The sequence below is a fragment of the Rhodanobacter sp. FW510-R10 genome (assembly GCF_058781105.1).
In genome coordinates this window covers 2,809,346-3,270,718 of sequence record NZ_JBYSWL010000001.1, presented here as the reverse complement: position 1 = coordinate 3,270,718, position 461,373 = coordinate 2,809,346, and the positions used below count along the sequence as shown (strand labels likewise).

Annotated in this window: 382 protein-coding genes, 3 tRNA genes, 1 pseudogene and 1 riboswitch (1 of these 387 running past the window's edge); of the genes and pseudogenes, 235 read left to right on the top strand and 151 right to left on the bottom strand. The window is 64.9% G+C overall.

The genetic code is table 11. From position 1 onward, the window contains the following. The 3 genes from nuoL to nuoN form a co-directional block, all read left to right on the top strand. Positions 1-1,779: the 3' portion of an NADH-quinone oxidoreductase subunit L gene (gene nuoL / locus AC3WJB_RS14250; RefSeq protein ID WP_492682653.1), read on the top strand. 246 nt of this gene lie to the left of the window's left edge; 1,779 of the gene's 2,025 nt are visible here — the last part of the coding sequence; its start codon lies off the left edge, out of view; it ends in the stop codon at positions 1,777-1,779. 14 nt (positions 1,780-1,793) lie between these two features. Then, a complete protein-coding gene (locus AC3WJB_RS14245; RefSeq protein WP_492682652.1) occupies positions 1,794-3,302 on the top strand; it encodes a complex I subunit 4 family protein in 1,509 nt (502 codons plus the stop codon). Positions 3,303-3,447: 145 nt separating this feature from the next. After that, complete coding sequence (gene nuoN / locus AC3WJB_RS14240) at positions 3,448-4,902, top strand: NADH-quinone oxidoreductase subunit NuoN (protein WP_492682651.1); 1,455 nt, start codon at positions 3,448-3,450, stop codon at positions 4,900-4,902. A 36-nt stretch (positions 4,903-4,938) separates the two neighbouring features. On the opposite strand, the gene moaA (AC3WJB_RS14235) is transcribed toward nuoN, so the two are convergent. After that, entirely contained in the window at positions 4,939-5,958 is a 1,020-nt protein-coding gene (gene moaA, locus AC3WJB_RS14235) for a GTP 3',8-cyclase MoaA (RefSeq protein ID WP_492682650.1), read from the bottom strand. A 169-nt stretch (positions 5,959-6,127) separates the two neighbouring features. Between moaA (AC3WJB_RS14235) and AC3WJB_RS14230 the strand changes: the two genes are divergently transcribed. From AC3WJB_RS14230 to moeA, 6 genes are all read left to right on the top strand, one after another. Beyond that, complete coding sequence (locus AC3WJB_RS14230; RefSeq protein WP_492682648.1) at positions 6,128-7,249, top strand: WD40/YVTN/BNR-like repeat-containing protein; 1,122 nt, start codon at positions 6,128-6,130, stop codon at positions 7,247-7,249. Next, entirely contained in the window at positions 7,246-8,013 is a 768-nt protein-coding gene (gene yqeC, locus AC3WJB_RS14225) for a selenium cofactor biosynthesis protein YqeC (protein WP_492682646.1), read from the top strand. The genes AC3WJB_RS14230 and yqeC overlap by 4 nt, the downstream gene beginning before the upstream one ends. 36 nt (positions 8,014-8,049) lie before the next feature. Further along, positions 8,050-8,361 (top strand): MoaD/ThiS family protein, encoded by a 312-nt coding sequence (locus AC3WJB_RS14220; RefSeq protein WP_492682644.1) that lies wholly within the window; start codon positions 8,050-8,052, stop codon positions 8,359-8,361. 37 nt (positions 8,362-8,398) lie between these two features. Continuing rightward, complete coding sequence (gene moeB, locus AC3WJB_RS14215) at positions 8,399-9,565, top strand: molybdopterin-synthase adenylyltransferase MoeB (RefSeq protein ID WP_492682642.1); 1,167 nt, start codon at positions 8,399-8,401, stop codon at positions 9,563-9,565. Next, positions 9,552-10,181: a molybdenum cofactor guanylyltransferase MobA gene (gene mobA / locus AC3WJB_RS14210; protein WP_492682640.1), complete on the top strand. Its 630-nt coding sequence runs from the start codon at positions 9,552-9,554 to the stop codon at positions 10,179-10,181. The genes moeB and mobA overlap by 14 nt, the downstream gene beginning before the upstream one ends. Positions 10,182-10,280: 99 nt before the next feature. Next, positions 10,281-11,558, top strand: a complete 1,278-nt coding sequence (moeA, locus tag AC3WJB_RS14205; RefSeq protein ID WP_492682638.1) for a molybdopterin molybdotransferase MoeA — start codon at positions 10,281-10,283, stop codon at positions 11,556-11,558. A 20-nt stretch (positions 11,559-11,578) separates the two neighbouring features. Here the strand turns inward: moeA and AC3WJB_RS14200 are convergent, their stop codons facing one another. Beyond that, the gene (locus tag AC3WJB_RS14200; RefSeq protein ID WP_492682636.1) at positions 11,579-11,785 is read right to left on the bottom strand and encodes a DUF6494 family protein; all 207 of its coding nucleotides are present in this window, start codon (positions 11,783-11,785) and stop codon (positions 11,579-11,581) included. A gap of 187 nt (positions 11,786-11,972) precedes the next feature. Between AC3WJB_RS14200 and AC3WJB_RS14195 the strand changes: the two genes are divergently transcribed. The 4 genes from AC3WJB_RS14195 to AC3WJB_RS14180 all read left to right on the top strand — a co-directional run bounded on the left by AC3WJB_RS14195 (position 11,973) and on the right by AC3WJB_RS14180 (position 14,638). After that, positions 11,973-12,182 carry a hypothetical protein gene (locus AC3WJB_RS14195; RefSeq protein WP_492682634.1) on the top strand — a complete coding sequence of 70 codons (210 nt, stop codon included), beginning with the start codon at positions 11,973-11,975 and terminating at the stop codon, positions 12,180-12,182. A 14-nt stretch (positions 12,183-12,196) separates the two neighbouring features. Further along, a complete protein-coding gene (locus AC3WJB_RS14190) occupies positions 12,197-12,901 on the top strand; it encodes an ABC transporter permease (protein WP_492682632.1) in 705 nt (234 codons plus the stop codon). Continuing rightward, positions 12,894-13,676: an ATP-binding cassette domain-containing protein gene (locus tag AC3WJB_RS14185; RefSeq protein WP_492682630.1), complete on the top strand. Its 783-nt coding sequence runs from the start codon at positions 12,894-12,896 to the stop codon at positions 13,674-13,676. The genes AC3WJB_RS14190 and AC3WJB_RS14185 overlap by 8 nt, the downstream gene beginning before the upstream one ends. A 119-nt stretch (positions 13,677-13,795) precedes the next feature. Beyond that, positions 13,796-14,638, top strand: a complete 843-nt coding sequence (locus AC3WJB_RS14180; RefSeq protein WP_492682628.1) for an ABC transporter substrate-binding protein — start codon at positions 13,796-13,798, stop codon at positions 14,636-14,638. A gap of 55 nt (positions 14,639-14,693) precedes the next feature. Here the strand turns inward: AC3WJB_RS14180 and AC3WJB_RS14175 are convergent, their stop codons facing one another. Genes AC3WJB_RS14175 through modA form a run of 3 tightly spaced genes read right to left on the bottom strand, consistent with a single transcriptional unit; the run spans position 14,694 to position 16,905 of the window. Further along, complete coding sequence (locus AC3WJB_RS14175) at positions 14,694-15,422, bottom strand: ATP-binding cassette domain-containing protein (RefSeq protein ID WP_492682626.1); 729 nt, start codon at positions 15,420-15,422, stop codon at positions 14,694-14,696. Further along, entirely contained in the window at positions 15,419-16,114 is a 696-nt protein-coding gene (gene modB, locus AC3WJB_RS14170; RefSeq protein ID WP_492682624.1) for a molybdate ABC transporter permease subunit, read from the bottom strand. The genes AC3WJB_RS14175 and modB overlap by 4 nt, the downstream gene beginning before the upstream one ends. Before the next feature lie 11 nt (positions 16,115-16,125). Then, the gene (gene modA / locus AC3WJB_RS14165; RefSeq protein WP_492682622.1) at positions 16,126-16,905 is read right to left on the bottom strand and encodes a molybdate ABC transporter substrate-binding protein; all 780 of its coding nucleotides are present in this window, start codon (positions 16,903-16,905) and stop codon (positions 16,126-16,128) included. A gap of 52 nt (positions 16,906-16,957) precedes the next feature. On the opposite strand from modA, the gene moaA (AC3WJB_RS14160) reads away from it, so the two are divergent. Beyond that, positions 16,958-18,331 (top strand): GTP 3',8-cyclase MoaA, encoded by a 1,374-nt coding sequence (gene moaA / locus AC3WJB_RS14160; RefSeq protein WP_492682620.1) that lies wholly within the window; start codon positions 16,958-16,960, stop codon positions 18,329-18,331. 27 nt (positions 18,332-18,358) lie between these two features. On the opposite strand, the gene AC3WJB_RS14155 is transcribed toward moaA (AC3WJB_RS14160), so the two are convergent. Further along, the gene (locus tag AC3WJB_RS14155) at positions 18,359-19,063 is read right to left on the bottom strand and encodes a Rieske (2Fe-2S) protein (RefSeq protein ID WP_492682618.1); all 705 of its coding nucleotides are present in this window, start codon (positions 19,061-19,063) and stop codon (positions 18,359-18,361) included. 50 nt (positions 19,064-19,113) lie between these two features. Next, the gene (locus tag AC3WJB_RS14150; protein WP_492682616.1) at positions 19,114-20,493 is read right to left on the bottom strand and encodes an FAD-dependent oxidoreductase; all 1,380 of its coding nucleotides are present in this window, start codon (positions 20,491-20,493) and stop codon (positions 19,114-19,116) included. Between the two features lie 385 nt (positions 20,494-20,878). Between AC3WJB_RS14150 and AC3WJB_RS14145 the strand changes: the two genes are divergently transcribed. From AC3WJB_RS14145 to AC3WJB_RS14100, 10 genes are all read left to right on the top strand, one after another. Continuing rightward, positions 20,879-21,391 carry a YeeE/YedE thiosulfate transporter family protein gene (locus AC3WJB_RS14145; protein ID WP_492682614.1) on the top strand — a complete coding sequence of 171 codons (513 nt, stop codon included), beginning with the start codon at positions 20,879-20,881 and terminating at the stop codon, positions 21,389-21,391. A gap of 47 nt (positions 21,392-21,438) precedes the next feature. Beyond that, entirely contained in the window at positions 21,439-21,966 is a 528-nt protein-coding gene (locus AC3WJB_RS14140; protein WP_492682612.1) for a YeeE/YedE thiosulfate transporter family protein, read from the top strand. Positions 21,967-22,203: 237 nt separating this feature from the next. After that, the gene (locus AC3WJB_RS14135; RefSeq protein ID WP_492682610.1) at positions 22,204-22,977 is read left to right on the top strand and encodes a DUF6969 family protein; all 774 of its coding nucleotides are present in this window, start codon (positions 22,204-22,206) and stop codon (positions 22,975-22,977) included. A gap of 23 nt (positions 22,978-23,000) precedes the next feature. After that, positions 23,001-23,969, top strand: a complete 969-nt coding sequence (locus AC3WJB_RS14130) for a sulfurtransferase (RefSeq protein ID WP_492682608.1) — start codon at positions 23,001-23,003, stop codon at positions 23,967-23,969. Between the two features lie 54 nt (positions 23,970-24,023). Next, the gene (gene soxC, locus AC3WJB_RS14125) at positions 24,024-25,364 is read left to right on the top strand and encodes a sulfite dehydrogenase (protein ID WP_492682606.1); all 1,341 of its coding nucleotides are present in this window, start codon (positions 24,024-24,026) and stop codon (positions 25,362-25,364) included. Next, positions 25,351-26,352: a c-type cytochrome gene (locus tag AC3WJB_RS14120; RefSeq protein ID WP_492682604.1), complete on the top strand. Its 1,002-nt coding sequence runs from the start codon at positions 25,351-25,353 to the stop codon at positions 26,350-26,352. The genes soxC and AC3WJB_RS14120 overlap by 14 nt, the downstream gene beginning before the upstream one ends. 58 nt (positions 26,353-26,410) lie before the next feature. Further along, positions 26,411-26,905, top strand: coding sequence for a thiosulfate oxidation carrier protein SoxY (gene soxY, locus AC3WJB_RS14115; protein WP_492682602.1), 495 nt, complete (start codon positions 26,411-26,413; stop codon positions 26,903-26,905). Positions 26,906-26,932: 27 nt separating this feature from the next. Further along, positions 26,933-27,253, top strand: coding sequence for a thiosulfate oxidation carrier complex protein SoxZ (gene soxZ / locus AC3WJB_RS14110; RefSeq protein WP_492682600.1), 321 nt, complete (start codon positions 26,933-26,935; stop codon positions 27,251-27,253). Positions 27,254-27,259: 6 nt separating this feature from the next. Then, positions 27,260-28,981, top strand: coding sequence for a thiosulfohydrolase SoxB (gene soxB, locus AC3WJB_RS14105; protein ID WP_492682598.1), 1,722 nt, complete (start codon positions 27,260-27,262; stop codon positions 28,979-28,981). Between the two features lie 23 nt (positions 28,982-29,004). Further along, on the top strand, positions 29,005-29,964 hold the full coding sequence (locus AC3WJB_RS14100; protein ID WP_492682596.1) for an MBL fold metallo-hydrolase: 960 nt from the start codon (positions 29,005-29,007) through the stop codon (positions 29,962-29,964). 5 nt (positions 29,965-29,969) lie between these two features. Here AC3WJB_RS14100 and AC3WJB_RS14095 read toward each other — a convergent pair whose 3' ends face one another. Then, the gene (locus tag AC3WJB_RS14095) at positions 29,970-30,239 is read right to left on the bottom strand and encodes a metal-sensitive transcriptional regulator (protein WP_492682594.1); all 270 of its coding nucleotides are present in this window, start codon (positions 30,237-30,239) and stop codon (positions 29,970-29,972) included. 266 nt (positions 30,240-30,505) lie between these two features. On the opposite strand from AC3WJB_RS14095, the gene AC3WJB_RS14090 reads away from it, so the two are divergent. Then, the gene (locus AC3WJB_RS14090) at positions 30,506-31,801 is read left to right on the top strand and encodes an OmpP1/FadL family transporter (RefSeq protein ID WP_492682592.1); all 1,296 of its coding nucleotides are present in this window, start codon (positions 30,506-30,508) and stop codon (positions 31,799-31,801) included. Between the two features lie 365 nt (positions 31,802-32,166). Here the strand turns inward: AC3WJB_RS14090 and AC3WJB_RS14085 are convergent, their stop codons facing one another. Next, positions 32,167-32,751 (bottom strand): DsrE family protein, encoded by a 585-nt coding sequence (locus AC3WJB_RS14085; RefSeq protein WP_492682590.1) that lies wholly within the window; start codon positions 32,749-32,751, stop codon positions 32,167-32,169. Between the two features lie 150 nt (positions 32,752-32,901). Further along, a complete protein-coding gene (locus tag AC3WJB_RS14080) occupies positions 32,902-33,330 on the bottom strand; it encodes a phosphate-starvation-inducible PsiE family protein (protein WP_492682588.1) in 429 nt (142 codons plus the stop codon). 399 nt (positions 33,331-33,729) lie between these two features. Here AC3WJB_RS14080 and AC3WJB_RS14075 point away from each other — a divergent pair. The 15 genes from AC3WJB_RS14075 (at position 33,730) to AC3WJB_RS14005 (ending at position 51,389) form a co-directional block, all read left to right on the top strand. Then, positions 33,730-33,806, top strand: a tRNA-Met gene (locus AC3WJB_RS14075). A 179-nt stretch (positions 33,807-33,985) separates the two neighbouring features. Further along, on the top strand, positions 33,986-34,567 hold the full coding sequence (gene rimP / locus AC3WJB_RS14070; RefSeq protein ID WP_492682586.1) for a ribosome maturation factor RimP: 582 nt from the start codon (positions 33,986-33,988) through the stop codon (positions 34,565-34,567). A 172-nt stretch (positions 34,568-34,739) separates the two neighbouring features. Continuing rightward, the gene (gene nusA / locus AC3WJB_RS14065; protein WP_492682584.1) at positions 34,740-36,245 is read left to right on the top strand and encodes a transcription termination factor NusA; all 1,506 of its coding nucleotides are present in this window, start codon (positions 34,740-34,742) and stop codon (positions 36,243-36,245) included. A gap of 122 nt (positions 36,246-36,367) precedes the next feature. Further along, positions 36,368-39,151: a translation initiation factor IF-2 gene (gene infB / locus AC3WJB_RS14060; RefSeq protein WP_492682582.1), complete on the top strand. Its 2,784-nt coding sequence runs from the start codon at positions 36,368-36,370 to the stop codon at positions 39,149-39,151. 151 nt (positions 39,152-39,302) lie between these two features. Further along, positions 39,303-39,686 (top strand): 30S ribosome-binding factor RbfA, encoded by a 384-nt coding sequence (gene rbfA / locus AC3WJB_RS14055; protein WP_492682580.1) that lies wholly within the window; start codon positions 39,303-39,305, stop codon positions 39,684-39,686. Further along, positions 39,670-40,623 (top strand): tRNA pseudouridine(55) synthase TruB, encoded by a 954-nt coding sequence (gene truB, locus AC3WJB_RS14050; protein WP_492682578.1) that lies wholly within the window; start codon positions 39,670-39,672, stop codon positions 40,621-40,623. The genes rbfA and truB overlap by 17 nt, the downstream gene beginning before the upstream one ends. 176 nt (positions 40,624-40,799) lie before the next feature. Beyond that, positions 40,800-41,069 carry a 30S ribosomal protein S15 gene (rpsO, locus tag AC3WJB_RS14045; protein WP_492682576.1) on the top strand — a complete coding sequence of 90 codons (270 nt, stop codon included), beginning with the start codon at positions 40,800-40,802 and terminating at the stop codon, positions 41,067-41,069. 73 nt (positions 41,070-41,142) lie between these two features. Continuing rightward, positions 41,143-43,248: a polyribonucleotide nucleotidyltransferase gene (gene pnp, locus AC3WJB_RS14040; RefSeq protein ID WP_492682574.1), complete on the top strand. Its 2,106-nt coding sequence runs from the start codon at positions 41,143-41,145 to the stop codon at positions 43,246-43,248. A 125-nt stretch (positions 43,249-43,373) separates the two neighbouring features. Then, positions 43,374-44,477 carry a poly(R)-hydroxyalkanoic acid synthase subunit PhaE gene (locus AC3WJB_RS14035; protein WP_492682572.1) on the top strand — a complete coding sequence of 368 codons (1,104 nt, stop codon included), beginning with the start codon at positions 43,374-43,376 and terminating at the stop codon, positions 44,475-44,477. Between the two features lie 9 nt (positions 44,478-44,486). Continuing rightward, positions 44,487-45,554, top strand: a complete 1,068-nt coding sequence (phaC, locus tag AC3WJB_RS14030; RefSeq protein WP_492682570.1) for a class III poly(R)-hydroxyalkanoic acid synthase subunit PhaC — start codon at positions 44,487-44,489, stop codon at positions 45,552-45,554. Positions 45,555-45,578: 24 nt separating this feature from the next. Further along, positions 45,579-45,764 (top strand): PspC domain-containing protein, encoded by a 186-nt coding sequence (locus AC3WJB_RS14025; RefSeq protein WP_492682568.1) that lies wholly within the window; start codon positions 45,579-45,581, stop codon positions 45,762-45,764. An 82-nt stretch (positions 45,765-45,846) separates the two neighbouring features. Then, positions 45,847-46,863 carry an S-methyl-5-thioribose-1-phosphate isomerase gene (gene mtnA / locus AC3WJB_RS14020; protein ID WP_492682566.1) on the top strand — a complete coding sequence of 339 codons (1,017 nt, stop codon included), beginning with the start codon at positions 45,847-45,849 and terminating at the stop codon, positions 46,861-46,863. A gap of 227 nt (positions 46,864-47,090) precedes the next feature. After that, a complete protein-coding gene (gene gyrA / locus AC3WJB_RS14015; protein WP_492682564.1) occupies positions 47,091-49,715 on the top strand; it encodes a DNA gyrase subunit A in 2,625 nt (874 codons plus the stop codon). Between the two features lie 214 nt (positions 49,716-49,929). Continuing rightward, on the top strand, positions 49,930-50,382 hold the full coding sequence (locus tag AC3WJB_RS14010) for an Hsp20/alpha crystallin family protein (protein WP_492682562.1): 453 nt from the start codon (positions 49,930-49,932) through the stop codon (positions 50,380-50,382). A gap of 107 nt (positions 50,383-50,489) precedes the next feature. Then, positions 50,490-51,389, top strand: coding sequence for a DnaJ C-terminal domain-containing protein (locus AC3WJB_RS14005; protein ID WP_492682560.1), 900 nt, complete (start codon positions 50,490-50,492; stop codon positions 51,387-51,389). Positions 51,390-51,470: 81 nt separating this feature from the next. On the opposite strand, the gene pilH is transcribed toward AC3WJB_RS14005, so the two are convergent. The 8 genes from pilH to AC3WJB_RS13965 form a co-directional block, all read right to left on the bottom strand. Next, positions 51,471-51,836, bottom strand: coding sequence for a twitching motility response regulator PilH (gene pilH, locus AC3WJB_RS14000; protein ID WP_492682558.1), 366 nt, complete (start codon positions 51,834-51,836; stop codon positions 51,471-51,473). A 67-nt stretch (positions 51,837-51,903) separates the two neighbouring features. Further along, the gene (locus tag AC3WJB_RS13995) at positions 51,904-52,905 is read right to left on the bottom strand and encodes a YhdH/YhfP family quinone oxidoreductase (protein ID WP_492682556.1); all 1,002 of its coding nucleotides are present in this window, start codon (positions 52,903-52,905) and stop codon (positions 51,904-51,906) included. A 12-nt stretch (positions 52,906-52,917) separates the two neighbouring features. Further along, positions 52,918-53,514 carry an LOG family protein gene (locus AC3WJB_RS13990; protein ID WP_492682554.1) on the bottom strand — a complete coding sequence of 199 codons (597 nt, stop codon included), beginning with the start codon at positions 53,512-53,514 and terminating at the stop codon, positions 52,918-52,920. 419 nt (positions 53,515-53,933) lie between these two features. Next, positions 53,934-55,373, bottom strand: coding sequence for a dihydrolipoyl dehydrogenase (gene lpdA, locus AC3WJB_RS13985; protein ID WP_492682552.1), 1,440 nt, complete (start codon positions 55,371-55,373; stop codon positions 53,934-53,936). A gap of 128 nt (positions 55,374-55,501) precedes the next feature. Then, on the bottom strand, positions 55,502-56,731 hold the full coding sequence (odhB, locus tag AC3WJB_RS13980) for a 2-oxoglutarate dehydrogenase complex dihydrolipoyllysine-residue succinyltransferase (protein WP_492682550.1): 1,230 nt from the start codon (positions 56,729-56,731) through the stop codon (positions 55,502-55,504). 81 nt (positions 56,732-56,812) lie between these two features. Continuing rightward, complete coding sequence (locus tag AC3WJB_RS13975; RefSeq protein ID WP_492682548.1) at positions 56,813-59,650, bottom strand: 2-oxoglutarate dehydrogenase E1 component; 2,838 nt, start codon at positions 59,648-59,650, stop codon at positions 56,813-56,815. 255 nt (positions 59,651-59,905) lie between these two features. Further along, entirely contained in the window at positions 59,906-60,862 is a 957-nt protein-coding gene (locus AC3WJB_RS13970) for a GNAT family N-acetyltransferase (protein ID WP_492682546.1), read from the bottom strand. Then, positions 60,859-62,049 (bottom strand): JmjC domain-containing protein, encoded by a 1,191-nt coding sequence (locus tag AC3WJB_RS13965; protein ID WP_492682544.1) that lies wholly within the window; start codon positions 62,047-62,049, stop codon positions 60,859-60,861. Before AC3WJB_RS13965 ends, AC3WJB_RS13970 begins: the two co-directional genes overlap by 4 nt. A 102-nt stretch (positions 62,050-62,151) precedes the next feature. On the opposite strand from AC3WJB_RS13965, the gene cysK reads away from it, so the two are divergent. The 3 genes from cysK to AC3WJB_RS13950 all read left to right on the top strand — a co-directional run bounded on the left by cysK (position 62,152) and on the right by AC3WJB_RS13950 (position 66,168). Continuing rightward, positions 62,152-63,093: a cysteine synthase A gene (gene cysK / locus AC3WJB_RS13960; protein ID WP_492682542.1), complete on the top strand. Its 942-nt coding sequence runs from the start codon at positions 62,152-62,154 to the stop codon at positions 63,091-63,093. Between the two features lie 295 nt (positions 63,094-63,388). Beyond that, the gene (locus AC3WJB_RS13955) at positions 63,389-64,834 is read left to right on the top strand and encodes an amidohydrolase (protein ID WP_492682540.1); all 1,446 of its coding nucleotides are present in this window, start codon (positions 63,389-63,391) and stop codon (positions 64,832-64,834) included. After that, the gene (locus AC3WJB_RS13950; protein WP_492682538.1) at positions 64,831-66,168 is read left to right on the top strand and encodes an amidohydrolase family protein; all 1,338 of its coding nucleotides are present in this window, start codon (positions 64,831-64,833) and stop codon (positions 66,166-66,168) included. The genes AC3WJB_RS13955 and AC3WJB_RS13950 overlap by 4 nt, the downstream gene beginning before the upstream one ends. 88 nt (positions 66,169-66,256) lie before the next feature. On the opposite strand, the gene AC3WJB_RS13945 is transcribed toward AC3WJB_RS13950, so the two are convergent. From AC3WJB_RS13945 to purB, 3 genes are all read right to left on the bottom strand, one after another. Next, a complete protein-coding gene (locus tag AC3WJB_RS13945; protein WP_492682536.1) occupies positions 66,257-66,739 on the bottom strand; it encodes a YajQ family cyclic di-GMP-binding protein in 483 nt (160 codons plus the stop codon). A 250-nt stretch (positions 66,740-66,989) separates the two neighbouring features. After that, a complete protein-coding gene (locus tag AC3WJB_RS13940) occupies positions 66,990-67,847 on the bottom strand; it encodes a nidogen-like domain-containing protein (RefSeq protein WP_492682534.1) in 858 nt (285 codons plus the stop codon). A 287-nt stretch (positions 67,848-68,134) separates the two neighbouring features. After that, positions 68,135-69,502 (bottom strand): adenylosuccinate lyase, encoded by a 1,368-nt coding sequence (purB, locus tag AC3WJB_RS13935; RefSeq protein WP_492682532.1) that lies wholly within the window; start codon positions 69,500-69,502, stop codon positions 68,135-68,137. 150 nt (positions 69,503-69,652) lie between these two features. Between purB and AC3WJB_RS13930 the strand changes: the two genes are divergently transcribed. Further along, a complete protein-coding gene (locus tag AC3WJB_RS13930; protein ID WP_492682530.1) occupies positions 69,653-71,032 on the top strand; it encodes a class II fumarate hydratase in 1,380 nt (459 codons plus the stop codon). Positions 71,033-71,188: 156 nt separating this feature from the next. Here the strand turns inward: AC3WJB_RS13930 and AC3WJB_RS13925 are convergent, their stop codons facing one another. The 5 genes from AC3WJB_RS13925 to AC3WJB_RS13905 are packed head-to-tail and all read right to left on the bottom strand — an operon-like array spanning position 71,189 to position 74,407. Continuing rightward, the gene (locus tag AC3WJB_RS13925; protein WP_492682528.1) at positions 71,189-71,818 is read right to left on the bottom strand and encodes a DUF2884 family protein; all 630 of its coding nucleotides are present in this window, start codon (positions 71,816-71,818) and stop codon (positions 71,189-71,191) included. 21 nt (positions 71,819-71,839) lie between these two features. Further along, entirely contained in the window at positions 71,840-72,832 is a 993-nt protein-coding gene (locus AC3WJB_RS13920; RefSeq protein WP_492682526.1) for a hypothetical protein, read from the bottom strand. Continuing rightward, on the bottom strand, positions 72,829-73,686 hold the full coding sequence (locus tag AC3WJB_RS13915; RefSeq protein WP_492682524.1) for an ABC transporter ATP-binding protein: 858 nt from the start codon (positions 73,684-73,686) through the stop codon (positions 72,829-72,831). Before AC3WJB_RS13915 ends, AC3WJB_RS13920 begins: the two co-directional genes overlap by 4 nt. After that, positions 73,683-74,069: a GntR family transcriptional regulator gene (locus AC3WJB_RS13910; RefSeq protein ID WP_492682522.1), complete on the bottom strand. Its 387-nt coding sequence runs from the start codon at positions 74,067-74,069 to the stop codon at positions 73,683-73,685. The genes AC3WJB_RS13915 and AC3WJB_RS13910 overlap by 4 nt, the downstream gene beginning before the upstream one ends. A gap of 2 nt (positions 74,070-74,071) precedes the next feature. Beyond that, complete coding sequence (locus tag AC3WJB_RS13905; protein WP_492682520.1) at positions 74,072-74,407, bottom strand: hypothetical protein; 336 nt, start codon at positions 74,405-74,407, stop codon at positions 74,072-74,074. Positions 74,408-74,723: 316 nt separating this feature from the next. On the opposite strand from AC3WJB_RS13905, the gene AC3WJB_RS13900 reads away from it, so the two are divergent. Together AC3WJB_RS13900 and AC3WJB_RS13895 are read left to right on the top strand one after the other, a co-directional pair. Continuing rightward, positions 74,724-75,869: a pyridoxal phosphate-dependent aminotransferase gene (locus AC3WJB_RS13900; RefSeq protein ID WP_492682518.1), complete on the top strand. Its 1,146-nt coding sequence runs from the start codon at positions 74,724-74,726 to the stop codon at positions 75,867-75,869. 11 nt (positions 75,870-75,880) lie between these two features. Continuing rightward, a complete protein-coding gene (locus AC3WJB_RS13895; protein ID WP_492682516.1) occupies positions 75,881-76,678 on the top strand; it encodes an amidohydrolase in 798 nt (265 codons plus the stop codon). 55 nt (positions 76,679-76,733) lie between these two features. Here the strand turns inward: AC3WJB_RS13895 and arsC are convergent, their stop codons facing one another. Genes arsC through AC3WJB_RS13875 form a run of 4 tightly spaced genes read right to left on the bottom strand, consistent with a single transcriptional unit; the run spans position 76,734 to position 80,325 of the window. Further along, a complete protein-coding gene (gene arsC, locus AC3WJB_RS13890) occupies positions 76,734-77,078 on the bottom strand; it encodes an arsenate reductase (glutaredoxin) (RefSeq protein WP_492682514.1) in 345 nt (114 codons plus the stop codon). 33 nt (positions 77,079-77,111) lie between these two features. Continuing rightward, a complete protein-coding gene (locus AC3WJB_RS13885; protein ID WP_492682512.1) occupies positions 77,112-78,539 on the bottom strand; it encodes a pseudouridine synthase in 1,428 nt (475 codons plus the stop codon). A gap of 12 nt (positions 78,540-78,551) precedes the next feature. Further along, complete coding sequence (scpB, locus tag AC3WJB_RS13880) at positions 78,552-79,364, bottom strand: SMC-Scp complex subunit ScpB (RefSeq protein ID WP_492682510.1); 813 nt, start codon at positions 79,362-79,364, stop codon at positions 78,552-78,554. Positions 79,365-79,398: 34 nt separating this feature from the next. Then, complete coding sequence (locus tag AC3WJB_RS13875; RefSeq protein WP_492682508.1) at positions 79,399-80,325, bottom strand: segregation and condensation protein A; 927 nt, start codon at positions 80,323-80,325, stop codon at positions 79,399-79,401. Positions 80,326-81,071: 746 nt separating this feature from the next. On the opposite strand from AC3WJB_RS13875, the gene AC3WJB_RS13870 reads away from it, so the two are divergent. Continuing rightward, complete coding sequence (locus tag AC3WJB_RS13870) at positions 81,072-81,452, top strand: PilZ domain-containing protein (protein ID WP_492682506.1); 381 nt, start codon at positions 81,072-81,074, stop codon at positions 81,450-81,452. 77 nt (positions 81,453-81,529) lie between these two features. On the opposite strand, the gene AC3WJB_RS13865 is transcribed toward AC3WJB_RS13870, so the two are convergent. Continuing rightward, positions 81,530-83,215: an AMP-binding protein gene (locus tag AC3WJB_RS13865; RefSeq protein WP_492682504.1), complete on the bottom strand. Its 1,686-nt coding sequence runs from the start codon at positions 83,213-83,215 to the stop codon at positions 81,530-81,532. Between the two features lie 98 nt (positions 83,216-83,313). Between AC3WJB_RS13865 and AC3WJB_RS13860 the strand changes: the two genes are divergently transcribed. After that, a complete protein-coding gene (locus AC3WJB_RS13860) occupies positions 83,314-83,769 on the top strand; it encodes a hypothetical protein (protein WP_492682502.1) in 456 nt (151 codons plus the stop codon). A gap of 55 nt (positions 83,770-83,824) precedes the next feature. On the opposite strand, the gene acnA is transcribed toward AC3WJB_RS13860, so the two are convergent. The 3 genes from acnA to AC3WJB_RS13845 all read right to left on the bottom strand — a co-directional run bounded on the left by acnA (position 83,825) and on the right by AC3WJB_RS13845 (position 89,204). Continuing rightward, positions 83,825-86,566 carry an aconitate hydratase AcnA gene (gene acnA / locus AC3WJB_RS13855; RefSeq protein WP_492682500.1) on the bottom strand — a complete coding sequence of 914 codons (2,742 nt, stop codon included), beginning with the start codon at positions 86,564-86,566 and terminating at the stop codon, positions 83,825-83,827. A 385-nt stretch (positions 86,567-86,951) separates the two neighbouring features. After that, complete coding sequence (gene typA / locus AC3WJB_RS13850) at positions 86,952-88,778, bottom strand: translational GTPase TypA (RefSeq protein ID WP_492682498.1); 1,827 nt, start codon at positions 88,776-88,778, stop codon at positions 86,952-86,954. A 138-nt stretch (positions 88,779-88,916) separates the two neighbouring features. Then, a complete protein-coding gene (locus tag AC3WJB_RS13845) occupies positions 88,917-89,204 on the bottom strand; it encodes a hypothetical protein (protein ID WP_492682496.1) in 288 nt (95 codons plus the stop codon). Positions 89,205-89,351: 147 nt separating this feature from the next. Between AC3WJB_RS13845 and AC3WJB_RS13840 the strand changes: the two genes are divergently transcribed. The 3 genes from AC3WJB_RS13840 (at position 89,352) to AC3WJB_RS13830 (ending at position 92,450) form a co-directional block, all read left to right on the top strand. Next, positions 89,352-89,960, top strand: coding sequence for a class I SAM-dependent DNA methyltransferase (locus tag AC3WJB_RS13840; protein ID WP_492682494.1), 609 nt, complete (start codon positions 89,352-89,354; stop codon positions 89,958-89,960). Positions 89,961-90,082: 122 nt separating this feature from the next. After that, complete coding sequence (dapA, locus tag AC3WJB_RS13835; RefSeq protein WP_492682492.1) at positions 90,083-90,952, top strand: 4-hydroxy-tetrahydrodipicolinate synthase; 870 nt, start codon at positions 90,083-90,085, stop codon at positions 90,950-90,952. Positions 90,953-90,956: 4 nt separating this feature from the next. Continuing rightward, positions 90,957-92,450: an aldehyde dehydrogenase gene (locus tag AC3WJB_RS13830; RefSeq protein ID WP_492682490.1), complete on the top strand. Its 1,494-nt coding sequence runs from the start codon at positions 90,957-90,959 to the stop codon at positions 92,448-92,450. A 343-nt stretch (positions 92,451-92,793) separates the two neighbouring features. Here AC3WJB_RS13830 and ubiM read toward each other — a convergent pair whose 3' ends face one another. From ubiM to AC3WJB_RS13795, 7 genes are all read right to left on the bottom strand, one after another. Then, positions 92,794-94,050 carry a 5-demethoxyubiquinol-8 5-hydroxylase UbiM gene (gene ubiM / locus AC3WJB_RS13825; RefSeq protein WP_492682488.1) on the bottom strand — a complete coding sequence of 419 codons (1,257 nt, stop codon included), beginning with the start codon at positions 94,048-94,050 and terminating at the stop codon, positions 92,794-92,796. Positions 94,051-94,242: 192 nt separating this feature from the next. Then, the gene (gene nth / locus AC3WJB_RS13820; RefSeq protein WP_492682486.1) at positions 94,243-94,953 is read right to left on the bottom strand and encodes an endonuclease III; all 711 of its coding nucleotides are present in this window, start codon (positions 94,951-94,953) and stop codon (positions 94,243-94,245) included. Then, entirely contained in the window at positions 94,950-95,555 is a 606-nt protein-coding gene (gene rsxB / locus AC3WJB_RS13815; protein WP_492682484.1) for an electron transport complex subunit RsxB, read from the bottom strand. The genes nth and rsxB overlap by 4 nt, the downstream gene beginning before the upstream one ends. Before the next feature lie 7 nt (positions 95,556-95,562). Further along, positions 95,563-97,665 carry a methionine--tRNA ligase gene (metG, locus tag AC3WJB_RS13810; RefSeq protein WP_492682482.1) on the bottom strand — a complete coding sequence of 701 codons (2,103 nt, stop codon included), beginning with the start codon at positions 97,663-97,665 and terminating at the stop codon, positions 95,563-95,565. Between the two features lie 111 nt (positions 97,666-97,776). Then, positions 97,777-98,241 carry a DUF2147 domain-containing protein gene (locus tag AC3WJB_RS13805; RefSeq protein WP_492682480.1) on the bottom strand — a complete coding sequence of 155 codons (465 nt, stop codon included), beginning with the start codon at positions 98,239-98,241 and terminating at the stop codon, positions 97,777-97,779. Positions 98,242-98,424: 183 nt separating this feature from the next. After that, positions 98,425-100,140: an alpha/beta hydrolase gene (locus AC3WJB_RS13800; RefSeq protein WP_492682478.1), complete on the bottom strand. Its 1,716-nt coding sequence runs from the start codon at positions 100,138-100,140 to the stop codon at positions 98,425-98,427. 32 nt (positions 100,141-100,172) lie between these two features. Then, positions 100,173-101,570: a M24 family metallopeptidase gene (locus AC3WJB_RS13795; protein WP_492682476.1), complete on the bottom strand. Its 1,398-nt coding sequence runs from the start codon at positions 101,568-101,570 to the stop codon at positions 100,173-100,175. 291 nt (positions 101,571-101,861) lie between these two features. On the opposite strand from AC3WJB_RS13795, the gene AC3WJB_RS13790 reads away from it, so the two are divergent. The 3 genes from AC3WJB_RS13790 to AC3WJB_RS13780 are packed head-to-tail and all read left to right on the top strand — an operon-like array spanning position 101,862 to position 106,868. After that, positions 101,862-103,589, top strand: coding sequence for a flavodoxin domain-containing protein (locus AC3WJB_RS13790; protein WP_492682474.1), 1,728 nt, complete (start codon positions 101,862-101,864; stop codon positions 103,587-103,589). A 52-nt stretch (positions 103,590-103,641) separates the two neighbouring features. Next, positions 103,642-105,942, top strand: coding sequence for a M1 family metallopeptidase (locus AC3WJB_RS13785; protein WP_492682472.1), 2,301 nt, complete (start codon positions 103,642-103,644; stop codon positions 105,940-105,942). Next, complete coding sequence (locus AC3WJB_RS13780) at positions 105,942-106,868, top strand: hypothetical protein (protein WP_492682470.1); 927 nt, start codon at positions 105,942-105,944, stop codon at positions 106,866-106,868. The genes AC3WJB_RS13785 and AC3WJB_RS13780 overlap by 1 nt, the downstream gene beginning before the upstream one ends. A gap of 20 nt (positions 106,869-106,888) precedes the next feature. Here the strand turns inward: AC3WJB_RS13780 and AC3WJB_RS13775 are convergent, their stop codons facing one another. Beyond that, positions 106,889-107,362 carry an SET domain-containing protein gene (locus AC3WJB_RS13775; protein WP_492682468.1) on the bottom strand — a complete coding sequence of 158 codons (474 nt, stop codon included), beginning with the start codon at positions 107,360-107,362 and terminating at the stop codon, positions 106,889-106,891. A 174-nt stretch (positions 107,363-107,536) separates the two neighbouring features. Between AC3WJB_RS13775 and AC3WJB_RS13770 the strand changes: the two genes are divergently transcribed. The 3 genes from AC3WJB_RS13770 (at position 107,537) to AC3WJB_RS13760 (ending at position 110,829) form a co-directional block, all read left to right on the top strand. Further along, entirely contained in the window at positions 107,537-108,964 is a 1,428-nt protein-coding gene (locus AC3WJB_RS13770) for a M20 family metallopeptidase (protein WP_492682466.1), read from the top strand. Next, positions 108,964-109,713 (top strand): YggS family pyridoxal phosphate-dependent enzyme, encoded by a 750-nt coding sequence (locus AC3WJB_RS13765; RefSeq protein WP_492682464.1) that lies wholly within the window; start codon positions 108,964-108,966, stop codon positions 109,711-109,713. The genes AC3WJB_RS13770 and AC3WJB_RS13765 overlap by 1 nt, the downstream gene beginning before the upstream one ends. A 210-nt stretch (positions 109,714-109,923) precedes the next feature. Next, positions 109,924-110,829 (top strand): C40 family peptidase, encoded by a 906-nt coding sequence (locus tag AC3WJB_RS13760; RefSeq protein WP_492682462.1) that lies wholly within the window; start codon positions 109,924-109,926, stop codon positions 110,827-110,829. A gap of 66 nt (positions 110,830-110,895) precedes the next feature. Here the strand turns inward: AC3WJB_RS13760 and AC3WJB_RS13755 are convergent, their stop codons facing one another. From AC3WJB_RS13755 to AC3WJB_RS13745, 3 genes are read right to left on the bottom strand one after another with little or no spacing between them, the layout of a single operon-like run. Then, positions 110,896-111,621, bottom strand: coding sequence for an arginyltransferase (locus AC3WJB_RS13755; protein ID WP_492682460.1), 726 nt, complete (start codon positions 111,619-111,621; stop codon positions 110,896-110,898). A 55-nt stretch (positions 111,622-111,676) separates the two neighbouring features. After that, positions 111,677-112,069 carry a hypothetical protein gene (locus tag AC3WJB_RS13750; RefSeq protein ID WP_492682458.1) on the bottom strand — a complete coding sequence of 131 codons (393 nt, stop codon included), beginning with the start codon at positions 112,067-112,069 and terminating at the stop codon, positions 111,677-111,679. A gap of 41 nt (positions 112,070-112,110) precedes the next feature. Then, positions 112,111-112,977 (bottom strand): acyl-CoA thioesterase, encoded by an 867-nt coding sequence (locus tag AC3WJB_RS13745; protein ID WP_492682456.1) that lies wholly within the window; start codon positions 112,975-112,977, stop codon positions 112,111-112,113. A 154-nt stretch (positions 112,978-113,131) separates the two neighbouring features. Here AC3WJB_RS13745 and AC3WJB_RS13740 point away from each other — a divergent pair, with 154 nt between their 5' ends. Continuing rightward, positions 113,132-114,685 carry an exo-alpha-sialidase gene (locus AC3WJB_RS13740; protein WP_492682454.1) on the top strand — a complete coding sequence of 518 codons (1,554 nt, stop codon included), beginning with the start codon at positions 113,132-113,134 and terminating at the stop codon, positions 114,683-114,685. Positions 114,686-114,701: 16 nt separating this feature from the next. Here the strand turns inward: AC3WJB_RS13740 and AC3WJB_RS13735 are convergent, their stop codons facing one another. Further along, positions 114,702-115,265, bottom strand: a complete 564-nt coding sequence (locus AC3WJB_RS13735; protein WP_492682452.1) for an N-acetylmuramoyl-L-alanine amidase — start codon at positions 115,263-115,265, stop codon at positions 114,702-114,704. Between the two features lie 88 nt (positions 115,266-115,353). Between AC3WJB_RS13735 and AC3WJB_RS13730 the strand changes: the two genes are divergently transcribed. From AC3WJB_RS13730 to egtD, 5 genes are all read left to right on the top strand, one after another. Next, entirely contained in the window at positions 115,354-115,881 is a 528-nt protein-coding gene (locus AC3WJB_RS13730; RefSeq protein WP_492683219.1) for an alpha/beta hydrolase, read from the top strand. After that, the gene (gene rlmKL / locus AC3WJB_RS13725; protein WP_492682450.1) at positions 115,878-118,064 is read left to right on the top strand and encodes a bifunctional 23S rRNA (guanine(2069)-N(7))-methyltransferase RlmK/23S rRNA (guanine(2445)-N(2))-methyltransferase RlmL; all 2,187 of its coding nucleotides are present in this window, start codon (positions 115,878-115,880) and stop codon (positions 118,062-118,064) included. The genes AC3WJB_RS13730 and rlmKL overlap by 4 nt, the downstream gene beginning before the upstream one ends. Before the next feature lie 61 nt (positions 118,065-118,125). Then, positions 118,126-118,629 (top strand): hypothetical protein, encoded by a 504-nt coding sequence (locus tag AC3WJB_RS13720; protein WP_492682448.1) that lies wholly within the window; start codon positions 118,126-118,128, stop codon positions 118,627-118,629. A gap of 214 nt (positions 118,630-118,843) precedes the next feature. Next, positions 118,844-120,139 (top strand): ergothioneine biosynthesis protein EgtB, encoded by a 1,296-nt coding sequence (gene egtB, locus AC3WJB_RS13715; RefSeq protein WP_492682446.1) that lies wholly within the window; start codon positions 118,844-118,846, stop codon positions 120,137-120,139. Next, positions 120,136-121,116 carry an L-histidine N(alpha)-methyltransferase gene (egtD, locus tag AC3WJB_RS13710; RefSeq protein ID WP_492682444.1) on the top strand — a complete coding sequence of 327 codons (981 nt, stop codon included), beginning with the start codon at positions 120,136-120,138 and terminating at the stop codon, positions 121,114-121,116. Before egtB ends, egtD begins: the two co-directional genes overlap by 4 nt. Positions 121,117-121,136: 20 nt before the next feature. Here the strand turns inward: egtD and trxC are convergent, their stop codons facing one another. Beyond that, positions 121,137-121,580: a thioredoxin TrxC gene (gene trxC, locus AC3WJB_RS13705; RefSeq protein WP_492682442.1), complete on the bottom strand. Its 444-nt coding sequence runs from the start codon at positions 121,578-121,580 to the stop codon at positions 121,137-121,139. Positions 121,581-121,779: 199 nt separating this feature from the next. Between trxC and radA the strand changes: the two genes are divergently transcribed. Continuing rightward, the gene (gene radA / locus AC3WJB_RS13700) at positions 121,780-123,159 is read left to right on the top strand and encodes a DNA repair protein RadA (protein WP_492682440.1); all 1,380 of its coding nucleotides are present in this window, start codon (positions 121,780-121,782) and stop codon (positions 123,157-123,159) included. 51 nt (positions 123,160-123,210) lie between these two features. Here radA and AC3WJB_RS13695 read toward each other — a convergent pair whose 3' ends face one another. After that, positions 123,211-124,008: a cytochrome C assembly family protein gene (locus tag AC3WJB_RS13695; protein WP_492683217.1), complete on the bottom strand. Its 798-nt coding sequence runs from the start codon at positions 124,006-124,008 to the stop codon at positions 123,211-123,213. 136 nt (positions 124,009-124,144) lie between these two features. Here AC3WJB_RS13695 and ffh point away from each other — a divergent pair, with 136 nt between their 5' ends. From ffh to rplS, 5 genes are all read left to right on the top strand, one after another. Then, entirely contained in the window at positions 124,145-125,527 is a 1,383-nt protein-coding gene (gene ffh / locus AC3WJB_RS13690; RefSeq protein ID WP_492683215.1) for a signal recognition particle protein, read from the top strand. A gap of 178 nt (positions 125,528-125,705) precedes the next feature. Next, complete coding sequence (gene rpsP, locus AC3WJB_RS13685) at positions 125,706-125,963, top strand: 30S ribosomal protein S16 (protein ID WP_492683213.1); 258 nt, start codon at positions 125,706-125,708, stop codon at positions 125,961-125,963. Between the two features lie 4 nt (positions 125,964-125,967). After that, positions 125,968-126,480, top strand: a complete 513-nt coding sequence (gene rimM, locus AC3WJB_RS13680) for a ribosome maturation factor RimM (RefSeq protein WP_492682438.1) — start codon at positions 125,968-125,970, stop codon at positions 126,478-126,480. A gap of 33 nt (positions 126,481-126,513) precedes the next feature. Continuing rightward, complete coding sequence (gene trmD / locus AC3WJB_RS13675; protein ID WP_492682436.1) at positions 126,514-127,275, top strand: tRNA (guanosine(37)-N1)-methyltransferase TrmD; 762 nt, start codon at positions 126,514-126,516, stop codon at positions 127,273-127,275. Between the two features lie 94 nt (positions 127,276-127,369). After that, positions 127,370-127,765: a 50S ribosomal protein L19 gene (rplS, locus tag AC3WJB_RS13670; protein WP_492682434.1), complete on the top strand. Its 396-nt coding sequence runs from the start codon at positions 127,370-127,372 to the stop codon at positions 127,763-127,765. Between the two features lie 62 nt (positions 127,766-127,827). On the opposite strand, the gene AC3WJB_RS13665 is transcribed toward rplS, so the two are convergent. Together AC3WJB_RS13665 and epmB are read right to left on the bottom strand one after the other, a co-directional pair. Beyond that, a complete protein-coding gene (locus AC3WJB_RS13665) occupies positions 127,828-129,888 on the bottom strand; it encodes an EAL domain-containing response regulator (protein ID WP_492682432.1) in 2,061 nt (686 codons plus the stop codon). Between the two features lie 133 nt (positions 129,889-130,021). Next, positions 130,022-131,044 carry an EF-P beta-lysylation protein EpmB gene (epmB, locus tag AC3WJB_RS13660; RefSeq protein ID WP_492682430.1) on the bottom strand — a complete coding sequence of 341 codons (1,023 nt, stop codon included), beginning with the start codon at positions 131,042-131,044 and terminating at the stop codon, positions 130,022-130,024. A gap of 101 nt (positions 131,045-131,145) precedes the next feature. Between epmB and efp the strand changes: the two genes are divergently transcribed. From efp to folE2, 6 genes are all read left to right on the top strand, one after another. After that, entirely contained in the window at positions 131,146-131,712 is a 567-nt protein-coding gene (gene efp, locus AC3WJB_RS13655; protein WP_492682428.1) for an elongation factor P, read from the top strand. An 82-nt stretch (positions 131,713-131,794) separates the two neighbouring features. Continuing rightward, positions 131,795-133,126, top strand: a complete 1,332-nt coding sequence (locus AC3WJB_RS13650; protein ID WP_492682426.1) for a TRZ/ATZ family hydrolase — start codon at positions 131,795-131,797, stop codon at positions 133,124-133,126. Between the two features lie 87 nt (positions 133,127-133,213). Further along, positions 133,214-133,921, top strand: coding sequence for a bifunctional 2-polyprenyl-6-hydroxyphenol methylase/3-demethylubiquinol 3-O-methyltransferase UbiG (gene ubiG, locus AC3WJB_RS13645; protein ID WP_492682424.1), 708 nt, complete (start codon positions 133,214-133,216; stop codon positions 133,919-133,921). Positions 133,922-133,923: 2 nt separating this feature from the next. Then, positions 133,924-134,604, top strand: coding sequence for an HAD family hydrolase (locus AC3WJB_RS13640; protein WP_492683211.1), 681 nt, complete (start codon positions 133,924-133,926; stop codon positions 134,602-134,604). Beyond that, complete coding sequence (locus tag AC3WJB_RS13635; protein WP_492682422.1) at positions 134,601-135,527, top strand: squalene/phytoene synthase family protein; 927 nt, start codon at positions 134,601-134,603, stop codon at positions 135,525-135,527. Before AC3WJB_RS13640 ends, AC3WJB_RS13635 begins: the two co-directional genes overlap by 4 nt. 69 nt (positions 135,528-135,596) lie before the next feature. Then, positions 135,597-136,538: a GTP cyclohydrolase FolE2 gene (gene folE2 / locus AC3WJB_RS13630; protein WP_492682420.1), complete on the top strand. Its 942-nt coding sequence runs from the start codon at positions 135,597-135,599 to the stop codon at positions 136,536-136,538. 54 nt (positions 136,539-136,592) lie between these two features. Here the strand turns inward: folE2 and AC3WJB_RS13625 are convergent, their stop codons facing one another. The 3 genes from AC3WJB_RS13625 to AC3WJB_RS13615 all read right to left on the bottom strand — a co-directional run bounded on the left by AC3WJB_RS13625 (position 136,593) and on the right by AC3WJB_RS13615 (position 138,653). Next, positions 136,593-137,930 carry a dihydroorotase gene (locus AC3WJB_RS13625; RefSeq protein WP_492682418.1) on the bottom strand — a complete coding sequence of 446 codons (1,338 nt, stop codon included), beginning with the start codon at positions 137,928-137,930 and terminating at the stop codon, positions 136,593-136,595. Next, the gene (yidD, locus tag AC3WJB_RS13620) at positions 137,920-138,162 is read right to left on the bottom strand and encodes a membrane protein insertion efficiency factor YidD (RefSeq protein WP_492682416.1); all 243 of its coding nucleotides are present in this window, start codon (positions 138,160-138,162) and stop codon (positions 137,920-137,922) included. The genes AC3WJB_RS13625 and yidD overlap by 11 nt, the downstream gene beginning before the upstream one ends. 104 nt (positions 138,163-138,266) lie before the next feature. Beyond that, positions 138,267-138,653: a hypothetical protein gene (locus tag AC3WJB_RS13615; protein ID WP_492683235.1), complete on the bottom strand. Its 387-nt coding sequence runs from the start codon at positions 138,651-138,653 to the stop codon at positions 138,267-138,269. Between AC3WJB_RS13615 and dksA the strand changes: the two genes are divergently transcribed. Continuing rightward, positions 138,535-139,596, top strand: coding sequence for an RNA polymerase-binding protein DksA (gene dksA / locus AC3WJB_RS13610; RefSeq protein ID WP_492683209.1), 1,062 nt, complete (start codon positions 138,535-138,537; stop codon positions 139,594-139,596). The two genes, AC3WJB_RS13615 and dksA, sit on opposite strands and share 119 nt — an antisense overlap. Positions 139,597-139,668: 72 nt before the next feature. Here the strand turns inward: dksA and AC3WJB_RS13605 are convergent, their stop codons facing one another. Continuing rightward, positions 139,669-140,100, bottom strand: a complete 432-nt coding sequence (locus AC3WJB_RS13605; protein ID WP_492682414.1) for a SufE family protein — start codon at positions 140,098-140,100, stop codon at positions 139,669-139,671. 56 nt (positions 140,101-140,156) lie between these two features. Then, a complete protein-coding gene (gene cysS / locus AC3WJB_RS13600) occupies positions 140,157-141,527 on the bottom strand; it encodes a cysteine--tRNA ligase (protein ID WP_492682412.1) in 1,371 nt (456 codons plus the stop codon). 166 nt (positions 141,528-141,693) lie between these two features. On the opposite strand from cysS, the gene AC3WJB_RS13595 reads away from it, so the two are divergent. The 8 genes from AC3WJB_RS13595 (at position 141,694) to argH (ending at position 150,304) form a co-directional block, all read left to right on the top strand. Next, on the top strand, positions 141,694-142,230 hold the full coding sequence (locus AC3WJB_RS13595) for a glycine zipper 2TM domain-containing protein (protein WP_492682410.1): 537 nt from the start codon (positions 141,694-141,696) through the stop codon (positions 142,228-142,230). A gap of 437 nt (positions 142,231-142,667) precedes the next feature. Beyond that, on the top strand, positions 142,668-143,672 hold the full coding sequence (locus AC3WJB_RS13590) for an N-acetylornithine carbamoyltransferase (RefSeq protein ID WP_492682408.1): 1,005 nt from the start codon (positions 142,668-142,670) through the stop codon (positions 143,670-143,672). Positions 143,673-143,723: 51 nt separating this feature from the next. Further along, positions 143,724-144,200 carry an OsmC family protein gene (locus AC3WJB_RS13585; RefSeq protein WP_492682406.1) on the top strand — a complete coding sequence of 159 codons (477 nt, stop codon included), beginning with the start codon at positions 143,724-143,726 and terminating at the stop codon, positions 144,198-144,200. Positions 144,201-144,229: 29 nt separating this feature from the next. Next, positions 144,230-145,423, top strand: a complete 1,194-nt coding sequence (locus AC3WJB_RS13580) for an argininosuccinate synthase (RefSeq protein WP_492682404.1) — start codon at positions 144,230-144,232, stop codon at positions 145,421-145,423. Next, complete coding sequence (locus AC3WJB_RS13575) at positions 145,420-146,553, top strand: acetylornithine deacetylase (RefSeq protein ID WP_492682402.1); 1,134 nt, start codon at positions 145,420-145,422, stop codon at positions 146,551-146,553. The genes AC3WJB_RS13580 and AC3WJB_RS13575 overlap by 4 nt, the downstream gene beginning before the upstream one ends. A gap of 142 nt (positions 146,554-146,695) precedes the next feature. Then, positions 146,696-147,970, top strand: a complete 1,275-nt coding sequence (locus tag AC3WJB_RS13570; protein ID WP_492683207.1) for an acetylglutamate kinase — start codon at positions 146,696-146,698, stop codon at positions 147,968-147,970. Further along, a complete protein-coding gene (gene argC / locus AC3WJB_RS13565) occupies positions 147,967-148,956 on the top strand; it encodes an N-acetyl-gamma-glutamyl-phosphate reductase (RefSeq protein WP_492682400.1) in 990 nt (329 codons plus the stop codon). Before AC3WJB_RS13570 ends, argC begins: the two co-directional genes overlap by 4 nt. Positions 148,957-149,008: 52 nt before the next feature. Next, a complete protein-coding gene (gene argH / locus AC3WJB_RS13560) occupies positions 149,009-150,304 on the top strand; it encodes an argininosuccinate lyase (RefSeq protein ID WP_492682398.1) in 1,296 nt (431 codons plus the stop codon). 123 nt (positions 150,305-150,427) lie between these two features. Here argH and AC3WJB_RS13555 read toward each other — a convergent pair whose 3' ends face one another. From AC3WJB_RS13555 to AC3WJB_RS13535, 5 genes are all read right to left on the bottom strand, one after another. Beyond that, entirely contained in the window at positions 150,428-150,928 is a 501-nt protein-coding gene (locus AC3WJB_RS13555; protein ID WP_492682396.1) for a pyridoxamine 5'-phosphate oxidase family protein, read from the bottom strand. Positions 150,929-150,996: 68 nt separating this feature from the next. Next, positions 150,997-152,274: a kynureninase gene (gene kynU / locus AC3WJB_RS13550; RefSeq protein ID WP_492682394.1), complete on the bottom strand. Its 1,278-nt coding sequence runs from the start codon at positions 152,272-152,274 to the stop codon at positions 150,997-150,999. Positions 152,275-152,387: 113 nt separating this feature from the next. Continuing rightward, complete coding sequence (locus tag AC3WJB_RS13545) at positions 152,388-152,924, bottom strand: hypothetical protein (RefSeq protein ID WP_492682392.1); 537 nt, start codon at positions 152,922-152,924, stop codon at positions 152,388-152,390. Positions 152,925-152,977: 53 nt separating this feature from the next. Further along, complete coding sequence (locus AC3WJB_RS13540; RefSeq protein WP_492682390.1) at positions 152,978-155,089, bottom strand: FUSC family protein; 2,112 nt, start codon at positions 155,087-155,089, stop codon at positions 152,978-152,980. Positions 155,090-155,180: 91 nt separating this feature from the next. Then, on the bottom strand, positions 155,181-156,803 hold the full coding sequence (locus tag AC3WJB_RS13535; protein WP_492682388.1) for a M48 family metalloprotease: 1,623 nt from the start codon (positions 156,801-156,803) through the stop codon (positions 155,181-155,183). 123 nt (positions 156,804-156,926) lie between these two features. On the opposite strand from AC3WJB_RS13535, the gene grxC reads away from it, so the two are divergent. From grxC to AC3WJB_RS13520, 3 genes are all read left to right on the top strand, one after another. Next, positions 156,927-157,193, top strand: coding sequence for a glutaredoxin 3 (gene grxC / locus AC3WJB_RS13530; RefSeq protein ID WP_492682386.1), 267 nt, complete (start codon positions 156,927-156,929; stop codon positions 157,191-157,193). Between the two features lie 38 nt (positions 157,194-157,231). Beyond that, positions 157,232-157,567, top strand: coding sequence for a carboxymuconolactone decarboxylase family protein (locus tag AC3WJB_RS13525; RefSeq protein ID WP_492683204.1), 336 nt, complete (start codon positions 157,232-157,234; stop codon positions 157,565-157,567). Positions 157,568-157,730: 163 nt separating this feature from the next. Beyond that, positions 157,731-158,744: an isocitrate dehydrogenase gene (locus AC3WJB_RS13520; RefSeq protein WP_492682384.1), complete on the top strand. Its 1,014-nt coding sequence runs from the start codon at positions 157,731-157,733 to the stop codon at positions 158,742-158,744. Positions 158,745-159,038: 294 nt separating this feature from the next. Here the strand turns inward: AC3WJB_RS13520 and AC3WJB_RS13515 are convergent, their stop codons facing one another. The 4 genes from AC3WJB_RS13515 to AC3WJB_RS13500 all read right to left on the bottom strand — a co-directional run bounded on the left by AC3WJB_RS13515 (position 159,039) and on the right by AC3WJB_RS13500 (position 162,799). Then, positions 159,039-159,983 carry an aspartyl/asparaginyl beta-hydroxylase domain-containing protein gene (locus tag AC3WJB_RS13515; protein ID WP_492682382.1) on the bottom strand — a complete coding sequence of 315 codons (945 nt, stop codon included), beginning with the start codon at positions 159,981-159,983 and terminating at the stop codon, positions 159,039-159,041. A gap of 219 nt (positions 159,984-160,202) precedes the next feature. Beyond that, positions 160,203-161,582: a PhoH family protein gene (locus AC3WJB_RS13510; RefSeq protein WP_492682380.1), complete on the bottom strand. Its 1,380-nt coding sequence runs from the start codon at positions 161,580-161,582 to the stop codon at positions 160,203-160,205. Between the two features lie 118 nt (positions 161,583-161,700). Then, a complete protein-coding gene (locus AC3WJB_RS13505; protein WP_492682378.1) occupies positions 161,701-162,162 on the bottom strand; it encodes a peroxiredoxin in 462 nt (153 codons plus the stop codon). Positions 162,163-162,217: 55 nt separating this feature from the next. Further along, on the bottom strand, positions 162,218-162,799 hold the full coding sequence (locus AC3WJB_RS13500; protein WP_492682376.1) for a glycine cleavage system transcriptional repressor: 582 nt from the start codon (positions 162,797-162,799) through the stop codon (positions 162,218-162,220). Between the two features lie 100 nt (positions 162,800-162,899). Between AC3WJB_RS13500 and dapA (AC3WJB_RS13495) the strand changes: the two genes are divergently transcribed. Together dapA (AC3WJB_RS13495) and AC3WJB_RS13490 are read left to right on the top strand one after the other, a co-directional pair. Further along, positions 162,900-163,808 (top strand): 4-hydroxy-tetrahydrodipicolinate synthase, encoded by a 909-nt coding sequence (dapA, locus tag AC3WJB_RS13495; protein WP_492682374.1) that lies wholly within the window; start codon positions 162,900-162,902, stop codon positions 163,806-163,808. A 26-nt stretch (positions 163,809-163,834) separates the two neighbouring features. Further along, the gene (locus AC3WJB_RS13490) at positions 163,835-164,419 is read left to right on the top strand and encodes a hypothetical protein (RefSeq protein WP_492682372.1); all 585 of its coding nucleotides are present in this window, start codon (positions 163,835-163,837) and stop codon (positions 164,417-164,419) included. Between the two features lie 211 nt (positions 164,420-164,630). Here AC3WJB_RS13490 and fdxA read toward each other — a convergent pair whose 3' ends face one another. Together fdxA and AC3WJB_RS13480 are read right to left on the bottom strand one after the other, a co-directional pair. After that, on the bottom strand, positions 164,631-164,954 hold the full coding sequence (gene fdxA / locus AC3WJB_RS13485; protein WP_492682370.1) for a ferredoxin FdxA: 324 nt from the start codon (positions 164,952-164,954) through the stop codon (positions 164,631-164,633). 11 nt (positions 164,955-164,965) lie between these two features. Continuing rightward, a tRNA-Glu gene (locus tag AC3WJB_RS13480) sits at positions 164,966-165,041 on the bottom strand. 175 nt (positions 165,042-165,216) lie between these two features. Between AC3WJB_RS13480 and pcnB the strand changes: the two genes are divergently transcribed. The 5 genes from pcnB (at position 165,217) to panD (ending at position 169,259) form a co-directional block, all read left to right on the top strand. Further along, positions 165,217-166,572: a polynucleotide adenylyltransferase PcnB gene (gene pcnB, locus AC3WJB_RS13475; RefSeq protein WP_492682368.1), complete on the top strand. Its 1,356-nt coding sequence runs from the start codon at positions 165,217-165,219 to the stop codon at positions 166,570-166,572. Next, a complete protein-coding gene (gene folK / locus AC3WJB_RS13470) occupies positions 166,569-167,048 on the top strand; it encodes a 2-amino-4-hydroxy-6-hydroxymethyldihydropteridine diphosphokinase (RefSeq protein WP_492682366.1) in 480 nt (159 codons plus the stop codon). The genes pcnB and folK overlap by 4 nt, the downstream gene beginning before the upstream one ends. 45 nt (positions 167,049-167,093) lie before the next feature. Beyond that, positions 167,094-167,924 (top strand): 3-methyl-2-oxobutanoate hydroxymethyltransferase, encoded by an 831-nt coding sequence (gene panB / locus AC3WJB_RS13465; protein ID WP_492682364.1) that lies wholly within the window; start codon positions 167,094-167,096, stop codon positions 167,922-167,924. 14 nt (positions 167,925-167,938) lie between these two features. Then, positions 167,939-168,784 carry a pantoate--beta-alanine ligase gene (panC, locus tag AC3WJB_RS13460; RefSeq protein ID WP_492682362.1) on the top strand — a complete coding sequence of 282 codons (846 nt, stop codon included), beginning with the start codon at positions 167,939-167,941 and terminating at the stop codon, positions 168,782-168,784. A gap of 88 nt (positions 168,785-168,872) precedes the next feature. Beyond that, positions 168,873-169,259, top strand: coding sequence for an aspartate 1-decarboxylase (gene panD / locus AC3WJB_RS13455; protein WP_492682360.1), 387 nt, complete (start codon positions 168,873-168,875; stop codon positions 169,257-169,259). Here the strand turns inward: panD and queG are convergent. Next, positions 169,256-170,380, bottom strand: a complete 1,125-nt coding sequence (gene queG / locus AC3WJB_RS13450) for a tRNA epoxyqueuosine(34) reductase QueG (RefSeq protein ID WP_492682358.1) — start codon at positions 170,378-170,380, stop codon at positions 169,256-169,258. The two genes, panD and queG, sit on opposite strands and share 4 nt — an antisense overlap. A gap of 43 nt (positions 170,381-170,423) precedes the next feature. Here queG and AC3WJB_RS13445 point away from each other — a divergent pair, with 43 nt between their 5' ends. The 5 genes from AC3WJB_RS13445 (at position 170,424) to AC3WJB_RS13425 (ending at position 176,939) form a co-directional block, all read left to right on the top strand. Continuing rightward, positions 170,424-171,926, top strand: a complete 1,503-nt coding sequence (locus AC3WJB_RS13445) for an NAD(P)H-hydrate dehydratase (protein ID WP_492682356.1) — start codon at positions 170,424-170,426, stop codon at positions 171,924-171,926. Then, positions 171,916-172,407: a tRNA (adenosine(37)-N6)-threonylcarbamoyltransferase complex ATPase subunit type 1 TsaE gene (gene tsaE / locus AC3WJB_RS13440; protein WP_492682354.1), complete on the top strand. Its 492-nt coding sequence runs from the start codon at positions 171,916-171,918 to the stop codon at positions 172,405-172,407. Before AC3WJB_RS13445 ends, tsaE begins: the two co-directional genes overlap by 11 nt. Before the next feature lie 169 nt (positions 172,408-172,576). Further along, positions 172,577-174,037, top strand: coding sequence for an N-acetylmuramoyl-L-alanine amidase (locus tag AC3WJB_RS13435; RefSeq protein WP_492682352.1), 1,461 nt, complete (start codon positions 172,577-172,579; stop codon positions 174,035-174,037). Between the two features lie 146 nt (positions 174,038-174,183). After that, on the top strand, positions 174,184-175,995 hold the full coding sequence (gene mutL / locus AC3WJB_RS13430) for a DNA mismatch repair endonuclease MutL (protein WP_492682350.1): 1,812 nt from the start codon (positions 174,184-174,186) through the stop codon (positions 175,993-175,995). 74 nt (positions 175,996-176,069) lie between these two features. After that, positions 176,070-176,939 (top strand): DUF1684 domain-containing protein, encoded by an 870-nt coding sequence (locus tag AC3WJB_RS13425; protein WP_492682348.1) that lies wholly within the window; start codon positions 176,070-176,072, stop codon positions 176,937-176,939. 42 nt (positions 176,940-176,981) lie between these two features. Here AC3WJB_RS13425 and AC3WJB_RS13420 read toward each other — a convergent pair whose 3' ends face one another. Both AC3WJB_RS13420 and AC3WJB_RS13415 read right to left on the bottom strand, forming a co-directional pair. Continuing rightward, positions 176,982-178,205, bottom strand: a complete 1,224-nt coding sequence (locus AC3WJB_RS13420; RefSeq protein ID WP_492682346.1) for a YXWGXW repeat-containing protein — start codon at positions 178,203-178,205, stop codon at positions 176,982-176,984. Positions 178,206-178,499: 294 nt separating this feature from the next. Beyond that, positions 178,500-179,282, bottom strand: coding sequence for an enoyl-CoA hydratase/isomerase family protein (locus tag AC3WJB_RS13415; RefSeq protein ID WP_492682344.1), 783 nt, complete (start codon positions 179,280-179,282; stop codon positions 178,500-178,502). Positions 179,283-179,436: 154 nt separating this feature from the next. Here AC3WJB_RS13415 and bamJ point away from each other — a divergent pair, with 154 nt between their 5' ends. From bamJ to AC3WJB_RS13400, 3 genes and pseudogenes are all read left to right on the top strand, one after another. Beyond that, positions 179,437-180,186, top strand: a complete 750-nt coding sequence (gene bamJ / locus AC3WJB_RS13410; protein ID WP_492682342.1) for a BamJ family beta-barrel-assembly machinery protein — start codon at positions 179,437-179,439, stop codon at positions 180,184-180,186. Positions 180,187-180,285: 99 nt separating this feature from the next. Beyond that, a pseudogene (locus tag AC3WJB_RS13405) lies at positions 180,286-181,082 on the top strand (NUDIX hydrolase). Then, entirely contained in the window at positions 181,079-181,930 is an 852-nt protein-coding gene (locus AC3WJB_RS13400) for a sulfurtransferase (protein ID WP_492682340.1), read from the top strand. The pseudogene AC3WJB_RS13405 and the gene AC3WJB_RS13400 overlap by 4 nt, the downstream one beginning before the upstream one ends. Positions 181,931-182,238: 308 nt before the next feature. Here AC3WJB_RS13400 and AC3WJB_RS13395 read toward each other — a convergent pair whose 3' ends face one another. The 4 genes from AC3WJB_RS13395 to uvrA form a co-directional block, all read right to left on the bottom strand. Next, positions 182,239-182,997 (bottom strand): enoyl-CoA hydratase/isomerase family protein, encoded by a 759-nt coding sequence (locus tag AC3WJB_RS13395; protein ID WP_492682338.1) that lies wholly within the window; start codon positions 182,995-182,997, stop codon positions 182,239-182,241. A gap of 19 nt (positions 182,998-183,016) precedes the next feature. Then, the gene (locus tag AC3WJB_RS13390) at positions 183,017-184,480 is read right to left on the bottom strand and encodes a DUF4139 domain-containing protein (RefSeq protein WP_492682336.1); all 1,464 of its coding nucleotides are present in this window, start codon (positions 184,478-184,480) and stop codon (positions 183,017-183,019) included. 82 nt (positions 184,481-184,562) lie between these two features. Further along, complete coding sequence (locus AC3WJB_RS13385) at positions 184,563-185,021, bottom strand: acyl-CoA thioesterase (RefSeq protein WP_492682334.1); 459 nt, start codon at positions 185,019-185,021, stop codon at positions 184,563-184,565. Continuing rightward, positions 185,018-187,927, bottom strand: a complete 2,910-nt coding sequence (gene uvrA, locus AC3WJB_RS13380) for an excinuclease ABC subunit UvrA (RefSeq protein WP_492682332.1) — start codon at positions 187,925-187,927, stop codon at positions 185,018-185,020. The genes AC3WJB_RS13385 and uvrA overlap by 4 nt, the downstream gene beginning before the upstream one ends. Before the next feature lie 212 nt (positions 187,928-188,139). Here uvrA and rplU point away from each other — a divergent pair, with 212 nt between their 5' ends. The 5 genes from rplU (at position 188,140) to AC3WJB_RS13355 (ending at position 191,205) form a co-directional block, all read left to right on the top strand. Beyond that, positions 188,140-188,454: a 50S ribosomal protein L21 gene (gene rplU / locus AC3WJB_RS13375; RefSeq protein ID WP_492682330.1), complete on the top strand. Its 315-nt coding sequence runs from the start codon at positions 188,140-188,142 to the stop codon at positions 188,452-188,454. An 18-nt stretch (positions 188,455-188,472) separates the two neighbouring features. Beyond that, on the top strand, positions 188,473-188,745 hold the full coding sequence (gene rpmA / locus AC3WJB_RS13370; RefSeq protein WP_492682328.1) for a 50S ribosomal protein L27: 273 nt from the start codon (positions 188,473-188,475) through the stop codon (positions 188,743-188,745). A gap of 116 nt (positions 188,746-188,861) precedes the next feature. Next, the gene (gene cgtA / locus AC3WJB_RS13365) at positions 188,862-189,941 is read left to right on the top strand and encodes an Obg family GTPase CgtA (protein ID WP_492682326.1); all 1,080 of its coding nucleotides are present in this window, start codon (positions 188,862-188,864) and stop codon (positions 189,939-189,941) included. A gap of 77 nt (positions 189,942-190,018) precedes the next feature. Beyond that, positions 190,019-190,345 carry a cupredoxin domain-containing protein gene (locus tag AC3WJB_RS13360; RefSeq protein ID WP_492682324.1) on the top strand — a complete coding sequence of 109 codons (327 nt, stop codon included), beginning with the start codon at positions 190,019-190,021 and terminating at the stop codon, positions 190,343-190,345. Between the two features lie 5 nt (positions 190,346-190,350). After that, a complete protein-coding gene (locus AC3WJB_RS13355; protein ID WP_492682322.1) occupies positions 190,351-191,205 on the top strand; it encodes an FTR1 family iron permease in 855 nt (284 codons plus the stop codon). Positions 191,206-191,216: 11 nt separating this feature from the next. Here AC3WJB_RS13355 and AC3WJB_RS13350 read toward each other — a convergent pair whose 3' ends face one another. The 3 genes from AC3WJB_RS13350 to AC3WJB_RS13340 all read right to left on the bottom strand — a co-directional run bounded on the left by AC3WJB_RS13350 (position 191,217) and on the right by AC3WJB_RS13340 (position 194,841). Next, complete coding sequence (locus AC3WJB_RS13350) at positions 191,217-192,824, bottom strand: carboxyl transferase domain-containing protein (protein WP_492682320.1); 1,608 nt, start codon at positions 192,822-192,824, stop codon at positions 191,217-191,219. 185 nt (positions 192,825-193,009) lie between these two features. Beyond that, on the bottom strand, positions 193,010-193,411 hold the full coding sequence (locus AC3WJB_RS13345) for a hypothetical protein (protein WP_492682318.1): 402 nt from the start codon (positions 193,409-193,411) through the stop codon (positions 193,010-193,012). 245 nt (positions 193,412-193,656) lie between these two features. After that, a complete protein-coding gene (locus AC3WJB_RS13340) occupies positions 193,657-194,841 on the bottom strand; it encodes a thiolase family protein (RefSeq protein WP_492682316.1) in 1,185 nt (394 codons plus the stop codon). Between the two features lie 205 nt (positions 194,842-195,046). Between AC3WJB_RS13340 and AC3WJB_RS13335 the strand changes: the two genes are divergently transcribed. Then, positions 195,047-197,878, top strand: coding sequence for a S8 family serine peptidase (locus AC3WJB_RS13335; RefSeq protein ID WP_492682314.1), 2,832 nt, complete (start codon positions 195,047-195,049; stop codon positions 197,876-197,878). A 9-nt stretch (positions 197,879-197,887) separates the two neighbouring features. Here the strand turns inward: AC3WJB_RS13335 and AC3WJB_RS13330 are convergent, their stop codons facing one another. From AC3WJB_RS13330 to AC3WJB_RS13275, 12 genes are all read right to left on the bottom strand, one after another. Further along, a complete protein-coding gene (locus AC3WJB_RS13330; RefSeq protein ID WP_492682312.1) occupies positions 197,888-199,045 on the bottom strand; it encodes an isovaleryl-CoA dehydrogenase in 1,158 nt (385 codons plus the stop codon). A 728-nt stretch (positions 199,046-199,773) separates the two neighbouring features. Next, on the bottom strand, positions 199,774-200,877 hold the full coding sequence (locus AC3WJB_RS13325; protein WP_492682311.1) for a Glu/Leu/Phe/Val dehydrogenase dimerization domain-containing protein: 1,104 nt from the start codon (positions 200,875-200,877) through the stop codon (positions 199,774-199,776). A 296-nt stretch (positions 200,878-201,173) separates the two neighbouring features. Then, positions 201,174-202,391 carry an EAL domain-containing response regulator gene (locus tag AC3WJB_RS13320; RefSeq protein WP_492682310.1) on the bottom strand — a complete coding sequence of 406 codons (1,218 nt, stop codon included), beginning with the start codon at positions 202,389-202,391 and terminating at the stop codon, positions 201,174-201,176. Beyond that, complete coding sequence (locus AC3WJB_RS13315; RefSeq protein WP_492682309.1) at positions 202,366-205,059, bottom strand: response regulator; 2,694 nt, start codon at positions 205,057-205,059, stop codon at positions 202,366-202,368. Before AC3WJB_RS13315 ends, AC3WJB_RS13320 begins: the two co-directional genes overlap by 26 nt. Next, positions 205,056-206,117, bottom strand: a complete 1,062-nt coding sequence (gene cheB / locus AC3WJB_RS13310) for a chemotaxis-specific protein-glutamate methyltransferase CheB (protein ID WP_492682308.1) — start codon at positions 206,115-206,117, stop codon at positions 205,056-205,058. Before cheB ends, AC3WJB_RS13315 begins: the two co-directional genes overlap by 4 nt. Then, on the bottom strand, positions 206,114-208,420 hold the full coding sequence (locus tag AC3WJB_RS13305) for a hybrid sensor histidine kinase/response regulator (RefSeq protein ID WP_492682306.1): 2,307 nt from the start codon (positions 208,418-208,420) through the stop codon (positions 206,114-206,116). Before AC3WJB_RS13305 ends, cheB begins: the two co-directional genes overlap by 4 nt. Before the next feature lie 6 nt (positions 208,421-208,426). Continuing rightward, entirely contained in the window at positions 208,427-210,133 is a 1,707-nt protein-coding gene (locus AC3WJB_RS13300; protein WP_492682304.1) for a methyl-accepting chemotaxis protein, read from the bottom strand. Positions 210,134-210,169: 36 nt separating this feature from the next. Continuing rightward, on the bottom strand, positions 210,170-210,652 hold the full coding sequence (locus AC3WJB_RS13295; RefSeq protein WP_492682302.1) for a chemotaxis protein CheW: 483 nt from the start codon (positions 210,650-210,652) through the stop codon (positions 210,170-210,172). Positions 210,653-210,679: 27 nt separating this feature from the next. After that, complete coding sequence (locus tag AC3WJB_RS13290; protein ID WP_492682300.1) at positions 210,680-212,071, bottom strand: CheR family methyltransferase; 1,392 nt, start codon at positions 212,069-212,071, stop codon at positions 210,680-210,682. Position 212,072: 1 nt separating this feature from the next. Then, a complete protein-coding gene (locus tag AC3WJB_RS13285) occupies positions 212,073-212,543 on the bottom strand; it encodes a chemotaxis protein CheW (RefSeq protein WP_492682298.1) in 471 nt (156 codons plus the stop codon). Beyond that, positions 212,540-213,730 (bottom strand): response regulator, encoded by a 1,191-nt coding sequence (locus AC3WJB_RS13280; protein ID WP_492682296.1) that lies wholly within the window; start codon positions 213,728-213,730, stop codon positions 212,540-212,542. The genes AC3WJB_RS13285 and AC3WJB_RS13280 overlap by 4 nt, the downstream gene beginning before the upstream one ends. 287 nt (positions 213,731-214,017) lie before the next feature. Then, complete coding sequence (locus tag AC3WJB_RS13275; RefSeq protein ID WP_492682294.1) at positions 214,018-214,815, bottom strand: M48 family metallopeptidase; 798 nt, start codon at positions 214,813-214,815, stop codon at positions 214,018-214,020. 302 nt (positions 214,816-215,117) lie between these two features. Here AC3WJB_RS13275 and AC3WJB_RS13270 point away from each other — a divergent pair, with 302 nt between their 5' ends. The 3 genes from AC3WJB_RS13270 to AC3WJB_RS13260 all read left to right on the top strand — a co-directional run bounded on the left by AC3WJB_RS13270 (position 215,118) and on the right by AC3WJB_RS13260 (position 221,102). After that, positions 215,118-218,669: a methylmalonyl-CoA mutase family protein gene (locus AC3WJB_RS13270; protein WP_492682292.1), complete on the top strand. Its 3,552-nt coding sequence runs from the start codon at positions 215,118-215,120 to the stop codon at positions 218,667-218,669. 388 nt (positions 218,670-219,057) lie between these two features. Then, positions 219,058-219,999 carry a hypothetical protein gene (locus tag AC3WJB_RS13265; RefSeq protein WP_492682290.1) on the top strand — a complete coding sequence of 314 codons (942 nt, stop codon included), beginning with the start codon at positions 219,058-219,060 and terminating at the stop codon, positions 219,997-219,999. After that, positions 219,978-221,102, top strand: a complete 1,125-nt coding sequence (locus AC3WJB_RS13260) for a DUF262 domain-containing protein (protein ID WP_492682288.1) — start codon at positions 219,978-219,980, stop codon at positions 221,100-221,102. Before AC3WJB_RS13265 ends, AC3WJB_RS13260 begins: the two co-directional genes overlap by 22 nt. A gap of 816 nt (positions 221,103-221,918) precedes the next feature. On the opposite strand, the gene AC3WJB_RS13255 is transcribed toward AC3WJB_RS13260, so the two are convergent. Both AC3WJB_RS13255 and AC3WJB_RS13250 read right to left on the bottom strand, forming a co-directional pair. After that, a complete protein-coding gene (locus AC3WJB_RS13255) occupies positions 221,919-222,392 on the bottom strand; it encodes a hypothetical protein (protein ID WP_492682286.1) in 474 nt (157 codons plus the stop codon). After that, on the bottom strand, positions 222,389-222,964 hold the full coding sequence (locus tag AC3WJB_RS13250) for an RNA polymerase sigma factor (protein WP_492682284.1): 576 nt from the start codon (positions 222,962-222,964) through the stop codon (positions 222,389-222,391). The genes AC3WJB_RS13255 and AC3WJB_RS13250 overlap by 4 nt, the downstream gene beginning before the upstream one ends. A 123-nt stretch (positions 222,965-223,087) precedes the next feature. Between AC3WJB_RS13250 and AC3WJB_RS13245 the strand changes: the two genes are divergently transcribed. The 4 genes from AC3WJB_RS13245 to AC3WJB_RS13230 all read left to right on the top strand — a co-directional run bounded on the left by AC3WJB_RS13245 (position 223,088) and on the right by AC3WJB_RS13230 (position 227,255). Further along, a complete protein-coding gene (locus tag AC3WJB_RS13245) occupies positions 223,088-223,414 on the top strand; it encodes a DUF6249 domain-containing protein (protein WP_492682282.1) in 327 nt (108 codons plus the stop codon). A gap of 230 nt (positions 223,415-223,644) precedes the next feature. Beyond that, positions 223,645-225,231, top strand: coding sequence for a GMC family oxidoreductase (locus AC3WJB_RS13240; protein ID WP_492682280.1), 1,587 nt, complete (start codon positions 223,645-223,647; stop codon positions 225,229-225,231). A 439-nt stretch (positions 225,232-225,670) separates the two neighbouring features. Continuing rightward, entirely contained in the window at positions 225,671-226,051 is a 381-nt protein-coding gene (locus tag AC3WJB_RS13235) for a hypothetical protein (protein ID WP_492682278.1), read from the top strand. A gap of 403 nt (positions 226,052-226,454) precedes the next feature. Next, the gene (locus AC3WJB_RS13230; RefSeq protein WP_492682276.1) at positions 226,455-227,255 is read left to right on the top strand and encodes a hypothetical protein; all 801 of its coding nucleotides are present in this window, start codon (positions 226,455-226,457) and stop codon (positions 227,253-227,255) included. 151 nt (positions 227,256-227,406) lie between these two features. Here AC3WJB_RS13230 and AC3WJB_RS13225 read toward each other — a convergent pair whose 3' ends face one another. After that, on the bottom strand, positions 227,407-228,285 hold the full coding sequence (locus AC3WJB_RS13225) for an SMP-30/gluconolactonase/LRE family protein (protein WP_492682274.1): 879 nt from the start codon (positions 228,283-228,285) through the stop codon (positions 227,407-227,409). Positions 228,286-228,591: 306 nt separating this feature from the next. Between AC3WJB_RS13225 and AC3WJB_RS13220 the strand changes: the two genes are divergently transcribed. Together AC3WJB_RS13220 and AC3WJB_RS13215 are read left to right on the top strand one after the other, a co-directional pair. After that, entirely contained in the window at positions 228,592-229,272 is a 681-nt protein-coding gene (locus AC3WJB_RS13220; RefSeq protein WP_492682272.1) for a GGDEF domain-containing protein, read from the top strand. Positions 229,273-229,449: 177 nt separating this feature from the next. Beyond that, a complete protein-coding gene (locus AC3WJB_RS13215; RefSeq protein ID WP_492682270.1) occupies positions 229,450-230,325 on the top strand; it encodes a pyridoxamine 5'-phosphate oxidase family protein in 876 nt (291 codons plus the stop codon). 120 nt (positions 230,326-230,445) lie between these two features. On the opposite strand, the gene AC3WJB_RS13210 is transcribed toward AC3WJB_RS13215, so the two are convergent. From AC3WJB_RS13210 to AC3WJB_RS13190, 5 genes are all read right to left on the bottom strand, one after another. Beyond that, positions 230,446-231,315: a hypothetical protein gene (locus tag AC3WJB_RS13210; RefSeq protein ID WP_492682268.1), complete on the bottom strand. Its 870-nt coding sequence runs from the start codon at positions 231,313-231,315 to the stop codon at positions 230,446-230,448. Between the two features lie 78 nt (positions 231,316-231,393). Then, entirely contained in the window at positions 231,394-231,579 is a 186-nt protein-coding gene (locus AC3WJB_RS13205) for a hypothetical protein (protein WP_492682266.1), read from the bottom strand. A 44-nt stretch (positions 231,580-231,623) separates the two neighbouring features. Beyond that, positions 231,624-232,556, bottom strand: a complete 933-nt coding sequence (locus tag AC3WJB_RS13200) for an HNH endonuclease (protein ID WP_492682264.1) — start codon at positions 232,554-232,556, stop codon at positions 231,624-231,626. A gap of 128 nt (positions 232,557-232,684) precedes the next feature. Continuing rightward, positions 232,685-233,764, bottom strand: a complete 1,080-nt coding sequence (locus AC3WJB_RS13195) for an asparaginase (RefSeq protein WP_492682262.1) — start codon at positions 233,762-233,764, stop codon at positions 232,685-232,687. A gap of 214 nt (positions 233,765-233,978) precedes the next feature. Then, positions 233,979-235,775, bottom strand: a complete 1,797-nt coding sequence (locus tag AC3WJB_RS13190; protein WP_492682260.1) for a monovalent cation:proton antiporter-2 (CPA2) family protein — start codon at positions 235,773-235,775, stop codon at positions 233,979-233,981. Positions 235,776-237,085: 1,310 nt separating this feature from the next. Here AC3WJB_RS13190 and AC3WJB_RS13185 point away from each other — a divergent pair. From AC3WJB_RS13185 to AC3WJB_RS13175, 3 genes are all read left to right on the top strand, one after another. Further along, positions 237,086-238,651: a S10 family peptidase gene (locus AC3WJB_RS13185; protein ID WP_492682258.1), complete on the top strand. Its 1,566-nt coding sequence runs from the start codon at positions 237,086-237,088 to the stop codon at positions 238,649-238,651. Between the two features lie 155 nt (positions 238,652-238,806). Next, the gene (locus AC3WJB_RS13180; protein ID WP_492682256.1) at positions 238,807-239,271 is read left to right on the top strand and encodes a hypothetical protein; all 465 of its coding nucleotides are present in this window, start codon (positions 238,807-238,809) and stop codon (positions 239,269-239,271) included. A gap of 132 nt (positions 239,272-239,403) precedes the next feature. Further along, positions 239,404-240,600 carry a phage tail sheath family protein gene (locus AC3WJB_RS13175; RefSeq protein WP_492682254.1) on the top strand — a complete coding sequence of 399 codons (1,197 nt, stop codon included), beginning with the start codon at positions 239,404-239,406 and terminating at the stop codon, positions 240,598-240,600. A gap of 228 nt (positions 240,601-240,828) precedes the next feature. Here the strand turns inward: AC3WJB_RS13175 and AC3WJB_RS13170 are convergent, their stop codons facing one another. Continuing rightward, positions 240,829-241,680 (bottom strand): N-acyl amino acid synthase FeeM domain-containing protein, encoded by an 852-nt coding sequence (locus tag AC3WJB_RS13170; RefSeq protein ID WP_492682252.1) that lies wholly within the window; start codon positions 241,678-241,680, stop codon positions 240,829-240,831. A 485-nt stretch (positions 241,681-242,165) separates the two neighbouring features. On the opposite strand from AC3WJB_RS13170, the gene AC3WJB_RS13165 reads away from it, so the two are divergent. The 5 genes from AC3WJB_RS13165 to galE all read left to right on the top strand — a co-directional run bounded on the left by AC3WJB_RS13165 (position 242,166) and on the right by galE (position 247,944). Continuing rightward, a complete protein-coding gene (locus AC3WJB_RS13165; RefSeq protein ID WP_492682250.1) occupies positions 242,166-243,221 on the top strand; it encodes a nitroreductase family protein in 1,056 nt (351 codons plus the stop codon). Positions 243,222-243,681: 460 nt separating this feature from the next. Next, positions 243,682-244,494 carry a PEP-CTERM sorting domain-containing protein gene (locus AC3WJB_RS13160; protein ID WP_492682248.1) on the top strand — a complete coding sequence of 271 codons (813 nt, stop codon included), beginning with the start codon at positions 243,682-243,684 and terminating at the stop codon, positions 244,492-244,494. A 177-nt stretch (positions 244,495-244,671) separates the two neighbouring features. Further along, a complete protein-coding gene (locus AC3WJB_RS13155; RefSeq protein WP_492682246.1) occupies positions 244,672-245,505 on the top strand; it encodes a PEP-CTERM sorting domain-containing protein in 834 nt (277 codons plus the stop codon). Between the two features lie 280 nt (positions 245,506-245,785). Then, positions 245,786-246,670: a ThiF family adenylyltransferase gene (locus AC3WJB_RS13150; RefSeq protein ID WP_492682244.1), complete on the top strand. Its 885-nt coding sequence runs from the start codon at positions 245,786-245,788 to the stop codon at positions 246,668-246,670. Between the two features lie 281 nt (positions 246,671-246,951). After that, complete coding sequence (gene galE / locus AC3WJB_RS13145) at positions 246,952-247,944, top strand: UDP-glucose 4-epimerase GalE (RefSeq protein ID WP_492682242.1); 993 nt, start codon at positions 246,952-246,954, stop codon at positions 247,942-247,944. Positions 247,945-247,970: 26 nt separating this feature from the next. Here the strand turns inward: galE and AC3WJB_RS13140 are convergent, their stop codons facing one another. The 3 genes from AC3WJB_RS13140 to glmS form a co-directional block, all read right to left on the bottom strand. Next, positions 247,971-248,978: an NAD-dependent epimerase gene (locus AC3WJB_RS13140; RefSeq protein ID WP_492682240.1), complete on the bottom strand. Its 1,008-nt coding sequence runs from the start codon at positions 248,976-248,978 to the stop codon at positions 247,971-247,973. Between the two features lie 214 nt (positions 248,979-249,192). Continuing rightward, positions 249,193-250,485 (bottom strand): nucleotide sugar dehydrogenase, encoded by a 1,293-nt coding sequence (locus tag AC3WJB_RS13135; RefSeq protein WP_492682238.1) that lies wholly within the window; start codon positions 250,483-250,485, stop codon positions 249,193-249,195. Between the two features lie 379 nt (positions 250,486-250,864). Next, the gene (glmS, locus tag AC3WJB_RS13130; protein ID WP_492682236.1) at positions 250,865-252,697 is read right to left on the bottom strand and encodes a glutamine--fructose-6-phosphate transaminase (isomerizing); all 1,833 of its coding nucleotides are present in this window, start codon (positions 252,695-252,697) and stop codon (positions 250,865-250,867) included. A 589-nt stretch (positions 252,698-253,286) separates the two neighbouring features. Between glmS and AC3WJB_RS13125 the strand changes: the two genes are divergently transcribed. The 31 genes from AC3WJB_RS13125 (at position 253,287) to AC3WJB_RS12975 (ending at position 291,187) form a co-directional block, all read left to right on the top strand. After that, positions 253,287-254,687 (top strand): TIGR03013 family XrtA/PEP-CTERM system glycosyltransferase, encoded by a 1,401-nt coding sequence (locus AC3WJB_RS13125; protein WP_492682234.1) that lies wholly within the window; start codon positions 253,287-253,289, stop codon positions 254,685-254,687. A gap of 21 nt (positions 254,688-254,708) precedes the next feature. Continuing rightward, positions 254,709-255,332 carry an XrtA/PEP-CTERM system exopolysaccharide export protein gene (locus AC3WJB_RS13120; RefSeq protein ID WP_492682232.1) on the top strand — a complete coding sequence of 208 codons (624 nt, stop codon included), beginning with the start codon at positions 254,709-254,711 and terminating at the stop codon, positions 255,330-255,332. Positions 255,333-255,383: 51 nt separating this feature from the next. Beyond that, a complete protein-coding gene (locus AC3WJB_RS13115; RefSeq protein ID WP_492682230.1) occupies positions 255,384-256,970 on the top strand; it encodes an XrtA system polysaccharide chain length determinant in 1,587 nt (528 codons plus the stop codon). Then, a complete protein-coding gene (locus tag AC3WJB_RS13110) occupies positions 256,967-257,875 on the top strand; it encodes a nucleotide-binding protein (protein WP_492682228.1) in 909 nt (302 codons plus the stop codon). Before AC3WJB_RS13115 ends, AC3WJB_RS13110 begins: the two co-directional genes overlap by 4 nt. Beyond that, the gene (locus AC3WJB_RS13105; protein WP_492682226.1) at positions 257,876-259,462 is read left to right on the top strand and encodes a TIGR03016 family PEP-CTERM system-associated outer membrane protein; all 1,587 of its coding nucleotides are present in this window, start codon (positions 257,876-257,878) and stop codon (positions 259,460-259,462) included. It abuts the gene before it with no gap. 7 nt (positions 259,463-259,469) lie between these two features. Next, entirely contained in the window at positions 259,470-260,537 is a 1,068-nt protein-coding gene (locus tag AC3WJB_RS13100) for an AAA family ATPase (protein WP_492682224.1), read from the top strand. Continuing rightward, complete coding sequence (locus AC3WJB_RS13095; protein WP_492682222.1) at positions 260,534-261,445, top strand: XrtA system polysaccharide deacetylase; 912 nt, start codon at positions 260,534-260,536, stop codon at positions 261,443-261,445. Before AC3WJB_RS13100 ends, AC3WJB_RS13095 begins: the two co-directional genes overlap by 4 nt. Positions 261,446-261,458: 13 nt before the next feature. Further along, a complete protein-coding gene (locus AC3WJB_RS13090) occupies positions 261,459-262,520 on the top strand; it encodes a FemAB family XrtA/PEP-CTERM system-associated protein (RefSeq protein WP_492682220.1) in 1,062 nt (353 codons plus the stop codon). A gap of 2 nt (positions 262,521-262,522) precedes the next feature. Beyond that, a complete protein-coding gene (locus AC3WJB_RS13085) occupies positions 262,523-263,773 on the top strand; it encodes a TIGR03087 family PEP-CTERM/XrtA system glycosyltransferase (RefSeq protein WP_492682218.1) in 1,251 nt (416 codons plus the stop codon). Then, positions 263,770-265,344, top strand: a complete 1,575-nt coding sequence (gene xrtA / locus AC3WJB_RS13080; protein ID WP_492682216.1) for an exosortase A — start codon at positions 263,770-263,772, stop codon at positions 265,342-265,344. The genes AC3WJB_RS13085 and xrtA overlap by 4 nt, the downstream gene beginning before the upstream one ends. Before the next feature lie 11 nt (positions 265,345-265,355). Continuing rightward, positions 265,356-266,537: a TIGR03088 family PEP-CTERM/XrtA system glycosyltransferase gene (locus AC3WJB_RS13075; protein ID WP_492682214.1), complete on the top strand. Its 1,182-nt coding sequence runs from the start codon at positions 265,356-265,358 to the stop codon at positions 266,535-266,537. Positions 266,538-266,541: 4 nt separating this feature from the next. Then, positions 266,542-268,506 carry an XrtA/PEP-CTERM system amidotransferase gene (locus AC3WJB_RS13070; protein WP_492682212.1) on the top strand — a complete coding sequence of 655 codons (1,965 nt, stop codon included), beginning with the start codon at positions 266,542-266,544 and terminating at the stop codon, positions 268,504-268,506. Beyond that, a complete protein-coding gene (locus AC3WJB_RS13065; RefSeq protein ID WP_492682210.1) occupies positions 268,503-269,819 on the top strand; it encodes a glycosyltransferase in 1,317 nt (438 codons plus the stop codon). Before AC3WJB_RS13070 ends, AC3WJB_RS13065 begins: the two co-directional genes overlap by 4 nt. Further along, positions 269,816-270,163, top strand: coding sequence for a hypothetical protein (locus AC3WJB_RS13060; protein ID WP_492682208.1), 348 nt, complete (start codon positions 269,816-269,818; stop codon positions 270,161-270,163). Before AC3WJB_RS13065 ends, AC3WJB_RS13060 begins: the two co-directional genes overlap by 4 nt. Then, positions 270,160-271,383 (top strand): carboxylate--amine ligase, encoded by a 1,224-nt coding sequence (locus AC3WJB_RS13055; protein WP_492682206.1) that lies wholly within the window; start codon positions 270,160-270,162, stop codon positions 271,381-271,383. Before AC3WJB_RS13060 ends, AC3WJB_RS13055 begins: the two co-directional genes overlap by 4 nt. Continuing rightward, positions 271,380-272,495, top strand: a complete 1,116-nt coding sequence (locus AC3WJB_RS13050) for a beta-L-arabinofuranosidase domain-containing protein (protein ID WP_492682204.1) — start codon at positions 271,380-271,382, stop codon at positions 272,493-272,495. Before AC3WJB_RS13055 ends, AC3WJB_RS13050 begins: the two co-directional genes overlap by 4 nt. Before the next feature lie 4 nt (positions 272,496-272,499). Continuing rightward, positions 272,500-273,816 (top strand): putative O-glycosylation ligase, exosortase A system-associated, encoded by a 1,317-nt coding sequence (locus tag AC3WJB_RS13045; RefSeq protein ID WP_492682202.1) that lies wholly within the window; start codon positions 272,500-272,502, stop codon positions 273,814-273,816. 551 nt (positions 273,817-274,367) lie between these two features. Next, entirely contained in the window at positions 274,368-275,111 is a 744-nt protein-coding gene (locus AC3WJB_RS13040; RefSeq protein ID WP_492682200.1) for a glycosyltransferase family protein, read from the top strand. Positions 275,112-275,173: 62 nt separating this feature from the next. Continuing rightward, positions 275,174-276,286, top strand: a complete 1,113-nt coding sequence (locus AC3WJB_RS13035; RefSeq protein WP_492682198.1) for a glycosyltransferase family 4 protein — start codon at positions 275,174-275,176, stop codon at positions 276,284-276,286. Further along, positions 276,283-277,377: a non-hydrolyzing UDP-N-acetylglucosamine 2-epimerase gene (wecB, locus tag AC3WJB_RS13030; RefSeq protein ID WP_492682196.1), complete on the top strand. Its 1,095-nt coding sequence runs from the start codon at positions 276,283-276,285 to the stop codon at positions 277,375-277,377. Before AC3WJB_RS13035 ends, wecB (AC3WJB_RS13030) begins: the two co-directional genes overlap by 4 nt. A gap of 356 nt (positions 277,378-277,733) precedes the next feature. Then, positions 277,734-278,687 carry a Gfo/Idh/MocA family oxidoreductase gene (locus AC3WJB_RS13025; RefSeq protein ID WP_492682194.1) on the top strand — a complete coding sequence of 318 codons (954 nt, stop codon included), beginning with the start codon at positions 277,734-277,736 and terminating at the stop codon, positions 278,685-278,687. 9 nt (positions 278,688-278,696) lie between these two features. Next, complete coding sequence (locus AC3WJB_RS13020; protein ID WP_492682192.1) at positions 278,697-279,287, top strand: acyltransferase; 591 nt, start codon at positions 278,697-278,699, stop codon at positions 279,285-279,287. Next, positions 279,280-280,377 carry a DegT/DnrJ/EryC1/StrS family aminotransferase gene (locus AC3WJB_RS13015; protein WP_492682190.1) on the top strand — a complete coding sequence of 366 codons (1,098 nt, stop codon included), beginning with the start codon at positions 279,280-279,282 and terminating at the stop codon, positions 280,375-280,377. Before AC3WJB_RS13020 ends, AC3WJB_RS13015 begins: the two co-directional genes overlap by 8 nt. 288 nt (positions 280,378-280,665) lie before the next feature. Then, positions 280,666-282,399 carry an asparagine synthase gene (locus tag AC3WJB_RS13010; protein ID WP_492682188.1) on the top strand — a complete coding sequence of 578 codons (1,734 nt, stop codon included), beginning with the start codon at positions 280,666-280,668 and terminating at the stop codon, positions 282,397-282,399. Between the two features lie 369 nt (positions 282,400-282,768). Next, complete coding sequence (locus tag AC3WJB_RS13005; RefSeq protein ID WP_492682186.1) at positions 282,769-283,629, top strand: ATP/GTP-binding protein; 861 nt, start codon at positions 282,769-282,771, stop codon at positions 283,627-283,629. 177 nt (positions 283,630-283,806) lie between these two features. Further along, positions 283,807-285,615, top strand: a complete 1,809-nt coding sequence (locus tag AC3WJB_RS13000) for a hypothetical protein (RefSeq protein ID WP_492682184.1) — start codon at positions 283,807-283,809, stop codon at positions 285,613-285,615. Between the two features lie 515 nt (positions 285,616-286,130). After that, on the top strand, positions 286,131-287,603 hold the full coding sequence (locus tag AC3WJB_RS12995) for a lipopolysaccharide biosynthesis protein (RefSeq protein ID WP_492682182.1): 1,473 nt from the start codon (positions 286,131-286,133) through the stop codon (positions 287,601-287,603). A gap of 471 nt (positions 287,604-288,074) precedes the next feature. After that, positions 288,075-289,162, top strand: a protein-coding gene (locus AC3WJB_RS12990) for an IS3 family transposase (RefSeq protein WP_492679314.1) whose coding sequence is annotated in 2 segments (ribosomal slippage) — positions 288,075-288,327 and positions 288,327-289,162 — 1,089 coding nt in all. Because the reading frame shifts where the segments join, the coding sequence is not laid out codon by codon here. Positions 289,163-289,224: 62 nt separating this feature from the next. Further along, positions 289,225-289,785 carry a phosphatidylserine decarboxylase gene (locus tag AC3WJB_RS12985; protein WP_492683202.1) on the top strand — a complete coding sequence of 187 codons (561 nt, stop codon included), beginning with the start codon at positions 289,225-289,227 and terminating at the stop codon, positions 289,783-289,785. Next, positions 289,778-289,981, top strand: a complete 204-nt coding sequence (locus AC3WJB_RS12980) for a hypothetical protein (RefSeq protein ID WP_492682180.1) — start codon at positions 289,778-289,780, stop codon at positions 289,979-289,981. Before AC3WJB_RS12985 ends, AC3WJB_RS12980 begins: the two co-directional genes overlap by 8 nt. A 225-nt stretch (positions 289,982-290,206) precedes the next feature. Next, on the top strand, positions 290,207-291,187 hold the full coding sequence (locus tag AC3WJB_RS12975) for a glycosyltransferase family 2 protein (protein ID WP_492682178.1): 981 nt from the start codon (positions 290,207-290,209) through the stop codon (positions 291,185-291,187). Between the two features lie 99 nt (positions 291,188-291,286). On the opposite strand, the gene AC3WJB_RS12970 is transcribed toward AC3WJB_RS12975, so the two are convergent. From AC3WJB_RS12970 to AC3WJB_RS12960, 3 genes are all read right to left on the bottom strand, one after another. Beyond that, the gene (locus AC3WJB_RS12970; RefSeq protein ID WP_492682176.1) at positions 291,287-292,330 is read right to left on the bottom strand and encodes a GNAT family N-acetyltransferase; all 1,044 of its coding nucleotides are present in this window, start codon (positions 292,328-292,330) and stop codon (positions 291,287-291,289) included. A gap of 5 nt (positions 292,331-292,335) precedes the next feature. Then, entirely contained in the window at positions 292,336-293,247 is a 912-nt protein-coding gene (locus AC3WJB_RS12965; RefSeq protein ID WP_492682174.1) for a polysaccharide deacetylase family protein, read from the bottom strand. A 277-nt stretch (positions 293,248-293,524) separates the two neighbouring features. Next, the gene (locus AC3WJB_RS12960) at positions 293,525-294,742 is read right to left on the bottom strand and encodes a polysaccharide pyruvyl transferase family protein (RefSeq protein ID WP_492682172.1); all 1,218 of its coding nucleotides are present in this window, start codon (positions 294,740-294,742) and stop codon (positions 293,525-293,527) included. A 724-nt stretch (positions 294,743-295,466) separates the two neighbouring features. Here AC3WJB_RS12960 and AC3WJB_RS12955 point away from each other — a divergent pair. From AC3WJB_RS12955 to AC3WJB_RS12930, 6 genes are all read left to right on the top strand, one after another. Then, positions 295,467-296,171: a hypothetical protein gene (locus tag AC3WJB_RS12955; RefSeq protein ID WP_492682170.1), complete on the top strand. Its 705-nt coding sequence runs from the start codon at positions 295,467-295,469 to the stop codon at positions 296,169-296,171. A gap of 457 nt (positions 296,172-296,628) precedes the next feature. Further along, on the top strand, positions 296,629-297,789 hold the full coding sequence (gene wecB / locus AC3WJB_RS12950) for a non-hydrolyzing UDP-N-acetylglucosamine 2-epimerase (protein WP_492682168.1): 1,161 nt from the start codon (positions 296,629-296,631) through the stop codon (positions 297,787-297,789). Positions 297,790-297,858: 69 nt separating this feature from the next. Then, the gene (prsK, locus tag AC3WJB_RS12945) at positions 297,859-299,940 is read left to right on the top strand and encodes an XrtA/PEP-CTERM system histidine kinase PrsK (protein ID WP_492682166.1); all 2,082 of its coding nucleotides are present in this window, start codon (positions 297,859-297,861) and stop codon (positions 299,938-299,940) included. Continuing rightward, complete coding sequence (gene prsR, locus AC3WJB_RS12940) at positions 299,937-301,331, top strand: PEP-CTERM-box response regulator transcription factor (RefSeq protein WP_492682164.1); 1,395 nt, start codon at positions 299,937-299,939, stop codon at positions 301,329-301,331. Before prsK ends, prsR begins: the two co-directional genes overlap by 4 nt. 4 nt (positions 301,332-301,335) lie before the next feature. Further along, the gene (gene prsT / locus AC3WJB_RS12935) at positions 301,336-304,155 is read left to right on the top strand and encodes an XrtA/PEP-CTERM system TPR-repeat protein PrsT (RefSeq protein WP_492682162.1); all 2,820 of its coding nucleotides are present in this window, start codon (positions 301,336-301,338) and stop codon (positions 304,153-304,155) included. A 217-nt stretch (positions 304,156-304,372) separates the two neighbouring features. Beyond that, positions 304,373-306,058 (top strand): alpha/beta hydrolase-fold protein, encoded by a 1,686-nt coding sequence (locus AC3WJB_RS12930; protein WP_492682160.1) that lies wholly within the window; start codon positions 304,373-304,375, stop codon positions 306,056-306,058. Positions 306,059-306,456: 398 nt separating this feature from the next. Here AC3WJB_RS12930 and AC3WJB_RS12925 read toward each other — a convergent pair whose 3' ends face one another. The 3 genes from AC3WJB_RS12925 to AC3WJB_RS12915 form a co-directional block, all read right to left on the bottom strand. Continuing rightward, positions 306,457-307,653: a GGDEF domain-containing protein gene (locus tag AC3WJB_RS12925; protein ID WP_492682158.1), complete on the bottom strand. Its 1,197-nt coding sequence runs from the start codon at positions 307,651-307,653 to the stop codon at positions 306,457-306,459. Positions 307,654-307,807: 154 nt separating this feature from the next. Next, entirely contained in the window at positions 307,808-308,314 is a 507-nt protein-coding gene (locus AC3WJB_RS12920; RefSeq protein ID WP_492682156.1) for a methylated-DNA--[protein]-cysteine S-methyltransferase, read from the bottom strand. 165 nt (positions 308,315-308,479) lie between these two features. Continuing rightward, complete coding sequence (locus AC3WJB_RS12915; RefSeq protein ID WP_492682154.1) at positions 308,480-310,420, bottom strand: CocE/NonD family hydrolase; 1,941 nt, start codon at positions 310,418-310,420, stop codon at positions 308,480-308,482. Positions 310,421-310,563: 143 nt separating this feature from the next. Between AC3WJB_RS12915 and thpR the strand changes: the two genes are divergently transcribed. The 5 genes from thpR to AC3WJB_RS12890 all read left to right on the top strand — a co-directional run bounded on the left by thpR (position 310,564) and on the right by AC3WJB_RS12890 (position 315,249). Then, a complete protein-coding gene (gene thpR / locus AC3WJB_RS12910) occupies positions 310,564-311,142 on the top strand; it encodes an RNA 2',3'-cyclic phosphodiesterase (protein WP_492682152.1) in 579 nt (192 codons plus the stop codon). A 102-nt stretch (positions 311,143-311,244) separates the two neighbouring features. Further along, the gene (locus AC3WJB_RS12905) at positions 311,245-311,991 is read left to right on the top strand and encodes an aquaporin (RefSeq protein WP_492682150.1); all 747 of its coding nucleotides are present in this window, start codon (positions 311,245-311,247) and stop codon (positions 311,989-311,991) included. A 126-nt stretch (positions 311,992-312,117) separates the two neighbouring features. After that, a complete protein-coding gene (locus AC3WJB_RS12900; protein ID WP_492682148.1) occupies positions 312,118-312,621 on the top strand; it encodes a VOC family protein in 504 nt (167 codons plus the stop codon). 25 nt (positions 312,622-312,646) lie between these two features. Continuing rightward, a complete protein-coding gene (locus tag AC3WJB_RS12895; RefSeq protein WP_492682146.1) occupies positions 312,647-313,582 on the top strand; it encodes an alpha/beta hydrolase family protein in 936 nt (311 codons plus the stop codon). A 95-nt stretch (positions 313,583-313,677) separates the two neighbouring features. Further along, on the top strand, positions 313,678-315,249 hold the full coding sequence (locus AC3WJB_RS12890) for a S10 family peptidase (RefSeq protein WP_492682144.1): 1,572 nt from the start codon (positions 313,678-313,680) through the stop codon (positions 315,247-315,249). A gap of 94 nt (positions 315,250-315,343) precedes the next feature. On the opposite strand, the gene AC3WJB_RS12885 is transcribed toward AC3WJB_RS12890, so the two are convergent. Further along, positions 315,344-316,708 (bottom strand): FAD/NAD(P)-binding protein, encoded by a 1,365-nt coding sequence (locus tag AC3WJB_RS12885; RefSeq protein WP_492682142.1) that lies wholly within the window; start codon positions 316,706-316,708, stop codon positions 315,344-315,346. Positions 316,709-317,025: 317 nt separating this feature from the next. Here AC3WJB_RS12885 and AC3WJB_RS12880 point away from each other — a divergent pair, with 317 nt between their 5' ends. From AC3WJB_RS12880 to AC3WJB_RS12855, 6 genes are all read left to right on the top strand, one after another. After that, on the top strand, positions 317,026-320,259 hold the full coding sequence (locus AC3WJB_RS12880; RefSeq protein WP_492682140.1) for an efflux RND transporter permease subunit: 3,234 nt from the start codon (positions 317,026-317,028) through the stop codon (positions 320,257-320,259). Next, complete coding sequence (locus tag AC3WJB_RS12875) at positions 320,256-321,377, top strand: efflux RND transporter periplasmic adaptor subunit (protein ID WP_492682138.1); 1,122 nt, start codon at positions 320,256-320,258, stop codon at positions 321,375-321,377. Before AC3WJB_RS12880 ends, AC3WJB_RS12875 begins: the two co-directional genes overlap by 4 nt. A 507-nt stretch (positions 321,378-321,884) precedes the next feature. After that, positions 321,885-323,294 (top strand): dicarboxylate/amino acid:cation symporter, encoded by a 1,410-nt coding sequence (locus AC3WJB_RS12870; protein ID WP_492682136.1) that lies wholly within the window; start codon positions 321,885-321,887, stop codon positions 323,292-323,294. 191 nt (positions 323,295-323,485) lie between these two features. Further along, on the top strand, positions 323,486-323,677 hold the full coding sequence (locus AC3WJB_RS12865; protein ID WP_492682134.1) for a DUF3311 domain-containing protein: 192 nt from the start codon (positions 323,486-323,488) through the stop codon (positions 323,675-323,677). Then, the gene (mctP, locus tag AC3WJB_RS12860; RefSeq protein ID WP_492682132.1) at positions 323,674-325,212 is read left to right on the top strand and encodes a monocarboxylate uptake permease MctP; all 1,539 of its coding nucleotides are present in this window, start codon (positions 323,674-323,676) and stop codon (positions 325,210-325,212) included. The genes AC3WJB_RS12865 and mctP overlap by 4 nt, the downstream gene beginning before the upstream one ends. Further along, complete coding sequence (locus AC3WJB_RS12855; RefSeq protein WP_492682130.1) at positions 325,196-325,342, top strand: hypothetical protein; 147 nt, start codon at positions 325,196-325,198, stop codon at positions 325,340-325,342. Before mctP ends, AC3WJB_RS12855 begins: the two co-directional genes overlap by 17 nt. Here AC3WJB_RS12855 and acs read toward each other — a convergent pair. Next, positions 325,335-327,275, bottom strand: coding sequence for an acetate--CoA ligase (acs, locus tag AC3WJB_RS12850; RefSeq protein ID WP_492682128.1), 1,941 nt, complete (start codon positions 327,273-327,275; stop codon positions 325,335-325,337). The two genes, AC3WJB_RS12855 and acs, sit on opposite strands and share 8 nt — an antisense overlap. A 339-nt stretch (positions 327,276-327,614) precedes the next feature. Between acs and AC3WJB_RS12845 the strand changes: the two genes are divergently transcribed. From AC3WJB_RS12845 to AC3WJB_RS12835, 3 genes are all read left to right on the top strand, one after another. Beyond that, the gene (locus AC3WJB_RS12845) at positions 327,615-329,006 is read left to right on the top strand and encodes a M20/M25/M40 family metallo-hydrolase (protein WP_492682126.1); all 1,392 of its coding nucleotides are present in this window, start codon (positions 327,615-327,617) and stop codon (positions 329,004-329,006) included. A 296-nt stretch (positions 329,007-329,302) separates the two neighbouring features. Next, the gene (gene ggt / locus AC3WJB_RS12840) at positions 329,303-331,081 is read left to right on the top strand and encodes a gamma-glutamyltransferase (RefSeq protein ID WP_492682124.1); all 1,779 of its coding nucleotides are present in this window, start codon (positions 329,303-329,305) and stop codon (positions 331,079-331,081) included. Positions 331,082-331,243: 162 nt separating this feature from the next. Beyond that, positions 331,244-334,423 carry a VPS10 domain-containing protein gene (locus AC3WJB_RS12835; protein ID WP_492682122.1) on the top strand — a complete coding sequence of 1,060 codons (3,180 nt, stop codon included), beginning with the start codon at positions 331,244-331,246 and terminating at the stop codon, positions 334,421-334,423. A 122-nt stretch (positions 334,424-334,545) separates the two neighbouring features. On the opposite strand, the gene lldD is transcribed toward AC3WJB_RS12835, so the two are convergent. The 8 genes from lldD to AC3WJB_RS12795 form a co-directional block, all read right to left on the bottom strand. Continuing rightward, a complete protein-coding gene (lldD, locus tag AC3WJB_RS12830; RefSeq protein WP_492682120.1) occupies positions 334,546-335,697 on the bottom strand; it encodes an FMN-dependent L-lactate dehydrogenase LldD in 1,152 nt (383 codons plus the stop codon). 154 nt (positions 335,698-335,851) lie between these two features. Continuing rightward, positions 335,852-336,619: an ABC transporter substrate-binding protein gene (locus tag AC3WJB_RS12825; RefSeq protein ID WP_492682118.1), complete on the bottom strand. Its 768-nt coding sequence runs from the start codon at positions 336,617-336,619 to the stop codon at positions 335,852-335,854. Positions 336,620-336,720: 101 nt separating this feature from the next. Next, positions 336,721-337,482, bottom strand: a complete 762-nt coding sequence (locus AC3WJB_RS12820) for a C40 family peptidase (protein ID WP_492682116.1) — start codon at positions 337,480-337,482, stop codon at positions 336,721-336,723. A 201-nt stretch (positions 337,483-337,683) separates the two neighbouring features. Next, positions 337,684-338,850 carry a DUF3734 domain-containing protein gene (locus tag AC3WJB_RS12815; RefSeq protein ID WP_492682114.1) on the bottom strand — a complete coding sequence of 389 codons (1,167 nt, stop codon included), beginning with the start codon at positions 338,848-338,850 and terminating at the stop codon, positions 337,684-337,686. Positions 338,851-338,852: 2 nt separating this feature from the next. Further along, a complete protein-coding gene (locus AC3WJB_RS12810; RefSeq protein WP_492682112.1) occupies positions 338,853-339,638 on the bottom strand; it encodes a 3-hydroxybutyrate dehydrogenase in 786 nt (261 codons plus the stop codon). A gap of 111 nt (positions 339,639-339,749) precedes the next feature. Continuing rightward, complete coding sequence (locus AC3WJB_RS12805; RefSeq protein ID WP_492682110.1) at positions 339,750-340,805, bottom strand: 2-oxoacid:ferredoxin oxidoreductase subunit beta; 1,056 nt, start codon at positions 340,803-340,805, stop codon at positions 339,750-339,752. Between the two features lies 1 nt (position 340,806). Next, entirely contained in the window at positions 340,807-342,645 is a 1,839-nt protein-coding gene (locus tag AC3WJB_RS12800) for a 2-oxoacid:acceptor oxidoreductase subunit alpha (RefSeq protein WP_492682108.1), read from the bottom strand. A 28-nt stretch (positions 342,646-342,673) separates the two neighbouring features. Next, positions 342,674-344,527 (bottom strand): FAD-dependent oxidoreductase, encoded by a 1,854-nt coding sequence (locus AC3WJB_RS12795; RefSeq protein ID WP_492682106.1) that lies wholly within the window; start codon positions 344,525-344,527, stop codon positions 342,674-342,676. A gap of 269 nt (positions 344,528-344,796) precedes the next feature. Between AC3WJB_RS12795 and AC3WJB_RS12790 the strand changes: the two genes are divergently transcribed. From AC3WJB_RS12790 to AC3WJB_RS12765, 6 genes are all read left to right on the top strand, one after another. After that, positions 344,797-346,518, top strand: a complete 1,722-nt coding sequence (locus tag AC3WJB_RS12790; protein WP_492682104.1) for a DUF885 family protein — start codon at positions 344,797-344,799, stop codon at positions 346,516-346,518. A gap of 146 nt (positions 346,519-346,664) precedes the next feature. Beyond that, on the top strand, positions 346,665-347,777 hold the full coding sequence (locus AC3WJB_RS12785; RefSeq protein WP_492682102.1) for a PA0069 family radical SAM protein: 1,113 nt from the start codon (positions 346,665-346,667) through the stop codon (positions 347,775-347,777). Positions 347,778-348,049: 272 nt separating this feature from the next. Beyond that, positions 348,050-348,457, top strand: coding sequence for a hypothetical protein (locus AC3WJB_RS12780; RefSeq protein WP_492682100.1), 408 nt, complete (start codon positions 348,050-348,052; stop codon positions 348,455-348,457). A gap of 151 nt (positions 348,458-348,608) precedes the next feature. Further along, a complete protein-coding gene (locus AC3WJB_RS12775) occupies positions 348,609-348,953 on the top strand; it encodes a GFA family protein (RefSeq protein WP_492682098.1) in 345 nt (114 codons plus the stop codon). Between the two features lie 699 nt (positions 348,954-349,652). Continuing rightward, complete coding sequence (locus AC3WJB_RS12770; RefSeq protein WP_492682096.1) at positions 349,653-350,141, top strand: GNAT family N-acetyltransferase; 489 nt, start codon at positions 349,653-349,655, stop codon at positions 350,139-350,141. Between the two features lie 87 nt (positions 350,142-350,228). Further along, the gene (locus AC3WJB_RS12765; protein WP_492682094.1) at positions 350,229-350,633 is read left to right on the top strand and encodes a hypothetical protein; all 405 of its coding nucleotides are present in this window, start codon (positions 350,229-350,231) and stop codon (positions 350,631-350,633) included. A gap of 71 nt (positions 350,634-350,704) precedes the next feature. On the opposite strand, the gene AC3WJB_RS12760 is transcribed toward AC3WJB_RS12765, so the two are convergent. The 4 genes from AC3WJB_RS12760 to AC3WJB_RS12745 all read right to left on the bottom strand — a co-directional run bounded on the left by AC3WJB_RS12760 (position 350,705) and on the right by AC3WJB_RS12745 (position 354,494). Beyond that, positions 350,705-351,514 carry an N-acetylmuramoyl-L-alanine amidase gene (locus AC3WJB_RS12760; RefSeq protein ID WP_492682092.1) on the bottom strand — a complete coding sequence of 270 codons (810 nt, stop codon included), beginning with the start codon at positions 351,512-351,514 and terminating at the stop codon, positions 350,705-350,707. Next, positions 351,511-351,969 carry a hypothetical protein gene (locus AC3WJB_RS12755; protein WP_492682090.1) on the bottom strand — a complete coding sequence of 153 codons (459 nt, stop codon included), beginning with the start codon at positions 351,967-351,969 and terminating at the stop codon, positions 351,511-351,513. Before AC3WJB_RS12755 ends, AC3WJB_RS12760 begins: the two co-directional genes overlap by 4 nt. Positions 351,970-351,984: 15 nt before the next feature. After that, entirely contained in the window at positions 351,985-352,752 is a 768-nt protein-coding gene (locus tag AC3WJB_RS12750; RefSeq protein ID WP_492682088.1) for an OST-HTH/LOTUS domain-containing protein, read from the bottom strand. 212 nt (positions 352,753-352,964) lie between these two features. Then, complete coding sequence (locus AC3WJB_RS12745; protein WP_492682086.1) at positions 352,965-354,494, bottom strand: helicase HerA-like domain-containing protein; 1,530 nt, start codon at positions 354,492-354,494, stop codon at positions 352,965-352,967. Positions 354,495-354,777: 283 nt separating this feature from the next. Between AC3WJB_RS12745 and AC3WJB_RS12740 the strand changes: the two genes are divergently transcribed. After that, a complete protein-coding gene (locus AC3WJB_RS12740; RefSeq protein WP_492682084.1) occupies positions 354,778-355,695 on the top strand; it encodes a branched-chain amino acid transaminase in 918 nt (305 codons plus the stop codon). A 15-nt stretch (positions 355,696-355,710) separates the two neighbouring features. Here AC3WJB_RS12740 and AC3WJB_RS12735 read toward each other — a convergent pair whose 3' ends face one another. The 9 genes from AC3WJB_RS12735 to AC3WJB_RS12695 all read right to left on the bottom strand — a co-directional run bounded on the left by AC3WJB_RS12735 (position 355,711) and on the right by AC3WJB_RS12695 (position 367,070). Beyond that, positions 355,711-356,994: a sensor histidine kinase gene (locus tag AC3WJB_RS12735; protein ID WP_492682082.1), complete on the bottom strand. Its 1,284-nt coding sequence runs from the start codon at positions 356,992-356,994 to the stop codon at positions 355,711-355,713. Next, on the bottom strand, positions 356,978-357,664 hold the full coding sequence (locus tag AC3WJB_RS12730; protein WP_492682080.1) for a response regulator transcription factor: 687 nt from the start codon (positions 357,662-357,664) through the stop codon (positions 356,978-356,980). The genes AC3WJB_RS12735 and AC3WJB_RS12730 overlap by 17 nt, the downstream gene beginning before the upstream one ends. Before the next feature lie 121 nt (positions 357,665-357,785). Further along, entirely contained in the window at positions 357,786-358,712 is a 927-nt protein-coding gene (gene rimK, locus AC3WJB_RS12725; protein WP_492682078.1) for a 30S ribosomal protein S6--L-glutamate ligase, read from the bottom strand. Positions 358,713-358,881: 169 nt separating this feature from the next. After that, positions 358,882-358,955: transfer RNA gene (locus tag AC3WJB_RS12720), tRNA-Gly, on the bottom strand. A gap of 146 nt (positions 358,956-359,101) precedes the next feature. Next, positions 359,102-360,046, bottom strand: coding sequence for an electron transfer flavoprotein subunit alpha/FixB family protein (locus tag AC3WJB_RS12715; protein ID WP_492682076.1), 945 nt, complete (start codon positions 360,044-360,046; stop codon positions 359,102-359,104). A 42-nt stretch (positions 360,047-360,088) separates the two neighbouring features. Continuing rightward, positions 360,089-360,835 carry an electron transfer flavoprotein subunit beta/FixA family protein gene (locus tag AC3WJB_RS12710; RefSeq protein ID WP_492682074.1) on the bottom strand — a complete coding sequence of 249 codons (747 nt, stop codon included), beginning with the start codon at positions 360,833-360,835 and terminating at the stop codon, positions 360,089-360,091. A 163-nt stretch (positions 360,836-360,998) separates the two neighbouring features. Further along, positions 360,999-363,068 (bottom strand): glycoside hydrolase family 99-like domain-containing protein, encoded by a 2,070-nt coding sequence (locus tag AC3WJB_RS12705; RefSeq protein ID WP_492682072.1) that lies wholly within the window; start codon positions 363,066-363,068, stop codon positions 360,999-361,001. Between the two features lie 51 nt (positions 363,069-363,119). Next, a complete protein-coding gene (locus tag AC3WJB_RS12700) occupies positions 363,120-365,135 on the bottom strand; it encodes a glycosyltransferase (protein ID WP_492682070.1) in 2,016 nt (671 codons plus the stop codon). A gap of 84 nt (positions 365,136-365,219) precedes the next feature. Further along, positions 365,220-367,070, bottom strand: a complete 1,851-nt coding sequence (locus AC3WJB_RS12695; protein ID WP_492682068.1) for an electron transfer flavoprotein-ubiquinone oxidoreductase — start codon at positions 367,068-367,070, stop codon at positions 365,220-365,222. Positions 367,071-367,143: 73 nt separating this feature from the next. On the opposite strand from AC3WJB_RS12695, the gene AC3WJB_RS12690 reads away from it, so the two are divergent. The 6 genes from AC3WJB_RS12690 (at position 367,144) to metJ (ending at position 374,291) form a co-directional block, all read left to right on the top strand. Beyond that, positions 367,144-368,541, top strand: a complete 1,398-nt coding sequence (locus AC3WJB_RS12690) for an amidase (RefSeq protein ID WP_492682066.1) — start codon at positions 367,144-367,146, stop codon at positions 368,539-368,541. A gap of 109 nt (positions 368,542-368,650) precedes the next feature. Continuing rightward, on the top strand, positions 368,651-369,562 hold the full coding sequence (cysD, locus tag AC3WJB_RS12685) for a sulfate adenylyltransferase subunit CysD (protein ID WP_492682064.1): 912 nt from the start codon (positions 368,651-368,653) through the stop codon (positions 369,560-369,562). After that, complete coding sequence (gene cysC, locus AC3WJB_RS12680; protein ID WP_492682062.1) at positions 369,562-371,439, top strand: adenylyl-sulfate kinase; 1,878 nt, start codon at positions 369,562-369,564, stop codon at positions 371,437-371,439. The genes cysD and cysC overlap by 1 nt, the downstream gene beginning before the upstream one ends. Positions 371,440-371,525: 86 nt before the next feature. Then, the gene (gcvT, locus tag AC3WJB_RS12675; protein WP_492682060.1) at positions 371,526-372,626 is read left to right on the top strand and encodes a glycine cleavage system aminomethyltransferase GcvT; all 1,101 of its coding nucleotides are present in this window, start codon (positions 371,526-371,528) and stop codon (positions 372,624-372,626) included. 77 nt (positions 372,627-372,703) lie between these two features. After that, positions 372,704-373,099: a glycine cleavage system protein GcvH gene (gcvH, locus tag AC3WJB_RS12670; RefSeq protein ID WP_492682058.1), complete on the top strand. Its 396-nt coding sequence runs from the start codon at positions 372,704-372,706 to the stop codon at positions 373,097-373,099. A 619-nt stretch (positions 373,100-373,718) separates the two neighbouring features. After that, positions 373,719-374,291, top strand: coding sequence for a met regulon transcriptional regulator MetJ (gene metJ, locus AC3WJB_RS12665; RefSeq protein ID WP_492682056.1), 573 nt, complete (start codon positions 373,719-373,721; stop codon positions 374,289-374,291). A gap of 171 nt (positions 374,292-374,462) precedes the next feature. Here metJ and AC3WJB_RS12660 read toward each other — a convergent pair whose 3' ends face one another. Further along, positions 374,463-375,617 (bottom strand): serine hydrolase domain-containing protein, encoded by a 1,155-nt coding sequence (locus AC3WJB_RS12660; RefSeq protein ID WP_492682054.1) that lies wholly within the window; start codon positions 375,615-375,617, stop codon positions 374,463-374,465. 145 nt (positions 375,618-375,762) lie between these two features. On the opposite strand from AC3WJB_RS12660, the gene AC3WJB_RS12655 reads away from it, so the two are divergent. Further along, positions 375,763-376,350, top strand: coding sequence for a LemA family protein (locus AC3WJB_RS12655; protein WP_492682052.1), 588 nt, complete (start codon positions 375,763-375,765; stop codon positions 376,348-376,350). 47 nt (positions 376,351-376,397) lie between these two features. Next, positions 376,398-378,317 carry a M48 family metallopeptidase gene (locus tag AC3WJB_RS12650; protein WP_492682050.1) on the top strand — a complete coding sequence of 640 codons (1,920 nt, stop codon included), beginning with the start codon at positions 376,398-376,400 and terminating at the stop codon, positions 378,315-378,317. A 141-nt stretch (positions 378,318-378,458) separates the two neighbouring features. On the opposite strand, the gene AC3WJB_RS12645 is transcribed toward AC3WJB_RS12650, so the two are convergent. Continuing rightward, positions 378,459-378,887 carry a CBS domain-containing protein gene (locus AC3WJB_RS12645; protein ID WP_492682048.1) on the bottom strand — a complete coding sequence of 143 codons (429 nt, stop codon included), beginning with the start codon at positions 378,885-378,887 and terminating at the stop codon, positions 378,459-378,461. 37 nt (positions 378,888-378,924) lie between these two features. Next, on the bottom strand, positions 378,925-379,701 hold the full coding sequence (gene mtgA, locus AC3WJB_RS12640; protein ID WP_492682046.1) for a monofunctional biosynthetic peptidoglycan transglycosylase: 777 nt from the start codon (positions 379,699-379,701) through the stop codon (positions 378,925-378,927). A gap of 98 nt (positions 379,702-379,799) precedes the next feature. On the opposite strand from mtgA, the gene hslO reads away from it, so the two are divergent. Then, positions 379,800-380,696 carry an Hsp33 family molecular chaperone HslO gene (hslO, locus tag AC3WJB_RS12635; RefSeq protein ID WP_492682044.1) on the top strand — a complete coding sequence of 299 codons (897 nt, stop codon included), beginning with the start codon at positions 379,800-379,802 and terminating at the stop codon, positions 380,694-380,696. 22 nt (positions 380,697-380,718) lie between these two features. Here the strand turns inward: hslO and AC3WJB_RS12630 are convergent, their stop codons facing one another. After that, on the bottom strand, positions 380,719-383,556 hold the full coding sequence (locus AC3WJB_RS12630) for a bifunctional diguanylate cyclase/phosphodiesterase (RefSeq protein WP_492683200.1): 2,838 nt from the start codon (positions 383,554-383,556) through the stop codon (positions 380,719-380,721). 328 nt (positions 383,557-383,884) lie between these two features. Between AC3WJB_RS12630 and AC3WJB_RS12625 the strand changes: the two genes are divergently transcribed. Continuing rightward, entirely contained in the window at positions 383,885-384,805 is a 921-nt protein-coding gene (locus tag AC3WJB_RS12625; protein ID WP_492682042.1) for a hypothetical protein, read from the top strand. A gap of 111 nt (positions 384,806-384,916) precedes the next feature. Here the strand turns inward: AC3WJB_RS12625 and AC3WJB_RS12620 are convergent, their stop codons facing one another. Then, a complete protein-coding gene (locus tag AC3WJB_RS12620; protein ID WP_492682040.1) occupies positions 384,917-386,671 on the bottom strand; it encodes a phosphoenolpyruvate carboxykinase (GTP) in 1,755 nt (584 codons plus the stop codon). Between the two features lie 115 nt (positions 386,672-386,786). Next, positions 386,787-387,365 carry a TetR/AcrR family transcriptional regulator gene (locus AC3WJB_RS12615; RefSeq protein WP_492682038.1) on the bottom strand — a complete coding sequence of 193 codons (579 nt, stop codon included), beginning with the start codon at positions 387,363-387,365 and terminating at the stop codon, positions 386,787-386,789. Between the two features lie 343 nt (positions 387,366-387,708). On the opposite strand from AC3WJB_RS12615, the gene AC3WJB_RS12610 reads away from it, so the two are divergent. Continuing rightward, the gene (locus AC3WJB_RS12610; protein WP_492682036.1) at positions 387,709-390,198 is read left to right on the top strand and encodes an acyl-CoA dehydrogenase; all 2,490 of its coding nucleotides are present in this window, start codon (positions 387,709-387,711) and stop codon (positions 390,196-390,198) included. Here AC3WJB_RS12610 and AC3WJB_RS12605 read toward each other — a convergent pair. Then, positions 390,134-391,057, bottom strand: coding sequence for a CPBP family intramembrane glutamic endopeptidase (locus tag AC3WJB_RS12605; protein WP_492682034.1), 924 nt, complete (start codon positions 391,055-391,057; stop codon positions 390,134-390,136). The genes AC3WJB_RS12610 and AC3WJB_RS12605 overlap by 65 nt on opposite strands. A gap of 33 nt (positions 391,058-391,090) precedes the next feature. Then, a complete protein-coding gene (locus AC3WJB_RS12600; protein WP_492682032.1) occupies positions 391,091-392,701 on the bottom strand; it encodes a peptide chain release factor 3 in 1,611 nt (536 codons plus the stop codon). 311 nt (positions 392,702-393,012) lie between these two features. On the opposite strand from AC3WJB_RS12600, the gene AC3WJB_RS12595 reads away from it, so the two are divergent. Next, positions 393,013-393,582: a manganese efflux pump MntP gene (locus AC3WJB_RS12595; RefSeq protein WP_492682030.1), complete on the top strand. Its 570-nt coding sequence runs from the start codon at positions 393,013-393,015 to the stop codon at positions 393,580-393,582. 63 nt (positions 393,583-393,645) lie between these two features. Here the strand turns inward: AC3WJB_RS12595 and fusA are convergent, their stop codons facing one another. From fusA to AC3WJB_RS12580, 3 genes are all read right to left on the bottom strand, one after another. After that, positions 393,646-395,775 carry an elongation factor G gene (fusA, locus tag AC3WJB_RS12590; protein WP_492682028.1) on the bottom strand — a complete coding sequence of 710 codons (2,130 nt, stop codon included), beginning with the start codon at positions 395,773-395,775 and terminating at the stop codon, positions 393,646-393,648. A 114-nt stretch (positions 395,776-395,889) separates the two neighbouring features. Continuing rightward, on the bottom strand, positions 395,890-396,642 hold the full coding sequence (locus tag AC3WJB_RS12585) for a 2OG-Fe dioxygenase family protein (RefSeq protein WP_492682026.1): 753 nt from the start codon (positions 396,640-396,642) through the stop codon (positions 395,890-395,892). A 70-nt stretch (positions 396,643-396,712) separates the two neighbouring features. Further along, positions 396,713-397,720: a cysteine synthase A gene (locus tag AC3WJB_RS12580; protein ID WP_492682024.1), complete on the bottom strand. Its 1,008-nt coding sequence runs from the start codon at positions 397,718-397,720 to the stop codon at positions 396,713-396,715. A 228-nt stretch (positions 397,721-397,948) separates the two neighbouring features. Beyond that, a riboswitch (SAM riboswitch) is annotated at positions 397,949-398,064 on the top strand. 76 nt (positions 398,065-398,140) lie between these two features. On the opposite strand from AC3WJB_RS12580, the gene metX reads away from it, so the two are divergent. The 3 genes from metX to AC3WJB_RS12565 are packed head-to-tail and all read left to right on the top strand — an operon-like array spanning position 398,141 to position 401,540. Then, a complete protein-coding gene (metX, locus tag AC3WJB_RS12575; protein WP_492682022.1) occupies positions 398,141-399,154 on the top strand; it encodes a homoserine O-succinyltransferase MetX in 1,014 nt (337 codons plus the stop codon). Positions 399,155-399,207: 53 nt separating this feature from the next. Next, entirely contained in the window at positions 399,208-400,395 is a 1,188-nt protein-coding gene (gene metB / locus AC3WJB_RS12570) for a cystathionine gamma-synthase (protein ID WP_492682020.1), read from the top strand. Continuing rightward, a complete protein-coding gene (locus AC3WJB_RS12565) occupies positions 400,392-401,540 on the top strand; it encodes a homoserine dehydrogenase family protein (RefSeq protein ID WP_492682018.1) in 1,149 nt (382 codons plus the stop codon). The genes metB and AC3WJB_RS12565 overlap by 4 nt, the downstream gene beginning before the upstream one ends. Positions 401,541-401,634: 94 nt before the next feature. On the opposite strand, the gene AC3WJB_RS12560 is transcribed toward AC3WJB_RS12565, so the two are convergent. Then, entirely contained in the window at positions 401,635-403,299 is a 1,665-nt protein-coding gene (locus AC3WJB_RS12560; protein ID WP_492682016.1) for an APC family permease, read from the bottom strand. Positions 403,300-403,490: 191 nt separating this feature from the next. Here AC3WJB_RS12560 and AC3WJB_RS12555 point away from each other — a divergent pair, with 191 nt between their 5' ends. Both AC3WJB_RS12555 and AC3WJB_RS12550 read left to right on the top strand, forming a co-directional pair. Continuing rightward, positions 403,491-403,751 carry a glutaredoxin family protein gene (locus tag AC3WJB_RS12555; protein WP_492682014.1) on the top strand — a complete coding sequence of 87 codons (261 nt, stop codon included), beginning with the start codon at positions 403,491-403,493 and terminating at the stop codon, positions 403,749-403,751. A gap of 175 nt (positions 403,752-403,926) precedes the next feature. Continuing rightward, positions 403,927-407,439 (top strand): hybrid sensor histidine kinase/response regulator, encoded by a 3,513-nt coding sequence (locus AC3WJB_RS12550; RefSeq protein WP_492682012.1) that lies wholly within the window; start codon positions 403,927-403,929, stop codon positions 407,437-407,439. A gap of 25 nt (positions 407,440-407,464) precedes the next feature. Here the strand turns inward: AC3WJB_RS12550 and AC3WJB_RS12545 are convergent, their stop codons facing one another. Beyond that, positions 407,465-407,887, bottom strand: a complete 423-nt coding sequence (locus AC3WJB_RS12545; protein WP_492682010.1) for a DNA polymerase III subunit chi — start codon at positions 407,885-407,887, stop codon at positions 407,465-407,467. A gap of 249 nt (positions 407,888-408,136) precedes the next feature. Here AC3WJB_RS12545 and lptF point away from each other — a divergent pair, with 249 nt between their 5' ends. The 3 genes from lptF to ltaE are packed head-to-tail and all read left to right on the top strand — an operon-like array spanning position 408,137 to position 411,414. Continuing rightward, the gene (lptF, locus tag AC3WJB_RS12540; RefSeq protein WP_492682008.1) at positions 408,137-409,243 is read left to right on the top strand and encodes an LPS export ABC transporter permease LptF; all 1,107 of its coding nucleotides are present in this window, start codon (positions 408,137-408,139) and stop codon (positions 409,241-409,243) included. Continuing rightward, on the top strand, positions 409,240-410,343 hold the full coding sequence (lptG, locus tag AC3WJB_RS12535; RefSeq protein ID WP_492682006.1) for an LPS export ABC transporter permease LptG: 1,104 nt from the start codon (positions 409,240-409,242) through the stop codon (positions 410,341-410,343). The genes lptF and lptG overlap by 4 nt, the downstream gene beginning before the upstream one ends. Positions 410,344-410,391: 48 nt before the next feature. Then, positions 410,392-411,414, top strand: a complete 1,023-nt coding sequence (ltaE, locus tag AC3WJB_RS12530) for a low-specificity L-threonine aldolase (protein ID WP_492682004.1) — start codon at positions 410,392-410,394, stop codon at positions 411,412-411,414. Here ltaE and AC3WJB_RS12525 read toward each other — a convergent pair. Both AC3WJB_RS12525 and AC3WJB_RS12520 read right to left on the bottom strand, forming a co-directional pair. After that, positions 411,411-412,721 carry a polyhydroxyalkanoate depolymerase gene (locus AC3WJB_RS12525; protein WP_492682002.1) on the bottom strand — a complete coding sequence of 437 codons (1,311 nt, stop codon included), beginning with the start codon at positions 412,719-412,721 and terminating at the stop codon, positions 411,411-411,413. The genes ltaE and AC3WJB_RS12525 overlap by 4 nt on opposite strands. 205 nt (positions 412,722-412,926) lie before the next feature. Continuing rightward, the gene (locus AC3WJB_RS12520; RefSeq protein WP_492682000.1) at positions 412,927-413,430 is read right to left on the bottom strand and encodes an RDD family protein; all 504 of its coding nucleotides are present in this window, start codon (positions 413,428-413,430) and stop codon (positions 412,927-412,929) included. Positions 413,431-413,473: 43 nt separating this feature from the next. Between AC3WJB_RS12520 and xerD the strand changes: the two genes are divergently transcribed. Further along, positions 413,474-414,391, top strand: coding sequence for a site-specific tyrosine recombinase XerD (xerD, locus tag AC3WJB_RS12515; protein WP_492681998.1), 918 nt, complete (start codon positions 413,474-413,476; stop codon positions 414,389-414,391). A 272-nt stretch (positions 414,392-414,663) separates the two neighbouring features. Here the strand turns inward: xerD and AC3WJB_RS12510 are convergent, their stop codons facing one another. Then, positions 414,664-416,043, bottom strand: a complete 1,380-nt coding sequence (locus AC3WJB_RS12510; RefSeq protein ID WP_492681996.1) for a chloride channel protein — start codon at positions 416,041-416,043, stop codon at positions 414,664-414,666. 207 nt (positions 416,044-416,250) lie between these two features. Between AC3WJB_RS12510 and AC3WJB_RS12505 the strand changes: the two genes are divergently transcribed. The 5 genes from AC3WJB_RS12505 (at position 416,251) to AC3WJB_RS12485 (ending at position 421,588) form a co-directional block, all read left to right on the top strand. Continuing rightward, the gene (locus AC3WJB_RS12505; RefSeq protein WP_492681994.1) at positions 416,251-416,748 is read left to right on the top strand and encodes a RidA family protein; all 498 of its coding nucleotides are present in this window, start codon (positions 416,251-416,253) and stop codon (positions 416,746-416,748) included. Between the two features lie 37 nt (positions 416,749-416,785). Then, positions 416,786-418,084 carry a M20 family metallopeptidase gene (locus tag AC3WJB_RS12500; protein ID WP_492681992.1) on the top strand — a complete coding sequence of 433 codons (1,299 nt, stop codon included), beginning with the start codon at positions 416,786-416,788 and terminating at the stop codon, positions 418,082-418,084. Between the two features lie 93 nt (positions 418,085-418,177). Next, complete coding sequence (locus AC3WJB_RS12495; protein ID WP_492681990.1) at positions 418,178-418,906, top strand: histidine phosphatase family protein; 729 nt, start codon at positions 418,178-418,180, stop codon at positions 418,904-418,906. A 192-nt stretch (positions 418,907-419,098) separates the two neighbouring features. Further along, on the top strand, positions 419,099-421,081 hold the full coding sequence (locus tag AC3WJB_RS12490) for a TonB-dependent receptor (RefSeq protein ID WP_492681988.1): 1,983 nt from the start codon (positions 419,099-419,101) through the stop codon (positions 421,079-421,081). A 102-nt stretch (positions 421,082-421,183) separates the two neighbouring features. Continuing rightward, positions 421,184-421,588: a hypothetical protein gene (locus tag AC3WJB_RS12485; protein WP_492681986.1), complete on the top strand. Its 405-nt coding sequence runs from the start codon at positions 421,184-421,186 to the stop codon at positions 421,586-421,588. 298 nt (positions 421,589-421,886) lie between these two features. On the opposite strand, the gene AC3WJB_RS12480 is transcribed toward AC3WJB_RS12485, so the two are convergent. Then, positions 421,887-423,530 (bottom strand): Na+/H+ antiporter, encoded by a 1,644-nt coding sequence (locus AC3WJB_RS12480; RefSeq protein ID WP_492681984.1) that lies wholly within the window; start codon positions 423,528-423,530, stop codon positions 421,887-421,889. Positions 423,531-423,739: 209 nt separating this feature from the next. On the opposite strand from AC3WJB_RS12480, the gene AC3WJB_RS12475 reads away from it, so the two are divergent. After that, the gene (locus AC3WJB_RS12475; protein WP_492681982.1) at positions 423,740-424,666 is read left to right on the top strand and encodes an ABC transporter ATP-binding protein; all 927 of its coding nucleotides are present in this window, start codon (positions 423,740-423,742) and stop codon (positions 424,664-424,666) included. After that, on the top strand, positions 424,663-425,424 hold the full coding sequence (locus AC3WJB_RS12470) for an ABC transporter permease (protein ID WP_492681980.1): 762 nt from the start codon (positions 424,663-424,665) through the stop codon (positions 425,422-425,424). The genes AC3WJB_RS12475 and AC3WJB_RS12470 overlap by 4 nt, the downstream gene beginning before the upstream one ends. Positions 425,425-425,626: 202 nt before the next feature. Here the strand turns inward: AC3WJB_RS12470 and AC3WJB_RS12465 are convergent, their stop codons facing one another. The 3 genes from AC3WJB_RS12465 to AC3WJB_RS12455 form a co-directional block, all read right to left on the bottom strand. Next, positions 425,627-429,088, bottom strand: a complete 3,462-nt coding sequence (locus tag AC3WJB_RS12465) for a WD40/YVTN/BNR-like repeat-containing protein (RefSeq protein WP_492681978.1) — start codon at positions 429,086-429,088, stop codon at positions 425,627-425,629. Positions 429,089-429,360: 272 nt separating this feature from the next. Beyond that, a complete protein-coding gene (locus tag AC3WJB_RS12460) occupies positions 429,361-432,837 on the bottom strand; it encodes a WD40/YVTN/BNR-like repeat-containing protein (protein WP_492681977.1) in 3,477 nt (1,158 codons plus the stop codon). A gap of 111 nt (positions 432,838-432,948) precedes the next feature. Continuing rightward, complete coding sequence (locus AC3WJB_RS12455; protein WP_492681976.1) at positions 432,949-435,903, bottom strand: TonB-dependent receptor plug domain-containing protein; 2,955 nt, start codon at positions 435,901-435,903, stop codon at positions 432,949-432,951. Positions 435,904-436,401: 498 nt separating this feature from the next. Between AC3WJB_RS12455 and AC3WJB_RS12450 the strand changes: the two genes are divergently transcribed. The 5 genes from AC3WJB_RS12450 to AC3WJB_RS12430 all read left to right on the top strand — a co-directional run bounded on the left by AC3WJB_RS12450 (position 436,402) and on the right by AC3WJB_RS12430 (position 439,914). Next, a complete protein-coding gene (locus AC3WJB_RS12450) occupies positions 436,402-437,118 on the top strand; it encodes an FAD-dependent oxidoreductase (protein ID WP_492681974.1) in 717 nt (238 codons plus the stop codon). Between the two features lies 1 nt (position 437,119). Continuing rightward, positions 437,120-437,569: a peptide-methionine (R)-S-oxide reductase MsrB gene (gene msrB, locus AC3WJB_RS12445; protein ID WP_492681972.1), complete on the top strand. Its 450-nt coding sequence runs from the start codon at positions 437,120-437,122 to the stop codon at positions 437,567-437,569. Further along, positions 437,566-438,075 (top strand): peptide-methionine (S)-S-oxide reductase MsrA, encoded by a 510-nt coding sequence (gene msrA / locus AC3WJB_RS12440; protein WP_492681970.1) that lies wholly within the window; start codon positions 437,566-437,568, stop codon positions 438,073-438,075. The genes msrB and msrA overlap by 4 nt, the downstream gene beginning before the upstream one ends. A 64-nt stretch (positions 438,076-438,139) precedes the next feature. Beyond that, complete coding sequence (gene cycA, locus AC3WJB_RS12435; RefSeq protein WP_492681968.1) at positions 438,140-439,519, top strand: D-serine/D-alanine/glycine transporter; 1,380 nt, start codon at positions 438,140-438,142, stop codon at positions 439,517-439,519. Positions 439,520-439,647: 128 nt separating this feature from the next. Then, positions 439,648-439,914 (top strand): DksA/TraR family C4-type zinc finger protein, encoded by a 267-nt coding sequence (locus AC3WJB_RS12430; protein WP_492681966.1) that lies wholly within the window; start codon positions 439,648-439,650, stop codon positions 439,912-439,914. A gap of 40 nt (positions 439,915-439,954) precedes the next feature. On the opposite strand, the gene AC3WJB_RS12425 is transcribed toward AC3WJB_RS12430, so the two are convergent. Next, a complete protein-coding gene (locus tag AC3WJB_RS12425; protein ID WP_492681964.1) occupies positions 439,955-440,881 on the bottom strand; it encodes an ArsR/SmtB family transcription factor in 927 nt (308 codons plus the stop codon). 278 nt (positions 440,882-441,159) lie between these two features. Here AC3WJB_RS12425 and mvaD point away from each other — a divergent pair, with 278 nt between their 5' ends. From mvaD to AC3WJB_RS12400, 5 genes are all read left to right on the top strand, one after another. Continuing rightward, positions 441,160-442,158, top strand: coding sequence for a diphosphomevalonate decarboxylase (gene mvaD, locus AC3WJB_RS12420; protein ID WP_492681962.1), 999 nt, complete (start codon positions 441,160-441,162; stop codon positions 442,156-442,158). After that, complete coding sequence (locus tag AC3WJB_RS12415; RefSeq protein WP_492681960.1) at positions 442,155-443,198, top strand: mevalonate kinase family protein; 1,044 nt, start codon at positions 442,155-442,157, stop codon at positions 443,196-443,198. The genes mvaD and AC3WJB_RS12415 overlap by 4 nt, the downstream gene beginning before the upstream one ends. 23 nt (positions 443,199-443,221) lie before the next feature. After that, complete coding sequence (locus AC3WJB_RS12410; protein ID WP_492681958.1) at positions 443,222-445,516, top strand: hydroxymethylglutaryl-CoA reductase, degradative; 2,295 nt, start codon at positions 443,222-443,224, stop codon at positions 445,514-445,516. Next, a complete protein-coding gene (idi, locus tag AC3WJB_RS12405; protein WP_492681956.1) occupies positions 445,509-446,087 on the top strand; it encodes an isopentenyl-diphosphate Delta-isomerase in 579 nt (192 codons plus the stop codon). Before AC3WJB_RS12410 ends, idi begins: the two co-directional genes overlap by 8 nt. Positions 446,088-446,211: 124 nt before the next feature. Then, positions 446,212-446,721: a DUF1993 domain-containing protein gene (locus tag AC3WJB_RS12400; protein WP_492681954.1), complete on the top strand. Its 510-nt coding sequence runs from the start codon at positions 446,212-446,214 to the stop codon at positions 446,719-446,721. A 23-nt stretch (positions 446,722-446,744) separates the two neighbouring features. Here AC3WJB_RS12400 and asd read toward each other — a convergent pair whose 3' ends face one another. Next, complete coding sequence (asd, locus tag AC3WJB_RS12395; protein WP_492681952.1) at positions 446,745-447,605, bottom strand: archaetidylserine decarboxylase; 861 nt, start codon at positions 447,603-447,605, stop codon at positions 446,745-446,747. Between the two features lie 80 nt (positions 447,606-447,685). Between asd and prmB the strand changes: the two genes are divergently transcribed. The 14 genes from prmB to AC3WJB_RS12325 all read left to right on the top strand — a co-directional run bounded on the left by prmB (position 447,686) and on the right by AC3WJB_RS12325 (position 461,346). After that, positions 447,686-448,615, top strand: coding sequence for a 50S ribosomal protein L3 N(5)-glutamine methyltransferase (gene prmB, locus AC3WJB_RS12390; RefSeq protein WP_492681950.1), 930 nt, complete (start codon positions 447,686-447,688; stop codon positions 448,613-448,615). A gap of 61 nt (positions 448,616-448,676) precedes the next feature. Further along, positions 448,677-449,780: a chorismate synthase gene (aroC, locus tag AC3WJB_RS12385; RefSeq protein ID WP_492681948.1), complete on the top strand. Its 1,104-nt coding sequence runs from the start codon at positions 448,677-448,679 to the stop codon at positions 449,778-449,780. Positions 449,781-450,057: 277 nt separating this feature from the next. Then, positions 450,058-451,089: an aspartate-semialdehyde dehydrogenase gene (locus AC3WJB_RS12380; RefSeq protein WP_492681946.1), complete on the top strand. Its 1,032-nt coding sequence runs from the start codon at positions 450,058-450,060 to the stop codon at positions 451,087-451,089. Beyond that, positions 451,089-451,385, top strand: coding sequence for a hypothetical protein (locus tag AC3WJB_RS12375; protein ID WP_492681944.1), 297 nt, complete (start codon positions 451,089-451,091; stop codon positions 451,383-451,385). Before AC3WJB_RS12380 ends, AC3WJB_RS12375 begins: the two co-directional genes overlap by 1 nt. A 153-nt stretch (positions 451,386-451,538) precedes the next feature. After that, entirely contained in the window at positions 451,539-453,881 is a 2,343-nt protein-coding gene (locus tag AC3WJB_RS12370) for a FimV/HubP family polar landmark protein (protein ID WP_492681942.1), read from the top strand. A gap of 74 nt (positions 453,882-453,955) precedes the next feature. Then, positions 453,956-454,723: a tRNA pseudouridine(38-40) synthase TruA gene (gene truA, locus AC3WJB_RS12365; RefSeq protein WP_492681940.1), complete on the top strand. Its 768-nt coding sequence runs from the start codon at positions 453,956-453,958 to the stop codon at positions 454,721-454,723. Beyond that, complete coding sequence (locus AC3WJB_RS12360; RefSeq protein ID WP_492681938.1) at positions 454,720-455,343, top strand: phosphoribosylanthranilate isomerase; 624 nt, start codon at positions 454,720-454,722, stop codon at positions 455,341-455,343. Before truA ends, AC3WJB_RS12360 begins: the two co-directional genes overlap by 4 nt. Before the next feature lie 189 nt (positions 455,344-455,532). Continuing rightward, positions 455,533-456,744: a tryptophan synthase subunit beta gene (trpB, locus tag AC3WJB_RS12355; protein WP_492681936.1), complete on the top strand. Its 1,212-nt coding sequence runs from the start codon at positions 455,533-455,535 to the stop codon at positions 456,742-456,744. Further along, the gene (trpA, locus tag AC3WJB_RS12350; RefSeq protein WP_492681934.1) at positions 456,741-457,541 is read left to right on the top strand and encodes a tryptophan synthase subunit alpha; all 801 of its coding nucleotides are present in this window, start codon (positions 456,741-456,743) and stop codon (positions 457,539-457,541) included. Before trpB ends, trpA begins: the two co-directional genes overlap by 4 nt. A 108-nt stretch (positions 457,542-457,649) precedes the next feature. Beyond that, complete coding sequence (gene accD / locus AC3WJB_RS12345) at positions 457,650-458,519, top strand: acetyl-CoA carboxylase, carboxyltransferase subunit beta (RefSeq protein ID WP_492681932.1); 870 nt, start codon at positions 457,650-457,652, stop codon at positions 458,517-458,519. A gap of 15 nt (positions 458,520-458,534) precedes the next feature. Then, the gene (gltX, locus tag AC3WJB_RS12340; RefSeq protein ID WP_492681930.1) at positions 458,535-459,938 is read left to right on the top strand and encodes a glutamate--tRNA ligase; all 1,404 of its coding nucleotides are present in this window, start codon (positions 458,535-458,537) and stop codon (positions 459,936-459,938) included. Positions 459,939-459,982: 44 nt separating this feature from the next. Next, positions 459,983-460,291, top strand: coding sequence for a hypothetical protein (locus AC3WJB_RS12335; protein ID WP_492681928.1), 309 nt, complete (start codon positions 459,983-459,985; stop codon positions 460,289-460,291). Positions 460,292-460,301: 10 nt separating this feature from the next. Continuing rightward, positions 460,302-460,799, top strand: coding sequence for a transcriptional repressor (locus tag AC3WJB_RS12330; protein ID WP_492683198.1), 498 nt, complete (start codon positions 460,302-460,304; stop codon positions 460,797-460,799). A gap of 94 nt (positions 460,800-460,893) precedes the next feature. Beyond that, the gene (locus tag AC3WJB_RS12325) at positions 460,894-461,346 is read left to right on the top strand and encodes a MerC domain-containing protein (RefSeq protein ID WP_492681926.1); all 453 of its coding nucleotides are present in this window, start codon (positions 460,894-460,896) and stop codon (positions 461,344-461,346) included. The last annotated feature ends 27 nt before the right edge of the window (positions 461,347-461,373 follow it).

Below are 461,373 nucleotides of genomic sequence, written 5' to 3'. Positions count from 1 at the left end.
GGCTTCATGGTCGACCGGCTGACCGCCCTGATGCTGGTGGTGGTGAGCTTCGTCTCGCTTGCGGTGCACCTGTACACGATCGGCTACATGCGCGACGACCCAGGCTACATCCGCTTCTTCAGCTACATCTCCATGTTCACCTTCTCCATGTTCATGCTGGTCATGAGCAACAACTTCATGCAGCTGTTCTTCGGCTGGGAAGCGGTGGGCCTGGTGTCGTATCTCCTGATCGGCTTCTGGTACAAGCGGCCGAGCGCGATCTTTGCCAACCTCAAGGCCTTCATGGTCAACCGCGTCGGCGATTTCGGCTTCCTGCTGGGGATTGCCGCGGTGCTGTGCTTCCTGCGCACGCTCGATTACCAGACCGCGTTCGATGCCGCACCAGCCCTGGTGGGCCGCACGCTCGAAGTGACGCAAAACGTGCACTGGGATGCGGCGACGGTGATCTGCATCCTCCTGTTCATCGGCGCCATGGGCAAATCGGCGCAGGTGCCGTTGCACGTGTGGCTGCCCGATTCCATGGAAGGCCCCACGCCCATCTCCGCCCTGATCCATGCGGCGACGATGGTCACCGCCGGCATCTTCATGGTGGCGCGGATGTCGCCGCTGTTCGAACTGTCCTCGACGGCGTTGAGTTTCGTGCTGGTGATTGGTGCCACCACTGCGCTGTTCACCGGCCTGATCGGCATCGTGCAGAACGACATCAAGCGAGTGATTGCCTATTCCACCCTGTCGCAGCTGGGCTACATGACGGTGGCGCTTGGTGTGTCCATGTACGGCGGCGCGATCTTCCACCTGATGACCCACGCGTTCTTCAAGGCGCTGCTGTTCCTGGGCGCCGGCTCGGTGATCATCGCGATGCACCACGGACAGGACATGCGCTACATGGGCGGCCTGCGCAAGTACATGCCGATCACCTGGCTGACGATGTGGGCAGGTTCGGCGGCCTTGGTCGCCGTGCCGTTTACTGCAGGCTTCTATTCCAAGGACATGATCATCGAGGCGGTCGGCGAGTCGCATCGCTGGGGCGCGAACTACGCGTACTTCTGCGTCATGCTTGGCGTGTTCGTGACCGGCTTGTACACCTTCCGCCAGATGTACCTGACGTTCCATGGCAAGCCGCGCTGGACGGTGCAGGCCCATCATGGCGACGGCCATGGCGGGGATGAGCATGACTCGCCGCCGGGCGTCCTCGCGCATGCGCCCAAGGAATCGCCCTGGGTGGTGACGGTGCCGTTGGTGGCGCTGGCCATCCCCTCGGTCCTGCTCGGCATTTTCACGGTCAAGCCGCTGTTGTTCGACAACTGGTTCGGCAGCGCGATCCACGTCGACCCGGCGAACGATGTGACTGCTGCGCTTGCGCCGCACTTCCATGGTGCGCTGGCCATGGCTCTGGAAGGCTTCACGCACCTGCCGTTCTGGCTGATGCTGGCGGCCTTCGTCATCTGCACCTATGTCTATCTCTACAACCCGGCCATGGCCGACCGGATCAAGTCCGCGCTGAAGCCGCTTTGGACCGTGCTCGACCGCAAGTACTGGGTCGATGAGATTGAATTTGGCCTCTTCGGCAGCGGTGGCATCAAGCTTGGCAAGCTGGCCTGGAAGTGGAGCGATGCCGGCGTCATCGACGGCCTGGCGGTCAACGGTTCGGTGCGCGTGGTGCATCGCGGCGCCGCGGTGTTGCGGCGCCTGCAGACCGGTTACCTCTATCACTACGCGTTCGCCATGATGGTCGGCCTGATCCTGCTCCTGGGCGGGTATCGGCTGTTCGGCTACTAAGGGAATCAGGCTTCATGTTCAATCATCTGCTCAGCCTGCTGATCTGGCTCCCTATTGTCGGCGCCGTGCCGGTTCTCTTTGCCGGCTCGCGGCACCCGATGGCCGCGCGCTCGATCGCGCTCCTGGTCACGATCGTCACGTTCCTGGTCAGCCTGGATCTCCTGGTGCAGTACGACCCCGACGGAGCCGTGATGCAGCTCGCCGAGACCCATCGCTGGATTGGCTCGTGGGGCATCCATTTCAGCCTGGCGGTCGATGGCATCTCGATTGCGCTGATCCTGATGACCACGTTCGTGGGCATCCTCGTCATTGGCGGCGCCTGGAAGGTGATCCAGAACCGGCCGCATCAGTACATGGCCTGCATGCTGGTGCTGGAAGGCCTGTTGGTCGGCGTGTTCTGTGCCACCGACGCCTTGCTCTTCTATGCGTTCTTCGAGGCGGTGCTGATCCCCATGTTCATCCTGATCGGGATGTGGGGCGGCCCGCGTCGCGTGTATGCAACGCTAAAGTTCTTCATCTACACGTTCACCGGCTCGGTGTTCATGCTCATCGCGCTGCTGTACTTGTACCAGCAGGCGCACACCTTTGACCTCGCCACGCTGGCGGCGCTGCCGCTCACCATGCGCGAGCAGACCTGGGTATTTTTCGGCTTCCTGATCGCTTTCGCGATCAAGGTGCCAATGGTGCCTGTGCACACCTGGCTACCCGACGCGCACGTCGAGGCGCCGACCGGCGGCTCGGTGTGGCTGGCAGCGGTGATGTTGAAGATCGGCACCTACGGGATGCTGCGCTTCATCCTGCCGATCACGCCGGATGCCGGCGCGCACTACGCGTGGATCATCATCGTGCTCAGTCTGGTCGCGATCGTCTACATCGGCTACGTCGCGTTGGTGCAGCCAGACATGAAAAAGCTCGTCGCGTATTCCTCGATTGCGCACATGGGCTTCGTTACCCTGGGCATCTTCATGGCGTTCATGCTGGTGCGCGAGAGCAGCGACCTGGACGTGGCCTCGCTAGGCCTGCAGGGCGCGATGGTGCAGATGATTTCGCACGGCTTCGTCTCCGGCGCCATGTTTACCTGCATTGGCGTCATGTACGACCGCACGCATACGCGGCAGATCGCGGACTACGGCGGCGTCATCAACATGATGCCGTGGTTTGGCTTCTTTTATGTGTTGTTTGCCATGGCCAATACCGGGCTGCCGGGCACCAGCGGCTTCGTCGGTGAGTTCATGGTCATCCTGGCCAGCTTTACCGCCAGCCCATGGATCGCGATCTTCTGTACCTTCACCCTGATCATTGGCGCCGGTTACACGCTGTGGCTGGTCAAGCGCGTGCTGTGGGGTGCCGTGGTCACCGAGCACGTGGCAAAGATGAAGCCGCTGGAGGCCCGGGAAGCCTGGGTGCTCATAGGTTTTGCTGCAGGTGTCATGGCCATTGGCGTGTGGCCGCAACCGCTGATCCACCTGATGGACAGCGGCGTGGCGCACCTGATCCAGCAGCTGGCGGTGCAGAAAGTCTGATGGGCGCCGTGCAGGCGGTGCACCTCGGTATGGTTGGCGGGCGTGGCACGATGCGCGGTTGCGTGGTGGTGGTTTCCAGCTTGTTCCGGTGTTGCGTAAGCGGACCTTCCGGGGCGGCCTCTATTGAACGCGTGGATGTTTCCTGATGCCGACTCTCAATGACGTGTTGATCATGTTGCCCGAGTTCTACGTGGTGACGGCGACGTGCCTGTTGTTCATGCTCGATGCGTTCATGAAGCCGGCGCAGCGGCCCTTGCTGCATTGGCTGTCCATTGCCGTGCTGCTGGTCGCGATCTTCATGGTGGTCGCTGGCCAGCCGGATGCAACGGTGACCGCCTTTGGCGGCATGTTCATACGTGACCAGGTGGCCGAAATCATCAAGGTGTTTGCCCTGGCGACCACCGCCATGGTGTTCGTCTATGGCCGCCCCTACCTGATCGACCGCGGCTTGCGCGGTGGCGAGTTCTACACGCTGATGCTGTTTGCGGTGGTCGGCATCATGCTCCTGGTTTCCGCCGGGAACCTGCTCACCCTGTACCTGGGCCTGGAGTTGTTGGCGCTATCGTCCTATGCACTGGTCGCCTTGAATCGTGACCAGCCGCTACCGGCCGAGGCCGCGATCAAGTTCTTCGTGCTGAGCGCGCTGGCCTCGGGCATGCTGCTGTACGGCATGTCGATGGTGTACGGCGCATCCGGCATGGGCGGCGAGGCGACGCTCGGGCTCGCCCAACTGAACCAGGTGATGGGCTACACCACGGCGCCGAAACTGCTGCAGTTCGGCATGATCTTCATGATCGTCGGCGTCGCCTTCGAGCTCGGCATTGCCCCGTTCCACATGTGGCTGCCGGACGTTTATCACGGTGCGCCGAGCCCGGTGACGACGTTCATTTCCGCCGGCTCCAAGTTGGCCGCGTTTGGACTGGCGTATCGCCTCCTGGCCGAAGGCATGGGCGACCTCGGCGAGCAGTGGCGGCTCATCCTGGCGGTACTCGCGACGTTATCCCTGGTGATCGGAAACCTGGTCGCCATCGTGCAGACCAACTTCAAGCGCATGATGGCGTACTCGACCATCTCACATATGGGCTACGTGTTGCTGGGCCTGTCGGCGGCCAATCCTGAAGGCTACGCGGCGGCCATGTTCTACCTGATCTGCTACGCGCTGATGGCGGTGGCGGCGTTCGGCGTGATGATGGCGATGTCGCGCGCCGGTTTCGAATGCGAGGAAATCTCCGACTTCAAGGGCCTCAATCAGAAGTCCCCATGGATGGCGTTCCTCATGATGCTGGCCATGTTCTCGCTCGCCGGCGTGCCGCCGCTGTTCGGCTTCTGGGCCAAGGTCATGGTGCTCGAAGCCGCCATCCATGGCGGCATGCTGTGGCTGGCCATCGTCGGCATCATCGCCGCGTTCGTCGGCTTGTACTACTACCTGTACGTGATCAAGATCATGTACTTCGACCAGGCCGAGGAAGGCGGCGCCACCACCGCCAAGCCGGACCGCTCACTGCGCGCGGTGCTCTCGGTGAACGCGCTGTCGTTGCTCGTCCTCGGCGTCTGGTGGGGCCCGCTGCTGGGCTGGTGCAAGCGCGCCTTCGGCGCCTGATCGTTCTCAGTCCCGGCGCAAGCGGACCAGCGAGCTTCAACCGCCAATATACGACATCTCGATCTTTTTCTGGCCGCGGGTTGTCGGTGTGGCCTGGCTGCGCAGTTCCGAATAACGGTCGCGCCGGTGGCCCCAGACACCTGCCAAGGTATCCATGATCGTGTCGTCGTCGACCCCGGCGCGCAGCAGGTCGCGCAGGCTGGTGCCGAGCGCAGCGAACAGGCAGGTATACAGGACGCCTTCGGCCGACAGGCGTGCGCGCGTGCAGCCCCCGCAGAACGGCTTGGTCACCGACCCGATGACGCCGATCTCGCCTGCGCCATCGACGTAGCGCCAGCGGTTGGCGACCTCGCCCGGGTAATTGGGTGCGACGCGCTCGAGCGGCCAGTGTGCGTCGATGCGTTGCAGCACCTCAGCGGCGGGCACCACGTCCTGCATGCGCCAGCCATTCGTCGTGCCGACGTCCATGTACTCGATGAAGCGCACGATGTGCCCGCTGCCGCGGAAGTGTTCAGCCATCGCCTCGACGCCCTGGTCGTTGACGCCGCGCTTGACCACCATATTGACCTTGACCGGACCGAGGCCCGCAGCCGCTGCATGGCCGATCGCGGCAAGGACCCGGGCGACGGGAAAACCCACGCCGTTTATGGCCGCGAACGTCTCGTCGTCCAAGGCATCCAGGCTGATGGTGATCCGGTGCAGACCGGCATCCTTGAGGCGCCCTGCCTTGTCTGCGGTCAGCAGCGAACCGTTGGTGGTCAGACTGAGATCGGTAATACCCGGCACCCGGGCCAGGCGCTCCACCAGTTGCTCGATCCCCTTGCGCACCAGTGGCTCGCCGCCGGTCAGGCGCAGCTTGCTCACGCCTAGTGCGGCAAACAAGCGGGCGAGGCGCTCGATTTCCTCGAACGTGAGCAGGCTGGCGCGCGGCAGGAACGCGTGGTCGGCACCAAAGAGTTCCCGCGGCATGCAGTAGACGCAACGGAAGTTGCAGCGATCGGTCACCGAAATGCGCAGGTCGCGCAGCGGACGGCCAAGCGTGTCTTGGGTTGGCATGACTCGCATCGTCTCGTTCATGGCATCTGGAGCCTAGCGTATCCGGGCGTGGCCTTCTTGATCCATGCCAAGTCGCGTATCGTGGGCAGGGAGGTCGTTGTATGGGATTCCCGCTCGTGTCGGATGAGGGCAGGGTGCATGTGGGACAAGGTGAAGTCGAGGGATGTGCATGGTTCTTGACTCGGCATCGCGCGCGGCTACCGTGGTGCTGCTCGTGGGTACCCAAAAAGGGCTCTTCAGGGCGCAAGCGGACGCCGGGCGACAAGAGTGGCGCGTCGCGGGACCGCTCCTGGCCGGCTATGAAATCCAGGCCGCGTTTCTCGATCGACGCGTTGCGGGCGTGGGCTATGCCCTGGCGGAACATCCGGTGTGGGGCAAGCATGTGTATCGCACCGACGATGCCGGCGCCAGTTGGCAACCATTACGCGACATTCCACGTCATCAGCACGCCGAGACTCCTGCAAGCATCACGCGGATGTGGAGCCTGGCGCCAGGCGCGGATGACGAGCCCGACACCTTGTATGCCGGGATCGAGCCACCGGGCTTGTACGTGAGTCGGGACCGGGGCCAAAGCTGGAACGCGATAGTCGCGTTCAACGCGCATGCGACGCGCCCGAGTTGGACGCCGGCCAAGGGCGGCCTGGCCGTGCATTCGATCCAGGTCGATCCGCGCAATGGCCGTCGGATGTTTGTCGCGCTGTCGGCTGGCGGCGTCTACCGCACGCTGGATGGCGGACTGGGCTTCGAGCCCGTGAACGCTGGCGTGCGCGCGCCGTACCTGCCCAGGGCCGGGCAGGCGAGTGGCCATTGCGTGCACCGCATCCTGCTGCACCCGGCCGATCCCCTGCGCTTGTATCAACAAAGCCACTGCGGCACGTATCGGAGTGACGATGGTGGCGCGAGCTGGCAGGAAATCACCCGGGGTCTGCCGAGCGATTTTGGCTACGCGCTGGCCACCGATCCGGCCGACCCCGACAGCGTCTGGGTGATCCCCGAGCGCGACAGCCAGCTCCGGGCGACGGTGGATGGCCGGATCCGGGTCTACCGCTCGCACGACGGCGGGCGGCATTGGACTGCGCTCGAGGCCGGCTTGCCCCAGGCCAACGCCTGGGTCACGGTCCGTCGTGACGGGCTTGCCGCAGATGGCCTTGATCCCTGCGGTTTCTACTTTGGGACGTCCAGCGGCCATTTGTTCGCGAGTGCCGACGATGGCGACCACTGGCGCCTGCTCTGCGGATTCCTGCCCGGCATCCTGTCCGTGTCGGCGCATGTGTTGGATCCATCCGCATGAGCACCACCTCGCTCCTGGATGTTCTGCACGCGCGCCGTGGCATCGTCTGTGCGGTTGGTGCGGGCGGCAAGAAGACGACGCTGTATCGCCTGCTGGCCGCCCACCCTGGGCGCGCCGCGTTCACCTCGACCGTGTTCACCTATGCCTTTCCCGAGGACCTGGCGGCACGTCCGGTCGTGGCAGCTCCGGAGCATATCGTCGAGGCGGTGCTGCAGCAGGCGCGGGAACACCGCAAGCTGGCCTTTGCATGTCCATCCGAGAAACCCGGGCGGCAAGTCGGACTCACGTCCGACCAGGTGCTGCGATGCCACAGTCAGGCCGGTTTCGACGTCACGTTCGTGAAGGCCGACGGGGCGCGCATGCGCCTCATCAAGGCTCCGGATGCGCATGAGCCAAACCTCGTCGACGGCGCGACGACGGTGCTGGCGCTGGTGTCCGCGCGTGCAATCGGCCTGCCGCTCTCCAGCCGTTGCGCGCACCGGCCTGAACGGCTCGCGGCGGTCACCGGGGCGCGCGAAGGCGAGACGCTCACCCCGTTGCACCTGGCGCGCCTGATCGCGTCTGCCGACGGCCTGCTGCGCGGCGTGGGGGATGCCGGCGTGATCCCAATCATCAACATGGCGGAAAGTCCCGCCGAGCGTGCGGCGGCGCGGGAAGTGGCAGAGCTGGCGCTGGATCTGAGTGCACGCTTTGATCGCGTGGTGATTGCCGCCATGCGCGCCGCCGACCCGATTGTCGAGGTGGTTGAACGCCCGCATGCTTGAGCCTGGCGGACGGCAGTCGCGTGGTATTCTCCAGGCATGAACGCACGCCCGGAAACCGCGGTGCGCAGGTCGCCACGGGTGACGCTGTCGATCCCGGCTGCACTGCGCATGCACTGCGGAGGCGTCGACGCGATGCAACTGGAGGCAGCCACCGTGCGCCTGGCGCTGGCAGCGGCCGGCGCACGGCACGGGACGTTCCTGCAGTACGTGCTGACGCGTGATGGCGAGCTGCGACCGTTCGTGAAGATCTTCGTGCGCAGCGACGACGTGCGTGACCTCGGCGGACTCGACACCAGGCTGGACGACGGTGATACGGTGATGATCGTGCCCTCGGTGGCCGGGGGCTGAGCGCAGCCCGCGGCATGCGCTCCGGAGTGGACTGGCGATGAAGGCAACAGAGCGGCGATTGGCGGCATTGCGTGCCGAGATACCGGAAGTTACGCCCGCGGAAGCGCTGAGCCTGGCGCAGCGCGGCGCCAGGCTCGTGGACGTGCGTGAAGAGGACGAGACCGCGCAAGGCCTTGCCGATGGCGCGGTGGCCGTCGGCCGCGGGTTCCTCGAGCTGCGGATCGAGGACGTGGTGCCGGATCCCGGGCAGCCGTTGCTGGTCATGTGCGCCAGCGGCATCCGCTCATTGTTTGCGGCGCACGACCTGCGCGAGCTCGGGTATCGCGACGTGCGCTCGGTTGCCGGCGGCTTCCAGCGCTGGAAGGACGAAGGCCTGCCATTTCATATGCCCCGGGTTCTCGGCGCCGATGCCCGCGTGCGTTATGCGCGGCAGGTCATCCTTCCCGAAGTGGGACCGGCGGGCCAGCAAAAGCTCCTCGATGCACGGGTGCTGCTGGTCGGCGCAGGCGGCTTGGGCGCGCCGGCTGGCCTGTATCTCGCCGCCGCGGGGATCGGCACGCTGGGCGTCGTCGACCAGGACATTGTCGAACGCAGCAATTTGAACCGCCAGGTGATCCACAGCGATGCACGCGTCGGCACCCCAAAGGTGGAATCGGCCCGTGCCGCGATGCTCGCGCTCAACCCAACGATACGCGTGCAGGCCCATCCGGTGCGCTTGTCCCCGGCGAACGTGGAAGAGCTCTTTTCCGGCTACGACGTGATTGTCGATGGCTCCGACAATTTTCCGACCCATTACCTGGTCAACGATGCCTGTGTGCATCTGCGCCTGCCATGCGTGCATGGCTCGATATTCCGTTACGATGCACAAGTCAGCGTGTTCTGGCCGGCTGGCCCCGGCGGTGGGCCGTGTTACCGCTGCCTGTACTCGGAGCCGCCACCGCCCGAGCTCGTTCCATCCTGCAACGAGGCCGGTGTGCTGGGCGTGGTGCCGGGGGTGGTCGGTCTGCTCGAGGCGACTGAAGCGCTCAAGCTCGTCTTGGGTGTGGGCCGATCCCTCGCCGGGCGCCTGCTTTGCTATGACGCGCTCAGCATGAGTTTCCGTGAGCTCAACGTGCGCCCCGATCCCGACTGCGCGTACTGCGGGGCCGGCAAGCGGTTTCCCGGCTATGACCACCAGGAGGCCACTTGCCATGCCGTCGCTTGAGCCGGCGGCCTATCCGCGTGGGCAAGTGACGGCGGGCATCCTGGCCGGCGGCCGGGCCACGCGCATGGGCGGCGTGGACAAGGGCCTCGTGCCACTGGATGGGCGCGCGATGGTGGAGTACGTGATTGATGCGTTGCGTGGGCAGAGCGCAGGCATCCTGCTCAACGCGAACCGCAGTTTCGAGCAGTACCGGCGTTACGGCGTGCCGGTGGTGCCGGATCGGCAGGACGGCTTCCTGGGGCCCTTGGCCGGCGTCGCCAGCATGATGGCTGCCGCGGATACGGCGTGGTTGTTGACTGCACCGTGTGACTCGCCGGCCGTGCCGGCCGATCTTGGCCAGCGCTTGTGGCAAGCCGTCGCACGCGAAGGCGCCGAGATCGCCGTGGTGCATAGTGGCGAGCGACTGGAGCCGGTGTTCGCACTATTGCATTGCAGCTTGCGGCCTGACCTCGAGGATTATCTTGCGGCGGGTGAGCGCAAGATCGACCGCTGGTATCAGCGCCACCACATGGCCACGGCCGACTTTTCCGATACCCCCGAGATGTTCGTCAACGTCAATACCATGTCGGAGCGCGACCTGCTGGCAGGTCGATGGGCCACGACACGCCCAGGCTGACGGCCGAACGCGCCGCAATCCGCTGGACGGTCGTGCCGCATCATCCAATACATGGGCTGGCGGTAACGCGGCGTACAAGCGGGGAACCCAAGGAACGTCATGGACAAGCACGAACATCACGATCGGTCCGATGCGGCAACAGGCAAAGGCGCGCAAAGCGGCCTCTTGTCGGTGGAGCAGGCGCGCGCGCATATCATCAGCCAGCTGAGTCCAGTCGCGACGCGGGAGCGCGTGGCGTTGCGCGACGCCCTTGGTCGCGTGCTGGGCGCGGACGTGGTGTCCGCGGTGGCCGTGCCGGCACATACGAATTCGGCCATGGATGGCTACGCGGTGCGTGCCGCCGACCTGACCGCTGCAACTGGCGCGACGCTGCGCCTTGTCGGCCAGTCGTTTGCGGGGCACCCGTTTGCCGGCGAAGTGGGGGCCGGCGAGTGCGTGCGGATCATGACCGGGGCGGTGTTGCCACACGGCGCGGACACCGTGGTCATCCAGGAGGACGCCACGACCGAGGGTGACCTGGTACGGACCGGGGGCGGGCATGAGCGCGGCCAGCACGTCCGCCAGGCCGGCGAGGACTTGCCGGTGGGCGGAACCGTACTGCGTGCCGGTCGTCACGTGGGTGCGGCCGATCTCGGGCTGCTGGCTTCCCTGGGCATCGTGGAGGTCGATGTCCGTCGCCGCCTGCGCGTCGCGTTCTTCTCGACGGGCGATGAGTTGCGCTCGCTCGGCGAACCGCTGGGTGAGGGCGATATCTATGACAGCAACCGCTACACCTTGTACGGGATGCTGGCGCGCTTCGGAGCCGATGTGCTCGATCTTGGCGTGGTGCGTGATGATCCGGCCGCGCTGCGGGAAGCCTTCGAGCGGGCCGGCGCGGACGCCGACGTCGTCTTGACCAGCGGCGGCGTGTCCGTCGGTGCGGCGGATTACGTGCGTGACGTCCTGGCCGAAGTGGGTGACATCGGCTTTTGGAAGGTCAACATGAAGCCGGGCAAGCCGTTGGCGTTCGGGCATCTGGGCGGGGGCGCGGCATTTTTCGGCCTGCCGGGCAATCCGGTATCGGCCATGGTCACGTTCTATCAGATCGTGCAGCCGATGTTGGACCATCTGGCCGGGGCGGAGCCCCGGTTGCCGTTGGCACTCATGGTGCGTGCCAGCGCGCCGCTCACCAAGGGCAGTCGACGTCGCGAGTTCCAGCGCGGTCGGCTGGAGATGGATGGCCAGGGCGAACTCAGCGTATGTTCGGCCGCGCCGCAGGGCTCGGGCATCCTGCGCTCGATGAGCGTGGCCAACTGCTTCATCGTGCTGGGAGAGGACCGCGGACCGGTACACGCGGGCGAGTTGGTATGCGTGGAGCCGTTTGCCGGCCTCGTCTAGGAGCCGCCCGAACAGCCGGCTCAGGCGAGCTTGAGTGTACCCTCGACCACGAATGGCCGGTCAAGTACGGCGGACGTCAGCTCGATTTTCACCGCGACGTCTTCATGCCCCTGCAGTTTCCCGCTGTCGATCGCGGCGCGGACCGCGTCCTCAAGCTGCTGCTGGGAGGTGACGCCGACCGTCTTCAGGAACTTGCGCACACTCATATTGAAGGCTTCTTCGTTCATCGTGATCCCTCGCCGGAAAGGTCGGTGATGGCGCCACGGGGCGATTGCGGCGCGTGCACTTGACGCCGCCTGCGGTCGTGTAGACCATCGGAGTTGCGCTTCAGCTTCAAGTTTGGCACATCCGGAAGGCAAGCGTTCGTGGGCGTCATGGACGTCGAGCCGGCCATCGCGAAGGGGGTAGCTCGAGATGAGTGTGAGTGTGGATGCGGCAGGCGTCGAGGGTGCGCGGCACCGCAAGCGCAAGCGTGGCCAACCCAAGGGGCGGCAGGTCGACCCGACCGCACTCAACGCCGTGCAGGACGTACTTGGTGACATGCCGCGTCGGCGTGACCTGCTGCTGGAGAGCGTGCACCGGCTCAACGACCAGTCGGCATCGGGTGCGGCCGCGACGGCCTGAGCGGAGCTTGCGCGATGGATGATCTTGGAGCGGCGGTGCTTGCCGCGATCGGCCTGATCGTCCACCTGGACCAGCAGATGATGCAGGTCATCGTGCTGACGTTCGAGGTGAATCTGCTGGCGGCGGTCATCGGCTGCGTGGTCGCGTTCCCGCTGGGCGCCGCGGTGGCGGTCCTCCGCTTTCCCGGTCGGGCGTTCGCGATCGCCTTGCTCAATGCCGGCATGAGCCTTTCGGGCGTCGTGATTGGCCTGGTGGTCTACTTGATCCTGTCGCGCTCAGGGCCACTCGGTGGCTGGGGCCTCCTGTTCTCGCCGAGCGCCATGGTCATCGCGCAGGTCGTCATGATCATTCCGATCGTGGCCGCCCTGACTTGCCAGACCGTCGCCGACCTCGATCGCGAATATGACGAGCAACTGCGCTCGCTGGGTGCGGGCAGATTACGCAAGATGCTGACCTTGCTGTGGGACGGCCGCTTCAGCCTGGTGACGGCGGGGCTGGCAGGATTCGGCCGTGCCTTGGCGGAGCTGGGAACCGTGATGATCGTGGGTGGCAATATTGCCCATCACACCCGCGTGATGACGAACGCCATCATGCTGGAGACGGAAAAGGGCGACCTGCCCATGGCCGTGGCGCTCGGCATCGTGCTGCTCGCATTGACCCTCGTCGTCACCTTGTCGATCGAAGGCGTACGCGCGCTGGCGAGCCGACGCTATGCGTAGCACCGACGTCGCCGCCGGGGGCGCGGGCACGGCGGCGTGCGCGGCTGCAGGAGATGCCGGCACCCACTCGCTGCCCCTGGTCGTGGAGGGCTTGGGCTATCGGGTCGACGACAAGGACCTGCTGGTCGACGTGTCGTTCTCGATCCAGCCCGATACGTTCAACATCATCCTCGGGCCCAACGGTGCGGGCAAGAGCCTGTTGCTGCGACTGTGTCATGGCTTGCTTTCCCCACACGCGGGCCGGATTGCATGGCGTGGCTTGTCGCCTGCCGCTGCACGCCGCTGGCAGGCGATGGTGTTCCAGCGCCCGGTGATGTTGCGCCGCTCGGTTGCCGCCAACGTGCACTACGCGCTGCGCGTCCGCGGCGTACCGCGCACGCAGTGCCGCCACCGTGTCCACGAGGCGCTGGCGGCCACGAACCTCCTGGCGTTGGCACACATGCCAGCGACGCGACTGTCGGGCGGTGAGCAGCAGCGCCTTGCCCTCGCGCGCACCTCCGCGCTGGAGCCCGAAGTCCTGTTGCTCGATGAGCCTTGTGCGAATCTCGATCCGCGCTCGACGCTCGATATCGAGACCGTGCTCGGCACGCTGCGGAAGCGCGGCACCACGGTCGTCATGACGACCCACGACCTGGCGCAGGCGCGCCGGCTGGGCGAGCGCGTGCTCTTCCTCAATCGCGGCCGCCTGGTCGAGGATGCCGATGCCGGCCGGTTCTTTGCCGCGCCACGCAGTCCGGAAGCGCGCTCCTTCCTCGACGGCGAGCTGCTGGCTTGAGCCGCGCAGGGCGTCCGTCGGCCAGCCTTGGCAGGCGATTTGTCCGGCGCCGCTTCAGCCAGGTCGGCGCGCGTGCGTTGTGCGTATCCTTGACTCGGCTCCAGTGGACAGAATCTCTCATGCACGCACCCCGAACCATCCCGTGGATCTTGGCCACCATCGTGGCGGCGACAGGCTGGGCGCTGCCGCCGGCGGTCGCCGCGACAGCATCGAGCGGCGTACTGACCGTAGCATCGACCACCGACGTGCAAAACTCCGGCCTGTACGCTTGGTTGCTGCCGAAGTTCAAGGCTGCGACGGGCATCGAGGTGCACGTCATTGCAGTCGGGACCGGCGCGGCGCTGGATCTCGGCAAGCGTTGTGACGCCGATGTCGTGCTCGTGCATGCCAAGGCGCAGGAGCTGGAGTACGTGGCTGCAGGCTATGGCATCGACCGGCATGACCTGATGTACAACGACTTCGTCATCGTCGGCCCGGCGGCGGACCCGGCGCACATTGCCGGCATGCGAAGTGCGGCCGCTGCGCTCGCGCGAATCCAGCAGAGCCGGGTTGCGTTCCTGTCGCGCGGGGACAACAGCGGCACCAATATCAAGGAGCTCGCGTTGTGGAAAATGGCGGGGCTCGATCCCTCGCCGGCGAGCGGCACCTGGTATCGCGAAACCGGAACCGGCATGGGGCCTACACTCAACACGGCACGGGCGATGGACGGCTATACGCTGACCGATCGCGCGACGTGGATCAGCTTCCGGAACAAGGGGGACTCCAAGGTACTGGTCCAAGGCGACCCGCAACTGCTCAACCAGTATGGGGTGCTCCTGGTCAACCCGCAGCGTTGCCCGCACGCCAAGCTCGCCCTGGCACGCGCGTTCCAGGGCTGGCTGCTGTCCAACGTGGGGCAGGCGGCGATCAAGGAGTTCCGCCTGGCGGGGGAGCAGCTCTACCATCCAAACGCGAAGCCCTAGGCTGCGCCTCGCAGCCTTGCGGAGGTCGCTGTGTCCGCGCGTCCCGTGCGGATCATCACGATACCGCTGCCCGGGCCTGGGGCATCGCGCGTACGACTTGCGGCCTCGCAGGCGGACTGCGTTGCAGCGACGCGCGAAAGGCGGCAACGTCCTCCACGGCAGTGACGCGGCCGTCATCCATCCATGCGACGCAATCGGCAATGGCCAGGATGTCTTCCGGCCGGTGGCTGACGAGGATGGTGGTGAGTCCGAACGTGGGTTTGAGTTCGCGCAGATAAAACAGCACGTCGTCGCGTGCCTCACGGTGCAGGCCTGCCAGCGGCTCGTCGAGCAGGAGAACCTGTGGATGGCGCAAGAGTGCGCGTCCGATCGCGACACGCCGGGCCTGGCCGCCCGAAAGCTGCGGCGGGTGGCGGCGTATGAGCTGGGCCAGCCTGAGCAGGCTGACGACCTCGTCAAAGGCGGCGGGCGGCGCACCCCGCGGCATGCCGTAGCGCAGATTTTCACCGACCGTCAGGTGGGGGAACAGTCGTGCTTCCTGGAAGACGAAGCCCACGTCGCGCTCCGGAGCGGCTTGGTCGATCCCGCGCCTGGAATCGAACAACACGTTGCCAGCCAGCTCGATGTGGCCGCTCTCGGGTTTGAGCAACCCGGCGATTGCGAACAGCGTGGTGCTTTTGCCGCAGCCGGAGGGGCCGAACAAGGCGAGCGTGGGTTGCGTGAGGTGGAGTTCGATGTCGAGCGCGAAGTCACTCCGATGCAAGACGATCTCCAGATGGGTCATGCCGTGATTCCCTCGCGCTCGGGTCTGCCCCGCAGCAGCATGAATGAGGCGATCGAGGAGGCGAGCAGCGCCACGATGATGGCGACGATCGTCAGGCGGATGGCGCCAGGCCCCTCGCCTGGCGTCGAAAGGAGCTCATACAGCGCGATGGGCAAGGTCCGCGTCTGGCCTGGGATCGAGGACACGAAAGTGATGGTCGCGCCGAATTCGCCAAACGCCCGGGCAAACGCGAGCGCGAAACCGGCAACCAGGCCACGGCGCGACAACGGTAGGGTGATGCTGAAGAACACGCGCCATGCACCGGCTCCCAGCGTCGCGGCGGCGTGCTCCAGCCGTTGATCGACCGATTCAAAGGCGTTGCGCAAGGCAACGACGAGCAAGGGGAAGGCCATGACCGCGGCGGCCACTGCCGCGCCCGTCCAGCGGAACGCGATCGACATGCCCATGGCCGCCAGCAAGGACCCAAGGGGGCCGTGGTCACCAAACGTGAGCAACAACAAATAGCCGGTCACGACCGGCGGCAGGACCAGAGGCAGGAGCAGCAACCCCTCGAAGAGTGCCTTGCCGCAAAAGCGCTTGCGGGCAAGCAGCCATGCGCAGGCCATCGCCGCGGGCAAGGAACACGTGATGCCGGTCAAGGCCACCTTGAGGCTCAGGCCAAGGGCAACGACTTCCTCTGACGAGAGGGTCATCACGGGTACCGTCAATGGCCCAGGGGCGTGAAGCCCCAGCGCTGGAAGATTGCGCGCGCGCGATTGGATTGCAACGCCGAGAGCATGGCGCGGGAACGCTCGTCATCGTGGCCGCTGACGATGGCGGCGGCGTAAATGATGGGCGAGTGGCTGCTGGCCGGAAATGTCGCGAGCACCTTGACGCGCTGGGTGGATGTGGCGTCCGATCGGTACACGATACCCAACGCACATTGCCCGAGCAGCACCATGTTCAGTACGGCGCGCACGTCGCTGGCCATGGCCAGGCGCGGTTCCAGCGCGGACCACAAGCCCAGCGTCCGCAACGCTTCATGGGCGTAGATGCCAGCAGGCACGGAGCGGGGCAGGGCGATGGCCATGCGGCCGTCGGTACCGAGCAGCGCAAGGATGGGCTGCGCGCCCCGGTCGAGGTCGATGTTGGCCGCAATGCCAGGCGTCCCGATCAACACGATTGAATTGGTCAGCAGGCTGGTGCGCGTTGCAGGTACGATCGCGTGGTGGCTTGCCGCATCATCCATCCAGCGCCGGTCGGCTGAGACGAAAATGTCGGCCGGCGCCCCGGCTTCGATTTGCCGCGCCAATGCGGAGGACGCGGCGTACACCACGCGTGGCGCAGGCCTACCCAATTGACCGCTCGCCGCGATCTCATCGAGTGCGGGCTTGAGGCTGGCTGCTGCAAAGACGGTGGGCGGCGTGGTCGCTGCGGTGGACGTACCGAGCCATGCACAACATAGCAACGCGGTTACGCAAGACCACCAGCGCGCAGGCCTCACCCTACCGGTTCCGTGCGCTGTGCGCACGCGGTGTTCGGTATGGACAGAGTGGATGATGGAAGCGGTGGTCATTGATTTCACCGACAGAGTGAGTCCATACCTGCGATCACCGCCTACGACACAAATGCCAGATACCCGTACGGGTATCATAGTATCGGCCGTATTGGCGTGTGCGTCGACCCCGGAGAGGCGTTGGATATGCGCGGCGGCGTCACCTCTGCGGGTCAGCGGCTGCACGTACCAGGCTGATCACGGGCGCTGCGACACGGCAGTCTCTTGCGCGATGCCTGGTGGCGGGCCGCGTGCTTGGGAGCATGTGCTGTCGTCGTCGGGGCTGTCCCAGGTCAAGCCGCCGTGGGTCGAGGCAGCCTATATTCGGGTCGCTGATTACATACCCGGGAGGCACATGGATACACGTGATGCACGCGGACGCTTGCTGCACGATCTGCGTATTTCGGTCACCGATCGTTGCAACTTCCGTTGCACGTACTGCATGCCCAGGGAGCTGTTTGGCGCCAACCACGCCTTCTTGCCGCATGCAAACCTGCTGACGTTCGAAGAGATAGCGCGCCTGGCGCGGTTGTTTGCCGAGCTCGGTGTCGTCAAGTTGCGGCTGACCGGCGGCGAGCCGCTCGTGCGCAAGAACATCGAGCAGTTGGTCACGATGTTGCGGCCGATTCCGGGCATCACCGATGTCAGCCTCACCACCAACGGTTCGCTGCTCACCGCCGCGCGCGCGGAGCGGCTCAAGGAGGCTGGGCTCAGCAGGATCACCGTCAGTCTCGATGCGCTCGACAATCCCACGTTCAAGGCGATGAACGGCGTCGGGTTCCCGGTCGAACGCGTGCTGGAGGCGATCGACAACGCGGCCGCGGCCGGGCTCGGGCCAGTCAAGGTCAACATGGTGGTCAAGCGCGGTGCGAACGACCAGTGCATCGAGGACATGGCCGAGCATTTCCGTGGCACCCCGTTCATCCTGCGCTTCATCGAATTCATGGATGTCGGCACCACGAATGGTTGGCGCATGGAGGACGTCGTGCCGTCGCGGGAGGTGCTGGCGCGCATCAACGCGCGGTGGCCCATCGAGCGTGCGCCGGCAAACTATCCCGGTGAAGTCGCCAACCGCTGGCGGTACAAGGACGGGGCTGGGGAAATCGGCGCGATCGCGTCGGTTACGCAGCCATTTTGCGGCGGCTGTACGCGCGCAAGGTTGTCTGCTGAAGGGGTGTTTTATACCTGCTTGTTCGCTGCTGCCGGCACCAGGTTGCGTGAGTCGCTGCGGCAAGGCGACGATGACGCGGTGGTCCGCGAGAAGATTGCAGGCATCTGGGGCAAGCGCAAGGATCGCTATTCTGAACTGCGCAGCCAGGCCACCCCGGAGCTTCTCGCGCGCAAGAAGATCGAGATGTCCTACATCGGGGGCTGATCGCGCGCGCATGCCCGGCAGGGCGGGTCAACAGCTTGATACGTGCGCCGAGTATTGGTCCAGGGGCGTGGCAGTGGACGTGGGGCCGACCGGCACGCGGTAACCGCCCGGGCCAAAGCGGTCGATCAATTCGGACTTGTAGGCGGCAAAAAAGCGCGCCAGGAATTTGTCGCCTACGGCTCCCGTGGCGGTAATGCCATCAGTGTCCGCATCGTAGTCAAGCCGCACCGGCAACAACGGGCCGGGCGCGGGTCCGGATACCCTGACGGCACCGGCGGCCGGGTCATAGACGCTGCCGTGGGCACAGCACACGATGCGGCCTGGGGCCGCAGCTACTGGACTGGCGGCGCTGGCGTAGCGAATGACGCTGACCTCGGGCGTGGGGTAGCTCAACTGGTGCGGGCAGATCGCCACGAACGCCACGAGGCGTGCGCCAGGGCCGACGGCAGGCGGGCACGCATAGCTGCCGTCATCGGGGGAGACGAGCGTTGCCGGCGGATGGGCACTGGTGCCGAGCCTGATCAGGAAACAAGGGACGCCGCGGTAGGGGTAGGCGAATACGAGCGCTTCGTCGGGCGGGACGCCGGCCGCCTTGAGCGGGCTGCCATCGGCCCGGAGCAGGCGCGCCGGCGCGTGCGCCGTGATCGGCTCGGCGCGGGCCTGTCGGCCCTCGCTGCACGCCGCGGCAATGACGGTACCGGCGCAAACCTTGACGAACGACCTGCGATCCATGGCAGCTCCACTTCGGACAGGCCGCTGGGTGACCTGCCGGGTACAATGCTTCAGGCAGTGAACATGTCCCGATACAGCCCGCGTGCCCATTCGAGGTACGCCGCCCCATTTGCCTCGCTGCGCGTGTTGTCTACTTTGGTGTCCTTGAACCCGGTGATCGCGTCCTGTTTGGCGTCGTAGCCGTAATAGGTGTCGACCCAGATCGCCTGCTTCGGATAGGCGTCGACCATCGAGTAGCACAAGGTCTGCGGAGAGGTCCAGGCAACATCCTTGTCCTGCGCGCGCGCAGCCAACACCTTGGCGACGTAATGGCCCTCGCTGTTGGAGGTGTTGCCGCTCTTCGAATACGGCATGGGTCGCGAGTCGCCGGTCACGTAGACGCGCTGGTCACCGATCACGTTGTAGAAGCGGATATCGATGTTCGCTTCTTTCTGGTTGCTCTTGGTGGGGGGCGCCATCAGCCCCAGATGCTCGATGAGGGTCGCGGCCCGAATGTTCGGATAGATCGCGGCATCGTCGAACTTGTAACTGTCGAACTCGGTTTTGATGGTGCGGTTTGCGAAGTCGACGCCGGTGACCGCGGACGTGGCATGCCATTCGATGATGCCCTTGTACAGCTCGTCGAATGCGGCGTGGAAGCCCGGTGCCTTGATGGTTATTTCCGGGTTCGCGTCGAGGATCACGACCTTGCCCTTGAGCTTGTTGTGCTTGATCACGGACGCGATCAGGCAAGCGCGCTCATACGGCGCGGGGAGGCAGCGATAGTTGCCACTCGGTACGGTCTGGATGAACACGCCGCCCTCGAAGTCGTGTACCTTGCGGTGGATCGTGACGTGCTCGGTCGGGCAAATGAATCCGCCGGGATAGGTTTGGCGCAGCGCGATCTGGGTGTCGATATCCGGCACGCCAATCTTGTCGTAGTCGTACGAGATGCCAGGCGCGACCACTAGGAAGTCGTACTTGACGTCGCCTTCGTTGGTGGCCACCGTGCGGCTGGCCCGGTCGAGCCCGATGCAGGTGGCGTTGACATAGATGTAGCCGCTGTTGTGGGCTGCATCGAGGAAGCTGTGGCCGGCCAGGAATTCGAGGCCGACGATGCCCGGGTACCAGAGGTTGCTGGCGAAGCATGACGAGTACATGCAGCGCTTCTCGACCAGCACGATGTCGAACTTCGGATACGCCTTTTTCGCGTGCTTGGCTATCGTGAGCCCTGAGGTGCCGCCACCGACGATGACCAGTCGCGGTCCCTTGGGTTTTGGCAGCGGCAGGTTCCGATGGGTGGAGACAAACGGCGCCGCGGACCCCCGGGTATTGCCGGCTGGGGTCTGGGCGCTTGGCGTTGCCTGGCCTGTCGCCACCAGCAGCGGGCCGGCTGCCAGTGCGGTACCACTCAGTTTCAGGAAGCGTCGACGATCAACTTCATGAGTCATGACTTGACCTCCTCGCGATGGACCAGATGATGTGCGCAGTGTCCCCCTGGTGAAACCTTGGATTGGACGGATGCGCCGTCCGTGCGTGACGGCCGGGAGTGTAGCGCGCGGTCGGAAAGTTGCGCATTTCATCGAGCCGGGCGCAATGCAGTGGATCCCTTCTGTTGCAGTGCAAGGTCGCCGCGCCGCCTGCAGCGGCTTTACGCAAGCCGATCCACCGGAATTTCGCAGACAGCCTGCTGGCGCAGCGACGAACACGCGCCAGGCCGGGCTCGGGCCGGTGCTGCATTGCGGCTTGCATTTGCTGCGGCGAAGTAGCTAACTCTCACGTCGACACATACCATACGGGGTATGTATTCATCTGCGTCGGGGGTCTGTAGCGATGATGAAGACTCGTCCAATCTGGAAGGCGCACGTTGCCGGCGTCGCTCTTGGCCTGGTGCTCATGGCGACGTTCCTGGCAACCGGACATGGCTTGGGTGCTTCGGGCACTCCGACCGCCATTGCCGCTGCCGCGTCCAACGTGATTGCGCCGGCTGCGACCTCGGCAAACAACTACCTTGGCCCGATGGTCGCCAATGGCGCTGACCCCCTCAATTCGTGGATCGTTTGGGAAGTTATCGGCATGGGCATTGGCGCCCTGTTGGCAGCCTGGTGGTCCGGGCACCTCCGCCTGCGGGTGGAGGGCCCACCGCGTGCGCGAACCATGGGACGCATCGCCTTGGCGTTGGCCGGCGGCATCCTGTCGGGCTTTGGCGCGCGGGTCTCGGCGGGCTGCACGAGCGGACTCGGCTTGTCCGGCGGAGCGGTGCTGGCAACAGCAGGATTCGTCTTCCTGATTGGGTTCTTTGTGACCGGCATCGTCGTCGGTCTGGTCACGCGGAGGCTATGGCAATGACTCTTCCACTGGGATGGACTACCCCGTTATCGGGCATCGTGTTTGGCGTGCTCTTCGGCATCGTGTTGCAGCGTGGAGGATTGGGCAACGGCTGCCGACTCAGCGCGCAGTTGCGACTCAAGGACTGGACGGTCTTCAACGTGATGTTCACCGCCATCATCGTTGCGGCGGGCGGCCTGTACATCATGCAGTTTCTCGGCTTGGTGAAGTGGTCCGACCTGTTCGTGCCCACCACCTTCGTCTGGGCGACGCTGCTCGGCGGCGCGTTGATTGGTGCCGGGATGGCCGTCGGTGGCTATTGCCCTGGCACCTCGGTCGTGGGTGCCACCGCGGGGCGCATCGATGGCATCGTTTTCTTCGTCGGTCTGGTGCTTGGCGTGGTGATGTTCGCGGGCGTTTTTGGCGATATCGCGCCCTTCCTTACGGCGGCGCCGGGACCGCAGGCACAGACGCTCGGCGAACTTTTCCATATCCCCGACTGGCTGGTGCTGGCGTTGCTCATTGTGGGCGCCGTTGGGGTCGGCTGGCTCAGTCGTCACATCGCGACGTCCAACCAGATCAGTTGTGCCGATTGACCAACAGGAGCCGAACATGAAATCGCGGACCACACCACTCGCCACCGCAATGTCTGCCGTGCTGATCTCGCTCGGCGGCCTTGCCGCGTGCAGCAACGCGTCCGGACCGGCGGGCGACACGATGTCATCAGCGTCCACGGCGGCGAGCGGTGCCGCCAAGACGGCAGCCAATCCTTGCGCGCCGCGGGCGGGGGCGAAAAACCCCTGTGCGCCAGCGGCCGCAGCGGCGAAAAATCCATGCGCACCGCAGAAGGCGTCCTCTACGAAAAACCCCTGCGCACCTCAGGGGGCAGCACATTGAGGGACGCGGTTGCCATGGTACGCATTCCCCGCGCGAACGTGCATGTGTCGCGCTCGGCGCTTGAGCGCAACTGGCGGGCGGCAGGTACCGGCCGCCTGCGCCGGGCGCGCCGCTCGGCGCACGAGGTCATTCGTCTGCTCGATGGCTGCGTCGCCGATGGCGTCACGCCGCTGCGGCTGACACTCGGCGATGCGCAGCCGTGTATCTGGCAGCATTATGCAGACGGTACCGACCAGGTCGTGCGGGAGGCCGGCTGGTTCTTCTATTACCACTCGCATGACCTGCGTTTACCGGGGGAACACGGCCACTTCCATGTGTTTGCGCGGACGCGATTGTCGGGGCGGAGGGATGCACCCGCGTTTTCGCATTTGGTCGGCGTGGGCGTGGATGCGCAGGGTATACCGCTGCGCCTGTTCACCGCCAACCGCTGGGTGACTGGCGATACCTGGCAGGATGCGGGCGCGATGGCCCGCGCCCTGGATCGCATCGTTGCATCGCAGGCGGCGGCAGCCGATCCCGTGGAACGTTGGATCCGGAGCCTGTTGGCGCTGTTTTCGCCCCAGATCACCCTGCTCCTAAAGCATCGGGACAATCGCGTGGCGATGCACGGTGGTGCACGCGTTTTCGAGGATCACCGCATCCGCGTCTTGAGTGAATGCAGGGTGTCGCTGGATACCCAGGTGGCAGCCATCGATGCGGTGTCACCGTGACCCAATTGGTCAGGAGAATTTCCATGTTCCATCCCTTTCGTACCGCGTTGTTCGCCACGCTCGCGGCTCTTGCGCCGTTGACGGCCGTGGCACTCGGCCTGCCTGGCCCGCAGGTTTCCGCCGCTTGGTTGCAGCAGCATCGCGCGGAAGTGAACGTGCTCGACGTACGCGAAGACCCGGCCACATTCACGAAGGCGCCGACATTCACTACCGAGGACGGCAAGAAGGTCGTGGCCAGCTTTGGTGGCCATATCCCAGGCGCCTTGCTGCTCGACTTCGCCGATGCCCGCACCACGCGCAAAGTCGATGGCCGGGACCTCCAATGGATGCTGCCGGACCAGGCGGCGTTCCAGGCCCTGATGCGCCGCATCGGCGTGCAGGCCGGGCGTCCGACGGTGATCGTCTCGGACGGCAACACGGAGGGCGACCTGGACATGGCCGCACGCGTGTACTGGTCGATGAAGATCTACGGGGACGACAATCTTGCGATTCTCGATGGCGGTACCGCAGGCTGGTTGGCTGCGGGCCTGCCGGTGAGCGTCGATGGTCCAAAGGCGGCCGCTGGTACGTGGGTCGCAGGACCGGAGCGGCGGGCGCTGTTCGCCGACAGTCAGGATGTTGCTGCCGCCGCGAGCCATGGACAGCAGCTGGTCGACGCGCGGCCACTGCCGTTCTACATGGGTTTGGCACGCAAACCAGCCGTGTTGGCTGCAGGTCACATCAAGAGCGCGACCAATTTCCCGGGGGAGGTACGCGCGGTCAAGCGTGACGGCGGCATGCGTTTCCTGAGCGGCGCGGAGTACGCGGCAATATTCAGCCATCTGCGGATCGACCCGCGCAAGCCGACGATCACCTACTGCAACACCGGACACCTGGCGTCCGGCGCCTGGTTTGTCCTGCACGAGATCATGCATAACCCGAAGGTCGCGGTGTACGACGGCTCGATGTACGAGTGGACCGTCGAAAAGCGACCCGTTGTCGCGTTGCCGTAGCCCGTTGCCGCCATTTCCCAACCCGAGCCCGGTTGTCCCATGACGGAGTCGCCAATGCGCACGAGTGACGAGAAGCAAGGAAGGCTGCTGGATGCTCCGGAGGACTTCCTGTCCACGACGGGGCGATCGCGGCGCGAGGTGTTGCGCCATATCGCCATGGGTGCCGCCGCAGGCGTGGCGGCCGTCACCGGCCTGCCGGCGGTTGCCCAAGCCCAGGCGTACGCGACCGACCCCAAATACCTGCCGCCCAACAATCCTCCCTGGTCGCAGGACCTGGGGAAGCCGGTCGGCTCGGATCCCTATGGCGCGCCTTCGCCGTTCGAGCGGACGAACATTCGGCGCCAAAGCCCGGGCTTGACCACGACGAACCAATCGTCGGTCGCGTTCACGCCGCTGCAGAACCAGTTTGGCATCATCACGCCAAACGGCCTCCACTTCGAACGCGACCACAACGGTCGCGCCGACATCAATCCATACGATCACCGGCTCATGGTGCATGGATTGGTACGGCAGCCCAAGATTTACACGATGGAGGACCTGCTGCGGTTCCCGTCGGTTTCGCGGATCCATTTCATCGAGTGCGGGGCCAACACCGGCATGAACTGGGCAACGCCGGCCGTGCCCACCGTCCAATACACCCACGGAATGTTGAGTTGCTCCGAATGGACCGGCGTCCCACTGTCGGTGCTGCTGGATGACGTCGGCTTCGATCGCAAGCGGGCGAAGTTCATCCTGGCCGAAGGTGCCGACGCCTCGGGGCTCACGCGCACCATTCCAATCGAGTTCGCCCTCGATGACGTCCTGGTGGCCTACGGCCAGAACGGTGAGATGCTCCGGCCGGAGCAGGGCTATCCGGTACGGCTGTTGGTGCCCGGCGTGCAGGGGGTGTCAAACGTAAAGTGGCTGCGACGCATCAAGGTGGGCGACCAGCCCTGGAACACACGCGAAGAGTCGCTGCAGTACAGCGACCTCATGCCCGATGGCCGCACCCGGCAATACACCTGGATCCAGGAGGCCAAGTCGGTCATTACCTCGCCCTCGGGTGAACAACATCTGCTGGACAAGGGTGGCTATTACCAAATCCGGGGCATGGCCTGGTCGGGCCGTGGAAAGGTCACGCGCGTCGACGTCTCGGCCGATGGTGGCCGCAGCTGGCGTACCGCCGACTTGCAGGAACCGGTGCTGAGCAAGGCGCTCACGCGCTTCCGTGCCGACTGGCACTGGGATGGCAGCCCGACGCTGTTGCAGAGCCGTTGCGTGGATGAAACTGGCTATGTACAGCCGACTCTGGCGCAGCTGCGTGCAGTCCGCGGGACGCACTCCCCGTATCACAACAATGCGATCCAGACGTGGCAGGTCGACACCGAAGGCAAGGTGCACAATGTACAGGTCTAGCCTGGTTGCGCTCGCGGCTTCCTTTGGGCTCGGTGTGGCGGGCGCAGTACTTGCCGCCACCGGCACCCGCGATTACGGCCTGGGTACGGCAGCGACGCCGCAGCAAATTGCCGGCTGGAACATTGACGTGCGCCCGGATGGCGAAGGCTTGCCGGCTGGCCAGGGGTCGGTCGCGCAAGGCGAGAAGATCTTCGATGCCAATTGTGCGGTGTGCCACGGCACGTTTGGCGACAGCAATCAATACATGATACTGGCCGGAGGCGTCGGGTCGCTGAAGACCGATGCGCCGCTCAGTACGGTGGGCAGTCGACTCAACTACGCGACGACCCTCTTTGACTATGTCAACCGGGCGATGCCCTTCCCGCATTCAAAGTCACTCACGCCGGACGAAGTCTACGCAGTCGCGGCGTATGTGCTCAACCTCAACGACATCGTGCCGAGTGATTTCGTGGCCGATCGCACCTCGTTGCCACAGGTAAAGATGCCGAACCGCGACGGCTTCTACGAATTTCCCGGGCTGATGCATGTGCACGGGAAATCCGACACCAGCAACACGACGTGCATGCGCGACTGCGTAAAGAGCGTGGCGATCACCGGCTCGATACCCGAGGGTTTCGTGCAGTCGATGTATGGCGATATCCGTGACAACTTCCGTGGCCTGGCGAGCATGAACGAGGCTCCGCCAACCGCCGACGAAATCGGCGCGTTACGCGGCGGCGCGGCTGCGGCAGACCCATACGCCTTGACTGGGCAGTTTGGCTGCGCGGCGTGCCATGGCGTCGACCAGAAGATCGTCGGACCCGGCTTTCGCAGCGTCGCTGCCAAGTACAAAGGCGACGCGGGAGCCGAGGAGCGCTTGTTCAAGAAGGTGCGAGCGGGCGGTTCCGGCGTGTGGGGGACCATCCCGATGCCACCACAGACCGGACCCAGCGATGCGGAACTCACCACGATCGTCAAGTGGGTTCTGGCCGGGGCACCCGAAAAGTGACCCGAACGTTGGGTACACCACGTGCGGGCGAAGTGAGTTACCAGTCGAGGATCATGCGATGAAAACGAGCAGGCGAGATTTCCTGAAGCTGGCCGGTGGTGGCGGCACGTTTGCGCTGCTGCTGGGCGCCGGCTTCATCCCCCGAAGCGTGTGGGCTGCCGATGAGGTGCTGCACGCGCTCGCGCCTGGGGATAACCGAAAGGAGTTCGAGGCACATACGATCGATGAATTGGTGAAGGCCTTGGGCGGCAGCCAGGCGCAGCCATCCAAGGACATCGACTTCACTGCCCCGGACATTGCCGAGAACGGGGCCGTGGTGCCCGTGGAGGTGCAGAGCAACCTTCCCGGCACGAAGTTGATTGCGATGGTATGCGAGAAGAACCCGAATGCCCTGACGGCGGCCTTTCATATTCCGGAGGGTACGGAGCCTTATGTGTCGATGCGCATGAAGCTCGCGCAAACGGCGACGGTCACTGCGCTGGTGCAGACGGACAAGGGGTTTTTCTATGCCGATCGGCTCGTCAAGGTGACGCTGGGCGGTTGCGGCGGCTGAATTGCGGATATTTACGAGGAGTGTGTCATGGCAGATCCAACCAAGATTCGCGCGACCGTCAATGGGGATGTCGTCGAAGTGAAGATGTTGATGGCGCATCCCGAAGCAACCGGGCTGACCACCGATGCGGCGGGCAAGTTGAAGCTCACCACCACGCCGCACTACATCAAGACCGTGACCGTCGCGTGCAACGGTCGTACCGTGATGTCCGGCGACTGGGGCCCGGCGGTTTCCAAGAACCCGTTCCTCACCATGCGCTTCAAGGGCGGCAAGTCGGGCGACAAGATCACCGTCACCTGGAACGATTCGGCCGGGGAAACCCGTACCGACGAAGCAACGGTGGGCTGATCCGGCATGAACCTGTCGCGCCGGGAATTCCTGCGGGTGCTGGCTGCGGCCTCGGTGGCCGGCATGCCGTTGGCACGCACTGCTTTTGCAGCGGACGGGGACGCGAAGTCCCTGTACGACGCGCCAAAATTCGGCAACGTCGGCTTGCTGCATTTCACCGACACGCACGCCCAACTCCAGCCGGTGTATTTTCGCGAGCCATCGCAAAACATTGGGGTGGGCGCGGCGCGCGGGCAGCCGCCACATTTGGTGGGTGAGCACCTGCTCAAGTACTACCGTATTCCCGCCAATACGCGGGAGGCGCACGCGCTCACCTGCATTGATTTCGAAGTTGCCGCTCGGCGTTACGGCAAGCTCGGCGGCTTCGCGCACCTGGCGACCCTGGTGAGGCGTCTCCGCGCAGAGCGGCCAGGTGCCTTGCTGCTCGACGGGGGCGACACCTGGCAGGGCACCGGGCTTGCGTTGTGGACTCGTGGCCAGGATATGGTCGATGCGCAGCTCGCCTTGGGCGTCGACATCATGACCGGCCATTGGGAGTTCACCTACGGTGCCGATCGCGTGCACGAGGTGGTATCGGGCCCCTTCCGCGACAAGGTCACGTTTGTCGCACAAAACATCCGTACGGCCGATTTCGGGGATCCGGTATTTCCCGACTACGCGCTGCGGGAGGTGAATGGCGTCAGCGTGGCCATCATTGGCCAGGCGTTCCCGTATGTGCCTATCGCCCACCCGAGCCGTTTCGTCGACGGCCTGACGTTCGGCATCCAGGATGACCGCCTGCAACGCACGATCGACAAGGTGCGTGCGGCCGGTGCGGTCGTCGTGGTGTTGTTGTCACATAACGGCATGGATGTCGATCTGAAACTCGCATCCAAGGTGAGCGGGCTGGATGCCATCCTGGGCGGCCACACGCATGACGGCGTGCCGCGCCCGGTGATGGTCAGCAATCCCGGTGGGCAGACGCTGGTCACCAACGCGGGCAGCAACGGCAAGTTCCTCGGCGTCCTCGATTTCGATGTGCAGGGCGGCAAGGTGCGTGGCCACCAGTATCGCCTGTTGCCGGTGTTCGCAAACTTGCTCGAGCCGGATCGGGCAATGCAGGCGGTCATCGACCGCCATCGTGCGCCGTACCGCGCCAAGCTGGAGGAGAAGCTCGCGGTCAGCGAAGGCTTGCTGTATCGCCGCGGGAATTTCAACGGCAGTTTCGACCAGGTGATCCTTGACGCGCTGCGCGACGTCAAGGACGCACAGATCGCGTTGTCGCCCGGCTTTCGTTGGGGCACCACGCTGCTCCCGGGCGACAGCATCACCCGCGAATGCCTGCTGGACCAGACGGCCATCACGTATCCCGCAGCCACGATCAACGAGTACACCGGCGCGCAACTCAAGGGCATCCTGGAGGACGTCTGCGACAACCTGTTCAATCCCGATCCCTACTACCAGCAGGGCGGCGACATGGTGCGTGTCGGTGGGATGGATTACAGCTGCGAGCCGGGCGCCGCAAGCGGCCACCGCATCAGTGACCTGCGTCTCGACGGCGTGCCAATGGATGCCGCCAAGAAATACAAGGTGGCCGGTTGGGCACCGGTGGCGAGCGATCCGGGTGGCGCGCCGGTGTGGGAGGTTGTCGAGGAGTACCTGCGGGCCCATCGCTCGTTGCCCGCGCCCAAGCTCGAGCAGCCGCGCCTGATTGGTGAGACCGGCAATCCGGGGCTTACCTCCGCATGAGTGGGAACCGGCCCAGGCGTGGCATGGCGTGGTATCTGCTGATGCTGGTCGTGCTGGCGTTGCCGCTGCACGCGGGAGACTGGGCGTCGTCGGATATCGACATGCCGGTACACCAGGTTGGACCGCATACCTATTACGTGCAGGGCCGACTGGACGAAGCCACCAAGGCGAACGAGGGCTTCATCGCGAACGCGGGCTTTGTGGTGACCGGTGACGGCGTGGTGGTGTTCGATGCGCTGGGTTCACCCGCGCTTGCCGATCGACTCATCGCGGAGATCCGCAAGCGCACCGCGGAGCCGATCAAGCTGGTGGTGATCAGTCATTACCACGCTGACCACTTTTACGGCATCCCCGCGCTGCGTGCGGTGGGCGCAAGCGTGTGGGCGGATGTGCGTGCCAAGGCTTACCTGAGTTCCGAGGCCGCGCGACAGCGCGTGGCCGAACGGCGCGCACTGATCGGCAAGTACCTCGGAGCGGGCTTCAAGCTGCCATTGCCAGACCGTTGGATCGATCACAACGAGACGTTCAAGGTGGGCGCAACTACGCTGTCGCTGTATCGCTTCGGGCCGGCCCATTCGCCCGAGGATCTGGGCATGTTGGTAGAACCGGACAACGTGCTCTTCTCGGGTGACGTCATCTATGCCGGCCGCGCGCCGTTCATTGGCCCGGATTCGGATACGGCGCACTGGTTGACGGCAATCGGCGATGTACTCGCGATCCATCCCCGCGTGATGGTTCCTGGCCACGGACCAGCTTCTGAAGACCCGACAAGAGATGCGCAGTTCACCCGTGACTACATTGCCTACCTGCGCCAGCAGATGGGACAAGCGGTGCGCAACTGGGAGAGCTTCGATACGGCGTTTGCGAAGACCGATTGGTCACGCTTCCGGGGCATACCGACGTTCGGCGCGGCCAACCGCCTGAATGCGTATTCGACCTACCTGCAGATGGAGCAGGAATGGCTCAAGCGGGGTGGTCAATGAAACCGTCAGGCGAATTTCACCAGCAGTCGGGTGAGCTCGCTGGTGGATTCGCGGATCGTCGAATTGTCCGTTTCTTCTTCCACGCGCGTCATCAGCCTGTAGGCGAGCATCTCGTAGAAGGCACGGTCCAGCGCACGCCGCGCGGCAGTCATCTGCGTGGCGATGTCTTCGCACTCGGCGCCGTTTTCGACCATCGCCTTGATGCCGCGCAACTGGCCTTCGACGCGAGCCAGTCGCGTGGTGATTTTCTTGCAGTTTTCGTGCGTGTCCTGCATGGATGCCTCCGACCAGCTTCAGGGCAGGCCTGTCCGGCTGCGGTACGGGCCGACAACCCATTGTCCCACGGTATGGGCATGTAGACCAAGGAAGTATGAGGCATTTGCACACGGGCGGGTGCGGTTGGGGATTGGCTTGGCGGGCATGCGGCGATTTGCCGCCGCGTTACATGGGGAAGCCACGGCTGGCGAGGCGGTAGTCACGCGGCTTGGGCAGGTGGATGTTCAGGCGATTTCACGAAGTAATGAGGGGCAGGATCATGCAAATGAAACACTCTGCACGTCGTTGGCCGGGTATCTCCCCGCGCGCGGCATGGTTTGTGGCTTTGGCATTGGTACCAGCGGCAGCATTGGCAACAGATGGTTATTTCTCGCATGGTTACGGTGTGAAGGCGGCCGGGCGCGGCGGGGCTTCACTCGCGTTCACGGACAATGCCTTTGGTGGATCCAACAACCCGGCCAGCATGGCGTTTGCCGGCAATCGCCTGGAGCTTGGCCTCACGGCCTTCAGGCCGCGTCGCGATGCATCGCGGACCGGCCTCGGGCCAGGACTGGATGGTGCCGTCATCAGCCATCGCGACTGGTTTGGCATACCCGAGTTTGGATTCAACCGCATGTTGAATGAGCGCCTTGCTTTGGGCCTCACGGCGTACGGCAATGGCGGCATGGACACCAATTATCCGCAAGGAACCTTCAACTGTGGCATGGGCACCGCCAATATGCTGTGCGGGCAAGGTGCCCTGGGGGTCGACCTTACGCAATTGATCATCGCCCCGACGCTCGCCTATGCGTTCACTCCGCGCCAATCCATTGGCGTGTCACCGTTGTTCGTCTACCAGCGCTTTTCCGCCATTGGTCTGCAATCGTTTGCATTCACGCCGGGACTGTCGACCAACCCGGCCAAAGTGACCAACAATGGCCATGACAGCTCGACCGGGGTTGGCGTTCGACTGGGCTACTACGCACAAGTGACCGACAGCCTGGCGCTGGGGGCGAGCTATGCGATGAAGGTGCGCATGAGCCGGTTTGGTGACTACGCCGGGCTGTTTGCGCAGGGCGGGCGCTTTGATATTCCAGGCAACTATGGTGTCGGCGCGAGGTGGGCCGTGCATGATCTGACGCTGGGCGTGGACTACAACCGCATCAATTACGGAGGCGTCCGCTCGGTCGGCGATACGAGTCTGCGACCGACGCAATTGGGTTCGGCGAATGGTCCAGGCTTCGGCTGGCGCGACATCAATGTGTGGAAACTCGGAGTGGACTGGGCGAGCTCGGATCGGTGGACCTGGCGCGTGGGTTACAACCACACCGACAACCCGATTTCCTCGCGCGACGTCACCTTCAACATCCTTGCCCCGGGTGTCGTCACGGACCACGTCACGCTGGGCTTCACCCGCAACATGGCCAGTGGTGGCGAGCTCAGCTTGGCATACATGCACGCGTTCAAGCGCAGCGTCTCGGGGGCATCCATCTTGCCCGTGTTCATGGGCGGCATGCCGGCCGGAACCGAGAAAATCTCGATGTACGAAGATTCGTTGGGCATTCAATATACGTGGAAGTAATCGGGATGCGCCGCCTGCCAAGGCCAGCAGGCGGTGCATCGGTGCTTCCCGGCTACTTGGGGGCGGCTGGTGCGCCGGACCGTGGGGATGGCCGAGTCCGGCGGCGGCGTGGACCCAGGATGGGCTGGTGCCGCTGCAGGCGGTGGCGTACTCGCTGTTTGCGTATCGCCGCCACCCGAGCATGCGACGATCGGCACGATGATGACGGCGATGGCCGCGCAAGCAGTGCCGGATAGAGGGGTGGCTTCATGGACGATCCGCGGCCGCACTCGGTGGCTGTGAGGCAAAGCATGCCGAGACGCGCGTCGTCCCATTTGTCCCGGAGCTGGACTGGGCCACCGGGTCATGAGCGGGATTCGGTCGGCTTAGAAAATCATCAGCGCGTAGCCTTGCAGCTGGAGCTCGGTAACCGTTGTCACCCCGGACAGGGCGACGGGAACATCCTTGTCCATCCATTCGAAGTGGTATTTGTACTCCGCCACGGCCTGGCCACATACCACGATGTCGACTCCGGCCTTGCGCAGCTCCCTGATAATGGGAATGTTGGGATTGTGCACCAGGTAGGTGTCTTCATAATGCTTGTCATCGAGCATGGCGGGTGTGGCTGCACCGTAGGCAACGGCAACGAACTTGAGGTGGTCGAGGGGTACACCTGCTGAGGTGAACAGGTTGACCGCGCGCGCCACACGTTCCACGGCCGGACTGACTTTCGTCGGATCGTCGCTGCCGCGCGTCATGGCGAAGATGATCTTGTAGGTCGCACTGGGATCGGGCAGATATTTGCTGCCTTTGGGCACCGGGTGGATTTCACCACCGCTGGTGATCACCCCGGTACGCCAACCGGCGTTATTTGCGTTGTCGACCGTGACATCGGCATGGGCCTCCATGCATACGAACAGGCCAAAAGCCATCACGGCAACAAGCCTGGCCAGGAAATGCGTACGGCGCATGGTCAATCCTCCACAGTGAGTTGGAATAACGTTGCCGCTGGCCCCGCCATGTCGGGCAGGGCTGGAGGGGCAAGTCGAAGTTCGAATAGGGAAAAGTTACGTTGCTTGTCCGGGTGCCACTTATTCATTGAAAGGACGGGTGAGCCGACATCAACTCATGATGCGCGGATGACCGTCCTCGTCGAGATAGGGGTAGCGGGTATGACCGAAACGCACGACAAGGACGGCCACGCCGAGCAACAAGATGGCACCTGCCTCTGCCAGCATTCCAAACGAGCTGCGCTCGGTGGAGTCGAGCATCATGTGCCTTGCCAATGCCACCATCGCCACGTACAAGGGCATGCGTACGGGCATCCTGCCTGTGCGCCAATAAACCCCGCTCATGGTCACGATTTCGAGATAAATGAAAAGCAGGAGCAAGTCGGTAACCGAGACTTTCGAAGCCGCCAGCATCGACACGACTTCCTGGCCGACCGCGATGATCGTCACCACGAGCACGAGCAACAGACCTGCGTACTCGATACTGGAGAACAGCCACTTTCCGTGGCGCTTCATGGCCGACACAGGCGGTTCCGGCATCGGAATTCTCCGCGGTTTGCCCGTTGCGCTGAAAATCGAAGGGGGGTATGGCGTGAAACACGTGGATCAAAACGCAACCACGCCATGCGTCGCCATGTGAATCGTGCCGACGAAGGGCGGTGCAGCGCTTCAGTCGCGTTTCAGGTACCGCGACCGGCGAATGTCCGTGGTTGCGAGTCGCTCGCGGCGATGCATGAATCCATTGCGACAAAATGTTTCCCCGAATCGTTGGCTTGACTCTATCACACACCCCATGGGGTATGTCAAAAGAGCGCTGACGATGGCACCGGCTCATCGCCGCGTGAATGGAGGGCTTTCGCGCGCCTGGCCAGGACCGCGTTCCTATCCGCCGCGACCTTGCGTGGTGGCGGTCTCGGCATGTACACTTGCGAGCTCTGATGCGGGGTGGAGCAGTCTGGCAGCTCGTCGGGCTCATAACCCGAAGGTCGCAGGTTCAAATCCTGCCCCCGCTACCAGGCCTTTCTTGATACAAAGAAAGCCTCCTCGTGAGGCTTTTTTGTTGGACGTAGGTCGACTGCGGCAGGCGTGGCTGGTGATGCCAGTCGGACGCATCGGGATACGAGAGGATCGATGGCGGTAAGGGAATGGGCCGGTGGAGCCCATTTTTTGTTTCTGGCGAGGACGGATACGGGTGATGGACACGCAGGCGCTGGCGCTCCGCTTCAGCGAGGCACTGACCGATTTCGGCCTGTGCTGCCTCGGCGTGGAGTTCATCCCCGGCCAGGGACAGCGCACGTTGCGTGTGTACGTGGACCTGCTGGATGGTGTCGCCTCTGGTGCAGGCGTGGATGACGACGGCAACGGCCAGGGATTGCTGCCGCGCGGGGTGACCGTCGACCAGTGCGAGAGCGCCAGCCGCGAGATTTCCGCCTTGCTCGACGTTGATGATCCAATCCCTGGCCACTATGTATTGGAGGTGTCGTCGCCGGGGTTGGATCGGCCATTGTTTTCGGCTGAGCAATTCTCGCGGACATGCGGCAGCGAGGTGAAGCTGCTGTTCCGTGCGCCGTTGGAAGGCCGACGCCGACTGCGCGGAAAGGTCTTGGGTGTGGACGGCGGGCAGATCACGCTGGAAGCCGAGCACCGCACCTGGCAGTTCGATCATGCGTTGGTGGAATCCGCACGCGTGGTGCCTGATTGGGTGGCGCTGGGGCATGCCCCGCAGCCCAAGCCCGGCCATCCCCGCCCCGCCAGGAAAAGCGGAAAGAAAAGTTAGGAAGCTCCTTTGAGTAATGCGGCCACGGATGGCTGCCCATTTGATGTTGCGTTCACGGACGAACGCAAAGTACCCCCCATTTGATCTTCGCGTTCACGGACGGACGCAAGGAATGTTGGCGCCGCATAGGAACCCTGGCATGGGCCCTCGCGGCATCTGTGGAGTTGCTGCAATGAGCAAAGAGCTTTTGCTGGTCGTCGACGCGGTCGCCAATGAAAAAGGCGTGCCGTTGGACGTGATCTTCGGGGCGATGGAGGCAGCGTTGGCCTCCGCCGCAAAGAAGCGTTACGTCGACGAGGAGCCAGACATAAGAGTGTCGATCGATCATGACACCGGCGAGTACGAGACGTTTCGCCGCTGGGAGATCATTGCCGACGATGGCGAGATGGAATCGCCGTCGTACCAGTTGCGCCTGATGGATGCGCTGGACGAGCGCCCGGACGCGAAGGTCGGCGAGTACATCGAGGAGCGGATCGACAATGCCGAGTTCGGACGCATTGCTGCGCAGGCCGCCAAGCAGGTGATCGTGCAGCGGGTGCGCGAGGCCGAGCGCCAGCAGGTCGTCGAGGCCTTTGCCGGTCGTGTTGGCGAGCTGGTGACCGGCATCGTCAAGCGGGTCGAGCGCGGCAACCTGTACCTTGACTTGGGCAGCAACGCCGAGGCCTTCATCCCCCGCGACAAGACCATCCCGCGCGAGTCTGCCCGCGTCGGCGATCGTGTGCGCGGCTACCTTTACGAGGTGCGCTCGGAGCCGCGTGGGCCGCAGTTGTTTGTCTCCCGGGCGGCACCGGAGTTCATGATCGAGCTGTTCCGACTGGAAGTGCCGGAAGTCGGCCAGGGCCTGGTCGAGATCAAGGGCTGTGCCCGCGATCCCGGTGACCGCGCAAAGATTGCCGTGGTGGCGCACGACAGCCGCACCGATCCCATTGGCGCATGCATCGGCATGCGCGGTTCGCGCGTGCAGGCGGTCTCCAACGACCTGAACGGCGAGCGCGTGGACATCATCCTGTGGCACGAGAATCCGGCGCAGTTCGTGATCAACGCGATGGCGCCGGCGGAAGTGCAGTCCATCATCATGGACGAGGAAAAGCATTCCATGGACATTGCCGTGGCCGAGGACAAGCTGTCCCAGGCCATAGGCCGAGGTGGGCAGAACGTGCGCCTGGCCAGCAAGCTCACCGGTTGGCAGCTCAATGTGATGACCCAGGACCAGGTCATCGCCAAGAGTGAGACCGAGCAGGAAGCGGCGCGCCAGCTCTTCATGGACAAGCTGGAAGTCGACCACGAGATTGCGATTATCCTTGTGCAGGAAGGCTTTTCCAGCATCGAGGAAATCGCCTACGTGCCCAGCGCCGAGCTTCTGGCCATCGAGGGTTTCGACGAGGACATCGTCGAGGAATTGCGCGCGCGGGCGCGGGATGCCCTGGTGGTGGCGGCGCTCGCCGAAGAGGAAGGCGTGGTTGATCAGCACCCCTCCGACGAGTTGCTGGCCATGGAGGGTATGGACGACGCCACGGCACAAGCGCTGGCGGCACGTGAAGTGTATACAGTGGAAGACTTGGCCGATCTGGCCGTGGATGACCTGATCGACATCGAGGGCATGGACGAAGAACGGGCCGCGGCGCTGATCATGAAGGCCCGCGCACCGATGATCGAGCGGCTGGAACATGGCGGCTGAGTACAGTCGCTGGCGCCTCGCATGGGACGTCAGGCAAGGCTGGTAATCTTTCGCGGTGTGGGATGGTGGTCGATCCGGCCGCACCGGCGGGGCAAGCGCGGATTGGCGGAGCAGAGAACACGATGTCGGATGTCACGATCAAAGAACTCGCCCTGAAAATGGGCATGCCGGGCGACAAGCTGCTCACGCAGCTGAAGGCCGCGGGCATGAAATTTTCAGATCAGGAGCAGGTGATCAGCAGCACCGAGAAGGTCAAGTTGCTTGGCTTCCTGCGCCGCAACAAGAGCCAGGACACCGACGCTGCGGTAGGCGAAGGCACACCGCGTCACGTTACCCTCAGGCGGCGCACTGTAGGCGAGCTCAAGGTTGCCACGCCCGGACCGCGTGGGGCCCCGACCACAGCCAAGACCGTCAATGTCGAAGTGCGCGGCAAGCGCACCTATGTGAAGCGCAGCGTCATTGCCGAAGCCGCCAATGCCGAGCCTGAGCGCGAGGATGCCGTACGCAAGCTGGAAGAATCGCGGCTACGGCAGGAACAGGAGCTGGCCGAGAGCGCCCGCGCTGCCGAACGCCGGCAACAGGAAGCAGAACAGCGCAGCGTCGAGGAGGCGCAGGCGGCCGCAGCGCGGCAGCTGCCGTCAGCGGACGTGGGGGTGCCACCGACTCCCGGTGAGGCTACGGTAGCCCAGGAGGCGCCACTGGCGCCGGAGCCCGTGGCGGAGCCTGACGGCGGCGAGCAAGCGGCCGTGCAACGCCTGGATCCGCGTGACCTTGGCATGATCATTCCGCAGATTCAGCCACCGCACAAGCGCCAGCGGGTGGTCAAGCCGGTCGCCAAGCCTGCCGCGGAAACGGCGACGCGGGCCGCTCCCGGCACGCCGCCACCGGCGACCGAAGCCGGCAATGGTCACGCCAAAGCCGGACGGCACGTCCGTGAGCGCGATCGCGCCGAGGGCACCAGTGGCCGGGAAGGACGGGGTGGCAAGCGCTTCGGCGGCGGACAAATGCACTTGAGCGAGGCCGATCGGGCGCGGCGTTCGTCCGGCAGCAAGCGCTCCAAAGTCGCGCGTCCGGGGCGCGAGCCGTCGCGGGCCGGTGCGACGGCAACCGCTACCCATGCGTTTTCCCGTCCAACCGCGCCGGTGGTGCGGGAGGTGACCGTGTCCGACACCAACACCGTGTCCGACCTGGCGCAGAAGATGGCGGTCAAGGGTGCCGAGGTGGTCAAGGCCCTGTTCAAGATGGGCGTGATGGCGACGATCAACCAGAGCATCGATCACGACACGGCCGTCCTGGTGGTGGAGGAGCTTGGCCACAAGCCGGTGGCCGACACCCATAGCGACGCCGAGCAAACCCTGGCCGAACATACCCAAACCGCTGAGCTGGAGGGTGAGAAGTCGCCGCGGCCGCCGGTGGTGACGATCATGGGCCACGTCGATCACGGCAAGACCTCGTTGCTCGACTTCATCCGGCGCACCAAGGTGGCCTCTGCCGAAGCCGGTGGCATCACTCAACACATCGGCGCGTATCACGTGCAGACGTCGAGGGGCGGCATCACTTTTATCGATACTCCGGGCCATGCGGCGTTTACCGCCATGCGTGCGCGCGGTGCGCAGAGCACCGACATCGTCGTGCTGGTGGTGGCTGCCGACGATGGCGTGATGCCGCAAACCATCGAGGCGGTCAACCACGCACGCGCGGCGAAGGTGCCGTTGATCGTGGCGGTCAACAAGATGGACAAGGAGGGCGCGAACCCGGACAACGTCAAGCAGGGTTTGGTGCAACACGAGGTCGTGCCGGAGGACTGGGGCGGTGACGTGCAGTTCGTGCCGGTGTCGGCAAAGACCGGAATGGGTGTCGACGACTTGCTGGATGCGATTTCCGTGCAAGCCGAGATCATGGATCTGAAGGCGGTCGTGGATGGGCACGCCACGGGCGTGGTGATCGAGTCCAGCCTGGACCGCGGCCGTGGCCCGGTGGCGACCGTGCTGGTACAGCAGGGCACGCTGAAGAAGGGCGATTACGTGGTGTGCGGCGTGGAATACGGGCGCATGCGGGCGCTGATCAGCGCGAACGGCAAACAGGTGACTTCGGCGGGTCCGTCGATCCCGGTGCAGGTGCTTGGCTTGTCCGGCGTGCCGGAGACGGGGGACGATTTCGTTTCCGTCGACGACGAACACCTGGCCCGGCAGGTGGCTGCCGAGCGCCAGCAGAAGCGGCGCGAGACACGCATGGTCAGCAGCGGCAACCGCCTCGAAGACATCATTGCCAAGATGGGCCAGGGCGACGAGCAGCAGACCTTGAACATCCTGATCAAGGGTGACGTACAGGGTTCGGTCGAGGCCCTGCGTGATTCGTTGACCCAGATCGGCAACGAACGCGTGCGGGTGAACGTGGTGTCTTCCGGCGTGGGCGGCATCAGCGAATCCGATGCCACCTTGGCGGCGGCGTCCAAGGCACTGCTGATCGGCTTCAATGTGCGTGCCGATGCCTCGGCGCGCAAAGTGATCGAAAGCTCTGGCGTCGACGTGCGCTATTTCTCCATCATCTATGACGTGATCGACCAGGTGACCCAGGCGGCCACCGGCCTGCTCGGTGTCGAGGTACGCGAGGACATCATTGGCGTGGCCGAGGTGCGCGAGGTCTTCCGCAGCTCCAAGTTCGGCGCGGTGGCTGGCTGCCGGGTGGTCGAGGGTACGGTCAAGCGCAACAAGCCCATACGCGTGCTGCGCGACCAGGTGGTCATCTTCGAAGGCGAACTGGAGTCGCTGCGCCGCTTCAAGGAGCTGGTGGACGAGGTGAGCAACGGCATGGAATGCGGCATTGCCGTCAAGCAATATGATGACGTCAAGGTCGGCGACCAGATCGAATGCTTCGAGCGCACCGAGGTCGCACGCACACTGTAAGGGTTCCTGCATGAAGTTGCCGAGCTCGAAACCCCATCATTCGTCATTCCCGCGAAAGCGGGAATCCAGTGCCTTTGATCGATGCCCGGTCATGTGAAGGCACTGGATCCCCGCTTTCGCGGGGATGACGAGCGTAAATAGGTACTGCTATATGCCTTCACGGGAATTCAAGCGAACGGACCGCATTGGCGCCGAGCTGCGGCGCGAGATCGGGCTGCTGGTGCATGCCGCAGTCCGCGACCATCGCTTGCCGTCGGTCAGCGTCTCCGACGTGGAGACTACCCGCGAACTCGACTGGGCTACGGTGTGGGTCACCGCCTTGGAGCCCGAGCAGGGCTTGCCTGCGGTCAAGGCACTGAACGAGATTGCGCACGAGCTTCGACATGCCCTGGCGCGCAGTGGCATCCGCATGCGTCGCGTGCCTGCGCTCAGGTTCAGGTACGACGACTCGGTGGACAAGGGCGAACGCATCGAGAGCCTGTTGCGCGCCGAAGCCACAGACTTGAAACCGGCCGATGATGGCGGCGCGGACTAAGTTGCATGCGTCGCGCGTGCCGCGCAGCGCATGGCGGGATGTACACGGCATCGTCTTGCTGGACAAGCCGGTCGGTCTGAGCTCAAACCAGGCCCTGCAAGCGGTGCGCCGGCTGTTCCTGGCCCGCAAGGGCGGCCACGCCGGGACCCTGGATCCTATGGCCAGCGGCCTACTGCCGTTGTGCTTTGGCGAAGCCACCAAGCTGGCCGGGACCCTGCTTGGCTCCCGCAAGGCCTATGTGGCCGAATGTCGGCTGGGAGTGACCACCGATACCGATGATGCGGCAGGCACGGTCACCTGCCGCCGTTCGATTCCGGCATTCGAGACCACGGCGCTGGAAGCGCTGCTCGACCGCTACCGCGGACGGATCATGCAGGTGCCACCAATGTATTCGGCCTTGCACCAGGCGGGCGAGCGCCTGTATGTGAAGGCGCGGCGAGGAGAGACGGTGAACGTTTCCGCACGAGAGGTCGAGATTTACCGGCTTGTGGTGCTGGGGCATACGGCCGACAGCCTGACCCTGGAGGTCGAGTGCGGCACCGGCACCTATATCCGCTCGCTGGTCCGCGACCTGGGTGAGGCCCTGGGTTGTGGCGCCCACGTCTCGGCATTGCGGCGGACCTGGGCGGCGCCGTTCCGGGACCCGCAGATGGCGGCGCTCGAGGCACTGCAGCAGGCGGCGGCTGCGGGGGAAGAACAGCTGCGGCGCTGGTTGCTGCCGGTGACCGCGGCGCTGACCGACATCCCCAGGCTCGATCTCGATCCCACCCAGGGCGAGGCCATTGCGCGCGGACAACGCGTCGCGCTGGCCGAGCCACACCCGCTCGGCCGCTGCGCGGCGTTTGCGGGCGGCACTCTTTTGGCGCTGGTTGAGGTCGATCAGGCCGGAGAAATGCGGGTTTTGCGTGGTTTCAACAGCCAAATGACGACCTCGTGACTGCTGCGCGCGCCAATGCCCTTGTTGAAGTACCTGGTGGATCAGTAGAATAGGCAGGTTGTTCCACGGGTTTCATCGACCCAGTAACCACTCAGCACCCCCGGACGAAGCTCGCGCTTCCCTCGTCGTGAGGACGCAAGTGCCGGCGCCGCGTCGCTTTCAAGGATTACCTACCCATGTCTCTTACCGCAGAACAAACCGGCAAGATCATTGCTGACTATGGCCGCGCGCCGAATGACACCGGATCGTCGGAAGTGCAGGTCGCGCTGCTGTCGGCACGCATCGACCATCTTGCTGAGCACTTCAAGGATCACCAGCAGGACCACCACTCACGGCGTGGCCTGTTGAAGCTGGTGAACCAGCGCAAGCGCCTGCTGAGCTACCTCAAGGATCGCGATCTGGCCCGCTACCAGAGCTTGATCGAGCGCCTGGGCCTGCGCAGGTAACCCAGCCTTGGACACGAAGATCGAGGCCCCCCCTCCTTGGGCGCACTCCCCAAACAGAGCAGGAAAAATCACAGTGGCAAAAGTAACCAAGTCGTTCCAGTACGGTAGTCATCAAGTCACGCTGGAGACGGGCGAAATTGCCCGCCAGGCATCCGGTGCCGTGGTCGTCAGCATGGGCGGCACCGTGGTGCTGGTTTCCGTGGTGGCGGCAGCCAAGGCGCGCGAAGGGCAGGATTTTTTCCCGCTCACCGTCGACTACCAGGAAAAGTTCTATTCCGCCGGGCGCATTCCCGGCGGTTTTTTCAAGCGTGAAGGCCGGCCGACCGAGAAGGAGACGCTGACTTCGCGACTGATCGATCGCCCGTTGCGTCCCCTGTTCCCGGAGGGCTTCCGCAACGAGATCCAGGTCGTGGCCACGGTGGTCTCGTTGAATCCCGAGGTCGACGGCGACATTCCGGCGTTGCTTGGTGCCTCCGCGGCGATGGCACTCGCCGGAGTGCCGTTCAAGGGGCCAATCGGCGCCGCACGCGTGGGTTACGTGGACGGCAGCTACGTGCTGTGTCCCACCGCCGAGCAGCTGAAGCATTCGGACCTCGACCTGGTGGTTGCGGGCACGGCCAAGGCCGTGCTGATGGTCGAGTCCGAGGCCAAGCTGCTGAGTGAAGACGTGATGCTGGGCGCGGTGATGTTTGGCCACCAGCAGATGCAGGCCGCGATCGGTACCATCAATGCGTTTGTCGCAGAGGCTGGGCGCAAGTCCTTCCAGTGGGAAGCGCCACCGGTCAACAATGCCTTGCTCGATGCCGTGCGCCAGGCCGGCGGTACGCGCTTTGCCGAGGCCTTCCGCATCCTGGACAAGCTCGATCGCCGCGATGCGGTCAGCGCACTGAAGGCCGAGGTCAAGGCTGCGCTCGCCGGGCAGGCCGAGGCGAACGGCTGGACCGAGGCAGACATTGGCAACGCCTTCGAGGAAGTGGAATACCACACCATGCGCGACGGCGTGCTCAAGACCAAGGAGCGCATCGACGGCCGCAAGCTCGATGACGTGCGCGCCATCAGCGCGCGCATTGGCGTATTGCCGCGCACGCATGGTTCGGCGCTGTTCACCCGCGGCGAGACCCAGGCCCTGGTCGTGGTCACGTTGGGCACCACGCGCGATTCGCAGCTCATCGACGCGCCGGAAGGCGAGTCCAAGGATCCGTTCCTGTTCCACTACAACTTCCCGCCGTATTCGGTGGGCGAGACCGGCCGCGTCGGCAGCCCGAAGCGGCGCGAGATCGGCCACGGCCGCCTGGCCAAGCGCGGCGTGATGGCGGTCAAGCCCAGCCTCGAGGAATTTCCGTACGTGATCCGCGTGGTCTCGGAGATCACCGAGTCGAACGGCTCCTCGTCGATGGCCTCGGTGTGTGGCTCGTCGCTGGCCATGATGGACGCGGGCGTGCCGCTCAAGGCGCCGGTGGCCGGCATTGCCATGGGCCTCGTCAAGGAAGGCGAGGACTTCGTGGTGTTGACCGACATCCTGGGCGACGAGGATCACCTCGGCGACATGGATTTCAAGGTGGCCGGCACCGCCGATGGCGTTTCCGCCCTGCAGATGGACATCAAGATCGACGGCATCACCGAGGAGATCATGCGCACGGCGCTGGCCCAGGCCAAACGTGGCCGCCTGCACATCCTGGGTGAGATGGCCAAGTGCCTGACCGAGGCGCGTTCGGAGATGAGCGAGTACGCCCCGCGGCTGCTCACGATCAAGATTCACCCGGACAAGATCCGCGAGGTGATTGGCAAGGGTGGCGCGACGATCCGCTCGATCACCGAGGAAACCGGCTGCACCATCGACATCAACGACGACGGTACGGTGATCGTGGCCTCGGTCAACCGCGAGGCGGCGGAAGCGGCCAGGAAGCGTATCGAGCAGATCGTTTCCGACGTGGAGCCGGGCCGCATCTACGAGGGCAAGGTCGCCAAGCTCATGGATTTCGGCGCATTCGTCACCATCATGCCGGGCAAGGACGGCTTGGTGCACGTCTCGCAAATCTCCAATGAGCGCGTGGAGAAAGTGTCCGACAAGCTGCACGAGGGCGACATCGTCAAGGTCAAGGTGCTTGAAGTGGACAAGCAGGGCCGCATCCGCCTATCCATGAAGGCGGTGACTGCCGAGGAAGCGGCCGGCGTCTGACGGCTCGGTGCAGCAGTTGCTTGAGCGGAGGCCCGGCGTTTTGTCGGGCCTTCTGCGTTGTGGCGCCCGCATCGGTCCGCTGCGCAACTGTTAGCATGGCGGCTAACGGGCAAGAGGAGTTGCGCATGGCCGATTCGACAGCTGATTTCCTGCAGGACTACCAGGCCCTGGCACGCAACACATGGGATGCCTGGACACGCCAGTTGCAGATGGCCGGTGCGGCGGCGCCGACCCAGGCCAACGCCGCGCCGGCCGCGGCAGGAGCCACGCTGGAGCGCACGCTCGATGGCGTGCGCGGCTATATGAATTGGCTGCAGGGCATGCTGGCCAACACCATGGCCCCGGGTGGGGATTGGCAGCGTCAGCTGCCGCAATGGTTTGGCGGGGCGAACGAGCCGTTTGCACAGGCCTTTGCCGGCATTGACACCGCGGGTGCCCAGGGCTTTGTGGAGCAGTGGCAGGCCTGGATGCAGGCTGCGCAGCAGACTGGCGTGGTCCCCGGCCAAGGGCATACTGGTCCGGTTCCTGCCTTTGGACTGGATCGCGAGCAACAGATGCAGCAGCAGGAATTCGCCCAGGCGCTGCTGGCGGCGACGCAGGCGGCAGGACGCTACCAGGCCTTGCTGCAGCGCGCCGCGGCCGACGGCATGCAGCGGCTGCAAGGCAAGCTTGCCCAGCATACTGAGCCCGGACAGCAAATCGACTCGCTGAAGGCCTTGTATGACCTGTGGGTGGATGCAGCCGAGGAGGCCTATGCCGAGATTGCCTTGACCGAGGAGTTTCGCACGGTCTATGGCGACATGGTCAACGCGCAGATGCGCGTGCGCCAGCTGCAGCAAAAGCACGTCGAGGCATTTTGCCGGCAGCTCGGCGTGCCAACGCGCAGTGAGGTGTCCAGTCTGGGCCAGCGCGTACAAGCCTTGCGCCGCGATCTGCGGGCAACGGCGGGGGCAGCGGACGGGTCGCTGTCCGCCCGGTTCGAAGCCTTGCGTCGTGAGCTGGACGGACTCAAGCAGCAGCTGGCCCGACAGCGCCCGGCGTCGCGTACGGCGGCTCGTCGGCCTGCGGCTGGTCGTGCTGCCGCGGCGAAGCGTAGCCCTGTCGCGGCGACGAAGGCAAAGCCGTCGGCGCGACGCAAGCAGGCGGCCGGCAAGCGTGCGGGCGCCCCGGCTGGCGCCCCACGTGCCGCCGCAAAACCTGCCCGCAGTCCGTCCGGCAAGCGCAAATAAGGAGCCTCCATGTACCCACCAGTGCGTATCGATCCAGGCAAGGCGTTGGCCGAGATCGCCACGTTCCAGCGCAAGCTGGCCGCCGGCATGGGCTATTTGCGCAGCATGCATGAGCCGGAGTTTGCCAACACGCCGCGCGAGCTGGTCTACAGCGAGGACAAGCTGAAGGTGTGGCACTTCACCGGCAGCTCCGCAGCCGCCGCGAAGACGCCGATCCTGATCGTGTACGCGCTGGTCAACACCGTGTGGATGACCGACCTGCAGGAAGACCGGTCCATGGTGCGCAATCTGCTCGGGCAGGGCGAGGACGTGTACCTGATCGACTGGGGCTACCCCGACGGTGCCGACCGCTGGCTGACCCTGGACGACTACATCAACGGCTATCTCGACCGCTGCGTCGACGCGGTACGGGCCCGGCATGGGCTGGAAGCCATCAACCTGCTCGGCATCTGCCAGGGCGGCACGTTTTCGCTGTGCTATACGGCGCTGCATCCGGACAAGGTGAAGAACCTGATCACCATGGTGACCCCGGTGGACTTCCATACCCCGGACAACATGCTCTCGAGCTGGTGCCGCGACATGGACGTGGACCTGTTCGTCGACACCATGGGCAACATCCCCGCCGGCTTGATGAACTACGTCTACCTGACCCTGAAGCCGGTGCGCTTGAACCAGCAGAAGTACATCGGCATGGTCGACATCCTGGACAAGCCGGTGGACCTGGAGAATTTCCTGCGCATGGAACGCTGGATCTTCGATTCGCCGGACCAGGCTGGCGAGGCGTTTCGCGAGTTCATCAAGGATTTCTACCAGGCCAACAAACTGATCAAGGGTACGCTGGCCATTGGCGGCAAGGCGGTGGACCTGGGCATGATCACGCAGCCGGTGCTGAACATCTTTGCCGAACAGGATCACCTGGTGCCGCCGGACGCCGCGCGCGCGCTGGGCACGCACGTCGGCACCACCGATTACACACAACTCGCCTTCAAGGGTGGCCACATCGGCATCTATGTTTCCAGCCGCGCTCAGCGGGAGGTACCGCCGGCGATCCATCGCTGGTTGCGTACGCGAGGCTGAGCACAAACGTGAGGTCGACATCGCATGGACAAGACTTTGCACCGTTCGCGTCGGGACCGCGTGCTGGCCGGCATCTGCGGCGGCGTCGCGGAGTACTTTGGCTGGAGCGCCACGCGGGTGCGCGTCGCCTGGGTGCTGCTTGCCCTGTGCGGTGGCTCCGGCGTCCTGCTGTACCTGCTGTTGTGGCTGGTCATGCCCGCCGCCGAATGATGCGTCTGCACCGCGCAGGCCGTGCGGCGCCATCGTCCTGGCGTGCTGCGGGTCAGCAGCTGCCACGGGGTGTCGCCTGACCGTGGCCGGCGCCGAGCGCTACGACCAGGTCCGCGCCGTGCAGTGGTGTGGCGACCATTTGCGCCTGCTCGACCAGCGCCGCTTGCCGGCGAGCGAAACCTGGGTGGAATGCCGCAGCGCGCAGGAGGTGACCACGGCGATCCGTGACCTGGTGGTCCGTGGCGCCCCGGCCATCGGCATTGCGGCAGCGTGGGGCGTGGTCCTGGCAGCCCAGGGCGGCAAGGACCTGGACGCGGCCAGCGCCATGTTGCGCGCTGCCCGGCCCACGGCGGTCAACTTGATGTGGGCGCTGGAGCGCATGCGCGGCCGCATTGCCGCCGGCGCCGATGCGGCGGCACTGTGCGACGAGGCGCAGGCGATCCAGGATGAGGACTTGGCGGCAAACCGGCACATGGGTGCGCTTGGCGCCGCCCTGATCGCCCCCGGCTCGGGGGTCCTGACCCATTGCAATACCGGCTCGCTGGCCACCGCGGGCTACGGTACCGCGCTTGGCGTGATCCGCGCCGGCGTGGCGGCGCAGCGGATCGACCGCGTCTACGCCTGCGAAACGCGGCCATGGCTGCAGGGCGCACGGCTGACCATGTGGGAGCTCCTGCGCGACGGCATCGATGCGCAGCTCATCGCGGATTCCGCTGCGGCCTTCCTGATGCACTCCGGAGCCGTGCAATGGGTCGTCGTCGGCGCCGACCGCATTGCCGCCAACGGCGACACCGCAAACAAGATCGGCACTTACCAATTGGCGGTGGTGGCGCGCTATCACGGCGTGAAGTTCATGGTCGTGGCGCCGGCCTCCACGATCGACATGCATACCGGGAGCGGCAACGACATCGAGATCGAGCTGCGCGACGCGGGGGAGTTGCTGGGCGTGGGCGGGGTGCGTACCGTGGTCGAAGGCGCGCGGGCGTGGAATCCGGTATTTGACGTGGTGCCTGCCGGTTTGATCGATGTCATCGTGACCGAGTGCGGCGTGATCGAGCATCCAGACGGCCATTCCATGCAGGCGATGTTTGACGGCTGAGCGATATCCGCGCCGATATTCCGGGCCCTCCGTGCGCCAAGTGACCGCATGATTTGCCTGGTGTCGCAATGGCACGGGCGATGAGTCGTAACATATTGAATTGACAGGATTAAATACTGTCATTTCGTGCCTTTCCGTGATATAATTCCAAACTCGCGTGTCGCAGGAATCGCATGCCCCTTGGGGCACGGCGGAGCGCCCCCTTTTTTTCCAGGAAACCCGGGTTGATGGCAGAGCTGGCGAAGGAAATTATCAAGGTCAATATCGAAGACGAGATGCGCCAGAGCTATCTCGATTACGCCATGAGCGTCATCGTCGGCCGCGCGCTGCCGGATGTCCGCGATGGGCTCAAGCCAGTGCATCGTCGCGTGCTTTATGCGATGAACGAGCTGGGCAACAGCTACAACAAGGCTTACAAGAAATCCGCCCGCGTGGTCGGTGACGTCATCGGTAAATACCATCCTCACGGCGACCAGTCGGTCTACGACGCCATCGTGCGCATGGCCCAGCCGTTTTCGCTGCGCTACATGCTGGTGGACGGGCAGGGCAACTTCGGTTCGGTCGACGGCGACAACGCCGCGGCCATGCGCTACACCGAAGTGCGCATGTCCAGGCTCACCCATGAGCTGCTCGCCGACATCGACAAGGATACCGTCGATTTTGGCTTGAACTACGACGAGAGCGAGCGCGAGCCGTTGGTGTTGCCGGCCCGGGTGCCGAATCTCCTGATCAACGGCTCTGCCGGCATCGCGGTGGGCATGGCGACGAACATCCCGCCGCACAACCTGGGCGAGGTGGTGGCCGCCACGATCGCGCTGATCGACGAGCCGACGCTCGGTATCGAAGACTTGATGCGTTTCATCCCGGGGCCGGATTTCCCGACCTACGGCATCATCAATGGCGCCTCCGGCATCATCGAGGCCTACCGCACGGGCCGTGGGCGCATCCTGGTGCGCGCGCGCGCCGAGGTGCAGACGGAAAAGCACGGGCGCGAAGTCATCATCGTCACCGAGATTCCGTATCAGGTGAACAAGGCCCGGTTGATCGAGAAGATCGCCGAGCTGGTGAAGGAAAAGCGGCTCGAAGGCATCAGCGAGCTGCGCGACGAGTCGGACAAGGACGGCATGCGTATCGTCATCGAGGTGCGCAAGGACGCCGTCGGCGACGTCGTGTTGAACAACCTGTTCCTGCAGACGCAGATGCAGGTGACCTTCGGCATCAACATGGTGGCGCTGGCGGACGGCCAGCCGCGCCTGTTCGGCCTGAAGGCCATCCTCGAGGCATTCATCCGCCATCGCCGCGAGGTGGTGACGCGGCGGACCATCTTCGACCTGCGCAAGGCCCGTGCCCGCGCCCACATCCTCGAAGGCCTGACCGTCGCCTTGGCCAACATCGACGAGATGATCGAGTTGATCAAGACCTCGCCGTCCCCGGTGGAGGCGCGCGAGCGCATGCTGGCGCGGCGTTGGGACGCGGGCATGGTGGGCAGCCTGCTGTCGGCCGCTGGCGCCGACGCGTCACGACCCGAGGACATGGACCCGCGCGATGGCCTGAAGGGCGATGGCTACCAGCTGTCCGAGGCCCAGGCACAGGAAATCCTGGCCATGCGCCTGCAGCGCCTCACTGGCCTGGAGCAGGAAAAACTCGCCGACGAATATCGGCAGATCCTGGAGACCATCCGTGGCCTGATCGAGATCCTGCAGAACCCGGACCGCCTGCTGGCGGTGATCCGTGGCGAGCTCGAGGCGGTCAAGGCGGAATTTGGCGACCCGCGGCGCACGGAGATCCAGCGTTCCCAGGAAGACCTCAATGTGCTGGACCTGATTGCCGCCGAGGACATGGTGGTGACCTTGTCCCACACCGGCTACATCAAGCGCCAGGCCGCCAGCCTGTATCGCGCGCAGCGCCGTGGCGGCAAGGGGCGCTCGGCATCGGCGTTGAAGGACGAGGACGTCGTAGCCCAGCTGTGGGTGGTCAACACCCATGACACCTTGCTGACCTTCACCAGCGCCGGACGCGTGTACTGGCAGAAAGTACACGAGATCCCGGAAGCCGGCCCGGGCGCGCGCGGCAAGCCGATCATCAACCTGCTGCCGCTGGCCGCGGACGAGCAGGTCCAGGCCGTACTGCCGATCCGGGACTACGACGGCGACCGCTTCGTGTTCTTTTCCACGCGCCACGGCACGGTCAAGAAGACCCCGCTGGCTGAATTCGCCTACCAGCTGCAACGAGGCAAGCTGGCGATCAAGCTGCACGACGATGATGCTTTGATCGACGTCGCCCTGACCGATGGCAACAGCGATGTGCTGCTGTTTGCCTCCAACGGCAAGGTCAACCGCTTCGACGAGAACACGGTGCGTGCCATGGGGCGCACTGCGGCCGGCGTGCGCGGCATGCGCCTGACCCAGGGCGCCCACGTGGTGTCCCTGGTCGTGGCGGCCGAAGGCGACATCCTCACCGCGACCGAACGCGGTTATGGCAAGCGCACGCAGCTGGCGGAGTTCACCAAGAAGGGCCGCGGTACCCAGGGCGTCATTGGCATCCAGTGCTCGGAACGCAACGGCGCCTTGATTGGCGCCGTGCAGGTCACCGAGGCGCACGAGCTGATGCTGATTTCCGACCATGGCACCCTCGTGCGCACGCGCGCGGATGAGGTGTCACGCTTGGGTCGCAATACCCAGGGAGTCACCTTGATCAAGCTGCCGGAAGATGAAAAGCTCGTCAGCGTGATGCGCCTGGAGGCGGAAAATGGCAGCGCGGACGGCGATGAGGCCGAAGGCACCGATGGTGCGGAGATTCCTCCGGACATGGGCGCTGGTGACGGCGTCCAGCCGGATCAGCCCCTACGGTGATACCGGAGCGTCGCGGGCGGCTCCCGGGCTGACGTGACGCCGTTTCGGGTCGATCTGGGCGCCTCGTCCAGGCGCCACGACCGTGCCACACGATAGGGCGGCGCCTCGTGATGCCAGTCCAGGTGGCCGCGCGCCTACCGGCTTGATTTCATTGCTGCAGCACCTATTTCTACCCTAGGCGGTGATGGCACCGCGAACCATTGGGAGACAGCATATGAATTCGAGTCGCCAATCCATGTGGAACCAGAATCTCGGCTCCAATGACGCCTTTCGCGAAGCCTTTGGCCGTTTCTTCGGCGTGGGCGACAGCGACCAGTCCACGGTGGAAACCAGCCAGTGGGCGCCGCGGGTGGACATCCGCGAAGAGGACAAGCGCTTCGTGATCCTGGCCGATGTCCCGGGTGTGGACCCGGCAACGATCGAAGTCAGCATGGACAAGAGCATCCTCACCATCAAGGGTGAACGCAAGGCGGTGGACGATACCGCAGGAAACAAGTTGACGCGGCAGGAGCGCGTGTACGGCACGTTCCATCGGCGCTTCTCGCTGCCCGAGAGCGCGGATGCCGAAAATATCAGCGCCCACGGCAAGTACGGGGTGCTGGAGATTTCCATCCCGAAGAAGCCGGAGACCACGCCGCGCCGCATCACCATCAATGCCGCCGACTGAGGTCCGCGCAGTGCGGGGGTAAGCTTGTGCGGGTCGGGCGCCGTGGTGGACGCGAGTCCATCACGGCGCCTGGCTGAGGGCGGTGCGGCGGGCGGAATGGAGTGCCTGTGGAATTCAAAGACTATTACGAGACCCTGGGCGTCAAGCCGGATGCCAGCGAAGCCGAGATCAAGGCGGCGTATCGCAAGCTGGCACGCAAATACCACCCCGACCGCAACAAGGAAGCGGGCGCCGAGGAGAAATTCAAGGCCGTCAACGAGGCCAACGAAGTGCTGCGGGATACCGAAAAGCGGCGCTCCTACGACCAGTTGCGGGCCGGCGGCTATCGCTCCGGCGAGCAATTCCGGCCGCCGCCGGGCTGGCAGCGGCAGACCCAGGGCTTCGGCGAGGGTGGCGAGGGGGATTTCAGCGATTTCTTCGAAAGCCTGTTTGGCCATCGCGCTGCCGGCGGCGCGCATCGGCAGCCACGGACACGGCGCGGGCGGGATGTACAGGCCCGGGTGCAGATCGACCTGCAGGCCGCATTTGCCGGCGGTCGCACGCGGCTGGCGCTGCAGGATGCGAGCGGCCACGAGCGTGTGCTCGAGGTGAAGATTCCCGCCGGCATCCAGCCCGGGCAGGTCATCCGCCTGGCTGGGCAGGGCCAAGCTGGTACGCCTGGCGCACCGGCCGGTGACTTGCTGTTGGAAGTCGAGCTGCGTGACGATCCGCGTTTCCATTTGGATGGCCGCAACGTCGTCCACGTGTTGCCGATTGCGCCATGGGAGGCGGCGCTGGGCGCGAGCATTGCGGTGCCGACGCTGGGCGGGGCCGTCGATATGCGCATTCCGCCAGGTTCGCAGTCGGGGCGCAAGCTGCGCCTGAAGGGTCGCGGCATGCCCGGCACGCCACCGGGCGACCAACTGGTGGAGTTGTCGATACGCACGCCCGCGGCCGAGACCAAGGCGCAACGCAGCGCCTACGAGGCGCTGCAGGCACAGTTCGAGGATTTCCACCCGAGGGGCTGAGACCGACGCGGCACTCGCCGTGGGATGTGGCGAGCGGGCTCGACACCACGACGGAGCGCGCGTTCGGCCTCAACACCCGGTTCAGGCCGGCAGGAACTCCTGCAGCGTCTTGGCTAGATCCTCTTCCTTGATGGGTTTGGTCACGTAAGCCTTGGCGCCCTGTCGCATGCCCCAGACCTTGTCAGTCTCCTGGTCCTTGGTGGTCACCATCACGATCGGGATATGGGCCGTTTCCGGATCCCGGCTGATCGTGCGCGTGGCTTGAAACCCGTTCAGGTTGGGCATGACCACGTCCATGAGGATCAGGTCGGGTTTCTCGCGCTTGGCAAGCTCCACGCCTGCCGCGCCGTCATCGGCACCCAGCGCCTGGTGACCGAGCTTCTCCACGATGCGCTTGATACCGAGCAATTGGGATGGCGAATCGTCGACGATCAGGATACGTGCCATGGGCGGTCCAATGCTCGCAGAGTGTCTGATTCTAGGGTGTCCACGCAAGACTTTCCAAGCGCCGCCGTCAATCGGGGCCGATGCGGACCAGGGTGCGGCCAAGGGACTGGCCATCGAGCATGCGTGCGAATTCGCTTGGCAGCTGGTCAAGCGTTACCTCGCGCCGGCTGATTTGCGCCAGGTTTCTTGGTTTCCAGTCGCTGGCCAGGTGTTGCCAGATACGTTCGCGCACCGGTCGCGGCGTGACCGCCGAGCCGATACCGAGCAGGCTCACGGCGCGGATGATGAACGGCATGACCGTGCTGCTGAACGTGGCGCCGCCGGCGTTGCCGCACAGCGCCACGTTGCCGGTCGGCGCAATCAGTGGCAACAGGCCGGCCAGCATGGCGCCACCCACGGCATCCAGCGCACCACCAAAACGCGCCGAATCCAGCGCCTTGCCGCTGAAGTCGAGCTGATGCCGATCGATGCACTCGCTGGCGCCGAGCTCACGCAACCAGTCAAAGTGTTCGCGCTTGCCGCTGATTGCGTGCACGGCATATCCGGCGCCACTGAAGAGGTTGATGGCCAGCGCGCCCACGCCGCCGCTGGCACCGGTCACCGCAATCGGGCCCAAGGCTGGTGTTTGCCCGTTGTCCTGCATGCGCAGGAGGGCGAGCGCGGCGGTGAAGCCGGCGGTGCCCAGCATCATGCTTTCACGCAGGGTGAGCCCGGCCGGCAGCGCGATGGTGCTGTCAGCCTCCAGGCGGGCGTACTCGGCCAGGCCGCCGTCGCGGGTTTCGGACAAGCCACTCCCGGTGCACAGCACGGCGCTGCCGGGAGGGAAGCGCGGATCGATGGAGGTAACCACGTAGCCGGCGGCATCGATGCCCCCGTTCAAGGGAAAGCGGCGCAGGATGCGGCCTGAGCCGGTACCGGCCAACGCGTCCTTGTAGTTGAGTGAGGAGTAGGCCACCTTGACCAGCACTTCGCCGGGCGAGAGTTCTTCCACCCGCATGGTCTCGATGCCGGCGCGGTGCTGGCCCTGTTCCTGGCGTATGCGAAAGGCGCGGAATGCCGGCTGAGTCATGGCTTGCCTCGATCAGGGCTGGATGCGCTGCGTGGACTTGAGCCGGACCACGCCGCTGGCGTCATAGTGCTCGAACCAGGCGAACAACGCCGGGATGGAATTCCCGAACCATACGCTGTTGCGCTGGCTGCGGCTCACGAAATCCTCATCCGCCATGTGGTCGAGCATTTCCCGCAAGGCCCGGTAGTAATCACACACCTCCAGGAACGCGCAAGGGTGCCGGTGCAGGTCGAGCTGGGCCCAGGTCATCATTTCGAAGATCTCGTCCATGGTGCCGAAGCCACCGGGGAGCGCGACGTAGGCATCGGCCAGCTCGGACATGCGCGTCTTGCGCTGGTGCATGGTTTCCACGACATGCATTTCGTGGACCCCGGGGTGTGCACGCTCGTGCTCAACCAATTGCCGCGGAATCACGCCGATCACCTTGCCGCCGCCAGCCAGGGCCGCGTCGGCCAGCACGCCCATCAGGCCCACCTTGCCGCCGCCATACACCAGGCCGATCCCGCGCGATGCCAGTTCGGTGCCGAATGCCCGCGCCAGGTCGGCGTATGCAGGATGGGTGCCGCTGTTGGCGCCGCAGTAGACACAGATGGTTGATGGTTGGGGCATAGTCGGTGCGCTCCGGGCATGTTTGATCCGTCATCCCAGCCAAAGCTGGCAGCCAGTGCCTCTTCCGGTGACGAGCAAGGCGATCCCGGATCGGCGCACGTCCTTGCATCGCAGGGAACGAGGTGCGCGCGAGGCGCTGGCTACTGTGTCATCGCACGGCCTTGTGCTCCACGGGATGGCGCATTGGAGGCATGGGATCCTGGGTCAACGCACATCCCTGTGCTGCACGGGATGAGGTCATGCATGAGACTGGATCCCGTGTCGTCGCACGTCCCTGTGCTGCACGGGATGAGGTCATGCATGAGACTGGATCCCGTGTCGTCGCACGTCCCTGTGCTGCACGGGATGAGGTCATGCATGAGACTGGATCCCGTGTCATCGCACGTCCCTGTGCTGCACGGGATGAGGTCATCCTGACCTCAATTGCCCTTGTGGATGGAGCGCTTGTCGACGGACAGGGCAGCTTCATGGACGGCTTCCGACAGCGTCGGATGCGCATGGACGATGCGGGCAAGGTCCTCGGAGGAGCCGTTGAACTCCATCGCCACCACGCACTCGGCAATCAGCTCGGACACGCCCGGGCCGACCATGTGCACCCCGAGGATGCGATCGGTGTCGGCGTGGGCGAGCATCTTCACCTGGCCCACGCCCTCGTTCATCGCCACGGCGCGGCCGATGGCGGCGAACGGGAAGGTGCCGACCTTGTAGGGCACACCGGCATCCTTGAGCTGCTTCTCCGTCTTGCCGGCCCAGGCCACTTCGGGCTCGGTGTAGATCACGAAGGGAATGGTGTCGTAGTTGACGTGGCCGGCCTTGCCCCCAATCCACTCGGCCACCGCCACGCCTTCCTCGGAACCCTTGTGCGCGAGCATCGGACCGCGGATCGCATCACCGATGGCCCACACGCCGTCCACGCCGGTATGGCAGTGCTCGTCGACCACGATGCGGCCGCGTTCGTCGACCTTCACGCCAGTGTCGTCGGCCAAGAGATCCTTGGTGTAGGCGCGGCGGCCCACGGCCACCAGCAACTTGTCGACCACGAGCTGCTGTTCGCCGCTCTTGTCGGTGTAGGTGAGGTGCACGACGCGGCTCTTATCAGGCCCGGCCTTCACCTCGGCCTTGTTAAGCTTGGCGTCCAGCTTGATGGCAAGCCCTTGCTTGGCGAATTCCCGGGCCGCGAGCTTGGCAATGTCGGCGTCGGCCACCGAGAGGAAGTCGGGCAACGCCTCGATGATCGTGACCTCGCTGCCCAGGCGGCGCCACACGCTGCCGAGCTCGAGGCCGATCACGCCGGCGCCAATCACGCCCAGGCGCTTGGGCACTTCGGTGAAGTCCAGCGCGCCGGCATTGTCGACGATGGCCTCGCCGTCAAACTTGGCAAACGGCAGCTCGATCGGCACCGAACCCGAAGCCAGGATGACGTTGGGGGCGTTGATGGTCTGCTTGCTGCCATCCGCTGCAGTGATCTCGACATTGTTACCCTTCAGCAACTTGCCGGTACCGTAGAACGCGGTGACCTTGTTTGCCTTGAACAGTTGGCCGATGCCGCCGGTGAATTGCTTGACGATCTTGTCCTTGCGGCCGATGAAGGTGCCCATGTCGACCTTGGCGTCCTTCACGCTGATACCGTGCGCCGGCAGGTTGTGCGCAAGGTTCCAGTACTGGCGCGAGGAATCGAGCAGCGCCTTGGACGGGATGCAGCCCACGTTGAGGCAGGTGCCGCCCAAAGCCTGCTTGCCGTCCTTGCCGGTGAAGGCATCCACACAGGCGGTCTTCAGGCCCAACTGCGCGGCGCGGATTGCAGCCACATAGCCGGCCGGGCCGGCGCCGATGACGATTACATCGAATTTATCGCTCATGGTTTTCCTCTTTGCTCTTTCCTTCTCCCGCGGGGAGAAGGTGGCGCGAAGCGCCGGATGACCCTCACCCAACCCCTACCTCCCACCGGGACTTCCCACGGTCACCGGCGGGAGAGGGGCTCAAGGCCTTACAGGCCAAGCAACATCCTTTGCGGGTTTTCCAGCTGGTTCTTGATGTCGACCAGGAACTGGACCGCATCCTTGCCATCGATGATGCGGTGGTCGTAGGACAGCGCGATGTACATCATCGGTGCGGCCACTACCTGGCCATCCTCGACGATTGCCCGTTCCTTGATCGCATGCATGCCCAGGATGGCGCTCTGCGGCGGGTTGACGATCGGCGTGGACAGCAGGGAGCCGAAGGTGCCGCCGTTGGTGATGGTGAAGGTGCCGCCCTGCAGGTCGTCCAGCGACAGCTTGTTCGCCCGCGCCTTGGTGGCGTAATCGGCGATGCCCTGCTCGACCTCGGCAAAGCTCATGTCCTGCACGTCGCGCAGCACCGGGGTCACCAGTCCCTTGTCGGTGGCCACCGCGATGGAGATGTCCTGGTAGCCGTGGTAGATCACGTCGTTGCCATCCACTGAGGCATTGACGAAGGGGTAGCGCTTCAGCGCCTCGGCTGCGGCCTTGACGAAGAAGCTCATGAAGCCGAGCTTGATGCCGTGCTGCTTCTGGAACGCTTCGCCCAGCGCCTTGCGCATCTTCACCACTTCGCGCAGGTTCACCTCGTTGAACGAGGTCAGCATGGCGATCGAGTTCTTGGATTGCATCAGCCGTTCGGCGATGCGCGCACGCATGCGCGTCATCGGCACGCGCTCTTCCGGACGCGAACCCGGGGTGGGCTTTGCGGCTGGCGCACTCGGTGCTGGCGTGGCGACCGGGGCGTTGTTGCCCTTGCCGTAGTTGACGAGGTCTTCCTTGGTTACGCGCCCGTCGCGGCCGGTACCACTGACCTTCGAGGCGTCGATGTGTTCCTCGGCGGCCACGCGGCGGCCGGCAGGGGACAGCTCAGGCCCCTTGGCCGGGCTTGGCGCGGACGCAGCCGGTGCCGGCGCGCTGGCGGCCGGGGCAGCCTTTGTCGCCTCCGGCTTGGACGGGGCCGGAGCGGCCGCCGCGGTGGCGCCTTCTTCGATGATCGCAATGACCTCGTCGCTGCCAACCACGTCACCCTCCTTGTGCGTGATCGACTTCAGCACGCCATCGACCGGCGAGGGGACTTCCAGCACGACCTTGTCGGTCTCGAGGTCCACCAGATTCTCGTCGCGCTTGACGGCATCGCCGGCCTGCTTGTGCCAGCCGGCGATCGTGGCATCGGAAACCGACTCGGGTAGGACGGGAACTTTGACTTCGGTGGACATAGGAGGCTCTTCAGGTTGTGCGTCCGTGCCTGGACGCGAGTGGCGAACGGCGGCCATCACTGGCCACGGTATGGGAAGGGATCATTCCGCGGCAGAATCGGTTTCGGTGCCGCCGACCAAGGCCTGCTCGACCAAGGCGGCTTGCTCCACGGTGTGCGTCTTCAGGTGACCCGTGGCCGGTGCTGGCGAGCGCGCGCGTCCGGCATAGCTCAGGTGATGCTGCTCGCCCACGCACGCCTGCAGGTGATGGCGAATCTGGAACCAGGCACCTTGGTTCATGGGCTCTTCCTGGCACCACACCACGTCCGTGGCAGCGGGATACCTGGCCAACTCGGCGCTGACCTCACTGCGCGGGAAGGGGTAGAGCTGTTCCACGCGCACGATCGCGGCGTCGGTCAACTTGTCCTTGTCCGCGTGCTCCAGCAGGTCGTAGTACACCTTGCCCGAGCAAAGCACGACGCGCTTGACCTTCTTGGCATTGAGCTTGCGCGCTTCGCCAATCACCAGTTGGAAGCGGCCGTTGGCCAGCTCGTCCAGCGTGGACACCGCATGCTTGTGCCGCAGCAGCGACTTGGGCGACATGACGATGAGCGGCTTGCGTACCTTGCGCAGCATTTGCCGGCGGATCATGTGGAAATACTGCGCCGGCGTGGTCGGTACGCAGACCGACATGTTCTCCATGGCGCACATTTGCAGGTAGCGCTCCAGCCGTGCCGAAGAATGTTCCGGGCCTTGCCCCTCATAACCATGGGGCAGCAGCAGCACCAGGCCGCAATAGCGGTTCCACTTGGCTTCGCCGGAGGTGACGAACTGGTCGATGACGACCTGGGCGCCATTCGCAAAGTCGCCAAACTGCGCTTCCCAGATGTGCAGCGTGGACGGGTCGGTCGTGGCATGGCCGTACTCGAACGCCAGCACGGCGTTTTCGCTCAACAGCGAATCGATCACTTCGACGTCGGCGCCGGTGCGAATGGTCGCCAGGGGCAGGTAGGTATGCCCGTCGGTCTGGTCGTGCAGCACGGCGTGGCGATGGAAGAACGTGCCGCGGGCGGAGTCCTGACCCACCAGGCGCAGGTCGTGCCCGTCGTCGACCAGCGTGGCGTAGGCGAGATTTTCCGCGTAGCCCCAGTCGACAGGTGCTGCACCAGCCAACATCTTGGCCCGGTCCGCGTAGATCTTGGCGACCCGTGAGTGCGGCTTGAGGTCGGCCGGCATGGTGATCAGCTTCGTGCCCAGCGCCTTGAGCTCGTCGGCCGCCACGCGGGTGTCCACGTCCACCCCCAGCTTGCCGGTGGTGAACTGCGCCCAATCGACCCTGCCATCACGGTTGGGGTGCGGGTCTACATCAGTCATTGGTTCCCCAGCCTCGAGCCGCGCCCGGTACGCATCGAACTGCTTTTGCGCTGCGCCTTCGGCCAGCAGGCCCTGCCTGACCAGTTGCTGCTGGTAGAGGTCGCGGGCAGTGGGGCGGCTGCGGATGATCTTGTACATCATCGGCTGGGTCGCGGCCGGCTCGTCAGCTTCGTTGTGGCCCAGGCGGCGGTAGCACACGAGGTCGACCACGACATCGCGCTCGAACTGCTTGCGGAAGTCGTAGGCCAGCCGGGTCACCTCGATCACCGCTTCGGGGTCGTCGCCATTGACGTGCAGCACCGGCGCATTGACCATCTTTGCCAGGTCGGTGCAATACAGCGTCGAGCGGGCGTCTTGGGGATTGGACGTGGTGAAGCCGACCTGGTTGTTGATCACGATGTGCAGCGCGCCGCCGATACGGAAGCCGCGCGCCTGCGACATGTTGAGCAACTCCATGTTCACGCCCTGGCCGGCAAACGCGGCATCGCCGTGGATGAACACGGCCATGGACTGCTTGTGCCCGCTGTCGCGCCGTCGCACCTGGCGTGCATGCACCGATCCAGCCACCACTGCGTTGACGATTTCGAGGTGCGAGGGATTGAACGCCAACGCGACGTGGACGCCGCCTTTGGGCGTCTTGACGTCCGTTGAAAAGCCCAGGTGATACTTCACGTCGCCGGTGTGGGCGGGGTCTTCCGGATGCTCGAATTTCCCCTCGAATTCATCGAACAGGGTCTTTGGCGGTTTGCCCAGGATGTTCACCAGCACGTTCAGCCGGCCACGGTGCGCCATGCCGATGACGACTTCGCGGATGCCCTGGTCGCCCGCGCTGCGCACGACGTCGTCGAGCATCGGGATCAGGCTGTCCCCGCCTTCCAGGGAGAAACGCTTCTGGCCCACATACTTGGTGTGCAAGTAGCGCTCCAGCCCTTCGGCGGCGGTGAGCCCGTCCAGCACGCGCTGCTTGCCGGCAGTGTCCAGGCCGCTGTCGCCGGCTGCCCGCTCCAGCCGACTGTAGATCCAGTTGCGCTGATCGTGGTTGCTGATATGCATGAACTCGGCACCAATGGTGCCGGTGTAGGTCTTCTTGAGGCGCTCGACCAGGTCGCGCAATTTCATGCGCTGGCCATTGCCCGCGTAATTGCCAGTGTCGAACTCGGTGTCGAGGTCGGCGTCACTCAGGCCATGGAACGCAAGACCCAGGTCGGGCGCCGGCATTTTGTCGGCAAGATTCAGGGGATCGAGATCGGCTGCCAGGTGGCCGCGTGAGCGGTAGGCGGTGAGCAGGCGCAACACCCCGGCCTGCTTGCGTGCATGCTCGTCGCTGACCGGAACGGCTGCGCGCGGGCCACGTTGCTGCTGGGCGGCCTCGATACGCGCGATGGCGCCGTCGGGGGCGATGTCGCCGTGCTGGCGGCCCTGGAACGAATCGAAGTAGCGGCCCCATTGCGCTGATACGGCGGAGGGATCGGTCAGCCAAGCGTTGTACAAGGCCTCGACGTAGTCGGCATTGCCGCCGGCCAGGGCGGAAGATTCGGCAAACTCGCGGATTGAATTGATACTCACGTCGCCACCGGCAGGGAAGGAAAACTTGCAGCTGTCCGGCGATTGCAGGGGCCGCGGTGCCGTGTCGGCGTGGAGTACCGAAGTGGCAGGCGGATGCCGGATTGGTCGAGGCAATTATAGCCTTCGCCTGCTGCAATGCGGCAACCTGACGGGCACGAGGCATTTTCCTCCACCGGGGCCGCCACGGCGCGGGAAGCGCGGTCATATGCGGTTTGCGTCCGGGCAGGTAGGGAAGGCGGCTTTTCTTTCCTTAATCTACAGATCAAGCGCGTTCAGGATGGTGGCACGTTCGGCACGTTCCCAGCTCTCTCCGAAGTGTTGGCGCAGCGGGACCTGGGCACTCCGCTGCGTACGCGCCGCGCGGCCCGCCGGACGGCTGGCGTCGGGCAGGAACAGATAGCCGCCGGTGTCCGTCAACAGGTAAGCGCTGGCGTAGGCAAGATCCACCGGGTCGGTTGGCGTGCGGAACTGGAAGGCGCTGGTCAGGCGTTGCGCGAGCGGTAGCAGGGGATGGTCGATTACAACCGCCGCGGCCGGGTCGTGAAGCAAGATGCGGATGCTGGCCGCGCGCCCCGAACAGGCGATGCGACGCAGCTGCTCGAGCTCGGCTGGCGTGGCGAAGATGCCGGCGTGCAAGCTCGGCAGGTAGGCCAGCAACTGATGCCGGGTATCGGCAAGCAATTGCAGGCGCGCGGCGGCAATCTCCCCCTGACTGCCGGCGGGCAGGGCGCCGATGTCGCGCGGCGGTGGCCGCTTGCCGCGAGCCTGGGCCGGGCTGGGCAGGGACAGGCTGCAGCGCACGATGGCCCCGTCATTGGCCGCATCCGGCGGGTTGGCGACGAAGCCGGCCTTGGCAAAAAAGCCCGTGGCTGTGGCGGGCACGTCCGCGGTGAGCGTAGGCATACCGAGTGCCCGTGCCCGGGCGATGAGTTCGTGCACGATGGCGCTACCCACGCCCTGGCCGCGCGCTGCCTCGCGCACGACGATGCAGCCGATCCGGCCCCCTTCGGCCAAGCTGCCGCAACCGAGGGCCTGGCCTCCGGGATCGCGGGCAAGAGCCCACCAGTTGGCGGCTTGGTAATCTGCCTGTACACCGGCGTCGGGTGGCGACGCGGTCGTCGCCAATGCTTCTTGCCACAGCTTGCGCAGCTCGGCTTGCCGGGCAGCGCCCGCCCGCTCGAAGAGTTCCAGATGGAACTCCTGCAGCCTCATCTGCGTGGCCGGCGCAGGCTGAGGTGTCCGGCGTTGACCAGCACCCGTAGCAGTGCGGCGCCGGCAGCATCGGGCTGGGCTGACAACACCAGGCTCGACTGCGCACACAGTTCCTGCGCAAGCGGTGCGGGGGCGGGGTAGGCCTCGCCGCTCGCATACAGGGTGCAGGTCGAACCGTTGCGGCTCCAGGCCAGGCGCGTCCAGGGATGACGCAGGAGCGTCGCTCCCGTCGCGAGCTTCGCCGTCAGCGCTGCAGCCGACAGAGGCTTGCCTGGCGCGACGACCACTTGCGCGTTGCGGTAGCGGGTGATGAAGCGCCCGAACCAATCCAGCAGCATTGCGTCGTCGAAGGCCGCCGCGAACGGCAACGCCTGGCGCAGGCGGCGGAGCGTGGCACGGTCGATCTCACCGCGGTGGGTGGCCGGGACGAGGTCGGGGTCGGCATAGCGCTGGTCGTCGGGCAGGCGCTCGGCGAGGTAGTCGGCCAAGTCGCCGGTCAACTCCGCCGTGGAAGGCGCGCGCATGCCGACGGACAAGGTCATGCATCGCGCACCGACGGCAATACCGTCGTGCGGCACGCCCGGGGGCAGGTACAGCACGTCGCCGGGGTCCAGCAGCCATTCGTGGGTGGGCGTGAAGTCCACGAGCTGTTTCAACTCCACATCGGGACGGAAATCCCGGGGTGCCGTCGGATCGGTGCTGATGGCCCAGCGCCGTTGGCCCAGGCCCTGGATCAGGAAGACGTCGTACTGGTCGATGTGCGCGCCGACCCCGCCGCCGTCCTCGGCGTAGGACACCATGATGTCGTCCACGCGCCAAGTGGGCAGGAAGCTGAAGGGTTGCAGCAGCTGGGCGACGTCTACATCCCACTTGTCGACGTCCTGCACCAGCAGCGTCCAGTTGGCGTTGCCGGTCGTGGCGAAGTCGCCATCGGCGAACGGTCCGCTCCGCACCTGCCAGCGCGTGCGCTTTTCGTCGTGTGTGACCAGCCGCGCCAGCACGCCATCCTCGCAGGCCAGGCCGGCCAGGTCGTCGGGCTGCAGCGGCGGCTTGAAACCAGCAAAGGCTTGGCGCACCAGCAGCGGCCGCTTCTGCCAGTAATCGCGCAAAAACCGCGCTGGACTCATACCCAGCGGCTGCTTGCCCGTGCCGCGGACTTCAAGGGGAGGGGGCGCTGGTTTACTCATGCCGGCATTGTACCGGGGCCGGCCCGGAGGCAACGCGACAAGCCCACCACTTTGAGTGCATGATCGCGTCCGCAGGGGCCCCTCTTTGCCTGGGAGAGACTCATGATCCACGACAGCATGATCGACACCATCGGCCACACGCCGGTGATCCGCCTGCACCGCGTCGGGCCCGCCCACGTCGAGCTGTACGTCAAGGTGGAGGCGTTCAATCCGGCAGGTTCGGTCAAGGATCGGCTCGCGCTGGCCATCATCCTCGATGCCGAACAGCGCGGCGCGCTGAAACCGGGCCAGACCGTGGTCGAGGCCACCTCCGGCAATACTGGCGTGGCCCTGGCCGCGATCTGCGCGGCGCGCGGCTACCCGTTCGTGGCGGTGATGGCCGAGACGTTCTCCATCGAGCGACGCCGGCTGATCCGCGCCTACGGCGGCAAAGTGGTGCTGACGCCGGCTGCCGCGCGCGGCAGCGGCATGGTGGAAAAGGCGCTGGAGTTGGCGAAGCAACACGGTTGGTTCTTCACCAACCAGTTCGAGAATCCAGCCAATCCGGCCTATCACCGTCAGACCACCGCGGCGGAAATCCTGCGCGATTTCGCCGGCCACCGGCTGGATTACTTCGTCACCGGCTGGGGCACGGGCGGCACGCTGACCGGCGTCGGCGAGGTCATGAAGGTCGCACGCCCGGAGGTGCGCATCGTGGCTGCCGAGCCGACCGTCGCGGCCCTCCTATCCGGCAAGGAATGGCAACCACACAAGATCCAGGGCTGGACTCCGGACTTCGTCCCGGCTGTGCTCAACCGCAAGGTCATCGACCGCATTGTGCTGATCGACGACGAGCTGGCCCGCGACACCACGCGCCAGCTGGCCTGGCGCGAGGGAATCTTCGCCGGCCTCTCCTCCGGCGCCACCCTGGCGGCTGCCCTGCAAGTCGCGGCGGGTGCGCCGCAAGGCTCGGTGCTGCTGGCCATGCTGCCCGACACCGGTGAGCGGTATTTGTCGACCTTCCTGTTCGAGGGCGTCAACGAAGGCTCGGACGAGGTGGACTGATCGCTGCCAATGGCCGGCGCCGGGTCGAGACACGGCGTGCGTCGCGGCACGGGAACCGGCGGCACGCGGCCGCCGTGGGTGATCGGACTGCAGGCAATGGCAATGGGATGTCCCATGCAGGCGCGCCGGGGCTGATCGGGGCCGGCTTGTCGTGCGTCGCCTGGTGCAGTCCTGCCGGGAAGACATCGCGGCCGCTTCGATGTACGGTTTGCAAGTGGGGCGGGGTTGCGGCCAGGGATGCGCCGTAGATTGCCGGCCAGGGCAGGCAGGGCATGGGGCCGACTTGGGAGCGAAGATGAGAACATCACACTGGCGTGCGACGACGCTTGCATTGTTGTTGTCGGGGGCTGCAGGGCTGGCCGCATCCGCGGCGGAGGCACCTCCCACCGAATTTCCGCCGGACGCCTTCCCGTCCACTTACCAGCCGCTGCCTGCGCAGGCCACGCTGATCGACCATGCGACGATCTATACCGGCACCGGTGAGCGCATCGATGACGGCGCCGTGCTGTTGCGCGACGGCAAGATTGCCGCGGTCGGCAAGCAGGTCAACGCGCCCGCGGGCGCTACTGTCATCGATGCCAAGGGCAAGTACGTCACCCCGGGCCTGATCGACGTGCACTCGCACCTCGGCGTCTATCCGTCGCCCGCGGTGGAAGCCACCGGGAACGGCAACGAGATGACGAACCCGAACACGTCGCAGGTGATGGCCGAGCATTCGGTCTGGCCGCAGGACCCGGGTTTCAATACCGCCCGCGCCGGCGGTGTGACCACGTTGGAGATCCTGCCAGGCTCGGGCAACCTGATCGGTGGCCGCGGCGTGGTGCTGAAGAACGTGCCGGCCACGACCGTGCAGGCGATGAAGTTCCCGGATGCGCCGTACGGCCTGAAGATGGCCTGCGGCGAGAATCCGATGCGGGTCTACGGCAGCCGCCACCAGTTCCCGTCGACCTTGATGGGCGATGTCGCCGGTTACCGCCAGGCGTTTGCCGACGCCCAGGCCTACGATCGCGAGTGGAAGGCCTGGGAAGCCAAAGCCAAGGCCAAGGGCGTCGCTGAAGCCGGTTCGCCGCCGAAGCGCGACCTCGGCAAGGAAACCCTGGCCGAGGTGCTCGACGGCAAGATTCGGGTGCAGATGCACTGCTACCGTGCTGACGAGATGGCCCAACTGCTCGATGTCGCGCAGGAATTTGGCTTCCGAATCGCGGCGTTCCATCATGCCGTCGAGGCTTACAAGATTCCGCAGATGCTGGCCAAGACCGGTACCTGCGCGGCAGTGTGGGCCGATTGGTGGGGCTTCAAGATGGAAGCCTGGGACGGCATTCGCGCGAACCTCGCGATGACCGACGCCGGCGGTGCCTGCGCGCTGATCCACTCCGATGACGAAAACGGCATCCAGCGCCTCAACCAGGAAGTAAGCAAGGCCTGGGCCGCGGGCCGGCTTGCCGGACTGGACATCAGCAAGGAACATGCGGTGATGTGGATGACGCTCAATCCCGCGAAGGCGCTTGGCCTGGACGACCGCATCGGCTCGCTGGAGCCGGGCAAGGATGCCGACGTGGTGCTCTGGAGCAGCGACCCGTTCAGCGTCTATGCGCGCGCGGAGAAGGTGTTCCTCGATGGCGCCGTGGTCTATGACCGCGCCGACGCGGCGCGGCAGGCGAAGTCGGACTTCATGCTTGGCGGCTTCATCAAGCCGTCGGCCACGAAGACCAATGCTGGCAGCGCGGAGGACAAGCGATGAAATACCTGGCCATGCTCCTGGCGCTGCTGTGCGCCGCCTGTGGCCCTGCCGGCCATACCGATACCCAGGCCGATACCACCGCTGCAAGCCATGGCACGGGCACCTACGCGATCACCGGCGGTACCGTCTACACCCTGGGTGCCGCCGGCAAGATCGAACATGGCACGGTGCTCATCAAGGATGGCCGTATCGCCGCGGTCGGTGCCGACGTCGCCATCCCGGCGGATGCCGAACGTATCGATGCGACCGGCAAGGTCGTCACGCCCGGCATCTTCGATCCGGAGAGCCAGTTTGGCATCGTCGAAGTCGGGGCCGTCAAGGAGACCCGCGACGCCTCGGCCGGGGACTCGCGCTTCAGCGCCGCGTTCGACGTCGCCAACGCGATCAATCCGCGTTCGGTGCTGATCCCGGTCAACCGCATCGCTGGCGTCACCCGCGCGATGGTGTCGCCGATGGACGGCGACAAGCACATCATCGCCGGTCGTGGCGCGATCATCGACCTGGGCTCCACCGAGGGCTTCATCCACCGCGATCCCGCGGCGATGTTTGCCACGCTTGGCGAATCGGGTGCGGCACTGGCCGGCGGCTCACGCGCGGCGGCCATGCTGGCCTTGCGCGAGGCGTTGCAGGATGCGCGGGACTACGCCGACAACGCCAGTGCCTACGCCAAGAACCAGCGGCGCGGCTACGCGTTGACCCGGCTGGACCTGCAGGCATTGGGTCCGGTACTGGACGGCAAACAGCCGCTGGTGGTCGAGGTCAACCGTGCCAGCGACATCGAGGCAGCAATGCGTCTGGCCCACGACTTCAAGCTGAAATTGATCATCTCCGGCGGCGCCGAGGCGTGGATGGTTGCCGATGAATTGGCGGCCGCCCACGTTCCAGTGCTGCTCAATCCGCTGGAGGATTTGCCGGCGCATTTCGAGACGCTGGGCTCGACGCTGGAGAACGCCGCGCGCCTGCAGAAGGCCGGCGTGCTGATCGCGTTTGCCACCGGTGACACGCACAACGCCCGCAACGTCACCCAGGCCGCCGGCAATGCCGTTGCCAACGGCCTGCCATGGCTCGAAGCACTCAAGGCGCTGATGCTGAACCCGGCGCGGATCTACGGCATGGACAAGGACCTGGGGACGCTGGAGCAGGGCAAGGCGGCCGACGTGGTGGTCTGGAGCGCCGATCCGCTGGAACTGTCCACCTCTGCCGAGCAGGTGTTCATCGCCGGCCGCAAGATTCCCATGGTGAGCCGCCAGACCATGCTGCGTGACCGCTACATGCAGGCCATGCACGAAAAGCAGGCTTTGCCAGCTGGCTACATCGTGCCAACCGCGCAGTAAGTCTTGCCGCGGGTGGTAGACCGGAAGGGGGGGCGCCGAGTGGCGCGACCCCTGCTTGCCGCATGGAGGCGTCGCGCGTCGCTGCTGGTCAGTCCCGGAAGTTGTCGAACTGCAGCGGCAGCCCGACGTCGGCGTTGCGCAGCACGGCCATGGCGCTCTGCAGGTCGTCGCGCTTCTTGCCGCTTACGCGCAGCTTGTCGCCGTTGATCTGCGCTTCGACTTTCAGCTTGGCTGCCTTCAATAGGCCGACCAGTTTCTTTGCCACCGACTGCTCGATGCCTTGCTGCACGACGATCTTCTGGTGTGATCCGCCGAGGTTGGTTTCCGCCTCGCCGACGTCGAGCGAGCGGATGTCGATCTTCCGTGCCACCAATCGGCCGCGCAGGATATCCAGCATCTGCTGCAGCTGGAACTCGCTGGGCGCGCTCAGCGTGATCACGAAGTCGTCCAGTGTGTACGACGCGTCCTGGCCCTTGAAGTCGAAGCGGTTGCCCAATTCGCGGTTGGCCTGGTCGACTGCATTGGTCAGCTCGTGCTTGTCGACTTCTGAGATCACGTCGAAGGAAGGCATGGCGGCAACCTGCTGGGGACTGGATGCACAGTGTAAGCGGTCCAGCCGGGCGACCAGCGATGTTGTTTGCGGCCGGGCGACCTTCACCCTGTTGGGCGCTTACCCATCTGTTTGTGCTGTGCCAGACGCCTCAACTAGCCCCGCCCCTTTATTTGCCCACATCATGGCCGCTTTTTTCGACCATGCCCATCATGCGCAAAAAATACCCGGCGGTGAACGCCGGGTATCATGATTGACGCTGGTGACGGGATCAGCTGTCTTGACGACGGCGACGAGTATAAAGCAGTGCACCCGTGCCGAGCAGGCCAAGCAGCATCAAGGGCAGGTCCGCGGGTTCCGGCACCGGATTGGGGTTAACCGGCGTCAGGTTCTGGTCGAACCAGATGTAGTTGTTGTTGACGATGCGGGAAATACCGTTCTCGATCGAACCCGCCAGTATTTCACCGTTGCCTTGGCCGTCACCGAAACCTACGGCAGCGGGCGTGCCACCAAAACCGCCACTGCCTCCGCTAGCGTCGCCAGTCTCCCACTGCATGTCCCTGTAGAAGAAGCCAATGGCTCCTTCGCCGGTTGGAATGCTGTAACCGGGCCCGCGCAACACGAGCTGGAAGCTGTTCAGCAGGCTGGCATTCTGACTGTAATACCCGACCGCGTCCCAAGTGACGATCACTTCGTTGGCGATGCTGTTGTTCAGGTGCATCACACCGCTGGCAGGATTGCGCGTATCCACGTCCGCAAAGAATGGCGAGATGATCGGTACTGGCGCGCCTTGCGGGCCGTTCGGGGTGAAGCTGGAAATACCACTCGTGAAGCTGATGTTGCCGTTGTTGTTGGCCCAGAACTGGGTGTAGTCCTGGCCGAAGAAGCTCAGGGTGAACCCGAGGTTGATCGGTCCGCTGAAGCCGTCGTCATTACGTCCATCCAACGCACCCACATTCGCGGCATTCCCGCCTCCGGTCATGACCAACACATTGCCTAGATCGTTGGTGTAGTACTGGCCGGAATGGATCAATGCGCTGTCGGGAACCGTGGTGACGGTCGCAAAAACGCCCGTGGAACAAGTGGCGGCGAAGATGCAAGCCGCTGCAAGCAATTTCTTCGCAATCATGGTTATGCCCCCGCTTCCGTTGTCGTCCTGGGGTCTGATCGCAGCAAATTGGATGCCAATTCGCAACCGGTGGATACCTAAGGATATTTTTCCTGATCACTTTCCGGAGGGGAAGGAATTTGTAAAAGGTTGCGACAGTCGTTTCCGCTTACCGCAACAGGCGTGCAGATACCAGACGCCCTTCCAAGCCACGCCCACCTGACGGGAGAAGCATCGCTGTAGTGTCGTGAACACCGTTTGGCCGGCGGCCCGCGGCAGTCGGACAGCTTGCGCCGGGGTGGCGGAAACTAGATGTCGCGGGCCAGGGGTTCGGCGAGACCGGTGTAAGTGTCCGGGGTCAATTCCAGCAGGCGCTGCTTCGCCTCGGCGGGAAGCTCCAGCGTGCCGATAAAGGTGCGCATGGATTCGCGGCTGATGCCGTGCCCGCGGGTGAGGGTTTTCAAATGCTCGTAGGGTTGGGGCAGGCCGTAGCGGCGCATGACGGTCTGCACCGCTTCGGCCAGCACTTCCCAGCTGGCGTCGAGGTCGGCGGCAATGCGCTCGGTGTGCACGGTGAGTTTGCCCAGGCCCTTCTGCAGCGAGGCCAGCGCGACCAGGGTGTGGCCGAAGGCGACGCCGAGCGCGCGCAGCACGGTGGAATCGGTGAGGTCGCGCTGCCAGCGGCTGATCGGCAGCTTCTCCGCGAAGTGGCCGAGCAGGGCGTTCGCCACGCCGAAGTTGCCCTCGGCGTTCTCGAAGTCGATCGGGTTGACCTTGTGCGGCATGGTCGAGGAGCCGACTTCGCCTGCCCTCACGGTCTGGCCGAAGTAGCCCAGCGAGATGTAACCCCAGACGTCGCGCGCCAGGTCGACCAGGATGGTGTTGCCGCGGCGCACGGCATCGCAGTATTCGGCGATGCCGTCGTGTGGGTCGATCTGCGTGGTGTAGGCGTTGTAGTCGAGGCCCAGGCCGGCAGTGAACTGCTGCGCGAACGCCGGCCAGTCCAGCTCGGGGTAGGCGACGGCGTGGGCGTTGAAGTTGCCGACGGCGCCGTTGATCTTGCCCTGTATGGCGACGGCGGCAAGTTGCGTGCGCTGGCGCTCCAGACGCGCGACGACGTTGGCCAGCTCCTTGCCCAGTGTGGTCGGCGAGGCGGTCTGGCCGTGCGTGCGCGCGAGCATGGCGACGCTGGCGTTGGCGTGCGCCAGCTCGCGCAGGCGGGCGATGACGGCGTCGAGTTGCGGCAACAGGACATGGCTGCGTCCGTCGCGCAACATCAAGGCATAGGACAGATTGTTGATGTCTTCGCTGGTGCAGGCGAAGTGCACGAATTCGCGCGCCGGCGCGAGCTTGGGATCAAGCGCCATGCGCTCCTTGATGAAGTACTCGACCGCCTTGACGTCGTGGTTGGTGGTGGCCTCGATGGCTTTGACCCGCTCGCCGTCGGCGAGGCTGAAATCGGCAGCCAGGGCATGCAGCGCCTCGACCTGGGCCGGCGCGAAGGGCGGGAGCTCGGCGATGCCGGGCGCCTGGGCCAGGGCCAGCAGCCACTCCACTTCCACGTGCACGCGCCGGCGCATCAAGCCGTATTCGCTGAAAATCGGGCGCAGCGGATCGGCCTTGCTGGCGTAGCGGCCATCCAGCGGCGACAACGCGGTAAGGGCAGTGAGTGACATCGCAGCGTACCGTTGGCGGGAAAGCGTGCATTCTAACGGTTGCGCCGGGCCGATCAGCGCGACACAGCCCGGCCAGGCCTTTGCAAGTGCGGCCATCCAGCTTATCGTTGGCGGGTTTGCTTATCCGGTTTCACGAACGAAGGGCTATACATGAACGCATTTCGCATTGAACACGACAGCATGGGCGAGCTGCAGGTCCCTGCCGACGCGTTGTACGGCGCACAGACCCAGCGTGCCATCGACAATTTCCCGGTCTCCGGGCTGCACCTGCCGCGCCAGTTCATCCGCGCCCTCGGGCTGATCAAGGTGGCTGCAGCCGACGTCAACCTGGCCATGGGACATCTCAAGAAGAACCAGGCGGCAGCGATCCGCAAGGCGGCGCTGGCGGTGGCAGACGGTGCGTATGACGCGCAGTTCCCGATCGACATCTTCCAGACCGGCTCGGGCACCAGCACCAACATGAATGCGAATGAGGTCATCGCGCACCTGGCAACGGCAACCGGGACCAAGGTGCATCCCAACGATCACGTCAACTACGGCCAGAGCTCGAACGATGTCATCCCGACCGCGATCCACGTCAGCGCCACGCTGACCACCACCGAGCATTTGCTGCCCGCGCTGAAGCATTTGCGCAAGGCGATCGACAAGCGCGCGCGCCAATTGCGCAACACGCCGAAGACTGGCCGCACCCACCTCATGGATGCAATGCCGATCACGTTCGGCCAGGAATTGTCGGGCTGGGCGGCTCAGGTCGGCACGGCGATCGAGCGCATCGAGGATGCGCTGAAACGCATGCGCCGGTTGCCGCAGGGCGGTACCGCGGTCGGCACCGGCATCAACGCCGACCCGAAGTTTGGTCCGGCCATGGCGGCGCAGCTGAAGAAGCTCACCGGGGTCAAGTTCGAGTCGGCGGAGAATTATTTCGAGGGCATGGCCGCGCAGGACGCGGCGGTGGAAATGTCCGGCCAGTTGAAGACGCTGGCCGTGGGCCTGATGAAGATCGCCAATGACCTGCGCTGGATGAATTCGGGGCCCTTGGCCGGCCTGGGCGAGATTGCCTTGCCGGCGCTGCAGCCGGGCTCCTCGATCATGCCGGGCAAGGTCAATCCAGTGATCCCCGAGGCCGTGGTGATGGTCGCGGCGCAAGTGATCGGCAACGATGCGGCAATCACGGTGGCCGGACAGTCCGGCAATTTCCAACTCAACGTGATGTTGCCGCTGATTGCCTACGACTTGTTGCAGTCGATCGAGATCCTGGCCAACGTCAGCGTGCTGCTGGCTGACAGGGCGATTGCCGGCTTCACGGTCAACAAGGATCGCGTCAACCAGGCACTGGCCTTGAACCCGATCCTGGTCACCGCACTCAATCCCGTGATCGGCTACGAGAAGGGTGCGGCCACGGCCAAGCGGGCCTACAAGGAACACCGCCCGATCATGGACGTGGCGCTGGAGACCACGGGATTGTCCAAGGCGGAGTTGAAACAGTTGCTGGATCCGCTGACCCTGACCCGCGGCGGTATCGGCAGCTGAGCGTCCCCGCTCCCCGTCATTCGAATGGACTCGGGACGCGTCCATTCGTGGGAGCCGCACTCGTCGTTCCGGCGCTGCCGGGATGATCGATCAAGAGCGTTTCGTGCGCCTGTCGGCGCGCGAAACCAGAGCCCCCGCGGGCCGGCGGGCGGTCGGTTATGAGTGTGAGTCGTCACGTGCGCCATTGCGGCAATTGGTGATGTCGTTTTCGGTCATGGTGGCGTACGGCGCGAATGCCGGCAGGGCGGCGGCGAGTTTTTGCTGTGCGGCGAGCAGGCCCGGCAGGCGCTCGCACAAAGCCAAAGCGGATTGCTTGATGCCGGCGGTCTGCGCTTCCACATGTTGCTGGATCTGCGCTTCGGATTGTCCGGAGAAGGCACCCTTGAGCGCTTCGGCCGCAGCGTGCATACCCAGCGCCGCCCCTTCCTTGCCGATCGCCATGCCTTGCGTGGCAATGTCTTCCACGCGGGCACGGTAATCGAGGAGCAGGGCGCGTTGGTCGGCGGTAATCGTTACCGCCTTGCCTTCAATCAGCAAATCACCCTGCGGGGTGATTTGCGCCCGTGCCAGGCCGCTCGCGCCTTTGTGGCCGGAGATGCTGATGTTGCGCGTGCGCATTTCGGCGCCGGCGTGGTCCATGGCGCGATCGACGACGTTGTCGATCGCGCTTGCCGATGCCGAACTGCCCGCTGCTGAGGGTTGGTCGGCCGGGGTCCGATCCGCGTTGCATGCGGTGAGCGCCAGCGTGGCAGCCAACATTCCAGCCATGATCAGGGACTGCTGCATGACAATCTCCTTTGGGTGGGTTCAGGCCTCGTCGCGCCAGCGACGAAACCAGGTGGCACCGGCGAGCAGGGCGGTGCCGACCACGACACCGATCCACAGCGCCGGGGAGGCCAGCAGTTGGTATGTGTTGCCGAGATTCATGAGGCCCAGGCCGAAGTCCTGCGGGTCGTTGCCGACGTGATGGGCCAGTCCTTCGCTACTCAGGCCGAACACGCTGCCGGTGCCGGGGAACACGCTGAGCAGGCTGCGCTGCACGACGTGCTGCCAGAACCATAGGGGCGACTGGTTGAACAAGCCCATCAGGCCGAACCAGGTGACCAACAGTCCAGTGGCGACTGGCAGCGCCACAGCCCACAGGAAGGGCTTGCTGCGGGCCCAGGCTGAGCAGAGCATGAGCCAGCCGACTGCCGGCAGCGCCCACAGCACGTACAGCGGGACGTAGCCGATCAGGTTCGCCAATACCCGGAACGGATGGGCATAACCCAGCAGTTGCCAGACATTCAAGCCATGGAACGACAAGGTGATGGCGACCATGGCCAGTTGCAGCATGCCGGCGACAATGCCGACGATGACGGTGATGACCGGCGCCACCACGGTCGCGCTGATGACCTTGGACAACACGGTGCCAGTATCCGAGATCGGCAGTGATTTCCAGAACAGGATGCTGCGGTCACGTCGGTCGTCGTACAGCGCGCCAAGGCAGTAGAAGAACACCACGAAGCCGAGTACCACGACCAGCAGGCCCATCGCCGAATACATGGCAATGTCGAGCGCAAAACCCACCTTGCTCATGTCGCCTGCATCCATTTGCGCGATGACATGCTGAAGGCCACCATTGGCACCGATCTGGATGCCGTGGCTGGCGCCCAGCACTTCGATGGTGATGATGCCCATCAGGTTCAGCAGCAGGAAGATGCCACCGGTAATGACCGGAGCCCAGAAGAAGCCGCCACGATGCTCCCAGAGTTCACGTTTGAGCAGCCAATACAGCTTGGTCCCGAACGTCACGTTCATGCGTAGGTTCCTTTCATGGTGGCGACGAACAGGTCGCTGATGGATGGCCGGCGGGTCTCGCCCAAGGCCTCCAGTTGCGCCCTGGGTACGCCGTCGTAGAGGAAAATGCTCTTGCCGAAGACCTGGTGCTCGTCCAGCGGCTTGAGTTGCCTCGCCGCTGCGGCCTGGTCGGCGTTCACCAGCACTTCGATGAAGCGTTCGCCGATCGAGTCCATGTCCGCGTCGAGCACGATGCGGCCGTCACGGATGAACATGAGGTCGGTGAGGATGTGCTCGACTTCCTCCACCTGGTGGGTGGTGACGACGATGGTCTTGTTCTCGTCGAAATAATCTTCGAGCAGGTTCTGGTAGAACTGCTTGCGATAGAGGATGTCCAGGCCAAGCGTCGGCTCGTCGAGGATCAGCACCTTGGCGTCAATCGCCATCACCAGGGCCAGGTGCAACTGCACGATCATGCCCTTGGACATCTGCCGTACCCGCTGCCCGGGCTGAAGCTTGGTGCGCGCCAGGAACGTGTCGCACTTGGCTCGGTCGAAGCGCGGATGCACATGGGCGACGAAGTCCACCACCTCACGGACCTTGATCCAGCGCGGCAATACGGCAACATCGGCGATGAAGCAGACATCACCCATCAACTTGTCGCGTTGCTGGCGCGGATCAAACCCCAGGACGTCCAGCTTCCCGGTGAAATCGGTCAGGCCGAGGATCGCCTTGAGTGCCGTGGTCTTGCCGGCGCCGTTCGGCCCGATCAGGCCGACGATGCGCCCGGGCTCGATGCGGAAGCTGACGTCATCCAGCGCCGCGGTCTGCTTGTAGTGCTTGCTCAGGCCGGTGGCCGTGATTACCGCGCTCATGCTTGCTCCTTGGTATCGTTGCCGGTGTCGGTGGTGGGTTCGCGCAGCAGGGTCTGCAAATCCAGTCCCAGCCGTTGCAGGCGGGCGTGCAACTTGGGCCAATCCTCGCGGAGGAAGCGTTCCCGCTCGGATTTCAGCAAGGTGGCGCGGGCGCCCTCGATGACGAACATGCCCAAGCCGCGCCGTTTCTCGACCAGTTGCTGCTCGACCAGCTCCTGGTAAGCCTTGGACACCGTGATCGGGTTGACTTGGTAGTCTGCCGCCACCTGGCGTACCGATGGCAGCGGGTCACCTTCGGCCAGGACGCCGTCCAGGATCATGGCCACCACGCGTTGCTGCAGCTGGCGGTAGATCGGCGTGTTGTCGTTCCAGGCGATGGCCATGCTTATTCCTTGCTGATACGACCGATTGAGGGCACACGGGAATAATGTGACATGGAGAGTGCCGAACCGACCAGTTGGAATGCCGAGCCGGCCTGGCTATCTTCGGCAGGGGCTGCCGCGGCAAGGGTTGCGGACGAATCGGCGCCGGATTGCTCCGACAGTTCGCGCAGTTGGTCGGTGCTCGGATACACGTGGACTGGGGCGAAGTTGGTAATGTGCGCCAGTTGAGCCGATACCGTATTGACCGGCCGGACGCGGACGTTGTAGTTGACCGCGTTGAGGCTGGCCATGGTGAGCAGGGTGGCGGCGGCAATGGCGACGAGCTTGTGGGTTTTCATTGTTGGGCCTCTTGGTGAGTTTGTGAACCGGTGTTGTAGTGAACTATAACACTAGGTTTAGAGGTGTCAACAAGAACTTTGCTTGACAGTACGCCAAGCGTCATCTCGTTCATGAGGAGTTCAGCTTGACGACACATGGCCGGCACGAGCTTGGGTGGCAAGCTTCCGGGCGAGGCTTCCGGACCCTCGGCACGGCATGACCCGCACCCTTGTCGCCGCGTACCGGCGAGGGCCTCCAGGCACTCTCGACGCTTGCGCCTCACCAGGGATGCGCTAGGCTGATACGGATATCCGTTTAGGCGTCCGTGGCTGAGTGATGAAAATCCAAACCAAGTTGCCGAAGGTCGGCACCACGATCTTCAGCGTGATGAGCCGGCTCGCGCAGGAACACCACGCAGTGAATCTCGGCCAAGGCTTTCCGGACTTCGAGCCGCCGCAGCCGCTGCGCGCCGCCCTGAGCCGCGCCATGGACAGCGGCTGCAACCAGTACGCGCCGATGCACGGCATCCGGGGCCTGCGCGAGCAGATCGCGCAGAAGACCCTGGCGCTGTATGGCCGCAAGCTCGACGTGGAAACCGACATCACGATCACCTCGGGAGCCACCGAAGCGATTTTCGCGGCGATTGCCGCCATCGTCCGGACCGGCGAGGAAGTGATCGTATTCGACCCGGCATACGACTGCTATGAGCCGGCCATCGAGCTGCAGGGCGCGCGGGCAGTGCACATCCCATTGGATGCACCGAGCTTTGCGGTCGACTGGCAGCGCGTGCGCGAGGCGATCACGCCAAGGACGCGCATGATCATGATCAACAGCCCGCACAACCCCTCTGGGGCGATCCTGTCGGCCGCCGACCTCGAGGAGCTGGCGGCCGTGGTGCGTGACACCGACATCGTGGTGCTCTCGGATGAAGTCTACGAGCACATCGTCTACGCCCCGGCCAGGCACGAGAGCGTGCTGCGTCACGCCGCTCTGGCAGAGCGCAGCATTGTCGTTTCCTCGTTCGGCAAGACCTATCACTGCACCGGCTGGAAGGTTGGCTATGCCGTGGCACCGGCGCCGCTCGCTGCCGAGTTCCGCAAGGTGCACCAATACCTCACCTTCTGCACGTTTCACCCGGCGCAGGTGGCGTTCGCGGAGTTCATGGCGGCGCATCCGGAACATCACCTGGAGCTGCCGGCTTTTTATCAGGCGAAGCGCGATCGCTTCCGCGCCTTGCTGAAGCCGTCCAAGTTCAAGCTGCTGGATGTCCCAGCCGGTTATTTCCAACTGGTCGATTATTCGGCAATCAGTGAGGACGATGACCTCGCCTTTAGCCGTTGGCTGGTCCGCGAGGCTGGCGTCGCGGCCATTCCGACCAGCGTGTTTTACCAAGATGCACCGCCGACACACCTGCTGCGCCTATGTTTTGCCAAGGCCGATGCGACCATGGACGCCGCCGCCGAACGGTTGTGCCGGCTGTGAGCGCGGCAGCCATGCAAGCCTTGCGCGTGGCCCTGGTGCAGGGCGATACGCGTTGGCATGACGCGCCGGCAAATCGCGCCTACTACGGCGCCTTGGTGCGGCGACTGCCCGGCAATGACCTGATCGTGCTGCCGGAAACCTTGCTGTCCGGCTTCAGCAACGACATTGCCGCCAGCGCCGAGCCAATGGACGGTGGGGGTGTGGCCTGGTTGCGTGGGTTGGCCAGTGAGATGGGCGCGGTCATCTGTGGCAGCCTGGCGATCCGCGAAGGCGGCACGGTGTACAACCGGCTGTTGTGGATGCGGCCCGATGGCAGCTTTGCCCAATACGACAAGCGCCATTTGTTCCGCATGTCGGGCGAACATACGCGCTATGGCTCGGGCGAGCAGCGCTTGATCGTCGAGCTGAAGGGCTGGCGCATCCTGCCGCAGGTCTGCTACGACCTGCGCTTTCCAGTCTGGCTGCGCAACCGCCGCCTGGCCTCGGCAACCGGCGGCATGGATTACGACCTGGCGGTGTTCGTGGCCAATTGGCCATCGCCACGACGCAGCGCCTGGCGCACCTTGCTGCGGGCGCGGGCAATGGAAAACCTGAGCTGTGTGGTGGGGGTCAACCGGGTCGGGGTGGACGGCAACGACTTGCGCTACGTCGGCGACAGCGCTGTGCTGGATGCGCTTGGCGATCCTTTGATCGAGTGTGGTGCCCAGGAACAAGTCGTGGCGGTCACGCTTGATCCGGCTGCGCTGCTGGCGCACCGCGAGCGCTTCCCGGCATGGATGGACGCCGACGCGTTCAAGCTGGGGGGCTGAACCAAGGCGATCGCCGCAGTGTCTTGGCCGCTCGGCAGGACACAGCGGTCTGCACTCAAAGTATGGCGAGCACCGCTTCCGGTGGCCGGCCGATGACGGCCCGACTGCCGACCACCACGATCGGTCGCTCAATCAGTTTCGGATGTGTGGCCATGGCGGCGATGATCGCCTCGTCGTCGAGTTCCGGATCGGCCAGCCCCAACGCTTCGTACTCCGGCTCCCCACGGCGCAGCAGTTGCCGCGCACCCATGTGCAAAAGCCCGAGCAGCTCGGTGAGTTCGGCAGGAGTGGGTGGGGTTTCCAGGTAGTTGATCACCTGGAAGGGTTTGCCCCGCTGCTGCAGCAACGCCAGCGTGGCGCGCGACTTGGAGCAGCGGCTGTTGTGGTAGATGCGGATCATGGTGGACTCCGGTGTCGGCGGCGGGTGAACCGGTCAGCGGTTGCCAGAACGGTTGCCATGGCCGGGCCGCCTGCCGCCCGGCGGGCGCGGGTTGCGGTCCGGGCTGCGAATGTCCTGTCCGGAATCCGAACCTGGGCGACGGGCTCTGGCGTTGCCGGCAGGAGCGCGGCCTGGCGCGTGCTCATTCCATGGGCTGGTGCCGGGGCTGCCGTAGGGTGCGGTGGGGCCACCTTGGTGCCGGCCACTGGGACCGCCAGCGGCGCGCTTGCCACCACGGCCGCGTCCCTTGGCAGGGCCGCCGCCTGGGCTGCCGTGCGGCTTGCCGGCCCGACTGCCGCCATCGCGGGTTTCGCCGGCAAACCAGGTGCGCACCGAAGGCAGTTCCTGTCCCGGCGCGACCCGCCGCCCGCGCCCGGAAGGCTGGGTGAGCCCCGGCCGGGCGACGTTGCCGTTGACTTCCACGCCCGGGCGCCGGGTACTGCGCTTGCGCGTCCGGGCAGGTTCCTCCCGGATACGATCGTAGGCGCGCAGCTCGCGGCCCTCGTCCTGGTTGCTGGTCCAGGCCGTGCCGCTGCCGCTTTCGGGCCGGTACTCGGTGACGCTGCGATTGGCGCGGCGCTGATGCAACACGGGGCTCAGCGTGAGTACTGGCTGTGGGTTGCCAATGCCGCTGGTTTCGCGCAGTTGCTTGATGGTTTGGGCATCCATCTGCACCCATTCGTCACGCCGCAGGTTGCGCGGCAGTTCGATCTGGCCGTAGCGGATGCGCTTGAGGCGGCTGACCAGGAAGCCTTGTGAATCCCAAAGGCGCCGCACCTCCCGGTTACGACCTTCGCGAATGACTACCCGGAACCAGCTATGGCTGCCACTGCGGCTCATCACGGTGACGTCGTCGAAGCGCGCCTGCCCGTCCTCCAGTTCGACGCCCGCCTTCAGGTGCTCCAGGACTTCGTCCGGCACCTCGCCGTGCACGCGACACAGATACTCGCGCTCCAGTCCATTGCGCGGATGCATGAGTGCATTGGCCAGCTCGCCGTCGGTGGTCAACAGCAATAAGCCGGTGGTGTTGATATCCAGGCGGCCTACGGCGACCCAGCGCGCACCCTGCAGGTGCGGCAGGCGTTCGAAGACAGTGGGCCGGCCTTCCGGATCGTCGCGGGTGGTCAGCACGCCTTCCGGCTTGTGGTAGATCAGCACCTCGGTGTCGTCACGGTTGTCGGTGGCCACCACGAAAGGCTTGCCATCGATGATGATGCGGTCGCCGGCGTGCACGCTGGCGCCGATTTCAGCCGGGCTGCCGTTGAGCTGCACTTCGCCGGACTGGATACGTTGCTCCAGCATGCGGCGCGAGCCGAGGCCCGCGTTGGCCAGCACCTTGTGCAGGCGCTCTTCGAGTTCAGGCGCGCTGCCTTGGGGCGTGGCGCGCTTGAGGGACAAAATGGATCGTTGCGGCGCAGTCATGCGCGGTACTCCTTAGGGGATCTTGCTTGGCACTACGGGAAGAGGCGGTACGGCGCAGGGCGCCGCGGTGTCTGCCTTGCCGGCCTGTGGGGTCGGCGAGGCGTCGGTACCATTGGCATCGGCGGGCGGGACACGGGCTGCCTCGTCGCTGGATCCCCGCGCGGCCAGGTCGGCCGTGATGGTCGTAGCGGCCGTGGCGGCCGTGACTTGCAGGGTCATCAGCACATCCTCGCCATCAAGGCCTTCGACGGTCGCCGGGGTGGCCGCAGCCGGGTTGTCCAGGCGAAGTTGCGGGTCTTCCATGTCGCGGATGGTGGAAAGTGGCGGCAGCTGGTCCAGCGACTTCAGGTTGAAGTAGTCGAGGAAGGCGCGAGTGGTGCCGTACAGGGCGGGTTTGCCGGGCATGTCGCGATACCCGACCACCCGTATCCACTCGCGCTCTTCCATGGTCTTGATCATGCTTGTGGATACCATCACGCCGCGGATCTGCTCGATCTCCGGACGCGTGATGGGTTGGCGGTAGGCAATCAGGGCCAGGGTTTCCAGCATGGCCCGCGAGTAGCTGCTGGGCCGCTCGGTCCACATGCGCTTGATCCATGGGTGGATGTCTTTACGCACCTGGTAGCGGTAGCCCGACGCCACCTCGGCCAGTTCCACGCCACGTCCGGCGCACTCCGCGGTGAGCGCTTCCAGCGCCGCGCCGACCTGGCCCGGCCCGACCTCGTCTTCGGCGACGAACAGCTCGCGTAGTTGCTGCACGGTCAGCGGCTGGGCCGAGGCCAGCAGGGCCGCTTCGATGATGGATTTGAGTTGTTCGACGGGCATGATTGGGAATCGGCGCCAATACTTGGGAATGGGATCAGTGCGAGCTTGCGTTGGACGCGTTGGCTGCCTGCGCGGGCTCACCGTCCATGTCCGTTGTTGCCGAGGCGCCGCCGGCCTTGGCGCGCAGGTAGATGGGTGCGCTGGGTTCGTCCTGGATGATTTCCACCAGCATTTCCTTGGCCAGCTCCAGCATGGCCAGGAACGTCACGACGATGCCGGCACGGCCCTCGGCGAGATCGAACAGAGTGTCGAAGGCCTGGAATTCGGTCGTACCCAGCCTGCTCAGCAATTCACCCATGCGCTGGCGCACGCTGAGCCCTTCGCGCTTCACGGCGTGATGTTCGAACAACTGCGCGCGGTTCAAGACCTCTTGCAGCGCGAGCAGGAGCTCGGTCAACTCCAGCGGCGGCGGCAACTTGACCACATTGCGTTCGCCTGGATCGACGTGTACCACCGCCGTGTCCCGCTCCAGTCGTGGCAAGGCGTCAATATCCTCGGCCGCCCGTTTGAAGCGCTCGTATTCCTGCAGGCGGCGTACCAGCTCGGCGCGCGGATCCTCTTCCAGCCCTTCCTCCAGCGGCGGGCGCGGCAACAGCAGTCTGGATTTGATCTCGGCCAGGATGGCCGCCATCAGCAGGTATTCCGCCGCCAGCTCGAAGCGCATGACTTCGTGCATCAATTCGATGTAGCCCATGTACTGGCGGGTGATCTCGGCGATCGGAATGTCCAGGATGTCGAGATTCTGCCGCCGTATCAGGTACAGGAGCAGATCCAGCGGGCCGGCAAACGATTCGAGTATCACCTCCAGCGCATCGGGTGGGATGTACAGGTCCCGCGGCATCTGCAACAACGGCTCGCCGCGCACGATGGCGAGCGGCAGTTCCTGTTGCTGGGGTACCACCGGGAATACGCCCGGGCCCTCAGTGGCGAGGCTTGGCGACTCGGCTGGTTCAGTGCTCATCTGGTAGATGCGTGTCGGTTGGCCGCGATTCGCGGCTGGTAGTACCTTGAGAAGTCCTGGACGCGCCTGACACCGCGCAGGTACGCGACTGGCTATGCAGCGTCGTCTGTTCGGCAGCATGGCGGCAAGGACTCTGCCGCCCAGGCCTGCCACAGCTTGCAAATGGATGAATCACCGGCCAGCACGAAGGCGCCGCGCCATCGATGCGCCCTGTCCTCGCCGTCGTACTCGCCGTTTCGTACTGGTGCCGGCTGCCGTGCGGGATGAATCATCGACGCGGTACGACCCCGACGGAGTTCCCTGGCCCAGCTCGACAGTGCATGGCGTGCCGCGCCGGTAGTGACCAGGGCGCCGCGCATTCGAGCACTGACGAGGACTAGGTTAGCCATTGCGTGGCGACAAGTCCAGCATTGGCCTAAGTGGAAGCCTTCCATGCTTCGAGCTGCAGAGTGTCACAAGCTGACGTGCTGGGCACGACATGTTGTGCGGTTGTCGTCGGTGATCTACGCTCCGCCGGCTTGCCGGCGATGCTGGCGGCGCACGCTGCCGGCCCGGTGGCCTGGCACACGGCTTGCTAACCATCATCGAGGCGGCCACCGGGCCGCCTCGCGGCAGGTGCATTGCGTCATGCGCGAGACGAGGTTTCCAGCGGCTGGATGGGCATTCGGCCCGACGATCGTGGGCCGCGCGTAGCTGGTCGTAGCGCCGTGACGCCACCTCGTGTTGGCCATGCAAGGCGTCAAAAAATGAACGGTATGTTGCAGATGACTGAGACAGATCCACCCGAGGGGGATTCAACCGAACGCTTGCGCGCCGCGCGCATGCAAATTGAAATCACCGTGCTGATGAGTCGTGGCGATGAATCCCATCCCACCGAACTCAGCGATATCTCGGCCACCGGCGCCATGGTGGTAAGGCCGCTCGAATGGGCGGGCGAGCCGGGCCAGCGCTGGGTGCTGGACATGCTGTTTGCCGAGGACCTGCACATCCATTTGGAGGCGGTGGTGGCGCGCGTCACCCGCCATCATATTGGTTTCAGCTACGACCGGATTCCCGAAGACAAGCAGGAACCGCTGTGGAACCTGCTCGGCGGCTACGCCGACATCCTCGAATACTGGGGCGAATAAAGCCGCCGTTGGTTCGTGCTGGTGACCGGATTCCAGGGGCGTCCATCAAGTGCACTGCGCCTGGCCGCCAGGCGCGCTCAGGTGTGCGCCGGGGCTTCGTCGCGCAGCTCGCGGCGCAGGATCTTGCCCACGTTGCTCTTTGGCAGACTGTTGCGGAACTCGATGTAGCGTGGCCGCTTGTAGCCGGTGAGGCGGTCGTGGCAAAACGCTTGCAGCGCCTCGGCGGTGAGCGACGGGTCCTTGCGCACCACGAACAACTTCACCACCTCACCCGAGTGTTCATCGGGCGCGGCGACGGCGGCCACTTCGAGCACGCCTGGATGCTCCATGACCGTGGCCTCGATTTCATTCGGATAGACATTGAAGCCGGACACCAGGATCATGTCCTTCTTGCGGTCCACGATGTAGAAGTAGCCGTCTGTGTCCATCTTGGCGATGTCGCCGGTGTGCAACCAACCTTCGGCGGTGAGGACCTCGCCGGTCTCCTCGGGCCGCTGCCAGTACTCCTTCATCACTTGCGGGCCGCGTACCATCAGCTCGCCGGTTTCCCCCGGCGGCAGCGGCTTGCCGTCTTCGGACCAGATGGCGACGTCGGTGGACGGTATCGGCAAGCCGATCGAGCCATTGTAGTCGGCCAGGTCGAGCGGGTTGATACATACTGCCGGTGAAGTCTCGGTGAGGCCGTAGGCTTCGGCCAGGGTGCTGCCGGTGGTCTTTTTCCAGCGTTCGGCCACCGAGCGCTGCACTGCCATGCCGCCGCCCAGGGTCAGGTGCAGCTGCGAGAAATCCAGCTCGGCAAAGCCCGGCGTGTTGAGCAGGCCATTGAACAAGGTGTTGACGCCGGTGATCGCGGTGAAGCGCGAGTGCCGCAACTCCTTGACGAAACCTGGCATGTCGCGTGGATTGGTGATCAGCCAATTGAGTCCGCCGAGGCGGGCAAACACCAACGCGTTCGCGGTGAGCGAGAAGATGTGATACAGCGGCAGGGCGGTGATGATGATTTCCCGGCCGGGCTTGATGCGCTCTGAGCCAATCCACGTCGCCGCCTGCAGCATGTTCGCGATCATGTTGCCATGGGTCAGCACGGCACCCTTGGCGACACCGGTGGTGCCGCCGGTGTATTGCAGGAACGCGGTGTCGGCGTGCGTCAGGCTCACCTCCGGCAGGGGGCGGCCGGTACCGCGCATCAGCGCGTCCCGGAAGCGGACGGCTCCGGGCAGCTTGAACGCCGGCACCATCCTCTTGATGTGGCGTAGTGCGAAGTTGATCAGCGGGCCCTTCGGGAAACCAAGCAGGTCGCCGAGCCCGGTGGTGATGACGTGTTTTACTGGGACCCGGGGCAACACCTGCTGCAGGGTCGCCGCGAAGTTGTCCAGCACGACGATGGCCTTGGCGCCGGCGTCGTCGAGCTGGTGTTCGAGCTCCCTAGCGACGTACAGCGGATTTACGTTGACCACGATCAGTCCGGCGCGCAAGGCGCCAAACAAGGCGATTGGATACTGCAGCACATTCGGCAACATGATGGCAAAACGATCGCCCTTGACCAGGTTCAACTCGCCGGTCAGGTAGCCGGCAAACTGGCGGCTCAGCTCGTCGATTTCGCGATAGCTGAGCACGCGGCCGAAATTCGCAAAGGCGGGCCGGTCATGGAATCGTGCGAAGCTTTCCTCAAGCATCGCGGGCACCGAGGCATACTGGTCGAGGTCGATATGTTCGGGAACGCCCGGCGGGTAATGCTTCAACCATGGCCGTTCAGTGCTCATGTCGCTTCCCCCGGGATGTGGCCGCGCGATGCGTATGCTCAAGCATTGGAGCACAGACGCGCTGACAGCGGCAAGCAACGACGCGGCGGGATTCATCGATGACCTCAGGCTTCAGGCGCGCACTGATATTGACTGTTGCAGCAGTCGCGTTGTTCGGCGTGCTGAGGTTGTCAGCCTGTCATCGTCCCGCCGACGAAGTACGGGTGCGTCAGGCCATCGAATCGACGGCGCAGGCTGCCGAAAAGGGCAGCATGACCGCCGTGGCTGCGGCGCTCACCGAGGACTTCGACGGCAATGCCGGCGCCATCGACCGACGTGCATTGGTCGGCATCGTTGGCGGGTTTGCCTTGCGTGGCGAGCACGTCAAGGTGAGCCTGGGGCCGATCAAGGTCGAGCGCCGCGGTGAGCGTCTGGTGGCCACGTTCACCGTGGCCTTGCGTGCGGGTGGCCGTCTGCTGCCGGACAACCTGGGCGTCTACCAGGTTGAATCCGCCTGGCGGCTGGACGATGGCGATTGGCGCTGCTACAGCGCGACCTGGACGCAGGCCTTGTAGCCGCCTCCTCTGGCGTGGGAGCCCGCCGGTGCGGGCCCCCACAGGTCGTTGCGCCTCAGGCGGCCTTCGCGCCGGCCAACTGGCGCAATACGTATTGCAGGATGCCGCCGTGGCGGTAGAAGTCGCGTTCTTTCGGGGTCAGCAACATCACGCGGACGCCAAATTCCCTGTGCTTGCCATCCGCGCTGGTCGCGGTCACTTTGGCGTGCCTGGCGTTGCCGTTGTCCAGCCCGGTGATGGCGAACACCTCGGTGCCGGTGAGGCCGAGCGACTTGGCGCTGTCGCCATCCTCGAATTGCAGCGGCAGCACCCCCATGCCGACCAGGTTGGAGCGGTGGATGCGCTCGAAACTCTCGGCAAGCACCGCCTTGATGCCGAGCAGCAGCGTGCCCTTGGCCGCCCAGTCGCGCGACGAGCCGGTGCCGTATTCCTTGCCGGCGATGACGAGCAGCGGCGTGCCTTCGGCCTGGTATTGCATGGCCGCATCGTAGATGGTCATCTGCTTGCCGTCAGGCAGGTGGCGGGTATAGCCACCTTCGACGCCATCGAGCAACTGGTTCTTGATGCGGATGTTGGCGAACGTGCCACGGACCATGACGTCGTCGTTGCCGCGGCGCGAGCCATAGGAGTTGAACTCGAGCGGTGTCACGCCGCGCTCGATGAGGAAGCGGCCGGCCGGAGAATCCTTCTTGATCGCGCCGGCCGGGGAGATGTGGTCGGTGGTGATCGAATCGCCGAACAGGCCAATGCAGCGCGCGCCACTGATGTCCACGCTGGGCGGCACCGCCATGCCCATGCCGTCGAAATAGGGTGGATGCTTGATGTAGGTTGAGGCCGGGTCCCAGGCGTAAAGCGCGCCATCTGGCGAGGCAATCGCGTTCCAGCGCTCGTCGCCCTTGAACACGTCGGCGTAGTTCTTCTTGAACATGTCCGAGGTGACGGCGGTGGCCATGAGGTCACTGATGTCCTTGTTGGACGGCCAGATGTCCTTCAGGTATACGTCCTTGCCGTTGCGGTCCTGGCCCAGTGGCTGGGTGGTCAGGTCGACGTCGAGTGATCCGGCCAATGCATAGGCCACCACCAGCGGCGGCGACGCAAGGTAGTTCATCTTCACCTCGGCGTGGATGCGGCCCTCGAAGTTGCGGTTGCCGGAGAGTACGCCGGCCACAGTGAGGTCGCCCGCACTCACGGCGGCGCTGACTTCTTCCGGCAGCGGGCCGGAGTTGCCGATGCAGGTGGTGCAGCCGTAGCCGACCAGGTAGAAGCCGAGCTTTTCCAATTCGACCAGCAGGCCGGTCTGTTCCAGGTAATCGGTCACCACCTTGGAACCCGGCGCCAGCGAGGTCTTCACCCACGGTTTGCGCTTGAGGCCACGGGCCGCGGCATTCTTGGCCAGCAGGCCGGCGGCAAGCATCACCGCCGGATTGGAGGTGTTGGTGCACGAGGTGATCGCCGCGATGACGACGGCGCCATCCTCGATGTCGAACTCCTCGCCGTTGCGCGTCACGTGTTCACGGTGGAGCGCACTGCTGACGTCATGTCCGACTGCGGTGGCGCCACCCTCGTTCGCGAAGCGCGCCTTGTCTCCGTTGCGGTGGATGATCGTGGCACCGAGGTTTTCATGGAAGTTCTGCTTGACGCCGGACAGGAAGACGTGGTCCTGCGGGCGTTTTGGGCCGGCCATGGATGGCTTGACGCTGGCCAGGTCGAGCTCCAGCGCCAGGCTGTACTCGGCTTCCGGCGTGTTGTCTTCGTGCCACAGGCCCTGCGCCTTGGCGTAGGCCTCGACCAGAGCGATGCGCTCCTCGCTGCGCCCGGACAGGCGCAGGTATTTCAGAGACTCGGCATCGATTGGGCTGATCGCGCAGGTGGCGCCGTATTCGGGCGACATGTTGCCCAGCGTGGCGCGGTCGGCCAGGGCCAGGTGCTTCAGGCCCGGGCCGTGGAACTCGACGAACTTGCCGACCACGCCGTGCTTGCGCAGCAGTTCGGTGACGGTCAGTACCAGGTCGGTTGCGGTGGCGCCCTCGGGCAGCCGGTTCAGCAGCTTCAGGCCGACGACCTGCGGGATCAGCATCGAGGAGGGCTGCCCAAGCATCGCCGCTTCGGCCTCGATGCCGCCGACGCCCCAGCCCAACACGCCCAGGCCGTTGACCATGGTGGTGTGCGAGTCGGTGCCGAACAAGGTATCCGGATAGGCCCACAATTGGCCGTCTATTTCCTGGTCGATGACCACGCGTGCCAGGTATTCGAGATTGACCTGGTGCACGATGCCGGTGCGCGGCGGCACGACCTTGAAGTCAGTGAATGCCTTCTGCCCCCAGCGCAGGAAGCTGTAACGCGCGTTGTTCCGCTTGAATTCGATCTCGACGTTTTTCTCCAGCGCGTCCTCGCTGCCAAACACGTCCACCTGCACCGAGTGGTCGATCACCAGCTCGACGGGGGACAGCGGATTGATCAGCGTGGGATCGCCGCCCAGCGCCTTCATCGCATCGCGCATGGCCGCCAGGTCGACGACGCAAGGCACGCCGGTGAAGTCCTGCAGCAATACGCGTCCGGGCATGAAGGCAATCTCGGTGTCCGGCTCCTTCTTGGGGTCCCAAGTGGCGATCGCCTTGATTTCCTCCGTGGTCACTTCCTCGCCATCTTCCCGGCGCAGGAGGTTTTCCAGCAGGATCTTCATCGAGTACGGCAGCCGTTTCAAGTCGAACTGCCGGCCCAGCTTCGCGAGGCTGGCATAGGCATAGCGCTTGCCGTTGACCTCGAGGGTGTCGCGCGCGGAAAAGCTGTCTTTCATCGGGAATGCTCCTGGCTGGGTCGTGCAGCTGGGGACTGGGCAGCGCCGCCGGATCGCGTGCGCTCAATACCAGTCGATCAAAGCGCCTATTATCTTGCAATCCGCGGCGTACAGCGAATCGGGCGCGCAGGACCGTCAGCCGGGAGCATGCCCGCCGGACTTGCCCACCGATTCCCACGGCTCAACCCCGTCGTCATTCCCGCTGACCAACCCGAGTCATTCCGCAAACCCGCCTTGTCGTCATTCCTCAAGCCCCTTGTCGTCATTCCCGCTTTCGCGGGAATGACGCAACGCGGAATGACGCACAGACACGCCTTGCTGGGATGGCGGGCGGTGTTTGACCAGCGTCTCCCAGGGGTTACGCGGGCGACGCGGATCGCCCAGCTCAGTTGCGCGCGGCGCGCCGGCGGTCGATTTCCGTGAGGTGCTTCTTGCGCAGCCGGATTTCCTTCGGCGTGACCTCGACCAGCTCGTCGTCGGCGATGAATTCCAGTGCCTGCTCCAGCGAGAACTTGATAGCTGGGGAAAGCTGGATCGCATCGTCCTTGCCGGCCGCGCGCATGTTGGTCAGCGGCTTGGGCTTGATCGCGTTGACAGTGAGGTCGTTGTCCTTCGCGTGGATGCCGACCAGCTGGCCTTCATAGATTTCGTCGCCCTCGGCCGTGAACAGCCTGCCGCGATCCTGCAGCGGCCCGAGTGAGTAGGCCGGCGCGGTGCCGGCGGCATTGGCGATCATCACCCCGTTCTGGCGCTTGGCGATCGTGCCTTCGGCCTTCGGCCCGTAATGGTCGAACAGGTGGAACAGCAGGCCGGTGCCCTGGGTCAGGGTGCGGAATTCGGACTGGAAGCCGATCAGGCCACGCGCGGGAATCTCGTAATCCATGCGCACCCGGCCGCGGCCGTCCGACACCATGTTCTTGAGCTGGCCCTTGCGCATGCCCAGGCGCTCCATCACGCCGCCCTGGTGCTGCTCCTCGACATCTACCACCAGTTGCTCGATCGGCTCGTGCGGCTTGCCGTCGATCATCTTGATGATGACCTCGGGGCGCGACACCGCGAGCTCGTAGCCTTCGCGGCGCATGTTCTCGATCAGCACCGACAGGTGCAGCTCGCCGCGCCCGGAGACCTTGAACTTGTCCGGGTCCGAGCCTTCCTCCACGCGCAGGGCCACGTTGTGCAGCATCTCGCGCTCCAGTCGCTCGCGCAGCTGGCGGCTGGTGATGAACTTGCCGCCGCTGCGGTTCTTGTCGCCGGCAAACGGCGAGTTGTTGACCTGGAAGGTCATGCTGATGGTCGGCTCGTCGACGGTGAGCGGCGGCAGCGCCTCGGGGTGGTCGACGGCGCACACGGTGTCGGAGATGGCGAGCCCTTCCACACCGGAGATGGCGACGATGTCGCCAGCCTGACCTTCGGGCACCTCGCGCCGCTCCAGGCCCATGAAGCCGAGCACCTGTAGCACCTTGCCGGTGCGCTTCTTGCCCTCCCGGTCGACCACGCTGACCGGCATGTTCGTCGTCACCGTGCCGCGCTGGATGCGGCCAACGCCAATCAGGCCGACGTAGCTGCTGTAGTCGAGCTGACTGATACGCATCTGGAACGGACCTTCCGGATGCACGTCGGGCGCCGGCACGTGGGCCATGATCGCCTCGTACAGCGGCGTCATGTCGCCTTCGCGCGCATTGCTGTCCAGGCTGGCATAGCCGTTCAGCGCCGAGGCGTAGATGACCGGAAAATCCAGCTGCTCGTCGGTCGCGCCCAGGCGGTCGAACAGGTCGAAGGTCTGGTCCAGCACCCAGTCCGGGCGCGCGCCCGGACGGTCGATCTTGTTGATCACCACGATGGGCTTGAAGCCCATGTCGAACGCCTTTTGCGTGACGAAGCGGGTCTGCGGCATGGGGCCGTCCATCGCGTCAACCAGCACCAGCACCGAATCGACCATGGACAGCACGCGTTCCACCTCGCCGCCAAAGTCGGCATGCCCTGGAGTGTCGACGATGTTGATGCGGTTGCCGCGCCATTCAATGGCGGTGTTCTTGGCCAGGATGGTGATGCCGCGTTCCTTTTCCTGGTCGTCCGAATCCATCACGCGCTCGGCCAGCACGGTGCGTGCGGAGAACGTGCCGGACTGCTTCAGCAGGCAGTCGACGAGGGTGGTCTTGCCGTGGTCGACATGGGCCACGATGGCGATGTTGCGGAGTTTCTCGATGAGCATGGAAGTCACTTGGACGGCGCGATCGGGCCCGCGCGCCTTTTCTCGGGGCGAATCTTCCAATTATACGGGTTTGGCCGCAGCATGTGCGGCTGGCCGTCGCGGGCCGGAGGCCGCCACCGGAGGGGCGGGCAGCAGGGCTCAGAAATCGTTGATGAATTCGATACCGGCATTGCGCCGGGTAGCACAGGCTTCGGCGGTGACGCGAACCTGGTCGGCGAGTTCGTCGTCCGGGGCATCCACCTCAATGACATAGGTGTGGCTGACGCTGTCGTCGACCGACTCGGCGGAGCTCGAATCGTCGCGGGTCACGGGCCCAGCACCCTCCAGCTCCTCGACACGTTCGATCTGGTCGAGGCTCTCCAGGACGTCCAGCACCTCGTCTGCGTCGGCGCGGTTGCCTAATAATCGAAAGCGCATGATGGGCATGACATGGCTCGCAGTGGATGGAGCGTCCATGCTTGCAGAGCCAGAGCATGCTCCAGGTGAACGTCGGCCCGCGCGCAGCAACCATGGTGAGAGCAGGAAACGGCGGCGCGGCGTGTCCGGCGCTCGGAATAAATCAAGGAGTGCAGGGTGGCGAAAATCTACGATCGCAGGTATTTCGACCGCTGGTACCGCGACCCGGCGCGCCCGCTTGGCGCGCCGGCGGAATTGCGCCGCAAGGTGGCCCTGGCGGTGGCGCAGGCGGAGTACTACCTGGGCCGACCGGTGCGCAACGTGCTGGACATCGGCTGCGGCGAAGCTGCATGGCGCGCGCCGTTGCTGGCGCTGCGCCCGCGAATGGCCTATCAGGGACTGGATGCGAGTGAATATGTGGTGGCGCGCTATGGACGCAGGCGGGGGATTGGTCTGGCGCGCTTTGGCCAGTTGGCCCAGTTGCGCCTGCCGCAGCGCTATGACTTGATCGTGTGCGCCGACGTGCTGCATTACCTCGCTCCAGGCGAGATCCGTGCCGGCCTGGTCGGCATCAGCGACATGCTCGAGGGCGTGGCGTTCCTGGAGGTGTTCACCAGTCATGACGACGTGATCGGCGACCGCGAGGGCTTCATTGCGCGGCCCCCAGCCTGGTACCTGCGCGAGTTTGCCGCGGTCGGCTTGCTGCCCTGCGGCTCGCATGGCTATCTCGGGCCGCGGCTGCGGCAGCACGTGGCCGCACTCGAGCGCGCGCAGCTGCTACGGTAGGGGTTTGCGGATGCGGGCTGGGCAGCACCTGGCATTTGCGGGAACATGGGCGGCTCTGGCTGGCTGCGGCATCGGCGCCCGGCGGCCTTGGCCACGTATATCGGCACATCTGGAGGTAATCCATGCAATTCGACGGCATTTACGTGCCCTTGGTGACACCATTCGACGAGGACGCCGAAATCGACCAGTCCAAGCTCGAGACCCTCGTCGAGGCCATGATTGCCAAGGGCGTGGCCGGCATTGCCGCCTGCGGCACCACTGGCGAGTACTACGCGCTCAGCGACTCCGAACGCACGCAGGTACTGAAGACCGTGCACCACGTCGCCGCCGGCAAGGTGCAGCTGATTGCCGGCATTGGCGATCTTTCCACCCGGCGCTCGATCGAGCGCGCCGCCGAGGCCAAGGCGATCGGCTACGACTGCCTGCTGCTCTCGGCGCCGCCGTACAGCCTGCCCAGCCAGGACGGCATCCGCGCACATTTCGAACATGCCGCACAGCACTGCGCGCTGCCCATCATCATCTACAACTTCCCGGCCCGGGTCGGGGTGAACGTGGAATTCGAGACCGTGGCCGCGCTGGCCAAACACCCGAACATCGTCGGGATCAAGGAATCCAGCGGCAACTTCAGCCAGGCGCTACGCATGCTGCAGGCCGGCTTCAAGGATTTCGAGGTGATCTGCGGCTGCGACGACCAGCCGGTGGATTTCTTCTTCTGGGGCTGCAAGGGCTGGATCGCCGGCGCCGCCAACGTCTTCCCTGGGGAGCAGGTGGCGCTGTACAAAGCGGCGCGCGCCGGCGACTGGGGCCGCGCGCGGGCCATGATGCGGGCCATGTACCCGGCGCTGCATTCGATGGAATCGGGCGACTACAACCAGAAGGCCAAGGCCGGCTGCCTGAACGGCACCCTGGACGCCGGCGATGTGCGCCTGCCGCTGGCGCCGCTGGATGGCGCCGCCAAGCAGGCATTCCGTGAACTGGTACGTGGAGGTTGAGACCATGGCATTGAGCAAGCAGGAAGTCTTTGCGCGCGCCGCGCGTGGCGAATTGAAGGCCCCGCAACTGATCCCTGGCTTCGAGGGCAACGACTACGGTCTGGTCAACCGCACGCCGATCGACAACAGCGTGATTGGCACGCTGGGCGCCGGCGGCAAGGCGGAAATCGATGCCGCGGTGAAGGTGGCCCGCGCCTGCTTCGAGGCGCGCACCTGGCGCGACAAGAGCCCGGCCGAGCGCAAGGCGGCGATGCTGAAATGGTGCGACCTGCTGGCCGGGCACGCCGAGGAGCTCGCGGCACTCGACTGCATCGACGCCGGCAAGCCGATCGACGAGTGCGAGAACACCGACATCCCGGCCACCATCGACACCTTGCGCTGGTACGCCGAGGCTGCCGACAAGGTCTATGGCCGCATCGCGCCCACCGGCCCGAATGCCACCGGCCTGATCGTCAAGGAACCGGTCGGCGTGGTCGGCGCCGTGCTGCCGTGGAACTTCCCGGCGCAGATGTACGCGTGGAAGGTCGGCCCGGCCCTGGTCACCGGCAACAGCGTCATCGTCAAGCCGGCCGAGCTCACACCGCTCTCGGCAGTGCGCATGACCGAGCTGGCGCGCGAGGCGGGTATCCCGGCCGAGGCGCTGATCGTGGTCAACGGCCTGGGCGAACACGCCGGCGAGGCGCTCGGGCGGCACCCGGACGTGGACGTGGTGTCGTTCACCGGTTCCACCGACGTCGGTCGCTTGTTCCTCAAGTACGCGGCCGAAAGCAACTTGAAGGAGGTCGTGCTCGAGTGCGGTGGCAAGAATCCGCAGGTGGTGTTTGCCGATGCGGACATCGACGCCGTGGTCTCGGACATTCTCAACGCGGCGTTCTGGAACATGAGCGAGAACTGTAGTTGCGGCTCGCGCCTGCTGGTCGCCAACGAGGTGAAGGACGCGCTGCTGGAAAAACTCGTCGCTGGCCTGGGTGACTGGAAGCTGGGCGACCCACGCGAGCCCGGCGTGCGCCTGGGGCCGATGGTGGAGGGGCCGCATTTCGAGAAGGTCAAGGGTTTCCTCGATTCGGCCAAGGCCGACGGCCTGCATTGCGTCACCGGTGGCAATGTCCGCGGCGACTACCTGAGTGGCTGGTACGTGGAGCCGACTGTGTACACCGACGTCGCCCCGCACACGCGCCTGTTCCGCGAGGAGGTCTTCGGTCCGCTGCTGGCGGTGACCGGCTTCGCCAGCGAGGAGGAGGCGATCCATCTCGCCAACGACACCAGCTACGGCCTGGCCGCCTCGGTGTACACCGAGAACGTGCACCGCGCCCAGCGCGTGGCCGCGGCCATCCGTGCCGGCACGGTCTCCATCAACGGCTTCTCCGAAGGCGACATCACCACGCCGTTCGGCGGCTACAAATTGTCCGGCTTCGGCGGCCGCGACAACGGCCTGGAAGCGCTCGACCAGTACCTGGAACTCAAGACCATCTGGTACGTCAACCGCGCGGCGAAGTGAACGGCCCGCTGCATTTAGTTGAAGGCACGCGATGATCGTGGCGACATCGCCACGATCATCGACGGTATGTTTGCCGGGCGGAGTTGGTGCGAAATTCGTGTCGACCTGGGAACGCAGGGCGGCGCAGACGCGCTACGCAAGATGATCGGCATCGCACGTCACCGATTGATCGCGCCGGGGGTCGATACCGGGACTGGCGCAGGCCATGGCGAGAAGTGTCGCGCTTGGTCCAGCGCAACGGCTACCGTGAGCGCGGCTGGTCGACCTGCGCCTGCACTGGGGCGCTAATGCGACAGCCGCAAGTGTCTTTGGCGTATTGAAGACGGCTCGAACGCGGATCCGGCTACTGGGAGCGCGCGTGGTTCGGGCCGAGCCGGGGACGCAGGACGTCAAACGCGGTGTGCAAGTGGTGGGGCAGGGAAGCGGGACGCGGAGTGTCATCGACCAGGCTGGCGGCCAGGGCGCGGCGGACGACAGGGAGCTTGCGTCCGATACGCATGATGCCGCGACGCAGGGGACGCGCCCGCAGGTGATCGTCGGTGAACAGGCCGGCGACGGTTTGCGTGCCGACAAACATCAGCGCGCTGCCCATGCGCAGACGGCGCTGGTAGCGCGCGAGCAGCGACGGGTGCGCCGGGTCGCCGTGGCGATCGAGGGCGTCGCCGGCCGCGGCGGCCAGGTGCTCGACACCGGCCAGGCCGAGATTGAAGCCGTGCGCGGTCACCGGATGCATGCCGATTGCCGCATCGCCGACCAGGGCGAAGCGTCGGGCGACGAAGCGCTGTGCCCAGGTGGCGACCAGTGGATAGCGGTGCACCGTGCTGGCCACGCTCATCGCGCCGAGCCGGCCTTCGTAGCGTGCTGCCAGCTCGTCGGCCAGCGCTTCTGGCGCGAGCTGCTGCAGCCGCCGTGCCTCGCCGTCGGGGACAGTCAGCACCGCCGAGGAGACGTGCTCCTGCAGGGGCAGCAAGGCGCGGGTCTGCCCATGCCCGAACCACTCCCAAGCCGTGCCATGGTTGGACTCGACATGCTGCACCCGGCACAGCAGCATGCTCAGGCCCATGTCGCGCATATGGGCCGGAATACCCATTCCCCGCCGGGTCTCGGAAAACCGGCTGTCGGCGGCCACCAGCAGGGCCGCTTCGAGCTCGCGGCCATCAGCGAAATGGACGTGGGCCGAAACCGCATCGGTGCTTGCCCGGTCGACCGCGACCCCGGCATGGACGCGAATCCGCGCTTCGGCGGCCACCGCCTGCCAAGCCGCCGCGCGAATGGCATGGTTGGACACCAGCATGCCCAGCCGCTCGCGCCCTAGCGCCGCGGCGTCCACCTCGAAGCCGTCGTCGGCGCCGTCCATGATGCGCGCGCTGGCCACGGGCGCGATCGCGTCTTCGGCGATGTGGGACCACACGCCCAGCGTACGCAGCAACCGGATCGAGGCTTGCGTCAGCGCGATCTCGCGTCCGTCGTAGGCGGGAGTCGCCAAGGCTTCGGGGCTTTGGCGTTCGGCCAGGTCGACGTCGATGCCGCGTTTGGCCAAGGCGAGCGACAGGCACAAGCCGACCGGCCCGGCACCGATGATCACGACGTTGTTGCGCATGGCATTCGCTCCCTTGGCAGGACGCCGCATGGCCGTGGGCCTCGCGGCTGGATTCAGTCCCAAGTCTCGTGCGGGATGTGGCCGCTTGCCTTGACCATGGTCAATCGCATGCCGCCATTCCATTGGATTCTGGATGCAGCCGCGTGATTCCGCGATGACGATCGGTCCGAGGGCGTTGCGGCGGATATCTGATCAGGCGCGATGGTGTGTCGAGCGCGCGGTCTTGCCGGTCTTGCGCGGCTTGGCCGGCCGCGGCGCACTGCTTGGCTCGGCCACGGTCTTGAACTTGTAGCGGCACAGGTCGCGGATGATGCATTCCGGGCAGTGGGGCTTGCGCGCGGTGCATACGTAGCGGCCGTGCAGGATCAGCCAGTGGTGGGCGTCTTGCTTGAACTCGGGGGGCACGACCTTCTGCAGCTTGTCCTCCACCGCGCGGACGTCCTTGCCGGGTGCCAGGCCGGTGCGATTGGCGACGCGGAAGATGTGCGTGTCCACCGCGATGGTGGGCTCGCCAAACGCGGTGTTGAGCATCACGTTGGCGGTCTTGCGGCCCACGCCAGGCAGCGCCTCCAGGGCCTCGCGCGTGCGCGGCACCTCGCCGCCGTGCCGCTCGATCAGCAGCCGCGACAGTGCAATGACATTCTTGGCCTTGGCGTTGTACAGGCCGATCGTGCTGATGTACTTCTTCAGCCCTTCTTCGCCCAGGGCCAGGAGGGCTTGTGGTGTGTTCGCCACCGGATAGAGCTTGCGCGTGGCCTTGTTCACGCCGACGTCGGTGGCCTGCGCGGACAGCACCACGGCCACCAGCAACTCGAACGGCGTGGCGTAAGCGAGCTCCGTGGTCGGGTGCGGATTGATCTCGCGCAAGCGTGTGAACAACTCCGCCACTTCCTCACGCTTCACGGCGACTTGGCCTGTTGTTTGGCACGGGCGCGTGCCAGCGCGGCCAGCACCGGGTTGCTCGCGGCGCCGCCGTCGACCGCGGCTTTGCGCGCGGCCAGCTCGTCGGCACGTTCCTGCTGCTGATGTTGCAGGCGCGTCTCGCGGCGCTGGAAATGGCTGCGGGCTTCGTCGGCATGGGCCGGATCCTGGGCTTGCTCCGGCGGCATCAATATCAGCTCGATGCAGTCCACCGGGCACGCCGCCACGCACAACTCGCAGCCGGTGCAGTCGTCGGCCACGACCGTGTGCATGAGTTTGGGCGCGCCGATGATGGCGTCGACCGGACAGGCCTGGATGCACTTGGTGCAGCCGATGCAGTCGTGCTCGACAATGTGGGCCAGCATGCGCGGATGCTCGACCCCATTCCCGGGATTGAGCGGCAGGGGCGGCACGTCGAGCAGGGCGGCCAGCTTGGCGATGCCGGTCGCGCCGCCCGGCGGGCACTGATTGATGGATGCCTCGCCGCGCGCGATCGCTTCGGCATAGGGGCGGCAACCGTGGTAGCCGCATTGGCCGCATTGGGTCTGCGGCAGCAGGGCGTCGATGCGGTCGGCGAGCGTCATGACGCGCTCAGCGTACGGTAGCGCCTGGTTGCGCGCCTTGATCTGCGTCCAGCAAGAACAGGTCCTCGCCGCCGGTCCCGGCCGAGAGGATCATGCCCTGGGACACGCCGAAGCGCATCTTGCGCGCGGCCAGATTGGCGATGAAGACGACGTTGCGCCCGAGGAGCTTGGCTGGCTCGGGATAGGCCGCGCGGATGCCGGAGAAGATCTGCCGCTGGCCGAGCGGGCCGGCGTCGAGCTCGAAGCGCAAGAGTTTCACCGAGCCTTCCACGGCCTCGCAGGCAGTGACCTTGCCAATGCGCAGGTCGAGCGTGGCGAAATCGTCGATGCTGATCTCGGCTGCCGGTCCGGGGGCATGCGTCGCCGCAGGCTTGGCGGCGGTCTGTGCCGCCCCTTGCGTCTGGGCTGGTGCGGACGCCTGCGCCGTCGGCTGGGCGGGGACGCCCAGCGATTCCTTGGAGGCTTCGATCATGGCTGCGATGCGCTTGGGGTCCACGCGCGCCATGAGCGGCTTGAACTCGCCCACGGTGTGGCCGAACAGCGCACGGCGCGCGTCGTCGAAATCCCCGATCGGCGCGGCCAGGAACCGCTCGGCGGCGGCGACGCTGGCTGGCAGGATCGGTTTCAACAATCCGGCCAGCAGGCGGAATGCGCTCAACGCCAGCGTGCACACCTGCCGGAGCTCATCGCTGCGTGCCGGGTCCTTGGCCAGTATCCACGGTGCCTTGGCAGCAATATAGGCGTTGACCTCGTCGGCCATGAGCACGAAGCGGCGGGCGACTTCGGCGAAGTCGCCGTCCGTATACAGCTGCTCGATCCCTGCGTCGTGCCCAAGCAGGCTCTGCCAAAGCGTGGTCTCGGCGGCGTCGAAGTGGTCGGCCAGCGTGCCGCCGAAATGCCTGCGCGCGAAGCCCGCGGTGCGGCTGGCGATGTTCACCCACTTGCCGACCAGGTGCGAGTTGATGCGCTCCTCGAACGCCTTCAAGTCGAGGTCCACGTCGACCGGCGCGGCACTGAGCATGCTGGCGAAGTAGTAACGCAGGAATTCCGGGTCGATGCCGGCGTCGAGATAAGTGCGCGCCTGGATGAAGGTGCCGCGCGACTTGGACATCTTCGCGCCATTGACGGTGAGGTAGCCATTGACGTGCAGCGCCGTGGGCACGCGCATGTCCGCGCCATGCAGCATGGCCGGCCAGAACAGGCCGTGGAAGTTGATGATGTCCTTGCCGATGAAGTGGTGCATCTCGGCCGTGCTGGCCGTGCCGAGGAAGTCCTCGAACTTCAGCCCGGTCTTGTCGCACAGCGCCTTGAAGCTGGCGAGGTAGCCGATTGGCGCATCCAGCCAGACGTAGAAGAATTTGCCCGGTGCGTCGGGGATGGGGAAGCCGAAGTAGGGCGCGTCGCGCGAAATGTCCCAGTCCTTGAGGCCGCCGTCCAGCCATTCCTTGAGCTTGGCCGCCACGCTGGCGTGCATCACTGGCTGGCCGGCCGTGTACTTGCCGGCAAACCAGTCACGCAGCAATTGCTCGGACTTGCCGAGCTCGAAGAAATAGTGCTCAGAATCGCGCAGCACGGGCGTGGCGCCGGACATCACCGAGCGCGGCTCGACCAGGTCGGTGGGCGCATAGGTGGCGCCGCACTGCTCGCAGTTGTCGCCGTACTGGTCGGGCGCGCCGCAGTTCGGGCAGGTGCCCTTGATGTAGCGATCCGGCAGGAACATCTGCTTTTCCGGATCGTAGAGCTGCTGGATGCTGCGCCTGGCGATGAGGCCGCGGTCGCGCAGCCGCGTATAGATCAGCTCGGCCAGCTCGCGGTTTTCCGGCGAATGGGTGGTGTGGTACTGGTCGTAGCTGAAATGGAAGTCCGTGAAATCGGCTTCGTGGCCCCTGCGGATGCCGGCGATGAACGCTTCGGGCGTCATCCCGGCCTTCTCGGCGGCCAGCATGATTGGCGTGCCATGGGCATCGTCGGCGGCGACGAAGTGCACCTCGTTGCCCAGCATGCGTTGCGCGCGCGCCCAGATGTCGGTCTGGATGTAGCCCAGCATGTGGCCCAGGTGCAGCGGGCCGTTGGCATAGGGCAGGGCGTGGGTAACGAGTAGGCGACGCATGGCAGACCGCAGGTTTTGGCGACCTGCGATTATGCCATGCGCTGTAAAGGGGCCAAAAAGGGGACGGGGCAAGTCAAGTTGCTGCTCGACTTGTCCTGGCCCTTTTTACAGTTACTCCACGCGCTGCCAGGTCTGCGTGCGGCCAAGCAGGCTGAAGCCGATATAGCCGTGCACTTCGAGGCTCTGACCACCGTTGACCACCTTGAGGCTCACCTTGTAGGTCTTGCCATTCTTGGGGTCGAGGATGCGGCCACCATCCCAATGGTCACCGTCCTGGGCGACACCGCTCATGATGACCATGCCCACCAGTGGCTGCCCCTTGCGCGCATCCTTGCACTTGGCACACACCGGATGTTCGCCATCGCGGGCGATGTCCTCGGGCGTGCGGTTCAGCAATTCGAGGATCTTGCCTTCGAGCTGGCCATTCTGCTCCGTGATCTCCACGATCGACTTGGCCTGGTGGGTGGCGTCGTCGATCGTCTTCCACTTGCCGACCGGGCTGTCGGTGGCCGCCAGGGCGGAACCGGACGCGAGTACGCCGGCAGCGACCAGCGCGAGCCAGGAGAAAGGTTTCATGGGCTTGCTCCGCGTGACGACCTGTCTCGCAGGTTGCCCGGCAATGCAGGCGGGGTCAAGCTGCATTGCGGTTCAGGGACATTCGACGACTCGCGCCGCCTGTCCCAGACCTGCGTTCTGCGCGTCTTGCACCCTCCGGGATCCGCCGCGGTGAAACCGCGGCGGTCCGGAACAACGATCGGCTCAATACCGCCAACTGGTCAGGTCGGCGCCCTTGGGGGCGTTCTTCTCGATCAGCTTCAGGATCTTCGGCAGGTACATGGTGTTGTAGCGCAGACGGGAAATCGCGTTGGGATTGGCATGGTCGCCATTCCAGCAATGTTCGGCACGGTCCCCGTAGTCCACCTCGCCCTGGTAGGCTGGCTTGGCCGTCTTCAGGAAATCCTCCATGAGGTAGACGGCGTCGTTCAGATAGTAGTTGTCCATGTCGCCGACGTAGATGTGGATCTTGCCCTGCAGGTTCGGCGCCAGCTTCTGCCAGTCGCGCTCCAGGATGTGGCGCAGGTCGTAGTTCTCACGCCAATAGTTGGCGACGCTTGGGTCGATGGCGCCAGTGCGTTTGTCCCACAGCGATTTCACATAGCCGTCCGGGCCCATGGGCGAGTACACCGCATCCCAGACGTCCCATTGGCCGCCCGAGCGGTTCTTGTCGCCGAGCACGAGCTCCAGGTGGTTTTCATCCTGCGTCATGTACTGCACTTCGCCCAGGTAGTTGCGGTGCGCCGGGCGCTGGATGTTGGTGAACGTACCGATGTTGTAGTACAGGTTCTTGTCGGTATAGATATTGGTCAGCTCGAACTTGCGGAAGTCGATCGGGTCCGGGCAGGCGGCAAAGGCGCCGTTGTACTCGGTCGGATACTTGATCTGCACCCCGAGCGCTTCCCAGCCGCCGGTGGAGCCACCGTACAGGAAGCGCGCCCAGCCTTGGCCGAGACCGCGGAATTTCTTCTCCAGCGCGGGGATGAATTCGTAGGTGATGGCGTCACCGTATGGCCCGAGGTTTTCCGAGTTCACCGCATAGGAATCGTCGTAGTACGGATTGGAGTGGTCAATCTCCACCACCAGGTAGCGCGGCAGGTCATCGGAAATCCACTTCTGGTAGTTCTTGTATGCCTCCTCCTGCTCGTCGCGGTTGTAGCACGGCAGGTCGAAGCGCTCGCTGTATTCGCACTTCAGGTCCGGGTCCGGTGGCGTAGTGCGGAAGTTGGCCACCGTCATCGGGAAGTGCCCATGGTTGATCATCAGCGGGTAGCGCGCGTTCGGGTGCTCGTCGAAGCCCTTGGGCACCAGCACGTGGCCGGTGATGTACATGTCGCGGCCCCAGAACTTGGAGAGCTTCTCGCTGCGGAACTTGAAGTGGCGGATGTACTTGGTGTCCGCCACCGGGGTGATCGGGGGGTTGACCTTGTCCAGGGTGACATTGATCTCGCCAGCCTTGGCTGGATCGAAGTCGATCTGCTTGGGCGTGCTGACGAGGTTGCCCGGCTCCAGCCGCCAGTTCTGGCCGGCGCCGCGTGCGGCTGGCAGCTTCACGGTCTTGCCGTTGCCCAGGTGGAACGTGTCATAGCGGTGCAGCATGGCCTGCACGTAATAGCGTCCGGCCGGCACGTGTTTCAGGTCTACCTTGGGATAGCCGAACACGCCGGTGTCAATGACGGCACTTTGCCCGGCCTTGAGCCCATCGACCGTGACGCCGAAGACCTGCGCAGCTTTGACCCCTGGCTGCACCTGCCGGCGTGGCTCGGTGCTGCCGTCGGGAGTGAGGATCAGGATGACGCGGCCGTCGAACGGGCCCTTGGCCGCGTTGGCGGGGATGGTGACGCGAAAGTTTTCGGCGACTGCCGAGGTGGCCAGCAAGGCCAGGCCCGCAGTTGCCATCGCGAGGAGTGTCTTGCGCATGGTCGTTCAGCCTCTGGTGGTTGATTGACTGGTCAGTTGGAGGGAATCAGGGTGAGATGGGTCTGCCGTCCATCCAGGAAGGTGACCTGCTTGCCGTCGAAATACGCGTCCTCTTCCTGGCGGAACTCGACCCTTTGGTTGTCCCACTCGGGGACGTTCTTGTAGGCCATCAGCTCGATTGACCAGGTGGTGTCGGCATGCACCGGATACTCGCCATGGGCATCGCCCTTCTGGTTGTCCCACATGCCGATCGACGATCCAGCCGCATGGCCGTGGAAGCCGAGCGGATGCGAGTAAATCGACGGCTCAAGCCCATTGTCCTTGGCCTTCTTGAGTGCGGCCGCGAGGATCGAGTTGCCGCTGGCATTGGCTTTGAACGAGGACAACAGTGCGTCCTGCACGCCGTTGACCGCCTTCAGGCCGGCCTTGAGCCCGGCCGGGGCGTCCTTCTCGCCCGGCTTCAGCACGTAGGCATGGTGCTGGGTGTCGGTGTTGAGGCGCAGGTAGGTGATGCCGAAGTCGGTCCATAGCAGATCGCCCGGCTCGATTACGGTATCGCCTTCCAGGATGCCCTTGGCCCCTTTGCGCTGGATCCCGATCGACGGCTGGAACCAGGTGGCGATGCCCAAGTCGGCCATGCGCTGGCGGTAGTACCAGACCACGTCATCGGTCGTGGTCTTGCCCGGGGTGATCACCTTGCGCGAGAACGCCTCCGCGATCAGCGCGTGGGCGATGCGCACGATGCCAGGGTAGAGCTTGAGCTCGGTGGGGGTGCGGGTTTCCAGCCAGCCAATGGCCAGCGGCTCGCCGGAGACGACGCGCGAGCGGTACTTCTCGGGCAGCGCGGCCATCATTTCCTTGTACTGGCTGAGCGTCATGCCGTCGGCAAAGGCGAACATGTCCGAGGTGTTGATGGCGATGTTGGCCGGATCACGCGCCGCGACGATATCCGCCACCGCCTTCCACTGGTCAGGCTGCTTGTCCGGATCCCAGGCCGCCTTGAACAAGCCGCCCAGACCATAGCGACTGACCGTCAGCCGCTCGATTGGCTTGTTGTCGCCAGGGTTGTAGAACACCAGGATCGTGCGTCGCCGGGCGTGCAGGCTCTCGGCGTTGAGCATGGTGGCGATCACCGGTTCCTCGAAATATTCGCGCGCCATCACGATCCACATGCTGGCGTGGTTGTCGCGCATCAGTTTCGGCACCACCGTGTCCAGGCGCTCGGCCAGGATCCCGTTGACCACCTTGGCGCGGTCGCGCAGCGGCAGGATCGGTGGCAGTTGCGGATTGACCTGTTCGGTGTTGCTCATGGGTACGACGAGCGGCATCGCGGTCTGCGCGATGGCCGGCATGGCCACCATGAGTCCGATGGCGGCGATGGCTGCGCGGAAGCGTCTCCCGTCCAGGCGGGAAGCGAATGTGCGTTTCATTGGGATCCCCAAGGTGATCGATGGCTGTTGATAGTCGCCGAGCATTTTGATCTTTGTCAACCGCGTGTGGACGGATGGCTGGACGTCCCAATGGCCACTTCCCGGTGTGCCGGAGCTTGTCCCCTTGCTGTACAGACGTGAGCAGGGACGATGCTGCCGTGCGTATCGTTAATTGTGACTCATTCCCGTTTGCAGTCTAATATATGGCAGTCGCGCCCCGGCGGGCGCGTGGTCATTGAGGCTGGCATGGCGAAACGGCATGTCCAGCGCGTAATCGAGTCGCGAGCGTCCATGCAGCATTCCCTCGAGTCCGTGCCGCAGCAGCAGGCCTGCGCCTCCGGCGGGCTGGCACGCTGGCTGGGCGCCTTGGCGTTTGGCCTGGCCCTCGGTACGGTCGGCGCCCTGCTGGCACCGCGCGCCGGCCTCGCATACCTGCCTGCCGGTGCGGTGATCCTGGTGGCGCTCGCGGCCGTGCTGGCCTGGTTCGGCATTGCCGCGTGGCAGCGGTGCCTGCGCTTGTCCCCCGCTTCGCCATCGAACGTCCCGCTGCTGCAATTCGACCAGGCTGCCGCGGTCGCGACCCCGGCCGCCGCTGAAAGTAAGGCGACCCCGGCGCCGGCCGCAGCCGCGCCTGTCGCCGTCCTGCCCGTGGCGTTTGCCAGCCAGACCGGCTTTGCCGAACAGCTGGCGGGGCAGACCGCCCAGCAACTGCGGCGCTCAGGCCTGGCCTCGGAGGCGCGCAGCCTGGGCAGCCTGCAGCCTGAGGATTTGCGCGGTGCGGGGCGCATGTTGTTCGTGGTCAGCACCACGGGCGATGGCGACGCGCCCGACGACGCGCTGGCGTTTTTCGACCAGCACATGACCGAGGCGGCCGATTTGTCTGGCCTGAAATACGGCATCCTCGCCCTGGGCGACCGTGACTATGACGACTTCTGCGGCTTCGGGCACAAGCTCGAGCATTGGCTGCAGGCCAGCGGTGCCCACGCCTTGTTTGACCTGATTGAAGTCGACAGCGAGGACGAGGCGGCCTTGCGCCAGTGGCAGTACCAGCTCGCGGCCCTCGGCGGCGATCCCGACCAGCCCGATTGGCAGGCGCCACGCTACCAGAGCTGGGAACTGGTGGAGCGGCGGCTGGTGAATCCGGGCAGTTTGGGTGCCCCATGCTTCCACCTCGCCTTGCGGCCGACGCAAGGCAAGCTGTGGTGGGAGGCGGGTGACGTGATCGAGATTGGCCCTTGCCAGGCGCCAGCGGCCGTCACCGCCTGGCTGGAGCGGCAGGAGCTGGACGGGGCCGCGATGGTCAAGGCTGGACGCGAACGGCTCAGCCTGCGCGAACTGCTGGCGCGCTCGCGCCTGCCGCGGGCGCACGAGGTGGCAGGTATGGACGCCGACGGCGTGGCGGCCATGGTGCAGCGCCTGCCGCACCGGGCCTATTCAATCGCCTCCGTGCCGGAGGACGGCGCAGCTTTCCTGCTCGTGCGGCAAATGCGCGGGCCCGATGGCGAGTTGGGCCTGGGTTCGCGCTGGCTGACCGAAGTGGCCGAAGTAGGCACCAGGATTGCCGCGCGCATTCGTGACAATACGAATTTCCATGTCCCCGAAGTGGATTGCCCGCTGGTCCTGATTGGCAATGGCACCGGCATGGCCGCGCTGCGGGCCTTGCTGAAGGCGCGCTTGGCACGTGGCTTGGGGCGCAACTGGCTGATCTTTGGCGAGCGCCAGGCCGCGCGGGATGCCTACTACGGCGATGAGCTGCGCGAGTGGCAGGCCGAGGGCAAACTTGAACGCGCCGATTTTGCCTGGTCGCGCGATCAGCCCGAGCGCCGCTACGTGCAGCATGTGCTGGGCGAGGTGACCGCCGATGTGATTCGCTGGGTAGACGACGGGGCGGCCATTTACGTGTGCGGCAGTGCCACCGGCATGGCTCCGGCGGTGGACCAGGTCTTGCGCCAGGCGCTGGGTACCGAGCGCCTGGGGCAGTTGCGCAGCGAGGGGCGCTACCGCCGCGACGTGTATTGATCGTGCGGACGGTGCGCGGAGGCGGGCGGCGCGGGTGTGTATCATCTGGCCCATGCACGGTGACCCCCATGGCGACGTGAATCTGGACGGCGACCCGCACCGCGCCGTGATGGTACGCATGGCCGCCGTCCTTTGGCGGCCGCGGCGACTGCTCGCGGCAGGTTTGGCTGCAGGCTGTGCGATCGCCGCATGCATCGGCGTGGCCATGGCGCAAAGCCAGGCGCCGATTCCCACCCCGCGCTACACCAGCCAGGTCGAGATTCGTCCGATTGCGCCCAGCGCCATCTATGCGGACATCCCGCTGGCCGGCGCGAACGCCAGCGCGCCGACCGAACCCAGCGCGCCAGGGGCTTGGGGTGGCGAGCGCCGGGGCGACGAACCCACGTTGTCCGATCGCGTGGTGAGTTACCGCATCGCCGCCGAGCTCGATGCGGTGCGCCACCGGGTGAGCGGGACCGAGCACCTGACCTGGCGCAACCGCAGCGATCGGCCGGTCGACCGGGTGTACTTCCACCTGTACCTGAATGCGTTCCAGAACACCGGCAGCATCTGGTTCAGCGAGCGCCAGGTGCTGGCTGGGCAGGACGCCGCGCCGTTACCCAAGCCCGGCGAGTGGGGTTGGATCGACCTTGGCCGGATCACCCAGCACGGCAAACCACTGCGCTCGGAGTTCGTACACCCGGACGGCGGCCCGGCCACCGACCAGACCGTGCTGCGCGTCGACCTGGCCGAGCCGCTGGCCGCCGGCGCGACCGTGGCGCTCGATCTCGACTTCACCAGCCAGTTGCCGCGGGTGCTGGACCGCAGCGGCTGGCAAGGTGATTTCAACTTCGTGGCGCAGTGGTTCCCGAAGATCGGCGTGCTGGAACTGCCTGGGGAGCGCGGCGCCACCGGGCCGCGCTGGAACGCGCATGCCTATCACCTACACAGCGAGTTCTACGCCGACTTCGGCCTGTATGACGTCGAGCTGACCGTGCCCGATGGCTACACCGTCGGCGCCACGGGCGAGCAGCAGGGGGAGCCGCGCCGCGCCGGAGGCAAAGCCACGTACCACTTCGTGCAGGGCGACGTGCACGACTTCGCCTGGGTAGCCGCCAAGGGCTATCACGTCCTGGAAGGCAACTGGCAAGGCGCCGGCAGCCCGAAGGTGGCGGTGCGCGTGCTGTATCCGGAGGACTACGCGGCCAGCGCGCAACCCTCGCTCGAGGCCACCACCGCGGCGCTGGATTACTTCTCCGAATCGCTCGGTCCGTACCCCTACCGGACGGTAACCGTGGTCGTGCCGCCCTATCGTGCGGCCGCAGCCAGCGGCATGGAATACCCGACGTTCTTCACCGTGGCGGGCTATCGCCACGTGAAGCCGCGCACGGCGGCGCAATATCACCTCGACGCGGTCAATATCCACGAGTTTGGCCACGGCTACTTCCACGGCATCCTGGCTTCCAACGAGTTCGAGGAGCCGTTCCTGGACGAGGGCATGAATGCCTACTGGGATGCCCGCATGCTGCAGGGCCGCGATGAGCAGCTGCATCCCGCGCCGGCCTGGCTGCGCCAGCTTGGCATCGATCCGGCGATCGGCGCTTTCGTGGCCAGACGCTGGCGCGCCGAGTTGCGGCAGCCGGCGGATCCGCTCGGCCGGAACAGCTGGGAGCGCCTGTCCAGCCGCAGCTACGGCACCGTGTATTCGCGTACGGCCACGGCTATGCACGACCTGGAACAACGCGTCGGCCGCGCGGCAATGGAGCGCGGTATGCGTGAGTATTACCGGCGCTGGCGCTTCCGCCATCCCTCGGCAGCCGACCTGCGCGCAGCGCTCGCCACCGGCACCGGCGATACGCAGGCGGTCGACGACGTCTTCGACCACTACGTCTATGGCACCGCCTTCATCGATGACAGGGTGGCGGCAATCACCGCACAGTTGGCGTCGCCGCCGGTCGGCAGCTTCGTGCGCGACGGCAAGCGCGTGTTCGTCGCGCCGGGGCAGGACGCGGGGCCGGCAGCGGCCAGCCAGGCTGGTACGCAGCCCGGCAGCGACCATGTGCCGGAATGGCGCAGTACCGTGACCGTGCAGCGCGATGGCGCCGCCGTGCCGCAGCTGCTGCGCGTGCACTTTGCCGATGGCAGCCAGCGTGATGTGCGCTGGCATGACGCCCGGCGCTGGGCGCGCTTCGAGTTCGTCGCGCCGAGCAAGGTGGTGGCGGCCGAACTCGATCCTGAGCGTGCCATCCTGCTCGATGCAAACAAGCTCAACGACGGCTATGCAGTGCACGCCGATGGCGCCCCTGCGCGGCGCTGGAGCGCCGACGCCGCGGCCCTGCTGCAGGCGGCCTACGCCCTGCTGGGGACTTTTTGATGGATGGCGCACGCAGGCCCTGGTTCGATCACCGCGCGTTCCTGCATGCAGTGCGGGCGGCAACGCAATGGCGCCTGCTGCTGTTCTGGGTGGTGGCCTGGTGGTTGCCGACGTCGATTGCCAGTTTGCCGCTGTGGCGCCGGCTGGATGAACTATTGGGCCATTCGGTGCACGCCCGGGCCTGGGCCAGCGGCCTCGATGGCCTGGCGCTGACCGATACCATCGATGCACTGGCACCGGATTCCGGCATGTTGTTCGCAAGCGGTCTGCTTGGGATCGCGCTGAGCGTGCTGCTGAATCCGCTGCTCAACGCCATGGCAGTGGGCAGCGCGCTGTCGCGCGGCAGTCCCGGGTTTGCCCGGTTGTTGCGCGACGGGGTCACTGGGTACCCGCGCCTGTTCCGCTTGATGTTGTGGTCGCTCCTGGTCTATGGCGTGGTGGCCGCGCTGGGTCTGGGCGCGCTGGCGCTCTCCCGGGAGGTGGCGCAGAAAGTGCTGCTGGAATCCACGGCGGCGCATGCGTTTGCCGCGGCCGTCGCCGTGATCCTGGTCTTGTGTCTCCTGGCCCAGGTGGTACTGGAAGGCGCACGCGCGGTGTTCATGGCCGATGGCAGCCTGAGCTCGGCATCGCGTGCACTGGGACGCGGCGGTCGATTACTCTGGCGGCGGCCGCTGGCGACGCTGGCGCACTTCCTTGCCGTCAGCCTCGTCGGCTACGCGTTGGCTTGGCTGTTTGCCGTGCTCAGAGGATATTTGCCGCGTGGCAATCTGTTCGAGTTTGCGCTGGCCGTACTGCTGGCGCAGGTGGTGGTGCTGCTGATCGGCTGGACGCATATTGCGCGCATGTTTGCGCTGGCCGTGGTGGCGCGCGAGGAATGGCCGGCACCGGCGATGCCTGACGATACGTTGCCGCCCGTGGGCAAATAGCGACCGGACGCGGGGTGGGGTCAGCCCTCACCCTGGCGCAGCAGTCCGGCCAGGACCTGTGTGCTGCGGGTGATGCTCTCGCGCCAGGCGTAGCCGACGATCGTTTTTCCGGTGACGCTGTCGGCAAATTCCTCGGTTTGGCCGGGAGCCAGCAAGTGCCGGTAGTCCACGGTGACTTCGCTGCCGGCGGGCAGCGCCGCCGTGGCGAACACGAAACCCAGGTGCCACAGCCCACTTGGGGCGAAGCTGTGGTTGATGTAGCACTCGTCGGGCCAGTCCGGGGATAAGGTGTAGCGGTCGCCGAACCAGCGTGCGCTCGCGCGCAGCTGCACGTTGAGCTCAGGCGTGGCCAGCAAGTCGGCAAACGAGTAGGTCTCCGTGATCGCATCCGGCGCGGTGACGATCTCGCCGGGCGCGACCGGCTCGTCGACGAACAGGCCCTGGCCGGCGCCCGGAATGGTGGATGCGGCAATGTGGTAACGCGGCAGGATCATGGGCGGGGCGCAGTGGGGAGGGAATGTCAGGGATGGCCACATCGGTGCAGCGACCAATGCACGGCCGGCCCGGCGGTGGAAGGGCGCAGAGTTTACTGCACGGCCGCTGCGCCGTGGCCCGGCCGCTGCCCGATGGACTAGTACAATGCAGGCCTTGCCATCATGGAGCGCGTCATGGATAGCCACCGCCTGTCCCGGTTCGTCGACGATTTGTGGGACCAGGAGGTGGTGCCGCGGCTGATCGAATACATCCGTATCCCGAACAAGTCGCCCATGTTCGATGCGCAATGGCAGGCGCACGGATATATGCACGCTGCGCTTGAGCTGCTGGCGGGCTGGGCACGCGGGAAACTCGCCGGCCTGCCCGGGGCGAGCCTCGAGGTGGTGCAGGCCGAGGGACGCACGCCACTCATCTACATGGAAGTGCCGGGTGTCGGCGACGACACGGTGATGCTCTACGGGCACCTGGACAAGCAGCCAGAGATGACCGGCTGGCGCGAGGGCCTGGGCCCGTGGACGCCGGTGATCGAAGGTGGCCGCCTGTATGGCCGCGGTGGCGCCGATGACGGCTACGCCATCTTTGGCGCCGTGAGCGCCTTGCTGGCCTTGCATGAGCAGGGCATCCCGCATGCGCGCTGTGTGATCCTGATCGAGGCCTGCGAGGAATCAGGGAGCATCGACCTGCCGTACTACGTGGACCGGCTGGCGCCACGCATTGGCCGTCCATCGCTGGTGGTGTGCCTGGATTCGGGCTGCGGCAACTATGACCAGCTGTGGCTGACGACGTCGCTGCGTGGACTCAGCGGGGGCACGCTCACGGTACAGGTGCTGGAGGAGGGTGTGCATTCGGGGGACGCCTCGGGCGTGGTGCCGGACAGTTTCCGCATCCTGCGTGAACTCTTGTCCCGCCTGGAAGATCCCGCCACCGGAGAGATTCGCCTGCCGGAGCTCCATGCGTCGATCCCTGCCCAGCGCCTCGAACAGGCGCGGCATGCAGCGCAGGTGCTGGGTGCCGACGTGCACGCCAAGTTTCCGTGGGCCGGCAGCATGCAGCCAGTGACCGACGATTTGACCGAGCTGGTGCTCAACCGCACCTGGCGGCCGCAGCTGGCGATTACCGGCGTCGCCGGCATCCCCGCGCTCGCAGACGCCGGCAATGTCCTGCGGCCATCCACCTCGGTGAAGCTCAGCCTGCGCCTACCGCCCACGCTGGACGCCGGTGCGGCAGTCGCCTTGGTCAAGCAGGTGCTCGAGAAGGATCCGCCGTATGGCGCCCGGGTCAGCTTCACCGTCGCCGACAGCGGTGCTGGGTGGAATGCCCCGGCGCTTTCGCCGTGGCTCGCCAGCGCCGTCGATGCGGCCTCGCAGCGCTACTTTGGGGCGCCGGCCGCCTACATGGGCGAGGGCGGCAGTATCCCCTTCATGGGCATGCTCGGGGAAAAATTCCCGGCCGCGCAATTCCTGATCACGGGCGTGCTGGGCCCGCACTCCAATGCCCATGGGCCGAATGAATTCCTGCATGTCCCAACCGGCAAGAAGATCAGCATGGTGGTCGCCGCGGTCATCGCCGCGCATCACGCGCAGGGCGCGGGGAGCCATTGATGGCCGACCCCGAACCCGACCGCGATGCGGTGGCGGCCAGCCATCTGGCGGCAAACTGGGCACAGGTGCGGCGGCGGGTCGACGACGCCTGCCACGCCGTCGGCCGCGATCCGGCAGAGGTCAACATTCTCCCGGTGAGCAAGACCTTTGGGTCGAGCGTGGTCCGCGCTGCGCTGGCCCTGGGCCTGCGCCGCTTTGGCGAGAACAAGGTGCAGGAAATCCGCGACAAGTCCAGAGAGCTTGCCGACAGCGGGATTGAATGGGTGATGATTGGGCATTTGCAGACGAACAAGGCCAAGGACATTGCCCGCGTGGCCAGCGAGGTGCAATCCCTGGACCGGCCTGAGCTGGCGGCCGCGCTGGACCGCCGGCTGCGCCTGGAGGGCCGCCGCATTGACGTGTTGGTGCAGGTGAAGACCTCGACGGAGCCGAGCAAATACGGCTTGCCGCCCGGGCAGCTGCCGGCCTTCCTCGACGCCCTGCGGACCTACGATACGCTGCGCGTACGTGGACTCATGACGCTGGCGATCAATTCCCCCGCCGCCGGGGCCGTGCGCGGCTGTTTCCGCCTGCTGCGTGAGCTGCGCGACCAAGCCGCGGCGCGCGGACATGAGCTGCCGTGCCTGTCGATGGGCATGAGCGGCGATTTTCCTCTGGCCATCGCCGAGGGCGCGACCGAGGTACGCATTGGCACGGCGATTTTTGGGGCGCGACCCTATCCCGACGCCTACTACTGGCCGGAAAAGTGATTCACGGCGACAGTGTGGATAAAAAGGCGTTTGTGCCGCAGGTCAGGGACTTACGCCGATTCTTTCAGGCCGAGGCAGCGGAAAACGACGGGGTACATTTAACTTCAATTGAACGTGTCGACCGGATCGGTTTGCTAACTTCCATACCCTTCACGGGCGCCCATCGCTGATGCGGGCACCCTTCCACCCCAGTTCAAAGGGCCCCGGCGCATGCTGACCAGGCGATCGACCGTTGCAATCGTGTTGTTGTTTGCCGCGGGCTCGCTCCAGGCACATGCCGCTACCAAGGCACATGCAATACACAAGGCTCGGGCAGGTCATGCCGCCGCCAGCGTGTTCAGCGTGCCACTGCTCGCGCGGTCCCCGCTGAATTGGGGGCAGCCGACGGATGTATTGGACATCCGCCATTTGTCCGCGGCATCCGCAGCTCCCGGCCTTGCCCTGGGACCGAGGGCTCCCGGCGAGGCCCGGATGGTGGCTGCCACTGGTGGCGTCTTCAGCGTGCCGTTGCTGGCGCAGTCGCCCTTGAATTGGGGGCAGGATCCGGCCGCGGCGTCCGCGGCCGTGTCTCTGCAACCGCCCGCGTCGCCAGTATCCGAACTGAGCGCGGCCTATCGCCACGCGCGGGGTTTCGTGGCGCCGGATGACGCCAAGGCCAGCCGGGAGCTCGCGGCGCAATCCTTGGCCGATGACACGGCCGACACCGTGGCCGGCTTGCGCGATGCGCTGGTGGATTTGGCAATGAGCCTGCGTGACATTCCGTACGCATCCGGCGGCAACACCCCGTCCACCGGCTTCGATTGCAGCGGCTTCGTCCGCTACGTGTTTGCCCACGCCATTGGCATGCGCCTGCCGGCGAACGCCGCTTCGCAATTCCTCGCTGGGCTCAAGGTCAGCCGCGGGCGTTTGAAGACCGGTGACCTGGTGTTTTTCCACACCTCGGGCAAGCGCCGCATCTCGCATGTCGGCATTTACCTCTCCGACGGCCGCTTCATCCATGCGCCGACCAATGGCAAGTCGGTTGAGGTTTCGAGCCTGCACGAGAGCTATTGGTCGCGGCGCTTTGCCGGTGCGCGCCGGCCACAAGCCATCGTGGCTGCAGCCAACAACGGCTGAGGCGGCACGCTTGCCGGCTGACGGCTGGAATTGCCCGGAAACGAAACCGCCAGGCGCGTTGCAGGCTCAGCTGGTCGAGATGCCCGCCGATGGCATGACCTGCCAGCCTTGCGCCGTGCGTATTTGCAGTGGCCGGAAACGGCGCTTGTAGTCCATCTTCGGGTGGCCGTCGATCCAGAAGCCGAGGTACAGCCACCGCAGCTTGTGCCGGCGCGCGAGTTGCACTTGTTGCAGGATCGCAAAGGTGCCAAGACTCCGTGTGCCGAGCTCTGGATCGAAGAAGGTGTAGACCGCCGACAGGCTGTCCGCGCAGGCGTCGGTGACCGCGACGCCGACCAATCGCGTCTGCAGCCGGAACTCCAGGAACAGGGTCGGGCTCCAGGACGCATTGAGGAAGCGGTCGAAGTCGCTGGGCTCGGCCTCGTCCATGCCGCCGCCGGCGTGGCGTGCGCGCAGGTAGGTCGCGTACAACCGGTGGCGTTCCTCTGTGTAGCCGGGGGCCTTGGCACTGACGCTGAGATCGGCATTGCGCCGCAGGCAGCGCTTTTGTGCGCGATCAGGCCCAAAGCCGGCCACGTCGACGCGGCATGGGGTGCAGGCGTGGCAATGCGCACAATGCGGCAGGTACAGGTGCCCACCGGCGCGGCGGAACCCGCGCTCCAACGCCGGCCCGTACAGCTGGCGCAGGTCCGGCGCGGAGGGGTCGATGACCAGGTTTTGCGCTGTGCGCTCCGCGTAGTAGCCGCAAGGATGCGGCAGGGTCTGAAATACGCGGACATGTTCGGAGCGCATGCCCCGATTCTATGCTGATTGCGGCCTGGACGGCCCGGTCGTGGCCGTCCGATACTCAGAACACCTGCAGGTAGCGCAGCATCAGCATGGCGCACATGGCCAACACCGCGACCAGGGCGATGTGCCGGGCGCGGGCAACGGCGCGCGAGCGTCGGCTTTCAGGCGTAGCGACGCGCAGCTGCTCCAGTTCCGGTGCGCGCGCGATGAACGGCTCGAGCCCCAGTTCCCTGAACGCAAGGTGGGCGGCCTTGTAGTCGTCGGCGTGCACGATCCACACCTCTGGCCATTCAGTCCGACGCTCGAAGCGGCCCACGTAGCTGTAGCGCTTCCACGTCGTGTGGTCGTAACGCGAGCGGTTGGTGACCCTGGTGACGATGCCGCGCGCGTCCATCAAGGCAACCACGCGGTCAATGTTGGCCTGGCGGGGGGATGTATAGAGTTTGCGCATGGAGCCAGTCTAGCTGGTCGCGGTGAAACTGCACCCTGGACTCAGATCTGGTGGACCCGTATCAGGCCTTCCTGCGCAGCAGACGCCACCAACAGGCCATCGCGGCTGAAGATCTGGCCGCGGGCCAGGCCCCGACCACCCTGCGCAGTGGGGCTGTCGAAGGAATACAGCAGCCATTCGTCGATCCGGAACGGTCGATGAAACCACAGGGCGTGGTCCAAGCTCGCCATTTGCACATGGTCGGTCAGGTAGGAGATTCCGTGCGGCAGCGTGGCCGTGCCGATCAAGTGGAAATCCGACGCGTAGGCCAGCAGCACGCGGTGCACGTCCGGCGCGTCGCCGATCGGGTTGACCAGCTTGAACCAGATGTGCTGGAAGGGTGGACGCTTGGTTGGCCGCCGCTCATCGCGCGGCCAGATCTCGCGGAATTCAAATGGGCCATCGATACCCAGCCAGCGTTGCAGCTTCACCGGCAGCCGGTGCAGCTCCTCGGCCGGCCACGGCTGCATGGGCTCGACGTCTTCTGGCGCCGGCACTTCGGGCATCGAGGTCTGGTGCTCGACGCCGGTTTCCGGCCGCTGGAACGACACCGAGCCAGTCAGGATCGGCTGGCCGTGCTGGATGGCGACGACGCGCCGCGAGGAGAACGAACCGCCATCGCGCGCGCGCTCCACGCTGTATACGATCGGCGCCTCGATGTCGCCGGCACGCAGGAAGTAGGCATGCAGGGAATGGGCTTCACGCGAGCTGTCGACCGTCTGTTGCGCGGCCGCGAGTGCCTGGCCCAGCACTTGCCCGCCGAAGACGAAGCGTGTGCCGATGTCGCGGCTCTGGCCGCGGAACAGGTTGTCTTCCAGGCGCTCGAGCCGCAGCAGGTCGATCAATTCGGCAACGTGGTCCTGGGGCATGCGGTGTGCTCGGCTTGAACTGGACGGCCATTATAGGGCGCTTCGCCTTGGCCTCCGGGGCGCCGCTGTCGGCTGGGTTGGAGGAGGGGCTTTACATCGGCTGGCGCGCGCTCTAGCGTCGGCTGCGCGATCGACACCAGACGAGGGGGCAGTGATGCGGTCGAAATCGGTATGGGGTGGCAGTGGGCTCGCTGCATGGCTGGCAGCGATCGCCGTTGGCGTTGCCGGTGGCGGATCCGCCATGGCGCAGGCGGGGGAGCCGCCTGACACTCATGCCCTGGTCCGGGTGTCTGCCGCGTCACCGTTCCGCGCCGATTGCAATGGGCCGGACTTCCCGATCACCGCGGCTTACGTCAACGCCGAGAGCGAGCCTTACGTGGCGGTCGATCCACGCCATCCGGAGCGTCTCGTGGCGGTCTATCACGAAGACCGTTTTCCGAACGATGGCGCCAATGGCGTGTTGGCCGCCACCTCGGCCGATGCCGGCCGCAGCTGGCAGGTGGCCGGGCTCGAGGCGCAGCCGCGATTCTCACGCTGTGCTGGGGGTGACCGCGTCAGCGGCGGCGATTTGGAGAAGGCCAGCGATCCTTGGGTGGCTTTTGGCCCGGACGGCACGGCGTACTTTGCCGCCGTGTCGTGGAACGCCTCGAACGCAGACGAGGCGCAACTGGTCGCGACCTCGACCGATGGCGGGCGGACCTGGGGCCACCCGGTCACCGTCATCCGCCAGCACGACCGCGAGGTGAACGATGGCTCACGACCGGTCGTCACGCCCGACCCGCGGCGCGCACATACCGCTTATCTGGTATGGGCGAGGCAGCGCACCGCGCCGGCCACGGCCGTGCACGGCTCGGTCATGTTCAGCCGCACCATGGACAGCGGCAAGAGCTGGAGTACGCCGCAGGCGCTCTATGAGACCCCGGTCGGCATGCAGACCTCGGCCAACCAGATCGTGGTGCTGCCGAACGGCGACCTCTTGAACGTGTTCAACGAGCTCAAGACCGGCGGCGGGGAGGTGCATCCGCGGCACGACCGGATTGCGCTCATGCGCTCCACCGATGGCGGGTCGACCTGGTCCAAGCCGTGGACGCTGGGTACCTCCGAGGTCGTTGCGGTCGTCGACCCGCGGCTGGGCACAAAGGTGCGTACCGGCGATTCGTTCACTGCCATTGCGGTCGACCCGCGGCCGGGCAGCAACCGCCTTTACGCGGTGTGGAGCGATGCGCGCTTCACCCAGGGGCAGACTCAACAAGTCGCATTGTCCAGCTCCAGCGACGGGGGCCGCACCTGGAGCAAGCCTGCGGCGATCGCGCTGGCAGCGTGCACCCAGCAGTTCATCCCCGGCGTGGCAGTCAACGAGCGTGGCGAAGTGGCGGTCGGCTGGTACGCCTTTGCCACTGGCCACACCAGTGCCCCGGGATTGCTGACGCATTACTGGCTCAGTTGGTCGGCGGATCAGGGCCGGACCTGGGCGGCGCCGGCGTCGGTGACGACCGCGCCATTTGATTTTCGCACCATCCCCTTCAACGCCGGCTTCTTTGTCGGCGAGTACCAAGGGCTGGCGGCGATGGGCCGGAACTTCGTGGCCTTGATGACGCTGGCGAACGGCCACGATCTCGACAACCGTACGGATATCTATGCCTGCGTGCTGGTGCCCGGCGCGCCTGGGGTCTCTGGCACCGCGTGTTCGGCGGCTGGCGGCCGCTGACACGCCGCCCACGCCTCTAGGCAGCAGGCAGGCGCACCAGGCCGCAGTCGTCCAGCACCTCGTGCCAGGGGAACATGGGACCGGGATCGAGCTTGCGGCGTACGCTGCGGCTCGCATCATCGGTGGCGGGCACGAGGCGCATGTCCAGCTCTGCGTGGCCGGCAATGTCGCGCAGCTGCGGGAACTGCGCGCGCAGCTCGAGCAGCAGCTGGCGCAGCGCGGCGATTTGGGCGGCCGGATAGGGTTCGGTCATCGCCTGGTGGCGCGAGTCCCACCACTGCGGAAAACGGCCCAGGTTCACCAGCTCGATGCCGATTGAATCCGCGTTGTGGCCGACCACATGGTTGGCGCTGCGGGTGCCGGGCACGTAGGCCTCCACGCTGCCGTCGCGATCGACGTAGTAGTGGCCGCTGTTACCGGTGCCACTGGGGTGCACGATGCGCTCGCCGTAGCTGCGCGCGGTTTGCAGATCGGGCAGCTCGGTGCAATGCACGACGACGAGCCGTACGTCCGTGGTCGGACGTTCGGGCAACGAGGCCACGTAAGGCAACGGCCGCTTGCGGATATGCAACTTCGACATGGCGTGGAGTTTGGCACGTGGCGGCGGGCAGCGGAATGTGGCCTGTTACCATGCGCATCCCGCCCGGCCAGCAGCGATGGTCAGCATGATGCGACCCCAGGTCGTCCTTTCCCACGGTTCCGGTTCCAGCCCGCAGGCAACCAAGGTCAGCGCGCTGGCCGCCCTGGCGCAGGAGCGCGGCTGGGTCACGCAACGCCCCGATTACCGTGACGACGATGCGCGCGGCCACCTGGGCTCGGTGGCGCCGCGGATTGCGCGCCTGCGGGCCACGATCGAGGCCCTGGACGCGCCGCCGGTGCTGGTGGGTTCGAGCATGGGCGCGTTCGTGTCGGCCCTCGTTTCGCTGGACGTGCCGGTTGCCGGTTTGCTGTTGCTGGCCACGCCGGCAGCCATACCCGGCTATGCGCGCGCGCTGGCGGCGCGCCGCGGCGTGCCGACGATGCTGGTACACGGCTGGCGCGATGAGGTTTGCCCGGTCGCCGCAACGCGTGAGTTTGCAGCCCGCTGGCGCCTGCCCCTGCTGCTGGTCGACGACAACCATCGGCTGGGAGCAAGCGTGGGGGTCATCGCGGTGCAGTTCCAGCTGCTGCTCGACCAGGTGTCGAACTCGGCATGAGCGATTATTACGCCACCTGCCCCAAAGGCCTGGAATATCTGCTGCGTGACGAGCTGGCGGCGCTCGGCGCAGACGGCGCGCACGAGGGACTGGCCGGGGTGCATTTTTCCGGCCCGCTGCAAACCGCATACCGCGCCTGCCTGTGGTCGCGGCTGGCCAGCCGTATCCTGCTTCCGTTGGCCGAATTCGACGCGGCCGACGACGAGGCGCTGTATCGCGGCATCCAGTCGATCGACTGGGAGGCTCACCTGCAAGCCAGCGACACGCTGGCCGTGGATGCTGATACCAGCCAAAGCAAGCTGACGCACAGCCAGTTCATCGCGCGCCGGGTCAAGGATGCTGTGGTCGACCAGTTTTCGCGCAACCTTGGCGCACGGCCCGACGTCGAGGTTGATGAGCCGGATCTGCGCATCAACCTGCACCTGCGCCGCGATCGCGCCACGGTGTCGCTGGACCTGGCTGGTACGCCACTGCACCGGCGCGGCTGGCGCAAGACGCAAGGTGAGGCACCGCTCAAGGAAAACCTGGCGGCAGCCATGCTGCTGCGCGCACGCTGGCCGGAAGTCTATGTGGCGGGCGGCAGCCTGTTCGATCCCATGTGTGGCTCCGGCACCCTGCTGATCGAAGGCGCGCTGCTGGCCGCCGACGTGGCGCCGGGCCTGCAGCGCAGCTATTTCGGCTTCCTTGGCTGGCGGCAGCATGACCAGATGCTGTGGGACGGCCTGTTGGATGAAGCCAGGCAGCGTGCCGAACTAGGCCTGCGGACGTTGCGCAGCGCATTTTTCGGCAGCGACAGCGACCCGCACATGATCCAGGCTGCCAAACGCAACGCGCAGGTCGCCGGCGTGGCGGGGTTCTTGACCTTGCAACGTCAGGAGGTCGTGCACGCTGCGCCGCCGCCCGGCAGCGCAACGGGCCTGCTGATCACCAATCCACCCTACGGCCAGCGCCTGGGCGCGCGCGCGGAGGTCCCCGAGCTGTACCGGCAGCTTGGCGAGGTCCTGCGCACGCGCTTCCGCGGCTGGCACGCAGCGGTGCTCGCCGGCGACGTTGGCCTCGGCCGCGCCTTGCGGCTGCGGCCCGAGCGGCGTTATGTGCTGTACAACGGCGCGCTGAAGACCGTGCTGCTCACCTTTGCGATCCATGCGCATGACCAGGCCCCGGAGGAACCGCGATCCCTGTCGGCCGGCGCGGCAATGCTCAAGAATCGCCTGGAAAAGAACCTGCGGCGTCTGCGCAAACAGATGCAGCGCGACGACATCCATGCGTGGCGCGCCTACGACCAGGACCTGCCCGAATACGCCGCAGCGATCGATGTGTATACCGACGTGGACGGCGCTGACCACCTGCACATCCAGGAATACCGGGCGCCAGCCCTCGTACCAGAAGATCTGGCGCGCACGCGCATGCACGAGGTGGCGCGTGTGGCGGCGGAGGTATTCGCCGTGCCGCGTGGGCGCGTGGTACTGAAGACGCGCGAGCGCGGCAGTGGCGGTGCGCGCTACGGCAAGTTCGACCAGCGCGATGAATACTTCGAGGTGCGCGAAGGCGGCCTGCGCTTCCTGGTCAACCTCACCGACTACCTCGATACCGGCCTGTTCCTGGATCACCGCCTGGTTCGCGCAAAGCTGCGCGACCTGGCCGCGGGCGTGCGCTTCCTCAACCTGTTTGCCTATACCGCCACTGCCAGCGTCTATGCCGCCGCCGGCGGGGCAGCGGCGACCACCAGCGTGGACCTTTCGGCGCCCTACCTGGACTGGGCCTCGCGCAACCTTGCACTGAACGGCTTCACCGGTCCGCGCCACCAGCTGGTGCAGCGCGATGCGCTGGAGTTCCTGCGCCGCGACCACGGCCATTACGGCTTGATCTTTGTCGATCCGCCGACGTTCTCCAATTCCAAGCGCGCCGGTGATTTCAGCGTGCAGCGCGATCATGTCGAATTGCTGCTGGCCTGCGCCGAACACCTCGATGATGGCGGCGCCGTGGTGTTCTCCAACAACTTCCGCCGCTTCAAGTTCGATCGCGAGGCGCTGGAGAGCCGCTTCAGTATCGAGGACTGGACCGCGCCGAGCATCCCGGTCGATTTTGCCCGGCGTGCCGCCGTCCATCGCTGCTGGCTCTTGCGCAAGCGTGACCCGGCGCCCGGCGCCAGTCCCTGGGACGAGGCCCGTCCGAAACGGTAAACTCTTCAGTGCGCATTAAGTGCCATCGTCCGAGCATGCAGGCACACTACGGAGGACGCTCATGAACTCACGTTTGAACCTGGCCAGGACGCATATCGACACTGCGCTTGCACGGGGCGAGCGCAGCGTCGTGCGGCATCTGGGTGTGTGGAAATGGGCAGCCCTGGGCGCGGCGCTGGCCGCTGCCCTGGCGGTGGCCCCTGGCGCTTCTGCCCAGGGCCGCATGGGCCATGGAGCGTATCGCGGTGGCTACAGCGGGCACTATATGCAGCCGCGTTACTATAACCATGGCGGCTACAACCGCGGTGGCTACCATCGTGGCGGCCATTGGGATGGTGGACGCTGGGTGGCTGGTGCGATTGTCGCCGGCGCCATGATCGGGCTGGTCAATGCCGCCGTGGCGCCGCCGCCGGTGTATTACGCGCCGCCACCGGTAGTGTATGGGCCACCCGTGGTCTATCGCAGCGATTACCCGCCGCCGGTGGTGACGCGCCGGGTCGTGGAGTCGCGCACGGTGATTTACGACGATCCGTACCAGACGCGGTACTTGCGCAGCGACTGGTGATGGCGCAACCGGCTTGACCCGCAACGCGCAGGGCCCGGCATGTCCGGGCCTTGCCATGTCTGGTTCCGGCTCGTGCGCGCACCGGCCGTGGACGGGGGCGGCAGGGCTGCGGTCGACGTCCTCGCCGCATGTTTTTGCCGATGGATATCACGTCATCTGAACACCGCAAGGCGCATGCTGGGAAGCATCACCGGGCGCGGGAGGTTCCAGCGCAATGCGCAGCGAACCATCCGCTGCCGACCCCGTGGAGCCACACTTGCCTGCAACCCAAGCTGCAACGTCGTCCGAGGCGATAGGCGCAAAGTTTCGGCGGGTGCGTCAGCGCACCGTCGCCTTATGCGCAGGCCTGAGCGCAGAGGACCTGCAACTGCAATCGATGCCCGAAGCAAGTCCGGGCAAGTGGCATCTGGCGCATACGACCTGGTTCTTTGACCAGTTCGTCCTCGGCCGGGACGCGGACTGGACTTCGCCCCAGCCGACCTGGTCATTCCTGCTCAATTCGTATTACCAGAGTGTCGGGCCGATGCATGCAAGGGCCCGCCGCGGCTTGCTGTCGCGGCCGTCGCTTGCCGAAGTGCTGGCATTTCGCGAGCGCATCGACGATGCGGTGGGCGAACTGCTGGCGCACGATGCCGATGCGGAACGGCTCGCACTGGTGGAGCTCGGGCTGCAGCACGAACAACAGCACCAGGAACTGCTGCTCACCGACATCAAGCACGCCTTGTGGTGCAATCCGCTGCAACCGGCCTATCGCGAACCGCTCCCAGTACAGCCTGCCGGCGCGTTGCCGCCGCTGCGTTTCCTGCCCGGCCCGGAAGGCGTGGTCGAGATTGGGCATGGCGGCGCCGGCTTTGCTTTTGACAACGAAACCCCGCGCCATCACAGCCTGCTGCAGCCGCATGCGCTGGCCAACCGCCTGGTGACCAATGCCGAGTTCCTGGACTTCATCCGTGACGGTGGTTACCGCGAGCCGCGAGTGTGGCTGTCCGATGGCTGGGATACGGTGCAGCGCGAAGGCTGGCAACACCCGCTGTACTGGCACGACGACCTGGCCAGCGAGTTCACCCTCTCCGGCAAGCGTGCCCTCGATCCGCGCGAGCCGGCCTGCCACCTCAGCTATTACGAGGCCGAGGCGTTTGCACGCTGGGCTGGCGCGCGCCTGCCGACCGAGGCGGAATGGGAGATTGCCGCCGCAGGCATGCCGGTAACCGGCAACCTGCAGGACGCCCAGCGCTTCCAGCCGCAAGCCGCGTCCGGCGGCGAGGGCTTGCAGCAATTGTTTGGCGACGCCTGGGAATGGACCGGCTCACCCTACGTTGGTTATCCGGGGTTTCGTCCGTTGCCTGGGGCGGTGGGCGAATACAACGGCAAGTTCATGTGCGGGCAGTGGGTGCTGCGCGGTGGCTCCTGTGCCACGCCGGCCGATCATGTCCGAGCCAGCTACCGCAATTTCTTTCCACCCCACGCCCGTTGGCAGTTTGCCGGGCTGCGACTGGGACAAGACCGATGAACGTAGCGCTACCACAAGAGACCCATCCCCCCCGCGGCACGGTGGACAGCGGCTTGCTGCAGCTGGTCCAGCACGGCCTGAGCCTGAAAACAAAGCGCCTGCCGTCGTGGCTGTTCTATGACGCCCAGGGTTCGGCGCTGTTCGAGCAGATCTGTGAACAGCCCGAGTACTACCTCACTGGTTGCGAGCTGGCGCTGATGGACAGGTACGCCGCGGACATCGCCGACCGGCTGGGCCCGGATGTGCGCCTGGTGGAATATGGCAGCGGCAGCGGCCGCAAGACGCGCCTGTTGCTGCAGCACCTGCAGACGCCGGTGGCCTATGTCCCGGTGGAGATTTCCGAAGCTTCGCTGCGGGCCTGTGTCGAACGGCTGGCGGCGGAGTTCCCGCAGCTGCCGATCCAGCCGCTACGCGCCGATTTCAGCAAACCCTTGCGGATGCCGGTGCCGCCGCGGGCGGCGAGGCGCACCGTGATCTATTTCCCCGGTTCGACGATCGGCAACTTTGCCGCGCGCGAGGCGGTCGATCTGCTGCGCCAGATGCGCAAGGAGATGGGTGAGGGCGGCGGCATCCTGATTGGCGTCGACCTGAAGAAGGATCCGGCCGTGATCGAGGCTGCGTACAACGACCGCGCCGGCGTCACGGCGCAATTCACCCTGAACATGCTGACCCGGCTCAACCGTGAGCTGGACACGGATTTCGACCTCTCCGCGTTTGCCCATCGTGCACGCTACAACCCGATGGCTGGACGCATCGAGACCCAGCTGGTCAGCCAGCGCGAGCAGCACGTGCAGGTCGGACGCATGCGCATCAGGTTCCTCGCTGGCGAGCCGATCGAGGTGGAGTACAGCTGCAAGTATTCGCTGGCGGATTTCGCGACCCTGGCGGCCAAGGCCGGTTTGGCGGTCGAGCAGGTCTGGACCGACGCGCAACACATGTTCAGCGTCCAGCACCTGGTACGGGCCAACTGCGTTTGAGGTCCCGTGTGGGAGATTGATCAGCTTTGGGCCAGGGCGGTGTCGGTGAACTGCCGCAACTGGGCCGCGTTCAGCGCCCCTGATTGGCGCGCTGTCTCGCGTCCGTGACGCAGCATGATGAGGGTTGGGATGCTGCGGATGCCGAAGCGTTGCGCAAGTTGTGGATGGGCCTCGGTGTCGAGCTTGGCCAGTCGCACGCGTGGTTCAAGGGCATTGGCGGCCTGGGCAAAGGTAGGCGCAAAGCCGAGACAGGGCCCGCACCAGGGCGCCCAGAAATCCACCAGCACGGGCAAGTCGCCCTTGCCGGTGACAGCTTCGAAATTGGTCGGGGTCAGGTTCACCGGTGCCCCGGTGAAGAGCGCTTGATGGCAGCGTCCGCACAGCGGGTGCTGGCTCAAGCGCTCGGCGGGAACGCGATTGAGTGCCGCGCAGTGGCTGCAAGGTATGGTGAGTGTGTTGGGCATGCCGATCTCCGGCGGCGTGCGGTGTGGCGCGCCATCACACCGTGACATGGTGTCGTCGCGCGACGAAGCCAAGCGTCTGCCGCCGACCCGCGTCAAAGGGGCGCGGCTGACGCCGGCCCCGGCCGGCGCTTGGTGCCGGATGCATTCGGCCGCATCATGTGGCGTCGGCTGCCGGGAGCCGGGGAAGGAGCAGCGTTACATGGCCAAGGCCAAGACTGCCTATGTGTGCAACGAATGCGGCGCCGAACATGCCAAATGGCAGGGCCAATGCATCGCTTGCGGCGCGTGGAACACGCTGAGCGCCATCGTGCTGCAGGGCACATCGGCGGCGTCGGTGGGCGCGCAACGCTCGAACTACGCCGGCCGCGCCGCCGGCTCGGCGCGGGTTACGGCGCTGAGCGCCGTGGCGCTCACCAATGAGCAGCGCACGTCGACCGGCCTGGGCGAACTCGATCGCGTGCTTGGCGGTGGCCTGGTCGAGGGCTCGGTGGTGTTGATTGGCGGCGATCCCGGCATCGGCAAGTCCACGCTTTTGCTGCAGGTGCTGGGACAGCTCGGTCCGCGGCTGTCCAGTGTGTATGTCACGGGCGAGGAGTCGCTGCCCCAGGTGGCGGTCCGCGCGCGGCGCCTGGGTATCGCGCTCGAACCGCTACAGGCCCTGGCGGAAACCTGTGTCGAGCGGATCCTGGAACAGGCCATGCAGGTGCGGCCAAGGGTGCTCGTGATCGATTCGATCCAGACCATCTGGACCGAACTGCTGCCGGCTGCGCCAGGCTCGGTGAGCCAGGTGCGCGAGTCAGCCGCCAAGCTCACGCGGTTTGCGAAGGAAACCAGCACCTCGGTGTTCCTCGTCGGCCACGTGACCAAGGATGGCGGCATTGCCGGTCCACGCGTGCTGGAGCACATGGTGGATGCGGTGCTCAACTTCGAGGGCGAGACGAACAGCCGTTTCCGCGTGCTGCGTGCGTTCAAGAACCGCTTTGGCGCCGTCAATGAGCTCGGGGTGTTCGCCATGTCTGACGCCGGGTTGCGGGAGGTGCCCAATCCCTCGGCAATCTTCCTGGCCACCCACGGCGAGGCCACGGCCGGCAGCGCGATCATGGTGACCCGCGAGGGCACGCGGCCGTTGTTGGTGGAGGTGCAGGCCCTGGTCGACCAGTCATCGCTCGGCAACCCGCGCCGCGTGGCGTTGGGCCTGGACCAGAATCGGTTGGGCATGCTGCTGGCGGTGCTGCATCGGCATGGCGGCGTGGCGGCCCACGACCAGGATGTATTCGTCAACGTCGTGGGTGGCATCCGCGTGCAGGAGACTGCGGCGGACCTGCCAGTCCTGTTGGCGGTCTACTCCAGCCTGCGCGATCGGCCGTTGCCAGAGCATACCGTCGTATTTGGCGAAGTCGGCCTGTCCGGCGAGATTCGGCCGGTCCCAAATGGCGAGGAACGCCTGCGCGAGGCGATCCACCATGGCTTCCAGACGGCGATTGTCCCGCGCGCGAACGCGCCGAAGAGGGCGCCGGGTGGCGGCATGCGCATCGTGGCGGTCGATTACCTGGCGGAAGCTCTCGACGCCTGCCGCTGAGCCGCACCGGTCGCGGATCGCAGCAGTCCCGAGCCGGCAGCCGGCCAGCAGTCAGGGGCTGCGGTGCAGCACGAGCTCCAGCACGAACTTGGAGCCGAAGAACGCCAGGGCGAGGATCGCCATGCCGACCAGGGTCAGGTTGACGGCACGCGTCCCACGCCAGCCATGGCGCCAGCGGCCATACAACAACGTGCCAAACAGCAGCCAGGCAGCCACCGAGAGCGTCGTGGTGTGCACCAGGTGCTGGGCGCGGATGTTCTCGATGAACAGCGCGCCGCTGAGCAAGGCCGCGGTCAGCAGCGCGAAGCCGCCGCCGATCAAGCGGAACATCAGTGCCTCGGTCTGGGTCAGCGGGGGCAAGGCACGCAGCCATTGGCCGAAATCCCGGATGCGCAAGGCGCGTTCCTGGGCAGCGAGCAGGATGGCCAGGATTGCCGCGATCGACAGCACGCTGAATGCGAGCAAGGCCAGGGTGACGTGCAGCTTGATCGGCCAGGCCAGCTGGGTGGGCGCGGTGGGCGGGGCGACAAAGGTGTCCAGGACCAGGAACAGCGCAGCCAGCGGGAACACGATTACCCCCAACGCAGCCACCGGCCGCGTGAGGTTGACCACCAGGGTCAGCGCTGCCACCACGCAGGCCACCAGCGACAGCGCGGCGAAGAAGTGCAGGTCGAGCGCGCCGCGATGCATGCCGAGCAGGATGCCGAGATGCAACGCTACGGCGAGGGTCGCCAGAACCAAGGCCAGGCGGTCCAGCGGCTTGCGGCCACTGAGCAAGGGCCGCGCCAGGCCACCCGCGGCGGCGAGGTAAAGCGCGGTGGCCAACAGGGCCAGCAGGTCGGTGAGCATGGCGTCAGTTTCGCACACGCGTTGCGCCGCGTGCAGTCGTGCCGTCGCTACGCTGGGGCGTCGAGCCTTTGATTGCGCCCGGGTTCGCCAGGGTCTCTGCTATATTTTGTGATTGCCATCGATGCGTTGCCTGCTCATGTTTGAATCGCTGAGCCAAAGCCTTTCCACCACGGTCAACCGCCTGCGCGGCCGCGGCCGCCTGACCGATGAAAACATCCGCGAGGCCTTGCGCGAGGTGCGCATTGCGCTGCTCGAGGCTGACGTGGCGCTGCCGGTGGTACAGGCCCTGATCCAGCGCGTGAAGTTGCGCGCGGTCGGCCAGGAAGTGGCCAAGAGCCTGTCCCCGGGCCAGGCCCTGGTCAAGGTGGTCAGCGACGAGCTGACCGCGGTCATGGGCACGATGAACGCGGAGTTGAACCTTGCCCAGCAGCCGCCAGCCGTGCTGCTGGTGGCCGGCCTGCAGGGCGCAGGCAAGACGACCACGGTGGCGAAGCTGGCGCGCCTGCTGACGGAGCGCAGCAAGAAACGGGTCATGGTGGTCAGCTGCGACGTCTACCGGCCGGCGGCCATCGAACAGTTGCGGACCCTGGCCGACCAGGTTTCAGTGGCATTCTTCCCGTCCGCCTCAGGCGAGGAACCGGTGGCCATCGCCAAGGCGGCACTCGCTGCGGCGCGGCGCGAGGTCATCGACGTGCTGATCGTCGACACCGCCGGCCGGTTGCATGTCGATGTGGCCATGATGGACGAGGTCAAGGCCTTGCACGCGGCCCTGACCCCGGTGGAGACCTTGTTCGTGGTCGACGCCATGACCGGCCAGGATGCGGCCACGACGGCCAAGGCGTTTGCCGAGGCGCTGCCGCTCACCGGAGTCATCCTGACCAAGACCGACGGCGATGCCCGTGGCGGTGCCGCGCTTTCGGTGCGTTACGTCACCGGCCGGCCGATCAAGTTCCTGGGCGCCGGCGAGAAGACCGACGCGCTGGAACCATTTCATCCCGACCGCGTGGCGCAGCGCATCCTGGGCATGGGTGACGTCCTGTCCCTGGTCGAGGAAGTCGAGCGCAAGGTGGACCAGGAAAAGGCCCAGAAGCTTGCGCAGAAGGTGATGAAGGGCAAGCGCTTCGACCTCGACGACATGAAGGACCAGCTGGAGCAGATGGGCAAGATGGGCGGCATGGCCGGCTTGCTCGACAAGCTGCCAGGAATGTCCAGCCTGCCCGAAAGCGTCAAGTCCAGGGCCAACGACGGCGAAATGAACCGCATGGTCGCGATCATCAGCTCGATGACGCAAAAGGAGCGGCGCCATCCGGACCTGCTCAACGGCTCACGCCGCGCCCGCGTCGCGCGTGGTTCAGGCACCCAGCCGGCGGACGTGAACCGGGTGCTCAAGCAATACCAGCAGATGGCAAAGATGATGTCCAAGTTGTCGCGTGGCGGCAGCAAGGGCCTGATGCGCCAGATGCGCGGCGCTCTGAAGGGCATGGGTGGCGGCATGGGCAATTTGCCGCCGATGCGCTGAGTGTCGGCGGTCGCGTCGGCCAGCAGCCGGCGATGCCCCACGCCCACGTGCGGGTTAGGATGTTCCCACCCTGGCCGTGACCAGCTTCCCATTGCCGCCGAACCCCGCTAAAATGTCGCGTTTACTGCGCGCGCAGCGCGCGCCTGCCGGCGGTTCGGCACATCTGGAGTGGTTAACCATGGTCAAGATTCGTCTTTCGCGCAGCGGCGCCAAAGGGCGCCCTTTTTATCACGTCGTCGTGGCCGATCAGCGCAGCAAGCGTGACGGGCGCAACATTGAAAACGTGGGCTATTACAACCCGGTCGCGGCCGGCAAGGACCGGCGCATGGAGCTCGATATCGAGCGCGTCAATGCCTGGGTCGCCAAGGGCGCGCAGATGAGCGACAAGGTCGCGGCACTGGTCAAGGAGCAGGCCAAGCTGCAGCCGGCCGCCTGACGCGATGACGGCCGACCGGCGCGTCCTGGTCGGGCGCATCGTCGGTCTGTATGGCGTGCATGGCTGGCTCAAGATCGAATCGTGGACCGAGCCGCGCCTGGGCATTTTCGCGTATCAGCCGTGGTTGCTGGAGGCAGCTCCAAGCGAGGTGATCAGCATTGCCGGTGTCACCGGTCGCGTCCAGGGCAAGGGCGTGGTGGCCCAGTTTCCGGGCATCGGGTCACGCGAGCAGGCGGCTGCGCTGGTCGGGCGGGACATCTACGTGGCGCGGGCGGCGCTGCCGCCAGCCGCAGTCAACGAGTATTACTGGACGGATTTGGAGGGTTTGGCGGTCTATACGCTGGAAGGCCATGCATTGGGCCGGGTCAGCCACTTGTTTGCCACCGGCGCGAACGATGTACTGGTGGTGCGTGACGGCGAACGGGAACGGCTGATTCCGTTTGCGCAAGGGCCGGTGGTGAAGTCGGTGGATTTGGCCACCCAGCGCATCCTGGTGGATTGGGATCCGGATTTCTGACCACCACGACGCAGCGCCAGCGGGATCGGAATCATGCGCATCGATGTGGTCACCTTGTTTCCCGGACTGGTCCGGGAATGTGTTTCGGTTGGCGTGGTGGGTCGGGCACAAAAGCGCGGCTTGCTGCAGGTTTACACCTGGAACCCGCGGGACTATACGCATGACCCGCACCGCACGGTGGATGCCACCTCATACGGTGGTGGCCCCGGCATGGTGATGATGATCGAGCCGTTGCGGGCGGCGCTGGCGGCAGTGCGTGAAGTTGCGCCGGAACCCGCGCATGTGGTGTATCTGAGCCCGCAGGGAGCGCGGCTCACGCAGGACAAGGTGGTGGCGCTGGCTGGTTTGCCGCGACTCACTTTGTTGTGCGGGCGGTACGAGGGAGTCGACGAGCGGTTGCTGGCGCATGCGGTGGACGAGGAGGTGTCCATTGGCGATTATGTCCTTTCGGGCGGTGAGCTGGCAGCGGCCGTGATCATCGACGCGGTAGGACGTTTGCAGGAAGGCGCGTTGAATGACGCGCGTTCGGCACGCGAGGATTCGTTTTCCGACGGGCTGCTCGATTGCCCACATTATGCGAAGCCGGTGCATGACGCGTGGGGTTCGGTACCCGAGGTGTTGATGTCGGGCGACCATGCTGCGATTGCGCGTTGGCGGCGACAGCAGGCGCTGGGCCGGACATGGTTGCGCCGTCCGGACTTGCTGGCCGGCCAGGACCTGGACGCCGAGTCGCAAGCCCTCCTCGCCGCTTTCCGTCTGAATCACGCGAAGGTTGGTGACGGAAAAATTAAATAGTGCGGCCATGGATGGCCACTCTTGATCTTCGCGATCAAGGATGATCGCAAAAGTACACGCAAGAAATACCCGATATCAAACCACCGAGGTTGTCATGAACAAGATCATCGAACAGTTCGAAGCCGAGCAGATCAAGCGTGAGCTGCCGGAGTTTTCCCCCGGTGACACCGTGGTGGTCAATGTCAAAGTGACAGAAGGCAATCGCGAGCGCATACAGGCGTTCGAAGGGGTGTGCATCGCCAAGCGTAGCCGCGGGCTGCATTCCGCCTTCACTGTGCGCAAGATGTCGCACGGCACCGGCGTGGAGCGCGTGTTCCAGACCCACAGCCCGGCCGTCGAATCGCTCACCGTCAAGCGCCACGGCAAGGTGCGCGGCGCCAAGCTGTACTTCCTGCGTAGCCTGGAAGGCAAAGCCGCCCGTATCAAGGAAGACGTCGCCGCGGCTGCGGTGGCCAAGGCCAAGCACAAGGCCGCCGCTGCAACGAAGTAGGTCTTGGTCGGGTGTGGGGGTCCGCCAGGACTCCCACAAACGCAAAGCGTGGCGGATGACGCTCAGCGGTAGGCGGGTGGCGGCGGTAGCAGCTGCGGTTCCTGCAGGAAGTTGCCCTGCACGAAATCCACATTGCAGGAAAACAGCAGCGAGGTACTGGTGGCGTCTTCGACCCACTCGGCAATCGTCATGCGCTTCAGCTCGCGTGCCTGCTGGCAAATCTCGGCGATCTTCTTTTGGTTCTCAGGATGCGTCGGCAGGTCCGCGACGTAGCTGCGGTCGATCTTCAGATAGTCGGCGTCGATGTGGTTGAGCAAGTGGAACGAGTTCAGCCCCGAGCCGAATTGCTCCAGGGCAAATTGCCCACCGAGTTGTTTCCAGGCGTTGACGAATTGCTGGGCTGGCCGCAGCAAGGTCATGACCTTGCTTTCGGTCATCTCCAGCACCAGGCGCCCGTGCTTGAGCGCCGCCTTCTGCATTTGTGCGCCGAGCCACGGCAACAGCGAGGCATCCTCCAACGAGGTCGCCGTCAGCTTGACGAAGTAGGTGGTCTTCTGGCCTTGCGCGTCGCGCGCCCGCAAGGCGTTGATGGTGCGCTCCAGTACCCAGCGGTCGACCGCTGCGTTCAAGCCGTGCTTCTCCGCCAGCGGCATGAAGAAACCCGGCAACACCGTGCCCTGCGGACCGTTCATGCGCAGCAGGATCTCCGAATAATCACCATCCACATCCTGCAGGCTGATCGTCTGCTGGTGATACAGCATCAGGCCGTCGTCGACCAGCGCCTTGCGCAGCAGGGCCAGCCAGTATTTGTCGCGCTCGTCGTCGGCCTTCTCGCGCGCGGCCGGGTCGTGCAGCTCGACGTTGCCGCCACCGAGGTTCTGCGCGTTGCGCAGAGCCTGGCTGGCCTGGTTGAGCAGCAGCTCGGTGTTGGCGTTCTTCTCACCCAGCAGGCTGCCGCCGATGCTGGTGGTGACGGTGATGGAGCGCGTGCCGGCGTCGAAGATTTCACTGCTGACACTTTTCTGCAACTGCTCGATCCATTCCCGGATGGCGTTGTCCTGGCGTGAATCCAGGACAACGCCGACGGTGTGGTCGCCGAGCATGCCGGCCACGTCATCGGATCCCAGCAGGGAGCGCACGCGTTCGGCAAAGCTGGCCAGCAACTCATCAGTCTTGCCCATGCCGATGCCGGTCACGGCGGAGGCCCAGTTGTCGGGTTCCACCAGCAACAGAGCCTGGCCCTTCTTGCCCTTGGCCGCGGCGCCTACGGCGTCGTCGATGCGCTCCAAGATGCGTGTGCGGTTGAGCAGGCCGGTGACGGCATCGTGCTGCAATTGCTGCAGCAGGGCTGGATCAAGTTCCTGCTGGCGGAAGACGATCTGCAGGCAAGGCTCGCCCTCGAATGTCGCCGCCGCGAACTCGACCGTGGCGTCGAAATGGCTGCCGTCGGCCCGCCGGGCATGCAGCGTGGTATGCGCCGTCAGCCGTTCCTGTCGGGCATGGCCGCGCAACAGGGCCTTGAACTCGTCGGCGTGGCCGGGATCGATCATGTCCAGCACCGGCACGCCCATCAGGTCGTCGAAGCTGGCATAGCCAAAGGTGTCCAGGTAGGCCTGGTTGGCCCGCACATGCATGCCCTCGTGCACATAGGCGATGGCATCGGTAGACGAATCAAGCAGGGCGTCGCAGCGCCGCTCCGACTCGCGCAACGATGCTTCCAGGCTGCGCACCTTGCGCCGGGTCTGCAGGGCCTCGAATTCGCGCGAAAGCACGGAGATGAGCTGCCGCGGGCTGCTGCGCGAGGCGACGCCACGGGCCCCGCCCACGAACAGGTTGGTGATCATGTCGTTGTCGAGCTTGTTGATCAGGCCAAGCAGCGAATAGTCGCGGCCCGAGGTGTCCATCGTGGTCAATACGTCAGTGATGCTGAGGCCGGCGACGTTTGGATCGAACATGACGATGTCCGGTTCCAGCTCGTTGATCGCGGCCTCCAACTGCTCGGCGTTGGTTGCCCGCGCCGGACGCACGGCAATGCCCGAATTGCGCAGCTGGCTGATGATCTGCTCGGCCTCTTCCACCGAGTTCTCGATGAAGAGGACCTTGATGACGTAATCGTTTTTCATGCCGTGGCGAGCTGTCCGTCAGTCTCGATGTCGTTTGCGTGGCCCGCGCAGCGGCCAACCGGTGCTCACATGTAGCGGATTTTGCCGAAGTGCGCCAGCAGTGCTGACTGTCCCGAGGCTCCGGGACCCCCGCTCACAGCGGCCGCTTGCCGGCATCCCCTGGCACCTCGCGCACCAGTCGCGGCACCAGGTAGCCGGGCAGCCGGGCGCGCAGCGCCTCGATGAGCGCCGTGGCACGCGCGTCGCTCACCTCGAAGTGGGCCGTGCCCTGGACGCGGTCCAACTGGTGCAGGTAATACGGCAACACGCCGGCGGCAAACATGCGCTCGGACAGCGCCGCCAGCGCTTCCTCGTCGTCGTTGATGCCGCGCAGCAGCACCGACTGGTTGAGCAAGGTGGCGCCGCTGGCCCGCAATCGCGCACATGCCGCGTCCACGTCGTGGTCGAATTCATTGGCGTGGTTGGCGTGCAGCACCACCACCTTTTGTTGTGGCAGGTCGTCGAGCCAGGCCAGCAGGCTGTCCTCGATGCGCTCGGGCAGGACCACTGGCAGTCGGGAGTGGATGCGAATCCGGCGCACATGGGCAATGTCGGCCAGGCCGGCGCTCAACTCGGCGAGCTTGGCGGTGCTGAGCGCCAACGGGTCGCCGCCCGAGAGGATCAATTCACTGATCGACTCCTCGTGGCGCAAATAGGCCAGTGCCTCGCGCCACTGCTGGGCGGCGGCCAGCTCCTCGGCATAGGGAAAATGCCGGCGGAAGCAATAGCGGCAGTTGATGGCGCAGGCGCCGCTGGCGATCAGCAGGGCCCGGCCCTGGTACTTGTGCAGCACACCGGATGCAGCACGGGCGTCGAGATCGCCCACGGCATCGCGCACGAAACCAGGTACCGCCTCCAGCTCGGCCAGTTGCGGCAGCACCTGCAGCAGCAGTGGGTCGTACCGGTCACCGCGGCGCATGCGCTTCACGAAGCCACGCGGCACGCGCAGGCGGAAGCCGGCATCGGCTGCTGGCAACTCGTCGGCCAGATGGCTCAGGTCGAGCAGGGCCAGGAGCTCGTGGGCATCGGTGATGGCATCGCGCCACAGCGCGCGCCAGTCCGCCAAGGGCTGCGGACTGTCCGGCGTGGTGCGCGGCGCTGGGGTAGCAGTTATCATGGACAGCCTGCCTTTTTGTGTTGCATCGGGCGACCCCCATTTTAACTGCTGATTGGCCGCCACATGGATCGGGCCGACCGGCTACTCCGGAGTTCTACTGTATGGCGAGCTATGGTCTCAATGACGTCAAGAACGGCGTGAAGATCATCGTTGATGGCGATCCGTACACGGTCGTCGAGGCCGAGTTCATCAAGCCCGGCAAGGGTCAGGCATTTACCCGCATCCGCATCCGCAACCTGCTCAACGGCCGCACGGTGGAAAAGACTCTGAAGGCGAGCGAGTCGTTCGAGGGCGCGGACGTGCTCGACACCAACATGCAATACCTGTACAGCGACGGGGAATTCTGGCACTTCATGCAGCCGGACACGTTCGAGCAGTTCCAGGCCGACAAGGCCGCGGCGGGCGAGGCGGCCAAGTGGCTGAAGGGTGAAGAGGACTGCGTGGTGACGCTGTGGAACGGGCGCCCGATCGTCGTGCAGCCGCCCAATTTCGTCGAGCTCAAGATCGTGGAGACCGATCCGGGCCTGCGTGGCGATACCTCGGGTGGCGGCGGGAAGCCGGCCAAGTTGGAGACGGGCGCGACGGTGCGCGTGCCGCTGTTCGTCAACCAGGACGAGGTCATCCGCGTCGACACCCGCTCCGGCGAATACGTCAGTCGGGTGAAATGAATGCCTGGTGAGGCTGCCTTGCCTGTCTGTTCGTCGTGACAGCGGACTCCTCGACCGCGCCGGGAACGCTGGACGGGCCGCGATGAATCCGCCTTCGGCGCAAGCCGTCGACTTGCTGATCGAGCCGCGTTGGCTGGTGCCGGTGGAGCCGCATGCGGTGGTGCTGGAGGAGCATGCCGTCGCGGTGCAGGCCGGGGCCATCGTCGGCATCATGCCGGTAGCGGCGGCACGCCTCGCTTACGCGCCGCGGCAGACCGTACAACTGCCGGATCACGCCTTGATCCCAGGCCTGGTCAACTGCCATACGCACGCCGCAATGACCCTGCTGCGCGGACTGGCTGACGACCTACCGCTGCAGGAATGGCTGCAACAGCACATCTGGCCGGCGGAGGCGCGGGCAATGGGCGCCGAGTTCGTGCGCGACGGCACCGAGCTCGCGGTCGCGGAAATGCTGCGTGGCGGCACCACCTGCGCCAACGACATGTACTTCTTTCCCGATGTCACAGGCGCGGTGTGTCAGCGCCTGGGTTTCCGCGCCACGGTCGGGCTGCCGATCATCGACTTGCCGACCGTGTGGGCGGCGACCCAGGACGAGTACTTCGCGCGCGCCACCGACGTGCACGACAGCTTCCGCGGCAGTCCACTGATCCGCACCGCGTTTGCCCCGCATGCCCCGTACAGCGTGTCCGATGCCGGCTTCGAGCGCATCCGCGTGTTGTCGGACCAGCTCGACATTCCGGTGCACATGCACCTGCACGAGACCGTGCGCGAGGTTGAGGACGGCAAGGCGGCCAGTGGGCTGCGCCCATTCCAGCGCCTGCAGAAGCTTGGCCTGGTCAACGACCGGCTGATCGCGGTACACATGACCCAACTGAGCGAGGGCGAGATCGTGGCCTGCGCCGCGGCCGGGACCTCGGTGGTGCACTGCGTGGAATCGAACCTGAAGCTCGCCTCGGGCTTTTGTCCGTGGGCGAAGCTGCACGATGCCGGTGTCATCGTCGCCCTGGGTACCGATGGCTGCGCTTCGAACAACGACCTGGACATGTTCGGCGAAATGCGCACGGCGGCACTGGTGGCGAAGGCGGTGGCCGGCGACGCGGCGACGTGCGACGCGGCGCAGGCATTGCGTGCAGCGACCCTTAACGGGGCGAAGACACTGGGTCGGGAGACCGAGATCGGCTCGATCGAGGTCGGCAAGCAGGCGGACCTGACTGCCGTGCGTCTGTCGGATCCGGAAACACAGCCGCTGTACCACGTGCTCTCGCAACTGGTGTATGCCGCGGGCCGCCACCAGGTCAGCGACGTGTGGGTGGCTGGTCGCCGGCGGCTCGCGCAGGGTGAGTTGCAGGACTTCGACCTGGACGCGGTCTTGTCCCGGGCCAGGGCTTGGCGAGAGCGCATCGCGGCCAGCTGAGGTGTGCCGCGACGACACCCAGGTCCACGCCCAGGAACGACAGCAACAGGCACGCGATAAACTGCGCGCACGGAGGAGTACGAACCGATGTCCGAGGTCGCCAATGTCAGTTCGCGCGAAATCGCGCATTTCGATGCGCTTGCCTCGCGCTGGTGGGATGCCGACGGCGAGTCGCGGCCGTTGCACGATCTCAATCCCGTGCGCCTGGCCTATATCCAGGCACGCATCGAGCTGCGCGGTGCGCGCGTGGCCGATGTCGGCTGCGGCGGCGGCTTGCTGAGTGAGGCGCTGGCGCGCGCCGGGGCCGCGGTGACCGCGATCGACCTGTCCACCCAGGTCATCGAGGTGGCGCGCCTGCACCTGCACGAATCCAACCTGCAGGTGGATTACCGGGTGCAGTCGTCGGCGGACCTGGCCGCCGCCGAAGCGGCCACGTTCGATGCGGTGTGCTGCATGGAACTCGTCGAACATGTGCCAGATGCCGCCGCGCTGGTGCGCGACCTGGGCAAGCTGCTCAAGCCGGGCGGCTGGCTCTTCATGTCCACGCTCAACCGCACGCCGGCCGCCTTCGGCGCGGCAATCCTGGGCGCTGAATACGTGCTGCGCCTGCTGCCACGCGGCACCCATCACTATGCGCAGTTCCTGCGACCGTCCGAGCTGGCGCGCCTCCTGCGCGCCGCAGGGCTGCAGGCCGAGGACGTTTCCGGCGTGGCTTATGACCCATGGCGGCGCAAGGCCTGGCAAAGCCGCTACACCGGCGTCAACTACCTGCTCAGCGCGCGCAAGCCGGCATGAGCATGACCGTGGCGTCTCCTCCGTTTCGCGGCGTGCTGTTTGACCTGGATGGCACTTTGCTGGACAGCGCGCCGGACCTGTATGCGGCACTTGGGATCCAGTGCGTCGAGGAGGGCGTGGCCGCACCGCCGTATGCCATGGTCCGCGCCGTGGTTTCGCGTGGCGCCACCGCGGTGCTGCGCTGCGCCTTTGCCTCTCGCGGTGAGCCGGGGCTGGCGGCACTGCTGCCGCGTTACCTGGAAATCTACGAAGAGGTCATGGCCGAGCATACCTGCGCCTTTGCCGGCGTGGAGCAGTTGCTTGAAGGCATCGAAACGCGCGGATGGGCGTGGGGCATCGTCACCAACAAGGCCGGCTTCCTCACCCACGAGTTGCTGCGCCGCATTGGCTGGGCCGAACGCGCGGCTGCCGTGGTCGCCGGCGACACCTTGCCGGTGAAGAAGCCGGACCCGGCGCCGGTGTTGCTGGCCTGCCGCCAGGCCGGCATCGCGGCCGCAGAGACGGTCTTCGTCGGCGACGACCAGCGCGACATCCAGGCCGGCATGCGTGCCGGGCTGACCACCGTGGCGGCCGCCTGGGGCTATCTGGATGGCGGTGACCCGCGGCGCTGGGGTGCCGATGTCGTGTGCGATTCGCCGGCACAGTTGAGCGAGTGGCTACGCCTCGAGGCGGTGCCGACATGACCGATGAGCCGCAGGCCTGGTCGGATGAGCTGCAGGGACGCGTCGACAAGTGGCTGCAGGCGCATCCGCAGCAGCGTACGGCGGTGAACTTCGTCGACCGCACGCGGTATGCCGCGCACTATGCATTGCAGGCGCTGGAGCAGGAAATGCTCGATGCGGCCTATGGTGCCCGTGAGCCGCAAGTGGTCGCAATCAAGTTGCAATGGTGGGTCGAGGAATTGTCGGCGGCCCCGGCCAGTGGCGGCCATCACCCGCTCACCGAGTTGTTGTTTGCCGACCGGCATGCGCGCGGTATCGCCGTGTCAACCTGGGTCGCGCCGGCCCAGGCGGCCTTGGCGCAACTGGGACGTGGTACGGCGGCGGATTTTCCCGCGCAACTGGAGGCGGCCGGCGCGCTGCATGGCGCGCTGGCCACGCTGGAGACGCAGTGGTGGTATGGCAGCCATGCGAGCGCGCAGCGCGCGACCCGGGTGGCCGTGCTCAGCCATCTGCTGCAGGCGCTGCGCGGGCTGGCCGAGGACGCGGACCGTGATTGTCTGCCGTTGCCCATGGCACGCCTGGCACAGCATGGCCTGAACCGCGAGCAATTGCGCCAGGGTGGCCCGGCGCTGGTCGAGGCGGTCAGGGACCAGCTGCGGGATCTGCGTCGCAGCCTGGTTGAGAGCACCGGATTGCCCGGGCCGCTCAGTGTGTTTCGCGCGGTGCAATGGCGCGAGGCCAGGCAATCGGTCGCACACGCCCTGGCGGCGGGGGACAGTCAAGCGGCACTGGCGGTGGTTCCTGCGCGGACGGGCCTGTGGGATACCCTGCTGGTCTGGCGCGCGGCGATGGCCTGGCAGCGCGCCGATCCGGATGCACATGGCTACGATGATGCCGCTACCGACGCGGTTGGCGCATTGGGCCCCGATGGCGCGCACCATTGAGGGCGGGCTGATCGGCCCCCAGTTCAGCGCATGGGAGGGCGGTGTCGTGGTGGTCATTGGGATGGAAGCATGTTGAAACAGGAAAATGTCGTGCGTCTGCTGCCGGACGTTGCCGTGCATACCCAGCTCGGTGGCACGCTGGACTGGGTCGGCATGGCCGACATCCAGGTGCCGGTGGTCTTCGACGCCGGCGACGGCGAGGCGCAGCGCACCAGTGCCCGGGTTGGTGCCTTCGTCAACCTGCAACAGCCGACGCAGCGGGGCATCCACATGTCACGCCTGTATCTGCAGGTGCAACAGGCGCTGGCCGAGACCCAACTCGGGACGACGACCCTGCGCACGCTGCTGCAGAGCTTCATCCAGTCCCAGGCCGGCCTGGCCGACGGAGCGCGGGTCACCGTGCAGTTTGAACAACTGGTGCGCCGGACTGCCCTGCGCAGCCGGCACAGCGGCTGGCGTGCCTATCCCGTGTTGATTGAGGCGAGCCTGGTGGATGGCGCGTTTGCCGTGCAGCTCACCACGGAGGTGATGTATTCCTCCACCTGCCCGGCATCGGCTGCGTTGTCGCGGCAGATGATCCAGGACCAGTTTGCCCGGGATTTTGCCGCCGGCGCGCCGCTGGACCGGGCGGCGGTGCTCGCCTGGCTGGGCAGCGAGCAGGGCATCGTCGCCACGCCCCATGCGCAACGCAGCACCGCCCAGGTGTGCGTGAGCCCGGTGACTGGCGGCGAACTGCACTTGTTGCGGGTGCTGGATGCGGTGGAGCGGGCGCTGGGCACGCCAGTGCAGACGGCGGTCAAGCGCGAGGACGAGCAGGCGTTTGCCTTGGCGAACGGATCGAACCTGATGTTCTGCGAAGATGCCGCGCGGCGCATTCGCCTGGCGTTGGATGTCGACACGGAACTGGCGGATTTCCGTATTCGCGTGGAGCACCGTGAAAGTCTGCATCCCCACGATGCGGTGGCCTATGCCCGCAAGAACGTGCCTGCGGCCCAGGAGCGTGGGCGGTAGAAGCCGCCCGGGCGGCTTCCCACCGCCTAGCTCCCAGCCGCCGCTCCCGCGCCGTCAGCGGGCAAATTCCAGCCTTTGTCCGCGAACCCGCTCATCGATGCGGCTGCCGTCCCAGACCCGCTCGCCGTTGACGAAGGTGCTGGCGATCGAGGTATCGAAGCGCTGGCCTTCGAGCGGCGACCAGCCGCATTTGGACAGCACCTGCGCACGGGTCACGGTGTACGGCCGACGCGGGTCGACGAGCACCAGGTCGGCGGCGTAGCCTTCACGCAGGTAGCCGCGGCGCTTGACGTCGAAGCGCAGCGCCGGCGCATGGCAGGCCGTCTCGACCAGGCGCTCGAGGCTCAGCTTGCCTTCGGCCACGCGCTGCAGGCCGATCTGCAGCGCGAACTGCACCAGCGGCAGGCCCGAAGGCGCGGCATCGTAAGGTTGGGCCTTTTCCTCCAGCAGATGCGGCGCATGGTCGGTGGCGAGGATGTCGATGCGGCCGTCGGCGAGCGCGGCAACGAGCGCCTCGCGGTCGGTGGCGGACTTGATGGCCGGGTTGCACTTGATGCGGAAGCCCAGCCGACCGTAATCGCGCTCGTCGAACTGCAGGTAGTGCACGCAGGTTTCTGCCGTGATCTGCTTGCCGGCCATTGGGCCCGGTTCGAACAAGGCCAGCTCGTCGGCGGTGGAGACATGCGGCACGTGCAGCCGGGCGCCGTGTTTGCGGGCCAGGGCCACGGCGAGGGTGGTGGACTTGAGGCAAGCCTCGCGGGAACGGATATGCGGATGCTCGCGTGCCGGGATGTCCTCGCCATAGCGATGGTGCGCCGCGGCCAGCGCGGCCTCGATCATCGGCGTGTCTTCGCAATGGGTGATGATCGGCACCGGGCATTCGCGGAAGATCGCCTCCAGCGTGGCCAGATCGTCCACCAGCATGTTCCCCGTCGACGCCCCCATGAACACCTTGACTGCCGGCGTGGCCAGCGGGTCGACTTGCCTGACGGCGGCCAGGTCGTTGTTGCGCATGCCCAGGTGGTAGGCGTAGTTCACGACCGCATCATCGGCGGCATGTGCATACTTGGCCTCGAGCGTGACACGATCGAGGGTCGGCGGCTTGGTGTTGGGCATGTCCATGTACGAGGTGATGCCGCCGGCCGCACAGGCACGGGTCTCGTGCGCGGTGTCGGCCTTGTGGCTCAAGCCTGGTTCGCGGAAGTGCACATGGTCGTCGATCATGCCAGGCAGCAGCCACATGCCGCCGGCATCGAGCACCGTCTCGCCGCCGCGTGCCGGGAGGTCGCCGCCAATCGCTTCGATGTGTCCGGCGTGTATCCGCAGGTCGGCCTGGAAACGCCGTCCTTCATTGATCAGCTCGGCGTTCTTGATCAGCCAGTCAGTGGCCATGCGGCGATGCTCCTGGGCAGCGGCAAGAGGGAAAGTGGAAGGTGTCGGGGACTGGATCGTTGCCGCCATCGCACAGGGGCTGGCAGCGCAGCACACGCCACAGCGCCAGCAGGGAACCGCGCCAAGGCCCAAATCGCGTCACCGCGATCCGGGCGTACTCGGAGCAGCTAGGATGGAAGCGGCAACGTGGCCCCAGCAGCGGACTGAGCAGGCGCTTGTATAAATTCAGCATCCACAGTATCAATCGTGTCAACGGGTTTACCGGCCGGGCAAGTTTTCAGGTGGAGATCCCCACAAGTATTCCAGATGTGCGCTTGCTGGTACAGAACACATGGGTTATAAAACCCGACCGCCGCGGCCAATGCATGGTGATGAGGATATGGCGAAGAACAATGGTCGTTTGAGCCCTGACAAAGTGCAGACGAAAGGAAAATCCAGTGGGTCTGGCAGCACGGCGGCCCGGGCCAAGTCGGCGGCTGCGTCGACGGCCAAGGGTGGCAAGCCGGTGAAGAAGCCGACGGCGACCCGGGCAACCAGACCTGCCGTAAGGGCCGTAGTGAAGAAAACGGCCGCGAAGGCTTCACCGGTACGGGTGGCCAAGCCGGTGCGCAAGTCGGCCGGTAACCCGGCCAAGGCTGCACGGAATGTGGCGTCGGCCAAGCCGGGGACGACATCGGGCGCGAAAAAGGCTTCCGGCGTGAAAAAGACGTCGACCGTCACCAAGCCGACGACAGTCGCCAAGATCAGCAGGCGTGCGCCGGCTGCGGCCAAGGCGGCCGCTGTCCACAAGCCCGGCAAAGTGGGTGCGGCCAAGGCGGCCGCGCGCAAGCCGGCAGCGACACCTGTCCGCGGCAAGGCCACCGCGGCGCGGCCGAGCGCGGCAAAGAACCAACGCAAGCTGGCAGTGGCGCGACACGGCAAGTCAGCCGGTAGCCACGCACCAGCGGCAACGCAGCACGGCGGACACAGGAAAACGTCCGCTGGGGCAGCCCACGTGTCGGCCCATCCGACACATGCGCCTGTCATTCCGGTGCGCAAGGCGGCGGTCACCAATGCGCCGGGTTCGCCGAGCTTCAAGGGACGGATTGCCAGCGCCACGGCCATGGTGACTACGCGACAACCCAAGGCGGCTGCTCCAGTCGTCTCCCACAAACATTCCAAGAATTCTTCAGACTCGATGAATAAAAGTGCGGTAACCAACCTGGACAATGGCGTCACCCGCGAGGATGGGCGCTACGCCCTGCCTGCCACCAGCACGATTGAATTGCCGCGCGGTTATGTACCCGGGGCCAAAGAGGAGTACATGAATCCGCGTCAGCTCGCGTATTTCCGCAACAAGCTGCGTAGCTGGCGTGCGCAGCTGGTGGAGGAATCGCGGCAGACCATGGACAACTTGCGTGAAGAAGTCCGCGATGTGGGCGACGAAGCCGAGCGCGCCACGCGCGAGACGGAAAACTCGCTCGAGCTGCGTACGCGCGACCGTTATCGCAAGTTGATCGCCAAGATCGACAAGGCACTGCGTCGCATCGAGGACGGCACCTACGGTTTCTGCGAGGAAACCGATGAGGAAATCGGCATCGAGCGCCTCGATGCGCGGCCGATTGCCACGCTGTCGCTCGATGCCCAGGAGCGTCGCGAGCATCTGCAAAAGCAGATGGGCGACTGAATCGTCCACGGCTTCGCCTGACGTCTTTTTTCGGGCTCCGGCACCCACAGCCTCGTGGTGTCCAGTCGAAGGTCAGCGCAGCGCGGCGCTCGCGTATTCCTTCACCCTGGCCAGGGTTGCCGCCAGGCCGTTGGCGCGGGTCGGCGACAAGTGCTTGGCCAGGCCGATGGTGGCGATGAACTCAGGCGAGGTGGCCAGGATTTCCTCCGCGGGTCGGTCCGAATATACGCGCAGGATCAAGGCCAGCAGGCCGGAGACGATCGCTGAATCGCTGGCTGCCTCGAAATGCAGCCTCGCTGCATCGCCACTCGGCACCAGCCAGACCATGGATTGGCAGCCGCTGATCCGGTACTCCTCGATCTTCCACTTGTCCGGGAACGCGGCCAGGCCCTTGCCGATGTCGATCAGGTATTGGTAGCGCTCGGTCCAATCACCAAAGAACGCGAATTCATCGGTGATGGCCTGCTGCGCGGCTTCGGCACTGGAAGAAATGGTGGCATTCATGCGTGCATTATCCCCCTCTGGAACTGGGTAGGGCGGGACCGCGCCGGCTGGCTGCGTCAAGGTTTGATGATGCTCCAGCGCGTGCCTGCGGCGCTGTCCTCGATGACCACGCCCAGCGCGTGGAGCTCGTCGCGCAAGGCATCGGCGCGAGCGAAGTCGCGACGCTCACGTGCCTCGCGCCGCTCGCGCAGGAGCGCCTCGACGTGCGCGGTGTCGACTGCGCTCTCGCCGGGCCGGAACCAGTCTTGCGGCTCCTGTCGCAACAAGCCCAGCGCCGCGCCACCGGCGAGCAGCTCGGCCTTGGCCGCGGCGCTGCGTTCGCGGCGCGCGCGGTCGGCCAGTTCGGCCAGTTCGGCCAATGCTTGCGGTGTGTTGAGGTCGTCGCACAACGCCGCCTCGATCCCCGCCGGTACCGGCGTGTCCCGCCCTGGTACGTGGATGTCGCGGATGTCGCGCAGCACGCGGTACCAGCCGTCCAGGGTGGCCGTGGCCTGGCGGATGCCGGCCTCGGACCAGTCCAGGGGTTGCCGGTAGTGACCGCTCAGCAGCCGCAGGCGCAGGGCCTCGGCCGGGTGTTGCTGCAGCAGTTCGTGCAGCACCAGCACGTTGCCGAGCGACTTCGACATCTTGCGGCCGTCGAACGTCAGCATGCCGTTGTGCAGCCACCAGCGGGCGAAGAGCTGGCCACCATGGGCACAGGTCGATTGTGCGATTTCGTTTTCGTGATGCGGGAACAGCAAGTCGATGCCGCCGGCGTGGATGTCGATGGTCTGGCCCAGGTGGGCGGCGCTCATTGCCGAGCATTCGATATGCCAGCCCGGGCGTCCGCGCCCCCAGGGACTGTCCCACCCCGGCAGCTCTGGTGGCGAAGGTTTCCACAGCACGAAGTCGCCGGGATCACGCTTGTAGTCGGCGACCTCGATGCGCGAGCCGGCGAGCAGCTCTTCGGGGTCACGTCCGGACAAGGCGCCGTACTGCGCAAACGAGGCCACCGCAAACAACACGTGGCCGGCGCTTACGTAGGCATGGCCGCGTTCGAGCAACTCCTCGATCATCGCGACGATGGGCAGGATGTGCCGGGTAGCCTGCGGTTCGATATCCGGCGCCACCACGTCCAAGGCGGCCATGTCTTCATGGTAGATCTGGGTGAAACGCTGGGTGATGACACTGATCGGCACGCCTTGCTGCTGAGCTGCCGCGTTGATCTTGTCGTCGATATCGGTGATGTTGCGCGCGTACACCACCTGGGGGTAATGGCGGCGCAGCAGCTGCACCAGCACGCCAAACACCACCGGGCCGCGGGCGTTGCCGATATGCACGTAGTTGTAGACGGTCGGCCCACACAGGTACATCGTCACTCGCCCGGGGTCGCCAGGGGCAAACGCCTCGATGCGGCGGGTCAGGCTGTTGTAGAGCGAAATCGGCATGGGTGATCCGTGGCTGGGTGAATAAGTAAGCCCGGGCAGCCCAGCATCTTAACAAGGTGCAAGCAAGGCGTTTGGCCGGTAGCGCTTCTAAGCGTGTATTCAGCGTGAATTTGCTGCAATGCTTGCCATACGCAGCCAAGCGCTGCTCCGAAACTCGGAGGTCGTCATGACCAGACTTTGGCTTTCCACCCTGGTGCTCGCAATGATGTCTGCTGGCGCCCTTGCCCAGGACGGGCGCTATGCCACGTCGCCGCCGAGCGAGGAGAACGCCCACTATGGCTGGGCTGACGTGCTGCGTGCCGACCCGGTGCAGGGCATCACCCGCACCGAAGTGCCGCGGCAGGAGTGCTACGACCAGCCGGTGGTACGTCAGGAAGGCGGCAACACCACGGCCGGCACCGTGCTGGGTGCGGTGGTAGGTGGCGTGCTGGGCAACACGATCGGCAAGGGTGACGGGCGCAAGGCGGCAACTGTCCTGGGTGCTGTCGCCGGTGGCGCGGTGGGGAACCGGGCGGCCAATCGTGGCGGCACGTACGAATCCACGCAGACGCAGTGCCGCACCGTCAGCTCGGTCAGCGAGCAGCGCCAGATCATCGGTTACGACGTGGAATACCGCTATCACGGCGACGTCTACGTCTCGCGCCTGAGCTACGATCCTGGTGACCGTCTGCGCGTGCGCGTCAGCGTCACGCCGGCAAACTGAGCCGGCCGGATCGATTCCGTCCGGGGCTATTGACCCGCGTGCGGTGAGCCGACGTGATCGGACTGCCTTTTGCATGTGCGGTGTTGCGTCGCGGCGGGATTGTCGGCATCATGCGCGTATTGCGTGCGGAGCCCCCCATGTCCACAGCCGTCTACACCGCCACCGTGCTGACCAGTGCCCGTGCTGCTTCGGGCATGACGTCGCGCGCGCGCCGACCGGGCAGGCAGCTTGCCGGGTAGGCAGTCGCACGCGTAGTTTGTGTATCGACGAAAACCCGGCCCTCGCGCCGGGTTTTTTGCTTTGGCCGTTTCATTCCTCGAAGCGAACGCCATTCACCTGTTTCAAGCCGAGACCTCCAACTTGCCGTCATTCCCGCGAAATCGGGAATCCAGTGACTTCAGCCTTTACGGTCAGCCACCGCTCCGGAGCACCACCCAATGACCCTCCGCCACTTCATCACCACCCAGGACTACAGCCGCGCCGAGATCGACGCCCTGCTGGCGCAGGCCGCCGAGTTCAAGCGTTCGCCCGGCGGTCGCCAGCTGGCGGGGAAGTCGATCGCCTTGCTGTTCTTCAACCCCTCCATGCGCACGCGGACCAGCTTCGAGTTGGGTGCCTACCAGTTGGGCGGGCACGCGATCGTGTTGTCGCCAGGCAAGGATGCATGGCCCATCGAATTTGAAGTGGGCACGGTGATGGACGGCGACAGCGAGGAGCATGTGGCCGAGGTCGCGCAGGTGCTGTCGCGCTACGTGGACCTGATCGCGGTCCGGGCGTTTCCAAAGTTCCAGGACTGGGCAGTGGATCGCGAGGACCGCGTGATCAAGGCCTTTGCCCGCTACGCCACGGTGCCGGTGATCAACATGGAAACGATCACCCACCCCTGCCAGGAGCTTGCCCACGTGCTTGCCCTGCAGGAGCATCTGGGCGACCTGCGGCACAAGAAATACGTGCTGACCTGGACCTGGCATCCCAAACCGCTGAATACGGCGGTCGCGAACTCCGCCTTGCTCATCGCCACCAAGATGGGGATGGACGTCACCTTGCTGTGCCCGACGCCGGAATACGTGCTGGATCAGCGCTTCATGGCGTACGGCCGTCTGAACGCGGAGCAGAACGGCGGCTCGCTCACGGTCAGCCACGATGTGGAAGCAAGCTATCGCGGTGCCGACGTGGTCTATGCCAAGAGCTGGGGTGCGCTGCCGTTCTTCGGGCGCTGGGACGAGGAGAAGCCTATCCGCGACGCGCATCGGGACTTCACCGTCGACGCGCAGAAGATGGCGCTGACCAACCGCGGCCTGTTCAGCCATTGCCTGCCGTTGCGGCGCAACGTGCAGGCGACCGACGCGGTCATGGAATCGCCCGCGTGCATTGCCATCGACGAAGCGGAGAACCGCCTGCACGTGCAGAAGGCGGTCATGGCTTCGCTGGTTGGCGGCTGAGCCGGCAGCGATGGTCGGCCATGACGGATTCACGCAACGGGAGCGCGCACGATGACGGGTACCACGCATCACTACGGCGTCGAGGTCGACTGGACCGGCAACCTTGGCACCGGCACGCAAAGCTATCGCGGCTACACGCGCAACCATGACATCCGCATTGCCGGCAAGCCGACCCTGGCAGGTTCGTCAGACCGGGCGTTCCGCGGCGACGCGAGCCGGCACAATCCCGAGGATCTGCTGGTGTCGGCCTTGTCGGCCTGCCACATGATGTCCTACCTGCACGTTGCGGCGATGGCGGGCGTGGTCGTGACCGCCTACACGGACGCCGCCGCGGGGGTAATGCTGCAGGAGGGCGAGGGCGGCCACTTCGCCGAAGTGGTGCTGCATCCGCAGGTGACCGTCACCCGCGCCGAGGATGTCGCCAGGGCCGAGGCCCTGCATGCCGACGCGCACCACGCCTGCTTCATCGCGAACTCGGTGAATTTTCCCGTGCGCTGCGAGCCGCGCACCGTGGTCGCCGCCAGCTGAATCAACGCCACTCATCAGGATCCGTCGCCATGTCCAAAGATATCGTCCTCGCCTTTTCCGGCGGCCTCGACACCAGTTTTTGCGTGCCTTACCTGCGCGAACGCGGCTGGGCCGTGCACACCGTGTTTGCCGACACCGGTGGCGTCGGTGCGGAGGAAAAGGCATTCATCGAAGAGCGTGCCGCCGCGCTCGGCGTGGCCAGCCACGTCACGGTCGATGGTGGCCCGTCCTTGTGGAGCGGCTTCGTCAAGCCCTTTGTCTGGGCCGGCGAGGGCTACCAGGGCCAGTATCCGCTGCTCGTCTCCGACCGCTACCTCATTGTCGATGCCGCGCTGGCGCGCGCGGCCGAACTTGGCACGCGGGCGATCGCGCACGGCTGCACCGGCATGGGCAACGACCAGGTGCGCTTCGACCTGGCGGTGAAGGCGCAGGGCAGCTACGACATCGTCGCGCCGATCCGCGAGATCCAGAAGGAACACACCGAGGTGCGCGCCTATGAGCAGCAGTATCTCGAGGCCCGCGGCTTTGGCGTACGCAGCAAACAGCAGGCTTACACGATCAACGAGAACCTGCTTGGCATCACCATGTCTGGCGGCGAGATCGACCGCTGGCAGGCGCCGGGCGCCGGTGCGGTCGGCTGGTGCAAGCCGCGGTCGCAATGGCCGTCCATGCCGTTGCGCGTCAAATTGGGCTTCGAGCGCGGCGAGGCGATGACGCTGGACGGCGAGCGGCTGCCCGGCCATGTGCTGCTGGCGCGGCTCAACGGCTTGTTCGGGCAATACGGCGTCGGTCGTGGGCTGTATACCGGCGATACCACGATCGGGCTCAAGGGCCGCATTGTCTTCGAAGCGCCGGGGCTGGCCGCGCTGCTGGCTGCGCATCGCGCGCTGGAAGAGGCGGTGCTCACCAAGCAGCAGAACCGCTTCAAGCCCCACGTGGCGCGCAAGTGGGTGGAGCTGGTGTACGAGGGCTTCTTCCACGATCCGCTGAAGCGCGATCTCGAGGTCTTCCTCGCCTCGAGCCAGTCGCAGGTCGACGGCGAGGTGACCTTGGAAACCAACGGCGGCAGTGTCGGCGCCATCGCGGTCGAGTCGCCGCACATCCTTGCGTCGCACGGTGCGACGTATGCGCAGGCGGCGGACTGGGGCGTGGCCGAGGCCGAGGGCTTCATCAAGCTGTTCGGCATGAGCAGTTCGCTGTGGGCCGAGGTCAACCGCCAGTGAACCGTCCAGCGGCCAGCAGCGTCGAAACGGGCGATGCGTTGCTGCAGCGGACGCTGGTGCACCTGCGCGCCTTGGTCGGCTTTGACACGCGCAATCCGCCGCGGGCGATCGACACCGACGGCATCTTCGGCTACCTGCGCGGCCAGCTTCCCGGTTTTACGCTGCGCGTGACCGATCACGGCGGTGGCTCGGTGGCCCTGCACGCGGTGCGTGGCAAGCCGCGCCTGCTGTTCAACGTGCACGTGGACACGGTGCCCGATTCGCCGGCGTGGACGGCCGATCCGCATGCGCTGCGCCTTGCCGGCGATCGCGCGATTGGCCTCGGCGCGTGTGATATCAAGGGCGCCGCCGCGGCCTTGCTGGCGGTGGCCCAGGCCACGGATGGCGACATGGCTTTGCTGTTTTCCAGTGACGAGGAAGGCAGCGACCCGTGCTGCGTCGCGAACTTCCTGCGCGAGGAGCACCCCTACCGGGCGGTGATCGTCGCCGAGCCGACGCAGGCGCGCGCGGTGTTGGCGCATCGCGGCATCCTCTCCGTGCGCCTGGGCTTCGCTGGCCGCGCCGGGCATGCTTCCGGTGCACAGGGCGCAACCGACAGCGCGCTGCATCAGGTAGTGCGCTGGGGCGGTGCGGCGCTGGATTTCGTTGCCGCGCACGCGCAGGACCGCTTTGGCGAACTCGAAGGCCTGCGTTTCAACATCGGCGTCATCCAGGGTGGGATCAAGGCGAACATGATTGCTCCCAGCGCCGAAGTGCGCTTCGGCTGCCGGCCCTTGCCCAATCTCGATCCGGACCAGCTGCTGGAAACATTCCGCACGCTGGTGCAGCCGCCGCCGCGCGAATTCGTCGCCACGTTCCGCGGCCCGGCTCTGCCGGCCGGCGCCGCGACGCAAGCGGAAGAAGACCGCCAGCGTGCCCGGCGACTGGCCGATGAGCTGGCGCTGCCGGTCGGGCCGGCAGTGGACTTCTGGACCGAGGCGGCATTGTTTTCCGCCGCCGGCTACGTCGCCCTCGTCTACGGCCCCGGCAACATCGCGCAGGCCCACAGCGCGGACGAATGGGTGGCGCTGGAAGAACTGCAGCGCTACGCGTCAACCCTTCAGCGGATCGTGCACCATGAACAGGCTTGAGCAGGATATGGGACAGGCGAGCGGGTTGCTTCTCGACGGCAACGCGGCACTGGCCGTCACCGCGGGATTGCCGCGGGAGACGCAGCGCGCGGCGATCGGCAGTCCCAGCACGCGCCAGACCATCGTGCGCCTGCTGTCGGCGATGGGCAGCGCCAAGGAGATCGACCAGTACCTGAAGCGCTTCTCGCAGCTCGATGCCAAGCGCTTCGCCCTGGTCAAGGTCGGCGGCGCGGTACTGCGTGACGACCTGCCGGCGCTGGTTTCGTCCTTGACCTTCCTGCAGCAGGTCGGGCTGACGCCGATCGTGCTGCACGGTGCCGGTCCGCAACTGGACGAGGAGCTCGCCGCCGCCGGCATCGAGAAACACACCGTCGATGGCTTGCGGGTCACCTCGGCGCCCGCGTTGGCGATTGTCCGCCGCGTGTTCCAGAAGCAGAACCTGCGCCTGGTCGAGGCCTTGCAGGGCACCGGCACGCGCGCCACCTCAGTGCCTTCGGGGGTGTTCACCGCCAGCCAGCTCGATCCGGCCACCTATGGCCTGGTCGGCAAGGTTGCCGCGATCAACCTGGCGGCCATCGAGACCAGCCTGCGCGCGGGTTCGATCCCGGTGATCGCCAGCCTCGGCGAGACCGAATCCGGGCAGATCCTCAACATCAACGCGGATTTCGCCGCCAACGAGCTGGTGCGCGCGCTGCAGCCCTACAAGATTGTCTTCCTCACCGGTACCGGCGGACTGCTGGATGGCAACGGCAAGGTGATCGATTCAATCAATCTCAGCACGGAGTACGCCGCGCTGCTGGCCCAGCCGTGGCTTGCCGGTGGCATGCGCCTGAAGATCGAGCAGATCGCGCAGCTGCTGGCGGACCTGCCGTTGTCCTCGTCGGTGTCGATCACCCGGCCATCCGAGCTCGCCAAAGAGCTCTTCACGCACAAAGGTTCGGGCACCCTGGTGCGGCGTGGCGAGCGCGTGCTGCGCTTTGATTCCTGGGACGGCGTGGACCAGCCGCGCCTGCGTGCCTTGATCGAGTCGAGCTTTGGCCGCCGGCTCGTCGCCGACTACTTCACGCGCACGCGGCCGTGCTGCGTGTACGTGAGCGAGAACTACCGTGCGGCCATGGTGCTCACCGACGAGGGTGGCCTCACCTATCTCGACAAGTTCGCGGTGCTGGACGACGCCCAGGGCGAAGGGCTTGGTCGCGCCGTGTGGCAGGTCATGCGTGCGGAGCATCCGCGCTTGTTCTGGCGCTCCAGCCACGGCAACCGTATCAACCATTTCTACTATGCCGAGTCCGACGGCTGCTTCAAGCAGGCGCGCTGGAAGGTCTTCTGGTACGGCATGGATGATTTTGCCGACATCGAGCGTTGCGTCGCGCATTGCGCGCAGCGTGCGCCAACCCTGCAGGAGCCAAGCCGATGAACGCGCCGACGCCGGACACGCAGCAGCTTGCCGTGGGCATCGTCGGCGCGCGCGGTTACGCCGGCGCCGAACTGATCCGCCTGGTGGCCGGCCATCACCGCCTGAAGTTGCAGTACGTGGCGTCGCGTGCCCTGGCCGGGCAGCGCGTCGATGCCCACCTCCCGGATTTCCACGGCGACCTGTGCTACAGCGCGCCCGAGCCTGCCGAGCTGCCGGCGCTTGGTGCCGATATCGTGGTGCTGGCCTTGCCCAACGGCCAGGCCGCGACCTGCGTCGCCGCGTTCGATGCCGCTGGCGCCGATCCCATCATCGTGGACTTGTCCGCCGATTACCGTTTCGATGCACGCTGGTATTACGGCTTGCCAGAGCTGACGCGCAAGCGCTGGCACGGCGAGCGGCGCATCAGCAATCCCGGCTGCTACGCGACGGCCATGCAGCTTGCGGTCGCGCCGCTCAAGGATCTGCTGGCGGCGCCGCCCGTCTGCTTCGGCGTCTCCGGCTATTCCGGCGCCGGGACCACGCCCTCGGACAAAAACGATCCGGCCAAGCTGCACGACAACGTCATTCCGTATGCGCTGGTGGGCCATGGTCATGAGCGCGAGGCGGCCTTCCAACTGGGCTTGCCGGTGGAGTTCATGCCGCACGTCGCGCCCCACTTCCGCGGCCTGATGGTGACGGCGAACCTCTACCTGTCGCAGCCGCTGACGCGCGCCGAGGTCATGCGGCGTTTTACCGATGCCTATGCCGGCGAGCCGCTGGTCAAAGTCCTCGACGAGACGCCATGGGTGAGCCGCGTTGCCGGCCGGCAATACGCCGAGATCGGCGGCTTTGCGGTGGCCCCGGATGGGCGGCGCGTGGTCGTGGTGGCGACGCTGGACAACCTGCTCAAGGGCGCCGCGACACAGGCGATGCAGAACATCAACCTGGCATTGGGTCTGGATGAAGATACGGCGATCCCGCTCGATATCCCGGCAGCGGCTCCGTAACGGCCCGCAAGTCGGCTCCAGCACCTACCTACAACTGCGCAATGGGACCACCATGACCCAACCCCTGTGGCAAAAGGCCGATACCCGGATCGACGAGCGCATCATGCAATTCCTGGCCGGCAACGATGTGCTGCTCGACCGCGAGTTTTTCGCCTACGACATTGTCGCCAGCAAGGCGCACGTGGAGGGCTTGGCCCGCATCGGCGTGATCAGTGGCGCCGAACGCGACGCGCTCGTGCGTGAGCTCGATGCCTTGGCCACCGATTTCCAGGCTGGCACCTTCGTGCTCGACGAGCGCTACGAGGACGGCCATTCGGCGATCGAGGCACGCCTGACCGAGCGCCTTGGCGACGCCGGCCGCCGCGTCCACACCGGGCGTAGTCGCAACGACCAGATCCTGGTGGCCACGCGCCTGTGGCTGAGGGAGCGATTGGCGACGTTGCAGCAGCATTGCCGTGCGATCGCGGCAGTGTGCCTCGAGCGGGCGGCACAGCCCGCGCAGCCCTTGCCAGGCTACACGCACCTGCAGCGGGCCGTGGTGTCGTCCACCTCGATGTGGTTCGCGGGCTTTGCCGAGGGTTTCGTCGACGATGCCGTACGCGCCCGGCACACCGCGGCGTGGATCGACGCCAACCCGCTGGGCACGGCGGCCGGCTACGGTGTCAATCTTCCGCTCGACCGCGACTACACCACGCAAGCGCTGGGTTTTGCGCGCATGCAGATCAGTCCAGTGTACGCGCAGCTATCGCGCGGCAAGTTCGAGATGGCCGCGCTCGAGGCGCTCGCCAGCGCGCTCCTCGACCTGCGCCGCCTGGCCTGGGATTTGTCGCTCTTCACTACGGCCGAGTTCGGCTTCGTGCATCTGCCGCCTGAATACACCACCGGCAGCTCGATCATGCCGAACAAGCGCAACCCGGACGTGGTGGAAATGCTGCGTGCCAGCTATGCCACCGTGGCGGCGGCGCGTTGCGAGATCGAGCAGCTGTTGTCGCTGCCGTCCGGCTACCAGCGGGATCTGCAGTTGTCCAAGGGTTCGCTGTTCCACGGCGTCACGCACGGGCTGGCGGCGCTGGCGCTCGTCCCGGACCTGTTGAGGCGGCTGCAGTGGAACGAGGCGCGCATGCGTTCGGCGATCGAGCCGGCCATGTATGCGACCGACGTCGCGATCGAGCAGGCCGCCGCCGGCGTGCCGTTCCGCGAGGCCTACCGCGCCGCGGCCGCGGCGATCGCCACCGCCGGCGCGGGGCGCACTCCCGAGGCCAGCCTGGCTGCACGCAACTCGCCCGGCGCCAGCGGTGATTCGCGCCTGGAGCTGCTGCGCGGTCGCCTGCGCGAACTCGACGGCTGAGTGGGCGGCCCGGACGCCCACACCTCGCCGCGGCAGCGCGGCGGATCCGACGAGCGCCCTCCCGCCCACGGCTTGGTGCCGTGGCTTGCCGATCGCAAGCTGGCGAAGGAAGGTTATTCCGTATCAGCCTCGCAGGTGGCCGTGCTTGCCGAGGTCGCTGGGCGCCTCGTCCAGCATGCCGCGGGCGAAGTCGAACGCGCGGGTGACCACGTTGCCGGCTGTTTCCCAATAGCTGGCGTCCTGCACGCGGATGCGCAGCACCATGAGGTTGGCGTCGTCCTTGCCGTCGGGGAAGAAAATTCTCTGCCCCGGCGACCAGAGTTCCGCAATGGTGTCCTCGTCGCGATCCATGCGTGCGCGACCGCGCACTGAAACGTAGCGCTGCTCGCATGGCGCGGCGTAGGCGAGGTTCACGGTGGCGTCGGTGGTCAGCTCGTCGACCTTGTGGCTCTTGATGGAGGTGAAGAAGAGCAGTTCCCCATGGTCGTCGAGCTTGAGCGTCTGCAGCGGGCGACTGACCAATGAGCCGTCCGCAGCGTGGGTAGTCAGCATGCCCACCTGGATAGGCGCGATGAGTTCACCCAACTGGTACAGATCGGTGTTGGCCGGCGCTTGGTTCTTCATGCTTGTCCTCGGAGCGGAAAACGCGAGTTTCGTGGGAGACAGATCAAGGCTGGATGAAGGGCGCACCGTCAGCGGCTCCATGCCCGCACCGCCTGGGTAAAGGCCAGGCAGTCGGCGTAGCGGTTGTACAGCGGCGCGGGCGCGACGCGGATCACGTCTGGCTCACGCCAGTCGAGGGCGAAGCCGTTCGCCAAGAGGCGCTCGAACAAGGCGCGGCCGGGTTCGCGCCCGGCCGAGACGCGGATGGAGAGCTGCGCGCCGCGCCGCGCGGGCGCGGCCGGGGTCAGCACTTCGAGCGTCCCTGCGAGTTGGGTTTGCACCAGCCATTCCAGGTAACCGGTGAGCCGGCGTGATTTGGCGCAGAGCGCAGGCATGCCGGCGCGCCGGAAGAGCGCCAGCGAGGCGCGCAGCGGGGCCAGCGACAGGATGGGCGGGTTGGATAATTGCCAACCCTCGGCTCCGGGCATGGGACTGAAGGTGTCGGGCATGAGGAAGCGCGTGGCCTGGTCGTGGCCCCACCAGCCGGCCAGCCGCGGCAAGTCGGTGGCGTGCGCGTGCCGCTCATGGACGAAGGCACCCGCCACGGCGCCGGGGCCGGCGTTCAGGTACTTGTAGCTGCACCAGACCGCAAAATCCGCGCCGCTCCCATGCAGGTCCAGGGCCACGTTGCCGACGGCGTGCGCCAGGTCGAAGCCGACCGCGCAGCCATGGCGGTGTGCCAGTGCGGTGATGGCCGCCAGGTCGAACGCCTGGCCGGTGCGGTATTGCACGCCAGGCAGCAGTACGAGGGCCGTGCGCGCGCCGTGCTGCGCCAGCGTGCGTTCGATCGCTGCCATGCTCAGCGTGCCGTGCGTCTCGTCGCCTTCGATGGCGATCAAGGCGCTGGCCGGATCGTATCCGTGCCAGCGAATTTGCGATTCAACGGCATAACGATCGGTGGGGAAGGCGCCAGCCTCGATCACGATTGCCGGGCGCTCGGTCGTGGGCCGGTAAAAACTGGCCAATAGCAGGTGCAGGTTGACGCCCAGCGTGTTCATGGCCACCACCTCGCCGGGCTGGGCGCCGACGATCGTGGCGAGCTCGTCGCGCACCGAGGCGTGGTAGCCCAGCCACGCCGGGTCGCCCTTGAAGTGGCCCTCGACACCCAGCTCGGCCCAACGCGTGAGCTCGGCCTCGACCGTCGCACGCGCCGCGCGTGGCTGCAGGCCCAGCGAATTGCCGCACAGATACACGCAGTCGCGGTTGCCGCGTACCGGTATCAGGAACTCGGCACGCAGCGGCCCCAGTGGATCGGCAGCGTCCTGGGCAGCGGCCCAGGCGGAAGTGGCTTCGAAAGCTGCGGGCATGGGTGGTCTCCGTTTGGCCTCGGTGGGTTGTCCCTCGCGTTGCACGCGGCAGTGGGCGGCAGCGCATACACGCGCCAGCGTGCGGCGCCTGGGGCGTCACGCTGGCGGTGGCTTCACGCTCCGAATGGTTTGAGCTGTGCGGCCAGCGCGCTGCAGTCCCGGTCGAAGCTGGCAGTCCACTTGCTGCCGGCCTCGCTCTGTGCGGGGCGTACGCAGCGCAACTGGATCGCGTGGCCCGGCTTGAACCAATAGTGCTCGACATAGCTGAATTCGGTGCCGTTCTCGTTTGCGCTGTAGGCGGCTTCGTTTGGCGCCCGCGTGCTGTCGGGGGCCCGGTAGCCCGGCAGCAGCTTGGCCTTGGCCTCCGCCGCTGCCCGGTACTCGTTGAAGCTGGCGACGTTGGGCGCCTGGGTGACGGTGACCGTGACCCGGGCGAGGTTGTTCTTGCCGGTAGGCGAGGGATCAGGCACCTGGAAGACCCGGGCTTCGGGGTCGCCCTCGGTCTGCATGATGTCCTGCCAGTGGTCGGGAGTGTGGAAGCGGATGGCGCCACCGGCCATGCTCACCTCGGCAGCGAGGACAGGGCCGATGCCCGCCAGCGCGAGGAGGATTGCCGCGGCGATCGCGGCGAGACGATGGGACAAGCTCATGACGGTTCCGTGGGTAGTCGAGGCCTGACGATAGCAGCGTTTGCCTGCCGCATTCACGCTGGCGCCGCGGTGACAGGTGCAGCCGCCGTCAATTCCTGCTGATGGCGATTGACGACGTGGATCAGCGTGTCCACGTTGTCGACGAGACGGTCGCTGATGCGCAGCCAGGCCTCGCAGGCGGCGGCATCCGTGCAGGCTTGCGGCAGGAGTCGGCCCAGTTCGCGTTGCCGCGCCCGCAGTTCGGGTGGTGCATCAATGCCGTGCTGCTCACGCACCGCGGCGGCGACCTGTTGCACGGTGTCGGCCAAGGTGTCCACGAACTGGCAGGTGCCAGCCTCGTCCGGCAGCGTGGCGAAGTCGCTGAACACCGCTTCCAGCGTCATGGCGCTGCGGGCCAGGCGGTTGCCGTTGGCAAACAGGGCCTCGGCGAGTGGCAGCACTCCCGGTGCAGTGACCGGTTCGCCGCGCATGCGCTCGATCGAAGCCTGGGCATTGCTGCGCGCGGTGCGCGCGGCCGTGCGCGCTTCGCGGCGGGTGCCGGCGGGCTCGTCGGGCCGGGCCAGGGCGCGCAGATAGCCGGCATAGGCTTCCAGCATCTCGGCCTGGCGACCGCGCGTGCGGGTGCGCTCCCAGGTTGGCCAGACGGCGTAGGCCAGCAAGGCCAGGGCACAGCCCAGGGTCGTGTTGAGCGTGCGGTCGAGGACGGCGTCGCCGGGCGGCACGCCCTCGAAGGACAGCAGGATCACCACCGTGCCGGTCAGGGCCGCCACCGCGATGCCGTAGTGCGCGCCGGCAAGCAGTCGGAAGGCGAGGCACAGCGAGGCCAGCAACAGCAGGTGCGCCCACTGGTCGTGCGGCACTAGGTGCAGCAGCGCGGAGGTCAGCACCAGGCCGAGGAGGGTGCCGAGCACGCGCAGCAGGCCAAATTTGAACGTGGCGGCAAAGTCGGCGCGCAGCACGATGGCGACCGTCATGGGCAGCCAGTAGCCGTGCGGCAGTTGCCACAGCCGCGCGGCGCCCAGGGCCAGCACCAGGCAGGCTGCGGTGCGCACGGCGTGGCGGAAGGCGACCGAGCGCGGGGTCAGGTTGGCCCGCAAGGTGGGCCAGCCGGCGTTGCCGCGCAAAGCCTCGGGCAGCAGGATTTCGGCCGAGCGGGCGCGCACTTCGCCGCGCCCGCCGGCCCAGTTGGCGTTGCGCACCGCCGCGCCCAGTTCGCCGGCGAGGGCGTGCATGCGCACCGCAGTGGCGGCGTCCAGGCCGGCGCGTTCGAACAGCGCCTGTTCCTGGGCTTGCAGCGCGGCCAGTGCCCGCGTGGCCGGTTCCGGTGCGACACCCTGCTTGAGCGCCTCGGCAACGGCGTCGAGCACCCGCGCGGCCTGTTCGCGCCACGGGGCGGCGATGGCGGTCAGCTCGCCATCGTTGGCCTGTGCAGTCAATTCCAGGCGGATGCGCTCGGCCAGCTCGAGCAGCACGGTGAACGCCTCCATGGCCCGACCGCGGGCGCGATGGCGGCCGAGCAGGGTGTGCTGCAGGGTGGTGATGGAATCGCTGAGCGCCGGCACGTCGTCATCCTGGGCCGTCGTTTGCCGGGCCAGTTGAGCCAGCTCGGCAAACACCGCGGCCAGGGCCTGGCGCTCGGGTCCATAGCGCTGCAAAGGCCATGCTGCAAGCGAGAAGGCGGTAAGCAGCAGGCCACCGCAGGCAATCAAGGCGGCGCCACCGAGCGCCTGGGTGGGGTCGGTCGGCATGGCGGCGGTCACCACCAAAAGGATGATGCTGGTCATGCCGACGCGGGCCGTGTTGGTGCCGAAGACCACCAACAGGCCACCGAAGAACCCAAATGCCGCCACCGCCAGCAGCATCGGCAACCACATGTCGCCGATGAGGAAGCCGAGCAGGGCGGCGAGGCCGGCCGCGGCCGTGGACAGCAACGAATTGCGCAGGCGCTGCCGATACGGCCCCGGTTGGTCCGAGAACATCGTGTTCAAGGCGCCGGCGGCAACGCCCAGCCCGGCTTGCAGGTGTCCGCTGGCCAGCCCCGCCGCAAGCGGCAGCACCACCGCCAGCGTATTGCGCAGCCCCACCGGCAGCGGCACATCGGGCCGCTTGATGCGCAGCACGGTATCGACGGCTTGGGCGCGCAGGGAATAGGCGCTGGCAGACATGGGCGATCCAGGTGCGCGTAGCGGCAGCGAAGGGTCCGGGCATTGTGCCTGCAGGGGCCCTTGCGTGGGCGGACCCCCCTTGTTGGATGCCCTACTGGGTGGGGCCGGTGTCCGGGCTGTCCGCGGTCTTCACGTTGCGCTTGTGCAACTCCAGCAGCAGCGGGGTCAGCTCGGTGATGCGGGCCTGGATGCGGGCGCGGGCGTAATAGTCCAGGTCGTCGCGCTTGAGCATGCGCTTGAGCTGCTCCATGGCGTCGTAGGGGCGCCCGGAGTAATAACTGGCGTCAGCAAAGGCCTCGCCAGCGCGAATGCTGTCGCCGGCCTTTTCACTGGCGCGGGCGTAGGCATTGTAGATTTCCGGCTCGGTGGCATCGTCCAGCAGCGGGCGCAGCAGACCGGCCGCCAGGGCGCCCTGGGCCTTGTCGCCGGCCATGGTGAGCGCGTTGGCATAGGCCAACGCCACCGCGCGGTTGCGTGGCGAGCGGGCGTTGAGCTTGTTGTAGATGGCCAGGGCTGCAGCGCGCTGGCCGGCCTGCAGGCGGGCCTCGGCCATGGCCAGATCCAGGACCAGGTTATCCGGATGCGCCTGCAGCAGTGGTTGCAGTTGCCCGATCGCCTGTGCCGCGCGGCCGCTGCGGATGAGCGCCAGCGCATAGCCGTAGTGGTTCGCGGGCGTATTGAAGGCGGTGCGATCCGCCAGGTTTGAACTGTAGTAGGTGGCCAGCGTGACTGGATTGCCAGCCAGCACGCGCACGCGCTCGCGCATCAAGACGTACGTGCCGGGGTCGCCCGTCACGTGCGCTGGCAGCAGCGTGGTCGCGTCTTTGACGTAGGCGATGGGCGCGGTGTTTTCCTGCCACTCGCGCTTGTTGCCGATCGTCGAGTCGGGACGTAGCTTTTGCTCGGCAATCAGGGCGCCGGCGCGCGCCTTGGCGTCGCTGATGCGCATCGTGGTCACCGGGTGGGTCTGCAGCATGGAGGGGACTTCGTTCTCGCCGGCATTGGCGCTGGTCACGTCGGCCATGTGCTGGAAGAAGTCGGCCATCGCGTTCGGGTCGAAGCCCGCATTGGCCAGGGTCTGGATGCCGACGCGGTCGGCTTCGATCTCGTCCTTGCGGGTGAAGTTGATCGACCTTTGAGCAATCAGCCCCTGGCCGCCCGCCAGCACGGCCATGGGCGCATCACCGCTGTTGTTGCTGGCACCGGCCAGGACCGCGCCCAGCAGCACCAGCGCCATCAGCGGCGCGTCCTTCTTCGAGGCCTCGAAGGCGCGCTGCAGGTGGTTCTGGGTGATGTGGCCGATTTCGTGCGCGATGACCCCCGCCAGCTCGCTCTCGTTGCGCGTGATGACCATCAGGCCGGAGTTGACGGCGATGTAGCCGCCAGGCGCGGCAAACGCGTTGATTTCCGGATCCTTGACCACGAAGAACGCGAAGTGGTCCTTTGGCTTGGCGCTGTTCGCGGCCAGCCGGTAGCCGAGGTCGCTGATGTAGTCATCCAGCAACGGGTCGTCGACCACCATGTTCAGCGCGCGCATCTGCCGCAGCATGGAGGCGCCGTAGTCCTGTGCTTCCTGCGGCGAGATCAAGGCGTTCGCGGAGCTGCCCAGGTCCGGCAACCGTGCGTCCTGTTGGGCGCCGGCCACGAAGCTCAGCGCGGCGCAGATGAGCGCCGTCGGCAGCCGCAGCCCGACGCGTCGTAGAGGCTTGTGCATATGCTGTGAAACCATACCATCTTGACCCCCTGTACTGGTTTCGGTTCCACTTCGTGGCGTCTTGAGTGTGGCCCTGCGCGGCCCCATCTGTGGGACAACAAGCGAGGCAGGTGCGTGCACGTCATGTCCAAGATCGAGATCTACTCCACGGCAAGTTGCCCCTACTGCGTGGCCGCCAAGAACCTGCTGAAGGCCAAGGGCCTGGCCTGGGACGAGGTGCGGGTGGACACCGACATGGCGCAGCGCCAAACCATGCTGGCGCGCAGCGGCGGGCAGCGGACCGTGCCGCAGATCTTCATCAACGACACGCATGTCGGCGGTTATGAGGAGCTGGTCGCCGCCGACCGCAGCGGCCGCCTGGCCGAACTGCTGGCGGAGCCGACGGCGTGAGCGACCGGGTGGCGGAGTTCACCGCGTTTCGCCAGCGCATGAACGAGCGCATCCTGGCCGAGGACAACCAACTGGTACGGCGCTTCTTCGCCCTGGACACGCAGGCCTACAAGCCTGGCGCCCTGGACGAGAAGACCAAGGAAATGCTGGGCCTGGTGGCCTCCCTGGTGCTGCGCTGCGACGATTGCATCAGCTACCACGTGGCGCAGTGCCGCCAGGTCGGCGTCAGCCGCGAGGAATTGTTCGAGGTCTTCGGCATCGGCCTGGTGGTGGGCGGCTCGATCGTCATTCCGCACCTGCGCCGCGCCGTGGATTTCCTCGAGCAGCTCGAGTCCGGCGCGCCCACGGCGCCCGAGTGCGCCGATCACGTCTGATCGCCCATTCCCACGGGTTGGGCCGCCCTGAGCGGAGATCGGCCAGTTTTCCTCACGGCCGACACGGGATGCCGGCTGCAAGACCAGGCATGCATCGGCGATAATGGGCGGCTTTGGCGCACTGAATTTCCGGTGCGTGCGGTTGACCCAAGGAGCAAGCCCCATGAGCAAGACCATCGCCGTGATCCCGGGCGACGGCATTGGCCCGGAGATCATGACCGCCACGCTGCGCGTGCTCGACGCGCTGGACTGCGGCCTGGCCTATGACTTCATCGACGCGGGCATGGTGGCGCTGGACAAGCACGGCGAGCTCTTGCCGGCAGCCACGCTTGCCAGCATCGCCGAGCACAAGGTGGCGTTGAAGGGGCCGCTGACCACGCCGATCGGCGGCGGCTTCACTTCGATCAACGTGAGCCTGCGCCGGCATTTCGACCTGTACGCCAACGTGCGCCCGGTGGTCAGCATGCCGGGCACGAAGTCGCGCTACACGGACATCGACATCATCACCGTGCGCGAGAACACCGAGGGCGCCTATCTGGCGGAGGGCCAGACCGTGTCGGCAGACGGCCAGACGGCGCTGTCCCTGGTACGCAATACGCGCAAGGGCAGCGGCCGCGTCGTGCGCTACGCCTTTGAGTTGGCGTGCAAGCGGGGGCGCCGCAAGGTCACCGCGGTGCACAAGGCGAACATCCTGAAGACCAGCTCCGGGTTGTTCCTGGATGTCGCGCGCGGGATTGCCAAGGAGTATCCGCAGATCGAATTCAACGAGATGATCATCGACAACACCTGCATGCAGCTGGTGATGAATCCGCAGCAGTTCGACGTGATCGTCACCACCAATTTGTTCGGCGACATCCTCTCCGACCTGTGTGCCGGCCTGGTCGGTGGCCTGGGCCTGGCGCCGGGCGACAATATCGGCGCCGAGGTGGCCATCTTCGAGGCCGTGCACGGCTCGGCCCCCGACATTGCCGGCAAGGGCATCGCCAACCCCTGCGCGCTGCTGCTGGCTGCCGCGGACATGCTCGATCACCTGGACCTGGCGGAGCGGGCAACCCGGCTGCGGCAGGCCATCCGCGCCGCGGTGGAGCACGATCGCGCGCAGATCACCCCCGATCTCGGCGGCAGCGGCAACACGGCAAGCTTTGCCGACGCGGTGATTGCCCGCCTGGCCGGTTGACGCCTGGGCGCCTGCCCATACGCGGAAGATTTCGCGCACTTGCAACCTACTCCGTCGTCATTCCCGCGAAAGCGGGAATCCAGAGCCTTTGCCTCTATGGCGACTGAAAAGTCAAAAGCACTGGATTCCCGCTTTCGCGGGAATGACGACGGAGTGAGATCGCTTTCGCGGGAATGACGACGTGAAGTGTTTCGCGATCTCGGGGCGGCATCCAGATGCGTTTTCGAAACGTTCCGGATAGCAGTGCGCCTGTGCCGGAACGACGGGCGGTGCAGTGGCCTTACTGCCCGCGCCTCAGCGCAGGAACGGCCAGGGCGCGGCAATCAGCACCCACAGCAGGATGCAGATGCCGGCATACTTGGTGGTCTTGTACAGGCGCTTGTGCCGGCGCTTGAACGCGTTGCCGCCCTGGCCGCGGCGGCGGTGGCCAAGCGCAAACAGGCGATTGACGAAGCCCGTCCTCTCGCTGTCGTCGTCGTTTGGCGAGGCGGTGATCCTGCCCATGAACGCGCCGACGCGATGGTTGATCGCGCGCATCAGGGGCGACTTCAGCGGGCGCTCCACGTCGGCGAAGAAGATCACCCGGGTCTGGTCGGTCTTGTTCTCCACCCAGTGCACGAAAGTCTCGTCGAACACCACGTCCTTGCCGTCGCCCCAGGCATGTTCCTCGCCGTCGACGAAGATGGCGCAGTCGCGCGAGTTCGGGGTGATCAGGCCGAGGTGGTAGCGCAGCGAGCCGGCAAACGGGTCGCGATGTGGGTTCAGGCGGCTGTTTGGCGCCAGGGTGGCGAACATGGCCGCCTTGATGCCGGGGATGGATTGCACCAGGGCCACGGTCTTCGGGCACAGGGCCAGCGCCGAGGGCAGCGGCTCGCCGTACCAGGTGAGGTAGAAGCGCTTCCAGCCCTGCTTGAAGAAGCTGGCGAAGCTGGCGTCGTTGCCCTTGGCCGCGGCGCGGATACGGCCTTCGTCGGACAGCGCCAGCGCCTCGTCGCGGATGGTCTGCCAGTTGGCCTGGATGCGGTCGAGCTGCGGGAACCCGCGCCGGTCCAGGATCGGCCGCGCAGGTACCGCCGAGAACGCGTACATCAGCAGGTTGTAGGGGGCGAACACCGCCGAGTGGTCGACCAGCTGCCGCCGGAACTTCAGCCGCACCCGGCCGCGCAGGTGCACCAGCAGCACGCACAACACGAAGAAGGCGAGCAGGGCCAGCAGGACGAGGCGGGGGGCGAGGAGCATGGCGTGGGCGCCTGCAGCACGGCGGATGGCAACGCCGCCATTCTACTCGACTGTCTGGCGTGGACGTTGCCGACACCGTCTCCGCCAGCGCCAGCCGCGTCCAGTGACCGTGGGCGCCACAGCCATGATGGGATTCTGCGATAGTCCGTCCTTATGCTCGCTGACCCGCCGCTACAGGAAGTTCTTTGCGGACAGGTGATGATCCCGATCCAGCCGTGCCTACAGTGATTCGGCGGCGAAGTCGGCCAGGCGCGAGCGCTCGCCGCGGCGCAGGGTGATATGCGCGGAATGCTCCCAGCTCTTGAAGCGGTCCACCGCATAGGTGAGGCCGGAGGTGGTCTCGGTGAGGTAGGGCGTGTCGATCTGCTCAACATTGCCCAGGCAGACGATCTTGGTGCCCGGACCGGCGCGCGTGACCAGGGTCTTCATCTGCTTTGGCGTGAGATTCTGCGCCTCGTCGATGATCAGGTAGCGGTTGAGGAAGGTGCGCCCGCGCATGAAGTTGAGCGAGCGGATCTTGATGCGCGCGGCGAGCAGGTCGTTCGTGGCCTGGCGACCCCAGCTGCCGCCGTCCTCGGGGTTGGTCAGCACCTCCAGGTTGTCGGTGAGCGCGCCCATCCAGGGCGTCATCTTTTCCTCTTCCGTGCCTGGCAGGAAGCCGATGTCCTCACCCACCGAGACCGTGGCGCGGGTCATGATGATCTCGCGGTAGCGCTGCTGGTCCAGCACCTGCGCCAGCCCGGCGGCGAGCGCCAGCAGGGTCTTGCCGGTGCCGGCGTTGCCGAGCAGCGTGACGAAGTCGACTTCCGGGTCCATCAGCATGTTGAGCGCGAAATTCTGTTCGCGGTTGCGCGCGCCGATGCCCCAGACATGGTGGTTGGTGTGCGAATGGTCATCCAGCAGCACCAGGGTGACGGATTTGCCGTCCAGCTGCTGCACCCGCAGCTCGACCTCGTTGTCGCCGGGCAGGTACAGGCACTGGTTGGGAAACCATTCCTCGCCCTTGCGTTGCTTGAGCCGGTAGAACGTCCGTCCATGCTCGCTCCAGGAGGTGACTTCCGGATGCAGCTCCCAGAAACTTTCCGGCAATTGGGCGGCGCCCGTATACAGCAGCGAGAAATCATCCAGCGCGCGGTCGTTCTCGTAGTCCTCGGCCACCATGCCGTAAATGCCGGCCTTGATGCGCAGGTTGATGTCCTTGCTGACCAGGATCACCGTGCGCTCGGGATACTGGTCGCGCAGCTCGACGATGGCGGCCAGGATCTGGTTGTCGGCCTTGCCGTGGTTGTTGCTGGTGCGCTGCTGGAAGAACAGCCGCCCGACCTCCTTGCCACGCTTGAGCCGGATGCCGTGCGGGTTGTCGAGTTCCAGCCCGCCGCGCAGGTCATGCACGCCGTGGCGCTCGATCAGTTCGTTGAGGAAGCGGCTGACCTGGCGACCGTTGCGCGCCACCTCGGAGATGCCCTGCTTCTTCTCGTCCAGCTCTTCCAGCACGGTCATCGGGATGAAAACGTCGTGCTCCTCGAAGTGGAACAGCGCGGTGGGATCGTGCAGCAGCACATTGGTGTCGAGCGCATAGATGCGCTTGCCTGCGGTCATGCGCGAGGCTCCTGGAACAATGGTTTGGGGTCTTGCACCACGCGGGCCTGCGCGCGGGGCAGGGTCGATATGGCCGGCGGGGTGGATTGCACCGCGGCTTGGGGAGTGGCTTGCGGCATCATTTCCCGGCGATGGCGTCGAGCACCGCCTGGGCGTGTCCGGGCACCTTCACGCCACGCCATTCGGCGTGCAGCTTGCCGCCGGGCGCGATCAGGAAGGTACTGCGCACGATGCCCAGGTGGCGCTTCCCGTACAGCATCTTCTCGTGGATGACGTCGAAGGCACGGCACCACGTTTCGTCGCTGTCGACGATCAGTGGGAACGGCAGGGCGTATTTCTCGGCGAAATTGGTATGCGATTTCGCCGAGTCCCGGGAGACTCCGATGATTTGCGCGTGGCGCGCCAGGAATTCTTCATGCAGGTCGCGGAATGCCTGGGCCTCGCTGCTGCAGCCGGGCGTGTTGTCCTTCGGGTAGAAGTACACCACCACCCATTGGCCCTTGAAGCTTGACAGGCGCAGGGTGCTGCCGTCGGCAGTCGCGCCGCTGAGCGCCGGCACGCGCTCGCCGATGGCGATCATTGCCGGGCCCCGCCGGCCAGTGTGCTGGCTCTGGACTGCATCGTCGTGGTCACCTTTAGAACTTCACCGGATCCATGATCGCATCCAGGTTGAGGCCGTCGCACAATTCCAGGAAGTCGTCGCGCAGGGCGGCAATGTGGATCTCGGCCGGGATGCCGATGGTGAACTGCGCCTGGAACATGTCGGCGCCGGTCTGCATGGCCTGGTAGCGCATGGAATTCAACTGTTCGACGCTGATGTTGTGCTGGCTGAAGAATTCGACGATGCGGGCAATGATGCCGGGGTGGTCGGCCGCCACCACCTCGACCAGGTAGGGCAATTGGTGCGAACTGCCCTCGCGCGGCCCCGTCCGGTAGTGCACCAGGTGCAGGCTGTCGTCGCGGCCGAGCTTGTCCAGCGCGGTCTCCAGCTTGGCCATGGCGTCCCAGGCGCCGGTGGCCAGCAGCATCAGCGAAATCTCGGTGCCGATCGTGGCGACGCGCGATTCGGCGAGGTTGCAGCCCGAATCGGCGATGCGCTGCGACAAGTCCAGCAGCGGCGAGCGCGAGGCCGCGCCCAGGGCGTGGATCAGCAGTTGCGTGTCGACGATGGTGCGTGCAGGAACGGAGGTGGATTTCAACGTTTTTACCGGCGACATGGGTTGCGCTGCACGAAGGGTTGATGAATGGTCCGCCGAGCTTACTTGCCCGTCATGCAAGGCGGCAAGTAACATGCCCCGCTGGCCCGAGGCGAGATGCATGTTGGCGATAGGCGGAAGTATATGTGCATTGGCCACCCCGTACCGGGCCGATGGCGCGATCGACCTGGCGGCGTTCGGCCGTCTGCTCGACTATCAACTGGAGGGCGGCACCCAGGCGCTGGTGGTGGCCGGTTCGACCGGCGAAGCGCACCTGCTGGAGCGCGACGAGTTCGAGCGCCTGCTTGGCTTCGCGCTGGAGCACGTCGCCGGCCGCGTGCCGGTCATTGCCGGTACCGGCGACGCGGCGACGACCAAGGCACTGGCGGCGACGCGGCGGGCCGCGACCCTGGGTGCCGACGCGGCGCTGGTGGTCGCGCCTTACTACGTTCGTCCCACGCAGGATGGCTTGCGTCGGCATTTCCTGGAAATCGCCGAGCACGCCGGCTTGCCGATCATCGTGTACAACGTTCCCAGCCGTACCGGCTGCGACCTGCAGCCGGCCACGGTGGCGGCCTTGCGCGACCATCCACGCATCCTCGGCATCAAGGAGGCATGCGCCAGCGCCGGGCGCATCCATGCGCTGGCGGAACTTGCGCGCGAAGATTTCGTCTATCTGTCCGGTGACGACAACAGTGCGGGCACGGCGATGCTGGCCGGCGCGGCTGGCGCCGTCTCGGTGGTGGCGAACCTGCTGCCGCGCCGGTTTCGGACCTGGTGTGACACAGCCATCGGCGGTGATGCGGTGGCGACGGCGGAGCAGGAAGCTGCACTCGCGCCGCTGCTGCATGCGCTGGCTTGTGCGCCGAACCCGATTGCGGTGAAGGCCGGCCTGTCGATGCTCGGCCTGGGTTCGGCGGCGCTGCGCCTGCCGCTGCTGGAACTGCAGGCGGGGCCCGAGCGGGACCGCCTGCGGGACATCTTGTCCACCTTGGCAAGTGGCGCGTTGCCCGCTGCGGCATGGCGGTAGCCTGACCTTTCTCCTGGAACTCACACATGAAAAAACCTTTGCCCCGCATGGCCCTGTCCGCCCTTGTCATCAGCATGCTGCTGGTTTCCGGGTGCGGCATGTTTCACTCGAGCAAGGCCTGGGAGACCGCCAAGCAGGAATCGCCGCTGGAGATTCCGCCGAGCCTGGATCGCCCGTCGACTTCGGCCGCCTTGGTCGTGCCGCCGCCCGGCGCCAACCAGCCGGACAGCGCGGCCAAGGGCGTTGCTACCGAGAGCGGTCAGGTCAGCGACGGTTTCGTGCTCAAGGACACCGTGGACAGCACTTACCAGCGTGTCGGCAGGGTGCTGGAGCACGGTGATCTGGGCCAGGTGCTCAGCCACGACGACGAGGCGCACAGCTACACCTTGAAACTTGCCCAGGCCGATGCGCAGGCCAAGAAGCCAGGCTTCTTCAAGCGCCTGTTCCATTGGGGCAAGCGTGACGCCGGGCAAGCGGCAACGGCGGGCTCGAACCGGGTGGTGATCCAAGTGACCGCCAGCGGCAGCGACAGCAGCGAAGTGCGCGCCGAGGGTGGCGCCGCTGCCGTGGGCCAGGTCGTCGACGGCTTGAAGTCGCGTCTCGGCGGCTGAGGCTCCGCGGCCGGGTCCCGCAAAAAAGCACCCAGCGCCGCGCTGCTTCGTCCGGACACCGGACACTCGGTCTTGGCCCCTCTCCCCTGGCTTTGCCGGGGGAGAGGGAGCCAAGGTGGTTGCCGCGTCGCCGCCATATGCATCGGGAGCCTGGCTGGCTTGCCGGTGTCAAACTGCAAGCAAAGGACCGCGGACGGGCGTGGGGCCGGGCTCAGCGTTCCAGCAAAGGCAGCTTGTTTGGCTTGCCGTCCCAGGCTGCAGCGTCGGGCGGCGGTTCCTTGCGTGCGGTGAGCACCGGCCACTGCTTGGCCAGCTCTTCGTTCAGCGCGATGAAACCTTCCTGCCCTGCGGGCACGGCGTCATCCGGGAAGATCGCCGCGGCCGGACATTCCGGCTCGCACAGAGTGCAGTCGATGCATTCGTCCGGATCGATCGCCAGGAAATTCGGGCCTTCGTGGAAGGCGTCGACCGGGCACACCTCGACACAATCGGTGTACTTGCACTTGATGCAATTGTCGACCACCACGAACGTCATAAAAAAAACCTTGGCGCTCCCTACGAGACTCGAACTCGTGTTGCCGCCTTGAGAGGGCAGTGTCCTAGGCCACTAGACGAAGGGAGCGTTGTAGCGCGAGGCGCAGTAGTATAACGGAATTGTTGCATTCGGTGATGCTGAAGACACCTCGGCATCAGGCCAGTTCACCGGGTGATGCCCTGCGTCGGCACCGTATTGGCGCCGCGCCGATTCGGTGCCTGTGCGGACACCGGGCATCTTCGCCTTCAAGGATTCCAGCCGTTTGAACCTACAATCAGGGACCGACACCACGCCGGCGCTGCGGATCATTCCGCGCGACCAGCACAATATTTCACGCCGCAACATCAGCAAGGCTGCGCTGCGCGTGCTGTACCACCTCAACGAATCGGGCCACGCCGCGTACCTGGTCGGCGGCGCGGTGCGCGACCTGCTGCTCGAACGCCAGCCCAAGGATTTCGACGTCGCCACCAGCGCCACCCCCGAGGAGGTCAAGCGGCTGTTCCGCAACTGCCGCCTGATCGGTCGCCGCTTCCGCCTGGCCCATGTGGTGTTTGGCCGCGAGATCATCGAGGTGGCGACGTTCCGCGGCGTGGGCGAGGAGGGCTGCGAGGGTGACCGGCGCCTGGTGGATGGACGTCTGGTGCGCGACAACATCTGGGGGTCGATCGAGGAGGACGCGGTGCGCCGCGACTTCCGGGTCAATGCCATGTACTACGACATCAGCGATTTCTCGGTGCGCGACTACGTCGGCGGCATGCAGGACCTCGAAGACCGCGTGCTGCGCCTGATTGGCGATCCGGCCACCCGCTACCACGAAGACCCGGTGCGCATGTTGCGCGCGGTGCGCCTGGCGGCAAAGCTCGGCATGCGCATCGACGAGGCGGCGATGGCGCCGTTTGCGACCCTGGGTTCCCTGCTGGCCGATGCGGCGCCGGCGCGACTGTTCGACGAAACCGTGAAGATGTTCCTCTCCGGCTATGGCCTGGAGAGTTTCCGCCTGCTCGAGCAATGCGGCTTGCTGCGCTTCATGTTTCCGGCCACGGCGCGGGCGCTGGCACGCGGCGACGAGGCGCTGCGCGCGCTGGTCGAGACCGGCTTGGGAAATACCGATGCGCGGGTGAACGCCGATCAGTCGGTGACGCCGGCGTTCCTGTATGCGGTGCTGCTGTGGGGCGAGGTCCGCGACGTGGCCCAAGCTGCCGTCGCCCAGGGCGTGCCGCCAGGCGATGCCTGGGAGCAGGCCGCCGCCAGGACGATCGCCGAGCAGTGCCAGCGGGTGGCGGTGCCGCGGCGCTTCACTTATGCGGTGGAGGAGATCTGGGCCTTGCAGCCACGCTTTGAGCAGCTTCAGCGCAAGCGCGTGTTGCGGCTCATGGAGCACCCACGGTTCCGCGCTGCCTTCGATTTCCTGCTGCTGCGCGCCGGGGAGTCGCCCACCATGGCCGAGCTTGGCCGCTGGTGGGCCCACGCGCAGCAGCTGCCGCGCGACGTATTGTCTGCTGCCTTGCCAACGGCGACCGGCGGCGCTGCGCAGGACAACACCGGCTTGCCGCTGCCCGGGAGTCCGCCGCGGCCGCGGCGCCGGCGTCGCCGCAGCAGCAAGCCGGGCCCAGCGTGACTCTCGCCTACGTCGCCCTCGGCAGCAACCTCGATGACCCTTTGCAGCAGGTGCTGAACGCGATGGACGCCTTGGCCAGGCTGCCGCACACGCGACTGTTGCAGCGTTCGCACGTCTACCGCACGCCGCCTTGGGGCTATACGTCGCAGCCGGACTTCATCAATGCCGCGGTCGCCCTGGACACCCAATTGAGCCCGCGGGCGTTGCTGGACAGCCTGCTGGAGCTCGAGCGCCGCGTTGGACGGGAGCGCACCCGCGTCAATGGCCCGCGCACGCTGGATCTGGATTTGCTCCACGTCGACGGGGTGCAGTGTCATGATGCGCACCTGACCTTGCCGCATCCGCGCATGCTGGAGCGCGCGTTTGTATTGTTGCCGCTGCATGACATTGCCCCGACGCTGGCGCTGACAGCGACGCGCACGGTCGCCGAGCAGCTGGCGACGCTTGATCTCGCCGGAAGTGAACGCATCATGTGAGCTTGCCGGTTGGCGATGCCGTCAAGCCAACCAAAGAGGTGTGTCGTGTACGTCCAAGCCAACTCCGCGCCCCGGCGCAAACCTGTCACCGTACCGCTGCTGCAGGAGATGAAGGCGGCCGGGCAGCGCATCGTGATGCTGACCGCGTACGACGCGAGTTTCGCCACCCATCTGGAAGCGGCTGGCATCGACGTGGCCCTGGTCGGCGATTCGCTGGGCAACGTGATCCAAGGCCGGCGCACCACTCTGCCTGTGACCCTGGACGACATCGTCTACCACACGGCCGCCGTGGCGCGTGGACTCGACGCGACCTTGCTGATGGCCGACGTTCCGTTCATGGCCGACCGCGATGTCGACCGCGCGCTGGAAGCCGGCGCCCGCCTGGTGGGCGAGGCCGGGGCCGCCATGGTCAAGGTCGAGGGCGCCGCGCCGCACATCCTGGAGGCGATCAGTGCGCTCGTCGCGCATGCCATCCCGGTCTGTGCCCACCTTGGCCTCACCCCGCAATCGGTGCACAAGTTCGGTGGCTTCCGCATCCAGGGCCGCGAGATTGATGCGGCCGAACACATCCTGGCCCAGGGCTTGGCGGTGCAGGCTGCCGGCGCTTCCCTGCTCGTGGTGGAAGGCGTGCCGCGCGCACTCGGCAAGCGCCTGACCGCATCGCTCGCGATCCCGGTCATCGGCATCGGCGCCGGGCCGGATTGCGATGGGCAGGTGCTGGTGGTGTATGACCTGCTTGGCATCACGCCGGGCAAGCGGCCGAAGTTCAGCAAGGATTTCCTGGCCGGGAACGGTTCGGTGGCCGCGGCCATTGCTGCCTACGCGAGCGATGTGCGCAGTGGCGTGTTCCCGGCGCCAGAGCATTGTTTCGACTGAGCGCAGGCGAGCCCGTGCAGACCGTCCACGATGTTGCCCCACTGCGCGCGCAGGTGCGCGCCTGGCGTGCCCGCGGCGAAACCGTAGGCTTCGTGCCGACCATGGGCAACCTGCACCAGGGCCATGAGTCGCTGGTGCGGCTGGCGCTGGCGCGCGCCGATCACGCGGTGGTGAGCGTCTTCGTCAACCCGACGCAATTTGGCCCCAACGAGGATTTCGGGCGCTACCCGCGCAGCCTGCCGGCCGACCAGGCACTGTTGTCCAACGTCGGCTGCGACCTGCTGTTTGCCCCCGAGGTCGCCACCATGTATCCGTATGGCGCCGACCAGACCACGGTCGTCCATGTGCCGGGCCTGACCAGCGTACTGGAAGGCAAGTACCGACCCGGGCATTTCGACGGCGTGGCAACCGTGGTATGCAAGCTGCTGCACATGGTGCAGCCGGACCTGGCGGTGTTCGGGCAAAAGGATTACCAGCAGCTGAAAGTGGTCGAGTACCTGGTGCGCGATCTGTGCTTGCCGACGCAAATCATGGCCGCGCCCATCTGCCGAGCCGACGATGGATTGGCACTGAGTTCCCGCAACCAGTACCTGTCGGCGGCCGAACGCATGCGCGCGCCGGTCGTGCACGAGACCTTGTTACAGATGCGCGATTGGCTGGCCGCCGGGCACGCGCTGCCGGTGGTCGAGCGCGCCGCCACGACGCGGCTGCGGCGGGCGGGCCTGGTGCCCGACTACGCCGTGGTCCGCCGCGCCGTCGACCTTGGCGTACCGGAGGCACCAGAGCGCGCCGGGCTGGTGGCGCTGATTGCCGCGCACCTGGGCCAGACGCGGCTGATCGACAACCTGACGCTGGATTGATCTGGCCGCGGTGCCTCGTGTTGCAGTGCAGCGCGGGCGATCCGATAATGACAGGCTCCGCAAGCAGGCGTAAGCCAGGAATCGTTGCATGCATCTCACCATGCTCAAGGCCAAGCTGCACCGGGTCACCGTGACCCAGGCCGAGCTGCACTACGAAGGTTCGATCGCGATCGACGGCCTGCTGCTGAAGGCCTCCGGTATCCGCGAGTACGAGCAGATCCATGCCTGGAACGTGAACACCGGGCAGCGCTTCGTGACCTATGCGCTGCGGGCGCAGGAAGGCTCAGGCATCATCTCGGTCAATGGCAGTGCCGCGCGCAGTGCGCAGGTCGGCGACATCATCATCATTGCCGCGTTTGCGCAATTGAGCGAGGCCGAGCTCGAGCAGTTCCAGCCGACCTGCGTCTACGTGGACGCCGCCAATCGGGTCAAGCGCACGAACCACACCATCCCGATGCAGATGGCCGCCGTTTAGCCGTCCAAAGACGACAGATGCGGATTCATGCCGGGATCGGGTTCCACGCCTTCGCCGTGCCGCGCCAGCGCCCAGGCCACATGCTCGCGCACGATAGCCGAGGGATGTGCCGCGCGTGAGCGCAATGCCGCGCACACCTCGGTTGAGCTGGGGGCATTGCCCAGCGCCACCGCAATGTTGCGCAGCCACCCCTCATAGCCGGCGCGGCGCACGGCCATGCCTTCGGTACGCTGCAGGAACTGCTCCTCACTCCAGGCGAACAACTCCACCAGCTTGGCGCCGTCCAGGCTGTGCCGCGGGGCGAAATCGGCTTCGGTGGCGACGTGGGCAAACTTGTTCCATGGGCACACGAGCTGGCAGTCGTCGCAGCCGAAGATGCGGTTGCCCATGGGTGCACGCAGCTCTTCGGGGATGCTGCCCTTGAGCTCGATGGTGAGGTAGGAGATGCAGCGCTGGGCGTTCAACTGGTACGGCCCGATGATCGCGCCGGTCGGGCAGGCGGTGATGCAGCGCGTGCAGCTGCCGCAGTGGTCGACCTCTGCCGCATCCACCGGCAGCGGCAGGTCGGTGTACAGCTCGCCCAGGAAGAAATACGAACCCGCGTGGCGGTTCAGCAAAATGGTGTGCTTGCCGACCCAGCCCAGCCCCGAATTGCGCGCCAGGGCCTTCTCCATCACCGGCGCCGAATCGACGAACGCGCGATAGCCGAAATCGCCGACGACCTCGTGGATGCGCGTGGCCAGCTTTTGCAGGCGGCTGCGCATCAGCTTGTGGTAGTCACGGCCCAGGGCGTAGCGCGAGATGTAGCCTGACTCGCCGTCGTCGAGCGTGTCCCAGGCATCGCGCGTGCTTGGCGCCAGATAGTCCATGCGCACCGAGATCACGCGCTGCGTGCCGGGCTGCAGTTCTGCCGGGCGCGTGCGCTTGGTGCCATGGCGCGCCATGTATTCCATCTCGCCGTGATAGCCGTGGTCGAGCCAGCGCCGCAGATGCTGCTCATCCTCGTCCAGCGCGGTGCCGGCAATGCCGGCCTCGTCGAAGCCCAGTTCCTTGGCCCAACGCTTGATGTCGTGGGCAAGCACGACGTAGTCGATGGGCGGGTTTTCTCCAGTGTCGGGCATGCCCGGATTATAGGCTGGCGCTGGCGCCGGCTAGAATGTGCACATGCCAGGCGTCGCTGAACCCCTCGACTTGTATACCGTTGCGCAGGTGCGCGCGATCGAGCGCGAGGCCATCGCGGCCTCAGGCGGTCCCAGCTTTGGGCTCATGCAGCGGGCAGGGGCGGCGGCCCTGGCCAGCTTGCGTGGGCGCTGGCCGCAGGCGCGGCGGCTGACGATTTTCTGCGGCCCCGGCAACAACGGTGGCGACGGCTTCATGCTTGCCGCGCTCGCCCGCGCAGCCGGCATGCAGGCACATGTGGTCCCGCTCGACACCGATGCGCGCGGCGACGCCGCGTCCGCGCGCGAGGCATGGACCCGCGCCGGCGGTACCGTCGCTGCCTGGCAGCCAGGCCAAGTCCTGCCGGCGGCCGACGTGCTGGTCGACGCCTTGTATGGCATCGGCCTCGACCGTGCGCTCCAGGGCGCGGCGGCACAAGTGGTCGAGTTCATCAATGCGGGCACCACTCCGGTGCTGGCACTGGATGTCCCCTCGGGACTCAACGCCGACACCGGCCATGTCCCCGGTCTTGCGGTCCACGCCGACCTGACCGTGACCTTCATTGCATACAAGCGCGGCCTGCACACTGGTGAGGCTGCCGATTGCGTGGGGCAGCTCGAGCTGGCGACCCTGGGCGTCCCGTCGACCTTGGTCAACGCCACGCCTGCCGATGCCCGGACCTTGCGTGCCGCTTGCCTGCCGCCGCGGCCGCGCTACGCGAACAAAGGTCGCAACGGCCATGTGCTGGTGGTCGGCGGCGCGGCGGGCATGGGTGGCGCGGCCCAGCTCGCCGGCCTGGGCGCCCTGCGTGCCGGAGCCGGGCTGGTCAGCCTGGCCACCGCACCGGCGCATGCAGCCATGTTGAACCTGGTGCAGCCTGAGCTGATGTCGCATGCGGTGGCAGGCATCGCCGACTTGCCACCGTTATTCGAGCGCGCCAGCGTGCTGGCGCTCGGCCCCGGCCTGGGCAGTGGCAAATGGAGCCAGGAGATGTGGCGGGCAGTCATCGACACGGCCAAGCCGCTGGTGGTGGATGCCGATGGGCTGAACCAATTATCGGCGGCACCGCGCCGTTTCACGGCGCCGGTGGTGCTGACGCCGCATCCGGGCGAGGCGGCGCGCTTGCTCGGCACCAACGTCGCCAAGGTGGAGGCCGATCGCTACGCGGCGGTACGCGAAGTGGCCCGGCGCTATGCGGCAGTCGTGGTGTTGAAGGGCGCCGGCAGCCTGGTCGGAGACGCCAGTGGCCGCGTGGCGGTTTGCCCGTGGGGCAATCCCGGCATGGCGACTGGCGGCATGGGGGATTTGCTCACCGGCATCGTGGCCGCGCTGCTGGCGCAGGGCTGCGTGCCGTGGGAGGCGGCCTGCCTCGGCGTCGGCCTGCACGCGCGCGCCGGCGACCTGGCGGCGCGCGACGGCGAACGTGGCCTGCTGCCGACGGACCTGTTGCAACCGTTGCGTAGCCTGGGCAATGCCGACGCGGAGGACGAGGAAACCGATGCACACTGAGTCGACCGAGCAAAGCTGGACCCTCCCCGATGAGGCGGCCACGGCGGCGTTGGCCGAGAGCCTGGCCATCGCCCTGGAGGGCGGGCTGGTGCTGTACCTGTACGGGCCGTTGGGCGCCGGCAAGACCAGCTTCGCGCGCGCCTTGCTTACTGCGCTCGGGGTGGGCGAACGCGTCAAGAGCCCGACCTACACCCTGCTTGAAAGCTACCGCACTGCGGCTGGCACGCCCGCATGGCATCTCGACTTGTACCGTATTGCCGATCCGGGCGAGCTGGAATGGTTGGGCCTGGACGCGTTGGAGGACCCGGCGGCGGTCATCCTGGTGGAGTGGGCCGAGCGTGGTCTGGGCGCGTTGCCGGCTGCCGACCTGGGGTTGTACCTGGATTACGCGGGGGATGGACGCCAGGCCTTGCTGCAGGCCCGAAGTTCCCGCGGTCGCCGCCTCCTGGGCCGCCTGCAAGGCTCCCTGCTCCAAGCCTAAGTTGCGGTTTTTCAACCGCAATCCCGGGTCGATGTGGCGCCTGGTGGGTGCCGGTTGCGGCCAGCCCCGGGCCCCATATCTTGAGTTGACCTGATGAATGGATTGCAGGTTACGGATATGCAAGGGAAAGATTCTTGCAATTGACCGGTTGCTGCGTTTCAATGCACGCATGAGGAGCCACCTGAACATCAGCGGCATGTCGATTGTGCTGGCAGCGATTCTTGCATTCGCCCCGCCGGTGCTTGCGCATGCGGCGCAGATTACGGACGCGCGGGTGTGGGCGGACGCCTCGCATACCCGCCTGGTGCTGGTGGCCAACGGGCCGATGGATTACCAGCTCAGCCAGGCGGATGGCCGGTTGACCCTGGACTTGGGCAGCAGTCGCCTGGTCGACGGCTTTGCCATGCCGGTGGCGCAAGGCTTGTACCGCGGCGTGGCCGGCGTGCGCAGCGGGCAGCGCCTGCAGTTGACCGCGGCGATCGATCCCGCCAGCAGCGTAAAGAGTTTCACGCTCAAGCCGACCGAGGCCGGGGGCGACTATCGCCTGGTGGTCGACCTGTATCCCGACGCCGCCGGCACGGCAGGGGCGCCAGCAGTGGCCAAGGTGGATCCTCCGGAAAGCCTTGATCCTGCACACCCACGCAGCGGGATGGTCGCCTCGCAACAGGCGGCGGCGCTGTTGGGTGGGCAACGCAAGGTCGTGGTCGCGATCGATGCCGGGCATGGCGGCAAAGACACCGGGGCCATCGGCCCGGACGGCGCCCGGGAAAAGAACATTACCCTCGCCGTGGCCCGCGACTTGGCGGCGCAAATCAATCGCCAGCCAGGCATGCAGGCGGTCCTGACCCGCACCAGCGACTACTTCATCCCACTCAAGCGGCGCTACGAAATCGCGCGCGACAACAGCGCCGACCTGTTTGTCTCGATCCACGCCGACTCCTTTACCAGCAGTGATGCGAAAGGCTCTTCGGTGTGGGTGCTGTCGCCACGCGGCAAGACCAATGCCGCCGCACGCTGGCTGGCCGATGGACAGAACCGCGCAGACCTGATCGGCGGCGTCTCGCTGGACGACAAGGACGACAGCCTGGCCAAGGTCCTGCTCGACCTGCAGCAGGGTTATGCCATGCAGGCCAGCGACGCGGTGGCGGCCAAGGTACTGAAGGCGCTGGCCCAACTCGGGCCGACGCATCGCGGTTACGTCGAGCGCGCCAATTTCGTTGTGCTGCGTTCGCCGGACGTGCCGTCCATCCTGGTCGAGACGGCGTTCATCAGCAATCCGCTGGAAGAGCGCAAGTTGCGTGACCCGAAGCACCAGGAGGCCTTGGCTGCCGCGGTGATGGGCGGCGTGAAGGACTACTTCGCGTCGACGCCGCCGCCCGGCACCTGGTTTGCGGCGCAAGCGGCGTTGGCGAACGACGGCCGGATCGCCCAGGCTACGCCGCCCGCCGGCAAGGCCGCGATGCGGCGCACGGATAGCCAGATGCCCGAGCGACATCGGGTCGGGCGCGGCGAGAGCCTTGGCGGCATTGCCCGGCAGTACGGCGTCAGCGTGGGTACGCTGCGCAGCGCCAACCAACTGCGTGGCGACGTGCTGCGCGCCGGCACGGTGCTGACCATTCCCGCTTCCTAGCGATACCAGCCAGCCTGGTGCGAGACCGCTTGCGACCTTGGGAACGCCCTCGTGGAGGGGCGATGCTTTCGGTTGCATGAGCGGGCCGACCCACGCGGGCGCGCCGAGGTTCGCCATTTGCGTCGCGATTCGCTTAAGCTTGGGTGGTGCCAAGCATCCGCGTCCTCCCTCCTGACCTGATCAACCAGATCGCCGCCGGCGAGGTGATCGAGCGGCCCTCGTCCGTGGTCAAGGAGTTGATGGAAAACAGCCTGGACGCCGGTGCCACGCACATCGAGGTGGAGATCGAACTGGGCGGCAGCCGCCTGATCCGCGTGCGTGACGATGGCGGCGGCATTGCCGGCGATGAGCTGGCGCTTGCCGTCGCCTCGCATGCCACCAGCAAGATTGGCAGCTTCGACGATCTCGAGCACGTCGCCAGCATGGGGTTCCGCGGCGAGGCCCTGGCCTCGGTGGCGTCGGTATCGCGGTTTGCCATGACCTCGCGCCTGCGCGGCGCTGAGGCCGCCTTCCGGCTCGAGGTGGATGGTGGCCAGGTGCGTGCCGCTGGCCCGGCCCAGCATCCGCCGGGTACCAGCGTCGAGGTGCGTGACCTCTTCTACAACGTGCCGGCCAGGCGCAAGTTCCTGCGTGCCGAGCGCACCGAGTTTGCCCACATTGACGACCTGGTGAAGTCGCTGGCCCTGGCCCGCGACGGCGTGGAATTCCGCCTCAGCCACAACGGCAAGCCGGTGCGCACCTGGAAAGCTGCAGCCAGCGAGCAGGCGGCGCTGCAGCGCGTGGCCGGAGTGTTGGGCGAGGATTTCCCGGCGCAGAGCCTGCGCATCGAGCATGCCGCCGCCGGCCTGCAACTGTCCGGTTGGGTGGGCCTGCCGACCGCATCGCGCGCGCAGGCGGACGCACAGTACTTCTACGTCAACGGGCGGCTGGTGCGCGACCGCAGCGTTGCCCACGCCGTACGCCAGGCCTATGCCGACGTGCTGTTCAATGGCCGGCAGCCGGTGTTCGTGCTGTACCTGCAGCTGGACCCGGCCCTGGTCGACGTCAACGTGCATCCGGCCAAGCATGAGGTGCGCTTTCGCGAGCAGCGGCTGGTGCACGATTTCCTGTTTCGCACCTTGCACGAAGTGCTGGCGCAAACCAGCGCCGGGCACCCGCTGCCATCGGCGACGACGCCGGCCTGGCCGCAACCCGCGCTGGCCGCGGCATCGGTCGGCGCCAGTCCGCGGCCGGCGCCGGCGTTGGCGCGCTTTGCCCAAGGCGGCCTGGGGTTCGGCGTGCGCGAAGCACCCCTGGCGGAATACGCCGCATTGTTCGGTCCGGCGACCGCTGCAGCGCCCTTGCCGGAAGCTGCCATGACGGACGAGGGCGGGATTCCGCCGCTCGGCTTTGCGCTCGCCCAGCTCAAGGGTGTGTTCGTGCTGGCGGAAAATGCGCATGGCCTGGTGCTGGTGGACATGCATGCCGCGCACGAGCGCATCACCTACGAGCGCATGAAAGCCGGGCATGCCGACAACACGCTGCGTTCGCAACTGCTGCTGGTGCCAGTGTCGGTGGCGGTCAGCGCGCGCGAGGCGGCGGCCGCCGAGGAATTTGCCGAGGCGCTGGCGGGATGGGGCCTGGAACTGTCGCGCGGCGGTCCGGAAACCGTGCTCGTGCGCCGAGTCCCGGCCTTGCTCGAGCAAGCCGACGTCAGCCAGTTGTGCCGCGACGTGCTCGCCGAGCTGGCCCGGCACGGCAATTCACGACGATTGCAGGAAATGCAGAACGAGCTGCTCGCCACCATGGCTTGCCATGGTTCGGTGCGCGCCGGCCGGCGTTTGACCCTGCAGGAGATGAACGCCTTGCTGCGCGAGATGGAAGCCACCGAGCGTTCCAATCAGTGCAATCATGGACGGCCAACCTGGGTGCAGCTCGACATGGGCGAGCTGGACAAGCTGTTCCTGCGCGGGCGCTGAATCCGTAGCGAGGTAAAACGATGGCGAAGGGATCGATGCGCGCGGGATGGCTCCTGGCGCTCACTGTATGGGGGATGACGACCGTGTCTGCCGCCGATGGTCAAACCGATGCCTACACGCAATCCATCGCGCAATGGCGCGCCACGCGCGTTGCCGAACTCACTGCACCCGATGGCTGGTTGAGCCTGGTTGGCTTGGCCTGGTTGCATCCCGGCGTGAATACGTTAGGCAGTGCGCCGGACCGCGACATCGTGTTGTCGGGCGGGCCGGCGCACCTGGGCGCGGTTACCCTGGACCACGACGGGTCGCTGCGGCTCAAGCTCGAGGCTGGGACCGGTGCCCTCGTTGACGGCAAGCCGCAGCTCGCTGTCGCCCTGGTCGACGACGCACATGCCGGCGCCGGCAAGCCGACCCTGGTCAGCTTCGGCAGCACCAGCTTCATCGCCATCCACCGTGGTGAGCGCAGCGCGCTGCGCATCCGCGACACCCAGGCGCCGAGCCGCACGGGTTTCCTTGGCATCGATTACTTCCCGATCGACCCGAGCTGGCGCATCGAGGCCGAGTGGATCCCCGCCACGCCCGGTCAGACCCTGGAAATGGGCACCGTGATCGGCACCACGGACACTTACCCCGTGCCCGGCAAGCTGCGCTTCAGCCGGAACGGCAAGAGCTTCGAGATCCTGCCGGTGATCGAGGTGCCGGGCGACAAGCAGTACTTCGTGGTGTTCGCCGACCGCACCAGCGGCAAGGAAACCTATGGCGCGGCGCGCTTCGTGTACATCGATCCACCGCAGGACGGCAAGGCAGTGATCGACTTCAACCGTGCCTACAACCCGCCATGCGCGTTCACCGCGTTTGCCACCTGTCCGCTGGCGCCGCCGGAAAACCGGCTCGACCTGCGGGTGACCGCTGGCGAAAAGAAATACCGCGGCAGCCCGCACTGAGCGCAGCGCGATGCCTCGCCCACCCCCGGCCGCGCCACGCTGCTAGCTGCGCGGCTGGCCGTCGTTCCCACCTCGCCGGTGTCCACGGTCGTTCGACCGTGGGCCAGCCGAACGGGGGTTCGCGTTCGACCGCGGCTCAGCGGGGCGTGGGTTCGCGTTCGACCGATCGCGCGGGTTGCTGTAGCTGCGCGGCTGCTGGTATTGCGGTGCACCCATCCGTGCGTCGTTGCGCGTGCGCTCGGTACGCATGGGTCGCTCGACGTTGACCGGGCGTTCGCCCGCGGGCGCGCGGTAGCCCCGTCCCGGCCTATCCTCGGCGAAGCCGGTCGGACGCTGGCCGGTGGCCTCGCGGTAGCCCCGCTCAGGTCCGCCTTCGGCGAAGCCGGCCGGACGCTGGCTGGTGGCCTCGCGGTAGCCCTGCCCAGGTCTGCCTTCGGCGAAGCCGGTTGGACGCTGGCCAGTGGCCTCACGGGATCCTTGCTCGGGCCTGCGCCCGACTTGGTCGATCGGGCGCGCATCGTCGCGTGTTTGCACGCGTCTTTGGTAAGTCGCTCGATCGGTTGCCGCGGCAACTTCCGGCCGCCCACGGTTGATCGTGGCCCGTTGGCCGCGATCCATGCTGGCATCACGGCGCATCGCATCCTGGTTCCGGGTCGGCGGCAGGCGCTGTTCATTGGCCATCCGCACTTCCCGGGCCGTGGCTTGGCGGCGGATGCCGTTGGCGCCGCCGTTGTAGCTCGTGCGTGTGCGGTTGACGATGGTGTTCTGGTGCACGATCACCGTGTTGTTGTAGACGTTGGTGACGTGCATGCGACCAAAGTTCACCACCGCGCGGTTGTAGGCAAACCTGCCATTATCCCAGCGGCCGCCGACGAAGCCGATGCCGCCGTAGCCATAGCCATAATTCACCCCGCCGTAGAAGCCGACGCGTGGGCCCCAGTAGCCCGGGTGCCAGCGATAGAAGTTGTCGTAATAAGCCCAATAACCAGGCGTCCACAACATGCCGATCGCGGGCGGCAGCACCCACGCGCCCGGCACCCAGTAGTAGCCGTCGCCGTCGTACGCCCAGTAGCCTGGCGTCCAGATGTACCCGGGCGCGGGCAGCGCGGGCTGCATGTAGACCGGCAACGGTGGTGGCGCGAAGCCGACGCTGATGCCGACACCGATGCTGACCTGGGCTTGTGCGGCCGGCAGCGGCAGCAGGGCCAGGGGCATCGTCAATGCCGCACACAGTGCAAGCGTGGTGATGGGTTGTCTGGCGCTCATGGGAATTCCTCGGTTCGGCTCATGGACGGCAACAGCTATTGTCCAGCATGGCTGTACGCCGGCTGATCGGGCGATTGCTCGTGCTTTCCTCAGCCGGCTTGCGGGGTGCCGCAACCGGCTCAACGGGCGGCGTCTGGCGCAGTTGACCGCGTTGCGCGGCCGCATTCAGGCGCCGGATGGCCGGCGAGCAGCCATCCGCCATGAGGGGCGACCGCACAGGGTAGGCGGTGTGTGGACGGCTGCCACATGGTGCGTCAGCTGCCGTGCACCTGCATGCGATGCGCTGGCGTGGCGCTAGCGGCCGCTGAAATGCGCTTGGCGTTTTTCCAGGAACGCCGTGGTGCCCTCGTGCATGTCCTCGCTGGCGAAGGCCAAGGCAAAAGCCTGGGTCTCGAAGGCGAGGCCCTGGTCGAGCGCGGTTTCGCCGCCATCGAGGATGGCCTCGAGGATGCCGGCGGCGGCCAGCGGCGCACTGTCGGCAAGGTGCCGGGCGAGCCTGGCCACGGCCGCATCGAGCTGCTCGGCGGCGACGACCTGGGTGACGATGCCAAGCGTGTAGGCACGCTGCGCATCGATCGGGGCGCCCGTCAGGCACAGCTCCAGCGCGGCACCGCGGCCGGCCAGGCGCAGCAAGCGCTGGGTGCCGCCGAAGCCGGGGATCAGGCCAAGCTTGATCTCGGGCTGGCCGAAGCGGGCCTTCTCGCTGGCGATGCGCAAATGGCAGGCCATCGCCAGTTCCATGCCGCCGCCCAGGGCAAAGCCCTGGATATGCGCGATCACCGGCTTGCGCAGGCGTTCGATCGCGGTCATCAGCTGTTGCCCGCGGCGGGAAAAGTCCTGGGCTTGCCGTGGCGTGTAATCATGCATCTCGGCAATGTCGGCGCCGGCTACGAATGACTTGTCGCCGGCGCCGCCAAGCACCACCACGCGCACGTCGTCGTCGGCCGCGGCCTGGGCGAAAGCAATGCCCAGCTCGTTCAAGGTGTCGCGGTTCAAAGCGTTGAGCTTGTCGGGGCGGTTGACCGTGATGCTGCGGACCCCGTCGTGGTGGCTGATTTCCAGGTTGCGATACGCCATGGGATGCTCCTGCGTGCCAGGTTGCCATGTTAGCAGCGGGAACCTTTGTGCCCGTCGAGGTTCCCAGATGGAGCGATACTGGTCTGTCGCCATGGCATGATTCGCGCGGGCTGCGGGCATGTCGCGACGCCGGTCGATCCGAATGGAGGGATGCATGCCCAAGGCAGTTGGCTTGCTGCTGACGTTCCTGGCTTTGCAGGTGCTGGTTGCCGCGGCGGCTCCAGCCCAGGGCGTGGCGTCCGCGCCGGGCAACGCGCCGGCCCCGGCGAGCTCGGCCGGCATCGATACGGCGCAGCTCTCCTACGCGATTGGATACCAGATTGGCAGCCGGTTCGCCGCCGGCAGGCCCAAGGTGGACATGGTGATCCTGCGCAAGGCCATCGACGACGCTTATGCGCAGCGTCGGCCCAGCGTTTCGATGCGCGACATGCACTGGCAATTGCACCTGCTGCAGCAGCACATGCACACCGAGGCGCTGACCGAATTCCGCCAGATCGCGGCGCAGAATGCACAGAAGAGCCACGCGTATCTGGAAGCGAACGCCAAGCGCCCCGGTGTCGTGCGCCTGCCCTCCGGGATCGAGTACTCGGTGTTGACGAAGGGCACGGGCACGGTCAAGCCGGCGGTCAACAGCCGGGTGACGGTGAACTATCGCGGTATGCTGATCGACGGCACCGAGTTCGACAGTACCTGGGCGCATGGTGCGCCGGTCAGTTTCACGGTGGACAAAGTCATCCCCGGCTGGCAGGACGTGATTCCACGCATGCGCGTCGGTGATCGCTGGAAGGTGGTGATTCCCCCGCAACTTGCCTATGGTGAGGAAGGCGCGCTGCCACGGATTGGACCCAATGAAGCTCTCGTGTTTGAAATTGAGTTGCTGGCCATCAACCAGGGTGGCAAGTGAATTAGCCCACGCGACCCGGCGTGTCAGCGCCTCTGCGGTTGCGGCTTGCCATCAGCCGACATGCGTCATCGCACGCTTGATGCCCACGTCGTGCGAATCATGAAACCTTCAGTGACAACTGGCGGCGCAGCGGAGATGACAGCGGTGTTGACCCCATGCGTCGGCGTCTGTCGACTGGACGAGCGCGGCCTGTGCGTGGGCTGCCGGCGCAGTACGGGGGAAATTGCCGCCTGGCGGAGTCTTCCCGACGTCGAGCGCATCCGCCTCATGCGCGATGTGCTGCCGGCACGCAAGTCCCGCTGATGGATGCCTTGCGCGATGCCTTGCGGCCCTTGTCAGATCCGCCTTCACCACCAGGCTGGAATCATCAGGCGCTGACGGGCTTGGTGGAGGACATCAGCCGGCGTCCCGCTGCGGTGCTGCTGGGCATACGCGACGATGCGCAGGCGCGGTTGGTGTTCACCGTGCGGCGCGATCACTTGCTGTTGCATGCCGGGCAGGTCGCGTTCCCCGGTGGCGGCAGCGAGCCTGCCGACGGTGGCAGCGCACTGCTGACCGCCTTGCGCGAGAGCGAGGAGGAGATTGGCCTGGCCCCGGCGCTGGTGACGCCGCTCGGCTATCTCGATTGCCTGGAAACCACCAGTGGCTTTTGCGTCACGCCGGTCGTGGCGCACATCGCGCCGCACGCGCCACTGGTGCCGTCGCCGGACGAGGTGGCCGAGGTGTTCGAGGTGCCACTGGGGTATTTCCTCGATCCGCGCAATCGACGCTGCTATACCATGGAATTTCGCGGACGCCAGCATCCCATGGTGGAGTTCGTACACAGTGGGCACCGCATCTGGGGCGCCACCGCTGCGATTGTCGACAATCTGTTGCACAGGATGAAGAAGCCATGACGCTGCACACGACCTTGATGGACGCCGCGACCTTGCATGCCTTGCCGGCAGACCAGGTGCTGATCGTCGATTGCCGTTTCGACATGGGTGGCCCAGCCAAGGGGCATGACGAATTCCTGTGCGGCCATGTCCCGGGGGCGGTGTATGCCAGCCTGGACCACGACCTGTCCGACCTGTCCCGCCAGAAAGAAGGATTGGGCCGCCATCCATTGCCGCTCGAGGCCGCCTTCAGCCGATTGCTTTCGGCATGGGGTTGGCATCGAGGCCTGCAGGTGGTGGCGTACGACGCCGGCAGCTCGGCGATGGCTGCGGCGCGCTTGTGGTGGTTGCTGCGCCTGGCCGGTGTCCCTTCGGCCGTGCTGGACGGCGGTTACGCGGCCTGGCTGGCGGCGGGATTCCCGATCGAGAGCGGCGAGGCGAAACCGCGTGAGCCGACCACGGTATCCGTGCACTACGATGCCAGCCAAGTGGTCATCGACCACACCCACCTAGGTGATCGCCACGACCTGGTGCTGGACGCGCGGGCCATGCCGCGTTTTCGCGGCGACGTCGAACCGCTGGACCGGGTCGGCGGTCACGTGCCTGGGGCGCGCAATCGCCCGTTTGAGCAGAACCTCGCCAGCAACGGCCACTTCAAGAGTGCGCCTCAGCTGCGTGAAGAATTCACCGCGGCGCTCGGCACCACGGCACCCGGCGCGGTCGTGCACATGTGCGGCTCGGGCGTCACCGCCTGCCACAACCTGCTGGCCATGGAATATGCCGGCTTGACTGGCTCGCGCCTGTACGCCCCGTCCTGGAGCGGCTGGATCAGCGATCCGGCCCGCCCGGTCGCCACCGGCGACGCGTAGGCGCCGCCCCCGGGCCCGCATGACGCTCGCGCCGACGCGTACATGATCCGCGGCCCTGACCTCGTTCCATCCCGCCTTCATCCCCGCCTTGTCCGTCATTCCCGTGTGGATTCAAGTCCCAAGTGCATCGCGGGCCCCAACCTTCCGCCGCCATCCCCGCACCCACCGCGTCGTCATCCCCGCGAAAGCGGGGATCACGACGGGCGGTTTTTCGGCGTCCGCCGCGATGCCGTGGATGAGGCAAAGGCGATTCCACAAACGTTCCGGACAGTAGTGCGCTTGACCGGCCCTTCGGCCGTTGAAAAGCTTCAGCGCTTGCCCTTGGCACGCGCGGCCATCCATTGCTGCAACGTGGCCTGCGTCTGCGGTTGGAAGAACGCGTCGGTGAACGCATCCAGCGGCAGGGCATCCAGGTCGGCGTAGGCGCTGGCCAGATCGGCACGCGCCAGTTCGCGGGTGGCGAGCATGGCGGCCGCGGGCAGGGTCAGCAGGGCTTCCAGCCAGCGCGTCGCCCGCACGACCACCTGCTCGACGGGAACCAACTCGTCGACGAAACCACAGGCCAACGCCGCGTCCGCTTCGAGCATGGTGCCGGCCACCAGCAGACGTTCGGCGCGGCGCCGGCCGACCACGCGGCGCAAGGCAAGCTGGATGCATTCGGGCACCAGCAGCCCGACCTGCACTTCGTTCAATCCGATTTTGAACGCACCTTCCGCCATCACCCGGTAATCGCAGAACAGGGCGAGTACGGCGCCACCCGCCGGGGCGTGCCCGGTGACCGCGGCGGCCAGCGGAATGGGCGCGCGCGCCAACGTCGCGCACAGGGCGAAAAGCTCGCCCCAGTATTCGCGCACGCCACGCCGGTCCTTGGCCAGCAAGGCCGGGATGTCGACGCCGGCCGAGTAGAGCCCTGGCGCGCCGGACAGCACGATGCCGCGCACGCCGTCGCGCACGCCGGCCCCGACCGCGCTGCGCAGCGCCTGCAGCAACTCCAGGTCCAAGGCGTTGACTGGTGGCCGCGCGAGGTTGATCTCGCGCACGGCGCCGTGTTCGATGATGTTCAGCATCGCCTACTCCTGATCGATGTCAACGTGGTTGTTCCGCCGCCGTCCACTGGTAGCGCACGGCGTAGTCGAGCATCGCCTCGCCGTTGGCCGGCACGTTGACGCGGAACTCCAGCAGGTCCGGGTTTTGTGCGGTGGGTTTGCTGCTGGAGGAGGTCAGGGTCCACTGCCGCCAGCGCTGCGGATAATCGCGCACCGTCACCACGCGGGCCGTGTCGCCGGCATTGCTGAGACGGATGCGGAAGGCCTCGTCCATGCGATGCGCGGGCGCGTCCACCTCGAATTTCGTGCGCTCACGCGTGGCGCGCAGGTCAAACGCGGTGCCCAGTGTGATCGATGCCTGTTGGGCTTTCGGCGTGTCGTTGATGCGGTCCTCGCCGATGAATTGCAGCGTGCCGCTATGGTCCGCGCTGAGCACGCGCAAGTAGCCGGCGGGCAGGCTGTCAAACGCTTTGAAGGCCAGCATGCTGGTGATCCCACTGCCCTCGTTTGGCGCGAAGTCCGGATTCAACATGGGCTGTGGCGGGCGATAGCCGGGGCCGCCGACGCTGTACAAGGCAGTGCGTTCGCATTCGACCGTGCGCGTCGCATACAGCGGTACCTGGCTGACGCTGTCGTTGGGCAGGTCGATGGGTGTGGGCAGCGTATAGCTGCGGTAGTCGGCCAGACTTGCCTGCTCGGGCAGATCGGCCATCTTGGCTTCGGCGCCGAAGGCGCGCGCCATCATTGGGCGCGGCGCGGAGCTCTTGGCCATGTTCGGTTCGCCAGCGATCAAGGTGAGGTGCAGGCCGTGCCAGTCGCGACCGCTGCGATTGGCGATGCTGGCGTTGGCGGCAAACTGCATGCGGCAGGCGGCGCCTGGTGCCAGCGTGCCGACATAGGCGGCGCGCCAGCCGAGCCCAGCCGTCGGGTAGCTCAAGTTGGCGGTGACTGGGCCGGCGTGGGCAGCGTCGATCCGCAGGTCGAGGCGCAGGCCGGAAGGTACTTCGGCGGTGACCGAACGCACGGCCGCGTACTGCGTGACCACGGTGCCGTGGCCGGCGTCATCGCGCACCAGCAGCCCGCCGCCGGTGCGCAGCAAGGTGCCCTTGGCCAGGGACTCGCCGCCGCTGCCGAGGACCTCCACCTGCTGGCCACGCAGCGCCGCGAGCGCCGCGTTGGCGCCGTGCGCGAGCAGTACGCGCTGGGATAGGACGCTGCCGGCGCCATCGGGCAGGCCGAGCGACAGGGCTTCGGTGTCGATTTGCGTCGGCATGCCCGTCAGGCTGACATCGTGCACGCCGGCGGCGAGTTCGAGCGTGCGTGGTTCGTGCACGACGGCATAGCCGGCATCGACGTCCCCGTCGGACGCGCTTGCATACAGCGCCGGGCTGTCGCTGCGGTAGACCGTCACCTGCGTGGGGTTGGCGGCCTGCGCTGCAGCCAGGGTCGCCAGCATGAGCGTGCCGGCAGTCGCGGTGGTGAGCACCATGGCGCGGATGGGCATGCGCTGTTCTCCAGGAGGGGAATGCGGACCATGGTACCTGCCCAGCGCCGAGCGCAACCCCCGGGAGCGTGGGCGAGCGACGTCAGCCCGCCGAGAGCGCGGTGACCGCAGCGCGGATGCTGGCGGGCAGTGGCGCCGGCTGCCCGGTCGCCGGGTCGACCCACACCATGACCACGTGTCCGTCGCAATACAGGCAATTGGCGTCGCCCGCACTGACGATACGGTGGGCCAGGGTGATCGAGGTGGTGCCGGCCCGCGTGCAGGACAGCTCCACCGCCAGCGCTTCAGGCCAGGCGATGGGCCGACGGTAGTTCAGCTCGGCGGCAGCGACCACTGGCATGCCAGCAGGACCATGCCAGTCCGGGACGCCCTGCATCCATTGCAGGCGCGCCTCTTGCAGATAGACCAGGTAGGCGGCGTTATTGACGTGGTTGAAGGCGTCGAGGTCGCCCCAACGCGCGTCCATGTGCGCGACGAAAACCGGTCGCATGGAGCCCGGCTCCGATACGTCGGCAAGTGGCGGGGCGGTGGTCTTGCTCATGCCGCGGATTGCCGCTTGCCGCGGCGTGCCGAAGCGGCGTTCTTGCCGATCGCGGCGAGCTGCCCCGCGCGCTGGGCGCCGGCGCCAAGGTGCGGTCCCAGGAACTGGCCGGTATAGGACCCTGGCGTCGCGGCGACGGTTTCCGGCGTGCCGGTCACCAGAACGCGGCCGCCGCCAGCGCCGCCCTCGGGGCCGAGGTCGATGATCCAGTCGGCCGTCTTGATCACGTCGAGGTTGTGCTCGATCACCACCACCGTGTTGCCCTGGTCCACCAACTGGTGCAACACGTCCAGCAATTGCTCGATGTCCTGGAAATGCAGGCCGGTCGTGGGCTCGTCCAGGATATACAAGGTATTGCCGGTATCGCGTTTGGACAGCTCGCGCGAAAGTTTCACGCGTTGCGCCTCGCCGCCGGAAAGCGTGGTCGCGCTTTGTCCGAGCTTGATGTAGTCGAGGCCGACGGCGCGCAACGTCTCCAGCTTGCGCGCGACGACCGGCAGGTTTCCCAGCAGCTGCAGCGCCTCCTCGACGGTCATGTCGAGGACGTCAGCGATGGTGTAGCCCTTGTACAGGATTTCCAGCGTCTCGCGGTTGTAGCGCTTGCCGTGGCACACGTCGCACGGCACGTAGACGTCCGGCAGGAAGTGCATCTCCACCTTGATCAGGCCGTCGCCCGCGCAGGCCTCGCAGCGGCCGCCGCGGACGTTGAAGCTGAAACGGCCCGGTGTATAGCCGCGGGCACGGGCTTCGGGTACCTGGGCGAACATCTCGCGCAGTGGCGTGAACAAGCCGGTATAGGTGGCTGCGTTGGAGCGCGGCGTGCGGCCGATCGGTGACTGGTCGATTTCCACCACCTTGTCGAACAGCTCCAGGCCGGTGACCGCCTCGTACGGCGCCGGCTGCGCGCTGGCGCCATTCAAGCGCTCGGCGGCGAGACGGTACAGCGTGTCGTTCACCAGGGTCGACTTGCCGGAGCCCGACACGCCGGTGACGCAGGTCAGCAGTCCGGAAGGAATCGCCACATCGATGTGCTGCAGGTTGTTGCCGCTGGCGCCGCGGATGCGCAGCCATGAGTCGGGATCAGGCGCCGGTCGCCGCTGCTTGGGCACGCGGATGGCACGCTGGCCGGAAAGGTATTGCCCGGTGATCGAGCGCGGCGCGGCGAGGATGTCGCGCACCTGGCCAGCGGCGACCACTTCTCCGCCGTGGGTGCCGGCGCCCGGGCCAATGTCGAGCACATGGTCGGCGGCGCGGATCGCGTCCTCGTCATGTTCGACCACGATCACCGTGTTGCCCAGGTCGCGCAGGCGCTTCAGTGTGGCCAGCAGGCGTGCGTTGTCGCGCTGGTGCAGCCCGATGGATGGCTCATCCAGCACGTACATCACCCCGACCAGCCCGGCGCCGATCTGCGAGGCGAGGCGGATGCGCTGCGCCTCGCCGCCAGACAAGGTGTCGGCCTGGCGGTCGAGCGTAAGGTAGTTCAGGCCGACATCGCTCAGGAACACCAGGCGCTCACGGATCTCCTTGACGATCTTGGCGGCGACCTCACCACGCCAACCGGGGAGTTGCAGCGAGGCGAAGAACGCCTTGGTGTCGTCGATCGAGAGCGCGCCGAGTGCCGGCAGCGCCAGGTCGGCCACGAACACGTTGCGTGCCTCGCGGTTGAGGCGCTCGCCACGGCAGGCCGGGCAAGGCTGTTCGCTGATGTACTTGGCCAGCTCGTCGCGCACCGTCGGCGAATCTGATTCCTTGTAGCGACGCTCCAGGTTCGGCAGGATGCCCTCGAACGTGTGTTCGCGGGTGACCTCGCCGCCGCGTTCGGTCAGGTAGCGGAACGCGATCTTCTGTTTGCCGCTGCCATACAGGATGGCCGTCTGGACGTCCTTTGGCAGGTCACACCAGCGTGTATCGGCATCGAAGCCGTAATGCTTGCCGAGCGAGAGCAGCATGCGGTAATAGTGCGGGTTGCGCCGGTCCCAGCCGCGGACCGCACCGCCGGACAGGGGCAACTGCGGGTGGGCGACCACGCGCGCAGGGTCGAACACCTCTTTTACCCCGAGGCCATCGCACTCGGGGCAAGCGCCTACCGGTGAGTTGAACGAGAACAGGCGTGGCTCCAGCTCGGGCAGCGAGTAGTCGCAGACGGGGCAGGAAAACCGCGAGGACAAGAGCAGCGGTGGGGCCGCGGCGTCGTTCATGTCGGCCACGGTCAGCAGGCCATCGCCGATGCGCAGCGCGGTTTCCACCGATTCGGCCAGGCGCTGGCGGATGTCCTCGCGCGGGCGGAAGCGGTCGATGACCGCCTCGATGGTGTGCTTCTGGCGTAGCATCAGCGGCGGCACCGCGTCGAGGTCGTATACCGCACCGTCGATGCGGGCGCGCACGAAACCCTGGGCCCGTAGCTGGTCGAGGACTTGCACGTGCTCACCCTTGCGCTCGCGCACCACCGGTGCCAGCAGCATGTAGCGGCGTGCGGGGTCCAGGGCCAGGATCGCGTCGACCATCTGGGTGACCGTCTGCGCCTGCAGCGGCGTGCCATGATCGGGGCAGCGCGGGGTGCCGACGCGGGCGTAGAGCAGGCGCAGGTAGTCGTAGATCTCGGTGATCGTGCCGACTGTCGAGCGCGGATTGTGCGAAGTCGACTTCTGCTCGATGGAGATTGCCGGCGACAGGCCCTCGATGGCATCGACGTCGGGCTTTTCCATCATCGACAGGAACTGCCGGGCATAGGCCGACAGCGACTCGACGTAGCGGCGCTGGCCCTCGGCGTAGATGGTGTCGAAGGCCAGCGAGGATTTACCGGAGCCGGACAGGCCGGTGATCACGATCAGTTGATCGCGCGGCAGCTCGACATCGATGTTTTTGAGATTATGGGTGCGTGCGCCGCGGATTCGGATGGTATCCATGCCGATCGGATATGGGGCAAATAAAGAACTATAGCAACCCGCCGGCGGAAGCGATCTCCTGCCGCCTTGCCAACCGGCCCGCGGCGACGCGGTCAGCCTTGTTGCGCCAGGATTTGACCCGGTCCGGGCGGAATCACTATAATCCCCGGTCCGGCTGGCCTAGATGCCCGCCGTGGCCACACCCAAGAGAATAACGACAGAAGGGCATACCAATGAGCTACGCAGTCATCAAGACTGGCGGCAAGCAATATCGCGTGCAGCAGGGAGACGTGCTGCGGGTCGAGCTGCTGGCAGCCGAGGAGGGCGCGACAGTGACGTTCGACCAGGTGTTGCTGCTCGGCGACGGCGAAGCGGTCAACGTCGGCACGCCGCTGGTCGAAGGCGCCACGGTCAGCGCCACCGTGCGCAGGCACGGCCGCGCGGACAAGATCCGCATCATCAAGTTCCGCCGGCGCAAGCACTACAAGCGCCAGCAGGGCCACCGCCAGCATTTCAGCGAAGTCGAAATCACGGGCATCAACGCCTGAGCAACTGGAGCATCAGTCATGGCACACAAGAAAGGCGTAGGTTCCAGCCGTAACGGTCGCGATTCGAACCCGAAGTACCTCGGCGTCAAGCTGTACGGCGGCCAGGCCGCGGCAGCCGGCAACATCATCGTGCGTCAGCGCGGCACGCAATTCCATCCCGGTACAGGCGTCGGCCTGGGCCGTGACCATACCTTGTTTGCGCTGGTCGACGGCAAGGTCCAGTTCAAGGTGCGCGGCGACAAGAATCGGCGTTTCGTCGACGTCGTTCCGGACAACATCCCCTCGAGCTGAGCCAGGTACGCGGAATCAACTGCAAGGCCCTGCCTCGGCAGGGCCTTTGCTTTTGTGCCGCGGGCTGCGCGCGCTTTCCGCTATCCTGACCGCGCCTGCCGTGCCCCGGATCCGTTATGAAATTTGTCGATGAAGCGCGTATCACGGTCCAGGCCGGCGATGGCGGCAACGGCTGCGCCAGCTTCCGGCGCGAGAAGTTCATCCCGCTCGGTGGCCCGGATGGTGGTGACGGCGGGCGCGGCGGCTCGGTCTGGCTGGTGGCCGACGAGGGCTTGAACACCCTGGTGGATTTTCGGCACCAGCGCCATTTCAAGGCCCAGCGCGGGCAAAACGGCATGGGCAGCCAGATGTACGGCCGGGGCGGCGAGGACAACGTGATCCGTGTGCCGGTCGGCACCGTGGTCAGCAACGTCGACACGGACGAGGTCATTGGCGACCTCACCGCCAATGGCCAGCGCCTGCTGGTGGCGCAGGGCGGCAAAGGTGGCCTCGGCAACATCCACTTCAAGAGCTCGGTCAACCGTGCGCCGCGCAAGGCCACGCCGGGCACGCCGGGCGAGGTGCGCGAGCTGAAGCTGGAGCTGCGCGTGCTGGCCGACGTCGGCCTGCTCGGCTTTCCCAATGCCGGCAAGTCCACCTTCATCCGCGCCGTGTCGGCGGCGACGCCACGGGTGGCGGACTACCCCTTCACCACCTTGCATCCGCATCTTGGCGTGGTGCGCCTGGGGCCCGAGCAGAGTTTCGTCATTGCCGACTTGCCGGGCCTGATCGGCGGCGCGGCGGAGGGCGCCGGGCTGGGCATCCAGTTCCTGCGCCACGTCGCGCGCACGCGCCTGTTGCTGCACGTGGTCGACATGGGTTCAGCGGACGCTGCCGACATCGCAGCCCAGGTGCGCGCCATCGAGCGCGAGCTGGTGAGCTTCGATCCCGGGCTGCTCGAGCGCCCGCGCTGGCTGGTGCTGAACAAGGCCGACATGCTCCCGCCCGAGGAACGCGAGCCCCTGGCCCGCAGCATCGTTGCCGAGCTGGGCTGGACCCGGCCGTGGTTCGTGGTCTCGGCATTGGCTCGCGAGAACACCATGGCCGTATGCCGGCAGGTGCAGCGCTTTTTCGAAACCACGCAGCAGGCCGCCGCCGACCGCGTGGACATGTTGCCCGGCGACGTGCGGGGGCGCGGGGACGATACTCCGGCCTGAACAGGCGCAACGGCTCCAGTTGTGGCCGCCCATGATAATGACTATCATTCGTGGACCTGGCCTCTAGGATGTTGTGCATGAAGTCCTCCTTGCCGTTGTTGCTGGCATTGTGCTTCCCCCTGGCGGCAATCGCCGCCGATACTCCCACCTTCACCCTGGTGTTGCAGAACCATCGGTATGTGCCGAACGAATTGCGTATACCGGCGCAAACACGGGTCAAGCTGCAGATCGTCAACAAGGATCCGACACCGGAAGAGTTCGAGAGCGTCGATTTTCCCGCCGAGAAGATCGTCATGCCGAAGAGCACCATCAGCGTCTTCGTTGGCCCGTTGAAGCCTGGGCGTTATGGCTTCTACGGTGAATTCCATCAGCCTACGGCAAAGGGCACGTTGATCGTGGAGTAGTCGCCATGTGGGGCATTGCATTGCTGGTTTTCCGCGAAGTACTCGAGGCCGCCCTGATCGTCACGGTGGTCGCGGCGGCAACGCGTGGCGTGGCCCGGCGCAGTGTGTTCATCGGTGGCGGGATCACATTCGGGGTACTCGGCGCCTTGCTGGTGGCGGCGTTCGCCGGCGCCATCAGCAGCGCGGTCAGCGGCGTCGGGCAGGAATTGTTCAACGCTTCGGTGTTGTTTGCTGCCGTGCTCATGATTGGCTGGCACGTGATCTGGATGTCCAGCCATGGACGCGAGATGGCCAGGCAGATGAAGGAGCTGGGCGGTGCGGTGCAGGCCGGCAGCAGTTCCCTGGTCATGTTGTTGGCCGTGGTCGCGCTGGCAGTCCTGCGCGAGGGTTCCGAGGTCGTGCTGTTCCTGACCGGCATGCTCGCCGGCGGCGCGACCGGCCTGTTTCCCGGCCTGGCCACGGGCATTGCGGCGGGTACGGCGGTGGGGCTGACGTTGTATTTCGGCCTGCTGCGCATCCCCGTGCGCTATTTCTTCACCGCCACGAACTGGATGCTGGTGTTGCTGGCGGCTGGCCTGGCATCCTCGGCGGCACGCTACCTGGTGCAGGCCAACTGGCTGCCGGAGTGGGGCAACCAGATATGGGACAGCTCGTGGCTGCTGTCCAACGGTTCGGTCATGGGCAACATCCTGCACATCCTGATCGGCTACGAGGCGCAACCTTCGGGTATCCAACTGGTGTTCTATGGCGCGGCGGTCGGCTTGCTCGTACTCGGCATGCAATTGTTCGGCGGCGCGGGCAAGCGGCCCAAGGCCGCCGTGGCGTCGACGCCCTCTCCGCAGCAGGCGTCAGCCGGCTGAGGGCGCCTCCTTTACATGCGGAAGACGCCGTAACCTTGCGCTTCGATTGGCGCGTTCATTGACGCGGAAATGGCCAGTGCGAGTACCCGGCGGGTGTCGACCGGGTCGATGATGCCATCGTCCCACAAGCGCGCGCTGGCGTAATACGGGTGGCCCTGGCGCTCGTACTGCTCGCGCAGCGGCGCCTTGAATGCTTCCTCGTCCTGCGTCGACCACTCGCCGCCGCGGGCCTCGATTCCGTCACGCCGTACGGTCGCCAGCACGGAAGCCGCCTGCTCGCCACCCATGACCGAGATGCGCGCGTTCGGCCACATCCACAGGAAACGCGCGCCATAGGCGCGGCCGCACATCGCGTAGTTGCCCGCGCCGAAGCTGCCGCCGATGACGACCGTGAACTTCGGCACGTGCGAGCAGGCCACGGCGGTGACCATCTTCGCGCCGTCTTTGGCGATACCGGCCTGTTCGTACTTCTTGCCGACCATGAAGCCGGTGATGTTCTGCAGGAACACCAGCGGGATATTGCGCTGGTTGCACAGCTCGATGAAGTGCGTGCCCTTGAGCGCGCTTTCCGCGAACAAGATGCCGTTGTTGGCGACGATGCCGACCGGGTAGCCGTTGATGTGCGCGAAACCAGTGACCAGGGTCTTGCCGTAGCGCGCCTTGAATTCCTGCAGCTCCGAGCCGTCGACGATGCGGGCAATCACTTCGCGGATGTCGAACGGCTGGCGTGTGTCGGTCGGGATGATGCCGTACAAGTCGTGCGCCGGGTACTTCGGCTCGAGCGGTTCACGCAGCGCGAGCGGCAGGGTCTTGCGCCGATTGAAGTGGCCGACGATGCTGCGCGCCAGCGCCAGCGCGTGCGCATCGCTCTCGGCGTAGTGGTCGGCGACGCCAGACAGGCTGGTGTGCACCTCGGCGCCACCCAGGGCCTGCGCATCGACCACTTCGCCGGTCGCGGCCTTGACCAGCGGCGGGCCGCCGAGAAAGATCGTGCCATTGCCCTTGACGATGATGGTCTCGTCGCTCATCGCCGGGACGTAGGCGCCACCGGCGGTGCATGAGCCCATCACCACGGCAATCTGCGGAATGTTCAGCGCCGACATCCGCGCCTGGTTATAGAAGATGCGGCCAAAGTGTTCCTTGTCGGGAAACACCTCGTCCTGCAGCGGCAGGAAGGCGCCGCCCGAATCGACCAGGTAGATGCAAGGCAGGCGGTTTTCCAGCGCGATTTCCTGCGCCCGCAGGTGCTTCTTCACCGTCATCGGGAAATAGGTGCCGCCCTTGACCGTGGCGTCATTGGCGACGACCAGCACCTCGATGCCATCGACCCGGCCGATGCCGGTGATCAGCCCGGCGCCGGGCGCGGCGTCTCCGTACATGCCCTGCGCTGCCAGCGCGGACAGTTCCAGGAACGGCGAGCCTGGATCGAGCAGGGCGCGGATGCGTTCGCGTGGCAGCAGTTTGCCGCGTGCCATGTGCTTTTCCCGGGCCTTGCTGCCGCCACCCTCGGCACTGCGCAGGAGCTGGCGCTGGAGGTCTGCGACCAGCTCCCGCATGTGTGCGCTGGCCTGCTGGAACTCGGCCGCGCGCGGGTTGACCTGGGTGACAATCGTGCTCATGGATACGGACTCACTGGAAGCCAAACAAATCGGGGCGGCAATACTTGCATGCGCGCGCCGGCGCCACACCGCTCGGTTGATCCAGGGATGATAACCGGCTGCGTGCGGCGACCGTAATGCGACGGTCCCGCGCATAAAAAAACGGCCGCCAAGGGCGGCCGCTTTTCGTGACGAGGGCGACGGACTCAGAGGCCGCCGTTGCCACCATCCTTCTTTGCATCCTTGGCGTTGTCGGCAGCACTCTTCGCCGCGTCGGCAGCCTTGTTGGCGGCATCAGCAGCGTTGGCCGCGGCGTTCTCGGCCGTGGTCTGCGCCGCATCGGTGACCGCGCTCGAGGCGGCGGCAGCAGCCTGCTGCGCCTGGTCGGCGGCCTGGCCCGCAGCGTCAGCCGCCGCGCCAGCCTGGGTGGCGGCCTGGTCGGTCGCGGTGTTCGAAGCCTCGGTGGCTGCCTGCTGCGCCTGGTCGGCAGCTTGCTGGGCCGTGTCGGCTGATTGCTGGGCGTCTTGAGCAGAATCCTGTGCCCCGTTGCTGCAGGCGGCCAGCACAGCGACCAGCGCAGCGGCAAGCAAAGTACGCATGAACTTCATCGGAAATCTCCTGGGAAAAGGTGTGGGTAACCACCAGAGTGGCCGCACTATTAGACCCCGTCTGCCTGCGCAACGCCAGCAACATTGGACCGCCGGATATCGCAGGCGTTCAGTCGCCACTGCTGCCGCGCGTGCGTCCTACGCAGCGCGGCGGATGTCAAGTATCCGTGCACGCCGTGGCGAGGGCACCCATGGTGGCGCGCCGCGGCCGCGCCGAGCCGCCCCGTCGCGAGCTGATCGCTCGCTTAGTCGTCGCATTCCACGGCAATCGCGGTCGCTTCCCCGCCACCGATGCACAAGGTGGCGATACCGCGCTTTTTGCCACGTTGGCGCATGGCGTTGATCAAGGTGACCACCAGGCGGGCGCCACTGGCGCCGATCGGATGGCCGAGCGCGCAGGCGCCACCGTGCACGTTGAGCTTGTCGTGCGGGATGCCGAGTTCACGCATGGGCGCCATGGCGACCACGGCAAACGCCTCATTGACCTCGAACAAGTCCACGTCTTCGAGTTTCCAGCCGGCCTTCTTGAGCACCTTCCGGATGGCACCGACCGGCGCGGTGGTGAACCACTTGGGTTCCTGCGAGTGCGTGGCATGCGCGACGATGCGCGCCAGCGGCTTGATGCCGCGCGCCTTGGCGTCGTCGGCACTCAGCAGCACGACGGCCGCGGCGCCATCGGAGATGCTCGACGAGCTCGCGGCAGTGATCGTGCCGTTTTCCTTGCGGAACGCCGGCTTGAGCTGGGGCACCTTCTCGATATTGGAACGCCCGGGCTGCTCGTCGGTGTCGACCTGCACGTCACCTTTGCGGCCGTGGACCGTAACCGGCACGATCTCGTCGGCAAACGAGCCGTCCTTCTGTGCCGCCTGGGCGCGCTTGACCGATTCGATTGAAAACGCGTCCTGCTCTTGGCGGGTGAAGTGGTACTTGTCGGCGCAAAGTTCGCCAAACACGCCCATGGCTTCGCCATCGTACGGGTTGGTCAAGCCGTCCCACGCCATGTGGTCGACCAGCTTGGCATCGCCATAGCGGATGCCGACGCGCGCATTCACCATGTGCGGCGCATTGGTCATCGACTCCATGCCGCCGGCCACGACGATTGATGCCGAGCCAGCCTTGATCAGGTCGTGGCCGAGCATGATCGCCTTCATGCCCGAACCGCAGACCTTGTTGATCGTGGTGCAGCCGACGCTGGCCGGCAGGCCGGCGCCAAACGATGCCTGGCGCGCGGGCGCCTGGCCGAGGTTTGCCGGCAACACGCAACCCATGATCACTTCACTGACCTCGGCCGCCGGCACGCCGGACTGCTCGAGTGCCGCCTTCATCGCGGTGGCACCGAGCTGTGGCGAAGGTACGCCGGTGAACTGGCCAAGGAACGAGCCGATGGCGGTGCGTTTGGCCCCGGCAATGACAATGCTGATATCCGACATGGTGGCTCCGGTTTGGCGCTGTGGGGCCGATTGCCCACCAGCAGAGGTCTTGGATTATCGCAGTCGCTCCGAATTGCGGCAAATCCGCGGCGGCAGCGACGGCGTGCAGGAAATTGTCTGCTTTATTGCGTTTTCGTTGTGCCAAGATGGTCGTCAGCGGCCGGTCGTTCGTGGGCTTTGGTCGCATTCGCGCCAGGGACAAGCCATGCAGCGTCTTTATTTGTCGACACCTCTGCGGGACGTCGCGTTGTCCGCGGCCATCGCGCTCGCCCTGGCCGCCTGTGGTGGTGGTGGCGGCTACGTGCGGCCGACGATCACCGGCACGCCGCCGCCCACGGTCACGCCGCCGACGACGCCATCCAGTCCAGACCAGCAGCCGCCGATCGATGCGCAGCTCGCCATCACCGATGCGTACGCAGCCCACACCCAGGGCTATGACGGCGCCGGCGTCACCATTGGTTTCGTCGACAGCGGCATTATGCGCGACCATCCGGCGCTGGTGGGGCGGGTGGCCAAGGAACTCGTGTACGTCGACCCGAGCCAGAACAACCTCAGCGTGGACGACGTCATCGGCCATGGCACCATGGTGGCGGAAATTGCCGCCGGCGTGCCGGTGGGCAAGTTTGCCGGAGGCATTGCTCCGGCCGCGACCCTGGTGTCGGCGCGCGTGATCAGCGACGACGCGCCCAGCGACAACGGCACCCAACCGCCTGCGGTGGTGACGCCCGGCGATGCAGTACCCCTTGGCCAGGTGTCGGCAGACCTGATCGCGGCTGGGGCCCAGGTGATGAACAATTCCTGGGGCGGCATCACCTGGAGCAGCGACGACACCGCGACCACCCAGGGCTTTCGTGCGGCCTATGATCCGTTCGTCAACACCTGGGGCGGCCTGGTGGTATTTGCCGCCGGCAACGGCGCACAGGCGAATCCCAGCACGATTGCCGCCCTGCCTACGCTGGCGCCGGAGCTGGAAAAGGGTTGGCTCGCCGTGGTCGCGGTGGACAGCAACAACCCTGGCCAGTTGGCGAGTTACTCCAACAAGTGCGGGGTGGCCGCCGAGTATTGCCTGGCCGCGCCGGGCGGCGTCGTGGTGAGCGGCAAGGACGATACGGCCACCAGCCTCACCTATTACATCGCCACCGGCACCTCGCTGGCCGCGCCCCAGGTTTCCGGTGCCGCCGCCCTGGTCTGGCAGGCTTATCCGTATTTCAACAACGACCTGGTGCGCCAGACCCTGCTGGGTACGGCAGACGACCTCGGCGCGCCGGGCGTCGACCCGGTGTTTGGCTACGGCGAGCTGGACGTGGGTCGGGCGGTCAACGGCCCGATGCAGTTCAACTGGGGCGACGTCACGGTCAACTTCACCGGCGACTCGAGCTGGAACAATCCGATTTCGGGCGCAGGTGGCCTGGTCAAGGAGGGCACCGGTACCCTGGTGCTGAGTGCGCCGTCCACCTACACCGGTCTGACCCAGGTGCAGGGTGGAACCCTGCACGCGCAGTCGCTGGCGGGGAACGTGGTGGTCGGGGCGGCCGGCACGTTGGACGGTACGCCGAACGTGGCGGGCAATGTGCAGAGCGCCGGCGTCGTGGCGGTGCACGATGGCGACACCGGTGTGGCGGGGAACTATACCCAGCAGGCGGGTGGCCGCCTGGCCGTCTCCTTGGGTTCGGCGTTGCGCGTCGGCGGCACAGCCACGATTGAGGGCGGGGACTTGTACGTGCTGGGCACCGACAGCGGTTACGTGGCCGACTCGCACACCGAGGTGCTCAGTGCCGGCGGCGGCTTGACTGGCACGTTTTCGGCATTGAACAAGGCGTCCAACGTGACCTTGCTCACGGCCACCATGCAGTACGACCCCAAGACTGCCTGGCTTGACGTGACGCAGGTCGAGGCCAGCGCCGTGCCGAGCCTCACCTACACTGCCGTCACCAGCAATGCCGCGCAGCGGGTCGATGGTGCGTTCGCGCGGATCAACACTCAATTGACCGTGACGGGTGCAGCCGGTGCCAGCGTGGTGCCGGTCCCCACGGGCTTCATGCAAGGCGCGGCGGCCCTGCAACGATCAGCCAGCGTCAGTGCGGTCGGCGCCTCGCTGGACAGCTTGTCCGGGCAATTGCATGCGGCCAGCGCGGCCTTGACCTTTGCTTCCATCGACGCCGGTACACGGGCTTTGTCCGATCGCTTCGACACTTTGCTGGCGCAGCCACAGACAGGCGCGTGGGCGCAGGATCTGGCGCGTGGTGGCGGGCTGGCGCGCGACGGCTACAGCCCGGTGGCCTATGACTTGAGCGGCGCGTTGGTGGGCGCGGACCGGCGCGTCGGGACCTCCGGCGTGGCTGGCTATGCATTCAGCCGCAGCGTCTGGCTCGGGCAACTGGCCGGACGGCCCGACCAGGGCCGCAGCCGTGCGCTCGAGGGCATGCTGTACGCCGGCACCTTGCGTGGTGTGTGGTATGCCATGGGACGCTTTGGCCTGGGCGATTATCGCGAGACGATGCGTCGGCAGATCCAGTTGGGTGACCAATATGCCGGCGTCGGCAGCGACAGTCATGGCCGCTACGGCGTGGCCGGCGGCGAGACCGGCTACCGGCTGGGTCTCGGCGGCGCCACCATCACGCCCTATGCCAGCCTGCAATATGCGCAGGTCGAGCGCAGTGGTTTTGACGAAGCCGGCGCCTACGGTTTTGGCCTGAAGGCGGATGCGCACGCCGTGGCGCGCTGGCAAGCAGGGGTCGGCCTGCGTGCCTCGCGCAATTGGGCGCTGGCCTCGGGCGGCGTGCTCAGCCTGCAGGTGCGCGCGCTGTGGCAGCAGGCATTCGGCTTGCATGGCGACGTGTTTGACGCCAGCTTCAGCAGCATCTCCCAGTTTGCGCCGGTGCCAGGCATTGGGCTGTCGCGCCGCGGCGCCGTGCTGGGTACCACGCTGCAGTGGCAGGTCAGCCCACGCGCTGGCCTGCGCCTGGGCTATGACCGCTACGCGGGCCAGTACGAGAAATCCTCATCCGCCATGGCCAGCCTGCACGTGGCGTTCTGAGAGCTGGGTTCAAGTCTTGCCGTGGAACAGTTCGCGGCCAATCAGCATGCGTCGGATCTCGTTGGTGCCGGCGCCAATCTCATACAGCTTGGCGTCGCGCAACAGCCGTCCCGTCGGGTAGTCGTTGATGTAGCCGTTGCCGCCCAGCGACTGGATCGCTTCCAGCGCCACCATCACCGCGTTGCGCGAGGCGTCGAGCAGGCACGCCGCCGGATCGATGCGCGATTTCTCACCCGCATCGAATTGTTTGGCGACCATGTAGGCAAAGCCGCGCGAGCTCTGCAGCGCCGTGTACATGTCGGCCAGCTTGGCCTGCATGATCTCGAACGTGCCGATGGGCGCATTGAACTGCTTGCGCTCGCGCACGTAGGGCAGGGTGATGTCGAGTGCTGCCTGCATCAGGCCGAGCGGGCCGCCGGACAGCACCAGGCGCTCGGTGTCGAGTCCGTTCATGAGCACGCGCACGCCCTCGTTGACCTCACCGACGACGTTTTCGGCCGGAATGGCGCAGTCCTCGAACACCAGCTCGCAGGTGTTGGAGCCACGCATGCCGAGCTTGTCCAGCTTCTGCGCCGTGTGGAAACCCTGCATGCCTTTTTCGACGATGAACGCGGTCATGCAGCGGCTGCCGACGTTGCGCGGCGCCGTGCGCATGTACACCAGCAGCACGTCGGCGTCCGGGCCGTTCGTGATCCACATCTTGTTGCCGTTGGCGATCCAGGCGTCGCCCTTCTTGACAGCCTTGCAGCTCATCGAGCCGACCACGTCGGAGCCGGCGCCGGGCTCGCTCATCGCCAGCGCACCGACGTATTCGCCACTGCACAGTTTCGGCAGGTACTTGCGCTGCTGCTCCGGCGTGCCGTTGTGGTAGATGTTGTTGACGCACAGGTTGGAGTGCGCGCCGTAGGACAGGCCGACCGAACCCGAGGCGCGTGAGATTTCCTCCATGGCCACCATGTGCGCGAGGAAACCCATGCCGCTGCCGCCGAACTCGGTGGGTACGGTGACGCCGAGCAGGCCCATGTCGCCCAGCTTGCGCCACAGGTCGGCCGGAAACAGGTTGTCGCGGTCGATGCGGTCGGCGCGCGGGGCGATTTCCTTCTCTGCGAACGCACGCACCGCGTCGCGCAGCATGTCGATGTCTTCGCCCAACGAAAACGGATGCATGGGCAAACTCCCTGTCAGATCAGGACATGATGGTAGCTCACGCGGGAAAGAGGTCGGGCGCCGGATGGCATTTGCCTGAGTGCGCGCCGCAGGGGTCGAGCACTTCCGCGTAGCCCCCTTTCGTCATTCCCGCGCAAGCGCACTGCTGTCCGGAACGTTTTGGGACGGCCTTTGCTTTATCCACGGCATCGCACCAAGACGCCGAAACATCCCCCGGCGTCATTCCCGCGCAAGCGCACTGCTGTCCGGAACGTTTTCGGAACCGCCTTTGCTTCATCTACGGTATCGTGCCAGGACGCCGAAACCCTACCTGGCGTCATTCCCGCGAAAGCGGGAATCCAGTGCTTTGGCCTTTGCAGACACCTAAAAGCACTGGATCCCCGCTTGACCAGCCCTCGGCTGTTGAAGAGCGCCTCGCGGGGATGACGATGGAGGTTCGAGGTTATGGGTAAGACAACGGGGTGACCACCTTTTTTTGAGTCCAGGTTGCGCGTGACAGTCATTCAACCTTGCTTCGCCACGTCTTCGGTGTCGCGGCACGAATTTATTCCGGACAGCAATGCGCTTGCGCGGGGATGACGATGGAGGAGGGATGGCGGATCGTGCCGGCGCGGGGGTCAGAGCCGCTTTCGCGCGGGCGCCAGGGTCGAGCACTTTCGCGGAGCCCGTCTTTCGTCATTATCGCGGAAGCGGAATCCAGAAGCGCGATCCGGTTCCCGTCCGCTTTATCACTGGCCGCGCATACGTCCCTGGAAGCGGGTGCCGTTGTTGCCCATATGCGGCAGCTTGATCTTGCCGATCGCGTTGATGCGCTCTTCGGCCAGGCGGTCGGCGGCCAGGTAGGTCGGGATGTCCTGGGTCTTGGCAATCTCGAAGATTCGACCCAGGTTGTAGTAGATCGTGCGCATCATGCGCATCGCCCGCTCGCGGTTGTAGCCGTCGATTTCCAGCGACACGTTCATGACGCCGCCGGCGTTGACCGCATAGTCCGGCGCATACAGCACGCCGCGCTTCTTCAGTTCCAGGCCGATGTCGTCGGTGGAGAGCTGGTTGTTTGCCGGACCGCAGATGATCTTCGCCTTGATGCGCTCGATGGTCTGCTCGTTGATCGTGCCGCCCAGCGCGCAGGGCGAAAACACGTCGGCATCCACGTCGTAGATCTCGTCCGTGCCCACGGCTTCGCAGCCAAGCTCATCGACGCAGCGCTTGACCACCTCCTTGTTGATGTCGGTGACGAACACCTTGGCGCCCTGTTCGCGCAGCAGCTTGATGAACTCGCTGCCGACGTGACCGGCACCTTGCACCGCATAGCTGTACTTGCCCACGTCCTCGTTGCCGTACTTGGCGTGCAGCGTGGCCATCACGCCCTGCAGGGCGCCGAACGCGGTGAACGGCGAGGGATCGCCCGAGCCGCCGTGTACCTGGTGCACGCCGGTGACGTACTCGGTCTCGCGGAACACGTACTCCATGTCGTTGACGTCGATGCCGACGTCCTCGGCGGTGATATAGCGTCCGTTGAGCGAATTGACGAAGCGGCCAAACGCGCGGAACAGCGCCTCGGACTTGTCCTTGGCCGGGTCGCCGATGATCACCGACTTGCCGCCACCCAGGTTCAAGCCGGCCACGGCGTTCTTGAAGGTCATGCCGCGCGACAGGCGCAGCGCATCGTTCAGCGCTTCTTCCTCGCTCTGGTACGGCCACATGCGCAGACCGCCCAGCGCCGGACCCAGCACGGTGTTGTGGATGGCGATGATCGCTTTCAGGCCCGCATCCTTGTTGTGGCAGAAAACGACTTCTTCGTGGCCGGTGTTGGCGATGGTTTCAAAGATCATTGCGACGGTGACTCCATGATGGGGCAGTGCCGGCGGCGGGCAGGCACGACGGGTTGGCGGGAGGAAATCAGACCGCTGGGCGGACGACGGTGATGTTGGAAAACTGCGCGTCGTGGCCTTCGGTCGGCGGGTCGGTCAGCCGCACAGTTTAATACCTCAATGAGGCGTCCAATGGTGCGCTGCAGCAAAGCGGGTGCGCGGCCGTCGCCGATGACGCCTCGATGCCGATCGGTGCCCGGTGTGCCCGCGTCCGCCATCGCGGCGCCGGTTCAAAGCGCCGGCGCCGGCGATATCGCTCAAGAATCGGCAGCGGGGCCACCGATGGCCAGGTTTTTGTGCCGGTTTTCCCACTCGGCCAGCCAGTCCTCGACCTCGTCCCCAGGCATCGGCTTCGCGATGAAGTAGCCCTGCACCATGTCGCAGCCTGCTGTGCGCAGGAGATCCCAGTCCTCCCGGTCCTCGACGCCTTCCGCCACCGTGCGCAGGCCAAGTTCCCGAGCCAGGCTGAGGCTGGCGTCCAGGATGGCGCGCAGGGCTGGCGTACGGGTGGCCTTATGGACGAAACCGCGGTCGATCTTCAACTCGTCGAAGGGAAGGTCGCGCAGTTGCGCCAGGCTGGAATAGCCAGTGCCGAAGTCGTCAATGGAAAGCTTCACACCCTTGAGGCGCAGCCGGGTGAGGACGTCCAGCTGTACCTGGGGGTTCTCCATCAATCGACTTTCGGTGATTTCCAGCACCAGATGATGCAGTGGCACGCCTGCCGCGCGCGCCTGCTCGACCAGGAAATCGGGGTAGTCGAGGGAGAAAACGCTGCCCAGCGAGACATTGACCGCCAGGTCCAGCGGGTGTCCCGCCCCGAGCCAGCGGCCCAGGTCGCGCAATGCCCCGCGCATCACCTCGGCACCGAGGCGGTCCGCCAGCCCGCACTCCTCGGACATCGGCACGAAATGGCTGGGCAGCACCAACCCGTCCCGGGGATGCTGCCAGCGTACCAACACCTCGAACCCGGCGACCCTGCCGCTGGCCGGTTCCACCTTGGGCTGGTAGTAATTCAGGAGTTCGCCCCGCTGGATGGCCAACTCCAGGTCGGAGGCCGCATACATAGGTACTTGGACGTCCGGGCCAGGCGCGGCAACGGCCGGAATGGCCGCGTCCAAAAGCCGAAGCATCGAGTCGGTGGTTACCGGCTTGCCCAGCGTCCCCAGGACACGCAGACCGTGGGCGCGGGCCAGCTGCTCGACCGCGTCGCGCGTCCTCGCATTTTCGCCGCTGACCAGCACCAGGCTGCCGGCATAGCGCACTCGCACGAGGTGGCGGACAAACTCCACGCCATCCATTTCGGGCATCTGCAGGTCGCAGAAGACGACATCCACCTCCTTGTCGTGGTCCAGCAGACTCAGGGCAGCCTGCCCGCTCGTGTGACACATCACTTCATACGCCCGCCCGAGAGCCCGGATCTGGATGGAGAGCAGATTCAGGACAAACGGGTCATCGTCTACCAGCAGGATTTTCATCGTCGTCCCATCCGGATACATGAGGGTCCGCTTTCAGCTGCAAGCGGATTTCCAGTTGTTGCAACTGCTCCCGAAGTTTCGGCAGCACCTCTTCGGCCGCTGTTTCAAAGGCCGCAACGGCTGCTGCGGCAATGTTCTTGTTGCCAAGGCGTGAGCTGTTCTCCAACTCGGCGCAGGCATCTCCCAGGGGCAGGGCTCCTACACTGCGCGAGGAGGACTTCAGCCGATGCGCCATCGAACCGACTTCGTCAAAATCCTCCGCGGCGGCGGCTGACCCGATGCCGGCCATGCCATCCGACAAGGCGCCAAGGAAGTCCTTGAGCAGCTCGTACAGCGATCCCGCCTCGTCGCCCACCAACCCCTTGAGTACGTTGATGTCCAATACCTCGCGGCCTGGTGGCGGCTGGACCTGCTCTCCGTCGGCGCTCTCGGCAGCTGCCTCGGCCGGTGCTTGTGGCAGCCACTTTTCCAATGCTTCACGCAGGGCTGGCAGCCGCAGCGGTTTGGTCAGATAGCCGTCCATGCCCGCGTCCAACGCGTGGCTTGCCTCGCCGCGCAGGGCATTGGCCGTCAGGGCGATGATCGGGAAATGCCCAGGAGCGGATTCCTCGCGGCGAATGGCGGCGGCCAGTCCGTATCCGTCGAGCACTGGCATATGCAGGTCGGTCAGCAACATCGCGTAGCTGCCCCGACGCCACAGGTCCAGGGCCTCGCGGCCGTCGCTGGCCAATTCCGCCGAATAGCCGAGCAAGTTGAGTTGCCGCAACAGCACCTTCTGGTTGGTGCTGTCGTCTTCCGCCACCAGGATCAGTTGCCCGCGCTCACGTGCCTGGGTAATGTTGAGCGGGCTCGATTCGGCTATTTGCGGCTGGTTGTCAGGGCGCGGCTGTTCGGCGGGCGGCGCGACCAGGCCTGCCGCAGTTGCCGCGGCACGCAACAGGGACCGTCGCCGCAATGACCTGCCGTCCACGGTGATCGCGCCCGCACTGCTGAGCTGCGTCACGCGATGTTGCCCCCTGGCGATCCAGAGGTGGCGGACATATGGCAGGTCCTCGAAGCGGCTCAACCATTCCGCATGGCGGGGCTCTTCCATGTCGCCATGGATGAGCACGATTGGCCGGCCGATGCCCAGGCACACCTCCACGGCATCATCGCAAGCGGTGATCGTCACGTGGGCACCGGCATACTCCAGGTAACAGCGCAGGTCGGAAGCAAGAGCCTCCGGGCTGTCGACGACAACGCATTCCACGCCGGAAAGGTCTGGCAAGGGCGGGGCGACGGCATCAGCAGCGGGCTCGAACGGCAGTCGGACGGTAAAGGTCGCGCCCACGCCCGGTGTGCTGTCGACGAGGATCCGGCCTTGCATCAAGTCGACGAGACGCTTGCAAATGGCCAAGCCGAGGCCACTGCCACCGAAGCGTCGCGTAGTCGACACCTCTGCCTGGTGGAATGATTCGAACAGGTGCGCGCGCGCCTCCATGGGAATGCCGATGCCGTTGTCCTTCACCGTGAAGGCCACCTGCAACGGTTGTTCTCGTTCCACTTCCACGCGGACGTCCACGCGGCCGCGCTTGCCGGGGCGGCCGCCGCTGAACTTGATCGCGTTGCCGATCAGGTTGTAGAGGATTTGCCGCAGGCGGACCGGATCGGCCAGGACCCGCGCTGCCCCCTCTGGCGACACGAACACGAACAAATCCACGCCTTTGCGGTCCGCCAACGCCACCAGCGTGTCGCATACGCTTTCGGTCGTGTCGGAGAGGCTCGTCGGCGTACGCTCGAGCTCGAGTTTTCCAGCCTCGATCTTGGAAAAGTCGAGGAGATCGTCGATCAGCTGCAGCAGTGAAAACGCCGATTCCTGGACGGTGCGGACCGCATCGGCCTGGTATTCCGACAGCTGGCTGTGCGCAAGCACATCCACCATGCCGACGATGCCATTCATGGGGGTGCGGATCTCGTGGCTCATCGCCGCGAGAAAAGTCGATTTGGCCTCGTTCGCGGCTTCCGCCTGCTGCTTGGCGGCAGCCAACAGCAACGCCATTGCCTGGCGCTGCCGGATTTCCTCCTCGAGCCTGGCATTCGCCGCGGACAACGCATTGTTTGCTTCGCGCAGCTCTTCCTCCGATCGGCGCAATTCGCCGTTGCGCTGGATGGCTGCTTCATAGGTGGACAGCAGCAGGTTGAGGATCTGCAGGCGGTCGGAGGTGATGAAGTGGCTCTTCCCCTTGAAGCTGATTTCAACGCCCATCCCGGCACGGTCAGTCTGGCGCAACCGTCGGTGCAGCAGCACGAAGTTGACACGGTTGAGCAGGAACGGGTCGTCGTAGGGCTTCAGGATGAAGCTGTCGGCGCCCGCCTCGAGCCCGCGCAGGACGTCCCCGGGGTCGTTGAGCGTGGTGACCAGCAGGAACGGTACCTCCTGGAGATCGGGATTCGATTTGAATGCCCTGCACAAGGCATAGCCGTCCATCTCCGGCATCACGACGTCGCTGATGACGAGCGTGGGCCTGCGCCGGTTTGCGGCGGCCAGCGCCAGTCGCCCGTTCTCGCAGACGATGGCCCGGTAACCTTGCTGCTCCAGCAGATGCTGCAGGCTCAAGGCCTGGGTGGCGCTGTCTTCGGCGATCAGGATCTCGACGGCGTCTAGAGGGTTGGCTGCATGGTTGGTCACGGTACCGTCCTCGGCTCGGGCAAGGGCTTGACGCTGCGCAGCAGCGCGCCGCCGATCCTGTCCAGTGGCAGCACGTGGCTTGCCGCCCCCAGCGCCACGGCTTCGCCAGGCATGCCATAGACCACCGAAGTCGCGCGATCCTGCACCAGGGTGGTGGCCCCCCGCTCGTGCATGGCGAGCAGTCCCTGTGCGCCGTCCTTGCCCATGCCGGTCAGCAACACGCCAATCGCGTTTGGCCCGCAATGCCTGGCGACCGAATGGAACAGATGATCCACGGCGGGCCGCAGTCCATGTTCCGGTGGCGCCTTGTCGAGCCGCAGACGGCGGTGATCGTCGACCGTCAGATGGAAGTCATCGGGCGCGAGGTAAACGTGTCCCGGCAGCGGCTCGATCCCATGTGCCGCAATCTGCACCTGGAGGGCGGTGGTCTGCCCCAGCCATTCCGAGAGACCCGCGAGGAATCCCGCACTGATGTGCTGGACCACCAGGATCGGCACCGGGAAATCCTTGTCCAACGCACTCAGCAAGACCTGCAACGACGGGGGGCCACCGGTGGATGCACCGATCGCCACCAGGTCGATGCCCCGGACAGGCGCCGGCGACCGCGCCGCCGCGGCCTGCGCCCTGCGGCCCCAACGCCGTATGACCCTGACCTCGGACATCAGGCGCAGGGTCTTCAGCAGCTCCGCGGCCCGGCGCGTCTGTTCGGGGTGGTCGCCACCTGCAGGTTTCTCGACCAGGGCCACGGCACCAGCCTCGTAGACCCGGAACGCCATCGCCACCGCCTGCGCGTCGGCGACTGCCGAGCACATCACGACGGGAACGGGCCGGCTTTCCATGATGTTCCGCGTGGCTTCGAATCCGTCCATGCCATCCATATGGATGTCCATGAGCACCACGTCGGGTGGCGTTTCCTGCACGAAGGCCACGGCGAGGTCACCGCGACCGAGGGCGCCGACCACGCGCAGTGCAGGATCCTGCTCGATCAGATGCACCAGGAGCATCCTGGTTACCTGGCAGTCGTCCACCACCAGGACGTCTATGGGGTGACTGCTCACGAAGACTCCCGTATCCCGACGAGCCGCCGCACGGCATCCAGCAACCCGCGCTGGTCGAAGCTGGACTTGGCGATATAGGCATTGGCACCCACGTCGATACCCCGTTCCCGATCTTCCCGCCGGGCCAGCGCGGTCACCAGGATCACCGGCAATTCGGCAAGCTGTCGATCGGCGCGGATGCGGGCGGTGAGATCGAAACCATCGAGACGCGGCATCTCGATGTCGGACACCAGCAAATCGAATGGCTGGCTGCGCAGCGCCGTAAACGCTTCCAGTCCGTCGGCCACGGCCGTCACCTCGCAGCCGGCGGATTCCAGGATGCCCTTGAGCAACAATCTGGATGTGATCGAATCCTCGGCAAGAAGCACCCGCTGCGCGAGCGGTGGGCTGCCCGGTGGCACTGCGGCTGGCGGCTCCGGCTCGGCTCCGTTGGCATGCGTGGCCGATTTGACCAGGTCGGCCACGTTGAGGATCGGCACCGGTTTGCCCGAGGCCAGCACGGTGGCGCCGGCGATATTGCGCACGCGCACGAGCGGTTTTTGCAGGCGCTTGACCAGGATCTCGCCCTCCTCTTGAACCTCGTCGACAGCGAGCGCCAGGCGGTGGTGCCCGGAGCTGACCAGCACGACCGTCAAGGACTCGGATGGCGACTGCCCGGCAGGCAGGCCCAGCAGGTCATGCAGGTGTGCGAGCGCCACCACTTGGCCATCGACCGCCAGCGTCTCGCGCCGGCTTACGGTCTTCAGACTGGCGCGATGCGCCCGGACCACGTGCTCGACGTGCGCGCTGGGGAGAACAAGGGTCTGGTTGCCCGCTTCCACGAACAGTCCGCGCAGCGTCGCTATGCTTTGCGGCAGTACGATCCGAAAACATGCGCCACGCGGGGCGTGGTTCTCGATCTCCACCCGTCCGCCCAGCCGTTCGGCCTGCTCGCGCACGATCGCCAGCCCCAGGCCGCGTCCGGAGATTTCGGTGACGATGGGACTGGTGGTGACGTCGGGACGCAGTGCCAGTTCGAGCGACCGCTGTTCATCCAGTTCAGTCGCGGCATCCTGCGTGATGGCGCCCGCGCGCAATGCCGCCGCGCGCAACCGGTCGGGGTCCAGGCCTGCGCCATCGTCGACGATTTCGATACCGATCTGGCTGCCGTGCAGCAGGCGGGCTTCCACCTGCAGGGTCGCGCGTGGCGACTTGCCGGCTGCCTGCCGCTGGGCCGGCGATTCGATTCCGTGATCGATCGCATTGCGTACCAGGTGCACGAGCGGATCGCGCAGCAATTCGACCATGCGCTTGTCCAGAAGCACGCTCCCACCCGAAATCCGCAAGTCCACCAGCTTGCCCTGGTTGCGTGCGAGATCCCGCACGAGCAAGGGGAGGGTTTCGGCAAGCGCCGAGAACGGCATCATCAACAAGGCCTTGGAATCGTCCAGCAGCTCGTCGATTTGCCTGCCGGCGAGATGGCTGCCGCGCACGGCCGATCGGGCTAGCGTGCGGACCCTGTCTTCCAGCGCACGCACGTGTCGGTGGTTCCACTCGAGGAATTCCAGCGTCTTCGCTGCCGATTCGGCGGCAGCCCGGGCAGGAGTGTCCACCGCGGCAGCGATATCCCGCAGCCGACGCAATGCCGGTTGCACCGTCAGCCATTGTTTGCCCCATGGCCCGAAACCCGTATGCAGCTGTTGCAGTTCGGCCGCCAGCTCGGCAGTCGCCCCCTTTACCGTGAGCAGCTCTTCCGCCGCCAGCAGGAGGCGATCCAGGCGCGGGGTCTGGATGCGGACAGTGTCCGGAGTTGCCGTGGCCGCCGGCGCTCCTCCGTCGCGTACGGGAGGCAGCTCGTCGGCCGGTGTTTCCTCCCCGGCCTCGCTTGCGGAGAAGTCTGGCGTGGTGGGAGGTCCGGTCTGGCTGATGGCCTGCAGCCGGGACAGGGCCACGGCCACGTCGGCGGAAGGGGGCTGCGGAGTGGCACCTCCCGCATCCAGTTGGGCGTTCATCAGGTCGAAGGCCCGGTGCAGTACATCGAGGTCGTCGGCCGACAGAAGCAGGCCATCGCGCCTGCACAGCGCGAAGATGTCCTCGGCTGCCTGGCACAGTGTTTCTATCCATGACAAGCTGACGGCACGCGCCGCGCCCTTCAGGCTGTGGGTGTGCCGGTAGACGGTTTCCAGCTGTCGAGTGCGTTCAGCCTGAGGATCAGCGCCTTCGAGGGCCAGCAGGCCGGCGCCGATGGACAACAGGTGATCGCGCGCCTCCACCATGAAGGCGGCTCGCAAGCGTTGCAGGAATTCGGCGTCGCGCTCGTCCATCGTGGGCTACAGGCGGTAGCCGGCCGCGAGCTGCCTGAGCTTTTCGCCCAGCAGCTTGATGCCACGCGCCGCTGCTTCCATTTGCCTGGCGCTGTCCACGTTCTGGTTGCTCGCCAGCTTGACGCTTTCCATCGCGGTGGCCACCTGGTCGACGCCCACCAGCTGCTGCTGGCTCGAGGCCGCAATCTGCAACGCCGCCTGGGACGCCTCGTTGACGCTGCCGGCGAGCGCATGGATCGACTGCCCGGCCTGCCTGGATTGCCGGGCGCCGTCCGTGACGGCACGGCTGCCTTGCTCGGTCGCCAGTACGGCGGCGCTGGTGGCCTGTTGGATGTCGCCAAGGATGCTGCGCACCTGGGCCGTTGCCTGGCGTGACTGCTCGGCAAGGCTCTTGACCTCCTGGGCCACGACCGCGAAGCCCTTGCCGTACTCGCCGGCCTTGGCTGCCTCGATCGAGGCGTTCACGGCCAGCAGCTTGGCCTGGCCGGTGATGTCATCGACGGTCGCGACGATCTGGCCCACGGCCTGGCTCTGTTCGCTCAGCCGCACCATGCTCTCCGCAATCAGCTCCATCTGCTGCTGGATGCGCGCCATGCCCGATACCGCATCCTCGGTAGCCCGCTGCCCTTCTTCGGAAATGGAAGACACCCGAAGTGCCGACTCCGACACTGCACGGGCTTTCTCGCTCGACATTTGCGCAGTCTGCCGGACCTCCTCGACCGTCGTCGTAGTGTCGCTCACGGCAGCGGCCGTCTGCGTGGCGCTGGCGGCCAGTTCACTGGTGGAAGTGGAAATTTCGCTTGCCGACGTGCTCAGCACGTTGATGCCTTCATGCAGCTCGCCGGTCAGGCTGCGCAGGTTGCGCACCATCGTCGCAAACGCCTTGCCCAGTGCATCCTGCTCGGATTGCGGTTCGACGGTGACGCGCAGGTCGCCTTCGGAAATGCTCCGGGCCACCTCGGCCATCTGCCGCAAGGTGCGAGCCATGCGCGCGAAGGCCTGATGCAGGAGGCCGACTTCATCGCGGCGGGCCACGGCCGGCCCTTCCGGCGGCAAGTCGCCCACCGCGATCCGCTCGGCCGCGTTGGTGAGGAACCGCAATGGCCTGGCAATGCTGCGCCTGAGCAGCCAGCCGACGAGCATCGCGACGAGGATCGCGAGCAGGCCAATCACGGCGAAGGTGTTGCGGGCATGCGTGGCCTGGCCGGTGCCGATCGCCAATGCCTGGTCGGAAAGTTCACGGCCAAGGTCGTGCAGGGCGAGGTAGCGGTTGTTCTGGTCCAGCCCAGCGCTGCGTGCTGCATCCAGTTTGCCTTCGCGCAACAATGGCAGGGTCTCGTTGTCGCGCACCCGCGCGTACGCCGCGTATTGCTCGGCAAATTTCGCAATCGTGGCTTGGAGGACCGGCTCCCCCTGTCCCAGGTCGTGCATGCTGCGCAGATGCGTGGCGGCCTGCTTGGCGTTGGCAGCCGCATCATTGAAGAGGCCGTTGCGTTTCGCTGCGTCCTCGACCGAGAGCATGATGAGCACCAGGGCGCGGTCGGCATTGAGCGAGGCATCGAGGGCGTTTGCTTCCACCGCGATGGTCCTGCTCTGCATGACGTTCGTCATGGCGCGCTGTGCGGTTCCCCACATGACTGCCAGCAAGGTCACGATGAGCCCGAGGCCGAGCACGAGCTTGGTGCTGGTCTTGAGGTTGTTGAACCAGGTCATGGCAATCTCCCTTGGTAATGCCACTTGTACATGAAATCATGCTGCGTCGACGACGAGGCATGGATCGTCGAGAATCGCGTCGGCGTCGAGGACAACCAGGCGCTCCGGCGTCACGCCCACGATGTACTTGGCCGCAATACCCTCGAGCGTCATCAGCGGCGGTTGGATCAGCTCGCGGTCGACGGCATGGACGCCCTCGACCGTATCGGACAACAGCCCGATCTCGATGTCGTCCTTGCGCAGCAGCAGGATGCGGTGCAGGTCGGTGATGCCCCGCTCGGGCAAACCAAAGAACCGCTTGAGGTCGATGACCGCCACCAGCCGGCCGTGGACATTGACCAGCCCGCGCAGGAATGCTGGCGTGCAGGGCAGGGGCGTGAGTTCCCGCAGCGGCTGCACGTCGTGGACCTGGCTGGACCGGAAAGCATAGCGTTCGTTGTCCAGTGCGAATTCGAGCAGCTCGATCCGCTCCCCGGACCGGGGAGCGACCGGGACGCGCCAGCTGCTGTGCGCGGTCATGCAGGATGGCGTCGGGATCGGACGCGCTCATGGACGTTTCTCCAGGGACAGCAGGTCCCGCACCAGCGCAGTCAGTTGCCGCACGGTCACTCCCTCGGCGTACTCGACGTCGGCTTCCGCCGGCAACTGCTCGAGCGAGGCGAGGACATTGCGGTAATGGCGCACCGCCTGGCTGCCGCGCCCGCGGTCGCGTTCCAGGCCGGCCAGCGCGAGGCCTGCCATCACCCCCTCCGGCGCGATGTACAGGCTGCGCTCGAACGCAGCGCATGCGGCTGGCAGGTCACCCGCCTCGGTGAGGATCATGCCGCGCAGGTAATGCGCGGCCGGGTCCAGCTTCCGGGCGGCGATCCAGCGGTCGCACCATGCCAATGCCTCGCCCATGCGCCGCTGGTCGGCCAGCGCCCGCGCCTTGGCGGCAAGGGCTTGTGCCGGGAGCGGCATTTCCGGCGCCTGCGCTGGGGGCGGTTTGGGCGCAGCTGGTGGCGGCACACGCACGGCGCGCCCCGCTGCGGCCTCTGCCGCGGCTTGCATGGGCATGGGCATGGGCATCGCCAGGGCCGGTTCGACGGCCGGACGCGGGATCCGTGGCCGGTCCTTGCGGTAAAAGATCGCTCCGGCGCAATGCGTGGGGCGGAAGCGGTCAAACAGCGCGGGCGAGGCTTCGCACGGGGCCACCGCCAGCCAGCCGTCCTGGTGCAAGGCGGCATGCAGGACCTCGATCACCTTCGACGCCTGTGCCGGGCTGAAGTACATGAGCACGTTGCGACAGAGGATCAGGTCGAAGGCGCCGCTGCGCATCCCGGCCATGGCGGTCGCGTCGGCCAGGTTCAGCACCGCAAAGCTCGCCATGCGTCGTATCGCAGGCGACAACGCGTAGCGGCCGCCGCCCACCCGCCGGAAATACCGGGCCCGGAGCTCTGCAGGCGTGCCGCGGAATGACCACTGGCCATAGACCCCCTCGGCCGCCTTGCGCAGGAAGGCCGCATTGACATCCGTGCCCAGCAGGGTGATGCGCCAGTCGTCGATATCGGGCAGCAGTTGCCGCAAGAGGATGCCGACCGAATAGACTTCCTCGCCCGTGCAGCACGCAGCGCTCCAGATGCGCAAGCGGCGATCTCCCGCGTGGCGCCGCGCGGCGATGAGCCCCGGCAGGACCTGGGTCGACAGCGCGGCAAACGCATCCTCGTCGCGGAAGAAATAAGTCTCGCCGACGGTCAGCTGACCCGCGAGGACTTCCATGGCCGTGCTGTCCAGGTGCCCCGAGAGCAACAGCTTCGCGCACGCTTCACTGCCGGCCAGGCCCAGCTCTTGCGCCGCCTTCTGCAGTGCACGCTTCAGGTCCGGCAGCCGCTCTCCCTGCACCTGCAGCCCGAACAATCGTTCGACGGCCGCACTGACGCTGTCCCAGGCGATGTTCATGTCACTGCGCCGCCACCCGGGCGTCCAGCGCGTCGGCAAGCGCGCGCATGTCCTCGATGTCGAGGAACTGTTGTGGATCGTCGATCAGCAACAGGCCCCCGGGTGTCTTCACCAGGCCCTCCACGGCGGCGAGCCCATCGATGAGTGTTACGCCAGGTACGAGATTTTCCTGGGCAACCTCGGCCACGCCCTCCACGTCGTCGACCGGAATCGCAAACGTGTGCTGCGGCAATTGCAGGATCACGAAGGCATCCGCAGGGTGCAGCGGACGTTGGGGCAGGCCCAAGCGACGTCGCAGGTCGATCACGGTGGCCACGCGGCCCTGCAGGTTGATCACGCCAAGCACGGCGGCTGGTGCCCCGGGCAGGGGCGTCACCTCACAGGCATGCTCGACGCGCTCGACCACCGCCAAGGCTATGCCCAGTCGCAGCCGATCCAGTTCGAACAGCAGCAATGAAAGCGTGGCCTTCATGCGGCAGGACCGGATTGGCTGATTTGCGCATACTTGCCAATTTTTGCGAGCAGGATGTTGGGCTTGATCGGCTTGGCGAGGAAGTCGGCGGCACCTGCGGCCAGGCTGCGGATCACAATGTCGCGGCTGCTGTGTCCCGTCAGCATGATGATTGGTATGGCAGCGAGCTCCTGTGACTGCTTGAGCCTGCGCGTTATTTCCACGCCATCCTCGTCCGGCAGCATGTAATCCATGAGGATCAGCGCAGGCCGGATCTTGCGCAGCAAATTGAGCGCCTCGATTCCCGAGCCGACGGGTATCGCCTCGTAACCCCCCCGCTCAAGCACCCTGCTGACCGCCTTCTGCGTAAAGTCATCGTCGTCGACGACGAGGACCTGGCGTGTCCCCGAGGTCAGCGCGTTGAGGAACGCTTCCGTCTGTCCAAGCTGCGTGGATGATTCGCGCTGCAACTCACTCACCCAGTGGCGCAGGGGCTCGACGGCGGTGCGGCTAGATTCGATCAGTGGACCGATCTCGTTGGACACAAGGGTCCTGAGCTCGTTTTCCAGCACTGGGGCCGCAGGTGCGACGCCGCCATCTTGCAGCTCCTTGCCGGAGACCCGGCCAAGCAGATTTTCGATCGCTGCGCCCAGGCGCTCCCCTTTGTTTGCGATGTGCTCCATGGCCGATTCGACCTGTACTTCGCCGGCCTCCAGGTTGTGGCGGAGCGTATTGCTGAATTCCCTGAGCTTTCTCGCGTACTCCTCAAGCTGGCGCTCGCTGGAAGATGTCTTGCGTGACTGCTTGAGCTCCCGCAGCGCCACGTGGATGGACATGGGCAGGCGGCTGCCGTCATAAGGAGACGGCCAGAACAGCACGTAATCGTCGAAGTACTGCTTCTGGCAGAGCTGGAACGCCTTCTTCACCTGTTCCTTGGAACAGAAGACGATCGTGCGGTGGCCATGCTGCTGGACGCTGGAGCCGAACCGGTACAGGCCAAGGTAGTAGCTTTGCGCGTTCTCGATCTTGTCGAAGACGAGCAACAGGACGTCGGGCTCGAAACGCTCGAAATCCTCCACGTAATGTTCGGAGTCGACCGAAGCGGCGACGTGCTGATAATCGACCTCCAGCTGCGCGCGCAATGACTCGGCTTCCGACTTCAGGTCAGAAGCGATAAGGATTTTCCCGCTGACTTCGCCGCCTTTCATGGCCCGGACCCGGTCACGTCATACCCCTTTTTCGGTGAGCCCGATGATCGAGATCATCCAGGCACTTCCACCGATCATAACAATTCGGGTGCACATGGCGCAGGTCGAATTGCGGCCATGCGCACCGCATATATGCCGCCATTTTTTTGGCACGTGTTGCTTCGTTGACGCTGCGATTTCCGCCTGCGGCAAGTGGCGGCGAAGACCACGACGGCACGCGGGGCGGATCGGGAGCCGTCAAGCGCATTAGCCGTCCAATTGCGGCCTGCCGCGGAGCAGGCGTCTGGCTACATCCGGCATGCCGGGTCATGGCCGCTGGTGCGGGCCCGCTGGTAGACCGGCAGCAATTGCTGCCCCTGGCGCGCCAATATTTCTGCCCGTTGCCCGGACGAAGGATGGGTGGAGAGGAAGGCCGGCGGCTTGCTGCCCCCCTGCTGTTCCATCTTCTGCCAGAGCGTCACGGCGGCACGCGGGTCAAAACCGGCTGCGGCCATGTAGCGCTGGCCCAGGGCGTCAGCCTCGCTTTCCTGCGTGCGCGAGAAGGGCAGCAGGATGCCTACCTGCGCGCCCAGGCCCAGCGCCGCGGCGGTATAGCCGGCCGTATCGCCGCGGCTGGCGGCATAGGCGCTGCCGGCAGCCACGGCCACCTGGGCGGCGAGATTGTCGGACACGCGCTCGGCGCCGTGCCTGGCCACCACGTGCGCGAGTTCGTGGCCGAGCACCACGGCCAGCTGATCCTGGTCGGTGGCGACCTTGAACATGCCCTGGTTCACGCCAATGCGGCCGCCGGGCAGGGCGAAGGCGTTTGCCGTGTCCTCGCCGACGATTTGTACTTCCCACTGCTGGGTGTTCCAAGGCGGTGGCAGCACCGCAACCAACGCGTTGGCGACGCAGGTGGCGTACGCGCGCTCACGCGGCGCGTCCACGAACTTGCCCTGTTTGCGCATGTCGTCGAACGCGCTCAGGCCCATCTGGCTCATTTGGCTGTCCGACACCATCATCAGCTGTGAGCGTCCGGTGGGCGAGGTGACGCAGCCGGCCAGCGCGGCGACGACGGTGGAGATGAGCAGGTAGCGATATTTCATCGGGTGTTCCTCCAGGGTAATCGTGCTGCGTGGGGGCAGCGCACCAGTATTGCCTGCCCGCGGTCACGCTGGCGTGGAAGTGTCGGGCAGCCGCGCCAAGCCGTACTCCACATCGCGTGCACGACGTGTCGACGCATGGTGCCAGGCGACGCAGGGTCAGGGCCATCTTCCGACTACGCCCCCTGATCATGCGCCGCACGCTCACGCGAGCGTGGCTCTGACCCCTCGTGCGGCGCGGGGCGGGCGCCGGACCCACGCAGTACAATCGGGCAGATCAAGGAATATCGAGGCCGAGCAACCGCATGAATGCCCCCGCATCCCAGTTTCCCGCCGGCGAACCGCGCCCTGACACCGCCCCGTTGCGCTTCGTCACCGCCGGCAGCCTGTTTGACGGCCATGACGCCGCGATCAACATCATGCGGCGGATCATCCAGAGCCAGGGCGCCGAGGTCATCCACCTTGGCCACAACCGCTCGGTCGAGGACGTGGTGCGCGCCGCGCTGCAGGAAGACGTCGATGCGATCGCCCTGAGTTCCTACCAGGGCGGCCACATCGAGTACTTCAAGTACATGATCGACATGCTCAAGGAGAAGGGCGCCAGCCACATCCGCGTGTTTGGCGGCGGTGGCGGCACGATCACGCCGGAAGAAATCAAGGAGCTGGAAGCCTACGGCGTCGAGCGCCTCTACCACCCCAATGACGGCATGCACCTGGGCCTGGTACACATGATCGAGGACGTGATGCAGCGCGCCCGGGACGGACGTGCCGCGCGCATCACGGAGCGCGAGGCGCGCCGCCATGCGCAACCCGACGTCGACGACGAGATCAGCATCGGCCACGTGCTCAGCGCCCTGGAGGCAGGCCACTACGGCGAGGCCGAACTCGAGCGCCTGCGCAGGCAGTGGAAACTCGCCGGCCAGCAGACGCCGGTGCTCGGCATCACCGGCACCGGCGGCGCGGGCAAGTCGTCGGTAGTGGACGAGCTGCTGCTGCGCTTCCTGCAGTACTTCCCGCAGATGCGTATCGCCGTGCTCGCGGTCGATCCCACGCGTCGGCGCACGGGCGGTGCACTGCTCGGCGACCGCATCCGCATGAATGCGCTGCGCAGCCACCGCGTGTTCATGCGCTCCATGGCCACGCGCCGGCAGCACGCCGCCACCAGCGTGGTGCTGCACGACTGCATCGATTTCCTGAAGAGCCAGCCCTACGACCTGGTGATCGTGGAGACCGCCGGCATCGGCCAGAGCGACTCGGAGATCGTCGACCTGGTCGACTTCCCCGCCTATGTGATGACCAGCGACTACGGCGCGGCCAGCCAGCTGGAGAAGATCGACATGATCGACTTCGCCGAGCTCATCGTGCTGAACAAGTTCGACAAGCGCGGCGCCGAGGACGCGCTGCGCGACGTGCGCAAGCAGTGGAAGCGCAACCGCACCGCGTTCAACGTGAAAGACGAGGACGTGCCGGTCTACCCCACGATCGCCAGCCAGTTCAACGACCCCGGCATCACCTGGATGTTCGCCAACCTCTGCCGCCTCATGCGCGAGAAGGGGAAAGGAAAAGGGGGTCAGAGTCACTTTTCGAGCGAGAACGCAGAGGGAAATCGCGATGCAGGGTCGAAAAGTGACTCTGACCCCCTTTCCCCCCGCTGCGATTGGAAGCCCGATGTCGACACCACGCTGAAGGAACCACGCGCCACGGTGCTGATCCCCGGCGCCCGCGTGCGCTACTTGGCGGAGATCGCCGAGCAGGGCCGCGCCATCAACAAGGGCATCGAGACCCAGGCCGGGTTTGCCAGCAAGGCGCAGCACTACTACGAGGCGCTGAAGGCGCTGGGCGACGACAAGCTGCCCGCGCCGCTCGACCTCTACCGCAGCGACGCCTTGCAGCAGGAGGGTGCGGACCGCTCCGTGCTCGTCCTGCGCCAGCGCTACAACGCCGCGCTGAAGGAGCTGAGCCACGAAGCCATCGCGCAACTGCGCCAGTGGCCGAAGCTGCATGCCTCCGTCACCGCCGACGTCAACGAATACCAGGTGCGCGGCAAGACCATCCGCGTCGACAACTACCGCGAGTCGCTGAGCCACCAGAAGGTTCCGAAAGTGGCGCCGCCAAAGTCGAAGGACTGGGGCGAGCTGGTCAGCTTCCTCGGCAAGGAAAACCTGCCCGGCCACTACCCGTACACCGGCGGCGTCTACCCCTACCGCCGCAGCGGCGAGGATCCCACGCGCATGTTCGCTGGCGAAGGCACGCCCGAGCGCACCAACCGCCGCTTCCATTACCTCTCCCAGGGCGGCGCCGCCACGCGCCTGTCCACCGCGTTCGACTCGGTCACGCTGTACGGCGAAGACCCGGCGCCGCGACCGGACATCTACGGCAAGATCGGCAATTCGGGCGTCAACATCGCCACGCTGGACGACATGAAGAAGCTGTACTCCGGCTTCGACCTCAGCGATCCGCACACCTCGGTGTCCATGACCATCAACGGCCCGGCGCCGATGATCCTGGCCATGTTCATGAACACCGCCATCGACCAGAACGTCGAGAAGTACCTGCGCGAGGATGACACGCGCTGGGCGGCGGCGAAAAAGAAGATCGACAAGCTCTATGAGGGTAAACAGCGTCCGCAATACCACGGCGACCTGCCCACCGGTAACGACGGCCTGGGCCTCGCCCTGCTCGGCGTGACCGGCGACCAGCTGGTCGACGCGGAAACCTACGCGCGCATCAAGGCCGACACCTTGACCCGCGTGCGCGGCACCGTGCAGGCCGACATCCTGAAGGAGGACCAGGCGCAGAACACCTGCATCTTCAGCACCGAATTCGCGCTGCGCATGATGGGCGACATCCAGCAGTACTTTGTCGACCACAAGGTGCGCAACTTCTACTCGGTGTCGATCAGCGGTTACCACATCGCCGAAGCCGGCGCGAACCCGATCAGCCAGCTCGCCTTCACCCTGAGCAACGGCTTCACCATCGTCGAGTACTACCTCGCCCGCGGCATGCAGGTGGACGATTTCGCGCCCAACCTCAGCTTCTTCTTCTCCAACGGCATGGACCCGGAATACACCGTGATCGGCCGCGTCGCCCGCCGCATCTGGGCCCGCGCCATGCGCGAGCGCTACGGCGCCAGCAGCCGCAGCCAGATGATGAAGTACCACATCCAGACCTCGGGCCGCTCGCTGCACGCGCAGGAAATCCAGTTCAACGACATCCGCACCACGCTGCAGGCCATGTACGCGCTGTTCGACAACTGTAACAGCCTGCATACCAACGCCTACGACGAAGCGATTACCACGCCCACCGAAGAAAGCGTGCGCCGCGCCGTGGCGATCCAGATGATCATCAACCACGAACTTGGCCTCAACTTCAACGAAAACCCCTGGCAGGGCAGCTACGTGGTCGAGGCGCTCACCGACCTGGTCGAGGAAGCCGTGTACAAGGAGTTCGAGGCCATCAGCGAGCGCGGCGGCGTGCTCGGCGCCATGGACACCATGTACCAGCGCGGCAAGATCCAGGAGGAATCGCTGGTCTACGAGCGCAAGAAGCACGACGGGTCGTTGCCGTTGATCGGCGTGAACACCTTCCTGCCCAAGGAACATGCCGGCGAGGTTGCCACCAAGATCGAGCTGATCCGCTCGACCGAGGAGGAGAAGGGGGTGCAGATCGCCAACGTGCGCGCGTTCGGGGAGGCGCGCAATTCATTGGCGGCGGACAGCCTCAAGGTTCTGCAGAACATCGCGCGTGAGCGGAAGAACGTGTTCGAGCAGCTGATCGAGGCGGTGAAATACAACTCGCTGGGGCAGATCAGCCATGCGCTGTATGAGGTGGGCGGGGAGTATCGTCGCAATATGTGATCGGATAGGTTGTTCCCATTAAAGCACACGGAAACGCTATGCCTAGCCACGGCGAAGAATGATGCGCCATCGACCCAGAACGCCAAAAGTTCGACCAGGAACACAGTCGGGCAGGGCCCATTGGTACCCGTACTACGCTGGTTATTCTCCTGGGTTTGTCGAAGATATTCTAGGCGAATTTGGCGTAACGTCAGACACTGGCTTAATTCTCGACCCTTGGAATGGTTCGGGAACCACTACAACAATTTGTTCACGGTCTGGACTATTTTCGGTCGGCTTCGACCTGAACCCAGTAATGGTAGTAGTCGCGAAAGCTAGGCTGCTCGGGTCAAACATATCTCCAAGTTTACGGCCGCTGTTGGAGCAGATCGTGCGTGTAGCGCCCGGAATGAGAGCACATATCCGAAAGGAACCGCTTTCGGCGTGGTTTGACGATGGAACCGCATCACGTATCCGCGCAGTCATCAATTCTACCTTAGACCTTCTCGTTGATAATGGGCTGCAGCTTATGCCCGTGGACCAATTATCATCACTTGCTGCATTTTTCTTCGTGCTAATATTTCGCTTGGTACGTCGTCTAGCCAAGCGTATAGCCGTGTCTAACCCAACATGGATGAAACGTGAGGTAACAACGTCAGAGAAAATTCACGCATCTATGCGCTACATTCGGGAAGAACTGGTCCGAGACCTCGCAAACATTGAGCTACTAGAAGTTGAAGATAGTCTAACAAGACTGGCGGAATCAACTATCAAAATAGCTGATTCGAGATCACTCCCGCTTCCGGCAAGTTCCGTGGATGTTGTGATTTCCTCGCCCCCCTACTGCACCCGCATCGATTATGCAGCTGCAACCAGATTGGAGCTGGCAATACTTGGCTACCAAGAAGATGACTTTCGAGCACTTCGACGGAATATGCTCGGTACGACCCTTTCAAGCAAAGCAGAAAGAGGTGGACCTGCTGAGTCGAAGCTCGTGAGCGAAATTCTCCGGGCGATTCAGGAACATCCTTCGAAAGCTTCTGCGACGTACTACTTTAGGACCTATCAGGATTATTTTTCCAAGCTTCACGGTTCGATCGCTGAATTGGCGAGAGTCACTCGACAGCGAGCACAAGTGGCATTGGTGGTTCAGGAATCTGCGTATAAAAATATGAAGATCGATCTCGCTCATGTGTGCATCGAATTGATGGCCGAGTGCGGATTCGAATCGACGTATAGATGGGACTACGCCAATCCTAGATCTATGGGTAGAGTAAAGAGCTCGATCGCCAATCCTGTCGAAAGCGTATTGACTTTCAGGAGAAAAGGATGCCCGCATTTACGAGTTTGACAACCTCGTTTACTGTTACTGATTTTGTTGGCCGCGTTGAGCGTCGCGAGTTTGTTGTAAACCGCAACTATCAGCGGTCCGACTCAGTGTGGCCGACTGCTGCCCGTTCGTTTCTGATCGAAAGTATCTTGCTCGGCTACCCTATACCGAAGTTGTCCATTCGGCAAATCACCGATGTTGTAACTAGAAGTACCACATCAGAAATTGTCGATGGTCAGCAACGCACGAAGGCGATTGTCGATTATTATAATAATGCTTTTGCGTTATCAAAGAACTCTGAAGTTGACGGAGCTGATGGTTGTTACTACGACGATCTAACCGATGTGCTTAAGCAACAGTTCCTGTCATTTTCAATTCAGGCGGACGTGTTGACGGGGGCTCGCGATAAGGAAATCATCGAGTTGTTCAGGAGAATTAATTCGAACACTGTCTCGCTTAATAAGGAAGAGCAGCGGCACGCCAGGTATCAGGGCGCTATGAAATGGCTCGTTTATAAAATAGCACAGATGGCGAGTCCTCTGTTTGAGCGATTTCATGTATTTAGCGTTAAGCAGTTTTCTAGGATGGCTGATGCGAAGCTCGTTGCTGAAGTCATCCACGCTTTGATGTACGGCGTGTCGACGACTACTGCAAGAAAGCTTGACACCTTGTATAGTGAGAATAATGGGCCTCCGGACCAAAATTCCAACGTATACTTTCAGCCGCGTCCGCGCGATGAGGGAGCGGGAGGAGTGTATCCTGGGAGCGTTGAGGTCACGCGCCGATTCGCGGACGCGCTGGAGGCGATTAGTGAGATGGAGGAACTCGTCGATACATCGATGATGAAGCCATTTAATGTTTATTCCCTCCTCCTTGCCCTAATGCATGCTGTCAGTACGATCGATACAATTCCAATCGATTTGCCGGGGGGGCAGGGCCTCGCGCCGCCGGATAGGCGACAGGCAAGGTTGCTTGAACTCTCGCAGGTGATGGATCTCGACGATGACGAAGCCCCGCGTCAGGGTGATGACAGAAAGTTGTGGGAGGCTGCTTCAAAGTCTACCAACACAGCTGTGCATCGGCTTGATCGGTTCGCCGCGTTTCTCAAGGCTGTACGTAATTGAATGCAATGCCACTTGAGTTGTTGTTACGCCCAAGGAGGACGCGCATTGCTCGGTATTTGGCTATTGAGGACACAGCACGCAACTCCTTGGGTCCAGTACGCGACAGGATGTTGCTTTATTTAGCAATTGAGTCTTTGAATCTGTGGACGCAGTTTTGTCGAAGTTACGCGATCAATTGCTGTCGCGGAGCTAAGTCTGTTAATGGCTTTTATTGGTTTTCCCCCATCACTAAAGGTTGGTCGCGGACTGATATTTGTATCTTTTTAACAAAGCATTTTTCAAGAGTACCGCGGCCAAACCATAAAAATCCACTACATGAACCAGCTTGGCGGGATATTTCGGTTATCGAGCGCTGTTGCAGAGAAATGTCTATACAAAACGTAAGCTCCGTTCAGAGGGCGGTAAGCTTGTCTCCGTCGTTCTTGCGCGAACTTCACTCGGTTAGGAATTTTGCTGCTCATAAGTGTGAGGACACAAGAGTGAAAATTGAGAAGGTCGCGCGTGGCCGGGGCCACTACGCGTTATGTGATCTGGCAGAGGTAATGTTGTTGCCTGCTAGTGCGTCTCGCGGTGGATCAGTTACTCGGCAGTGGCTCGTCGAGATTGATACCGTGATGGTAGAGATGTGTAGATAGAATCGTCGAGGAACAAAACGGTGACAGGTCCACTCGCGCCCGTTTGAATTCGTGTTGGGGTCGATTGGGGACGGATGGTGCTGGGGTTTCGTGGTCGGTGCGCGGGCCGAACGCCTGCGAAGCGGCGGGTTTTGGCCACGACCATGGCACCGAAGTCGTCGGGGCCGAGGGCGCGTTGCCCTTAATCCCCTCTGTCCCTTTTGGTCTGGTGCCGCATCCCGAACAGCCACGACAGGCCGACGCAGGCGCCGAAGGCGAGCAGCCAGCGGGAGGCGCCTGGTGGCGGCATCGGCACGGCTGTGCTGATGGCGGAGAGCCAGCTGCCGCCATACAGCGTGCTCACCACGACGGCGGCCAGGAGCAGGGTGATGCCGAGGCTCGCGGTCAGTACGCGCTCGAAGCGGGTATCGACGACGTTGGCCGGCGCCGCGGCAATCTGGTTGGCCAGTTGTTGCGCGAAGTCGGTCGGCAGGCCATCTGGCTGCGACTCGCGCAATACGCGCGCCAGCAGGCGGTAGCGCTGCGTGCGGGCATCGTCGGCGCCGGGGTCGAGGTGGAGGCGTTCGACTCGCATGGCGTGCTCCTGCGCCAGCCATTCGCGCTCATGAGCGGGGTCGGCGAAGATCGGAAGCTCATCGTTGGTGGTCGGATTCATGCAACAACTCCCAGCCGGGCCTCAAGTTCACCACGCAGGCGAAGTCGGGCGCGGAACAGGTGGCTCTTGATGGTACCCGTGGCCAGGCCGGTCATGCGGGCAATCTCGGGGATGGTCATCTCCTCGAGGTGATACAGGGTCAGCACGCTGCGTTGCAAGGGCGATAGCTGGTCGATCGCGGCACGCAGATGCCGGGCGATCTGCTGGTCGGCGCAGGCGGCCTCCAGGTCGAAGCCGTCGCCGACCTGCTCGACGAGGTTGGTTTCATCGTCGTCGTCGCTGTGGACCAGCGGAATGCGTTTGCGCTGCAGGTGGCGCAGCGTGATGTTCCAGGCGATCCGTGCTATCCATGATTTCAATGCGCTCTCGTAGCGGTATTGATGCAGCGACTGGTGCACGCGCAGGAAGGTGTCCTGGCACAGCTCGCGCGCGTCCTCGGGGTTGCGCACCATACGCTGGATGATGTGCCAGCACAGCCCCTGGTATTCGCGCACAAGGCGCGCAAACGCCCCTGGCCGGTTGGCCAGTACGGCGTCGACCAGTTCACGCTCGCCTGGGCGCACGTCATCCATGGGGGCAGAGATACGCGCACTGCCTCGACGGTTGCAAGCGCGCCACTGCAACCGTCGGGACGTCGCGCGTATCTGTGGCTTCAAGCGGTCGCCTGTCGCGGCCATTGACCAAGGAGCTTCTGCATGGACTTTGGAGTTTTCATTCCGATCGTGCTGTTCATCTGCATTGCCTACGCCATCAAGGTCGTGGTCGATGCCCGTGTGCGCAGTCGCATGATTGGTGCCGGCGGCTCGGAGGAACTGGTCAAATCGATCATGGTCGACGAGGAACAGCGTCGCCGGCATTCGTCGCTGCGTTGGGGCATTGTGCTGGTTTCCGTCGGCCTGGGGTTCGCGCTGATCCAGTGGTTCGGCTGGCAGGAAGTGACTCCCGGCATGGTCGCGGTGCTGGCGGGTGCGACCGGGTTGGGCAACCTGGTGTTCTTCGCCATCTCGCGCAAGCTGTCCTGAAGCTTGTACGGAAACCCGGGGTAACTAGCGGGGTCCGAGCCCCTTTCTGCAAAAGCGCACACGTTGGTCCAGCTGCGGTGTGGTCGAGCCCATGGGTGCTGCGCGTCATCCCCCGCTGGCCGAGCCACGCGCGCTAGCGGCATACACGCGCCCCGGCCGGCCGCAACCATTCGCTTTTTTGCCGCACAAACCCCTAGCATGCAGGCACCTCACGCGCTGGGGGAGCGACCTTGGATAACCTTGATTGCGTCATCGTTGGTGCCGGCTCTGCCGGTTGCGTGCTCGCCAACCGGCTCAGCGCGAATCCAGCCAAGCGCGTGCTGTTGCTTGAAGCCGGTCCGCGCGACTGGAATCCCTTGCTGCACATGCCCGCCGGCCTGGCCAGGCTGGCCAACAACCGGCACGTCAACTGGAATTACCGTACCGAGCCGGAACCCGCGCTCAATCAGCGCCAATTGTGGTGGCCCCGCGGCAAGACCCTTGGCGGCTCCAGTTCGATCAATGCCATGTGCTATATCCGCGGTGTGGCCGCAGACTACGACAGCTGGGCCGCAGCCAGCGGCGACGCACGCTGGTCCTGGCCACAGGTGCTGCCATGGTTCCTGCGCAGCGAGGACAACAGTCGTGGTGCCAGCGCGTGGCATGGTGCCGGTGGCCCACTGGGTGTTTCCGACCTGCGGTACCACAACGTGTTGTCAGCGGCTCTCATCGAGGCCGCGGTCAGCGCCGGGTTTGCGCGCAACGACGATTTCAACGGCGCCCGGCAGGCCGGGTTCGGGTTGTATCAGGTAACCCAGCGCGATGGCGTGCGCTGCTCGGCTGCGGCGGCGTGGCTCAAACCAATACGCGATCGGCGGAATCTGCAGGTACGCACCCACACCTTCGTCGAACGCGTGGTGATCGCCGGGGGCCGCGCAGTCGGTGTGCAACTGCGGCACGGGCGGCACGGCACGGAGCATGTGGAGGCCGGCGAGGTGATTCTCTGCGGCGGTACGATCAACTCGCCACAAGTGTTGCTGCTGTCCGGCATCGGGCCGGCCGACCACCTGCGGGCACACGGCCTCGACGTGGTCGCCGACCTGCCCGGGGTCGGCGGCAATCTGCAGGATCACCTGGACATCTGCACGCTGGACGCCAGTACGCAGAAAATCACTTACGATCACCTCAACGAGCTGACCACGGGGCTGCGCTGGTTGCGTCATCGCGACGGACCCGGCAGTTCCAATATCGCCGAAGCCGGTGGCTTTGTGCGCAGTCGCCTGGCCACGGACGACCGCTGCGACCTGCAGTTTCATTTCGTGCCTGCACTGCTCGATGACCATGGGCGCCATCGTCTGCCCGGCTATGGCTACACCTTGCACGCATGCCACCTGCACCCGCGCAGCCGCGGCCAGCTGCGGTTGCGTTCAGCAGATCCGGCGCAGCCCATCGCCATCCACGCCAATTACTTGAGTGACGCCGAGGGGCATGATCTGGCAACGTTGATCGAAGGGGCGCGCGTCGCGCGCGACATCATGAACCAGCCCGCGTTCGACGCCTACCGCGGACGGCCGATATTTCCTGCGAGCACCATCAGCATGGATGCCGAGTACGTCGATTTCATCCGGCGCAAGGCGGAGACGGTCTATCACCCGGTCGGCACCTGCCGCATGGGCAAGGACGATCACGCCGTCGTCGACAGCGAACTGCGCGTGCACGGCGTGCGAGGCCTGCGCGTGGTCGATGCTTCCGTCATGCCGACGCTGCCTTCGGGCAATACCAATGCCGCGACCCTCATGCTTGCCGAGCGGGCGAGCGAGTTGATTCTCGACGCGTGACCAACAACCAATGGGGTCGACTAACGGCGACTAACGGGGTCAGAGCCCCTTTCTGACGCGGTCTGCGGAGGGCGCTGACAGACGGGTGGAGGCGGGCGGGGCACGCTGGGGTTTTCGAGGAGAACCCGATACCTCGGCAGCCTCGCCCGGATCTTGCCGGTGTCCCGCAGCATGTGGTGCAGCGCGGGAACGACCGGCAGGCGTGCTTCTTTGAAGAGAGCAACTACCGCACCTACCCGACGGGGCTGCAGCAAGCGGCTCTACGCTACGGCTGTGCCGTCCACGCGTACGTGCTAATGACCAAAACAGGGGTCAGAGTGCACTTTCGGAAAGGTCGCCTGACACCCTTTTTTCAGTCCCTTGCGATGCCACCCTCGCTGGCGCCATGGAGTATGTTCTGCGCATCTCCGCACGCGGCGAAACAGCTACGGGAAGAACCATGGCGTGGGACGACATCGACCTGGACGCGTTGCGGCAGGATCGGAAGTTTTCGTACTACTTCCGCTATCCCCTCAACGGTCACGACTTCCATCCACTGCGCGTGGATGACCGCCTGCGGGGCCATTACGCATCGAAGGCGCTGCACTCGGCTTTGACGCCTGACGGACGCGTGGATCGCACCTCGACTTACAACGGCGATATCGTCGCCCTGTTCGTGCCACTTGAGGCCTGTACGCCCGGCGAAACCCAGCTGCTGCTCACCCATGTCGATCCGGGGCAGATCGTGCACGACAACGGTACGCGCAACTGGACGGTCATCCGCGGCGCCGCCGAAGCCTGCATCAGCGATGTTTTGCGCAGGGACGCCGCCGACGAATGACATGACGAAAGCCCGGCTTGCATGGTCGACGATCCCACTGAAGCGCAGCTTGGGCGCCGGGCCGGCCCGGCGAAGGTTGGCCACCCCCGGAAGCGCATGGAAAGAGCACTCTGCCCAGGCTTTGTAAACCCGACTTTCCAGCTGTTGCAGCCGTGCGCAGGAAGGCTCACCATGCGCGCGTCGCGCCGACGCTTCGACATGCTCGAACGCGGGCAGGGGCGCGACAGAGAGTGCGGGGCGGTACCAGCTTGGAGGCAGACACTGCCGTCAGTGTTGCCGCTGTTGCCGGCGACAACACGGGCGTCAGGTGTATTCGGGCTCGCCGGCGCTTGCGGCACCATGCTCGGCATGGGCGGCAGACCGGGTGGGCCATCGGTGTGCAACAAGCCAACCCGGGGGCGTCATGTCCACGAACCACGCGCAAGCGCTCTACATGCCCACCAGGCCGCTGGCCCTGGCCGTCGATCGCTGGATCTGGGTGTTCATGGCGGCGTTCTTCATCGCCATCACCCTGACCGGATTCATTCCCGATTCGCTCGGCAAGCTCGCCATGTTGCGGACGGGGGCGAGGCCGCCGTTCCCGCCGATCCTGCACCTGCACGCCGCGCTGATGGGCAGCTTCCTGCTGTTGCTGCTCACGCAGTCGTGGCTGATGGCGACCGGCCGCGCCGGCCGGCACATGCTGTTGGGCCGCGTGGCGTTCGGGCTGGTGCCGGCCATCGTCGTCACCGGCTTCGTTCTCGTCCCGACGATGTACCAGCAGGTCTGGAATGGCGCCCAGACAGCGCCGTCGCCGATCCGCGAGCAACTGGGGCAGACGCTGCGCTTCCTCGACAATGTCGCCTTGCTGCAGTTGCAGGCCGGTGTGCTCTTCTCCATCTTCATCGTGCTGGCCTTGCGCGCGCGGCGCCGCGATCCCGGCTTCCACAAGCGGATGATGTTCCTGGCGACGGCGTTGCCGCTGCAGGCGGCGATCGACCGGATCGAATGGCTGCCGTCCATCCACGCCGGCCCGCTGGTGACCGACCTCTACACGCTGCTGATCGTGTCGCCGCTGTTCCTGTGGGACGTGGTCCGGCAGCAGACGGTACCCCGCGTGTATCTGGTTTGGCTGGGCCTGTTCCTGCCCTTTGCCGTCACGGTCCAGCTGCTGTGGGACACGCCGGCATGGCACGCGCTGGTGCCGCGGGTGCTGGGGCCGTGATGGGGAGGCGCAGAAAAGGTGTCAGGGACAATTCCTGAAATCGAGGCGTAGGAAGTCAAGTTCGATCCGCTTGACTTCCTCCATGTCCTTTGCCCGGTTTCTGCCCACGGTGATGTCCGACTGCCCGCCCTTGGCGCTGACGCGGTCCTTCTTATTTGGGCATCGACACGGACCAGACCTTGCCGGTCCCGCGCTCGGTGAACCACAGGGTATCGCCGGCCGGTTCGACGCCTGTCGGGGTCTTCAGCCCGTCCTTGATGACGGTGACGTGGGCGGTGTCGCCGGTGATCGTCAGGCTGCTGATCTTGCCGCCACCGTTCTCGGCGACGAACAGCTTGCCGTTGGCGGCGCGCATGCCATCCGGCCCGTGGACCGGGGCATCCATCCAGATGTCGACCGGTGCGCCCGGCTTGCCATCGGGGCCCACCGGCACGCGGTAGAGCTTGTTGAAAAAGACATTGTTTACGTACAGCGTTCCGTTGAGGAAGGCGATGCCGTCGATGCCGAGCAGGCTGCGGTTGTCGAGGTAGAGCTTGGGGACTTGGGTGCCGGGCGCGAGGCGGTAGATCCTCTGGTTGGCGGTGTCGGTGATATAGAGCGCCTTGTCCGGCCCGACGGTGAAATCGTTGCAGGTGGAGTTGTCGCCCGGCAGGGTCCAACTCAGCTTCGGCGCGCCGGATTTCAGTTCAAAGCCGCGCAGGGCGGTGGTGCGGCGCACCGGGGAGGCTCCGGCCATGGGAGTCAGCTGGCAAGTCCACAAAGTGTGGGTTGCCGCATCGGCCAGTACGCCGAAAAAGAAGGTGCCGGGGCCGGCGGCGCTGGCATCGATGAAGGGCGCGGCCGTGGTGGCGCCCTTCTTCACCGTATAGACATAGGGAGTACTGGCGCTGCCGACGTACAGGGTGCCGTCCGGCCCCACGGCCATGCTTTCGGGTTGCGACTTGGCGTCGTGGATGACGATCTCCGCTGCGTGGGACGCTGAAGCAGAGGCGGCCAGGATGGCGAGGGCGAAGCAAACGGCGCGGATCATTGGCGTGTCCTTTGTCGTGGTCATGGGAGGGAGGGGAGTGGTGGTGGCCTTGTCTTCGCCTCCTGGCTTACTTCCCGGGGTAACGTGAAACAGGGCGCCTGGGTCGGCGTCTTCCAGCATCCATAACGTGCGTCGGCAGCCATCTCGACATCGGGGATGCGATGCCCTGCCGCCATTACAATCGAGTGTTAGTGATCCGGCAAGCGGCTGCGGTCAGAGTGCACTTTCGCAGCAGACTCGCAGTGGGACGTATTTGCCTTCATCCTGGCGGATCACAGGACGAGTCTGGCCATTTCGGTCGGTATCATGACGCTCGTCCTCAGTGTCAGCCTGCCTTATCTGCTGCATGACATTGACGCGCCCTACGCGAATTTCACCTTGCAGTTGCACCTCGTGTCGGCGGTGCTGATCGCCGCGTTGTACTTTTTTTCCAGCTATCAGCATCGCCTGCTGCTTGCACAGCTGACGGTTGATGAACTGGCACATCTCTCCAATACGGACGATCTCACCAAGCTGCCCAATCGCCGTTGCATGGCTGCGGTGATCGGGACCGAGCTTGCCGGCTCTGCTGATCATGGTGGCGGATTTGCGTTGATGGTTTTCGATGTCGACCACTTCAAGTCCATCAACGACCGGCTTGGACATGCTGTCGGCGACGCCGTTCTCGTGGCCTTGGCGACTCGCGCTGCGCAAGTATTCCGCAGCACGGACACCCTGGGCCGCTGGGGCGGCGACGAATTTGTGGCGCTGGTTCGGGGCATGGGACAGGAAGAGGCATGGCGCACGGCCAATGCGCTGTGCGGACGCCTGGCGGCGGAACCATTGGTCGACGGCCACCTCGTCACGATCAGCTGCGGGGTAGCGCTCGCCCGGCGTGGGGACAGCATCGACAGTTTGCTGCGGCGTGCCGATGCCGCGCTGTACTGGGTCAAACGTGCTGGCCGCAATGGTGCGCAGAGCTTCCTTGAGACAGAGGAGGCCCCCTGAGTCCAGAAACCCGAAACCGGGACGGAGGAAGTTAAATCCGACCCGGTTAACTTCCTCCGTCCCCTTTGCTTAGTGAACACGATGCCGCGGGGCTCCGATCGGCCCGGAATTGATCGGCATCAATATCGTGGCTTCCGCGCGGGCAGAGCATGCGTCATCCCGACAGGAGGGCTGGCGATGGACGAAGCGATCCGGCGCAAGATCCTCGACCTGCTCGATGCGCACCGCATCATGACGGTTGCCACGGTGCGCCCGGACGGCTGGCCGCAGGCCACCACCGTGGGTTACGTCAACGAAGGCCTGGTGCTGTACTTCCTGTGCGGGCTGGACAGCCAGAAGGCCCGAAACCTCACAAGCGACGACCGGGTGTCGCTGACCATCGACCACGACACGCCGGACATCATGACGATCACCGGCCTGTCCATGGCCGCGCGCGCGACCCTGGTGCTCGATCCCGGCGAGGCCGAGCGCGTGCTGCGCCTGCTGCCCACCAGGTACCCCGAGCAGGCAACGCCGCTGCCCTTCCCGATGCCCACCGCCGACCAGGTGCGCATCTTCCGCGTCGAGCCGACGGTGATCTCGGTGCTCGACTACACGCAGGGCTTCGGGCACGCGGACCTGGTTGCGTGCGGCGGAGGCGACCGCCCGACATCCACCGAGGGAATCGACATGAGCACGTTCGACACGTCGATCCGCGCACTGGCCACGCACAACCGTGACTTCCGCCGCGAGGTGGCCACCGGACCCCATTCCCAGATCGTGCTCATGTGCCTGCAGCCGGGCGAAGCGATCGGCGAGGAAGTGCACGACGACAACGACCAGATCTTCCTCGTGGCCAAGGGCGGGGGCGAAGCGGTCTTGGCGGACGCGCGCCAGCCGCTGGGCAAGGGCGACGTGCTGCTGGTGCCGGCCGGGACGCGCCACGACGTCCGCAACACCGGCGACAAGCGCCTGCGGCTGGTGACGATCTACGCGCCACCGCACCACGCGCCCGGCACCGTGCACCGGACCCGCGAGAACGCGATGCGCGCTGAGGCCGCGCAGCATGCCTGAACTCCGCGCGGGCGCGATGCCGTCGCCGCCCTGCGGCACGGGCGGTCCGGCATACTGAAAAAGTGCCGGGGACGAATTTTGATCGGCGACCAAGTCGTGTTGTTTGTGCCATTCGGGGACTCAGAACTGGTAATCGACGCCGAGGCCGATGCCGGTTGAGCCGAGGTGGATGGCGTTGCCGTCTTCCCGGCTGCGTTCATCCTGCCCGAGGTAGCGATGGACGATGTAGGCGACGGCTTGCCAGTGCGATGCGAACCGATACTCCAGACCCAGCTCCTCTTCCTCGTTGGTCTGCGCGATCCGCACTTCACCCCCTTCGGTACGCAAGCTGTTGACCCAGGGCAGCCGTCCCATCGTGACGTCTGCCGTGAGCTTCAGTGCATCGGTCAACGGATAGCGCAGGTGCAGGCCCACCATGGGCACGGGCAACTCCTGCACGTAGAAGTCCTCCTTCAGTTCGTGGCCGATGCTGTCGGCGGCAATGGTGCCGTCGAGCTTGAAGTTGAGCATCACGTAGGTCGCGCCCACGCTGCCCCACAAGCCGCCGCCGTTGCCGAAGTCGAGGAGCCGGTGCCAGTACGACGCGTCGAAGGCGATGAAGTCCTGGAAGCCGGTGGCGGTATCCAGGTGTCCAGGGGCGATGGTGGTGCCGTTGTAGTACACCGGTGCGCCGATCGGTGTGCGGCCGTCCAGCCGGCTGGTGGAAAACCCGAGGTGCAACTCGCTGGTGTCGGAGAGCGGCTTCCAGGCATTCAGACTGATCGTCTGCATGCGGTTGACGCCCAGTCCGCCGTGGATGGACAGCTGCGTGCCCTGGACGGCGTTTTCCCGCACGCGGACCCAGCCGTTGGGCACTGCCTGTTCGGCCTGGACTGCCACATGCCAGCTGTTGTCGTCTGCGTGCGCCGGAAGGCTGACCAGCCCGCATGTCACGAGCAGCACGGCGGCACTGCACAGGATGGATTGCGGGAAGCGTCTCGTTCTGGACATGGCGGGCGGAACAGGGTCTGGAAGCCGTCTCGATCCGACGTGAGTCCTGAAGCCGTGCCGTGAGTCTACTCCCCGTTTTTACGGTGCGAAGGCATCGCTGGATAGTTGCTTGGCCAAGCCGGCGATGCAGATGTTTTGGCTGGAGCCGAAGAGCCAGCCGCTTCCGTAGCGAATGCCGATATAGGCCAGGATCCCGAGCGCGATCGGGACGGGCCATAGCATCGAAGCCAGGAAATCGAAGCCGCTTTCCCTTCGTTTCGGCATGCTCTATCCCCTATGTGCGGATGGCTGGAAGCCGGACTCACGCGTTATGCGCCGGCTCTGAAAATCTCGTATCGCATGGCCAGGCGGTCGCGATCCGGGCGATCTTGTGTTCTGGACGGCAAGCGGATGATCTGCCTGTCGAGCTGCTTTATCGCCTCGAGCATCGGCCCATCCTTTTGCTCCAGCAGTCGTGCAGACACGTGCATTCGAAAGTCGGGATCGATGCCAATGAGATGTGCGTCGAAGGCGGCGTGGTGAATCTTCGACAATGGAATGCCGTTCGGCACTACTGGCTGGCCAAGGACCTCGTGTTTGTCCGGGATGATGTGTGCGGCATCGAGCAGCAAAGGCTCCGGCAAGCCGGATACTGCGCAACGCCCGTCGTACGCCGTAATCACGGCCTGGCGGAAGGCTGCCTGATGCAACCGCTGCTGGACGGTTCGCAATGCATAGCGACGCGCGGGCTCTGTATCGGGAAAGCGTGACTCGTCATAGGTGTTGGGGTCGCCAAAACCGATGGAGGCCTTGAGCGTTTCCCGATTCCATCCCCCTACGTAGCTGGGGACGATCGCGGTGAAGCAACCGGGCGCGATGCCGATGAAGTAGATGACGGGGATGCGGTTCTCGAGTGCTTCGCGCAGCCAGCGGTTGTCAGCCGCGTCGGGATCCTTGCCCATGAAGGCGTAGTCAACGAAGTCCGTGCTTTCGTAGAGCTGGCGGTGCACGTGCCGCTGGTCGTCGTACCAGACCTTGGCTCCTGGCCGCGGAAACACGGTCCGGATGGACAACAGGTAGCGCATCTGCCTTGGCTTGAAGATGCCGCGCTGAGGGTTCACGAGCGGGATTCGTTTCCTATCGAACACGAAGCCGTCGGCAAGGTCGTTCGAGGTGAGATGGTCGCGCGTGGCGCTGAGCAGCCGAACGTGCTGGAAAGCAGCCGCCCTCATGCGCTTATCAAGTTCTTCGCTGCTGCTCATCCCCTGTGCCTGTCTGCCCTGCTTCACCAGGTTAGGACAAAAAGGACCAAAGCACTCTCTGACGTCAATTGGGTCGCCAAGATGCCTAGGACGTTTTCCGGGAACGTCGATCTGACGCCGTTTTCCGGTTACGGTTCCGAGCCACTGTGCGCTGCGAGAACCCGGGCGACGTCTTCCTTCTTCGTACTCTTGGTCAGCGCCAGCATCAGGAGTACGCGCGAGTGCTGTACGTTGAGATCGCCGGCCGTCGTGCGTCCCTCGCGACCGGCCACCCGCCCCGATCCCGTGCGGCTGCCGATGATTACGCTCGCCCCTTCCTTTTTGGCGCGGCGAAGCCCGTCGCTCATGTCAGGCGTTGTGCCACCCGCACCCGCGCCGGCGATGACGAGTCCCCTTGCACCGGCTGCCAGGGAAGCGTCGATGAGCGCGCTGTCCTCTCCAGGGTAGACATAAATGATGTCCACGCGAGGCAGCGACGTGATCCCGGAGATGTCGAATGTCGATCGCTGCGTCGGGCGTGGGCGCTGGAAGAAGAGCGTGTCGTGATCGGCGATCGCGAGGGGGCCATGCTCGGGCGCCTTGAACGTTTCCACCCGCGAGGTGTTGGTCTTCGTCACCTCGCGTGCGGCAAAGAGGCGGTCGTCCATCAACACCATGGTGCCGCGGCCACGCGAAGCCGGCGCCGCCGCGGCACGCACGGCGTTGTAGAGATTGGCCGGCCCGTCGGCACCAACGGCGTCGGCCGGCCGCATGGAGCCAGTGACGATGACCGGTCGGTCGCCGGCCACGGTGAGATCCAGGAAGTAGGCCGTCTCTTCCATGGTGTCGGTCCCGTGGGTCACCACGATACCGGCGAGATCGGTGTCGTCATGGAAAGCAGCGTTGATCCGCTTGGCAAGCGCGAGCCACTGCGTGGGGCCGATTTTTTCCGAGCTGACGTTTGAGAATTGCTCGAGGCTCAACGTCGCGATCTTGTCGATGCCCGGCACGGCCTGGGTCAATGCTTCGGCACTGATCTTGTTCACCTTGCCGCCGCGATCGTGGTAGTAGTTGCCGGTCGACGCGATGGTGCCGCCGGTGGCGATGATCAACACCTTCGGCAGCGTTGACGGTTGTGCCGCAGTAGCCCGTGGGGCGGCAAACGCGGAGACGAACGTGAGCGCGATCGCGGCACAGGCTACGGAAAGGGCGGAGAGGCGATGGGCCAAGTCGTAGGCTCCTGGTAGGAAAGGAAGTGATCGAGGACACGAAATCCCGGCACGCAGGCAGTCTACATGGCAGTTCACGGGACCTTGGAACCGGGGCGGACGAAGTTGAGTGCGACCTCCTGTACTTCCCCCGTCCCATTTTGCCCTCGTTCCAGCCTGCGGCAGGCGAGGCAATCACGCTGCTGCCGGCCCGGAAAGTCAAGCTGACACCGTTTCAGTCGCGTGCGCGTTCGGCCATCGGCTCGGCATCCGCTTCGAACAATCGTTGCAAATCGACCAGCGCATCGCGGGTGCTCTGCATCAGCTTGGTCTCGTCGTCGTAGACCAGAGCCTGCTTCTGCAGCAGGTCCTCGTCGTGGCGGCGGAAGCGTTCCACGCGATCGACTGTCATCTCGTGCGACAGGCCCAGCGCCTCCAAGGTCTTGCAGGTCATCTTGAGGCTGGAGTGGAAGGTCTCGCGCACCGGGTCGTCCACGCCCAGGTCGAGCAGGCGGAACACGTGCTGGCGGTTGCGGGCGCGCGCCACGATCTTCAAGTGCGGGTACTGCCGCTTGACCAGCCGCGCGGTGCGCAGGTTCGCCTCCGGGTTGTCGGTGGCCAGCACGAACACCTCGGCGGTGGCCGCGTGCGCGGCGCGCAGCAGTTCCGGTCGCGCCGGGTCACCGAAGAACAGGTTGATGCTGCCGAAGCGGCGCGAGAAATCGACCTGGTCGGCCGAATGCTCCAGCGCCACGAACGGAATCCCCTGCGCGCGCAACACGCGTCCGATGATCTGCCCGACGCGTCCGAAGCCGGCAATGATGACCCGCGGCGGCGCCGTGTCGATGGTGTCGAACTCGCGCGCCGGCGGGCGCGGCCGCAGGTCCAGCGCCTTTGCTGCCAGCACCACCAGCAGCGGCGTCAACGCCATGCTCAGTGCGATCACCAGCATCAGCAGGTCGCGTTGCGCGATGCTGAGCAAGCCTTGCTCGGTGGCCAGCCGCAGCACCACGAAGGCGAATTCGCCGCCGCAGGCGAGCAGCACCAGCATGCGCAGCGTGTCGGAACGATTGAGCCCGCACAGCCAGCGTCCCAGCGGCCACAGCAGGGCGCCCTTCAGCGCCAGCAGCAGCGCCAGCAGGGTCAGCACCAGGCCGGGTCGATGCCACAGCAGCGACAGATCCATCGACATGCCGACGCTGATGAAGAACAGCCCCAGCAACAGTCCCTTGAACGGCTCGATGTTCGATTCCATCTCATGCCGGTATTCGGAATCGGCCAGCAGCACGCCGGCGAGGAACGCGCCCAGGGTGGCCGACAGGCCCGCCAGTTCCATCAGCCAGGCCACGCCCATCACCACCAGCAGCGCGGTGGCGGTGGACACCTCGACCGAATCGGACTTGGCCACGAAGCGGAACACCGCGCGCAACACATAGCGGCCACCGACCACCACCGCCACGATCACCGCGATCGTGCGCAGCACGCCCAGCAGTTCCACATGCGAGGCCGGGGACGCCGCCAGCAGGGGCAGGGCCGCGATCAGCGGAATCGCCGCCAGGTCCTGGAACAACAGCACGGCGAACACCTGGCGTCCATAGGCGGAACCCGCCTCCTTGCGCTCGGCCAGGATCTGCAGGCCGAACGCGGTGGACGAAAGCGCCAGGCTGCCGCCCACCACAAAGGCCGCCTTGCCGTTGAGTCCGAACAGGTAGTACGCGATCGCGCCGATCGCCAGGCCGCTGGCCAGCACCTGCAACAATCCGGTGCCGAACACCGAGCGGCGCATCACCCACAACCGCTGCGGCGACAGCTCCAGCCCGATCACGAACAGCATCAGGACCACGCCGAACTCGGCGATGTTCGCCACGCCCGAGGTGTCGTGGATCAGGCCCAGCAGCTGCGGCCCGATCGCCATGCCCGCCAGCAGGTAGCCCAGCACGGCGCCCAGCCGGAAGCGCTTGGTCAACGGCACCGCGATCACCGTGGCGAGCAGGAACACCAGGGCCGTCTGCAACAGATGATGGCTGTCCACGCGTCGGCAACTCCGGTGAGGGAGGCTGGATTATTCCACGCCGGCAATAACCGCATGATCAGCATCGCCGGCACCCGCGTGGGCAGTTCTGGTGAACATCGTTCAGCGGCGAATTCCGAAACCGGGACGGAATGAGCTGTCCCAGCTTCTCGCTTACCTTTAGAAACTTAGGCCAAGCGGGCGGTCGCAGTCGTACTTGTCTCGTTCCCTTTCCACGTCTGCCGTCGTGAGATGTCTCGCCCTCAGTTCGTCAGGCGCGAGGTGCTGCCAGATTTCCACGTCAACGCAGTGGCGATTCGTAATACCGAACACACGCTGCGTCTTGCGCATGGCAGCTCCGAGTCCCTGATTCAGTGGATCGGTCAATTGGATACCAGGGACGATACGTCGGTCGGAGCCGGGTATCCCATGGATTGCGCCGGAACGCCGAGTGTTGCGCAATCGCTCACGCAACCCACCGTCGCCTGTCGGCACGGAATTGTTTCGGTACGGCCCGATGGTGGCCGAACTCTCCTTGGATGGGAGGGCAACGAGCGGTATCACCGGCGTTGCCGGCGAAGTCGCCACGTTGGCGTTTGACCGGGAGTCCGGCAAAAGATCGCGTGCGACCTGATGGACTGGTTGCTGTGATTTCGTATCTGGCTTTGACAGCGTTGCAATGGCCGGCGAGGGCGGGGGAATCGGAACGGTCTGTGGTGACTGAATAAGCCTCAATTCAAGTGTCGCCACTTCGTTCCGCGTTATCACCGACCTGTCTCCACTATAGGTCGTCGGTCTCAGCACCGCTAACAACAGGACGAGATGGAGGCCGATGGTTATCACCGTCGCCGCTATCCGTCGTCCCGATATTTCCGTGATCGCTGGATGCATCGCCAGTCGGGTCAAGCGTTATCCTCCCTTTGCTCACCTCGGGTAGGCGTACTTCAGATTCCGATCATCGAAGGTGGCGCCGATGGGGCTCGCCGACCAAGACTGGAACCAGAGTGCAGCTTCTGTTGTAGGCGATGCTTCGAGAAGTTCACGCTGCATCGGGTTTCTCCGATCCCAGTGGCTCTCCGGCGCCGGGCTGGCTGGACTGTTCGGCATCGTACCGCGACCCTGCGGCATACGGCCCCGTGCACCAGGTCCTGGTTACGGTACACCTGACCATGCTCAGACCATTTCCGGATCATCTACACCACCTGCGGTTTGAAGGCAGCGTCGAGGGCTCTGCGGTTGTGTGAAGTCATGTCTTGCAGGGCCGGGCGCATTGACCTTGGGCGGGGCGCCATTGCATTCTCCAAACACACCGCTGCCCAGGGGATACACAGATGAAGTCCGTCCTGCTGCTTTTTGCGACCGCGTTGTTTTTCGTTTTCGGTACGGCTCACGCGAGCGAGTCGACCAAGGCCGACGCGGCCCCGGACTTCCAGCCCAGCGCCTGGAAATCGGCTGGCAGCGTCCGGGTCGGTGGTGCAAACGTCGCCTACGACGCGGTTGTCGGCACGCTGGTGGTGCATCCCAAGGGCTGGAGTGACGCCGCCGCCCCGGACGACGACAAGAATCCTACGGCCGAAGCGACGATGTCGTACGTCGCCTATTTCAAGCGCGACGTTGACGTATCTGGACGGCCGCTCACCTTCGTGTTCAACGGTGGGCCCGGCTCCTCGACGGTCTGGCTGCACATGGGCGCGTTTGGTCCGCGCCGTGTGCTCACCAACGACCACGCGCATACGCCGCCCGCCCCCTATACGCTGGTGAACAACGACGAGAGCCTGCTCGATGCCAGCGACCTGGTCTTTGTCGACATGCCGGGCACGGGTTTCGGGCGCATCGGCGGCAAGGATGCCGCCAAGCATTTCTACGGTGTCGATCAGGACATTCACGCCTTCGCGGTGTTCACCCGTGAGTTCCTGAGCAAATACGGCCGCTGGAACTCTCCCAAGTACATCTTCGGCGAGAGCTACGGCACGATGCGCGCGGCGGGGCTGGCGCTGGCATTGCAGAACGAGGACATCGACCTGAATGGGGTCATGTTGCTGTCGGTGATCCTGAACTGGGATTCGCTGCCGGACGATCCCCAGCTCAATCCCTCCAACGACACGCCGTACATCCTCGCGCTGCCGTCCTACGCGGCGACGGCCTGGTATCACCACCGGCTTCCCAACCAGCCGGCGGACCTGCAGCTCTTCCTGAAGGAAGTCGAGCACTTCGCGACGAACGACTATGCGCTTGCGCTGTTGCAGGGCGCCGAGCTTGGTGCGCCCGGACGCGAGGCGATCGCAGCGAAGTTGCACGCCTATACGGGGCTACCCGTTGCCTACCTGTTGAAAACCAACCTGCGCATCGAGTACGGCGCGTTCCAGAAGGAGCTCCTGGGCCAGCAGCAGCTGACCATCGGCACGCTGGACACGCGTTTTGTTGGCCCCACGCTCGATCCCTTGAGCAAGGTTGCCGAATATGACCCGCAAGGTTCGGCCATCGGGCCGGCATACGTTGCCGCGTTCAACGACTATGCGCGCAAGGCGCTCAACTACCAGGGCAAACTGGCGTTCAAGCCGGGCGTCCCGGTTTACAAGAGCTGGGACTATACGCATCAGCCGCCGGGTGCCGATCACCCCCTCATCCAGCTGCCGAACGTGCTGCCCGATCTCGCCGTGGCGATGAAGCAGAACCCCGACATGAAGCTCATGGTCAATGGTGGGTACTTCGATATTTCGACGCCGTACTTCGAAGGCTGGGTGGAAATGCACCATCTCCCGATTCCGCAGAGCCTGCGCAGCAACATCGAGTTCCACTACTACCCGTCCGGCCACATGGTGTACGCGCACCTGCCGTCGCTCAAGGACCTGCATGACAATACGGCTGCGTTCATCCGCGAGACCAGCGGTGGCTGACCTGCAGCCGTACCGCCCGCGGAGTAAAAAATAGAGTCAGGTTCATTTATCAGGGCCCGGCGACGCCTGGCACGCAAGCGTGGGCGGCGTCGCGGCGTGATGGATGGTCTGGCGCCGCTATTGCCACAACCCCGACGTGTCGAGCGTGCAGGCCCGTGCCTCTGAAGTCCCATCCCGTCGCCAACTTCGAGCTCGAGCATCAGCGTCTCGACGCGCTGTTGCGGTTGCATCTGCTGCGCCTTGTCGCGGGCGACTTCGGGCGCGCGCACGAAAGTTTGCTGCTTTGGCGTCAAGCGCTCGACCGGCACATCGCGATCGAGGAGAGCCGGCTCCTGCCGCACGTGCCAGGACATGCGCGATGGGCGGCGGAGGTCTACAAGCTCGAGCACGAACGTATCATCCTGCTCGCTGATGCCTATGCCGCGCGCATGGGTGCCGTGGCCGCAAAGCCCCCAGAAGCCGCAGACCCCACATACGCAGCGGTACTGGGTTTGATCGACGCGATCCATACGTTGCGCCACGTGCTCGAGCACCACCATCAGCGCGAAGAGACGGCGCTCGCCCGCGAACTGCCGGATGCATTGCAACGGGAGGCATGGGTTTCCGAGCCGGAGCCGTGAGCGCACCCTGACGTTGGGAGCGGCTGGCCGCGGGGATCACCGCCTTGATCCACTGGACGCCGGAGCGGGCCTGCGGCATCGTTATTGCGCAGCCCGGCACCCGACCGTGCCTCGCCCCAGGGAGCGACCACCATGCCGCGCTTTCCCTTGTCGCCCGGAACTTACGTGCAGGAAGTCCCTGCTGTTCGGCGTCCCATCGTCGGCGCCCCGACGGGTGTCACTGCCTTCGTCGGCCACGCACGAAGCGGCGCCCCACACCAGGCGCAAACCGTCGACAGCTTTGTCGACTTCGAGCGTCTGTACGGTGGCCTGGCCAGCGACAGCGCGCTCGGCTATGCAGTGCAGCAGTTTTTCATGAACGGTGGACGCCAAGCCGTGGTCGTGCACACGCCTGGTGCCAACGGTGGCTTGCCGGCCACGGCGGACATCATTGGTGACCGGGCGGCGTTCACCGGCATCTACGCGCTGCTGCGGGCCGAGTCATTCAACCTGTTGTGCATCCCCGACGCGGTGCGCGCCGAGGCCGGCGATCCGACGAAGGTAGACGCCAGCGTCGACACCCAGGCGGTCTACGCCGCAGCCATTGCCCAGTGCAGCGAGCGGCGAGCGTTCCTTCTGGTCGATCCTCCAGCCGACGTCACGACGGTGGCTGCCGCGGCCGACTGGAAGGCCAATCGGCTCGGCATCACCGCCCCCGATGGGGCGGCATTCTTTCCCCGCCTGCTCGTGCCCGATTCGTTGGACAAGGGTCGCGTGCGTGCTTTTCCGCCTTGCGGCGCGGTTGCTGGTATCTACGCTACGGCGGGTGTGGCAGCCGGGGTCTGGAAGACGCCAGCGGGTGCCGCCGCCGTGCTCAAAGGCGTGAACGGTCTGAGCTGTCCGCTCGACGAGCGGGCGGTCGAGCAACTCAACCCGATGGCGCTCAACTGTTTCCGCACGCTGCCGTCGGTTGGCACGGTGCTGTGGGGCGGCCGCACCCTGGCTGGTGCGGCTGACTCGACCAGTCCATGGCGATATGTAGCGGTGCGACGCACGGCGCTGTACATCGAAGAGAGCATCCGCCGCGGCACGGCATGGGCGGCTTTCGAGGCGAACGCTGAGAGCTTGTGGGCGGCGTTGCGCGTGGACGTGGGTATGTTCCTTTACGGTTTGTTCCTCGAGGGCGCCTTCCGGGGCAGCACACCGCCACAAGCCTTTTTCGTGCGCTGCGATCGCAGCACGACCAGCCGAGGCGACGTCGCGAACGGCGTGGCCAAGCTGCTCGTTGGATTTGCACCGCAGAAGCCTGCCGAATTCGAGTTGCTTCGATTCGCTATATGCACGGCGTAAGAACGGTTGCGGATGGCGTGGATAACCTCGCCCTTGCGCTCGCGACGCTGCAGCGGGGTAATGAAGCAGATGGCGCGATGGCGGCGCACCTTGGTTTTAGCCGGTGCCGAAGGTCTGCATCCGCAATTGGTGGCGCTGGTCGCGTCGGAGCGTGCGACGCCCGGCGCTACATGAGTGCGGCGGTCGGTTTTGCGCATGGGTCCCGATCGCTTGAATCGATGGAATTCGTCACAGAGCCCGGGTTGACAATGCGAGATCGCAGTCGACTGGACGGGGGGCGGCGCTTCGGCTCGGGTCGATGCAATAGCGGTCTTTCAAAAATTCCGCGATCACGGAGCCACGCAGTTGCTCCGGCTCGAACGTGAAGCGATGTGCAAACGCGCTGGCAGGTATTGGATTGTCCCGCGCATCCGCGAGACCTCGTGGCAGCACGTCTGCTGCCAGCCTCTCGAGCAGACGGAGGCGCAAGGGCACCACCGGGTTGTTTCGCACCATGGGGTAGCTTGTTGGTGATGCAAATTGCTCGAAGCCGTAACAGCGTACGTAGAACTGGGCATGCCGCGGATGCACGCCGATGACGATATCGGTCAGATCCGTGTGCAATCCGTAATAGATGGCCCAACGCATCATGCTGAATAACGCCCCGACGCCTCGTGAGGCAGACTGGCGACGATCCGCCAGCATCCCCACCTCAAGCAGGCGGCACCCCAGTCCACGCAATTCATCCAGCTCTCGCGCATATACGCTGTCCAGCGACAGTGCCATGGGATTGTCGCGGAACAAGGTCATCGTATAGCCGACATCGGACCCTTCCGGCCCCCATATCACGCAGGCATGTGGTCCCACCGCACCGGGAACGGCATGAATGCCAAACGGGTTTTCGTCGATCAATCCCATTTGCGTGTAGCGTTCATAGACCAGTTGCCAAGCTGATTCCACCTCTTCAAGGCTGGTTGCGCACGAGCACGATGGTTCGGTGCTGCGCAACTCTGGACGCACGAAACGCGCGGGGAAGTCGATGACCGTGCTGGCCTGCAACCGGTGACCGGGGCGGGCTCGGGATGTGTCGGAGACTTTCATGGTGGCGAGACCTGGTCAGGTTTGGACCGCTGGCAATATGCACGCCCAAGGTTGTTTGGAGACGGCTAGTGCCCGTCACGGACGCTGCCCCTTTGTCTACATCGCGCAACGGCGATGTGAATTCTATGCGACGACCATACAAGGGTTTTGTGCGCCAAGTATGAATATGGAGAACCCGATGCAGGTTCCAGTCACCATCCTGAACCTCGACGGGTTCAAGTCGCGTGTCAGCATTTGGACGTCCGTTCGCGACGCAGCGCACGTTTCAGCCTTGCATGCCATTGCATCGGGCCCGTCTTCTGGATGATTGACAAGCCAGTTTTCTTGGCGGGATGCACCTGACGGGTGTGTTTGGGTCCCGGAAAGTGGGATTCCCGACGCGGTGAATGCCGTTGAGAACAGGTCATCGTGATCGGCTGGGACGTTTGACTGCTTCGGCGCATTCGCGTCAAATCCAGTACTCCCGATACACGAACGGGACGACCGTGGATCAAGGTACGCAAGCAGACATTCTTCGCGCGGGTATCGCTGCACCCTCGGCGGATAATTCGCAGCCGTGGCAGTTTGCGTGGTCTGGTGACGATTTGGACGTCCGGATCGACACGGGCCGTAGCGGCTCCGTGTCCGATACCCGATATGTCCTCAGCGACCTGGCTGCCGGCGCGTGCCTGGAAAATATGCTCGTCCGCGCCCAGTCGCTCGGTTACGCGGCCGATCTGCAGACCTTCCCGCGCCCCGACGACGAGTTGCATGTCGCGCGCATCCGCTGGCGCCGCAATCCCCGGTGTAACCAACCGGAGCCGCTCGCCGCTGCGATTGACCGGCGTCATACCGACCGGCATTTCCCTTGGCGCGGCCCGATCACTGGCGAGGCGCAGGCGCGCCTGAATGCCCAGGCCCAGCTGATTCCCGGGCAACGCTTGTGGTGGCCACAGACACCATTTGAAGGAAGAGCTGCATTGAACGTCATCAGGCAGGCCGAGACGCTACGTTTCAGCAGCCCGACGCTGCACGCGGAACTTTTTTCGAGTATCCGCTTCAGCGCTGGCTGGCATGGTGCCTGCGAGGAAGGCCTGGCCCCGGCCACGCTGGCGGTGGAGCCCCCGATGCGCCCGGTTTTCAGCATGCTGCGTCGTCCCGCGCTCATGGGCCTGTTCAACCGGCTGGGGGCGGCGTCGATACTAGGCTGGCGTTCGGCCTGGCTGCCCATCCGCCTGTCGCCCGGACTCTGCTTGCTTGTCGTTCCATCCACGACGCGACCGGATGTGCTCGCCGCTGGCCGTGCCTTGCAGCGTGTGTGGCTGCAGGCCACCCTCGAAGGGCTGTCGGTCCAGCCATATGCCGCCGCGGGCGTGCTCAGTCTGGGATTCGTACCCATCGAACCTGCGTTTCAGGGGCCGCTCTCGCACCTGCGTGCGGCCTTGGAAGACTTGTGCGCACCGGGCCACGGGCTGGTGTTTTTGCGGCTTGGGCGCGCGCGCTCCGCACCATGTGCGCGCAGCGGACGACGGGCGCCCGCGAGCTTCGGCGCTTTCCAATAGTCATAACAGGCACGATGTTCGTTTGTGTGTGATGGCTTCGGGACCGGCGCGACCTGGTCCTGGAATCATCTACCTGGCCGATAGTTACTCGGCTAGTCACAAGAGGAGCTCGGGTTGGAACCACCTTTGGACGCGCCGTCACCTCACGAGTCGACCGATGTGTGATCTCCGTGGTGTCGGAGTCTTTTACAAACGCGACTCGTAGTCTTTTCGGCGATAAAACCTAGGGAAAACAGTCAACTACTACCGAGCGTCGGGCTTGTGCGGACAGTCACCCGACTGCGGCGGGATGTCGGAATGCCTTACAAACGTGGAGCGAACCCACGCTATGGGACAGCACGAACCACAGTAAAAACAGCATGTTATGGTCATGGCACGTCGGTTGCTTAAGTACACTCGCAACGGCACTCACGACCAGTTGCCTGTTATGGCCGTTTTGATCGGCCTTAAGGAGAAGAGCATGTTGACGAAGAAAAATATGAGAATTGCACTCGCATGCGCACTGGCCCTGGGTGCGTGGAGTGGATCGACGCTTGCCACGCCCATTAGCGTAGGGGGTGTCTACTGGGATTCCAGCAGTCCGTTCGACCTGACCATCCAATCGCTCAACCTACGAGAAACGCCCGTTTCGACTGTCGGCGACGTACTGACGGGCTACGGCCAGATCGGTTCGATCAACGGGATCAACAGCTTTTGTTCCGGTTGCGACCTCACGTTTACGTTCACCTATACGGTGAAGAGCATCAGTGGCCTCCAAGTCGTGTTCGATAGCGGAAACTTCCAGTTTTACACACAGGCTGCGGGTAGCTTTGACTTTGGCAATCCCAGCTCGGTCAGCGGGACGCCATGGGTCACCCTGACTGGCCATACCGCCCCGCGCGCCGGCTTTGCGGACCCCAACGGCCAGCTGTACGCCACCCTCGTTGGCTCCATCAGCAACCCGGCGTTGGGTTCCGGTGGATTCGGGTTTGTGGATGCAACGGGCGGCCCGGCGGCGTTCATCCTCGACTCCAACTCCAATCCCGACGGTAATGGTGGGTTCGCGGATTTCAATCTTTCCTCGTCCTTCTCGTCCTTCCCCGCCAATACCTGCACCACGGTCACTACCAACCTGGATGATATTTGTTCCTATCCGATCCAGGGTAATGGTTCGCTGACCGGCAGAACTGTGGCGGTACCGGAGCCGGGTGCAATCGGTCTGTTGGGCCTTGGCTTGGGCTTCCTGGGTCTGTTCGCCTGGCGTCGCCGCAAAGAGTCTGACGAGCGCGCGTAAAGCACACGTCATAGGTATTCGCATTGATGTATGGCGCCACTTCCTCCAGTGGCGCCATTTTTTGTGTGCGCCAAGGGGGGCGCATTTGCTTGGAGGTGAAATTTCGCTACCCATCTGGCAAGTTAGCCAGAGGCAAGGAGCCGTCGGTATTCCTTACGAGCTGGCAATATGCGTTGATTGAAAGTAGATAATCCCGTAGTGAAATCAATGGTCTGTAAATTGGCTCGAAATGTGCTTGTAACCGTCGTGTGGCTGTTTTGGACTGTTTGCGGTGAACAGGGACAAGTTTCTACCGAGGGCAAAACTCTGATGAGAATTCCAGTTCTGTTGAGCATCGTTCTAGGTGTGCTTACGTTGGCGCCTCCGCAGGTCGCTGCCACCTCGATCACGACCGTTATCGGGCTGGACACCGTTTTCACGGGGTACACCCCGGATGGCAATGCCCCCTGGCTCACTGCCGAGTTCACTTCCTCCGTGGGTTCGAGAACAGGAACGCTGGTCTTGTCCTCGAACACAAGTGGGCCGGACTTTGTCCAGGGCTTGAACAGCAGAATGGCCACCGTTGGTTGGGCTTTTTATCTCAACCAGGCGGTTGCGGGGCTCACCTGCACCGCAGGGAAATGTGCGGACAACAACGCGCTATACAATGCGAGTGGTTTCAATACGGGGCCGGTGCCGGGCACGTTCAACCTCGCCTTTGGCTGGTCGTCAGGCAACCGATTCGTGGGTGGCGATTCAGCGACCTATGATCTGACGTTCTCAAGCCTGCTGACCAGTAATCCATTTGTGGAGAACGGCAGCAGCTGGTCGTCGGTGGCGCACGTCCAGGGCATCGCCGGTACTAACTGCAGCGGTTGGATAGTGTCGGGTGACGGGAGCGGTGCCGCAGGGAGTGGGCCTTGCATCGATCATACTCGCGTGGACGTGCCGGAGCCTGGTGAGTTGGGCGTCTTCGGTCTTGGCCTGCTGTTCGCCGGATTGTTCTTGGGCTTGCGTCGGCGCAACGTCTAAGGGCTTTTGGGTTTCTTGTCAACGGTTGGCGGGTTGACGGGACTCGCAAGCGGGAGGTTGCGCTTCTAAGCCGCGTGGCTAGCCGCAGCATGGATCGAACCTCGCAAACTAGCCCCGCTCGTCGCGGGTTTTTTTGTGTGCGTCCGACAGGGCGCGCCTGCGGGGCAGCGAAAGTCCCGCGATGGTGACATGTACACGTTTGCGACCGGGTGCTACGGTGCTGGCATGGCCAACGCCTGGCATGTCGACGACTGGCGCGACACGCTGAGGGTGGAGTCTCATGATGACGGGAGCACCGGTCGGGACCGAGCCGTTCGACTACGCCACGGCGTTCAGCCGGACGATCGGCTGGATCACCAGGACCGAGCAGGCGAAGCTGCGTTCCAAGCGCGTGGCCATTGCCGGACTTGGCGGTGTGGGCGGCGCCCATCTGTTGACCCTGACCCGACTCGGCATCCAGTCGTTCAACCTCGCGGATCTCGACCGCTTCGGCGTTGAAAATTTCAATCGACAGGCAGGGGCATTCCAGTCGACCATCGGCCGACCCAAAGTTGATGTCGTGTCGCGGATGGCGTTGGATATCAATCCGGATGTCGACATCAACAAATTTCCCGGCGGCGTCACCTTCGACAACATGGCTGAGTTCTTGTCGGGGGTGGATCTGTACGTCGATGGGCTCGACTTTTTCGTACTTGACATCCGCGCCAAGCTGTTCGCCCTGTGTGCTGAACGTGGTATCCCGGCGATTACTGCGGCGCCGTTGGGCATGGGCGCTGCGGTGCTGGCGTTCCTGCCGGGTCAGATGACCTTCGAAGAATATTTCCGGCTGGAAGGCCGCCCGACGAATGAGCAATTGCTGCGTTTCATGATCGGACTGGCGCCAGCCGTGTTGCACCAGGGCTATCTGGTGGACCCGTCCGCGGTGGACCTGGTGCATAAGCGGGGGCCGTCAACGCCCATGGCGTGTGAAATCTGCGCCGGGATGGCCGGTACCCAGGCGTTGAAGATCCTGCTGGGCAGGGGCAAGGTGCCCGCGGCACCGCACGGTCTGCACTTCGACGCCTACCGCAACAAGCTCGTACGTACGTGGCGGCCAGGGGGCAACAACAACCCGCTGCAACGGCTGCTTCTGTCGGTGGCGCGCCGCCGTTTCCTACGCCAGTAAGCGTGCACGAACAGGCGGGCGAACAAGAAAATCCTGTGAATGAAGCGGCCATTGCCCGTCCGATCTGGAAGATGCAAGGACAGCTCGTCGCGGCTGGTTCGTGTGCTGCAACACTGACCTGAGGGCAGCGGCTGGGTCGAGTCCGGCGGCTGGGTCGAGTCCAGAATGTCAAAGTCAGCTGAAGTGCGCCCACAAGGTACTATGCAGGCCTCGGACTGGCGGTGCGTGTGCATAAGGTCGCGCCAGGCCTGTTCCAAGGCTGGTCATTGCGAGGGTAGAAGGTGAATCAACAACCGACAGGCGGCATCCTGGTGACAGGTGGCGCGGGGTACATCGGCAGCCATGTGGTCCTGCAACTCGTCGAGGCGGGGGAGCGTGTGGTGGTTCTCGATGATCTCAGTACGGGCTTTCGCGAGGCCGTCGGCGGCGTCAAATTGATCGTCGGGAATGTAGGCGACCAGTCATTGGTAGCGAAGGTCCTCCGCGATCACGGTATCGACACCGTGATCCACTTCGCCGCACGCACCATCGTGCCTGAGTCCGTAGCCGATCCGTTGCGGTACTATGGCAACAACACGTGCGCCACCCGCAATCTACTGGCGTGTTGCAAGGACGCCGGCGTCAGCCAGTTCGTGTTTTCTTCGAGCGCCGCAGTGTACGGGATCCCGCCAGGTGGGGTGGCCAGCGAGGACACACGGACGGCACCCATCAACCCGTATGGCAGCTCCAAGCTGATGAGCGAATGGATGCTGCGTGATCTCGCCGCGGCTGGCGGGCCACGTTACGTCGCACTGCGTTATTTCAACGTTGCCGGTTGCGATCCAGCTGGGCGCGTAGGCCAATCCACCAAACACGCTACCTTGCTCGTGAAGGTCGCCTGTGAAGCGGCATTGGGCAAGCGTCCAAGGCTGTCGATCTTCGGTACGGATTACGACACGCCTGATGGCACCGGAGTGCGCGACTACATCCATGTGGATGACCTGGCGCGTGCACACCTCGACGCGCTGCGTTATCTGCGCAGAGACGGCGCATCAGTCACGTTGAATTGCGGCTACGGACATGGATATTCGGTACGCGAGGTGCTGGCTGCGGTCGGGCGTGCGCACGGATCACCGGTGCCATGCACGGAAGAGCCGCGGCGTGCGGGTGATCCGCCGTCGCTGGTTGCGGCGTCGGACCGCATCCGGAATACGCTTGGCTGGCAGCCACGCCATGACGACCTGGATTTCATTGCCCAGACCGCACTGGCGTGGGAACGCAAACTGGGAGAATGATCGCCGACTGGTTGGTGGCGATGGATTCAAACGCCGTAGTAGTTGCGGTACCACTTGACGAAGCGTTCGATCCCGACTTCCACCGGTGTTGCGGGCTGGTAGCCGATATCAGCCATCAATTCGGCGACGTCCGCGCTGGTATCGGGTACGTCCCCCGGCTGCAGCGGCAGCAGGTTCTTCTCGGCCTTGCGGCCCAGGCACGCTTCCAGCACCTCGATGTAATGGGAGAGCTGGACGGGGTGGCTGTTCCCAATGTTGTAGACGCGGTACGGCGCCGATGAAGATGCTGGGTTTGGACGCGTGGCATCGTAATGGGGGTCGGGCGTCGCCACGTGGTCAAGCGCACGGATCACACCCTCGACGATGTCGTCGATATAGGTAAAGTCGCGGGTGTGGTGGCCATGGTTGAACACGTCGATCGGTTCGCCGGCCAGGATTTTGCGGGTGAACAGAAACAGCGCCATATCCGGCCGTCCCCACGGCCCGTACACGGTGAAAAAGCGCAGGCCGGTGGTCGGCAAGCCGTACAGATGGCTATAGGTATGCGCCATCAGTTCGTTTGCTTTTTTGGTGGCCGCGTACAGGCTGACGGGGTGGTCGACCGCGTCCTGCACCGAGAACGGCAACTTGCGGTTGGCGCCGTACACCGAGCTGGACGATGCGTATACCAGGTGTTCGACCGTGCCGTGTCGGCAGGCTTCCAGAATATTGATGAAGCCGACCAGGTTGGATTCGACGTAGGCATACGGATTTTCAATGGAATAGCGCACCCCTGCCTGCGCGGCGAGATTGACCACGCGTGCGGGCTGAAATTCGGCGAAGGCGCGCCCGAGGGCAGGCCGATCCTCGATCCCCAGTTTGACGAAGCTGAAGCCCGGGTGCTGGGTGAGGCGGTCCAACCGTGCCTGCTTGAGCGTGACGTCGTAGTAAGCGTCGAGATCGTCGATGCCCAGCACTTCGTCGCCGCGCGCGAGCAACCGCATGCTGAGCGCAGAGCCAATGAAGCCGGCGGCGCCGGTGACCAAAATACGCATGATTTTTACCTTGCCGGATCAGTGCAACGCTGAACAGCGTCGCTTTTGCTCGTCATTCCCGCGAAGGCGGGAATCCAGTGCCTTCGCTTTCCATGGCTTGAAAGTACTGGGTGACCAGCATTCGCTGTTGAAAAGCGCATCCCACCTTCGCAGGGATAACGACAGTTATTCAGACCTTGCCCAGAGTAAATCCCCGGCTTTGCCGGGGGTTTACTCATAACCTGTCGTCGACCGCGCTCCGCGGCAGTACGTCCTTCACGTCGAACAACACGCAATTAGGCTTGCCGAGCGCGCGCAGGGCCACGGCGCCCATGTCGGTGAACTGCCGATGCGCCACTGCCAACACGATTGCGTCATACGTTCCGGGGCGCAGCTTGGGCTCCAGTTCGATGCCATATTCATGCATCGCGGCAGCGGGATCAACCCAGGGATCGTATACGTCGAGGTCGGCGTGGCAGGCCTCGAGCTCCTCGAGGATGTCGATGACGCGAGTATTGCGCAGGTCCGGGCAGTTCTCCTTGAAGGTCAGTCCCAGCACCAGCACCTTGGCGTCAGCGACGGGAATGCGCTTTTGCAACATCTGCTTGATCACGCGGTCGGCCACGTGCCGGCCCATGCAGTCGTTGGTGCGGCGCCCGGCTAAAATCACTTCCGGGTGGTATCCGATTTCCTGCGCCTTGTGGGTCAGGTAATACGGGTCGACGCCAATGCAGTGACCACCAACCAAGCCTGGTCGAAACGGCAGGAAGTTCCATTTGGTGCCGGCGGCTTCCAGCACGTCCAACGTATCAATGCCCATGCGGTGGAAGATCATCGCGAGTTCGTTGATCAACGCGATGTTGAGGTCGCGCTGCGTATTCTCGATGACCTTTGCCGCCTCGGCTACCTTGATGCTGGACGCCTTGTGCGTGCCGGCGCTGACCACCTTCCGGTACAACGCATCGACGAAGTCGGCGACTTCCGGCGTCGACCCCGAAGTGACCTTCTTGATGGTGTCGAGGCGGTGTTCCTTGTCGCCCGGATTGATCCGCTCGGGACTGTAGCCGGCGTAGAAGTCTTCGTTGAATTTCAGGCCGGATTCACGCTCGATGATCGGCACGCAGACCTCTTCGGTCGCGCCCGGATACACGGTTGACTCGAAGATCACCACTCCGCCGCGGGCGATGGCCTTGCCGACGGTTCGACTGGCTGCCTCCAGCGGCCTGAGATCGGGCCGCTTGGCGCGATCAATGGGAGTCGGCACGGTGACAATGAAGACATTGCAGCCACGCAGATCCCCGGCGTCGTCGCTGAAGTGGAGTCGCTCGCTCGCGCCCAACTCGTCCGGCGTGACCTCCAGCGTATGGTCCTGGTGTTGCCGCAGTTCGGTAACGCGTGCCGCGTTGACGTCGAAACCCAACGTTGAAAGTTTGCGTCCAAACCCGACCGCGAGGGGCAGGCCGACGTAGCCCAGACCGATCACGGCAATGTGAATGTCCTCCGCGCGTGGCAGTACAGCGGTAACCATGGGCAATTCCTTGGAGCTGAGGGTGATCGTGCTAGTCATACCCACGCGAAGCAGGTTATGCCGGCCTGCGGCGTGAGAAGTTCGATGCTAACGATGCGGGACCAGTCGGTACGGAACCAGTCAATTTTGCTACGGACCGGCGTTCGAGCGACAAGCCACGTGGCAAGGGTACTCCCGAGATCGGTACAAGCACGCCGGCCAAACCGGCGTACAGCCAATAGTCGTGACAATACTGGCAATCGCGATTCCCGGCACAGCCAAAGCCTTGATGTCAATCATTTCACGTGCCGGTGCTGGTGGATCACGAAAGCTTTACTAGGAGGCCATGGCTGTCGTGTCGTCACGACTGCTTGGAGCGAGGGGGGAAGCAAGAGTCCAACTACTCAACTGTCACCGATTTGGCCAGGTTGCGCGGCTGGTCGACATCGGTCCCGCGCTGTACCGCGACGTGATAGGCAAGCAGTTGTAGTAGGACCGTCAACACAGCCGGTGCGATGAAGTGGCCCCCGGTGTCCACATTCACCAGTTGTCCGCGGGCGCCGTTCAATGACACGTCGGCTCCGACGTCGGCAAACACGTACAACTGACCGCCGCGTGCGCGTACTTCTTCCAGATTCGACTTGAGCTTCTCGAGCAACTGATTATTGGGTGCGATCGCAATGACCGGCATATCCTCGTCCACCAACGCGAGCGGACCATGCTTGAGCTCACCGGCGGGATACGCCTCGGCGTGGATGTAGGAAATTTCCTTGAGCTTGAGCGCACCTTCCATGGCGACCGGATACTGTGCGCCGCGACCGAGAAACAACGCATGACGTTTGTCCACGAAGGACTCCGCGAGCTTTGCGATCTCGGGCCCAAGTTGCAAGGCGTCATTGAGCTTGCGCGGCAGGCTGTCAAGCTCGGCGACGAGCTTGGTCAGTCGGTCGGCCGCGATACCCCGCATACGCGCTAGCTCCAGCACCAGCAGAGCCAGCGCGGCGAGCTGGGTGGTGAAGGCCTTGGTCGAGGCCACGCCTATCTCGGGGCCGGCGCGGGTCATCAGGGTTAGGTCGGACTCGCGCACCAGGCTCGATTCCGGGACGTTGCAGATCGCGAACGACCCTAGGTACCCACGGGCGCGTCCATCGCGCAGCGCAGCGAGCGTGTCGGCGGTTTCACCAGACTGGGAAATTGCGAGGAACAGCGTGCCTGGCGCAACGGCCACGTGTCGGTAGCGGTACTCGCTTGCCACTTCGACAGTGCATGGAATCCCTACGATGCCTTCCACCCAGTAGCGCATCACCACGCCGGCGTGGAAGCTGGTACCGCATGCGACGATATGGATGCAGCGTACCCGCTGCAACAGTTTGTCGGTATTCGCACCGAAGATATTGGGCAGGACGCGCCCATCGGCGATGCGGCCTTCCAGGGTGTTGGCGACGGCCGTCGGCTGCTCACAGATTTCCTTCAGCATGTAGTGGCGAAAGTCACCGCGGTCCACCGCGTCGAGCGACAAATTGCTCTCGCGCACCTGGCGCGTCACAATCTGCCCCTCAGCATCATGAATGACCAGCGTGTCGCCGGTGATGTCGGCGACGTCGCCTTCGTCCAGGTACACGATGCGGTTTGTCACTTGAATCAATGCGTGCACATCCGAACCCATGAAGTGTTCGCCGATGCCGATGCCGATGCAGAGCGGGCTGCCGCGCCGGGTACCGACCACGTGGCCAGGCGCGCTGGTGTGGATAGCCACGATCGCAAACGCGCCGCGCAGGCGGTGCGTGGCCTCCGCGACCGCCTCCTCCAGATTTTTCCCGCCTGCCGTCAGCTTGTGTATCAGATGAGCAATGACCTCGGTATCGGTTTCAGACGTAAACACATAGCCCGCGGCCTGCAATTCGTCACGTAGTTCGGCGTGATTCTCGATGATCCCGTTATGCACCACGGCGACTGCGCCGCGCGAGATATGTGGGTGGGCATTCGACTCGTTGGGGGCGCCGTGGGTAGCCCAACGGGTGTGGGCAATACCGGTGCGACCCCGTACAGGTGAGGCCTGACACAGAGCGTCGAGGCTGGCGACCTTGCCTGGGGTGCGTAGCCGGGTCAGGCGGCCTTGGTGTAGTACCGCCAGACCGGCCGAGTCGTAGCCCCGGTATTCGAGGGCGTACAACCCGGCCAGCAGGATCGGGACGACGTCGCGTTGGGTGCAGGCGGCGACGATTCCACACACGGGTATTGGACCTCCTGAACGCCAAGTTCACAACGATACCGGTATTGGTAAACCTAGCACTGTCCAGCTAGTCGGGGAACAGAACCAATATGGGTGGCGAGGACGCCGGTAGAACTCTATCGTGCCCGCTGCCGGAGGACACGTTTCAATGGACATTCGGGACCCGAACCGCGCCGGCTTTTCCGGAGATTCCAAAGCTTTGGAAGGATTGGAGCATGCACGCAGAGAAGCCGTACTCGCCTGATGTACGAGGGAGGGCGCTGCAGAGGGTGCCGGATCACTAGGCTGGAGCCGCGAAATGCTGGAGCCGGCCAGGCTGACCTGGAACGACTGGCTCAACCATCGGTGCCTGCTGGAGCCGGCCGGGACTGCCCCGCCCGCGAAAGTTGACGCCAACCAACCACGTCAAGGGGTTCCTTGGTGCGGGTCACCCGACAGATCTAGGCATGTTTTGTGCTTACACGTATTGAGCTTAGAGCTATGGGTAAAACGTGCGCTACGCCGCAGTATGGTATAAAAACGACTCCTCGGCACGCTGACTGACAAGCGGCTCAGTTCACACAACAATAAACAACAAAGGAGCAGCGATATGTATCGGTTGTTCCGACAGAGAGCATTACATTGGCAGTTGTTGCTGGCATCGGTTGAGTTCGTGCTGTTGTTGGGCAGCGTGTATGCTGCCGTAGCGCTGCGCTACTGGGGTCACCACGACGCCCAGGCCGCTTTCGGCGATGCGCTGGACTGGCGCGCACCGCAGATTGCGGTAGTACTGGTGTTGGCGATGGCCGCGCTTGGGTTGTACCAGGTCCACCTGCGCGCTGGTTTGCTGGGACGCCTCAGTCGTCAAGCCATCGCTTTTGTTTTGGGTGGCGTGGCGTTGACCGTATGGTATTACGTGGTCCCCGCTGCGTTCGTGGGCCGCGGAGTGGTGGGCATTTCGCTCGCATTGGGCTATGTCGCCGTAGCTTTGTGGCGGGCGCTGTTTCTGAGCTTCGTGGATGCCGACTTGTTCAAGCGCCGCGTGGTGATATTGGGGGCAGGCGAGCACGCGGCTGACATGGCCCGCAAGATGCGGCGCAAGAGTGATCAACGCGGTTTCAAGATTCTGGGCTACGTTCCGGTTGGCTCCGAGCCAGTCAGGATGCCGCCGGCGTCATTGCTGAGTCCGGATCAGCCGCTTTACACGTGGGCGACCCGGCTTGGCGTGGACGAGATCGTGGTGAGTGCGGACGACCGTCGCGGCACCTTGCCGGTGGCGGCGTTGTTGGACTGCAAGCAGCGCGGACTCGCGGTAACCGAATTGGCCGAGTTCGTGGAGCGCGTGGCCGGCACGATCAAGATGGACCTCACCAACCCCTCGTGGCTACTGTTTTCCGATGGCTTCAACAATTCGCCGATACGCCTTGCGATCAAGCGTGGCTTCGACGTCGTCGTGGCATTGCTGATATTGGTGCTGGCATCGCCCTTCATGTGCCTGACCGCGCTGGCAATCCGCCTGGAATCGGGGCGCGGCGCGCCCGTACTGTATCGGCAGGAACGCGTCGGCGCCTACGGCAAGCCGTTCGCGTTGATCAAGTACCGCAGCATGTGTACCGATGCCGAATGCGATGGCGTAGCGCGCTGGGCTACCAAGGATGACGATCGCGTGACCTGCGTCGGGCGCTTCATCCGCAAGGTCCGGCTGGATGAGTTGCCGCAGTTGTGGAATGTGCTGCGCGGCGACATGAGCATCATTGGTCCGCGCCCCGAACGGCCGCAGTTCGTGAGTGATTTCAACACGCGTATCCGGTACTACTCGCTGCGGCATTGCGTGAAGCCCGGATTGACCGGTTGGGCGCAATTACGCTACCCGTACGGTTCGTCCGTGGAAGATGCCCAGGAGAAGCTGAAGTTCGACCTGTTTTACGTGAAAAACCATAACCTGGTGTTCGATATGGCCATTCTGCTCCAGACAGTCGAAGTCGTGCTGTTCGGACGTGGCGCGCGTTGACACCCAAGGAGTACCAATAAAGTGAAGCTGCTACCAGGAAACTATTTTGTCGGGCTGATGCTGATGGCCGCCTTGTTGCTGTTTGGCGGTTGCAGTACAGCACCCGTGGTCAACGGCTTGGCAGCCCCGACACCGCCGACGGAACGCTACATCATTGGGCCGGGCGACTCGCTGGACATCTTTGTGCGCGACAACCCCACTCTGAGCACCACGGTGCCGGTTCGCCCCGACGGGCGTATCTCGATTCCGTTGGTGCAGTCGATCGTTGCGGCCGGCAAGACTCCGGATGAATTGGCAGCCGATCTGGAGAAGGAGCTGGGCCGCTACATCCGCGAGCCACTGGTGACTGTCATCGTCAAGAGCTTCGTGGGTGCCTACAGCCAACAGGTCCGCGTGGTGGGGCAGGCGGCGACACCCAAGGCTGTGCCCTATCGCAGCGGCATGACTGTACTCGACGTGATGATCGAGGTCGGCGGCCTCACCAAATTCGCCTCCGGCAATAACGCCAAAATCATTCGTCACCTGTCTGACGGCAAGGAGCAGACCATCCCCGTGCGGCTCGGTGATCTGATGAATGGCACGATCAAATACAACGTAGTCATGCAGCCAGGGGATATTCTCATCATTCCCCAATCGCTGTTTTGATCTTACGAATCAAATTTGAGAATACCACGGGCGACATCGGGAAAGAGATTAATGCAAAACCAATCACTCGATTTACACGAGCTGTTGCAGTATATGAAGCTGGAGGTTCGTGCGGCATGGCGGTATCGCTGGCGTGCGCTGATGATGGCGTGGGGTGTAATGCTCGTGGGCGCGCTGATTGTTTTCAGCCTTCCAAACAAGTACGAGGCCACCGCCCAGGTGTATGCCGACACCAATGCGTTGACGAATCCGCTGCTGCGGGGCGTCGCGGTGCAGCCTGACGTCCGCGAGCAGCTGCAGGTCGTGACCCACACGCTGCTCTCGCGCCCCAACCTGGAGGCAGTGGCGGACAAGACCGGCTTGTCGCTACGCACAATCACTCCTGCCGGGAAGGATGCGTTACTGCTGGAACTGGGCACTGCCGTGAAAATCAAGGACGCAGGCACGAGGAATCTCTACGATCTCAGCTACGCGGACTTCGACCGGCAGATGGCGCAGAAGGTGGTACAGGCATTTCTGCAGATCCTGATGAACGATACCGTGGGGGCGAATACCGTCTCCACCACGACTGCGCAGAATTTCCTGGACCAGCAGGTGCAGGACTACGGCAAGCGCCTCAGCGACGCAGAGAAAAAGCTCGCGGACTTCCGGAAAGCCAATATAGGCTATATCCCCAGCGAGGGCGGCAGTACTTATTTCACCCGTCTGCAAGCTGCCGAAGCGCAGTTGCAAACCTTGCAAGCCCAATACGACACGGCCGTCGCCAGTCGTGCAATGACCCAGCAGCAGATGCGGGCGATGGCGACCGGGTCGAGCTCGTCAGGAATCGATCCACGTACGCAGGAGGTCGACAAGCAGATCGCGGCCTACCAGCAACAGCTCAACAAACTGTTGTTGAGTTACACCGATGCGTATCCGGACGTGGCCTCCACGCGACGCATGATCGCCCAGCTCGAGGCGCGCCGCGCCGCACTGCAGAAAAATGTCTCGAATAGTTCGATGATGGGCGTGGACTCGGACAATCCGGTGTACCAGGAAATGCAGAAGTCCATGTACACCACCCAGGTCAGCATTCAAACGCTGGCTACGCAGATCAGCCAGCAGAAGAAGCAGATTGACGATCTCAAGGACCAGGCAGATCGGATCACCGATGTACAGGCTACGTTGCAGCAACTGATGCGCAACTACGACGTCACAAAGAAGCAGTATGACCAGTTGTTGGAACGTTCCAACACGGCCCAGCTGTCCCTGGATGCAACCCAAAGTGGCAACAACCTGAAATTCCGCGTGGTCAATCCACCGATTGTCCCGCTGTTGCCCGCGAGCCCGAAGCGCGGGCTGCTGTTACTTATGGTGTTTGGTTTCGCACTGGCCATTGGTGCCGGGTTCGCGTACTTCCTCCATAGGATAACTCCGGTATTCGTCACCCTGAAAAGTCTGCAGGAATCCAGCGACCGCCCGGTGCTCGGTGCCCTCGGTTTGATTGTTTCGCCGGCACAACGCCGGGAGCGACGCCGCGACGTGATCGGGTTCTGCGCCGGAGCCAGCCTGTTGCCAATAGTGCTGGTGTTCGGGCTGGTCTTTGATAGACATCTCGCCAGTCTGGTACAGCACTTCTTTGTCATGGGTGTCGCATGAGCATCGTCGAGAAGGCAGTCGAAAAGCTCAAGGCCTTGCCGGTTGAGTCACCGAGCTCACAGCCGGACGAAGCGGCGCCACGACATGCGGTACCCACGGTCGAGCGTCTGCAGGAGCGGGCGCGAGTGGAGGATCAACCGGCCGAGCCGGCGGCACCGTATCATCTCGATCGGCTTGCGCTCAAGCGCAAGGGATTGCTCCTCGCGGACAATGGGGTGGACGGCAGGCTTGCAGACGAACTACGCCGTATCAAGCGGCCTCTGCTCAACAATGCAATGGGCAAAGGCGCCGAAACGTTCGCTCGGGGGAACCGCATCCTGGTGACCAGCGCGGAGCCCGGTGAAGGCAAGACCTTCGCGGCAATCAATCTCGCACTGAGCCTGGCCCGCGAGGCGGATTTCGAAGTACTGCTGGTGGACGGCGATATACCCAAGTCCGACATCACGCACGTTTTGGGACTGGATGATGCCCCTGGCCTGATGGACGTCGTGGCTGACGAGCAGTTCGCCCCAACCGATGTCATCATCCGCACCGATGTGCCGAACCTGCTGGTGGTGCCGGCGGGGAAACGGCATCCGCTTGCTGCTGAGTTGTTCCGCAGCCGTCGCATGGAACACGTCATGGACGAATTGGGCGGACGCAGTCGGCGGAGGTTACTGGTGTTCGACTCTGCGCCACTGCTGGTGACCACAGAGTCCCACGTATTGGCTTCCCACATGGGTCAGGTTGTCATGATGGTGGCTGCCGGCCGCACCCGTCAGCACGCGGTCAATGCGGCGGTACAGAGTTTGAATGACTTCCAATTTGTCGGACTGGTTCTCAACATGAGCCGCCTGCCACCGACCGAGGATTACTTCAAGCGCAGCTACGGACAACACCCAAGGGCTCTCAAGGGAGAGGCTTAGATGCGCGCGCTGTCGACGCCTACTGTCTTGTCGTCGATCATCCTTGCTGGCTGGTTGACCGGGGTTTCCGCCCAAAACGTGATTGATGCGACCAACACGTTGAATGTGCCTCCCCATGAACCGACCTCGGACTCCGAAGATCTCCAGCCGGGTGTTATCCCGCAGCCGACGATCGAGTCGCCAGGGCTGGTCACCGGCATCACCCTCGGCGAGCTCTACACCGATAACCTGAGGCTTGCGGCAACCAATAGGCCAAAACAGTCTAGCTGGATTACCCAGATTCAACCGTTTATCAAGTGGGCAGGGAGTACACCACGGCTTTCCGGTGTAATCGATTACACCATGACCGGTTATTTGTATGCGGGGCAATCCCGTTATAACCAGGTTGCCCATGACCTCATGGGCAACGGTACCCTCACTATCCTTCCCCAGCACTTTCTCATCGATGGCACCGTATCGTACCGACGCGGGATCATCAGCAACGAATCGCCCTCAGGGTCAGGTGCATTTTTCCTGAGCAATAACCGAGCCAATATCGCCATGGGAACGCTGGGTCCTTATTGGATTCAAGACTTGGGCAAGGCTGGCACCGCGATGCTGCGTTACACCGTGGGACGGGTACTGTACAACAGCCATGGTATTTCGGAACAGGATGTCGGCCTGTTGAACGGGGTTCCGGACATTACCAGCAAGGCGCTGCAGTTCAGCCTGGTGAGTCCGAAGGATCAAACCTGGGGGTGGAATTTGGGATATTCCGATCAGCGGATCGATCCTGACTTCGGTCAGGGTATCGAATATGCAACGGCCAAGGTGGGTACATCGTGGCAAATCAGCAATAATCTTCAATGGCTGGCTGATGTCGGGAAGGAGAACAGGTTTCTACCGAACGGTGCGGTGAAGAAGTTGGATGCCAACTTCTGGGACACTGGATTCGATTGGTCGAACACCCGCGATCAACTGAAATTGCTGGTCGGGCGCCGCTTCTATGGGCATAGCTACGAGTTCGCCTGGAACCACACGGCGGCGTTGCTGACTACAAGCTTGGGTTATGTGGAACGACCGACCGACATCAATCAGCAGTTGTTGGGACAAAGTGCCGGGCAGATTACCTTATCGCCCATTGGCGTTTCTTACATACCTTCGCTCAGGGAGCGTCGGATCTACCTTATGAAGCGCGCCATGGGCTCGGCGACCTATCTTATGCCCAGCGGCAGCCTGCGCGTCGCGGTATATGACGAGCGGCGTACCTATCTCACCCTGGACAATCGCCGGGAAAGGGTGGCGAATGCGAATGTCGACTGGCTGTTCAATATCGGGCCCTTCACCACGTTTACCCCGACCTTGGGCTGGCAGCGATATCAGTTCCAGGACGGCCAAGTTCAGCGCAACACGTATGGGCAGCTAGCCCTCGTGCATCAATTCAATCCCAAGGATTCCGGCAGCGTGCGGCTGCGGCATGACTCCCGCAATGTGGATACCGGTTTCGGATCGTCGGGCTCACAGGGGTTGGATTCCACTTTCGTGTTGCCGGGCTCGCATGGGTATCGCGTGAACGTGGTGTTCGTGCAGTGGACCCATTTATTCTGAGACCAACATGTACCAGGCATTTTACAAGCTGCAAGGCAAGCCTTTTCAGCTGACTCCCGACTCGGCCATGTTGTTTCCGAGCAAGGGGCACAAGCGTGCCATGTCTTACCTGCTGTACGGACTCGAGCAGGGTGAAGGCTTCGTCATGATCACCGGCGCGGTTGGCACGGGCAAGACACTGCTCATCCAGAGGTTGTTCGAGGAACTCGCGCATCGCGACATCGCCATGGCCAGTGTTGCCTCGGCCAATTTGGACGGTGAGGACATATTGCCGGCCGTGGCTTCGGCATTTGAGCTGCCCTTCGAGGGGCGTGGCAAGGAGGCCTTGCTGCAGGACCTGAAGCAGCATCTGGTGGCGTTGCGTGATCGTCATTCGCACGCCCTCCTGGTAGTCGACGAAGCGCAGACACTTACGCCGGCGGCATTGGAGATGCTGCGCATCCTGTCGAATTTCGAGGTGCAGGGTCACGCACTGCTGCAGGTTTTCCTTGTCGGACAAGCCGAGCTGCGGCGGACCATTCTTGTCAATCGGATGGAACAGTTGCGCCAGCGAATCATTGCCTCCCACGAGCTGGTATCTCTAGGAGTGGAGGAGAGCCGGGAATATATACTGCACCGCTTGCGCGCAGTCGGCTGGAACAACTATCCGGAATTGGAGCCGGGAATCTTCGCCGAGGTTTACCTGGCCAGCCGCGGTATTCCACGCAAGATCAATCTGATCATGGATCGCCTGCTTTTGCATGGTTATCTCGAAGAACTGCACAGCCTGGGCCGGGCGGCACTCACCGTCGTACTCGATGAAATGCGCGAGGAGATGACCGATCTGCCGCCGACGCTGGAATCGTCCGCATTGCCCCCTGTCCGGGATCCGGCACTTGCCACCGCAACTTCTGAGCGGGAGGCCGAGCTCGTTGCGCTTGACCGTACACAACGCAACAACATCCTGTTGCAGCTGATGCACGAAAATTTTCAACTCAGGGGGAAGTTGCAGGCCCAGTCGTCGCTTGCTCCGGCCATCGACAACACGGTGCCTGCGAACGTAAGGCACGGGCGTTCCCGGCGGAAGCGCAAATGAGCGTGGAATTGCCGCTACGCGAGCCCGTCGTCAACGCCATGACCGTGGACGTCGAGGACTATTTTCAGGTGGCCGCCTTCGAAAATTGCATCCGGCGCGAGGATTGGCCACGCTGGCCCGTCCGTGTCGAGGACAACACGCGGCGCATCCTTGAGCTTTTTGCTCGTCACGACGTGCACGCCACGTTCTTTGTACTCGGCTGGGTGGCGGAACGCTTCCCAGCGCTCGTGCGCGACATCGCCGCCGCAGGCCATGAGGTCGCAAGCCACGGTTTTGGCCATGAGCGCCTGACCGCTCTGAGTCGCGGCGAGTTTCGCGAGAGCATTACCCGTACCAAACACCTGCTGGAAGACATCGCCGGCGCGGCGGTGTACGGCTACCGCGCACCCAGCTATTCGATTGGCCCGGGCACGCTGTGGGCCCACGAGGAACTGCGCGAGGCTGGCTACCGCTACAGCTCCAGCATCGTGCCGATCCATCATGACCTGTACGGCATGCCGGAGGCGCCGCGATTCGCATTTCTCACCGGACCCTCCGGGTTGCTCGAAATCCCGGTGACCACGGTGCACCGTTGGGGCCGCAATTGGCCCTGCGGCGGCGGCGGCTATTTCCGCCTGCTGCCGTATGCGTTGTTCAAGCGTGGCCTGCGTCGTGTCAATCGGCGAGAGCGGTCCGCTGGCGTTTTTTACTTCCATCCATGGGAAGTCGATCCGCAGCAGCCACGGGTTCCCGGCGTGACGCTGAAAAATCGGGTGCGACATTATCTGAACCTGACGCGTACTGCGCCCAGGCTTGAGCGACTGTTGCACGATTTTCGTTTCGATCGCATGGACGGGGTATTTCTCGCTCCTGCGCATGCCGACTACCCCGTGGTGGCGCTGCAGCCCGTCGAACTCTGTGCGCATTGAGGGGGGACGGCACATGCTTGATCACGCGGACGACAGTCGTTCCGCCGCTGCTTGCACCGTCAAGCATTTGGGCAGTGGCGACGAAGGGCGCTGGGACGCGTTTGCCAGGGACGCGCCGCAGGCCACGTTTTTCCATCGCGCGGCCTGGCGCGGCATCATCGAACAGGTACTCGGCCACCGCTGCCACTATTTGTACGCGGAACGGGACGGGGTCATCACCGGTGTGTTGCCGCTTGCCGAAATTCGCAGTCGATTGTTCGGCCATGCGCTGATTTCGACGCCGTTCTGCGTGTATGGCGGGATCGTGGCGAGCGACTCGGGAAGCGATGAGGGACTTGCGCAGGCAGCGACCGCGTTGGCCGACGAGTTGGGCGTGGATTATCTGGAATTGCGTGACCGCGAACCGCGCCACGCCGATTGGCCGATCAAGGACCTCTACGTCAGCTTCCGCAAGGCGCTTGATCCGGATCACGACAAGAATTTGAAGGCCATCCCGCGCAAGCAGCGCGCGATGGTGCGCAAGGGCATTGCCTTGGGCCTGCAGGCGCACCACGGTGCCAGCCTGGCTGAGTTTTATCGGGTGTATGCCGAGAGCGTACGCAACCTGGGTACGCCCGTGATGTCACGCCACTATTACGCGCAGCTGCAGCAGACGTTTGGCGATGATTGCGAGATTACCGTCGTCACTCACGACGGACGCCCGGTGGCGGCGGTCATGAGCCTCTACTACCGCGACGAAGTGCATCCCTATTACGGCGGCAGCGTGGCGCGTGGCCGCGATCTGGCAGCCAACGACTTCATGTACTGGTCGGTGATGCAGCGCGCGGTGGAGCGCGGCGCGCGGCTGTTCGACTTCGGCCGCAGCAAGCAGGATACCGGCTCATATCATTTCAAGAAGCACTGGGGCTTCGAGCCCCAGCCGCTGTCCTACGCCTATTACCTGGTGCGGGCCAAGGCCGTCCCCAATATCAGCCCGACGAACACCAAGTACCGCCTGTTCATCAAGGCCTGGCAGCGGCTGCCGTTGCCGGTCAGTCAAGTGCTGGGCCCTTGGTTGGCGCGGGACCTGGGTTAGCCATGCGCTCAATATTATTCCTCTGTCATAGGCTGCCTTGGCCACCCAGCAAGGGTGACAAGATCCGCTCGTACCATGTGTTGAGGCGGCTCGCCGAGCATTATCGTGTGTATCTCGGCGCATTTGTGGACGATCCGTCCGACTGGCAGTACCTCGCGCCGGTGGAAGCTTTATGCGCCGGGATTTGTGTCCGTCCCTTGACACCGTGGCGGACGCGCCGGCGCGCGCTCGCCTCGTTGGTGCGAGGCGAGGCGCTGACCGTCGGGGTCTATCGCGACGGGGTGATGCGGCGCTGGATCGAAGGACTGCTGGCGGAGCGCAAGGTGGACCTCGTTTTGTGCTACTCGTCCGGCGTGGCGCCCTTCGTGATAGCGCGCCCACAGCTACGGCGGGTCATGGATTTCGTGGACGTGGATTCCGACAAGTGGCGCCAGTACGCGCAGGCCAATCGTGGCTTGACCCGCATGATTTACCAGCGCGAAGCGCATCGGCTAGCGCAGTTCGAGCGTACGGTTGCGGCGCAGTTCGATGCCAGCATGCTGGTCTCGGATGCTGAAGCCGCGTTTTTCCGCCAGCAGGTGCCAGCGGCGGCGGACAAGGTGCATGGCATCCCCAACGGCGTCGACGGCGAGTATTGGGATCCGCAGCGCGTCTATCCCAATCCCTACCAACCGGAGGAACGCGCCGTGGTGTTCGTGGGTGCCATGGACTACCGCGCCAACGTGCATGCGGCGCAATGGTTCGCGCGTGAAGTGTGGCCGCGGATTTTTCCCGCCCAACCGAAGGCGCGTTTTTACATCGTAGGCAGCAAGCCGACCGCGGCGGTCCGCGCGCTGGGTGAACTAGCGGGCATCGTGGTCACGGGGCGCGTGGAAGACGTGCGGCCTTGGCTGGCGCACGCACATGCGGTGGCGGCACCATTGCGCATTGCCCGCGGCATCCAGAACAAGGTGCTCGAAGCGCTGGCCATGGAGAAGGTGGTGTTGGCTACACCGGAAGCCTGGGAGGGCATCGAGGATTTCGCAGGTCGCCAAGGATGCATCAGTGACTCGCCCGAAGTCATGGCTACCGAAGCCTTGAGCCGATTTGTCGCGCCGCAAATTGCACGTGTGCCCGCGGCACGCGCCATGGTGTTGTCGCGCTTTGACTGGACGCGCAATCTGGACACCTACGAGTGCGTGATGCGTGATGCACAACACGCCGAGGCCGCCGCCCAGGCTACTGCCCTTGCAGAACTGAGGGTAAGCCCGTGAACCAGACCAATGAGACCGAAGTGGGTATTTACACTGGCGTTTTCGGCTGGCCGTTTGCCGTTACCGTATTCGGTGTCAGTGTAGTCGTATTGCTCGTCGCTTACTGGTCGACGGTGCAATCGCTGGTGTGGGCTTGGGAGAACGACGGCACTTACCAGTATGCGTTTCTAATCTTTCCTTTGAGTCTGTGGGTTGCATTCAATCTGCGCCAGCAGGTGCGCGCGAACCCGCCTGCGCCAAGCGTGTGGGGCCTGTTGGCGGTGGCGGGAATGGTGTTGATCTGGTACGTCGGTAATGTGCTTGATGTCAACTTGTTGCAGCATTTCGCGGTGGTGGCCCTGTTTCCGGCGCTAGTACTGGCATGCTGGGGATGGCGAGTGCTGTGGGTGCTGGTGTTTCCACTTGCTTACCTGGTGGTGTTTGCGGTTCCGTGGGGGGATGGGCTGGTTGGCCCGCTGCAGGACATCACGGCACATATTGCCGTGCACTCACTGGATCTGACCGGCACGCCGGTGTTGCTCAACGGCAGGGAAATTGTCACACCCTCGGCGGTGTGGATGGTGGCGGATGCGTGCAGCGGCGTGAAATTCTTCATCGCCTGCAGCGCGCTCGGTAGCTTGTATGCGTATCTGATGTACCAGCGCTGGTGGAAGCGAGTGCTGTTCGTAGCGCTTGCAGCGGTGGTGCCGATCATCGCCAACGGCCTGCGTGTCTATTTCACCATCTTGATCGGCGATACCTGGGGGCTGAAATACGCAACCGGTACGGACCATATGATTTTTGGATGGCAGTTCTTTGGCACCGTGCTGCTGCTGCTGCTGCTGGGTGGTTGGTTTTTCCGGGACCCACTCCCGCCAGTTACGCGCAGGCATCCCTCTGCAAATGACGACAGGCTGGCTGGTGTGCGGATGGCGGTCTGGCCGGTGGCGATTGCGCTATTGATTGGCGGTCCGGTATTGGCTGCGGGACTCTCCTCACCGGCAACGATGGAGGAACTGCACCTTGCCGCGCCGGAGCTTGCCGGTTGGAAGGGGCCGCAAACTGCGGCGGAAGGTTGGCGGCCGAGCTTCAGCGGGGCGGCGGGACAAATAAAGGCGGCCTATCGATCGACTGCCGACGATCGCGTCGTTGAACTGTTCCACGCGGTCTATACCGGACAACCGCGCCGCGGACATACGTTGATTACCTTCAACAATCAGCTTTACGACCCCTCGCAAGCACAGCTTTTGAGTAGTGCGAGCCCGAAGCTCCAACTCAGTGATGACCGTAGTCTTACGGCTGGGGAGCTACGGCTGAGCGGTCCTGCGGGTCCGAGCCTCGTGTGGTACTGGTATTGTGTCGATCGCCGGTGTACCCGGTCCCCCACGCTGACTAAGTTGCTGCAGGCATGGGACGTGTTAAGCGGGGGGGCGTCGCAGTCGTCAGTGTGGGCGTTGTCGGCACCGGTTGGCTCCGGTGGTGTCGATAAGGCGCGAGCCGATCTGCGCAAGTTTGCCGAAGCGCTGCCTCTGGTAGGTCCGCGGGCCTTGCAACAGACCCGCGAACAGGTTTCCTCAGGGCATCGGCCGTGAACGATAGGCCCTTGATCGCGCACGTACTCTACCGCCTGGACACCGGTGGCATGGAACGCATGCTTGTGACTCTGATCAACCATACCCACCAGAGCTATCATCATGTGGTGATCTGTCTGGAAGGCTATGGTGCCCTTCGCGATCAGATCGAGCCCGACGATGTGATGTGCGTGGTTCTGGGCAAGAAACCGGGCAAGGATTGGGGTTGCTACTTCAGGTTGTGGCGGATTCTGCGCAAGTTGAGGCCGGACCTGGTCCACACCTATAACATCGGCGCGCTTGATATGGCACTGGTCGCCCGGCTTGCCGGGGTTCGGCACGTTGTGCATGCAGAACGAGGCAGGGATGCTGCCGACCCGCGCGGTGAAAACCGGAAGTATCGCCTCTTGCGTCGCTGGCTACTGCCGCTGATTGATCGTTATTTGCCAGTCTCAAGAGACCTGCAAAACTGGCTGATAGAAAAAGTCGGCATACCGTCCTCGCGGATCGTATGCATTCCCAATGGCATTGATGTGGCGAGCTTTGCCACGGCAAGCAAAAGTGGCGTGCGTCCGTTGCTGGGGTCCTTCGCGCCTCCTGGCACGCTGCTGATCGGCACCGTCGGGCGCTTGGATGCTGTCAAGGATCAGCCAGGATTGATAACCGCATTTTGCCATCTGTGCGAGGCACTGCCTGGCGAACGCGAACGCCTTCGGCTGGTTCTGGTCGGTGAGGGACCACAGCGTGCCGTGCTTGAGTCGCGAATCGCAGGTACCGGACTTTCTGCACAAATCCGACTTCTGGGTAATCGCAACGACGTGGCAGCGTTGCTCGCAGAGTTCGACGTCTTTGTGCTTTCTTCCATTGCCGAAGGGATGCCTGGTGTACTTCTGGAAGCCATGGCGGTGGGACTGCCGGTGGTTGCAACAGCAGTCGGCGGCGTAAACGAGGTCGTGGTAGCGGACGTGACTGGAATACTGGTGCCGGCCAGCGATTCCGAAGCACTGGCCGGCGCGCTGGCGAGCTATGTGCTCGACGCTGGTTTACGTACGCAGCACGGAACGGCTGGTCGGGTACGCGTGATATCTCATTTTAGTTTGCAGACCATGCTGTCGGCGTATACGGCCCTCTACGATGAATTGCTGAACCATGACTACTATCAGCATCAGCAATCCGTAACGGCTCCTTGTGCGACCAGGCAAAAGGAGCATTGAAACCATGTGCGGCCTAGCAGGCATCGTCTTGGCGAACAATAGTGACAGGGTGAATGAAAACCTCCTGCTGGCGATGCGTGATGCGCAGTATCACCGTGGACCGGATGAGGCCGGGCTCTACATGGGCAAAGGCGTCGGGCTGGGGCACCGCCGCCTGTCAATCATCGACCTGACCAACGGGCAGCAACCGATGGTGGACGAAGCGGCCGGCCTGATGCTCATCTACAACGGCGAGCTGTACAACTTCAAATCGCTCCGGGCCGAGCTGGAAGCCCTGGGCACCGTGTTTGGCAGTCACAGCGACACCGAAGTCCTGTTGCGTGCCTGGCAGCAGTGGAATGAAGCCTGCGTGCCACGCCTGGTCGGCATGTTCGCGTTTGCGGTTTGGGACATGCGTGCGCAGCGCATCTTTCTGGCGCGCGACCAGTTAGGCATCAAGCCTCTCTATTACGGATTCACCGGCGCCGGCGACTTGGTATTCGCTTCCGAGCTCAAGGGGCTGCTGGCGCATCCGGATGTAGAACGCCAGCTCGATCCACAAGCGCTGGAAGACTATCTGGCGCTCGGCTACGTGCCGGATCCGAAAAGCATCTATCGCGGGATTCGCAAACTGCCGCCTGGTCACTGGCTGACGTGGCGCGCCGGCGAAGCCGAACCCGTCGCTCGCCAATACTGGGATGTGCCGTTCAATCGCGACGCCGACGTCACTTCGGATGAGGCCATGGTGCAGCTCCACAAGTTGCTGGATGAGGCGGTGGCAAGCCAGATGGTCGCGGACGTGCCGCTTGGGGCGTTCCTTTCTGGGGGTGTGGATTCGAGCGCCGTGGTGGCCAGCATGAGTCGGGCATCGTTGCAGCCGGTGCGCACCTGTTCAATCGGCTTCGACCATGCGGGCTTCGATGAAACCGTCTATGCGCGGCAGGTGGCCAAGCATCTGCATGCGCAGCATTTCGAACAGCGTGTCAGTGCCGATGATTACACGCTGCTCGACACGCTGGCGGCGGTATATGACGAACCGTTCTCCGACAGCTCAGCACTGCCGACCTACCGCGTGTGCGAGTTGGCACGCACCCAGGTGACGGTGGCGCTGTCCGGCGATGGTGGTGACGAGAACTTCGCCGGCTACCGACGTTATCGCCTGCATGCGTGGGAAAGCGGTCTGCGTGCGCGCCTGCCGCTGGGGTTGCGCAAGCCGATGTTCGGCTTGTTGGGCAGCATCTATCCCAAGGCCGACTGGGCGCCGCGCCCGCTGCGTGCCAAAACCACGTTGCAGGCACTCACCCGCGACGATGTGGAAGCCTATTTCCATACCGTCAGCACCACATCCATGGCGATGCGCCAGCGACTGTACAGCGAGAGCTTCAAGCGCGAACTGCAAGGTTACACCGCGCTCGAGGTGTTTCGCTCGCATGCCAAGAACGCACCCACCGACCAGCCGCTGCTGCTCGCTCAATACCTGGACCTCAAGACCTGGCTGCCCGGCGATATCCTGACCAAGGTGGACCGCGCCAGCATGGCGCACAGCCTCGAAGTGCGCGTGCCGCTGCTCGATCATCGTCTGGTCGAATGGGCTTCCTCCTTGCCGCCTGCGCTGAAGCTCAAGGGAAGCACCGGCAAGTACATCTTCAAGAAGGCGCTTGAGCGCGATTTGCCCCACGACGTGCTTTACCGAGCCAAGATGGGGTTCAGCGTGCCCTTGGCGGCGTGGCTACGCGGCCCACTTGCCCAGCAGGTGCGCGAGGCCTTGCTTCACGGGGCTGTTGCCGGGTGCGGATATTTTGAGCCCTCCATGCTGGAGCGGCTGCTGCGCGAACATGCGGGTGGCCGCTACGATCACAGCGCGACGCTGTGGAGTCTCCTGATGCTGGATGCGTTCTTGCGACACACTCAGCAGCCCGTCGCCGCATCTCCCGGCAGATTGACCAGCGCGGTGCTGCCCGCCGAAGTGCTGCCGGCGACGACGCGATGAAAACGGCGCCCGTCTATCGTGATGCCGACGGAGCCACACCAGCGGTTGCCAGGCCGCCCGATGCCGCACGACACGGCGCGCAGGCCGAAGACCGCTTCGCATCGAATGGTAAGCGCAAGATTCGCCTGCTGGTTTTCACCAGTCTGTATCCGAATGCCGAACAGCCACGCCATGGGATGTTTGTCGAGGCGCGACTGCGCCGCCTGGTCGATTCCGGCCTGATCGCGGCGACCGTTGTAGCACCAGTGCCGTGGTTCCCATTCAGGCATCAGCGTTTTGGCACCTACGCGACGTTCGCCCGGGTGCCCCGGCGTGAGGAGCGCCATGGCATCCAGATTTTGCACCCGCGCTATCCTGTCGTTCCGAAATTGAGCATGACTGTTGCGCCAAGTCTCATGTACCACACTCTTTTGCCGGCGCTCCAGAAGCTGAAAGCCACGGGGACTGACTTCGATCTCATCGATGCACACTATTTCTATCCGGACGGCGTGGCGGCTGCGAGACTCGGCAGGGCGCTAAGCAGGCCCGTTGTGATCACCGCGCGCGGGACCGACGTCAATTTAATCCCGCGTTATTGCCTGCCCAGATGGCAGATCAAATGTGCAGCGAAACGTTCCGCCGCTATCGTGACCGTGTCGAGCGCATTGAAGGACCGGTTGGCAGACTTGGGCATCAATCCCGGCAAGGTCACGGTTTTACGCAACGGAGTCGATCTCGATCGGTTCCATCCTCGCGACCGTGAGGCGATCCGTAACCAATTTGGCTTGACGGGCACCGTTTGGTTGACCGTGGGTAACCTGGTCGAAACAAAAGGTGTGCACATCACTCTTGCGGCGCTTGCCCAGACGGCTGATGTAACTTTGTTGGTCGCGGGCGAAGGTCCCGAGGACGCGCATTTGCGTCAGTTGGCCGTACGCCTGGGTATAGACACGCGCGTTCGTTTTCTCGGCGCCGTTCCGCATGTGGAATTGACCAAGTATTACAACGCGGCTGACGTCATGCTGCTTGCATCGATCAGCGAGGGGATGCCCAATGTGGTACTGGAATCCCTGGCGTGCGGTACGCCGGTGATCGTCGCGCCATTTGAAAGCGCGAGAGAATTGGTGAATGCGCCGGAAGCGGGCGAAGTTGCCGCGCAACGGAGTCCCGAAGCCATCGTCTCGGCGTGGCTGAGCTTGCGGAGTCGGTTGCCGATGCGCGCTGCCACGCGTGGGGTTTCGGAGGGGCTGGGTTGGCAGCCAGTGGTCGAGGCACAATACGCACTTTATGCGCAGGTAGTGGCGACTGACACTTGCTCCGGGGTGCGAACATGAATGCGACGCTGAGCGCTGCGCAACGACCATTGCTGCCTGCAGTCGCCGCGGCTGACCGAGTGTTGCATATCTTGCGCGCGCTCGATCATTTGGTTCGGTCGAACAGCGGTTATATGTTCTGGATGTTTGCCACGTTCGCCCAGCAGTGCACGTTGGCACGGAAGACGTCCAAGTTGACGGGCTTAGGACAAGACGATTGCCGCGGTTCCTTGGCACACATTGCGGATGGGGCTTTCAAGCGCAAGTGGCGCGAACCCAGTTTTCCGGTCAGGCGACCGATCATCCGATATGGCTACCTAACTAAAAGGCTGCTCAAGCAGCTCACCAGGGTGCGCACGGCATGAAGCGAGTCCGTGCCACCGAGCTGAGGGTGCCTGCTGTGGTTCTGGGTGCAGGCGCCAATGGCTTGGGCGTGGCACGCAGCTTGGCAGCCAAGCGCGTGCCAGTTTGGCTGCTGGATACTGACGGGACGCGACCGGAGATGTTTACTCGCGCCGCCAAGTCGCTGGTCGTACGCGCTTTGCATGGGCAGGCTCTGATCGAGCATCTCGAGCAACTGGCGACGACGGCGTTCCGCAGCGTTCATCCTGTTTTGTTTCTGACCCAGGAAGAGACGGTGAAAACCGTGTCGCGCCATCGCGAGCACTTGGCGCGTCATTACCGATTCACGCTTCCGGCAAAAGAAGCAGTGAACACGCTGCAACACAAGGTGGGCTTCCAGCGCCTCGCCGAGAAGTATGGTGCCCCTATTCCGCCGTTGGTCCATATCAAGTCTTTACTCGACCTGCAAGCTTTGGAGAGCTTGCATTTCCCCGTTGTGGTCAAGCCAGACGCACGCCATGCCGAATATGGTCATCAGTTCAAAAAGGCGTATCGGATGGAAAACATCGAGGAGGCCACTGGGCTGTTGCGTCGCGTTCTCGACGTGATACCGGATGTAGTAGTCCAGGAGTGGATCGAAGGGTCGGATTCCGAGATTTATTTTTGCCTGCAATACATCAACGGGCAGGCGCGGCCGTTGGCTGCATTCACGGGCCGCAAGATCCGGTCATGGCCGCCACAGGTTGGTGGTACCGCCAGCTGCACCGCCGCTCCCGAGGCGCATGACGAGCTGTCACGACTTACCACGCGTTTTTTCCAGGATGCGGGTGTCGTTGGTATGGCCAGTATGGAATACAAGCGTGATGCGCGCAGCTGTAAATTCCGAATGGTGGAGCCGACCATCGGTCGCACTGATTACCAGGAAGAAGTGTCCACCTTGAACGGAGTCAACCTGCCCTACGTGGCCTATCGCTCCGAGCTGGGTCTCCCACCCCAGGTTGCGACCACGAAGAATCGACCGGTGGCGTGGCGCGTGAGATCGGAAGATGTGAAGTCAGCCGCCGCACAGAACCAGCGGCTGGCGCAGGGCTATCCGCACCGTGGTCGCGTCGCCGATGCCTTGTATCGGTGGGGTGATCCCGTCCCGTTTCTTGTTCACGGCCTGCAGCGCGTCCGCAGCCAACTGCGCTCCACGACCTTGAAGCTGATTCCTGGAGCGCGACTGGCAAGGAACAAATCATGAACGCGATCGCCAACCTTTGGCGCACGCGGCAAGTACCCTCGGCATCGGATGTGCGTCGTGGACTGCAAGCAGCAGCCGAATGGCTGGCGCGCGCTCAGGACGTGACTGGTTGCGCCGGTGTCAGCGCCTATTACGATGCAACGAAGCGCGTGTGGGCTGGCGCGTATCCGGAAACTACCGGCTATATTATTCCAACCTTTTTTCGCTATGCGGTGTTTTCTGGCCAAAGCGAATACCGCGAACGCGCCATCCGTATGGCGGAATGGGAATCGAGGATCCAGCTCCCGGGAGGTGCTGTACGCGCAGGGACCGTAGATGCGGCACAAGCAGTGCCGACCATCTTTAATACCGGACAGGTGTTGTTCGGCTGGCTGTCTGCGTGGCAGCACACACAGGATACGTGTTTTCGCGACTCGCTGGTGCGTGCGGCCGACTGGCTGGTTGCCGCCCAAGACCCGGACGGTGCCTGGCGGCGCTTCGCCTCGCCCTTCGCTGCCCACGCATTGAACACCTATAATACGCGTGTCGCCTTTGCGCTTGCGAACGCCGGTCAGGCCCTTGGAGAGCCGCGTTATATTGATGCAGCGGTGCGCAACGTGCAGTGGGCACTCACCCAAATGAGTCCTAACGGCTGGCTGGCAAATAATGACCTGGAGGACAATGATCGACCGCTCACGCACACCATCGCGTACGCCATCCGCGGCATTCTGGAAGTCGGTCTGATCACTGCCAATACTGCTTTCGTGGACGCCGCCTCGCGGATTGCGCGAGCCGTGGCCCAAACCCAGCGACGAGATGGCGCATTACCCGGGAGGCTCGATTCCGCCTGGCATCCGGCGAGTCGTTCGACGTGTATGACTGGCAATGCGCAAATGGCCGTCATCTGGCAGCGCCTGGCGAGGACAACCAGCGATCCCTCCTGGAAAATGGCGGCAGAAAGCGCCTGTCGCTTCAATTTGTCGATTCAGGACTTGACCGCAATCGATGAGGGGGTCCGCGGAGGAATTTCGGGCTCGCATCCGAGATCCGGTGAATACATGAAGAACCGTTACCCGAACTGGGCGACCAAGTTCTTCGTGGACGCGCTCATGCTGCAGTTGGCAACGGACTAGCGGCATGCGCGACATCGCCCTTACCTTGTTCGTCCTCGGACTGATTCCCTATATTTTGATGCGGCCATATGTGGGCTTGCTTGTGTGGTCATGGTTAGGCTACATGAATCCTCATCGCCTCTGCTATGGCTTCGCTTACAGTTTTCCATGGGTGCAGGTTATTGCCATCCTTACGTTTGTCAGCATCGTGCTTAACAAGGAGAATAGGCGGACTCCGAAAACCTCGGTCAGTATATTGCTGATCGCTTTCTTCGCGTGGGTCACGTTTACTACATTCTTTGCTGCCGAAACGGATTCTGCATGGCAGCATTGGAATGAATTCGGCAAGACATTGATTATGGTTTGGGTTACGTTGATATTGGTAAATGATCAACGGCGCATGCATATACTTGTATGGCTCATCGTGGTATCGCTCGGATTTTATGGGCTGAAGGGAGGAATATTTACTGTGCTCCGAGGCGGCACGCAAACCGTATTCGGCCCGGCGGGGAGTTTTATTGCAGATAATAATGATTTGGCCCAAGCACTCTGTATGATTCTGCCGCTTATGCAGTATTTGCGAATGCACTCGTCTGGCAGACTGGTTCGGGTGGGCGTAGGTCTTAGCATGCTTATTATGGGCGTGGCGATTCTTGGTACATATTCACGTGGTGGCCTTGTGGCATTGGCGGTAGTGAGTGGTGTGCTATTTCTGAAAAGCCGAAGGCGTATTGCCCTGATTGCTGTCTTCGCAGTATTGGGCTATACGGGGTATCATTTCATGCCTGCCCAGTGGCTTGCACGAATGGACACCCTACAACATGCGAGCCAGGTAAATACGCTACAGACCAGGATTCAATCATGGGAGTTTGCTGCGAATGTCGCTGTTCATCATCCCGTGGTTGGCGGGGGATTTGATGTCTATAAGAGCGCTTCCATGTGGGAGCGTTATGGGCCTGAGGGCGCCCAATCGCGCGCCATACACAGCATATATTTTCGCGTACTGGGGGAGCATGGATTTTTAGGCTTGCTGCTTTTCTTGGGATTGTTGTTCGCAAGCTGGTGGAGTTGTACCCGAGTAAGGAAAGCGACACGTCACTCCCTGGAACAAAGGTGGGCTTATGATCTTTCTTCCATGTTGCAGGTTAGCTTGATTGCCTTTATGACCGCTGGATTGGCAACGACGTCCAGCTATTTCGACCTATCCTATCAGTTGATGGCAATGTGTTCGTTGCTGGTAATCATTACTGCCAACCAAAAGGCAACGGCCATGACGGATAGAGAAGCGGTGCCGACGTTGTCAAAGGTGCGCGGCCAGGAAGAAGCGACTACGTATCAATGAGAGTCTCGATTGGCGGCCTTATGGATAAGAGGGTGCTTATGGTTGCATTTCATTTGCCACCTTCGGCGGCTAGCAGCGGACACTTACGCCCGTTGGGGTTCGCAAGATATTTACCGTTATCCGGCTGGTCATCAATAGGATTATCCGCCAGCAGACATGCATACTCACAAACTGACCCGGCGAGCGAGAATCTCATTCCAGAGGGCTTTCCTGTGCATCGTGCATTCTCGCTGGACGCACGACGACATTTTGGAATTCGTGGAAAATACCCGCACGTCCTGGCCCTGCCTGATCGTTGGGCGTCCTGGTGGCCGGCAGCAGTGTATGTTGGGCTTCGCCTTATCCGCCGCTATGACGTGCAAGCGATTTGGTCCACCTATCCGATCATGACTGCACATTGCGTGGCGCATACCTTGAGCCGCCTGACCGGGCTACCGTGGATCGCGGACTTCAGAGACCCTGTCGCAAGCTCTGTTGCGGGGCGGGACAGGCTCACGCGATCCACGCAGCTTCGCTGGGAGCGTCGTGTTCTGTCCCGGGCAAATTATTCCGTGTTCACAACGCCGGGTGCCATGTGGTCGTACGCCGAACGCTATCCGAAGATTCATGGCGAAGGCCGCCTGAAGGTGATTTCGAACGGGTTTGATGAGCGAGACTTTGCAGAGCTACCACCATATCGATCCCCCTTGGGCGGGCGCCCCTTGCACCTGGTGCACGCTGGTGTCTTGTATCCGTCAGGTCGCAGCCCACTACCTTTTTTTGAGGCATTGGCGAGGCTTCGTAACTCTGGGTTTCTGGCCGCACACGAGATCAGGGTGACGTTGCGTGCCAGCGGTTCCGAAAGGCAGTTTGGCGCGGAGCTGGACCGTCTGGGTCTCCGGGAAGTAGTCGACTTGGCGCCGAGTGTGCCCTATCGCGAAGCATTGGCGGAACAGGCCCAGGCCGACGCACTGCTGCTTTTCCAGGGTGATCAGTACGACCACCAGATACCCGCCAAGCTATACGAATATCTTCGGATTGGTCGGCCAATTTTCGCGTTGTTGGGGGAGCGGGGGGATACGGCGGCCGTATTACGTGAAGCCGGCAGTGCGAACGTAGTGCCAATTGAGGATGTATCGAGCATTGAGCGGGGACTTGCGCAATTTGTGACATCCTTGGTCAACGGGGAGGCCATTCAGGAGCGCCGATGTGACATTGCAAAATGGTCGCGCCGCCAGGGAGCTGTCGAGCTCGCACAATTGCTTGACCATATGGTGGAGCGAGCGAATTCAAGCCCGGCACGAGATCGCAGTTGACGATAGCTCGAAAGTAAGCCATTGATCGGCCAGGTAATATTTAGATTCTCACTCCATATATCATGATTAGAATTTGCCACCTGGCATCCAACCATGAGGGACTTGACACTCGCATCGCGCTCAAGGAGTGTGCATCGCTGGCGTCCGCCGGTTACGACACGCACCTGGTCATCACGGCATCGGCGGCGGACGCGGCGAAGGCTGCTGAGAGCGGTGTCATAGTCCACCCCCTTCCACAATCGTCTGGTGGCCGACTGGCGCGGATGTTCAGGCATACCTGGCACTGTTACCGAACCGCCAGTCGTGTCCAGGCTGCAGTCTATCATTTCCACGATCCTGAGTTGATTCCTTATGGCATGCTTTTCAGGCTGTACGGACGGCAGGTAATTTATGACGTGCACGAAGATTATCCGCGAGATATTCTCGACAAGTACTGGCTACCCAAGTGGATTCGCAAACCGGTAGCCGATGTCGTCAGTGCGTTGGAATACATGGGCGCGCGCTGGCTCTTCAGCGTTGTTGCGGCTACCCCGGCTATTGCGCAGCGGTTTCGGCAAATCACATCGAAAACCGTCAACATAAACAATTACCCACGACCCTCCGAGTTGATGCCGCCAGAAACATCCGTACGACGTGCATTTCAGATTTGTTATGTCGGTAACATCACCCGTTTGCGCGGCTTGCGAGCGATTGTTGATGCGTTGCCACTGGTTCCGCAAGTCACGTTCGTTTTATGCGGTCAATTTTCGGAGCCAGGCTTTGAAGCGGAGCTACGGGCCCAACCGGGATGGCGGCAGGTGAGGTTTCTTGGCAAGGTTAACCGTGAGCAAGCTCGGCAAGTAATGGCGGAAAGTATGGCTGGTGTGGTGACCTTCCTTCCGGTGCGCAGCCATCTCGATGCGCAGCCGAACAAGCTGTTCGAATACATGTCGGCCGAGTTGCCTGTGATTGCCTCGGATTTTCCATTGTGGCGGGAGATAGTCGTTGGCACAGGGTCGGGAGTTTGTATTGACCCGCAATCCCCCGCGGCCATTGCCGCCGCGATCCGCATGCTGCACGAGGACCCGGACAGTACCGAAAGCATGGGGAAGGCTGGACGCAGGGCAGTGCTGAGCACCTACAACTGGCCGAATGAGGCAGCAAAATTGGTGCAGTTTTACCAAGGATTGGCATGAAGATCGTTACCGTGCTTGGCGCGCGTCCCCAGTTCATCAAGGCCTCCGTGGTATCTGCGGAAATTGCCAGGCGATTGATGGTTGAGGAGGTCGTGATCCACACCGGCCAGCATTTCGATGCGAACATGTCATCGGTGTTCTTCGCCGAACTGGGCATGGCCGACCCCAAATATCATCTTGGCATTCATGGCGGCCATCACGGCAGGATGACCGCACGCATGTTGGAGCGTATCGAGCAGATCCTGCTGGAGGAACAGCCCGACGTGCTACTGGTGTACGGCGATACGAATTCCACGCTCGCAGGCGCCCTGGCAGCCGTCAAGCTGCACATTCCCATCGCCCATGTGGAGGCTGGTTTGCGGTCGTTCAATATGCGGATGCCTGAGGAGGTCAACCGTATCCTGACCGACCGTGTGTCGACCTGGTTGTTTGCGCCGACCGCCGTTGCGGTCACCCATTTGCGGCAGGAGGGGATCAACGCGGAGGGCATCCACGAAGTGGGCGACGTGATGTACGACGCAGCACTTCACCATGGTGCTCGCGCCGCGGAGTCGGGGAACAAGCGGGTAGCTGGCTTGGAGTTGCTACCGGGTGGTTATGTGCTGGTCACGGCTCACCGCGCGGAAAACACGGATGATCCGGATCGCCTGCAAACAATACTGGAAGCGGTCAAGCGCGTCGGCAGGCAGATACCGGTATTGTGGCCATTGCATCCGCGGACACGAGGAGCGCTGCGAAGTGCAGATCTGCGCGCACTCACGGAGAATCAGGTGCACGTCGTTGAGCCCTTGGGCTATCTGGATATGGTCTCCGCTGAGCGGCACGCGGCGGTGATTGCGACGGACTCGGGAGGCGTCCAGAAGGAGGCGTTCTTCCACGGGGTACCGTGTGTCACTTTGCGCGAAGAGACGGAATGGGTCGAACTGGTAAGCGCCGGATGGAATCAGCTGACGCCGCCGAATGATGCCGAGCAGGTAGCCAACGCGATCCTGGCGGCTCGTGGAACCCGTGGTGCGCCAGTGGCGCCTTACGGTGACGGTCATGCGTCCGAGAAAATTGTTGCCTATCTGACATCGCAGTACCGGGGTTGAACGCAGAACCCTCCCATCAGGTAGAGCCCAGCTTGGGCGCGATGTTAATCACGTTTCGTGATAATTTCACCCGAATTACCAGTTGTGTGGTCGCAGCGCTCGATATTACACGTCTTAGACTGTTGTTTTTGAGGTTGGAAGGCAAACGAAACTTTCATCAGAATGCCCGTTAATTCAGATCCTCTGGCGAGATACAGTTGAGTCATGTAGTCCCTTCGGATCATCCGAGCGGTTTGCAGGTTCGACTAGAAAATGGTGGAAAGCGACAGAGGCGGCTGAAAGTTGGATTTGGTATCAAAAGGGCTTTTTAATCAGGTGCATGCGCTACTGACTGTTAGAATTGACGTGATAAAAAAATGAAAAACTTCGGATTAATCGGTGTGGCGGGTTATATCGCACCGCGCCACATGCAAGCGATCAAGGATACTGGCAACAAGTTGGTGGCGGCGCTGGATCCCAGCGACTCCGTGGGCGTGATCGACAGCTATTTTCCGACAGCGGATTTCTTTACTGAATTTGAGAGATTCGATCGGCATGTTGACAAGCTGCGTCGCTCCAATCATGGTAACAAGCTGGACTTTGTTTCAATTTGTTCACCCAACTATCTGCACGACTCGCATATGCGTTTTGGCTTGCGTTCTGGCTGCGATGTCATTTGCGAAAAGCCGTTGGTGCTGAATCCTTGGAATATTGATGGCATCAAGGAAATCGAACGAGATAGCGGACACCGGATCAGCACCATTCTGCAGTTGCGCGTGCATCCATCCATTATTGCATTGCGTGAAAGAATGCAGCGAAGTGCAGGTAATACACGACATGAGGTGGATCTTAGTTACGTCACTGCACGCGGTCATTGGTACTTGCGCTCATGGAAGGGCGATATAAAGAAATCCGGGGGTATCGCCACTAACATTGGCGTGCATTTCTTCGACATGTTACATTTTATCTTCGGAGATCTTCAACTCAACGTCGTACACCACAACGAAGAGACCAAGGCTGCAGGGTACCTAGAGTATGAGCATGCCCGGGTGCGCTGGTTTTTGTCGGTTGATATTGAAGATGTACCTACAGCCGAGCGTAAGGCGGGCAAGCGTACGTATCGCTCCATTACCGTGGATGGCGAGGAGATCGAGTTTTCTGGGGGTTTCGCGGATCTGCACACGCGGTCATACGAACGGATCCTCGCCGGACAAGGTTACGGTTTGGAGGAGAATCGCACAGCCATAACTGCAGTGGCCACTATTCGCAATGCCAAACCGATAGGCTTGAAGGGGGATTATCATCCTTTCCTCAAGAATATCAGGCCTTGAGGAAATCCCATGGGAATTTTCGTTCACCCCACTGCCATCATTGATGAAGGTGCTCGCATTGGCGACGGTTCTCGGGTATGGCACTTTGTCCATGTCTGCGGAGGTGCGTGCATCGGTGAGGGCGTATCATTGGGCCAGAATGTATTCGTGGGCAACCGGGTAATCATTGGTGACCGTTGCAAGATACAGAACAACGTTTCCGTGTACGACAACGTCACACTGGAAGAAGGCGTGTTCTGTGGACCGAGCATGGTGTTCACGAACGTATACAACCCGCGGTCCCTGGTTGAACGCAAGAATGAATATCGGGATACGCTGGTGAGGAAGGGTGCGACGCTGGGGGCCAATTGCACGATCGTTTGTGGTGTCACGATTGGCGCTTTTGCGTTCGTGGGAGCGGGCGCCGTGGTTACACGGGACGTGCCGTCCTACGCGTTGATGGTCGGCATGCCGGCGCGGCAAATCGGTTGGATGAGCGAGTTTGGCGAGCGCCTGACACTACCACTCGAAGGGGACGGGCATGCGGTCTGTGTTCACACCGGGGCGCGTTACACATTGACGGCCGGTGTCTTGGTCAAATTGGAGTCTTTGAATGATTGAGTTTGTGGATTTGCAGGCCCAGCGGGCCCGCATCAAGGCCGAGATTGACAATGCCATCCGAGGCGTGTTGACACACGGTCGATTCATTCTGGGGCCTGAGGTGACCGAGCTGGAGCGCAGGCTCGAAGCCTACACGGGCGCCAGCCATTGCATCTCCGTCGCGAATGGCACCGACGCACTGCAAATTGCCCAGATGGCACTCGGGATCGGCTCGGGCGACGAGGTCATCATGCCGGGCTTCACCTATATCGCCACGGCCGAAACCACGGCATTGCTGGGCGCCAAGCCCATCTATGTGGACGTTGATCCACACACCTACAACCTCGATGCGTCACTGCTGGAATCTGCGATTACGTCCCGGACCAAAGCCGTCATCGCAGTCTCTCTCTTCGGGCAATGCGCCGACTTCGACACCATCAATGCTATTGCCTCGCGGCACGGTATTCCGGTCATCGAAGACGCGGCGCAAAGCTTTGGCGCAAGCTACAAGGGACGCAAGAGCTGCAACTTATCCAATATCGCCTGCACCAGTTTCTTTCCGAGCAAACCACTTGGTTGTTATGGTGACGGTGGCGCTATTTTCACCGCGGATGGCGACCTCGCGAAAAGCATGCGGCAGATTGCACGGCACGGTCAGGACCGTCGCTATCATCATGTGCGTGTGGGCGTGAACAGCCGACTGGATACGTTGCAGGCTGCCATATTACTGGTGAAGATGACGATACTGGACGACGAGATCGCTGCACGCCAGCAGGTGGCGGCTATCTACAGCCGCTTGTTGGCTGCAGCTGGTGTGAGTGCGCTGCCGCAGGTGGGCGCCTACAACGAGAGTGCATGGGCGCAATACACCATACAGGTCGAAAATCGCGACGCAGTGCAGACGCGACTCGCAGCGGTTGAGATTCCCACTGCCGTGCATTATCCGATACCACTCAATCGGCAACCGGCCGTTGCATCGAACGTTGAGCTACCGGTTGGCGATGCGGTGGCGGGGCGCGTCCTCAGTTTACCCATGCATCCGTATTTGATTGAAAGTAGCCAAACATCCGTTGTAGAGCATCTCGAAGCCGCGCTGCATGTACCTGCGTGACATGCTCGATACATCTCGTGACCGGCTAAGCTTCGCGGCATTTCGTCGATCATGACGGTGCTGATCATGTCTGATTGCGAATCGTGGCAGGCGACTGCAGCAACGGCTTCAGACTTACACTGATGCTATGCTTGGCCGCGTTTAGTGGGGTGCCGATCGCGCGAACGCGCACGCATACCCTCGAGGTCCAGCTCACTTTTTTACTGGTGAGCGTACGATCCCGTAGGCCAAGATGGCCACGTGGTGACACCCAAAGCGTCATAGGGCATTGAGCCGCGAGGAGAGCTGGTGCTGAATGCATTGTCCGTTTTCCTTTCCGGTGGCGATCTGGCAGGACAAACTCGCGCCACGAGCTCATTCGTGCGTCAGGGCTTCGTTCCCGCTGCGCACTTCGACTGGAATGGGGGGTGGCTCAGTGCTTGGTCGCATCCCGCTCAGCAACACGTAGAAAATTGCAGTGTTGAAACTCCATTAGGAAGTGCCTGCTGCGTCGGGCCATTGTGGTATCGGGGCAAGTTTGGCACAGGGGCTTTGGCGGCACTGGTTGATGAGATTCACCTGGCCGGATGCATAAACGAGCGCGCGTTGCGTGGAAACTTTGCGCTCTACCTTAATGTGGGTGACCGCATTTGGCTAATGAATGATGCGCTTGGATTCGTTCGGGTTTATGCGAGCGCCGATGGCTGTTTCTTCAGTACAAGCTGGCTTGCCGCCTGCGCCTATCTGGAACGTGTCGAACTCGATGAGGCGTCGGCCATTGAATATGTGCTGCTGGGTGCCGCGCATTCCCGCTACTCCGTGGCGCAGAACGTCAATCTGCTACCGCTGGGTCAGGCCTATGATTTGGGCCGCAGGTGCACGTGGCAGCGTTTCCCGTCCGGACTCGCCTCTGAAGTCCAGGCTTTTGACTCGCTCGACGAGGCAGTAGACATCGTCGCTGGACATTTGCGCGAGGTGTCTGCCGAAGTGGCGTTGGCCTTTCCCGATCGGATCAATGTGGCGCTTTCGGGCGGCTTCGATTCACGCACGATAGTCGCCGGCCTGCTCGCGGCTGGTGAGCGTCCGCAGTTGTTTGTGTACGGCACGACGAATTCCACCGACGTACTCGTCGCAAGGATTGTGGCGAGCTCGACAGAACTGGAGCTTGACGTCATCGACAAAGGTGTCTTGAGCCGTGACTCGCCATTGCCGAACATCGAGTCTCTCGAGCAAAGCGCGTTGTTCTTTGATGGCCTTCCCAACGATGGCATATATGATACGGGCACTGACCGACAAACCAGGTTGCAGCAAAATTCGAAGGGACACATCGCTCTGAACGGCGGCGGTGGGGAAATTTTCCGCAATTTTTTCCATCTTCCCGATCGCCATTTTGCGGCAATCGATATCGTGCGCTCCTTCTACCGTGGATTCAGCTCGAGGGTTTTTCGCGGCGCACAGGGACTGTCCAACTACGAAACGCGTCTCGCGGCTTCCATGCAGGAGATCTTGGGTGTAGCCACGGATGCAAACGTCCGCCTGACGCGTCCACAAGTCGAACTTCTTTATCCGTTGTTTCGTTGCCATTACTGGATGGCGGTGAACAACAGCGTCGCTGTGCGCCACGGTTACTACGTCACGCCACTGGTGGACCTGGAGTTGATGCATATGGCGCAATACCTGCCGCTCCGCTACAAAAACGCAGGCGCCTTCCAGAGCCGTCTGATCAATGCGCTCCATCCGGGAATCGCCTCGCAGCCCTCGGCGTACGGTTTTCGTTTTAGCGACGGGCCCGATCGGAGGGCACAGTTGGCCGAACGATTAGCCTGTGCACGTCCAGTGGGACTGCGGCCGCTAATCAATGCCGTACGCCGAAACCTGCGCAACGTTCGAGTTGCACCTGCCACGTTCCAAAGGTACCGGGGCCTACTGCCGGGTGAGTGGCGTCTGGATTCATTGCTCGACTTGCAACAGTTACCTGATGACGGTGCCTTGGGGCGTGCTCTTGCTGTGGAAGTGGTGTGGCGGCGCCTATTTCAGCAGTAGTTTCGCGAGTTCAGGCCGGTGTTTGGTGAAAACTCCGTGTGTTTAGATCGTGACACTGACGCCGCGAAGCGCCTTTTTACTTTTTTACAAGTCCATCAAGGCCACCTTGTCAATCGGAGGACAATGGTCGATCGCTCACTTTGGACTTGAGTGGTGCATGTTGTCAGCCGCCGCCACGTGTACCATCTGTGCCCACGGTGGTCCGCGACTCAGCCATCGCTTCGATGTGTCGGCCCCGCCGGTATTCCTTTACTGAATCGGACTTGAGTGTGAACAGAGTTAAACTTTCTCTCGTCGGGTAATCGAAGCTGGATACGTTTGAGGCAATATCAACCCATAGCAGACCTCCTCTGACATCGCGTAACCAACATGATTCCAGCAAAAAGGTTTCTAGGTTCACCACTCGATCAAATTACACCAGAAGCAGAGGAAGAATTCTTTACTTCACTGAGGCTTCGGAACGGAACTTACAAGACAACGTTCCAAAGACGCTTTTCTGAGATCAATCATGCATTGCGCAAATTTCTCGAGTCGGGGGATATCGCTGTTGGAAGCGTTTTGGATGTTGGAATTTCTTCGGGTAGCAATACGGTGGAACTCTACCAGGACTTGGATTCTGCGGGCTATAAAAGCAAAATTGTTGGGACTGACCTGATGCCCGATGCATGGCTTGTCCACGTGTTCCCGGGTTGTTTCGCACTGGTGGATGACACTGCTTATCCACTGCGGTATGACGTTTTTAATCGAAGCATGAAGCCTTGGGTAACCAGAAATGATTATAGGAGCGTGGTTTTCATTCTTCGTAAGTGTATCAATCTTGTGCTGGGATTTCGTGCAAATCAATTGATGCGGAATCCCAGATCAAAAGCGATACAGAAGGTTGAGCTTGTTACGCCAAGGCTTCGTGAACATGCAAATATCATCGTCCAGAAAGATAATATTACAAAGTATAATCAAGCATTCGAAGATAGGTTCAATTTCATTAGAGTGGCGAATGTGTTGAACAAGAGTTATTTTTCTGATGAAGAGCTTACGGTCAGTCTTGGCAATATAAGACGATATATGACAAGGCCGCGAGGTGCCCTTCTGGTAGTCCGCACCCATGAGGACGGTACCAATCATGGCACCTTGTTTGATATTGACGGAGGCACAGGGTGCAAGGTTCTTCAGCGCTTCGGCCAGGGCTCTGAAATCGAGGACATCGTACTTGCGTGCATGCGCGGGTCTTGACGTAAACCATCCAAGAGATTCCCCCATCGTTCAGTGCTGTGCCAGCACGGCTATCGACGCCGCTTTGGCTGGCCAGCTTCTTCAATCCTGAAGGGCGAGCGTTCATGAGCTGGCTAGCTTGTAGTCGCGTCAGTGTATCGTGTCATCCACCCCCAACACTTTCCCGGAGGTTGTGCGATGTACGGACCGTTCGCGTTTTCCCGTCGCCGTTTCGTGAAGGTGGCCATGGGCTTGCTGGGCCTCGCCACCGTAGTGCCGCTGCGGCGCGCGTCTGCTGACCCACTGATGCCGACGTCCAGCGATGATGGCGGGCATCTCGTCGTCGTGAAGGTCGTCGACAAGGATCGTACCTGGCATGCGCAGGCGCGCGTTGGCGATGACCCGAAGGTTGCTGCCAAGGTTGTGCGATTCACTGACGCAGACGGCAACCCACACCGTGGGTTGGAAGCATGGTTCTACGCCGATTGCGTGGAAGCGGGGGCAACGCGCCTCGACAATGCCTACGACTACATCAACTGCAAGGCGGTGACGGTCACGTACGACGGTCAGGATGTGCCGGTTCCGCCTAGTAGCAAAAAGGATGGGACGTTCGACTTCTGGCGCGGCTGTCGTTCGCCGGCCATCCGCTACGGAAAGCAAGTAGGCTGGAGCGCGGACAGGATTGACTGGTCACTTTTGCCCAGCTACGCGCTCGACCCGCAAGCACCCTGGGATGACTCCAAAGTAGATTACAGCTTCAACGGCTTCGGCAATTGCACGACGCGCACGATGGGTCAGGGCGGTTCACGCCCGGACATCGGCTACATGCCCACGTGGAATATGGCGTTTTTGTGCAATCCGAGCGACGCGACGTGGGCGGTGGTGCGTCGTACCGAGGATCACATCGGCGGCTGGGGCGGCGTGTACTTCAGCGACCCGGAAACCGGTCGCATCGTGGACATCCACAAATACCCGAACACGACGACATTGCCGCAGGCGCAAGTGAGCAGCTACAAGAACAACGCCCTGGTGCCGTACCTGGGCAGTTACGATGGCGACACGCTGATCCCGGCCAAGGGCGCGCCGAAGTCATGGAGCACGACCGCATCACCGTTGGTGCCGGACAGCGATCACCTGACCGGTTACGCGTTGCTGGCGGCGATGGTCACCGGCACCGCACGCGACCGCGACCATGCGTCATTCTGGGGAAACTACCCGCTGATCTGCGTCGGCCCGCAATACACCGCATCAGGCGGCGTGGCGTCGGGCGCACAGCGTAGGTTCGCCTGGTGCTTGCGCAACCTGTTCATGGCGTCGTATGTCAGTTCGGACCGCCAGTATTTCGCGGATGAGACGGCGCGTAACCTGCCGATAGCCATGGCACATGCGAAGAGTCCGTTCGGGATTTATGACGTGAGCGCGACGTATCCTCGGAATGCTGCGGATGCCGGCGGGTATCGCGGCATGGCGACCTGGCAGCAGTTTTATCTAATGACGACATTAGATGCCGTGTCGTACAAAAACAAGGAATGGGTGCCGTTCGCGCAATTCCTAGCGAAGTTCATAGCGACTTGGTACAAGTATCCGTTCTCGCTGGTGCAGACCGTCTATTTCCTGATGGTATTCAAACCTGACGGCACTCGCATGACCGACTTTGTAGAGATGACCCGCATGTCGTTAACACAAAACCACTATAGCGCCGAAGATGCCAACGCGATTGTGTCAGCTACTACGGTCGAGGAAGCTTTTACGGCCGTGCGAAGGCATTTCACCAAACCCGATGGCACGATCACGTGGGACGGCAAGTGCGTCAAGGGGGTAGCAGACTATCAGGGACTGATTCACGCGGACGACGCTTATCCGGCGATGGCGGGTGCGGCGACTGTGTGCGCGGCGAATACCGGGGCCGATGGCACGGCCGCGGCGTTGGCGTACTGGCGGGTGCTGCCGACCAAGCCGAACTTCAGCCACGACGGAAAGCTCAATTTCAAGCCGCGCAAAGCATAGATCGACAGGCATGGAAGGCAGCATGGATTCTTCTTACGATGCGAAGCTTTCAAGCGGCCTATGAAGCCTTGCGCAGTTAGCCAGCGATGGCTGGAGCGGCTTTTGTATCCTTTGGAGATGCGTCAGTATCGCACTCGGACCATGTGGCATGGAGACGGTGGCCGAGGTCAACTCGACGAATATGCAAAGGATTGAGCCAATTAACCTGATGTTGCGAGACTTGGTGCGTACTTGGCCAAGCCGGGCATGAATCTATCGCTTCACCCATATGTAGGCTGCGTCAAACGGGGACGTTGTTCGATACTGTGTGAAATGGATGTTGCTCGATTATGCGGTGTCTCGACCTTGGCTCTGAGGTCGAAGATATTGCATTAGAACGCATGCATGAGTTATGAAGCGGCTTCACAACCAACAAGAGGCTTGATTAGTGCCTACCCTCGGGTGCGAGCGCCATTCGGACCGACATCGGGGAACTCTCAGATCATCAATGAAAGTATCGACGGGCGATTGTTGAGATGTCTGCCAAGAATTTGAGTGTGAGGAGGTCTTTGTTTTTCTCGTTCGCAGAAAAATACACCTCATTTGTGTTCGCCGTGGCAGCAATCGTCATTGTGAGTCGGCTGCTTACGCCGAAAGAGATCGGTGTTTACTCAGTCGCCGTCGGCCTGACGACGTTGGCGAATACGCTGCGGACCTTTGGCGTCAGCAGTTACCTGGTGCAGGTAACGCATCTGACCGAGGGCATCATCCGCACGTCTTTCACGATCAACCTCATCATTGCGTGGGTGCTCGCGGTGGCTCTGTTTGCCACCAGCTGGAGAGTTGGAACCTTCTTTCACGATACCGGTGTTGGGCACGTCATGCGCGTGCAAAGCGGCTCGTTCATCCTGGTGCCGTTCGGGATCACGGCGATGGCGTTGTTGAAGCGGAATATGGCGTTCGGCACGCTGTACAAGATCAATGTCAGCTCGAGTATCACGAACAGCTGCATGACCGTTGGCTTGGCTTTCGCTGGCTTCGGTTATATGAGCATGGCCTGGGCATCGCTCGCTGGCATGCTGGTGATGGTGCTCGGTTGTGCCATCTGGGGCCACGAGTACAGGGCGCGCGGGGTTGGCTTGTCCGGGTGGCGGGACATCCTGTCGTTCGGAGCCAAGATGACGGCCACGGATATTGCAGTGGACTTGGGACAACAGTCGGCGAACATTGTGGTGGGCAAGATGCTGGGGCTGGCGGCCGCAGGGTTCTATTCGCGAGGATACGGACCTGTCAACATGTTCCGGGAGAAGGTTGTGGCCGCTGTCAAAGCTGTCACGTTTCCTGCATTCGCAGCTGAGCATCGTGAGCGGGCCATGGCACCGCAGTTGTTCCTGCGGGCGCTCGTCTATCTTACCGGCATCAGTTGGCCATTTTTTGCGTTCGCTGCGTTGATGGCATTTCCAATGATCCGGATCATGTTCGGGGATCAATGGGATGCTGCTGTCCCGGTGATGCGCTGGTTGTGTGGGGCGGCTATCGTCGGAACCTTGATCTACCTGTCCAACTCGTTTTTCGTTGCTGTTGGAAGGGTGGGGCCGTCGGCTGTCGTCGAAGTCCAGTATCAACTCGCGGCTTTGGCGCTCGCGATCGCGGCAGGTTTCTTCAGTGTCGAGGCAGTGGCCGCCTCGCAGGTGCTTGTCTATGTTATCGCCGCTAGGCTCTATCATCGCAAGATGCGAGATTTCGATGCGCTTGCGCTGGGTAAATGTGCGCGCGCGTTGATACCGAGCGCTGCGGTTACCATAACAACCATCATCGTGCCGACTGCGGTGCTGTTTTGGCCGGGTTTGCTCAGCGAACACTTGATCCCAGCTTTTGTCGTTGCCGTTCTGGGCGCGGGAGGAGGTTGGCTCGCTGGAATTATTGTCGTAAAGCATCCGTTGCTGGAGGAACTACGCCTGACAGCATCGCGTTCTTGGGGCACTCTTGGCAATTTCCGCAAGGTTTAGGTGCGGGTTGACGTGATTGACGACCTGGAATGTATTGGTTCGGAACAGGTCTGGTGTGGCGACTGACAGAATGTCGTGATAGTGCTAATGGGCCATGAGGCAATCACCATCGACCCAGTTTCGAGCCTCCTTGCCGGCGTACTTCTGCCGCCGCATCACGCTGCTCTTGTGTGTGCCGGGCTTCAGCCCGAGAATTCGGTCCCACCGTCGAAGGCACCATATCTCGCCGTACTTCAGATTGACGAGATGGATGACCCACTAGCGCTATTTTCAGGAAGTGGCCACTGATGACGCTCGTTGCAGTTGTGCAAATAGTGGTACTAGTGGCACTCGCCATCGCGATTGTTCTGTGGGCGGTGTTCTTTCCCTATCCTTCACCGCTGGTTCGACGCTTCCTGCCGCGGTAATCCCCCCGCCGACTAGTTGACGCCAGAAGTGGAATTTTCTCGTAGTCTGACCCGAGGAGGTTCCATGAAGAAGTCCCGTTTCACCGACAGCCAGATCATCGCCGTGCTCAAGCAGGCCGAGACCGGCACGCCCGTGCCGGAACTGTGCCGCGAGCACGGCATCAGCTCGGCGACGTTCTACAAGTGGCGCAGCAAGTTCGGCGGCATGGAGGTGTCCATGGTCGCGCGGATGAAGGAGCTGGAGGATGAGAATCGGCGGTTGAAAAAGATGTACGCCGATGCCCAGCTCAGCGCCGACCTATTGAAGGAGGCGCTCGCAAAAAAATGGTGAGGCCATCTCAGCGCCGGGAGATGGCCAGGCAGGCGGTAGCAGGCGATCGCACAAGCATCCGGCATGCCTGCCGGACGTTCGATATCAGCGAGACGTGTTTTCGGTACCAGGCCAAGGGGAGCGAAGAGAATGCACGGATTGCCGATTGGCTGGTCCGACTCACAACGGCCTATCGTGACTGGGGGTTTGGCCTGTGTTTCCTGCACCTGCGCAACGTCAAAGGCTTTGGCTGGAACCACAAGCGTGTCTACCGTATCTACCGGGAGCTGGAGTTGAACCTGCGGATCAAGCCGAGGAAGCGCCTGGTGCGCGAGCGTCCCGAGCCCCTGGCCGTGCCGGCGGCAATCAACCAGGTCTGGTCCATGGACTTCATGCACGATCAACTCAGTGACGGTCGCAGCTTCCGCTTGTTCAACGTGCTGGATGACTTCAATCGCGAGGGGCTGGGGATCGAGGTTGACCTTTCGCTCCCCGCAGGTCGGGTGATCCGGGCGCTGGAGCAGATCATCGAATGGCGAGGGAAGCCACAAGCGATCCGCTGCGACAACGGCCCGGAGTACATCAGTGGTGAGCTGCTGGCCTGGGCTGAGCGCCACGGCATCCGGATCGACCACATCCAACCAGGCAAGCCGCAGCAGAACGCATACGTGGAGCGCTACAACCGAACTGTGCGCTACGCCTGGCTAGCCCGCATCCTCTTCGACTCGATCGAACAGGTGCAGGACCATGCCACTCGCTGGCTCTGGACGTACAACCACGAGCGCCCCAACATGGCGCTCGGTGGTATCACGCCGATGCAGAAGTTGGCGCTTGCCGCTTAGCCCCACTTTTGGCGTCTGCTAAAAATGGGGGGATTACCCCGCCACGCTTGCGCTGGCCGGAAATGCAGATCCGTGGGTGGCTGAAAGATAGACGCTTTCAGTCCGCGTTCCTCAGGTACTTTAACCGCGACCCGAAGCGCACGCCTCCGCCCGGGAAAAGCGTGCTCGCACCTGCGGACGGAATCGTGACCAGTGCAAACGTAAGAGACGGAGTGCGCTACCTCGTGATTGCGCTGAGCTTTTGGGATATGCATGTGCAGCGCAGCCCAGCGTCCGGAAAGGTGCTTGACGTGCAAGCCCATGGTGATGGTTTCATGGACGCTGAGGGAAGGGATTTTGCATTTTTGCGTGAGAAGTCCTGCCCTGTGCAGAAGCGCGTAGTGATCGCAACTGACGCCGGGCGGATTGCGGTGCGGTTGATTACCAGTCTCGCGACGCGGCGTATCGAAGCATGGGTCCAGAGCGGAGAGCAGGTCGAGCGTGGACAGCGAATAGGCCGCATCTTGCTGGGCAGTACCGTGGTACTTGAGCTGCCTGCCGCCACGGAGTTATTGGTACGCGCGGGCGATCGGGTGTGGGCCGGAGAAACAGCCATTGCAGGAGAATTGAGTGCCCATGAATGAATATTTCTGGGTGTCCGGTCATCTTGGTTGCGGTGTTTTTGCGCTGGCAGTCTTCACCGGTTTATGGTTGCTACTGTCTGATCTGGCCTGGCGATTGCAAAATAGCAGGATTGGCCGGCTCGCGATGGTGATGTCGATTGGCTGGATCATCGGAGCGGGTCTGATCCTGCTGGGGTTCCATCTCGATAGTCGATAATCTAACCAGTCTGAGGGTTCGTTGCCTTGCTGCAGACAACTCCCCGGTGCAGCGGCACCTCCTCGTGTTGGATCCAGATATGAAAACAAGTCGCCAACAGGAAATCCAACGTGCAGTTGTCAGGTCCTCAGGTGCTGATACAGTCTCCTTATCGCATCGCGGGCAGCACGCAAACGCCACACCGGTGCCGGATAGGATCACACGGTACCGAACAGTTACCCCGTCTTGACTATTTCCACTAACATATTTCGTATGTCGTCGCCGCTTGTCTCAGTCATCATCCCGGTCCGCAATTGCCGTGAGTATATTCACGAGGCGATTGCCAGCGTCCTGGGGCAGGGCTACGCGAATCTCGAGGTCATCGTCATTGATGACGGATCTGACGATTATCGATATTCAGAACTCGAGGAATGGGATAGGCGAATAACCGTTCAGCGGTTATCAGGCATGGGTGTCTCACATGCACGCAATACCGCGATGAAGCTGGCGAAAGGTGTGTACTTTGCCTTTCTGGACGCTGACGACATCTGGTTCCCAGGCAAGCTGGTCGCGCAGATTGACTATTTCGAAAGGAATCCACACGTCGGTTGTGTCTTTGGCGCCTTTGCGAGGTGGGAACGTGATTCTTCTGGCCAATTTCCAACTTCATCGTCGTTGACTACAGATTGTCGCGCGCTGACTGAAAGTGAGCCAGCTCGGTCGGGTTGGATTTATACACGCTTGCTGATGGGGCAATTGGTCGGCATGAATACTGCCGTGATCAGGCGAGAGGTTTTCGAACAGCTCGGCGGCTTCGACGAGTCCATGCGGATTGGCGAGGACTATTTGTTCTGGCTGAAAGTGTCTCGTGCTTTCGAAATGCATGCGCTCGCCGGCACTGTCGCGCTATACAGAAATCATGAATCGAGTGCGATGAGACGCCTAGGCAAGCGAAATAACCTGGCGATCATGCTGAAGGCAGCGGTATCCCGCTGGGGCCTCTCCAATCCGGATGGTACCGAGCTAGGTCAACGCGACTTCAATATCAGGGTTGCCGCGATAGAGTTCGACCATGGTTATAATCATTTCTGGTTTGGATCGACTGCTGTAGCGTTACGCTCGTTATTCAACTCACTTCGAGGCGGCTTCCGGCCCGCACGTTCACTGGCATATATTATCTTGTTGCCCGTAAGGAACTTGTTGCCGAGACAAAGGCGTCGTTCGTAGCATTGCCGTGGTGTCTATACGGCACTGGATTCAGAATGAAATACCACGTAATGCAGGGACGCCTCGAGGAATCGAGGCGGCGTAAATCCCTCAGGTGGTTTACGACCTGCGAACCCGCCAACCGATGCTAATCGCCAAGCTGGCGATCCAGCCGCGTAATCCGGGTGCTAGCCAAAGCCCCCTTGCATAATGGTGCTCCTCGTTGGCGAAATCCCGTTTAGCCTGCGAATCACCTTCACCTCGGTCGAATACTTCGACTCCTTCGTCCGGAGCAGCTGCGAACATTTGCTTGAGCAAGATTCTGCCTGGGGAGTAACTCGCAAATTGTTTGTCGTAAGTCGGGAACCAGACGTGGAGTACGTTCCGACATTTCAGGCCGAAATGAGCCGCGACAATCTGATCGCCGCATCTCAGTACCGACAAAATGCCGCTGCATTCGGCCTCCCGTGTGCGTGACAGCTGCCTCAGAAGTTCGGCGTAGGCGTTATCGAATAGAGCCGCATGTACCTTACCTGTCCTCGAGTACTGAGCCCTTTTGGCCTCGATGAGCCAAGCCAGGTCTACATTCGGAACTGTGGATTGCCATTCGAAACGAAGTGGCCCAATTTCGTTCCGAAGCTTCTTCTCTCGCCGATCAGTATCGGTGACGATCTTCTTGTCGATGTGACGTAGACGTACCCAATAGTCTCCGGCGGGTAGCCCAATGCGCGTACGTAGACCAACCCTGCGCTCATCGCCGTCCAAACCGAAACGTGCCTGAGTCTGGTCCAGATGCGTGAACAAGATGGCGTTGATCCGTCCGCGCGTAGCCGCTAGGAGCTGGGCCGGGGATAGTTGAATGCCTCGTTTGGCAACGACCCCGAAGTAATCGGTCATGACGTCGCCAGCCGGCTCGAAGACGCCAAACCGTGAAACGAAACCATGCCTGGATTGAATGGGAAGAAAAAACGCTGGCGCACCGTCATCGTAGCCGACGAGGATGCGTACGCCAGGATTCAAGCGCGCAACCTGATTGATATAGGTGCGACTCAGAAATGCCTGATTGAGATCCGCATCCGCCGCGTGTAAATCATCCCAAGCCAGGGATTCCGTCTCGCTCAGCTCGTCGATCTTCCTGATGAAGAGATTTAAGCCCAGTTTCATTACTGTTACTTCGAACGGGGTCGAAAGAATAGGTAGGTGGCCAATTTCGCAGGATCGACACCCGATGAACCAGTTGTCCAAGAGTTCTCAGGGACGTGTATACGGCCAATATCTGAGGTCCATTTTACACGTGTGTCCATCAATATCGGAGCACTGCTGAAGCACATCGTGAATCCCGCACGTTTCGCCAGTGTTTGCACTTTTTCGTTAACCGCTCCGTGGGGAAATGACATGATATCGGCTTCGGCCCCGAGTTCCTTCAAAAGGACACGGCTATGTTGAAGGTCCACAAGTGGATCTTGTAGCACGACGAGCGGAATATGCGAATGTCCGTGCCCTGCAACCTTGATCCCTTGGAGGCTGTGTACTTCCTGGCGAGAGAGCATCTGCCGCCCTGCTACGGGAGGGACATTCCACGATTGCAGGAAAGCCCGGCGAGCATCGGCCATCATTCCGCCGACGCAAGCGGTTACCCGGTAGATTCGAGTTTTACGGTCCTCGTCCTCAAAGGTCGGGATGCGCAAAGACGATTCCAACTTGTCCAAGTTGCCCGCGGGCAGCATTATTTCGACGAGTGCGTCCTGCCACCAGCGTTCGTCCAAATCATCCAGCACGCCGGTTGCCAAGAAAAGTACCCCGGGTAACCCGCGCTTTTTGAGCTCAGGTAACGCATAGAGCGCTGTATCCCGCCAGCCATCGTCGAAGGTAATCAGGCCTGCCCTATGGGGTAGGCCTGCCATGGTTCCAGTATGAGCCTTGAGCTGGTCGAGATCGATGACGTTGTAATGCCTACGGATGAAATCGAGACATTCGCCGAATCCTTCACAAGTAAACGTATATTCGCGTTCGGCGCGATCGTATTCATCCGAGTTGACGGGTAATACACGATGGAACATGAACACGGTCAACGTGTTCATGTTTCGCACACGATGCGCCAACCCCAGTAGGCCTGACCGGTAAAGGAGAGTGCGGACGGTAAACTTTAGTCTCGGCATCAGGCGTCGTTGATTAATTGGATCGACCGCAACAATGACGGAAACGCTTGAGCATGCGGCGGTGGTGGGACGAGCGCCACCCAGTATCCGATACCCTCGGAGGGCTTGCTGCGAAGGCCGCCAGCTTGGCCCGTTGATCCGCATGCGTTCGGAGGCCACTGAGTGCCAGCTACCGAGCATTTAGTACGTAACACGCGTGTCACGGAGTCGAGAGACTTGCTCGTGTGAAATCATGGGTGATGCGCTCGAGGCGCTCGCGCGTGGTCGAGATAGCTTTCTGGTAGGGAGAAGGATCGGCTAGAACGTCACCTACACGTTCAATCAGGGCGGGTGCAGTCAAGTCAGCAGCGGGTATGCAGTTCTTTTCCAGTCCAAAGAGTTCCAGAAAACCCCTGTGTTTAATGTCATAGGCCAGTGCTATGGCAGGCGTGTCCACGCTATGCGCAAGGATGCACGAGTGCAACATGCCGCCGATATGTAGGTCAAGCTCGGCGTAGCCCCTGATCAAGGTTTCCGGGTTACCTTGGATCACTTCCATCTCGATGCCATCCAATGCAAGAAGTTTGGGAACGACCAGCTCAGCGTCGAAGTGGACAAAATAGCGAAAGTCACAATGATGCTCGGCGCGTATGGATTTAATGGCTTTGGCGACGATAGGTAGATTTCTTTGTAACAGCTTGGTCGAAGAGGGCCCGTGAAAATTCAGGTTCAACCCGATCAGGGGGCGTCGCCGCTGCGAGCTGGGCGGCACTGTATGTCGTATGTTGTAGAGGTGTCCTAGATGCAGTGCGGGATCGCCTGTGAGTTCCACGCGCGTGTCCGTGTAGCGTGAAAGAGTCGCTTGCGTAAATGAATCGCGCACGGAGATCGCTTTAGCCCTCGACAGTAGCTCGCGGAGGTTTGCCTCGATGGCTGGAGCGATGTCGACGATACCGCCGTTCAGCGTGAGCGCACTTGGTTGGTTTATGCCGACTCCAAATAGAATGGGTCGAATCTTCCATCGTTTGAAGAACTCGATATCCTGTCTTAGGCGGGGACCTATCTGTCCCTTGGCATCAAAAATAATGTAGCCGCTGCCTGCAATGACGAAATCTGACCATGGTGCCTCCACCGACTTGGTCTGGCCCCATCGGATCGTTTCAACGGAGGCGTCAGTGACATAGCTACACGCGAAGCGTGTCACGGACTGGGCGATTGCGAGGTCACCCTGATTAATTGTGCGAGGCGAAACATAATTCCGGAAGTCAAGACTACGTAGGTCACCAGCCAGAAAGCCTTTGGCATCGCGCTGGAACGCGCGGTTGCGTTTTATAAAGTGTACGAGGGCGCTAATTCGCCCGGGTGGAATTGGGGGGGTGGGTTCGGCCCCATAGATGGCCAACCTCTCGATGGTGGTCTGGTGTATATCACTATGCATGGTCGGGAACCTTACGCAGCTGTGCTCCTAGCCGGGATTGGCCCGGGGAAATTGGGTTGCCTTTGCGATGGTTTGAATCACGCGCAAGCGAAGTTTGCGCGTAGGTTGCTACTGCGTGATGGGAGGGCGACAGTATGCTCAACTTCTAGATTAGACGCCTGTTCATGCCGGATGGATAGCATGTCATCGTCGAGCCTTTGGAATATGCCTGCGTTCACGCCAGCTTTCTACCCTCCCGTCCGTTGAACTGCTACGGTAGTTCCGAAGGATGATCAGTCGGTCAGGCCACCTCGCTCCGCGGCGTGTGTCGACGACAGGAACCTGCAGTTTGGTTGAGCGCTCGTTCCTGCACTGCCAAGTGTACTCACATACCGATTCCGCAGAATAGCCTTCACGGCGCCGCAGTTCGTTCGCAACCTGCGGTGGACCATTAGCCTCCCGCCACCCGTCTTGAGAACCGGCGCGCGAAAGCTCGCCGGTCGGTGGTGGAATGGAGGCTCTTTTCGCTCAAGCGGTTACGCATGGACCGTGGAGCAGCAGCGATACCATCGACTCCACGCCTACATCAGCGGGTGGTCCATCTACGTTTTGGTCAGTGATTGAATTCACCCCACAGTTTGAGCGATCCATTGACATGCGATGAGGGAGTGAGTCGGATGTCGGTCTCCGTAAATCCGGTCGTCGGCCAAGGAATCCGCCCCGTCACGCGGAGGATTGAGTGACTATGCGCCACATTTGGCATGCGTTGATCTACCTCGGCGACGGGGCAGTGCTGCTGCCGTGTGCGGCGCTGCTCTTTGTGTGGTTGATCGCGGCCCCTGCCACCCGGCGCACGGGGTGGTGGTGGCTGCTCGCCGTGTTGCTGGTAGGTGGTGGGACGGCGTTGAGCAAGATGTGGTTCATGGCAACGGGGTGGCACCCGGCGGGATGGAATTTCATCGGCCTGAGTGGACATGCTTCGCTCGCGTTCCTGGTCTGGCCGTCGGCAGCCGTGCTGGTGACCAGTTGCCGGCGGACTGGGTTGCGCGTTCTTGCCGTGGCGTCGGGAGCGGGCCTCGCCCTCGCCATCACCACCTCGAGTTGGGTCTTGCAGGATCATTCACCGTCGGAGCTTGCGCTTGGAGCACTCTGGGGTGGCCTGGTGGCGGTGGTTTTCCTGGCCATCGCCTGGCGGCATGTGACGGAAGCACCGTCGCTCCGCGGTTGGGTGGGCGTGAGCCTATTGTTGCTGGTGGCAATTTCCTTTGGCCACAAATTCCCCTCCGCGAGCGTGCTTGGCTGGGTCGTGTTGCAGGTGAATGGGCATACGGCCATCCACACGCGCAGTGACCTGGGACCGTGGGCGCAACTGCCAAAAACCACGCTGCAGGGTCGGTGCCCGGCATCATCGGCAACGCGGGCGCACATGCCGCAGCGGGCCCATCCATGACCGGCGCGGAACACCGCGACGCCGGTTGGCCCTCGCCGTTATGCTGCCTGGCCTGACTCCTGCTGCAGGCCGCGGGCGCCCGGGAACCGTTCGCTTGCACGACGCTTCCTTAAGGAAGGGCTGAATAAGTGCCTTCATCCCGAGGAAGGGCACTGCTGTCCGGGACGTTTCGAAAACACCGGGATGCCTCTGCAAGATCGCGAAACACTCCATGTCGTCGTTTCCGCAAAAGCGGGAATCCAGTGTTTTGGCCAGCCCTACGGAGTTCAAGAGCCTGGATTCCTGCTTTCGCGGGAATGACGATAAAGAGCGAGTTGTTCAGACCTTTCTCAAGGCCGGGCCGCCACAAACCTCGGCCAACGGACCGGTCGGGGAGCGTGCTGGCGGGAAACCCCGAAACGCGCGTAACACCGCTGTACACTGGGCGTGACACGCAAACCCAGGGAGAGACTTCTTCGTGCAGCGGCTCAGGATTGATTTGATTGCGGCCGCCCGGCCGAACTTCATGAAGGTTGCGCCGCTGTTCCATGTGCTGTACGGGAAGCCGTGGTGCAGTGTGCGACTGGTGCACACGGGCCAGCATTACGACCAGAACATGTCGGAGGCATTTTTCCGCGACTTGAAGTTGCCGCCGCCGGATCTGCATCTGGATGTGGGCAGTGGCAGCCATGCCGAGCAGACCGCCCACGTGATGCTCGCGTACGAGCGAGCCTGCATTGTGCAGCGGCCGGACCTGATCGTGGTGGTCGGGGATGTCAATTCGACCGTGGCCTGCGCCCTCGTCGGCACGAAGCTGCATGTGCCGGTGGCGCATCTCGAGGCCGGGCTGCGCAGCCGCGACCGCCGCATGCCCGAGGAGATCAACCGGCTGGTCACCGATGTGATTGCCGACATCCTGTGGACGCCGTCGCCGGATGGTGACGAGAATCTCGCCGCCGAAGGCGTGCCAGCGGAGAAGGTCACCCGCGTCGGCAACATCATGCTCGATTCCTACGAGCTCATGCGCGAACGCATCGAGGCGAGCGGCGAACGGCACAAGCTCGGGCTGGACGGACACGAATACGGCGTGGTGACGCTGCATCGTCCGTCCAATGTGGACAGGGCTGCGCCGCTCACGGCCCTGGTCGCCCAGCTGACCCACATCGCGGCCAGGCTGCCGCTGGTGTTTCCGGTGCATCCGCGCACGCGCAAGAATCTGGAAGCGTTCGGCCTGTGGCCGAAATTGGCCGAGGCGTCCGGCCTGCAGGTCATCGATCCGCTCGGCTACGTGGACTTCATGAACGTGGTGTGTGGCGCGCGCCTGATCATCACCGATTCGGGGGGTATCCAGGAGGAGACCACCTATCTCGACATACCGTGCCTGACGGTGCGTACCACGACCGAACGTCCCATCACGATCACGGAGGGGACCAACCGGTTGGTGACCGCCGGCGAGCTTGTGCCAGAGGTGGAGGGGATTCTGGCCGGACACCGGACGCATGGACGCAAGCCTGAGCTCTGGGATGGCCAAACCGCGACGCGCGTGGCGGCTGATATCCACCGTCGCCTGGTGAGCGTAGTGTCCGGGGAAACCGCGGTACCACAGGCCTCCGGCGAACATGTGCAGCGCAGCGCCTGAACCTGGGAGCCCGTGACACTCTTGCTTGAGCGCAGATGATCGCGCTCAAGCGCCGGGAACCGTCCAAGCATGCACAACATCGTCATCGCCAGCTATGTCATTGCCGCAGTCGCGTTCCTCGCGGGAACGATCCTGTTGGCGGTCAGTTGGCGCGGGCAGCGTACCGGCACCTTGCTGCTGCTGGCCACCGGGGCATCCGTCGCGTGGGCTGCGTTTCTCGCATACGCCGAGTGGCGGCGCACCATGCCGGTCAACTGGGTGTTGCTGGCCGAGGTACTGCGCTACGGTGCCTGGCTTGCTTTCCTGAGCGCCTTGTTCGGGGCCTGGCCGCGGTCCGGATTGCTGCGTGGCTTGCGCATCTTCGCGCATGTGCTCTGGGTCGTGCTCGCGATTTATTGCCTCCTGCCGGGAATCGGGCTGCTGCAGGTCTCCGCGTTGCCGGTCAGCGTCGCACCGCCGCTGATCGGCATGCTGGTCCTGGCCCTGGTTGGCGTGGTGTTTCTCGAGCAGATCTATCGCAACGTGGAATCCACGCAGCGCTGGGCACTCAAATTCCTGGTCATCGCGCTTGGCTTGATGTTCGCCTACGACATCTTTTTGTATTCCTACGCGGTGTTGTATCGGCAATTCAACGCCAGTGCCTGGGCGGCGCGCGGTTTTGTCGATGCGTTGGTGGTGCCGTTGTTGCTGGTGGCGGCGGCGCGGAACCCCGGATGGTCGGTCCAGGTGGGGGTTTCGCGGCGCGCGGTGTTCTATTCCACGAGTTTGCTGGTGGTCGCCTTCTACATCATCGCCACGGCGATCGGCGGCTACTACGTGCGCTTGTATGGCGGCGACTGGGGCCGGGTTGGCGCCATAACGATCATTTGTTTTGCCCTGCTCGGCCTGACCCTGGTTGCAGGGTCAGGACAGGCGCGTTCGCGGTTGCGTGTGTTCCTGCACAAGAATTTCTTCAGTTTTCGCCACGACTATCGGGAGGAATGGCTACGACTGACTGCGACGTTGTCGGCCAGCGAGCCGGAGCTGCCAATGCGTGCATTGCGCGCGATGGCACAAACCATGGACAGTCCGGCGGGCGTGTTGTTCACTGCCGGCGACGACGACGCATTCGCGCCGGTGGCGCGATTGAACATGCCGATACCGCCTGGCCTGAAATTGCCGGCGCATGCGCCCGCATTGGAGTTCATGCGCGAGCGGCGGTGGATATACGACTTGAGCCAGCTGCCTCCCCTGGGCCGTGAGCGGTTGCGCGCGCCAGCCGAACTGACCGACTTGCCGCATGCGTGGCTCGTGGCACCGTTGGTACTGGAGGACCGCCTCATTGGTTTCGTAGTGCTGGCCCAGGCCCGCGCCCGCCGCGCGTTCGACTGGGAGGACATCGACTTGCTGCGGGTCGCTGGCAGTCAGGTCGCCAGCACCCTGGCGCAGGCCGCCGACGCGCAGCGCCTGGCCGAGGCGCGCCAGTTCGAGGGCTTCAACCGACTCACCGCTTTCCTCATGCACGACCTCAAGAATGTCGCTGCCCAGCAATCGTTACTGCTGCAGAACGCTGAACGCCACAAACACAATCCGGCGTTCGTGGAGGACATGCTCACGACCGTGGCGAATTCGGTACGGCGCATCTCGCGGCTCCTCGACCAGTTGCGCGGCGATTCGGCGCCCGGCGCCCGCGCCAACGTGCGGCTTGCGGCCGTGATCGACAAGGCCCTCGGCGAGTGTCTTGCACAGTTGCCGCGACCGGAGTATCAGCCAGCGGTGGAAGACCTGTGGGTCCGCGCCGACACCGAACAGCTTGCCGCCGTGTTGGGGCACTTGATCCGCAACGCACAGGACGCGGCGCAAGCCGACGGCCGTGTTACGCTCAGGGTCGAGCGGGCAGGGGGCAGCGCGGCGATCGACATCGAGGACGACGGAGCAGGCATGGACGAGGACTTTATTCGTAACCGACTGTTCAAGCCGTTTTTCACCACCAAGGCCAGCAAGGGCATGGGTATCGGGGCCTATCAGGCCCGAGAGTACGTGCATTCCATGGGTGGAGTGATGAGCGTCAGCAGTACGCCTGGCCAGGGCACCGTATTTGCCATCCGCCTGCCGCTGACCGAGCCCCCAGGTGATGCCCCGGCGGCCAACGAGCCGAGGGTCGCGTCATGAGCGAGCCGCAGCGTCGCCTGTTGATCGTCGAGGACGACATTGGCCTGCAAAACCAGTTGCGCTGGAGCTTCGACGATTACGATGTGGTCTTCGCTGGCGACCAACCCACGGCGCTCGACCTGCTGCGCCGCCACGAGCCTGCGGTGGTGTTGCAGGATCTCGGCTTGCCCCCTGACGCGGCTGGGACCGCAGAGGGCTTTGCCACGATCACGAATATCCTGCATAACGCACCGTACACCAAGGTCATCGTGGTCACTGGCAATGGCGACCGCGACAATGCTGTCAAGTCGATCGGCTGCGGCGCCTACGATTTTTGCTCCAAGCCGCTGGATCTCGCCGTTTTGCGGCTGATCGTGGAGCGTGCATTCCGGGTGCACGAGCTGGAGGCTGAAAACCGGGTGCTCAGGAGTCAGGCCGCCGCCCCGCTCGAAGGCATCATCGGCAGCAGCGACGTGATGCGCGACACCTGCCGACTGGTGGAAAAGGTAAGTCCTTCGAACGCCACGGTCCTGCTGCTCGGGGAGACCGGTACGGGCAAAGAGCTGTTGGCGCGCGCCGTGCATCGCCTGAGTGCGCGCCGTGACGGGCCGTTTGTGGCGATCAATTGCGCGGCCATTCCCGAATCGCTGCTGGAAGCCGAGCTGTTCGGCTACGAGAAGGGTGCCTATACCGGCGCGTACAAGCAGACCAAGGGCAAGATTGAGCTGGCTGCCAACGGCAGCTTGCTCCTCGACGAGATCGGGGACATGCCCGTCGCGCTCCAGGCCAAGTTGCTGCGTTTCTTCGAAGAGCGCGTGGTGGAGCGCGTCGGTGGGCGCGAACTGATCCCGGTGGATGTGCGCATCATCTGTGCCACCCATCAGGATCTGCGGGCGCTGATCCGTGACGGGCGCTTCCGTGAGGACTTGTTCTACCGCGTGAGCGAAGTGAATATCCTCGTCCCGCCGTTGCGTGACCGCAGTGGCGACGCGGTGCTCCTGGCCCGGTATTTTTTGGGACGGGCTGCCAGTCGCCACGGGCGCCATATCCTCGGTTTCACGGACAAGGCGCTCAAGGCGATTGATGCGTATCCATGGCGCGGCAACGTGCGTGAACTGGAGAACGTCGTCAACAGTGCGGTCATCATGGCCGATCGCAAGCAGATCGGGCTCGAGGAGCTGCACCTTGGTGCGATTGACGGCGGTACTCTGAGCCTGCACGAAGTACGCGCGGCGGCCGAGAAGCGTGCCATCGAGAGTGCCATGACCCAGGTGTCCGGCAACCTTACCCGAGTCGCGGACCTGCTCGGCATCAGCCGGCCGACACTCTATGATCTCTTGGACAAGTATGGCTTGAAGAAACCTTCCACACACGCTGATTCCACGCGTGCCGCCGGCCAAACCGAGGGGTAGGAACGTGCACCTGACCAAGCTGAACGCGAGGACTGTCGCTCACGGTTTTGTGTTGCTGTGCCTCTGCCTGTCGCTGGCCGGCTGCGGCCTGTTCGGCGGGCGTGGCGGCCTGGATGCAGGACTCAAATTCCAGGCGGGCGGGCAATATCGTGCAGCCTACATCGAGGCCAAGAAAGTCCTGCAGAAGGACGACAAGAACGGCGATGCCTGGCTGCTGCTCGGCCAGGCTTCGCTGATGCTTGGCGATCCGGTGGATGCGCTGAACGATCTGCAAAAAGCTCAGGCGAATGGCGTACCGCCGGCACGCTGGGTGATTCCCATGGCGCGGGCGCTGCTGGGGACACAGCAATACGACCAAGCCCTCAAGACTTTGTCCGCCGACCAGCACTTCGAGCCCGAGGCCATGGTGCAGGTCGACGTACTGCGCGGCGACGCGTACGTTGGCCTGAAACAACTCGAGCAGGCGAAGCAGTCGTATCAGGCCGCATTGACGCTGGCTCCCAAGGATCCACGTGCGCTGGTCGGACTGGCCAAGCTGGCGAGAGCTGACCGTGATGCGGCGGCGGCAGCCAATTACGTGCAACAGGCATTGGCCGCTGCACCGGAGAATCCGCAGGCCTGGATGGCGAAGGGGGATCTGGCCTTCGACAGCGGGGACTTCGCCGGCGCCGAAGCGGCCTTCCAGAAGGTGCTGGACTTCAAGAGTCCCGACTGGTTGCCGCAGGAGCACTTTTACACCCTGGCCCGGCTGGTCAACGCGCAGGAGCAACAGAACCACCTGGACAAGGCTCTGACCAATATCCAGGCGCTGGAAAAGATGTCGCCGCAGCAGCCGTACCCCCATTACCTGCACGCCGTGGTGCTGTACAAGCAGGGGCATCTGGATGACGCGATTTCCGAGCTTCAGCAGGTGCTCCAGGTTGCGCCGGACAATACCCAGGCGCAGATGCTCCTGGGGGCGGTCAACTACGCCCAAGGCAATTACGGCCAGGCCGAAATGGCGCTCAGCAACGTCATGGGCGTGGATAAGAACAACGTCCAGGCCCGCAAGTTGCTGGCGTTGACGTTGTACCGCGAAGGGCGCTCGCGCCAGGCTCTGGACACGCTGCGGCCGGTCATGCCCGGCACGCCGTCCGACGCCGAGCTGACCGCGCTGTTGCAAAGGGCCGTTGCTGCCGGTTCCGGCGAACCCGGAACGGAATCTCCTGCAACTCCCGCAGGCACTCCCGCAGGCGGCCTGCTCGGCACCCAATTTGCGCCGGCCGGCAAGGCCCTCGCCAGCGGAAATGCGACAGAGGCCATCCGCCTGCTGCAGGCGATCCCTGCCGGCGATGCCACCGCCGAGGCCCAGCGCAACGGCCTGCTGGTCATATCCTACGTGCGTGAGAAGCGCCCGGACGAGGCGGTCAAGACGGCGGCTGGATACGTCCAGAAGCACCCCGACGACAGTGCTGCACACCTGATCTACGGGACCGCGCTGATTGCCGCCGGCCAACGTGACAAGGCACGCACCCAGTATGCCAAAGCCTACGAACTGGACCCGAAGAATTTCGCCGCATTAGTGAGTCTGGGGAGCCTGGACTCGCTCGAAGGGCATTATGCGGATGCTGCCGGCCACTATGAAGCGGTAGTGAAGGCGGATCCGAAAAACGCCGTGGCGCTCACCGCGCTCGGACAGCTCGCCATGTTGCAAGGCGACAAGGCGGGAGCCGTCAAGTGGTTCAGGCAAGCGATCGGCGCGGCACCCAAATCCGCCTCCGCGTATGTCGGCTTGGTGGTGCTGTATAGCGAAAGCGGTCAATTCGACGAGGCAGTAAATACCGCCAAGGAACTGGTCGCTGCCAACCCGGGCAATCCGGTGGCACTCAACGCCTTGGGCGGGGCGGAACTCAACGCCGGTCATCACAGCGAGGCTCTGAAGCCGCTGCAGCAGGCCACGGATCTCGCGCCGCAGGTGCCCCTGTACCGCATCAATCTGGCGCGTGCGCAGATCCTCAACAAGGACACCAAGGCCGCCGCGGGCAATCTCGACCAGGTCATCAAGAACGATCCGGGCCAAGTGGCTGCCGTGACGTTGCGCTCGTTCATGAAGCTGCAGGAGGATCACGACCTGCCCGGCGCCGTGGCCTTGGCGCAGGCGCTGCAGAAGCAACCCGCCAGCAAGGCCGCAGGCTACGCGCTCGAAGGCGACCTGTACATGGCTGACAAATCCTGGGACCGGGCAGCCAAGGTCTACCAGCAGGGCCTGAAAGCCGCGTACGAACGACCGCTGGTGATCAAGAGTTTCCAGGCCCTCGATGCAAGCGGCGCCAAGGAACCGGAAGGCGTGCTGCGCGACTGGTTGGGCAAACATCCGGCGGACGCGTCCACACGCCTGATATTGGCCCAGTACTACATGGAGCATACGCAAAATGCGTTGGCTGCCAGCGAGTACGAACAGGTGTTGAAGGCTTATCCGGCCAATGTTGGCACGCTCAACAATCTGGCCTGGATCTATACGGAACAGCGCAACCCCAAGGCGCTGGCACTGGCTGAGCGTGCTTACAAACTGGCGCCGCAGTCACCTGGCGTCGCGGACACCTATGCCTGGGCGCTGATCACGAACAACCAACCCCAGAGCGCGTTGCCGATCCTGGTGAAGGCGGTCAAGGCGGCGCCGAAAGTACCCGCAATCCAATATCACCTGGCCGTGGCCCAGGCACGCACCGGCGATCGTGCGGGCGCGCGAACGACGCTCCAGGCGCTGCAGAAATCGGGTGCCGACTTTCAAGACAAGCCAGCGGCGGACAAGCTGTACCGCGAGCTCCTTGACACTGGAAAGTAGTCACGGGCGGATGCGCGTTGCCGCAACGACCATGGGATGGGGACGCGACATATTCCCGGCGAATGCCGGCAGGACGGGCGTCGGCGCGTATGGTTCAACGCCAGTGCGCCGCACTTGCGACTTGGCGGGGCCGTCGCGCGCGACGAAATTGCATCCGGCAGGCATGTCAGGTAGCTTCCTCGCGGCCTTTACCTCCCTCCCTGTGTGAGCGCTCGCCATGCCGACGACGTCCCGTTTCCTGCGCATACTCGGCGCCATATCGCTGGTATTCACGGCTCAAATTGCAGTAGCGCAGACATCGGTCATCGCCCCAGGCCCGTCGGGGCGCGCGCAGGTCAAGTTCGAGATTACGGTGCCGACCGCGATACGAAATGAACCCCTCACTGGCCGCGTGTACGTGATTATTTCCAAGGACAACAAGAGCGCCCTGCATACCCAGGTCGGGCGGGTCGGCGCGCCGTTCTTTGGCCATGACGTCGAGCGGCTCGCGCCCGGCGCGCCTGCGGTCGTGAGCGGCATGGATCTTGGCACGCCGGTTTTCGACATGGCCGACATTCCGCCCGGCGACTATTGGGTGGAACCGTTCGTCAACGTCTACTCGGAATTCAAGCGTGCCGATGGCCACGTGCTGTGGATGCATGACGACCAGTGGGAGGGGCAGAACTGGACGCGTTCGCCGGGCAACATCTACGGCGTCGCACGCAAGATCCATGTCGATCCGAAGTCGAACACCGTCATCAAGCTGGTGGCCGACCAGGTCATCCCGCCCGTCGTCGTGCCGCCCGACAACGAATATGTGCAGCGCTTCAAGTTCCAGAGCCCGTCGCTCACGAAATTCTGGGGGCGTCCCATCTACCTGGGCGCAACCGTGCTGTTGCCGCGCGGCTACAAGACCTCGACCATCCGTTATCCGGTGAACTACGTGCAGGGCCATTTCAGCCTCGACGCGCCGTACGGGTTCGAGGCCAAACCCGGTTCACGCCGGGCGGAGGAGGGCAAGGCGTTCCACGAGGCCTGGGTGGCGGACAAGTTCCCACGCATGCTGGTGGTCACCTTCCAGCACCCCACGCCGTACTTCGACGACTCGTACGCGGTGAACAGCGTCAATTCCGGTCCCTACGGCGACGCGATCATGGATGAGTTGATACCGGAGATCGAGAAGCGCTATCGCGTGATCAAGCAGCCCTGGGCGCGCTGGCTCTCGGGCGGCTCCACGGGCGGCTGGGAATCGCTCGCGCTACAGATCTTCCATCCGGATTTCTTCGGCGGCACCTGGTCGTACTGCCCCGATCCCGTCACCTTCACCGACGTGGAAGGGGTGGACATGTACAAGGACGACAACGCGTTCTACAAGCACTACAGCGATTGGCAGCTCACGCCCACGGTCAACTCGCGCGAAGTGAACGGTGCAATCCGGCAGACGGCGCAGCAGCGCTACTGGATGGAACTGGTCAACGGCACGCACGGGCGTTCCGGCACCGGGCAGCAGGATGTCTGGCAGTCCACCTGGGGACCGATTGGGGCGGACGGCTACTTCAAGCCTGCCGTCGATTCGCGTACCGGGAAGATCGACCACAGCGTGACCGACTACTGGCGCGAGCACTACGACCTGCTGGAGTACCTCAAGCGCAACTGGAGCACCGTGGGGCCCAAGCTGGTGGACAAGATCCACATCTACGTGGGCAACATGGACAGCTTCTTCCTGGACCGTGCCGTCCGCGAGCTGGAGGCGTGGATGAAGACGACGCAGAACCCCCACTACGAGGGCTACTTCGTCTATGGCGACCAGAAGCCGCATTGCTGGAGCGGGCCCGGCACTACTGCGGACCGGTTGCAGGAGATGGCGGAACATGGACTGCGCAAGATGCCGGCTGGCACGACCACGCCGTGGTGGAAGTACTGAGGAACGCCTGGGCCCGATGATGGCGGGCACGATCGCCGAAGCATCGATGCTATGCCACGGGTGCGCGCACCAGCGATTCCGGGCCGGCACCCATCCTGCCATCATCGGCCCCCCCATTACGGATGCCAGCCACGGGTAGGCGCGTCGGTCTTGCGGGTCGGCCCGCGAGACGAGTGCATGGCTGGAGCGCCGCTCCGCCGTCAGGGCGAGCACGATGCCGGCGAACACCAGGAGCCCCTTGTGGCTACTGCGGCGCCACGACCGGAGCACCAGGCCAATGAGGGCAACATCGCGATTGGCTCGATCGCATCGACCAGACAGCCGGCGATGCCGATCTTCTTCGATCCCGGTCCAGGCTGGCGAACGGTGAAACGCATCCGCACGAGGAACCAACTGGGTCAGAGCACGCACTCAGGCAACGGGACGGTGGGGTCCCGGGAGGTCGCCACCCGGTTGCGGCCGGCGTGCTTGGCGCTGTAGAGCGCACGGTCGGCGCGACGGATCATTGCAGCGAATCTGAGGTCGGTGGGTTCGCGTACCGCGACGCCGATCGAGACGGTGAGCGACTGTGGTTCGCGGTCCAGCTCCAGGCGCAGCGTTTCGATCGCAGTGCGCAGGCTTTCGGCCACGAGGAAAGCTTCGTTCATGCCCGTGTCCGGCAGTAGCATGAGGAACTCCTCTCCACCCGCCCGTCCCAGTACGTCGCCATGGCGCCGCTGTTGGTCAATGCACCCGGCCAGCGCCACCAGGGCAACATCGCCGCCAGCGTGGCCGTAGCGGTCGTTGACGACCTTGAAGTGGTCAACATCGATCATCAGTGCAGCGCAGGCGTGCCCGGTATCGGCCGAACGCCGGAACAGCCGTTCGGCTTCCTCGTCCAACGCGAGCCGGTTGAGCGTGCCGGTGAGCGGGTCGGTGCGTGCCAGCCGTTTCAGTTCGGCCTGTGCGGTCTCGTTGTACATCAGCAGGAAGCCGATGCTGGCAAGCACCGGTTCAATGGCGCTGTAGAACAGGTTCAGGACATTCGCCGGGGTGGCGCTCAGCAGACCTTGCGCGAGCGCGCCGCTGAAGGTCAGCTCACCCAGGCGCAGCAACCAGGTCACGCAGACGCCGAGCAGGACCAGCAGCATGGCCCGCTGCGCATTGGAACCGCCTGGACGGACCGCGTGGCGCAGTGGCCACACCAGCAGGAACAGGTAGCTTCCCGCCACCAGCGCCATAGTATAGACGCGCATCTCGAAGTCTGGCTGCACGCGCCAGAACCACGTCGTGGCCGCCCAGCCGACCAGGCCGATGGCGGCCAGCAGGCCGCGGCGCTGGGGCACATTCAGCAACAGCCGCAGCGCGTGGGCACTCTCGGCGTAGGAGACGATCAGCACGCCGTTGGCGAGCACGATCGAGAGCCAATCGCTGATCTCCCCACGCAGCGACAGCAGGGCCCAGCCGAAGGCCTGCAGCAGCAGCACGGTGCCCCAGATACGCAGGCTCGTGCGGGCACGCCCGGTATAGGCGCGGGTTGCGACAAGCAACAGGGGTGCGAGCAGCAGCGCCTGCATGGCGCCAAGCAGGCTCAGGGTGGCCAGGTCGATATGCACAGTGCTCTAAACGTCGAGTGAGGTACCGCGGTGCACTTCCATGTCTTTGCTATCGGCCGACACCGCAACATATAAAGGGGCGCGGCAAATTAAAGTGGATGTTGACCAGCATGCGCTGGCTGCAGGGATTGCGGCTGGATTTACCACGTCCCGTTCAAAAAAGGCTGCGCTCGCGGCCTTCGTGGTCGAGCAGCCAGCGCTTGCGCTTGAGCCCGCCGGCATAGCCGGTCAGCGAGCCATCACTGCCGAGCGCGCGGTGGCAGGGAATGAAGAGCGAGATCGGGTTGCGCCCGACGGCGGCCCCGACCGGATGGAACGCGCCCGGCCGACCCAGCGCGCGAGCAAGCGCCGCATAGGTCGTGGTCTCGCCCCAGGGCACGGCGCGTAGGGCGTTCCACACCTGTTGCTGGAATGCCGTGCCCTCCGGCGCCAGGGGCAGCTCAAAGCGCGTCGACGTGCCGGAAAAGTAGGCTTCGAGCTGCTGTCGCGCGGCATGCAGCACGGCAGTCTCTTCCTCGCGCCAACCCTCGTCCGCGCTGATGGCAGGAAAGTACTTCTGTCCCTCGAACCAGCCGCCCTTGAGTGCATGGTCACGTGCCGCCAGCACGAACGCGCCCAGCGGTGTTGCCACCCGCACATACGCGACATCTTCCAACTGCATCCATCTGTCCTCCCATCCGGTCCCCTCATGGTTGCACGCCGGAGTGGTCATGGCGAACAAGGCCCTGGCATCCATGGGCGGCAGGGGGCGTGATTTCACATCCCCCTTTTCGCCTGCAAGCATTCAATCTGCTGCTCGGGCATCCGGGGTAGCGGCAACTTCGAATCAGCCGCCGCCGCCCGTCTCCACCACCGGCAACAGCACCGCGCTGCGGCCGTCGGGACCATGCTCGATGGTGATCGTGGCCTTCTGGTAATCGGCCGGATTGGCAAACAAGATATTCGGCACGTAGGTCTGCGGGTTGCGGTCATAGAGCGGGAACAGGCTCGACTGGATCTGCACCATGATGCGGTGGCCGGGCTTGAACTCGTAATTCACCGTCGGCAGGCGGAACCTGTATTGCTGCACCTCGTTGGCCGGGATCGGCGACGGGTCCGCGAAGCTGTGCCGATAGCGCCCGCGGAAGATGTCGAGCGCGACCGGGAACTGGTAACCGCCCATCTCCGGTTCGTTGGCGTCGACATCGGGATAGACGTCGATCAGCTTGACCACGAAGTCGCCGTCGGTGCCGGTGGTGCGCGCATAGAGGTCGGCGATCGGCGCGCCCTGGATGGCGACGGTCTTGGTCAGCACGGGTGTGACGTAGGACAGCACGTCGGCGCGGTCCGTGACGAAGCGCTGGTCCTCGACCAGCCAGGTGCGCCAGCGCGTGTCCCTTGCCAGCGTCGGGCGGGGCAGGTAGGAAACAGGCTTGGCCGGATCGGAGACATAGCTGTCGCTGCCGCCGGTGGGCGCCTGGAAGCCCAGGCCCAGATGCGCCTGCAGGTAGAGCGGGGTGAGCTGCTGCTCGCTGGCCGGCTTCCAGTCGGCGAAGCCATCCCAACGCTGCTGCACCGGGTTGTAGATCAGTGCCTGTGGCAGCGGCTTGGGCAGCGGCGTGCCGCGCAGATAATGGTTGAACCAGGGGATCATCACGTTCTGGCGGAACTCGGCCGTGGTGTTTCCCGGCAACTTCAGCGGGCCCATGTCCCAGCCGTCGCGGTTGATCTGGCTGTGCCACCACGGGCCGATCACCAGGTGGTTGGTGGCGCCATGGCCGGCCTTCTTCAGTGCTTCAAAGGCATGCACGGCACCGTAGATGTCCTCCTGGTCCCACATGCCCTGCAGCCACATGGTGGGCACGCTGGACGGCTTGGCGGCCAACAGCTTGTCCAGCGCCTGGAGCTGCCAGAAGGCGTCGTAGGCCGGGTGCGCGGCAAAGCGGTTCCAGAACGGCAGTTGCGTCAGGCCGTTGGCTTCGGCGTAGGCGCCGGCCGAGCCCGCTTCGAGGAAGTTGGTGTAGTCGTCGTAGTGCTCACGCGGAATGCTCTCGCCTCGGCCCTGCTTGCTGCTCTGGCTGACGAAGAAATCGAGGTTGCGCTGGCGCAGCGCGCCATAGTGGTACCAGTCATCGCCCATCCAGCCATCGATCATCGGGCTTTCCGGCGCGGCGACTTTCAGCGCGGGGTGCGGGCCCAACAGGGCCATGGCGACCGTCCAGCCGTCGTAGGACGAGCCGATCATGCCCACCTTGCCATTCGACTCCTTGACGTTCTTCACCAGCCAGTCGATCGTGTCCCAGGCATCGGTGGTGTCGTCGGTCTTGGTCGGGTTGAGCGGGCCCATCGGCGGGCGGGTCATGACGTACTTGCCTTCCGAGCCATATTTGCCGCGGACGTCCTGCCAGACCAGGATGTACTTGTCGGCGGCCCAATCCCGGCCGCCCGACCACACTGCCTCGGTCATATGCGGGCTGTTGTTTGGCGCCATGCCGCTGGCGTTGTAGGGCGTGCGCTCCAGCAGGATCGGCAGGTCGCGCCCATCCTTCGGGGTCACGATCACCGTGTGCAGCTTCACGCCATCACGCATCGGGATCATCACGTCGCGCTTGACGTAGTCGAAGTTGCCTTGGGGTTGGGTCCAGTTGGCCGGAACGTCCGACCCGGTCTGGATCATGTCGGGTGTGACTTTGCCGGACGTCTGGGTGACTGGGGGCGTCGCGAAGGCGAACGCGGAGAGAATGCAGGCAAGCGAAACGAATGCCGTGGTCAAGGCGGCTTTCTTCATGTCCGGGGATTCCCTGGTGATGGTGGTATCTCTGGCAACCTATCATGCTTGTGCATCGCGGCCAATGTCGCTGCCCATAGCGAGCGGGCCGTTGGGCTGTCGTTGCGCTGACTGATTCAACATATACCGTGGGTTTGAACCGGATGTCACAGCAGGCGTCACTTCCCGGTTTCGGGCCCGCGGTGGCCACGGATCGGCTGTTCCTGGCGATCTTCCCGGACCCTGGCACGGCTGCCGAGCTGGCGGCGCTCGCGGCCGCGCAGTGCGCAGCGCATGGCTTGCGCGGGAAGCCCGTGCAGCCCGAGCGGCTGCATGTCACCTTGTTCCACCTTGGCGATACTGCCGGCCTGCGCCAGGAAGTGGTGGGCGCGGCATCGGCCGCCGCGTCGCGGGTGTCCATGGCGGCGTTCGAGTTGACTTTCGACCAGGTGGGCAGCTTCAACGGGCGGCGTGGCAAGCTGCCGTTCGTGTTGCGGGCGCATGGTGGCAATGCCCCCTTGCGTGCCCTGCACGCTGCGCTGGCAGCGGAGCTGGGCGAGGTCGGCCTCGGCCGGTTCACGACTACGCAATTCGAGCCGCATGTCACCCTGGCTTATGACGCGCGTGCAGTGGCGATGCAGGACGTGGCGCCGATTGTCTGGCGGGCGCGCGAGTTCGTGCTGGTGCACAGCCTGCTCGGCCAGACCCGCCATGTGCCGCTGGGGCAATGGGCACTTGCCTGAGGTGCTCGCGGCGCGTCGGCGCACGCGCATGCACAACCATCTTTTTTGATTCGCCGTGTGTATGATCAGCGGCGCACCTCAAGCTGACGCAAGGGGGTTCCCATGGACACGCGCAAATTGGTGGCTGAGGCTCTCGGTACCGCGCTGCTGGTGTTTGTAGGTGCCGGCGTAGCCACGCTTTCCTTTGGTTTCGGGCTGACGGGACAAAGTGCTGCGGCGGGAGTGGTCGCCACCGCGCTGGCGTTCGGCCTGGTCATGCTGATCCTGGCCTACGGTATCGGCCCCATCTCAGGTGCGCACATCAACCCCGCCGTCACCATGGGCTTTTGGGTTTCCGGCCGCATCGGCATTGGCGAGGCGGTAGGCTACTGGATCGCCCAGTTCGCCGGCGGCATCGCCGGCGCTGCCATCCTGCTGTGGATGTTTTCCGGCGCCCAGGACTATTCGACGGCAACGGTTGGGCTGGGCGCGGACGGGTTCGGCGCAAGTTCAATGGTCGGCCTGGATATGCCTGGCGCCTTCATTGCGGAGACGGTGCTGACCTTCCTGTTCGTCTTCATCGTGCTGCTGGTGACGCGCAAGGCGGCGTGGCCGCAATTGGGCGGGGTGGCGATTGGCCTGGCACTGGCTACAGTGCACCTGGTGGGAGTTCCCTTGACCGGCACCTCGGTGAATCCCGCGCGCAGCCTGGGCCCGGCCGTGTTCGTGGGCGGCGAGGCGCTGAGCCAGTTGTGGCTGTTCATCGTCGCTCCCCTGGTGGGGGCGGTGCTTGCCGCGTTGGTGAGCCGCTACCTGTTCCCGCATGACGTGGCGGCTCCCGAGGTCACGGCAAACGAAAGGATTCCCTAGGAGAGCCCTGCGCAGCCGCCGCCCTCGCGGCGGAGGCGTCGTGCAGCGCTTGCGAGCAGCCACCCATTCACTTCTACGATCACCCGCGGGCCAGAAGTCGTGTTGAAGCCTGGGAGCCGATGAGTCATGAGCCTTGGACGAGTGTCGATATTGTTCGCTTGCAGCGTGGTGCTGGCGTGGTTTGCCTGCACGTCGGTGGCGGCACCCTCGGCGCGAAGGCCGCCACCGGTCACCGCGGTGGTCACCAATTTCTATTATCAGGACCTGCCCGCCGCCAGAAGATGGTATGTGGACGAGCTGGGCTTCCCGGCAATCTATGACGAAGGCGGGGTAGTCATCGTCGAAGCCGGCCCCGGGATGCAGATTGCACTGGTGGATGCGGCTACGGGTGCGCTCAAGGCGGTCAAGGACAAGGGTGCCATGCTCGCGATCGAGACCAAGGACCTGGAGGCCTGGTACGACTACGTCCGTGCCATCCCCGGCATCGGGTGGTATCCGTACAACGGCGAAGATCCAAAACATTTCCAGCACGGCATTCGCCAGCACGGCGGTTATGCGGAATTCCGGGTGCTCGACCCAGGTGGCTATATCGTCGAGTTCTATCGCTGGACGCCGGGCCAGCAACACTGATTGTCGGTCCCTTCGGGAGGTCGTCATGAAACACTTGTTGTCCTGCGCCGCGGTTGCGGCCTTGCTTGAGTTGAGCCTGGTGGTTGTGGCCCCGCCTGCCATGGCGGTCTCTGCCGGGCTTGCCGATCGCGCTGGTCCGCCGGCCGTGTCCGCACCCGTCGATCGCACCGACCGGGCCGCGATGCAGACCATGCAGATCCCCAGTCATGGCGCGCTGATGAACGCCCTGGTCTACGTGGCTGCCGGAGCGGGTCCGCATCCTGCCGTGGTCCTGTTGCACGGCTTTCCCGGCAACGAACGCAACCTCGACTTGGCCCAGGACATCCGCCGGGCGGGGTGGGATGTGCTGTATTTCAATTACCGGGGTTCATGGGGTACGCCAGGCGAGTTCTTGTTTGCGCACAGCATCGAGGATACCGCCTCGGCGGTTGCCTACCTGCGCCAGCCGGCGGTCGCCAAGGCGCTGCGCCTCGATCCTTCGCGCATTGTGCTGATCGGTCACAGCATGGGTGGCTTCATGGCGATTGCCGCCACTGCTGCCGATCCGCGCATCAAGGCCTTTGCCACGATCTCTGCCGCGGACATGGCAGGGCGTGCGCAAGCCGTCGTCCGCAAGGAAGGCGAAGCCGCCGGCCTCGCCGCCATCGCCAAGGGCCTTGCCGGCGAGGGCATGGCGCCCTTGAACGGCTGCACGCCGGACGGCCTTGCCCACGAGCTGCTCGCGCATGCCGCCGACTGGCGCTTCCTGTCCAAAGTCGACGCCTTGAAGGATCGCACTGCCTTGGTCGTTACGTCCGATGACGGGCTCGCACCGGCCAACGATGCCTTCGTCGCCGCCCTGCACCAGGGCGGCGACAGCCACGTCACCAGCTTGCATTTGCCCACCGACCATTCCTATTCGGACCAGCGCCAGGAACTGTCCAAAGCGGTGCTGGCCTGGCTGGCGGCTTTGCCGAAGTAGGCCGCGCTTCGCTCCCCCAATAGGCCAATCGGCACGGTGGGGAATGGCTGCCCGCCGACTATCCTTGGCGCTTCCAATCCGCGGGAGATGCTGGGATGAAAAGCTTGCTTGCTGCGATGGTGGCGTTCGCCGGCATGGCGCTTACGGCAGGCGCCTGGGCCGCACCGGAGACGGCGGGGGCCCCCACGCCGGCGGCGGGCGGCTTGCCCGCGGCACGGCCATCGGTGACCGAAGGCAGCGTGACCGTCGAGGGCAAGAAGATCGACTACACCGCTACGGCGGGCACGATCATCCTCAAGGACCAAGAAGGCCATCCGACCGGCAGCATGTTCTACGTGGCGTACGTCAAGCGCGGCGTCAAGGATGAAAGCCGGCGGCCAGTGACGTTCTTCCACAACGGTGGTCCGGGTTCCTCGACCATCTGGCTGCACATGGGCGCGTTCGGCCCGCGGCGCATCACGACCACGGATCTGGGCCCGACGCCGGCCGCACCATACCAACTGGTCAACAACGACTACAGCCTGCTGGACGTGACTGACGAGGTCTTCATCGATGCCATGAATACGGGCTACAGCCGCATCATCGGCAAGGACCAGGGCGGCGTGGGCACGACGAGGGACTTCTATGGCACGGATCCCGACATGAAGTCGTTTGCGCAATTCATCAAGCGCTACGCGACCGGGAACCACCGCTGGAACTCCCCGAAGTACTTGTACGGCGAAAGTTACGGCACGCTGCGCAACGAAGTGCTGGTGAACTACCTCGAGCAGGCGGAGAACATGGACGTGAACGGCATCATCCTGCAGTCCGCGTACATGGGCAGCGCCATTCCCTACGGTTCGGACATCCAGTACGAGGTGGTGCTGCCTACCATGGCGGCCACGGCTTGGTACCACCACAAGGTGCCGAACGCACCGGCGGACATGCAGGCCTTCCTCACCGAGGTCGAGCATTTCGCCATGAACCAGTATGCGGTGGCGCTCAATGCAGGCAATACCCTGAGCCCGGCGGACTTCGACGCCATAGCGGAGAAGCTGCATGGCTACACCGGCCTGCCCGTCGACTACATCAAGAAGGCCAGGCTGCGCGTCGACATTGGGCAGTTCCGCCAAGCCTTGCTGGGCGACCAGAAACTGGTGGTCGGCGAGCTGGATGCCCGCTTCAGCGGACCCACGATGAACGCGATGACCGAAACCGCGCAGACCGATCCGCAGTACTCGTCCATCGATTCGGCCTACGTCACCGGCCTGAATACCTACATGCACCAGACGTTGAAATACGGCGACGACCAGGTCTACCGGCCGACGTATTACAACGTGGGCAGCGTGTCCGACGGTGGCATTGCCCCCTGGCCGACCGGGGACGAGAACCTGGTCACCGGCGAGAAGACGCATGACACGAACGGCGGCATCGACCTGGCCCAGGCCATGAAGTACGACGCCCGTCTGCAGGTGCTGGTGCACTGCGGCTATTTCGACTTCTCGACGCCGTTCTACGGCATGGTGTATGCCGTCAACCACATGGACATCCCGTCCGACCTGCAGTCGCACATCCATTTCGATTACTACGATTCCGGGCACATGGTCTACGTGCACGTCCCCGACCTGAAGAAACTGCACGACAACACCGCCGCCTTCATCCGCGCCACCGAGGACCAGCACGGCTGAGGCACAACGCGGTCATGGCTCTTCGCGGAGCCTTTTGCTCCCCCAAAGATAAAGGTTGCAGCGTTCCCCAAGCCTGTTGAGCGGTGGCGTGCGGTCAGGCGGCCAGCAACCGGCTCGCGATGATGCGGGCCTGCTGGCGAATTTCGGGCAGGGCGGTGCATTCCCACAGCGTGCCGCGTAGCAGGCTGCCAAGGGCAAACAAGTGCGGCCAGTGCCCGCCCGTATGTCGCAGGCAACCTTCGGGCGTCGCCTGCAATCCCAGGCCGAGCTCGTCCGCCACGACATAGGCGTGGCTGCGCAACTGGGCTAGCAGGGGACAGGGGTTGAGCCGCGCGTCCGTGGCCAGGCCCGTGGTCTGGATGACCAGGTCAGCCTCCAGCGCGTGCATGGCGCTGCCGTGACTGAAGGCCACGCGCAGCTGGTCGCCGGCACGCAGGGTCACCGAACGCATTCGTCCGCTGCGCTGTGTGATTCGGCCGGCGTGCTGCAGCTCATCCAGGTTCGCGGCGACCTGTGGTGGCAGGCGGTGCCGGGCGCGCTCCCAGGCCGAACGGGCATGGCGCAGGAAGCGTGCCCGTTGCGCGGTCGGCAGCGCTTGCCACAGGGCGGATGTGTGCGGGCGCAAGCCGTCGACCACGCTGAGCCAGTCGCCTTCTTCGGCGGCCGCCTCGCGCAGCAGGTGCATCCAGCGGCGCACCTCGGGCTGGGCGAGCAGCGAGCCGACCAGGTCATCCTGGCCGCCGCGCGGTGCGCCGACTTCGACGGGATGGCGCTCGGGCCATCGACCGTGCACAGAAACCAGGGTGAATCGGGTGCCGGGCCAACGCGCGGCAAGTTCGACCACCGTGTCCGCTGCCGTCAGCCCGCTGCCGATCAGCAGCACGTGGCGTGGCGGCACCGCTGGATCGGGTCGGGACAGCAACGGCCAGGGATCGACCACATAGCGACCGCTTGTCAGGGTCGCGGCCTCGACGCCGTCCAGCGGTTGTGGCGGCAATGCGCCGGTCGCAAGTACCGCCGCGTCCATGCGCCGCGACTGTCCCCCGTGCACGATGGTGACTCCACGAGGTTCGGGAATCGCCGCCTCCACGTCGGCGGGAATGATCGTGACCTCGTGACCATGTGCCTTGCCGCGCGCGATGGCCTGCTCGATTTCCGCTGCCAGATAGTCACCATAGAGACGCCGCGGCAGGAAATCCTTGCCGCCCACGTCGTGGCCGCCGTGCCGGGCGAACTCCAGAAAGCCGCCCGGCTGGCTGGAGTACAGGCCCATCGACGCCGCGCGGACGTTGAGCAGGTGGCGGGCAGACGGGGTGGCATAGGCCACACCGCGTCCGGGCGACTTGCCGCCGGTGTACCAGTCCACCTGCCATGGGGGCGACAGCGACCGATCGAGCAGCTCGCCCAGCAATGAAGCGGCTGCCGCGCCGCCGCCGATGATGGCGATCCGTCGGAACATGCATGACCTCGAATGACGTGGCGGCGCAGTGCATCACGCGAGGGGTTAAGTGGGCGTAAGTCCTGCTGCGATTCGCCGGCGCGTCCCCAGGCTGGTTGCCTCAGACCTGTCGATTGGCACTACCCAAAACCGTGGCTGGTTTTTAGACTCGGCGCGATTTTCCGTGGAGAAGTGCCGTCTCCGGTCCTGGTGTCGCCGCCGGTCCCGGCCTTGGCCACGGTCTCGTTCGATATCGCTGCTTCACGGGCCGGCGCCTCCCGCTGGCAGTGTGGACGACGGAATCGTGGCCTCACTGTTGGTCCTGGGGGAAAGTCCGCATGCTTGGCATGATCCGCATGGCTTTGCGCCGTCCGTACACGGTGGCGGTCATGGCGTTGCTGATGCTGTTGCTAGGTGCCTTGTCGGCCAAGCGCATGATCGTGGACATCTTCCCGGTCATCGACATCCCGGTGGTACTGGTGGCTTGGAACTATCCAGGGCTGTCAGCCGGGGACATGGAACGGCGCGTGGTGGTGCATGCCGAGCGCGGCTACTCGACCTCGGTGAATGGCATCGAGCGCATCGAGTCGCACTCGATTCCCGGCGTCGGCCTGCTCAAGCTGTATTTCTACCCCGGCACCGACATTGGTGCGGCGATCGCGCAGATCAGCGCGATGAACCAGACCCTGCAGCACAACCTGCCGCCAGGCATGTCGCCGCCGATGGTGGTGCAGTTCAACGCCTCCAACGTGCCCGTGGTGCAGATGGATGTCGGCAGCGACAACCTGAGTGAGCAGCAGATCTACGACTACGCGCTCAACTTCATCCGCATCCAGCTCTTCACCATTCCCGGCTTGTCCACGCCGGCGCCATTCGGCGGCAAGCAGCGCCAGATCATGGTGGACATCGACCCGGAGCGGCTGGCCGCGCGCGGGGTCTCGCCGCAGGACGTGGTCAACGCCCTGCTCACCGCGGACATCATCATCCCCGGCGGCACCGCGCGCATCGGCTCGCGCGACTACACCGTGCTGATGAACTCGAGTCCATCCACGGTGGAGCGCTTCGCCGACATCCCGGTCAAGACCGTGGGCAGTCAGCAGGTGCTGGTGAAGGACGTGGCCAAGGTGCACGACTCGTACGCCGTGCAGCAGAGCATCGTGCACATCAACGGCAAGCGCGCGACCTACCTGACGATCCTGAAGCACGCCGAGTCCTCGACGCTGGCGGTGGTCGACGCCACGCGCGACATGCTGCCGCAAATCCTGGCTACGGCGCCCGAGGGCCTCACCGTCGGCCTGGATTTCGACCAGTCGGTGTTCGTGCGCGGCGCGGTGCAGAACGTGCTGCACGAGGTGGTCATTGCCGCCGTGCTGGTGGCGTTGATGATCCTGCTGTTCCTGAGCAGCTGGCGCAGCACCCTGGTGGTGGTGGCCTCGATCCCGCTGGCGATCTTCACCGCGCTGATCGGGCTGTACCTCACCGGCAATTCGATCAACTTGATGACGCTCGGCGGCCTCGCGCTCGCGGTCGGCATCCTGGTCGACAACGCGACGGTGGTGATCGAGAACATACATCGCCACCTGGTGCTGGGGAAACCAATCACCGTGGCGATCATCGACGGCGCCCGCGAGGTGGTGCAGCCGGTGACCGTGGCGACACTGGCGATCTGCATCGTGTTCTTCCCCGTGGTGCTGCTCGAGGGTGCGGCGCGCTTCCTCTTCACGCCACTGGGCCTGACCGTGGTGCTGGCGATGGCGGCTTCCTACCTGCTGTCCTTCACTCTGGTGCCGGTGCTGTGCCGCATGCTGCTACCGGGCGAGCTGCGCGCCATCGCCGCCGGCCACGGCGAGGGCCGCATCGACCGGGCGTTTGGCCGCCTGCGCGAGGGCTACGGCCGCCTGCTGACGCACTTGGTGGGCAACCGTGGCTTCGTGCTGGCTGCCGCCGGCCTGCTTGTCGTGCTCTCGTTGGGCCTGACCCGCGTGATCGGCACCGATTTCTTTCCGAGCGCGGACGTCGGCATCATGAAGCTGCATGTGCGTGCGCCGCCGGGTACGCGCATCGAGGAGACGGAAAAGCTGGTGCTGCGCATCGAGGACTCGATCCGCCAGCTGATTCCTGCCGAGCAGCTGCACAGCATTGACGACCTGATCGGCGTGCCGCTGTACTACAACCTCGCTTTCGTGCAGACCGACAACATCAGCGGCATGGATGCGGAAATCTCGATCTCGCTGAAGTCACCACATCGGCCCACGGCCGATTACATGCGCCTGCTGCGCGAAAAGCTGCCGGATGCCTTCCCGGGCAGCTCGTTCTATTTCCAGACGGCCGACATCGTCAGCCAGGTGTTGAACTTTGGCCTGTCGGCGCCCATCGACGTGCAGGTTTCTGGCATGAACCTGGCGAGCAACGCGGCCATTGCCCGGCGGATCCAGGACGAGATTGCGCGCATCCCGGGCGTGGTCGACGCACACATCCCGGAAATGCTCGACTATCCCGCGCTGCGCGTGAACGTCGACCGCCAGCTCGCCGCGCGGCTTGGCCTGTCGCAGCGTGATGTCGCCAACTCTGTGCTGACCTCGCTCTCGTCGAGCTCGATGGTCAGCCCGGTGTTCTATCTTGCCTCAAATGGCGTCAACTACACGGTGGCGGTGCAGACGCCGATGTCGAACATGGATTCCCTGCAGCGGCTGATGTCGATCCCATTGACCGGTGGCAACGCCGGCATGCGCCAGCAGCCAATATCGGCGACGCCGGCCGCGCTGCCCGGCGCGCCGGTGCAGCGGTTGTCCAATGTCGCCAGCGTGGTGCCGGAGGCCGGCATCCAGTCAATCGACCATTACACGGTGCAGCGCGTGATGGACGTACAGGCGAACGTGCAGGGCCGCGACCTCGGCGGCGTGGCCAACGACATCCAGCGCGTGATCGACCGCGTGCAGCAGGCCGGCCTGCCGGCGGGCACCAAAATCGTGCTGCGCGGCCAGAGCCAGGTGATGAGCTCGTCCTTCTCCAGCCTGGCACTCGGCATCATCCTGGCGGTGATCCTGGTGTACTGCCTGATGGTGGTGCTGTTCCAGTCCTGGCTGGATCCGCTGATCATCATCCTGGCCGTGCCTGGCGCCCTGGTCGGCATCTTGTGGACGCTGGCCTTGACCGGCACCACGATCAATGTGGAGTCATTGATGGGGGCGGTGATGTCGGTGGGCATCGCCGTGTCCAACTCGATCCTGGTGGTCAGCTTTGCCAACGACTTGCGTGCCGAGCGCGGCCTGTCCGCCGTGGAGGCCGCGATCGAGGCCGGCAAGGTGCGCCTGCGTCCGGTGCTGATGACCGCGATCGCCATGATCATTGGCATGGTGCCGATGGCGCTGGCCCTGGGCGCCGGTGGCGAGCAGAACGCGCCGCTTGGCCGCGCCGTGATCGGCGGGCTGATTGTCGCCACCCTGACCACGTTGTTGATCGTACCGGCAGCGTATGCGGCCTTGCGCCGCAAGCCACCCATGTTGCATATCCTCGACGAACGCTTCGAACGTGAAGCGCGCGGCGAGCCCGTTAGCGGAGAGCTGCCATGAGTACCACGTCCAAACATTCGCGCCGCGCGGTACGCGGTTTCAGTATCATCGTCGTGCTCGTTGCGGCGCTGGCGCTGGGCGCGCTCTGGTTCAGCCACAGCCGGCACATTGTCCAGACCGCCGAGGCCCTGCAGGTGCGGGCCGATGCCGGCCCGGCGGTCGAGGTGGCGCAGGTCCTGCCGGGCGTGCCGACGCACGAGGTCAGTCTGCTCGGTGAGGCCCAGCCCTACCAGAGCGCAACCTTGTATGCCCAGGTCAGCGGTTATTTGAAGACGGTCAAGGTCGACCGGGGCGACCATGTGCGCCGCGGCCAGGTCATTGCCGAAATCGCCTCGCCGCAGATCGATTCGCAGTATCGCGGTGCCATGGCCAGCCTGGATACGGCAAAGACCACGCTGCGGCGCATCAGCGGGCTGGTGGGCCAGCATTACGTTTCGCAGCAGCAGGTGGACGACGCGCGTGCCGCGGTGGATGCCGCGCAGGCTGCGGCCGACGAATTGCACAGCCAGATTGCCTACGAGACGATCCGTGCGCCGTTCGACGGCACCATCACCGCGCGTTTTGCCGATCCCGGCGCACTGGTGCAGAACGCCTCGAACAGCCAGACCTCGGCCTTGCCGGTCGTCACCGTGACCGACACCCATCGGCTGCGCGTGCGCGTGTACGTCGACCAGCAGGATGCCGGCCAGGTCAAGCCCGGCGACGCAGCAGCGATCAGCGACCCGGCCGACGGCAAGGTGCTGGCTCAGGCCGTGGTCAGCCGTACCGCTGGCCAGCTCGATGCACAGACCCGCACCATGCTCGCCGAGATCGACGTTGACAATGCCAATGAGGCGATCGTGCCCGGCAGCTCGGTCAACGCGAGCCTGCAACTGGCGGCAGTGCCGCATCCCACGGTGCCGGCCGCGGCGCTCGTGCTGCACGGACAGCAGACCCTGGTCGCCCTGCTGGGCGATGACAATCGGGTGCACCTGACTCCGGTGACCCTGGCTGCGACCGATGGCGTGCACGCGCAGATCGCCAGCGGAGTGCGGCCCGGGCAACGGCTGGTGCTGAACGCGGCCACACTGGCCGACGGCGGCCTGGTGCGTCCGGCGAAGTCCGACACCTCGCCCTGAGGCGGCGCGGACGCCGCCGCGGTGCACGACGGCCGGAGATCGGCGGGGCAGCTCGGCGAGCGTGCGCCGACCGCGCCGGGATGCCGGTTGCGGACGTTCACCGCCGTCCGTAATGGACGTTTAAACGTATTGCCGTCCGTATACTTGAAAACCTGGAAGCCTCCGCTACACTGGCGCGGTGATGAGTTCCCCGTACCTCGAATTGCTGCGCTTCCGGGCCACTCCCGGGACATGGCTGTTGGCGACCGCCGCCAGCCGGACAGGGGCATGCCGCCACCGCGGGACCACACCGCACGCCGCCGCCCCGGCGTTGCCGCGATGGCGTCGCCAATGGCGGCCAGCACCCGTGGTTCCAGACCGGGCTCGCCGTACCGGCGGTGATCGGGCCGGGTGTACGCGCGGCTGCGCGGCATAACTGCTGCCGTAGCGGCCACCAACGCGTCTTCCCGTTTTGCGCGCCCTGCGCGTTCCGCCGCGCGTCGTATCGCGGCCCGATGAGGAATAATCATGAATGTGGATATCGATGCGCTGCCGAGCGCGCGCAAGTCCTTGCCCTGGTGGCTCACCTCCTTCAGCGTGCAGGTGACGGCTGGCCTGGTGTTTGGCGTAGTCGCTGGCGTGCTGGCGACCGGTCTGGGACCCGGAGCGGGCGGGCGTGCGAATTGGCTGGCACGCGCGCTCGACACCACCGGCCACGCCTATGTCGAGCTGTTGACGGCGGCCGTCGTGCCCCTCATCGGCACGGCGATCATTTCCAGCATCGCGAACCTGCGACGGGTGTCGAACGCGGCCCGCCTGGCGGCACAGACCCTGGTCTGGTTCGCCATCACCGCGTTCATCGCGGTGTCCATCGGCCTGCTGCTTGGCGTCGCCCTTGAACCTGGCCACCATGTCGCGCGCGGAACGTTGCAGGCGGGCGAACCCTCGGTGGTTGGCTCCTGGAGCGATTTCCTGGTTGGCCTGATTCCGGCCAACTACCTCGGCATCGCCTTGTCCAGCCGCGCCAATGCGGCTGGCGCGGTCAGCTATGCGCTGCATTTCAACGTGTTGCAGGTCATCGTGGTGGCGACCGCACTCGGCATTGCGGCTCTCAAGGTGGGCGACAAGGCCAAGCCGTTCATTGGCTTGAACGAGTCCCTGCTCGCCATCGTGCAGAAGCTCCTGTGGTGGATCATCCGCCTGGCCCCGATCGGCACGCTGGCCCTGATCGGCCATGCCGTTGCCGCCTACGGCACGCCAACGCTGGCCTCATTGGTATGGTTCATTGCCGCGGTATATTTGGGGCTGGCGCTGGTGCTGTTCGCGGTCTACCCGACCCTGGTCCGGGCGCATGGGCTGTCCGTCCGCAAGTACTACTCCGGCGTATGGCCGGCGGTGCAGCTGGGCTTTGTCAGCCGCTCCTCGATTGGCACCTTGCCACTCACCCAGCAGGTGACCGAACGCAACCTGGGCGTGCCGCGTGCCTATGCAGCGTTTGCCGTGCCGCTCGGCGCCACCACCAAAATGGACGGCTGCGCAGCCATCTACCCGGCCTTGGCTGCGCTGTTCGTGGCGCAGTTCTATGGCATCGAGCTGTCGGCGCTGCAATACGTGTTGATCGTATTGGTGTCGGTGGTGGGCTCGGCGGCCACGGCCGGGATGACTGGCGCCGTGGTCATGCTGACCTTGACCTTGTCCACCCTGGGCCTGCCGCTCCAAGGCGTGGGCCTGCTGCTCGCGATCGACCCGATCCTCGACATGGCACGCACCGCGGTCAACGTCGCCGGCCAGGCACTGGTGCCGACGATCGTCTCGCGGCGCGAAGGCATCCTCGACGTTGCCGTGTACAACGCCGACCGGCACGGCCTGCCGTTTGACGCCGAGGCGGAGCCGGTTGCCGCCGCTCAGATTGCCTCGCCTGTGCTCGAGGTGGCTTGAGCGCTCGGGCAGCGCCGCCGTGGTTCATGGGTTTTGCGGGGAGGGCTCGTCGGCGACTGTACGGAGTCCCTTGTGGGCAGGCGATGCTTCCCGCAGCGTGCGTGCTCCCTGGTGCTTGCCGGCCGCAGCGGCGGCGCTATAGCATCTTGAGCCGGTGCTGGTCGTGGGCCGGACAGGGGATGCGAATGCGCATGTTGAGTCGTTGGGTGCCGCTGCTGCTGCTCGTGCCATTCGTCGCGTTGCTGTGGTTGCCGTTCTACAACCGCGTCGAGCCGAGCATCGCCGGCTTTCCGTTCTTCTATGTATGGCTGTTTGGCTGGACGGTGGGCGCGGCACTGCTCACCTGGCTCGTGTGGGCCGCGCAGCGCAGGTGGGGCGCGTGAACGGGGTGCGTTTTGACCCGGTCACGATCGGCGTCTTCGGGTTCTTCTTCGCGCTGGTCACGGTGCTTGGCTTTGTCGCTGCGCGTTGGCGGCGGGGGGATCTGACGCAGCTCTCCGAATGGGGCCTGGCCGGACGCCGCTTCGGCGGCTTCGTGACCTGGTTCCTGTTGGGCGGGGATCTCTATACGGCGTACACCCTGATTGCAGTGCCGGCATTGGTGTATGCGGTGGGTGCCTATGGCTTCTTCGCCTTGCCCTACGTCATCCTTGTCTACCCCTTCGTGTTCATGACCATGCCACGGCTGTGGAACGTGTGCCGCAAGCACGGCTGGGTCACTTCCGCCGACTTCGTGGAAGGCCGCTTCGGCAGCCGCGGTCTGGCCCTCGCGGTGGCGGTCACGGGCCTGCTGGCGACGATGCCGTATATCGCGCTGCAACTGGTCGGCCTGAACGTGGTGTTCGAGGCCATGGGCTTTGGCACCTTGGGCATCGGGCACGACACGCCATTGGTGATCGCGTTCGTGATCCTTGCCGTCTACACCTACTCCAGCGGGCTGCGTGCGCCGGCGCTGATCGCCTTTGTCAAGGACGCGATGCTCTACATCGCGGTCATTGCCGCGGTGATCATCATCCCGGCCAAATTGGGCGGCTATACGGCGGTATTTGCGGCCGCCAAGGAGACCTTTGCGGCCAAGGGTGGCCATACCGGCATCATCCTGCAGCCCGACCAGTACGTCGCGTTCGCGACGCTGGCGCTGGGTTCGGCGTTCGCCTTGTTCCTGTATCCACAGGCCACGACCGCGACGCTGGCGGCGAAGAGCGCCGACACCATCCGCCACAACGCGATCTGGCTGCCGGCCTACAGCATCATGCTGGGCCTGGTGGCGCTGCTGGGTTACATGGCGCTGGCCATGCACATCGAGGTTGCCGATGGCTCCATGGTGGCGCCGGCCCTGATCAATGCCAGCTTCCCGCCGTGGTTTGCCGGCTTTTGCTTTGCCGCGTTCGCCCTGGGGGCGCTGGTGCCGGCCGCGATCATGGCGATTGGCGCGGCAAACCTCTTCACGCGGAACATCTGGCGACCCTATGTAAACCGCCAGATGAGCGGCGCCCAGGAATCGCGCTTGGCCAAGAACATCTCCCTGGTGGTGAAGTTCGGCGCCTTGCTCGCGGTGCTGTACCTGCCGACCAAGTTTGCGATCGACCTGCAGCTCCTGGGCAGCATCTGGATGCTGCAGATTTTCCCGCCGGTGATTGGTGGCCTGTTCATCCGCTGGTTGCGGCCGTCGGCCCTGCTGGCCGGCTGGGCCCTGGGCATGCTGGTGGGCACCGTGCTGCCCGTGCTTGGGCATCTCTCGCCGGTGTATACGTTCCACTTTGGCGGCCATCCCATGGGGGTCTACATCGGCTTGCTCGCGCTTGCCGGCAATGTGCTGGTGGCCGTGGTCGCCACGCCGATCGCGGCGTTGCTGCGTCGTGAGGCACCGGTTGACCGGACCTCGGTCGCGGATTATCTGGATGCGCCGGCGGATTGAAGCCGTCGATCGTGCCGGCTTGGATTGCCGCTACCCGGTACCTTCGTTGCGTACCGGCGCCGACGGTTTGCCAGTATCGGCACACCTGGCGGCGCTGGGCCGCCAGGTGTTGCTCGATCGCGCTACTTGATCAGGCGCTCGTCGACCAGTTTGCCAACCACTGCGGGATCGGCCAGCGTGGTGATGTCGCCGAGTGCCTCGGGCTGGTTCTCGCCAATCTTGCGCAGGATGCGGCGCATGATCTTGCCTGAGCGCGTCTTGGGCAGGTCGGCAGCCCACTGGATATAGTCCGGCGCGGCAAACGGGCCGATTTCCTTGCGCACCCAGGCAATGAGTTCCTTGCGCAGCGCCTCGTTGCCGGTTTCACCAGCCACCAAAGCGACGAAGGCGTAGATGCCCTGGCCCTTGATGTCGTGCGGGCAGCCGACCACCGCCGCCTCGGCGACCTTCGGATGTGCCACCAGCGCGCTTTCCACCTCGGCGGTGCCCAGGCGATGTCCGGAGACGTTGATGACGTCATCAACGCGGCCAGTGATCCAGTAATAGCCGTCCTCGTCACGACGCGCACCGTCGCCGCTGTAGTAGTAGCCGGGGTAGGCGGTGAAATAGGTTTCGATGAAACGCTGGTGGTCGCCATAGATCGTGCGTACCTGGCCTGGCCAGGAATCGGCGATCAACAGCTTGCCTTCGGTGACGCCTTCCTGCACGTTGCCATCCGCATCCGCGATGCAGGGTTCGACACCGAAGAACGGCAGCGTGGCGGACCCCGGCTTGGTGGCGATGGCGCCGGGCAGGGCGGAGATCATGATCCCGCCCGTTTCGGTCTGCCACCAAGTGTCGACGATTGGGCAGCGGCGCTCGCCCACGACGCGGTAGTACCATTCCCAGGCTTCCGGATTGATCGGTTCGCCGACCGAGCCGAGCACGCGCAGGGAGGCGCGCGAGGTGGCCTTGACCGGCGCCTCGCCCTCGCGCATGAGCGCGCGTATCGCGGTGGGTGCGGTGTAGAGGATGGTCACGCCGTACTTGTCCACCACCTGCCAGAAGCGCCGGTAGTCGGGCCAACTCGGCACGCCCTCGAACATGACCGTGGTGGCGCCGTTCGCGAGCGGGCCGTAGACCACGTAGCTGTGCCCGGTGACCCAGCCGACGTCGGCGGTGCACCAATAGACGTCATCCTCGTGCAGGTCGAACACCAGTTCATGCGTGTAGGTGACGTAGACCAGGTAGCCACCGGTCGAGTGCAGCGCCCCCTTTGGCTTGCCGGTTGAGCCCGAGGTATAGAGCACGAAGAGCGGATGCTCGGCCTCGACCGGCGTCGGCGGGCACTCCGCGGATTGGCCGTCCATCAACACGTGGTACCAACGGTCGCGTGGCGCCTGCATGTGGATGGCGCCACCGGTGTGGCGCACCACGATGACGGTCTCCACGCTGTTCGTGCCTGGGCGCTGCAATGCCTCGTCGACGTTGGCCTTGAGCGCGATGTGCTTGCCGGCACGGCGCCCCTCGTCGGCGGTGACCACCAGCTTGGCCTTTGAATCGGCGATCCGGCCGGCCACCGAGTCGGGGGAGAAGCCGCCAAACACCACCGAGTGGATCGCACCGATGCGCGCACAGGCCAGCATGGCCACGGCCGCTTCGGGGATCATCGGCAGGTAGATAACCACCCGATCACCCTTGGCCACGCCCAGATGCTTGAGCGTGTTGGCGAATTTGCATACCTCAGCGTGCAGCTCGCGATAGGTGATCTTGCGCGAGACGGCGGGGTCATCGCCCTCAAAGAGGATGGCCACCTTGTCGCCGCGCTTCTCCAGATGCCGGTCCAGGCAGTTCGCCGAGACGTTGAGCATGCCGTCCTCGAACCAGCGGATGTGCAAATCCTTGGGGTCGAAGGAGACATCCTTGACCTTGGTAGGCACCTGGATCCAGTCCAGCCGTTTTGCAACTTCACCCCAGAACTTCGCCGGATCGCGGATCGATTCGGCATACAACCGTCGGTAATCGTCCTCGCGCAGCAAGGCCTTCGCGGCAACCTTGGGGTCGACTGGATAGACGTTCGGCATGACTGTCTCCTTCCTGTCCTGGGGTGGAATGGCCGCGCGACCCGCTCGTCCGCGCAGTGGTGGCTTCGAGTGTAATCCGATCGCGCGTGCCGACGGCGCGCGTACGGCGACGACTTTCGCCGTTCCCGCGACGGGTTTGGCGGCGGTGATCTTGAATCCGCTTGCATTCTTGCGCCACTGGCTCCGGATTGAGCTTAAATGTACGTGCATTGGTGCAGTACAGTCACCGACTGGATTCAACGGCGCGTATGTGTACGGCGGGATTCGCTGCAGCTGGTGACATGGCTTGCGCGCGGAGTGGCCGCCGCGATCCATGAGGTCTATTGGGGTATGCAAACGATGACGACGCAGATGGCTTGGGCCGCGGGGGCCGTGTTCGCATTGGGCGGCGCGTTGGGGTTGGCCAAGGCCGAGACCACGGCGCAGATATTGCCGCAGACCATGGACATGCTGAGCCATGCGATCAGCGTGCAGACCTATCATGGCAACGGCCAGGTGCCGAAGCTGGCGAACTACTTTGCCGACAAGCTCAAGGCCGGCGGTTTCCCCGCCGCGGACGTCCAGGTGATCCGGGTGGGTGAGACGGCTGCCTTGATTGCACGCATCCACGGCACCGACAACGGTAAGCCCATCGTGGCCACGGGTCACATGGACGTGGTGCCGGCCAACCCCAAGGACTGGCAGCGCGATCCCTTCAAGATGGTTCAAGAGGATGGCTACATCTTTGGCCGCGGCGTGGCGGACATGAAGACCAGCACGGTGGCGCTGGTGCAGACCTTCATCCGGCTCAAGCAGGAAGATTTCAAGCCCAGGCGGGACCTGGTCCTGGCGCTCTCCGGCGACGAGGAGCGCGACGAGCTGTCGACCCGCGAGCTGGCCAAGCACTTTCCCGACGCCGACTACGTGTTGATTGCCGAGGGTGGCGGCGGCACGATCGACCCCACCACGGGCAAGCCGAGCCTGTTCGAGGTACAGGCGGCGGAAAAGACCTATGCCGACTTCCAGGTGACCTATACGTCTCCAGGCGGTCACTCCAGCGAGCCAAGCCAGGACAATGCGATTTACCACCTGGCCAAGGCGATCGACCGGATCGCGGCATATCGGTTTCCGCCGATGAGCAACGAGATCACGCGCGCCTCGCTCGCCGCGCTGGGCGAACGCACGCCCGGCGCCATTGGCGGGGCAATGCAGGCGTTCGCCAGGAACCCGAAGGACGCCAACGCAGCGGCGGTCATTGCTGGCGATCCGGCCTACGTCGGCCAGATCGGGACCACCTGTGTGGCAACCATGTTGGCCGCTGGTCATGCGCCAAACGCGCTGCCGCAGAGCGCGACCGCCACCATCAATTGCCGCATCTTTCCCGACACGACCGCGGCGCAGGTACGCGACACCTTGGTCAAGGTGATTGACGATCCCAAAGCCGAGATTTCGGCCGCGCGGCCACCGCTGGGGCCGTCGTCCTCACCCATCCGCGAGGACGTGATGGATGCGGTGGCGCGGGCGGTGCACCAGCGCTACCCGAAGCTCGACGTCGTGCCGAGCATGGCCGCGTACGCCACCGACGGCAAGGTTTACCGCGCTGCCGGCATACCCACCTATGGCATCGCCGCGCAATTCACCAAGCCGAATGACACGTTCATGCACGGCCTCAACGAGCGCCTGCCGGTCTCCGAGGTGGCCGCAAGCCTGGATTACTGGCATAGCTTGTTGAAGGACGTCGGCAGCAAGTAGACGTGCCAGGCGGGCCGGGGCTCGGCGCGCTGGGCATCATCAACGACACGAGAGGGGGGACGGGACATGGGCGATGCAGCGAGGGAGCTGAAGTGCCCAACCCGGCGCCGCTGGGCCGGCTGCGCTGGCGCTCCATCTCTCTGCTGCCGAGGTGATCAACGAGGCCCATGAACGCATCGTCTTGCCAATCGGGTCGCCGGGCGCGCTCCAGGCGCGCGGTCCTGATCGGTCGGGATGCGAGCAGGACGCGCTTGCTCTGGGTACCATGCATCGATGATGACTATTCGGGATTGAAAATGCGCAAGTTGGGGACGGTGGTAGGTATCTTGGTGCTGGGCGCGTTGTTGGCTTTGGGCGCGGCCCCGGTGGCGCTGTCCCAGGACAGCCGTGCGGCGCAGGATGGCCCGTTGCAGGCCCGGGTCAGCAAGCCCGAGGTGGCGCCGTTGCCGGACGAGCCCAAGGTCACCGCCAAAAATGGCATGGTGGCGTCGGCGCAGCACCTGGCTACCCGGATCGGCGTCGAGGTCCTGAAGCAAGGCGGCAACGCGATTGACGCGGCGGTCGCCGTGGGTTATGCGCTGGCGGTCGTACACCCGTGTTGCGGCAACATCGGTGGCGGCGGCTTCATGACCGTTCGCCTGGCCGATGGCAAGGTGCTGTTCCTGGATTTCCGCGAGAAGGCGCCGCTGGCGGCGACACCGGACATGATGCTTGATGCGTCCGGTAGCGTGGTCAAGGGCCGCAGCACGCGCACCTATCTCGGCGTCGGCGTGCCCGGCACGGTCATGGGCTTTGGCGACGCCCTGGCCAAATACGGCACGATGTCGCTCAAGGCAGTCATGGCGCCGGCCATCAAGCTCGCGGCCGATGGCTATGTGCTGGAGCCGGGCGACGTGCGGATCCTCAACACCTCGACGGACGCCTTTCGCAATCAGCCGAATGTCGCGGCCACCTTCCTCAACCACGGCCAGCCCTGGCAGGCGGGAGAGCGGCTCAAGCAACCCGAGCTCGCGCGCACCCTGGAGCAGATCGCCAAGGATGGCGGCAAGTCGTTCTACCACGGCGCGATCGCCGCGGCCGTGGTCAAGGCGAGCCAGGAGAACCATGGCCTGCTGACGCTGAAGGACTTTGCCGACTACACGGTGCAGTGGGAGAAGCCAGTCGAGTGCGGCTACCACGGCTACACGATCCATTCGGCGCCACCGCCGAGCTCGGGCGGCACGACGATCTGCGAGACCTTGCAGATCCTTGCGCCGTACCCGTTTGCGCAGTGGGGCCACCATTCGACCAAGAGCGTGCATTACTTCGTCGAAGCCGAGCGGCGTGCATTTGCGGACCGCAACACCTATCTCGGCGATCCGGCGTTTGTCGACAACCCGGTCGCGACGCTGATCTCGGCCGAACACGCGGACAAGCTGCGCGCGAGCATCGAGCCGGACCAGGCCACGCCCTCATCGGAAGTGCAGGGCAGCCTTGGTCCTTACCAGGGCACCAACACCACGCATTATTCAGTGGTTGACGGCAAGGGCAACGCAGTCGCGGTGACCTATACCATCAACAGCTATTTCGGCATCAAGCAGATTGCCGGCGACACCGGCTTCTTCCTCAACAACGAAATGGATGACTTCACCTCCAAGCGCGACGTGCCGAACCAGTTTGGCCTGGTGCAGGGCGAGGCCAACCGCATCCAGGGCGGCAAGCGTCCATTGAGCTCGATGAGCCCGACGATCGTCACCAAGGACGGCAAGCTCTTCATGGTCACCGGCAGCCCCGGCGGCTCGACCATCATCTCGACCACGATGGAGAGCTTCCTCAACGTCGCCGAGTACGGCATGGACGTCAAGCAGGCCATCGCCGCCCCGCGCATCCACATGCAGTGGTACCCGGATGAGATCTTCGCCGAGCCCGACGCGTTCACGGCCACGGTGCAGGGCCAGCTCGAGGGCATGGGCTACAAGATTCGCCCGGTGCGCCAGATGGGCGACATTGCTGCGATCGTCGTGGACCCGAAGACCGGCCTGCTGGAAAGCGTCAACGATCCGCGCTACCCGGCCGGTGCCGCCGCCGGCTACTGACCTGTGTTGGCCGCCTTGCATTTCCGGCTCCCATCGGCCTGCGGCTTCATAAGCGCCGCCAATCATCTGGCGACGTCGCCCAGCAGGCGTCTTGAGTTTATAGTTGCGTCTTGATTCCGTGCGTCGTTGCGCGCGCCGTTCATTGCCCAGGGGATGTCACTCATGAATCGCATGCTGAGGTCGTTGGCGTTCGTGGCCGGTTCGTCACTGTTCGTGTTCGCTGGGGGAGCGGGCGCGGGCACTCAGGCCCGGCAATCCGCGCCAGCGCAGCAGGCAGCGCCAACGGCCGTCGCCGGTATCGACCAGGCCGTGCTGAAGGCGTACCAATGGCGCAGCATCGGCCCGGCCCGGGGTGGGCGGTCGATTGCCGTTTCCGGCGTGAAAGGGCATCCCAACGACGCCTACTTCGGGGCGACCGGCGGCGGCCTGTGGAAGACCTCTGACGCCGGGCAGAGCTGGGCGCCAGTCACCGATGGGCAGATCAAGAGCAGCTCGGTCGGCGCGGTCGCCGTCTCCGAATCGAACCCGGACATCGTCTACATCGGTATGGGGGAGTCGGCGATCCGTGGCAACATCATGCCGGGCGACGGCGTGTACAAGTCGACCGATGCAGGCAAGACCTGGACGCACGTCGGCTTTTCCAATTCCGACGCAATCTCGAAGATCCGCGTCGACCCGACCAATCCCGACATCGTCTTCGTCGCCGACTTTGGCCGCTATGGCGTACCCAGTGCGGAGCGCGGGGTGTTCAAGACCACCGACGGCGGCAAGACCTGGAAGAAGGTGCTGTTCCGCAACGACAAGACCGGCGCGGTCGACGTCGCCTTCGACCGCAACCATCCGAACGTGATGTATGCGGCGCTATGGGAGGCCTACCGCGTTGAATACCAGATGTCGAGTGGCGGCCCGGGCAGCGGCTTGTTCAAGTCGACCGACGGCGGCGACACGTGGACCGAGATTACGCGCAATCCGGGGCTGCCGGCGAAAGGGCCCATCGGCAAGATAGGTGTCGCCGTCTCGGGCGGTGATTCCAACCGCGTCTACGCGCTGGTCGAGCATGCCGATGGCGGCCTGTTCGCCTCCGATGACGCGGGCGCTACCTGGAAGCTGGTGAACGCCGACCGCAGGATTCGCCAGCGCGCGTTCTATTACACCCACGTGTATGCCGATCCAGTGGCCAAGGACACCGTGTACCTGCTCAACACCAGCGCATTCCGCTCGACCGACGGCGGCAAGACGCTGAAGAGCATCGGCAAGGGCACGCATGGCGACCACCATGACCTCTGGATCGATCCAGGCAACACGCAGCACCTCGTGCTTGGCAACGACGGCGGCGGGACGGTGACGACGGATGGCGCGAAGCACTGGTCGGAGCAGGATTTCGCAACGGCCCAGTTCTACCACGTCATCACCGATGCGCACGTGCCCTATCGGGTGTGCGGTTCGCAGCAGGACAACTCGACGATGTGCGTGCCGAGTGACATCGGGCCCGGCGGCGTCGGCGTGGACGGTGGCGGCAGCTATGGTCGGATTCCGCCGGTGGCGCCGTACCAGGTCGGTGGGGGCGAGCCGGGCTACATCGCGCCCGACCCGACCAATCCGGATGTCTATTTCGCCGGTACGAACAATGGCTCGTTCATCACCCGCTACGACATGCGTTCGGGGGCGCTGAAGGAAGTCGGCGCTTACCCGCGCTTCTTCTCGGGCGAGGCGTCCAACGAGGTCAAGGAACGCTGGCAGTGGACCTTCCCCATCATCTTCTCGCCTGTCGACCACAAGATTCTTTACACCTCGTCGCAGCACGTCTGGAAGACCACCGACGGCGGCCAGAACTGGGTGCGCATCAGCGGTGACCTCACCCGCCACGACCCCAAGACTATGGGTGTGTCGGGCGGCCCGATCACCCATGACATGAACAGCCCGGAGATCTACGCGACCGTCTTTGCGCTCGCGCCGGGCAAGACCGACGTCAACGTCATCTGGGCCGGGTCTGACGACGGGCTGGTCCATGTGACGCGCGACGGCGGTCAGACCTGGGCGAACGTCACGCCCAAGGGCATGCCCGATTTCGGTCGCGTAAGCCAGATCGATGCATCCCAATTCGACGCCGGCACCGCCTACGTCGCCGTGAAGCGGCCACTGTTCGACGACTTCACGCCGTATATCTTCCGCACGCATGATTTCGGCAAGACCTGGACCAAGACCGTCTCCGGCATCCCGGCTGACGACTACGTCCACGTCGTACGCGAGGATCCGACGCGGCGCGGTTTACTTTACGCGGGTACCGAGCACGGCTTTTATATCTCCTACGACGATGGTGACCACTGGCAGTCGCTGCGCCTCAACCTGCCCGACACCCAGGTTTCCGACATCTGGATTCATCGCAATGACATCGCGATCTCGACGATGGGCCGCGGTTTTTACATCCTCGACGACATCGGGGCCTTGCGGCAGTACGGTCCTGATGCCGTCGCGGCGCCTGCAGCGTGGCTGTTCAAGCCGGGCGACGCGATCCACTCCGCCGAGCCGGCGGCGATTGAATACTGGTTGAAGCAGCCCGCGAAAGACCTGACGCTGGATATCGTCGATGGCGCCGGCAAGGTCATCCGCAGCTACAAGGGTGCCACGCCCAAGGCGGCGAAGACCGACGAAGACGACGAGGATGAGGATCCGCGCAGTGGTCCGAAGGGACCGCCGATGGCGGCCGGTCTCAACCGCTTCGCCTGGGATCTGCGGTACGACGGCGTGGTCAAGTTCCCCGGCATGGTGTTGTGGGGTGCGACGACGAACGGGCCGATGGCGCTGCCCGGCACCTACCAGGTGCGCCTGACGGTCGACGGCAAGACGCTGACCGCGCCGGTGGACATCATCAAGCATCCGCTGCGCGACACGCCGACTGCTGATCTGCAGCAGCAGCTCGACATTGCCATGGCCATCCGCGACAAGGCCAGTGAAGCCAACGAGGCCGTGATCAAGATTCGCCAGATCAAGAAGGACGTCGCTGATCGCGTGGCCAAGAAGAGTGATGGCAAGCTGCGTGCGGCGGCGGACCGCTTGACCGGGAACCTGACCGCAGTGGAGGAGGCCATCTACCAGGTGCGCAACCGGAGCAACCAGGATCCACTGAACTTCCCGATCAGGATCAACAACCGCTTTGCCTCCCTGCTGCGCGTGGTCGAGACGGGCGACGGCATACCGACCAGCAACGTCGCACCGATCTTCGCCGATGTCCAGCAGGAGCTGAAAGTGCAGACCGACAAGTTGCAGCAGACGCTCGCGACCGACCTGCCGGCATTCAACCGGCAGGCCGAACGGGCAGGCCTCGAGCCCGTCAAGGACTGACGCCTCCCCAAAGCGGCCCTCTAATCCCCACCCTCTTCCCCGGCAAAGCCAGGGGAGAGGCTTGGTTTAAGGAGGGCTCTTGCTCCCGGGTGGTAGAGGCAAGGGTGTCTGGGTGGTGGCGCTTACGGTGGCGTTGGGCGCACCCGCACCAGATTCTCCGCCGAAATATCGGCAATCGCCTTGGCGCCGGTCAGGGTCATGGCCACGCGCATCTCGCTGGCAATCAGGTCGAGTACGTGGGCGACGCCGCGCTCGCCTGCAGCACCGAGCGCGTACGCAAACGGGCGGCCGAGCAGTACGGCGTCGGCACCCAGCGCCAGCATGCGCACCACGTCGAGTCCCGAACGAACGCCGGAATCGGCCAGTATCTTCAATTGCCCCTTGACCGCCTCGACGATGGCCGGCAGGGCGCGAGCCGAGGACAGCACGCCATCGAGCTGGCGTCCGCCATGGTTGGAGACCACGATGCCATCGGCGCCGAGCCGTACCGCCTCGCGCGCATCCTCCGGATCGAGGATGCCCTTGAGCAGCAGGCTGCCCTTCCAGGCTTCGCGGATCCAGGCCAGATCAGGCCAGGCAATGCCCGGGTCGAAGTTGCGTCCCAACCACCCGACGTAGTCTTCCAGCGTGATGCGCTTGCCGAGATAGGCCGAGATATTGCCGAGGTCGTGGGGCCGGCCGCGCAGTCCCACGTCCCAGGCCCAGCGCGGGTGGCACGCGGCCTGCAGGGCGCGACGCAGTACCACGCTTGGGCCCGACAGGCCCGAGTGCGCATCGCGATAACGGGCGCCGGGCACCGGCAGGTCGACGGTGAACACCAACGTGCGCACGCCCACGGACCACGCGCGCTCCAGCACGCTGCGCATGAAGCCACGGTCCTTGAGCACATAGAGCTGGAACCAGATCGGACGCGTGCTTTGCCGCTGCACCTCCTCGATCGGGCAGATTGAAACCGTGGACAGGGTGAACGCCACGCCCCGGCTTGCCGCGGCCCGCGCTGCCTGCACTTCGCCGCGGCGCGCGTACATGCCAGTCAGTCCCACCGGGGCCAGGGCCAGCGGCAGGCTGAGCTTTTCGCCAAACAATTCAGTCGACAGGTCGACGGTGTCGACTCCTTGCAGCACGCGTTGACGTAGTGCCAGGCCTTGCAGGTCTTCCACGTTGCGCCGCAGCGTCGCCTCGTCATAGGCGCCGCCGTCGATGTAGTGGAACAGGAACGGCGGCAGGCGGCGCCTGGCCGCGGCACGGTAGTCCAGGGTAGAGGAAATAATCATGCGCGGCACTCTGCGACGTCGCGCCCGCCACTGCAAGGCCTTGTGCCGTTACAGCAGACGGTGATTGCTGGCGCAGCGGGAGCGGCGGGCGTCGAGGTTGGGCGCGGCCCCTTGTGACCTCGGGTCGCGCAGCTTGCCACAGTCTTCGACACGTTCAGGTCGCGATGGCAGCGATGGCGGCGCGCAGCTTGCGATAGCCTTCGACCAGCCGTGGACCGGGACGGCCCAGGAACTCCTCGCTGATGGGGACGATGCGGTCATGCGTGACTGCCGGCACCTGATTCCATCCGGGACGCGTGCGCACCTTGTCCGCGCGGTAGTGCTCGACCTTCACCCCGCACCAGCTCATCACCACCAACTGCGGTTGTTGTGCCGCCGCGTCCGCATACTCCAGCGGCACGCTCTTGGCGTCGACCGCGCTCCACGGGTTGCGGCCACCGGCCAGCCAGATGATGTCGTTGACCCAGGAGTGCCGCGCCGCCGCGATCACCGGCTTGGGCCACCATTCGACCAGGACGCGTGGACGTTCGCCTTGCGGCGTGACAGCAGGCATGGCTGAACGCATCGACGCCACCAGTTCAGCGCCGCGTCCGGTCACGCCGAGCGCAGCGGCGATGCGGCGAATGTCGGAGTAGACATCGTCCAGCGACTGCGGGTCGCAAACCAGCGTCTGCAGGCCCGCGGCCTCGAGCGCTGCGACCACACGCTCATGGCCGGGCACGGTGAGTGAAGTCAGCACCAGATCCGGAGCAAGTCTGCGTACCGCATCCACGTCGAGCGTCAGATCACGGCCCAACTTGGGCAGTTTGGTCACGACATCCGGCGGACAGTCGGAATCGGCATCTACGCCCACCAGCAGGTCGGCACAGCCCAGCGCGCAAATGATCTCGGTGTTCGAACAGGTATGGGAAACGATGCGCATGGCGAACATTCAGCAGTCATCCCGAGTGTGCCGCAGCGGCGTCGTCGCGACCAGGGCCGTCCCCGTATTGGTATCGCAACGTGGTGCCGACTGGCGCGCACTCAAGCCGTGGGTGGAGGTGGATCCCAGGTGAGCTGGTGGTAGTCGAAACCACGGGAGATCGTGGGCTTGATGACCTGGAAGTATGGCGACACGTCGAAGTCGCGCGGCGTGTACAGGCGGTGGTTGCGGATGTGGTAGATCTCGCGCACGCAATCATGGCATTCCGGCGTAATGGCCGATTCGACGCGCACGGTCGGCAGGATTGGGTAGGGGATCGACTGGAACGCCTCGGCGATCAGGGTAGAGCAGATCGCCCGGGTCGGGTCGCCGCTGCCCAAGGCGAGCATGCGCCGGCGCCATGCAGTGGGCACGGGTGGGGCGGGCAGCAGGTAGCGGGCGAGGTCGAAGATGTTCCGCAGGTCATATTGCTGGCCCAGTCGCGCCATCACGTAATCGACCACGCGGTGCGCGTCAGCATCATCCAGGCCCACGGGGCGGCAGATGCGCAGGTGCAGGTCACCGATCCGGCGCAGGTCGAACAAGTGGATGCCGAGCTCGGTGTCGGCCTCCACCAGCAGGTGGTGGCTGCCATCCAGCGTGCGGCCGGCATACTCGCCCACATACAGTGCCACGTGTGACCAGGTGGACTGGGTGAGGTACTTGATTGCGGTGCTGATGCGCGCGCGTCCTTCCACCAGCACCACGTCGGCTGGGCGAAGGATGCGTTGCAAGGTGCCCAGGTCGGCTGGCCAATGCGGATAGGGACCGCGCGATGGCCGGTTGAGATAGCGGGCGAGGGCCTTGCCCAGCCGTTGTGTCACGCGGTTCACCATGCATATCCGATGTGGATGCGATGGAATGGTTCGGGGTCCATGCGCGCTGCCCAACGAGGTCACCGAGTGCTCGCCGCATCATAGCGCGGAAGTTTCCCGCGCCCGGCCAGTTCAAATCGTGGCATCGGCACCACGGCGCCAGGCGATGCGGCGGCCTGGCTGCTTGGCGGGCAGCGCCCGCTCGAACGGCTACGCGTGTTCGACGCGGTGCAGGTCGTGCGTCACGAACGGATGCTCGGCATCCGGTGGTGTGAGCCAATCGGGGTGGGACAGCGTGCGGTGCATGTCATCCAGCCCCGACTGCCAGTGCCTGCGCATGCTGTCCTTGCTGAACTCGAAATCGCGGAAATGTGCGGCGGACGACTTGCCGGTGTAGATCAGGTGGATGACGTTGGTCAGCGCGATCGACTGCTGCGCCTCGGCGCGGCGATAGGCGGCCTTACCCCGCAGGGCCTCCGGCACCAGCGCCATCAAGTCGTGCACGAGGCTACGTTGCTCCTGCGTTTGTCGCATGAACTCGGTGAAGAAACGCGTGCGGCTGGAATACTGGATTTCCTTGCGGCGCTCCGCCGCATCCATCAAATCATGCGGCAGCGCGCCGCGTGCGCTCCACAGGTCCACCTGGAAGACCAGCGTGTTGCGACCCGGTTCCTCCTGCAACACCTCGTACAGCGGCGTGTTGGAGACCACGCCTCCGTCCCAGTAATACTCGCCATCAATGAGGATTGGCGGCAAACCGGGCGGCAACGCACCAGATGCCATGAAGTGTTCGGCGCCAAGACGTTGCCGCCGGTTGTCGAAGCGCGTGAAGTTGCCGGTACGCACATTGACTGCGCTGACTACGACGTGCAGGGCACGCGCATCGTTGAGGCGATCGAAATCCACCAGCTGCTCCAGCGTCTCGCGCAACGGTGCGGTGTCGTACCAGCTGACCTGGTCTGGTGACGTGCGCAGCCCGAAGCCGATTGGTGGCAGCACGCGCGGGTGGAAAAACCCGGCTTGCCCGCCAAGCACGGCGCGCCAAGCCGCGAGTTCCCCTAGGCGGTCGACCAGGGCCGCCGGCCAGGTGCTGGGGTCGAGCCATGGCACGCCCGGCGCGGTGCTGCAAATCGTGTCCCAGAACTCGCGCAGGCGCTCGACCCGACGTTCCGGCGAATTGCCGGCAATGATTGCGGAATTCAGCGCGCCGATGGAAATGCCGGACAGGCGGTTGGGCACGATGCCCGCCGCATCGAGCGCTTCATACACACCAGCCTGATATGCGCCGAGCGCTCCACCGCCCTGCAGCGCCAGCGCGATGGTGTCGTAAGCGGTGACTCGGGTGGCCAGCGATGAGGGAGGCGTGGCAACGTCCACGGCTATTGCATGAACCAGCCGTGGCTGACCACGATCGACTGCCCGGTCAGTGCCGCGGACGGGAAGGCAGCCAGGAACAGCGCGGTCTGCGCGATGTCCTCGACCGTGGTGAACGTGCCGTCGACCGTGTCCTTGAGCATGACGTTCCTGATCACGTCTTCCTCGCTGATGCCGAGTTCCTTGGCCTGCTCGGGTATCTGCTTTTCCACCAGTGGCGTGCGCACGAAGCCCGGGCAGATCACGTGCGAGCGCACATGATGCGGCGCGCCTTCCTTGGCCAGGGTCCGGGCCAGGCCAAGCAGGCCGTGCTTGGCGGTGACATAGGGGGCCTTGAGCTTCGAAGCCTCGTGTGAGTGCACCGAGCCCATGTAGATGACGGTGCCGCCACGGTCGCCCTGGTACATGTACTTGAGCGCGGCCTTGGTGGTGAGAAAGCCGCCATCGAGATGGATGGCCAGCATCTTCTTCCACTCGGCAAACGGAAACTCCTCGAGCGGATGGACGATCTGCACCCCGGCGTTGGAGACCAGGATGTCGAGCGCACCGAACTGCGCCACGACCCGATCGGTGCCGGCGTTGACCGCATCCTCGTTGGTGACGTCCATCGCAATGCCAATGGCCTTGCCGCCGGCCGCGTTGATTTCAGCGGCGGCCCGGTCGGCGGCCTGCTGGTTGATGTCGGCAATCGCAACCCGCGCACCTTCCTTGGCATACAAGCAGGAAATCGCCTTGCCGATGCCGCTGGCCGCGCCGGTAATGATCGCGACCTTGCCTTCGAGACTGTTCATGCATCCTCCTTGGGGTTTTCCGCAGACGCCGCATGCACCGCCGCGGCGTGCGACTCACCAGCGCACATGGGGCCGCGCGGCCACCGGTTCAATGTGCCGTGACGTCGACGCTCAGCGCAGGCCGGCGTTGATCGCCTCCAGTGCCGCCGTTCCTGGGCATAGCTCGGCTTCGCCCAGCGTGTTGAACGCCACCGGCGTGGTGTCCAGGTGCGCGTGCAGGTCGGCGGCGTCGGGGTCGACGTAAAGCAGGCCGGTGACGATCTCGCCACGTGCCTGGCAAGCGTGCAGGTAGTTCATGGCGCCGACGCGGTCGCTGCTGTCGTGGCTTTCCGGCAGCTTGTGCAGGCGCAGAACGCTGCCGTCGTGCTGGGTCACTTCGTGCACCTCGCCGGGCGCGTAGTCGGCAGTGATCTCGGCGTGGTGGGGGATGAAGTCCATGCGGCACAGGGCGTGGTTGTGCTCGCGCACGTAGTCGTAGCTCTTGGTGCTGCCTTCGTGGTTGTTGAAGGTGACGCAGGGACTGATCACGTCCAGGAACGCGGCGCCCTTGTGGCTCATCGCGGCTTTCAGCAGCGGCACCAGCTGGGCCTTGTCGCCGGAGAAGCTGCGGGCCACGAAGCTCGCGCCCAGCTGCAGCGCCATGCCGACCATATCCACGGGCGCGTCAGTGTTGATCGCGCCCTTTTTCGACTTGCTGCCCTGGTCGGCGGTGGCCGAGAACTGGCCCTTGGTCAGGCCGTACACGCCGTTGTTCTCGACGATGTAGACCATGTCCACGCCGCGCCGCAGCGCATGCACGAACTGGCCGATACCGATCGAGGCCGAGTCGCCGTCCCCGGAGACGCCAAGATAGAGCAGCTCGCGGTTGGCGAGGTTGGCGCCGGTGAGCACCGAGGGCATGCGCCCGTGCACGGCATTGAAGCCGTGCGAGGCGGAAAGGAAATACGTCGGGGTCTTGGAACTGCAGCCGATGCCGGAAATCTTCGCCACGCGGTGCGGCTGGATGTCCAGCTCCCAACAGGCCTGGATGATCGCCGCCGAAATCGAGTCGTGGCCGCAGCCGGCGCACATGGTGGAGACCGCGCCTTCGTAGTCGCGCCGCGTAAAGCCGACGCGGTTGCGTTGCAGCGAGGGATGGTGAAGCTTGGGCTTGGGCAGGTAGGTCATCTCATGCCACCTTGTCGGTGCGTGCCGCCACAGCTTCCGACTGGCCCACGTGCTCACCGATCGTCCGCACGATGAAGCGGGCGGTGATGGGGGTGCCGTCGTAGTGCAGGACGGGAATGAGGCGCGCGGGGTCGACCTCGAATTGTTCGATCAGCAAGGCGCGCAACTGCGCGTCGCGGTTCTGCTCGACCACCAGGACCTGGTCGTGCTGGTCGATGAAGTCCAGCACGGCGTCGGCAAACGGATAGGCGCGCACGCGCAGCGCATCGACGTGCGTACCGTCGGCGTCGAGCCGGGCAATGGCTTCGTCCATGGCCGGGGCGGTGGATCCATAATAGATCACGCCACGGCGCGTGGACTGGCGTGCGCGGCGCAGGATAGGTTGCGGTACGAGCGTCCTGGCCGTGGCGAGCTTGCGCTGCAGGCGCTGCATGTTCTCGATATAGTCCTCGCCTTTTTCCGAGTACTTGGCGTCGGCGTTCTTGCTCGTGCCACGGGTGAAGAAGCTGCCGCGGGTTGGATGCGTGCCCGGATAGGTGCGATAGGGGATGCCGTCGCCATCCACGTCGCGGTAGCGGCCAAACGGTACCCCGGCTTCGAGTTGCCCAGTGCTGAGCACCTTGCCGCGGTCGTAGCGGCGCGCCTCGTCCCAGGCAAATGGCTTGCACAGGCGGCTGTTCATGCCGATGTCCAGATCGCTCAGCACGAATACCGGGGTTTGCAGCCGATCTGCCAGATCCAGGGCTGTGGCGGCAAACTCGAAGCACTCGTGCGGGTCCTCGGGAAACAGCAGCACGTGGTTGGTGTCGCCATGTGAGGCGTGCGCGCAAAACAGCACGTCCGATTGCTGGGTGCGCGTCGGCATGCCGGTGGACGGGCCGCCGCGCTGCACGTCGACGATAGTGACCGGAATCTCGGCGAAGTAGGCCAGGCCGATGAATTCGTTCATCAGCGAGATGCCGGGGCCGGACGTGGCGGTGAACGCCCGTGCGCCGTTCCAGCCCGCGCCGGTGACGATGCCTATCGAGGCAATCTCGTCCTCGGCCTGCACGATCGCGTAGTTGTGCTTGCCGGTTGCCTTGTCCACGCGCAGCTTGGCGCAGTAAGCCTGGAACGTTTCGGCCAGCGACGAAGACGGGGTAATGGGATACCACGCACAAACCGTGGCGCCACCGTACACCATGCCCAGGGCCGCGGCGTGGTTGCCGTCCACGAAAATGCGCTGGCCCACCGCATCGCGCCGCTCCACGTGCAGGGCGAGCGGAGCGAAGTTGTCCGTGGCGTAGGTGCGGCCGAGATCGAGCGCGCGCACATTGGGCTCCTGCAGTGCCGGCTTGCGTCGATACTGCTCGCCAATCAGCTGCACGACCACGTCGCGCTCGATGCCCAGCAGCGCCGAGAGCGCGCCGAGGTACATGATGTTCTTGAACAACTGGCGTTGCCGTGGATCGTCCCAATGCCGGTTGGCCAAGACGGTCAGCGGCACACCAAGCGTGGTGACGTCGTCGCGGAACTTGGCCTTCGCCAGCGGCTTGCTGGAGTCGTAGAACAGGTAGCCGCCGGGCGCGATACCGGCAATGTCAGCGTCCCAGGTTTGCGGGTTCATCGCCACCATGAGGTCGTAGCCGCCGCGGCGACCGAGCCAGCCCGCCTCGCTGACGCGTACTTCGTACCAGGTCGGCAGGCCCTGGATGTTCGAGGGGAAGATGTTGCGCGGGCTGACCGGCACGCCCATGCGCAGGATGGATTTGGCGAACAGCTCATTGGCAGAGGCGGAGCCCGAGCCATTGACGTTGGCAAACTTGACGACGAAGTCGTTCGTGGCCTGGATTGGGTTCATGCGGCCACCTTGCGGCGATGTGGAAGCTTCAAGTCGTCACCTTCTGTCGCGGCGAGACGGAGAGTGTGGCGGTTTCACCTTCCCCGGCGTGTGACTCGGCAAACAGGTAGCGGTGCATGTCCCAGGCGCCGGTCGGGCAGCGCTCCGCACAGATGCCACAATGCAGGCAGACGTCCTCGTCCTTGACCATGATCCTGCCGGTCTTGACTGGGCCGGACACGTACAAGGCCTGATCGAGGTTCTGCGCCGGCGCGGTCAGGCGTTCGCGCAGCTCCAGCTCCGGGCCGTCGGCGGTAAATGTGATGCAATCCATCGGGCAGGCGTCCACGCAGGCATCGCACTCGATGCAGATGTCCTTGGTGAACACGGTCTGCACGTCACAGTTGAGGCAGCGTTGGGCTTCCTTCCACGCGGTCTGCAGGTCGAAACCAAGTTCGACTTCCTGATGGATGTTGCTGAGCGTCAGCTCTTTGGGCGCCCACGGCACCACGTAGCGCTCGTCGGGGGAGATGTCGTTGTCGTAGCTCCACTCGTGGATGCCCATCTTCTGCGACACGAGGTTGGTCAGCGGCGGCGGCCGCTGGCGTACGTCCTGGCGCTGCAGCAGGTTGTGGATGGAGACCGCGGCCTGATGGCCGTGCTCGACCGCCCAGATGATGTTCTTGGGCCCGAAGGCCGCATCGCCGCCAAAGAACACCCGGGGCAGGGACGACTGCATGGTCAGCTCGTCGAGCACCGGCATGCCCCATTCGTCGAAGGCCATGCCGAGGTCGCGCTCGATCCACGGGAAGGCGTTTTCCTGGCCCACCGCGATCAGCACCTCGTCGCACTCGATCAGCCGGTCAGGCTCGCCGGTCGGCACCAGCTTGCGCTTGCCGTTGGCGTCCACCGTGGCATGCATGGGCGTGAACCACATGCCGGTCAGTTTGCCGTCTTCGTGCACGAAGGCCTTCGGGTTCAGCCAGTTGAGGATCTTGACGCCTTCGTGCTCGGCGTCCTCCTTCTCCCACGGGCTGGCCTTCATCTCCTCGTAGCCCGAGCGCACGACTACGCTGACTTCCTCGCCACCCAGGCGGCGGGCGCTGCGGCAACAGTCCATGGCGGTGTTGCCGCCGCCCAGCACCAGCACGCGCTTGCCTACGCGCTTGATGTGCTCGAAATACACCGAGGCCAACCACTCGATGCCGACGTGGATATGGCGCGCCGCCTCGTCGCGGCCGGGGATGTGCAGGTCGCGCCCGCGTGGTGCACCGCAGCCGACGAAGATGGCATCGAAACCTTCGGCCAAGAGGGCCTTCAACGAATCGATCCGGCGCTGGCCGACCAGCTCGACGCCCAGCTTCAGGATGTAGCCGACTTCCTCGTCGATCACGGCCTCGGGCAGGCGGAAGCGGGGCACCTGGGTGCGCATGAAGCCGCCGCCCTTGGCATCGGCCTCGAACAGGGTGACGCGGTAGCCCAACGGCACCAGATCGCGGGCGACGGTGAGCGCAGATGGCCCGGCGCCCACGCAGGCCACGCGGAAACATTCGGCGCCGGGTACCGGGTCGGGCAGGCGTTCGCGCATGCGTCGTTCGATGTCGGCGCTGCGGTGGTCGGCGGCCACCCGCTTCAGTCGGCAGATCGCCACCGGCTCCGCCTTCCCGCCGTTGTTATCTTCCACGCGCCCGCGCCGGCAGGCCGGCTCACAGGGCCGGTCGCAGGTGCGCCCGAGGATGCCGGGAAAGACGTTGGAGTCCCAGTTGAGCAGGTAGGCATCGTCGAAGCGGCCGGCCGCGATCATGCGGATGTAGCGTGGAACCTGGGTGTGCGCGGGGCACGCCCACTGGCAATCGACGACCTTGTGGAAATACTGCGGGTTGCTGATATCGGTGGGTTGCATGCAAGCCCTCCAGCGAACCACGGGGGCCGGCGGTCTGCCGGCGCATGCCCGTGTCTCGGAGTCTAATGACTTTGCGCGGAAACGAAAGGGGGTGCCGGGCTCGCGAAAAACGTTTGTGCACGCTGCGTCATTTGCCCTTGCGGCATGCTAAGTTTTGCAGCCGGGCCGCGGCGTTTGGGGAACTTGTAGGAGATCAGCCCCGCGGGGCGGTCATTCCTTCTGCGATTGCATCCTGGCTGCGGCCGCTCACGTTTCCACAGGAGAGACCCATGAAAACCTTTGCTTGCAGCATCGCCCTGGCCTTTGCCGCATGCGTCGCTCCTGCGGCTGCCATGCAGGTCCCGGCGGCGCCATCCGGCGAGCCCGCGGCGGTGGCGGATCCGGGGAGCTACCCGGCAAACTATGCCGAGCTCACGGCCTTGTTTGCGGACTGGCGCCAGTTTCTCGTGCCGGTCACACGCGACTTCAAGCCGGATTACTCGCCCGCGGCCATCGCAGCCAAGCGCACCGCTTTCCCCAGGTATCAGGCGCGGCTGAAGGCAATTGACATTACGGGTTGGCCCAAGGGCGCCTTGATCGACTACAAGCTGGTCCAGGCCGAGATGAACGGCCTCGATTTCGATTTTCGCGTGCTGACGCCTTGGGCCCGCGACCCGAGTTTCTACCAGACGGTATTCAGTGATTGGAGCGACGTGCCGGCACGCGAAGGCCCGAATGCCCAGCCAGTGATCGACCTCTATGATTTCAAATATCCGCTGAGCGCGGCCGACGACAAGAAGCTCACCGCCATGCTGGCGGCCATACCGGCCAACCTGCAGGCCGCCAAGCTCAACCTGAAGGACGGCAACGCCAAGGGCTTATGGGAATTTGGCGATCGTGCGTTCAAGGAGCAGAGCGCCACGCTGGCAGCGCTCGCCGAAGGCAAGCTGGTGATGCGCACGCTCGACGGTGCGGTGCCGGCGAACATGAAAGGCGCCAGCTCGCGCCTGCTGTCGGCCATCCACAAGGCCAAGGCGGCAACCGATGAATTCGCTACCTGGGTGGCAGCCGAGGCGCCAAAGAAGAATGGTCCAACCGGGGTCGGCAAGGAGAACTACAACTGGTTTGCGAAGAACGTCCAGCTCATTCCCTACGACTGGGATGCCCAGGTGCTGTTGATGCGGCGCGAGCTGGACCGCAGCCTGAGCGCACTGCGCCTGGAGGAGCTGCGCAACCGCGATGTGCCGCCAATCCGCGAGATCACCGACCCGGCCGCCTACGACAAGATGGCGCAGGAGAAGGCGACCTACCTGTTCGACTTCATGGTCAAGACCGGTTTCGTGGACGACAAGCCCGAGCTGCGCGCGGCGCTCATGGCGCAGGCGGGCGTCTACACACCACCGGAGCAGCGCAACTTCTTCACCTTCATGACCGCGCTCGACCCGCTGCCGCTGCAGTCGCACTCGACCCACTGGATCGACCTGGCGCGCATGAAATACGAGCCGAACGCCAGCCCGATCCGCCGCGTGCCGTCCTTGTTCAACATCCACGACACGCGTTCGGAAGGTTTCGCCACGGCGATGGAAGAAGTGCTGATGCAGGCCGGGCTGTACGACAATGTGCCGCACGGCCGCGAGCTGGTCTGGATTGCCGCGGCCAACCGCGCCGCCCGCGGCCTGGCCTCGCTGTACGTGCAGTCCAACGAGTGGGATCTCGATCGCGCCGGCCGTTTCCAGGGCGAGTGGACACCACGCCATTGGTCGGATGCCAAGAGCCAGCTGGTTGGCTTCGAGCAGTTGCTGTACGCGCGCCAGCCGGGCTATGGGCCGAGCTACATCATCGGCAAGATGCAACTGGACCACCTGATTGCGCGTGTCCAGTTTGACGACGACCAGGCCGGACGTCCGTTCGTGATGGGCGACTTGATGAAGCGGGTCTGGAATGTCGGCGTTATCCCGGTCGCGCTGATCGAGGCCGAGCTGACCGACGAACCGGTGACCGTCGACAAATAACCACGTCGTGGTGGGATGGTCGCAGGAGCCCGCTGGCTGGCGATGCTTTCGCCAGCGGGCTCGCACCTGTTCTTGGCGCGTCGTGGTATTCACTCTACAGGTGTGATGTCGCTCCACCTGAGACGCGGCCTTGGCACACTGCGCCCATGGACGACGTCTCTCCACCGCCATCGGATGCCTTGCCGGCGACGCGCCTGATCAAGGGCAGAGGCGCTGCGTCCAATCCCGAAGGCCGCTTCGAGTCGACCCGCCATCACGCCGAGGACGACGGCTGGCAAAGCGCGCTGCTGGACGTGGAGGCGCCGCGCCCGCGCACGGAAGTCACAGAGGAACGTGCGCGCAGCGTGATCAGTCGCAACGATTCGCCGGACATCGGCTTCAGCCAGGCGATCAACCCCTACCGCGGCTGCGAGCATGGCTGCATCTATTGCTACGCGCGGCCGTCGCACGGTTATCTCAACCTGTCGCCTGGGCTGGATTTTGAGACCCGGCTGCGCGCCAAGACCAACCTGGCCGAAGTGCTGCGTGCGGAGCTGGCCAAGCCAAGCTACGTGGTCAGCCCGATCAACATCGGCAGCAACACCGATCCCTACCAGCCGGTGGAAAAACGCTGGCGCTTGACCCGCGCCGCGCTGGAGCTGCTGGCCGAGTGTCATCACCCGTGCACCATCGTCACCAAGAACGCGCTGGTCGAGCGCGACCTGGACATCCTGGTGCCGATGGCGCGCGAGCGCCTGGTGCAGGTGTTCGTGTCGGTCAACTCGCTGGACAACCGCCTGGCGGCCAAACTCGAGCCCCGCGCCAGCGCCCCGCATCGGCGCATCCAGGCCATCCGCACCTTGGTCGACGCCGGCGTGCCGGCCGGGGTGATGGTGGCGCCGATCATTCCCGCCCTGAACGACCGCGACATGGAAGCGGTGCTGGAGCAGGCCGCCGCGGCCGGCGCGCGTTCGGCCGGCTATACCACGGTGCGCCTGCCATACGAGCTGAAGGCCCTGTTCCGCGAATGGCTGGCGCTGCACGTGCCACAGCGCGCCGGGCACGTCATGAGCCTGGTGCAGCAGATGAATGGCGGCCGCGACTACGACAGCGACTTCGCCACCCGCATGCACGGCCAGGGCGTGTTCGCCGACCTGCTGCGCAAGCGCTTCCGCATCGCCTGTCACCGCCATGGGCTCAACCGCGCCCGCGACCTGCGCCTGGACACCACCCGCTTCGTCCCGCCGCGTCCGCCCACCCCGCAAGGCGAGCTGTTCTGATGACCGGCGATGTTCCACAGTCGTGCTCCCATCAATGCTGAAACTCCGCGGATCGTCCTGGATCATGGCAATTTCGCCATTGACGACCGTCCGCTGTTTCAAGGAAGCTCCAATGCATCCTCCTCGTCATTCCCGCGGAAGCGGGAATCCAGGGTTGTTGTCGGAGCCATCGTGTGTGTATTGGATTCCCGCTTCCGCGGGAATGACGACGGGGCCCTGTTTCGGCATCCTGGTGCGATCCAAACGTCAAGCATCCTTGATCGGGAGTGCGCATGTCTCCGGTGTTCAAGAAGTTGAACCTGAAACAACAGGGCGAGATCCTGGTGGTGAACGCACCATTGTCCTTCGAGCCTGAATTGCACGCGCTTCACGAGGTGTCGGTGCTACACGATCCGAAGGGCGCGAAAGCCATCCATTTCGTGTTGGCTTTCGTCACCATACGGGCCGAGGTCGAGGCCTTGTCCAAGGTCCTTGCTGACAAGGCCGAGGGCGACGCCCTGGTCTGGTTTGCGTACCCGAAAGGTGCGTCCAGGCGCTACCACTGCGACTTCAACCGCGACACCGGATGGGACGTCATGCGCAGCCTGGGATTCGATACGGTGCGCCAGGTCGCCATCGACGAAGACTGGTCGGCGTTGCGCTTCAGGCGCATGGAGTACATCAAGGCGCCCAAGGCGTAGACGAGGCAGGGAGCTACATGGCTGGTCTCGAATACCAGCTCATGGCACATGGTCATCGGGCCGGTTTGCCCGCACAGTCTTGGGTTATATGCGGTGATGCTGGTCGTCACCGCTGCCGCATTGATTGGCGAAAGCAGAGAAGGAGGTTCCCATGAGCCACAAAGGCAGTTGCCATTGCGGGCAGATCCGGTTCGAGGTCGAGGGCAGTTTCGACGAGGCCATGGAGTGCAACTGCTCACACTGCAGTCGCAAGGGCTATCTGCTCTGGTTCGTGCCGCGCGCGCAGTTCACGCTGTACAGCCCGGAATCCGCGCTGGTCACCTATACCTTCAACAAGCACGTCATCAGGCACCATTTCTGCCCGAACTGCGGTTGCGCGCCGTTCGGCTTCGGCGCGTCGAACGGCACCGAAATGGCCGCGGTGAACGTGCGCTGCCTGGAAGATGTCGAGCTGGCGTCGGTCCAGCGCAAGTTTGTCGACGGGCGTTCGTTCTAGGGCACTCTGACCGATCCCCAAGCTGTTATCCCCAAAGGTCGTCATTCCCGCGAAAGCGCACTGCTGTCCGGAATAAATTCGTGCCTCGACGCCGGAGGCGTTGCGGTGCAAGACCGGGCGTCTGTCGCGCGCAACGTCGACTCAAAAAATACCGGCTCACCCTGCCACCTTGCCGGGACCTCACCCTCCACCGTCATCCCCGCGAGGCGCTTTTCAACGGCCGAAGGGCCGGTCAAGCGGGGATCCAGTGCCTTTAGGTGCCCGTGACAGCCAAGGCACTGGATTCCCGCTTCCGCGCACTGCTGTCCGGAATAAATCTGGGGTTGGCGTCAGAAGCCTTGTGGTGCAAGGCCGACGAGCCGAAATGCGTGACCTCGACTCAAAAATCTCCCAATACACGCCTAACCTCGTGGCTTCTGAAGCCGTCCGAACTCTCCCCTTCGCATTCCCGCGAAAGCGGGAATCTAGGAGGCGTCGAAGGGCCTGGATTCCCGCTTTCGCGGGAATGACGCCGAGGAGGTTACTCCACGGGAATGACCCCAGAGACAGCAGCGCCGCCTTGGCGCAGGGGTTCCCGAAAACGTTCCGGACAGCAGTGCGCGAATGCGGGAATCCAGTGCATTTGTTTCCTAAGCAAAACTACGCCAGGCAAGCCATCGGCTAAGCTTCGATGCCATGTTTCTGGGATGTGATCAGGCTATGGACATTCGGGTAGCCACGCGGGAAGACTTCGACCGGATCTGGCCGTTCTTCCACGAGATCGCCGCCGCCGGCGAAACCTACGCCTACCCACGCGACATCACCAAGGAGCAGGCCGCCAGGCTCTGGATCGATGCGCCCCGGCACACCTACGTGTTCGAGGAGAACGGCGAGGTCCTCGGCTCGTACTACATCAAGACCAACCAGGCCGGCCCCGGCGACCACGTCTGCAACTGCGGCTACATGGTCGCGGCGGAAGCCCGGGGGCGCGGGCTGGCGACTGCCATGTGCGCGCACTCCCAACTGGTCGCCCGGGCGCTCGACTACCAGGCCATGCAGTTCAATTTCGTGGCATCCAGCAACGAAGGCGCGATAAGGCTGTGGACCAGGCTTGGCTTCGCCACGGTCGGCCGCCTGCCAAAGGCATTCCATCATCCGATCATGGGCTACGTCGACGCCCTGATCATGTACAAGTGGCTGGCAGAATGAACGTGGCACGGCGCCGTCGCATTCGCGCCGACTGGCTGATCATGCAGGATCAAAATACGATGCTGGCGCCCCACCGGATGCACGTTCATGACCCATGACACGGCCAGCATGCGCAACGCGCGGATCGTGGTTGTCGTGATTGGCGTGCTCTTGCCGTTTGTGGCGCGACTGCCGGGCGGCCTGGATTGGATGGGACAATATCTGCTGGGTAGCGTTGGCCTGCTCTTGTTTGTCAGCGGCTTCAACGCCATCGCCTGGGGCGCAATCCTGGCTTGCAGCCTGGCATACAGGCGTCCGGCATCGCTCGTGTTGCCCGCCCTCTTTGGTTTTGCCTTCCTGGCGTGGGGACACTACGAGGTGGATCTCAGGGCAGACGCCCAGGCATCGCTTGCGCTGGTCTTCCTGCCGATCTACGCCTTGTTGCCAATCGCCATCGGTGGGGCGCTCGGCTACTTGCTGGACCGGCACCTGAGGCGCGCGCCGGCAGCTTGATCCGCGGAAACGGGGTCAGTCTGCCTTTCCTGCACAGATTGCGAGATGCGCGAGACTGCGCTGGACTTTGCTTAGCTGGCCGGTGGCGGTTCGGCGCAGACATTGCCGTCGCCGTCGATCTGCTGTGCCAGGTTGTACAGGATCTGTAGGTCCTGTGCGTCCAGAGCCTCGCCCTGCATGGCGCGGAAATGGTGATGGAATGCGCGCACGGCGGCCGGGCGGTCATCCAGTGGGTAGCCAACCGTAGCCAGCGCCATCCAGGGGTCGAAGCTGGCGGGCGGATCGCACAGCGGCGGCTGTGGCCAGCGCCCGAAGCCGGCAGCGGCGAGTTGCGCCCATGGGAAGTACGGGCCGGGGTCGATCTTGCGCGTGGGCGCGAGATCCTCGTGGCCGATGATCTGCGTCGGCGGAATATTCAGGCGCGTGGTGAGGTCGCCAAGCAGGGTGACCAGGCTGGCGATCTGCGGTGCGGCGAACGGCGAGTGGCCGTCGTTGTCCAGTTCGATGCCGATGGATGCGGAGTTGAGGTCGGTGATGGTGCCCCAGCGCCCCGGACCGGCCTGCCAGGCGCGCATCTGGTCGGCGACCAGCTGGTAGATATGGCCATCTCGGCCAATCAGGTAATGCGTGCTCACCGGGCCGCCGCTGTTGCGCGTGCGCAGGGTGTCCAGGCTTTCCTGCACGGACTGCTGCTCGGTGTAGTGCAGCACGATCAGCACCGCCCGGCGTGTGTCGTAGTTGGGCGATGGCACCCAGGTGGCCAGCGGATTGCGCGGTGGCGCATGGGCGCAGGCACCGAGCAGCGCGAGCAACAGCAGCAGGCTGGTGCGGTGCAGCCAATGGCGGGTTGCGGGTGTCGGGCACAAGGTTGTGGACTTCACTGGCCTAGCTTGCCGAGCACGGAAAGCAGGAACAGCAGCCCGCCGATGAGCGCCACGACCGCATGTGGCAAGGCCACGTGTGGCCACAGCAGCAGCTTCGCCCAGGCACGGCTGCCGCCGGCATGCCAGTGCCGGAACCAGGCATTGCCGATCTGGAAGGGAGCGTCCAGTGTCTGTTCGCCATTGAAGTGCCGCTCGATGGTCGCGGAACGCTCGTAGTAACCAAGCTGAAAGGACTTCCATATCGCTTCGAGCAGCCAGAACAGCAGGGTGCTGATGAACGCCACGAACAGCACCAGGCTCGATTTGCCGGCAAACGCCCCGACGATGGCCGCCAGACTGAAACTGATGCTCCAGGCCTTGATGCCGATGGCCTTGGAGTCGAAGTCCTCGATGACTGTCTGCAGGTGGAAGTACTCGGCCTGCAGCGCGGAATCAATCTCGGTGTCGTTCATGGCTGACGCCTATCGTCACTGAAGCGATTTTCGCTGAGTGTGTTTGGCCCGATACCAAGCAACGCTCTGGCCGTCCACATCACGATATCGAAGCTTGAACAGGCGCGATTCGTGGATGACCTGCCACCAGCTGCTGCAACCATACTTGGCGGGCAGGTGATCTGGGTGTCGCTCCGCGACCCACCGTCCCGCAGCGTCGACCGGCGTCCAGCCGTCGACGGCCAGTTCAGCGGCGGCTTCGCGCAACGTGCGTACGATCCCTGCGGCAGCCCAATCTACCGAACCGTCCGGCGCGATACCGTGGATTACGAGGTCGTGAAATGTATCGGACTGGCAAAACTCCGCCGCCAGCCGTCGGGCCTGATCCATGTGCTCGGCCCAACTCCGCAATTGTTCGAAGTGCTCGTCGATGCGGCTGTAGGTGGCCGTCAGCGTGTCGCGGGCGGTACGGCACCCATCCAGGCTCCAAAGATCGTGCTGATCGATGAAGTGGTGTACCAGGTTGTTTCGCAGCAGCACCAGATCCTTCAGATCGCTTTGTATTCTGTCGTAATCCTCGATTGACGTGTGCAGGTTCACCTTCATCTTGAACGACATGATGTCGTCGCGTGCATCACGCTCGGAAGTATTCTCCATCGCGTCGGTAGTGACATACGAACCCAGAAGTGTGCCGACCAAGGTCCCCAGCGTTTTGCTGGCTGCATCCGCGATACGTTGCTCTTGGTCCGACGCCAACGGTGATCCAGCGGCCGAGATTTCGTGGTGGGCCACGATGCCCTTCATCAACTTTTCGTACTGTTGCAGGCGCAACAGGCAACGTCCCAGCGAGCGCTGAACCTCGTGCTGCAGCGTCCGTAGTCCGTCGTCGGTAGGCGAAAATGATGTCGGTGGCAATTTATTGAATCGTGGAGGTGGCGATCATCGGGGTGAACGTGCCAGTCGGGTAGATGGTGATTTGGTCTACAGGGTTATCGTGTCGCATTGATGGAATGCCCTCAGCGCTTGCCGCCCAGGATGCCACCGAGGACGCCACGCAGGATCTGGCGGCCGATCTGATTGCCCATGGTGCGCATCACCTGCTTGCCCATGGTTTCGACCATGCCTTGCCGGCGGCTGGTGCCGAACAACAGGTCGTGCGCGGCGCCGCCCCAGGCGGGACCGGCAGTGGTGGCAGGGACTTCGCTGGACGGGGCCTTGCCGCGGCCGTTGCCCGGGCGCGGGGCTGGGGCGGACGGCGCGGCCTTGGCGTCGGCGCGGGCGGCGAGGATCTCCGCAGCGGATTCACGGTTGATCGCGTTGTCGTATTTCGCCCCGACCGGCGAGCGTGAACGGACGGTCGCACGCTCGGCATCGGTGATCGCGCCGATGCGGCAGCAAGGCGTGGTCACGAGGACTTGCTGCACGGGCGCCGGTACGCCGCCATCGCCCAGGGTCGAAGCCAGTGCCTCGCCGACGGCAAGCTTGGTAATCGCGGTGGCGACGTCGAGCTTCGGGTTGACGACGAAGGTTTCCGCGGCTGCCTTCACCGCCTTCTGGTCGCGCGGGGTGAAGGCGCGCAGTGCATGCTGGATGCGGTTGCCAAGCTGGCCCAGGATGACGTCAGGGACATCGTCGGGATTTTGCGAACAGAAATACACGCCAACGCCCTTGGAGCGTATCAGCCGCACGACCTGCTCGACGCGCTGTTGCAGCGCTGGTGGCGCGTCATCGAAGAGCAGGTGCGCCTCGTCGAAGAAGAACACCAGTTTCGGCTGGTCGAGGTCGCCTACCTCGGGCAACTGCTCGAACAGTTCGGACAGCAGCCACAGCAGGAAGGTCGAATACAGCCGCGGCTTCAGGATCAGCTGGTCGGCGGCGAGCACGTTGATGACGCCGCGGCCGCTCATGTCCTGGCGCATCAGGTCGGTGAGTTCGAGTGCGGGCTCGCCGAAGAACTGGTGGGCCCCGTCGTTTTCCAGTTGCAGCAGGGCACGCTGGATGGCGGCGATACTGGCGTTGCTGATGAGGCCGTAGCGACTGGAAATCTCCTTGGCATTTTCCGCTGCGTAGGCCAGCAGGGCACGCAGGTCCGGCAGGTCCAGCAGCAGCCAACCTTGTTCGTCGGTCAACTTGAACACCACCTCGAGGACGCCTTGCTGGGTGTCGTTGAGCTGCAGCACACGACCGAGCAGGGCAGGACCCATCTCACTGATGGTGCTGCGCACCGGATGGCCCAATTTGCCGTAGAGATCCCAGAACACGACCGGATTGGCCTGCGGCTTCCAGTCGTCGAGCCTGAGCTTCTTCAGACGTGCCTTGAGCTTGTCAGTGGCTTCCGCCGCCGGGACCGCCAGGCCCGCCAAATCGCCCTTGGCGTCGGCCAGGAAGCAGGGTACGCCGAGCCGCGAGAAACCTTCGGCAAGCACCATCAGCGACACCGATTTGCCGGTGCCGGTGGCGCCGGCAATCATGCCGTGGCGATTGCCGTAGCGCGGTTCGAGGCAGACGCTGGCGTCGTCGTTGCGCCCGATCAGGATGTCGGTCATGGCGTTCCCCTGCATGGTTCACCTGATTGTAGCGAACACGCTGGATGCTGCACGCCGCGGTCCCGGCCGCCCCGATGACCGCCGACGCAGGAACCTCTGCCCGCCACAAGGGACGCCCACGGTCGCAAGCGGGTTCGCACCAGGAACGCGAGGTGGTCGGGCGCAGGAGGGACGGTCGCGAGTGGGCTCAAGCCGGGGGCGGCCGCGTCGTATTGGGTGAAGGCGGGGTCGTCACGCGTGGGCGCGGGCGGCTATCATGCGCGTTGGCATACGGAGGAAGGTCATGGCGCAGCAATATCCCGATTGGGTCTGGCATAACGGTTCGATCAAACCATGGAAGGACGCGACGGCGCACGTCATGTCGCACGCGCTCAATTACGGCTCATCGGTCTTCGAGGGGATACGCAGCTATGCCACGCCGAGCGGTGCGGTGATATTCCGCCTGACCGATCACCTGCGGCGCCTCTGCAACTCGGCCAAGATCTACGACATGGTGTTGCCGTATTCGGCCGATGAGCTGGCCGAGGCGACCCGTGAGGTCATCACCAGGAACCGGCTCACGGCCTCATATATCCGACCGCTGGTCTATCGCGGCCTGGGCGGTTTCGGCTTGTCGGCAGACACGCCGATCGATGTTGCCGTTGCGGCCTGGCCAATGGGTCCCTATCTCGGCCCTGAGGCGCTCGAGAACGGCATCACCGCCTGCGTGTCGAGCTGGCAGCGCTTTGCCCCGAACACGATACCGGCCGGCGCCAAGGCTGGCGGCAACTACCTGTCCGGCCAGCTCATTGCCCGCGAGGCGCGCGAACGCGGCTTTGGCGAGGGCATTGCCTTGTCCGCCTCAGGCCTGCTCAGCGAAGGGGCGGGGGAGAACCTGTTCCTGGTGATCGATGGCGCGCTGCACACCGCGCCGGCGAGTGCGTCCATCCTGGCCGGCATCACGCGCGACAGCCTGCGCCAGCTTGCGCGTGCCGACGGCATCGACGTGGTCGAACGCGACCTGCCACGCGAATACCTGTACCTGGCGGACGAAGTGTTCATGTGTGGCACGGCGGCCGAGATCACCCCGATTCGGGCGGTGGACGGCAAGCAGGTTGGTGCGGGCAAGGCCGGTCCGGTGACGCGGCGCCTGCAGGAGCTGTTCTTTGGCCTGTTTGACGGTCGCACCCGCGACCAGTGGGGCTGGCTGGAGAAGGTCTGAACTAGGGTATACGCCCTAGGCAAACCTGATGCAGGCCACGGCGCCGTTTGCGTCCTCGCGTGGGCGCATGGAGACGTGCCAGCCGTAGAGCGCGCAGAGCCGGCGCACGATGGCCAGCCCCAGGCCGGCGCCGCTGCCGCCGACGCCTTCGCCGCGCACGCCACGCTGGAACAGGCGCTCGGCGTCCTCGGGCTTGATGCCCGGGCCGGTGTCGATCACCTCTACCTGATGATTGCCGACCTCGACGCGGACGCTGCCCTCGAGCGTGTACTTGATTGCGTTGCCAATCAGGTTCGTCAGCGCCACCGAGAGTACCGAGGCCGGTGCGTTGACGCTCACCGGGGTCTTCACCACCAGTTCGATCGTCAGCGGCTTGCCACGCATCTGCGGACGCTGGCTCTCGATCACGTCCGCGGCCAGCTTGGCCAGCTCGGTGGTCTCGCCGCGGGTGGGCCCGCGCCGCTCGGCGCGCGACAGCAGCAGCAGCGCCTCGATCAGCTCGGTGGCCTGGCGCGAGGCACGCTCGATGCGCTTGAGACGTTCGCTCAGCTTCGGCGTCAGGTCGCTCGAGCCCTGCAGCAGTTCAGTGGTGCTGGCGATCACAGCCAGCGGCGTGCGCAATTCGTGGCTGACGTCGGAGTTGAATTCGCGGTCATGCTCGACCATGGCGGTGAGCCGCGTCGAGTATTCGTCCAGAGCGTGCGCCAGCTCGCCCACCTCGTCGTCGGCAAAATGCGGCGCCAGCGGTTCGGCCTTGCCGGCCTTGCGGAAGTCGCGCAGACGGTTCGCCAGCTCGGTCACCGGCTTCAATACCTTGCGCGACAACCACAGGCCGATTGCCAGTGACAGCAGGGTAAACAGGCAGACTGCCGCCACCAGGGCTACCACCAGTTGCTGCTTGCCCAGCTCCTCGCGCCCGGCGTCATAGCGTACGAAGCCGATGATGCCGCCCTTGCGCCGCACCGCCAGCTTGTAATGCTTCACCGCGCCGCTGGCATCGGTCTCGGTGATGTCATGCACGCCGCTTTGCAGGTTCTGCCAGGCCAGCGGCATCTTGTACAGGGTGCGCTCGCTCTTGAACCAGGCCTCCAGCAGTTCGGAATGCGACTGCTGGTCCGGGTGGGCGATGATCTGGTCCACGGCCTGGTCGACGTCGTGCTGCAGGGCCGACACCACCAGCTGGTTCTCCACCTTGGCGCGGATGTTCAGCGCGGCCACGGCAAACAGCGCGCTCAGCCCGAGGCCGAACAGCGTGAAGGAAACGACCAGGCGAAACCGCAGCTTACGCCTGGAGCGCATCCGGCCCCACCATCCGGTAACCGATACCGTGGCGCGTGTAGATCAATGGCGTGGCGAACGGCTTGTCGATGGCGGCGCGCAGGCCGTGGATATGTACGCGCAGCGAATCGCTGTCTGGCAATTCCTCGCCCCACACGCGCTGCTCCAAGTCCTGCCGCGTGACCACCGAGGGGCTGGCCTCCATCAACGCCTGCAGCAGCTTGAGCCCGATCGGGTTGAGCTGGATGGACTTGCCTTCGCGGTGCACGGTCAGGGTGTCGAGGTTGAATGTGAGATCGCCAACCTTGAGCACCCGGCTCTGCGGGCCCTTGCCGCGGCGGGCCAGCACTTCCAGTCGCGCCATCAACTCCTGCAGCGCGAACGGCTTGGTCATGTAGTCGTCGGCGCCGGACTCGAAACCAGTCAACTTCTGCTCCAGGGCATCACGTGCGGTCAGCATCAGGATCGGGGTCTGCTTGTGTGCCTCGTGGCGCAGCTTGCGCGCGACTTCCAGGCCATCCATGCCAGGCAGGGTCAAGTCCAACACGATGACGTCGAAGTTGTGCACGACGGCCAGGTGCAGGCCGGTGACGCCATCACCGGCAAAGTCGACCACGTTGCCGCGGTCTTCCAGGTAGTCGCCGATATTGGTGGCGAGGTCGGTATTGTCTTCGATGACCAGTATGCGCATACGTCACTCCTGCGCAGCCGCATGGCTGAGGGCCCCAGCTTACCAAGCCGCGTGCCCCGCGGCACGGTGCGCCGATACCTCGGTCTCCAGGAGCCGGAGATGGCGTCCAGCGCCAAAGCGCCTAGCGCTGCAGGCTGCCCGCGCGGCGCGGCGCCGGTTCCCCTGCGTGCAGGCGCTGCACCTGCTCGTGCAGCCACTCGATAATGCTGCCGGCGACGTCCACGCCCGTCGCCGACTCAATGCCCTCCAGCCCGGGCGAGGCGTTCGCTTCGAGCAGCAGGGGGCCGCGCCTCGAGCGCAACAGGTCGATGCCGGCAATGCCCAGGCCGACGGCACTGGCGGCGCGGATGGCCAGGCGCCGCTCGGCTGCGCTGAGCGTGGCCGGCGTGGCCACGCCCCCCCGATGCAGGTTCGCGCGGAAATCACCAGGGCTGGCGTCACGCTGCATGGCGGCGACCACCTTGTGCCCGACCACGAAGCAACGCAGGTCGCTGCCGTGCGCCTCGGGAATGAACTCCTGGATCAGGAAATTTGCCGCCAGGCCGCGGAACGCCTCCACCACGCTTTGTGAGGCGGGCTGCTTCTCCGCCAGCACGACGCCAGCCCCCTGGCTGCCTTCGTTCAGCTTGATGACGTGGGGTGGCGGACCGATCAAGCCGAGTACGTCGGCAGTGTCGTCGGGGTTGTCGCCAAACACCGTCGTCGGCACCTCGATGCCTTGGGCGGCCATGCGTTGCAGGCAGCCGAGCTTGTCCCGCGCCCGCAGTACCGCGTCGGCCGGGCTGGGCGTATATACGCCCATCATTTCCAGCTGGCGCAAAACCGCCGTGCCATAGAACGTGCTGCTCGCGCCGATGCGCGGGATCACGCAATCGAAGTCGCGCAACGGCTTGCTCCGGTAGCGCATCGACAGCCTGCCCGGCGCCACCCGCGCGTAGCACCTCATGGGGTCGAGCACGCGCACGACGTGACCGCGCTCGCGACCGGCCTCCACCAGGCGCCGCGTCGAGTACAGGCGGGCATTACGCGAAAGTATCGCGATTTTCATGCATTTATCCCGTGGCGCAGCTGGTGTCGCCGGAAGGGCGGCTCGTGCAGTTCAGGTTGCGGGGAGTCGGCGAATTCGGCGCTGTCGCCGACAGGGCCCGGTGTCGCGCTGGCGATGGTAATCCCACCGGCGCGCGGATGGGAACAGCGGCTGCTGCCACGGCGGGGACTGGAGCGGGTGAAGGGAATCGAACCCTCGTCAGTAGCTTGGGAAGCTACAGCTCTACCATTGAGCTACACCCGCGGGGCTGGTGATGGTAGCGCGCCTTGGGGATCAATGGGAATATCGCCGGTGCCAGCGGAGCTGCAAGGCGACGCGCGTAGAATGGCGCGCCGGTGCCCCGAGGCCTTGTTCGATGGTCGGCGCTGGGCGCCCACGTCAGCCCGGGTCTAACCGAGCGCCTGTTCCAGCTCCGGGATGAGCTTGAACAGGTCGCCAACCAGGCCAAAATCGGCGACTTCGAAGATCGGTGCCTCGGCATCCTTGTTGATCGCCACGATGGTGCCGGCGTCCTTGATGCCGGTCAGATGCTGGATCGCGCCGGAAATGCCGATCGCCATGTACAGCTCGGGGGCGATGATCTTGCCGGTCTGGCCGACCTGCATCTCGTTCGGGCAGTAGCCGGCGTCGACTGCCGCACGGGAGGCGCCGACGGCCGCACCGAGCTTGTCGGCAAACTTGTAGATGATGTCGAAATTTCCCTTGGAGCCGACGCCGCGACCGCCGGACACGACCCGACGCGCGCTCTGCAGGTCTGGGCGGTCACTGCGCGCCTGCTTGAGTTCGACGAAGCGCGTGTGCGTGGGCAGCGCGACCTCGAGACTCACGGCTTCCACCGGCGCGCTTGCGGTGCCTTGCGCGGCGGCTGGCCAGGACGCAGCGCGCACGGTGGCCACCACGGTCCGTGCGGAGTCGGCCTCGACCGTGACGATCGCGTTGCCGGCGTACATCGGGCGCTTGAAGACATGGGCTGATTCCACGCTCATCAGCTCGCTCACCTGGGCCACACCGAGCAGGGCGGCGACGCGCGGCGCGACGTCCTTGCCAAACGTGGTGGAGGGCAGGAACACGTGGCTGTAGCCGCCCGCGGCCTTGGCAATTTGCGGCGCCAGGATCGCGGCCAGCGGGTGGGCGTTTTCGGCCCGGGCCACGGTGAGCACGCGGACGACGCCCTCGATCTTCGCGGCTTCGGCGGCGACGGCATCGGGTGCATCGGCGAGTACCAGCACGTCGATGGCTTCGGCCCGCACCGCGCTGGCCGCGCTCACGGTGCGTGCGGTCGCGGCATTGAGCTTGCCGTCCTGATGTTCAGCAATGACGAGGATCTTGCCCATGGTTGTCTCCGAAGGTCTCTATTTCCGTGCAGGCAGGGTCGGCTACAGCAAACCCTTCTGCTTGAGCGCGGCCACCAGTTCGGCTGCGTCTTTCACCATTACGCCTTTGCTGCGCCTGGGTGGCGGCGCGTAGTGGGTATTTTTCAAATGGTCGCCGGAGGCGACGCCAAGGCTGGCCAGCTCGATGACTTCGAGTGGCTTGGACTTGGCCTTCATGATGCCGGTGAGCTTGATGAAGCGCGGCTCGTTCAAGCGCAGATCGGTGGTGACGACGGCGGGCAGGTCGACCTCGATGACTTCCAGTCCGGCATCGACTTCACGCGTGACCCGTGCCTTACCGTCGGCAATCTCGAGCTTGCTGGCAAACGTGGCCTGCGGTCGGTCCCACAGCGCCGCAAGCATCTGTCCGGTCTGCCCGGCGTCGTCGTCGATGGCTTGCTTGCCGAGGATGACCAGGCCCGGCTGTTCCTTCTCGATCAGCTTGAGGAAAATGCGCGCGGCGGTCAGCGGCTGCACGGCGTCTTCGCTGACCACGTGGATTGCCCGGTCCGCGCCCATGCCTAAGCCGTTGCGCAGGTGGGCGCCGAGGTTCGTGGGGCCAATGCCGGCAATCACCACTTCGTCGGCCACGCCGCTCTCGTGCAGGCGCAGCGCCTCTTCCAGGGCGATGTCGTCAAACGGATTGGCGGAGAGCTTGACGCCGTCGGTCACCACGCCGCTGCCGTCGGGCTTGACCTGGATGCGGACGTTGTAGTCCACCACGCGCTTGTAGCCGACCAGTATCTTCATGGGTCTCCTTGAGCCGCGCGTTGCCTGGCGCGGCAGCTGCGATCGCAAAGGCGCATTCTAACGCATGGCGGTGCGGACCCTTGTCCGCGGCGGCCATGCTGCGTGGCTCACCAAAGCGGGGGAGGAAACCAAAACCCACGCTATTGATCCAGTCGGGTGCGAATCAGCCGTTGCGCGCGGCGTATGGATAGGGGACAGAAGGCGCTGTCGGTGACAACCCGCAAACTGTTGCTGCATCGTTGAGCTGGAAACCGGAAGCCGCTGCGGCGAGCGCGAATACGCGCTCGATGCCATGCGCGAGCGTGCCGTCAAGCTGCCCCTGTTCGGGCTCGAATTCGTCTTCGCCCAGATGCGCATCCAACAGCGGGCGCAAGCCGCTGAGCTTGGCCCAAAACATGCTGCCGGCGACGAAGCGGTCGCGTTCGACTTGTGCCGGCGCAATGCCGAGGCGCGTGCACAGGTAGGCGACGGTGTCGTGATTCGCCCCCCAGTAATAGCTGATCGGCTGCAGGTGGCCCTCGGCACCCACCAGGCCAAGCTTCGGGTCGGAGTCCAGCGCGGCAAGGATCCGCTGCGCACGCCGTGGTGACAGGAGCTTGTCGAGGAGATCGCGACGCCATAGTTCGCCATCCTGCCGGTGGATGGACCGTTTCGTGTGCAGCTTGAGTACGGTGGCCACGCCCTCGTCAAGCAGCCGGTTGGCGACATGCAGGAACGGGAGGATGTCGCGGCCGCGGTTCTCGAACACCTCGATCTCGGCATCGAGCTTCAGCATGGCGGCGCGCCGGCGCACGTCGGCTTCGCGCTCGAACGCGGTGGTGATGACGACGCGCCAGGCGATGCCGCTGGCGCGCAGCGCGGCGGCCAGTTCATCCAGCAGTTCGGGATACCAGACGTGCAGCACCGCACAGGGTCGCATGTCCGCTCGTGCCGCAGGGGCGGGCTGCAGTGCTTCGCGAGTCGCGCGCAGCCAGGCGTGGCCGAGCCGCGTGTCGGGTTCCAGCACGGCACCTTCGGCCCATTCGTTCCAGGCGTTGATGAAGACCAGCGGCTGTGCCGGGACACGCCGCGTTGCCACAGCAATGGCATGGCGCAGCCAGTCGCGATAGCGACGCGGCGCGGCGTGGAGAAACACACGGCCACTGCCGCTGCGGCGTGGCTCGTTGTCCCAGCCAGGATTGACGCAGGGATAGCAAGGGTAGGGCGGATCGGGTTGCTCGATCACCTGCTGCGCGAGTTCGCGCCAATCGAACACGTCACCTTGGTAGTCGGGATTGAGCAGTCGTTGTCGTCCGGTGATTGGTGCCAACGTGGTGTTGTTGGGTGGAAACCCGACCGCCGCATCGAAGCCGATGTCACGCGGATCGACACGATCGAAACTCTGCACGTAGGCGAGTTGGATCTCGCCGATGCCGTGCTCGCGGCACCAAGTGCGCCAGCGCTGCGTCGTTGCCCTGGCGTCGGGCAACAGGCCTGGCCGGTAGACGAGCAGCAGCGGTTTGCCTTCCACGCGCACATAGCGCGAGTCGGCCAAATAACGCGCAATGTGCGCTATGAATGCCAGGTCGTCCTCCGCGCTGTGCTTTTGTCCGATCAGGATGTCCTGGGCGCGGCCATCCCAGCGCCTTGACCAGTTTTCGTTGGCCCAGCACAGGCATAGCGGCAGGTCGAGTGTGGGGTCGGCCAGCCATTGCTGCATCGGTGTTTCCAGCAGCGTCTTGCCGGCAAACCAGTAGAAATAGCTGCAGAACGCGCCGATGCCGTGTTCACGCGCCAGCCGCATTTGTTCACGCATCACGTCGGGCTGGCGCAGGTCGTAGAAGCCCAGATCCGCGCTCAGGCGCGGTTGCACGTGGCCCTCGAATTGCGGCAAGGCACGCGTCACGTTGCACCACTCGGTGAAGCCCCGACCCCACCACGCGTCGTTCTCCGTTATCGGGTGAAACTGCGGCAGATAAAACGCCACCAGTGTGGCCGGCAGGAAGGGGGGCAGCGTGCCGGGGCAGGGCGGCATCCAGCCGATGGCGCGGCCACCGGCGCGGATGCGTGGCCGGTGGGCGCGTTGCGTGGTTGCCGGCGCCTGGCCGCGTGGCCCGGAAGGAACCAGGCCGCCGTGGCGTTCCAGAAAACGCTGGCGGAGGCGGTCGCGCGTCGCCGTCGACAGGGGCGCCAGCCGAAAGCCGAGGCGCAGGGCGTGAAACAGGCAGCGTTGGGCAAGGATGCGGGCGGACATGTCAGCCGGCGACGTGGAGTGTCTGGAGCATCGTGGCTGCCTCGGCCATGGTCAATGCAGGATGCGGCGCAGTGTGGCATCGGCGGCGGCGGGCGAGAAATATTGCCGCACGTTTTCCATGCCGCCGGCGGACAGGCGTTGCCACAGGGCAGCATCGCTCTGCAGCCGCAGGACCGCGCTGACGCAGGCAGCCGGGGTGTTGGCCACCAGCACGTCGCTCCCGTGGCGCAATTGCATGCCTTCCACGGCGATGGTGGTGGCGATCACCGGCACGCCGTAGCTCATGGCCGTATTGATCTTGCCCTTGACGCCGGCGCCAAAGCGCAGCGGTGCCAGCGAGGCCAGGCAGCTGTCCATCCAAGGCGTGAGGTCCGCGACGCGGCCATGGAGTTCAAGCCCCGGTGTGGCCAGACCGCGTCGCGCGCCATCGGGGATGTCGCCAAACACATGCAGCTTGATGTCCGGCAGGGCCTTGCGCAGGGCTGGCAGGATGTCATGGGCCATCCAGCGGATGGCGTCGGCGTTGGGCGGGTGGCCGTAACCGCCAATGAAGAGCAAATCCGTGCGCTGGTCGTGGCCGTGCCGGCTGCCGTGGACTTGCTGGATGTTGGACAGCAGCTCCACCTTCGCTTGAGGTGCGAGTTGGGCCAGTAGTTTGCGCTCGTACGGGCTGACCACCAGGGTGACGTCGCAGCGCTCGATCAGCGCCATTTCGCTGTGTCGCGAGGTTCGGGCCTGGCGGATCATGGCGGCGTTGGCGCGCAGTCTGGCGGCGCGGTGTTCGCGCAGGAAGTGCAGGTCGACGGTGTCGAACAGCAGCCTGGCCTGCGGCGCGTGGCGACGCACCAGGGCGACGTATTGCCCAGCCACCGTGTGCCGGCACAGCATGACCGCGTGCAACTCATGACCATGGTCGCGCAGCCAGGCCGGCAGGTCCTTGAGCGCTGCGCCTCCGAGCGACTCGCAGCCAAGCGCGCCGAGCAACGCGACTCCACCAGGCTGGGCGCGGCCGTCATCGGGCGCAAAGCTCACGCTCCAGCCTTGCGCATCGAGCAGGTGCAGGATCGCGCACAGGCGCACGGAGCCCGAGTCGCGCGCCGGGTCCGGCATGGTGGTGTCCACCACGAGTACCCGGCCGCGGGAACGCCAGCGGATGGCTTGATCGAGTGCGGTGCCTGGCGGCGGCTGTGCCGCCAGCTCCGCCCTCCACTTGCCGGTGAACTTGGCCTGGTTCGTTGCCTGGTGGCGCTTCATGCCGCGGGCGGGATCAGTGCCGGCGCTGATGCCTTCGCAGTGCACGACCAGGCTCGCCGGTTCGTAGTACACGTTGAGGCCGAGCAGCCGCACCGCGAAGGCGAGGTCGGTGTCCTCGTAATAGCCTGGCGCGTAGCGCTCGTCGAAGCCATCCAGTTGACGGAACAGCGCGCTGCGGATCAGCAGCGCGGCGCCGCTGGCGTAGTCGACCTGGCGCCGGTAGCCGAAGGCGGGCGCGTCCCGCGACTCGAAACGTCCATAGTTCCAGCAACTGCCATCAGCAAACACGATGCCGCCGGCTTCCTGCAGACGGCCGTCCGGATATACCAGGCGACTGCCGGCGATTCCGCAGTCGGGACGCTCGGTGAAGCAACGCAGCAGTGCGTCAAGCCAGCCGCTGCTGACCTGGGTGTCGTTGTTGAGGAACAGCAGGAACTCGCCGCGGGCCGCTGCGGCACCGGCATTGCAGCTGCCGACGAAGCCGAGGTTGTGCGGGTTGCGCAGCAGGCGTAGGCCCCCGATACGCTCCAGGGCTGCCGCGCTCCCGTCCGGTGACGCGTCATCGACCACGATGACCTCGAACGAAGCCTGTGCGCCGTGCTGCGCCACGGAGCGCAGGCAGGCCAGGGTGTAGGGCAATTTGCCGTAGGCCGGAATGACGATGGACACCAGGGGTGTCGCCGACGTGGGCAGCGTGAACGGGGCGGGAGCCGCGTCCAGCGGCAACAGCGCAAGTTCGTTGTCAATGGCAGGGCGAGCCTGGAACTCCTGCCTGATGCGCGCCCATGTTCCGCGCCAGCCGCGCAGGGCCACGCTGCCGCGTACGCGCTGCAGGGCGTATTTAAGGCGCTTGGCGCGCCATGGAAGATTGCCGATCAGCGGACTACCCCGGGAGGTTCACAAGTTCTGGTAGTTCGGCCCGGAACCACCCTCCGGTGTGACCCAAGTGATGTTCTCGTACGGATCCTTGATGTCACAGGTCTTGCAGTGCACGCAGTTTGCAGCGTTGATCTGCAGTCGCGGCCGAGTGCTGCCATCAGGCATCACGTCTTCGACCATCTCGTAGACGTTCGCGGGGCAGTAGCGCGTGCAGGGGTTGTCGTACTCTTCCTTGCACCGGTCGATGCAGATGGAGGGATCGGTGAGTACCAGGTGCACGGGCTGGTCCTCGTCGTACTCGGTCGCGGCAAAGTACACGCTGGCCAGGCGATCGCGCGGTGGCAGGGTGCGTTGCACGTAATCGCGCTTGGGTGGGGTGTACTCGCCAATCTTGTGCAGGCTGGCGAAGTCCGCGGTGTTCTTTAGCGTCCACGGCGACAAGCCGGCGGTGGCGGTTTCCCAACTGGCGTTGAGCAGGCCGAACCACAGACCCTTCTTGAAGCCGGGCTTGACGTTACGCACCCGCTTCAGCTCGGCCATCACTGGCGAGGCGCGCAGCTTCGCGTCGAAACCGGCGCTGTCGAGCTGCTGCGCCAGGTGCTCGGCGGCGAGCATGCCGCTGCGGATCGCCTGGTGCGTGCCCTTGATCTTCGGCACGTTGAGCAGGCCCGCGGTGTCACCGATCAACAATGCGCCCGGCATCTCCACTTTCGGCATGGACTGGTAGCCGCCGGTCGCCATCGCGCGCGCGCCGGCAGAGAGGATCTCGCCGCCGTCAAGCAGCGGCTTGATCAGTGGGTGGTGTTTCCACTGCTGGAACGCTTCCCATGGCTTGTACTTGGGATCGCTGTAGTCCAGGCCGCTGACGTAGCCCAGCGCGAGGCGGTCGCCGTCCAGGTGGTACACGAAGCCGCCACCGTAGGTGCGCGTGTCGGCTGGCCAACCGAAGCTGTGCACGATCTTGCCCGGCGTCACGCGCCCGGCCGGCACCTGCCAAAGTTCCTTGATGCCAATGGAATAGCCCTGCGGGTCGCTGTGCGCGTCGAGCTTGAAGCGCTGCACCAGCACCTTGGTCAGGCTGCCACGCGCGCCCTCGGCGATCACGCTGACCTTGGCCCGGATGTCGACGCCCTGGGTGTAGTTGGCCTTGTGCGAACCGTCCCTGGCCACGCCCATGTCGCCGATGCGGATGCCGGCGACCGCGCCACCGTCGTCATACAGAATATCGGCGGCGGCGAAACCGGGAAACACGTCCACGCCCAGCGCCTCGGCCTGCGGCGCCAGCCAGGCGCATAGCGCGCCGAGGGAGACGATGAAGTTGCCATGGTTGCGCATGCCGGGTGGTTTCGGCAACTTGTGCTTGCCGGTCTTGCTGAGCAGGTAGAACTCGTCGGTGCCGGCCGGTATGCAGATGGGCGGCGGGTTTTGGCGCCAACCGGGAAGCAGCGCATCGAGCGGTTCGGGCTCGATCACCGCGCCAGAGAGGATATGCGCGCCGATGGTCGAGGATTTCTCAATGACGCAGACGCTGGTCTCGGGCTTGAGCTGCTTGAGGCGGATCGCGCAGGCCAGCCCAGCCGGGCCGGCGCCGACCACCACCACGTCGTACTCCATCGATTCGCGTTCGTCGCTCATGACAGTCTCCGTGCGCCAGCGGGACCTGGCGGCAGGCAGGGCGCTACGCCGACAGTGCACGTGTCGCTGCCGGCCCCGGCCAAGTCCTAGGGCATTGTCCGGTTTTGCGGTGCATGCGGCAAATCCACAGGCAGCGCGGGGCTGCCGTGCCTGCAGGTGGTTCCGCCGGATGCGGGTTGGCGGCGACGATTGCCGGGCGGATGCTGGCAGCCATGACAGGCCGGCTAGACACATCCCGACCCGGAGGTGCTTGCAATCACCCGCTGATGCGTGGCGATAATCGGCCTTCGCCCGTCAAGGTGTGCCCATGAATTCGCAGCAGCCGATTGCCGATCTCGAACTGCGTGGCGCCAGTTTGTGCCAGTTGCTGCACTGGCTGGCGGTCGGTCGCGTGCAGCCCCAGGCCCTGACTGACGCTTATCAGGCGGCCATCGAGCGCCTTAATCCGCAGCTCAACGCCTATGTCGACCTGCGTTCGGGCCTGCTCCAGGATCAGGCGCAAATGGCGGACCGCCGGCGTCACGATGGCGTCATCGGCCGCCTCGACGGCATTCCCCTGGCCTTGAAGGACAACCTCGACGTGGCTGGCTGGCCCACCCGCGCCGGGCTGCCGGGCCGCGAGCAGCCGGTGGACAGCGATGCCCACGTGGTCGCCCGCTTGCGCGCTTCGGGGGCAGTGCTGGTCGGCAAGACCAACATGGACGAGGGTGCGCTCGGCGCCACCACCGACAACGCGCATTTTGGGCCGACACACAATCCGCATCGGCACGGTTATACCGCCGGCGGTTCATCCGGCGGCGCGGCTGCTGCGGTGGCCGCCGGGCTGGCGGTTGCCGCCGTCGGCTCGGACAGCCTGGGCTCGATCCGCATCCCGGCCAGCTATTGCGGCGTCTATGCGCTCAAGCCGACGCATGGCGAGATCTCCACGCGCGGCATGGTGCCGGCGGCGCGCCGGCTGGATACGGTGGGCCTGCTCGCGCGCAGCGCCGAGGACCTCACCGTCCTGCTCCAGGTGCTGGCTGGCTACGACGCCGACGATGCACGCTCACGCCGGCGCCGCGTAGCGTTCGCGCTGCCCGACTGGGAGCCGGGGAATCTGCGTTCCGGCGTGCTGCCGGATCTGGCGGCGATTGGCGTCAAGGCCGAGGTGGCCGACCTGTTCGAGCAGGCATTGCAGCGCCTGCCGCACGCGCTCGGCGAACGGCGCATGGTCGATTTCAGCGATTGGGATTTTGCGCGCGCCCGGCGGTCCGGCCTGTTGCTGATGGAAGCGGAAATGCTCGATACCTTTGCGCCCGACCTGGCAGATACGCGCCATCCGGTGTCGCCGCGCTTCCGCAGCATGCTGGGCTATGCCGCGCGCAAGAGCGCGGCGGACTATGCGCTGGCCGACCGCGTGCTGGACGCCGCGATCCTGAAAATGCGCCGGCTGTTCTGCCAGGTCGACGTGCTGGTATTGCCGACCACGCCGCAAGCTGCCTTCCCGCTGGCTGGTCCGGTACCGGACTCGCAGGCCGACCTCACCAGTTTTGCCAGCCTGGCCGGCTGCCCTGCGGTGAGCTTGCCGATGGGTACGCTGCCGGATGGCCTGCCGGTCGGCCTGCAGTTGGTCGGCGCGCGCGGCTCCGACTTGCGTCTGCTGGAACTGGCAGCCGTATGCGCCGCCACGCTGGACCTCGCCCCGGCCTATCCGGTGTTGGCTTGAGCGGGCGGTCGGCCGGGCGTGATGCGGTGTGTAAAATGCTCCGATTGCGCAGCACGCACGGTCGTTTTTCGGGCCATACGGCTTGCGCAACCAGGATGAACCCATCGACATGAGCCAAACCGCTGCACGTTCCCACCTCGACGACCTGGAGGCCGAGGCGATCCAGATTTTCCGGGAGGTACAGGCTGCCTACCAGAAGGCGGTGATGCTGTATTCGATCGGCAAGGATTCGTCGGTGCTGCTGCACCTGTTGCGCAAGGCGTTTTACCCGGCCAAGCCGCCGATGCCGCTGCTGCACATCGACACGACGTGGAAGTTCCGCGAGATGATCGCGTTCCGCGACCACCTCGCCGCCGAGGGCGGGGTGCAGGTGCTCGTGTACACCAACCAGGACGGTGTGCGCCAGGGCGTTTCGCCGTTTACCCACGGTGCCACGGTGCACACGGACATTATGAAGACCCAGGCCCTGAAGCAGGCCCTGGACAAGTATGCGTTCGATGCAGCGATCGGCGGGGCGCGCCGCGATGAGGAAAAGTCGCGCGCCAAGGAGCGGGTGTTTTCCTTTCGCAATGCGCAACATCGCTGGGATCCCAAGCACCAGCGGCCCGAGTTCTGGCACACCTACAACACCCGGCTGCGCCAGGGCGAGAAGGTGCGGGTCTTCCCGCTGTCGAACTGGACCGAGCTGGACATCTGGCTGTACATCCGCCGGGAGTCGATCCCCCTGGTGCCGCTGTATTTCGCCAAGCCACGCCCGATCGTGGAACGGGACGGCGCGCTGATCATGGTGGACGACGACCGCTTCCAGTTCCGTCCGGGGGAGCAGGCGCAGATGCGCGAGGTGCGTTTCCGCACCCTGGGCTGCTATCCCCTGACCGGCGCGGTGGAGTCGCACGCCGACACGCTGGACAAGATCATCGACGAGATGCTTGCCTCGCGTACGTCCGAGCGCCAGGGCCGGGTGATCGACCAGGATCCGACCGCGTCGATGGAGCGCAAGAAACGGGAAGGTTATTTCTGATGGCGCAGGCGGAGACGGCAAACCTTGGCCTGCTGCGGTTCATCACCTGCGGCAGCGTGGACGACGGCAAGAGCACCCTGCTCGGGCGGCTGCTGTACGACGCGGGCATGCTGCCCGAGGACCAGATCGCCGCACTGGTGCGCGACAGCCGGCGCCTGCACGCCGATGCGGGGGACGTACTGGATTTTTCGCTGCTCACCGACGGCCTGGATGCCGAGCGCGAGCAGGGCATCACCATCGATGTCGCCTACCGGTATTTCCACAGCGCGCGGCGCAACTTCATCGTCGCCGATTGTCCAGGGCACGAGCAGTACACCCGCAACATGGCGACGGGTGCTTCCAACGCCGAGCTGGCGGTGGTGCTGGTGGACGCCCGCAAGGGCCTGCTGGCGCAGACCCGGCGGCATACATATATATGTTGCCTGCTCGGCATCCGGCACGTGGTGCTGGCGGTCAACAAGATGGACCTGGTCGGCTACCAGGAGGAGGCCTACGCACCGATTGCCGAGGCCTATCGTGCGTTGGCCAAGAGCCTGGGGATGACCGACGTGCATTGCTTGCCGGTCTCAGCCCTGGGCGGGGACAACGTTGGCGCGCGCGCGCCGCGCATGGCCTGGTACACGGGGCCGAACCTGCTCGAGCTCCTTGAGACGATCGATGCGGCGCCAAGGACCGCGGCCGAGTTCCGCATGCCCGTGCAATGGGTGAACCGTCCCGACCAGTCGTTTCGCGGCTATGCCGGCACGGTGGCGGGCGGCAGCGTGGCAGTGGGCACGGAGATCATCGTGCAGCCGGGTGTGCATCGCGCCCACGTGCAGCGCATCGTGACCCAGGACGGCGATCTTGCACATGCCGACCAGGGCCAGGCGATCACGCTCTGCCTCGATCGCGAGCTGGACATCAGCCGTGGCGACCTCATTGCCGATGCCGCGCATCCGGCACCCGTCGCCGATCAATTCACCTGCCATGTGGTGTGGCTGGGGGACGCGCCGCTGCTGCCCAATCGCACCTACGTGTTGAAGATCGGCACGCGCACGGTGAATGCGCAGGTGATGTCGATCAAGTACAAGGTGGATGTCGACACCCAGGCGCAGTTGGCGGCACGGCATCTGGCGCTGAATGAAGTCGGCTACTGCACGGTTGGCCTGGATGATGCGATTGCCTACGAACCCTACGTGGTCAACCAGACGCTCGGCGGCTTCATCCTGATCGACCGCCAGAGTAACGCCACGGTCGCCTGCGGCATGCTGGATTTCGCCCTGGGCAGGTCGAGCAACGTGCATTGGCAACACGTCGACATCGACAAGGCGGTGCGCGGCCAGAGCAAGGGCCAACGTCCCTTGTGCGTGTGGTTCACGGGCCTCTCCGGGGCGGGCAAGTCGACGATTGCGAATCTGCTCGAGCGACGCCTGCACGCGTTGGGCTATCACACCTATCTACTCGACGGCGACAACGTCCGCCACGGCATCAATCGCGATCTTGGCTTCACGCCCGAGGCGCGGGTGGAGAACATCCGTCGTATTGCCGAAGTCGCGCACCTGATGGTGGACGCTGGCCTCGTCGTCCTGGTCAGTGCTATCTCGCCTTACCGCAGCGAGCGACGTTCGGCGCGCGAGCTGTTCGATACCGGTGAATTCGTCGAGGTCTTCGTCGACACGCCGCTGGCCGAATGCGAGCGGCGCGATGCCAAGGGTCTGTATCAAAAGGCCCGGGCCGGCGAGATCCCCAACTTCACCGGCGTCAGCGCGCCCTACGAGGCACCAGACGCGGCCGAGGTCCACCTGCGTGCTGGCGGTGGCCAGCGTGCGGAGGACCTGGCCGGTCAAGTGGACGCCTACCTGTTGCCGTTGCTGGGTGGCGCCGGACACACCGATTGAGCGCCGCCTGAAGCGTCCTCTGTGCGCTCACTTGGCTTGTCGCACGGGCCCCGCGATAATTGCGCTTTAATCCGGAGTGTGCACCGATGACCAACAAGACTGTGCTCAATGCCACGCATCGCGCGCTGGGTGCCCACATGGTCGATTTCGGTGGCTGGGACATGCCTATGCATTATGGGTCCCAGATTCGCGAACACCACGCGGTACGCACGGATGCCGGCATGTTCGACGTTTCGCACATGACCGTCATCGACCTGCACGGTGAACGCACGCGGGAATTCCTGCGCCATCTCCTTGCCAACAGCGTCGACAAGCTGCAGGCGCCGGGCAAGGCCCTGTATACGTGCATGCTGAACGAGCATGGCGGCATCATCGACGACTTGATCGTATATTTTTTCGCCGAAGCCTATTTCCGCGTCGTGGTCAACGCGGCGACGCGGGACAAGGACCTGGCCTGGATCGTCCGCCATGCCCGCGACTTCGGCGTGGAGGTCAAGGAACGCAGCGATTTCGCCATGATCGCGGTGCAGGGACCGAATGCGCGCGAGCGCGTGCTGGCCTTGTTGCACGAGGCCGACGTCAAGCGCATCGCCGAGCTGGGTAAATTCAGTGCCGCGGCTGCCCAGGGGCTCCATGGCATGCCGCTGTTCGTGGCGCGCACGGGGTATACCGGTGAAGACGGCTTCGAGATCCTGGTGGCCAACGAACAGGCGGTCGAGCTGTGGGAAGCGCTGGCCGCTGCCGGCGTAACCCCGGCAGGATTGGGCGCGCGCGACACCTTGCGCCTGGAGGCCGGCATGAACCTGTACGGCCAGGACATGGACGAAGACATATCACCCTGGGAAGCCAATCTCGGCTGGACCGTGGCGCTGGACGAAGGCCGCGACTTCATCGGCCGCGGCGCACTCGAGGCGCAGAAACAGGCTGGCGTGCGACGCGTGATGATCGGCCTGGTGCTGGATGGCAAGGGCGTATTACGCCATGGGCAGCCGGTGAGTACCGAGCGCGGCGCAGGCGTGGTCCTGTCCGGCAGCTATGCGCCGACGCTGGACAAGGCGATCGCCTTTGCCCGAGTACCCGCCGGCACCACCGGCACCGTCCAGGTCGACATTCGTGGCCGGCAGGTGCCGGCGCACGTAGTGAAGTATCCATTTGTGCGCGGCGGCAAGGCCTGCACCGGTGTCTGAACATGCGCGCGCCACGCAGGCCTTAGCTATCATGTGCCGGCGCCATCGCTTTTCCCCACAACACATTGGACATGACCATGCGCGATATTCCTGGTGACCTGAAGTTCTTGAAATCCCACGAATGGGCTCGGCTCGAGGAAGATGGTCTGGTACGCGTCGGGATTTCCGACCACGCCCAGAGCCAATTGGGCGATCTTGTCTACGTGGAGTTGCCGGAAGTCGGGGCAGCACTGGAAGCCGGCAACGGGGCGGCAGTACTGGAGTCGGTGAAGGCCGCCTCGGACATCTACGCGCCAGTATCCGGGGAAGTCGTCGAGGTCAACGAGCTGCTGGCAGAAAAGCCGGAGCTGATCAACGAAGACGCCTACGGCGCCGGCTGGATTTACGCGCTGCGTCCAACCGACCGCGCGGAGCTCGACGAGCTGCTGGACGTGCACGAGTACGAGCAGTTGCTGGAAGACGAGGAGTCTTGAGCCTCGGCGGCCACCGACTGCGGCGTTGCCCGCGGTGAGTCGCTGGCTGCGTTCGCGTCGGGCGCCGCGGTCGGCAGCCTGTGCAAGTCGTGCTGATCGCACTCACTGATCCTGCCGACGCGCCGTCACTGCTACGGTCGATTGCCGACGCGATCGGTGCGCTTGCCCCACTCGCGCGACCCGTCGCTCGGGTCATCCCTTCGGTCGGGTTTTTCGACGCGTGACGCGCCTCTTCAAGAGATGGCGACGAGTGCCGATAAGCCATGTCTGGATACGTCGGTGCCCTTGTGTTCATGTTCATCGCACGCCGCCGTGGCACACGATTGTCGGATGGCGCCTTTGCATGTCGGCGTCACTGGCATGGTGTGCCCGTGTACGCCGGCACGTCGCGCAATCGTTGGGTTGCAACGCTTCCGGCACGATGTGAACGGTTGACGATGACCTTATATAGACGTATAGACGGCTTGGATATTTATCCGCGGATCGCCGTACCCGGCCGTCGTGCGCCTGTCACCCGCGCTGGTGGTGGTGTCCATCGCATGCGCGTAGTGGCTAAAATCAATTGACAGCGGAAATATTGAGAGATAGCTTTCGCAACAGATTACGGGGAACGCTCGCCATGGCAACTACCAAGTTCATCAAGCCATATATCCAACACGGTGAAAAGGCCAATGCAGTACGCAAGATTACGGTCTCGATTCCAGTCCACGTTTTGCGCACGCTTTCCGATCTTCGTACTGAGCGACAGGTAAAGAATTTTCGGCACGCCACGAACAGTGATCTTTTGGTCGAGGCGTTCCTGCATGCTTTTACTTGGCAACCACTGCCAACTGATGAGGAGCTGAGACGAACTATGGCCACTGCCAAGAAACCTGCTGCAAAGAAGCCGGCCGCCAAGAAGGCGGCTGCGAAACCCACTGCAAAGAAAGTTGCAGCCAAGAAGCCGGTAGCAAAGAAGCCGGCGGCTAAGAAGGCTGCTGCCAAGAAACCAGCCGCAAAGAAGGTCGCGGCAAAGAAGCCGGCGGTAAAGAAGGTCGCCGCCAAGAAACCCGCGGCTGCGAAGAAGCCTGCGGCAAGCAAGGTTGCAGCGAAGAAGCCGGCGGCCAAAAAGCCGGCGGTGAAGAAGGCTGCCGCAGCCAAGGTGGTGAAGGCCACCAAGACTGCCAAGCCCGCAAAGAAATCCAAGAAGTAATCTGTCGTCGCGTAAGCGACAGCGTCAAACATTCTCTCCTTGCGGTGCCCAGCGCAAGGAGAGCTTTCAGTAGGATTCGTCCCGGCTTGCCGGGACGTTTTGTTTTCGGGCCGCGGAATCACCTGCGAGCTCCGCGCCCGTGGAAAGGAACGCCCGTAGTCGATACGGCCGCTAGCGTTTGCGGTCGATGCCCACCCAATCCACGCGGGGCAGGCCGAGGAGATCGTCCAACACCATCGGGATCAGCTCCCCGGCTATCGGTCCGGTAGAGTTCACGAGGATGACCACGCCGACTTGGTATTTTGGCAGGAACGCGATCGCGGTGCGGTAGCCCGATACCGCGCCAGCGTGGAACAGCAGGGTCTGTCCGGCGTAGGTGTAGACCCGCCAGCCCAGCGCATAGTGGGCGGCAGTCAGCCGGCGCTGCCGCCACGCGGTGGCATGCAATTCGCCTGGCGTAACGACTCCAGGTGCATGCAGTTCCTCCAGCAGTTTCGGCGGCAGCACGTCCGGACGTCCGCCCATTTGTGCAATCAACCATTTTTCCATGTCCCGGATGCTGGCGTTGACGCCGGCTGCCGGGGCAATCCGGTAATAGATCTCGTTGGGCTCGAACGGCTTCCACCCGCGGCCGGCCCGTGAGTGCGGCCGGGCCCAGCTCTTGCTGGATTCAAGCCCGGCCAGGCCGTAACTCGCGTCCGTCAGCCCAAGCGGGTAGAACAGGCGCTTGTCGACCAGCTGGTAGAAGAACTGGCCGGTGCGGGCGAACAAGACGTCCTGGATCATGCTGAAGGCGACGTTTTGATAGCCGTAGCATTTGCCGACGGCGCAGCTGAGGTCGACCTCGTCCAGTTTGCGCACCAGCTCCTCGTAGGACACTTCGTCCTCGAGCAGGTTGTCATAGGTGTTGCGTGGAAGGCCGAGGCGCTGGCCGAGGATGTCGTCTACCGTGGCGTGTTCAGCTCCCTCGGCGTCCTTGAGCTTGAAGTAGGGCAGGACGTTCACCAGGCGCGTATTCCAGTGCAGCCGTCCGTCGTCAACCAGCAGGCCGGTGACCGCAGTGGCGAACGCCTTGGACAGCGAAGCCAGGCGAAACACGGTGTGTGGGGTGATTGGCTGCTTCGTGGTGGCGTCGGCGTAGCCTACGGTGTGTTCAAACAACACCGTGTCGCCTTGCACTACGGCGGTAGCCAGGCCGGCCACGTCATGGCGCTGGGCAATGACGTCCAGCCAGCGCCGGTAGTCCTTGATGGTGGCCTGCACGCGGGGCCGCGGCAGCCTGGTGCCGGCTTCGGGACCAGCTTCGGCATTGGCGGTGGATGGCATATCGACGGCGCCTGCCGGGGCAGCCACCGGCAGCGCGAAGGCGAAGGCGAGAACTGCGGCAAGCAGTTGAAAAAGACGTGTTGGGGCCATGCTACTCTAAGTGTGTCGCGGCGCAGGCGTGCGCCTTCAGGCGGGGAATACGTGTATGAGCATGATCATCTTGCTGGTCATCATCCTGGTGATTGTCTTGTACTTCGTTGCGATCTACAACGCGCTCGTGCGTGCGCGCAACGGTTACAAGAATGCGTTTGCGCAAATCGACGTGCAGCTCACCCGGCGCCACGACCTGATTCCAAACTTGGTCGAGACCGCCAAGGGTTATATCGCCCACGAGCGTGGCACGCTTGAGGCGGTGATCCAGGCGCGCAATGCCGCGGTCGGCGGCTTGGCCGGCGCCAAGGCCCACCCGGGCGATCCGGCCGCCATGCAGCAGCTGGGTAGCGCTGAGAATGCCTTGACGCAAACGCTCGGGCGCCTGTTCGCGTTGCAGGAAGCCTACCCCGATCTCAAGGCGAACCAGACCATGATGCAGTTGTCCGAAGAGCTCACCTCGACCGAGAACCGCGTCGCCTTTGCGCGCCAGGCATACAACGACTCGGTGCTCACCTACAACAACCAGCGCGAAGTGTTCCCGGCTTCGATCGTCGCCGGCAGTTTTGGGTTTTCTGCCGCAGAGCCGTTGCAGATCGACGATCCCAAGGTGCGCGACGTGCCGAAGGTTGCCTTCAGTTGATGGCGTCGCGGCACGCCCTGCTTGCCGCGATCGTCCAGGCTTGATGCATGGATTTCTTCACCCAACAGGCTCGAGTGCGGGGCAGCAGTCGTCGGCTGGTCGTGTTGTTCACGCTGGCCGTGGCGGCAATCGTCGCTGCCATCGACTTCGTGGTTTGGCTTGCGTTTGGCCATCGCCCGGACATCGATGGCATAGCCCGCTCCAACGTCCCGCTACTCCTTGGTAGCAGCGTTGCGGTGGTATGCGGCATCGCGCTCAGTTCGCTGTACCGGATCGCGAGCCTGTCGGCGGGCGGCAAGAAGGTGGCGCAGACGGTGGGCGCGGTGGAGGTCCTGGCAGATAATGCGGACCCGCAACTGCGTCGGCTGCGCAACGTCATCGAGGAAGTGGCGATTGCCGCAGGCGTGCCGGTCCCGGACATCTATCTGATGGCGGACGAGACCGGCATCAACGCGTTTGCGGCTGGATATTCTGTGTCCGACGCGGCGGTCTGCGTCACCCAGGGCTGCCTCGACCAGCTGAATCGCGACGAATTGCAGGGCGTGATCGCGCACGAGTTCAGCCATGTGCTGAACGGCGACATGCGCCTCAATATCCGCCTCATGGGGCTCCTGTTCGGCATCCTGGTGCTCGCAGTGGCCGGGAGGCGCATCCTCTGGTTTGGCGGTGGCCGCAGTGACCGTCGCGGCAACAACGGCGGTCAGGTGTGGATGATCGGCCTGGCGCTGATCGTGGTGGGCTACATCGGTTACTTTTTTGCCCGCCTGATCCAGGCTGCGGTATCCCGCTCGCGCGAGTCGCTCGCGGACGTCTCGGCCGTGCAGTTCACCCGTCAGACCGATGGGATTGTCAACGCGCTGAAGAAGATCGCCATCTCCAGCGAGGGATCGGCGTTGCATTCCGCACACAAGCATGAGGTCGCCCACATGCTGTTTGGGGAAGCTGATCGGTTCAGCGCGCTGTTTGCCACGCACCCGCCCCTGCTGGAGCGCATACGCGCGCTGCAGCCGGGTTTTCGTGAGGCCGATCTGGAACTGTTCGCGCAAGCGGTGCAACGGGGTGAAGAACCCCCGCCGGTGCCCCCGGCGCGCACGTCGGCATCGGCGGGACCAGACATGTTCGGCTCCGGCGTTGCGGCGGAGCCGGTCCTGGTGGCGGGGGCGGCCGCTGCGGCTGTGGCCGCTGGTGCCGGCGGACGTGGTACATCGACCATTGATCGTGCTGCAGCCTTGCGGCGTCGCTTGCCGGAGACGTTGGCTGCGCAGGCGCACGATCCCGAATCAGCGCTGGTCCTGGTCCTGGCGTTGGCCTTGGCCGCGGAAGACGAGGTGCGGCAGCGGCAGTTGCGCCTGCTGGCGGACGCCTTCGGGGACGATGTGCAGCATGCGGCACTGGCGGTGCTGAACGAGGCAAGCGTCCTTCCGGCCGAGGCGCGGCTGCCGCTGGTCGCGGTAGCCATGCCAGCCCTCAAGCAGTTGCCGCCAGGCCGGGTGCGGGTGCTGCTCGAGACCCTGGATGCCGTGGTGCGCATCGACAGCCGCGTGGAGCTTGACAAGTACTGCCTGACCCGCCTGCTGCGCGTGCAGTTGCTTGAAGCGCAGCATCCGCGCCGTGCGCCGGTCGATGGGCGCGGGAAATTGCCGGCCCGCCGGGACAGCGTCAAGCTGGTGTATGCCATCGTCGCCGCGCAGGGCAATCGCGAGCCTGAAGCAGCACGGCGGGCATGGCTGCTCGCCATCCAGCACGTATTTCCGGGCGAGGCGCTGGATTGGCCGCAGATTCCCGACGCATGGCAGCAGCCCTTCGAGGATGCCCTGGGCGAACTCGACGAACTGCTGCCGGCCGCCAAGGAATTATTCATCCAGGGACTCGTGGTCGTCGTACGTGCTGATACCGTGGTAAGTACGGAAGAGGCCGAATTGCTGCGGGTCATCTGTGCCAGCGTGCATTGCCCCATGCCGTTGTGACGCTCGCGGCCACGGCTGCGTAGTGGGCATCGAAGTACACCCCGCCTGGGACATGCGCAGACACGCGCCAGCACGCTCGTCGACCGGGCGCCGAGGAGGGCCGACGCGCGAACGTCGGCACCGGGATATCCCGAGGCGGACTCAGCTGGTGATGTAACGCTCGAGGTGCTCGATTTGCTGGGCTTGTGCGTCAATCACCGCCTTGACCAGATCGCCAGTGGAGATCACGCCGATCACTTGGCCGTTCTCGATGACCGGCAGATGCCGCACGCGGCTGTCGGTACACAGGCGCATGCAGTCGAACGCATCGGTTTCCGGTCCCACGGTGAGCGGATTGCCACTCATGATCTCGGCCACCGCGGTCTGCGCCGAGGACCGCCCCTGAAGGATCACCTTGCGCGCATAGTCCCGCTCGGAAACCACGCCGAGCAGGCGTTTGCCATCCATCACCAGCAGCGCTCCGATGCGGTGCTCGGCCATCAGCTTGATCGCCTCGCGCACAGGTGCCTCGGGGCTGATGGTGAACGTCTGGCCACCCTTTGCCTGCAACAGTTGCCTGACATCGCTCATGTCTGCACCTCCTGGACGTTGGGTCGGTGAAGGCAGTCTAGCCCGGAGTTCGGCCCGGGATGTTGTCACCGCGTGAACCGACCCGCCGCGGGGAGGCCGACTGCAGCGTGTGCAGGAATGCCAGCCCACCCAACTGGTTCATTTGCTGTCTGATCCAGTGGCTGCGGCGCAGGACGTAGGCGCTTGGTGCGTCGGCGTGCAGTCGGCGCGGACTCGGCAGCACGGCGGCAAGCCGGGCCGCTTGTGCCGCATCGAGCCGGGCGGGGGCGACATGGAAGAAGGTGCGGCTTGCGGCGTCGATGCCGTAGATTCCATCGCCGAATTCGGCGATGTTCAGGTATACCTCGAGGATGCGCTGCTTTGGCCAGGTCAGCTCCAACATCACGGTGAAATAGGCTTCCAGACCCTTGCGCACGAAGCTTCGCCCGTTCCACAGGAACAGGTTTTTCGCGGTTTGCTGGCTGATTGTGCTGGCGCCGCGCAGGCGTGCTCCGGCATCCGCTTCGTCGATCGCCTGCTGGATGGATTCCAGGTCGAAGCCGTGGTGGAACGGGAATTTCTGGTCCTCGCCGGCCATGACCGCCAGCGGCGCCCAGGGCGAGATTGCGCGCCACGGCACCCAGTGCTGGCGGATGCGGAACTGCGAGTGCCCCTGCCAGCGTTGGTTGGCCAGCCGCTCCAGCATGAAGGCGGAGGTTGGCGTCGGCACGAAGCGCAGTACCAGCACGAGGAGCCAGCTCGAGGCCATGCCCAGCAGGAGGGCGGCGACCAGCCAGCGCCCGAGGCGCCGGAGCAGGGTGTGACGAGGTTTCATGCGTACAGGGTCATGGCAACGACGGGAAGCCTCGGTGAGTTGTTCCGGCAACGCCGCGTACCCACATCAGTGCCTTGGAACTATGTCGTGAGGCCCCGATGAATGCAATCCACACAGACCAATTGCAGCGCTTTGTCCTGGAACGCGCCGGCGTGAACGGCACCCTCGTGCAGCTCGGCCCAAGCTGGCAAGAGGTTGCCGGCCGTGCCGCGTATCCGCCGGCCTTGCGCGACTTGCTGGGCGAAGCACTGGCCGCCAGCGCCATGTTGACGGGCAACATCAAGCTCGTCGGCGCGCTCTCGCTCGAGGTCAAGAGCAGCGCTGCACTGCGCCTGTTGTTTGCCGAATGCGACGATAGCGGGCGGCTGCGCGGCCTGGCACGGTGGTCTGCTGGGCTGCCCGAGCCATTGGCGCTCAACGACCTGCCCGATGGCCGCATGGCGATCACCATCGGCAACGTGGATCGCGGGCAACGCTACCAGGGCCTGGTCGACCTGCCGCACGCAGGACTGGCCGCGGTGCTGGAGAACTACTTCGCGCAGTCGGAACAATTGCCGGCGCGCATCGTATTGGCGGCCGATGGCAAGCACGCGGCCGGGTTGATGCTGCAACGCCTGCCTGGTACGGGCGGCCATGATGGGATCGATGACGCCGACGCCTGGCCGCGTGTACTGCAGTTGACCGCCACCCTGGCTGCACGGGAATTGCTGGACACGCCGCCGGAACAATTGTTGTACCGCCTGTACCACGAGGAGGGCGTACGCCTGTTTCCCTCGCGCCCGCTGCGCTTTGGGTGCAGCTGCAGTCGCGAGCGGGTCAGCGCCATGCTGCGTGCCCTGGGCCGCGATGAGGTTGAAGCGGCGCTGGCTGCGCATGGCGACGAGGTGGAGGTGACCTGCGAGTTTTGCGCGCGGGTCTATACCTTCGATCGCATCGATGCCGAACACCTGCTCAGCGGCAGCGCCGCAGCGCCTGCAACATCGCTGCCGCAGTGAACGTGGGCGTGGTCGTCGGGATTCACGGCAAGTGGAAAGGCGAGGGTCGCGACTGCCACTCCGCGACCTGCTCGCCCTTGGCGAACAGGAAGCCCTGACCGAAGCGGCAGCCGATGCCGAGCAGGGCGCGGCGTTGTGATTCACATTCAATGCCTTCGGCCACCACGCGCATGTTGAGCGAGTCGGCCAGCACCTGGATGGTACGCACCAGGGCAAGGCCCTGGGTCTCGCCGTCATCCATCGGCAGTTCGGTGATGAAGGAGCGGTCGATCTTGAGCGTCTCAAACGGATACTGGTGCAGGTAGCTGAGCGAGGAGTAGCCGGTACCGAAGTCGTCGAGCACGATCCCGACACCATGTTGGCGCAGGTTGCGCAGGATCTTCTTCACCTGTTCGGAGTTTTCCAGCAGCGCGTGTTCGGTCACTTCCACGCGTATGCAGCGTGCAGGCACGTGGCAGCGCTCGAACAGCGTCAGCAGGCGCTGGTCGAAGTCGACCGAGCGGAAGTGCCGGCCGGAGACATTGATGCTGATGAACCCGTCGCCACTGATCAGGCGTCCGCCTTGTCTGCAGACCTGCTCGAAGATCTGCCAGTCGATGGTTTCCGCACAACCGCTTTCCTCGGCAATGGGCAGGAAATCACCGGGTGGGAGGAGCCCGCGTTCCGGATGGTGCCAGCGCAGCAAGGCTTCATAGCCGACCACCAGGCCGGTGTCGAGCTCGACGATGGGCTGGTAGAACGGCTCGAACTCGCCGCGCGACAAGCCATGGCGCAGGTCGTTTTCCATATCCAACAGGGACAGTGCCTGATGGCGCAGGTGGTCGTCGAACAGGGCGCAGCGATGGCGGCCGGCATCCTTGGCGCTATACATGGCAGCGTCGGCGTCGCGCAACAGTTCTTCCGGCTGCTGATAGTGCTTGCCGGGCAGCGCGATGCCGATGGAAGCCGAGGTGAAGATTTCCTTTAGCCCGAGCTGGAACGGCACCTGCAATTCGCGGATGATGCGTTCGGCCACTACCCGGGCGTCTTCGGCGACGTCGATGCCGTCGAGCAGGACAGCGAATTCGTCGCCGCCGAGGCGCGCAACCATGTCCCGGGTCTTCAGGCAGGCGCGGATGCGGCCGCCCACCTGGAACAGCAGGTCGTCGCCAACCAGGTGGCCAACCGAGTCGTTGATCACCTTGAAGCGGTCCAGGTCGATGAACAGCACTGCGAACTGGTCCTTGCGGTTCAGCAGGTAGCGCGCCATGGCATCGTCCAGGCGCTGCAGCAGCAGGCTGCGGTTCGGCAACCCGGTCAAGGAGTCGTGAAGCGTCTCGTACTTCAGCCGACGCTCGATGCGCTCGCGTTCGACGATTTGTGCCCGTAGGTCGTTATTGGCGAGGGCCAGCGCCCGGGTGCGCTCGGTGACCCGGCGCTCCAGCCCCGCATAGGCCTGTTTCAGCGATGCGGCGGCGTACCTGCGCTGCAAGGCGTTGGCAATATGGAAGCCGACGAAGGTGAGCAACTCCTGGTCCATCTCGGTGTACACGTGGCGCTCCGAGTAGCTCTGCAGGGCCAGCACGCCGACCGGCTTTTCCCCGAACGCCAGCGGTATGCCCAGCCAGGAGACGAAACGCGTATTGATCTGGCTGATTTCGCCTTGTTCGCGCAGGCGCTCGACCCCGGCAGGGGTGACCAGCAACGGTGTGCCATGGCGCAGCACGTATTCGCTCAAGCCACGCTCGTGGGCCTGGGTCTGCGGGCGGCTCTCGTTTTGGTCGACGAAGTACGGGAAGGTGAGCGCGCCAGACTCGTCATCGAGCAGGGACAGGTGGATGTTGCGCGCATACAACAGTCCGCTGATGACCTGGTGCATGGCGACGTAGAACGTTTCCGGCGAGTCCGGGCTGTCGGCCAGTTCGGCGATGCGGAACAATGCGGCTTGCAGGCGCTCGCCGCGCTGACGTTGCAGCACCTGCTGGCGCAGGATGCGATTGGTTTCCCGCAGCGCCATGGTGCGTTCAGCTACCCGGCGGCTCAATTCCTGGCGTGCCGTGAAGCGCTCCAGCGTGGCCTGCACGTGCTGCGCCACGTAGGTCAAAAGCTCGATCTCTCGCTGCGCATAACGGATTTCCGGCCGATAGCTCAGCGTCACCACGGCGCCGACGACGCTGCCGTCGCGCAGCAGGGGCACGCCGAGCCAGTGTTCGTAACTTGGGCCGGGGGCGTAGCCCAATGCACCGTCGGCTGTGGGGCCGTCGGCCCTGGAACCGGTCATCGGCTCACCGCTGCGCAGCAGCTTGCGAGCGATCCACGGCAGCGCTTCGCTGGCCGGGAGGTCCTCATTGAGCGCCGGCGGGTTTCGGGCGGTGTTGTCGACGTAGTATGGGAAGCGTACGCAGTCGGCGCCGGCGTCATACAGGACCACGTAGAAATTATCGGCATCCATAACCCCTTTGATGAGGTTGTGCATGGCGCCAAGCTGGGTCGGGATCGGCTGGTCGGTGGCGATCTGCGCGCTGATCGCGTACAGCACCGGTTGCAGGCTTTGCTCCGCCGGCACTCCCCCGTCATGGGCTCTGGCCCCTTCGTGCGCGACCAACTGGTGCAGGCGGATGCCGGCCAACTGGCCGATCCAGGAAAAGGTGTCGTTGCTGCGCGCCTGTTCGGCCATCCGGGTGGTATCGGCGACGAAGACGAGCTTGCCAGGAAGGCGCGCATCCTCGGCCATCGTCACCTGGCCCATGTCTGCTGCGTTGCCAGATTCGCTACCCTTGGCCCACTGCACCTGGCCGCAAATACCCAGCTGACGCAGCATGCGGCTGCAGGTGCGCAGCACCCCGGCTGCGTCCGTGGCGAGAAACAATTCGTTCAGCATCTGCCACTGGCGTGGTGCCGTCAGGGTGCTGGCCCGTGCGCTGGCACGGTGCGCGCTTGGCGAGACGTTCAGCGGTGGATCGGGCTCGGGGTAGGTTGGTTTCATAGGCGCTGTCGGGCTGCCGGCCGACTGTATATCGTGCTGGTGTAGGGCGCCAGCGACCCGCGGAACTCGCTGTTGCGCGGAGAGTCTGTGCGTGTGAATAGGCATTTACCCGGGATCAGCCGTGGCCCGCGATCTTGGCGGCAACGGGTGGTGTTAGCAAAACGTAAAACCGGCTACACTAAGTATGTCCGTTCATCCTGGCGTAAGGATCGTTTGCACGCGCATGTCACGCTCGTTCTCCATCGTCGCGTTGTTTTCGCTGCCGTTCATGGCGGCTGCGCAGTCCGCGAACATTAGCGCGGGTGCGTCGTCGTGGCTGGCTGCGCCGCTGGCCGGCCAGGCTGCCAGTGCCGGGTCCGAGTTTACCGTGGCATCGTGGCGGGGGGTGGGTGGTTCCTTGCTCGCGCCCGGTACGCGTCGTGATGGCACCGACGTCAACGCCTCGATCCGTGCCCCGCTGTCACTGCGCGCGCCGACTCCTGCCACGGTCTACGCCGCTGGCGTGCAGTATTCCCTGACTCCAAGGTTGCACGCGCAGGCTGAGGTTACGCACGGTCGGTCGCTCGACCGCCTGTCGCTGCTGACCGGTACGGAATTGGGCGCCAGCTACAACGTGGGTCCCTACATGGTCGGGCTGAGCGTGGGTACCAACAGCGCGGCCAAGTCAAACCTGGCGCTGCCGCGTATTTTGCCGCGACTGGCGCCGGGCGTGGACGGCTTGTCCAGCTTCGACAACGATTTGCATGTGCGTGCACGCGGCCGCCTGCAGTTGGGCGGCAATACCGGGATTGATCTCGGCGCCAGCACCGGCCGCATCCAGCTGCTGCCGGGCAATGGGCTTGGGGTAAATACGCTGGATCAAAGCACGCTCAGCTTCGGGGTCGATCACGGCCCTCTCAGCGGCGCACTGGTAGAGCGCACCATTCAGCCGCAGGTTGCCATTCCTGGCAGTCCGCTGACTGCGCGGCGCTGGAGCAGCATTGACCTGGGCGTGACCTGGCGCTTGCCGTGGCGCGGCGAGCTGAGCGTCGGCGCGCAAAACTTGTGGTCCTCCGGTGGCGCCCCGGCGAACAGCCCGGTGGGTCCTGGGCCAGATCAGTCGCGCACCCCTTACGTCCAATATCACCAGGACCTGCAGCGCTGAGATCAGGCGCTCGCGAGGCGCGCCGCGTTTCGCCGCGGCACACGCCACCCAGCTGACAAGGATCCGGGAACGGGTCCTACGTGGGCGGGCGCGGCTTCTCGGGTATGGCGTTCAGGCGTTTGCAGCCAGGGCCCGGGCGATGCGCTCGCGCTCACGCCGCAGTGCTGCCGGCAGTCGGGGCGCAAAGGTCTCAAGGTAGGTTTCGACGTCGGCAATTTCGGTTTGCCACCCTGCCTGGTCAACCGCCAGCAAGGTGTCGAGCTGGCTCGGTTTCAGGTCGAGCCCAGCCAGGTTCAGCTCGCCAGCGGCTGGTACCGTACCGATGGGCGTGGCCTTGCCGGTAGCACTCCCTTCCACCCGTTTGAGCATCCATTCGAGCACGCGCAGGTTGTCGCCGAATCCGGGCCAAAGAAACTTGCCGTCCACATCCTTGCGAAACCAGTTGACCTGGAAGATTGCCGGCAGCTTGGCGGTTGGCCGGTCGAAGTCCAGCCAATGGGCAAAGTAGTCGCCGTAGTGATAACCACAAAACGGCTTCATGGCCATCGAGTCGCGACGCAACACGCCGACGGCGCCGGCTGCCGCCGCGGTCGTTTCCGAGCCCATCATCGCGCCCATCAAGACCCCGTGGGTCCAGTCACGGGCCTGTACCACGAGTGGCTGCAGGTTCGCGCGTCGCCCGCCAAACACGATGGCGCTGATCGGCACCCCTTGCGGCGCCTCGGTCGCGCTGCTCCAGGTGGGGCATTGCCGCACGCTGGCGGTGAAACGCGAGTTCGGGTGCGCCGCCGGACCATTGGCCGGGTCATAGGGGCGGCCTTGCCAGTCAGTGACCGGCGTGCCCGGCAAGCCTTCCCACCACGGCTGGTTGTCGGCGGTGACCGCCACGTTGGTGTAAATGGTGTCGTGGCTGATGGTTTGCAGCGCGTTCGGGTTGGTCTTGCGATTGGTGCCCGGTGCGACGCCGAAAAAGCCAGCTTCCGGATTGATGGCATACAGGCGTCCGTCCTCGCCCGGGTGCATCCAGCAAATGTCGTCGCCCACGGTCCAGACCTTCCAGCCGTCCCGTCGGTAGCCCTCCGGCGGAATCAGCATCGAGAGGTTGGTCTTGCCGCAAGCCGAGGGAAACGCCGCTGCGATGTAGCGGATTTCGCCCTGGGGATTTTCGATGCCGACGATCAGCATATGTTCGGCGAGCCAGCCTTCCGTATGCCCCTGGTTGCTGGCGATGCGCAGCGCATGGCACTTCTTGCCGAGCAAGGCGTTGCCGCCGTAGCCCGAGCCGAACGACTTGATCGACAGCTCCGCCGGGAAGTGCATGATCCAGCGCCGTTCGGGGTCGAGCTCGCCGATCGAGTGCAAGCCCTTGATGAAGCTGCCGTCGCGCTCGATGCGCGCCAGCGCCGCGGCGCCCATGCGCGTCATGATGCGCATGTTGGCCACCACGTACGGACTATCCGTGATTTCCACGCCGCAGCGGGCAAGCGGCGAGTCGATGGGTCCCATGCAATAAGGGATCACGTACATCGTGCGTCCGCGCATGCAGCCGGAGAACATCGCATCGATCTTCGCGTGCGCGGCGGCTGGAGCCATCCAGTGGTTGTTCGGGCCCGCGTCAGCTTCACGTGGATGGCACACCAGCGTTAGCCGCTCGACCCGAGCCACGTCGGCGGGGTTGGAACGGTGCAGGTAGCAACCGGGATGAGTCGCTTGGTTCAACTCGATGAGCGTGCCGGACTGGAGCATGTCGGCAATCAGCGCAGCGTACTCGGCCTCCGAGCCATCGCACCAATGCACCGCATCGGGTTTGGTAAGCGCGGCAGCTTCCCCGACCCAGGCGTTCAGCGCTTCCAGTTTGCTCGACATCATGCGGCTCCTTGTCCCAGGCTGGCTAAAGAGTGGAACGGTAGTTTGCAGCGGGAGCCATTGCAAGGTCGCCAGCAACAGGCCTGCACCGCTTCGATGCCCCAAGTGCGGGCACTCATTCGGGAGTGAGTGCGGCCAGCATGTGCGCGACGTAGGCGTCGAATTCGTCCTGGCTCAGGTGCGGCAGCCCCAGGGTGAAATTGAGCTGCAGGAAGCCGACGTAGGCCGCGTAGGTCAGGCGGGCGCGGTTCAACGCCTCGGGCGGCGCGAGGCCCGCTTCGCGATAGATGGCAGTCAGGAACTGCATGCGGCGTTGCGAAGCGCGCGCCATCGCGGCCACGACGTGCGGGTCGTCCAGGGCCTTGAGCAGGGCCGCATACACGCGATGGGTCCGCAATTGACGGGCGACACGGCGGAAGAGTTCAGGCAGGCGCTGCCGTGGGTCGGCGATGCGTTCGATGGGCGCGATGATCTCTGCCTCGCCCTCGCGTTCCCAACGCGCGAGGGCTGCGACGAGCAGTGCCTCGCGATTGCGAAAGTGCCAGTAGAAGCTGCCCTTCGTGACCCCAAGCTTGCGCGCCAGCGTTTCCACCGCCAAGGCACTGACGCCATGTTCGGCAATGGCTTCCAACGCGGCTACTTCCCAATCTTTGGCAGACAGGCGCGTGCGCTCGGATTTGCTGCTGTCTTCCATAGCGGCATGGTATCCGAGCACCGTGGTTTTGCAATCGCAAAACCCGGGCTGCACCCCGGGTTCGTGGCTCCCGCTACCCTGGTGTCGGTAGCGGCTTACGGCGCTCGATGGCTGCACCTCGCCTCCCTTTCCCGTCTTCCTCCGGGGCCTGAGCTGGCGCTGGAAGTCGTGGCGGACGCGTGCGAGGATGGGCCATGCACGCAGTTCGCGACCACAATGTGCCGCGCCGCCCCGGCCGAGGCTATCGCCCAGCCGCGCCGGCGTGTCCTCGCCGCGAGCGTGTGGATGGTCGGCGGACGGCATATGGACGCCGACGACACTCGACCGACGTGAGGTGTGGCGGATGTCCGTGATCTTGACCGTGCTGGCTGCGCTGGTTGCCAGCGGCGTATGTGCCTATCACCGCGCCGGCCTGCGCCCCTGGTTCATCGTGGTGGTGGTGACCACGCTTGTGGCCGGGATCGTGTTCGGTGCGCCGTGGACGCTCGTGATCCTGCTGCTGATTGAAGCTGCGATCGGGGTGCCGCTGCTGCTCACGGACTTCCGCCGCCGCGAGATCAGCGCACCGCTGCTCAAGCTCTTCGCCAAGGTGACGCCCAGCTTGTCGGCAACCGAGCAGACCGCGCTGGAGGCCGGTACGGTCGGCTTCGAGGGCGAGCTGTTTTCCGGCAGGCCCGACTGGCACCAATTGCTGCGCCAGCCCAAGCCGATGCTTAGCGTGGAGGAGCAGGCGTTCCTGGACGGCCCGGTGGAAGAGTTGTGCGGGATGCTCGATGACTGGCAAATCACGCACGAGCTGGCCGACCTGCCGCCGGAGGTGTGGGCCTTCATTCGGCAGCACAAGTTCTTTGGCATGATCATCCCCAAGCGCTACGGCGGTCTGGAGTTCTCGGCGCTGGCGCATTCGGCGGTATTGCAGAAGCTCGCTTCGATATCGGCGACCGTGTCGTCCACGGTAGCGGTACCGAATTCGCTCGGACCGGCTGAGCTGCTGCTGCATTATGGCAGCGAGGGGCAGAAGGACCATTACCTGCCTCGGCTCGCGTCCGGCGAGGAGATCCCGTGCTTTGCGCTTACCGGTCCATACGCGGGTTCCGACGCCACGTCGCTTCCCGATTACGGCATCGTATGCCGGCAGGAACTGGATGGGATCGATACGTTGGGCATCCGCCTCACGTTCGACAAGCGTTACATCACTTTGGCGCCCATCGCCACGGTGATCGGCCTGGCCTTCCGCATGTACGACCCGGAGCATCTGCTGGGCGGTGCCGAAGACCTGGGCATCACACTCGCGCTACTGCCGCGTTCGACACCGGGGTTGGAGATCGGGCGCCGCCATTTCCCGCTGAACATACCGTTCCAGAACGGACCGATCCGCGGCAAGGATATTTTCGCGCCGTTGTCGGTGCTGATCGGCGGCCCGCAGATGGCCGGGCATGGCTGGCGCATGCTGGTGGAGGTGCTCTCGGTTGGGCGCGCGATTTCCCTGCCGTCAAACGCGACGGGCGGGGTGCGCGCGGCAGTGGCCGCGGTGGGTGCCTATGCGCGCATGCGCAAGCAGTTCGGCTTGGCCATCGCGCGTTTCGAGGGGGTCGAGGAGGCGCTGGCGCGCATTGGGGGCCTGACCTATGCCACAGCTGCGCTGTCGCGCGCCACGGCCGCCGCGGTGGACAACGGCGAGAAGCCGGCGGTCACCTCGGCGATCGCGAAGTACCACGCCACCGAGTGGGGCCGCATCGTGGCAGGCCATGCCATGGATGTGCTTGGCGGCAAGGGCGTCCAGCTTGGGCCGAGCAACTATGCGGGCCGCGCCTGGGAAGGCGTGCCGATTGCGCTGACCGTGGAAGGTGCGAACATCATGACGCGCAGCCTGATGATCTTCGGCCAAGGGGCGATCCGCTGCCATCCCTACGTGCTCAAGGAAATGCAGGCGCTCTCCATCGCCGATCGCGATGAGCGGCTTCGGGTGTTCGACCGCCTGTTGTTTGAGCATGTCGGCTTCGGCATTTCCAACGCCGTGCGCAGCTTCGTGCTCGAGCTCAGCGGCTCACGCCTGGGCGAGAGCGCCGGCGATGCCTATACCCGCCGCTATTACCGGAAGCTCAACCGCTTTTCGGCAGCCCTGGCCCTGTGCGCCGATGTGTTCATGGGCGTCCTCGGCGGCAAGCTGAAGTTCAAGGAAAAGCTGTCGGCCCGCCTTGGCGACGTGCTCAGTTACCTGTATATCGCCAGTGCGATGCTGAAACGCTATGAGGACACCGGCCGGCCGGAGGCGGATCGCCCGCTGCTGGCTTGGGCGTTCCACCACTGCGTGTGGAACATGCAGATGGCGCTGGATGGGGCGATCCGCAATTTCCCGCTGCGCCCGGTATCGCTGCTGTTGCGTTTCCTGGTGTTTCCGCTGGGGCGCCGGGAGGTGCCGCCGTCCGATCGCCTGGGCCGGCGCGTCGCGGCCTTGATCACCGCACCCAGCGAGGCGCGCGACCGCCTGCTGGAGTGGATGTATCTCACGCCGACGGCAAACAACACCATAGGGCGGATGCACGCCTTGTTGCCGCAAGTGATCCAGGCTGAGCCGGTGGATCGCAAGCTGGGCAAGGCGCTGAAGTCAGGCCAGGTCACCGCCCATGACTACGCCGGCCAGCTCGCCGCGGCCGAACAGGCGGGCGTGCTCGATGCGAGCGAGGTGGCACTGCTGGCGCGCGTGCACGGGGCGGTGTTCGAATTCATTTCGGTGGATGACTTCGAAACCGACGAGATGCGCGCGTTCAAGCCGAGTCCGCGGCGCGGTGATGCCATGCCGGCGGCACGATCGAGCGGCGACGCAGGATAGCGGTCAGCAAGAGCAGGGACAGCGTCGAGCAGATCAGCAGCGCCACCACCGAAGCCTCGGCGCCAAATGCGCCGCCGCTGAGCCAGTCCGGCCCGCTGCGCGTGGACACCAGCCAGCCATCCGCGAGGGTGCCCGATACCGGGATGCCGTAGATCGTACCCTGGGCAAAGTTCCATGCCGCGTGCAGGCCAATGCATGGCCACAGCGAACGGGTGAGGTGGTAGATCAGCGCAAACAGCACGCCTGCCTCGATCGCGATGGCGGCCGAGCTCCAAGCAGTGGCGCCAGGGTTGTGGCCATGGGCGAAGCCGAAGAACAGTGCCGAGATGACCAGCGCCCACCAGGTGCCCAAGCCTTCCTCCACGATGCGGAACAACACGCCGCGGGTGATGATTTCCTCGCCGATCCCTGCGCCCAGCCCGACCGACAACAGGGCAAGCAGCCAATGCGCATCCGGATTGGTGCCGATCACGTGGTAGCTGCTCAGCAGCCACAGCATGCCAACCACGGTGCTGAACAACGCCAGGCCGCCGAGCGCGCCAAGAAGCACGCCGGCCGGCAGGCGGCGCAGGGAGAGTTCATCCACCGTCCGCCGTTCTACCCCGCGGACCAGGAACAGGTAGGCCAGCAGGGCCGGCAGCGGCATGGTGGTGAGGTAAGACGCGACGCCTACCGGCGTGGCCATCGACACGGGTGCGCCGCGCGCGAAGGTGTAGTGGTCGATGCTGCCGAAGACCGCGGCGAGCCCCGCCATCACCAGGGCGAAGATCACGATGCGCGCCACAGGCGAGTACAGCAACCACCGCTCCCAGCGTGGCGCGCTCATAGGGGTGATGAAGGCGACGCTATAAGGAGACATGCGGGTGCGTGGCGTGGGCCAAAGCGGGCCAGCCTAGTCGGTGGTTGCGGCGGTGGCGTGCTCGCGGGTGTTGGCGAAGCGCACCATCGGCCAGCGTTCCTGCGCCAGCTGCAGGTTGACCCGGGTCGGGGCGATGTAGACCAGCTTGCCGGCGCCGTCGATCGCCAGGTGCATGGCGTTGCGTTCGCGGAACTCCTCGAGCGTCCTGGCATCGTCGCACTCGACCCAGCGCGCGGTGCTGACCCCGACCGGCACGAAGCTGGCATCGACGTTGTATTCGTCCTTGAGCCGATAGGCGACGACCTCGAACTGCAGCACGCCGACCGCGCCGAGGATCAGGTCGTTGTTCATCAGCGGGCGGAAGAACTGCGTGGCGCCTTCCTCGGAAAGCTGGGCCAGGCCCTTGTGCAGCGCCTTGGCTTTCAGCGGGTCACGTAGTTGCGCGCGACGGAACAGCTCGGGAGAGAAGTTCGGAATGCCGGTGAAATGCAGCGGCTCGCCTTCGCTGAACGTGTCGCCGATGCCGATGGTGCCGTGGTTGTGCAAGCCGATGACGTCGCCGGGATAGGCCACATCGACGATTTCGCGATCAGAGGCCATGAAGGTGAGCGCGTTGGCAATGCGTAGGTCCTTGCCGGTGCGTGCCTGGTGGAGCTTCATGCCGTCGCGGTAGGTGCCCGAGCACACGCGCATGAAGGCGACCCGGTCACGATGTGCCGGATCCATGTTGGCCTGGATCTTGAAAACGAAGCCGGTGAGATCGGCCTCCTCGGGCTTCACCAGGCGCGTGAGGGTCGGCCGTGGGCGGGGGGACGGCGCGTGCTCGACGAAGAAGTCCAGCAGCAGCTGCACGCCGAAATTGTTCACGGCCGAGCCGAAGAACACCGGCGTCTGCCGGCCGGCGAGATATTCGGCGACGTCGAACGCGGGCGCCGCGCCCTGCACCAGCTCCAGTTCCTCGCGCAGCTCGCGCATGGCGTCGCCGCCGATGCACTGCTCCAGGCCGGGCGCATCCAGCCCCTCGAAAACGGTCGCCGCGTGCCGCGTCAGGCCCTTGCCTGGCTCGAAGACGTGCACCTCGTCGCGCAACAGGTGGTACACGCCTTTCAGGCGCTTGCCCATGCCGATTGGCCAGGTGACTGGAGCGCAGGCGATGCCGAGGACGGATTCCACCTCATCCAGCAGCTCGATCGGCGGGCGGCCTTCGCGGTCGAGCTTGTTGATGAAGCTCATGATGGGTGTGTCGCGCAGGCGGCACACCTCCATCAGCTTGATCGTGCGCTCCTCCACGCCCTTGGCGCAGTCGATGACCATCAGCGCTGAATCCACCGCGGTCAGCACGCGGTAGGTGTCCTCGGAGAAATCAGCGTGTCCCGGCGTATCCAGCAAGTTGACGATCTTGCCGGCGTAGGGGAACTGCATCACTGAGGAGGTGACCGAGATGCCGCGCTCCTTTTCCAGCGCCATCCAGTCGGAGGTGGCGTGGCGGGCGGTCTTGCGGCTCTTTACCGCGCCGGCCATCTGGATCGCGCCGCCGAACAACAGCAGCTTTTCGGTCAGCGTGGTCTTGCCGGCGTCCGGATGGCTGATGATGGCGAACGTGCGACGACGCAGGGTTTCCTGCTGGTGTTCTTGCGGAGACATGCGAGCGGCTGGCCAAAATGCGAACCCGCTATTGTAGCGGCGAACGGGCGCCGCTTCGTGCCGCGGTACGCGCAGCAGTCAGTCCACGGCGCTGACGTGTTACCCTTGCCGCCGCGCTGGCGGGGTTGCCGGCAGCGCAATCCCGCTTGGGGAGTAGCCTGCCTCGTTGCGACGGGGCGTCTTCGTCAACATGCTCGGCGTATCCGCCGTGGCGAAGACACCGATCCTGGTTGGCGAGACCAACGGCTGACGGCGCCACTGCGGTGGGCGCGCCGCCATGCCGCTCGCCTCGCCCGTCGCGTGAGCTCTGCATGAACCCCATCGCTATCCTGCTGCTTGGCTTTGCCATGTCCACCGACGCGTTTGCCGCGGCCATCGGCAAGGGCGCCGCCATGGGCCGACCGCGACTTGCCGAGGCCATGCGCGCCGGCGCGATCTTTGGCGGCATCGAGGCCATCACGCCGGTGCTGGGCTGGTGGCTGGGCAGGGGCGCATCGCGCTATATCCAGGAGTGGGACCACTGGGTGGCGTTTGGCTTGTTGCTGGGTCTGGGCCTGCACATGATCTGGACCAGCGTGATGCCCGCTGCCGACCAGCCGGCTGGCGTGGCGAGGAAGCACGGCTTCGTGGGCCTTGCGCTTACCGGCCTGTCCACGAGTATCGATGCGCTCGCCGTAGGCATTGGCCTGGCGTTTGTCGACGTGTCGATCGTCGGTGTCGCCGTGGTGATCGGCCTGTGCACGTTCGGCATGGTCACGCTGGGGATCATGTTGGGCCGCATGCTGAGCGCGATGGTCGGCAGGGGCGCCGAACTGGCCGGCGGCGTGGTCTTGATCGGCGTGGGCGCGGTGATCCTGTATGAGCACTTGGCGGCGGCCTGAGCGGACATCCGCTGCACACACGGATGCCTGGCGGACGGTCAACCGCCTGCCAGGCCTGGCCGGCTACTTGGATTCCTTTTTCATCAATTGCTCGACCATGCCGGCGGGCACCACCTCGTAGTGGTCGAACTCCATGGTGAACGTGCCGCGACCGCGCGTCGCCGAGCGCAGGAAGTTGATGTAGCCGAACATTTCGGCGAGCGGCACGAAGCCATGCACGAACGCCGAGCTGCCCTTCTGGCCTTGTTCGCTGATGCTGCCGCGGCGCCGGTTCATGTCACCGATCACATCGCCCAGGTAGTCCGCATCGAGCACCACTTCCAGGCGCATGATCGGCTCCAGCAGCTTGGGCTGGCTGAGCTTCTGTGCTTCGCGGAAGCACTGCCGGGTGGCAATCTCGAACGCCAGCGCGGAGGAATCCACGTCGTGGTATTTGCCATCGACCAGGCGCGCCTTGAAATCGACCACCTCGTAGCCCGCGACCTGGCCTTCCTGGCACTCGGTACGGATCGCGTGCTCGACCGCCGGGATGTATTCGCGCGGCACGCGACCGCCGACGACCTCGTCGGAGAACACCACGCCCGAACCTTGCGCCAACGGCTCGAAGATCATGCTCACCTCGGCGAACTGGCCCGAGCCGCCGGTCTGCTTCTTGTGCGTATAGGTGTGCTCGACGGTCTTGCCGAACGCCTCGCGGAAGCTGACCCGGGGCTTGCCCATGAGCGCATCGACGCCCAGTTCGGTGCGCATGCGGTCGATCGTGATTTCCAGGTGCAGCTCGCCCATGCCCATGAGCACGGTCTCGCCGGTTTCCTGGTCCGCGTGCAGGCGCAGCGAGGGATCGGCCTTGACCATCTTGTACAAGGCCATGGACAGCTTGTCGACGTCGTCGCGGGTCTTCGGCTCCACCGACACGCTGATCACCGGGTCCGGGAAGCGCATGCGCTCGAGCAGCACCGGGTGCGCCGGATCGGTCAGCGAGTCGCCGGTCTCGGTGTCCTTCAGCGAGACGAAGGCGCAGATGTCGCCGGCACGGACTTCGTCGATTTCCTGCGTGTCGTCGGCCTGGACCTCGACGATGCGGCCGATGCGCTCCTTCTTGCCGCGGGTCACGTTGAGCAGCGTATCGCCCTTCTTGATCACGCCGGAGTAGACACGGCAGAACGTGAGGGTGCCGAACTGGTCGTTGATGACTTTGAACGCCAGCACACGCGCCGGTGCGTCGTCGGTCACCGCCTGTTCGCCGGTGACGTTGCCGTCCGCGTCCACGGTGTGGATGCCGCCACTTTCGCCGGGATAGGGCAGGTAGTCGACGACGGCGTCCAGCAGTTGCTGCACGCCCTTGTTGCGGTAGGACGACCCACACAATACAGGCACCAACTGGCCACTGACCGTGCCCTTGCGGATGCACTGCCGTAGCAGGTCGGGATCGAACTCACCGCTGGTGAGCAGCCGCTCGAATGCATCGTCGTCCAGCGCCAGTGCGGTTTCCAGCAGGTCCTGGCGGAGCTTGGGCAGGTTTGCCAGTGCCGCGTTGTCCGCGTCCGCGCTGAACTTCAGACGGCCCGGCAACTGCTCAAGTGGCACGGTCTCCCAGGGGCTGTCCTTGTCGTCAGACTGCCAGATGTAGCCGGCCCCGGCCACCAGGTCGGCCATGCCGCAGAACTCATCGCTGCTGCCCAAAGGTACCTGGCACACCAGCGCATGCTTCGCCAGGCGTTCCTTGATGCCTTTGACGCACGCGGCGAAGTTCGCCCCGATGCGGTCCATCTTGTTGACGTAGCAAAGCCGCGGCACGTGGTACTGGTCGGCCAGGCGCCAGTTGGTCTCGGTCTGTGGCTCGACGCCGGCAACGCCGTCAAAGACCACCACGGCGCCATCCAGCACGCGCAGCGAGCGGTTGACCTCGATCGTGAAGTCGACGTGTCCGGGCGTGTCGATCAGGTTGATGCGGTAACCACGCCATTCGGTGGTGACTGCCGCCGACTGGATCGTGATGCCGCGCTTGCGCTCCTGCTCCATGTAGTCGGTCGTGGTCGAGGCGCGGCCTTCCTTGGTGTCGTGCACGTCCACGATCTGGTGCTTGCGGTGCGTGTAATACAGCACGCGCTCGGTGGTCGTGGTCTTGCCGGCGTCGATGTGCGCAATGATGCCGATGTTGCGATACAGGTTCAGCGGCTTCTTCCGAGCCATGAGCTGGATTCCAGGGAGGTTGCGCGGGCCGCGCAGGTTGCCCGCTATATATCGTTGCCGGCCGCGCTTTTCAATGCGCCTGTTCACTATCGGCGGGATTGGCGCCGGCGTGGGTCAACCCGGAAGTGGCTCGTGGGCAGGTTCGGTAGCGCGGCGAAAGGTCACTACCAGCACGTCACGGTGGGCTGGCTGCGCCGGATCGTGCGGAGTGACGGCGGTCACGCCATGGTAGACGCGGTGGTCATCCACCAGCGCCGCGTCGAGCCGGTGGGCGAGCGTGAAACTGCCCAGCTCGCTGCGGTCGGCGGCGTGGATCGTCGTCTTGCCGCGCTCGATGTTGGTGCGGTCGATCAGCAGCACGAGCACGTAGTCGACGCCATCGCGATGCACGCCCTCGGGTGTTGGTTCACCCGCCTCGGTGGCGCTGGCCTCGATGCGGAACTGGTGCACTTCCACGTGCCAGTGCGCAACGTCTGTGGACAGGGCACCGAAACACCCGTGGCAAAACTCGAGGATGCGGTGCAGGGCGGCCCCGCCCGCGATGCCTGCTTCGACCGGCGCAAACCAGCGCTGGATGTCGCCTTGCAGCGGGTTGTACTCGAGGCGTTGGTAGTGTGCCTGATGCGCCTGGGCCAGGATGCCGCCGATGGGATCCGCCGCGAATGTCGCGTGGCGGCGCCGGCGATGGCGGCCGCGCTGTGCCAGATACGTGTCCGGCTCCAGGCGATTCCAGCTGTCGACAAACGCCGGCCAGTCGGCAAGGGCCTCGACCTGCAGCAACTCGCCCATGGCCTGGTTGGCGACGAACGCGAAGCCGGCGCTGCGCAGCTGGTCCTGCAAGGCGCGCATCGCGCTTGATGGAATCATGTGCATACATTACTGCAAGGCTGACGCGGCGGACATGCGCGTCGAGTCGCCGCCAGCTCTGCCGGCAGGTTCAGGCGGCGACCAACCAGTCGGGTACCGGGACGCCTCTTTCGTGCAGGAATCCGGGATTGAACAGTTTGGCCTGATAACGCGTGCCGGCGTCCGCCAGGATGGTGACGATCGTGTGTCCGGGGCCGAGCTCGTTGGCGAGGCGGATGGCACCGGCGATGTTCACGCCGCTGGAGCCCCCGACGCACCAGCCTTCGGTCCGCAGCAGCTGGTGCAACAGTGGCACCGATTCGGTGTCGGGGATCGACCAGGCAAGATCGATTGGCGCGTCCCGGAAGTTCGCGGTCACGCGGCTCGAGCCGATGCCTTCGCTGATTGAATTGCCGCTGGCCAGCAGCTCGCCGTGGTTGACGTAATGCGCGAGCGCCGAACCGGCAGGGTCCGCCAGCGCAATGAGGGCGTCCGCATTGCGCTCCTTCAAGGCGCGGCCGACCCCGGCCAGGGTGCCGCCGGTGCCGGCCGCGCAGACGAAGCCGTCGACGTGGCCCTCCAGCTCCTCCCAGATTTCGACGCCGGTCGTGGCGGCATGGAAATCACGGTTTGCGGTGTTGTCGAACTGGTCGGCAAACCAGGCGTTGCCGGCGTCGTCCGCATTCAGCTTGGCCGCGTGGGCGCGTGCCTGGTGCGCGTAGTGCCCAGGGTCCTTGTACGGCACGGCCGGCACCAGGTGCACTTCGGCGCCTGCCATGTGCAGCGTGGCGATCTTCTCGCGGCTCTGGGTCTCGGGCATGAATACCGCGCAGCGGTAGCCACGACTCGCGCCAATCAAGGCCAGGCCGATCCCGGTATTGCCCGCGGTGCCTTCGACGATCAGCGCACCCGGCCGCAGCAATCCACGCTGCTCGGCGTCCAGGATCAGCCCAAGCGCGGTGCGGTCCTTGATCGACCCGCCGGGATTGAGCAGTTCCGCCTTCGCAAAGATCTCGCAACCGGTGGTTGCGCTTGCTTCGCACAAACGCACCAGCGGGGTGTGACCGACGGTTGCCGAGAGATCGAGACGAAAATCCATGGTTGGGTGCCTGTGGTTGCCGAAGAGTACGGTGCAGCTTACGAGCCTGCGGCATCCGGGTCATGCGTGCGGGGCGGACGGGAGGGCCTGACGAGTGCTTGCTGTCGGACGAGGCGTGCCGACTGGCGGCTGCGACGCGATACGGCCGCGAAGTGATGATGAAGTATAGAAGTCTAAGCGTATAAATGTCTATTGACATCGACTCAAGCAGTCGCTAGATTGCGCGAAAGCTCATCGAGACCGACGGAGGGACAGGCCCTTTGATGTCGGGGCAACCTGCAGGCCACGGCCTCAAGGTGCCAACTCCTGCGGGGCGCCGGGTGGCGCCATCCGGCAGATGGGCGTCAGGGCAGCGCGGTGGCGCTGGCGGGACGTCCGCTTGTCGAATGCAGCAGCGATGGGTCGACCGGAGTCTTGCCCATGATCTGTTCCTCCCCCTTGGCCGTTGCCCCTGTGGCGCCGACGTGGCGGCCAGCCCTTCGGACCGAGCCTGGCGGCGGCCGCGGCACGCGCGAGTTGCGCATCCGTCCCAAGTATTCCGACCGGCCCTGCAGCGTCGAGGTGCACTACCTGTGGTGCGGCGCACCGGACGCGCCCACCGTGATTGTGCAGGGCGGCATTTCGGCGACCCGGAACGTCGTATCGCAGGCTGACGATGAGGTGCCGGGCTGGTGGCAGGCCCTGGTGGGCTGGGGCCGCGCCCTGGACCTGGAGCACTATCGGGTGCTGGCGATCGACTGGGTGGCGCCGCGGGAACTGGGCGCTGCCTCGGTGTCCAGCGAGGACCAGGCAGACCTGCTGGCGGCCTTGTTGGTGGAGCTCGGCATCGGCCGCGCGCATTGCTTCGTGGGCTCCTCGTACGGGGCGATGGTAGGTCTGGCGTTTGCGGCGTGCCATCCCTTGGCGGTGGAGCGCCTGCTGCTGCTGGCGGGAGCGCACCGCGCGCATCCCTTGGCGACCGCGCAACGCGCCGTGCAACGTGACATCGTGCGCCTGGGGCGTGCCAGCGGCCGAGTGCAGGAAGCCCTGGGGCTGGCCCGGCAGCTGGCCATGACCACGTATCGCGGCAGCGAGGAATTCGCGCGCCGCTTTGGCACCGGGGCCGAGTATCGTGACGACCGCTTCCATTTCCCGGTCGAGGATTATCTCCAGCACCAGGGCCGGCAGTTTGCCGCGCACTTCGATCCGGAGCGTTTCCTGGCCTTGTCCGAGTCCATCGATCTGCACGACGTGGCGCCCGAGCGGATCAGCACACCGGCGACCCTGGTCGGCTTTTCCTCCGATCGCCTGGTGCCCTTGGCCGACATGTGCGAACTGCAGCGGCGCCTGCGCGGGCCGGCCACGTTGACCGTGATCGACTCGCCCTATGGACATGACGGGTTCTTGAAGGAACCCGAGCAGCTTGCCCCGCTGCTGCGCGAGGCAGTGGCCTGAATGCGCCGGCGCTGGCCGGCGTTGGTCTGCGCACTTCGTTGGAGTAACACATCATGAGCTCAATTGACGCTTGTACCCGCGCCGTGCGTGCGGGCCTGGACAGTGACCTGCACCACGGCGCGGTGGTACCGCCCATCCACCTGTCGAGCACCTATAGCTTCGCTGGCTTTGGGCACAAGCGGGAATACGACTACTCGCGCAGCGGCAATCCCACGCGCGACCTGCTGGCCGAGGCGCTGGCCGACCTGGAACACGGCGCGGCGGCGGTGGTCACCTCCAGCGGCATGTCCGCCGTGCTGCTGGCGCTGGAGCTGCTGCCCGCCGGTGCGCATGTGCTGGCCGCCCACGACTGCTATGGCGGCACCTGGCGGCTGCTGGACGCCTGGCAGCGCAAAGGACGCATCAGCGTCGCGTTCGTCGACCTGGGCGACGGCGTGGCGTTGGCCGCGGGCCTGGCCGCCAGGCCTGCCCTCGTGTGGATCGAAACACCCTCCAATCCATTGCTGCGCATCACCGACATCCGCCACGTGGCGCGCGCCGCGCACGAGGTTGGCGCCCTGGTCGCGGTGGACAACACCTTCCTCTCGCCGGCCTTGCAGCAGCCTCTGCTGCTCGGTGCGGACCTGGTCGTGCACTCCACCACCAAATACATCAACGGTCACAGCGACGTGGTGGGTGGCGCGGTCATTGCCCGCGAGCCCAACCTTGGCGAGCAGCTCAAGTGGTGGGCAAACTGCCAGGGCCTCACCGGCGCGCCATTTGACAGCTACCTCACCTTGCGTGGCCTGCGTACGCTGGGAGTACGCATGCGCCAGCACCAGGAAAATGCCGCGCGCATTGCCGCGCATCTCGACGCCCACCCGGCGGTACGCAAAGTCCACTACCCTGGGTTGGCGACACATCCCGGCCATGCGGTGGCGGCACGCCAGCAACAGGGCTTCGGCGCCATGCTGAGTTTCGAGCTGGAGGGTGGGCAGGCCCAGGTGGAGGCCTTCCTGGACGGCCTGGAATGTTTTTCGCTGGCCGAGTCGCTGGGCGGCGTGGAGAGCCTGATTGCGCATCCGGTGACCATGACCCATGCCTCGATGGCGCCCGAGGCGCGCCGGGTGGCCGGCATCTCGGACGCGCTGTTGCGCGTGTCCGTGGGCATCGAAGATGTGGGCGACCTGCTGCGGGACCTGGATGCGGCATTGGCCCGCGCCGCCGGCGTGAGCGCTGTGCACTGTCGGGCGAGCGCATGAGTCCCCGGACCGCGCTCGCGCAGACCGCGCAGCGTGCCGGTGGGCCTTCGGCGCGGGGCCAGTATGGCCAGGTGCAGGCATCGGTCGGCGTCGCCAGCGCTGCGCCAGAGACGGCGGCGGTCGACCTCGTGCTGTTTGGTACCGGTCTGGTGGGCGGCGCGCTGTTGGGCCTGTTGGCGACGCCCGCAGCCGCGCGGCTGCGCCTGCTGGGCGCGGCAAACTCGCGCTGCCAGCATGTCGCGCCGGCCATAGTCGATCGCGAGCCGGGGTCGTGGCTACCAAGCGGCGCCGGCGAGCCGCGCGACGACGCGGCCTTGCTTGCCGCGCTGGACGCGGGCCACGCGCCAGTCAAGGCAATCGTGGATGCCACCGCGAGCGGGGCGGTGGCAGCCTTGCATCCGCAATGGCTGGCGCGCGGTTACCGGGTCGTCACCGCGAACAAGGCGCTGGCGGGCGGGCCGCTCGCCGGCTGGTTGGCGCTGCAGCAGGTGCTCGGGGACGCCGTCAACTATGGCGACACGGCCCTGGTCGGTGCGGGGCTGCCAGTGCTCTCGACGTTGCGCCGGTTGCGACGCTGCGGCGACCGCCTGCAAGCGGTGGAGGGGGTATTTTCCGGTTCGCTGTCCTGGTTGTTCAACCGCTATGACGGCAGTGTGCCGTTTTCCACCTTGTTGCATGAGGCGCGTGAGCGTGGCTATGCCGAACCGGATCCGCGCGCGGATTTGTCCGGGGCGGACGTGTGCCGCAAGCTGCTGATCGTGGCGCGTACCGCGGGCTTCGCGCTGGAAGCCGATGCCGTGCAGGCGGAAAGCCTGGTACCTGACCTGCTGCGCCGCGTGCCGCGTGGCGAGTTCCTGCAGCGCCTGGGGGAACTGGACCGGCGCATGGCCGAGCGCCACGCCGAGGCTGCCCGCAGCGGACGGGTGTTGCGCTACCTCGCTCGTCTCGACGGGCACGGCCGATCCAGCGTCGGCCTGGCGGCAGTCCTTCCCACCCATTTTGCCGCTGCGCTTTCCGGGGCCGACAACGTCTTCGCCTTCACCACCGCGCGCTATCCCGCGCAGCCTCTGGTGATCCGCGGGCCCGGTGCCGGTGCGGAAGTCACCGCGCAGGCGCTCCTGGGCGACCTGTTGGATCCGGCCTGATCTGGCTGCTGCGGCTGCCGGGGCCACAGCCGATGACGTCGGTCCGCGGTTGCGGATCCCGGGCGTTGGTCGATGACTGCGGCTCGGGCGCGCCTCAGCGCTCGGTAATTTGCTCGGCGGTTTCTTCGTCCGGCGGCACCAGCGGCCCGCTCGGGTCGGCTTTTGCTTCGAGCTGCGCGGCCTCGATCGACGGGGTGCGCCAGCCGGAGGCCACGCCCCACAGGTAGAACACCAGGCCGACGATGGCGACGACGAGCAGATCCCAGCCATAAGGCAGGTAGCCCTTGCCGCCAAACGTGGTGCTGCCGAGCCAGGAGGTGATGGCCATCACCGGCAGGTAGCACACCAGCCACCAGGCGCCCTTGAGCTGCCTGCCGAAGTCGTGCCAGCCGGCCTTGGCCTGGTAGTAGAGATAAACCGGCAGCGCGACGACCATGAGCAGGATGATCTCCCCGGTCAACGGCCACCTTGCCCAATACAACAGTTCGGTGGACATGATGAACGCGACGCCGGCCAGTATCGGCAAGGCCATCAGCCGGAATGGACGGTTGAGTTCCGGGGCGGTGCGCCGCAGCGTCATCACGCTGACCGGGCCGGTCAGGTAGGAAATGATGGTGGCCACCGAGATCACCGCCGCCAGCGCACCCCAGCCGCGGAAGAAGAGCAGGAACAGGAACGACACCACGAGGTTGACCCACATGGCCGGGCGCGGCACGCCCCACTTTGGGTGCACGCGGCCGAGGATCCTTGGCAGCGTGCCATTGCGCTCCATGCCGTACAGCATCCGCGCGGTGGTGGCGGTGTAGGTCATGCCGGTGCCGCTCGGGCTGACCACCGCGTCGATGAACAGCAGCGTGGCCAGCCATTGCAGGCCGAGGATGATCGCCAGGTCCGCGAACGGCGAGCTGAAGTCGATGCCGTGCCAGCCGACATTGGCCAGCATCTCGCGCGGCACGGCGCCGATGAACGCCACCTGCAGCAGCACGTAGATCGCGGTCGCCAGCCCGATCGAGCACACGATCGCGAACGGTATGGCCTTGCCCGGGTTGCGCGCTTCGCCGGCGAGGTTCACCGGACTCTGGAAGCCGTTGAAGCTGAAGACGATGCCGGCGATCGCGACGGCGGTGAGGATGGCGGGGAAGTTCGTCTCGTGCAGCTCGCCGTGGATGCCGACGGCGAAGTTTTCCGGGTGGAAGCCGCTGGCGATCAGGAGGATGCCGGTCAGCGCCGGGATCACCAGCTTGAACAAGGTGATCACGGCGTTGGATTTCGCGAAGAGCTTGACGCTCCAGAAATTGAACAGGAAGTACACCACCACCAGCGCGCCGGCAATCGTCAGGCCGAGCGGACTGAGTTCGCCGGCGCCGCCCGGCGCCTGGTGATAGAGGTCCCTGGCCCACTCCCACTTCCACGAGGACATGTATTGCGCCGAGGCCTCGGCCTCCACCGAGATTACCGAGACGATCGCGATCCAGTTCGCCCATGCGGCGATGAAGCCGACCAGGGAGCCGTGCGAGTAGTGCCCGTAGCGCACCATGCCGCCGGATTCGGGGAACATGGCGCCGAGCTCGGCATACGTCAGCGCAATTGCCATGATCACCGCCGCGCCGATCACCCAGGCCCAGATCGCGCCCGGGCCGGCAATCTGCGCCGCGCGCCAGGCGCCAAACAGCCAGCCCGAGCCGATGATCGAGCCCAGGCCGGTGAGCATCAGGTCGAACGCGCCAACGTTGCGATGGATCGAACTGGCTTGAGACATCGATGTTCCCCCAATGCGCCTGCTGACGTCAAAAAACGGTGATGATTGCAGAGTGATGCGGCCGTGTCATCCGCCGCAAGTCACCCATGCCACGCTGTCGCGCCGTCTTCGACGTCGTTTCCGCCCGTTGCGCTGGCGTGCCGGGCCTATCATCTTTGGTTGCAACGAGGCGAGCGGAGGGCGCGCCGGCGATGGCCGATTTGATCCTGTACCAGCGCGACGATTGCCATCTGTGCGACCTGGCCCTGGCCGTGCTGGCCGAGGCCCGGGTGCCGGATGTCGACGCCGGCTGGATCGACGACGCGCCCGAGCTCGAGCAGCGCTACGGCGCGCGGGTGCCGGTGTTGCGCGATGTGCGCGACGGGCGCGAACTCGACTGGCCGTTTGACGCGGCGGCCGTGCGGCGCTTTATCGCCCGCACGGATCCTGGAACCGGGCCGGCGCCCGCCTGACTCACCGTCCTGCCAGAAGGATGCGCTCGGCCTGATTTGGTCGTAGTCTTGACGTCGGGGACACCATAGCGATGGCGGCTGCCAGGGACAGGCCTGGGGGTTACGCATGCGCGGCAGGCTGATTTTGTCAGCGTTGCTGTTGGGATCCGGGTTGGGCTTGCCAGCACCCGGCGGCATGGCGCGTGCCGACTCCGCGCACGAACCGGTCTCCACCGCGTTGCCGACTCCGCATTTTCGCCATTACGGTGTTGCTGAGGGCCTTTCCGGCGGCGCCGTGCATGACGTGGTGCAGGATCAAGACGGACTCATGTGGTTCGCGGCCGGCTCGGACCTGGTGCGCTTCGACGGCATGGAGTTCACCGTATTCCGGCATCGGCGGGACGACCCATTCTCGCTGCCCGCCGGTGGCAAACGTGGCCTGTTCGTCGATCGGGACAACCGGTTGTGGGTAGGAGGCCGGGAATCCGGGCTCATCCAGCGCTTAGTGGATGGGCAGGGTTTCTTGCGCTGGGTGCACCATGTCGGCGAGCCCGGGAGCTTGTCCAGCGACGCGGTGTGGTCCATCGCCCAGACCCCAAACGGCGAGCTATGGGTCGGTACCGAGGTTGGACTGGATCGGCTGCTGGCGGACCGTCGGCACTTCGAGCATGTTGCACTACCGCTGGGTGACGGGCGGTCAGGGTATGGCGCCGTCCACGCGCTGCTTGCCGAAAGCGATGGCCGCTTGTGGATCGGCACCGGGCATGGCTTGTTCCTGCGCAGTCCGGCCGGCTTGGTGAAGCGGGTGGCCGTGGACCCCAGGTTGGCGAGTGAGCCCGCGGTGTGGCGAATCCAAGGCGCCGGCAACGACGTGCGAGTGGCCGTGGCGGGCGGTTCCTTGCGCGTCGATCCGGATGGAGTCGCCCGCCTGGTGGCGCCGGTCGTGGACCCGACTGTGACGGTCCATGGCAGCACGCGCGACCGACTGGGCCATTTGTGGACAGCGACGTCCAGCGGCCTGTACTTGGAGGAGGGTGGTCGCATCACCCGTATTCCCGCCCAGCCCCAGCTGCGCGGCGGGTTGCCGGGATACCACGTGGACCAGGCCTTGCTCGACCACGAAGGAGGATTGTGGCTTGCGCTGGGCGACGACGGGGTTGGTTACTTGGCGCCGGACTGGAACCGGTTCACGCGGTTGACGCATGTCGCGGGTGATGCGACGAGCCTGAGTGAGTACGCGGCGAGTGCCGTGCTGGCAAGCAGCGATGGCAAACTTTGGGTCGGCGCCGGCCATACGGTCGACAAGCTGGATCCAGCGACGGGCCACGTGCAACACGTGCTGCGCGGACTACCTGGCGAAGTGCGGGACCTGCTTGAAGATCGCGACGGAAATCTGTGGATCATTGCCGACGGCGCGATCTACCGGCATGCCCGTGGCGGCTTGCTCCAGGTCGATATCAGCCCGACTCGTGCACTGGTACCACAGCGCCTGGCGCTAGGCGCCGATGGGGCGGTGTTGGTGGTATCGCTACACCGAGGCCTGTTCCGGGTCGACCCCGATATGCTGGGATTGAGGCCGGCCACGTGGGCTCCGGCTGGCGAAAATATTGTGCTGGCCAATCGCCTGACGGCGGATTCGGTGCTTGGCTGGTATGCCACGGGTAGTCAGCTATGGCACTGGAATGCCACACGTGCCAGGTTTGACGATGCGCCTGGCTTGACGCCTGGAGGTCCAGTCCTCGCGCTGGAAACGACAGCAGATGGGCTGTGGGTGGCACGCGGCGACCGTTTCGAACATTACCGCGCGAATGGTTCGCACCTAAGTTGTGACCGCGAGTTGCCGACGCTGGTCGACTGGCCGGTGCTGACCCTGCGCGCCATGCACGTGGACCGGCTCGGGCGGGTCTGGCTGTTTGCTGCCGAAGGGCTGTGGCGCTTCGATCCGGATCCCGGGCGCCTAATCGCATTCGGGCCGTACCGTGGTCTGGAAAGCGGTCACATGGATGGCGTGTCGCCGGTTGGCGGTCACGGGGGCATGGTCTATTTCGCCGGGCCGGACGGCGTGACCGGCTTTAGGCCTGATCGCGCATTGGCGCAGTTTGGCCATCCACATTTGAGCCTGACATCGGTCAAGGCTGGACGCCGTGGCCAGGCGCTGCATCTGCCGACCTCGCCAGGCGCCTTGCAACTGGACTGGAATGATGGCGGTCCACGCATCGCGGCGCGCCTGGCCTCGTATGTCGATCCCCGGTCAAACCACTATCGCTTCCGTTTACATGGTCTGGATGAGGATTGGGTGGATACCGGCAATCGTGCGGAGCGCGAGTTTCCTGTGCTCGCGGCCGGCAATTACACCCTCGAAGTGGCCGCCGCAGGCGTGGACGGCTGGTGGAGCGAGCTGGCCGTGCCCTTGCACATTACCGTGCGCTCGCCGCCTTGGGTGGCCTGGCAGGCATGGGCCCTGTATCTGGCCGGTGCGACCTTGCTGCTGGCGTTGTGGGCCCTGGTGCAGCGGCGCTCCCACCTGACGCTCGAGCGCTTGCGCATGTTGGAGGAACGGCGGCGGATGGCGGAACAAGCCAACGAGGCCAAGACCTCCTTCCTCACCGTACTGAGTCACGAGATCCGTACGCCAATGACCGGCATCTTGGGCATGACTGAATTGTTGTCGGGCAGCCCTTTGACGCCGGTACAGCACAACTACGTGCGGTCGATGCAGCGCTCCGGCAATATGCTCATGCGTTTGCTCAACGACGCGCTGGACCTGGCACGTATCGAGGCCGGGCGGCTGGAGCTCGAGCCTGCGCCGTTCGATCCACGCGAGCTGCTGCGGGAGATCCAGCAACTGGAGGGCGGCCTGGCCGAACTCAAGGGCATCCGGCTCGAGTGCCACGTGGCGGATGACGTACCTGGCCAGTTCGCGGGCGACGCGCTACGCATCAAGCAAGTGCTATTGAACCTGGTCGGCAACGCCCTGAAATTCACCGACTACGGCAGTGTGCAGATGGTGGCCGAGGGCGACCAGGCTGGATTGCGCTTCAGCGTCAGTGATACCGGGCCAGGCATTTCGGCGGCCAACCGCCCACGCCTGTTCCAGCGCTTCGAGCAATTGCCGGGCCCGCACCGTGCGGCCGGCAGCGGGCTCGGCCTGGCGATTTGCCGCGAGCTGGTCGGCTTGATGGGTGGCAGCATTCGTGCGGAACCGGGGAGCAGCGGCGGTACGACGTTCCGCGTGCAGTTGCCCTTGCCGGTGGTGGCGGCGCCCTTGGTACCAACCGACGTGGGCCTCCGGCCGGAGCCACACTGGGCGGTGTTGCTGGTTGAGCACGAGACCGAGGTGGCGCTTGAGGTTCGTGCCAAGCTCGAGGCCCATGGGCATTCGGTGAACCGGGTCAGCAATGGCCTGGAGGCCTTGTCCGAGCTGGCGCACGCAAGTTTCGACCTGGTGTTGGTGGAAACCGATTTACCTGGTGTCGACGGTTTTCGGGTAGCGCGGCTGATACGTGCGACGAGGCTGAATCCACCAGGCCCGACGATCGTGGCCATTGCCGCGCGGGTCGACGCCGCCGGCGCGGGGCACGTGCACGATGCGGGCATGGACGGGCTGATATGCAGGCCGCTCACCGGCGGGCAGTGGCTGCCGGCCTTGTCCCGGGTCATGGCTGCGCGCCTGCTGCACGGCCAACCGGCGCAAGGGTCCGGCCGCTAGCCGGCTGGGACGCAGCCGGCTTGCGTCAGATGTCGAGTTTGCGCAGCGCAAAACCACGCTGGTGATACTCGCGCCAGCGTTCACGCGAGCCTTCGCGTTCGCTCGGCTCCGCGGCCACCACTTCCAGCACGCGCTCGTATTGGCCCGGCGCGAAGGCCGCGCGGAGATTGATCACCAGGGGCCGATCCGGGGTGTCGACGCCGGGCGGCACGATGAGCACGGCGGTGTGCGCATCGTCCTCGTCGCCGGCCACCTGGTGCGGGATGAACGCCTCCTCGTCGAACGCCCACAGCAGCTCGTCCAGCGCGTCGGCCTGGTGGGCATCGCGGGCCAGGACCAGGGTCGGCTGCTGGGCAATGAACGCCTTCCTGGCCAGCTCGCAGACCAGCAGCAGCGGTTGTTCGCGAAAACGCGGCTTGTCGATCAGGTAGAAATCGGCTTGCGGCATGGCGGAAATCGTGACTGTCCGGAGACGATGGGTGGGTCGGGAAGCGTGGGCGGCAGGAGCCGTCCGGGCTCCTGGGAAGGTTACGCCATTGACGTCGCCGGCGTCGCCCCGTGGCAGGGCGCGCCGGTATGACGACCGTGCGCACGGTAAACTGGCGCGTGGCGTCAGCCCTTCGCCGGTGTCGGCTGCCCGGCACGGCGGACCGCACTGGCACCACAGCCAAATCAAACCCCTGGATCGCCGGGACGCATGCTCAGTATCCTCGACCGCTATTTCCTGCGTGAGCTGGCCCAGACCGTGGCTGCGACCGTGGTGGTGCTGCTGGTGATCGTGGCCGGCAGCGCGTTCGCCAAGGTGCTGCAGCAGGTGGCGAACGGCAGTTTTCCGCCTGGCGTCATGCTGCAGGTACTTGGCCTGCAGACGCTGGCCGGCCTGACCAATCTCTTGCCGCTGGCGAGCTTCATTGGCGTGTTGATGGCGCTTGGGCGCATGTATCGCGAGAGCGAAATGCATGTCCTTGCCGCGTCCGGCATGGGGCCATCCGGCCTGTTGCGCCCGGTGCTGCTGCTGGGCGCGGTGCTGGTGGCCATCACGGCCGTGGTGGCGTTGTGGTTGGGCCCGTGGGCCGTTCGCACCAGCGGGGAGCTGGTGGCCGAAGCCAATCGCTCGGTGGTGGCTGCCGGACTGGAGGCCGGTCGCTTCACCGAGTTGCCGAACGACGGCGGCATCATCTTCGTCGATCACCTGAGTCGCGACGGTGCCCGCCTGGGCCGCACGTTCATCGCCACGCAGCGCGTCACCGCTGGGAGCCAGGTCCACCTCAGGCTGGTCAATGCCGCCAGCGGTCGCCTGTACCAGGAGAGCATGGGCAGCGGGCGCTTCATCGCCTTCACCGACGGTTGGCAATATGACGTGCCGCTGGGCGCCGATGACTGGATGCAGATGCATTACGCGCGCAACGACCTGGCCTTGTCGGCGGTCACTGCCGACGAGGACGACGATCCGGTCAGCGCGGCGTCGAGCCTGGCCTTGCTGCATGGCGACGATCCACTGGGGCGGGCCGAGCTGGCCTGGCGCACGAATGCTCCGGCGCTGACCCTGGTATTCCTGCTCCTCGCCCTGCCGCTGGCGCGGCAGAGTCCGCGCGAACCACGCTATGGCCGCCTGCTGCTCGCGGTGGTCGGCTTTTATCTCTATTACTCGCTGCTGGCGCTGGGCCGGGCGCAGATCGCCAAGGACCATTGGCATGGCCAGGGGCCGCTGTGGCTGGTGCATGCGCTGGTGCTGGCGTTCGCGCTGTGGCTGCTGTGGCGCCAGTACGCGCCGCGCCGGCAACGCATGGAGGCGGCGCGATGAGCGGGCTGACAGTCAAGCGTGTCGACTGGCTGATCGGCACCGGCGTGTTGGGCTCGGTGTTGACCGTGTGGCTGGTGCTTGCCGGCATGGACGCGGTGCTGCAGCTCCTGCGTCAGATCGGCAACGTCGGCAAGCATGGCTACACGATGGGCGACGCGCTCATGTACGTGCTGGTCACGTTTCCTCGGCGCGGCTACGAGATGTTCGGCTATGCGGCCTTGATTGGCGCCTTGCTGGCCCTGGGCAGCTTTGCCGGGAGTGGCGAGCTGACGGCGCTGCGCGCCGCCGGCATGTCCCGCCTGCGCATTGCCGGGTCGGCGACGGCCATCATTGCCGTGCTGATCGCGGCGGTGGTGGTGCTGGGCGAGACGGCCGCTCCCTGGGGCGACCAGGTGGCCCAGTCGATGCAGTTGCGCATGCGCTCCGGGACCCTGGGCATCGGTACGCGCAGCGGGCTGTGGACCCGCGACGGCGACAGCTTCATCAATGCCCGCGGCACGCTGCTGCTGCAACGGGACGGGGTGAGTCGGGTGCAATTGGCGGACGTGCGTGAATTCAGCTTTGCCGACGATGGCCAGCTGCGACGCGTTACCCAGGGCCGCATGGCGGAATCGGACGGTACGCACTGGGTGCTGCACGACGTACGCAGCACGACGCTCGATGCCGAGGGCGTGCACAGCAGCGCGTCGGCGACGCAGGCCTGGCCGGTGCGCATCGATCCGCAGGTGCTCGTGCAGTCGCTGGTGCAGCCGCAGTACCTGTCGATGCGCGACCTGCATCGCAACATAGGCTACCTGCGCAGCAACGGCGAGCAGCCGGGCAGCTACGCCTTGGCGTTCTGGACGCGGGTCATGTATCCGTTCAACGTGCTGGTGCTGGTCTTGTGCAGCATGCCGTTCGCGTTTGGCGCGCTGCGTTCGGGCGGCCTCGGCAAGCGCATTTTCGTCGGCATGCTGTTGGCTGTCGCCTGGTATTTCCTGCAGCCGGCGCTGGTGAACGTCGGCACCCTGTACGGCCTGTCGGCAATGTGGGCGAGCCTGCTGCCGGCGGTACTGCTGGGAGTGCTCGCCGTGGTGTATTTTCGGCGCCGCACGGGATGATCATTTACGCCGGCCCATGGCGGGCCGACCCAATGGACAGGAGAGATGATGGACATGCTTGATCTGCGCAGCGACACCGTCACCAGGCCGACCGCGGCCATGCGCGCGGCGATGCTCGCGGCCGAAGTCGGCGACGACGTGTACGGCGAGGACCCGACCGTCAACGCCCTGCAGCAGCGCCTGGCCGACGAGCTCGGTTTCGAGGCGGGCCTGTTCGTGTCCAGCGGCACTCAATCCAACCTGCTGGCGATGTTTGCGCATTGCGAGCGGGGCGACGAATACCTGGTGGGCGCCGACGCGCACACCTTCAAGTACGAGGGCGGCGGCGCCGCCGTGCTGGGCTCGATCCAGCCGCAGCCGATCCCGCAGGCCGAGGACGGGACGCTGGCACTCGAGCACATCGAGGCCGCGATCAAGCCGCTCGATCCCCACTTTGCCCACACCCGGGTCCTGGCCCTGGAAGACACCTGGCACGGACAAGCCCTGCCGCTGGAGTTCCTTGCGGCCGCGAGCGGCCTGGCCCGCCGGCACGGGCTGGGCATGCATCTCGATGGCGCGCGGCTGTTCAACGCCGCCTTGGCCGACCAGGTCGACCCCCGCGCGATCTGCCGGCATTTCGATACGGTGTCGGTGTGCCTGTCCAAAGGCCTCGGGGCACCGGTCGGCTCGGTCTTGCTTGGCCCGCGCGCCTTGATCGACAAGGCCCGGCGTTGGCGCAAAGTGGTCGGCGGAGGTTGGCGCCAGGCCGGCATGCTCGCCGCCGCCGGCCTGTACGCGCTGGATCATCATGTGGCGCGGCTGGCCGAGGATCATCGGCGCGCTGCCGCCCTGGCCGGCTACCTGCGCGAGATGGACGGCCTGCGCGTGCTTGGCCAGCACACCAACATGGTGTTCGTGGCCGTACCGCCGGCCCGGCTTGGTGCCCTGGATGCACACCTGCAGTCCGCGGGCGTGCGCGTCAGCGCCGGGCACGACCCGGCGTTGCGCCTGGTCACCCACCTGGACATTGACGACGCCGGCATCGCCCGCGTGGTCGAGGCCTTCGGCAGCTTTTTCGCGTCGCGCGGCTAGGCGCGCGGACGGGCTGCGTGGCGTGGCCGCGGGCGCCTTGCCGCGGATTTGCCGACACGCGGAGCCTGGTCGAACTGGCGGATGAAATCGCGCAACTGCGGGTAGACGCCATCGCGCCAACGGTGGCCGCTGAAGATGCCGTAGTGGCCGGCGCCTGCAATCACCTTGCCGGTCTTGCGGTCATCCGGGATGCCGCTGCACAAGTCGAGCGCAGCCATGGTCTGGCCGAGGCCGGAGATGTCATCGAGTTCGCCCTCGATCGTGCACAGTGCGCTCGTGGTGATGGCTTGCGGCTTCACCCGCTCGCCGGCCACGTCCCACAGGCCGCGTGGCAGCAGGAATTTCTGGAACACGGTCTCGATGGTGTCGAGGTAGAAGCGCGCCGGCAAGTCGAGCACGGCGTTGTATTCGTCGTAGAAGCGGCGATGCGATTCGGCGTCTTCCTGGTCGCCGCGCAGCAGGTGCTGGTAGAAATCCCAGTGCGACTGCAGGTGCCGGTTCGGATTCATGGCCACGAAGCCGGCGTACTGCAGGAAGCCGGGGTATACCTCACGCCCGTGGCCGGGATAGTTCGGCGGCACGGTCTGGATCACGTTGCCCTGGAACCAGGACAACGGACGGTTGGTGGCGAGGTTGTCCACGCTGGTCGGGCTGCGGCGCGGGTCGATCGGCCCGCCCATCATGGTCAGGCTGCGTGGCGTGGCCTCGCCGCGCGAGGCCATCAGCGACACTGCGGCCAGCACCGGCACGGTGGGCTGGCACACGGACACCACGTGCAGGCGTTCGGCGCCGATGTGGCGGATGAACTGCTGGATGTAGGCGACGTAGTCCTCCAGTCCGAACGTCCCCGCCGCGGCAGGCACCATGCGGGCGTCGACCCAGTCGGTGATGTACACCTTGTGCTCGCGCAACATGGTGCGCACGGTGTCGCGCAGCAGCGTGGCATGGTGGCCGGATAGCGGTGCGACCAGCAGCACGACGGGGTCGTTCTTGGTCTGCTGCATGGTGACCGGGTCATCGCTGAAACGCTTGAAGCGTTTCAGCCGGCAAAACGGCAAGTCGAGATCCACGCGCTCGATGACGGCAATTTCGCGCTCATGGGCGACCGCGGTGTGGATGCCGAACTCCGGCTTCTCGTATTCCTTGCCAAGCCGATACAGCATCTCGTAGGTGGCGGCCAGCCGCGGCGCTCCGGGCAGCTGGGCGAACGGCGCATGGCGATCGCTGAGCAAGCGCGCACCGGCCTGGGCGAAATAACTCATCGGTCCCAGGAAGGCCCGCTGCCATTCGTAGATTTGATAGAGCATGCGCTGCGCCTGCGTGGATAAAAAATACGCATGATAGCCGGCTCGCCAGCCGCGGCGTGTCCACGCAGGGTATCGGCGGCCCTGCCATCAGCTGAAATGGCATCGTCCGGCGGGGCGGCGTGGGCGCATTCAACCAGGGTGCGTGCGCGGTCAACGCGGAACGCCGCGATCCGCGCGGCGTCGCCGCCCGACGGCAGGATGGTGTTCAGCGCAGCAGTTGCAGCTGCGTTCCAGCAAGCAGGTCGTGCACGGCGCGGCGCCTTGGATCGAAGAGTGCCGGCGCAAACCAGAGTATCCACGCCAGCAGCATGGCCCACAGCGTCGGCCGCAGCCCCAGGGTCGGCGCAAGCCAGAGCAGGCCCAGCGGGCTGACCCCCACCACCAGTCGTATCGACACCTGCGGCCAGGAAGCGGCATCGCCCGCGCTGGAACGCAACTGCGCGCGCCAGGGACGCATGCCCAAGGTCTGACCGCCGTAGCGCCAGGAGACGGAGAAATATCCCCCGAGGACCAGCGCCTGCAGCGGGCGATACCAGACCGGAATCACCACCTGCACTCCGGTGTCGATCAAATGCCCGCCGGTAGCGAGTTGGGCGACCAGCCCAACCACCATCACGATCGCCGCGGCCGCCAGCAGGTCGTAGACCAGGGCGGCGAGGCGTCGCCAGAGCGGGCATGCCGGGTTGCGCTCGAGGGTAGGTTGGGCCATGGATCGCTTGCTTCGCGTGCGCACAATGCGCAGCATCGTGGGCATGGAAAGGAAAATCGCAGCGCGCAGTATCGCCGATGTCGACCAGCGTGGTATCGAGGCGTTCCTGGAGCGCACCTGGTCCGAGGACGGCCTGGCTGACCGCACGCTCGAGGCGTATCGCCGTGACCTCGAAGGGCTCGCGCGCTGGCTGGCTGGGCGCGGGCGCCACCTGCACGACGCACGGCGCGAGGATGTGTCGGCCTATCACGCCGCCCATGGCGGGGCGGTGCGCTCGATGGCGCGCCGGCAGTCGGCCTTCCGCCGCTACTACGCATTCCTCGTGCGCGACCAGCCCGGCTTCGTCGACCCGACCTTGCGCATCGAGCGGCCGAAGCTCCCGCACAGCCTGCCCAAGGCCCTGGCCGAGCGCGAGATCGAACGCCTCCTCGCGGCACCCGACACGGGCACCGCGCTGGGCCTGCGCGATCGAGCCATGCTGGAGCTGATGTACGCCAGCGGCCTGCGCGTGTCCGAGCTGGTTGGCGTGCCGTTGGCGGCGCTGAATCCGCGCCAGGGGGTATTGCGCATCACCGGCAAGGGCGGCAAGGACCGGCTGGTGCCGGTCGGCGAAGTGGCATTGGACTGGATCGACCGCTACCTGCGCGACGCCCGCCCGCAGCTGGCGCGCGGTCGCCAGCCGCCGGCCTTGTTCCTCACCCGGCGCGGTGCGGCGATGACCCGACAGATGTTCTGGACCCTGGTCAAGCGCCACGCCTTGGCGGCCGGCATTCCGGCGGTGCGCATCTCGCCGCACGTGCTGCGGCATTCGTTTGCGACGCACCTGCTCAACCACGGCGCCGACCTGCGTGCGTTGCAGATGTTGCTGGGGCACAGTTCGCTCAGCACGACCCAGATCTACACCCTGGTGGCGCGCGAGGGCCTGAAGCGCCTGCATGCCCAGCATCACCCGCGCGGTTGAAGCCGCGGTTGACGCTGCCGCTGCGGCGGCGTAGATACTCGACGGGTCGTGCGCTGCGCGGTGGTTCAGCGGGTCACCTACCACGGCGGCCTGCGTTACCCGCACCTGCTGCGGGCCGAGGGCACGCTGGATTACCTGGGCGGGATTGCCACGGCACGGAAGTAGGCTGCGCCGGCCCGGGAATATCGGGCCGACCGGCTGGCCTGCTGCGCCTCGGGTCCCCGCCAGCGGCCGTGCAGACGGCTACCTATCAGGTCACGCGGCCGGTGCGCTCAGAGCTTGTCTTCGGGTGGCCTGCGCGTGGGGCGTGGGGCAGGGTGGCTGCGGTCGCTCCACCAACGCAGCAGGCCGCGCGCGAGGCGCGCCTTCTGCGCGCCGACGGGCACGTCCGGCACCACCGTCATCCACGAGGACTTGGCAAACGCGGCCTGCTGCTCCGGATACACGCTGCGGTGGCCGACCATGAGGTAGGCGGCAATCGTCGCCCCGGCCACGTACAAGGTGCTGTCGCTGCCGAACAGTTCGATGCCCATGAGGATTGCGGCGATCGGCGTGTTCGAAGCCGCGGCCACCACGGCGGTCAGGCCGACCGCCGCACCGAGCGCCGCCTGCATGCCGAGCAGGTGGGCGAAGGCGCCGCCGGCAACCGCGCCCATCACGAATTGCTCGGTGACCAGGCCGCCATAGAATCCCGAACCCAGGGTGATGGCCACCAGCAATGCTTTCCACAGGAAGCCCAGCGCCGGCATGGACTCGCCGTGCAGCGCGCGATCGAGCAGCGGCAGGCTGAGGCCGAGATAGTCGGTGGGGATGAAAACGAGCAGCAAGGCAAGCACGCATCCGCCAATGGCCGGAACCATGGGCGGCCAGATGTCGAGGCGTTCGCGCAAGCGCGCGAACAGCCGCGTCATCAGGGCCAGGAGCTCGACGAAAATCAGTGCCACGATGCCGCACACGATGCCGATCACCACGGTTTTCAGGAACAGCAGCTCGGTGAAATCGCTGCCGAAGGCGATGTGGTACTGCGGATAGGGCACACCCAGGAAGCGGCTGACTTCGTAGGCGGTGACCCCGGCGACGATGGCCGGGAACAGGAAGTTGTAGCGGATGCGCCCGATGGCGAGCATTTCCACGCCGTAGATTGCGCCGGCGATCGGCGTGCCGAAGACGCTCGCGAAACCGGCGCTGACCCCGCAGGCCACCAGGCGCCGGCGCAGTTCTGCGTTGAGCTGCAGCGCCTCGCCGACGCCGGCGGCGATGCTCGCGCCCAGGTGCGAGCAGGGGCCTTCCTTGCCCGCCGAGCCGCCCGAGGCGAGCGTCACCAGCGCGGCCACCGGCTTGATCCAGAGCGTCTTGAGCGGCATTCGGCCGTTCTGGTCGTTGACCGCGATGATCACCGAGTCCTGCAGGCCGCCGCGGTTGCGCCGGTAGCCGTAATACAGCAGCAGGCCGTTGATCAGCCCGGCCACCGGCAGCACGCCCATTTGCAGCCAGAGTGGTATGGACTGGGTGTGATCGGTGGCGGCGAAGAGGATGCGCAGGAAGACGCTGCAACCGACGCCGACCAGCGTTCCGGCGAGCATGGCCAACAGCAGCCATTGCACGATCGTTGCCAACATCACGAGGGGTTCAGTGAGGTTGAGGCGGACCATGCAGGGCGACCAGGGGGCGCGCAAACGAGGTTTTCAGTGTAGCAGTCGGGTGCCGGCCGACCGCGCCCGCTTTCGACCGGCCGCAGGAATCGGCCATCTGGACAGCCGCATGCGCATTTGTCCGGGTGGGCTTGCTAAGCTTGACCCCGGGCTGCGCCACGCGCGGCCTACCAGCAAGCTTCCAATCTCCTGCCATGAGGATTCATCATGACCCGAGTACTGCCAGCGTTGCTGGCCTGCTGCGCCACCATGCTGTTGCCGCTGGCCCACGCCCAGCAAATCCAGCGCCATGCCCTTCCGAACAGCAATTTCCCGATCTCCGCGGCAGTCGAGGTGCCGCCAGGGCATACCCTGGTGCTGCTGAGTGGCAAGACCCCGCCAGTGGCCAACCCTGCCGCGCCGAAGGGCAGCGTCGCGGTCTACGGCGACATGGAGACGCAGACCATCGGCGTGCTCAAGCGCATCCAGGAGCAGTTGCAGTCCTTGCACCTGGACCTGGGTGACGTGGTGCAGATGCGCGCCTACCTGGTAGGCAACCCCGAACAGAACGACGCGCTGGATTTCGCCGGCTTCATGCGCGGCTACACGAAGTTCTTCGGCCCGGACGCGCAAACCAGGTTGCCGGCACGCACGGCGCTCAAGATCGCCGGTCTGGCGACGCCGGGCATGCTGATCGAGATTGAAGTGACGGCGGTGCGGCCTTGAAGCTCCCACGCCGTCATCCACCTGCCTGGATTCATCCATGACCAAGGCACGGGTCATGGGGTCGACTGTGGTCGGCCGGCGTGGAACATTGGCGGCGGTCGTCTTCGCGTCGCTTGCGCTGTTGGCCCTTCAGTCCGCGGCGCATGCCCAGTCACGGCGGATGTCGCTCGACCAGGCGCTCGCCAGGCCTGCGGTCAAGGCCGCCTTGCGTGGGATCGACCAGGGGCGGGAGCGCGCGGTCGGTCGCCTGATCAGGATCGGCAGCATCGTTTCGCCGTCCGGCGGCGAGCAGGACCGCGCGCGCGAAGTCGCCTCGGAAATGCGCGCGATTGGGCTGCACGACGTCAAGATCGATGCCATCAACAACGTCGTCGGGGTCATTCCCGGTTCCGGCGACGGCACCATCGTCTTCGTGTCGACCCTGGACGACCTGAAGACGGTCGCGGATAACCAGAAAGCGGCCAAGCAACCCATGCACGCCGACGGCGATCGCGTCATCGGCCCCGGGTCGAATACGTCGACGACCACGGTCTCGCTGCTGGAGGCGGCGCAGGCCTTCCTGGCCGCGGGATTCAAGCCCGAGCGCACGCTGGTGTTCGCCGCCGTCGCCCAGGAGGAGACCGGCCTGCGCGGGATGCGCGCCCTGTACGACCAGTACAAGAGTCGCGCGACGGCCTATGTCGACGTGCTGGGCGACGGGCACAGCATCACGTATGGAGCGATCACCATCCACTGGTGGAAGGTGACCGCCCATGGCCCCGCCGGGCACACGCTCAACGGTGGCCTGCCGAACGTCAACCAGGGCATGGGGCGGGTGATCGACCGGCTGTTGCCGCTGCCTTACGACAAGCACTACGCGGGCGAGCGCAACGTGCTCAACGTGGCGATCGTGCAGAGCGGCACGGTGTTCAACCACAAGCCGGACACGGGCTGGTTTTCGCTGGACGTCCGTTCCAGCGACGGAGCGGCGGTCGAGGCCATGGAGCAGGACGTCCGCGCCATCCTGAAGGACGTGTCTGCGCAGGCCCACGTTTCGTTCGACATGCAGCCCGTGGATCAGACGCCGGGCGGGCAGGTCCCGGGCATGAAGGACAGCGACCTGGTGCAGACGTCCGCAGCCATCGCGCGCCACCTGGGCCTGACGCCCAGGCTCGGCAACCTGGGTTCGTCCAACATGAACATCGCGATCGGCAGTGGGACCCCGGCAATCGGCATGGGCGGAGATCGTGGCGGGGACCGCGGCGAGCCCGGCGAATGGGCGGATGTCCCGCAGATGATGCGCACCACGAAACACATCCTGCTGCTGGCGGTCACCATGGGTGGCCTGCGACACTGACCTGCGGACCGGGAGCGCCGAACGCTCCCGGCTCCCGCCGCGACGTGGTCGCTGGCCGATGTCGCGTCGTCACCCTGGACCTGGAGCCGTCACATGAGCAGACATCTGCGCCGCGCTTTGCTCGTGATCGCGGCCCTGTTGGCGGCCAGTGGCGTCGCCATGAGTCACGCCACCGCCACCGCTGGCGAACCGGCCGGTCGCATGATCGTGCTGGTACGGCATGGCAACTATGACGCCGACCCGGCGGCCGATCCGAAGCTGGGGCCGCCGTTGAATCCGATCGGGGTGGCCCAGGCGCACCTGGCCGGCGCGCGCCTCGCCGCGTTGGGTCTGCACTTCGATACCTACCGCGTGAGCCCGATGCAACGCGCGCGGGATACCGCCGCCGTCATCGCCCAGGATTTGCCCGGAGGTTCATTCACCGTTGACGAGGACCTGCGCGAATGCGTGCCGCCCACGCGGCGCACGGAAATCACCAAGGACCTCGATCCGGCTGAACTGGCTTCGTGCAAGGCGCAGTTCGATCGCCTGTTCGCGCGTTATTTCCATCCCCAGCCGGGCGCGGGCCATGCCGCCTTGCTGGTCTGCCACGGCGACGTGATCCGCTACCTGGTCACCCGCGCGCTTGGCGTCGACACCATGGCCTGGCTGGAGATGTCGGTGCGCAACGCCAGCATCACCCAGATCCTGGTCGAGCCCGATGGCCGCTTCAAGGTCATCACCGTCGGCGACGACGGTTTCATGCCAGCCAACCTGCTCACCGGGGCGACTGGCGACCCTCCGCGCGACCTCTCCGTGCCGCCCTTGCCGCTGACGCGGTAGCCGCAGAAAAGACGCAAGACGAGTGTGTCCACGCTCCGGGGTGCGACAAGCTGTGCGGTCCGCACTGCTTGAACCCCCTCTGTGCTGGCCCCAATGCAAGGACGTATGCCAGAATCCAGCGGTCCCGTGGTAAACGGTTCTCGTTAACCAACATTCAGCCCGACGCGCACCGCGTCCTGAGCAGGAGTAGCAATGGCAAGGCAACCAGCACGCAAGATTTATGGCGCGGTCATGGCAGTGCTCTCGTTTGGAGCGCTGCCCGGCCTCGCTGCGGCTGGCAGCGAGGCGCCGGACGCCAGCATCGTGCAGGACATGGTGGACGAGCATGCTGGCGGCACCTCGCACAGCCAGGCCATTGCTGCCGAGGTTGACGTCTGGCACGGCGCTCCAGTCAACGTCACCGCACGCGGTACGGTGGCCGATTGGCCGAGCGCGCTGGCCATCGACACCATGCAATACGACCTGGCCGTTGCCGAGCCGGCCGATTTCCAGGACTGGATCACCCAGCTTCCTGGCGTCGGCGCCACCGGGCAGGGTGGCCTGTTCGAGACGTTTTCCATCCGCGGCAGTGGCGGCAACGGCATCCTGGTCCTGGCCGCCGGCGTGCCGGTGGCCGCCCAGCGCCGTGCCGGCGTGCCCGTGTCCTTCGTCGAGCCGATGTTGCTCGGCGACGTGAGCGTCACTCGCGGACCGTCGGTGGTGCATTTCGGCCCTGGCGCGCTGGGCGGCGCGGTATCCATGGAGCCGCGCTGGTTCACGGCGCCCTTCGCCACCGGCGCCTATGCCAGCGGCGGCGACGAGTTCATGCTCGCTGCCGGCACCGGCGGCGAGGGTTTCTCGCTGGGCGCGGCGCGCCACCGTGCCGGCGACACCAGGGCACCGGACGGCACTCCGCTCAACACCAGCTACGCGCGCGACAGTGCCACGCTGCAGTTCCAGCACCGTTTCGGAGCCATGAATTTTGATGCCCTGCTGATGCCTTCGCGCACCAGGAACGTCGGCAAATCCAATTCGCGCTACCCGGACAGCCAGGTCACCGATTATCCAAGGGACGACCACACGATTACGCGCCTGCGCCTGCGGCATGATCGTGGTTTTGAGGTCAGCGCGTACGCGCACGACCAGGAACTCACCACCTTCAAGCGCACCCCGCGCAAGGCAGCCGCCTACGCCTCGATCACCAGCACCGACGGCGGTGGCACCGTGCAGCAGAGCTGGAACCGTGGCGCGTTCAAGAACAACATCGGCGTCGAATATTTTGGACGCCGGGACGTGACCGGCTATGACGCCAACGGCAGCCCGGCCACCCGCACCTACAGCCTGAATGGCGCCAGTGAGGATGCGTGGTCGCTGTTCGGGATCACCGATTGGCAGGTGGACGCGCCATTCAGCCTCGAACTTGGCGCGAGGGCGACCTGGATTGCCCAGCACCAGTCCGGGGCGACTTCGCGCGATTCGGACGCGGCCGTGACGGCAGCGGCCGTGTGGACCCCGGACGAGTCGTCGCGCTGGAGCCTCAACCTGGCCTCAGGCTACCGCTTCGCCTCGTTGGAGGAGCGCTTCTTCACCGGCGTGACCGGGCGCGGCGAGATCATCGGCAATCCGGACCTCGGCTCGGAGCATTCGCTGGGCGTCGACCTTGGCCATGCCTGGTGGCGCGGCGACTGGAGCACGCAAGTGCACGTGTGGCGCACCAACGTGCGCGACCTGATCCAGAAGATCGTCTTGCAGCCGGACGTCGAGGGCTATGTGAACGTGGGGCGGGCCAAGCTGTATGGCGTCGAGGCGATCGTCGGCTGGACCCCCGACAGCGCGTTTTCCTTGTATGCCAACGCGGCGCTCGTGCGTGGCGAGGACCGCGACAGCGGCCAGCCTGTCTATGGCATCCCGCCGCTGCGGGTGGGGCTGGATGCCGCCTACGAATTCGGCGCCTTCACGGTGGCCGGGCGCTATGCGCATCGCTGGGCCATGACGCGGCCTGGTTTCGAGGAGCTGCGACGTGATGCAGTGGACCTCGTGGACGCCGAGCTGCGGTACCGGCTGACGCCCGAGGTCAAACTGAAGTTCTACGTGCGCAACCTGTTCAACAAGCTCTACTACGCCACCGCCGACGAACTGTCCGCGTTTGCGCCGGAGCGCACGGTCGGCTTCAACGTGGTCTGGGCGGTGGATTGAGCGCGACGTAGTCCCCGGCCGCACAATTCGCATCCCGCTCACCTGCGCGGGTTTATATTCCGCTGTACTGCGGCGCCTGCCGCCTTATTCCGGAGTAGTGCCATGGCGAAGAACTTCATCCGTTGCCTGCCGGCCTTGCTGCTGGCCTTGGCGGTACCAATGGTCGCTCAGGCGGCAGATTCCAGCGCGGCCGTGAACAAGCAGGTATCGACAGCCGCCGCGCACGCCGGCATGGCCATGGGCGCGGCGGATCTCAAGATGGTGCGTACGCATTTGCACCATGTGGTGAACTGCCTGCAGGGTCCGTCGGGCGCCGGTTTTGACGCCAAGGCCGGGAACCCGTGCAAGGGCCAGGGCAACGGTGCCATTGCCGACGCCAAGGGCGATGCCGCAACCGAGACCAAGCTGCACACCGCACTGACCCATGCCGAGGCGGGCCTGAAGGCCGAGACGGTGGAAGCCGCCCACGCCGATGCCAAAAAGGCAATGGATACCTTGCAGGGTTGATTGCGGTCGCCGGGCTGTCCGAGAACGTTCTCGGAGCCGCCTTTGCCTCACCCACGGCATCGCGCTGTGCACCAAAACAACGCCCGTCGTCATTCCCGCTTTCGCGGGGATGACGACGGGCGGCCGCGGGAATGGCGGCGCAGCGTTGGGCCCAGGGCAAGAAAACAAGCCAAGCCGCCATTTTTGAGTCCAGGTTGTGCGCAACAATCATCCGGCCTTGCGTCGCAATGCTTCCGGAGACCGAGCGCGGATTTATTCCGGACAGCAACGCGCTTGCGCAGGAATGGCGGGAAAGCGGTCAGTGGTAGCGGGCTTCCTGCAGGTCGATTTCGCGCACCAGCCGGCGCGAGACCTCATCTGAAATCTTGTGTTGCCGACCGAGGTCGAAGATGGCTTCACGTTGTCCGCGCAGGGCCGCCAGGCGCAGGTCGCGTTCGGCGGCATCGGCCTTGCGCAGTTGCCGTGCCTCGCCCCTGGCCGAACCTTCCGGCACCAGCCAATGCTGGTACAGGCCGATCACCCGCGCAGTGGCGCTGGTATAGACGTCCACTTCGCTGGTCGGCGCGCCCTCCAGCAGGTCGCGCTGCCGGCGCTTGACCGCGGCCACGGCGGCGCGTGCGGCCAGCCGGCGGGCAAGCTGTTCCTCTTCGTGTTCGGCCGAAGGTTCGGGCTCCAACTCCAGGTTGCGCAGCAACAGCGGCAGGCCGATGCTGGCCGACACCAGGGTCAGCAGGATGACAGCAGCGGCCAGGAACACCGCCAGGGCGCGGGCGGGAAAAGGTGAGCCGTCGGGCAGCAGGATTGGCAAGGTCATGACGCCGGCAAGCGTGATGGCGCCACGTACCCCGGCGAGCGACGTGGCCAGCAGCAACTGCCACTGTCGCTTGCGCGTCGGCACCGCGTGTTGCGCGGATTTCAGCAGGCCGACGCGCAGCGTGATCCAGACCCAGATCAGCCGCAGCGCCGCCAGGCCGAGCGAAATAGCCACGGCGTAGAGCAGCAGCCACCAGGCGTTGCGGTGGCCACTCTGGGTCACCGACGTCACGGCACCGCGCAGGATGGCCGGCAGCTGCTCGCCGAGCAGGACGAAGACGATGCCGTTCAGGGTGAATTGCACCGTGTTCCATACGGCCGCGCGCTGCAGGCGCATGCTGGCCAGGACCGAGCCGCGCAATTCGACCTGGCTCATGGTGATGCCGGCGGCGACCGCGGCGAGTATCCCCGACGCGGCGAGGCGTTCGGCGAGGAGGTAGGCGCCGAACGGCATCAGCAGGCTGATCAGGATCGGCGAACCCGCTGCCTGGCCGAACCGCCGCGACAGCCAGCGCTGAGCGTAGCTCACCGCCAGCGTGAACAGGGCGCCGACAGCCAATCCGGCGCCGGCGACCCAGACAAACGTCAGCGTCGCCGAGGAGATCGAGAACGCACCGGTCAAGGTCGCCGCCACGGCGAAGCGGAAGCACACTAGGCCGGTGGCGTCGTTGAGCAGCGACTCGCCCTCCAGGATGTGCATGAGCCGGCTTGGCATCGGCAGGCGGGCGGTGAGCGAGGACACCGCGACCGGGTCGGTCGGCGAAATGATGGCTGCCAGGGCAAAGGCCACGGCCCATGGCATGCTTGGAATCATCCAGTGGATCAGCGTGCCGGCGCCGAGCACGGTGAACACGACCAGGCCGAGCGCCAGGGCCAGGATCATGCGCCGGTCGCGTTTCAGACCTTCCTTGGGAATGTTCCAGCCGTCCAGGAACAGCAAGGGCGGCAGGAACAGCAGGAAGAACACGTCCGGGTTCAGCGCCACCCCGTGCTGGAATACGCCAGCGACCACCGCGCCCAAGGCAATCTGCACCAGCGGCAAGGGCAGCGAGACAGGCAGCATGCGCACCAGGTAGCCGCTGGCGACGACGGCAAGCAGCATGGCCAGGACGATTTCAATGGCGCTCATGCCGCCTCCCGCCAGATCTCGTAGCCCACGGTATCGGCTGGCTGGCTGCGGCGAGGATACCGTGCGCCGCCGACGACCGGCGATCCGAAGCCCGCCAGTGCGTTCTTATTTGGGGAGGGGAGCCAGGGTGCTGGCGGTGGCCGCCATCGCCACGTACCATCGACGCTCCGTGCGCAATCGTACGGTATCCCACGTTCGAAGGAGTATGCGTGCAGCCGATCATTTCCATCCGCCAGCTCAGCAAGACCTATGCCTCGGGCTTCCAGGCCTTGAAGCCCATCGACCTGGAAATCCAACGTGGCGAGATCTTCGCCCTGCTGGGGCCGAACGGCGCCGGCAAGACCACGCTGATCAGCATCATCTGCGGCATCGTCAATCCCAGCAGTGGCACCGTGCTGGCCGACGGCCACGACGTCGTGCGCGAGTACCGCGCGGCACGCGCGAAGATCGGCCTGGTGCCGCAGGAGCTGACCACCGACGCCTTCGAGACGGTGTGGAATACGGTGAGCTTCAGCCGCGGGCTCTTTGGCAAGAGCGCCAACCCAGCCCACATTGAAAAGGTCTTGCGCGACCTGGCGCTGTGGAACAAGAAGGACGACAGGATCATCACCCTGTCCGGCGGCATGAAGCGGCGGGTGATGATCGCCAAGGCGCTGTCGCACGAACCGCGCATCCTGTTCCTGGACGAGCCCACCGCCGGCGTCGATGTGGAGCTGCGGCGGGACATGTGGGCCATGGTGCGCGCGCTGCGCGCGACCGGCGTCACCGTCATCCTGACCACACACTACATCGACGAGGCCGAGGAAATGGCCGACCGCATCGGGGTGATCAACAAGGGCGAGCTGATCCTCGTCGAGGGCAAGGCCGAGCTGATGGAAAAGCTGGGCCGGCGGCAGCTGACCCTGCAGTTGCAGGCGCCGCTGGAGCGTGTTCCCGAGGCCTTGTCCGCGTATCCGCTGGAGCTTTCGGCCGATGGGCTGCAGCTCGTGTACACCTACGACGCGCAGGGCGAGCGCACCGGCATCGACGTGCTGCTGCGCCGGCTCGCCGAGGCTGGCATCGATTTCAAGGACCTCAAGACCAGCCAGAGTTCGCTGGAAGACATCTTTGTCAGCCTCGTCCGGGAGCGCGCATGAACATCCACGCCGTCCGGGCGATCTACCGCTTCGAAATGGCCCGCACGTTCCGCACGTTGCTGCAGAGCATCGTCTCGCCGGTCATCTCCACCTCGCTGTATTTCGTGGTGTTTGGCGCGGCGATCGGCTCGCACATGAACGGGATCGACGGGGTCAGCTACGGTGCCTTCATTGTGCCCGGCCTGATCATGCTGTCGCTGCTGACGCAGAGCATCTCGAACGCCTCGTTTGGCATCTATTTCCCGAAGTTCGTGGGCACGATCTACGAGATCCTCTCGGCGCCGGTATCGGCATTCGAGATCGTGGCCGGTTACGTGGGTGCGGCGGCGACCAAGTCCGTGGCGCTTGGCCTGATCATCCTGGCCACGGCGCGGCTGTTCGTGTCGTTCCGGATCGAGCATCCGCTGTGGATGCTGGCGTTCCTGGTGTTGACCGCGGTGACGTTCAGCCTGTTCGGCTTCATCATCGGCATCTGGGCGGACAATTTCGAGAAGCTGCAGCTCGTGCCCTTGCTGATCGTGACGCCGCTGACCTTTCTCGGTGGCAGCTTCTACTCGATCCACATGCTCTCGCCGTTGTGGCAGAAGGTCACCTTGTTCAACCCCGTGGTGTACCTGATCAGCGGCTTCCGCTGGAGCTTCTACGGCGTGTCCGATGTCAGCATGACCATCAGCCTGGGCATGACCCTGGTCTTCCTGCTGATCTGCCTGTCCGTGGTGTGGTGGATCTTCCGCAGCGGCTACCGGCTGAAGGCCTGAAGGTCGCGCCACGCCGGATCCGGCCATTCGGACGTCTGCCCGGGGCCCGGTTCAGGTACGTGGCGATGGCTGGAACATCGAATGCGAAGTGCGCCAGATGGAGCGGCATCCCGGTGGTGGCACTGGCTGAGGTGGCACGCGGACGTGGTGGCCCCGCTCCGATACCAGATAGCCCGCCTGTGCGGGCTATCTGGGATGCGGGCTATTGCAGGATGTCCTTGATCGGCTGCTTTTCACCCACCGAGCTGTTGTTGAACGCGGGCAGCACGGTCGTCTTCAGGTGCTCGAAGCCGGCCTTGGCCTTGTCGAGCTCGGCCTGGATTTCGTCGGTGACGCGGATCTGCGTGGCCGTCGGGGCGTAATCCACGCCGCCGGCTTCATCGCTGGCGCCTTGGCCGACGCCACCGCTGAGCCAGACCAGGTTCATGTAGACCTTGTAGGCGGTGGGGAACTGCTTGTCGTCGCTCATCATGGATTCGCGCGAGACGAGCTGGTGCTCGACCTTCAGGATTTCCGCGTCGAGCTTCTGCAACTGGGCGGCGTCGGCGGAGAAGCGGTTGGCCGCGATCCGGTCCTGGATCTGCTTGCGCCAGATCTCCATCTGGTTGACCAGGCCCGAGGTCTCGGCGAGCAGCTTGCTCACCCGCACCTGCAGCGCGGTCGACGCCTGCAGGATCTCGTCCGTCGCCTTGATGCGCGGATCCTTCACGACCTTGAACGGCTCCCGGTAGGTCTTGCCATCCAGCGTGAACTGCACGGAGTAGTCGCCCGGCGCCGCCAACGGGATGCCGGTGCCCGGGGTGATGCCCCAATGCGTGATCCCACGGATGGTCGTGGCCTTGAAGCGCGGCTCCTCCCAGATGAACGGATTGTCCACCGGCGTCGTGCGCAGCTCGACCTTCAGCGGATCGTCGTATTTCAGATCCCAGTAGGCGCCGTTGAGGCCCTTGTGCGCCTCGAGCATCTGCGTGCGGATCTTCTTGCCGGCAGAGTCGAAGATCTCCATCTTGACCGGGGTCGTGGGTGCGGACGCGAGTGTGAACTGGAACTGCGGCCGGGTGATGTCGAGCGGCGTCGGGAACTCGCCGCGGGCCAGCCGGAAAATCCTGTCCGGCTTGAACAGCTGGGTCTTGCCTGCGGTTTTCGCCGTAGCGTCCACCGTGGTGCTGCCGGTCTGTTCGAGCGTCGTGATGTTGGGCAGGATGAACAGGCCACGCCCATAGGTGGAGATGACCACCTCGTGGAAGCGCGGCTCGACCTCGATCCACGACACCGGAGCAGGCGGCAGGCCGGCGTTGAAATGGGTCCAGTGCGCGCCGTCGTCCATGCTGTAGTAGAACGCATGCCCGGTGCCGGCAAACAGCATGCCTTGCTTGTTCGGGTTCTCGGCGACGCTCAGTACATACCCGAGCGGGTTGTCGCTGGGCAGGTCACCGGTGATCTTCTTCCAGGTGGCGCCGTAGTCGGAGGTCTTCAGGATGTACGGCTTGTAGTCGTTCCCGCCGGCCATGCGGAAGTCCACCGCGATGTAGACGGTGCCCGGGTCGAAGCTCGACGGGGAGATCTGGTTGATGTTGCCCCATGGCGGCAGGTGCAGGTTGGCGGAGACATCCACCCAGTGCGGCTGCGTCGCCGATTGGGCATCCTTCGTGTACCAGATCTTGCCGTCGTTGGTGCCGGCCCACAGCAGGCCGCGCTGGATCGGCGAGAACGCCATCGACCAGATCACTTCGCCGTCGTACTGCTGCAGGTTGTCGCCGACCTGGCCGCCATTGCTGACGATGCGCGTCGGATCCTTGGTCGACAGGTCCGGGCTGAATTCCATCCAGGAATGGCCCTTGTCGGAAGTCTTCAGCACCAGCTGGCAGCCGTAGTAGACGTTGTTGCCGTCGAACGGGTCGATCGCGATCGGGGTCGACCAGTGGCAGCGGTACTTGACTTCGTCCGGCGGCGAGTCGAGCGTGATGCGCTGTGGCTCGACCGAGTGGGGCGTGCCCTGGCTGGCGTCGTAGACGCTGAGCTTGCCGCCGTAGCAGGAGGCCCAGACGATGTCCGAATCGGTCGGGTCGGGGACGGTGAAGCCCGACTCGCAGCCGCCGAGGTTGCCTTCCCAGTGCGGCGGGGGGTCATACGAGGAACCGAAGGGCCGACCTTCAGGCGGCGTCTTGGGTTCGCCGTTCGGCCCGAGGGCAAAGCCCGGCGGCGGCGGCGCCGGCTTGGGCAGCTTGGCCAGCAGTTCCTTGTCGACCGGGAATTTCTCGGCGTTGCGCGCCCACCATGGAGCCGGCTTCTTGCCGACCGGCATGAAGTCCTGCTCCGGCAGCAGGCCGTTGCCGCTGGCCAGGGACAGCGTCATCGGGCCACGCGTGGTGGTGCTGTCGTCCTGGCGGTTGCTGTAGAACCAGTACGGCACCCGATTGTCGGTGGCGACGTGGTAGTTCTGGCCGATCGGCAGGGTCACCTGGATGGCCGTCCCGGCACCGGTGGCGATGCCGGCGCCGCCATCGCCGGTGACGATGTAATGCGCCGGGTTGGTCGGATCGATCCAGATGTCGTGGCAGTCGCCGCAGCGTGCCGGGCCTATGGACTTGACGTCCTTGCCGCCGAGGCCGCTGAACGTGCGCCCGCCGTCGACCGAGTAGTGCTGGCTGCTGCTGGAGACGTAGACGTTGTCCGGGTTTTTCGGGTCGACCGCGAGGCGGATGTAATAGCCGGCGCGGCCGATCAGGGAGCGGTCCCAGCTGACCACGTTCCACTGCTTGCCGCCGTCGTCGGAGCGCCACAGCGAGCCCTGGTTGTAGGTGGCGATCAGCGCGTAGACGCGTTGCGGATTGGAAGGGGCGACCGCGACATCCGTCTTGCCGTACGGGGATTTCGGCAGGCCCTCCTGCAGCCGGTTCCAGGTGACGCCGTTGTCGTGCGAGACGTAGATGCCGCTGCCCGCGCCGTAGCTGTTCTGCTGCCAGGTGCGCTGCGAGACCTGCCAGGTGCCGGCAAACAGCGTATTGGGATTGCTTGGGTCCATGCTCAGGCCGGAGCAGCCGGTGTCCGGATTGACGAACAGGGTGCGCTTCCAGGTCTTGCCGCCATCGGTGGTACGGAACACGCCGCGCTCCTGCTGCGGGCTCGTGGCGCGGCCAATGGCGCAGACGAAGACGTTGTTCGCGTCGCGCGGGTTGACCACGATGCGGGCGATGCGTCCGGTCTCGACCAGGCCCATGTGCTGCCAGGTCGCGCCGGCGTCGGTGGACTTGTACACGCCGTTGCCGATGACGTCGGCGGGGCGGATCAGCCAGGGCTCGCCGGTGCCCACCCAGATGGTGTTGGGATCGGTGGCCGGGATGGCCAGGGTGCCGATGGCGGCCACGTTCTGCTGGTCGAAGATGGGCTTGTAGGTATGGCCGCCGTCGGTGGACTTCCACAGACCGCCGGAGGCCGCACCCAGATAATAGGTCGAGTAGTCGCCGGGGATGCCGACGGCCGAAGCGATGCGGCCATGTGGTGCGGCCCCCATGTAATGGAATTGCAGCGCCGGCACGGTGGTCGTGGGCTGCACCGCCTCGGGCCCGGGGGCCCTTTGCGCGTTGCCCGGCAAGGACACTGCCATACCCAGGGCAACAACCGCGGGCAGGCAAAGGTGGACCGGTCTCGGCACTCGCGACATGGCTTGTTCTCCCTAGGATTCCTGAAGACTAGTGGCATCCCTGGCCGCGCACAACCTGAAGAAAGTCATGCCTCAGAGATGGTATGGACGGCCACAACGACAACGTTTTTTCCCCCTCTGGAAGGCGGTTGGCTTGCCTAGGTGATTGCCGCCGGGCGTATCCGCCGGGTTTGGCTGGCCTGCATTTCAATGCCCGCGCGCAGCGAACCTTCACCGGCTGGATTGGCTTGCCCGCTCGCGCCCGAGCACTCCGGCGCGAGCGGGATGACGCTCTACTGGAGCTTGTCGGTGATTGGCTTCGCCTCGCCCGCCGGGCTCTGGTTGAACGCGGGCAGGGTGACTTTTTGCAACTGCTCGTAGTCGGCTCGCGCCTTCGCCAGATCCGCCTCGAGCTCGCGCAGGACGCGGATCTGCGTGGCGGTCGGCTTGTAGTCGGCGCCGCCGCCGGCGTCCGCGGCGCCATCGCCCACGCCGCCGCTCAGCCATACCATATTCATGTACACCTTGTAGGCGGTCGGGAACTGCTTGTCGTCGCTCAGCATGGACTCGCGTGACACCAGTTGGTGTTCCACCTGCAGGATGTCGTTGTTGAGCTTTTGCAACGCGGCAGCGTTTGGCGTGAAGGCAGACGCCTTGATGCGGTCCTCGATCTGCTTGCGCCAGATTTCCATCTGGTTGACCATCTCGGAGGTCTGTGTGAGCCGCTCGCGGACACGCAGTTGCATCGCGGTCGATTCCTCCAGGTCCGCCAGCGGCGCACCGATCGCCGGATCCTTCAGCACCTTGAAGGGTTGCGTATAGGTCTTGCCGTCGATGGTCAGGCGCACCGTGTAGTCGCCGGGGGCCGCGAGCGGCACGCCGGTGTTGGGCGTGATGCCCCAATGCGTGATCCGGCGCACGGTCTGGCCCTGGAAGCGTGGTTCCTCCCAGATGCGCGGGTTGTCGGGCGGCGTGGTGAGCAAGGCGATCTGCTCCGGCGCGTCGTAGCGCAGGTTCCAGTACGCACCGTTGAGCCCGGCATGGGCGTCGAGGAATTGCGTGCGCACCGGCGCACCCTTGGCGTCGAAGATTTCCATCTTCACCGGCGTCGCGGGCTTGGTGGCCACGGTGAACTGGAAATGCGGGCGCAGCGGATCGTTGAGCTCCGGAAAGACCGTGCGGCTCTTGCGGAAGATGGGACCGGGCTTGAACAGGCGGGTTTCCTTCACCGTGCGCGGGGATGCCCCCACCTCGGTGCTGCCGGTCTGCTCGAACGTCGTCATGTCAGGCAGGATGTACAGCCCACGACCGTAGGTGGACAGGACCACCTCATGGAAGCGCGGCTCCACGGTGATCCAGGTGACCGGGGCAGGCGGCAGGCCCTTGTCATACTTGATCCAATGCACACCATCGTCCATCGAGTAATAGAACGCCTGGCCGGTGCCGACGAACAGCATGCCCTGCCGGTTCGGGTTTTCCGCGATGGACAAGGTGTAGCCGAGCGGATGGGTATTGGGAATGTCGCCGTTGATGTTCTTCCAGGTGGCACCGTAGTCGCTGGTTTTCAGGATGTACGGCTTGTGGTCGTTCCCCCCCGCCATGCGGAAGTCCACCACGATGTAGGCGGTGGCCGGATCGAAATGCGAAGGCGAGATCTGGTTGACCTGGCCCCAGGTCGGCAGGTGCAGGTTGGCCGTGACGTCCACCCATTGCGGCGCGGTCTTGACGTCGGCCTGCCTGGTGTACCAGACCTTGCCGTCGTTGGTGCCAGCCCAGAGCAGGCCGCGCTGGATTGGCGAGAACGCCATGGACCAGATCACCTCGCCGTCGTACTGCGCCAGGTTGTCGCCGACCAGGCCACCGTTGCTGACGATGCGCGATGGATCCCGGGTCGAGAGGTCAGGGCTGAATTCGGTCCAGGAATGACCCTTGTCATCCGTGCGCAGCACCATCTGGCAGCCGTAGTACACGTTTTCATGGTTGAACGGATCGATCGCCAGCGGCGAGGTCCAATGGCAGCGGTACTGCACCTCGTCCGGCGGTGAATCCAGGGTGATCCGCGAGGGTTCGATCGAGTGTGCCGTGAGTTCGCGCGCGTCGTAGCGGGTGACCTTGTTGCCGTAGCAGGTAGCCCAGACGACGTTCGAATCGCCAGGATCGGGCAGCGTATGCCCGGATTCGCAACCGCCCAGGCTGTAGTCCCATTGCAGCGGGCGGGGCGGCTTACGGCCGTAGGGGACCGCTAATGCCGGCGTCTTCTGTGTGCCGCCGGGCCCGAGGCCGATGCCTGCCGGGGGCTGGTCCATTTCCGGCAGTTGCGGCAGCAAGGTCGGATCGCCGGTCTGGTACAGCCCGCCATCGCGCTTGGGGCGTGGCCGGCGGTTGCTGGTCAGGGTCGGGTCGTCGGCGCCGGGGATGAAGTCACGTAACGGCAGCAGCCCATTGCCGCTGGGCTCGGACAGCGTGCTGGGGCCGCGCATGGTGAAGAAGTCCTGGCGGTTGCTGTAGATCCAGTACGGCACCTGGTTGTCGGTCGTGACGTGGTAGTTCTGCCCGATCGGCAGGACGACGTTGATCGCATTGCCGGCGCCGGTGGCGATGCTCGCCCCGCCATCGCCAGTGAGGACGTAGTGGGCTGGATTGGTCGGGTCGATCCACACGTCGTGGCAGTCGCCGCAGCCGGCCGGACCCATGGCCTTGGCGTTGCCGCCGTGGCCGCTGAAGGTGCGCCCGCCGTCGGTGGAGAAGTGCGGACTGCTGTTGGCGACGTAGACGTTGTCGGGGTTCTTCGGGTCGACCGCGATGCGGATGTAATAACCGGCGCGGCCGGTGAGCGAGCGGTCGGAGCTGGTGAGTTCCCAGCGCTGGCCGCCATCGTCCGAGCGCCACAGCGAACCCTGGTTGAAGGTCTGGATCAGGGCGTAGACGCGCTTTGAATTGGACGGCGCGATGGCCACGTCGATCTTGCCCAGGGGCGATTTCGGCAGGCCCTGGTCCAGCCGGGTCCAGGTCACGCCATTGTCGCGGGAGGTGAAGACGCCGCTGCCCGGGCCGCCGCCGTTCTGTTGCCAGGTGCGCTGGGAGACCTGCCAGGTGCCGGCAAACAGCACGTTGGGGTTGCCCGGGTCCATGCTCAGGCCGGAGCAGCCGGTATCCTGGTTGACGAACAGCGTGCGCTTCCAGGTCTTGCCGCCGTCGGTGGTGCGGAACACGCCGCGCTCCAGTTGCGGCGCGGACGCCCGTCCCAGCGCGCACACCAGCACGTTCTCGGGATCGCGCGGGTTGATCACGATGCGCGAGATGCGCCCGGTTTCCACGAGACCCATGTGCTGCCAGTTCTTGCCGGCATCGGTGGACTTGTACACGCCGTCACCGATCACGTCGCTTGGACGGATCATCCATGGCTCGCCGGTACCTGCCCAGATCGTATTGGAATCGGTCGCCGCGATCGCGAGCGAGCCGATCGCCGCCACGTTCTGCTTGTCGAAGATAGGGACATAGGTGTGCCCGCCGTCGGTGGACTTCCACAGCCCGCCGGAAGCTGCACCGAGGTAATAGGTGGAGTGATTGCCGGGGATGCCGACGGCAGCCGAGATGCGTCCGCCGGGCGAGGGTCCCATGTAGTGGAATTGCAGCGGGGTGACTGCCGAAGTGCGCTCGGGCGTCGTCGCACCAGGGGCGTCCTGTGCCACGGCGGCGGACGACATTGCCAGTCCCAGCGCCAAGGCTGCCGGCAAGGCAAGCCACATCGTTGGTGCTGCTCGCGACATGATGCAATCTCCCGGTGGGTTTCGAAGGCTACCGACATCCCGCCCCTGGTCGGCACTGGCGAGCCGTGCGGGTGATTTCCGCACGGCTCGCCGGGGCAGGCTTTGCGCTATTCAGAACGTGAACGTCAACCGCGCCCAGTAGTAGCGGCCAATCGCATCAAACGAGCCACGCGCCGTGTTGTTGCGCACCACGTTGTTGGCGTAGAGCATGGGCGGCTGGTGGTCGAAGACGTTGTCGACGCCGACGTCGAGGCGCGTATGCCAGGGCTCGAAGTTGTAGCCCGCGGTGAGGTTGTGGTACGTCGTCGCGCCGTAGTCGTAGTAGATGCCCTTCAACTTCCCGCCGGCCGGATGCGTGTCCTGCGACGGGGCGGGTGAACCCATGCGGTAGCCGCCGATGAAGTTGAGCTTCCAGGCCGCGCTCCAGTTGCCCATGTGCCAGAACACATTGCCGGTGGCGCGCAAGCGCGGGAACAGGCACTCGTTGCCGCCACCGCAAGCCGCGGCCGGGGCCGAGCCGAAGCCATCGAAGTGTCCCGCGTTGTGGTAGGTAGTATTGCCTGCCAGGCCGGGCGCGGTTTGCTGGTCATAGCGCGACAGGTAGGTGGCGTTTACCGCGAAGTTGAAGTTGCCCACCGACGAGGTGTTGAGCCGATAGGCCAGGCCCATGTCCACGCCGGCGACACTCACGCTGCCGAGGTTGCCCGTGGGTTCCGTGGTGGCGATGTCCAATTGGCCTTGCTGCGGTCCGCTCGGGATGCGGTGGATAAAGGCGCAGTAGGTGGTCTGCCCCGCATCACACAGGTTCATCAGGCTCTGGATGCGCACCGTGGTGATGATGTCGTTGAGCTCCAGCCGCCAGAAATCCAGGCTGCCCGAAAAACCTTCCAGCCAGGAGGGGCTGTACACCGCGCCGAAGTCGTAGGACTTGCCGGATTCGGGTTTGATCGGGAAGCCGGCCGCCTTGGCGCCGGCCGACTGGATGCTGGTCGCCTGCGCCTGCGCGACGTTGGTGTTGCGGAAGTTGCCGTTCGTCGGCACGTTGACGCAAGCGGGGTTGACCGGGCTGCCGGTGTAACCATCGCAAGGATCGAACGTCAGGTTCGAGGCTGAAGCCCCCGGTGCCCGGTAGACGTCATTGATGGTGGGTGCCCGGAACACCTCGGCCACCGTGCCACGCAGCAGCAGTTCGCTGATCGGGCGCCATTCGACCGCAAATGACGTGTTGTTCGTGCTGCCGAACGAGCTGAAGCGCGAGTAGCGGTCGCCGATCGTGACGTTCAGCGAATCGATCAGCGGCAGGCCCTGCAGGAGCGGGATGAACGCCTCGGCATAGGCTTCCTTGACGCTGAAGCCGCCCTGCAGCCCGGTGGAGCAACCGCTGCCCAGGATGCAGGTGCCGGTGGCCGGATCGGTCAGTTGCATGGCGTCGACGCGGGACTGCGTATGCTCCGTGCGGTAGTTGGCGCCGAGCGCCAGCTGCACGGTGCCGGCGGGCAGGTCAAACAGGCCGCCATTGACGTCGGCGCGCCAGACCTTCTGCTGGCCGTGGCTGTTGCTGCTGGTGACCACCGAGGCTTTTTGCAACGCGGCCTTGGAGTTTGGCGAGGCCATCACGAACGGGTTGAACGAAGCATCGCAGTTGGCTGTCACCTGGCCAGGCTGTCCGCATTTCACGACGCCATCGGTGTCCATGAAGGAGGGGCCGGTGTAGAGCTTGTTGTTGCTGGCGTAGCCGGTCGAGGTGCTGTCCTGGCTGGCGTGGCCGTAATCGAGTCCCACGTCCCAGTTCCAACCCTGCTCGAACATGGTGAACGTGCCACGCAACCCTGTGTGGAGCTGCCCGTCGTTGCGGCTCGCGTGGGTGACCCGGTTGCCGAGCGCCTCCAGGCGGGACAGGAACTGCCCGCCCTTGCGGCTGTATTCGATGCCGAAGGGGTTGTAGTAGTTGTTCGCCGCGATCGACGCGCCATAGGGCGTGCCCCAGAGGCTGGGCGCGTTTTGCCCGAGCGAGCTGGTCTTGGCGTAGTAGCCGTCCAGATAGCCGGTGATGTTGTCGGTGAAACGGTAGGTGCCGAGGAAGAACGCGTTCGAGCGCTCCTGGGGCGCGATCAGTGGATTGACGCTGGCATAGTTGTACTTGTCGCTGTTCGGGCCGCTGTTCATGTAACAGTGGTAGTCGGCGATCGCGTCGGCGCCAGCGGGGGAATTCTTGTTGACCGCGACGTGGTCCGAGGCGCAGCCGGCGTAGGCGTCGTGGATCGGGCCGCTCGACGGCAGTTGGATATTGCCGTAGGGCGAGGAGCCCGAGCCGCCGATGAAGGAATCAATCTTGCCGCCCGCACTGCCAATCAGCGACAAGGTGTTTTCCGAGAACTTGCGTCTGCTGGCCAACACCATGTCCGACTTGCTGTAGCCAACGCCGGCCGCCACGCTGCCCTTGTCGTCGGTTTGTCCCACGGTGACCGTGGCGCCCCGCCGCTTCGCATCCTTGCGCGAGGACTGGCCATAGCTGGTCGTGGCCTGGACGCCGTGGAAATCCTTCTTGGTGATGAAGTTCACCACGCCGCCCACGGCATCGGAGCCGTACACCGACGAAGCGCCGGTGGTCAGCACGTCGATGCGCTCGATCATGGCGGCCGGGATCACGTTGACGTCCTGGCTCTGCACGCGGTGGCCGTCGACCAGGATCAGCGTGCGATCCGGGCCCAGGCCGCGCAGGTTGACCGTCGAGGTGCCGTTCGAGCTGTTCTGCGCGTTGGTGTTTGCGCCGGTCATCGCCGGCAGGTCCTGCACAAGGTCGCCCAGGGTGACGTTGCCGCTGGCCTCGATCACGGTGTGGTCCACGGAGAGCACTGGACTGGATGTCTCGACGTCCACACGACGGATATTCGAGCCGGTCACCACCACTGCTTTCAATTGGGTGGCCTGCGTCTGGTCGCCTTGTCCGGATTGTCCCGCCGTATCCTGGGCAAACGCGGGGACGCTTATGCCCGCAGCCATGACTGCGCTAAAGGACAGCGCCAGGCGCACGGCTGAGGACATCTTGTTGATCTTCAATTTCATCGGTTTCTGACCCTCGCAGAGTGGTTGGGTGGAAAAATGGCGACGCCTTCCCATGCGCGCCGGAGCGGTGCACCGGCAACGGTTGTGGGCTGCTGCCACGAAGCCGCGGCAGCGTGCAAAGCAGGTTGTTCGGGCGCAGCAATGGTGCCCTTGGAGGTTGGATCAGCGACTCTCCTGTTGGATGCACCCCAATCCACAGATCCCTGTCGGGTCTGCAGGCTGGGTCCGTTCGGCAACCCCTGCCGAGCGGGCGTCGATCAGTAGCGGAACACATGTTGCGCGCCTGACCAAATGGAAGGCTAACGGTATTTTTCGAAATGGACAACCTGCGCTTTGGCGCATGCGGCAAACTTGTGACCAGGCTCACTGGCGCATCGCAGATTACGGGCGGAAGTCCAAATGTGTGGAACGCGTCGGCAGGATGCCTTGGGTGGCGCGCGACCGCCGGCGTACACTGCCTGGTCGGGGAAACCGACGACGGATCAACGGAGGAATGACATGGCGATGGTTGATGTCAAGTTGCTCAGGAAGGAAACAGTGGCCAATGGCACCATGCTGTTTGAATGGGAAAAGCCGGCCGGGTTTGACTACGTGGCGGGCCAGTTTGGGGACTTCACCCTGGTCGAGCCGGACGAAACCGATGCCGAGGGAAACGTCCGCGGGTTCTCCTTCGTTACCGCGCCTTTCGAGGCGCACCTGCAAACTGCCACGCGCATGCGCGACACGGCTTTCAAGCGCGTGCTGCAGCGCCTGCCGACGGGCAGCAAGGTGAAGCTGGACGCGCCTTACGGCGACTTCCGCCTGCACAAGAACAGCGCCACGCCCGCCGTGTTCCTGATCGGCGGCATCGGCATCACGCCGGTGCACAGCATGATTGCGCAAGCTACGCACGAGCGCTTGCCGCACCACATCACGCTGCTCTACAGCAACAAGACGGCGGCCGACGCGGCATTCACCGCGGATTTCGAGCGCTTTGCCACGCAGAACGGCAATTTCAAGTTCGTGCCGGTCTATTCGAGTGCGTCGCCAGCCGAGTGGTCGGGTGAGCGCGGCTTCATCGACGGGGCCATGCTCAAGCGGCACGTGGCGGACGTGGCCGCGCCGATTTATTACCTTGCCGGCCCGGCAGGCATGGTCAAGGCCATGCGCCAGATGCTGGTGACGGCCGGGGCCGACGAAGACAAGATTCGGACCGAGGAGTTCTCCGGCTATTGATATGACCACCTATCGCAAGGATTCCGAGGCCATCGCCAGGTTGACGCCGGAGCAGTTCCGGGTGACCCAGCAAAATGCGACCGAACGTCCCGGCACGGGCGCTTACCTGCATCATGCGGAGCCCGGCATCTACGTCGACGTGGTGTCCGGAGAGCCGCTGTTTTCGTCGGCCGACAAGTTTGAATCCCATTGCGGCTGGCCGAGTTTCAGCGCGGTCATCGAGCCGGGCAACGTCAACGAGCTGCGCGATGACTCGCATGGCATGTCGCGCACCGAGGTGCGCTCGGCACATGGCGACAGCCATCTCGGCCATGTGTTTGACGACGGCCCGGCAGAGCGGGGCGGACTGCGCTATTGCATCAATTCGGCGTCGCTGCGCTTCATCCCGCGTGCGCAGATGCAGGCGGCGGGTTATGGCGCCTATCTGGACCAGGTGGCGGACAAGCCATGAGCACCGAACGGGCCATTCTCGCCGGCGGCTGCTTCTGGGGCATGCAGGACTTGATCCGCCGCCAACCCGGAGTGCTGTCCACGCGCGTCGGCTATAGCGGTGGCGACACGCCCAACGCCACTTATCGCCAGCATGGCCAGCACGCCGAAGCCATCGAGATCACCTTCGATCCCGGTCTTGTGAGTTATCGGCAACTGCTGGAGTTTTTCTTCCAGATCCACGATCCGAGCACGCCGAACCGGCAAGGCAACGACGTGGGCAGCTCGTATCGGTCGGCGATCTTCTACACCTCCCCGGTGCAGCGCGAGGTGGCGCTGGAGACCATCGCCGACGTGGATGCGTCGGGCCTCTGGCCAGCCAAGGTGGTCACCGAAGTGGCGCCAGCGGGCGATTTCTGGGAGGCCGAGCCGGAGCACCAGGACTACCTTGAGCACTATCCGCAGGGCTATACCTGCCACTTCGTGCGCCCTGGGTGGAGGCTGCCGCGGCGCGATGGCGTGACTTGAGGCGCGCTGGTCAAGCGGATGCTTTTGCGGGTATGTTGCCGCCTTCCTGGACCAGGGGCAGCACATGACGACGTCGCAGCAACAGCCCGAACACCTGCGGCGCAGTCTCTCCAACCGGCATTTGCAACTGATCGCCATCGGCGGTGCGATCGGCACCGGCCTGTTCATGGGCTCGGGCAAGACGATCAGCCTGGCCGGGCCGTCGATCGTCCTCGTCTACTTGATCATCGGTATCGTGCTGTTCTTCGTCATGCGCGCGATGGGCGAGCTGCTGCTGTCGAACCTTGCCTACAAGTCGTTCATCGATTTTTCGACTGACCTGCTCGGGCCGTGGGCCGGGTTCTTCTGCGGCTGGACCTACTGGTTCTGCTGGATCGTCACCGCCACCGCCGACGTCATCGCCATCTCGGCCTACACCCAGTTCTGGCTGCCGGGACTGGCGGCGTGGATACCTGCGATCCTCTGTGTGCTGATCCTGCTCAGCTTGAACCTGGTCACGGTGAAGCTGTTTGGCGAGCTGGAGTTCTGGTTTGCGCTCATCAAGATCATCGCCATCAGCGCCTTGATCGTGGCCGGTTTTGGCCTGGTGGCGTGGGGCTTCCGTTCACCCAGCGGGCACGAGGCGACGATTGCCAACTGGTGGAACGATGGTGGCGTGTTCCCGACTGGCTGGGGCGGCTTCTTTGCCGGATTCCAGATTGCCGTGTTTGCCTTTGTCGGCATCGAGCTGGTCGGCACCACGGCCGCGGAGACCGCCGACCCGGAGCGCAACCTGCCGCGGGCCATCAACTCGATCCCGATCCGCATCATCATCTTCTACGTCATGGCCTTGCTGGCGATCATGGCGGTGACACCGTGGCGGATGGTGGCGGCAGACAAGAGCCCCTTCGTGGAGCTGTTCGTCTTGGCCGGCATCCCGGCGGCGGCCAGCCTGATCAACTTCGTGGTCCTGACCTCGGCCATGTCCTCGGCCAACAGCGGCATCTTCTCCACCAGCCGCATGTTGTATGGCCTGGCCCAGGAGCGGCATGCGCCGCGAGCGTTCGGCCGGCTGTCCAAGGCGGCGGTGCCATCGCGTGGCTTGTTGTTTTCCTGTGCCTGCCTGCTGCTGGGCGCGATGCTGGACTATCTGTCGCCGAACGTCATCACCGCGTTCACCCTGGTGACCACGCTGGCAGCCGTCTTGTTCATGTTCGTCTGGTCGCTGATCCTGGCCGCCTACATCGTTTACCGCCGGCAGCGTCCGGCGCAGCACCAGGCGTCGCGCTACAAGATGCCGGGTGGCATGTGGATGTGCTACGTATGCCTCGCCTTCTTCGCCTTCGTCCTCGTGCTGCTGACCCTGCAGGCCGACACCCGCGCCGCTCTGCTGGCCAGTCCGGTGTGGTTCGTGATCCTGGGTGCCGGCTATTTCTGGCGACGGCGCGGCGCCGGCCAGGCTTGAGCGGCCGGAGGGGCTGCCGCGTGGCCGTGCAGGCGCATCCCGGTTCCTTCACGTGATCTTCCACTTGGCTTGAGCCCCGCCTGCCCCCAGTATCTTTGGTATAGCCCGTGGATGCTTTGGAGATTGCCATGGCGACAGGTTGGGCCGGCGACGGCGCAGTCCAGGATCAGATCGATGCCACCGTCGATGACGCGGTGAAACGCGCGCGGCGTCAACTGCGCAAAGGCCCGGGTCTTGAGCGTTGCGAGGAGTGTGACGCGCCGATCCCGTCGGCGCGGCGCAAGGCAGTTCCGGGTGTGCGCCTGTGCGTGCGCTGCCAGGAAGAGGCCGACGCCGCGGACGTGGCGGCGGCGCTGTACAACCGCCGTGGCAGCAAGGACAGCCAGTTGCGCTGAGCCGGGTAGGGCCGTGCGCACGGCTGGTTCCCCCTCAGGGTCAGGGCTTGCGCGCCAGCAGGCTCACCACCTCGAAGTGCGGCGCCTTGCGTTCGCGGCTGAGCTGCGAGCAGCTCACCACCTTCAGGCCGGCCGCCTTCGCGAAATTCGTCAATTGTTCGCTGCGGAACCCGAGGTTGCGATGGTCGAACGGTTCCACCACGGCGCGATGGTTGTGCCTTGCCAGGGTCACCGCCAGCAGCCGGCCGCCTGGGCGCAGCACCTGCGCCGCCTCGGCCACCGCCTTGGGCGGGTCGGTGGCGTAGGTCAGCGCATGCAGCATCAACACCAGGTCGAAACGTAGCTTGCCCAGGTCCAGCTTGTGCATGTCGCCCTGCCGCACCTGCACGTTGGGGTAGCGGCCCAGGCGCTTGCTGGCCGCTGCAACGACACGTTCGCTGGAATCGACGCAGACCACGGAATGCGCATGCGGCGCGAGCAGTTCGGCGGTGACGCCGTCGCCTGAGGCGATGTCCAGCACGTCGCCGGTTTCCAGCAGCTGCAGCAGCGCCCGGGCCAGGGTTTCCCAGGTGCGGCCTGGGGAATAATGGCGCTCCATGTCGCCCGCCACGGTATCGGCCCAGCCCTCACCCAGCGCGCGCCGCGCCAGCACGTGGGGGACGCGCGCGGCGTCTTCCTGCAGCAAGGTGTCGTCGATGCTCTCGCGCAAGGAGGCAAGCAGCGTGCGCTGGGCGGCGTCGCCCTCGGTGTTGGCCCGGTAATAGGCCGATACGCCGGCGCGGCGGTCGCGTACCATGCCGGCGTCCTTGAGTTTGGCCAGGTGGGTGGATACCCGCGGTTGCGCCAGGTGCAAGATCGCCGCGAGTTCGGCTACCGTGAGCTCTTCCTCGTCGAGCAGGGCGAGCAGGCGCACCCGGGTCGGATCGGCGAGCAGGCGCAGGTTGGCTGAAGCAGTCGCCAAATCCATGTCATCTGGTTATCGCGATGGAAAGATAAAAGGCTAGGTGGCGGCTGGCATGGCGTCAAGTATGGCTGGACCACGCGACGACATGCTGTGGCGGCGCCGCATGCGGGTTTCGCAGAAGGCAGGGGAGCGGCCTGTCGGCGTGCACCGGCTACAATGACGGGCTATTCCCAGCTGCGGCGCGGTTCGGCTTGCGCGCTGGCAGCGTTTCGCATCGAGGCCTGGAATATGCAGATGGACGCCCACCATGATTTGGCCGGCGCGGCGGATAGTGTGTACGGATGTTGAGCGCGCGCGCGCAGGCGCAGCCGAACATCGCGCTGGTGAAGTATTGGGGCAAGCGTGATTCGGCCTTGAACCTGCCGGAGCGCGGCTCGTTGTCGATCACGCTCGACGCTTTGTGGACGCGCACGCAGGTCAGCTTCGATGCGAAGCTGGGCGCCGACCGCATGTTGCTCGACGGGCGCGATTATCCTGAAGGTCTGGCACGCACGAGTGCTTGTCTCGACCTGTTGCGCGCGCTGGCCGGGTGCCGCTTGCCGGCGTGCGTGGAAACGCACAGCAACTTCCCGACGGCCGCCGGCCTCGCTTCCTCCGCCTCCGGGTTTGCAGCGCTGCTGGTGGCCGGCAGCGCGGCGCTCGGCTTGCGTCTCGACGCGCGCGAATTGTCGGTACTGGCGCGGCGCGCTTCGGGATCGGCAGCCCGTTCGATCTTCGGCGGTTTCGTCGAGATGCAGGCTGGGGCACGTGTCGACGGCAGTGACGCGTATGCGCTTTCGCTGCGGGACGCGGCGGAGTGGCCCCTGTGCGTGGTCGTGGCGGTGACCTCCCACCAGGCCAAGGCGGTGCACTCGGGACCGGGCATGGAGCGCAGCCGGCACACTTCCCCGTACCACGCCGCGTGGCTGGAAACGGTCGATGACGACCTGGCCGTGGCCCGCGCAGCCATCGAGCGGCGTGATTTTGCCGCGCTGGCCGCGGTCGGCGAACGCAGCTGCCTGGCGATGCACGCGGACATGCTGGCGAGCCGTCCGGCGCTGATCTACTGGAATGGCGCCACGCTCGAATGCATCCACACCGTCCGTGAACTGCGTGAGCGCGAAGGCGTCGAGGCGTTTTTCACCATCGACGCCGGGCCCCAGGTCAAGGTCGTCTGCACGCCCGCGGCGACGGGCCGGCTGGCGGCCGTGCTTGGCGGCGTGCCCGGCGTGCAGAAGGTGCTGGTCAGTGGCTTGGGCGGTGGTGCGCGGCTGCTCGCCGACGCAGGAGCGGCGGCGTGAACAACCTCAAGGTCAGGGCCAGTGCCCCCGGCAAGCTGGTGCTGACCGGCGAATACGCCGTGCTCGAAGGCGCCCCGGCACTGGTCCTGGCGGTGGACCGGCGCGCCCAGGTGCGCCTGGAAGCGCGGCAGGATCAGGTCATCCTCATCGATGCGCCGGACCTGGGTGTGCTTGGCGCTACCGCGCGCCGGGACGCCGGCGGCCGCCTGGTGCTGGACGATGCCGCGCTTGCCGCTGGTGGGCGCTGGGCCCTGTTTGGCAGCGTCGTCGAAGCGGTCGCCGCACGCGGCGCGCTGCCCGGCTTCCACGTCGGCCTGGATACGCATGCCTTCTTTGCGCCTGGGCCACCGCGATGCAAGCTCGGCCTTGGCTCGAGCGCCGCGCTCGGCGTCGCCCTCGGCGGAGCGTTGCATGCGCTGGCTGGGCTCGAACCGCCTTCGGCCGGCAGCCTGATCGCGGCCCATCGGCGTGCCCAGGGTGGTTTTGGCAGTGGGCTGGACATTGCCGCCGGCCTTGCCGGCGGCTTGATCAGCTACGCCTGGCGCGACGGCCAGCCAAGGGTGACGCCTGCCGCTTGGCCGGCTGAACTGGAGTTTTGCTGTGCTTGGTCAGGGCGTTCAGCATCCACGGGAGTATTCTTGCGCGGTCTCGCGGAGTGGCGCGCGAGCGCGCCGGCGCGTCATGCCGCGCTGATGGGCGATTTGGCGAGCTGCGCACGGACCGCGGCAAGCGCGTTGCAGGAACATCGGACGGACACGCTGCTTGCGGCCATCGACGCCTATGCCGATGGCCTGGCCAGGCTGGGCGCGGCGAGCGGGCTGGACATCATGAGTGCCGAGCATCGCGCGCTGCGGGCGATTGCCGCCGAGTGCGGCGTGGCCTACAAACCCTGCGGCGCGGGCGGCGGCGACGTGGGCGTGGCGGTGTCCCTCGATACCGCACGGATCGCCGCGTTCCGGCGCGGTGTGCAGCGCGCCGGCCTGCGGGTCCTGGACTTGCAGCCTGCACAGCATGGCCTGCAAGTGCATCGATACGAGTGAACCAATATCACAGAGGGAAGGGCATGGTCGACCTGCAACAGCCAACAACCCCGGGCCCGACGCGCAAGGCCAATCGGGCACGCATGCCCGGGTTCTACAAGCTTTCGGTCAGTGAACGCGTACAACTGGTGCACGAGCGTGGCCTGTTGTCGCCACAGGACTATCGCGCCTGGCTGAGCGGCGAACATACCCTGGGCGTCGCCCTGGCCGACAAGATGATCGAGAACGTGGTCGGCGTCATGGGCCTGCCGGTCGGCCTCGGGCTCAATTTCCTCATCAACGGCAAGGACTATGTCATCCCGCTGGTGGTCGAAGAGCCGTCCATCGTGGCGGCGTTGAGCGCGGCGGCAAAACTGGTGCGCGGCGCTGGTGGCTTCGCCACGCGCAGCACTGAGCCGGTGCTGATCGGCCAAGTCCAGGTGGTCGATGTCGCGCATTCGAGCCAGGCGCGCATTGCCCTGCTGCAGCGCAAGGATGAGATCCTCAATCTGGCGAACAGCCTGCATCCAAAGATGGTGGCGCGCGGTGGCGGGGCCAGGGACATCGAGGTGGTGATCCACGCTGCACCGGATGGCGCCGGCGACATGGTGGTGCTGCATCTGCTGGTCGACACCTGCGACGCCATGGGCGCCAACCTGGTCAACTCGATGTGCGAGGGCGTGGCGCCGCTGGTCGAGTCGATCACCGGCGGCAAGGTCTTCCTGCGCATCCTCTCCAACCTGAGCGACCGAGCGATGGTCTGGGCCAGGTGCGTCATCCCGACGAGCCTCCTCGAGGCCAAGGACCATGACGGCGCGGAAGTGCGCGACGGCATCATCCGCGCAAACGACCTGGCGATTGTCGACCCCTACCGGGCGGCCACGCACAACAAGGGCGTGATGAACGGCGTGGATGCGGTGGCCCTGGCCACCGGCAACGACTGGCGGGCGCTGGAGGCCGCTGCCCATGCCTATGCCGCCAGGGGCACGGCGTATACCGCCTTGACCAGCTGGTCCAAGGATGCGGACGGCAACCTGGTCGGCAGCATCGAGATGCCGATGAAGGTAGGCATCGTCGGGGGCCCGTTGCAATCCAACCCCACCGTGGCGCTCAACCACCACCTGCTCGGGGTGAAGAGTGCCCGTGAGCTGGCCGAGGTGATGGGCGCCGTGGGCCTGGCGCAGAATTTTTCCGCCTTGCGCGCCCTGGTCACCGATGGCATCCAGCACGGGCACATGCACCTGCACGCGCGCAGCGTGGCGATTGCCGCCGGCGCCACGGCGGAGATCTTCGACGCCGTGGTCCGGCGCCTGCAGGCCGAAGGCGAGATCAAGATCTGGCGGGCACAGCAGATCGTCGCCGAGCTGCGCCAGGACAGCACGCCCAAGCCGGCGCGCCGTGCGCAACAGGCTGCCGTCGAGGAGTTCTCGGCCGGACACGGCAAGGTCATCCTGCTTGGCGAGCACGCCGTGGTGTATGGCCGCCACGCGATTGCCGGGCCGGTGCCGCTGGCGATCCGCGCGCGCGTGCAGGCGGCGGAGCAGGGCATCCACCTGGTGATCCCGCGCTGGGGCATCGAGCAGCGGCTGCAAAAGGGCGTGGCCAGTCCCGATTCGTTCCAGCGCTCGCTGCTGATGATCCTGGAAACGCTGGGCATTGCCGACCGCAACCTGCAGATCGAGGCCTATCCCTGCGTGCCGCGCGCGATGGGCCTGGGCGGCTCGGCGGCGTTGGCAGTGGCGGTGATCCGCGCGCTGGACAGCTACTGCCGGCTCAACCTGGGCGACGAGCGGATTTGTGCGCTGGCGTTCCAGTGCGAACGCATCGCCCATGGCACGCCCTCCGGCATCGACAACACGGTGGCCACGTTTGGGCGGCCATTGCTCTACCAGCGTGGCGATCCGCCCAAGGTACAGACCCTGGATCTGCACCGGCCCCTGCCGCTGGTGATCGGCATGAGCGGTACCGAGAGCCTGACGGCGCGCATGGTGGCGCGGGTGCATGAGGCCTGGGAGCGCAACCGCGCCTTGTATGAGCGCATCTTCGACGAGATTGACACCTTGACTCTGCACGCGCTCGATGCGCTGCGGGCTGGCGACATCGCCCAGCTCGGTGAGTTGATGAACATCTGCCAGGGCCAGTTGAACGCGCTGCAGGTGTCCTGTTCGCCGATCGAGCAGCTGGTGCAGCTGGCCCGCGACAACGGCGCGGTCGGCGCCAAGCTCACCGGCGGTGGCGGTGGCGGTTCAGTGATTGCGCTGTGCCCTGAAGGTGGCCAGAAGGTCGTGCAGGCCATGCAGAACGCCGGCTTCCAGGCGATGGAGGTGATGTTTGGATAAGCAGCCAGCCGCTGGCGCCGGCGTCTCGTCGGAAGCCGAGGAACTGATCCTGGTCGATGCGCTGGACCGCGTCCTGGGCCATGCAAGCAAGGCCGCGTGCCACGATGGCGACGGCGTCCTGCATCGCGCGTTCTCCCTGTTCGTGTTCAACCCGGCCGGTGCTTTGCTGCTGCAGCAACGCAGTGCCGGCAAGCGCCTGTGGCCGAGCTACTGGGCCAACACCTGCTGCAGTCATCCGCGCCGTGGCGAGAGCCTGGACGAAGCCGCGCAACGCCGCCTGTGGCAGGAGATGGGCATGCATTGCCACCTGCGCCATGTGTACAAATTCCAGTACCACGCGCGCTACGGCATATCGGGGTCTGAGCATGAGTTGTGCTCGGTGTTTGTCGGCACCACGGACGCGCCCGTGCAGGCCAACCGCACGGAAGTCGCGGCCTGGCGCTTCATCATGCCGGAGGCGCTGGATGCCGAGATGGCGGCATCCTCGGACCAGTTCACGCCGTGGCTGAAGCTGGAATGGCAGCGCTTGCGGGGCGACTTCCGGCACGAGCTCCCTGCGACGCCGGCTTGAAGGGCAGGCGGGCCGTCCTGCGTTTGTGCGCCCGCCGAATTGATGCGCCGCCGACAAGGGCCGGGATACCGCCGACCTGCAGGCATATACTCGCGCAGTTTTTCCAACTCATTGAGGAGTTCAAATGGGCACATGCATGTACGACGCGTCCGTCCCGGTATTGCGGCAGATGCTGGGCAGCCTCGACGCCATCCTGGAGAAGGCCGAGCATCATGCGGCGGAGAAGCACATCGAGCCGTCGGCGCTGATCCAGTCGCGGCTGTTTCCGGACATGTTCACGTTTTCCCGCCAGGTGGCGATTGCCTGCCACTTCGCGCGCAGCGTCGCGACCGACCTGGCTGGTGTCGACGTGCCGCAAGCCAAGCACCCGGGCGATACCTTTGCCGGCTTGCGTGCGCAGGTCGCCGAGGTTTTGCGTGCGGTTGCCGCGCTGACGCCTGCGCAGTTCGAAGGTAGCGAGAAGCGCGATGTGACCGTCCATCCCGGCACGCCGCACGAAGGCCACTTCAGCGGCGACAAGTATCTCCTGCACTACGCCCTGCCGCAGTTCTTCTTCCATGTCACCACGGCCTATGCGCTGCTGCGCCACGCCGGGGTGGAGATTGGCAAGCGCGACTTCGTCGGCAAGTTCTGAGTCGCTGATGCTGCGCCGCCGGTTCAGCCTGGTGTCGATGCAGCCACGCATCGACCCAGGCGTTCGCCGACGCGCACGGACTGGTCCGGCTGCCACGCATCGAGCACGGCGGTGCCGCCCGGCAGCAGCACGATGACGGTGGAACCCATGTTGAAGCGCGCCATCTCGGCAAAGCGCTCGAGCGTGACCGGATGGTCGGCGAAGGATCTGCGTCCGATCGCGGCCGCGTAGGGCGGAATCACCAACCCGTCCCAGACTGTCGCAATCGACGACACCAGCATGGCGCCAACCATTACCACCGCGAATCGGCCCTGTGGCCCTTCGAAATGGCATACCAGGCGCTCGTTGCGGGCAAACAGGCGCGGGATCCCGGCCACCGCAAACGGCGCCACGCTGAAAATCCGCCCCGGCACGTGCACGGTCTCGCGCAGCGTACCGGCCAGTGGCATGTGTACGCGGTGATAGTCGCGTGGCGAGAGGTAGATAGTAACGAAGCTTCCGGCACAATAGGGCGCCGCTGCCGCCTCGTCGCTGCCCAGCAGCTCGACGACGCTGTAGTCCTGGCCCTTGGCCTGGAACACGCGGCCGTCGACGATCGCTCCGGCCTGGCTGATGCGGCCATCGGCCGGGGACAACAGCGCCTGTGCATCGGCATCGGGCCGGCGCGCTTCCCGCCGCAGCCGGCGGGTGAAGAAGGCGTTGAAGTGCTGATAGGCCAACGCGTCAGGCTGCAGCGCCTCGCTCATGTCGACCTGGTAGCGGCGCAGCACCGCGCCAATCAGCCAGTTCTTCCACGGCGTAAAGGTCCAGCGCGTGGCATGGTAGACCAGCCGGGACAAGGCGCGATGGGGCAGGATGTATTGCAGCAGCAGGCGAATGCTCATCGGCGGAGTATACGGAACGGCCGGACCGGACCGGTGCCGGTCGTATACTCGGCGACCGCCTGCCCGCCATCGGAGCGACCGTGACTGCAGAACTCGCTTCCATCATCGATTTCATCCGCTACGCGGCCAGCCGCTTTGCCGCTGCCGGGCTCACCTTCGGTCACAGCCACGACAACCCGATTGACGAGGCGACGCACCTGGTCCTGGCCAGCTTGCACCTGCCGCCCGACCTGCCGCCGGCGTACGCTGCGGGCAAGCTGGTCCAGACCGAGCGCACCAGGATCCTCGAGCTCATCGAGCGACGCATTGCCGAACGCGTGCCGGTGGCCTACCTGGTCGGGGAGGCCTGGTTTGCCGGGCTCCAGTTCAAGAGCGACCGCCGGGCCCTGGTGCCGCGTTCGCCGATTGCCGAGCTGATTGAATCGGGCTTCGCTCCCTGGCTGGACGAGCGTCCGGTCGAGGCCGCGCTGGACCTGTGCACGGGTTCGGGTTGCATCGGCATCGCGATGGCCGCGTACAACCCGGATTGGTGCGTGGATCTGGCCGACATCGATGCCGATGCGCTGGCGCTGGCCGCCGAAAACATCGCGCGGCACCAGCTCGGCGACCGCGTCCAGGCGATTCGTTCGGACCTGTTTGCCGGATTGGACGGGCGTCGCTACGACCTGATCGTCAGCAACCCCCCCTATGTCACCGACGCCGAGTACGCGGCGCTGCCGGCGGAGTACGCGCACGAACCGCAGCGTGGCCTGCTGGCTGGGGAGGACGGGCTGGATCTCTGCCTGCGCATATTGGATGGTGCCGCCGCGCACCTCACCGAGCAGGGCCTGCTGATCGTCGAGGTCGGCGAGAGCGAGCGGGCGCTCGGCGCGATGTTGCCCGGGCTGCCGCTGGTATGGCTGGAATTCAGGGTCGGCGCCATGGGCGTGTTTGCCGTGGAACGGGCGGACCTGCTTGACCACGCCGCGGCAATCCATGCTGCGGCGGCGGGACGTCCAGGACTTTCCTGAGGTTGTTGCCTGCCGCGGGTTGTCGCTAAGCTGTGCCGGTCATTTCGGGCGATCGTCATTCGTGTCCAGCAACTCCTTTGGCAAGCTGTTCACCGTCACCACCTTTGGCGAGAGCCATGGCCCGGCGATTGGTTGCGTGGTCGACGGCTGCCCGCCCGGCCTGCCCCTGGCGTCCGACGAGTTCAAGCCCGACCTGCTTCGCCGCTCCACCGGGCGCAGCCGCTACACCTCGCAGCGCCATGAGGCTGACGAGGTGGAGATCCTTTCCGGGATCTACGAGGGCCGGACCACCGGCACGCCGATAGCCCTGTTGATCCGCAATACCAACCAGCGCAGTCGTGACTACGAGCGCATTGCGCAGACGTTTCGGCCGGGGCATGCCGACTACACGTATTGGCAAAAGTATGGCATCCGCGATCCCCGTGGCGGCGGTCGGGCCTCGGCGCGCGAGACGACGATGCGCGTTGCGGCCGGCGTCATCGCCAAGAAGTGGCTGGCCGAACGACATGGCGTGCGCGTACGTGGCTACCTGGCCCAGTTGGGTGACATCCTCCCGGAAGGCTTCGACTGGAATGCAATCGAAGCCAATCCGTTCTTTTGGCCGCATGCGCCGCAGGTGCCTGCGCTGGAAACGCACATCAACCAGTTGCGCAAGGCGGGCGACTCGGTGGGTGCGCGCGTCGACGTCGTGGCCGATGGCATTCCGCCCGGCTGGGGCGAGCCGGTATACGGCAAGCTGGATGGTGAATTGGCGGCCGCACTGATGTCGATCAACGCCGTCAAGGGGGTCGAGGTCGGCGACGGCTTTGCGGTCGTGACGCAACGTGGCAGCCAGCACCGCGACGAAATGCACGTGGATGGCTTTGCCTCGAATCATGCCGGCGGCATCCTGGGCGGCATCAGTACCGGCCAGGCGTTGCGCGTCTCGATCGCGCTGAAGCCGACCTCGAGCATCCTCGTCCCGGGGCACAGCGTGGACCTGGCGGGCGAGCCGACCGAGGTGGTCACCAAGGGTCGACACGACCCCTGCGTCGGTATCCGTGCCACGCCGATCGCCGAAGCCATGGTTGCGCTGGTCTTGATCGACCAGGCCTTGCGCCATCGCGCGCAATGCGGCGACGTTGGCGTGGTGAGCCCGCGCATTCCCGCCGGACCGGAAGGCTGAGTCATGCACGGATCACCAGCGGACCGGCCGCGGGTGAGATTTCCCGCCCGACCCGGTCAATTCCGGCCTGCCGGCGTGCAAGAATGCATCGTTCAGCCTGCATGTCGCCCGTGCCACGGGCGCGGTGGTCATGATGGCTTTGGCGGTCGGGATGTCATGGCTTTCTTCGGTCGGGAACGGCCACCTGCTGCCGGCAAGCGGCCGAACGTCCTCAATCCGGCCGTGCTGACGGCCAGCGACGGCAGCCTTCACCCACTCTCGGAACCGTAGTCAGTCCATGAGCAAAAAGAGCAGCTACAAGGTCGCCATGGTCGGTGCCACCGGCGCGGTCGGCGAAACCTTGCTCGGCATCCTGGCCGAACGCAGCTTCCCGGTGAGCGAACTCGTAGCCGTGGCGAGCGAGCGTTCGGCCGGAGACACGGTGCGCTTCGGGCAGCGTGCCCTGACCGTTCGCGACCTGGCGACCTATGACTTTGCCGGGGTGGACATCGCGTTTTTCTCCGCCGGCGGCGCGGTCAGCCGCGTGCATGCGCCACGGGCGGCGGCGGCGGGTGCCGTGGTGATCGACAACACCTCGGAGTTCCGCTACCAGGATGACATTCCCCTGGTGGTGAGCGAGGTGAACCCGCACGCGCTGGCGGATTATGCCGCACGCGGTATTGTCGCCAACCCGAATTGTTCGACGATGCAGATGCTGGTGGCGCTGGCGCCGATCCATCGCGCGGTGGGCATCGAACGCATCAATGTGGCGACCTACCAATCCGTATCGGGGGCCGGACGCTCGGGCATGGAGGAGCTGGGCAGGCAGACGGCGTCCCTGCTGAATTTCCAGGGTGCGCAGCCGCGCACGAAATTCCCGGCGCAAATCGCCTTTAATGTCATCCCACAAATCGATGATTTTGAAGCGAATGGTTATACGCGAGAGGAAATGAAGCTGGTATGGGAAACGCGCAAGATCCTGGAGGACGAGTCGATCCGGGTGAACCCGACGGCGGTGCGCGTGCCCGTGTTCTACGGACACGCCGAAGCCGTGCACATCGAGACCCGGGATGCCATCAGCGTGGATGCCGCACGGGAACTGTTGCGCCAGGCGCCGGGTGTGGTGTTGATGGATGAGCGCAAGCCGGGCGGCTATCCGACCCCGGTCGGCGAGGCGGCCGGACACGATGCCGTCTTCGTCGGCCGCTTGCGCGCGGATATTTCGCACGACCGCGGCCTGGACCTCTGGGTGGTGGCGGACAATATCCGCAAGGGCGCCGCGCTCAATGCCGTACAGATCGCCGAGTTGCTGATTGAGGACTACTTGTGATGCGAGGGCGCTCCGTAACGGTCCTGGCGGGCTGGATCCTGGCAGCGGTCGTCGGTGGCGTGGCAGCCCAGTCGCCAAGCCAGGCCTCGGTTGCCGCGACGGTCGCCGAGACGCCGGCCGCACGCAGCACCCGGGCAGCGCAACCGGCGATCAAGCGATTGCAGCAGGCCGTTTCGGCCGCGGAGGCCAGGCGCCAGGAAATCCAGCGCCGGCTAAGCGAGCAGGATCGCGAGATCCAAGCCTTGCGGCGCCAGTTGCAGGTCACCGGCCATCAGGAATCCAAGCTGCTGCATTGAACTTGGACACAAGTCTTCATACTGCACTTTATCTAGTGGTTGCAGGTATTGTTGATTGGGGCACTTCTAATTAAAGTGACCACTCGCTTGGGCTGGTTGCCGCAGTGCGGCAACCCCACGAATGGCGCCATGACGGCGTCCGGGGGATACACGATGAATCGCTTGTTGAAGTTGCCGCTGCTGGTCGCCTTGACGCTGTGCAGCACACAACTGCTGGCCGTGGATTTTGGCCAGGTTCGGGTCCTCTCCAATCTTGGCCAGCCGCTCCTGGCGGAAATCCCACTGCACGGCGCAAGCCCGGCCGAATTGAAGGACTTGACGGCAAGCCTGGCCTCGCCCGGCGAATACGAACGAGCCGGCATCGTCGGTGGCCGCGCGTCGGTGCCCTTGAGCTTCAGTGTCGTTGCCGGTCCGGGCGGTCAGCACTTCATCCGCATCTCCAGCAGCGCGCCTGTCGACGATCCCTACCTCGACCTGCTGTTGGACGTGAACACGGCGACCGGCAAGAGCGTGCACGAATTCGCCATACTTCTCGATCCGCCGGGCGCGACCGAGGCACCGGTTGCCCGCGCGCAAGCCCCGGCACCTGCCCCCGCCAGCCCTGCCCCCGCGGCGCGCCCGGCTGCCGCGCCGCCTGCATCGGCCACACGGCCTGCCGCAGTTGCGCCAGCGGCGGCGCCTGCCGCCACAGCCCAGACCGCGGGAGCCGTGACCAAGGGCACGTATGGGCCGGTGGAGCGAGGCCAGACCTTGACTGGGATTGCGCAACAGACCTTGCCGGCCGGCGTGGACATCAACCAGATGCTGCTGGCGATCAAGCAGGCCAACCCGGATGCGTTCTATCGCGACAACATCAATACCTTGAAAACGGGTGCCGTGCTGCGCGTACCGAGCGCGACAGACGCCCAGGCCTTGACCGTGGCAGCGGCGATCGCCGAGGTCCGCCGGCAGAATGGCGAATGGCGTGGGGGTGAGCTCGGCACGCCGGCAGCCGTGGCGGACGCGGCAACGCGCTCGCCCGCCACGAATACTGCCGCGACTGGCGCCGCGAACAGCGGCGACCGGCTGGCCTTGCTGGCGGCAAAGGATACGGGCAAGGCCGGTACCGGCGGCAACGCTGCCGGCGAGTCGGCTGCCGAGCTGCGCAAGAGTCTGCTGCAGGCCCGGGAAAGCCTGGCCAGCGAACGGCAGCAAGTCTCCGATTTGCAGGCCCACGTGAAGCAACTCGATGACGTGAACCGCAAAAGCGCGCGCCTGCTGTCGCTGAAGGATAGTGAGATTGCCGAGCTGCAGGCGAGATTGGCGGCGGCGCGCAAGGGGAGCACGGCGACGCCAGCTCCGACGGCCACCGGCAAGGCAGCGGCCCCTGCGGCCGGCGCCCTGGCGAGGGCGCAATCGGCGGCACGATCCATGGCGGCGACAGCTCCGGCCAACGCGGCGTCAAGCCTCGCAGCCGTGCCGCCCGCCACGGGCAGTGCGGGTGTGGCCGCTTCGGCAACGAGTGTTGCCGCCAGCGCGCAGGCTACGCCTGCGTCGACCTCGGGGGTCAAGTCCGCCGCGACTTCGGCTGCTGCGACGCCGGCGGCACCGGCACAACAACCCTGGTACATGCAAACCTGGGCCTGGATTGCCGGCATCGGCGTTGTCGTGCTGCTGATCCTGGGGGGCTTGCTCGGTCGCCCCCGCAAGCGCCCGGCCTCACCTGCGGGCAAGATCGCGCCGTCGCTTGCCGACAGCTTTGGCGCCGCAGACGCAACTGACGAACCGACGACGGGCGATGTCGACCATGACGAACTGCTGGACCAGCTTGCCGGGCACCCGGATGATCTCGACCTGCACCTGCAGTTGGTGACGTTGTATTACTCGCGTCGGGACGTCGAGCACTTCGAGGCGGCGGCGGAAGCGATGTATGCGCACATCACCGACCCGCAGCAGGACGAATGGCAGGACGTGGTGCACATGGGTGAAGACCTGGTACCCGAACACCCGCTGTTCTCGCACCTGGTGCAGCCGCCCGGCGCGCCGGACCATACGCCGCTGGAAGATTTCGACATCGACGATTACGCGGACGACGACGCAACCCTGGTGACCCCCGTCGTGGAGTCGCCGGCAGGCGCCGAAGCCTCGGCTGGCGACCTGACGGCCGCTGATGTCCCGTTGGAGTTTGGCGACACGGAGACGCCAGCCGGGCTGTACGCCGTTTCCGAGCAGCTCGACGTCAGTCCCGATCAGCCGGACGCCACCGTGGCGTCTGCGGATCCGGGAAGCCCGGTGGATGAGGTGGATACCGCGCCCGCGCCGGAAATCGACGGCGTGGACGACCAACTGGGCGAGTTCAACGATGATCCGATCGATACCAAGCTCGACCTGGCTCGCGCCTATCTCGACATGGGCGACGAAGAGGGTGCACGAGCCATGCTCGATGAGGTCCTGAAAGAAGGCAGCCAGATGCAGAAGGATGTCGCCATCGGTTTGCTGGGCGGCCTGCCAACCTGAGCGACAAGTGCTTCAAGCACGCAGGAGGAGAGTGGCGCTGCTAAAGTTGCGGCTTTTGAGCGCAGTTGCTCCTCATGCGTATAGCCTTGGGTATTGAGTACGACGGCACAGATTACCTCGGCTGGCAGCGCCTGGTCGAAGGCTCCAGCGTGCAGGCGGTGGTCGAGCAGGCCTTGTCCCGGGTCGCCGCGCATCCCGTGACCGTGCGTTGTGCTGGCCGCACCGACACAGGCGTGCATGCCCGTTGCCAGGTCGTGCATTTCGATACCGAGGCGCAGCGCGAAATGTACGGCTGGGTGTTGGGTACGTGTTCCAACCTGCCGGCCAGCGTTGCCGTGTTGTGGGCGCAGCCGGTGGCGCCGGATTTCCATGCGCGTTTTGCCGCCCGCAGCCGCCGCTACTGCTACCGCATCCTCAATCGACCGGTGCGCGCGGCCCTGGATGCGCGCTGGGTGACCTGGGAGCGCCTGCCACTGGACGCGCCGGCGATGCATGCGGCGCTGCAGACGCTGCTGGGTGCCCACGATTTCACCGCGTTCCGCGCGCTGTCATGCCAGGCCAAGCATCCGCTGCGTACCGTGCTCGCGGCCAGCGTGCGCCGCGAGGGCGAGCAGGTGCTGGTGGAGATTGAGGCAAACGGGTTTTTACATCACATGGTGCGCAACATCGTGGGCTCGCTGCTCCTGGTTGGCCGCGGCGAGCAGCCGGTGTCATGGCTCGCGGAATTGCTGGAGCGCCGCAACCGCCAGGTCGCCGGGCCGACCGCGCCTTCCAGTGGACTGACCTTCATTGGCCCGCGCTACGAGGCGCATTGGGGACTGCCTGCCGAGGTGACGGCATGACCCGCATCAAGTTCTGCGGGATGACACGCAGCGAGGATGCCTTGCTGGCGGCGCGCCTGGGCGCCGATGCGATCGGGGTGGTCTTTGCCGCGCGCAGTCCGCGCCGGGTCAGCCTGGTCCGCGCGCAGGAGATCGTCGGGGCGTTGCCGCCGTTCGTGGCCAGCGTCGCCCTGTTCATGGACGACGCACCGTCGCTGGTGTGGAACGTGCTGGACACCGTGCGGCCGTCGCTGCTGCAGTTCCATGGCCGGGAAACGGACGCCTGGTGCGCACAATTTGGACATCCCTTCATGAAAGCCGTGGCCATGGGTGAGGGCGTCGCGGCGCTCCCGCGGCTGACGGCGTATCCGCATGCTGCCGCACTGCTGCTGGACGGACATGGTCGCGACGAACCCGGCGGGAGCGGGCAAAGCTTCGACTGGTCGCTGGTACCGAAGGGCCTCACGCAGCCGCTCATCCTTGCCGGTGGCCTGAATGCAGCCAACATCGCTGCTGGGATCCACGCGCTGCACCCCTGGGCGGTCGATGTGTCGAGTGCGGTGGAGCGGGCGCCAGGCATCAAGGACGCAGACAAGCTGGCCGCCTTTGTGCACGCCGTGCGCGTGGCCGACCGCGCTTGAGTCCAGCCGTGCCCGGCACGGCCGACATCGCGCCGGCAGGCAGTGGCGGACGCGATATGCGTGCCGGCAGTCCCTGATGTCGCTAACATGGGCGGTCCCGCGCATGGTGCGTGATGACGGTGCCTGCGGCAGCGAACGGCCTTGGCGTTCCGGAATGAGCCGCTCGCTGGACTGGATCGACCCGACGACATGAATGCGATAGTGGACTTCAACGCATATCCGGATTCGCAGGGGCGCTTTGGCGCGTACGGCGGCAGCTACGTCGCCGAGACGCTCATGGCACCCCTGGCCGAGCTGACCGAAGCCTATCTGCGCTGGCGCCAGGACCCGGCTTTCATCGCCGAGCTGGATCGCGACTTGAAGCATTACGTCGGCCGGCCCAGCCCGATCTATCACGCCGAACGCCTGTCGCGGCACGTGGGCGGCGCACAGATCCTGTTCAAGCGCGAGGATTTGAACCACACCGGCGCGCACAAGATCAACAACACCGTCGGCCAGGCGCTGGTGGCCAAGCGCATGGGCAAACCGCGCATCATCGCCGAAACCGGTGCTGGCCAACATGGCGTGGCCAGCGCCACGGTGGCCGCCCGCCTGGGCTTGCAGTGTGCCGTGTACATGGGCGAGGTGGACATCGAGCGGCAGAAGATGAACGTGTACCGGATGAAGCTGCTGGGCGCGGAGGTGATCCCGGTGCGCTCGGGTTCGCGGACCCTGAAGGATGCGCTCAACGAGGCCTTGCGCGATTGGGTCACGAACGTCGCCGACACCTTCTACATGATTGGCACCGTCGCCGGCCCGCATCCATATCCACTGATGGTGCGCGATTTCAATGCGGTGGTCGGGCGGGAGGCACGGGCGCAGATGCTGCAGGAGTTCGGGCGCCTGCCAGACGTGTTGACCGCCTGCGTCGGTGGCGGGTCCAACGCCATAGGCCTGTTCCATGCGTTCCTGAACGATGCCGGGGTGCGCATGGTCGGCGCCGAAGCTGCTGGCGAAGGACTGGCCACGGGACATCACGCGGCGTCGCTGGCGGCCGGGCGGCCCGGTGTCCTGCATGGCAACCGTACTTACGTGCTGTGCGATGACGACGGCCAAATCACCGAGACCCATTCGATTTCCGCCGGCCTGGATTATCCGGGCGTGGGTCCGGAGCATGCGTTCCTGAAAGACGCGGGCCGCGCCGAGTACGTCGGCGTAACAGATGAGGAGGCCTTGGCGGCATTCCATCTGTTGTGCCGGCAGGAGGGCATCCTGGCCGCGCTGGAATCCAGCCACGCGGTGGCCCAGGCCATCAAGCTGGCACGGCAGTACCCGCGCGATGCGCTGATCCTGTGCAACTTGTCCGGACGCGGCGACAAGGACGTGCACACCATAGCGGCCCGCGAGCAGGTGGTCGTATGAGCCGCATTGACGACCGCTTTGCCGCCCTGGCCGCCGCATCGCGCACCGGCTTGATCCCGTTCATCACCGCCGGCGATCCGGTGCCGGAACATGCGGTAGTGCTCATGCAGGCGCTGGTCGACGCCGGTGCCGACCTGATCGAGCTGGGCGTGCCTTTCTCCGATCCGATGGCGGACGGCACCGTCATCCAGCACGCCAGTGAGCGTGCCATTGCCAAGGGCGTCGGCCTGGGCAGGATCCTGCGCTGGGTCGAAGAGTTCCGGCACGGCGATGCCACGACTCCGATCGTGCTGATGGGCTATTTGAACCCGCTTGAGGTCCATGGCTACGCGCGGTTTGCGCAGGAGGCCGTGGCGGCCGGGGTGGACGGCGTGTTGGTGGTCGATTGCCCGCTGGAGGAAGCCGCCGTGTTGCGGCCCTTGCGTGCTGCCGGCCTGCAGCAGATCCTGTTGGCCGCGCCGACCACGGCTGCGGCGCGCATGGACCCGCTGGGCAAGGCCGTCGAGGGCTTCCTGTATTATGTTTCCGTCGCCGGCACCACCGGCAACCGGCATATGAGCGCAGATGACGTCGCCGTCCATGTCGCGCAGCTGCGGCGATATACGGACAAGCCCGTGGCCGTTGGCTTCGGCATTCGGGATGCGGCCGGGGCCAAGGCGGTGGCCCGTTTTGCCGACGCCGTGGTGATAGGCAGCGCGTTGGTGGATGCCCTGGATGGCGCCATGACTGCCGAGGCGATTGCCTCGCGCGCGCGGGAATTCCTGGCGCCGATACGCACGGCGCTCGATATGCCATGACGCGGACATCGCAGCCTGCCGACATGGCCGATGCCGCGTCCAGGCGAAGACTTGGGGTCGTCCACCACAGGCCGATCCGTCAACTGTGCAGCTGAAGTGGAGCGCGATGTGAACTGGTTGCAGAAAATCATGAACCCGGCGGGGCGCGTTCCGCAGCCACACATAGGCAAGGGTTCGGTGCCGGAGGGCGTGTGGGGCAAGTGTGATGGCTGCGCGGCCATGCTTTATCGACCCGAGCTCGAGCGCAACCTCATGGTGTGCCCGAAATGCGGCCACCATCATGCACTGCCGGCCCGGACCCGCCTGCGCACGCTGCTGGACGAAGGCGCGGGGGAGGAGCTGTGGGCCGGCATGGAGCCGGTCGATCCGCTCAAGTTCCGCGACAGCAAGAAGTACCGCGACCGCATCGTGGCGGCGCAGAAGAAATCCGGCACCAAGGATGCGCTGGTGGTGATGGATGGGCGGCTGAAAGGCCGTCCGCTGGTTGCCGCTGCGTTCGAGTTTGCCTATATGGGCGGCTCCATGGGCTCGGTGGTAGGCGAGAAGTTCACGCGTGCCGCCGAACGCGCGCTGGCCAAGCACAGCGCACTGGTGTGTTTTTCCGCCACCGGCGGCGCGCGCATGCAGGAAGCGCTGTTCTCGCTGATGCAGATGGCCAAGACCTCGGCCGCGTTGGCCAGGCTGCGCAACGCTGGCGTGCCCTACGTCAGCGTCCTGACCAATCCGACCACCGGCGGCGTGTCGGCCAGCCTGGCCATGCTGGGTGACATCAATATCGGGGAACCGCGGGCGCTGATCGGCTTTGCCGGGCCGCGGGTCATCGAGCAGACCGTGCGCGAGACCTTGCCTGAAGGCTTCCAGCGCTCCGAATTCCTGCTCGAGCACGGCGCGCTCGATCTCATCGTCGACCGCCGTGAAATGCGCGACAAGCTTGCCGAACTGCTCGGCATCCTCATGCGCGAGCCACGCGCAGCCTGAAGTGTTGAAGAACCAATGACCGTACGCACGCGCTTTGCCCCCAGTCCGACTGGATTCCTGCACATTGGTGGCGCACGCACGGCGCTCTACTGCTGGCTCGAGGCCCGTCGCCGCGGCGGTGAATTCCTGCTGCGGATCGAGGACACCGATCGCGAGCGATCCACGGACGCCGCCGTGCAGGCGATCCTCGACGCCATGCAATGGCTGGGGTTGACGGCCGACGAGGCACCGATCTACCAGACCCAGCGCCTGGGCCGCTACCAGCAGGTGGCGAACGAACTGGTGGCTGCCGGCAAGGCGTATTACGCCTATGAAAGCCGCGAAGAGATCGAGGCCATGCGTGAGGCGGCGATGGCCGCCGGCGGGAAGCCGCGTTACAACGGTTACTACCGCGAACGCAACGAGCCCTGGCGCGATGACCCCAACCGGGTCATCCGCTTCAAGACGCCGCACGTGGGGTCGGTGGTCTTCGACGACCGCATCAAGGGTCGGGTCGAGTGGGCCAATGCCGAGCTGGACGACCTGGTGATCTTCCGCTCGGACGGCTGGCCTACCTACAACTTCGCCGTGGTGGTCGACGACAGCGACATGGGTATCACCGAGGTCATCCGTGGCGATGACCATGTGAACAACACGCCGCGGCAGATCAACATCTACGAAGCCCTCGGCGCCAGGATCCCCGAGTTTGCGCACCTGCCGATGATCCTCGACAAAGACGGCAAGAAGCTGTCCAAGCGCACCAGCGCGGTTGGGGTGATGGAATACCGGGAACAAGGTTTCCTGCCGCACGCGTTGTTGAACTACCTGGTGCGCCTCGGCTGGTCGCATGGTGACCAGGAGATTTTCTCGTTGCAGGAGATGGTCGCGCTGTTCGATATTGGCGACGTCAACAAGACCGCGTCGCGCTTCGACATCGAGAAGTTGGCCTGGATCAACCAGCATTATTTGAAATCCGACGATCCGCAGACGCTGGTCAGCGAGTTCGAGTGGCATCTCCGGCGGGCGGGTGTGGATACCGCAGGCGGCCCGGCACCGGTGGATGTGCTGATTGCGCTGCGCGAGCGCGTACATACGTTCGTGGAGATGGTCGAGCGCGCCCGCATCTGGTATGCGCCAATCACGCAATGGGACGACAAGGCCGTGGCCAAGCATCTGCGCAATGCGAATGCGGCACCCATTCTGCAGGAGTTGAAGACCCGGCTGGCGGCGCTGGCCGCCTGGTCGCCAGCGGCCATCCACGAGGTGGTGGCGCAGGTTGCCACGCAGCTTGGCCTGGGCATGGGCAAGGTGGCGCAGCCATTGCGCGTGGCGATGACCGGGACCCAGGTGTCGCCTTCGATCGAGGATACCGTCTACCTGGCCGGGCAAGATCGGGCCTTGCGGCGGATCGACGCCGCCATGGCGCTGGCCAGCGCGTGACTGTGTATTGATGGGCGGCATCCGGCCTGTCGGTGGTGCCTTCCGTGCATGAGTTGCTGGCACGCGCCGTGGCCGGTGTGGATCCATCGGCGCCCGACGCGTTCTGGCAGATGTATGCGCATGTGCTGGCCCTGGTGCCTTGGCAGGCGCTCTGGTGGTGGAACCTCGCTTTTGCTTTGGTCGGTGCGCTGCTTGGACGCTGGCATGGCAGCTGGCGCCGCGGCTTGGCCTGGGGCCTTGTGCTCGGACCGGTCGGCTGGCTGGTGACGATTTTCAGGCCACCCGCGGCGCCTCGCCTGCCGCCGCCGTTGCCGCATTCCGGCCCGGGGAGCCGCGGGCGGCGCGGTGTATAGTTGCCACGAGGTGCATGCCGTGAGTCACGATATCGTTCCCATCGCTCCTGCCCATCGCCCACATCCGCGTGACGCGCAGGGTTTTGTGCGCGTAGTCAAGCGGGTCAGCAAGGAACGCGGCTTGCGCCTGACACCGCTGCGTACTGAAGTCCTCAAGCTGGTGGCCGAGGCCGACAAGCCGGTCAAGGCCTATGACCTGCTCGACCTGTTGCGTGAGAAGCATGGCAACGCGGCGCCGCCGACGGTTTACCGGGCGCTGGATTTCCTGCTCGAGAACCACTTCATCCACAAGCTTGAGTCGATCAACGCGTTTGTCTCCTGCCACCATCCGGCCGAGGCACACCAGGTCCCGTTCCTGATCTGCGACACCTGTTCCAGCGCGCAGGAGGTCTGCGATGACCGCGTCGCCGAGCTGATCGAGGCCCAGGCGATGGCGCTCGGCTTCCGCCCCCAGGTGCAGACCCTGGAAGTGCACGGCGTGTGCAAACGCTGCCTGCGGGCTTCTTGATCCCGTTGCACGTGCTTCCGGCGCGTGCCGGCCCGAGCCGCGAGCAGCGATTTTGCGTTATAATGTAACGCAAGCATGATTCGGAATTGCGCCGATGGCACACGCCGGTTACGTGGAATCAGGGAAAAACCGCAACTCGCCTGCGTGGCGGATCGCGGACCGTATCGGCGCCGGCGCGTCGCTGCTGTGTGCCATCCATTGCGCGGCGCTGCCCTTCGTGCTGGTCATGTTGCCGTTCATCGGGCTCGGCTTTCTCGCCAATGATCGTTTTGAAATCGGCTTCGTCGTGCTGGCCTCGGTGCTGGCCATGGTCGTGCTCACGCGGGGTTTTCGCCGTCACCAGCAACCGTTGCCCTTGCTGCTGGCCGCGCTCGGCATCGCGTTGCTGGTGCTCGGGGTCAGCGACGTGGTCAGCCATGCGCTGCTCGTGCACAGCGTGCTGGTGACCATTGGCGGGGTGTCACTGGCGAGCGCGCACTTCAGCAATTCGCGCAGCTGCCGGCGGGTGGCGGTGCTGCACTTGCCGGGTGCGCAATGCGTGCACTGATCGGACCGGGCGGGTGATTGTGTAACC

Coding starts and splice junctions, on each gene's coding strand:
- AC3WJB_RS14245 (WP_492682652.1), top strand. CDS start 1,794: ATGTTCAATCATCTGCTCAGCCTGCTGATCTGGCTCCCTATTGTCGGC.
- nuoN (WP_492682651.1), top strand. CDS start 3,448: ATGCCGACTCTCAATGACGTGTTGATCATGTTGCCCGAGTTCTACGTG.
- moaA (WP_492682650.1), bottom strand. CDS start 5,958: ATGCCAACCCAAGACACGCTTGGCCGTCCGCTGCGCGACCTGCGCATT.
- AC3WJB_RS14230 (WP_492682648.1), top strand. CDS start 6,128: ATGGTTCTTGACTCGGCATCGCGCGCGGCTACCGTGGTGCTGCTCGTG.
- yqeC (WP_492682646.1), top strand. CDS start 7,246: ATGAGCACCACCTCGCTCCTGGATGTTCTGCACGCGCGCCGTGGCATC.
- AC3WJB_RS14220 (WP_492682644.1), top strand. CDS start 8,050: ATGAACGCACGCCCGGAAACCGCGGTGCGCAGGTCGCCACGGGTGACG.
- moeB (WP_492682642.1), top strand. CDS start 8,399: ATGAAGGCAACAGAGCGGCGATTGGCGGCATTGCGTGCCGAGATACCG.
- mobA (WP_492682640.1), top strand. CDS start 9,552: ATGCCGTCGCTTGAGCCGGCGGCCTATCCGCGTGGGCAAGTGACGGCG.
- moeA (WP_492682638.1), top strand. CDS start 10,281: ATGGACAAGCACGAACATCACGATCGGTCCGATGCGGCAACAGGCAAA.
- AC3WJB_RS14200 (WP_492682636.1), bottom strand. CDS start 11,785: ATGAACGAAGAAGCCTTCAATATGAGTGTGCGCAAGTTCCTGAAGACG.
- AC3WJB_RS14195 (WP_492682634.1), top strand. CDS start 11,973: ATGAGTGTGAGTGTGGATGCGGCAGGCGTCGAGGGTGCGCGGCACCGC.
- AC3WJB_RS14190 (WP_492682632.1), top strand. CDS start 12,197: ATGGATGATCTTGGAGCGGCGGTGCTTGCCGCGATCGGCCTGATCGTC.
- AC3WJB_RS14185 (WP_492682630.1), top strand. CDS start 12,894: ATGCGTAGCACCGACGTCGCCGCCGGGGGCGCGGGCACGGCGGCGTGC.
- AC3WJB_RS14180 (WP_492682628.1), top strand. CDS start 13,796: ATGCACGCACCCCGAACCATCCCGTGGATCTTGGCCACCATCGTGGCG.
- AC3WJB_RS14175 (WP_492682626.1), bottom strand. CDS start 15,422: ATGACCCATCTGGAGATCGTCTTGCATCGGAGTGACTTCGCGCTCGAC.
- modB (WP_492682624.1), bottom strand. CDS start 16,114: ATGACCCTCTCGTCAGAGGAAGTCGTTGCCCTTGGCCTGAGCCTCAAG.
- moaA (WP_492682620.1), top strand. CDS start 16,958: ATGATGGAAGCGGTGGTCATTGATTTCACCGACAGAGTGAGTCCATAC.
- AC3WJB_RS14155 (WP_492682618.1), bottom strand. CDS start 19,063: ATGGATCGCAGGTCGTTCGTCAAGGTTTGCGCCGGTACCGTCATTGCC.
- AC3WJB_RS14150 (WP_492682616.1), bottom strand. CDS start 20,493: ATGACTCATGAAGTTGATCGTCGACGCTTCCTGAAACTGAGTGGTACC.
- AC3WJB_RS14145 (WP_492682614.1), top strand. CDS start 20,879: ATGAAGACTCGTCCAATCTGGAAGGCGCACGTTGCCGGCGTCGCTCTT.
- AC3WJB_RS14135 (WP_492682610.1), top strand. CDS start 22,204: ATGCGCACCGCAGAAGGCGTCCTCTACGAAAAACCCCTGCGCACCTCA.
- AC3WJB_RS14130 (WP_492682608.1), top strand. CDS start 23,001: ATGTTCCATCCCTTTCGTACCGCGTTGTTCGCCACGCTCGCGGCTCTT.
- soxC (WP_492682606.1), top strand. CDS start 24,024: ATGCGCACGAGTGACGAGAAGCAAGGAAGGCTGCTGGATGCTCCGGAG.
- AC3WJB_RS14120 (WP_492682604.1), top strand. CDS start 25,351: ATGTACAGGTCTAGCCTGGTTGCGCTCGCGGCTTCCTTTGGGCTCGGT.
- soxY (WP_492682602.1), top strand. CDS start 26,411: ATGAAAACGAGCAGGCGAGATTTCCTGAAGCTGGCCGGTGGTGGCGGC.
- soxZ (WP_492682600.1), top strand. CDS start 26,933: ATGGCAGATCCAACCAAGATTCGCGCGACCGTCAATGGGGATGTCGTC.
- soxB (WP_492682598.1), top strand. CDS start 27,260: ATGAACCTGTCGCGCCGGGAATTCCTGCGGGTGCTGGCTGCGGCCTCG.
- AC3WJB_RS14100 (WP_492682596.1), top strand. CDS start 29,005: ATGGCGTGGTATCTGCTGATGCTGGTCGTGCTGGCGTTGCCGCTGCAC.
- AC3WJB_RS14095 (WP_492682594.1), bottom strand. CDS start 30,239: ATGCAGGACACGCACGAAAACTGCAAGAAAATCACCACGCGACTGGCT.
- AC3WJB_RS14090 (WP_492682592.1), top strand. CDS start 30,506: ATGAAACACTCTGCACGTCGTTGGCCGGGTATCTCCCCGCGCGCGGCA.
- AC3WJB_RS14085 (WP_492682590.1), bottom strand. CDS start 32,751: ATGCGCCGTACGCATTTCCTGGCCAGGCTTGTTGCCGTGATGGCTTTT.
- AC3WJB_RS14080 (WP_492682588.1), bottom strand. CDS start 33,330: ATGCCGGAACCGCCTGTGTCGGCCATGAAGCGCCACGGAAAGTGGCTG.
- rimP (WP_492682586.1), top strand. CDS start 33,986: ATGGACACGCAGGCGCTGGCGCTCCGCTTCAGCGAGGCACTGACCGAT.
- nusA (WP_492682584.1), top strand. CDS start 34,740: ATGAGCAAAGAGCTTTTGCTGGTCGTCGACGCGGTCGCCAATGAAAAA.
- infB (WP_492682582.1), top strand. CDS start 36,368: ATGTCGGATGTCACGATCAAAGAACTCGCCCTGAAAATGGGCATGCCG.
- rbfA (WP_492682580.1), top strand. CDS start 39,303: ATGCCTTCACGGGAATTCAAGCGAACGGACCGCATTGGCGCCGAGCTG.
- truB (WP_492682578.1), top strand. CDS start 39,670: ATGGCGGCGCGGACTAAGTTGCATGCGTCGCGCGTGCCGCGCAGCGCA.
- rpsO (WP_492682576.1), top strand. CDS start 40,800: ATGTCTCTTACCGCAGAACAAACCGGCAAGATCATTGCTGACTATGGC.
- AC3WJB_RS14035 (WP_492682572.1), top strand. CDS start 43,374: ATGGCCGATTCGACAGCTGATTTCCTGCAGGACTACCAGGCCCTGGCA.
- phaC (WP_492682570.1), top strand. CDS start 44,487: ATGTACCCACCAGTGCGTATCGATCCAGGCAAGGCGTTGGCCGAGATC.
- AC3WJB_RS14025 (WP_492682568.1), top strand. CDS start 45,579: ATGGACAAGACTTTGCACCGTTCGCGTCGGGACCGCGTGCTGGCCGGC.
- gyrA (WP_492682564.1), top strand. CDS start 47,091: ATGGCAGAGCTGGCGAAGGAAATTATCAAGGTCAATATCGAAGACGAG.
- AC3WJB_RS14010 (WP_492682562.1), top strand. CDS start 49,930: ATGAATTCGAGTCGCCAATCCATGTGGAACCAGAATCTCGGCTCCAAT.
- pilH (WP_492682558.1), bottom strand. CDS start 51,836: ATGGCACGTATCCTGATCGTCGACGATTCGCCATCCCAATTGCTCGGT.
- AC3WJB_RS13995 (WP_492682556.1), bottom strand. CDS start 52,905: ATGACTCAGCCGGCATTCCGCGCCTTTCGCATACGCCAGGAACAGGGC.
- AC3WJB_RS13990 (WP_492682554.1), bottom strand. CDS start 53,514: ATGCCCCAACCATCAACCATCTGTGTCTACTGCGGCGCCAACAGCGGC.
- lpdA (WP_492682552.1), bottom strand. CDS start 55,373: ATGAGCGATAAATTCGATGTAATCGTCATCGGCGCCGGCCCGGCCGGC.
- odhB (WP_492682550.1), bottom strand. CDS start 56,731: ATGTCCACCGAAGTCAAAGTTCCCGTCCTACCCGAGTCGGTTTCCGAT.
- AC3WJB_RS13970 (WP_492682546.1), bottom strand. CDS start 60,862: ATGAGGCTGCAGGAGTTCCATCTGGAACTCTTCGAGCGGGCGGGCGCT.
- AC3WJB_RS13965 (WP_492682544.1), bottom strand. CDS start 62,049: ATGAGTAAACCAGCGCCCCCTCCCCTTGAAGTCCGCGGCACGGGCAAG.
- cysK (WP_492682542.1), top strand. CDS start 62,152: ATGATCCACGACAGCATGATCGACACCATCGGCCACACGCCGGTGATC.
- AC3WJB_RS13955 (WP_492682540.1), top strand. CDS start 63,389: ATGAGAACATCACACTGGCGTGCGACGACGCTTGCATTGTTGTTGTCG.
- AC3WJB_RS13950 (WP_492682538.1), top strand. CDS start 64,831: ATGAAATACCTGGCCATGCTCCTGGCGCTGCTGTGCGCCGCCTGTGGC.
- AC3WJB_RS13945 (WP_492682536.1), bottom strand. CDS start 66,739: ATGCCTTCCTTCGACGTGATCTCAGAAGTCGACAAGCACGAGCTGACC.
- AC3WJB_RS13940 (WP_492682534.1), bottom strand. CDS start 67,847: ATGATTGCGAAGAAATTGCTTGCAGCGGCTTGCATCTTCGCCGCCACT.
- purB (WP_492682532.1), bottom strand. CDS start 69,502: ATGTCACTCACTGCCCTTACCGCGTTGTCGCCGCTGGATGGCCGCTAC.
- AC3WJB_RS13930 (WP_492682530.1), top strand. CDS start 69,653: ATGAACGCATTTCGCATTGAACACGACAGCATGGGCGAGCTGCAGGTC.
- AC3WJB_RS13925 (WP_492682528.1), bottom strand. CDS start 71,818: ATGCAGCAGTCCCTGATCATGGCTGGAATGTTGGCTGCCACGCTGGCG.
- AC3WJB_RS13920 (WP_492682526.1), bottom strand. CDS start 72,832: ATGAACGTGACGTTCGGGACCAAGCTGTATTGGCTGCTCAAACGTGAA.
- AC3WJB_RS13915 (WP_492682524.1), bottom strand. CDS start 73,686: ATGAGCGCGGTAATCACGGCCACCGGCCTGAGCAAGCACTACAAGCAG.
- AC3WJB_RS13910 (WP_492682522.1), bottom strand. CDS start 74,069: ATGGCCATCGCCTGGAACGACAACACGCCGATCTACCGCCAGCTGCAG.
- AC3WJB_RS13905 (WP_492682520.1), bottom strand. CDS start 74,407: ATGAAAACCCACAAGCTCGTCGCCATTGCCGCCGCCACCCTGCTCACC.
- AC3WJB_RS13900 (WP_492682518.1), top strand. CDS start 74,724: ATGAAAATCCAAACCAAGTTGCCGAAGGTCGGCACCACGATCTTCAGC.
- AC3WJB_RS13895 (WP_492682516.1), top strand. CDS start 75,881: ATGCAAGCCTTGCGCGTGGCCCTGGTGCAGGGCGATACGCGTTGGCAT.
- arsC (WP_492682514.1), bottom strand. CDS start 77,078: ATGATCCGCATCTACCACAACAGCCGCTGCTCCAAGTCGCGCGCCACG.
- AC3WJB_RS13885 (WP_492682512.1), bottom strand. CDS start 78,539: ATGACTGCGCCGCAACGATCCATTTTGTCCCTCAAGCGCGCCACGCCC.
- scpB (WP_492682510.1), bottom strand. CDS start 79,364: ATGCCCGTCGAACAACTCAAATCCATCATCGAAGCGGCCCTGCTGGCC.
- AC3WJB_RS13875 (WP_492682508.1), bottom strand. CDS start 80,325: ATGAGCACTGAACCAGCCGAGTCGCCAAGCCTCGCCACTGAGGGCCCG.
- AC3WJB_RS13870 (WP_492682506.1), top strand. CDS start 81,072: ATGAACGGTATGTTGCAGATGACTGAGACAGATCCACCCGAGGGGGAT.
- AC3WJB_RS13865 (WP_492682504.1), bottom strand. CDS start 83,215: ATGAGCACTGAACGGCCATGGTTGAAGCATTACCCGCCGGGCGTTCCC.
- AC3WJB_RS13860 (WP_492682502.1), top strand. CDS start 83,314: ATGACCTCAGGCTTCAGGCGCGCACTGATATTGACTGTTGCAGCAGTC.
- acnA (WP_492682500.1), bottom strand. CDS start 86,566: ATGAAAGACAGCTTTTCCGCGCGCGACACCCTCGAGGTCAACGGCAAG.
- typA (WP_492682498.1), bottom strand. CDS start 88,778: ATGCTCATCGAGAAACTCCGCAACATCGCCATCGTGGCCCATGTCGAC.
- AC3WJB_RS13845 (WP_492682496.1), bottom strand. CDS start 89,204: ATGCCCATCATGCGCTTTCGATTATTAGGCAACCGCGCCGACGCAGAC.
- dapA (WP_492682492.1), top strand. CDS start 90,083: ATGCAATTCGACGGCATTTACGTGCCCTTGGTGACACCATTCGACGAG.
- AC3WJB_RS13830 (WP_492682490.1), top strand. CDS start 90,957: ATGGCATTGAGCAAGCAGGAAGTCTTTGCGCGCGCCGCGCGTGGCGAA.
- ubiM (WP_492682488.1), bottom strand. CDS start 94,050: ATGCGCAACAACGTCGTGATCATCGGTGCCGGGCCGGTCGGCTTGTGC.
- rsxB (WP_492682484.1), bottom strand. CDS start 95,555: ATGACGCTCGCCGACCGCATCGACGCCCTGCTGCCGCAGACCCAATGC.
- metG (WP_492682482.1), bottom strand. CDS start 97,665: ATGCGTCGCCTACTCGTTACCCACGCCCTGCCCTATGCCAACGGCCCG.
- AC3WJB_RS13805 (WP_492682480.1), bottom strand. CDS start 98,241: ATGAAACCTTTCTCCTGGCTCGCGCTGGTCGCTGCCGGCGTACTCGCG.
- AC3WJB_RS13800 (WP_492682478.1), bottom strand. CDS start 100,140: ATGCGCAAGACACTCCTCGCGATGGCAACTGCGGGCCTGGCCTTGCTG.
- AC3WJB_RS13795 (WP_492682476.1), bottom strand. CDS start 101,570: ATGAAACGCACATTCGCTTCCCGCCTGGACGGGAGACGCTTCCGCGCA.
- AC3WJB_RS13790 (WP_492682474.1), top strand. CDS start 101,862: ATGCAGCATTCCCTCGAGTCCGTGCCGCAGCAGCAGGCCTGCGCCTCC.
- AC3WJB_RS13785 (WP_492682472.1), top strand. CDS start 103,642: ATGCACGGTGACCCCCATGGCGACGTGAATCTGGACGGCGACCCGCAC.
- AC3WJB_RS13780 (WP_492682470.1), top strand. CDS start 105,942: ATGGATGGCGCACGCAGGCCCTGGTTCGATCACCGCGCGTTCCTGCAT.
- AC3WJB_RS13775 (WP_492682468.1), bottom strand. CDS start 107,362: ATGATCCTGCCGCGTTACCACATTGCCGCATCCACCATTCCGGGCGCC.
- AC3WJB_RS13770 (WP_492682466.1), top strand. CDS start 107,537: ATGGATAGCCACCGCCTGTCCCGGTTCGTCGACGATTTGTGGGACCAG.
- AC3WJB_RS13765 (WP_492682464.1), top strand. CDS start 108,964: ATGGCCGACCCCGAACCCGACCGCGATGCGGTGGCGGCCAGCCATCTG.
- AC3WJB_RS13760 (WP_492682462.1), top strand. CDS start 109,924: ATGCTGACCAGGCGATCGACCGTTGCAATCGTGTTGTTGTTTGCCGCG.
- AC3WJB_RS13755 (WP_492682460.1), bottom strand. CDS start 111,621: ATGCGCTCCGAACATGTCCGCGTATTTCAGACCCTGCCGCATCCTTGC.
- AC3WJB_RS13750 (WP_492682458.1), bottom strand. CDS start 112,069: ATGCGCAAACTCTATACATCCCCCCGCCAGGCCAACATTGACCGCGTG.
- AC3WJB_RS13745 (WP_492682456.1), bottom strand. CDS start 112,977: ATGCCCCAGGACCACGTTGCCGAATTGATCGACCTGCTGCGGCTCGAG.
- AC3WJB_RS13740 (WP_492682454.1), top strand. CDS start 113,132: ATGCGGTCGAAATCGGTATGGGGTGGCAGTGGGCTCGCTGCATGGCTG.
- AC3WJB_RS13735 (WP_492682452.1), bottom strand. CDS start 115,265: ATGTCGAAGTTGCATATCCGCAAGCGGCCGTTGCCTTACGTGGCCTCG.
- AC3WJB_RS13730 (WP_492683219.1), top strand. CDS start 115,354: ATGCGACCCCAGGTCGTCCTTTCCCACGGTTCCGGTTCCAGCCCGCAG.
- rlmKL (WP_492682450.1), top strand. CDS start 115,878: ATGAGCGATTATTACGCCACCTGCCCCAAAGGCCTGGAATATCTGCTG.
- AC3WJB_RS13720 (WP_492682448.1), top strand. CDS start 118,126: ATGAACTCACGTTTGAACCTGGCCAGGACGCATATCGACACTGCGCTT.
- egtB (WP_492682446.1), top strand. CDS start 118,844: ATGCGCAGCGAACCATCCGCTGCCGACCCCGTGGAGCCACACTTGCCT.
- egtD (WP_492682444.1), top strand. CDS start 120,136: ATGAACGTAGCGCTACCACAAGAGACCCATCCCCCCCGCGGCACGGTG.
- trxC (WP_492682442.1), bottom strand. CDS start 121,580: ATGCCCAACACACTCACCATACCTTGCAGCCACTGCGCGGCACTCAAT.
- radA (WP_492682440.1), top strand. CDS start 121,780: ATGGCCAAGGCCAAGACTGCCTATGTGTGCAACGAATGCGGCGCCGAA.
- AC3WJB_RS13695 (WP_492683217.1), bottom strand. CDS start 124,008: ATGCTCACCGACCTGCTGGCCCTGTTGGCCACCGCGCTTTACCTCGCC.
- ffh (WP_492683215.1), top strand. CDS start 124,145: ATGTTTGAATCGCTGAGCCAAAGCCTTTCCACCACGGTCAACCGCCTG.
- rpsP (WP_492683213.1), top strand. CDS start 125,706: ATGGTCAAGATTCGTCTTTCGCGCAGCGGCGCCAAAGGGCGCCCTTTT.
- rimM (WP_492682438.1), top strand. CDS start 125,968: ATGACGGCCGACCGGCGCGTCCTGGTCGGGCGCATCGTCGGTCTGTAT.
- trmD (WP_492682436.1), top strand. CDS start 126,514: ATGCGCATCGATGTGGTCACCTTGTTTCCCGGACTGGTCCGGGAATGT.
- rplS (WP_492682434.1), top strand. CDS start 127,370: ATGAACAAGATCATCGAACAGTTCGAAGCCGAGCAGATCAAGCGTGAG.
- AC3WJB_RS13665 (WP_492682432.1), bottom strand. CDS start 129,888: ATGAAAAACGATTACGTCATCAAGGTCCTCTTCATCGAGAACTCGGTG.
- epmB (WP_492682430.1), bottom strand. CDS start 131,044: ATGATAACTGCTACCCCAGCGCCGCGCACCACGCCGGACAGTCCGCAG.
- efp (WP_492682428.1), top strand. CDS start 131,146: ATGGCGAGCTATGGTCTCAATGACGTCAAGAACGGCGTGAAGATCATC.
- AC3WJB_RS13650 (WP_492682426.1), top strand. CDS start 131,795: ATGAATCCGCCTTCGGCGCAAGCCGTCGACTTGCTGATCGAGCCGCGT.
- ubiG (WP_492682424.1), top strand. CDS start 133,214: ATGTCCGAGGTCGCCAATGTCAGTTCGCGCGAAATCGCGCATTTCGAT.
- AC3WJB_RS13640 (WP_492683211.1), top strand. CDS start 133,924: ATGACCGTGGCGTCTCCTCCGTTTCGCGGCGTGCTGTTTGACCTGGAT.
- AC3WJB_RS13635 (WP_492682422.1), top strand. CDS start 134,601: ATGACCGATGAGCCGCAGGCCTGGTCGGATGAGCTGCAGGGACGCGTC.
- folE2 (WP_492682420.1), top strand. CDS start 135,597: ATGTTGAAACAGGAAAATGTCGTGCGTCTGCTGCCGGACGTTGCCGTG.
- AC3WJB_RS13625 (WP_492682418.1), bottom strand. CDS start 137,930: ATGGCCACTGACTGGCTGATCAAGAACGCCGAGCTGATCAATGAAGGA.
- yidD (WP_492682416.1), bottom strand. CDS start 138,162: ATGCTGAATTTATACAAGCGCCTGCTCAGTCCGCTGCTGGGGCCACGT.
- AC3WJB_RS13605 (WP_492682414.1), bottom strand. CDS start 140,100: ATGAATGCCACCATTTCTTCCAGTGCCGAAGCCGCGCAGCAGGCCATC.
- cysS (WP_492682412.1), bottom strand. CDS start 141,527: ATGCCGATTTCGCTCTACAACAGCCTGACCCGCCGCATCGAGGCGTTT.
- AC3WJB_RS13595 (WP_492682410.1), top strand. CDS start 141,694: ATGACCAGACTTTGGCTTTCCACCCTGGTGCTCGCAATGATGTCTGCT.
- AC3WJB_RS13590 (WP_492682408.1), top strand. CDS start 142,668: ATGACCCTCCGCCACTTCATCACCACCCAGGACTACAGCCGCGCCGAG.
- AC3WJB_RS13585 (WP_492682406.1), top strand. CDS start 143,724: ATGACGGGTACCACGCATCACTACGGCGTCGAGGTCGACTGGACCGGC.
- AC3WJB_RS13580 (WP_492682404.1), top strand. CDS start 144,230: ATGTCCAAAGATATCGTCCTCGCCTTTTCCGGCGGCCTCGACACCAGT.
- AC3WJB_RS13570 (WP_492683207.1), top strand. CDS start 146,696: ATGGGCAGCGCCAAGGAGATCGACCAGTACCTGAAGCGCTTCTCGCAG.
- argC (WP_492682400.1), top strand. CDS start 147,967: ATGAACGCGCCGACGCCGGACACGCAGCAGCTTGCCGTGGGCATCGTC.
- argH (WP_492682398.1), top strand. CDS start 149,009: ATGACCCAACCCCTGTGGCAAAAGGCCGATACCCGGATCGACGAGCGC.
- AC3WJB_RS13555 (WP_492682396.1), bottom strand. CDS start 150,928: ATGAAGAACCAAGCGCCGGCCAACACCGATCTGTACCAGTTGGGTGAA.
- kynU (WP_492682394.1), bottom strand. CDS start 152,274: ATGCCCGCAGCTTTCGAAGCCACTTCCGCCTGGGCCGCTGCCCAGGAC.
- AC3WJB_RS13545 (WP_492682392.1), bottom strand. CDS start 152,924: ATGAGCTTGTCCCATCGTCTCGCCGCGATCGCCGCGGCAATCCTCCTC.
- AC3WJB_RS13540 (WP_492682390.1), bottom strand. CDS start 155,089: ATGTCTGCCAGCGCCTATTCCCTGCGCGCCCAAGCCGTCGATACCGTG.
- AC3WJB_RS13535 (WP_492682388.1), bottom strand. CDS start 156,803: ATGCACAAGCCTCTACGACGCGTCGGGCTGCGGCTGCCGACGGCGCTC.
- grxC (WP_492682386.1), top strand. CDS start 156,927: ATGTCCAAGATCGAGATCTACTCCACGGCAAGTTGCCCCTACTGCGTG.
- AC3WJB_RS13525 (WP_492683204.1), top strand. CDS start 157,232: ATGAACGAGCGCATCCTGGCCGAGGACAACCAACTGGTACGGCGCTTC.
- AC3WJB_RS13520 (WP_492682384.1), top strand. CDS start 157,731: ATGAGCAAGACCATCGCCGTGATCCCGGGCGACGGCATTGGCCCGGAG.
- AC3WJB_RS13515 (WP_492682382.1), bottom strand. CDS start 159,983: ATGCTCCTCGCCCCCCGCCTCGTCCTGCTGGCCCTGCTCGCCTTCTTC.
- AC3WJB_RS13510 (WP_492682380.1), bottom strand. CDS start 161,582: ATGACCGCAGGCAAGCGCATCTATGCGCTCGACACCAATGTGCTGCTG.
- AC3WJB_RS13505 (WP_492682378.1), bottom strand. CDS start 162,162: ATGATCGCCATCGGCGAGCGCGTGCCGGCGCTCAGCGGCGCGACTGCC.
- AC3WJB_RS13500 (WP_492682376.1), bottom strand. CDS start 162,799: ATGTCGCCGGTAAAAACGTTGAAATCCACCTCCGTTCCTGCACGCACC.
- dapA (WP_492682374.1), top strand. CDS start 162,900: ATGTTGGCGATAGGCGGAAGTATATGTGCATTGGCCACCCCGTACCGG.
- AC3WJB_RS13490 (WP_492682372.1), top strand. CDS start 163,835: ATGAAAAAACCTTTGCCCCGCATGGCCCTGTCCGCCCTTGTCATCAGC.
- fdxA (WP_492682370.1), bottom strand. CDS start 164,954: ATGACGTTCGTGGTGGTCGACAATTGCATCAAGTGCAAGTACACCGAT.
- panD (WP_492682360.1), top strand. CDS start 168,873: ATGCATCTCACCATGCTCAAGGCCAAGCTGCACCGGGTCACCGTGACC.
- queG (WP_492682358.1), bottom strand. CDS start 170,380: ATGCCCGACACTGGAGAAAACCCGCCCATCGACTACGTCGTGCTTGCC.
- AC3WJB_RS13445 (WP_492682356.1), top strand. CDS start 170,424: ATGCCAGGCGTCGCTGAACCCCTCGACTTGTATACCGTTGCGCAGGTG.
- tsaE (WP_492682354.1), top strand. CDS start 171,916: ATGCACACTGAGTCGACCGAGCAAAGCTGGACCCTCCCCGATGAGGCG.
- AC3WJB_RS13435 (WP_492682352.1), top strand. CDS start 172,577: ATGAGGAGCCACCTGAACATCAGCGGCATGTCGATTGTGCTGGCAGCG.
- AC3WJB_RS13425 (WP_492682348.1), top strand. CDS start 176,070: ATGACGACCGTGTCTGCCGCCGATGGTCAAACCGATGCCTACACGCAA.
- AC3WJB_RS13420 (WP_492682346.1), bottom strand. CDS start 178,205: ATGAGCGCCAGACAACCCATCACCACGCTTGCACTGTGTGCGGCATTG.
- AC3WJB_RS13415 (WP_492682344.1), bottom strand. CDS start 179,282: ATGGCGTATCGCAACCTGGAAATCAGCCACCACGACGGGGTCCGCAGC.
- bamJ (WP_492682342.1), top strand. CDS start 179,437: ATGCCCAAGGCAGTTGGCTTGCTGCTGACGTTCCTGGCTTTGCAGGTG.
- AC3WJB_RS13400 (WP_492682340.1), top strand. CDS start 181,079: ATGACGCTGCACACGACCTTGATGGACGCCGCGACCTTGCATGCCTTG.
- AC3WJB_RS13395 (WP_492682338.1), bottom strand. CDS start 182,997: ATGCTGAACATCATCGAACACGGCGCCGTGCGCGAGATCAACCTCGCG.
- AC3WJB_RS13390 (WP_492682336.1), bottom strand. CDS start 184,480: ATGCCCATCCGCGCCATGGTGCTCACCACCGCGACTGCCGGCACGCTC.
- AC3WJB_RS13385 (WP_492682334.1), bottom strand. CDS start 185,021: ATGAGCAAGACCACCGCCCCGCCACTTGCCGACGTATCGGAGCCGGGC.
- uvrA (WP_492682332.1), bottom strand. CDS start 187,927: ATGGATACCATCCGAATCCGCGGCGCACGCACCCATAATCTCAAAAAC.
- rplU (WP_492682330.1), top strand. CDS start 188,140: ATGAGCTACGCAGTCATCAAGACTGGCGGCAAGCAATATCGCGTGCAG.
- rpmA (WP_492682328.1), top strand. CDS start 188,473: ATGGCACACAAGAAAGGCGTAGGTTCCAGCCGTAACGGTCGCGATTCG.
- cgtA (WP_492682326.1), top strand. CDS start 188,862: ATGAAATTTGTCGATGAAGCGCGTATCACGGTCCAGGCCGGCGATGGC.
- AC3WJB_RS13360 (WP_492682324.1), top strand. CDS start 190,019: ATGAAGTCCTCCTTGCCGTTGTTGCTGGCATTGTGCTTCCCCCTGGCG.
- AC3WJB_RS13355 (WP_492682322.1), top strand. CDS start 190,351: ATGTGGGGCATTGCATTGCTGGTTTTCCGCGAAGTACTCGAGGCCGCC.
- AC3WJB_RS13350 (WP_492682320.1), bottom strand. CDS start 192,824: ATGAGCACGATTGTCACCCAGGTCAACCCGCGCGCGGCCGAGTTCCAG.
- AC3WJB_RS13345 (WP_492682318.1), bottom strand. CDS start 193,411: ATGAAGTTCATGCGTACTTTGCTTGCCGCTGCGCTGGTCGCTGTGCTG.
- AC3WJB_RS13340 (WP_492682316.1), bottom strand. CDS start 194,841: ATGTCGGATATCAGCATTGTCATTGCCGGGGCCAAACGCACCGCCATC.
- AC3WJB_RS13335 (WP_492682314.1), top strand. CDS start 195,047: ATGCAGCGTCTTTATTTGTCGACACCTCTGCGGGACGTCGCGTTGTCC.
- AC3WJB_RS13330 (WP_492682312.1), bottom strand. CDS start 199,045: ATGCATCCGTTTTCGTTGGGCGAAGACATCGACATGCTGCGCGACGCG.
- AC3WJB_RS13325 (WP_492682311.1), bottom strand. CDS start 200,877: ATGATCTTTGAAACCATCGCCAACACCGGCCACGAAGAAGTCGTTTTC.
- AC3WJB_RS13320 (WP_492682310.1), bottom strand. CDS start 202,391: ATGAAAATCCTGCTGGTAGACGATGACCCGTTTGTCCTGAATCTGCTC.
- AC3WJB_RS13305 (WP_492682306.1), bottom strand. CDS start 208,420: ATGGACGAGCGCGACGCCGAATTCCTGCAACGCTTGCGAGCCGCCTTC.
- AC3WJB_RS13300 (WP_492682304.1), bottom strand. CDS start 210,133: ATGACCTGGTTCAACAACCTCAAGACCAGCACCAAGCTCGTGCTCGGC.
- AC3WJB_RS13295 (WP_492682302.1), bottom strand. CDS start 210,652: ATGACCGCGCACAGCAGCTGGCGCGTCCCGGTCGCTCCCCGGTCCGGG.
- AC3WJB_RS13290 (WP_492682300.1), bottom strand. CDS start 212,071: ATGAACATCGCCTGGGACAGCGTCAGTGCGGCCGTCGAACGATTGTTC.
- AC3WJB_RS13285 (WP_492682298.1), bottom strand. CDS start 212,543: ATGAAGGCCACGCTTTCATTGCTGCTGTTCGAACTGGATCGGCTGCGA.
- AC3WJB_RS13280 (WP_492682296.1), bottom strand. CDS start 213,730: ATGAAAGGCGGCGAAGTCAGCGGGAAAATCCTTATCGCTTCTGACCTG.
- AC3WJB_RS13275 (WP_492682294.1), bottom strand. CDS start 214,815: ATGAAATATCGCTACCTGCTCATCTCCACCGTCGTCGCCGCGCTGGCC.
- AC3WJB_RS13270 (WP_492682292.1), top strand. CDS start 215,118: ATGAATGCCCCCGCATCCCAGTTTCCCGCCGGCGAACCGCGCCCTGAC.
- AC3WJB_RS13265 (WP_492682290.1), top strand. CDS start 219,058: ATGAGAGCACATATCCGAAAGGAACCGCTTTCGGCGTGGTTTGACGAT.
- AC3WJB_RS13260 (WP_492682288.1), top strand. CDS start 219,978: ATGCCCGCATTTACGAGTTTGACAACCTCGTTTACTGTTACTGATTTT.
- AC3WJB_RS13255 (WP_492682286.1), bottom strand. CDS start 222,392: ATGAATCCGACCACCAACGATGAGCTTCCGATCTTCGCCGACCCCGCT.
- AC3WJB_RS13250 (WP_492682284.1), bottom strand. CDS start 222,964: ATGGATGACGTGCGCCCAGGCGAGCGTGAACTGGTCGACGCCGTACTG.
- AC3WJB_RS13245 (WP_492682282.1), top strand. CDS start 223,088: ATGGACTTTGGAGTTTTCATTCCGATCGTGCTGTTCATCTGCATTGCC.
- AC3WJB_RS13235 (WP_492682278.1), top strand. CDS start 225,671: ATGGCGTGGGACGACATCGACCTGGACGCGTTGCGGCAGGATCGGAAG.
- AC3WJB_RS13230 (WP_492682276.1), top strand. CDS start 226,455: ATGTCCACGAACCACGCGCAAGCGCTCTACATGCCCACCAGGCCGCTG.
- AC3WJB_RS13225 (WP_492682274.1), bottom strand. CDS start 228,285: ATGATCCGCGCCGTTTGCTTCGCCCTCGCCATCCTGGCCGCCTCTGCT.
- AC3WJB_RS13220 (WP_492682272.1), top strand. CDS start 228,592: ATGACGCTCGTCCTCAGTGTCAGCCTGCCTTATCTGCTGCATGACATT.
- AC3WJB_RS13215 (WP_492682270.1), top strand. CDS start 229,450: ATGGACGAAGCGATCCGGCGCAAGATCCTCGACCTGCTCGATGCGCAC.
- AC3WJB_RS13210 (WP_492682268.1), bottom strand. CDS start 231,315: ATGTCCAGAACGAGACGCTTCCCGCAATCCATCCTGTGCAGTGCCGCC.
- AC3WJB_RS13205 (WP_492682266.1), bottom strand. CDS start 231,579: ATGCCGAAACGAAGGGAAAGCGGCTTCGATTTCCTGGCTTCGATGCTA.
- AC3WJB_RS13200 (WP_492682264.1), bottom strand. CDS start 232,556: ATGAGCAGCAGCGAAGAACTTGATAAGCGCATGAGGGCGGCTGCTTTC.
- AC3WJB_RS13185 (WP_492682258.1), top strand. CDS start 237,086: ATGAAGTCCGTCCTGCTGCTTTTTGCGACCGCGTTGTTTTTCGTTTTC.
- AC3WJB_RS13175 (WP_492682254.1), top strand. CDS start 239,404: ATGCCGCGCTTTCCCTTGTCGCCCGGAACTTACGTGCAGGAAGTCCCT.
- AC3WJB_RS13170 (WP_492682252.1), bottom strand. CDS start 241,680: ATGAAAGTCTCCGACACATCCCGAGCCCGCCCCGGTCACCGGTTGCAG.
- AC3WJB_RS13160 (WP_492682248.1), top strand. CDS start 243,682: ATGTTGACGAAGAAAAATATGAGAATTGCACTCGCATGCGCACTGGCC.
- AC3WJB_RS13150 (WP_492682244.1), top strand. CDS start 245,786: ATGATGACGGGAGCACCGGTCGGGACCGAGCCGTTCGACTACGCCACG.
- AC3WJB_RS13140 (WP_492682240.1), bottom strand. CDS start 248,978: ATGCGTATTTTGGTCACCGGCGCCGCCGGCTTCATTGGCTCTGCGCTC.
- AC3WJB_RS13135 (WP_492682238.1), bottom strand. CDS start 250,485: ATGGTTACCGCTGTACTGCCACGCGCGGAGGACATTCACATTGCCGTG.
- AC3WJB_RS13125 (WP_492682234.1), top strand. CDS start 253,287: ATGTATCGGTTGTTCCGACAGAGAGCATTACATTGGCAGTTGTTGCTG.
- AC3WJB_RS13115 (WP_492682230.1), top strand. CDS start 255,384: ATGCAAAACCAATCACTCGATTTACACGAGCTGTTGCAGTATATGAAG.
- AC3WJB_RS13110 (WP_492682228.1), top strand. CDS start 256,967: ATGAGCATCGTCGAGAAGGCAGTCGAAAAGCTCAAGGCCTTGCCGGTT.
- AC3WJB_RS13105 (WP_492682226.1), top strand. CDS start 257,876: ATGCGCGCGCTGTCGACGCCTACTGTCTTGTCGTCGATCATCCTTGCT.
- AC3WJB_RS13100 (WP_492682224.1), top strand. CDS start 259,470: ATGTACCAGGCATTTTACAAGCTGCAAGGCAAGCCTTTTCAGCTGACT.
- AC3WJB_RS13095 (WP_492682222.1), top strand. CDS start 260,534: ATGAGCGTGGAATTGCCGCTACGCGAGCCCGTCGTCAACGCCATGACC.
- AC3WJB_RS13090 (WP_492682220.1), top strand. CDS start 261,459: ATGCTTGATCACGCGGACGACAGTCGTTCCGCCGCTGCTTGCACCGTC.
- AC3WJB_RS13085 (WP_492682218.1), top strand. CDS start 262,523: ATGCGCTCAATATTATTCCTCTGTCATAGGCTGCCTTGGCCACCCAGC.
- AC3WJB_RS13070 (WP_492682212.1), top strand. CDS start 266,542: ATGTGCGGCCTAGCAGGCATCGTCTTGGCGAACAATAGTGACAGGGTG.
- AC3WJB_RS13065 (WP_492682210.1), top strand. CDS start 268,503: ATGAAAACGGCGCCCGTCTATCGTGATGCCGACGGAGCCACACCAGCG.
- AC3WJB_RS13060 (WP_492682208.1), top strand. CDS start 269,816: ATGAATGCGACGCTGAGCGCTGCGCAACGACCATTGCTGCCTGCAGTC.
- AC3WJB_RS13055 (WP_492682206.1), top strand. CDS start 270,160: ATGAAGCGAGTCCGTGCCACCGAGCTGAGGGTGCCTGCTGTGGTTCTG.
- AC3WJB_RS13050 (WP_492682204.1), top strand. CDS start 271,380: ATGAACGCGATCGCCAACCTTTGGCGCACGCGGCAAGTACCCTCGGCA.
- AC3WJB_RS13045 (WP_492682202.1), top strand. CDS start 272,500: ATGCGCGACATCGCCCTTACCTTGTTCGTCCTCGGACTGATTCCCTAT.
- AC3WJB_RS13035 (WP_492682198.1), top strand. CDS start 275,174: ATGATTAGAATTTGCCACCTGGCATCCAACCATGAGGGACTTGACACT.
- wecB (WP_492682196.1), top strand. CDS start 276,283: ATGAAGATCGTTACCGTGCTTGGCGCGCGTCCCCAGTTCATCAAGGCC.
- AC3WJB_RS13025 (WP_492682194.1), top strand. CDS start 277,734: ATGAAAAACTTCGGATTAATCGGTGTGGCGGGTTATATCGCACCGCGC.
- AC3WJB_RS13020 (WP_492682192.1), top strand. CDS start 278,697: ATGGGAATTTTCGTTCACCCCACTGCCATCATTGATGAAGGTGCTCGC.
- AC3WJB_RS13015 (WP_492682190.1), top strand. CDS start 279,280: ATGATTGAGTTTGTGGATTTGCAGGCCCAGCGGGCCCGCATCAAGGCC.
- AC3WJB_RS13005 (WP_492682186.1), top strand. CDS start 282,769: ATGATTCCAGCAAAAAGGTTTCTAGGTTCACCACTCGATCAAATTACA.
- AC3WJB_RS13000 (WP_492682184.1), top strand. CDS start 283,807: ATGTACGGACCGTTCGCGTTTTCCCGTCGCCGTTTCGTGAAGGTGGCC.
- AC3WJB_RS12995 (WP_492682182.1), top strand. CDS start 286,131: ATGTCTGCCAAGAATTTGAGTGTGAGGAGGTCTTTGTTTTTCTCGTTC.
- AC3WJB_RS12985 (WP_492683202.1), top strand. CDS start 289,225: ATGCAGATCCGTGGGTGGCTGAAAGATAGACGCTTTCAGTCCGCGTTC.
- AC3WJB_RS12980 (WP_492682180.1), top strand. CDS start 289,778: ATGAATGAATATTTCTGGGTGTCCGGTCATCTTGGTTGCGGTGTTTTT.
- AC3WJB_RS12970 (WP_492682176.1), bottom strand. CDS start 292,330: ATGAAACTGGGCTTAAATCTCTTCATCAGGAAGATCGACGAGCTGAGC.
- AC3WJB_RS12965 (WP_492682174.1), bottom strand. CDS start 293,247: ATGAACACGTTGACCGTGTTCATGTTCCATCGTGTATTACCCGTCAAC.
- AC3WJB_RS12960 (WP_492682172.1), bottom strand. CDS start 294,742: ATGCATAGTGATATACACCAGACCACCATCGAGAGGTTGGCCATCTAT.
- AC3WJB_RS12955 (WP_492682170.1), top strand. CDS start 295,467: ATGCGCCACATTTGGCATGCGTTGATCTACCTCGGCGACGGGGCAGTG.
- prsK (WP_492682166.1), top strand. CDS start 297,859: ATGCACAACATCGTCATCGCCAGCTATGTCATTGCCGCAGTCGCGTTC.
- prsR (WP_492682164.1), top strand. CDS start 299,937: ATGAGCGAGCCGCAGCGTCGCCTGTTGATCGTCGAGGACGACATTGGC.
- AC3WJB_RS12930 (WP_492682160.1), top strand. CDS start 304,373: ATGCCGACGACGTCCCGTTTCCTGCGCATACTCGGCGCCATATCGCTG.
- AC3WJB_RS12920 (WP_492682156.1), bottom strand. CDS start 308,314: ATGCAGTTGGAAGATGTCGCGTATGTGCGGGTGGCAACACCGCTGGGC.
- AC3WJB_RS12915 (WP_492682154.1), bottom strand. CDS start 310,420: ATGAAGAAAGCCGCCTTGACCACGGCATTCGTTTCGCTTGCCTGCATT.
- thpR (WP_492682152.1), top strand. CDS start 310,564: ATGTCACAGCAGGCGTCACTTCCCGGTTTCGGGCCCGCGGTGGCCACG.
- AC3WJB_RS12905 (WP_492682150.1), top strand. CDS start 311,245: ATGGACACGCGCAAATTGGTGGCTGAGGCTCTCGGTACCGCGCTGCTG.
- AC3WJB_RS12900 (WP_492682148.1), top strand. CDS start 312,118: ATGAGCCTTGGACGAGTGTCGATATTGTTCGCTTGCAGCGTGGTGCTG.
- AC3WJB_RS12895 (WP_492682146.1), top strand. CDS start 312,647: ATGAAACACTTGTTGTCCTGCGCCGCGGTTGCGGCCTTGCTTGAGTTG.
- AC3WJB_RS12890 (WP_492682144.1), top strand. CDS start 313,678: ATGAAAAGCTTGCTTGCTGCGATGGTGGCGTTCGCCGGCATGGCGCTT.
- AC3WJB_RS12885 (WP_492682142.1), bottom strand. CDS start 316,708: ATGTTCCGACGGATCGCCATCATCGGCGGCGGCGCGGCAGCCGCTTCA.
- AC3WJB_RS12880 (WP_492682140.1), top strand. CDS start 317,026: ATGCTTGGCATGATCCGCATGGCTTTGCGCCGTCCGTACACGGTGGCG.
- AC3WJB_RS12875 (WP_492682138.1), top strand. CDS start 320,256: ATGAGTACCACGTCCAAACATTCGCGCCGCGCGGTACGCGGTTTCAGT.
- AC3WJB_RS12870 (WP_492682136.1), top strand. CDS start 321,885: ATGAATGTGGATATCGATGCGCTGCCGAGCGCGCGCAAGTCCTTGCCC.
- AC3WJB_RS12865 (WP_492682134.1), top strand. CDS start 323,486: ATGTTGAGTCGTTGGGTGCCGCTGCTGCTGCTCGTGCCATTCGTCGCG.
- AC3WJB_RS12855 (WP_492682130.1), top strand. CDS start 325,196: ATGCGCCGGCGGATTGAAGCCGTCGATCGTGCCGGCTTGGATTGCCGC.
- acs (WP_492682128.1), bottom strand. CDS start 327,275: ATGCCGAACGTCTATCCAGTCGACCCCAAGGTTGCCGCGAAGGCCTTG.
- AC3WJB_RS12845 (WP_492682126.1), top strand. CDS start 327,615: ATGACGACGCAGATGGCTTGGGCCGCGGGGGCCGTGTTCGCATTGGGC.
- ggt (WP_492682124.1), top strand. CDS start 329,303: ATGCGCAAGTTGGGGACGGTGGTAGGTATCTTGGTGCTGGGCGCGTTG.
- AC3WJB_RS12835 (WP_492682122.1), top strand. CDS start 331,244: ATGAATCGCATGCTGAGGTCGTTGGCGTTCGTGGCCGGTTCGTCACTG.
- lldD (WP_492682120.1), bottom strand. CDS start 335,697: ATGATTATTTCCTCTACCCTGGACTACCGTGCCGCGGCCAGGCGCCGC.
- AC3WJB_RS12825 (WP_492682118.1), bottom strand. CDS start 336,619: ATGCGCATCGTTTCCCATACCTGTTCGAACACCGAGATCATTTGCGCG.
- AC3WJB_RS12810 (WP_492682112.1), bottom strand. CDS start 339,638: ATGAACAGTCTCGAAGGCAAGGTCGCGATCATTACCGGCGCGGCCAGC.
- AC3WJB_RS12805 (WP_492682110.1), bottom strand. CDS start 340,805: ATGACCTACCTGCCCAAGCCCAAGCTTCACCATCCCTCGCTGCAACGC.
- AC3WJB_RS12800 (WP_492682108.1), bottom strand. CDS start 342,645: ATGAACCCAATCCAGGCCACGAACGACTTCGTCGTCAAGTTTGCCAAC.
- AC3WJB_RS12795 (WP_492682106.1), bottom strand. CDS start 344,527: ATGCAACCCACCGATATCAGCAACCCGCAGTATTTCCACAAGGTCGTC.
- AC3WJB_RS12790 (WP_492682104.1), top strand. CDS start 344,797: ATGAAAACCTTTGCTTGCAGCATCGCCCTGGCCTTTGCCGCATGCGTC.
- AC3WJB_RS12785 (WP_492682102.1), top strand. CDS start 346,665: ATGGACGACGTCTCTCCACCGCCATCGGATGCCTTGCCGGCGACGCGC.
- AC3WJB_RS12780 (WP_492682100.1), top strand. CDS start 348,050: ATGTCTCCGGTGTTCAAGAAGTTGAACCTGAAACAACAGGGCGAGATC.
- AC3WJB_RS12775 (WP_492682098.1), top strand. CDS start 348,609: ATGAGCCACAAAGGCAGTTGCCATTGCGGGCAGATCCGGTTCGAGGTC.
- AC3WJB_RS12770 (WP_492682096.1), top strand. CDS start 349,653: ATGGACATTCGGGTAGCCACGCGGGAAGACTTCGACCGGATCTGGCCG.
- AC3WJB_RS12765 (WP_492682094.1), top strand. CDS start 350,229: ATGACCCATGACACGGCCAGCATGCGCAACGCGCGGATCGTGGTTGTC.
- AC3WJB_RS12755 (WP_492682090.1), bottom strand. CDS start 351,969: ATGAACGACACCGAGATTGATTCCGCGCTGCAGGCCGAGTACTTCCAC.
- AC3WJB_RS12750 (WP_492682088.1), bottom strand. CDS start 352,752: ATGAAGGGCATCGTGGCCCACCACGAAATCTCGGCCGCTGGATCACCG.
- AC3WJB_RS12745 (WP_492682086.1), bottom strand. CDS start 354,494: ATGACCGACATCCTGATCGGGCGCAACGACGACGCCAGCGTCTGCCTC.
- AC3WJB_RS12740 (WP_492682084.1), top strand. CDS start 354,778: ATGGCGCAGCAATATCCCGATTGGGTCTGGCATAACGGTTCGATCAAA.
- AC3WJB_RS12735 (WP_492682082.1), bottom strand. CDS start 356,994: ATGCGCTCCAGGCGTAAGCTGCGGTTTCGCCTGGTCGTTTCCTTCACG.
- AC3WJB_RS12730 (WP_492682080.1), bottom strand. CDS start 357,664: ATGCGCATACTGGTCATCGAAGACAATACCGACCTCGCCACCAATATC.
- rimK (WP_492682078.1), bottom strand. CDS start 358,712: ATGAAAATCGCGATACTTTCGCGTAATGCCCGCCTGTACTCGACGCGG.
- AC3WJB_RS12715 (WP_492682076.1), bottom strand. CDS start 360,046: ATGGGCAAGATCCTCGTCATTGCTGAACATCAGGACGGCAAGCTCAAT.
- AC3WJB_RS12710 (WP_492682074.1), bottom strand. CDS start 360,835: ATGAAGATACTGGTCGGCTACAAGCGCGTGGTGGACTACAACGTCCGC.
- AC3WJB_RS12705 (WP_492682072.1), bottom strand. CDS start 363,068: ATGTCCGCCCGCATCCTTGCCCAACGCTGCCTGTTTCACGCCCTGCGC.
- AC3WJB_RS12695 (WP_492682068.1), bottom strand. CDS start 367,070: ATGTGTCTAGCCGGCCTGTCATGGCTGCCAGCATCCGCCCGGCAATCG.
- AC3WJB_RS12690 (WP_492682066.1), top strand. CDS start 367,144: ATGAATTCGCAGCAGCCGATTGCCGATCTCGAACTGCGTGGCGCCAGT.
- cysD (WP_492682064.1), top strand. CDS start 368,651: ATGAGCCAAACCGCTGCACGTTCCCACCTCGACGACCTGGAGGCCGAG.
- cysC (WP_492682062.1), top strand. CDS start 369,562: ATGGCGCAGGCGGAGACGGCAAACCTTGGCCTGCTGCGGTTCATCACC.
- gcvT (WP_492682060.1), top strand. CDS start 371,526: ATGACCAACAAGACTGTGCTCAATGCCACGCATCGCGCGCTGGGTGCC.
- gcvH (WP_492682058.1), top strand. CDS start 372,704: ATGCGCGATATTCCTGGTGACCTGAAGTTCTTGAAATCCCACGAATGG.
- metJ (WP_492682056.1), top strand. CDS start 373,719: ATGGCAACTACCAAGTTCATCAAGCCATATATCCAACACGGTGAAAAG.
- AC3WJB_RS12660 (WP_492682054.1), bottom strand. CDS start 375,617: ATGCCATCCACCGCCAATGCCGAAGCTGGTCCCGAAGCCGGCACCAGG.
- AC3WJB_RS12655 (WP_492682052.1), top strand. CDS start 375,763: ATGAGCATGATCATCTTGCTGGTCATCATCCTGGTGATTGTCTTGTAC.
- AC3WJB_RS12650 (WP_492682050.1), top strand. CDS start 376,398: ATGGATTTCTTCACCCAACAGGCTCGAGTGCGGGGCAGCAGTCGTCGG.
- AC3WJB_RS12645 (WP_492682048.1), bottom strand. CDS start 378,887: ATGAGCGATGTCAGGCAACTGTTGCAGGCAAAGGGTGGCCAGACGTTC.
- mtgA (WP_492682046.1), bottom strand. CDS start 379,701: ATGAAACCTCGTCACACCCTGCTCCGGCGCCTCGGGCGCTGGCTGGTC.
- hslO (WP_492682044.1), top strand. CDS start 379,800: ATGAATGCAATCCACACAGACCAATTGCAGCGCTTTGTCCTGGAACGC.
- AC3WJB_RS12630 (WP_492683200.1), bottom strand. CDS start 383,556: ATGCTGAACGAATTGTTTCTCGCCACGGACGCAGCCGGGGTGCTGCGC.
- AC3WJB_RS12625 (WP_492682042.1), top strand. CDS start 383,885: ATGTCACGCTCGTTCTCCATCGTCGCGTTGTTTTCGCTGCCGTTCATG.
- AC3WJB_RS12620 (WP_492682040.1), bottom strand. CDS start 386,671: ATGTCGAGCAAACTGGAAGCGCTGAACGCCTGGGTCGGGGAAGCTGCC.
- AC3WJB_RS12615 (WP_492682038.1), bottom strand. CDS start 387,365: ATGGAAGACAGCAGCAAATCCGAGCGCACGCGCCTGTCTGCCAAAGAT.
- AC3WJB_RS12610 (WP_492682036.1), top strand. CDS start 387,709: ATGTCCGTGATCTTGACCGTGCTGGCTGCGCTGGTTGCCAGCGGCGTA.
- AC3WJB_RS12605 (WP_492682034.1), bottom strand. CDS start 391,057: ATGTCTCCTTATAGCGTCGCCTTCATCACCCCTATGAGCGCGCCACGC.
- AC3WJB_RS12600 (WP_492682032.1), bottom strand. CDS start 392,701: ATGTCTCCGCAAGAACACCAGCAGGAAACCCTGCGTCGTCGCACGTTC.
- AC3WJB_RS12595 (WP_492682030.1), top strand. CDS start 393,013: ATGAACCCCATCGCTATCCTGCTGCTTGGCTTTGCCATGTCCACCGAC.
- fusA (WP_492682028.1), bottom strand. CDS start 395,775: ATGGCTCGGAAGAAGCCGCTGAACCTGTATCGCAACATCGGCATCATT.
- AC3WJB_RS12585 (WP_492682026.1), bottom strand. CDS start 396,642: ATGATTCCATCAAGCGCGATGCGCGCCTTGCAGGACCAGCTGCGCAGC.
- AC3WJB_RS12580 (WP_492682024.1), bottom strand. CDS start 397,720: ATGGATTTTCGTCTCGATCTCTCGGCAACCGTCGGTCACACCCCGCTG.
- metX (WP_492682022.1), top strand. CDS start 398,141: ATGATCTGTTCCTCCCCCTTGGCCGTTGCCCCTGTGGCGCCGACGTGG.
- metB (WP_492682020.1), top strand. CDS start 399,208: ATGAGCTCAATTGACGCTTGTACCCGCGCCGTGCGTGCGGGCCTGGAC.
- AC3WJB_RS12565 (WP_492682018.1), top strand. CDS start 400,392: ATGAGTCCCCGGACCGCGCTCGCGCAGACCGCGCAGCGTGCCGGTGGG.
- AC3WJB_RS12560 (WP_492682016.1), bottom strand. CDS start 403,299: ATGTCTCAAGCCAGTTCGATCCATCGCAACGTTGGCGCGTTCGACCTG.
- AC3WJB_RS12555 (WP_492682014.1), top strand. CDS start 403,491: ATGGCCGATTTGATCCTGTACCAGCGCGACGATTGCCATCTGTGCGAC.
- AC3WJB_RS12550 (WP_492682012.1), top strand. CDS start 403,927: ATGGCGCGTGCCGACTCCGCGCACGAACCGGTCTCCACCGCGTTGCCG.
- AC3WJB_RS12545 (WP_492682010.1), bottom strand. CDS start 407,887: ATGCCGCAAGCCGATTTCTACCTGATCGACAAGCCGCGTTTTCGCGAA.
- lptF (WP_492682008.1), top strand. CDS start 408,137: ATGCTCAGTATCCTCGACCGCTATTTCCTGCGTGAGCTGGCCCAGACC.
- lptG (WP_492682006.1), top strand. CDS start 409,240: ATGAGCGGGCTGACAGTCAAGCGTGTCGACTGGCTGATCGGCACCGGC.
- ltaE (WP_492682004.1), top strand. CDS start 410,392: ATGGACATGCTTGATCTGCGCAGCGACACCGTCACCAGGCCGACCGCG.
- AC3WJB_RS12525 (WP_492682002.1), bottom strand. CDS start 412,721: ATGCTCTATCAAATCTACGAATGGCAGCGGGCCTTCCTGGGACCGATG.
- AC3WJB_RS12520 (WP_492682000.1), bottom strand. CDS start 413,430: ATGGCCCAACCTACCCTCGAGCGCAACCCGGCATGCCCGCTCTGGCGA.
- xerD (WP_492681998.1), top strand. CDS start 413,474: ATGGAAAGGAAAATCGCAGCGCGCAGTATCGCCGATGTCGACCAGCGT.
- AC3WJB_RS12510 (WP_492681996.1), bottom strand. CDS start 416,043: ATGGTCCGCCTCAACCTCACTGAACCCCTCGTGATGTTGGCAACGATC.
- AC3WJB_RS12505 (WP_492681994.1), top strand. CDS start 416,251: ATGACCCGAGTACTGCCAGCGTTGCTGGCCTGCTGCGCCACCATGCTG.
- AC3WJB_RS12500 (WP_492681992.1), top strand. CDS start 416,786: ATGACCAAGGCACGGGTCATGGGGTCGACTGTGGTCGGCCGGCGTGGA.
- AC3WJB_RS12495 (WP_492681990.1), top strand. CDS start 418,178: ATGAGCAGACATCTGCGCCGCGCTTTGCTCGTGATCGCGGCCCTGTTG.
- AC3WJB_RS12490 (WP_492681988.1), top strand. CDS start 419,099: ATGGCAAGGCAACCAGCACGCAAGATTTATGGCGCGGTCATGGCAGTG.
- AC3WJB_RS12485 (WP_492681986.1), top strand. CDS start 421,184: ATGGCGAAGAACTTCATCCGTTGCCTGCCGGCCTTGCTGCTGGCCTTG.
- AC3WJB_RS12480 (WP_492681984.1), bottom strand. CDS start 423,530: ATGAGCGCCATTGAAATCGTCCTGGCCATGCTGCTTGCCGTCGTCGCC.
- AC3WJB_RS12470 (WP_492681980.1), top strand. CDS start 424,663: ATGAACATCCACGCCGTCCGGGCGATCTACCGCTTCGAAATGGCCCGC.
- AC3WJB_RS12465 (WP_492681978.1), bottom strand. CDS start 429,088: ATGTCGCGAGTGCCGAGACCGGTCCACCTTTGCCTGCCCGCGGTTGTT.
- AC3WJB_RS12460 (WP_492681977.1), bottom strand. CDS start 432,837: ATGTCGCGAGCAGCACCAACGATGTGGCTTGCCTTGCCGGCAGCCTTG.
- AC3WJB_RS12455 (WP_492681976.1), bottom strand. CDS start 435,903: ATGAAATTGAAGATCAACAAGATGTCCTCAGCCGTGCGCCTGGCGCTG.
- AC3WJB_RS12450 (WP_492681974.1), top strand. CDS start 436,402: ATGGCGATGGTTGATGTCAAGTTGCTCAGGAAGGAAACAGTGGCCAAT.
- msrB (WP_492681972.1), top strand. CDS start 437,120: ATGACCACCTATCGCAAGGATTCCGAGGCCATCGCCAGGTTGACGCCG.
- msrA (WP_492681970.1), top strand. CDS start 437,566: ATGAGCACCGAACGGGCCATTCTCGCCGGCGGCTGCTTCTGGGGCATG.
- cycA (WP_492681968.1), top strand. CDS start 438,140: ATGACGACGTCGCAGCAACAGCCCGAACACCTGCGGCGCAGTCTCTCC.
- AC3WJB_RS12430 (WP_492681966.1), top strand. CDS start 439,648: ATGGCGACAGGTTGGGCCGGCGACGGCGCAGTCCAGGATCAGATCGAT.
- AC3WJB_RS12425 (WP_492681964.1), bottom strand. CDS start 440,881: ATGGATTTGGCGACTGCTTCAGCCAACCTGCGCCTGCTCGCCGATCCG.
- mvaD (WP_492681962.1), top strand. CDS start 441,160: ATGTTGAGCGCGCGCGCGCAGGCGCAGCCGAACATCGCGCTGGTGAAG.
- AC3WJB_RS12410 (WP_492681958.1), top strand. CDS start 443,222: ATGGTCGACCTGCAACAGCCAACAACCCCGGGCCCGACGCGCAAGGCC.
- AC3WJB_RS12400 (WP_492681954.1), top strand. CDS start 446,212: ATGGGCACATGCATGTACGACGCGTCCGTCCCGGTATTGCGGCAGATG.
- asd (WP_492681952.1), bottom strand. CDS start 447,605: ATGAGCATTCGCCTGCTGCTGCAATACATCCTGCCCCATCGCGCCTTG.
- AC3WJB_RS12380 (WP_492681946.1), top strand. CDS start 450,058: ATGAGCAAAAAGAGCAGCTACAAGGTCGCCATGGTCGGTGCCACCGGC.
- AC3WJB_RS12375 (WP_492681944.1), top strand. CDS start 451,089: ATGCGAGGGCGCTCCGTAACGGTCCTGGCGGGCTGGATCCTGGCAGCG.
- AC3WJB_RS12370 (WP_492681942.1), top strand. CDS start 451,539: ATGAATCGCTTGTTGAAGTTGCCGCTGCTGGTCGCCTTGACGCTGTGC.
- truA (WP_492681940.1), top strand. CDS start 453,956: ATGCGTATAGCCTTGGGTATTGAGTACGACGGCACAGATTACCTCGGC.
- AC3WJB_RS12360 (WP_492681938.1), top strand. CDS start 454,720: ATGACCCGCATCAAGTTCTGCGGGATGACACGCAGCGAGGATGCCTTG.
- trpB (WP_492681936.1), top strand. CDS start 455,533: ATGAATGCGATAGTGGACTTCAACGCATATCCGGATTCGCAGGGGCGC.
- trpA (WP_492681934.1), top strand. CDS start 456,741: ATGAGCCGCATTGACGACCGCTTTGCCGCCCTGGCCGCCGCATCGCGC.
- gltX (WP_492681930.1), top strand. CDS start 458,535: ATGACCGTACGCACGCGCTTTGCCCCCAGTCCGACTGGATTCCTGCAC.
- AC3WJB_RS12325 (WP_492681926.1), top strand. CDS start 460,894: ATGGCACACGCCGGTTACGTGGAATCAGGGAAAAACCGCAACTCGCCT.